The following is a 461373-nucleotide window of genomic DNA, read 5'->3' as shown; positions in this document are numbered from 1 at the left end:
AGTAATTGTATCTGACACGACTAATACCTGACTGTTTTAGTGGGCTTTTGCGGTATTTTACTCCTGTTATTGCTCAGATCCAAACCTATTTAGCCTTAATTACGGATAAGGGTGTCACAATAACAAGTCTAACCTCCTGATATATAGTTGATAAAAATATCTATCAGGTACCTAAGGTTATTGACTGAATCGTGCTTATTTTGGTGATGGGGTGCGTGACAAGCAATAGACATCAATTGAGCTCACTCCAATTTTTCGTAGTGCGCGACAAAGGGGCGTAATGGTTGCGCCAGTGGTGACCACATCATCGACTAAAGCAACGTGTGAGTGCTGTGGCGGCGTGATCAGCTGGAAGGCATGCTTAGTGTTACGTTGCCTTTCTTGTTGGCTTAATCCTTTTTGTTGCGGCGTTGCGAGAGTGCGATGAAACACTTGATAATTGACTTGGCAGGGCTGACCTTGCTGACGTTGATAGCGAGCCAGTGCTTCGGCAATGTCCGCACTTTGATTAAAGCCTCGTTGCCATAAGCGACGCCAATGCAAAGGAACCGGCAGTAATTCTGGGGCAGGTTGGCTAATTTGGCTAGCCAACAAGCTCGACAAGTCATTAGCCAGCCAAAATTGACGATGATATTTGATATCTTGGATATAGTCTTTTAAAGGCGCTTGATAATCATTAAGGCAATATAAGCGATCCCACAGTGGAGGATTGGATAAACATTGTCCGCATTGCGCTACGCTGCTGGTAGTGGCTAACCCGCACCGTTGACAACGAGGCACAGATAAGGTGAGGTGCTGAATACACGTTTGGCACCATAGCAAATGAGGGTAAGTGTGCGAATACGGTTGGGCTTCTTGCAACGTTAAGCGACACAAATGGCATTGTCGAGGTAGCCAAGAGGTCAAAAAGTGTAGTAATTTCATTGGCAGAGTAATCAAAACAATCATTAAAAATGTCTGTGGTGCGATCCTCTCTTGAACGGCCACACATTGAGTATGAAATTAGTAGGGAAAATATCATGGCGTTGCATTGGCAATCACAGGGTCAAGGACCAGATTTGGTTTTGATCCATGGCTGGGGAATGAATGGTGCGGTATGGCAAGCCACAGTGGAGTATTTAGCGACTCAGTTTCGAGTGCATACGGTCGATTTACCTGGCTATGGTTTGAGTGAGAGCGCCAGTGCCACCGATCTGGATGATATTTGCCAACAAGTACTTGCTCAAGCGCCGCAGCAAGCCACCTACCTTGGTTGGTCATTGGGCGGCTTGGTTGCTACCCACATAGCCTTACACGCGCCAACACGCATTGAGGGTTTGATTACAGTAGCCAGTTCGCCAAAGTTTGCTGCTGAAAAAGGCTGGCGAGGCATTCAACCTCAAGTATTGAGTGATTTCACGGCCCAGTTAACCGATAACTTTCAAAAAACCATTGAAGGCTTCATGATGCTGCAAGCCATGGGGAGCCCGTCTGCTCGCCACGATGTGAAAGCGATTAAGCAGCAAGTATTCTCTCGTCCGATGCCCAACCCTCAAGCTTTAGCCTTAGGGTTAGATATTTTGGCGCAAGTGGATTTACGCGCGTTGTTAGCCGATTTGCAGCTGCCGTTTTTGCGCTTATATGGTCGTTTAGATGGCTTAGTGCCTAAGAAAGTGGCTGAGGATGTGTCGCAATTTGCCCCACACAGCCAATGCCATGTTTTTCCAGCCTCTTCTCATGCGCCGTTTATGACCGAGCCAGAGGCATTTTGTCGGATTGTTGAAGAGTTTATCGTTTCTAGTTGTTAAAAAGTGAGTTGGTAAGCGTTACTCGGCGTCTCGGGTGTTTCACTGCTGGTGGCTCGAAAAAGCGAAAAGACTGTTACGAGGTGCGAGAACGCTTCGCTCCGTGTTGCGAGGAAGAGCAAAAAGCAAAAGATTGGAGCGGGAGCCGAGTGCGCTTCGCTTCGTGTTGCGAGAAAAGGCTTTCCACTTAACACGCAAGCGCTCTTATCTTTTCCAAGTAACGAGCAGCGTAGCGCCCGAAACCCGAGTACCGTAACCGCTTTTCGGCTCCCGAGCGCAGCGTCCCCGCAATCTTCTACAGCACCTCGATTTTGATCCCTTGTTGCTTAATTAAAGTGGCCATTTCTTTTGGTGGTGTTTGGTCTGTGACAATAAGATCGACATCGTCAATTTTACCTAAGTTAACCATCGCATTACGGCCAAATTTAGAATGGTCGATGGGTAAAAAGACCGCGCGACTGTTTTCTATAATCGCACGTTTAACGCGAACTTCATGGTAATCAAAGTCTAAGAGTGAACCATCAAAATCAACGCCACTGATACCTAAAATCCCAAAATCTAAACGAAATTGAGAGATAAAATCCAAGGTCGCTTCCCCTGTGACACCACCATCTCGGTTGCGCACTTCACCACCGGCTAAAATGACTTTGAAATCCGGTTTGCTCATAAGGATGATGGCAGCATTGATGTTGTTAGTGACGATTCTCAGTTGTTGATGAGTATCGAGTAGGGCTTTTGCAACGGCTTCAGGTGTGGTGCCGATATCGATAAACAAGGTCGAACCATCGGGAATGTGTTTTACTAAAGCGCGGGCGATATTCATTTTTTCGCCTTGGTTCATGACTTTACGATCACTATAAGGCGAGTTTTCTGCACTGTTTGCTAAGGTAGCGCCGCCATGGTTACGGCGAATTTTATTGGCATCAGCAAGTTCATTGAGATCACGACGAATGGTCTGCGGACTGACATCAAACATTTCCACTAAATCATCGGTACTCACATAGCCTTTGGTTTTGACTATCTCGATGATTTTTTTATGCCTTTCACTTGCTTTCACTTTGATGCTCTCATTAAGAATAATAATGGGAGATTTTACGTGATTCGCTCAGTGAAAGGCAATTTATCTATTAAGTTGCACTCAGTATCATGTTCAAAACGTTATATTTATCCCACCTTTTGAGCGCAATCGAACATTTCAACATTGCTCGTTTGAGACTGTTGCTCAATGTATTGGCTAAGTTGTGCTTGTTCTTCTTGAGAAAGGACAATGCCTAACTTAGTTCGGCGCCATAACACGTCTTCACTGGTGTAAGCATGTTCATGGGTGAGTAAGTAGTCGATTTCACATTGGTAGACTTGCTGACCAAAGTGTTGCCCCATATCCGCTTCTGATTGAATCCCTTTTAGCACTTGATGCGCATTAACCCCATATTGGTGGCAATAACGACGAATGGTTTTGTCGTTCAACCATTGGCATTGTTGACGTAACTTCATGGCTAATAGGTTTTCATCATAGCCTTCACCGCCAGGTAAAATGGATTCAGCGGTCCAAGTTTTGCCCATTTGAGGGAAGAATGGCGCTAAATGTTTCATCGCCGCTTCACCCAGTTTACGGTAAGTTGTAAGCTTGCCGCCAAAGATAGACAATAATGGTGCTTGGTTACCTTGTTGCTCTAGCGATAAGGTGTAATCACGCGTAATGGCTTGCGGTGAATCGGATTCATCATCACACAATGGGCGAACCCCACTGTAAGTCGAGATGACGTCTTCTCGATGGATTTGATGGATAAAGTGTTTGTTTACAATCTCAATTAAATAATCCACTTCTTGGTCATCAATCGCGACTTTACGTGGGTCACCTTTAAATTCAACATCGGTAGTGCCAATCAGTGAGTAATCTTCCAAATAAGGGATCACAAACACGATACGTTGGTCATCATTTTGCAGAATGTACGCTTGCTCTTCGTTATGAATTTTCGGCACGATGATGTGAGAGCCTTTAATTAAACGAATGCCGTAAGGGGATTGAGCGTCCATGTTGTCAGTGATAAAACTACGTACCCAAGGACCTGTGGCGTTAACCAGCGCATGAGTTTGGCGCTCAAAGCGAGTGTTGGTACGTTTATCAAAAAGCGTCACTTGCCATAAATCGCCAACACGTTCTGCTTTTTCCACATGACAATAGTTTTTAATTTCAGCGCCATGTTGTTCTGCTTGCAAAATATTCAGCAATACTAAACGAGCGTCATCTACCCAACAGTCTGAGTATTCAAAGCCTTTGACCATTTCCTCTTTTAAAACATGAGTTTCACGGAAACTGACGCCATGGCTGCCTTTTAAGGTAGTTCGTTTGCCTAAATGATCATAAAGAAATAGACCTGCACGAATCATCCATGCCGGACGTAAAAATGGGCGATGAGGAAGGCGGAAACGCATCGGTTTGGCGATATGTGGAGCTTTTTTCAATAGCACTTCACGTTCAGCAAGAGATTCAGAAACTAAACGAAACTCATAATGCTCAAGGTAACGTAAGCCGCCATGAATGAGCTTTGAACTGGCTGATGAAGTCGCAGAAGCAAAGTCACTGGATTCAAACAAACCTACTTTTAAGCCACGACCTGCGGCATCCGCAGCAATCCCTGCACCATTAATACCACCACCAACAATGATGAGATCCAATACATCCGCTACATTTTCTTTCTTATTCATCTTAACCTCGGTTCGAATTTCTTTATTAAATGTTCGTTCGAGCATTTTATTGTAATGTACCGAAAATAAAATTCCTGTCTAGCTCATTTTATGAATAATTCGGTATAAGTTTTGTTTATGTGATTTAAGTTGTTGTTTTTATTTTGTTAAGCGGTATCTTCGTCTCTTTATGAATATCTTGTTAAGTTTGCTAATAACGATGAAGCTTTGAATGATATTGTATTATTTTAAGCTTATTTGCTCGAATGGTTAAAAAGTATGAGCGTACGCACATTTGTAGTTCTTTTTTGTTTACATCTTCTCAACATATTGTAGTTTTCCCTTCGAATTCTTCCAATAACACAAGAATGGGTCGTCAAAATGTCTATAAATAATAAAAAATTGCTCGGAGAATGCTTGTCGGAATTTATCGGTACTGGGTTGCTGATTTTTTTCGGGGTCGGGTGTGTGGCTGCTTTGGTATTAACCGGAGCCAGTTTTGGTCAATGGGAAATCAGTATCATTTGGGGGGTAGGGGTTGGACTGGCGGTATATTGTACTGCTGGGATTTCTGGCGCACATTTAAACCCTGCCGTTACGATTGCTTTTGCACTATTTAATGGCTTTGATAAGCAAAAAATACTGCCTTACATTGTCGCGCAAGTGCTCGGTGCATTTTGCGCTGCAGCCTTGGTGTACGCGTTATATGCAAACTTGTTTACAGAGTACGAAGTGGCTCATGATATGGTCCGCGGCTCTCAACAAAGTCTAGCGCTTGCAGGGATTTTCTCTACTTACCCTCATCCCGCATTAAGCTTTGCCGGTGCCTTTGCGGTTGAGTTCGTGATTAGTGCGGTGCTGCTGTATGTCATCTTGGCGCTGATCGATGATCGTAATGGTACACCGAATGGTGCAATGGCTCCGTTATTGATCGGCTTATTGATTGCGGTGATTGGGGGATCTCTTGGGCCACTGACTGGGTTTGCGATGAATCCTGCTCGTGACTTTGGTCCGAAGTTTTTCGCCTATCTTGCAGGTTGGGGTGATATTGCCTTAACCGGTGGTAAAGATATTCCTTACTTTATTGTTCCAATTGTCGCCCCTATTTTAGGTGGGTGTTTTGGTGGGTGGTTATATCCTAAAGTAACGGCTCACTATCTTGACCTTAAGAATGAAGAGCAAACTGACAGTGAGCTCGCTGAACATTCAACAGAAGTTTCAACCAATGTTTAAACATAACGATAATAAATAAACAGATTCTGAATAGGAAAACATCATGGAAAAGAAATACATCGTCGCTTTGGATCAAGGCACAACCAGTTCTCGCGCAGTCGTACTCGATCGTGATGCCAACATTGTTTGTAGCGCCCAACGTGAATTTACTCAAATTTATCCGCAAGCGGGTTGGGTAGAGCACGATCCTTTGGAGATTTGGGCATCTCAAAGTTCGACTATGGTTGAAGCTCTGGCAAAAGAAGGTCTGCATTCTGATGAAATCGCCGGTATTGGGATCACCAACCAACGTGAGACCACTATTGTGTGGAACCGCAAAACCGGTAAGCCTGTGTATAACGCCATTGTGTGGCAGTGTCGTCGTACCGCGAGTATTTGTGAAGAGTTAAAACAAGCGGGCTTAGAGCAATATATTCTGGAAAATACCGGACTGGTGGTCGACCCGTACTTTTCTGGCACCAAAATTAAATGGATTTTAGATAACGTAGAAGGCGCACGCGCTCAAGCGGAAAAAGGAGAGTTGGCGTTTGGTACGGTCGACTCATGGTTAATTTGGAACATGACTCAAGGTCGCACTCACGTGACCGATCCAACCAATGCTAGCCGTACCATGCTATTTAACATCAATACCTTAGAGTGGGATGATAAATTATTGGATGCGATGGGCATTCCTAAATCTATGATGCCGGAAGTGAAGTCCTCTTCTGAGATTTACGCGCAAACCAACATTGGTGGTAAAGGCGGGACACGTATTCCGATCGCCGGTATTGCGGGTGACCAGCAAGCGGCGTTGTTTGGGCAAATGTGTGTGGAAGCTGGGCAAGCGAAAAATACTTACGGTACTGGTTGTTTCTTATTAATGAACACCGGTGATAAAAAAGTGACCTCTAAGAATGGGTTGTTAACTACGCTGGCGTGTGGCCCGAAAGGTGAAGTGACTTACGCATTAGAAGGCGCGGTGTTTATGGGTGGTGCGTCGATTCAATGGTTACGTGATGAATTACGTTTGATCAATGATGCTGCCGATACTGAGTACTTTGCCACTAAAGTGGAAACCTCGAATGGGGCTTATGTGGTTCCTGCCTTTACCGGATTAGGTGCGCCGCATTGGGACCCATATGCACGAGGTGCGATTGTGGGCTTAACCCGAGGGGTCAACCGCAACCATATTATTCGTGCGACTTTGGAAAGTATTGCTTATCAATCGTTAGACGTTATTTCTGCGATGCAAGCCGATTCAGGTATCAAGTTAAATTTCTTAAAAGTGGATGGCGGCGCGGTAGCCAATAACTTCTTAATGCAGTTCCAGTCTGACGTGTTAAACACGGAAGTACAACGTCCAGTGGTCACGGAAGTAACTGCACTTGGGGCGGCTTATTTAGCGGGCCTTGCGGTAGGTTTTTGGGGCAGCATTGATGAGCTAAAACACAAATCAGTATTAGATCGTTCATTCCAACCATGTGCCGATGATGGCAAGCGTGTACGTCGCCATAATGGTTGGAAACGTGCGGTAGAATGCGCCAAAGGTTGGGTAACCGAATAAGTTATTCCAATGGTCTGAATAGCGATAACCAGTAGCGTTCCCAAACGGCTGGTTATCTCACAGTCAACGCACGATCAAGGCGGTATCACTATTGTTTTATCTCCTTGATTGAGCCGTTGTGTAACGATGAGCAGAAGACTCAAGTTATCTCTTTAAATTTCCTATTGTTTGATTTACGGGTTGTGTATCAGCAAGGCCAGCTATTTTTTTATCCAGGGGGGAATGGGCCGAAATATCAAAACAGATTAGGGGTTTAAAATACTCAATAATAATAAAACAGAGGTCATGATGATTCATATTTTCAAACCCAAAGCGCACATAGAGCGTTTGGCCGAGGATAAGATCAGCACCACTTATACTCGCTTACGCTGGCAACTTTTTTTAGGTATCTTTTTTGGCTATGCGGGGTATTACTTAGTTCGCAAAAACTTCAGTTTGGCAATGCCATATCTGATTGAGCAGGGCTTTACTCGGGGGCAACTTGGGGTCGCATTGTCGGCGGTGTCGATTGCTTATGGTTTATCTAAATTTTTAATGGGTAGTGTCTCGGATCGTTCCAATCCGCGTTACTTTTTAACGGTTGGCCTGGTGATGTCGTCATTAATTATGTTGTGCTTTGGTTTTATGCCATGGGCAACGGGCAGTGTCACCGCCATGTTTATTTTGCTGTTTTTAAACGGTTGGTTTCAAGGTATGGGCTGGCCTGGCTGTGGACGAACCATGGTGCACTGGTGGTCGAAGAAAGAGCGGGGTGAAATTGTTTCGATCTGGAACGTGGCCCATAACGTGGGTGGCGGTTTAATTGGTCCACTCTTTTTAGTCGGCTTGTGGGTGTTTAATGATGATTGGCGCTCGGCTTTCTATGTACCTGCTTTTGCGGCGTTGCTGGTGGCATTTTATATTTGGTTAACGGTGCGTGATACGCCGCAATCTTGTGGTCTACCGCCGATTGAAGAATATAAAAATGATTACCCGGAAGATTACAGCCAAGAGCATGAAAAAGAGCTGTCGGCCAAAGCCATCTTTTTCCAATTTGTGTTTAACAACCCTGTCTTGTGGATTATTGCGATCGCCAATGCGTTTGTGTATTTGATCCGTTATGGCGTGTTGGATTGGGCTCCGGTGTATCTTGGTGAAGTGAAACATTTCACGGTGGATAAATCTTCTTGGGCTTATTTCTTATATGAATGGGCAGGGATCCCTGGCACATTATTGTGTGGTTGGATTTCCGATAAATTGTTCAAAGGTAAACGAGCACCGGCTGGGATTTTATTCATGGTGTTGGTGACAGTTGCGGTCTTGGTGTACTGGTTTAACCCACCGGGTCAGCCAACCATTGATATGCTTGCCTTGATTGCGATTGGTTTCTTAATTTATGGTCCGGTCATGCTCATCGGTTTGTACGCTCTTGAGTTAGTACCGAAAAAAGCGGCCGGTACAGCAGCTGGTTTAACTGGATTGTTTGGTTATTTGGGTGGCGCTGTCGCAGCTAATGCGATTTTAGGTTATACCGTTGACCACTTTGGTTGGAATGGTGGCTTTATCGTGTTAACCGCCGCCTGTGTGATCTCGATTCTATGCTTTATCGTGGCGCACTTTGGTGAAGGTAAATATCGAGGTGAGTCACGCTTAAAACCGATCACCTCTTAACATCGTGACCATCAAGAAGGCCGGATTTTACACGGCCTTTACGCAGGCTTTCGATTGGCATTGCTTGAGTGACTGCTAGTTATTCGTAGTTGTGTTTACAAACAAACTAAAGAGCCGTAAGACATCGATTGAGATGCTTACGGCTCTTTTTGTACGTATTTAAGCCCGGAGGTTATACGTTATCGAGCTTTATGAGGGCAGCACATTGTCAGCCGCATGAGGTTACTTTTTCGCTTTAGCAAAGGCCGCAGCAAACGCCCCACCCATAGCCGCATTAGTCGGCTCGGGCTTACTTTGACGTTTCGATTGGCGCGGCGCTGAACGGCGCTCTGCACCTGAGCTGGCTCTGCGTTGTGATGCTTGTTCACCCGGTTCATCGGTTAAGCGCATCGACAAGCCAATACGTTTGCGTTGGATGTCGACTTCCATGACTTTGACTTTCACGATATCACCGGCTTTGACCACCTCACGTGGGTCGGAAACATAGCGATCGGTCAGTGCTGAAATATGCACTAAGCCATCTTGATGCACGCCAATATCCACGAACGCACCAAAGTTGGCCACATTCGACACCACGCCTTCTAAAATCATCCCCGGCTCTAAATCTTTAACCTCGTTGACCCCTTCAGCAAAGGTGGCGGTTTTAAACTCAGGGCGAGGGTCACGTCCCGGTTTATCCAGCTCTTTGATGATGTCAGTTACCGTTGGTAAACCAAAAGTCTCATCGGTGTAATCAGCAGCGCGTAGGTTGCGTAAAAACTCGCTATCCCCAATAAGCGCTTTGGTTGGTTTTCCTGTTTTCTCGGCAATCTTTTTCACCACAGGGTAAGCTTCAGGGTGAACCGATGAAGCATCCAGCGGGTTTTTACCATTCATAATACGTAAGAAACCGGCACATTGTTCAAACGCTTTTGGCCCTAAACGAGGTACTTTTTTGAGCGCGCTGCGTGATTCAAAGCGCCCTTGTTCATCACGATACTCCACAATATTTTGCGCCATGGTAGTCGATAAGCCTGCCACGCGAGTAAGAAGCGCGGCCGACGCCATATTGACATCCACACCAACGGCGTTTACACAATCTTCAACCACCGCATCTAGGCGTTTCGCCAGCATGCTTTGGCTGACATCGTGTTGATATTGACCAACCCCAATGGATTTCGGATCGATTTTCACTAGTTCTGCTAATGGGTCTTGCAGGCGACGAGCAATCGACACTGCGCCACGCAACGACACATCCATATTAGGAAACTCTTTGGCCGCCAATTCTGATGCCGAGTACACCGATGCGCCTGCTTCGCTGACCATGATTTTCTGCACTTTTAAGTTATTGCGCTTGATAAGCTCAGCCACAAAGGTATCGGTTTCACGAGATGCAGTGCCGTTACCAATGGCAATTAAATCGACGTTATGCGCTTTGATCAGCTTTAAAATGGTATTAGTTGAGGCTTCGACTTTGTTGTGCGGTTGATGCGGGTAAATAGTCTCAGTTGCCAACACTTTACCGGTGGCATCGACCACTGCAATTTTTGAACCGGTACGTAGGCCTGGATCTAGACCTAAGGTAGCGCGAGGGCCTGCTGGGGCCGCCATTAATAAATCTTTTAAGTTAGTGGCAAACACCTCAATCGCTTCAATTTCAGAGCGCTCTTTTAATGCACCCATCAGTTCCGTCTCAAGGTGCATAGAAATCTTAATGCGCCACGCCCAGCTGATCACTTGTTTGCGCCAGTTGTCAGCAGGAGCATTGTTAAAGTTAACGCGGTAATGGTCGGCAATAAGGGTTTCACAATACGAGCCACGCACGCCTTCTTCTTGCGCAGGATCGGCATTTAAACTTAATTGTAAAAAGCCTTCATTACGGCCACGTAGCATCGCCAAGGCACGGTGCGAAGGTACGCGACTGATCAGTTCATTATGCTCAAAATAGTCTTTAAACTTTTCACCTTCTTGTTCTTTACCACTCACCACCCGAGATTGCAGTTCGGCATTCTTTTGCAAGTAAGTGCGCACTTTATCCAGCAGGTTGGCATCTTCTGCCATGCGTTCCATCATAATTGCGCGTGCGCCATCGAGTGCGGTTTTACTATCGGCAATGGAATCTTTAATGTACTTGGCCGCTTCCACTTCTGGATCAAGTTGCGGGTTTTGCCATAACGCATCGGCAAGAGGTTCAAGGCCCGCTTCAATGGCAATTTGCCCTTTGGTGCGACGTTTAGGTTTGTAAGGCAGATAAAGGTCTTCTAAGCGGGTTTTGCTGTCGGTAGCGAGGATTTCTTTTTCCAGCTCAGGAGTCAGCTTATCTTGATCTTTGATTGATTTGAGAATGGTTTGACGACGGTCATCCAGCTCACGCAGGTAAGATAAGCGACTGTCTAAATTACGCAGTTGGGTATCGTCTAACCCACCGGTGACTTCTTTACGATAACGGGCGATAAAAGGCACGGTATTGCCATCGTCAATTAAGGTGACTGTGGCAAGAACTTGTTCAACACGAACATTCAATTCTTGAGCGATAATCTGACAGAGGGTGTTCTGTTGGCTCATAACGTCTCTCTTTATGATGCTTTATAATTGTGTGGAATTCTGCAAGGTTATTAGAGTCCGAGCAAGGATTAATTCGATTGTAGAGAAGGGGATGAGGTTTAAGGTCATTAGGAAGTGAAAAATTGCTTTGCTAAATATCTGAAACGTTTTATAAGGTTCTAATGTGTTAAACAACCTCAACTGCGGATAACTAGAAGTCACTCAATACCGCACTTTGGGCGTCTAACTTCGTTAAAATCAACGCAATAGGCCAGCTATTGACTTATGATTTTGCCTTGTTATCCATCCCAAATTGCAGTATTGAGAAAAAGTAACCAATCCTAGGTGCCTGATAGATATTTTTATCAACTATATAGCAATAGGTTAGGCTTGTTATTGTGACACTCTTATCCGCAGTTGAGGTTAAATAGGATATTGTTTTGAAAACCAAGCTGATCACCCGAGAGGGGTACAATAAGCTCAAAGCTGAACACGATCATTTATGGCATCAAAAACGGCCAGAAATTACCAAGATCGTGACTTGGGCCGCCAGTCTTGGCGATCGCTCTGAAAACGCCGATTACCAGTACAACAAACGCTTGTTGCGTCAAATCGATCGCCGAGTGCGTTTTTTACGTAAGTTCTTACCTGAAGTGACAGTGGTGGATTATTCCCCACAGCAAGAAGGCAAAGTGTTCTTTGGTGCTTGGGTGGAAATTGAAAACGAAGCCGGTGATATCAAGACTTTTCGTATCGTGGGCCCTGAAGAAATTTATGGCGATGCAAAAGATTACATCTCAATTGATTCACCGATGGCGCGTGCGTTACTTAAAAAAGAAGTGGATGACGAAGTGGTGGTGAAAACTCCAGAAGGTGATAAAGAGTGGTTTATCAATAAGATTCGTTACGAAAAAGCAAAAACAAGTTGATCAAGTCCATAAAAAAGGTATGTATTTGTTACAAATATACAGACAATCGCTTTGTTTTTTCAGTATTCTTGAAATCATGATGTCGTTGGGCAAGTATGCCCGTAAGATTAAATAGGAATAAATGAATGCAACAAGAAAATTATAAAATTTTAGTGGTTGATGACGACGCACGTCTGCGTTCATTGCTTGAGCGATATTTATCAGAGCAAGGTTTTCAAGTGCGTAGTGTTGCCAATGCGGAGCAAATGGATCGTTTGCTGACTCGTGAAAATTTTCACTTAATGGTTTTAGATTTAATGTTGCCTGGTGAAGATGGTTTATCGATTTGCCGCCGTTTACGTAAAGACAACAACCAATTGCCAATCGTGATGTTGACCGCTAAAGGTGATGAGATTGATCGCATTGTAGGTTTAGAAGTCGGCGCGGATGATTACTTGCCAAAACCGTTTAACCCACGTGAACTGTTAGCTCGTTTACGCGCGGTGTTACGTCGTCAATCGGTTGAAGCACCGGGCGCACCAAGCTCCGATGAAGAAGTGGTCGAATTTGGTGAATTCACTTTAAACTTAGGCACGCGCGAAATGTTCCGTGGCGAAGAGCCGATGCCGTTAACCTCAGGTGAGTTTGCGGTGTTAAAAATCTTAGTGACCCATGCGCGTACTCCTATGTCACGCGATAAGCTCATGAATATGGCACGTGGCCGTGAATATTCGGCAATGGAGCGTTCCATCGACGTGCAAATTTCACGTTTGCGCCGCATGCTAGAAGAAGATCCAAGCCATCCTCGTTATATTCAAACGGTCTGGGGCTTAGGTTATGTGTTTGTACCGGATGGGAAAAAAGTGTAGTACGAGGCTAGAATCTCGTTGCTCGTAACTCGAAAAAGCGCAGAGCCTAACCGCATGCGCTTTTATTTTTTGGTATAACCTCTTCCTTAATCGTATTAATCAACGGGATCGCCCATGCTTCGTTTTCGTAGTTCTCGCACACAAACGGTTTTCTTCTTAGTACTGCTGTTAATCGCCAGTCAGGTTTTGTCTTATTTGATCGTGTTTAATTATGCGTTATTGCCGAGCTTGAAGCAGTTTAACCGTATTTTATCGCATGAAGTCCGAGTGATGCTGGATGAAGAAGATAAAATGAAAAACACTGATGTGAGTGAGCGACCTTTTCGACGGGAATTATTAGCAGAATTGGGGGTGTCGATTTACCCCGATAATAGCCCTGAAGCGCAAGAGTTTTATCAAGCTTCAATGATTGAGTTTTTAAGTGAAGAAATGGGCGAACAAGTGGGCTCGCCAACTGAGGTCCGATTGATCCTTGGCAGTGATAGTTATGTTCTATGGCTAAAAATTGATGATTTACCGAATCGCTTAATTCGCATTCCATTAACTGAGCTCACCGAAAGAGACTTTGCGCCATTATTTAGAAACAGTTTATTGATTGTTCTCATGTTGATTGCTGGGATGTGGTTCTTTATTCGTTTGCAAAATCGACCATTGGTGGCGTTAGAAGCGGCGGCTAAAAAAGTCGGTAAAGGCGAAATCCCTGAACCGGTACCGGAAAAAGGCTCGACAGAAATTTTGGCGGTGACCAAAGCTTTCAACCAAATGTCGAAAGGCATTCAGGCGTTAGAGGAAGACCGAGCGTTATTGATGTCGGGTATTAGCCATGATTTACGCACGCCATTAACTCGTATTCGATTGGCGACAGAGATGATGTCTCCACAAGATGACTACTTGGCAGAAAGCATGATTAAAGACACTGAAGAGTGTAACGAAATCATCAGTCAATTTATGGATTATTTAAAACCGGCTCAAATTAGTGAGCATCAAGCGATTGATTTAAACCAGATCGTGTCGGATGTAGTGGGAGCTGAGCAAGACAAACACAGTACCTCATTTGAGTTGCAAGTTGAAAAGAATATTCGTCATGCTTTAGGTGAAGCGGTCGCGATGAAACGGGTAGTGTCGAACTTGATTGTTAACGCGATTCGTTATGGCGGAGGGTGGATCAAAGTCTCAACGGGCATGACCGCCGATAACAAGCTGGTGTGGGTAACGGTCGAAGATAATGGCCCTGGGATTGATAAGAGCAAATTAGAGTCGCTGTTTGAACCGTTCACCCGAGGCGATGCGGCTCGTGGTAGTAGTGAAGGTGCTGGATTAGGGTTAGCGATTGTGAAACGGATCGTCAGCCAGCATCAAGGAGCGATTTTAGTGACAAACCGCAGTGAAGGTGGGCTAAAAGTTCAGATTAGCTTTCCGACCGTGAAGAAGAAAAAAGGCTAAAGCGAGCGGAAGAGCTGTAGAGCCGAGTTACGGGGACGCTGCGCTCGAGAGCCGAAAATACGGCGCAAAGAACGGATTGTTGTGAGTGACGTATTTGGTGTTGTGTCGAAGGTAAGAGTTGCAGAGCCGAGATGCGAGGACGCTGCGCTCGAGAGCCGAAAAGCGAAAGATCGGTTTCGTGATGCGAGAAGCGTGGAAAAGCTTTTTCTCGCAACACGGAGCGAAGCGTACTCGGCTCTCGTAACCTCTATTTATCTTCCTTACTCGCCGGCAGTACGATACTGAGTACAATCGCAGTGATCCCACCGGCGGCCACGCCATAAGAGAAAATGCTCTTAATAAATTCAGGCATAAATTGCAGAATTTCAGGTTTTTGCGCAATGCCAAGGCCCATAGAAAAAGACAATGCCATGATTAAAATGGCGCGACGATCTAGCTCTACTCGCGAAATAATACGTACCCCAGCAGCAGCAATGGTGCCGAACATCACGATGGTTGCTCCGCCTAATACTGGCTCTGGTATTAACTGCACAAATCCAGCTACCCCCGGAAATAAACCTAAGAGAATCAGCATAGCCGAAATAAAGTAACCGACATATCGACTCGCGACCCCTGTGAGCATAATGATGCCGTTATTTTGGCTAAAGGTAGAGTTTGGAAAGCTGTTGAACACCGCGGCGATAGCGGAGTTTAAACCATCGGCTAATACCCCACCTTTAATGCGTTTTAAGTAGATAGGGCCATCAACCGGCTCTCCTGATACTTCTGAAGTCGCTGTAATATCGCCAATGGCTTCTAATGCCGTAATTAAGAAAATCAGCACTAACGGAATAAATAAAGCCCAATCAAAGCCAAGTCCAAATTGCATTGGGATCGGTAAGGCAATCAAATCACTATCGGGTGTTTTTGATAAATCCAACATCCCCATAAAGTAGGCGGCAATACAGCCAACTAACATCGCAATCACAATAGAAGAGACGCGTAAATAAGGATTTTTGGCGCGGTTAAGTATCACGATAAGGCCAAGTACAATACCGGCTAAAGCCAGATTATCTAAACTGCCAAAGGTATTATTTTCCATCGCACCATAACCGCCACCAATGGAAATCAAACCAATTTGAATTAGGGTTAACCCGATTAAAGTTACGACAATGCCTGAGACTAAAGGGGTAATGATTTTTTGGGCGTATTGCAGGACGCGTGACAGTAAAATTTCTGCGCTTGAAGCGACTAGGATCGTACCAAAAATCGCAGCCATGATGGTTTCAATAGAAGCGCCGCCGGCCTTGAGTGATAAACCTGCGCCGATGATTGGTCCTAAGAAATTAAAGCTAGTGCCTTGAATAGACAGTAATCCTGATCCAATCGGGCCAATGGTTCTGATCTGAATAAATGAACAAATACCGGAGGCAAACAAGGACATACTAATGATGGTGTTGGTTTGCTCTGCGGGTACCCCTAAGGATTGGCAGATAATTAAAGAAGGGGTAATGACGGCCACAAACATCGCTAATAAATGTTGTATTGCTGCAAAAATAGTTTGCGGTAAGGGTGGACGGTCGTTGAGTTGGTAAACCAATTCAGTCGGACGAGGCGTTTGTGGGGCGGTCATAATCTTCCTTTTAGCGTCAATATTGACTAATAGGTCAGTAAATTAGGCGATTATTATAGGAATTTAAACATAAAAAGCAAACGATTGCGCTTGTAAAAATCCGAGATGCGGGGACGCTATGCTCGAGAGCCGAAAAGAAGGGATTAGTGCGAGTGGTGTGTTTCGGGTTGTGTGGAAGGTAAGGGCAAGTGAGCCGAGATGCGGGGACGCTATGCTCGGGAGTCGAAAAGAATGGATTAGTACGAGTGGGGTGTTTCGGATTGTGTGGAAGGTAAGGACAAGTGAGCCGAGATGTGAGGACGCTGCGCTTGAGAGCCGACAATAATGGGTTAGTGCGAGTGGCTTGTTTCGGGGAGTGTTGAAGGTAAGGGCAAGTGAGCCGAGATGTGAGGACGCTGCGCTCGAGAGCCGAAAAGAATGGGTTAGTACGAGGGCTTGTTTCGGGAAGTGTGGAAGGTAAGGGCAAGTGAGCCGAGATGCGGGAACGCTATGCTCGGGAGCCGCAAAGAATGGATTAGTGCGAGTGGTGAGTTTCGGGCCGTGTAGAAGGTAAGGGCAAGTGAGCCGAGATGCGGGGATGCTGCGCTCGAGAGCCGAAAAGAATGGGTTAGTGCGAGTTGTGTGTTTCGGGTTGTGTGGAAGGTAAGGGCAAGTGAGCCGAGATGCGGGGGACGCTGCGCTCGGGAGTCGAAAAGAATGGATTAGTTCGAGTGGTGTGTTTCGGGTCGTGTGGAAGGTAAGGCCAAGTGAGCCGAGATGTGAGGACGCTGCGCTCGGGAGCTGACAAGAAGGGGGGTTAGTAACAATCCGTCATCCTGAATAGTGACGAAGGAGCGTAGTTCAGGATCTCCTTCCGTAATTTCTATTTAACCTTCTTAACCGCGATTCTTTTGCTCTTGCTCTTGCTCTTGCTCTTGCTCGTGACTCGAAGCGAAGCGCCCTCGGCTCTCGCGACACTCTTTTGCTTTATTAGGCTTTCACATAACCGCTTCTATCACCTAACCAACGCTCGATAATAGCTCTCGCATGCTGCGGGTACTGTTGATGAAGATGACGAGCAATGCGTTGTACTTCTGGGATCAAATATTGATCACGCAACAGATCGGCGATCTTAAAGTCTGCCAGACCCGTTTGTTTGGTGCCGAGCACTTCCCCGGGACCACGAATCTCAAGATCTTTTTGGGCAATCACAAAGCCATCATTACTTTCACGCAGTACCCCAAGTCGCTTTTGAGCGGTCTTTGATAACGGCGCGTGATACAGCAACACACAGTGACTGGCCACCGAGCCACGACCTACGCGACCTCGCAATTGGTGTAACTGTGCTAGACCTAAGCGTTCTGGGTTTTCGATGATCATCAAGCTGGCATTAGGCACATCGACGCCCACTTCAATAACCGTGGTGGCGACCAATAAATGCAATTCACCGGATTTAAATTGCTGCATGACTTGCTGTTTTTCGGCGGGCTTCATACGGCCATGTACTAAGCCAATATTGAGTTCAGGCAGTTGCCGTTGCAGTTCTTCGGCGGTATCGGCAGCGGCTTGAGCTTCTAACGCTTCAGATTCATCAATTAAGGTGCATACCCAATAAGCTTGCTTACCTTCTTGAGCGCAAGCGACTCGTACACGTTCAATGATATCTTTGCGGCGAGTATCGGCAATCGCCACGGTTTGAATCGGCGTACGACCGGGTGGTAACTCGTCTATGATTGAAGTTTCCAAATCGGCATAAGCGGTCATCGCTAAAGTGCGAGGAATTGGCGTGGCGGTCATGATCAATTGATGAGGATAAGTGCCTTGTTTTTTGCCTTTTTCACGCAGTTCTAAGCGCTGGTGGACACCAAATCGATGTTGTTCATCAATAATCACTAACGCAAGGTGATGAAATTCAACATGTTCTTGAAACAACGCATGGGTGCCGACCACCATTTTGGCTTCACCTGAGGCAATACGCTCTAATTGGGCTTGTTTCGCTTTACCTGTCAACTTGCCCGCCAGCCAGCCGACAGGGATGCCGAGAGGCTCTAACCATTGAGCAAAATTGAGGGCATGTTGTTCTGCCAACAACTCAGTTGGTGCCATCAAGGCCACTTGATAACCTTGCTCTAAGGCATGAGTGGCGGCTAATACGGCGACTAAGGTTTTACCTGAGCCCACATCACCTTGTACCAAGCGCATCATCGGGTGAGATTGACGTAAATCGGCTTCAATCTCTTGCACGACTCGCGCTTGGGCGTTAGTTGGCGAAAAGGGTAAGCTTGAAAGGAGCTGGTGTTTGAGCGTACCTTGGCAAGGCAGCGGCAATGATGCGTCTTGTTGGCCTTGGCTACGTACATCTAACATGGATAGATTTTGCGCCAACAACTCTTCAATGATCAAGCGACGCTGCGCCGGATGTTTGCCGAGCTCAAACTGTTGCAGATCGATCTCTGGTGACGGGCGATGAATGATATGCAAAGCTTGATTGAGCGTGATTTGATGGTCGTATAAGCCGTTTGGCAGTAATTCACTGACGGCGGCACTGTCTAATAATTCGAGTGCTTGATCGGTTAGATTTTTTAAGGTGTTTTGGCGTAAGCCTTCTGTGGTTGGGTAAATGGGCGTTAAGCTTTGCTCTAAGGGGGGCGTATCTTGACCAGCTAAAAAGTGATAGTCAGGGTGCATAATTTCCAGCCCCATGTTACCTCGTTTGATTTCACCATACGCGTATAATGGACGGCCTTCTGCAAAGCTATTTTTCATACCCGCATTGAAATTAAAAAAGCGTAAAGTGAGGGTGCCATTACCATCGCTCACTTTCACGGTCAGCATTTTCTTGCGACCAAAATGGGTGTCACAACTCATGACTCGGCCTTGGATTGCGACAAATAATCCAGCGTGTAATTTAGCAATAGGATAAATACGCGTACGATCTTCATAGCGCAACGGTAAGTGAAACAGCAGGTCTTGAACCGAATTTAAGCCAATCTTCGCCAGTTTTTCGGCCACTTTGGCACCCACGCCAGACAGCGAGGTAAGAGGAACAGCGGAGAGGAGTTGTGGTTGCATGTTGGTTCTCGGTTTTGGTTTAATGTTCCTGGTTCCTGGTTCCTGGTTCCTGGTTCCTGGTTCCTAGGTATGAGTTGCGAGCAGTGTGGAAAGGCTTTTCTCGCAACACGGAGCAATCTTTTGCTCTTTCTAGAAGCGTAGCGAATCTAGGTACTAGCAACTAGGAACTTCTTTTAATCCCTATACCTAATCCCTTTATTCTTACCATCTGGCATAGTTTTAAAGCGTTTATGCAACCACATCCATTGATCACCACCACGTAAAATAAGCTTCTCAACCATTTTATTAATATAACGGGCCGCTGCCTCTGGGTCGCGATGAGGGAAGTTTTCACTGATATCTTGTTCAATGCGGAAGTCATAATGGAAACCAACACGGAAACAAGAAACCGGTAAGATCGCACATTGGCTGGCATCAACTAAGATACTGGTTCCGGTCGTAGTACAAGCATTAGGTACGGCAAATAACGGCACAAAGGCGGCGTGTTTAGCTCCATAATCGTGATCGGGTAAGTAGAACAGTTTTTTACCTTTGCGGAGTACTTTTAGCATGCCTTTGACATCTTTGCGGTCAACCATGATGTTACCATTACGGGTACGTCCCCAATGCTGAATAAAGTTATAAGCTGGGTTATTGTGTGGACGATAGACGCCATAACCGGGCGAAAATAACGCACAACAGCGAGCGGTCAATTCCACATTAAGGGCATGCACACCACAAATTAAAGTGCCTCGACCTTCTTCTTCAAATTTGGTTAAGCGGTCAACATGGTAGTAACCGACTCGTTTTTTTAAGCGCCAATCTGGCCAAAACCAAGCGATGGCACTTTCAAAAATCGCAAATCCGGTATTTTTGAAGTTTTCTTTTACTACATAATCACGGCGTGTTTGGCTGATCTCTGGAAAACATAAATCTAAGTTCCGCTGCGCCACTTTTACGCGATTTTTCACCACAAACATGGAGAGGTATCCAAGGCCTCTTCCGAGCCAATATAAAACGCGATACGGCAATACGTTCACCAATAAGGCAATAAATCCAAATCCCAACCATACTCCCCAATATTTAGGGTGAAGTAAGCTCATTGAAAATTGTGGTGGGATAAAATTAACGAGAGATTCCTCTTTCTGTGGGGGCGTATTTTTGGTCATCTTTTCTCTCTAAATGTATCAAAGGTTCTAAAATTAAAGGCTAAGTTTGAGCTCGTTTAGTTTGCTGGCAGCTCATTAATGTGATTGAGATAACTTAAACCATTTGTGCTTTTAAGAGCGCCCAGTATTGCTCAAAGTTAGCGGTCGGTTGGTATTTAAAATCTGAACGTACAAAACGGTTCAAACTGCCTTCAACTTGTCCGAGTAATTGGGCGGCTAAAATGGATTCATCAACGGAAAAACTCTTGCCTTCTCGAATTTGGCGCTCGCGTAATATTTGACGTAGCTGGGTTTCAATGCGATCAAATAATTGATTAATTCGGCTACGTAAGCGTTCATTTTCAAACATTAACGCATGGCCTGACATAATACGTGATAGCCCTGGGTTACGCTCAGCAAAGGCTAATAATAATTGTAGAACTAAGCGAATGCGATTCAAGGTGTCTTTTTCTTCCGTTAAAATCCGATTAATACGTGATAACAAGGCATCTTCAATAAACTCGATCAAACCTTCAAACATACGGGCTTTGCTTGGGAAGTGACGATAAAGCGCCGCTTCTGATACTCCGACCTGCTTGGCTAGTTTGGCGGTGGTAATGCGAGAGGCTCCATCGGTGGATTCTAACATTTGCGCTAAAGCTTGGAGAATTTCTTCACGACGATTATGTTTTTTGGGCCCAGCCATGGTTTTTCCTTGTTTGAAGCGTTATCAATAATAGGTTTATTTTATGCTGATTATTGTTTTCAGTTTTGATGTAAATTTGGTTCCTGGTTCCTGGTTCCTGGTTCCTGGTTGCGAGTTACGGGGACGCTGCGCTCGGGAGCCGAAAAAGCGAAAACAATTGGCTCGAGTTCCGTGATGCGAGAAGCGAGGCAAAGCTTTTTCTCGCAACTCGAAGCGAAGCGTTCTCGGCTCTCGCTCCATCTCTTTTCCTAGGAACCAGGGACTAGGAAACTAGGAACGTCTTTATTTTTTCCCTGAGTGCCCAAATCCACCTTCACCACGCTCTGTTGCATCAAAGTCTTCTACGACGTTAAATTCCGCTTGGACAATCGGAACAAAGACCAGTTGTGCAATACGATCGCCCGGTTCAATAGTAAAAGTTTCCTGTCCACGGTTCCAGATGGATACCATCAACGGCCCTTGGTAATCAGAATCAATCAACCCCACTAAATTACCTAATACGATGCCATGCTTATGACCTAAACCCGAGCGAGGCAAAATGGTCGCTGCGAGGCCAGGATCGGCAATATGGATCGCAAGACCGGTTGGAATTAGGTGGGTTTGTCCCGGTTCAATCGATAAGTCTTGATCAAGGCAAGCACGTAAATCTAAGCCCGCTGAGCCTTCGGTTGCATAAGCGGGTAAAGGAAATTGATTACCTATACGGCTATCGAGAATTTTTACGTCAATTTTCTTAGTCATGAATTGGGCTTCTTTCTTTTGTTAGTTAACGATTTGGGATGGATTAATTATTTAGCTATCGATTAATAATTTGGTTATAGCTTGATTATTTTTGATATTGCTCTGCAACGATCAATAACAGTTGTTTAGCTAACTGTTGTTTGCTTGCCGTAGCGAGTGCTTGCTCACCGTCTTGCCAGTATAAATGCAGGGCGTTGTCATTGCTATTAAAGCCTAAACCAGCTACCGAAACATCGTTAGCACAAATCAGATCTAAGTTTTTCTTCGCCAATTTATCACGAGCATAACGTTCCACATCTTGTGTTTCAGCGGCAAAGCCAACGGTAAAAGGGCGTTGTTGAGTTAGTGCTGCAACCGAGGCCACAATATCGGGATTTTTAACCATATTAATTTGCATGTGCTCATTATCCGCCGTTTTTTTGATTTTTTGCTCGGCAATCTGAGCAGGACGATAATCGGCGACGGCAGCGCAACTAATAAAAATGTGATGATGAGGAGCTTGAGCCATTACCACTTGATGCATTTGCTCGGCACTTTCAACGTCTATGCGAGTGACCTGCGTTGGAGTCGCAAGGCTGACAGGGCCACTGATTAAGGTGACATTGGCTCCCAAGTTAGCGGCTGCTTCGGCAATGGCAAATCCCATTTTTCCTGAGCTATGGTTAGAGATGTAGCGAACGGGATCAATGGCTTCGCGAGTTGGGCCGGCAGTAATCGCAACACTAAGCCCTTGTAATGGTTTCGGGCCAAAAAATGCTTCGCAATGGGCCACTAATTCCATGGGTTCAAGCATGCGGCCATAACCGACATCGCCACAAGCTTGTTGACCAGCAGCCGGCCCCCAAATCATCATGCCACGCTCTTTTAAGACTGAAATATTTTCTTGAGTGGCTAGGTTGCTGTACATCTGTTGATTCATTGCAGGGGCAACGGCAACCGGCGCGTCAGATGCTAGAATTAAGGTGCTTAATAAGTCATTACCCATGCCCGCTTTTATCCGAGCGATTAAATCTGCAGTGGCCGGAGCTAAGAGAATTAAATCGGCCCATTTAGCTAACTCAATATGCCCCATCGACGCTTCTGCTGAAGAATCGAGAAGGCTATCAGAAACCGGGTTCCCGGAAACGGCTTGCATGGTGAGAGGGGTGATAAATTCTTTCGCCGCGGGCGTCATGACCACTTGAACTTGTGCGCCACGTTCAATTAAGCGGCGGGTTAAATCGGCACATTTATATGCAGCAATGCCGCCACTTATCCCTAAAAGAATTTTTTTTCCCGTTAAACTTTGTTCAATCACAATAATCTACCTGATGTCTATTGAGAGCTGTTTTTTGGTGGTTTCTGGCTCTATAAGTTATCACAAGTTTATCCAATGGTGATGCCGCAACCTCGATATTCTTATCAAGTTTCCGCTTTAGAGAACAAATACCGAGCTTTCGAGTGAAATAACGCTTTTATTGTAACGTGTTTTTATTCGCTCCATTATTAAGATCTTGAGTTTACTTTTTATTTCTCTTTTTGTGTTCACACCAAAAGCTTGCTGTGATCAGGCTTTTCATTGTTGAGCTCAGATCATGTCCTTAAAACTGCTTCCACAAGAATCACGCCCAAGAGAAAAGTTATTAGCACGTGGTGCACAATCGTTAAGTGATGCGGAATTGTTGGCTATTTTTCTACGCACAGGCTTGCAAGGGATGAATGCCATTGAATTAGCTGATTTTTTATTAAAAGAATTTGGTTCATTAAGGGCGTTGTTATCGGCCAGTCAAAGTCAATTTTGTGCTCATAAAGGATTAGGAAGCGCTAAATTTGCCCAATTACAAGCGGTAGTGGAAATGACTAAGCGTTATCTGGCGGAAACTATAAAACGTGGCGATGCGCTCACTAGCCCGCAACATACTAAACAATATTTAAGTAGCATATTGCGCGACCGCCACCGAGAAGCCTTTTATGTTTTATTTTTAGATAATCAGAATCGAGTGATCAGTGATGAAATCATGTTTGAAGGCACTATTGATGCGGCGTCCGTTTATCCAAGAGAAGTGGTTAAACGTGCGATGCATTTTAATGCCGCAGCGTTAATTTTAGCGCATAACCACCCTTCAGGTATTGCCGAACCGAGTGATGCCGACCGCCGCATTACACGTCGCTTAGTTGATGCTATGAATTTGGTTGATATCCGGATCTTAGATCATTTTGTGATTGGCGATGGTGAGGTGGTGTCGTTTGCAGAGAGGGGGTGGATGTGAGTGCGAAGCTCGTGAAAGAAGAGGGTTCCTGGTCCCTAGTTTCTAGGAAAAGAAAAAGCGTTTAGTTGAGAGTTGCAGTTCAAGGTTGGGCTTGATAAGTGCTGTAGCGATAAACTTGGTTAATAAAGAGATGGAAGATGAACTATAAAAACTTAGAAGTGTGGCGAAAAAGTATGAAGGTGGCGCTTTTGATTCATACTAGCTTTAAAGGTTGTAAAGATTACGGATTTAAAGATCAAATCACACGATCAGCTACTTCTATTCCATCCAATATTGCGGAAGGGGAAGAGCGTGAAACGGTAAAAGAATCTGTTCGTTTTTTATATATAGCAAAGGGATCTGCTGGTGAATTATATACCCAGATATTATTAGCAAAAGAGTTTGGTTATCTTTCAGGAGAGCAATACGAATTATTACAACAGAGTACCTTGCAAGTCAGTCGAATGTTGGCTGGATTAATAAAATCAAGAGTATATACAGTTAAGTAAAGAAGTTGCTTGGTCAAGAATAAGTAAAGAGTTTCAGTGGTTTTTCCTAGGAACTAGGGACCAGGAGCTAGGAACCAATTTCTAAATTGGCCGTTGTAGCAAAATTAGACCTCCTTTTTTCTTGTTAGTCCGCTAAAATCTGATACAATCCGCGCACTAATTTTATAGAACCTAATTCAGCTCTTTAGTTTTTATACAAAAAAGCGTTTAAAAAACTGCTCTGTTCAAAAAAAGATCGCGTTTTTCCTAAAAAGGATCAGTACAGGTCTTGAGCAATGCATATCAAGTTAGTATAATGCGCGACCTTTGATAGCCTTGGTATGGGTTTTTCCATAGCGGTTTTTGCCCCAAGGTGATATCGAGCTGAAACGATTTGGAGAAGACATTCATGTCCCGAGTATGCCAAGTAACTGGTAAGCGTCCTGTAACGGGTAACAACCGTTCACACGCACGAAATGCTACCAAGCGTCGTTTTCTGCCGAACCTACAAACTCACCGTTTTTGGGTAGAGAGCGAAAAACGCTTTGTTAAACTACGTCTAACTGCTAAGGGTATGCGTATTATTGATAAGAAAGGCATCGATGCTGTTCTTGTTGATATCCGTGCTCGTGGCGAGAACGTATAAGAGGAATTGAACAATGGCTAAAGGCATTCGTGAGAAAATCCGTCTAGTATCTTCTGCTGGAACAGGTCACTTCTACACAACTGACAAAAACAAACGTAACATGCCAGGCAAATTTGAGATCAAGAAATTTGATCCAGTAGTTCGCCAGCACGTTATGTATAAAGAAGCTAAAATCAAGTAATTGGTTTTCCTCTTTAGAAATTGAAAACCCAGACTACTTCGGTAGGCTGGGTTTTTTTTGTTTCGAATTAGGGACGAGTAACGGGGACGCTTCACTCGAGAGCCGAAAAGCGGTTTCGCGTCTCGACTGCTTCGCTTGTCGTGGCTAAGGATAAAGCCAAAAGAAATAAAGTCGTCATCCTGAAAAGCGACGAAGGAGTGCAGTTCAGGATCTCCTTCAAGCATTCGAGCCTCAACATGCTGTAGGAGATTCCATATCGTCTTCGCTTAGGTTCACGTGCGAAATGACGATGTGTTGTTTTATTTACTCATTTCAGGGCGAGTGACGGGGACGCTTCGCTCGAGAGCCGAAAAGCGGTTTCGTGTCTCGACTGCTTCGTTTGTCGTGGCTAAGGATAAAGCCAAAAGAAATAAATTCGTCATCCTGAAAAGCGACGAAGGAGTGCAGTTCAGGATCTCCTTCAAGCATTCGAGCCTCAACATGCTGTAGGAGATTCCATATCGTCTTCGCTTAGGTTCACGTGCGAAATGACGATGTGTTGTTTTATTTACTCATTTCAGGGCGAGTGACGGGGACGCTTCGCTCGAGAGCCGAAAAGCAGTTTCGCGTCTTGTAGCATCTTTTCTTTTTCCGCCACTCGAAGCGAAGCGCACTCGAGCCTCGTAGCATCTTTTCTTTTTCCGTCACTCGAAGCGAAGTGCACCCGAGCCTTGCAACATCTTTTTCCAACACCCAGCGTAGCGTCCGAGATTCGACAATGCTCGTCCGAGACACGTATCTATCTATCCCGTATAATCATTTTAATACCTACATACCCAAGGACGACTTATGCCTGAATTACCTGAAGTTGAAGTCAGTAGAATGGGGATCACGCCTCATCTTTTGAATCAAACTATTCAAAAAATTGAAGTACGTCAGCCGCAGTTACGTTGGCTGGTGCCTGATGAGATCCAATTATTACAAGGACAAGTGATTCACGCGATTCGACGCCGAGCGAAATACTTATTGCTAGATACCGATACTGGAACGGCAATTATTCACCTAGGTATGTCTGGTAACTTAAGAGTGTTAGATCACTGGATCGAGCCCAATAAACATGATCATGTTGATCTGGTTTTAGCCAATGGCAAAGTTTTGCGCTATCACGATCCGCGTCGTTTTGGGGCTTGGTTATGGTGTGAAATGGGTACAGAGCATGAGGTGATGGCGCATTTAGGCCCTGAACCTCTGACTGATGATTTTAATCCACAATACTTATTGACCAAAGCGCAGAAGCGCAAAGTGGTGGTTAAACAATTCATTATGGATAATAAAGTGGTGGTTGGGGTAGGAAATATTTATGCCAGCGAGTCGTTATTTGGAGCGAAAATCCACCCCCAAACCTTGGCCAATCAGTTAACTCTCGAGCAATTAACTTTATTGGTCAATGAAATTAAAAAAGTTTTAGCACGCGCGATCACTCAAGGTGGAACCACACTCAAAGATTTTAATCAGGCCGATGGTAAGCCAGGCTATTTCGCTCAAGAACTACAGGTGTATGGCAAGGCTGGAAAACCGTGTCCACGTTGCGGTGGAGTCATCTTGGAGGCGAAGATTGGTCAAAGGAATAGTTTTTATTGTGATGGTTGCCAAACATAAAGGGTTGCTAGATCTTAATAGTTCCTAGTTCCTAGTTCCTAGTTCCTAGTTCCTAGTTCCTAGTTCCTAGTTCCTAGTTCCTAGGGATGAGGGGGTGAACCGAAAAGATTAGGATAGGATTGTTAGTTTTGCGTTATGGGGCGAATGTAACACGAACACTAAAAAATAGTCGTTATCCTGAATAGCGACGTAGGAGCGTAGTTCAGGATCTCCTTACGAGATTGAACCATCTATTTGTTATTGTGTGTGAAAACGAAGCGCTCGCTGTTTGCTTTCCTAGGAACCAGAAACTAGGAACTAGGGACTTTCTCTTTCATCTTTTCAACCACATACGGATGTAAGAATTGATCCACTTCACCACCATGAATAGCCACTTCACGCACGATTGTTGAAGACAAGAAGGCAAATTCTTCTGTAGGGGTTAAGAAGACACTTTCTAACTCAGGCATCAGTTTGCGATACATGCTGGTAAGACCAAATTCATATTCGTAATCGACGGTAGTGCGTAAGCCGCGAATTAAAATATGAGTTTGCTGTTGTTTGGCAAAGTCGACTAATAACCCTGAAAAGCCCAGTACCGTTACATTGGGAAGGCCTTTGGTCACTTCTCTGACCATGTCGACACGCTCTTGTAAGGTAAACATGGTTTTCTTACTTGGGCTTTCGGCCACTGCTACCACAACACTGTCAAACAAACGAGCACTGCGTTTAATCAAGTCAAAATGACCATTGGTAATGGGATCAAAAGTGCCAGGATAAATGGCGGGTGTAGGTAAAGCGCTGTCATGTGTAGGTGTTGTCATAGGGAATTACTCATTACTTTGGTGTAAATATCTTTGTAGAGAGTAGCTGTATAAGCAATATCAAATTGTTTCAGCTTTTCTTTAGCACCTGTTTTTATATTATGACGTAAAATCTTATCACGTTCTAATTGGTCGATTTGTTGGGCCAGTTGTTTGGCATTACCGGGTTCACATAATAAACCAGAGACTTCGTGTTCAATAATATCGGGAATGCCTCCTGCATTACTTCCTATAACAGGAAGCCCGGCGACAATACCTTCAAGAATGACCGAACCTAAACCTTCACTATAAGAGGGGTGGATCAATAAATCTGCGGCTGCAAACATTGAGCCCATATCACTTTGCTTACCCATAAATCGGATATTGGTGAGACCTCTTGCATCATGTTCTAGCGTGTTTCTTTCTGGGCCATCACCTAGCAATAAAAAGGCAATTCTAGGATTACTAATACCTAATATTTTTGCCGCGGCTACTGTGGTATCAAAGCCTTTGTGTTTCAACATATTAGCGGCATGAATCACAATGAATTTACCACGAAATTCATTGTGGATTTTCTCAACTTTATGTTCATCAACGGGGTAGCTTACCGGAGAGCTTGGGATCTTAAATATTTTGTTTGAAGGGTGTCGTTCTTCAAGTTTTGAGACAATTTCTCGACTTAAGCCGACTAAAGCTGCTGCTTTTCGATAAGCGAGATTTGATAGCCATTTATTTTTTAGTGGGTTATCAATTCGTCGCGTCACGATATATGGAATGCCATACAAAAGGTGTTGAATGAGAGCCCAATAGATCGCTCGTCCTTCATGGACATGAATCAGCGCACAATTTTGTGTGATTTTTTTGCTGTGCATGGCAGTAAAATGTTTAGCAAGAATAATATTACAGCCAAGTTTACGGACTTCGTCTACTAATGCACTTTTAGGGTTCATGACGACAGTGAGTTGATAGCCTTCGCTGACTTGTTGTTTTATCAGTTGTAGAGTTTGTCTTTCACCGCCACTGAATCCAGAGGCAAGGTTAACATGGCAAATATTCATCGATTATGGGCATAAAGTTAAGTTGAAAATAGGAAACTAGTATTTCAAAACAATGAGGGTAAAGCTATCAGTATTAATGGATTTTTAGTTTAAGGGGTGTTGCAGGTAGTCATTAGCGGTCGGCTGGCATAAAATTAGGCTATTAGAATGAATAGGTAATGTGTATATGAAATATTTAGTGACAGGAGCGGCAGGCTTTATTGGATCTGCGGTGGTCGAGCGTTTATGCCAAGCGGGTCATCAAGTAGTTGGGATTGATAATTTAAATGACTACTACTCTGTAGAGCTAAAACACGCTCGTTTACAGCGCGCTAGTCATGACAACTTTACCTTTATCGAATTAGATTTAGCAGATAGAGAAGGCGTGGCGGCTTTATTTGCTGAGCAAGGTTTCCAGCGGGTGATTCACCTAGCTGCACAGGCAGGCGTTCGTTATTCCATCGATAACCCAATGGCGTATGCTGACAGCAACTTAGTGGGGCACTTAACTATTTTAGAAGGCTGTCGTCATCATCATATTGAGCATTTGGTGTATGCCTCTTCTAGCTCAGTATACGGTTTGAATCAAAAGATGCCGTTTGATACCGCGGATAGTGTTGATCATCCTATTTCTCTTTATGCCGCAACGAAGAAATCCAATGAATTAATGGCGCACACTTACTCTCATTTATATGGTGTGCCAACAACCGGTTTGCGCTTCTTTACGGTGTATGGTCCATGGGGACGCCCGGACATGGCACTGTTTAAATTCACCAAAGCGATGGTCGAAGGGCAGCAAATCGATGTTTACAACAATGGTAATATGCAGCGTGACTTTACTTATATTGATGACATTGTTGAAGGTGTGATCCGTATTCAAGATGTTATCCCACAAAAAAATACACAGTGGGCGGTAGAAACCGGTTCACCAGCAACCAGTTCAGCCCCTTACAAGATCTACAATATTGGTAATGGTAACCCTGTTAAATTGATGGAATTTATTGAAGCTTTGGAAGATTCACTTGGTGTAGAAGCGAACAAAAACTTTATGCCAATGCAGCCCGGGGATGTGTATGCCACATACGCGGATACACAAGACTTGTTTGATGTGACAGGTTATAAGCCATCGATGTCAGTCAAACAAGGCGTTGCGAATTTTGTGAAATGGTATCGAGAGTTTTATAAAGTTTGAGTGCACGCCAATCATGCGCAGATAATTAGTACAATTGGTATAACAGCTAGAATAAATTCAGGGGCCAAATGCGGCCCCTTTATGATCGGTGAATTAAGGCCGGCTATTATTTTTTAGATTTTTGATAATCTCTAAGCCATAAATCTGCATAGCGGGTGAAAGTAGTATTCGCACTTAATATAGCCAGTAGTAAGCCGTGACGACCATCTAAAAAACCGAGCTTAATAAAATACATTTTAATAAAGCGGAAAAAAGCATGGGAGATTGCTGAAAACAGAGAGCTTTTCTTTTTTCCTTCACGTTGATCGGCCCAAGATTTCATATATAAAGAGGTTTTACGAGTATATTGGCTTAATTCATCAAAGGTATTATGCAATAACTTACCTTTAAGGGCGATCACTTGGTACGAGCTTGGTACTACAACACTTTCATGCACGAGCGCTTCATTATATTGGGTATCTGTAGTTTTATATAAGCGAGTCACCCAATCTGGAGACCAACCAGAATATTTGATTTTCTTTCCAAAAGCGGTACTTAAGCGATCAACTTTATAAACGCAGTTTGGTTTATTCTCTTTGATAACCTGTTGGATATGTTGCTTTAATTCAGTGGTGACTTGTTCATCGGCATCAAGCCACAAAATATAATCACTTTCTACGTAGCCTTGAGCGAGTTGACGTTGAGGTCCAAAGCCTGGCCATTGCAGATTGACATAAAATTTGTCTGTATATTGTCGGGCAATCTCTTCGGTTTGATCGGTACTGCCTGAATCGAGGATGACAATTTCATCAACCCAATCTTTAACGGTATCTAAGCAAGCGGCTAAATGTTTTTCTTCATTTTTGACAATTAATGCGACGGCAAGTGTTGGAGCACTCATAAAACATCAACCTTTATTTATAGTAGTAAGAATATCAAATTGCTCGATGACATCATCTAAAGTGATCTGATTCATCAGTTCAGCCCCTTTCACGCGAGTTCCCCAAGGTAATTCAGAACTGGACTTTCCATATTGTTGCTGGAGGCATTGTTCATAAACACTCACCGTTGTGTTGAGGCTTAAATAAGGGCCAGTACGTTTAGGGTTACTGTGGGCATACAAACCAATCACCGGAGTTCCTTGAGTTGTTGCCATGTGGGCTGGGCCTGAATCGGGAGCGAGAACCACGTCAGCTCGCTGTAACAGAGCCAGTAATTGCTTGAGCGAAGTTTGCCCTATAAGGTTCGTGACGGGGTGCGTCATCCGTTGGCTAATCTGTTGGCCAAGTTGGATTTCCCGTTCACTTGGTGAGCCACATAAGATGACTTGATAACCTTGTTCACTGGCATGATCAGCAACCTGAGCATAACGTTCAGTCACCCAGTTCCTTTCATCTTTACTTGCGGCAGGGCTGATCACGAGCACGTTTTGTTGCAGTGGAATACGTTGATTGACCCAATCAAGATCAGAGGGTGCGATGGGCATCGTCCATTTGGGAGATTGCTTCGGTACCCCGAGGTATTCAACAAACGATAAAAAGCTATCTAAAACATGCTGAGAGTTAACGTCATTAATTTTTTTATTGGTAAATAACCACTGGCCTTCTTTGGCGCGCTGTTTATTAAATCCAACTTTGTAGGTAGCTTTGATTCCGACAGTGAGAAGGCTCGCACGTAAAGCGAGTTGCATATGGATAAGCGCATCAAAACGGCGGCCTTTGAGTTGCTGCCATACTGCTTTCATTCCCGCATAACCGGCTTTTTTATCGAAAATAATCAACTCAACGCCTTCTAAGCCATTAAGAAGTTGGGCTTCTACTTTTCCGATGATCCAAGTGATTTTAGTCTCTGGCCAGTGACGCTGCACAGCTTGTACCGCAGCAACTGCATGGCACACATCACCAATGGCGGATAAACGTAAAAAACACAAAGATTTAGGTGGAGAATGAAATAATGGCATAGCGTCACTATGGGGAGTCAAAGTTACTGTGATTATAGGGGATTGAGGGAATAGAAAAAAGTGCATTGCTTCTATTTACCTGAGTGGTTTGTTGTATTGTGTGATTGGAATAGATTTGAGGTCTCAATTAAAATCTCTCACGAGACACGAGACACGAGACACGAGACACGAGACACGAGACACGAGACACGAGACACGAGACACGAGACACGGTATTCTATCGCTATGAAAACACTCACATCACATAAACAAGTTATCTGGTTTGATGACACCTTGATTGATGAATCGACCGTTAAGCACGCTTTTGAGCCTGAGTTTTGGCATGCTCAAAATAAAGTTCTGGGCTCTGCACAAGGTCGAGGAACGACCTGGTTCGTACAAACCGATAATTTACCGGCCGCTCTACGTCATTATCATCGTGGTGGCTTATTTGGAAAGCTGGTGAAAGATCATTATTGGTTTAGCCAATGGCATCAAACCCGTAGTTGTGAAGAGTTTCAGTTATTGCAACACTTAGTCAAAGCGGGCGTTAATGTGCCTCAGCCAATCGCAGCACGAGCCGTAAAACGCACCGTGTGTTATCAAGCGGATATTTTGACGCAAAAAATTGAAGGTGCAGAAGACCTTGTTGGGATTTTGCAAAAACACTCATTGCAACGAGAAATCTATGTATTGATTGGCGAGCAAATTCGTCAGTTGCATCAAGCAAACGTCAATCATACCGACCTCAATATCCATAACATACTACTCGATAAACACAATAAAGTTTGGATCATTGATTTTGATAAGTGTCATATTGAACCCGAGCTAGGCGAAACCAATTTAGCGGTTTGGCAAAAATCTAATTTAGATCGCTTATTACGCTCTTTTCAGAAAGAATTAACTAAGAGACACATTCACTGGGCAGAGCAAGATTGGGCGGCTTTAGAAATGGGTTACCATAAATAATTTATAATTAGGACTTCTTTTGAATATCATTATTCCTACTACCCCTTTGACATTTAAGCAAAAACTACATAGTCATGGTTGGTTTATCCTATTTAACGCTATTTTATCCATAGGTATCGCATTACGCTATTTTGCTTATCTTCCGGCCTTTCCTAATGATGGATTAAGCTTAAGTTTTATTATCACTGGGCTTTGGAGCCAAATGGCCTTATTAGCGGCTGTTGTAGGGTTAATTACGATACCCTTGCTATTACTCCCTTCAACTTTACGTCGGCTTTCTATTGCAGTTATTGCATCATTAGCGCTGTGTATATTGATTATCGATACTTTTGTGTTTGCGCAGTATCGTTTTCATATGAACGCTGTGGTGATTGAGCTGGTCTTATCTGGTGATGTAGTGAATTTTCCAATCATTACTTGGTTGATGACGTTTGTTGCCATAGCTTTGTTAGTAGCCATTGAGTTTTGGTTTCTGATTACATTAGAACGTAAACCTGTTTTTATGACCAAACGCTTAGGGCGTAAATTTACTTACCTAACGATCATTATGGCTTTGGTGTGTAATGGCTTACATATTTGGGCGGCGGCGAATGCTTATCAGCCCATCAGTATCGTTAAACAATATCTACCTCTATTTCAGCCTGCGACGGCCAATAGTTTTATGAGAAAGCAAGGGTGGATCAATGAAGAAGCTATCGCGCAACAAAAGTCGATGGCATTAAAAGGAAATAGTAATCTGAACTATCCTTTGTCAGCGTTACAAACTCAGCCAATTGAAAAGCCTGTCAATATTATGTTTTTGGTCGTAGATTCATGGCGTTTAGATACTTTTACCGCGGATAACTCTCCGAATTTATGGCAATTAGCTCAACAAGGCGAACGATTTGAACGGCATGTTTCAACAGGTAATGCCACGAGAACTGGTATTTTCGGTATATTTTATGGACTACCGGGAACGTATTGGCACAGCTTCTTAGCAAACCACAAGTCACCAGTTTTTATGGACCGTTTACAACAGATGGACTATCAGCTCGGTTTATTTGCTTCAGCTAAATTGACCTCACCAGAGTTTGATCAGACGGTCTTTGCTAATGTTAAGAACTTGAGAATTCGTTCAGAAGGAAAAACATCGCCAGAACGAGATATTAATCTGACGCAAGATTGGAAAGATTGGTACGACAAACGTGATCCATCTAAACCTGTATTTTCATTCTTATTTTATGATTCACCGCACGCTTATGATTTTCCGGAAGATTATCCGCATCAATACACACCAATGTTAAAGACGGTCAATTATTTAGATTTGAACAATGAAACAGACGTTCAACCTTTTATGAATCGCTATAAAACAAGCGTACATTTCACTGATAGCTTGGCAAAGCAAGTGATTGATAAATTAAAAGCAACGGGTGATTTTGATAATACAGTGATCATTATTACTGGCGATCATGCTCAAGAGCTAAATGATAACAAGTTAAATTATTGGGGGCACAACAGTAACTTTACTCCTGCTCAAACTCAGGTGCCGTTTGTGATTGTCGGGCCGAAAGTGCCTAAACACCTAGGTAAAGAGTGGGGAGATAGATTTACAAGCCATGAAGATATTGTGCCAACATTAATGCACAATTATTTAGGTGTACAAAATCCTATTGATGAGTATTCAACAGGGGTCGATTTATTTGCGCCAGTGGAGGAACGTCCATGGGGGCTCATTTCAAGCTACAGTGGTTATGGTATCGTTTCAAAAGATTCTATTTTAGAAGTTGGAGCGACTGGGCAGTCTCATTTTATGGATACGACCAATCATCCAAAAGTAGGCTCACCTAACTATCAGTATGTTCAACAAGCTTTAGAGCAAATTAGTCGATTTAGGAAGTAGAAATGCATCTAAATTTGTTAGATAAAATAGTCTTGAATTATTGTGGTAAATACATAGCTAAGAAATTTGTCGGTCAACGTATATTTCAACCACATAAAGGCATTGTTTTTTTGATTTATAAAGCGATTTCTAGCAAAGAAAAGATGAATTTAGCAAAAAGGTATATAAGTGAAAGGTTTTTCTTCTTCTCTGTCGGTAAGCATAGCAAAGGATATGAACAGTTTTGGAGAGTCGACAACAATGGTAAGCGGTTATTAGCCAAAGTCGGTTCTTTCTGTTCTTTTGCTCCTAATATTACGGTGGTGGCTGGAAATCATCCTATTCATTTTAAATCTACACATGCCTTTTTATATAGGAAAAATGATGGTTTTATCTCTTCAAATATGGATATTTCCCAATTTTGTAATAATGATAAAGTAAATATTGGTAGTGATGTGTGGATAGGCGCAAATGTGACTATTTTACCTGGAGCTCATATTGCTCATGGTGCAGTGGTAGCCGCAGGCTCTGTAGTTAATAAGAATGTGCCACCTTATGCTATTGTGGCCGGTGTTCCAGCGAAGATTATCAAATATCGTTTTTCTCCTGAAACTATTGAATTCTTACTACAAGAAAAGTGGTGGGAGTGGGAAGATGAAAAAATAAAACAACAGTTGCCTAAAATGTATAATGAATCTGATTGGTTTTGATTTTTCATTTTATTTCATATATTGCACTATATGGAATAACTTGATGAGGAATTTTACTTATGGATGAGCAATTAAATAGTTCGATGTTTTTATCATTATAGGATTTTTTAGCCAATACCATAAAAGGTAATATTTTTTTATCATAATCCTTTAGTAGACCACTTTTTAATGATTTTTCTTTTATTTCGTAAAATCTTGGCTCAGTTGAGTTGCTGATATCTAAACCAAGTAAGTATACATATAAAGGTGCAATATGGTAAGCCAGTTGTATTGCAATAGACATTACCGTTCCGCCATCAAAGAACATATTATTGATTCTTTTTGAAAAGAATGAATCGCCACTAGATAGGAAGTTTGTATTATCGCCTTTTGAAACTGTAAAAATAGTAATTTTATGTATCTTCAAGAGCTCTAAATCCCTTTCGGCAATAGCGCATGCAGCACCTAGGCTTAGAAATAAATGACAAGGATTAATTGACTTTATAATATCAAATCTATTTTTTACAAAGGTTACGTCCATTATGATTAATAATGATATCGGTAAATCTCTTTCTTGAGCGATGGTAATAGATCCATTTAAGAAAATATTATGCTCTTTTTTTAAAGAAGAAAGATCTAATGATTTTACTGATGGCCCTGAACCAATGATGTTGATTTTTTTACATTTTAATGAGTTTATTAATGAATGAATGGATATTGTTGGAATAATGTTTCCTTTGAAGGATAAAGTGTTGTCTATGTGTTGCATGTCAGGCCAGTAATTAGCTATATCTTTCATTTCTCTAGGTTTTACTAGCTTTACATATTGCTTTATTAGTTTTCTTCTAGCGATTATTTTAGCTGAGATTATTTTATTTTTAATGGATTTCATCGATTATTCTCAGTGTTTTTGCTATTGCACCTTGATTGCTCTCTACAAAGGATTTTGCTGCTTTTCCCATACTTTCCATTTCATCATTTGAAATGAGGGAGTCTAGCGTATTAAAAATATCATTATCATTTTTGGTTATAGATAAAGCCCTACAACTATTTAGTCGTTCTACAATATCTGTAAAGTTAAAATAGCTAGGTCCTGTCATTATGGGTTTTGAAAGTGCAGCAGGCTCTAATACATTATGGCCTCCTACTTTATTACCAATTAAACTCCCACCAATAAAACAGGCATCTGAGGCTCCGATTAATGTCATCATCTCGCCCATTGTATCACCAAGATAGATCTCGGTCGTTAAGTTTACAGGTTGATTACTCGTTCTAGATACTGTATTGAACTTTTTGTTTTGACATAAAAGCAAGACATTGTGAAACCTTTCTGGGTGCCTCGGTACTAAGATTAATAAAGCGTTGGGATGCTTTATTAATAGTTTTTGATGTGCAGATAAAATAATGTCATCTTCACCTTCGTGTGTGCTTGCAGCAATCCAGATAAAACGATTTGTTCCTAGTGTTGCTCTTAAATTCTGAGCTTTTTGCTTTATTTCTTCTGTGATGGATATATCAAACTTTAAACTACCAGTTATTTTTATTTTGTTGTTTTTAATACCTAAGCGAATAAAGCGCTCTGCATCATCGGTATGTTGACATAAGATTTGAGAGAGGTTGTTGGCTAATAGATTAAAAATAGGCTGAAATTTTTTATAACGCTGCGCTGAACGTTCAGATAAACGTGCATTAATAACAGAAATAGGTGCTCCAGATTGATGAGCATAATGCAGAACATTTGGCCAGAGCTCAGTTTCCATAATGAGCATTTTTTGCGGCTTTATCGCCTTTAAAAATCCTTTAATAGCAAAAGGTAAGTCAATCGGCATATAGCGATGTTCGGCAATATCACTAAGTTTTTCAGCTTGTTGTGCTCCCGTACTGGTTGTCGTGGTGATTACAATGGGAATATTGGGATATTGTTGCTTTAGGGCTCGTATAAAAGGGGTTGCCGCAATGGTTTCCCCAACAGAGACAGTATGAACCCAAATAGGGCGTTGTGATTGATTTTTTAATACAGGAGTGATCCCAAAGTGCTCTTTCCAACGAGAGCCAAAGGGTGGTTTGCCTGGCTTCTTTTTGTATAAAGTCACGAGCAAGAGCGGTGATAATAAAAAGAGTAATAACGTATAGAAATAACGGATCACAAACACACCTTTATAATGTTCGATATGCATCAAGTACGCGTTGAGGAGCGAGCTCTTTCAAGCATTTCAAGTGTCCAAGTGGGCATTCACGCTTAAAACAGGGACGACATTCAATATCGGTATGCACAATGGCCAACTTTTCTGCCAGTGGCGGAGTATATTGAGGTGAGGTTGAACCATAAACTCCAATCACTTTACAACCAACGGCCGCAGCGACGTGCATTAAACCAGAGTCATTACTGATGACAGTTTCACATGCCCCAAGTAAGTCGACAGCTTCAATTAAACTGGTTCTTCCTGCAAGGTCAAAAACATGTTTTTGGTTGTCAGGAGTAATAGCTTGTTGGATGGCAGCCGTTGTAGGTTGATCTTTGGGAGAACCAAATAGCCACACTTGTTTACCTTCTGCAATCATTTGCTCTGCGACAGCGGCATAATGCTCTACAGGCCATTGTTTGGCGGGACCAAATTCTGCGCCAGGACATAAACCGATAGTGATTCTGTCTTTATTTAGCCCAAATTTTTCAATGGTATTTTGCTGAGTAAAGGCATCAATATGAAGTTTAGGTTTCGGTAAGTTTTCTAGCCCTGGCAGAGAGGATGAGTCGATCATTTCAGCTTTTGGATGAGCTAATGCGACATATCGTTCAACCATATATTGAAAAGATTTTTTATTTGGGCGTAGATCATTTAATAGACCATAGCGCATCTCACCCTTCCAGCCGGTACGAACTGGGATATCGGCAAACCAAGGAATTAACGCTGATTTTGCTGAATTAGGAAGGATAAAAGCATGGGTATAGTCTTGATGTTTAAGCTCTTTTCCTAATGCGCGCCGACCTAGTAAATTGAACTCACCATGACCAAGCGGCATTTCAATCGCCTGATGGATTTCAGGCATACGCTCTAAGATGGGTTTGCACCAAGCAGGGGCGAGTACATCAATTAATGCATCAGGATGTTGTTGTTTTAGCGTGATGTATAATGATTGTGACATCACCATATCGCCAACCCAAGAAGGGCCGATGATTAGAATTCTCATAATGTAATCCAGTTATTCTTGTAAAAATTTCAATCGTTTTTCTTTTAAATCTTGCCATTTAAAATCATAAACATAAACACGATCATTGTTATTTTTAGCTTTAGGGTTTAAGACCACTTCAGATTGTGATGATAAAGGATGCCATTCTTTTAAATTTTGGGGATCATCAGCATAAATGGCTAATGTTGGTGTGTTTAAAGCGCTCGCCATATGAACAACTGAGGTGTCAGGAGTAAAGCAGAGATCCACTTTAGATAATAATTTTAACGTTAATTCAAGAGATGGAGTCTCTGAGATGAGAGTCACTCTATCATTATTGATTTGCTTAACGATATTTTTTAATGTGCTTACTTTATCTGGAACCGGGATGAAGTAAAAATGATCATTAGGAAAGTCCTGTAACCAACGAGTTATCAGCTTTGTGGCTTCCACTTCAGAAAATTGACGATATTTACTAGAACCAAAAAAGTTGATAGCGATGTTGTGATACTTAGATAAAGTTGGTAACACAATCTGTTGTTCAAAGGGAATAACAGGAATAGTGGTATCCGTTAATAGCTCTTCTGAGCAGAATAGCTTAGCTGCAGCTAAATACCGTTCCTTAAAATGGACAGCATTTGAATCGATATTAACATTAAAAATTGGGTGTGATTGTTTGTTATACCCAATATTAATAGCGGCGCCTAATTGTTGTAGGGCAATGAGCTCTTTAAAATCAAAACTACTACCTAGTTCGATGACAGCATCAAATTTACCTTGGTATTTCTTAAATCCCAAAGCTGTTTTCTGACTTCGTTTTTCACATAAGAGAATGTCACAACCAGTCGCTTTTTTTATCCAATTAGCACAAAAGGCGGGTGAAATTACGGTTACTTTTATATCAGGTCTAAATTGTTGTAAAGCTCGTATAAAAACGCCACACATAATGGCATCACCGAGTTTGTTATCCCAGCGGAGTATGGCGATAGAGCGAACCATCTCCAGATTTGGTGTCTGACCAGATAATGGATCTTTATCGAACTTTTTAGAAATGCGATGTAGTTTCCATGCTTTTATTCGGTTTCTAATGGCTCTATTTTTAGTTTTAAGCGTTTTTATAATCATTGATGATGGCCATTATTTATTGTTGAAGTAATGATTGAAAAAATTCGAGATGCTGGTGGGCAGTACGTTGAACAGAAAAATTATTAATTACTCGCTGCTGGGCCAACAAACCCATTTTTTTACGGGCCTCGTTGGAATCGCAGAGCAGACGTATTTTATCAGCAATAGCCGTACTGTCATTGACAGGGACAATGTAGCCTGATTCTCCATCTATAAGTAGTTCTTTACCACCTCCAGTAGTGGTCACTATTGAAGGTACAGCCATCGCCATCGCTTCGATAATTGTTTTAGGTAACCCTTCTCCACTTACCGATGGTTGAATTTGCATATCACTAGTAGCAAGAATTTCTGGAACATCTTTTCTATAACCTAGAAAGTGGATTCTCTGTTCCATGCCACTCGCTTTTGCAAGAGCAAGGTTAGCGTCAGTATCCATATCACGGCCAATAAGAAGTATATGTAGTTTTTCTAAATCAAATAATTGCGATGCACTTTCTAATAATACATGAACACCTTTACTAGGACGGGCATTGGCAATACAGGTCGCGACAATTGCATCTTCAGGGAGGTTTATTTTAGAACGAGGAATAGCTTGAGCCTGATACCAAGCAAGGTCATGTCCTTTGTAGATAGTCACGATATTGTCTTTATTCATCCAAACGCGTTTTTGCACATCATCGGTAACCGCTTGGGCTACACAGCTAATGCCATTAACTCGAGGGTGTAAATGAGTAAGATAAGCACTTGGATCATGACGATATAATCCCCCAACGGTTCCACGATAAGTCACCATTTTAGTTTTCTTAAAGCCAATACACGCAAAAGCAGCATTGGGAATAGTCTTGGAGTTCATGGCATAAACAATATCATAATGAGTAGAAGCTAATTCTTCTCGTAGTGTTTTGATGGTTTTACAACATACTTTTTTGGTTGGATAGCAATCAATAACCTTAATACCAGATTCTTTAAAGCGAGAAACGTATTCTGCAGAGCCTTGAGTCATCACCGTGACGGTATGGCCTAACTTGACCATTTCAATGAACATTTCTGCTTCAGGACGAACACTGTTCCAGGTATCTTTGTATGAGCTGAAAATAAGGATATTCATAATGGTAACCTTTTGAAAACTTTATTAAGGGTATTGAAGAACAATGTGTTATTTGTCGTGGTAATGATTTATAAGGAAAAATAAATATTAATTATAAAAGGATGCATTTGAATACATCCTCAGATTCTTCGATATTATTAATTCTAGAAATAAAATCATTGATATCAATAGTAGGAGAAATATTATGTTTACTGAGATCATATCGCCACCATTTTATTTTTAGGAGCTCCATTCTGATTTTTTCAGAGAATCGATAACGTATCAGTTTGGCTGGTATTCCTCCGACAATAGAGTAGGGCTCTACATCTTTGGTCACAATTGAACCTGTAGCAATAACAGCTCCATCACCAATTGCCACTCCTCGTTTTAGTGTGACATTTTCTCCAATCCAAACATCATTACCAATGGTGACTAACTTTTCTTTTGAGGTAAATTGAGTTATTGGCATTATATCCAAATATTCTTGGCCATAAGTAACTCGAGATGTGGTGTATCTATCTAATGGATGGTCATCACCCATAATGTTGACACCTTTAGCAATGGAACAATAGCGACCAATCACGGTATTTTCTGACAAAGAAGAGTAACTGTATGAATATGCACCAATGTCATGGATGAACTTTGAGTGATGCAAGCTAGAGAAACATTCGAGTTTGACTGTTCTATTCGGCAGTTTAAACCGATGCAGGATATTTAATCCTGCAACCGTGATATTTGTTTTTTTTAATTTTTGTTTTATTCGCCACTGATGAATTTTTCTAGCCATGTATATGTATTATCTTATGCGAGAGAATTTAGATTATGAAATGTCAATCGTTATTATTGTATTTGAATTATAGTAGAAGTTATAAATAATAGTTCGATTTTGCTCCTAACAGATTTTTTATCATTTGTAAGGGTTTTTTTCATCGTTAGGTCTAGTCTTTAATAAGCGAAGAATCCACATGTATTGCTCAGGGTTTTGAGTTACATAATGTTCAATACACTCATTCATCATTCTAGCATCTTTATGTTCATTTTCAGTTGGAAATGGGAGCGCAGGATAAATATCAAGTTCAAATTGTCCAGTTTTACTATTGAACATAGCAAATAAAGGTACTATTTTTGCTTTACTTAATTTTGATAATCGTCCTAAACCTGAAATAGTCGCTTTTTGAGTGGCAAAAAAATCAACAAAAACACTATGATCCTTACCCAGATCTTCATCAGGAAGATAATAGCCTAAGTAATTATCCTTCCTAATTGACTTGATGAAAGGTTTAATACCGACACTTCTATCATAAACGCGACCACCATGTTGAACTCTTTGTCTGTGCATTAACCAATCAGCCAGTTGATTTTTTTGGCTTTTTGCCATTGCAGAAACTGGATAACCTCGCGAAGCAAATAAAACCGCAGGGATATCAATTGCCCAAGTATGAGGGACCAATAAGATGACGTTTTCATTGGAATCAATAACTTTTTGGATATTTTCAAAACCACGAATTTCAGTGTGGCGTTCTAACCAATGTTTATTTCGCATGCTTAATGAAGCAAAGTTCATCATGAACATAATTGCTGTCATATACATTTGATAGAGGATGTCAGCTCTTTCGTTTTCTGTTTTTTCGGGAAAGCACATAGATAAGTTTATGCGGGCACGTTTTGCCGCGCCGGATTTTAATTTTACGGCAATAGAGGTCAAGCATTTTGCTATAGCTGACTGAAGGCACTTAGGTAGCAGGCTCATCAAGCAAATAGCAACAATCCCTAACCAAGTTGTCCAGTATTTAGGTGCTAAAAAGTTGAGTTTAAACTGAGGGCTATATGCAAGTTCATCAAAATCATTTCGCTGTTGAGTCATGTAATTATTACCACCAGTTTACTTTATTGTAGAGTTGATACTTAAGTCGAATTATCGTAGTAATTTGTAGATAATTTGATGAACAAATTGTAAGTCACAGCTGAATGTAAGACAATCAGAAAGTCTGTTCTAAAACAAAGTTCAGAAAATAAAAACTGATTAGAATGCTACAAACTTAAGCCAGTTAAAAAGAGTGGATTGATGAAAATAAAGTTTCTTATTCGTGATTTGAAAGTTGAAGGTGTTCAAGTCGTTACTTTGAGAATGGCTAAGTTATTGGTAGAAAAAGGACATGATGTAGAAGTGATTACTTTGTTCGATGAGACTTTGCTACCCATTGATAGCGTATTGAAAGTGACCTCTCTAGGAGTTCAACCTACTAATAATAAAAAGAAAAACAATGATTTGATTAGCCTGGCATTTTCAAAATGGTATCAAGCATCGCCTTCTTTTGATTTTCTAATTGCTTCACATAGTGAAACAATAAAATTGATCTCTAAATATAATGACAAGAGATTAATTCCATGCATCCATAATTCAGATGAATGTTCCTACTTGTCAAGAAATAGTTTAAAAAAATATAAATATAAATTTAAGTTAAGACGGAAGCTTAAAAATAAACATGTTTTTTGCGTATCAGAGAGTATTAAAAAATTTGTAACTTCTTGTTGTGGTGAAAATGTTTTTTCTTCCATTCACACTGTTTACAATCCTTTTGATTTTGCCTGTATACAAGCTAAATCTATGAAACCTATACCAGATTGTTATGTAGACAACTATATTATTTTTGTTGGTAGAATAGAAAAGCAAAAACGTCTAGACCGCTTGGTAAAAGCTTTTTCTTTAATTGATGATTCACAGCTTAAGCTGATTATTCTGGGAGAGGGCGATCTCAAGCCAGAATTAGAAAATCAAGTGTATCAGTTAGGTTTGCAAGAACGAGTTATATTTCATGATTTTGTTGGGAATCCATATCCTTGGATTCGTAAAGCTCGTCTTTTAGCCCTGACATCTGATTATGAAGGCTTGCCAACAGTTTTAATTGAATCACTTTCTGTTGGCACACCAGTTGTAAGTGTAAATTGTCCTTCTGGACCCGATGAAATATTGACAGGAGATTTGTCTCAATATCTAGTGGACTCTTATGATGAGAAAGAGATTGCCAATAAAATAAAACAGGTATTAGCTAACGCTAAAACACCAATTTTAGAATCATCTTATGAAGCATTTTCTAAACAAAATGTGTATCACCGGTTAATAGCAATACTTAACTCATTATGAGCGTTAGTAGACGAATGTATATCCTTGGTAAATAAAAATAGTGGCATAAAAAAGTAAATAACACTTAGATGAGAAAATGGTACATCTGTTAATCCACAAATAAATATTGAAAATATATAAATACTACTCAAAGAAAATAGAGTAAATTTTTTCTGATTAAGAAGAAAAACACCAAATATTGATGAGAATAGAATTAATCCCATTACACCATTTTTGACAGCCATATCTAAAAATTGGTTATGATAGTGCATAGGGTTAAACCGTACGACATTTTTGGTTATTAACCCTTGTTCATAGTGTTTTTTAAACTCAGGGCGGAAATTTTTACTACCGATACCTAATATAGGGTAATCCATAAGTGTTTGAATGCCACTATTCCATATCTGAAATCTGAGACCAATAGAAGTGTTTAAATTTCCATTTTGAATTTGATGTATTTCAGATTGAGTTTGGTTGTAGCGAGTGACAAATGTATCTTTTAATATTGTACCAATAAAAACTGATAATATTGTAAAAGCTAAAATAGACAAAGTAATAAAGGACTTTGATCTGGATATTAAAAGTTTGATTAAAATCATTAAGGCAATAAAGATTAAAGCTAATGCCACTCCACGAGTGTCAGTTAATAACATTCCTGTTATAGAAATTACTGAAGCGATTAAGCATAAACCTTTTAAGTAGATAGAGCTGACTTTTATTGCATAATGAACTTGAGTGATCGCTGCGAGCATGCAGTAAGTAGCAAAAGGAATAGGGTTCATTAATTGTGCATCAACCACAAGCCTATTTATATTGGTTAGGTACGTATTTTGATAAATCAAATAGGCTAAACCAAGAGCATTAAATAGGATCGCAGTGATAACCCATCGCTCATTAAATCGATGTAGGGGAAATAGGTAGTAATATAGTGTGATTAAACCAATAGTGCGAATTAACCCTCTATCTGCACCATGATAAATTTGCAATAAAACTAAATAAAAAACAAAAGCTAACATTGCAATAGAAGTATACAGTTGTTGGCGAGTTTTATATTTCCAAGACCATGCTTTTTTTCGATATAAAAGCAATAAGCTTATACTCGCAACGACCATAAGCCTAGTCATGATAGAACGACCATCATTAGTTAAACATAGGCCTGTTCCTAACCAAATAAAAGGCAAATAGATAAAAACAGTCAACAGTTTATAGCTGTATTTTTTTATATAAAGATACATACGACTCTACAAAAAATGGTGAGTAATAATCGATAAATTATTATTCGAGTTAATATTATTTATTGATTTCCGACAAGTATTCAGCGACACCTTCTGCAACGGTCTTAAACTCAACATCACAGCCTGTTGCTCGTAAGTTTGTTAAATTGGCTTGAGTGTATTCTTGATAAGCACCTTTAAGGTGATCTGGGAATGGAATAGATTCAATAGTGCCTTTGCCATGGTGTTTTACAACCGCTTCCGCAACAGCACGGAAAGGCTCAGCTTTACCTGTACCACAGTTAAAAATGCCAGAAACGCCGTGTTCCATGAACCACAAATTAACTTTGCACACATCACCGACATAGATAAAGTCACGTTTGAACTCATCGCTGCCCTCAAAGAGCTTGGCATTTTCGCCTGCAAGAAGTTGATTGTTCAAATGGAAGGCTACTGAAGCCATGCTACCTTTATGCTGCTCGCGAGGACCATAAACATTAAAATAGCGAAAGCCTGTAATTTGTGACAGTTTTTCACCGTGTGCTTCAGCATCAGCCCATAGGCGGCGCACGTAGTTATCAAATTGTTGTTTAGAATAGCCGTAAACGTTTAGAGCGCCTTCGTATTCACGGGCCTCGATAAATTCTGGCTTTTGTGAATGAGAAGGTTGCGCTCCGTAAGTTGCAGCGGAAGAGGCATAAAGGAAAGGAATCTGGCGATCAACACAATAATGCAGTAATTCTTTTGAATACTCATAGTTATTGAGCATCATATACTTACCATCCCACTCGGTAGTTGCTGAGCATGCACCTTCATGGAAAACGGCTTCAATTGGACCGAAATCATCGCCTGCCATAATTTGTGTCAGGAAGTCATCACGGTCCATGTAATCTGTGATATCGAGATCAACTAAGTTAACGAATTTTTTACCGTTTTTTAGATTGTCGACAACTAAAATGTCGTTGTAACCCGCATTATTTAAGGCTTTTACAAGGTTGCTACCAATCATGCCAGCACCGCCAGTAACGATAATCATATTCACTTCCTAACTCGTTGAAATACAGACGACAGGAGTATAGCAGAAGATTTGTTGTGAGAGGAAATGGTAATGGTAATGGTAATGGTAAAGATAAAGATGGTAGAGAGTATCGAGGACGCTTCGCTCGGGAGCCGAAAAGAAACGGTAAAGATGGTAGCGAGTGCCGAGGGCGCTTCGCTCAGGTGCCGAAAAGTATTATCATCTTCTAACTATGTTTTAGCTTTTGGATAAGTGAACCTAACATTCTGGCTATCAATTCGCATTCTTTTATTAAATGGGCTGGAGAAGATATGTAGCCAACTCTTGCTCCAATAATTATCTGTGTTTTCAACTCACCGATGGAACCTTTCGCAATGGAAAGAAAGTTAATGGTTTCTTTTTTGTGAATTCGTTCATAGCCTTCAGCAATATTACTTGCAACTGAAACAGCAGAGCGGCAAATCTGATCTTTGAACCCAAAGTCTCGGTTATTTTTCATTATTAAATAAATTGTGCAGGACAGGTCTACACTTTTTTGCCAAACATCTAGATTTTCAAATCTCACAATCTCCCCCTTATTTTCGTAAAATTTGCATTTTAATGAGGGACTAGACAGAAATAGTTTGAAATTAGAATGAATGGAGACGGCAGTACAGTAATTATAATTACCTGCTTTGGACTTCTATCTTTTCGATTCTCGAGTGAGGAGTTCCTGCATCTCGAACCATAATTAACTCACGACTAACTAATACTTCAACTTGGTAAGCTTATGGTTCTACCCTTTTAGGTTTTACTTTGAGTTCTTATCTTTTTAGCTCTCGAGCGAAGAGTCCCTGCATCTCGAACCATAATTAACTCACCGACTAACTAATACTTCAACTTGGTTAGATTATGGTTCTATTCTTTAAGGTTTTACTTTGAGTTCTTATCTTTTCGGCTCTCGAGCGGAGCGTCCCCGTATCTCTAGTCATCATTTACTCAATAACTACACAATTATTAAATTGTCTAACTCTATATAATCGCTCCTTAAAAATTCGCTTCGTCTCCGGCTCACCATGAATCAAATGAATCTTTTTTATTTCAGAGCCAATCCCATTAATAAATGCTAATAAATCTTCCTGATCAGCATGAGCCGAGTAACCTGACATGGTATGAATATCGGCATTTACGGCGATCTGTGTATCGTTAATAGAGACATGAGACTCTCCCTGTTGAAGCTCTCGGCCTAAGGTTCCTTGTGCTTGATAACCGGCCAAAATGACATCGGTGCGCTTATTGGGCAACAGAGCTTCTAAGTAATTCATGATCCGGCCGCCGTTACACATTCCACTTGCGGCGACCACAATAGCCACCTCATTGGTTGAAGCCAGTCGATTCACTAATTTACTATGGTCACGATGGGACTCCACGGTAACAAATTGCTCAAAGGCCATAGGGTGGCGTTTACGTCCGATTGAAATCTTCGATTGAGCTTCTTTATCCCAAAGGTCATGAAATTTTAAGTATTGGCGAGTTATTTCTATAGCTAAAGGTGAATCAAGAATAATGGGCAATTGCTGCCAAAAATCATCGTCAGTAGATTCGGTTTCAATACTATGTTCAATTAGCCTTTCAATATCAAAGAGAAGCTCTTGGGTCCGCCCAACACTGAATGCAGGGATAAGAATCACCCCACCATCTCTTAGTGCTTTTTCAACAATCACTTCTAACCGTTTTGAGCGAGTGGCCACATCATCGTGTGTTTTATCGCCATAAGTAGTTTCTATTATCAAGTAATCTGCACGTTTTGGTGAAATAGGGTCGGGAAGCAGCGGAGTATTACGCGGGCCTAGGTCACCAGAAAATACAATTACTTCATCATTAGGAAGCACTATCTCTATATAGGCAGAACCTAAAATATGCCCAGCAGGTTGGAAACAGAAAGATAGCGACTGCGCTTCGCTTCGAGAGCTGAGCTCCGAGTTGTTCGTGCTAATCTCTTCATTTTTATGTATCGCTTTGCTTTTCGGCTCTCGAGTGTAACGTCCTCGCATCTCGATACTTTGCTTTTGCCCGTATTGCAAAGGCACAATCAATGTTTGCAGATGTGATAAGACTTTTTCACGTTGTTGTTGATTTAACCCCAGTTGCAACTTTAATCCATCGTCTAGCATTAAGGGGATCAGTTCCGCTGTGGCTTCTGTGCAATAAATAGGTTTCTTAAAGCCCGCAGCAAGTAACCAAGGTAAACGGCCAATATGATCGATATGGGCGTGTGTCACCAATAAAGCATCAATATTGTCTATATTAAATTCGATCTCTAAAGGTTGGCTATCCTTACCTTGAAATAGCCCACAATCGATGAGTAAGTGCATATTATCCACTTGAAGTTCGTGGCAAGAGCCGGTGACGGTATCTTTGGCACCATGATGGATAAGTGTGTAATCATATTGTTGGTGTAGGCGATATGGTTTTGTCGACATAATGGCATTCATTAAAGTTTGTCATGTTGACCTGTAGAGTAACTGTTATGTTGAGTGAAATTTGCGCAACCAATCATGCTTTCGACCTAGTTAACTGTTTTTATTTATAAATGTTGTCTATGTATCACATATAAGAATGACGGCTTGATTGAAAATCATTCACCTTGAGCTCGCGAAAAAGTAAGCTTGGTGATAGAATTCGAGCAAATTTTTTTACTTTCTTTTTAGAATAACGCCTTGGGGATGCGTCTAACCTCCGGGCGGTAGCGTATCAATTTTCAGGAGTTTATGTGAATCAACCACAACCCCCTTCTTCAATGTCGCAGCCTTCACCTGCACATCAACAACAGTTACCACCGCATTATTATCAACAATCTCAAGATGATGTAATAGATTTGCGAGAGTTATTTAATCTGTTATGGCAAGGTAAATGGACGATTGTTATTTGTACTGTTGTCTGTGCTGCTTTAGCTATTGCTTATGCGCTATTAGCGAAAGAACAATGGTCTTCAACTGCTAAGATTACTAAACCCCAGGTGAGTGATTACAGTGAGTATCAAAACCAGGTTGTACAGTTTCAACCTATTTTTGATATTTACCAAGAAGATGGAACCGTTTTAGTCAGTGAAAAACTGGATGACTTAACGGATGCTGAAAACTTATATGATTTATTTATCGATGAATTTAATTCGTCATCAAATAAAAAAGCATTTTTAGAAACATCATCTTTATTTCAAGCTGAAAAATCCCAATTAGATGATCCTAATAATGAAGATGCTTTACGCAAGCTATATAGTGCTTGGTATCAACTTTTAAACATTAAACCTGAAAATGCAAAAAAATTGATGGACCTTATGTATTAACTGCAAGTGCAGAAACATCGCAGCATAGCTTTGAAATGTTGAATAGCTATATTGCTTTTGTAGATAGTAAAGTTCATACCAAAGCGTTAAATAACTTAAAAGCGATGATTAGTTCTAAGCAAAATGAACTTAAACAACAATCAGTCATACTTTCTAAGCAAGCTGACCAAAGATTAATTGTTGAAAAAGAACGGAGCGAATATGCATTAAAAATTGCTGAAGCAGCTGGTGTGAATAAACCAATACAGAACTTTGGTGCCAATGAATTGTTCGCTATTAATTTAGGGTCGGATGCTCTTAAAGCTAAAGTTCATGCATTAGAAAAATTAAAGAATTTAAGTGTAATTGAGCCAAGATTAGAGCAGTTAAATTCTAAATTAGCTCAAATTACCAACTTGAATATTGATAAGAATATAAAGTTCTCGGCATATCGTTATTTAGATCAACCAGAAAGAGAAGTGTCTAGAGATAAACCTAAAAGAGCTTTAATTGCTGTTTTAGGGGTGTTACTAGGTGGCATGATAGGTGTTGGGCTTATCTTAATACGTTCCGCGTTTAGAAAAAATTAATAAGATAAAAGTAATTATTACTTAATTTAAACAAATAGATATCACTATATTCACTATTTACCCTTTTTCAAGAAACTTTTGAAAAAGGGGGGTTGTTAGTAATAAAAATGATGATTTTATAGGAAATGATTTTTTTTAGGACCTATTGGGACAGAAAATAGAAAGTTTAGTAAAACCTAGACTTAGCAAGGCCCCACGCCATTTTATCTGTCTCAAAACGAAACAAAAATGTCTCACCCCTTTCAAAAACCTGAGACCTCATGTGGCAAAAATGCAACCTAGATTAAGACCCCAAACTGTCCTTTTTTGGAGTTTGGGAGTAATGTCTGTCGTCGGCTCGCATCTGTTTCGCTTCTTTGGCGCAAGCTTCGATATGAGCATTTAAGAGATAGAGTTGACGTAAAAGAGTGAAAACAAACATAGGACATCCTTACGCTTTCTATGGGTAATAAATCCCACTATACCGTTTAAATATGGAGAGAATGTGAGGGGCATGGCTGAATTGATATTCATTGCCATAAAATCAATAAATATCAGTGTATTAATTTTTAATTTCAAGCTTGTTGACCAATATAAATTAACCGATACAAGTGGCAATAAATTGTTAGTAGAGGGGAGGATAGTAACGGTACTGAATTGTACGCAATGTTGGTAGTTTAGGGGGCATGTTAACTTCCCAATAAAGACTTGCTATTGACTTATTGGTACCCTAAAACTTCTAACTTTTAGAGGCTATGTTGTTTAAGTTTTTTCTTAACGAAATTACGGTCTTTCAAACTAAAGTTACTAGATACATAAAGAACTATTAATCCTTAATTTCCCCCCCCAAAAAAAATCATACTACTGATGACTGGGATTTTTTTGAGTAGTATGTCACTTTCAGATATATAGCTCTAAACGAAAGGTGAATATTGAAATAGTTGACAAGGGCCTGCGTGGAAAAAAGATAAGGTATTTGACTATTCAAGTTACACGTTCGAATATCGACCTTAAAGGATTGCTAATGGTGAGTCAGGAGCGTGGTAGCATGTTTTTGTGATAGAGATCATCATCATTCTTAATATTTAACAGCATATTAATTTAATTAATTATAGTAAAACTACATGAAAAAAGTATTAATGTTTTCACATGAGTTTCCTCCATTCATCGGCGGAGTCGGTAGTGTTGGGTATCAAATAACAAAGTGGTTGAACGAAAAGGGATACAAAGTTGATGTCTTAACTCGTTATCAAAAAAATATTGATTATATTCAGGGGGTTAACTTCAAAGTTGTGAAAGTTGCTCCTAAATTTTGGTTTCTATCATACAAAAAATACTTAAAGAAATTAGACTTAGGGTCTTATGATGCGATCATTTTGAATGAATGTGCTCCAACGATCGTTGCAGGAAAATATTTTTCAGATGAGCTATTAAATAAGTCAATAGTATACTTACACGGACTGGAAGTCGAAAATATTTATACTAAAAATAAAAGAAATTTTTTGAGAAATTTGTTTGGTTTTAGATGTGACCACTTACGGGCTGTAAATAAAGCGAAAAATGTAATTGCCGTAGGCAAGCACATGAAATCAAAGTATGTTGAATCTGTTAATAATGAACTAGTTAGAGGAGTTGATGTTATTTACGCAGGTTTAGATATCAATCAATTTGATATTGTTAACACTTCTGAGAGAATTAAACCATTTACATTAATATCATCAAGCCGAATAGTAAAAGAGAAAGGTTATTTTGATAAACTTGAAATATTTAGGTTTTTAACAAAGAAATTAGATTTGAATTGGATTATTTGTGGAGATGGTGACGATTTAAATGAATTAAAAAGTAGAGTTAATTTATATGGTTTATCAGAAAAGGTAGATTTTAAAGGCTATTGTAGCCGAAATGAATTAAAAAAACATTATTCTAATGCTGATATATTTTGGTTGTTATCTAATTATGATGAGGCGCTTCCATTGAGTTATATTGAAGCTCAATTGTCAGGATTACCAACCGTAGGTAGGAATAAAGGAGGAACTAAGGAAACTATCTTGGATGGAATAAATGGTTTTCTTGTAGATGGTGAAAGAGATTGTATTAATAAACTATCTTCGTATATCATGTCAGATAAAAAATTCGATCGAAAAAACGTAAGAAAGAGTGCAATGTACTTTAATATAGATACCACTTTACTTAAGTTAGAAGCGCTACTATGAAAAGAAAATATTTATTAATAGACATATGTGGCACCTTGTACAAGGAAAATACTACTTTTTCTTTCTTAGATTACTTTTATAAAAACAGGTTAACAAACGTAAGAAAGTTAATTTTCATTAAGGTAATAAACAAGATTTCTATGGTTTTATTTGGTTTTGATTTAATAAAATATTTTTCTTTAAAGTCATTAAAAGGGGTTCCAAAAGATGAGCTATATAAAAAAGCTAAAGTTTTTGTCAGAGAAAATCTAAATAAAAACATAGCTATATTTGACTTTATAGAATCGAAATTGTCTCATGGTTATGAATTAAAGTTAGTATCCGCTACAATTGATCCTATCGCAGAGGCTATTTCTATTGAACTAGGGATACCTTATATTTCTAGCCAGTTAGAGTATAAAAATGATATATGCTCAGGCAAGCTAATGAAAGATATCTTATTGTCTAAGAGAGAAATCGTCATGAATGAGATTAATGATTATGATGTATTAGAGATAATTACTGATAACAAGACGGATATATCTTTATGTCATCTGTGTACTAATTTTTATTCAGTTTCTTATTCGAGAGAAAGTACTATTTTCTGGTATAAAAATGGAGCGAAAAATGTATATGAATTTTAATTTCTTTTTTGTACCATTTTTCTATTTTATAAAAACCAGAGCCAAAAGTGATATTAAGGTAATATCATGGGTTTTAATATATATATTCCCTATTTTTATTTTTGATTTTATTTATAATCATCAATTGTCATTTAAATCCATTCTGATTTCGGCATTTATATATACATTATATGAGATTGGTTATATCTATAATGATACAGAAACCATAAAAAAAGAGAAGAAGCCTACTATAAGACTAAGAGAGGAAAGCTTTTCTTTTTATGAAGGTAACAAGGTGGTTATATATTTTTCAAGATTAATCATTGCTATTCTTCTTAATGTTTTCTACGTTTATTTATATAATGACTTAAACATAAACTACATATGGTTTATATTGCCAGTTTTTTTTGTATATAATTTAACAAGAAGTAGGTTTAATTTAATATTACATTTTTTTCTTGTTATTTTAAGGTATTCACTTCCATTTTATATTTTTACTAACGATATATATTCTATATTATTTTCATGTTTTCTTTTTCCAATAATTAACCTTATAGAAAGGTGTTCTGAACAAAGGTTCAATATATCTAATTTTCAAAAATTCATTTTGTCAAATAAAAAGAATGGCAGGTATATATACTATTTTATTGTTTTTATTGTTTTTTTGTTTTTACATTTACAATTTAAATTTATCGATATAAGCTATGTGTTAATAGCATTTTATTATTTTTTATTTCGATATCTATCATACACCTTTGTTAATTCTTAAATAAAAGTGAAATATATAATTTAAAGGTTTGTATTTAAAAGTTTTTTATTTTTACATCTATAAAGTTAATCGATGTTAATGCTTAATATGAAATTTATATTAACAATTTTATTTCATCAGGATTTCTAGGAGGGGGAGTGATAAGAAGATTTGATTTTATAAAACATTTAATGTTATACGTTATGCTATTTGATATTTTATTATATTGTTCAAATACATATTGGTTTGATACACCAGGTTACTTACAATTATATTTGTCTATAATAAAGGTTTTATGTGTTTCTGTCTTTTTCCTACTCTACGTTTCAACTTTAAAATTTAATAAAAAAGAAATTATAATTGATGTCATTGTTCTGATAATTTGGTTATATATATCTTTTGTAATATTTTTAAATAAAGATACTTATGGGATTGCTGGTAAGGAATTTGTATCTGCTCTGGATCAGCATAAAGGGTTTTTAATAAATTTCTTATTTTATTATGTGCTTGGAAAATCTTTATATATTGATGATAAAGTTATAAGTGTTAGAGTGTATATCTTATTTTATTTTTTCTTAATTCTAGCAATGTTAATTTCATTTGATGTTAACAAATTTGTCTTATTGTCAATATCAGAAGATTCAATATATACAGGTAGTTATTTACAAATTGGTGACTTTTTATCAATATTGTCATTGATTTTTTTGGCATATATTAGATCGGAGAAATTACAATATCTTTTGATTATATTATCAGGGTTAATGTTATATCTAGTAGGAAGCAGGGGGGCTCTTTATGCTTTTTTATTAACTATAACTATTTATATCATTTATGACTTTAGGAATATGATTAATATTAGAAAGGTTTTATTAATATTTATACTATCATCTTTTTTTCTGTTATGTGTCGGTGTTTTTTCTGATATTTATTCAGACTTTAATTTGAAAGATTCAAGGATGTTATCGATACTTTTTAGTTATGACGATGATTATTCGGCGAATGCAAGAAATATATTATTATCTCAAGGTCTAGAGGATATAATGAACAACTTTTTTTGGGGGGATTTTTCAGGTCAACTGAAACATTATGGTGACGATCAAGGAACTAGATGGGGTGGATATATTCACTCTATTTTAAGCTATTGGAGACAATTTGGTCTGATACCTTTTATATTGTTTTCATTGTTATGGTTTTACAGCTTTGTGTTTATCTTAATGAAAAAAAATATACAAATTAGCACTAGAAATAAAACAACATTTTTGATTCTTATTTTTTGCTTCATGGAAATGTTGTTTGTTAGATCATATTTTACTTCTTACCTTTTAATCGGACTTGGTTTGTCGTCCACTAATATAAATCTGAAAAAGTATGAAAATTGATGTATCTATTATTGTTCCTTTCTATCAAAGGGCAAAAAATTTTGAAAAGATCTATAGTACTGTATTAAATCAAACATTAGTAAACTGGGAGTTGATTCTAGTCGATGATGCATCGACTGATGTCGAAGACCTTAGAAAAAGTGTTAATATAGCTAACGACTCTAGAATTAAATTATTTTGTTTTGAAGAAAACCAAGGTGGTGCTGTTGCTCGGAACAAGGGGATTATAGAATCAAAAGGGAAATACATTGCATTTCTAGACTCAGATGATTTTTGGATAGAAGATAAATTAGAAAAACAAATTTCACATATAGAAAAAAACAATTCGGATATTGTGTTTTGTGATTTAAAAGTGGTTGATAATAATCTAAAACTTTTAGAAGAAAAAAATGTAGATTATAATGATAACGAAGATGTATCAAATTATATCTTTGTTAAAGATGGAATTATACAAACATCATCTTTGCTAATAAAATCTCAATGTGTGAAAGATACTTTATTTAACCCTGTATTAAGACGTCACCAAGATTATGATCTTGTTCTTAGATTATATAAAAATGGTTATCTTTTTTCTAAAGTTAACGAGCCTTTGGTATATTGGGTTAATGATGGGAACTCAGTGATATCAAGAGGTGCTAAATACTCATTGTGTGTCAACTGGCTAAGAGTATATAAGGAGTTTATGACATCTGAAGCTTCAATTAATTATGCTTCAAAAATATTGTTTTGGATGGCTAGAAACGATGGAAATCGGATAAAATATTTTTATGATGTTTTTGAAGTTTTTGGTCTAGTTAAATCTTTCTACATCATTAGTAAGATCTTTATAAGAGTTTTACGAAAGGTTTTTTATGACTGTAATAATTGAAAGAATATTTAGGCTTGCTTCTGGTCTTATTTTTACAATAATTTTATCTAAAACCTTACCTGTTTCAATTTATGGAGAATATACATATTATCTTAGTATATTTTCTATATTATCATGTGTTGCCTCATTTGGTTTAGACGACTCTATAAAGAGATTTTATCTTTCACCAGAAATAAGTAATAATTATTTAACATTAGCCATAATAATAAAAACAACTTTATCTGCTATTTTAACAATTTTCTGTGTTTTTTATATTTCTATTGTTGATAATAGAAGTTGGTTGATTTTTTTTCCATTTTTTATTTTTAGTGGATTTTCTAGTTTTTTCTTAAATCTATCTTTGATATCAAATAAATTAAGGGAGGTATCTTTAATATCATTAGTTTATAATATTTTGATATCATTATTAAAACTTTTTTCTTTGTTTAATTTCGGCTTTGAAGTTTTTGTTTATATTCAGTCTTTAGAATGGTTTTTAATATCAATTATTTTTTTGAAAAAATTTGATGTAGACTTTTATAACTTTAATTTTTCTAAAAACCTACTAATTAGTCTATTAAAACCATCGGTTCCTTTATTTTTATCATCATTGGCAATAATAGGTTACTATAAAATTGATCAAATATTAATAACACACTTTTTAGGTTTCGAATCTAACGCAGTTTATTCATTATCATCACAGTTTGTTATCTCGGCTGGAATCATTCATGGAATATTAATTAATAAATCCTTCAAGAATATTTATTCTTTAAAAGATGATAAATTAAAATTATCCGCTTTGATGCGTAAATATTATTCTTACTCTATAATTGGGGTTTTTTTTATTTTATTAGTTGTCGCTACTGTCTTTCCTATTTTATTCAACTATATATGGGGTGAGCAGTATCATCTTGTTCCGAATCTGGTTTTATTTGGTATTGTGGGTTTGTTTTTTTCAGGGGTTGGTCTTCTTCATACACAGAAACTTATAGCTTTAGAGTTAGAAAATTATAGAATGTATAGAGTATTTGCAGGGCTGATTTGTAATATAATACTTAATATAATTTTTATACCTATATTAGGCATTTATGGTGCAATATTGGCGACAGTGTTATCTCAATTATTATCATCGGTCATTTTAAATTTATTTTTCAAAAGAACAAAAGATGACTTTTATGAACAGATTTATTCAATTTTCAATTTTTGGCGGTTGTAATGAAAGAAATTATACGTAAATTTGTTAAATTATTGGTTTCTCCAATAGTATTGGTATTTTTTATCTTATATAAGCTAAAATTAGCTCAATATAAAACGATAACTATTTTTATCTCAAAAATACCTGGTTTTATAGGGAACACACTAAGGCAATTATTTTATGAGTTTACTTTAGATTATGTAGGTAATAATTTAAGGGTTTTTTATGGATCTTATATAGTTTATCCTAATATCTCTATAGGTAACAATTGTACTATAGAAGAAGATTGTATTATCAGTCTATGTAATATAGGTGATGATGTAATAATCGCTGCAAACGTCTCCATAATGAGCGGTAATAAACATCATGATGTTGATGATACTATCAATACGTTTTATAACTCTAAATCTATACAAAAAAGAGTTATTTTAGGTAACAATCTATGGATCGGTGTTAGAAGTGTTATCATGGCTGATATATCTTCACATACTGCAGTTGGAGCTGGTAGTGTTGTTACTAAAACTTTTCCAGAATATATGGTTATTGCTGGTATTCCTGCAAAAGTAATAAAAAGTAGAATTAATTAAATAGTTTTTTACTTGGTTATATTTGATGGTTTTAATGAATTTCTAGTTGTTATTAAGATTAAGAAATTATTGAAATTTAATTTTAAATAATATAAAAATTATAATTTAAATTGCATGCAAGTTCTAGGGTTTAAATTAAATCATAGGTTTCTAATTAATTAGTTAAGATGATAATAATTTACCATATATAGATTAGGGGAATAGATGAAAAAGGTAGCAATTATAATGAGTGTATATCACTCAGATCGTAAGGTTGAACTTGAGTCTGCGGTGAATAGTATGTTGTTACAGACATATGAAAATATAGATATCTTTCTATACCGTGATGGTGCAGTGCCAAGTGATATTCAGTGTTATCTTGATTCACTATCGTTAAATGAAAATATAAATGTTATAGAAGATCCTATTAACAATGGTCTTGCGAATGCACTTAATAATTTAATAGACTTAATTGTTAACCTTAATGACTATGATTACATTGCACGTATGGATGCAGATGATATTTCTCGCTTAGAAAGGATTGAGCGTCAAGTTGACTTCCTAAATGCTAATAATGAAATTCATGTTTGTGGAACATCTTGTAGAGAGTTTGGTGCTTCATTCGCATTGACTGAAAAACATTTGCCTAAGACACATGATGAACTGAGAAGTTTTAGTATTACACGTTGTCCCTTTATTCATCCGTCAGTAATGTTTCGTTCACAAATTTTTTATTCGGGAATTCGATATTCAACCAATACTTCTTTTACTGAAGATATGGCACTTTGGTTTGAGTTACTACATCTGGGATATAAATTCTCTAATATTAACGAAATTTTATTAGATTATCGCCTGAATGAAAATACAGTTCATCGGCGGAAAGGTTTAGGAAAGGCAATTAGTGAAGTAAAGTTAAGGTATTATTATATGTTTAAATTAAACGAATTATCATTTAAATCGATACTTTTGATTTTTTCTCGTTTTGTATTCCACTTACTTCCTAATTCTTTGATGAAGTTAGCATATAAACGTGCTAGATGAAAAACGCTGCTAAGCTGCATGGCGTATATAGATTCAAACCCAGTTCGGGCTGGCATGGTGCAATGACTTGAAGAGTCTGAGTTTACTTCTATTTATGAGCGTATTCATTCTGTGGCTTGTAAAGGGGATGAAAGGAAAGGTGATTTGTCCTCTTTACCAGTTAAGGGCTTGGCTGGCTTTTTAGGTAATGAGCGACAAATTCATTCTTCGGTATTTTTCAAGTTAGGTGGTATTGAGTTCTCTTGGTTAGATGGTTTCACTTTAATGGAAACTTTAGGTCAAGTGGTGCGGCCTAATAAGCGTGGTCTTCTTTCGCCATGTCATAATACAATCCTTGAACGGCTAAGCATGAATAATGCGGAATGGCTTAAACTTTCAGAAAGTTTTGGAGGAAAATTTCGCTGCGCTGTAGGGTCTGTTAAAAAACTTGAAAACTACGCATTACACACCAATCGTGCATGGGTATCTGGACAACGCTTGATGTCTGTTTAAGTTCAATGATGGCATAGCCGAGTTTATTTACACTCAGTACCCATATTGAGACAAGCTCCAATTTAGATCCTTTTTTCTATTTTTTTAGTTGCCTATAACTCCTTATGTCTCAGTGGTGAGACAGAACTGAGACTGTTTTGTTTACTCCTGATAATGATCTTTGTCAGTAACTATAAATCGTGTTCAGATAGTTCGGTGGGATTACCTTTCATTGTGATAAATATTGATATAAATAACCCTAAATACACGATAGGTATTTAGGGTTAAAGTTATATTTGATGTGATTAAATTTCAGCCTCTGCCTCTACTTCAGGAGGGGTCATATCAGCTGTTAATACTGGTTCAATACGTGGTGTAGTGGTACAGTGATTTTGGTCACCTAGTTAGAGGTGATACCATCACCTCGTAAATCATTAGGTGAAGAAAAATGACCAAAAAATCACGTAAGAATTTCAGTCCAGAATTTAGATTAGAAACCGCTCAACTTGTATTAGATCATGGCTATACACACGAAGAAGCGGCGCAAGCCATGAACGTTGGTTATTCAACCATTGGTAAATGGGTTAAGCAGTTAAAAGAAGAGCGGCAAGGTAAAGCACCCAAAGCAACACCAATGACGCCAGAGCAGCTTAAAATACGTGAACTTGAAAAAAAGATAGAACGTATTGAATTAGAAAAAGAAATTCTAAAAAAGGCTACCGCTCTATTGATGTCAGACTCACTGAACAATTCGAATTAATCGAAAAACTCAATAAGAGCAATAAAAACAAGTACTCAGTGAAAATCTTGTGTACAGCGTTTGGTGTCCACCGTAGTAGCTTTAAATATTGGCAAATGCGTGACAAATTACCTTCAACTAAGCAGCTTTTATTAGAAAGAAAAGTAAGAGATGCTCATGCCCAAAGCGGAGGTTCAGCTGGTGCTAGAACGATAAGTTGTATCATTACCAATGATGATAGTGATATTACGTTAACCCGTTATCGTGCCAGTAATCTTATGAAAAGATTAGGATTGGTGAGCTGCCAGTTACCGCAGCATTCATATAAAAAAGCGACAAAAGAACATGTCGCTATTCCTAATTTATTAAACCGCCAATTTAATGTGACCGCACCGAACAAAGTTTGGTGTGGGGATGTCACTTACATTTGGACTGGAAATCATTGGGCATATCTAGCTATCGTTATCGACTTATATTCTCGTAAGCCTATAGGTTGGACTTTGTCCAATTCGCCAGATAGCGAATTAACAATGAAAGCGTTAACAATGGCTTACGAATTACGAGGCAGACCCAAAGGCGTCATGTTCCACAGCGATCAAGGAAGCCACTATACGAGCCGTAAATTTAGACAACGATTATGGCGATACAAGATAAAGCAAAGCATGAGTCGACGTGGAAATTGTTGGGATAACTCCCCGATGGAACGTTTTTTCAGAAGTTTAAAAACTGAATGGGTTCCAACTACGGGCTACAGTAGTTTTCATGAAGCGAAAATAGAGATAACAAAATATATCATTGGCTATTACAGCCAAGTCAGACCCCATCAGCATAATGCTGGTTTAAGCCCCAATGAATCAGAAAGATTATATTGGATGAACTCTAAAACCGTGGCCAATTTTCATTGACCACTACATGGGTGATATGCTGTTTCATATGCATATGCAATAGATAGTAATGTGTTTTCAGCAAACTCTCGACCTAACATTTCTAACCCTACAGGTAATGGAGTTTCGGATTCTATTGATGAATATCCTACAGGCATTGTTAATGCAGGGAAGCCAGTAAATGGGCTCATACGGTTCGCAGAACCTGTCGACGTTGGGCTTTTACCATAATCTCCTGCTAAACCAGTTATAGTTGGATAAATTAAAACGTCATATGACGCACCTAAACTTTCTCCGTTAACATCAGTGTTATCCAGTGCCCTCATGAATCGGCCTCGAACTACATCTGGACGCTCATATACGTTTTTTAAATAAGTGTCATCATTCCAACGATCCCCACCTAAAGAAGCATAAAGAGAAAAACTGCCTTCACTTGAATCTAAGTATTGACCACTAGCATATACTTCATCAATGCTTCTTAAGTGTTGATCGACTGAAGTGCATCCATTCGTTGAGTTGTGGAATAGTACAACCTTGGGGATATCAGAAGTGGTGTACATTGGAGTATTTGAAACCGTTGCAGGTTATCTGCTATGGCTAAATGGCGTACGTCACCTTGGTTCCGCGAATGCTGCTCTATTCTTCAATCTTGTTCCGATTTTCTCCGTGTTAACGTCCTATATGCTTGGCCAAGAAGTTACTGGGTTGCAACTGTTTGGTATTATGGTTGTTATTGCAGGTTTGCTGCTGCCACGTATTTCCCTGGTTAAACGCGAGCCTAAAATTTACGCTAAATCCTAAATAGGTACACAGTTAATCATTGATAAAGGCAGAAGATTTTTGCCTTTTTTTTTAAATTTGGTATAGGGATTGAGTTTGACCACAAACGACGGCCTAGAAAGCCTAAGTTGCAGCTTAAGCTTAGGTCTCACATTACCCAAAAGCAGAGTTAATTTCCCATACAAACATTTAAGGTTTCAAGATACTTTTCCTACGGTATTCTTCTTGTTACCGTGCTGTCATTATGTGATTGAGCGGTGCCATTTTTGCCACATTCATACTCGGATTTTTTCGGCCCAGTGCGTCTCATTGTTCTGATTTGAGCGACTTTTCTGTCTCAAGGGGATTGAGTGAATCGCTGGGAAGGCTTGGTGAGTAAGGGCTGGGAGGGGAGCGAAGGAGGTTGTCCCAATGGGCATCACTGTTGAGTCGTGCTTCTTTTTATCTTTTTGTAAGGAAGAGAAAACCCAAACAAATATGCTTGGGTTATCGGTTTCTTATGTCTACAAGTAGGGGCTGTTGCCTGCGGATCTCGTCGCGAGTGGTATAACGATAAGAAAAAATGACACGTTCGTCAATTGATTACCTATAAGGGGTTCTGTGAAGTTGTTTATTCTTACGCAGAGATGTTTTTCGATTATTTAGTGTAGTAAATCGTTATGATAGTCCACAAATCGATGGAAATACTACTACCAGTAAGATTACGGATCTTTTTATGAATAACGCTATTTAATTTCAATGTTTCAAATACCATTTAACCGTATCGAGAATTCCTTTGTCAAAAGATAAATCAGGCTTCCAATTTAAATCATGTTTTATTTTTTTTGAATCGACAGCATAACGGACATCATGACCAGGTCTATCCTTTGTATAAATAATTAAGTCTTTATATTTTTGTATTCCTTTAGGTTTGGAGGGAGAGAGTTCTTCGAGAATTTGACAAATTTTATGGATAACGTGAATGTTAGTCATCGGGTTATCTCCACCGATATTATAACTTTCTCCTATTTTTCCTTTTCTTATTACAAAATATAAAGCTCGAGCGTGGTCTTCGACATGTAACCAGTCTCTAACCTGTAAGCCATTACCATAAATTTCAATTGATCTTCCTGAGAGTGCATTTAATATTGTCTTTGGAATTAACTTTTCTGGGTATTGGTAAGGGCCATAGTTATTTGAGCTATTGGTGATAATCGTTGGTAAGCCATAAGTGCGTTGCCAAGCTCTAACTAAGTGATCACTTGATGCTTTAGAGGCGGAATAAGGTGAGCTCGGCATATAGGGTGTGCTTTCGGTAAATAGGTGATTAGAGTCTTTTAGATCGCCATACACTTCGTCAGTTGAAATATGATGAAATCGAAATGCTGCTTTAGCTTTATTATTTAGATTTTTCCAATATAGGCGTGAGGTCTCAAGAAGTTGATAGGTGCCGATAATATTAGTATAAATAAAATCATTAGGATTATTAATTGATTTATCAACGTGAGACTCAGCAGCCAGATTCATAACAGCATCTGGTTTATATTTATTGAATAATTTCTCGAGTTCTAGGCGGTTGCAAATATCAACTTTTTCAAATTGATATCGCTCATTATTTTCAATTTCTGATAAATTTTCAAGGTTTCCAGCATAAGTTAATTTATCAACATTAATCACGTTGTCATCAGTGTTGTTAATAATGTATCTAATAACAGCAGAACCAATAAACCCTGCACCACCAGTAATTAAAATATTCATATTTCGTAAAATTGCTCTTTTCTTTGATATGCTTGTAAAGGTATATATCACTTAGTTATTTCAGGATTTTACTTCTTTTTAATCTTAATTTATAGGTGTGTTTTCATTATGAAACTTCAAGTTAATCGATAAATGTTCCAGTGATAATGGTGGTAATATTAGGGGATTAAAGAGAGTATACATTGACACGTAGGCTCAATATCTTTACATTAAAAACCGCTTTTTTAAGGCTTAGATTCGTTCCGGGTATCGATAAGATAAACGAATGTTTTTAAGGTGTTGTGATACTGTATCCACTTGTATTGAGGCTAGTTTGTACTCGTTCATTGCTCTCTTTTTTATTTTCTTTGTGTCTTTTGCGGTTCTTTTCCTTCTACGAAAATGGGCAAAAAAAGTAGGTTTAGTCGATAAGCCAAACGAACGTAAGTTACACAAAGGTGCAGTACCTTTAGTTGGGGGGATAGCGATATCTTTTACTTTTTTATACTTCCTCTTTAACAATGACCATTTGCTCTATGAGGTTAATTTGTATGCGATTTCTATCCTTACCTTGGTTGTGGTTGGGGCATTAGATGACAAGTATGATCTCAGTTTTAAATTACGTTTTGCCATACAAGCTCTTTTGTCAGTTTCAATGATGGCCATGGCCAATTTACAGCTTCATGCACTAGGTAATGTGTTTGGTTATGGGAGCGTAGATCTTGGCTATTTAGGGTATGTCGTGACGGTATTTGCTGTGATTGGCGCTATCAATGCATTCAATATGGTTGATGGTATTGATGGTCTTTTAGGTGGCTTATCGATGGTCACCTTTGGTGGGCTAGGTTTTATGCTACTTTATGATGGTCAATATAACCTGTCTTATCTCTGCTTGGTTCTCATTGTTATTATTTTGCCATACATTTTATTAAATCTCGGAGCCTTTGGTCGGAAGCGTAAAGTCTTTATGGGAGATGCGGGAAGTATGGTGATTGGTTTTACGGTTATTTGGTTTTTGCTCGTAGCAAGCCAAAATGGTACCAAACCACCATTACGCCCAGTGACTGCATTATGGTTAATTGCTGTACCTTTGTTAGACATGGCCGCCATTATGATTCGTCGTATGCGTCGTGGTTGTTCACCATTTAAACCTGATAGAGAGCATTTACATCATATCTTCCAAAGGCTTGGCTTGAACTCTACACAAACATTGGTGGCGATCTGTAGTATTGCAATGCTATTTGCCGCTTTTGGGATCTATGGTGAAATCGTTAATATCCCTGAATATATTATGTTCTACTTATTTATTGGTTGCTTTATTACTTATACATTATTGTTATCTTATGTATGGAGAATCACCGCAAAAATCCGTGAACTAAGACAAGCGACAACAACGAAAACAGAATAAACCTAAACACGTTGATTTCCCTTCTTAGCGGGATTTAAAGATTAAGTTCCGCTATCTTTCCTTCATTTCACATCTTTCTCGCTATGCTGCTCTTTCATTTTTATCATGACTAATGTTCTTATCGATTAGTTGCTATTGGTCGAGTTATATACCCCATTTCTATCATCTGCACGCATACGCTTTGCTTGTGTTGAGCACTCCTCAAGGTGTGAATTCAAACGACGTAACTGAACAAAAAGCATTGAAAAAATCATCATAAATTTCCTCTAATTGGTGTGAGTATTGACATCATAATGGCCAAATGTGGGTGGAATATGAGGAAAATGTGGTCTTAGTCGTCATTTTTGACGCTATAATGTCGTTTTACCCTAAACCAATGAGCATGATGTGATAATGTCATCGATAACTTATTGATTTTATATGTGATCAGTCTCTTAAATTACCGTTTTAAACTCGTTGTCTTTATGTAGGATGACCTTAATCACGTCATTGTTTTTTTGGGGTTGGTAGCATCATGGTTTAATACCTAATAAGAGGTGTTAGATCTACATGAAATATCGAATTAATGGCTTTTTATATTACGATGTGATTGATGCGACTTTGAGCATCCATGATGATGGTCTATCTGATACACAGTTATCGATTACGGCAAATGCTCTGTTGTACTTTTTATTGCAAAGTGAAGGTGTGATTTCTCGTGATGAGATCTTAAAGGCCGTATGGGATGAAAATGGACTCATCTCATCAAATGGTAACCTTAACCAATATTTGAGTTTATTACGGAAAACCTTTCGTCATTATCAGATAGAAGATTTTATTGTTACGGTTGCTCGTGGACGATTAGAAATCAATAAAAACATTCATGTTGAAGTCATCGATGATAATCAACTACATCCGCTCTTTTGGCATCAACAACCTCAACACCATCCAGATTCGATTTTTCAACCTATAGACTCAACAAGTCCAGCTAGCCCAACAATGGCCAAAAGTTCAAAGCTCGACAATGATCATCAAGAGCGAGCCTGGCAAATCGCAAGTTTAGTTTTATTGAGTTGTATTGTGCTTATGCTTGGGTTTGTATTAATCGGAAATGTACGCTTTTTTCCTACGCAAGAGGGTGAGTTCTTTAAGTTAACTCGACTTCCTGTCGCTTCGTGTAATGTCTATATCGGTGAAGACTTTAATAACCCTAAACTAGAGCACAGTTATCAAGAGCGCTTCGATGCTATGCGTCAAACCTTAGATCTTGAATGTTTGGCTGGATTAAGTTTTGTTTTTTATGACAGTGATAAGTTGAACAATAAAGAATTGGGACGGATCTTTATGGCTCAATGTACAACCAACGAAAAGAATTCGTATGTCTATTGTGATAATTATTTTTACTATAAAGGGAAGTCGTCATGAACATGAGTTACTTTAAAAGTTGGAAATGGTGTTTTTTAGGCCTTCTTATTCCTTTCTTCTTTGTTGGGAAATATATTGTTTCTCTGTGGTTTTTGAATACGCAAGGTCCGATGCAGTGTACCGCTCAATCGGTGATGACTTTTGAGGAAAAAGTAACGGATAATCTCAATGTTAATATCCATTTTGGTTTTGCAAGAAATGGACGAGGAACGATAGTGGTAGAGGGGTACTCTCATTCTCAAATGGGATGGAAATATATGCAGCGTTTTGTCAATTTTGACTATGAGGTGAAATCACTATCCAATGTTGAATGGGAGTATAACGTCAAAAACTGGTCCTCACATTCATCCCCATTAGATGCTACGCCGGACTTTCTATTTGAGTATTTTATGAATGAGATGGCTGGTAACTATCCCGATTTACGTATTCAAGCAAAACAACTTAATTCCAGTACCGTGCTTTTAAGCTCGATGCACTCACCGTTATTTATCTGTTCCCTGACTCAATAGCTTTTGTCTGCTCTTTTCTCGTTTTTCTCTTTCTTTTAACTGTCGTAATTCACTTGATGACCTACCGGTAAGTGTCAATGTGACTCATAAATTTTATATTGAATGAGGCTTTATATGCTCAATGTTTTTATTCGTGCTTTTAATGGCAATGAATTTAAAAACTGTGATCTGGGTTTTTTATAAAATATCGCTTAAATATAAAAAACAATATTTTGATGTAAATTGGTGCCAGGTTATTCAATAAATCTGGTCTAATAACCTAAATATCTCATTTGTCAGTAATAATGTGACATTCTAAGGCGAGAGACGTTATGTTGTTAGTGAAGTCACTTATAACGTGCTCTATCAGGGGGATGAGGACTTTATTTATTTTACCAGTGGCTTCGTTATCTAATGCGAAGGAGTGAAGAGATGATAGGTTGTTGATGAATGTTAAGTTGATTAACGTTAAATAATCACAACCGAGAGAACGTAAATATTACCTTGCTAGCCATACTTCTAGTGGGAAATCAGGTGAAGGAGTTCAGTTATGATGTTTGATAAAGATTTAGAATCCATCCAAGCCGCCCGTGAGTTAATCCATAATGCCAAACAAGCCCAACAAGAATATGCTAAGTTTTCTCAGCAGCAAATAGATGCCATTGTGGCGCACGTTGCAACAGAGGCCGCGTTGCATGCTGAAGATCTGGCCAAAGTTGCACAGAAAGAAACAGGGTTTGGACGCTGGCAAGATAAAGTCCTGAAGAATATTTTTGCTTCTACGCAAGTCCATGAATATATTCGTGACATGAAAACAATCGGTATTATTTCTGATGATCCTGTTAATCAGATGATGGAAGTCGGTGTGCCAATCGGGATTATTACGGCATTAATTCCATCGACGAACCCAACGTCGACGATTTTCTACAAGGCCTTAATTGCCTTAAAAGCAGGTAACGCAATTATTTTCTCACCTCACCCACATGCCAAACAATGTAGCCAACAAGCGGTAGAGATCGTTAAGCGTGCTGCATTAGAGGCAGGCGCTCCTGCTGGGATCATCGATGGCGTAACCTTGTTGACGATGCAAGCGACAGAAGCCTTGATGAAGAGTGACGATGTGTCTTTGATTTTGGCAACCGGTGGTGAAGCCATGGTGAAAGCAGCTTATGCATCCGGAACTCCAACCATTAGTGGTGGGCCGGGTAATGGTCCTGCCTTTATTGAGCGTAGTGCAAACATCCCACAAGCGGTTAAAGATATCATTACCAGTAAAACCTTTGATAATGGTGTTATTTGCGCCTCTGAACAGTCGATTATTGTTGAGCGTTGTATCTCAGAGCAAGTGTATTTTGAATTAGAACGCCAAGGTGCTTATTTACTCAATGAGCTAGAGTCTCAACAAGTTGCTAATATTTTATTGCGACCTAACGGGATGCTTAACGCTGAACTGGTCGGCTTATCAGCGGTCACGGTTGCCCAAAAAGCAGGCTTTAAAGTGCCAGAAACAACGACAGTGTTAGTATCGCTTCAAGATACTGTGTCATTGAAAAACCCATACTCACGGGAAAAACTGTGTCCAGTATTAGGATTGTATGTTGAAGAAGATTGGCAAGGTGCTTGTGAACGTATCATGGAATTACTTACCAACGAAGGTATTGGGCATACTTTAGTGATTCATACGCAAAGTCCAGATATTGTGCGAGAGTTTGCGTTAGAAAAACCAGTCTATCGAATCTTGGTTAACACTCCTGCTGCCTTGGGCGCAATTGGGGCAACAACTAATATGACCCCAGCGCTAACACTGGGTTGTGGGGCATTGGGTGGTGGCTCAAGTTCGGATAACGTGAGCCCTATGAACTTAATTAACATTAAGCGAGTCGGGTATGGTGTACGTTCAATTGAAGATCTGCGTAAACCAGTTGCGGCCTTTGCATCAGAACCAGAGTTAGTTGGATGAGCGCTGGTGGGATAAAAGAACATTCAGTGATGGTTAAATATAAGGAATAAGCATCACTGAACAACCCTTCCTATAGAGAGAGCCTTATATTCAATAAGGTCTAGATAGCGCGTAGAGCCAATTGTCTACGCGCTTTTTTTATGGTGATTGGTATTAGTATCATGTCTCAAGATAAGATCTTAAGCTTCTTTATATTCATAATGGTAATACCCATAACCACCATAGTTTGCTGCGGCTTTTTTCTCTATCGCATTGAGAATAAAACCTTTAATTTCTATACCATTTTGTTCAAAGCGTTGCCAAGCGATTTCCGTTTCTTTGATTGTGGTTTTTTCAAAACGGCCGACCATTAATGTTGTCCCCGCATGGCGACCAATAATTGCCGCATCGGTCACAGCTAAAACAGGTGGAGTATCAATTAAAACCAAATCATAATGTTCTGAAGCCCAATCCAATAGAGTTTTTAATCGAGAATGCATCAGGAGCTCGGAAGGGTTCGGGGGGATAGCTCCTCGGCTGATGCAGCTTAAATTCTCGATTGGAAGAGTTTGAATAATATCATCAATATCAACTTGCCCGCTCAAGTAATCCGAAAGCCCGGGGGTCAAGTTACAATTTATGGTTTTATGAATATGGCCTTTACGCATATCGGAATCTATTAACAACGTTTTTTGATTCGATTGAGCAATAATACTGGCCATATTCGTAGAAACAAAAGATTTCCCTAATGATGGGCTTGGGCCAGAAATCATAAGGATATTATTTTTTGCTTCCATCATGGCAAAGTGTAGGCTTGTTCTTAAACTACGCAATGCTTCAATAGAGAGATCGCCTGGATTTGATAATGATAATAAAGATTGCTCTATAGTAAGAGTTTGCTTTCTCTTTTCTCTCTTTTTATCAATATCAATTTGTCCAGATGAGACCGGAATTGAGGCATAAACAGGTAAACCTATATCTTCAATTTGTTCTGCCGATTCAATCCCACGATGCATCGCTGTTTTCAGTAATACGAGTGCTACTGATAACATGCCACCTAATAAGGTTGCTAATACTGCAATTAATGGTTTTTTAGGTTTAACCGCTTGAGGGTAACTTTGAGCACCATCAATAATCCTAACGTTACCAATAGTACTGGCTTTAACGATATTCAGCTCTTGAACTTTATTTAACAGTTGAACATATATTTGTTGAGTAACTTCCACATCACGTGTCATGCGTAAAATTTCACGTTGAGTTTTTGGAAGCTTTTCAATACGTTTATTTAAGCGTGCTTTTTCTTCTAATAAGGTTTTACGCTTAGACATAAGTGATTGGTAAGCTGGATGATTTTTGGTATACAACTTAGAGATGTCACTTTCTTTAAATGTTAGCTCGTTTAGTTGTGATTCCAAGGAAACCATCACATTTAATGTGGATTGAGCTTCCATTGTCAGATCAACAGATTCATTAGTCTGGCGGTATTGATTTAATTTATCTTCAGCCTCATTGAGTTGCTCTTTAATTGACGGCAGATGTTTATTTAAAACTTCTAAGCTACTTTCTGCTTCAACAGAGTTGCGAGCCACATTCTGCATAAAATAATTTCGAGCAAGGTCATTAAGTTGCTCTTGAATGTCTGTACGATTTTCACCCATTAATGAGAGCTGTAAAATGCCGGTTTGCTTTCCCCGCTCTGTAATAGATAAATTATTTTGTAGGTTTTGAATTGCTTCAAGACGGCTAATTTTAGCGATGGTAAAGCTATCCTTTGTTTGCCCTTCGAGAGCCATGACAAAAAGAGAGAACCCATTACTCTTTGTTAACTCGCCAACCTTACCTTTTAAGACTAACTGATTTTGGTTATTGGTTAAGCTGAATAGTCCATGTTCTTGATCCGTAATTGTCAGTGTATATGACATTTTTGGATCAGCATTTTCTGGTACATCAAAGCGGCTAATTTTAATGTGTTGGGTATCGCCGAGCAATCTTGCTAACCCTTTTCCAATCACCGGGAAGTGATTCGCACTGCTGGTGGTGGTGAGATTTAGGTTATCGACCGTTTCCCCTAAAACCATGCGAGATTTTAAAATTTCGATTTCGGTAGCAGCCGGAGAGTTTGATTCAAAAATATCACTCATATCACCACTTAAGACTGGCATGCCTGTTGTTTTCTGTTCAATTTGAATCAAAGCATCTGTTTTATAAATAGGTGTGGCGAGTAAGGCATAGCTAACACCAATAATCGAAAATAGAAAAGTAACGAGGATGATGAACCATTTATGATCTAATAACGCCCCAAATAATTTGCCAAGATCAATTTCATCCTCTTGTAGATGTGAATTTTTTATACCTGTTTTTTGTGTATGGTCATTAACACTCATTTATACTAACTACTCATCAAAGTGAATCATTAAGTGGTTGGTCATTTATTTGATATTGACCAATTCCCGTTATTTTATTTTGTTAGCCCATGCTTGTGAGGCAAGTTCTAATTGGCGATATGCAAATTCAAAAGCTTCTCGACTTTTCATATAAGGATCAGGGATTTCTTTTTGACTTAACCATTGACCGAAGAGCATGGTTTTCCCCCTTACTTCTGGTGCGAGATGACAAATGGACTCGAGGTGTTTTTTTTCCATAACTAAAATTAAATCATAGTTTTGGCATAAGGACTGAGTTAATTGCTGTGCTTTATGTCCTTCTAATGACAATCCATGCTCTTGCGCTATTTGATTGGCACTATGATCAGCTTCTTTACCCAATAAGCCACTTTTTTGGGTACCTAAGCCAGCAGAAGCAATATGCTTATCTGGTAGGTGTTGTTGTAATAACTTCTCACCTATTGGTGAGCGGCAGATATTCTCTAGACACACGACGAGTATTTTTTGAAACATGGTATATCCTTTACATGTATAAAATAGGTGCGATTAAATGAAGCGTGACCACATACTTGGTTGTTATATCACTTGCTGTCGCATTGTTATTTTAAATCCGTGTAATAATTTAAACCTTCAGATAAGTTGTTAAACCCGGTAATGGTTGGTAGTAATTTCATGATCACGCGGTTCCAACGAGTGATCGGCGCAGCAGTGACATACACTATGTCGTAAGGCTGCATTTGGAATTCCGTACCAATAACTAAAGCCGTCGCATCTTTGATATCAAGTTGATAGATGTTCGCGATCGGGGGCTGTTCTTGTTGTCCAGCACCATCATCTGATTTAGGCGATGTAGCCTGAACAGGATCATTTTTAATTGAACGAATGACAAACACGCCAGTGGCATCTGCATCAAGCTGGTTAATACCACCCACATTACTCAAGGCCTCGGTTAAGCTCATACCGGAGCGGTCGATTTTAAGAAGTTTGGGATCATTCACTTCGCCCATCACAAACACTTTTTGTGCATCATTACGTGGCACATGGATGATGTCCCCATTTTGAAGAAGGCGGTTTTGAGTTAAATCACCTCTTTGCATGAGAGCGTATAGAGAGATGCTTTCTTCTTTGCCATTACGAGTCAACGTGATGTTACGCCAATCAGCATCCGCACTTAATCCACCGGAACGGTTAATCGCATCTAAGATGGTTAAAGGTACGTTAGAAATAGCTTGTTGACCGGGTTGGTTAATTTCACCTGTTATATAGGCTTTCTGTGAACGAAACGCGGCGACATTGACGTCAACTTGGGGACTTTCAATATACTTAGCTAAACGTTTGGCTATTTCATCACGAATTTCGGTGACGGTTTTGCCTTGAACATGAACGGTTCCAATATAAGGATAAAAAATGCTGCCATCAGCATGAACCCAGTTACCAGATTCACTCGAGCTACGGTAAGAACCGGCAGGAATAGTTAACTCTGGGTGATCCCAAATAGTGATGTTTAAGATATCACCAGGGCCAATGTAGTACTGGTATTGAGCTACTTGTTTATCTAAGTTCGGATTACTTCTTGACGAAACAGGAGAGCCTTTAAAACTTGATACTGTATTGGCCGATAATTGATAGACATTCACACGACTAGAGATATCTTCATCAGAGGATTGTTCTGAGTTGGGTTCAACAATGTGTTTCCCGGATAAGCTAAGATGAGAGCCTGGTAGAGTGCAACCTGATAATAAAACACTTGTTAGCAGCAATGAGAGATGTTTTTTAGTTATGTTCATACAGTCCATCGTACTTCTTGCTTGTTATAGTTTGGCAAGGATTCAAAAATACGTAAGCTAAACTTGCACAGTTAAGTGATGATAAGTCATCCAATAATGTATAAAAATTATCGCGCGATAATATAGGAACTCTTTATTTTGACAAATATATAAATATCAAAAATAATGGTTTGACCACGTTCTTCTAAAAGCTTTATTTGTTTTTAATTAAGATGGATTGTCATCACAAAGTAAAATACCCCTTGATTTTTAACGTTGATCTGATTTCTAAATTATTAGGTTACCTTTTTTTTGAAAAATGAGGCAATCACCTAATGTATTTGTATTATTTATATTTTCCGTGATTAATCTCACACTTTTATAGTTTGCGTGTGTTTATGTGATATTTATTATCAATAAAAAATCTAATGTATTTATTAAGTAGATTTATGAGTTTTTTTGTAGATGTGATTCAGATGAGATTTTTCTAATGATAGTTTATTAGTACTTTATTTGAATGAAGTTGAAGCGAAACTAAAATATTGATTTAATTGTAAGTATCATTTCAGAATGACTATCAATCTGAACATCCGCCTTTCATCGATTTTAACTTTACGATAAGCTCAGTCTTACTGAGGCCTTTAACACGGAATAGACTGTGCTAGAGGTGAATTTTTTTATTTGGATACATTATGAAAATCGCTATTGCAGGTACAGGCTACGTTGGCCTTTCGAATGCCGTTCTCCTATCTCAGCACCATGAAGTGGTTGCCGTCGATATCATCCCTGAAAAAGTCGAGATGATTAACAATAAAAAATCACCCATTGTTGATGCTGAAATTGAGCAATTTCTGGCTCAAAAAGAACTTAACTTAACGGCGACATTAGACAAACAAATCGCTTACCAAGATGCTGACTATGTGGTGATTGCCACACCAACAGATTACGATCCACAAACGAACTATTTTAATACCTCATCTGTGGAAGCGGTGATCCGTGACGTTATGGAGATTAATCCTCAAGCGGTAATGGTGATTAAATCAACCGTTCCAGTAGGTTATACTTCTGATATCAAAGAAAAAATGCAATGTGAGAATATTATGTTCTCGCCAGAGTTTTTACGTGAAGGTCGTGCACTGTACGATAATTTGTACCCATCACGCATTATTGTCGGTGAGCAGTCTGAGCGCGCGAAAGTCTTTGCTGACTTATTGGTGGAAGGGGCTGAAAAACAAGATATTCCGGTATTATTTACCCATTCCACTGAAGCGGAAGCGGTTAAATTATTCTCAAATACTTATCTCGCATTGCGTGTTGCTTACTTTAATGAGCTTGACTCATACGCCGAAGTGAATGGTCTAGATGCTCGTCAAATCATTGAAGGCGTAGGTTTAGATCCTCGAATTGGTGATCATTATAATAACCCATCCTTTGGCTACGGCGGTTATTGCTTACCGAAAGATACTAAGCAGTTATTAGCCAACTACGATTCCGTTCCTAACAATATTATTGGTGCTATCGTTGATGCTAACCGAACTCGTAAAGACTTTGTGGCAGATTCAATCATTAAACGTAACCCCAAAGTGGTTGGTGTCTATCGTTTAATTATGAAAGCGGGCTCTGATAATTTCCGTGCTTCAAGCATTCAAGGCATTATGAAACGTCTGAAAGCAAAAGGCATTGAAGTGGTTGTCTATGAGCCGGTATTAAAAGAAGATGACTTCTTCCGCTCACGTGTTATCCGTGATTTGAATGAGTTTAAACAAGTCTCTGATGTGATCGTATCTAACCGCATGATGGATGAATTATCTGACGTCGCGGATAAAGTGTATACTCGCGATTTATTTGGCTCGGATTAAACGCAGAAAGATTGTTTCTAGTCGCGTGGAAAAGTGAAACAGGAGCCGAGAGCCGGGGACGTTTCTCTCGGGTGGCGAAAGACTTCCCCGTCATTCTAAAAGTGAGGGACGAACTGTTTGGAATCTTCTAGAGCGTGTTGAGTCTCTAATGGTAGTAGGAGATCCTGAACAGCGCTCCTTCGTCGCTTTTCAGGATGACGGAATTTTATTACGAGCAGCGTGTTTGTAATGGTACAGTGATTTACGTGGAAAAGTGAAACAGGAGCCGAGAGCCGGGGATGTTTCACTCGGGAGGCGAAAGACTTCCCCTTCATTCCAAAAGTGAGGGACGAACTGTTTGGAATCTCCTATAGCGTGTTGAGTCTCTAATGGTAGCAGGAGATCCTGAACAGCGCTCCTTCGTCGCTTTTCAGGATGACGGAATTTTATTACGAGCAGCGTGTTTGTAATGGTACAGTGATTTACGTGGAAAAGTGAAACAGGAGCCGAGAGCCGGGGATGTTTCACTCGGGAGGCGAAAGACTTCCCCTTCATTCCAAAAGTGAGGGACGAACTGTTTGGAATCTCCTATAGCGTGTTGAGTCTCTAATGGTAGCAGGAGATCCTGAACAGCGCTCCTTCGTCGCTTTTCAGGATGACGGTTTTTTATTACGAGCAGCGTGTTTGTAATGGTACAGTGATTTTCGTGGAAAAGTGAAACAGGAGACGAGAGCCGGGGACGTTTCACTCGGGAGCCGAAAGACTTCCTCGTCATTCCAAAAGTGAGGGACGAACTGTTTGGAATCTCCTATAGCGTGTTGAGCCTCTAATGGTAGCAGGAGATCCTGAACAGCGCTCCTTCGTCGCTTTTCAGGATGACGGAATTTTATTACGAGCAGCGTGTTTGTAATGGTACAGTGATTTACGTGGAAAAGTGAAACAGGAGCCGAGAGCCGGGGGACGTTTCACTCGGGTGGCGAAAGACTTCCCCGTCATTCCAAAAGTGAGGGCCGAACTGTTTGGAATCTCCTATAGCGTGTTGAGTCTCTAATGGTAGTAGGAGATCCTGAACAGCGCTCCTTCGTCGCTTTTCAGGATGACGGTTTTTTATTGCGAGTAACATGTTTCGTGGAAAAGTGAAACAGGAGCCGAGAGCCGGGGACGTTTCACTCGGGAGCCGAAAGCATTCCTCGTCATTCTAAAAGTGAGGGACGAACTGTTTGGAATCTCCTAGAGCGTGTTGAGTCTCTAATGGTAGCAGGAGATCTTGAACAGCGCTCCTTCGTCACTTTTCAGGATGACGGTTTTTTATTGCGAATAACATGTTTCTTGTAAAAGCGAAACAAAAGCTGAGGATGGGAACCTTTCACTCGGGAGCCGAAGAGCAACAAGCTAATCTCGGCTCTCAAAGCGGAGCGTTCTCGCACCTCGCAATGTGTATTTAAAAGGATTTTCATGCATTACGATGTGTTTAATGGGGATGCCGACGGTATTATTGCTCTGTTGCAATTACGCTTGGCTGATCCTAAGCCAAGTCACTTGGTTACTGGTGTGAAGCGTGATATACAATTGCTTGCACAAGTGGCCGAACAAACGGATGTTACCTCTGCAACCGTATTAGATATCTCCCTTGATAAAAATCGTTCGGCATTAATTTCCTTGCTCGAGCAGGGGGTTCCAACATTTTATTGCGATCATCATCAAAGTGGTGAGATACCGCAATCTCCTTATTTAACGCCTCTTATCAATTTAGATTCCGAGACTTGTACCAGTGTGTTGATCAATCAGCATTTAAAAGGTCAATTTCAGACTTGGGCTATCGTGGGGGCTTTTGGGGATAACATGCTCAAGAGAGCGATGGCATTGGCTAAGCAGTGTTGTCTCTCTGAGACTCAAATTGAATTTTTGCAAGAGTTAGGGACGTTAATTAATTACAATGGCTATGGCGCTAGTTTGGAGGATTTGCAGATCCCTCCTGCTGATTTGTTTCAAAAGCTATTAAATTTTGCTGATCCCTTTTTACTTCAACAAGATTCGAGATCTATTTTTTATTCTCTACGAGCGGGCTATCAAGCCGATCATCAACAATTACAAGCACTGTCTCCTTATCAATCCACTGAAAATATCCAAATTTATCTTCTGCCCAATGCAGCATGGGCACGTAGGATAAGTGGCGTGTTTGGCAATCAATTGGCCAATCAAGACCCAGATAAAGCTTGTGCAGTGGTAACCTTAAATCCAGATGAAGTGTCTTATACCGTAAGTGTGAGAGCACCATTAACTCGCCGTGAAGGGGCGGATGAAGTGTGTAATCAGTTCGTCAGTGGAGGGGGCCGCCGCGCTGCCGCTGGAATTAATGCCTTACCACTTGAACAACTTGAGTTATTTATTGCTGCTATGGATAAACGCTTTCGGCTTTAAGTTAGATATTCTTTAGATCTGTGACAGAAAATACAGAAAGGGATAAAACTGCCTTAATAGGACAAGGCTTTATCCCTTTTTAGAGAGGCTAATCTATTATCTCAACTCTATTACGTCCTTTCTGCTTTGCTTGATAGAGCGCGAGATCCGCATTTTTTAAGACTTCATCCACATCATGACAAGAAGGCGGTTTGTTTGCGACGCCAATAGATAAGGTTATCGGTAAATTGAGAGATTTGGTGACCGATATGGGCTGGCTTTCAATCGCGACTCTTAATGTTTCTGCTAATTCTTTAGCTTCTTGTAAAGTCGTTGGCGTGGTGATCACAAACTCTTCCCCTCCTAAACGTGCAAAGATATGACGAGAGGTCAGGTGGCTTAAGATCGTTTGAGTCATGGCTTTTAACACAATATCACCAGCGTCATGCCCATAGTTATCATTGACGGATTTAAAGTTATCTATATCTAACATTAATATAGAAAGAGGTTCCGCTTGAGCATCGGGTTGATTAAAGGTCGATGATATCTCTTCAAAAAAGTGACGACGATTACTAAGTCCGGTTAACACATCGGTATTCGCTAAGTATTCTAAGCGCTTCTCTAGTTTGATTCGATCTGAGATATCAAAAGTGGAAGCTCTTGCTAAGGCAAAATTTCCTTCGTTGAGTAACGCAACCGCCGAAGTTGAAGCGAAAAAGGTTTTCCCACTTTTCGTTTGGATCTCTAATACCGTGTCTTCAATGCTCTTTTTATTGATTAAGGTCGTTAAAAATGAATCGAAGGTTTTTTGACTTTTTGGAGTTAAAAACTCTCGGTATGAGTGGCCAAGCACTTCATCGCGGTTGTAGCCCAGCCAGTTTAATTCTGTATTATTAATACGAGTAATCAATCCATCGGCATTAAGAGAGTGGTATCCACAAGGTGCATTCTCATATAAATCTTTTAGTTCTGCATTAATTTGTCGATTTCTTTGACGGCGAAATTTTCTTTGCTCTGACAAAGTGATAAGGAGCAACAAAATTAAGCCAAATGCAAGAATAAGTACGGTGATGACTCCTATGCCTCCAGGTTTGTGGAACAAAGATTGTTCTTCGATGGTTTCGTTAGGTAGAAAAATCACCATTTTCCAATCAGTATTCTCGATAGATTCATTGGAAATAGAAAGAAGGTGCTCTTCTGTAAATCGATTGGGGCTTTCTATTTGGTTAAAGTTTAATGGATCTACAGATTGGTAACGGAATAGCCCATTCGCCGTTTTTAACGTGCCATTATCATGCTCTTTGATGATAGGCCAAGCGTGAGGGTAGCGCTTTTTAAAGTGATTCTCGGGTTTACCTAGATCTAATCCCCATTCGTTGCTTCTATCATGGTTACTTAGCCAGTAACCATGGGGATCAATCAACATCCCTTGACCATTTAAACGCAATGTAATTTGATGACGAAAATTTTCGAGTAACTCGGTGGCTGAATAATTAAATACAAGTAAACCAATTTTATGGTCTTTTTCATTGACGACGGGAGTAATGAAGCGAATGGTTGGTCGATAAGGCTTTTCAATTTTGCCATTTTCAACATTAAGATCCATTGGCGAGACATAAATTTCTTGAGGATTGAGCTTTAAAGCTTGTTGAAAGTAGTAACGATGATTCTTACTTTGTAAGTCATTATTGAGTACGGCGGATAAGCCTTCATTTTCACGGTCGACCCGTAAAATTTCATTGCCCTCTAAGTCAAGTAAGCGTACTTGGTCATAGAATTGAAAAGTAAGGATTAAATTTTTAAATAAGCTGACCAAGCCATTTCGGTCGGATTCAGAATGAGATTCCAAGTAATCCGATAGCGCTTTAGACTTTGAAGTCATATTCAGGATCAGCAATTGTGTGTGCATTTCCTTTTGCAGTAAATTGGTAGAAGAAACGATAAAGGCTTCTTCTTGAGCTAATAAGCGATTTTCTAGATTACGTGTGTAGGTTTGATAAATTACACTGATGATTACGCCAAAAATCACGATAAAAAGGGTAAAAAGGGTAATAAAACGAATGGCAATACGACGCCCAATTTTAGGCTCATCGTCTAGTGAAATAGGGTTATCGATAGAGATGGATGACTCAGACGGTACAACATGGGTTGGCATCGGCTTGCATTTCCTTTGCGAGATGTTAATTGGATGTAATGAGATGAGTTTTTTTAGAGTATATACTTTGAGCGTGAAAATAAACATAAGCCAAATGAATATCATCTAGATAAATAGCGCTTAAAGTAAAGGGAGCTTTTATGTGAAAAGCTCCCTTTAGATTAACTCGATTATTTCAACCAGCTTTTGGGGTTTTGAGGCTGGCTATTACGACGGATTTCGAAGTATAAGGAAGGCCGTGATTGCCCTCCAGTATTGCCCGCTAAGGCAATGGTTTCGCCTTTATGGACGACATCGCCATCTTTTTTCAGTAGGGTTTGGTTATAGCCATAAAGCGTCATATCACCTTTACCATGATCAAGTAATATCACTAAGCCATAGCCTCGTAACCATTCAGCAAAGACGACTTTTCCAGAATGGACAGCTTTAACCGCTTCACCTTGTTTTGCATTAATCACGATCCCTTTCCAAGTGATTTGTCCACTCTGTGAGGTGCCGTAGTTATGCAACACTCGACCTTGTAATGGCCAAGGGAGTTTACCTCGGTAAGCTGATAAGCCGTTCATTGGAGAAATATTACGTTTTGCTGCTTTAGCGATTTCAGCCTTTAAGCGATTTTCGTTGCGGCGTAATTCGGCTAATTTGCTTTGATTACTACGAATATTACTTTGGATTTGATTAACGGTCGTTTTGCGCTGATTTTGTGCTTTCAGTAAATCATCTCGTTTCGCTTTTTTATTGGTCAAGAGCACCGATTGACGATCTTCTTCTTCGGATAATTGCAGCTCTTTTTCATCTAAAGCTTGTTGAGTCAAACTGAGAGCTTCGATAGCCTCTGTTCTAGCTTTTGCAAGGTGTTGAAAATATTGACTTATACGGTCATTTCTTTCCGCTTCACCACCTTGAAGAATCTGCGGTAAGTTATTGTTGCGGCTCGTTAAATAATAGGTTTTGATGAGCTTTTCAAGTGTATCGGTTTGCTGTGTTTTTTTATGCTCTAGCTGTTTCTTTTGGGCTCTCAAATCGGAAAGGTTTTCTTGGACTTGTGAGAGCTCTTTTTCATTTTCTCTGATCTCTTGCCCTAGTTTTGAAATCGTCACTTCATGACTTTTTAGATCACTTTGTAATTGATTTAGTTTTTTTTGTTGAGAGCTAATCGAAGAGGTTTGGCGTGATATTTCAGCGGATACGCCTTTTAAATCCTCTTTGGAGGCGGCATGAGCTGAGGGGGTGACGGCGCTCATTAGGCCAACACCAAGAGCACATAGAAAAGCGCCAGTTGTCATTAATCGTGAACACGAAAAACGCAAGCTGGCGCTTAAATTTGATTGCGACTGAGTCATTGTCATAAATGAAGCTTTTCCCAAGAATGAGGCTAACCGTATCGTCAGCCTGGCTCTATGTCATTTATAAGAAGTGGCTAAAAAGATTAGCCACTTTATGGTCTTGGCATAGATTTATATGAATTCTGATAGCGGTTAATGATATATCAGACAAACATACAATTGATAGGGAAAATGCCTCAATTTATTTAAGATTGACAATCACCTGTCCTGTCATTTCTGCAGGGATTTCCATACCAGTTAACTCAAGCATGGTTGGTGCAAGATCAGACAGTTTACCACCTTGTTTGAACTCTAACTCTTTGTTACCAACATAAATCAGTGGAACAGGAAGGTTAGTGTGTGCAGTATGAACGCCACCAGTTTCTGGGTCGATCATCATTTCTGCGTTACCGTGGTCAGCAGTGATAAGCAATTGGCCATCTACTTCTTTGATCGCTTCTACGACACGGCCGATACATTCATCAACGGCTTCACATGCTTTCACAGCGGCTTCATATACGCCAGTGTGACCAACCATGTCGCCATTTGGATAGTTACAAATGATGGTATCGAATTTACCTGATTTAATCGCCGCAACTAACTTATCGGTTAATTCTGGTGCGCTCATTTCAGGTTGCATGTCGTAAGTGGCAACTTTTGGTGAGGCAACAAGTTGACGCTCTTCACCTTCAAACTCATTTTCAACACCACCGTTGAAGAAGAAAGTCACGTGTGCGTATTTCTCTGTTTCAGAGATACGTAGCTGTGTTTTACCACATTTTGATAACCACTCACCGTAAGTGTTATCTAGTGACGCTGGTGGGAAGGCACATAATAGTGGGATGTCTGCTGCGTATTGGGTTAGCATCACAAAATCAATGCTTGGGAATACTTCGCGTTCGAAACCTGCAAAATCTGGTACGAAACAACGAGTGATTTCACGAGCACGGTCAGCACGGTAGTTCATGAAGATCACAGCATCGCCATCAACGATAGCAGCACTTGCTTGGCCTTCACGACGGATTTCAGTTGCTTGTACGAACTCATCATTTTCTTCACGAGCGTAAGCAGCTTCTAAACCTTCAACAGCAGAATCGAAAGTAAATTCAGATTTTGCTTGAGTAAGAAGGTCATAAGCTTTTTGTACACGATCCCAGTTGTTATCACGATCCATTGCAAAGTAACGACCTACAAGAGAGGCGATGCGGCCTTCTTCTAGGTTTAATTCTGCAAATAGATCAGCAAAACGTTGTAGAGAATTTTTTGCACTACGTGGTGGCGTATCACGACCATCTAAGAAAGCGTGAACATAGACTTTTTTAGCGCCACGTTCTGCTGCCATTTGGACTGCCGCATAAATGTGATCTTCATGGCTATGAACACCACCTGGAGACATTAGGCCCATGATATGAACCGCTTTATCAGCCGCTACTGCTTTATCGATAGCATTAGCAAGCGCTGGAGTCTCTTTAAATTCATCATCTGCGATAGATTTAGTAATACGAGTAAGATCTTGATAAACCACACGGCCTGCGCCGATATTAGTGTGGCCAACTTCTGAGTTACCCATTTGGCCATCAGGTAGACCAACATCAAAACCTGAAGCAGAAATTAAGGTATTTGGTTGATTTGCAAATAATCCATCTAGAACGGGTGTGTTTGCATTGGCGATAGCGTTGTCGCTGTTATCTTCGCGGTAACCCCAACCATCAAGGATTACTAGAGCCATTGGCTTCTTATTAGACATGTTCAAACCTCGTTAAAATACAAAGAATTTATAATTTTGCTTGAGCGTAATTTTACTACACTTTTCGTTCCAAACAGTAGGGTAAAATCAATATAACTGACGCTCATCTACTTGGTGTCACATTTATCTGGTGCTAATTTTCATCTGTTGTTGTGTATTATGCCTAATAATTAGTCTAGATGAAAATTGAATTCACCAATGAGATTAATAGGTGGAAAGTAGGAGCAGGGAGCGAGATGCGGGGACGCTACGCTCGGGAGCCGAAAAGATAAGAATGCTGCTGTTGTGAGATACGTGTGCCACAGAAGAGCAAAAGTAAACACTGAAAGTCGCTGTTACCCTGAAAAGCGACGTAGGAGCGCCGTTCAGGATCTCCCAAGAGGGGAGGTTTATTCATTGTCTTAATAAGTGGTAACGTGCGGCAGGAGATCCTAAATGACGGGGCTTACTTTTTGTATCCTCTGGTCTTTCTCCTTGCGATTCGAAGCGAAGCGTTCACGCAACCTGTAACAAAGTTTATCTCGGCTCTCGTTTTTGTCTTTTATTCTCGCCACTTGTCTTTTTGCCCGTTATACTCGTGCCTTTCCAATAGTTGGCTGAGGATGTTCTCAGCTAGTGCAGTATGAGTGTAGGGCATGCAAGAATATATCGAATTTTTTCAACAAAACATGATTTTGTCTTTAGTTTGGGTTGCCGTATTAGCAGCTTTAATTGGGACCATTTTTAAGTCATCAACCGCAAAATACAAAACCATCACAGCGGGTCAATTAACTCATCTTGTTAACCGAGAAGATGGTGTGGTGATTGATATTCGTACAAAAGATGAGTTTAAACGTGGCCATATTGCGGGCGCAGTTCACATTTTGCCATCAGAAATCAAATCTGGTGCCCTGTCTAACATTGAAAAATATAAAGCGACCCCCATTATTGTGTTATGCAAAACAGGTCAAACGTCACACGAAAGTGCCAACCTTTTAGCAAAAGCTGGTTTTGAAAAAGTAAATATGCTTAAAAATGGCATGACCGCTTGGAATGAAAATAATTTACCGCTTGTATCTGACAAATCAGCAAGCAAGAAAGGTAAAAAATAATTTAGACCCTAGGTTTCTAGTCTCGAGTTGCATGTTACGTGTAGCGAGAAAAAGCTTTTCCCGCAACTCGAAGCGAAGCGCTCTCGCATCTCGCAACCTTGTATAGCCTAGAGGCTAGTAACTAATTTTATTTAATAAAGGATATCCCCATCATGGCTGAAGCAGCATCTCAAGAGCAACAAAACTTCACAATTCAACGTATCTTCTTAAAAGATCTTTCTTTTGAAGCTCCAAACTCTCCACAAATGTTCCAAAAAGATTGGGAACCAGATGTGAAGTTAGATCTTGATACGCAAAGCCGTGAACTAGGTGAAAATGTTTACGAAGTGATCCTTCGTTTGACGGTCACTGTGAAAAATGCAGAAGAAGTGGCTTTCTTATGTGAGATCCAACAAGGTGGTATTTTCACGGCTGAAAACATGGAACAAGGTCAATTGGCACATTGCCTAGGTGCATTCTGTCCGAACATCCTATTCCCATACGCACGTGAAACGATCTCTAGCCTAGTGGTTAAAGGTACATTCCCACAATTGAACCTTGCACCAGTAAACTTTGATGCGTTGTTCATGAATTACCTACAACAACAATCTAGTCAAGCTGAGCAAGCCGACGCTTGATACCCTGTGTATTTGAAGTTGCAGCTTGGTTGAGGCATTCATCGCCTCACTACAACTTCAATGACTTTGGGGCTGTACTGATTGCAGCAAAATGAAAAAGAGCGGAGGCTAGATTTAGTGTTTCGCTCTTTGTTTTTTCTAGGAGCGGTCGTTTCTCGTTTCTAGGCCGCTGCGCTTCTTGGAAGCTCGATATAGTTAACAATCTATTTTTGTGCTTGCTCTTATCTTTTTCGAGACATGAGCAACGAAATGCAAAGCATCCGAGCAACGCTATTCATTATTTTAAAGGTGAAAACCATGCCAAATTCTAATGCTCAACATGATATCTCAATGACGGTAATCGGCGCGGGATCTTATGGAACGTCTCTAGCAATCGCTTTAGCGCGTAACGGCTCTAAAGTCATGTTGTGGGGGCATGAGCCTGAACATATGGCTTCATTAGAGCAAGACCGTTCTAACGAAGAGTTTTTACCTGGGATTGATTTTCCAGACTCTTTAATTATCGAGCCGGATCTTGCCAAAGCGGTAGCCGCGACTCGTGATTTATTGGTTGTGGTGCCTAGCCATGTGTTCGGTATTGTATTAAAGAGTCTCCAGCCTCATTTACGTGAAGATTCACGTATTTGTTGGGCAACCAAAGGTTTAGAGCCTGAAACTGGCCGTTTGTTAAAAGACGTTGCGTATGAAGTGTTAGGTCAAGATATTTCACTTGCGGTATTGTCTGGCCCAACGTTTGCTAAAGAGCTTGCGATGGGAATGCCGACGGCTATTTCTGTGGCTTCTCCAGATGCAGAGTTTGTTAAAGATCTACAAGAAACCATTCATTGCAGTAAAAGTTTCCGCGTGTATGCCAACCATGACTTTATCGGCATGCAATTAGGTGGTGCGGTTAAAAATGTGATTGCGATTGGCGCTGGTATGTCTGATGGTATTGGATTTGGTGCAAATGCTCGTACAGCATTAATTACTCGTGGTCTGGCTGAAATGACCCGTTTAGGTGTTGCCTTAGGCGCGCAACCTGAAACCTTTATGGGAATGGCGGGGTTAGGTGACTTAGTATTAACTTGTACTGATAATCAGTCGCGAAACCGTCGCTTTGGCTTGGCTCTTGGTCAAGGGAAAGATGTTGAAACGGCACAGTTGGAAATTGGTCAAGTCGTCGAAGGGTATCGTAATACCAAAGAAGTTTGGTTATTGGCGAGTCGAATGGGAGTAGAAATGCCCATCGTAGAACAAATTTACCAAGTTCTGTATCAAGGAAAAGATGCTCGTGTAGCGGCTCAAGATTTGTTAGCAAGACAGAAAAAAGCTGAGGGCTAGAGAGAAAAGAAAGAGTCGAGTGGCGAGGACGCTGCGCTCGAGAGCCGAAAAGAAAAAGATTGGCTGCCTGTGGCGAGTAAAGTAAGCACTGAAATTTAATCGTCATCCTGAAAAGCGACGTAGGAGCGCTGTTCAGGATCTCCCAAGGCGTGTTGATATCAAGGGTTCGGTTGAAGAGACTGGCGAGGACGCTACGCTCGAGAGCCGAAAAGAAAAAGATTGGTTTGAGTTGTCTGTGGCGAGTAAAGTAAGCACTGAAATTTAATCGTCATCCTGAACGACGTTCGTGCCTTACTATTTAGGATAATGGAGTTTATTATTTCGCCCTAACTTGGCTCTTTTACTCGGAGATCGAAGCATCTTTTGCTTTTATCTTCATCGTCATCCTGAAAAGCGACGTAGGAGCGCTGTTCAGGATCTCCCAAGGCGTGTTGATATCAAGGGTTCGGTTGGAGAGAGTGGTTAGGACGCTGCGCTCGAGAATCGAAAAGAAAAAGATTGGTTTGGCTTGCCTGTGGCGAGTAAAGTAAGCACTGAAATTTAATCGTCATCCTGAACGACGTTCGTGCCTTACTATTTAGGATGACGGAGTTTATTTTTTCGCCCTAACTTGGCTCTTTTACCCGGAACTCGGAGCGAAGCGTACCCGGCTCTCGAAACATCTTTTGCTTTTATCTTTTCCGACTATCAGTAGCGAAACCCCGGATAGACGAGATCCGAACTTTACTAGGGACCAGTAACTAGGAACACATATGAAACATTGCGAGAAACAAAAAGTCTGGGATACGATTGTCGAAGAAGCGAAGCACCAGGCCGATCAAGAACCAATGCTGGCGAGCTTCTATCACTCTACCATTATTAATCACGATAGCCTTGGCGCTTCTTTAAGTTACATTTTAGCCAATAAGCTGAGAACGGCGACCATGCCTCCGATGACCGTTCGTGAAGTGGTTGAAGAAGCCTTTAAAGATGACCCTTCCATTACCGATAGTGCCGCTTGTGATATTTGTGCGATTGTCAGTCGAGATCCTGCGGTCTCTATGTATTCCACGCCATTGCTATACCTTAAAGGTTATCATGCTCTGCAAGGCTATCGTGTGGCCAATTGGCTGTGGAAAAAAGGCCGTTATGCTTTAGCAACTTACCTACAAAATCAGATCTCTGTGGCTTGCCAAGTTGATATTCACCCAGCGGCACGCATTGGACAAGGGATCATGCTCGATCACGCCACCGGGATTGTGATTGGTGAAACCGCAGTTGTGGAAAATGATGTTTCAATTTTACAAGACGTGACTTTAGGCGGGACCGGTAAAGAATGTGGTGATCGTCATCCTAAGATCCGTGAAGGTGTGATGATTGGTGCCGGGGCGAAAATTCTCGGGAACATTGAAGTCGGCAAAGGGGCCAAAATTGGCTCATGTTCTGTAGTGCTGCAAGCCGTTCCACCTCATACTACTGTGGCTGGCGTACCGGCAAAAATTGTGGGTCGCCCTTACAGCGATAAACCATCGGAAGATATGGACCAAGGCTTTAATGGTAATGGCCATAAGCTGGTGGATGGCGCGGGAATTTAAAACTGAGTTGTGTGTAGCGTGGAAGAGCAAAAACGAAAAGCAGAAAAAGAGCCGAGATTTGAGGACGCTCCGCTCGGGAGCCGAAAAGATAAAGGCAGTTACGTGGAACCGCTCTTTCTCGCAACTCGCAGCGAAGCGTTCACGCATCACGTTCCAATCTTTAACTCTTATCTTTTCCGAGCCTCGTTTTTTGCCTTTATTGCTCGCTCTATCTTTTGGCTTTTTCTTGATTCTCTAAGCTAAGCGTACTCGGATCTCAAACCTGCTTTTCTCTTCTTCTCATCCTCAATGCATAGCCATAAGCCATGATCCCACCAAGTATGTTTCCGATTGCCATACCGATGAATAACCCTTCAACCCCATAAATTTGGCTGCCAACCCAAGCGCACGGCAAGGTGAAAATAAATAACCGCGAGAAATTCCAAGCAAAGGCTTTGACTGGGAGGTGCATGGCGTTTAAGGCACTGACTAACATCATAACCGTTCCTTGGAAGCCATAACTAATCGGCACCACAATCAAGAAATGCCATAAGAGATCTTGAACCTTGGCTTCTTGGCTAAAGGCGCTGGCGATCGGCATGCTTAATGGCACCATCAAGATAAATAACCCAAGTTGAAACACCAAAGCAAAACGAATCGAGATGAATAAGGCTTGAAAGCTGCGTTGCGGATTATTAGCCCCAATATTTTGGGCGATAAAGGGCGTCAGTACCGAGCCTAATGACATCAACACAATGATCATGATGGACTCAACACGTTGCGCGGCGCCATAAGCGGCCACGGCCTCCGTGCCAAATCCAGCTAATAGCATCATCAATAATGCACCCGATAAAGGATTCATCGCACTTGAAAAAGCCGCAGGTGTACCAATTTTGAGTATCTGCATCCAATCTAACCACAAATGAGAAAGTTGTGGAGGAGCAAGCAAGCGTTCGCGTTTGATTAAGACATATAAGGCTGCAATGAGAGCGCCTAACCAACTGACGGCACTAGCAATAGCGGCACCTTGAATGCCTAATTCTGGAAAGGGCCCATAACCAAAAATCAGTAATGGGTCGAGAACGCCATTGATAAATCCAGACGTCATCATAATTTTAGCGGGCGTTTTAGTATCGCCAGTGGCACGAATGACGCTATTGCCAGCCATTGGAATCACCAGCAGAGGGATGGTCATATACCAAATGAGCATATATTGATTGATCAGTGGTAACAGATCGTCAGTGGCTCCTAAAAGCTGAAATAATGGATTAACCGTTAACAAACCTATTGTGGAGGCCAGTGTGACAAGCAAAATGGCCAGTATTAATCCATGACATGAAAAGCGTGCAGCCGATTGGCTATCACCTTGCCCAAGAAAACGTCCAACATTGGCAGACAGTCCCATTCCGATCCCAAGCGTGATACAACTCACCCCAAAAGTGACGGGAAAGGTAAAACTGATCGCTGCGAGAGCCTGAGTACCAAGCAGAGAAATAAAGAAGGTATCAACAAGGTTAAAAGTTAAGATCGCAAGTAAGCCGGCCACCATAGGGACAGTCATGGTTTGAAGAGTTTTCGCAATGGGAGCCGTTAATAAGCCGTGTTTATCTTGCATGGAAATGATTCGCTGGTGATGAAGTGGCTAGGATAAGGCTTTTTGTTACTTGTGACTAGGTCATTGCATTGCTCGTCACTCGATAAGGTTGTTAGGAGGAAAAGCTGGGCCGAGTTTAAGGGGACGCTACGCTCGGGAGCCGAAGAGTTAAGAATCTGCTAGAACGTCATCCTGAAAAGCGACGTAGGAGCGCAGTTCAGGATCTCCCAAGGCGTGTGAGCTTTGTTTGAATGCAGGTAGTGCTTTTGAGCCGAGTTTAAGGGGACGCTACGCTCGAGAGCCGAAGAGCTAAGAATCTGTTAGAACGGCATCCTGAAAAGCGATGTAGGAGCGTTGTTCAGGATTTCCCAAGGCGTGTGAACTTTGTTTGAATGCAGGTAGTGCCTTTGGGCCTAGTTTAGGGGACGCTACGCTCGGGAGCCGAAGAGCTAAGAATCTGCTAGAATCTCATCCTGAAAAGCGACGTAGGAGCGCAGTTCAGGAGATCCTGAACTACGTTCGTGCCTCACTATTCAGGATGACGGGGTTATTTTCTCGTATTCGCTTGTATCTTTTCCGAGCCACGAGCAGCGTAGCGACCGAGACTCGAGCTCCGCATTTGCTTTTACTCGCAATTCGAAGCGAAGCGTGCTCGGCTCTCGCAACTTCCCTTATTCTGATCTTGATCACACTTTTTTTTGTTGTAGGGCTTGGGTTTTGTTCATCCTTCCCCAACATATCAAACAGACCGATACTAATTTGATCGGTACCTTTAAATATTTTCTATGAACATCTAATCAGGAGAGATGCACAGATGAACATTCGTCCTTTACATGACCGAGTTATCGTTGAGCGCCAAGAAGTAGAATCAAAGTCTGCTGGTGGCATCGTATTAACTGGTTCTGCTGCGGAAAAATCAACTCGTGGCAAAGTTCTAGCTGTCGGCAAAGGTCGTATTTTAGAAAATGGTAATGTACAACCACTAGACGTAACAGTGGGTGACACCGTGATCTTTGCGGAAGGCTATGGCACTAAGTCTGAAAAAATCGATGGTAAAGAAGTTCTAATTTTGTCTGAGAATGACATTTTAGCGATCGTAGAATAAGCATTGGCTTATTAACTTCTGAATTCAAAACCAAAGCATTCAAATAGATTTTATAAGGAATAAGAACATGGCAGCTAAAGACGTTAAATTTGGTAATGACGCACGCGTAAAAATGCTAGAAGGCGTGAACATTCTAGCGGATGCAGTAAAAGTAACCTTGGGCCCTAAAGGTCGTAACGTGGTACTAGACAAATCTTTTGGCGCACCAACCATCACTAAAGATGGTGTGTCTGTCGCTCGTGAAATTGAATTGGAAGACAAATTCCAAAACATGGGCGCACAAATGGTGAAGCAAGTGGCTTCTCAAGCAAACGATGTAGCGGGTGACGGTACCACTACGGCAACCGTTCTTGCACAATCTATCATCACTGAAGGTCTTAAAGCCGTCGCAGCGGGTATGAACCCAATGGATCTAAAACGTGGTATTGATAAAGCGGTAACCGCGGCAGTAGAAGAGCTAAAAGCCCTTTCTAAAGATTGCTCAACAGGTACTGAAATCGAGCAAGTCGCGACTATCTCTGCAAACTCTGATAGCTCTGTTGGTAAAATCATTGCTGAAGCGATGGAAAAAGTGGGCCGTGACGGTGTGATCACTGTTGAAGAAGGTCAAGCGCTACAAGATGAGTTAGATGTGGTTGAAGGTATGCAATTTGACCGTGGCTACTTATCACCATACTTCATCAACAACCAAGAAGCAGGCAGTGTGGATCTAGACAATCCATTCATCCTATTGGTTGACAAAAAAGTATCTAACATTCGTGAATTGCTACCAACATTAGAAGCGGTTGCAAAAGCGTCTCGTCCTCTATTGATCATTGCAGAAGATCTAGAAGGTGAAGCACTAGCAACGCTTGTTGTGAACAACATGCGTGGTATCGTGAAAGTGGCGGCAGTTAAAGCACCTGGCTTTGGTGATCGTCGTAAAGCGATGCTACAAGATATCGCGGTACTAACTGCTGGTACGGTGATTTCTGAAGAGATTGGTCTAGAGCTAGAAAAAGCAACGCTAGAAGATCTTGGTCAAGCGAAACGCGTCACCATTACTAAAGAAGCGACAACCATCATCGATGGTTCTGGTGAAGAAGAGATGATCCAAGGTCGCGTGGCGCAAATTCGTCAACAAATCGAAGATGCAACTTCAGATTACGATAAAGAAAAACTTCAAGAACGTGTCGCTAAACTCGCTGGCGGTGTTGCGGTAATTAAAGTTGGCGCAGCAACTGAAGTTGAAATGAAAGAGAAAAAAGACCGTGTAGAAGACGCCCTTCATGCAACTCGCGCAGCGGTTGAAGAAGGTATCGTTGCTGGTGGTGGTGTGGCACTTATCCGCGCCGCGTCTAAACTGGGTGCTCTTGAAGGTGATAACGAAGAACAAAACGTGGGTATCCGCGTTGCACTTCGCGCGATGGAATCTCCAATCCGTCAAATCACTAAAAACGCCGGTGATGAAGAATCAGTTGTCGCAAACAACGTACGTGCAGGCGAAGGTAACTACGGTTACAACGCCGCAACAGGTGAATACGGCGATATGCTAGAAATGGGTATCTTGGATCCAACTAAGGTAACTCGTTCAGCACTACAATTTGCTGCATCAGTTGCTGGTCTGATGATCACAACAGAAGCGATGGTAACAGACAAACCACAAGATGCTGCTCCAATGCCTGATATGGGCGGCATGGGTGGAATGGGCGGTATGGGAGGGATGATGTAATCAGCCTTTAGGCTAAGCATCATCACTTAACTGACCCAATAAACCATTGATATGAAAGGCTCACTGCTTAGGTAGTGAGCCTTTTTTTTGTTTAATGGTGCGTCGGCTGGGAAGGAGATAAACCATAGTGGTGTTGGTCCATCTTGTGTTAAGTTTTGAGTCTAGGTAAATAATCATAAGTTTTAGATCATAAGGAAGTGATGGCGATGACGATTAATATTAAGGACTTAGTACTAGAAACTGAGGGCGTTGTCATTGATGAATGGACCATTGAAGCAAAAGAGCATTGGGGAATTTTTTCAACCCACAGTCATGCTGGTTCATTATTAGGAAGATTATTAAGCGGTGAGATAAAGGCCAGTTCAGGAACAATACAAGGATTGCCTGAACATATAGGTTGGGTATCTTTATACCAACAGCAATTGTTATTAGAAAAAGAGCTGGCAGAAGATGAGACTGATTTTATGGACCGTTTGGATTATGGTTCAACGGTTCAATCGCTCGTCGCAGAATGTTGTTCACAAGCAAGCCAAGTGGATGCTTTGTTGGAGTTAACCGATTTAACTCATTTACGAGAGCGAGGATTTCGTCAACTTTCAACAGGAGAAACTCGTCGAGTCATGTTGGCGCGAGCTTTGGCCATTGAACCTCAATTATTGATTTTAGATGAGCCATTTGCCGGATTAGATTTATCCCATCAACAAGCCCTATCTCAATTATTAGTCATGCTCTCTGAGAGCGTTCAGTTACTAATCATTACTTCACGTGAAGATGAATTGCCAGCGTGTATTTCCCATGTTGTGATGTTTAATGCCGAAGTGAATAAAGCCGGAAAGAGCCTACATCGTTTAGGTGAGCCCATGACCTTACAACAATGGCAAACTCACCCTGTCATGGAGCAGTTAATGTCGCTGTCACAGCAACGTAGCCAAGAAATGATGGAGCTTATCCAGCGTCAACAATATCAGCCAAAATATGAAAACCCGTTAGTCGAATTGAAAAATGCCAAGGTGGAATATACCGATGGTTTGATTTTTGAAGGGGTTAATTGGCGAATTAATAATGGTGAACATTGGCAAATACGTGGCCCAAATGGGTGTGGCAAAAGTACTTTGCTCGGGCTGATTTTAGGCGATCATCCTCAATGCTACAGCAATGACATTACCTTATTTGGGAAGCCGCGTGGGAGTGGTGAAACCATCTGGCAGGTGAAAGAGCAGATAGGGATTGTGTCATCGGCTTTACATTTGCAATATCGAGTTAATTGCAGTGCTTTAGACGTCTTATTATCAGGCTTTTTTGATTCGATTGGCCTCTACCAACAACCAAGTAAAAAACAGCTGGACTTAGCAAAAGATTGGCTGGCTATTTTGCATATGACGCAATGTGAAAAGACAGGGTTTAAACAACTCGATTATGGTCAACAACGCTTATTGTTAATTGGTCGTGCCTTGATAAAACAACCCGTATTATTGATTTTAGATGAGCCCTATCAAGGCCTAGATTTTATCAACCGTAAGTTGGTCATGAATACTTTAAACATGATTGCCGAGCAAAATCTTAGTCAGCTTTTGTATGTTTCCCATCACCTCGATGATGTCTTACCTGCTATTCATCATTATGTGGATTTTGAGGGTGATGCTCAGTGTGGCTATCAGGTTCAGGTAAAAAGACATGAAGATTAAATCTTTATCAAACTGTGAAGGGGTTAAGATAGTAAGGTATTTTGAGATGGGTGACATGACATCGTAATAGCTTCACCGCCAGAAAGGCCAGTTTTTCACTATGGCCTTTCTTTTTGGCTCACTCTTTACCCGTTAATCTTCAGTGCTTTGTTCTTCTTTTGTGATCACACGGTTCATGTTGATGGTTTTGGGGCGACGACGTTTTTGAATTGTTTGATGAACCCCACGACGTAAACTTTGGAAGCTTTTTTCTACTTTATCTACCCCGAGTAAGACCGCTAAGGTTAATGCGGTAAAGATAACCGATTGGGTTTCATGCCCTAAGCCAATCATTAAGCCTAACGCGGCTAAGACCCAGATCACGGCAGCAGAGGTGACGCCATGAATTTTTCCATCCATAGTCATCATGACTCCAGCCCCTAAAAAACCAACGCCGGTAATAATTTGTCCAAGTACGCGAGCTTGATCTAAGGTATTAGGTGATAAAGACACCGCCATCGCCATAAATAGATAGGTGCCCGAGATAATTAAAATAGCGGTACGTATACCAACTGGTTTACCACGTAATTGTCTCTCAAGACCGATAAGCGTACCGTTAATGGCGCACGAGGCGAGTGACCACCAGCTAAAAGGGGTAATATTAAGCCATTCGAAGTTCATTGGTGGTTGGTTTACCTTTATAAATAAAAATAGATAGGGAATTTTTTGGAGCGGAAATAGTACGAATTTTAGTGCTGATATCTAGCGTATTGATGATGATATTTTTTTGTCTTGATGACGAAGCCTTTATATCGTGCCATTTGTTATCATTATGCTAATAAAGCATGCCGAAGTTTGAATAAATGCGTTCTATGCATACCTGCTATGTATTGATATCACTGTTTTGACTAAGGTCTTTTCCTTATACTGGCAATATGCCTGATGGCCCTTTTATCTTCCCTGAAATTGGAGATGTTATGTTTAAAGCTTTAGTGTTGAACCAAGAAGAAAAACGTACGATTGCAAATATCGAAACTTTAGATGAAAGCCAATTACCGGAAGGTGAGGTATTGGTGGCGGTTGATTACTCTTCCATTAACTATAAAGATGGTCTTGCGGTCACGGGTAAAGGAAAAATTATTCGTAACTTCCCAATGGTTCCAGGCATTGATTTTGTCGGTAGTGTTTTAGAATCACAAGATAAACGTTATCAAGTCGGTGATAAAGTTGTCTTAACCGGTTGGGGAGTCGGTGAGAATCACTGGGGTGGTTTATCTGAAAAAGCGCGTTTAAAAGCCGATTGGTTAGTTCCTTTACCGCAAGGATTAGATGAAAAACAAACCATGGTGATTGGGACGGCGGGCTTTACCGCAATGTTGTGTGTACAAGCTATTTTAGATGCCAATGTGAAGCCAGAAGATGGTGAGATTTTAGTGACCGGTGCGAGCGGCGGTGTGGGTTCTGTTGCGGTAACCCTGTTGAGTCAACTAGGTTATCGAGTAGCCGCGGTGACGGGTCGCCTTGAGAAAAACGGTCCATTACTTGAAAAACTGGGTGCCTCTCGCCTGATTGAACGCAGTGAATTTGAAGAGCCAGCTCGCCCATTAGAAAAACAAGTTTGGGCAGGTGCCGTTGATACCGTTGGTAGTAAAGTGCTTGCGAAAGTGTTAGCACAAATGGATTACAACTCAGTTGTTGCCGCTTGTGGCTTAGCTGGTGGTTTTGATTTACCAACGACCGTCATGCCATTTATTTTGCGTAACGTGCGTTTACAAGGCGTAGATTCCGTTAACTGCCCAACGGAAAAACGTATCGCAGCTTGGAATGCGTTAGCTAAGCTATTACCAGCGAGTTACTTTGAGCAAGCGTGCACTGAAATCGGTTTAGAAGAAGTCGTGAAATACGCAGAAGACATCACGAATGGTCAAGTCACAGGCCGAGTTGTGGTAAAAATTTAATTTTAGGAAGAGAGCGCATCTCAGTTTCTAAATTAACCCAAATGAAAAGCCTTGCGGTGCATTGACATGAGTCATCGCTTGGCTTTTTTTATATCCAAAATATAATTAACCTCAGATGCTTGATGGCTATTTTATTTTTTATATCAGTAGTTTATTTTTGTTTTTATGACGCTATATTGTCTAAATTTGAGGTTGAAGGTGAGCCAATAAATAGGTGAGTCAATAAAGGGTTAGAGCAAAAAAAAAATCTTCAGAGCATAACCAACCATAAGGGGTCAGTGCGCTCTGAAGATTGGTCAAGCGAGGAGAGTTTACTCGCTTCTTGCACCTAAAGAGAATTCAGGATCGGGTTCATGAGTGATACGGTTACGTAAATCACGACGAATGATTTCGATAGACCAGAACCAAATAAGGTGGCCTACGATTTCAGAAACATGTTCATACCATGGTAGGTCAAATAGTGGTGGGGTTAGGTTTAATAATGGGAATGTGATCATGTGTACAAAAAGTTGAGCTAACGCACCAGCAAATAAACCCTGCCATAATTTGATTTTAGGGAATTGCTCAGCAACGACACAGTAACCTACAGCAAACACAATAGAGAAGATAATGTGAGTTACGCCCACCCAGTTAAAGACATGACCTGCAAAGCTATAGACAACAGCATTAGGATCGGTAACCCCTAACCAGTCACGTAAAAATAAATAAGGAGGGTTTAAAAAGTTACGTGAACAATCGATTTGGTCTGCAGCTCGAATTAAAGACTCAGGCACACACGCACTAGAGAATAAATCACTCGGGCTACGAGGGGGTAAAGGTACTTCAGCTCCCCATTTAACAAAAGCAGAAACGATACCTGCAATTAAGCCAATAAAAGCGGCCAGTCCATAACGTCTCCGATCAGCGGGCGTTTGTTCAAATAGGTTCATAGGTGAATCCTTGTATTAACCATTCAAAGTAAAAAACAGATGTTACAAAATGTTTCGACATGCAATGTTACATTATGTTGCATCTATTTTTATGATTAATGACAATTTTTCTATGGAATTATATTTTCCATTTTCGGTGTGAATGATTTGAGGTGATGAGCGAGTGGGAGCGATGATGCTTGAACTTAGGCGCTTTATTCTAAATTCATGACTTGGATCCTTTCACTGATCAATCGACCACATTCTTGTTTTAACACCTCACGTAACCATTGTTGCGCGGGAGAAAACTCACATCGTGAGTGCCAAATTAATGAGTAATCAAATGGGGTTAATTCAAAAGGGGTTTTCTTGATGATCAGGTTATAACGTTTAGCGACTAAGTAAGCGAGATCAGCTGGCACCGTAATAATTAAAGGTAAGGTTTCCATAATGGCCAATGCCGCTTCTAAATGATAGGAGCGTAAGAGCCATTTTGGCTCAGGAAAACCGGATAATGCCTGATCAATTAAAGCTTTAACGCCATCACTAATGGCAATCATGGCATGCGAAGAGGCCAAGTAATCGTGTAAAGTGAGTTCTTCATTAGCTAACGGATGATGGGGAGACAGCAAACAAAATACCCCAACTTTTCCTAAATGCTCTTGTTGTAACGGTGCAACGGAATAAGTCGGACGGCAAATGGCCATATCCGCCCCTTGTGTGGTGAGCTGCTCCATTAACTGAGTATGTTGCAGCGGGATCAGCTCTAAACGTACGTTGGGCGCTTCTTGATAAATTCTGGGTAGCGCAAAAGGTAAAATGGTTTGCATCGCATAGTCTGTTGTTGCGATGGTAAAGGTCTGTTGGCAAGTGCTAGGGCTGAAATCTTGCGGCGACAATAAGTGACGTAACTTATCGAGCGGCACATTCAATTGCTGATGAAACTCGAGCGCTTTTTGAGTTGGAATTAAAGTTTGGCCTTGGCGAGTAAATAAGGGATCGTCAAGCAAGACTCGTAATCGTCCAAGTACTCGACTCATCGCTGACTGGCTGAGATTTAAACGAGTTGCGGCCTTACTGACACTGTTTTCCTCGATCAGGACCTGTAAAGCCACTAAGAGATTCAAATCACGGCGGTAAATATCTTCAAGTTCCATCATAACCGGCTCCTTTAACTGAGCTGTAAGTCTAAGGGAGTCTTACTTTTTTCACCACCAATCTCGCGAGCTAGGGTTGGCACTAAATACCCTGAAACCTGTTTAAGCAACTCAGCCATGATGTCTCGAGCCTGTTCATCGGAGACATAAAAGTGCGCCGCGCCTTGCACTTTATCTAACACATGTAAGTAATACGGCAAGACCCCAGCATCAAACAGAGCTCGGCTGAGTTGGGCTTGCACATCAGCGCTATCATTGATGCCTTTTAGTAGCACACTTTGATTTAATAAATGCACACCGATGTGGCGAAGTTTGGCTAACGCTGCGACCAGCTCAGCGTTGATCTCATTGGCGTGATTAATGTGCGTTACCAAGACAACGTGTAAACGGGTCTGGCTTAAGCTCTTACATAAGTCATCAGTAATTCGGTTTGGGATCACAACGGGCAAGCGGCTGTGGATCCGCAACGTTTTAATATGAGGAATGTGACTAATCCCTTCTATCAACCATTGCAATTCATGATCTTTGGCCATTAAAGGATCGCCACCGGATAAAATCACCTCATCCAATTCAGGGTGCAGGGCAATATAATCCAAGCTTTGTTGCCAAGTGGTTTTATTTCCTTTGTTATCTTGATAAGGAAAGTGGCGTCGAAAACAATAACGACAATTAATCGCACAGCCACCTTTTACAATCATCAAGACGCGACTTTGGTATTTATGTAATAAGCCGGGTAAGACGTTATCTTGTTCATCAAGGGGATCGGTGGAGTAGCCCTCGTGTACTTCAAATTCTTCGGCTAAAGGCAACACTTGACGCAATAAGGGATCATGAAGGTTGCCTTTTTCCATGCGAGCGACAAAACTCAGAGGTACCCGTTGAGCAAAAAGATTGCGAGCTTGAAGCCCCTTTAGCCAAGGAGTAGGGTCAATATCGAGCTGTTTGAGCAATTCAATAGGATCGGATATGGCCTGAGCAAGCTCGGTTAACCAAGTATTTTGTCGAGATAGATCATTTTGTGGCAAGTTAGGCGAGATTTTGCGCCAGTTTTGCTCAACAGAGATGATTTTTCGGGTTATCATATCGGGCATTAAATTGAACTCGAAGAATATATAGAGGAAAAAATGGCAACTGTTAGCACCAATGAATTCAAAGGCGGCCTTAAAATTATGCTTGATTCTGAGCCTTGTGTCATTCTCGAAAACGAGTATGTCAAACCAGGTAAAGGTCAGGCGTTTAACCGCGTAAAAATCCGTAAATTGCTTTCGGGTAAAACACTAGAAAAAACATTCAAATCTGGTGATACCGTTGAAGTTGCTGATGTAATGGATATCGATCTTGATTACCTATACAACGATGGCGAATTCTACCACTTTATGAACGCAGAAACATTCGAGCAAATCGGTGCGGATGTGAAAGCGGTTGGCGATAATGCGAAATGGTTAGTAGAAAACAATACTTGTATGCTAACACTTTGGAATGGTAACCCTATTGCGGTAACACCACCAAACTTTGTTGAACTAGAAGTGACCGATACCGATCCGGGCCTAAAAGGTGATACCCAAGGCACTGGCGGTAAACCTGCGACATTAAGTACAGGTGCGGTAGTTCGTGTACCTCTTTTCATCGCCATTGGCGAAGTGATCAAAGTAGATACGCGTACTGGCGAGTATGTAGGTCGAGTTAAGTAAGTGACGTTTCTCGTCGCTCGGGCCGCTTCGCTGCTCGAAAAGTAACACTTGAAGAATAGCAAACGGGCCGCTGATGATTCAGCGGCCCGTTTTTTTATTTGGTAGAAAAGGTGTTGCGGGTAAAAATATGTTACGGGTTGCGAGAGCGCTTCGCTTCGAGTTACGGGAAAAAGCGGTCCAGCGATCGCTGGTTTTTACACACTACACGAAATAGTCTTTATCTTTTCTGCTCTCGAGCGCAGTGTCCCCGCACCTAGGCTCTTCTTCCTTTATATCTTTTTCTAGCAACGAGCAGCGTAGCGCCCGAGCTACGAGATCCGAAAAAATCTTCCCCCTAAAACAAAAAAGCCAGCAGAAATACTGCCGGCTTTTGAACGTATTAATTATATTCCTATTACAGAAGGAAAATATAAGCAATCGCCAATACGGTAATGATAGTCGCGATGGCATAACAAGCGATTTTACCGACGATACCAGTATGGAATTTTAAGTCATGCATACCGTGATGAACACGGTGCATAGCATGCCACATTGGAAGTGCTAAGGTCGCAATGATGAACAAGCCACCAATGATGCTACTTGCAAAAGCGTGTGCGCGTAGGTAACTGAATGTACCCATATCAAACACGCCCAATGGCATTAAAATACCTAAAACTAGGATAGTGACAGGTGTGATCATGGCAAACCATGTACCACCAGCACCAAATAAAGACCACCAGATTGGCTCGTCAGAACGTCTTGGATTTGGATTAATCATTTTCTTCTCTCTCCTACACCAATGCCAATACAATCAATGAGATCACAGCAACTGCGCCCCATTGTGCAGCAATAATAATTTTTGGGCTTAATGGTTTTCCACCCACACGAATTGGCATCACTTGTGGCATCATGCTAAAGAAGGTCGCTGCATGGAATAAGCTACCTGCTAAGGCCACGATGTTAATCGCGATCACAAGTGGGTTTTGCATAAAGTGTTGCCATTCAACCCAAGCTTGCGGACCTTTTACTAAGCTTGCTAAACCACAAGTTAGGAATAAGGTAAATAGGATCAATGGTAGAACCGTTGCTTCACGTAACATGTAGAAGCGGTAGAACGGATGCTTGCTCCACCAAGTACGATTCATAGTGCGAACATAAGGCTTACGATTGCTCATCCTAGATCTCCTCAGATTTGAACATAGAGATAACGAAATCCATTGAAGATTCCACTTTCCCTTGGTTTACCGCTGCCGCAGGGTCAACGTGTTTTGGACAGACTTTTGAACAGTAACCAACAAAAGTACAACCCCAAGCACCGTTTTCACTGTTGATAAGCTTCATACGTTCCGCTTTACCATTGTCACGGTTATCTAAGTTGTAACGGTGAGCCAGCGTTAATGCTGCTGGGCCGATAAACTCTGGGTTTAGACCAAATTGAGGACATGCCGCGTAGCAAAGACCACAGTTGATGCAGCCCGCAAATTGCTTGTATTTCGCCATTTGCTCAGGAGTTTGCTTGTTGGTACCGTCTTCAGGTTTACGGTCATTACCAATGATGTAAGGTTTAATCGCCTCTAAACGCTCGATGAATGGCGTCATATCTACGATTAAGTCTTTCTCAATTGGGAAGTTAGCTAATGGCTCAATAGTGACACCATTTGGATAGTCACGCATAAAGCTCTTACAAGCTAATTTAGGCACATTATCAACCATGATGCCGCATGAACCACAGATCGCCATACGGCAAGACCAACGGTAAGACAGATCTTTATCTAGGTTGTCTTTGATGTAACCAATTGCATCTAAAACCGAGGTGGTATCGTCACAAGGTACGTCAAAGGCTTGTAGATAAGGTTCTTTGTCAGTTTCTGGGTTGTAACGCAAAATGCTGACTTTTTGAATACGAGTTTCTTTTTGTGAATTAATCGCAGTTGCAGACATTATTTTGCCTCCTTCGCTGCTGCGGCTTCTTCTTTCGCTGCCGCTTCGTCAGCCGCAGCACCGTATAGACGTGCTTTAGGTTGAGATTTAGTGATTTTTACTGGGCTGTAGTCAATCACTGGTGCCGCGTCTTCTTGGTAGAAAGAAAGCGTGTGCTTCAAGAAGTTTTCATCATCACGAGTGGTACAACCTTCATCAAGACGTTGGTGCGCACCACGAGATTCTTTACGACGAATTGCTGATTGAGCCATCGCTTCTGCTACATCTAAGCCGTAGCCAACTTCGATAGCGTAAAGAAGGTCAGTGTTAAAGACTTTACCTTTATCTTTAATGCCCACTTTTTTGTAGCGTTCTTTAAGCTCAGTAAGCTTATCAATGGTGGCTTGCATTAAGTCTTCTTTACGGTAGATACCACAACCCGCTTCCATTGAATGACCCATTTCAGTGCGGATATCCGCCCAGTTTTCTGTGCCATCATTATCAAGAATCGCTTGGATGCGAGCTTCAACATCTTTCATTTGACGTTGAATGTTGTCTTCATTCCAACCTTTGAAAGCTTTGGCACGTTCAGCGGCATGTTCACCAGCAACGCGACCAAATACCACAAACTCGGCTAATGAGTTAGAACCTAAACGGTTAGCACCGTGCAAGCCAACTGACGCACATTCACCGACGGCAAATAGGCCTTTGATACGAGTTTCACATTGACCATTAGTTTCAATACCACCCATGGTGTAGTGAACAGTTGGACGGATTGGAATTGGCTCTTTCGCTGGGTCAACGTTGACGTAAGCTTTGGCTAATTCACAGATAAATGGTAGACGTTCTTGTAGGTATTCTTCACCTAGGTGGCGAAGATCAAGGTGAACCACATCACCAAGAGGGTGCTTAATGGTGTTGCCTTTTTGTTGTTCATGCCAGAACGCTTGAGAAACTTTATCGCGAGGACCAAGTTCCATGTATTTGTTTTTAGGCTCGCCAACAGGCGTTTCTGGTCCCATACCGTAATCTTGTAGGTAACGGTAGCCATTTTTGTTGACGATGATACCGCCTTCACCACGACAGCCTTCCGTCATTAGAATGCCGGTGCCAGGTAAGCCGGTTGGGTGATATTGTACGAATTCCATATCACGTAGAGGAACACCATGACGGTAAGCCATTGCCATACCATCACCGGTCACGATGCCGCCATTGGTATTGGTGTGGTAAACACGGCCAGCACCACCGGTGGCAAGAACCACAGATTTTGCTTTGATAGCAACTAATTCACCTTCAGACATGTGAATGGCGACAATACCTTGTGCTTCTTTGCTGTCATCTTCGCCATCAACTAAAAGGTCGACTACGAAATATTCATCAAAACGCTTAATGTTAGGATATTTAATTGAGGTTTGGAAAAGGGTGTGCAGCATGTGGAAGCCAGTTTTATCGGCAGCGAACCAAGTACGTTCGATTTTCATGCCACCAAAACGACGAACGTTGACATCGCCATTTTCTTTACGGCTCCATGGACAACCCCATTGCTCCATTTGGATCATTTCACGGGTTGAGTTTGCTACGAAATATTCAACAACATCCTGTTCACATAGCCAGTCACCACCACCAACAGTATCGTTGAAGTGATTGTCTAAGCTGTCTTCTTCCTTGATAACTGCTGCGGAACCGCCTTCGGCAGCAACGGTGTGTGAACGCATTGGGTACACTTTAGAAATCAGTGCAACCTCGAGTTCAGGGTTTGCTTCTGCTGCCGCAATTGCAGTACGTAAACCAGCGCCGCCAGCGCCGATGACTGCGATATCTGTGGTTATGACTTTCACAGTTATCCTCCAGAGTAGGTGTGCCCATAAGAGCTTTGTTTCACGAGCACGATTGGAAAAATAGTAATTATTAGTTTGTGCACATTTAGTGTAGGAAATAATGCTGGATAATAAATTGATCTAACAAGGGTAAAAGCCCACTTTATCCCTCTAAAGTGGTAGAATGTGAGTTGAACTATTCCCCTGTTTTTAAATAAGAAGTTCCTGTTTAAGAATGATTTTCATTCAGTTCGTGAGTCAAGGAATAATCCACCTTAAAGGTTGGTTATTAACTCGGGTTTGATTAAACTGCTCACACTGTTATTTATCTCTTTGGTTGAAATCGAGAACAATATGGACCTTTGGCAACCTTCCGCTTCCATTGAACAATTAACGCAGCGTGCTGCGATCATGGCGTCAATTCGTCAATTTTTTGCGCAACGTAATGTGTTAGAAGTGGATACCCCAGCAATGAGTCACGCCACGGTGACTGATGTGCATCTACATACATTTAAAACCGAGTTTATTGGTCCCGAATACGCCGCAGGTCAAACGGTGTTTTTGATGACTAGTCCTGAATTTCACATGAAACGCTTATTAGCGGCAGGAAGTGGCTCGATTTATCAAATAAACAAAGCATTTCGTAATGAAGAAAATGGTCGATATCATAATCCGGAATTTACGATGCTTGAGTGGTATCGTGTCGGCTTTGATCATCATGATTTAATGGCTGAAATGGATGAGTTGCTGCAACAGGTTTTACACTGTGAGCCATGTGAAAAACTAACGTATCAACAAGCCTTTGAGCGTATTCTTGGGCTATGTCCATTAGAATCGACGATGCGACAACTTAAAGAGGTGGTCGCCGAGCTTGGGTTAGCGGATATTGCCGAAGGGGAAGACAACCGCGATACTTTATTGCAACTGCTATTTAGTATTGGGATTGAACCCCATATTGGACAAAGAGTCCCTGCTATGGTGTATGACTTTCCTGCCTCTCAAGCTGCATTAGCTAAGATTAATCAACAAGATCCTCGGGTGGCCGATCGCTTTGAGGTCTATTTTAAAGGGATTGAGCTGGCCAATGGTTTCCATGAGCTGGATGATGCTCAAGAACAACTCACCCGTTTTGAGCAAGATAATCAACAACGCATTACGATGGGCCTGAAACCACAGCCGATTGATTATCATTTGATTGATGCCTTAAAAGCGGGTTTGCCTCCCTGTGCCGGTGTTGCATTAGGAGTCGATCGCTTAATCATGTTAGCGATCGGGTGCGATCATATCGATCAGGTGACGGCGTTTCCATTTCCAAGGGCCTAATACCAATAGTCTAATACCAATAGCCTACTAGCAATAACCTAGTGGTAAGAGCCTCGTCTTCATCGTCGAGTTTCTATGAGTTTCGTAAGTATTAGCCTCGCGGCAATGGTTATCCGGATTAATGACTGACGACTAATCCGGTGCCGATCACGGCAAGTAGCGCTCCAAGCCAAGCAAATGGTGAAGGGCGTTGCTTGGTGTACAGCCACAACAAAGGCAAGATCATAATTGGGGTGGTAGAAGAAAGTAATGCCACCATGCCCACATGACCTTTTTGCAGGGCGTATAAAATCAACGTCATCCCTAATGCCATGGCTAAAAAACCATTTAAAGCCGTGATCCCCAATATCTTGAGATTGATGTTTTGTTGTGGCTTGGCAAGTTGAAGGCCACTAAGACGTAACGCAGAATGTGCGCAAAATGCCGTGATCATCCGAATGGCTGAAGCGGCAATGGGGTCGACGGCAGTTTGCATAATGGGTTTAGCGATGATTCCCCCCATGGCTTGACAAAATGCAGCCAATAAACCTAATCCAATCGCGATAGATAATCGGCCTTGAACGACCTCCCAAGTGTGTTGATTAGCTTGTTTTCGCCCAAAGAAAATAGCAATCACAACGCCTGAGAAAACCAAAATAGCCCCGAGTAATTCCAGACCTTGCAAGGTTTCATGGAATAACCAAAATCCTAATAAAGCAGAGAAAACCGCATGACAAGAAAACAACAGCCCTGCCATGCGAGGGCCAATTTTATTCATGCAAGCAAATAGGGCAGTGTCACCAATAAAGATACCGATAAACCCAGATAAGGCCATCGGCAGGACATGCGCAGTCTCGACGCTTTGCCAGCCACCTACCCACCATGTCATGCTCGTGAGCATCAAAGCGGTACAGCCCATCCGCCAACGACTATACGCAAAGGCTCCTAAATGACGAGCTGGAGTGACGGAAATGAGGCTAGAAAAAGCCCATAAAGCCGCCGCTGATAACGCGAACCATTCATAACTCATGATCGCTTATCCATTATGGGTTCATCCTTAAAACCATCATCCTTGAAACAATTATCCTTAAAACAGCCCATTTACCAATAGAGTTTTTCTGGTTGAGGGTAAAGGGCAATTGCCTCAGCAGGGCAGTCACAAAATACACCGTCTACACCGATCTCATCCAGCCATTGCCAGTCTTCAGGACGATTGACGGTATAAACATAAACCGAAAGTCCGAGGGATTTTGCATGTTGCACATAATCTTCATCAACCACGTCGATATCCAAATTTAAACTGATGGCTCCCAACTGTTGAGCAAATGAGGCTTTATCGATGGCCTTGGAAGCGGTAAGTGCACCAATTAACCATTGAGGTTGTTCTTGTTTTATCGTGTGTAGCCAATCATGATTAAAAGAAGACAGGATCAATTGCTGAGCAGAAAACTGACAATGGTCAATGGCAAACTGCAGATGATGATAAAGTAAATCAAAATGTTGTATGCCTTTGACTTCAATATTTAAGGCGCACTGACCTTTTACTAGTTTGAGTACCTCAAAAAGAGTGGGAAGTGGTTCGGTTTTCTCAACCATGACTTGTTTGAGTTTTTCTGCACTCATCCAATGCAATTTGCCAATGTGATCTGTGGTGCGATTAAGCCATTTATCATGGATCACCCAAAATTGACCATCGTGTTCATGAACATCAATTTCAATGGCTTTGCAGCCTAAATCGAGAGCGGCTTGAATCGCGGATAAGGTATTTTCAGGATGAGTGGAGCGAGCACCTCGATGTGCAATAATGAGCATGGGAACAGCCTCTAAGCGGTGAGTGACACTTCATAGTAATGAGGGCTTAGAGAATTTACTAGATGAATTTTAGGATTTTATCGCCAAAAAAAGGGCCGCTTACTGGGAAGCGACCCTAAGGTATTTATTGGCAAGAGATGCGCTTATTGAGCCTCAGATGACGTGTTATCTGAATCTGTCTTTGCTTTCATTTGGCTGGCATAAGGGGTACCTAATACCGTTTTTTCACCTTCGGCCATGGTCGCGTCAAATTGAATGGCGTCTTTGGCAAATAAGTTAATCACCGTTGAGCCTAATTTAAAGCGTCCCATTTCTTCACCTTTTTTGAAGTGAATGGCTTTATCACCTTCGGTTTCATAATGCCAACGATGAACGGAAGAACCGGTTGGAGGGGTAATGGTGCCGCCCCAAACGACTTCAATACTACCCACAATAGTTGCCCCGACAAGCACTTGTGCCATTGGGCCAAAATCGGTATCAAAAATACACACCACACGCTCATTACGGGCAAATAAGTTAGGCACATTTTCAGCGGTTAATGGGTTAACCGAGAACAGATCGCCTGGAATATAGATCATTTGGCGCAGAGTACCATCGCAAGGCATATGTACGCGGTGATAATCACTTGGTGAGAGATATAACGTAGCAAACGCACCATCGGCAAATTCTTGTGCCAATTGCTTATCGCCACCGAGCAGCTCTTTTGCTGAGAAATCATGACCTTTAGCTTGGATCAAGCGACCATTGGTAATTGGGCCAAACTGGCTAACTCGAGCATCAGCAGGGTGCACTAAAACATCATCACCTTGCGCGATAGGGCGAATGCCTTCTTTTAACTCGCGGACAAAGAACTCATTAAAACTGTTAAAGTAAGCCGGATCAGAATGGACCGCTTCTTCCATGTTGACGTTATATTGTTTGATAAACAAACGAATAATGGCGGTGGTGAAACTGCCCATTTTAGCCGAAGCTAACTTCCCAACTAAACGAGTTAAACCGTGTTGCGGAAGCCAATATTGCAGAGTCACTTTAATTTTATCTATCACGTGAATATCCATTAATGTTGAACATTTCGCTCTGAGCGACGAAAAGGTAGCCGATTCTACTTAAAAGTAAATTGATTGTCAGCTTTTGAATATAGCGCTTTAATAAGCATTATAAGTCTTTCTTATTTTTAGAAAATTGTCTATTGGCTTTGTTTTCACCCATACTTTCAATGATGCGATGATAGTTTTCAAAGCGTACACGAGTAATTTTCCCAGTTTCGACAGCTTCTCGAAGTAAGCAACCAGGATCATCATTATGCTTACAATCTCGGAATTTACATCCACCGAGAAACTCTCGAAACTCAATAAAGGCTTGCGTTACTTCCTCTGGCTCTAAATGCCAAAGACCAAACTCACGCACCCCTGGAGAATCAATCAAATCACCACCTTTAGGAAAGTGATATAAACGGGCTGTGGTGGTAGTGTGCTGGCCTAACCCTGAGTTTTCCGAGACTTCACCTTCAAGGACTTCCATTTCTGGCATCAATGCATTGACCAAACTCGATTTACCAACGCCAGATTGACCGACAAAAATACTCAGACGGTCTTTTAAGGCTTCTTGTAATTGCGCTAAGCCATCTTCGGTTTCTCGGCTCACAAATAAAACGTCATAGCCAATGGTTTGATAATGGCTTAAGGCTTGTCGATATTGCTCTTGTTCACCTTCAGGAATGAGGTCGGTTTTGTTTAAGACGATTAATGGGGAGATATGTAAGGTCTCAGCGGCGATCAAATATCGATCAATGATATTTAATGACAATTCAGGCAAAACAGAAGAGACAATCACCATTTGGTCAACATTAGAAGCGACGGGTTTGACACCATCGTAATAATCAGGGCGAACAAGAACAGAAGAGCGAGGCTCAACCGCTTCTACGACACCCGAAATGCCCGCCATAGATTCAAGTCCAGGCCGCCAAATAACGCGATCACCCGAGACGAGACTTTCAATGCCGCGGCGTAAATTACAACGTTGAATTTGACCCGTAGTCATGTCTTCGATATCGGCATGTTGCCCAAAACGAGAAATAACTAACCCTTTTTGCATCGCACCCAACATGTTTTCATCCCATTGAATGGATTCTTCTTGGGTAAGACGTTTTTTCTGATTGGTTCGAACTCGGCGAACTTGGCCTTTAGTGAGTTTTTTCTTTTTTGCCACAGGTAATACAGATCCCTATTGGATATAATTTGATAATCAGTATGTTTTGCTTTGTATATAAGCAGAGTATGATACCTCTTTTCGGAATAAAAAAGGCAAAGATCTATGTCAAATGCGTCTTTCAACGAGCAAAACCTAATTTGGGTTGATTTAGAAATGACAGGACTGGACCCTGAAGTACATAAAATTATTGAAATCGCTTCGATTGTGACTGACAGCGAATTGAATATTTTAGCAGAGGGCCCTGTTTTAGCGATTCATCAGCCACAAAGTGAATTAGATAAAATGGATGACTGGTGTACCAACACCCATACGCATAGTGGTTTAGTGAAACGTGTTCAAGAAAGTACGATTAGTGAAGATGACGCGGTTGCTCAGACGATTGCCTTTTTAGAGCAATGGGTACCACAAGGTAAATCGCCAATTTGTGGTAATAGTATTGGTCAAGACCGTCGCTTCTTATATAAGCACATGCCTAAGTTAGAGCAATATTTCCATTATCGCTATCTTGATGTCAGTACGATCAAAGAGCTTACTCGTCGTTGGCAGCCAGAGATCTTAGAAGGATTTTCGAAATCCGGTAGTCACCTTGCTTTAGATGATATTAGAGAGTCGATTGCAGAACTTAAATATTATCGTTCAACGGTTTTTAATATTTAATTGTTCAAAATCTAGCTGGGGTGCGCTTATAATCATCAATTTGGTGTTTTTTAAGACGGTTGAAACTAAAAATACAATTTTTTTCAAACTAAGACTTGCATCAAAAAAAAATGCTCTTATAATTCGCAGCCCTAAACAGCAGAAAGATGTTTAGAAAGATAAAGCGACACTAGCTCAGCTGGTAGAGCGCAACCTTGCCAAGGTTGAGGTCACGAGTTCGAACCTCGTGTGTCGCTCCAAATTATAAAGGTTTCTAGTTTATAGTCCCTAGTTTCTAGGTGTCGAAAATTAGAACCCTAGGGACTAGGAACTAAAATCCTAGCAACCTAAAACACGGACGCGGGATGGAGCAGCTTGGTAGCTCGTCGGGCTCATAACCCGAAGGTCGTAGGTTCAAATCCTGCTCCCGCAACCAAATTTAAGTGAATTGCTGATTAAGCAGTTTATTATGCGACACTAGCTCAGCTGGTAGAGCGCAACCTTGCCAAGGTTGAGGTCACGAGTTCGAACCTCGTGTGTCGCTCCAAATTCTTCTTTGTAAAAATCAAAGTTTTCATTGTACTTTAACAGTGACATCCGGACGCGGGATGGAGCAGCTTGGTAGCTCGTCGGGCTCATAACCCGAAGGTCGTAGGTTCAAATCCTGCTCCCGCAACCAAATTTAAATGAATTGCTGATTAAGCAGTTTATTATGCGACACTAGCTCAGCTGGTAGAGCGCAACCTTGCCAAGGTTGAGGTCACGAGTTCGAACCTCGTGTGTCGCTCCAAATTCTTCTTTGTAAGAATCAAAGTTTTCATTGTACTTTAACAATGACATCCGGACGCGGGATGGAGCAGCTTGGTAGCTCGTCGGGCTCATAACCCGAAGGTCGTAGGTTCAAATCCTGCTCCCGCAACCAAATTTAAATAAATTGCTGATTAAGCAGTTTATTATGCGACACTAGCTCAGCTGGTAGAGCGCAACCTTGCCAAGGTTGAGGTCACGAGTTCGAACCTCGTGTGTCGCTCCAAATTGTAAGTGATAAATGAGATACGCTCAGTAGAGTACTACCTTGCCAAGGTTGAGGTCACGCCTAAGCCTTGAAGATCGGGAACCTCGTGTGTCGCTCCAAATTAATAAGTGATACGGTTTACTCATAAAGAGTACAGCTTGATAGGATTACGTAAATCGAACTCCTAAATAGAGAACCTGGTTGTCACTCCAAAATAAAATAAAAAACGATCTCACTTGAGATCGTTTTTTATTCTCTGTAATAAAGTAACTTTCACATACATTTCTATATAAAGTCTAATCAGCTCGGCTTTCGCTCTTTAGGAAAGATACCCCCTTTATTCTTGATAAAGGTGACATGTGTATATCGCATGCTATATCTAGGTTACAACACTTCAATCAGATATTATCTACAAAGTTATCCACAAAATTTAAGCTGTGGATAAGTTGGTGTGTAAGTTGTTTTTTAGCTGGTGGAAAGTGACATTTATTAGGATCTAATTGTTGCTGAGCATAGTTATAAAAGAGCTTATATTTAGATAAGTTATTGTTTTTTGTTGGTTTTTTATATTAACTGTATGGAAAAACAGTATAAAATTAAGATCTTTTTTTGATTTTAACTTGATCTTTGTCATTTGTTTTGATTGTGCTTAACTTTTTGTAATGGCTCTATATGGCAAGCTATTCATTACTTTTTCCACATTTCCAATTTATTTTGAGATTCGTATCACTATGCGTCTCTGGGTAAGCCTTTCGTTATAATTCTAACTAACCTTTCTAATTTAGTATTTCGTACTGCATTATCATGTATAGCTTGTCGTTTCTTGTTTTGCTCTTCTATTGCCCATTGTATATGAATATCTAAGATTTCATTTTGTCCAAGACGTTCTTGTAACGTTGGTAGGATAGTTTCATCAAAAGGGGCATTCCCAAGTGCCACGGCGATATTTCGTAACCATTGGATGTGACCAATACGTCGAATGGCAGAGCCTTCCATATTTTTTAAGAACTGAGCTTCTGTCCATTGGAATAAACGCACTAAGCTCGCCTCTTTGAAAATATCACGACGATGAAAAGAAGCTTCTTGAGTCACTTCGGCTTCTCGATTCCATGGACAGACTAATTGGCAATCATCACACCCATAAATTCGGTTTCCGATTTTTGAGCGTAGCGCTTCAGGGATGATGCCATCGAGTTCAATCGTAAGGTAAGAAATACATAACCTAGCATCGACCACGCCTTCTTCGACAATAGCCCCGGTTGGACATGAGGTCATACATGCTTTGCATTTTCCACATTGATTCGTTTGTGGTTCATCAACAGGAAGAGGGATATCAACTAATAACTCGCCAAGAAAGAACCAAGAGCCTGCTTCTTTGTCTAGAATTAAAGAATGTTTGCCTGCCCACCCTAAACCTGCTTTTTGTGCTAATGGTCTTTCTAGAATGGGTGCAGAATCAACAAAAGGGCGATAACCTAATTGACCGACTTCTTGCTCTATTTTTTGCCCGAGCTTTTTAAGTTGGTTGCGTATGAGCTTGTGATAGTCTCGTCCTAAGGAATAGCGACTAATATAAGCCTGAGTCGGATCGGATAAGTTAGAGGCAAATTGTGCCTCAGGAGGAAGGTAATCTAAACGAACGCTGATGACTCTTATCGTTCCTGGATGTAATTCTTGAGGACGTGCTCTCATCATGCCATGTCGTGCCATCCAATCCATCGAGCCATGATAACCCGCGTCGATCCAACGCTGAAGTTGAGCTTCGTGTTGTGAGAGGTCAATATCGGTGATCCCTACTTTTTGAAAGCCAAGCTCTTGACCCCATTGTTTGATTTTTTGTGCAAGTAGTTGGTAATTCATAAGAATGGATGGTTTCGATAAGAATGAAAAATGAATATTAACATGGGAGAGCCTCTCGATTCAGCTGGATCTTGATCGTTGAGGGTGTAAGCGGTGTTTATTTAACGCTGTTTGTATCTATTTTTGACACTTTGTTTAGAATTTAACATCAATATGTAGAATAATATCTATCTGACACTATTGCCTCTTTTTAGCGAGTCAGTTTACTATTTTTAATGCTGTAATCAGAGATCCTGATGCATGCCGTTTCGCATCATTTATTACGTAAATAGGTAACCAAATTTTTTATGACGACTAAGCAAGCCATATTAATGGATGAAGCCGCAACAATTGACCTTGGAACCAAACTTGCAAAAGTCTGTTATCAGCAAACCACCATCTATCTGCACGGTGATCTTGGTGCAGGGAAAACGACATTTAGTCGTGGGTTTATTCGTGCTTTAGGGCATGAAGGTAATGTAAAAAGCCCAACCTATACGTTAGTTGAACCCTATCAGTTGTCGAATTGGCAAGTGTATCATTTTGACTTATATCGATTGGCTGATCCGGAAGAGCTTGAGTTCATGGGGATACGTGATTATTTTACCCCAGATGCTATTTGCTTGGTTGAATGGCCAGAAAAAGGTGAAGGTTTGCTACCTTTAGCGGATCTTGATATTGAATTACGTTATTTGGATACGCAACGACAAGTTGTGATCACCGCCAATAATGAATATGGACAATCTTTATTAGGTAAGTTGGAATTGTGCTGAAGTCTTCTTATTTTCGAGTGCTGTTTTTGCTCATAACAGCCTGGTTTAGTGTTATCTCGAGCGTCAATGCAAATTCACTAGACAGTATTCGTGTTTGGCCGTCGCCACATGATACTCGAGTGGTGATGGATATGGGGAGTGAACCCCAATTTAGTTATTTTATGCTAACGAGTCCGAACCGTTTGGTGGTGGATTTAAAAAGTACCCAACTAAAAACCAAGCTTCCCATCAATGTATCTGAGAGTCGTATCTTAACCAAAATCAGAAAAAGTAGTCCTCCAGAGGCATCAACCTATCGGTTAGTTTTTGAGTTAAAAGAAGCGAATACACCAGAAGTGTTTAAGCTAGCTCCGACCGGAGATGGGCAATATGGGCACCGCTTAGTCATCGACTTTAAAGATAAAGAAGGCGCTTCATCGGTAAAACAGGCGGTCACAACGGATAAGCAAGCTGAGTTACCAAGAGCGATCCCAACCACAACCTCAAAAGCATTGAGTAAAATTGTAGTGGCAATCGACCCTGGGCATGGTGGTGAGGATCCTGGTTCTATCGGCCCGACTCGTAAATACGAAAAACACATTACATTAGCTATCGCCAAGAAAGTTGCCGATAGATTAAACGCGACCTCAAATATTCATGCGGTATTAACTCGTACCGGTGATTATTACGTGAATTTAAATAAACGTTCTGAAATTGCCCGTAAAAATAAGTCTTTATTATTGGTGTCAATTCATGCGGATAGCTATACCACGTCAGGGCCGCGTGGGGCGTCGGTTTTCGTATTAAGTACCCGTCGAGCCAATACTGAAATTGGTCGTTGGGTTGTTAAAAAAGAAGAGCAATCTGAATTGCTTGGTGGCGGTGGTATTTTATTATCGAAAAATAGTGATGATAAAAATGTGAGTCAAACGGTATTGGATCTGCAATTTAGCCATTCACAAACTGAAGGGAATAAATTGGCTTTAAAAGTGATCCAAGAATTAAAACAAGTGACTAAAATGCATACTTCAAAGCCAGTGTATGCCAGCCTTGCCGTCTTAAAGTCCCCAGATATTCCGTCTATCTTGGTTGAAACGGGTTTTATCTCCAACCCTCAAGAAGAGAAGTTGTTGGTACAAAACTATCACCAAAATAAACTAGCGGGTGCCATCTCTAATGCGGTAATTCAATATTTTAAAGCAAACCCTCCAGAAGGGATGATCGTGGTTAATCACCCTTCAGGTACGACACATAAAGTGAAAAGCGGTGAATCTTTATCTGTTATCGCGAAAAATTATGGTACGACAACGGCGAATTTAAAAGCATGGAACAATCTAAAAAGCTCTACGGTGTATATTGGGCAGGAGCTGAAAGTCGCTTCACCTAGTGTGACATCGAAGAGTAATCCTGCTCCTGCTGCACTGTCAAATAGCGATCATATCACTCACTATGTAGTGAAAAGTGGCGATTACTTAGGAAAGATTGCAGAGCAGTATTCCGTGTCAGTGAATGTGATTAAGCAACAAAATAATCTGCGTTCAAATACGCTTAAAGTGGGACAAACGTTAAAAATTCCGGTCTCAAGTAAACCTAAAAGTATTATCTATCAAGTACAACGAGGAGACTTCCTTGGTAAAATTGCGGATAAATATGGTGTCAGTGTGTCACAGATCCGTAAAGCGAATAACTTACGTTCGGATAGTTTAGCAGTAGGGCAGAAGTTGACCATTCCTCAATCTTAATAACATCACTGGTGTAGTAACGTTATGACAATAAAAATTTTACCCGCTCGATTAGCGAACCAAATTGCAGCCGGTGAAGTGGTTGAACGTCCGGCATCAGTGGTGAAAGAGTTAGTCGAAAATAGTATTGATTCAGGCGCCACTCGAATTGATGTCGATATTGAAAAAGGTGGCAGTAAACTGATCCGTGTGCGTGATAATGGTTCCGGGATAGAAAAAGACGAATTAGGTTTAGCTCTGAGTCGTCATGCCACCTCAAAAATTCACTCTCTTGATGATCTTGAAGCTATTTTAAGTTTAGGTTTTCGTGGCGAAGCTCTGGCGAGTATTAGCTCAGTGTCGCGTTTAACCTTAACCTCTCGCACAGCAACTCAATCGGAAGCTTGGTCTGCTTATGCTGAAGGCCGAGATATGGCTGTTCAATTAACACCTGCTGCTCATCCTGTTGGCACAACAGTGGAAGTCGTTGATTTATTTTTTAATACACCAGCTCGGCGTAAGTTTTTAAGAACAGAAAAAACAGAATTTACTCATATCGATGAATTACTCAAACGCATTGCATTAAGTTGTTTTTCGGTCTCTATTACCTTAAGACATAATGGCAAAGTGATCCGTCAGTATCGAGCCGCAAAAACGGATGTTCAAGTAGAAAAACGTGTGTCTGCTGTGTGTGGTTCAGGCTTTATGGAGCATGCGGTGAGCATTCAGTTATCACATGATGATTTGAAGTTGACCGGTTGGATCACTACGCCAGAAGGAGCGAGAAGCCAAAGCGATTTACAGTATTGCTACGTTAATGGTCGAATGATGCGAGATAAATTGATTAATCACGCCATTCGTCAAAGTTACGAAAATGCATTAAGGCCTGAGCAGTTTGCCTCTTATGTGCTATTTATTGAAGTCGATCCACATCAAGTGGATGTTAACGTACACCCAGCTAAGCATGAAGTTCGCTTTCATCAGGCTCGCTTGGTGCATGATTTTATTTATCAAGCCTTGAGTGATGCTTTAGCACAGAGTATTGAATTGACAACCCCTGCGGTTGCAAAGTCAGCTTATGCCACTCCAAACCGCTCGGATGATGAAACGCACACGATACAAGAATCAGTCACGACTGCATCAACAGAGCATTATGCTGATCAGCGTAAACAAGCTTGGGATGCAACTCGACATCAAGCTGCAGCTCGACCCACTTACCGAGCACCGTCTCGACCTTCTGAAGTTGTACAAAAAAAACAGACCGAAGCTTATCGCGCACTTTTTGAACCACGAGAGTCACTCGACTTGGCCTTTCAAACCACAAATGACACCATGAGGACGCCTCCTCAAATATCGGAGTCTTCTCAACAAGAGACATTTGAGCTGGTGACGTTAGGCAAATCGTTAGCCATTATTGAAGAGATCTTTTTGTTGATGCAATCCCCACAAGGTTGCCATTTGCTGGATTTACACAAGGCTGAACGCATTAGAGTCGAAGGACAATTAAGGTTAAACAATGGAGAATCATTGAAAACTCAGCCTTTGTTGGTTCCCTTAAGTTTGCCTATGTTGCCAGAGGATGCTTGTGTGATAAAAGAGCAAGCCTCTTTGTTGGCGCAACTTGGCATTGAGTTGCAAATTAAAGGAAAAAATACCTTTATGGTGATGGGCGTTCCTCAACCTTTAAGGCAACAAAACTTACAACAATTGATCCCAGATTTATTGAGTGAGCTTAAATTACAACAAAATACCGATCTAAGCTTGATCACACCATGGATAACACGCAAGATCGTAGTCACAAAGCCTCGTTATTGTTTATCTGAAGCGATTCAATTGGTTTCTGATATTGAACAAATATGGGGGAGTCATCTACCTTTGAACTCGTATAACTGGATCCAACCTGTGGACTTTTCATCATCAATTTTGGCGCTTCAATCATGACATCAACACAATCTTTAGCTCTTTTTCTTATGGGCCCAACCGCGTCGGGGAAAACGGATTTAGCGATTCGTTTGAGACAACAATACCCTGTAGAAATCATCAGTGTTGATTCTGCTTTAATTTATAAGGGAATGGATATTGGTACGGCGAAACCAGATGCACGAGAGCAAGCCCAAGCGCCTCATCGCTTGATTGATATTCTTGATCCTAGCGAAGCTTACTCTGCGGCTGATTTTCGTCGTGATGCTTTACAACACATGGATGAGATTGTTTCGCAAGGTAAGATCCCGCTACTTGTTGGCGGCACCATGCTTTATTACAAGGCGTTATTAGAAGGTTTATCACCATTACCTGCAGCTGATCCCGATATTCGTCAACAAATTGAACAAGAAGCCATTGAAAAAGGGTGGGAAGCGCTCCATAAAGAATTAAGCGACATTGATCCTGTGTCGGCACAACGTATTCATCCTAATGATCCTCAACGTTTATCTCGAGCATTAGAAGTGTATCGTATCTCCGGGAAAACTCTGACTGAATTAACAGAGCAAAAGGGGGAGCCTTTACCTTATAACGTAAAGCAATTTGCTATCATGCCGAAAGAGCGTTCTGAATTACATCGTCGAATTGAATTACGATTTGAGAAAATGATGGCCGCCGGCTTTGAACAAGAAGTCAAAGCATTGCGAGCAAGAGGTGATCTACATCTTGATCTGCCTTCTATCCGTTGTGTGGGATATCGACAGGTGTGGGAATATTTAGATGGTAATGGTACATTGGACGAGGCAGTGTTTCGTGGCATTTGTGCAACTAGGCAATTAGCTAAGCGACAAATTACTTGGTTAAGAAGCTGGGGTGATTTAACTTGGTTAGATAGCGAAGATATTGATTCTGCTTTTGCTATTGTCTCAAATGAGATTGAAATGAGCCTTGATTGAATAGCAAATTTAACGGTAGTCTGAGAGATGAGTATCGCCTGAGCAAGATGAGCACGACTCTTGTGTTTAGGTATATACTGTAATTGGGTTAGCATTATCAACAATTTCAAGGTTGAAATTGTTGAATTAAAAGAATCTTTAGCAGTCGAATGAATTCATTCGTTGATGCATAACTTAATCATGAAGTCTTCAATTTCAAGGTTAAGGGCTGGCACTGCTTTTTTGTGTAAGTACTTTTGATTTTCTACGGTAAGTCCCTTTTGGAAGTAAGTAGAGAGCTAAAGTTAGCTAATAATAAAATAAACAACAAAATAAGGAATATAAAATGGCTAAAGGGCAATCTTTACAAGACCCATTCTTGAATGCGCTACGTCGTGAACGCATCCCTGTCTCAATTTATCTTGTAAATGGAATTAAACTACAAGGTCAAATTGAATCGTTTGATCAGTTTGTGATCTTATTGAAAAACACAGTAAACCAAATGGTTTATAAGCATGCCATTTCAACGGTAGTGCCTGCACGTGCTGTCAGCCACCATACGGCTGAACGTCCACAAGCCGAACGCACAGAGCGTCCGCAACAAGAGAATTCTGAAGATTAATAATTATCAACTATCATCATTAAGGAGCGAGCTGCTTGTTTGACCGTTATGAATCCGGTGAGCAGGCGGTACTTGTTCATGTCAACTTCACACAAGAAGGTGAGTGGGAAGATCTCAGCGAATTTGAAATGCTGGTTTCTTCCGCTGGCGTCACATCGCTACAAGTTGTAACAGGTAGCCGCCAATCTCCGCATACCAAATACTATGTCGGAACCGGTAAAGCACAAGAAATTGCCGATACAGTCAAAGCTGTTGGGGCTGAAATCGTGATATTTAATCATGCCTTAAGTCCTGCCCAAGAACGAAATCTTGAATATCTTTGCCAGTGTCGAGTATTGGACCGTACCGGATTAATTCTTGATATATTTGCTCAACGAGCTCGAACTCACGAAGGTAAATTACAAGTTGAGCTTGCTCAGTTACGTCATTTATCGACGCGATTAATTCGAGGTTGGACTCACTTAGAACGTCAAAAAGGCGGGATAGGTTTACGTGGTCCAGGTGAAACTCAGCTTGAAACCGATAGACGTTTATTACGTGAACGCATTAAAGCAATTTTGCGTCGTTTAGCGAAAGTCGCCAAGCAACGAGAGCAAGGACGTAAAGCACGTCAGCGAGCGGAAATACCAACGATTTCTTTAGTCGGTTATACCAATGCGGGGAAATCCACATTATTTAACCGGATCACCGAAGCGGGGGTTTATGCGGCAGACCAACTGTTTGCAACCTTAGATCCTACGTTGAGAAAAATAGAGTTGGAAGATGTGGGGCCGGCGATTCTTGCCGATACCGTTGGCTTTATTCGTCATTTACCCCATGATCTGGTGGCGGCGTTCAAAGCGACACTGCAAGAAACACAAGAAGCTGACATTTTGTTACATGTTGTGGATGCAAGTGATGACCGTTTTCGTGAGAATATTCATGCGGTAAACGAAGTACTTGAAGAGATCGACGCTCATGAAGTGCCATCACTCCTAGTGATGAATAAAATTGACAACATGGATGGCCAGAAACCAAGAATTGAACGTGACGATGAGGGTAACCCTCGTACCGTTTGGGTTTCGGCGATGGAAGGACAAGGCATTGACTTGCTATTTACCGCACTGAGCGAGCGATTGGCCAGTCAAATTGTTCAATACCATCTAAGCATCCCACCTTTACATCAAGGTCGAATACGCAGCTTATTTTTCCAAATGAATGTGATTCAAGCGGAAGAATATGATGAACAAGGTAATTTGCTGATCAATGTTCGAATGCAACAAGTTGATTGGTTAAGATTATTGAAAAGAGAAGGGGCAGTAATGAGTGACTTTATCGTCACAGACATCACTGCTACAGTATAACGTCATATCTATACGATGGAGCTTTCTAATGGCGTGGAATGAGCCTGGAAATAATAACGACAATAATGGCCGCGATAATGACCCTTGGGGGAATAAAAATAATCGTGGTGGTCGTGAACAAGGTCCACCTGACTTGGATGAGGTGTTCAACAAACTCAGCCAGAAACTAGGTGGCAAGTTTGGAAAGAAAGGCGGTAAAGGCCCTTCTTTGGGCGGCGGCAGTGCAATTGGCTTTGGTGCCATTGTTATTATTGCTATTTTAATTTGGGTATTTTCTGGATTTTACACCATTGGTGAAGCGGAAAGAGGGGTGGTATTACGTTTAGGTAAATATGAACGTATTGTTGATCCTGGTCTTAACTGGCGTCCACGCTTTATTGATGAAGTGACTCCTGTCAACGTTCAAGCGATTCGTTCTTTGCGTGCATCTGGTTTGATGCTAACCAAAGATGAAAACGTCGTTACCGTTGAAATGGGTGTTCAGTATCGTGTTTCGGATCCTTATAAATATTTATACCGTGTGACCGATGCTGATGACAGCTTACGTCAAGCAACAGATTCTGCTTTACGTGCGGTTATCGGGGACTCTTTGATGGACAGTATTTTGACCAGTGGTCGTCAAGCTATCCGTCAAGAAACTGAAAAAACGTTGAACCAAATTATCGATAAGTACGATATGGGCTTAACCGTTGTTGATGTGAACTTCCAATCATCTCGTCCACCTGAGCAAGTAAAAGATGCATTTGATGATGCGATTGCGGCTCGAGAAGATGAAGAGCGTTTCATTCGTGAAGCTGAAGCGTATAAAAATGAAATCTTACCGAAAGCAACTGGTCGAGCAGAACGCTTGAAGAAAGAAGCTCAAGGTTACACAGAACGCACGGTGAATGAAGCATTAGGTCAAGTTGCTCAGTTTGAGAAACTGCTACCAGAATACAATGCTGCACCGAAAGTGACTCGTGATCGTTTGTACTTAGATTCAATGGAGAAAATCTACTCTCATAGTTCGAAAGTACTGATTGACTCTGAATCATCAGGAAATATGTTGTATTTACCGATTGATAAGTTGATTTCGGATTCTCAGAGAAAGACGGAAACAACCCGTGCTCAAGATAAATCTCAACCAACCTATGATGGTATCGAGTTGGATCAAAAAAACAGTAGTGAGTCAGACGATTCAAAAACTAACTCAACATCTACACGTCAAGGGAGATTCTAAGCATGCGTAAGTTAATGATCCCTTTAGTTGCCATTTTAATAGTGGTGACGTTAATGTCTGTCTTCGTTATACCTGAAGGTGAACGTGGTATTGTGATTCGTTTTGGACGTGTCTTAAAAGATACCAATGATGTTTCTAAAATCTATCCACCAGGTCTGCATATTAAAATGCCGTTCTTTGATAGTGTAAAAACATTAGATGCGCGTATTCAAACGATGGATGGACGCTCAGATCGTTTTGTTACTTCAGAGAAAAAAGACGTGATCATTGATAGCTATGTGAAATGGCGTATTAGTGATTTCGGACAATATTATCTAGCGACAGGCGGCGGTAACATTTTAACCGCAGAGACCTTATTGGAGCGTAAAGTAACTGATGTGCTTCGTTCAGAGATTGGTTCTCGTGAAATTAAGCAAATCGTTTCAGGTCCAAGTAGTGATATTGTCGCAGTGGATAGCATTGAAGATAGCGAAGTGATTCCTGAGTCAGCAAAAGAAGCACTTGAGGTTGAAGGTGAGCGTGATCAAATCATGCAAGACGTGCTGGAAGATACTCGTGGCAGTGCAATGAATGACTTAGGTGTTGAGATTGTTGATTTCCGTATGAAGAAAATCAACTTGCCTGATGAAATCAGTGAGTCAATCTATCGCCGTATGCGTGCAGAGCGTGAATCAGTAGCTCGTAAACATCGTTCTCAAGGTCGTGAAAAAGCCGAGATCATCCGCGCACAAGCTGAGTTAGAAGTTGCAACGATTCTTGCTGAAGCCGATAAAACTGCACGTGTTACACGTGGTGAGGCGGATGCTAAAGCGGCATCTATTTACTCTCAAGCTTATAAGCAAGCACCGGAGTTTTATAGCTTCCTTCGCTCGTTAAAAGCGTATGAGAAATCATTCAGTAACAAGAGTGATTTGCTAGTTTTAGATCCAAAAAGTGACTTCTTCAAATACATGAATGATAGCCACGGACAAAAAACAGCGAAATAACGTTACGATGGTATTTTAAAAGGCCCTTGATGGGCCTTTTTTGTTTTTTGTTCAGTATCTTAATTTTTAAAAGGCAAAGCAGTGGCATGGACACATTAATTATTGCGGTAGGTTTATTACTTATTTTTGAAGGCATGGGGCCAGCATTGTTCCCTAAAGCTTGGAAAGAAGCCATTAGTCACGTTGCTCAGCAACCAGAAAAACAATTAAAAACACTGGGTTCGGGGTTGATTATTGTCGGCGCAATCATCGTACTTTTGATGTTAAATTAAGCTAACACCTTGTCCTAATATGAGTTTTTCTTAACCAAGATCTTTGCATAAAAAATCATCTAAAAAATGACTGCAAGATAGAATAAGGGTATGCTAGAATCCTTTTTTAACTAGCAGGCAGACTTGGAAAGATGGGAAATAACGTAGTCGTTCTGGGCACCCAATGGGGTGACGAAGGTAAAGGTAAGATAGTTGACCTTTTAACTGAAGATGCAAAATATGTGGTTCGCTATCAAGGTGGTCACAACGCTGGCCATACACTAGTCATTGACGGTGAAAAAACCGTTCTTCACTTAATTCCATCAGGTATTCTACGCGACAATGTGAAATGCATTATCGGTAATGGCGTAGTACTTTCACCTGACGCTCTATTAAACGAAATGAAACCGCTTGAAGAGCGTGGCATTCCAGTACGTGAACGCCTCTACATTTCAGAAGCTTGTCCTCTAATTCTTCCATACCATATTGCTTTAGATCAGGCTCGTGAATTAGCCCGTGGGAAAAAAGCGATTGGCACAACAGGACGTGGTATCGGTCCTGCTTATGAAGATAAAGTCTCTCGCCGCGGTTTACGTGTCGGTGATTTATTTGATATGGAATCTTTTGCTCAAAAACTAAAAGAAGTGATGGAATATCATAACTTCCAATTAGTGAACTACTATAAAGTAGACGAAGTGAGCTATGAAGATGTTCTTGAGCAAGCAAAAGGATATGCTGAACTATTAACGTCTCTTGTCATTGATGTGACTGATGAGTTGGATGCGGCACGTAAACGTGGTGATAAAATCATGTTTGAAGGTGCTCAAGGTACCTTATTGGATATCGACCATGGTACTTATCCGTACGTGACCTCTTCAAACACAACTGCGGGTGGTGTTGCTGCTGGTTCTGGTTTTGGTCCTCGTCATATTGGCTATATTCTTGGTATCGCTAAAGCATATTGTACGCGTGTTGGTTCAGGTCCATTCCCAACTGAATTGTACGATGGTTTAGAAAAACAAGATCCTATCGGTAAGCATTTAGGCACCGTTGGTCACGAGTTCGGTGCAACAACAGGCCGCTTACGCCGTACCGGTTGGTTTGACGCTGTAGCGATGCGCCGTGCGATTCAAATCAACTCAATCTCTGGTTTTTGTTTAACTAAGCTGGATGTACTTGATGGTTTAGAAGAGCTAAAAATTTGTACTGGTTATCAAATGGAAGATGGCTCTGTCGCAGAAGTTTCTCCGATGGCGGCAGATGAGTTTGAAAAAGCAACGCCAATTTATGAAACCATGCCAGGTTGGTCAGAAAATACCTTTGGTGCAAAATCAATTGATGAGCTTCCACAAGCGGCACTTGATTACATTAAACGTATTGAAGATCTAACAGGGGTTCCAGTTGATATCATTTCAACCGGCCCTGATCGTAATGAAACCATTATTAAGCTTCACCCATTTAATTCGTAATGAATAAGAAAGTGAAGTGATGAAAGCCGACCTAAGTAAGGTCGGCTTTTTTATATCTAGAATAAACCGCCTTACTATTACAAGACTTTATGAGGGCCAAAACATTCATAATGTATTTGGGTTTCAGATACCTTTAAGCCGACAAGTTGTTTTGCAACATGCTGCATGAAAGCGACGGGACCACATAAATAAAAATCAGTACGCTGCCAATCAATGTGATCTTGGATTTGAGAGAGATCCATTAATCCAGAAAAAGCATTATCCACTTGACCTTCTTTATACCAAACATATTGATTTAAATGGTCAATCTGTTCTGTGAGTGTATCTAAATGAGCTTTAAATCCATGGCGATCAATATTATCGGCAGCGTGTAACCAAGAAATAGAGGATTGATGTGACTCTTTCAAGCTTTCTAGCATGGCAAGCATAGGTGTTAAACCCACGCCTGCAGAGATTAATGCCACCGGTGAGTTTGGTTGACTGTTAAGGTAAAAATCCCCAGCAGGAGGAGCCAGTTGTAAGCGGTCCCCAACTTGGATCTCATCATGTAAGAAGTTAGAAGCAACACCATTTTCTTCACGTTTTACTGAGATACGGTAAGTCTTTCCGTTGGGGGCATCGGATAAGCTATATTGACGGATCTCTTGGTTTTCCAGTTTCTCTGAGTTTAAGTACACACCGATGTATTGCCCTGGTTGATAATCAACAACGGGTTGCTCATCGGTAGGGGCAAGGATAAAACTAGTGATGACATTACTTTCCGGTTTCTTTTCGAGCACTGTAAATTCACGGGTACCACGCCAGCCACCAATCTGTTGCTCTTTCTGTTGGTAAATTTCTTCTTCTCGATTAATGAAGACGGTTGCAAGCAGACCATAAGCCTCAGCCCAAGCATCTAGTACTTCTTGACCTGGTGACATGAGTTCATCAATGGTGGCAAGTAGGTGCATACCAACAATTTGATATTGCTCTGCGGTGATATTAAAGCTGGTGTGCTTTTGGGCAATCTTTTCGACGACAGGCAGTAGCACTTCAATATTATCGATATTGGCGGCATAACCATAAACCGCATTGAAAAGAGCTTCACGTTGGCGGCCGGTATTTTGATGAGTTAAGTTAAAAATATCTTTCAGTTCGGGGTGATGGTGAAACATTCGGTCATAGAAATGAGCGGTTAAGGATGGACCCGCTTGAGCGATAAGTGGCGCCGTTGATTTAACGATATCGATCGTGTTTTGGCTGAGCATGAGAATGTCCTTTTAAAGTTGCATTTGGAATATATCTTTAAGTTGTATCTAAAATGTATCTTTTAGTCAATCATCTATTTATACTGGGAGGATTAAATTATGGAGATATCATGCAACTGACTTCCTTTACTGATTATGGTTTAAGAGCACTTCTTTTCTTAGCCGCTTTACCACAAGACGAATTAAGTAATATTCAGTCGGTCAGTGAGCGTTTTCAGGTTCCTAAGAATCATTTAATTAAAATAATCAATAAATTATCTCAACTTGGTTACATTAAAGCGGTGAGAGGTAAGCATGGTGGGATTCGCCTTGGCAAGCCTGCGGAAGCGATTATTATCGGAGACGTTATTCGAGATCTGGAGCCTTTAACGTTAATCGACTGTTCAAAAAAATCTTGTCACATCACCTCGGCTTGTCGATTAAAGGTGGCTCTTGCACAGGCTAAAGAAGCGTTCTTAGCGGAGTTAGATAAATATACTATTGCTGATATGCTAGAGAGTAATGATGAGCTTTTGTTATTGCTCACTCCTGTTTAATTTTTTGTTAATTTAAAGCATTTCTGTAGCTTAGCTCTACAGTCAGATATACTTATAATTAAGTTACTTCATGATAGTTATGAGTTCTGCATCTTGAAGCCACTTGGGTATTTTACCCTACACTTTGCTCACATAAGCAGGTATGCCATGTCTGAACATAATCACATTGATCCTTTCGCAGCACGTGAATCTGAAAAATACGACAACCCAGTTCCTAGTCGCGAATTTATTCTCGATTTTTTGAAACAAGCTAATGTTCCTATGAATCGTAATGATTTGTTCGAAGCATTACAGCTCAAGGGTGAAGAAGAGTATGAAGGTTTACGTCGTAGACTGCGCGCGATGGAGCGTGATGGCGAGTTAATTTTTACTCGTCGTCAATGTTACGCTTTGCCTGAAAAAATCGATCTTATCAAAGGGACGGTCATTGGGCATCGTGATGGCTTTGGTTGGGTCCGACCTGAAGGCAGTGTCGGCAAAGATAATGATGTACTTTTACCTCATCATCAAATGCGTACTGTTATCCATGGCGATTATGTCTTAGTTCAACCCAATGGAACGGATAAGCGTGGACGTAAGGAAGGGCGTTTAGTCCGCATCCTTGAAGCACGAAAAACCAATTTAGTTGGGCGTTTCTTCTTAGAAGATGGCCATGCGTTTGTGGTGCCTGATGATTCACGTATTAGCCAAGATATTTTAATTCCTGATGAATTCCGTGCTGGAGCTCGTATGGGGAATGTGGTGGTGGTTGAGCTAACGGCTCGAGCGACTCGTTCTCGTGGCATGATGGGCAAAATTGTTGAAGTCCTTGGTGAAAATATGGCACCAGGTATGGAAATCCAAATTGCGATACATACGCATCAAATTCCGAATGAATGGCCGGTTGCTGTTGAAAAGCAAGTAGAGAATTTAGGTGAAGAGGTACCCGATGAGGCCAAAGAAGGCCGAGTCGATCTTCGTGATTTACCTCTTGTCACGATTGATGGTGAAGATGCTCGTGACTTTGATGATGCCGTTTACTGCCAGGCGAAAAAAGGTGGCGGTTGGCGTCTCTGGGTCGCTATTGCGGATGTCAGCTATTATGTAAGACCGAATACCGCTCTTGATAAAGAAGCGATTAATCGTGGCAACTCCGTTTATTTCCCATCCCAAGTGGTGCCGATGTTACCGGAAGTTTTATCTAATGGCTTATGTTCACTCAATCCACAAGTGGATCGATTGTGCATGGTGTGTGAGATGACCATTTCCGCTTCAGGAAAGTTATCGGGTTATAAGCATTATGAAGCCGTGATGAACTCACATGCTCGTTTAACTTATAACAAAGTCTCCGCTATTTTAGAGGGAGATGAAGAGCTGCGTGAACGTTACCAAACGTTAGTGCCGGATTTAGAAGAACTGTACAACATGTACAATGTTCTTAAAGTGGCTCGTGAACAACGTGGTGCGATTGAGTTTGAAACGGTTGAAACGAAATTTATCTTTAATGAATTACGTAAAATCGATCGTATTGAGCCAGTGATCCGTAATGATGCTCATAAAATCATTGAAGAATGTATGATTCTCGCCAACATTGCTTCGGCCTCTCTTGTGGAGAAAGCGAAAGAGGCGGCGTTATATCGTATTCATGAAACTCCGGGAGAAGAGCGTTTAACCGGCTTTAAAGATTTCTTAGCTGAGTTAGGATTAACCCTAAATGGTGGGTTAGAGCCTTCACCAACAGATTATGCTCAATTAATGCATCAAATTGGTGAACGTGCCGATAAAGAGCTTATCCAAACGATGTTATTACGTTCAATGAAGCAAGCCATCTATAGTCCTGATAATGCGGGCCACTTTGGGTTAGCTTTACAACGTTACGCACACTTTACTTCACCAATTCGCCGTTACCCTGATTTACTACTGCACCGTGCGATTAAGTACTTAATTGCTAAACAAGCGGGAGTGAATACCGATCGTTGGACACCAACGGGCGGTTATCATTATTCATTTGATGATATGGATTACTATGGTGAACAATGTTCGATGACTGAGCGTCGTGCGGATGATGCAACGCGAGATGTTTCTGACTGGTTGAAGTGTGAATACATGCAAGATCATGTCGGTGAAGAATTAGAAGGGGTGATCGCGAATGTAACCGGCTTTGGTTTCTTTGTGCGTTTGAATGAATTACATATCGATGGGTTAGTTCATATTTCATCACTCGCCAATGATTACTATCAGTTTGATCCGTTAGGGCAGCGTCTCATTGGTGAAAGCTCTGGTTTGATTTATCGCTTAGGCGATAGCGTGACGGTGAAAGTGCTTTCGGTCAATCTTGATGATCGCCAGATCGATTTTGAAGTCGTCAGTACTACGCGTCAGCCTCGAGGGAAGGGTAAAACGGCAAGAAAGCGTTCAGCGAATGCGGATAAGAAAGCGGCTACCCAGAAGAAGAAAGCGGTGAAAGCCAATAAGCCGGGACAAAAGGCTAAGCCATTGGTTGAACCAACTAAGCGCCCGGACAGCAAGACCGATTCAAATAAGAAGAAAAAAGCACGTAAACCGAAAGTGAGTAATGCACCAGGTACTAAGCCTAAACGTAGCAGACCTTCGGCAAAAAAACGCGCTAAAATGAAACAAGAAAAATAATCACGATGACAGGGAATACCCCTGCAAGGTAAATAATGAGTAACGAATTTATTTTTGGCATTCATGCCATTAACGCAGTATTAGATAAAGATCCTGCACGTATTGTTGAAGCCTTTGTATTAAATGGCCGTCAAGATGACCGTTTAATGCCGGTTTTACAGCAATTACAACAATACGGTGTGTCTGTTCAACAGATGAACCGTAAAACCTTGGATAACAAAGCCAACGGTGCCAATCACCAAGGTATCATTGCTAAAGTTAAGCCAGCTAAGGCGTTAAATGAGCATGATTTAGATGGCATCTTGGCACAATGTGAAGCAAAAGGTGAACAACCTCTTCTATTGGTCTTAGATGGTGTGACGGATCCTCATAACCTTGGTGCTTGTCTACGTAATGCCGATGCGGCGGGCGTCGCTGCTGTGATTGTGCCAAAAGATAAATCAGCCCCTCTTACGGGTACCGTTAGCAAAGTGGCTTGTGGTGCCGCGGAAACCGTCCCATTTGTTCGTGTGACCAATTTGGCTCGTACAATGCGAGCGCTTCAAGAGCAAGGTATTTGGTTTGTTGGCACGGCAGGTGAAGCGACTCACGATATCTACCAAGCCAAATTAACTGGTCCATTAGCGATTGTTATGGGGGCTGAAGGTGATGGTATGCGCCGTTTAACTCGTGAAACCTGTGATGATTTAATAAAAATCCCGATGTCAGGAAGTGTTTCTAGTTTAAATGTTTCTGTCGCATCAGGTGTGTGTTTATTTGAAGCGGTACGTCAGCGTTTAGGTTAAAGCTAGAGCTGAGATGCGGGGACGCTGCGCTAGAGAGCCGAAAAGCGGTTACGAGTTGCGAGTCTCGGTCGCTTCGCTGCTTGTAACTCGAAGCGAAGCGTACGTAACCCGCAACGGTCTTTTGCTCTTCCTCGCAACTCGAAGCGTAGCGCACTCGGCTCTCGCAACCTGAATCTCTGTTTATTCGAGTCACGAACAGCGAAGCGTCCGATATCTGAGCCTCATTTCTTTTTCTATCTTTTCCTTGCCTATTGTGGCGACGTCTTATACAATTCGCCGCCTGTGAAATCTCGACCTTTTATATTTTCGTTCCTTGCTTCCTCCGGATGGTCGAGCCCATGTGGAAGCTAATAATCCGTAAGGAGCAACCCATGCGTCATTACGAAATCGTATTCATGGTGCACCCTGATCAAAGCGAGCAAGTTGCTGGCATGATCGAGCGTTACACTAACACTATCACTGAAGCTGGCGGTACTATCCACCGTTTAGAAGATTGGGGCCGTCGTCAAATGGCTTACCCAATCAACAAATTGCACAAAGCACACTACGTTCTTATGAACGTTGAAGCTGAGCAATCTGTGATTGATGAGTTAGAAACTGCTTTCCGTTTCAACGATGCAGTTCTACGTAACATGATCATGCGCACTAAATCTGCAGTGACTGAACAATCTATCATGATGAAAGCACGTGAAGAACGCGCACCTCGTCGTGAAGAGCGTTCTGAAGCTAAGTCAGAAGAAGCAGCAGCTGAGTAATTAATTGATGACCAATCGATTGGAGTTAAGCGGCACTGTCGTGAAAGCTCCGGTTAGAAGCCTAAGTCCTGCGGGCATTGCCCATTGCCATTTTAGTATTGAGCACCGTTCGACAGTACAAGAAGCGAATTTACCGAGACAAGTTTATTGTCGTATGCAGGTAGTCGTGAGTGGGCAAGGGTCACAACCACTTACTCAACATTTAGTTTTAGGCAGTCAAATCAAGGCAAGCGGTTTTGTCGCTTACCACACCGGCCGAAATGGTTTAGGTAAATTGGTTTTACATGCCGACAACATTACTCAAATTTAAGATCAGGAGATAGCCCATGGCTCGTTTCTTCCGTCGTCGTAAATTCTGCCGTTTCACTGCAGAAGGCGTACAAGAGATTGATTACAAAGACGTAGCAACTCTTAAAAATTACATCACTGAAGCTGGTAAAATTGTACCTAGCCGTATCACTGGCACAAGTGCTAAATATCAGCGTCAACTAGCTCGCGCTATCAAGCGTTCTCGCTACCTAGCACTTCTTCCATACACTGACAAACATCAGTAATTGGCAGCAGTTTAATTAAGTTTAAGAGGACTAAGATAATGCAAGTTATTCTACTTGATAAAATCGGTAACCTAGGCAACCTTGGCGACCAAGTTAACGTTAAATCTGGCTACGCTCGTAACTTCCTTATCCCACAAGGTAAAGCAGTTATGGCTACTAAAGCTAACGTTGAAGTTTTCGAAGCACGTCGTGCAGAATTAGAAGCTAAAGTTGCTGAGCAACTAGCTGCTGCACAAGCTCGCGCTGAGAAAGTTAACGCACTAGAAGCAGTTGTAATCGCTTCTAAAGCGGGTGACGAAGGTAAACTATTTGGTTCTATCGGTACTCGTGATATCGCTGATGCAGTTACTGCAGCTGGCGTTGAAATTGTTAAGAGCGAAGTTCGCCTTCCTGAAGGTGCACTACGTACAACTGGCGAGTTTGAAATCAGTGTTCAACTTCACTCTGAAGTATTCGCTGAAGTTAAACTTCAAGTTGTTGCTGCTGAATAATCTTCAGTACCAAAGCACAATAAAAAAACCGACCTCGTGTCGGTTTTTTTATATCTAGATTTAGTGTGTTCGGTATAAAAAGTGCGTAAGTGTACTATTTGGGTGAATATAAGATATTGATAGTGAAGATACTATCGGTCTTACTCAGATTGTTTGGAACCCGGCTAAGGTGTTGCCTAGATTGAGCTATCTTCAACGAAATATCTTCAGTAATGTGGTTAAGAATGCTGATCTCTGTATCGATACGAGTATTGCTTGAACCGCTGACCACAGTGCCATCAAAATTAAATGAAATACTATCAAAAGGCTGCCATTGAGCGGTTAAATTTGCTCGTATAATAGGTTCATCGACATTCTCAGGGAAAATAGGATCGTCATCATCAATTTCATCGGTATTGGGTTCTTGATAACGATAACCTGGACCGAGTTCGGTTTCGACTTTTAAGCTGTCAGTATTGGTGATTTGATAACCAAGACCCGTTGAAATTGTATAATCATGGAAGTACGAACTGTACTTTGAGTCAATGCCTTTAAAGCTTCCATAAATATACATTTTGGGACTTATCTTGTAGTCACTTTGTAATTGATAAGTTTGCTCTCTTTCGTCTTCTTTGCCATCTTCATTTTTTAAATACAGCTTTATTTCACCTGTATTTCTCAAGCGCCCTTTAATATACGATAAAGCGAGTCGAGTATTTAATGAACGCTCATCCTCATTACCTTGTTCTGAACGATAACCAAACTCAATTTCGGGAAACCAAGTTGAAGCTGGCGCTGCGGGTGCCGCTTTCTTTTTAAGTGGGGCTTTTTTAGGGCTCTTTTTTACCGGTTCAGCATCTTCTTCTAATAACTCAGCAATGAGGTCTTCATCGACACCGTCATCATTGATACTTACAGATTGATTTTTGTCGCGCTCATTCTCATGGCTCTCGTCTTTCTCGTCTGAGGCAACGGGTGATGATGTTTGTGAGGTCGAAGGTGCGTTTGACTGGGATGAAGATGATGGCTCTTTATTACTGGTGGTTAAAGACGCATCATCGGTCGTTGAGGCTGAATCACTATTATTTGGCGTAGCCGTTTCTTCTGCCTGATTGCTATCAGATAGTTGATCCGTTATTGCCATATCATCCTTGGGCGTGGTTACTTCGCTCTCTATCATGATGTCTTCACTGTAAGCTTGGCTGCTTAAGAGTAAAAACAAGAGCGGTAATAATCGATTTTGCACTAAGAATGGTACCTCAATAAATAAATTGCCGTCGATAATATAATATGGCGCTAATTTTGCGGTCATCATACCGTTAAATGTTTTGATTCGATAGTGTGTTTATCACGCACTGCGTATGTCTTGAGGCTTTTATTTTGTCGCGTTTCAAAGGGGTTTTATTCTTGTTGAACTCGCATCTTGAGGTGGCTTGGGTATAATGATTGGCTCAAATTTTCAAGTAAGTGGTCCTATGGCAGAAAATAAACCTCGAAAAATCTCAGATTCGCAAGTGGACGCTTTAAAGGTTCCACCGCACTCTCTTGAGGCAGAACAATCCGTTTTAGGCGGCTTATTACTCGATAATGAACGTTGGGATTCTATTTCCGGGAAAATTGTCGAAAAAGATTTTTATAGTCGCCCACACCGTTTAATTTTTGCGGCGATTAAATCGATTTTAGAAAACAGTCAACCTCTTGATCTTATTACACTCTCTGAACATTTGGAGTTGCGTGAAGAGCTAGAATCGGTTGGTGGCTTTGCTTATCTCGCCGATCTTGCGAAAAATACACCAAGTGCGGCAAATATAAATGCTTATGCTGACATTGTGTGTGAACGTGCCATGGTGCGTAATTTAATCGGCATCGCCAATGAAATTGCTGATGCCGGTTATGATCCACAAGGAAGAAGCTCTGCCGATTTGTTGGATATGGCAGAAAGTAAAGTGTTTGCCATTGCCGAAGAGCGTACTGCTGAAAATGAAGGCCCTCAAAGCGTTGATAATATTTTAGAAAAAACATTAGAACGAATTGAAGTGCTGTATAAAACGCCACAAGATGGTGTGACAGGGGTGTCGACAGGCTTTACCGATCTCAATAAGAAGACGGCAGGTTTACAAGGCTCAGACTTAATCATTGTGGCTGCTCGTCCATCGATGGGTAAAACGACGTTTGCGATGAACTTATGTGAAAACGCAGCGATGGATCAAGACAAACCCGTTCTGATTTTCTCTTTAGAGATGCCCGCAGAACAATTGATGATGCGTATGCTGGCCTCCTTGTCACGTGTGGATCAAACTAAGATCCGTACCGGGCAACTTGATGATGAAGATTGGGCTCGTATCTCATCGACTATGGGTATTCTGATGCAGAAGAAGAATATGTATATCGATGATAGCTCGGGCTTAACCCCGACGGATTTACGATCTCGTGCACGTCGTATCGCACGTGAAACCGGGGGGTTATCAATGATCATGGTCGATTACTTGCAACTTATGCGAGTGCCTGGCTTGCAAGATAACCGTACCTTAGAGATCTCTGAAATCTCACGCTCATTAAAAGCGTTGGCAAAAGAATTGAATGTTCCAGTAGTGGCATTATCACAGCTTAACCGTTCTTTGGAGCAACGTGCTGATAAACGACCTATTAACTCGGATTTGCGTGAATCAGGAGCGATTGAGCAAGATGCTGACTTGATCATGTTTATTTACCGTGATGAGGTTTATCACCCAGATAGTGCCTTAAAAGGAATTGCGGAGATCATTATCGGTAAGCAACGTAACGGACCTATTGGTTCAGTGCGACTGACTTTCCAAGGCCAGTACTCCCGTTTTGATAATTACGCGGGCCCAGCCTTTGATGATGAATAAAGCCACTGAAATATTGAGTTAACAAGGGGTTAGCTCAATGACAACGACAATCGATTTCTTACCATCCATTGATTTAGGACAGACCCAATCATGAAGCCTCCTGTCGCGGCAACCGCATACGTTAATTTAGACTCGCTTCGCTATAACCTTACAAAAGTAAAAACTAAGGTTGGAAAGAGTAAGATCACCACTATTGTGAAAGCCAATGGTTATGGTCATGGTGCTGCTGCGGTTGCTCAAGCTTTGGAATCTACCTCAGACAGTTTTGGTGTCGCGAGATTAGAAGAAGCGCTTGAATTAAGACGAGTGGGGATCAGTAAACCTATCTTATTATTAGAAGGCTTTTTTGATGACTCTGATCTTCCGATCATACAAGCGAATAACCTGCATACGGCCGTGCATTGTGAAGAGCAATTATTGGCGTTAGAGCAAGCACAATTGGCGGCTCCGATAGAGGTTTGGCTTAAGATTGATACTGGAATGCACCGTTTAGGTGTACGACCTGAGCAATTAGAGGAATTTCTTACGCGCTTAAAAGCGTGTTCTAATGTGGCAAAACCACTTCACTATATTAGCCATTTTGGTTGTGCGGATGAATTGGATAATCCGGCAACGATGGAGCAAATCGAGTTATTTACCCAATTAGCCGAAGCGGGTTGTGAGCGTTCTATTGCGGCATCTTCAGGGATCTTAGCCTGGCCAGATAGTCATTTAGAATGGGTAAGGCCGGGAATTATTTTGTATGGTGTGTCGCCATTTGAAGCGCAAAATGCCGAATCCATGGGATTTAAGCCCGTCATGAGCTTAAAATCACATTTAATTGCCATTCGTGATGTCAAAGCGGGCGAAAGCGTAGGGTATAGTGCGACTTGGACGGCCGAGCGAGATACAAAGATTGGTGTCATCGCAATTGGCTATGGTGACGGTTATCCTCGCACTGCGCCTAATGGGACGCCAGTGGTCATTAATGGTCGCCGAGTGCCTCTAGTTGGTAGGGTGTCGATGGACATGTTAACCGTGGATTTAGGCTGCAATAGTCAAGACCAAGTGGGTAATGAAGCCATTTTATGGGGCGAAGGTTTACCGGCAGAAGAAATTGCCAATCGTATAGGAACTATCGCGTACGAATTAGTCACAAAATTGACAGGGCGAGTAGTGATGATTTATCAAGAAGAACATAATGAATGATGACTCCTAGTGCTTTAGTTCCGATGAAAAATTATTTTTGCCAACAGGGTAGATTTACAATTGCTGTTGGTTTATTGGTTTTTTTTTCAACTAGTGTATCGGCTGAGCCTAATATCAGCCTTTCATCTCCTCTTCATCATCAAGATTCTTCTCCTTCTGCCCATCAAGATATCCCTTCTCAAGACTCATCGGATAACGCTAAAGACTCTTGGTATTCTGAATTTAAAATTGTGCCATTTGGCTTTATCTCTGATTCCATTGGTAACTCTATTGGTGCGGCGGGGTTATTAAAAGGAGCTGGCCAACCTCAAGCCGCGTTATTAGGTGCCGGGTTTGTCTCCGATAAAGGCAGTTATGTCTCCTATTTAGGCGGTTATAATTATCAGTTAGGAGAGCGTTGGTTAATCGATGCCGATGCTTACCTTGCTCAGTTTGACGATTATCGTTACTACCTTGGTAATGCGACCAGCAATAGTTCTGACTTTGATGACTACACAGAAGCTGATGGCCAAGAGTCTCGTTTACAAGCCAAATTTCGTTATGTATTGCCACTAGGGTTAGGGAAAGAGCGGGCGGCGAGTGCCAGTTATTCGCCCAATCGAAAAATTGCAGGGATAACGCCATGGGAGAGTGGGGTGACGAGCTTAGGATTTACGCCTTTTTATAAATCTCGTCAGCTCGATGGGGTTGTCTATGATGATCCTGACCATACTTGGGGCATGATTTTCAGTTTTGATTGGGATAACCGAGATAGCATTCGTAATACCACCCATGGCTCGCATACCTTGTTCAATTACACCTATGCTCCTAAAGTGGGTAATGAGGATCCGTGGAGTACTTGGGAGTTTCAAAATAGCCAATACTTTGATCTTGGGGCATTAGGTCATGTCTTTAACAAACAAGTTGTGGCATTTGATTTTTATACCGCAGGCACTCCAAGTTGGAACCAAGGCAAAACACACCGCCCTCCTGAATATGCCGGAGTAAGATTGGGCGGCCTATATCGTCAACGAGGTTTCGCATCGGGGCGATTCACTGGCCGAGCGGCTATCAACTATAGCTTAGAATATCGTGTAATGCCTGATTGGCAACCACTTCAAAATTGGCCTGTGTTTGATTGGTATCATGTCCCTTGGTGGCAATGGGTCTTATTTACCGACGTTGGCCGAGTGGCTGATGAATATAACTTATCTGAATTGCATGATGATATGCAGGTGAGTTATGGCGGAGCGGTCCGTTTTCAAGTTGAAGGCATCGTTGTTCGAGCCGAAATGGCATGGGGAGATGAGGAAAGCATGTTTCGCGTCATGGTGAATCAACCATTTTAAGCAAAGAGAAAGGATGACAAAGTAAAACATATCGACAAATTGCCGGAATCTCTTGGATCACTTATGAGTTATATTTAAACTGATATAACGCAATACAGATCACATAAATCATTGCGATAATCTGATTTAGACGTTCGACGCCAAAGAAGAAAGTTTTTGAATTGAGCCATCTCGTTAAATGGCTGAGTTTTTGTATCGGGGGCAGGCAATTAACCGTATGGTTTTTTGTTCTGAAGAAACCATTAGACATACCAGGAATGAATCATGTTGAAAAATATTAACCCAACCACAACATCCGCGTGGAAAGCGTTAACTGAACACTTTGAATCAGCACAAGATATGGAGCTTTCAAGCTTATTCGCACAAAATGCGGATCGCTTTAATCAGTTCTCTGCCAAGTTTGGCTCAGATATTTTAGTGGATTACTCAAAGAACTTAATTGACCAAGAAACGCTAACGCATCTTTTTGCTCTTGCGGAGCAAACGGAAGTTAAATCGGCAATCGAAGCGATGTTTGCGGGTGATAAGATCAACCAAACCGAAGGTCGTGCGGTATTACATACAGCATTACGTAATCGCAGCAATACGCCGGTCTTGGTTGACGGTGTAGATGTGATGCCTGGTGTGAATGCGGTATTAGCTAAGATGGAAAGCTTTACTAACCGAATCGTATCGGGTGAATGGAAAGGCTACACTGGCAAAGAAATCACGGATATTGTTAACATCGGTATCGGTGGTTCTGACCTTGGTCCTTACATGGTATCTGAAGCATTATCCGCTTATAAAACGCGTTTAAATATGCACTTCGTTTCAAACGTTGATGGAACCCATATCGCTGAAACATTGAAAGGGCTAAACCCTGAAACCACGCTTTTCCTAGTGGCTTCAAAAACTTTTACCACTCAAGAAACCATGACTAATGCTCACACTGCTCGTGATTGGTTCTTGGAGGCGGCGATTGATTCTGCTCATGTTGCAAAACACTTTGCGGCACTTTCAACCAACGCCCAATCGGTTGCTGATTTTGGTATTGATACAGATAACATGTTTGAATTCTGGGACTGGGTTGGTGGTCGTTATTCACTATGGTCTGCAATCGGTCTTTCAATCTGTTTAGCGATTGGCTTTGATAACTTTGTTGAGTTATTGGAAGGTGCGCATGAAATGGATAAGCATTTTGCAAATACTGAATTTGAAAACAACATTCCTGTCATCTTGGCGTTGATTGGTATTTGGTACAACAACTTCCATGGTGCTGAATCGGAAGCTATCCTGCCTTACGATCAATACATGCATCGCTTCGCGGCTTATTTCCAACAAGGTAATATGGAATCAAACGGTAAATATGTTGACCGTAATGGTCAGGCCGTAGATTACCAAACGGGTCCAATTATTTGGGGTGAACCTGGTACTAATGGTCAACACGCTTTCTATCAATTGATCCACCAAGGAACTAAATTAATTCCTTGTGATTTTATTGCGCCGGCAATTAGTCATAACCAAATTGGTGATCACCACCAAAAACTGATGTCTAACTTCTTTGCTCAAACTGAAGCGCTTGCATTTGGTAAATCTAAAGAGCAAGTCGAAGCTGAATTTATCGCTGCTGGTAAAACGGCAGAAGAAGTGAAAGATCTGGTTAACTTTAAAGTGTTTGAAGGTAACCGTCCGACTAACTCGATTTTAGTGAAGCAAATCAACCCAACCACTTTGGGTAATTTGATTGCAATGTACGAACACAAAATCTTTGTGCAAGGGGTTATTTGGAATATCTTTACCTTTGACCAATGGGGCGTAGAGCTTGGTAAGCAATTAGCTAACCAAATTTTACCTGAGCTTGCTGACAACAACCCAGTTGAGTCGCACGATAGTTCAACGAATGGTTTGATTAACGCTTTTAAAGCATTCAAAGCGTAATAGAGTTAACTTTCTGAATAATAAAAAGAGAAGCGGATAAGGCTTCTCTTTTTTTATGGTTACACTTTTTTATGATTATTGTTGAGAGTGGGATTATTGGCAGCTTTTGCACACCCCATGAGTTTCAATCACGTGGTTGGTAAGCTTAAATCCATGAGCATTAATATTCTTAGTGAGTCGTTTGATTAATGTCTCATCTTGTAGCTCTGTCACATCCCCACATTGATCACAAATGAGCAAGTGAGAAAAATGCTTGTGTTGACCGTGGCAATCATGTTCATCAAAAAAACAACACGACACAAAACTATTGGTGGATTCAACACGATGGATAAACCCTTGCTCTAATAAAAACTCTAACGCTCTGTAGACCGTAGGTGGCTTAGCTTGAGGTTCGGTTTGCTTTAGTTTATCCAATAACTCATACGCCGTCGCCGATCCTTTTTGTTGCCAAATCAGTTCTAAGACTTGTTGACGTTGTGAGGTGAGACGAACCCCTCTTTGTTGACAAAGTTCAGTCACTTGTTGAAGTAAACGTGTATTCAAAATCGTAGCCTTAATTATGCCTTAAACTCGAAGATAGGTTGCGCCATCACAGGTTGTATTTGCTTGATGTGCACTTCATCGGCCTATGGTAAAATATTTGGCTTAATAAGTCAGAGATATTTATCCCATATACCATTATGAAAAATTACCCATTGCAACGTTTTTCCGTCGCTCCAATGCTCGATTGGACCGATCGCCACTGTCGTTACTTTCATCGTCTACTTTCAGAGCATGCATTGCTATATACCGAAATGGTGACCACTGGCGCAATTCTTTATGGCAAAGGGGATTTTTTGCAGTTTTCTCAACCAGAGCACCCTGTGGCCTTACAATTAGGAGGCTCTAACCCTGCAGATTTAGCTAAGTGTGCGCAGTTAGCGGCGGAGCGTGGTTATGATGAGATCAACCTTAACGTTGGTTGCCCATCGGATCGGGTGCAAAATGGTATGTTTGGTGCTTGCCTGATGGCGGAACCTGAGCTGGTGGCTGAATGTATGGCAGCGATGCGTGAAGTCGTTGATATTCCGGTCACCGTGAAAACGCGTATTGGGATTGATGAGCAGGATTCGTATGAATTTTTAACCCGCTTTATTACTTTAGTGAGTGAGAAGGGTGGCGTCGATCAATTTACTATTCATGCTCGTAAAGCATGGCTTTCAGGATTAAGCCCTAAAGAGAACCGTGAAATTCCAGAACTTATTTATGAGCGTGCTTATCAGGTAAAAAAAGATTTCCCACATTTAACTATTGCGGTTAATGGGGGAGTGAAAACCTTAGAAGAATGTGAAACACATCTTAAGCACCTCGATGGTGTGATGGTTGGACGTGAAGCATACCAAAACCCGTATTTATTGGCGGAAGTGGACCAACGTTTATTTGGAGCGGATAAACCGATAATCAAAAGACGTCAGGTGGTGCAGAAAATGTTGCCATACATTGAAGATGAAATGGCAAAAGGAGCCAGTTTAGGCCATATCACACGTCATATGTTAGGGTTATTCCAAGCTATGCCAGGCGCACGTCAATGGCGTCGTCATATCAGTGAGAATGCCCATAAGTCAGGCGCTGGGATTGAAGTCGTCGAAGCCGCTTTAGCCAAAATTCCTGCTGAATTAGATGTTTAACCAGTCTTGCAAATGGCTAATTTGACTGTAAATTAGTGAAATTAGCCATGTCTTTTCATTTGAATTTTCTTTCTTAATTTTAACCTTTTGATTTTTAAATGAATCATCTTGCTTTTAACTTGGCCTACATTGTGCAAGTTGATAGCAATAAAGACGAGAAGGAAGATGTATGTTCGAATTATTGTTTATCTTAGTGTTCTTTGGAGTATTGATGTTCACCGGCGTCACTATGGTGACTTTCTTTATTGCCTTTGCAGCGGCCCTATTGTTTGGCTTTGTCGTAACTATGGTTGGCGCGGTGATCAAATTATTACCTTGGATCATTGTTGCGCTTATCGGTTTGTATCTTTATAAGCATTACAATAAGCCAAGTCCTTTTTAACCAAAGTGAATGAATCATTCACTACTTTTTAGTGGTCAGTCCATAAAGTTGCCTATTTAGCTCGCAAGTTTTGAAATTTGCGCCATGCTTAATAAAGAGAGTGTGTCTAAGAGACATGGAAGGGCTGGTTATGACTGTGACTGAATTACGCCGCTTATATCAAGAAAAGCAATTGCTTGAAGCCATTATTGAATCTTCGATTGAAGAGGAAGATTGGATAGTGGAATTTCGCCATCATCGAGGAGGCTTAGTATTGCTCACTGATGAACATGGTCAAGAATGTCATTATCAAAATATGGACGATGCCTCTCGCTTAGCTATAGACGTAGGATTTAGACAAGTTCGTATTGCCAATAAATAACGCGTTTCACCTCACTGACACCGTAGCGCTGATTTTAGCCGTTGCGGTGTTTTCATTTCTTATGTCCAAAAAGTTATAAAACATACTTATCAATTCTTTCTCGATATTCATCAGAATCGTTAATCTAGTCTCATGAAGCAATTATATTGTTAATCCCCTTTGTATTGGTCATTGCAGCTTTATTGGTGGTGATTATTCACTTTGCTGTAATCCAACTACTTTGGATATATCCCTAAATGTCTAAGTAAACGTTGATGTGGCTTAGGCTGATAAAAAGATAGGATGTCGTGACATGTTACTAAAGGATCTTTCGGCTCTGGCTAGCCCGCTTAATGATCAACAAATTGGTCAATTGCAACAAGCGATGGCTGAGCTGTCTCCACAACAACTGGCTTGGGTCAGTGGTTACTTTTGGGGCTTAAGCCAAACCGGTCAGCCCGCAGGTAGCGCCCAATCTTCTCAATTATCTGTCGCTTCTCAACCGGCTGGAAAATTGACCATCATTTATGCCTCACAAACGGGTAATGCTAAAGGGGTGGCAGAAGCACTTAAAAATGAAGCCGATACTAATGGTATAGCGGTGGAATTATTTGATGCGAGTGATTACAAAGGAAAAAATTTAGCCAAAGAAACTCACGTGATCATTGTTGCCTCAACCAACGGTGAAGGGGAAGCACCAGATAATGCGATTGAACTGCATGAGTTTTTACAATCGAAGAAGGCCCCTAAACTACCGAACTTACAATACGCGGTGATAGGTTTAGGAGATTCTAGTTATGAGTTCTTTTGCCAAACGGGTAAAGATTTTGATAGTTACTTAAGTAAGCTTGGCGCAACCGCCTTTTTAGAGCGTGTTGATTGTGATGTTGATTACGAAGCACCTGCGGCTGAATGGCGTAAGCAAGCATTAGAAAAAGTGAAAGAAACCTTATCGGCTAACGATGCGCAAGTTGTGCAATTACCTGTTGGTCAATCTGCCCATATTGAAAGCCCATGGAATAAACAAAATCCTTATACGGCAAGTCTTTTGACCAGCCAAAAAATTACCGGTCGCGATTCTGGAAAAGATGTTCGCCATATTGAAATTGATCTCGATGGTTCAGGCATTACTTATCAGCCTGGAGATGCGTTAGGTGTTTGGTATGAAAACAGTTCTGATCTAGTCGCTGCGATTTTAGATCAAGTTGGTCTATCTGGTATTGAAAGCATTGAGCTCGATGATGAAAGCCTTTCTATTCATAGTGCATTAGTGAGTAAGTTTGAGATCACAACGTCGAATCCACAGCTTGTTACTCAATACGCCGAATTATCAGGCAGTAAGAAATTACAAAAGCTGGTGGAAGATAAAGACAAGTTACGTGAGTACTCAAGCAACACTCAAGTTATTGATGTTCTAAGAGAGAAGAAAACAACACTGACCGCTGAGCAATTAACTAGTTTGTTCCGTAAATTAACACCACGTTTATATTCCATTGCTTCAAGTCAGGCTGAAGTTGAAGATGAAGTGCATTTAACCGTTGGTCTAGTTGAGTATCAACAAGGTGAAGAAAAGCGTTTTGGTGGCGCGTCACATTATTTAACTCATCGTTTAGAGGAGGGAGATAGCGTTAAAGTCTTCATTGAGCACAACAATAATTTCAAACTGCCGCAAGATGATAGCACCCCAGTGATCATGATCGGCCCAGGTACGGGTATAGCACCATTCCGGAGTTTTATTCAAGAAAGAGAAGCACGAGATGCTGAAGGTAAAAATTGGTTATTTTTTGGTGACCGTACTTTCACCCAAGATTTCTTATACCAAGTGGAATGGCAGAAATATTTAAAATCTGGAATCTTGACCAAGATGGATGTGGCTTTTAGTCGTGATCAGGCCGAAAAGGTCTACGTACAAGATCGTATCTTAGAAAATGCTGCGGAAGTTTGGCAATGGTTGCAACAAGGGGCTTATATCTATATTTGTGGAGATGCCAATAGAATGGCAAAAGATGTCCACAATGCATTGATTCAAGTTGTTAAAGAGCAAGGTCAGTTAGGTCAAGAGCAAGCAGAAGAATTTATTAATGACCTACGTAAAGCAAAACGTTATCAAAGGGATGTGTACTAATGAGCACGAAAGAACAAGTAGTATTAGGTGAAGTCTTAGGTCCACTTTCTGATGGTGAGCGTTTAAAGGCCGAAAGTAATTTCTTACGTGGAACCATAGCCGAAGATTTACAAAATCCCATTACAGGGGCAGTAACCGGAGATAACTTCACTCTAATCCGTTTTCATGGCATGTATTTACAAGATGACCGTGATATTCGCGCTGAACGAGCCAAGCAAAAATTAGAGCCATTGCATACTTTGATGGTACGTGCGCGTTTACCGGCAGGGGTGATCACACCAACACAATGGCTTGGTGTCGATAAGTGGGCAGATGAGCATACTCTTTATGGCAGTATCCGTTTAACCACTCGTCAAACATTTCAATATCACGGCATTTTAAAACCAAATATTAAAAAGGTGCATAAGGCTCTTAATTCAATTGGTATTGACTCGATTGGTACTGCGGCAGATATGAATCGAAATGTGCTTTGTACGGCTAACCCATACCAATCAGCAGTGCATCAAGAAGCTTATGAATGGTCAAAGAAAATCAGTGAACATTTCTTACCACATGCGAGAGGGTATGCGGAAGTTTGGTTAGATGCAGAAAAGATTGATAGTACTGTTCAAGAAGAAGAGCCTATTTTAGGAAGGACATATTTACCTCGTAAGTTTAAAACCACGATTGCGATTCCACCACTAAACGATGTGGATGTTCATGCGAACGATTTGAACTTTGTTGCGATAGAAGAGAACGGAAAATTAATTGGTTTTAATGTGCTGGTGGGTGGCGGTTTGGCAATGACTCATGGTGATACCTCTACCTACCCTCGCCGTGCTGATGATTTGGGATTTATTCCAGTAGATAAAACGTTAGCTTTTGCTGAGGCAGTTGTTACCACCCAACGAGATTGGGGTAACCGTTCTAATCGTAAAAATGCTAAGACTAAATATACTTTAGATCGCGTTGGGATTGATGTCTTTAAAGCTGAAGTAGAAAAACGAGCAGGAAGTCAATTTGCAGAAAGCCGTCCTTATGAATTTACTGAACGTGGAGATCGTATAGGTTGGTCAGAAGGTATTGATGGAAAACATTACTTATCTCTATTTATAGAGAATGGTCGTATTTTAGATTATCCGGGTAAGCCACTTAAAACTGGCATGGCTGAACTCGCTAAAGTTCATAAAGGTGACTTTCGTATTACGGCAAACCAAAATTTAATTGTGGCGGGTGTAGCGACTGATCAAAAAGAACTCATAGAAAGCATAGCGGTTAAACATGGCTTAATGGATGTCTCGGTGAGTGAGCAGCGTAAAAATTCAATGGCGTGTGTGGCATTTCCTACTTGTCCGTTAGCCATGGCGGAAGCGGAGCGTTTTCTACCTTCTTTTGTTACTCAAGTTGAAGGGATTTTAGAAAAGCACCAATTACCGAAAGAAGAGAATATTATTTTACGTGTAACAGGGTGTCCTAATGGTTGTGGTCGTGCGATGTTGGCGGAAATAGGCTTAGTCGGTAAGGCGCCAGGTCGATATAACTTACACTTAGGTGGCAATAGAAGTGGGACTCGTGTACCTAAAATGTATAAAGAGAACATTACAGATAAACAGATACTCACTGAAATTGATGAATTGGTTGGTCGCTGGGCCCATGAGCGTGAACTAAATGAAGCATTTGGTGATTTTGTCATCCGTGTTGGCATTATTGATGAGGTTGTGATCTCTAAGAGGGACTTCCATGCTTAATGATATAGAACAGATAGGTACAGGGCTGCAACTTAAGTTAGATGAGTTGCTATCTTTAAATAAAGTCGAACAGAGTTTAAAGCTAGCAGAAATTAATAGTCGATTAGAAACATTAAATGCTCAAGATCGCATTCATTGGGCATTAAAGCATTTACAAGGTGAATTTGCAGTTTCTTCAAGCTTTGGAATACAAGCGGCGGTCATGCTGCATTTAGTGACACAAGCTAAATCAGACATACCTGTCATTTTGACCGATACAGGCTACTTATTTCCTGAGACTTATCGTTTTATCGATGAGCTCACTAATAAGCTCACTCTTAACTTAAAAGTTTTCCGTGCAGAGCAGAGTCCAAATTGGCAAGAAGCGCTATATGGTAAGTTATGGGAACAAGGTGTCGAAGGCCTCGAAAAGTACAATAAGATAAATAAAGTAGAACCAATGCGTCGGGCATTACATGAATTAAAGATCTCCACTTGGTTTTCTGGGCTAAGACGTGATCAATCAAGCACACGAAATAATTTACCTATATTAGCTATCCAGAATGGAGTCTTTAAGTTTTTGCCAATTATTGATTGGACTAATAAAGACATCTATGACTACCTACAGAAACATGGTTTGTCTTATCATCCATTATGGGAGCAAGGATATTTATCAGTAGGTGATACACATACGACACGTAAGTGGGAACCAGGAATGACCGAAGAGGAAACTCGTTTTTTTGGTTTGAAACGGGAATGTGGTCTTCATGAAGATGATCCAGATGCTCAAACTGATGGTTCTGGAATATAAAAGTTAAAGATTTTTGTCTTTAATAAAGAAAGGTCACTCACAATAGTGACCTTTCTTTTTTATAAAATGAATAACTCTGTGGATAACTTGTGTGCCTAGGTAGGGTAAATTGGTATAAATAGGGCTTTGAGTGTAATTTGAGCGTCTAAGCATTATTTTTCAATATTTTTTAAAAAAGCGCTTGCCAATGTGAGCGATGTCTCTATAATGCGACATCACTGACACGGGGCACGCAGCCAAGCTGCAGCACGGGTTAGAGGTCAAAACCTTCTCAATAAGGTTTGCGAAAAAAAGTTTTAAAAAAGTGTTTGACACGAACTTTTAAATCGCTAAAATGGCCGCCCTGTTCAACGAGATGCGCTAAGCATTATCGATAAGAACAACGCTCTTTAACAATTTAAACCTATCAATCTGTGTGGGCACTCGTTGATGATAATCAAAAAGATTTATCAATGAACTGAGTGACCAAACGGCTATTAAAAGAATCAGCCTTGAGCTGGTTTGATTTCACTTTTTAAAGTGAAAATAAATAATAGCGGCACAGTCAATTCATTATCTATCTGTTGGATAGATGATAGCTTTAAAGTTACTTCTTCTTTTTAAGAAGAATAGTTTTGAAGTCAGTATTCGTTGAGCCGGTTGTCTCTTTATTTAAGAGCGGCCACAAAAACTTTAATTGAAGAGTTTGATCATGGCTCAGATTGAACGCTGGCGGCAGGCCTAACACATGCAAGTCGAGCGGTAACAGGAAATAGCTTGCTATTTCGCTGACGAGCGGCGGACGGGTGAGTAATGCATAGGAAGTTGCCCAGTAGAGGGGGATAACCATTGGAAACGATGGCTAATACCGCATAACCTCTTCGGAGCAAAGCAGGGGACCTTCGGGCCTTGCGCTATTGGATACGCCTATGTGGGATTAGCTAGTTGGTGAGGTAATGGCTCACCAAGGCAACGATCCCTAGCTGGTCTGAGAGGATGATCAGCCACACTGGGACTGAGACACGGCCCAGACTCCTACGGGAGGCAGCAGTGGGGAATATTGCACAATGGGCGAAAGCCTGATGCAGCCATGCCGCGTGTATGAAGAAGGCCTTCGGGTTGTAAAGTACTTTCAGTTGTGAGGAAGGTTTCGTAGTTAATAACTGCGTTGCTTGACGTTAGCAACAGAAGAAGCACCGGCTAACTCCGTGCCAGCAGCCGCGGTAATACGGAGGGTGCGAGCGTTAATCGGAATTACTGGGCGTAAAGCGCATGCAGGTGGTTTGTTAAGTCAGATGTGAAAGCCCGGGGCTCAACCTCGGAAGGTCATTTGAAACTGGCAAACTAGAGTACTGTAGAGGGGGGTAGAATTTCAGGTGTAGCGGTGAAATGCGTAGAGATCTGAAGGAATACCAGTGGCGAAGGCGGCCCCCTGGACAGATACTGACACTCAGATGCGAAAGCGTGGGGAGCAAACAGGATTAGATACCCTGGTAGTCCACGCCGTAAACGATGTCTACTTGGAGGTTGTGGCCTTGAGCCGTGGCTTTCGGAGCTAACGCGTTAAGTAGACCGCCTGGGGAGTACGGTCGCAAGATTAAAACTCAAATGAATTGACGGGGGCCCGCACAAGCGGTGGAGCATGTGGTTTAATTCGATGCAACGCGAAGAACCTTACCTACTCTTGACATCCAGAGAAGCCAGTAGAGATACAGGTGTGCCTTCGGGAGCTCTGAGACAGGTGCTGCATGGCTGTCGTCAGCTCGTGTTGTGAAATGTTGGGTTAAGTCCCGCAACGAGCGCAACCCTTATCCTTGTTTGCCAGCGAGTAATGTCGGGAACTCCAGGGAGACTGCCGGTGATAAACCGGAGGAAGGTGGGGACGACGTCAAGTCATCATGGCCCTTACGAGTAGGGCTACACACGTGCTACAATGGCGCATACAGAGGGCAGCGAACTTGCGAAAGTAAGCGAATCCCAAAAAGTGCGTCGTAGTCCGGATTGGAGTCTGCAACTCGACTCCATGAAGTCGGAATCGCTAGTAATCGTGGATCAGAATGCCACGGTGAATACGTTCCCGGGCCTTGTACACACCGCCCGTCACACCATGGGAGTGGGCTGCAAAAGAAGTAGGTAGTTTAACCTTCGGGAGGACGCTTACCACTTTGTGGTTCATGACTGGGGTGAAGTCGTAACAAGGTAGCCCTAGGGGAACCTGGGGCTGGATCACCTCCTTATACGAAGATTATTTTTGATGAGTACCCACACAGATTGATTAGGTTTATATAGAAAAGAGTTCAGAAAGCATCCCATTGCTTTCAAATCCTGTGTCCCGTTCGTCTAGAGGCCTAGGACACCGCCCTTTCACGGCGGTAACAGGGGTTCGACTCCCCTACGGGATACCATCTTTAAGTGCATTTAAAACAGTGTATTTAAAAATGGTTCCTTTCATTAGAAAGAACTTGCTCTTTAACAATTTGGAAAGCTGACTGATAACGACTTTATGTTGTTATCAAATAAAAGTTCTCAATGTTTATCTTTAAGATAAACACACAACACACATTCAAGTGTCTTGTATTCTAGTTTTTATCTACTTTTTTATAAAAGTAGGCAAAAACATCTATTGAGTCCGGCAACGATATTTAAGATTACCCTCTTAAATATCAACAAACTAAAACCTTATTTAGTTGACATACATAAGACCCTTTTGGGTTGTATGGTTAAGTGAATAAGCGTACACGGTGGATGCCTAGGCAGTCAGAGGCGATGAAGGACGTATTAACTTGCGATAAGCGTAGATTAGGCAGTAAAAGCCACTTGAGTCTACGATTTCCGAATGGGGAAACCCAGTTGCATAAGCAACTATCATTAACTGAATACATAGGTTAATGAGGCGAACTCGGGGAACTGAAACATCTAAGTACCCGAAGGAAGAGAAATCAACCGAGATTCCGAAAGTAGCGGCGAGCGAAATTGGATTAGCCCTTAAGCTTTTAATGATGCAGGTGAACAAGCTGGAAAGCTTGGCGATACAGGGTGATAGCCCCGTAACCGACACATCATAATCAGTGAAATCGAGTAAGGCGGGACACGTGTTATCCTGTCTGAATATGGGGGGACCATCCTCCAAGGCTAAATACTCCTGACTGACCGATAGTGAACCAGTACCGTGAGGGAAAGGCGAAAAGAACCCCTGTGAGGGGAGTGAAATAGAACCTGAAACCGTGTACGTACAAGCAGTAGGAGCACCTTCGTGGTGTGACTGCGTACCTTTTGTATAATGGGTCAGCGACTTATATTTAGTAGCAAGGTTAACCGTATAGGGGAGCCGTAGGGAAACCGAGTCTTAACTGGGCGTCGAGTTGCTAGGTATAGACCCGAAACCAGGTGATCTAGCCATGGGCAGGTTGAAGATTGAGTAACATCAATTGGAGGACCGAACCGACTAATGTTGAAAAATTAGCGGATGACTTGTGGCTAGGGGTGAAAGGCCAATCAAACCTGGAGATAGCTGGTTCTCCCCGAAAGCTATTTAGGTAGCGCCTCGGACGAATACTACTGGGGGTAGAGCACTGTTAAGGCTAGGGGGTCATCCCGACTTACCAACCCTTTGCAAACTCCGAATACCAGTAAGTACTATCCGGGAGACACACGGCGGGTGCTAACGTCCGTCGTGGAGAGGGAAACAACCCAGACCGCCAGCTAAGGTCCCAAAGTATAGCTAAGTGGGAAACGATGTGGGAAGGCTCAGACAGCCAGGATGTTGGCTTAGAAGCAGCCATCATTTAAAGAAAGCGTAATAGCTCACTGGTCGAGTCGGCCTGCGCGGAAGATGTAACGGGGCTAAGCTATACACCGAAGCTGCGGCAGTACAGTTTACTGTGCTGGGTAGGGGAGCGTTCTGTAAGCCGTTGAAGGTGAACTGAGAAGTTTGCTGGAGGTATCAGAAGTGCGAATGCTGACATGAGTAACGATAAAGGGAGTGAAAAACTCCCTCGCCGGAAGACCAAGGGTTCCTGTCCAACGTTAATCGGGGCAGGGTAAGTCGACCCCTAAGGCGAGGCTGAAAAGCGTAGTCGATGGGAAACGGGTTAATATTCCCGTACTTCTTACAAATGCGATGGGGGGACGGAGAAGGCTAGGTGGGCCTGGCGATGGTTGTCCAGGTTCAAGTGCGTAGGCTGATTTCTTAGGTAAATCCGGGAAATCTTAAGGCCGAGACACGACGTCGAGCTACTACGGTAGTGAAGTCATTGATGCCATGCTTCCAGGAAAAGCCTCTAAGCTTCAGTTTGTAAGAAATCGTACCCCAAACCGACACAGGTGGTCGGGTAGAGAATACCAAGGCGCTTGAGAGAACTCGGGTGAAGGAACTAGGCAAAATGGTACCGTAACTTCGGGAGAAGGTACGCTCCTAGCGGTGATGAGACTTGCTCTCTAAGCTGCCGGGAGTCGCAGATACCAGGTGGCTGCAACTGTTTATTAAAAACACAGCACTGTGCAAAATCGTAAGATGACGTATACGGTGTGACGCCTGCCCGGTGCCGGAAGGTTAATTGATGGGGTTATCTTCGGAGAAGCTCTTGATCGAAGCCCCGGTAAACGGCGGCCGTAACTATAACGGTCCTAAGGTAGCGAAATTCCTTGTCGGGTAAGTTCCGACCTGCACGAATGGCGTAATGATGGCCACGCTGTCTCCACCCGAGACTCAGTGAAATTGAAATCGCTGTGAAGATGCAGTGTACCCGCGGCTAGACGGAAAGACCCCGTGAACCTTTACTACAGCTTGGCACTGAACATTGACCCTACATGTGTAGGATAGGTGGGAGACTTTGAAGCATTCACGCCAGTGGATGTGGAGTCAACCTTGAAATACCACCCTTGTAGTGTTGATGTTCTAACTTAGCCCCATTATCTGGGGTGAGGACAGTGCCTGGTGGGTAGTTTGACTGGGGCGGTCTCCTCCCAAAGAGTAACGGAGGAGCACGAAGGTGGGCTAAACACGGTTGGACATCGTGTGGTTAGTGCAATGGCATAAGCCCGCTTGACTGCGAGAATGACAATTCGAGCAGGTGCGAAAGCAGGTCATAGTGATCCGGTGGTTCTGAATGGAAGGGCCATCGCTCAACGGATAAAAGGTACTCCGGGGATAACAGGCTGATACCGCCCAAGAGTTCATATCGACGGCGGTGTTTGGCACCTCGATGTCGGCTCATCACATCCTGGGGCTGAAGTCGGTCCCAAGGGTATGGCTGTTCGCCATTTAAAGTGGTACGCGAGCTGGGTTTAGAACGTCGTGAGACAGTTCGGTCCCTATCTGCCGTGGGCGTTGGAAGATTGAAGGGGGCTGCTCCTAGTACGAGAGGACCGGAGTGGACGAACCTCTGGTGTTCGGGTTGTCATGCCAATGGCATTGCCCGGTAGCTAAGTTCGGAATCGATAAGTGCTGAAAGCATCTAAGCACGAAGCGAGCCCTGAGATGAGTCTTCCCTGGCACTTTAAGTGTCCTAAAGGGTTGTTCGAGACTAGAACGTTGATAGGTTGGGTGTGTAAGCGCTGCGAGGCGTTGAGCTAACCAATACTAATTGCCCGTGAGGCTTAACCATACAACACCTAAAGGGTTTTGATGGACTTAATAGATATAAGACATGCTTGAATGAGTGTGAGAACGAGTTAGAGATAACAAAGCAGCTTTCCGAATTAAGTTAAACGCTTGAGCGTTTAACAAAAGAATTTGCTTGGCGACCATAGCGCTTTGGACCCACCTGATTCCATGCCGAACTCAGAAGTGAAACGAAGTAGCGCCGATGGTAGTGTGGGGTCTCCCCATGTGAGAGTAGGACATCGCCAGGCTTTGAATATATATACTGAATAGACACTGCGGAGTGGTAGTTCAGTTGGTTAGAATACCGGCCTGTCACGCCGGGGGTCGCGGGTTCGAGTCCCGTCCACTCCGCCACTTATTTTAAAATCCTGATTCGAAAGAGTCAGGATTTTTTCGTTTATGCTAACCTAAAAAATTAATTGTCTAGATTACTCCCGTTTCTAGTGCATATTTTTGTTACCCTGTCGGTGCTCTCCAAGAAACGATTCCATGCATGACACACCTTTTCGATAATATTCTGCTAGTTTTATACCAAGGTACGAGATAACTGCTCCTCCTTGTTCTCAAACCTTTTTCCTACGTAATGTCTGAGCATCCAATTGGTGTGATTGGTATTGGTTATTGTCTTGTTTGCTTACTACTTATTAAGAATAAAGAGCGAAAGCTTAACTTGAAAAAGTCCGGTTTTTTTAGTCTGAGATATTCAGATTTCAATTGAATCGCCTTTTCTTTATTAAACAAGTAAAATTGTGTTATCCCTTCAACGATAAGAAATATTATTTATGGACTTTGAATTTAAGAAGAACACTTTAGATGGAAGTTATCGAGTTGAGTTTTCATCTGGACATGAAGCTATTGGTCATTGGTTGATCGAAGAAATTGGTGCTGATCTAGGAAAACTTGAATATGTTTTGCAGCAAATTGGTGCACAAAAAAATATTAATAAAGAATGGCGTTTATTAGGGCAAGAATGGAGTTTATTTATCGAACAAAATGAAGTTCATATATCTTCAAATCATTTATTAACTATTGATGATGAAGAGCTTTCTGATGATTTATCAGCTTATGATGAAGAAAGTCAGTCTTGGTGTGGAATTGAAGATTTTGAACAAGTTCTGCATTCTTGGTGTGCATTTATTCGTTGAGTCTTAATTTCTTTTCTTCTGCTTATTCTTAGTGATTTTATTGCACCATATTGGTGCTCCTGCTTTTTCCTTCTCTTTTGTTTTCTTGTTAATTCCCTATTTATCAATAATTTAAAAAGTTGGCATGCAACTTGAAAGTAATTTGATTGTTGAAAGAATGCATCATGATGAGGGAATGCAATGAAATTAATTAGTGCAATAATCAAACCGTTTAAATTAGATGATGTCCGCGAAGCGTTAGCTGATGTTGGTATTGAAGGGATGACTGTATCTGAAGTCAAAGGTTTCGGTCGTCAGAAAGGGCATACGGAACTATACCGTGGTGCTGAATATCAAGTCGACTTTTTACCTAAAGTGAAAGTGGAGATAGCAACTCAAAGCGATAACGTTGATCGTGTTATTGAGGCGATAATGAAAGCCGCTCAAACAGGGAAAATTGGTGACGGTAAAATCTTTGTTTTCGATCTACAGCATGCTGTCCGTATTCGTACGGGTGAAATGGATGATGAAGCGCTTTAACGGATTAAAGGACTGGAGAATTACGATATGGAAATGACTGAAATGAAGTACGCATTAGATACCTTTTTTCTATTGATATCTGGTGCATTAGTAATGTGGATGGCCGCTGGTTTTTCAATGTTAGAAGCGGGTTTGGTACGTTCAAAGAATACCACAGAAATTTTAACTAAGAACTTTGTCCTATACGGTATTGCTTGTACGATGTTCTTGTTAGTTGGTTATAACATTATGTATGTAGGCAATGCTGAAGGCGGTATTTTCCCATCATTTGGTAGTTTAATTGGTACGCAGGCGGATGATGCTGGCCATTCATTAGGTTCTGACTTCTTCTTCCAAGTCGTGTTCGTCGCAACAGCCATGTCGGTTGTTTCAGGCGCAGTTGCTGAGCGTATGAAATTATCTACCTTCCTTATTTTTAGCGTAGTGTTAACTGGGTTCATTTATCCTATTGAAGGGTATTGGACTTGGGGTGGTGGTTTCTTATCTGCTGCTGGATTTAGTGACTTTGCAGGCTCTGGTATTGTTCATTTAGCGGGAGCTGCAGCTGCACTTGCGGGTGTACTATTGTTAGGTGCTCGTAAAGGTAAGTATGGTAAGAATGGTGAAGTTCACCCTATTCAAGGTTCAAACATGCCATTAGCCACATTAGGAACATTTATTTTATGGTTTGGTTGGTTTGGTTTTAACGGTGGTTCACAGCTAGCTGTTTCTTCTGCGGATGATGCAACAGCAGTTGGTTTAGTTTATTTGAACACTAACGCTGCCGCTGCTGCCGGTGCCGTAGCTGCATTAATTACGGTAAAACTGATTTGGGGTAAAGCAGACCTAACGATGATTCTTAATGGCGCTTTAGCGGGGTTAGTCGCTATTACAGCAGACCCTGCCTCACCATCACCTATTATGGCCGTTGTGATTGGTGCCGTCGCTGGTGTTTTGGTTATCTTTAGTATCTTATTCTTTGATAAAGTGAAAATTGATGATCCAGTTGGTGCTATATCAGTACACGGTGTGTGCGGTATCTTTGGTTTGTTAATGGTTCCATTGAGCAATGATGGTGCTTCATTCGGTGCTCAAATTTATGGCGCAGTTGTTATTTTTGCCTGGGTATTTGGTGCAAGCTTAGTGCTCTGGGGAATTCTAAAAGCCACGATGGGCATTCGAGTATCAGAAGAAGAAGAGATGGATGGTGTCGATATGCATGATTGTGGTGTCGCAGCCTATCCTGAGTTTACTTCTAATAAATAAAGTAACATCTAATAAGTTGTTTAAATTTTGTTACAAAGCTCTGCTCTTTTGAGTGGGGCTTTTTGCTCATTCTGCTAGTTAGGATGTTGAGTTGAAGATCTTATTCTATATAATTCACTACTTATGATAACCATTATCATTTGTATTAATATTAAAGGATGAGATTGATGAAAAAATTACTACTTTCAACAGCCGTTGCAACTTCTTTATTTGCTCCTTTAGCGATGTCTGCTGAAGAAGTGAATGTCTATTCTTATCGTCAACCATTTTTAGTTGAGCCGATGCTAAACCAATTTACGAAAGAAACAGGCATTAAGGTTAATGTGAAGTTTGCTAAAGATGGTATTGCTGAGAAGCTAAAACAAGAAGGTGAATATAGTCCTGCAGACGTCGTATTAACGGTTGATATTAGTCGTTTGGCTGAGTTAAGCGATAAAGAAGTAGTGCAGCCCGTCAACAGTGATGTCATCAATAGTAATATTCCTGCTCAATATCGTGATACAGAAGGTGAATGGTTTGGTGTCACGACACGCTCTCGAGTCGTTTACTCCTCAAAAGATCGTGTCGGAAAATTACCTGCATCATTTGATTACTTAGATCTAGCAAAACCAGAATACAAAGGAAAGATTTGTACACGTCCAGGTAAACACCCTTATAACGTATCACTCGTATCAGCCATGATTGCTCATTATGGTGAAGCTGAAACCAAGCAATGGTTAGAAGGGGTAAAGTCTAATCTTGCACGTAAACCACAAGGTAGTGATCGTGGTCAGGTTCAAGCGATCAAAGAGGGTTTATGTGATTACTCATTAGGGAATAGTTATTACTTCGGCAAAATGCTCAACGATAAAGATCAAAAAGCATGGGCTGAAGCGGTATATATTAACTTTCCAGGCCAAGAAGCTTTTGGTACCCACATGAATATCAGTGGTATGGCAATGGCAAAATATGCACCAAATAAAGAGAATGCTCTGAAGCTAATGGAGTTTTTATCTGGTGATGAAGCTCAAAAAATGTATGCGGAAGATAATTTTGAATCCCCAGTAAAACCGGGTGTCTCACCGTCTAAATTAGTAGCCTCATGGGGAGAATATAAAGCCGATACCTTGTCTCTTGATGATATTGCTTCTCATCACGAAACCGCCGTAAAATTATTAGATGAAGTTAAATTCGATTTATAATTCTCTAACATCTTAAGAATTAAGGGAGGCTAAGGCTTCCCTTTTTTCGTATTTTTAGCATGCCATTTAGCATTAAGTGTGTGTAATGAAAGAAAAGTATTTATCATGGACATTAACGAGTTGGTTTATCACGTTATTGTTGGTTATTCCTATCTTTGCCATCTTCTGGATTGCGATTGGTGAGAGTGATGAGTTATTTGCTCATTTATTTTCTTCGGTACTTCCAACTTATACGCTTAATACTTTTTTATTAGTTTGTGGCACGGTGATATTAACCTGTGTTTTCGGCTTACCTGCTGCTTGGTTTATGGCGATGTGTCATATTCCAGGGGAAAAATGGTTACAATGGTTGTTAGTGTTACCTTTAGCCATGCCCAGCTATATTGTCGGTTATATTTATACCGACTGGTTTGATTTTGCCGGTCCAATACAAATTTGGATCCGTCATACTTTTTTACTATCACCTCAAGATTATTGGTTTCCTGACTTACGAACGTTACCAGGGGCGATTGTGATCTTGTCTTTAGTTCTTTACCCTTATGTGTATCTATTGGCTCGTTCCGCCTTTATGGAGCAGAATCGTTCTTTATTACAGTCTGCTCGATTATTAAATTGCACGCCATGGCAAAGCTTTGTACGAGTGTCCCTACCTCTAGCAAGACCAGCCATTGCGGTTGGTTTATCTCTTGTGGCGATGGAAACATTGGGCGATTTTGGTACGGTCAGTTATTTTGCTGTGAGTACCCTGACGACAGCGGTGTATGATACTTGGCTAGGCTATTCGAATTTAACCGCTGCCGCTAAAATCTCTGCGCTTATGCTACTTGTTATGGTGTTACTGTTAAGTGGTGAGCGATATAGCCGTAGAAAGCAAAAGCATTTTCAATCGCAATTTTCTAACCATGATGAGCAGCGTTATGTACTACAAGGTTGCACAAAGTATTTAGCCTTATCTTGGTGTTGGGGCTTGGCCTTAGTAGGGTTTATCTTACCGGTATTACAATTAGTTCATTATGCTTATCGATACTTTTCTCGCAGTTGGACTGTGGAGTTTCAAGTTTACTCATTAAATAGTCTTAAGGTCTCATTGAGTGCTGCTCTTGTCTGTGTCTTAGTGGCTTTGGTGGTCAATTTTTATCGACGTCTCACGATGCATACAGGAGATAAGGCTTCATCGTTACCGCTACTTCCTATGCGTTTGTCCTCTTTAGGTTATGCAGTACCAGGTACTGTACTGGCAATAGGGATCATGGCGGCCGTATTGTTTTTAGATCACAGTGTCAATGATTTTGCGAAATGGATGGAATGGAGTCGACCTGGTTTGATCTTCTCCGGGACCATGTTTGCTTTAATTTTTGCATTAACGGTTCGTTTTGCTGCAGTGGCAATAGGGAGCGTTGAAAGTAATCTTGCTAAAGTTCCTCCAAGTCTTGATATGGCAGCACGCACCATGGGGTGTAATGCCTCACAAATGCTAAAAAGGGTGCACTTACCTTTGACGATGCGAGGTGCGTTAATTGCTGGGCTATTGGTCTTTATTGAGTCGATGAAAGAGCTTAATGCCTCGATATTATTGCGTCCATTTAACTTTGAAACCTTGTCGACGTATGTTTATAACTATGTGTCAGATCAGCAATTAGAAATGGCAGCGTTACCGGCTATTTTATTGGTTTTAGTTGGTTTGATCCCATTAATTCTTGTCAACCGTTCTTTAGAAAAGGGACATTAAATGTCGTTATCCACTCAGGTGTCATCAAAGCCAGCATTGACCATTGAGAACCTAACTTGCCGCTATCCTGACAGTCATGGGCGGCGTAATTCGAGCACCTTAGTATTAGAAAAATTAAGTTTATCGGTACAACAAGGTGAAATTGTGTGTTTGCTTGGGGCGAGTGGTTGTGGCAAAACCACGCTTTTAAAAGCGATAGCAGGTTTATTACCTTTAACCTCAGGAGAAGTGAAGCTCAAGGATAAGGTGCTTGATAATGGTGAAAAGTGGTTACCGCCGGAAGCACGTAATATAGGGCTTATTTTTCAAGATTATGCTTTGTTTCCTCATTTAACCGTTGCGGAGAATATTGCTTTTGGTTTAAAGGGGAAAAGCCAATTGGAGCAACATCAAATGGTCGATAGCATGTTAGATTTGGTGCACTTAACCGGGCTGGGTGAGCGCTATCCTCATCAGATTTCTGGGGGGCAACAACAACGAGTTGCGATTGCGCGCTCATTAGCTTGCCAGCCGGATTTACTCTTATTGGATGAACCTTTTTCCAATATTGATACTCAAGTCCGCCATGGTTTGATCCGAGATATTCGTCAGATCTTTAAGCAACAAGGTGTCACTGCTATTTTTGTGACACATTCAAGGGAAGAAGCTTTTGCTTTTTCCGATAAAATGGCGGTAATGAATCATGGGGTTATTGAACAATTTGGTAGTGCGACACAATTGTATTATCAACCTTCTAGTCAATTTGTGGCTAACTTCCTTGGCGGTGGTGCTTATTTGCCAGCAGAAAAAATAGCTTCTCAATTATTTGATACAGTATTGGGACAACTTGCGGTCGCGAGCAAGGATGCTTATCAAGTTGGCGATGGCTGTGAAATTTTACTTCGACCACAACAAGTGTCGCTGTTAAAAGATGAAGAGAGTGATGTCCAGGTCATCGAGCAGCAGTTTATGGGCGATCATTGTCGTTATGTGATTGATGTACAAGGTGTACATTTATTGGCTCAATCGAATCATATTCTTGATGTTGGTGATAGGGTTGCCGTGAGGATAGAGACGGATGGAGCTCTGGTGTTTTAAGGTTAGGCCAGCCCGATTAAGAGTGAAGCGCATTCAAAGAAAAGAGGCCAAGTGCTAGTAAAATAAAACCCCATTCAAATTTGTTGTAATGGGGTTTTATTGATCTTACATCACATCATCTTCATCGATAACATGCATCGGGTCGTCTATGATAGGGACGCCATCTTGTTCCACATTATTCTCGTGGTCAGCCGACGTTTCAGTAGGTGCATCGATGGGGGCTATCGTACTTGGAAGTGAAGCATTGCTGGTGGATGAGCTGAGGTAATTAAAGGCTTTAACCACTTTAGCGACGCCATCAATATGGCTGGCAATATCGGCTGCAATATTGGCGGTTTCCACAGGGACGTTACCCATCAAAAAGACTTCTTTATTTTCTGTAACGACACTGATCGAATAGTTATCCAAACGGTCGTCTGAAAGTAAGGCACTTTTTACTCGAGTGGTTAACCAAGTATCGTAACTGACTTGATCAAAAGAAATCGGATTGCCGATACGAATTTGATTGAAGGTCTGATCAACGCCTTGTAGTTTTTGAACATAAGCTTCAATAGATTGCCTTTTTTCTTCATCAACAGCTTGTCCAATCAACAATACATCACCATTAATGACTTCTGCCGCAACACGCACCTTTCCTTTATATTGAGGAGCTTTATTGAGAGTGTTTACATTTAGCTTAATGTTGTTTGCTTGCCATTGTTGTTGCTGAGCACTCTGCGATTGATGTTGAAGAGCGGAACACCCAGTTATAAAAAGGCTTAATAGACCGATAAATACGATGCTTTTTTTCACAAATTTATCCTGTATGTGTAGGGAAGATAACTTGATCAATGAGGTCACATAAGCAATGTAGAGTCAGCATATGCACTTCATGGATCCGCGCAGTACGATGAGATGGGATACGAATTTCCACATCCGATTCTCCCAATAATCCCGCTAATTCACCGCCATCTTTACCAGTAAAGGCAATGATGGTCATATCTCTTGTAACGGCCGCTTCAACCGCTTTAATAATATTTTGGCTATTACCGCTTGTCGAGATAGCGATCAAAATATCACCGGCCTGACCAAAAGCTCTAACTTGTTTAGAAAACACTTCCTGGTAGTGGTAATCATTGGCGATAGCGGTCAGTGTTGAGGTGTCCGCAGTGAGCGCCATCGCAGGTAAGCTTGGTCTTTCGGTCTCAAAACGGTTAAGTAAACAAGAGACAAACTGCTGGGCATTAGCCGCCGATCCGCCATTACCACAACATAAAATTTTATTGCCATTGAGTAAGCTACTGACCATCGCTTGTGCGGCATGGGTAATGGCGTCTGGCAGTGACTCGGCTGCCGCAATTTGAATTTGAATGCTTTCTTTAAAACTATCGTTAATGCTCTCTAGCATCATTTATCCTTGAGTAATTGCATTTTTGATCCAATTGATGTCATTACCATTATGGTGGATAGCGATGACATCAAAACGGAAAGATGTGTGTTCAATTGATAAAGATTGACTCTTAAGCCAGATCATTGCTGTTTTGATGAGCTTCTGGCTTTTTTGGTACGTGACCATTTCGGCCGCGTGCCCATAAACTTGGTTAAGACGATATTTGACTTCAACAAAAACAATATCGTGTTGATCTTGCATGATGAGGTCGATCTCACCAAAACGACAGGACACATTTTTATCAATATATTTAAGTCCCTGGCTTGTTAAATATTGGCAAGCCAGGGTTTCAAATTGAGATCCGATATCTCTTTTATTCGGATTCTTGTGAATCTGCCGACTGAAAAGCTTCATGCTCTGACCAGCTTAATTCTCTTTGGACCACGCATTGATCATCGAGACTGAGTTTGCCAGTTTCTCCTTGATACTGATAACTATGGACCACTTTCATTGTTGGGAGTTCAGCTAAGAGACTATAAGAATCCATCCCAAGAGCATGTAAGCGTTTTTCGGTGTTGCTGCCATTTGGCCATAAGGAGTTATATTCATTTAATGCGCTATTGTTTTTATCAATTAGCATTGGGATATCACTAAATACAATGCCTGCGACATCTTGATAAGCACGTGCTTTGCCATTGTTACTGGTTGAGTTAGAGAACAGTTTAGGTGGCTTAGCATCAGGGTTAATCGCCACTTCGATAAATGGTTTTAACAGTGTCAATTCTGAGCGATTGGCAATGATATAAACGGAATCGATATCACGACGACTACGTGCTTCAGTTTCTAAGTCTAAGCGAGTAATTTGTTTAATTTGGTTAATTCGTGCTTGGCTATCAGTTAAACCAAATGCATCTTTAACATTTTTTTGTAACTCAGCACGGCTTCCAAAATCATGCTTAGCAACAGGGGTATGACTTAATTCTGCCCATTTTTGAACAAAGGCATCCGTGATTCGATCACCTAATGAACCTTTTGGTGCTAAGACCAATGGGTATTTAAAGCCAGACTTAAACAAATGCTTAGCCGCTTGCGCCCCTTCTTGCTCAGGAGAGAGCGTTAAGTAGCAAACTTGGCTGCTTGATTCTAAATTACCGGGAAAGTTGAGCGCCAACATAGGAATCGTATCATCATTGAGACTTTGTAGTTGTTCCACATTATCTTTAATCAATGGTCCAACAATAAAGTCGGTATGATTGTTACGAAGTTGAGCATAAATATCTTGCAGACTTTGTGCTGATGTGTCGTACATTGTCATTGTAAAGGCAGGATCTTTGTCACTATCGTTGGTCATTGCATGAATGAAGCCATCACGGATCAATTTTGCCGGTTTTTCATATTTGCCGTTTAAAGGTAATAACAGCGCCACATTTTTGGGTGTGGTGATCTCTAAATTTAAGATCTTTTGTACGTCGACAGGCGTGTGAGTCACAATAGGATGGCTCATATTTAAAGCAAACCATTGTTGCAGTTCAGTTTGTAGGCCACCTGGATTGTTAAGCTTGGTTTTCATTTGCGTGGCAACATAAAGCCAGCCTTGTAACTCGGTTTCACTCGGTTGCGCTTTAAGTTGCACTATTTCTTGTGGTGAATATTGAGATAAATTCGCCCAAATATGTTGGTCTGTCGCTTCGAGTCTATTGGCCGTTAGAAATTCTTTAGCGGCGATCCACTCACGATCGGCATTGAAATAGTCGTTGATATCTTCGAACAATTTAGCGCGTTGCTGGTGGTAGTTTAGCCATTGAATATCGGCAAGTTGCCATTGATCTTGGAAGTTTAATCCTTTTAATGCTGATTCTGAGCTCTCTGTCGCAGCCACTATTTGTGCGCGAGCCATTTGCCATTCAGCTTGTTGCATATCATTCATAGGCATTTTGATAAGGCGATTTAATAAAGATTGACCTTGTTGGTAGTTTTTTTCTACCACAGAGGCTTTCAATGCCATGATGAATAAATCAGTTTGCTCGACAGAAGGAGCGAACTCATTCGCTTGTTCATTATAAGCAAGCGAGGTTTGGCTTGGTGGCGCGGTAATATCGACTTTGTCTTGAGTAGACGTAAGTGATGAACACGCTGAGATCAACAACATCAAGGCGATAGAAGTGAATAAGCGTGGTACACTGAAGCTCTTATGATTCATAATTTGCATGTGTTTTATTCTTTATGTGAAAGATTGACTCTATATTAATCGCTCAAGTGACGGTAAACAAATGATAGATAACAAAACTGCTCTTTTAGAAAGCCCAGCCTTGTATATTGTCCCAACACCCATTGGCAATTTAGGTGATATTACGCAACGATCTCTCGAGGTTTTAAACCAAGTTGACCTGATTGCCGCCGAAGATACAAGACATACTGGGCGTTTGCTTTCTCATTTTGGTATTGCAACGAAAACCTATGCTTTACATGATCATAATGAACAGCAAAAAGCGCAAGTTTTGGTAGAAAAAGTTCTTGCTGGAGAATCGATAGCATTGGTCTCGGATGCAGGCACTCCATTAATCAGTGACCCAGGGTATCACTTGGTTACAAAGTGTCGTCAAGCGGGTGTAAAAGTTGTGCCATTGCCTGGCGCTTGTGCGGTGATCACGGCGTTAAGTGCATCCGGTTTACCTTCGGATCGTTTCAGTTTTGAAGGCTTTTTACCGGCGAAAAGTAAAGGTCGAAAAGATAAGTTACTTGAGATCGTTAAAGCCGAAAGGACTTGTATTTTCTATGAATCTCCTCATCGAATTATGGATTCATTGCAAGATATGCTTAGCGTGCTTGGTCCAGATAGAGAAGTGGTACTAGCAAGGGAGCTGACCAAGACATTTGAAACCATTCATGGGGCTCCATTAGGGGAGCTTATCGAATGGATTGAGCAAGATGATAATCGCAAACGAGGTGAGATGGTGTTATTGATCCATGGTCATCGAGAAGAAAAACAAGCGGATGCTTTACCTGATGAAGCATTACGCAGTCTCAAAATTTTGGTCACCGAATTACCGTTAAAAAAAGCTGCCGCTCTGGTGGCTGAAATCCATAACCTGAAAAAAAATGCCCTTTATAAATGGGGATTAGAACACTTAAATTAAGGGGAAAACCGCAATCGTTGTAAGAGATAAGCTTGTTATCCCTTGTCTTCTAAGGCGGTTTGCGTATAATCCGCGGTCGGAGTTGACTGGATAGTCGCTGCTTCGTTGATGTCCCTTGCTATTCGTAGTGGGGAGACTGACGGAGGGGAGGAAAGTCCGGGCTTCAAAGAGCAGGGTGCCAGGTAACGCCTGGGGAGCGTGAGCTCACGACAAGTGCAGCAGAGAGAAAACCGCCGATGACGCTATTCTTTGTTTCTTCGGAGACGAGAAGCGAACAGGTAAGGGTGAAAGGGTGCGGTAAGAGCGCACCGTGCGTCTGGTAACAGTTCGTAGCAAGGTAAACTCCACTCGAAGCAAGACCAAATAGGCCCTCACATTGCGTTGCTCGCGTAAGGGGGCGGGTAGGTTGCTTGAGCCAGTGAGCGATTGCTGGCCTAGACGAATGGCTATCGCCACCTTTCTTTTTCGGAAGGAAAGTGGAGACAGAACCCGGCTTATGATGTCAACTCCCCCTATTTAAAGAAAACCCATCACAATTTTTTGTGGTGGGTTTTTTTGTTGCTGCCTATATTCTTCCTTTTTCACTCTAGGTTAATCTCAACCAATATTCATCAAGCCTAACTGGTAAGCAATTAATCGCATGATGAGTTCGAGTCTTTAAAGAAGGAGATGACTCATTTTGTGCTAACCATTTAGCAATATCTTGCTAGGCATTTTACCTGCAATTAACGATTCACCTCAGAATTAGCATAAACTATGGCATTCTCCGTAGAGAATCTCTTGGTTTTCTTGCGTTGAGCGCCGTACATGAATATCCTAGACCCTTATATTTTATTGAGCTATTTAATCCTATGACCGATACCTTTCAACACGTTTCTGTTCTTCTTCATGAATCCATTGATGGATTAAATATTAAACCTAATGGTACTTATATTGATGGCACCTTTGGTCGAGGTGGCCATAGCCGTACAATTTTGTCTCAATTAGGGCCTGAAGGGCGTTTATATAGTATTGATCGTGACCCTCAAGCGATTGAAGAAGCAAAGAAAATTGACGATCCTCGTTTTACGATTGTTCACGGCCCTTTCTCTGGCATCCAATCTTATGCTGAGCAATATCAATTAGTGGGTAAAGTGGATGGCGTATTGTTTGATTTAGGGGTGTCTTCTCCTCAATTAGATGATGCTGATCGCGGCTTTAGTTTTATGAAAGATGGCCCATTGGATATGCGTATGGATCCGACGACGGGTTTATCGGCCGCCGAATGGTTAGCAGAAGCTGAGTTGGATGATATTACTTGGGTCTTACGTGAGTTTGGTGAAGAAAAGCACGCAAGACGTATTGCGCGCGGATTAGTTGAGTATCGTGAAAATCCAGACAATGAGCCACTTACTCGAACGGGGCAACTTGCTAAATTAATTTCGGACGTAGCGCCTAAAAATTTCAAAGAGAAAAAACATCCTGCTACGCGAAGTTTTCAAGCCATTCGTATTTATATCAATAGTGAATTAGAAGAAATCGATTTTGCCTTAAAAGGTGCTATGAATATTTTAGCGCCAGAAGGTCGTCTTTCAGTGATCAGTTTCCATTCATTAGAAGATCGTATGGTGAAGCGCTTTATGCGTCGAGAAAGCCAAGGGCCACAAGTGCCACATGGTATTCCTTTGACGGAAGATCAAATTAAGCAACTGGGTTCAGCCAATATGAAAACCGTCGGTAAAGCGATCAAGCCGTCAAAATCTGAAGTTGAATTAAATACTCGCTCTCGCAGCTCAGTATTGAGAATTGCTGAAAAGCTATAATTATTTAACGCATACATAAAAAATATGATGACAGATAAACAAGCTCCTAGCTTAATTCGTGCGATTTGGAATGACCTTAAAACAGTAGGCCGGTTACCTTTGTTGCTGTTATTGCTGATATTTATCAGTTCAATAGCGGTGGTTTTGACCACGTATAACACACGTCATCAAATCACTTTGCGTGATGAATTATTAGAAAACCGAGAAAAGCTTGATAGTGAATGGCGTAATCTCCTCTTAGAAGAAAACGCACTGGCTGAACATACCCGAGTACAAAGGGTCGCAATTAAAGATCTTGATATGAAGCGTCCGGATTCAGATAAAGAAGTGGTTGTGAACCTTAAATGAAAAAAACAACAAATAAAAAAAACAGCCGAAATAAGAAAGCCGTTAATAAACGAGTTTCAAAAAATAACGACTCTATTTTGATCGCATGGCGTTATAACTTGATCATTGGTTTTGTCTTTCTTGCTTTATTAGTTTTGCTGGTTCGTACGGCTTATATTCAAGTAATTGAACCTGATCAATTGATCCAACAAGCGGATATGCGCTCGGTGCGGGTCAAGGCGATCCCGACAGCACGTGGCATTATTTCGGATCGTAATGGAGAACCGTTAGCTGTCAGTGTGCCGGTGCAAGCGGTTTGGGCTGATCCGGTCACGATCTTTAAAGAAAATGGTTTGAGTGATCTTGATCGTTGGTATGCCTTAGCCAATGTTTTAGGTTTAGATCAAAAAGGTCTAGTGCGTAAAATTGAACAAAATAAACGTCGTCGTTTTATTTATCTGCAAAGACAAGTCAGTCCGGCGATGTCGAAATATGTGCGCGAATTAAATTTACCAGGAATTGGATTAAAAGATGAAGCTCGTCGCTTTTATCCAGCCGGTGAAGTGAGTGCTCATGTGGTCGGAGTGACCGGCATTGATGGCCATGGCCTAGAAGGGCTAGAGCGTAGCTTTGATGACTGGTTAACAGGGGAAGAGGGAAAACGTACTATTCGTAAAGATCGTTATGGTCGAGTGGTAGAAAATATTTCCTTGCAAACTCAAGAGCCTGGTAAGCCATTACAATTGACTATTGATCAACGCCTGCAAGCAATTTCTTATCGTGCTATCAAGCAAGCCGTTGCCGATTTTAGAGCAACTTCTGGTACTGCCGTATTGGTGGATGTCAAAACGGGTAATGTACTAGCCATGGTCAATGCGCCATCCTATAACCCGAATAACCGTGATCAATTACAAAGCTTCCGTATGCGTAACCGTGCGATCACCGATTCTATTGAACCGGGTTCTACCATGAAGCCGTTTGTCATTTTAGCCGGTTTAGATAAAGGCATCATTGATGATAAAACCATTATTGATACTGGTAATGGCATCATGCGTATTGGTGGTAGCCGAGTGCGAGATTCAGAGCGTGCTGGTAAAGCTGATTTAACCACGATTTTGAAGAAATCGAGTAACGTCGGCGTGGCAACCATTGCCTTAAAAATGGATGTCAAAGAAATTTTAGGCATGTACAGCGCGGTGGGGTTTGGTGAGATTTCGGGCATGCGTCTGCCTGGTGAAGTGACAGGTATCTTCCCTGATCGCCGTCGCTGGTCTCCTTTTGAAGAAGCCACCTTAGCATTTGGTTACGGAATTTCCGTTACACCACTTCAACTAGCACATGCTTATGCCACCTTAGGTAATATGGGGGTGAATAAACCCTTACATATTTTAAAAGGCAGTACTTCTGGTCGAACTTTTCGGGCCGCCGATGCTGAAGCCGCGCGTAAAGTCGTCGATATGTTAGAACAAGTGACCCATAAAGGCGGGACCGCCCGGGCGGCGAAAGTCCCTGGTTATCGTGTCGGCGCAAAAACAGGGACATCACGTAAAGCAACCGCAGGTGGATATAGCGATCAATATGTCGGTTTAACCACTGGGATTGCGCCAATTAGCGATCCTCGCTTTGCTTTAGTCGTGGTGATTAACGAACCACAAGGTGATCAATTTTATGGTGGTTCGGTTGCCGCTCCGGTGTTTGCGGAAATCATGAAAGGGGCACTGCAAATCATGAATGTTCCACCAGATGCCACGCCAGAATCAGAAGTAGGTGAATAACATGGCACTTTTATTGTCTGAATTAATAAAACCTTGGGTGTCAGTCAATGACTTAAATGATGTCATGGTCACTCAGTTACAATTAGATAGTCGCAACATTTTGCCAGGTGATGTCTTTGTGGCGATTAAAGGCCATGTGACCGATGGTCGCCAGTTTATCGACACGGCGATTAATGCGGGAGCCAGTGCTATTATTGCGGATGCAGATGACATAAACCCTCATGGTAGCTTGCAAATACATCATGCGGTACCTGTCATTTATATTGATGCGATTGGTGAGCAACTCTCTCAATTAGCTTCTCGTTTGTATCAGTTTGCTCCGATGAAACTGATTGGGATCACGGGCACTAATGGTAAAACCACTATCTCTCAATTGATTGCCCAATGGTTAGATTTGATTGGTCAAAAGTCTGCAGTCATGGGGACCACGGGAAATGGCTTTTTAGAGGCTCTGAAACCGGCGGCCAATACCACAGGTAATGCAATTGAAATTCAACAAACGCTCTCGCAATTACAGCAGCAAGGGGCGACGTTCACAGCGTTAGAAGTCTCCTCACATGGTTTAGTCCAAGGTCGAGTGAAAACCCTTCCTTTTGCTGCGGCAGCATTTACTAATTTAAGTCGCGATCACCTTGATTATCATGGCAGCATGCAAGCGTATGCTGATGCCAAGTTCAGTCTCTTTTCTCAGCATGATTGCCAACATAAGATTATTAATGCAGATGATCCTGTAGGCCAGCAATGGCTAGACCGATTACCAGATGCTATTTCAGTGTCATTATCCACGCCGTCACAAACCCCCTCTCACCGAGCCTTATGGGCAACCGATGTGGTGTATTCTGAGTCAGGAATTGATGTCACATTGGATGGCAGTTGGGGAAAAGCACAGCTGCATGCTCCTCTTATTGGTGCGTTTAATGCCAGTAATATCATGGTGGCACTAGGAACGTTATTAAGCTTGGGCTTTCCATTAACTCAATTAGTTGACACCGCTTCACAACTTAAGCCTGTCATTGGGCGTATGGAGTTATTTCAGTCGGCACAACCGCAAGCCAAAATTGTGGTGGATTATGCACATACACCGGATGCTTTAGAAAAAGCCTTGATGGCATTGCGTGTCCATTGCCAAGGGAAGCTGTGGTCTATTTTTGGCTGTGGTGGCGATCGTGATACGGGCAAACGTCCAATGATGACAGAGATCTCCGAGCGTCTAGCCGATGTCTCCATTATTACGGATGATAATCCTCGTAGCGAAGATCCTGCGCACATTGTGGCGGATATTCTACAAGGGGCGCAACAACCGGCGGATATCCACGTTATTCATTCTCGCTATCAAGCCTGTCAGTACGCACTGGAGCATTCAGGTGAGAAAGACATTATCTTATTAGCAGGCAAGGGCCATGAAGATTATCAGATCATTCATGGGCAAACTTTGCATTATTCTGATCGAGAAACCGCACAAGTTCTATTAGGGCTAACACTATGATCCCATTTTCTTTGCAACAACTGGCCGATATCACTTCAGGGACCTTGCACGGTTCTAATGTGACTATTGATTCTGTCACAACCGATACTCGCCAAGTGGAAGCGGGGGCGTTATTCATTGCTTTAATTGGCGAGCGTTTTGATGCTCATAATTTTTGTCAGCAAGCGTTAGAGAAAGGTGCCAGTGCTATCTTGGTTTCACGCCAGCTTGAGTTGAATGTACCTCAAGTGATAGTAGAGGATACGCATCAGGCTCTTGGCTTATTAGCGCAGTGGATGCACCAACAATCAAAAGCAAAAACTTTAGCTTTAACAGGTAGTTGTGGTAAAACTACTGTCAAAGAAATGCTAACAGCCATTTTAAAGCAAAAAGGCCAAGTATTATCGACGGCCGGTAATTTTAATAATGACATTGGGGTGCCATTAACCTTGCTGCGCACCGATATGCAAGATGACTATGCTGTGATTGAGCTGGGTGCAAATCATCAAGGTGAAATTGCCTATACCACTCACTTGGTTCAACCAGATATTGCTTTAGTGAATAATGTTGCTGCCGCCCATTTAGAAGGATTTGGTTCTTTAGATGGGGTCGCGCAAGCAAAGGGTGAAATTTACCAAGGTTTACTGGCTGGTGGCTGCGCCGTGGTCAATTTAGACTGTTATGGTGTGCACTTTTGGGAAGACACTTTAGCGGATAAAACCGTCGTGACCTTTTCAGTTGATAATACTGATGCTGATTTTTATGCCAAACACATGCAAGTGAATCAACAAGGTGCTCCGTCTTTTATTCTCGTGAGCCCACAAGGTGAAAAAGCCGTCCATTTGCCGATGATCGGTAAGCATAATATCAGCAATGCTTTGGCGGCCGCTGCAATGGCAATGCAAGCAGGCGCTTCATTAGAAGAAGTGATCTCAGGGTTACAGATGCCAAGCCAGGTAAAAGGCCGCGTTGAAGCGATCGACCTTAATGAGCGTATTCGTGTTATTGATGATAGCTATAATGCCAGTGTCCCTGCGATGAAAGCAGCGGCGGATTTATTAGCAAACTATCAAGGAAAGCGCTGGCTAGTATTAGGTTTCATGGCAGAACTTGGTGCGGAAAGCCAGGCATTGCATAAAGAAGTCGGCGAGCATGCCGCACAATATAATTTTGACTATGTCCTTACTTTTGGCGAGGATACCGCGATAATTAGCCAATTGTGTCAACAAACAGGGAAAACGTGTGCGAAACACTTTTCTACCCATGACACAATGATAGATTTTATTAAGCAGCATTTAATTCAACAACCCGATAGACAAGCAGAAGAAAAACATACTTTACTGATCAAAGGGGCGAACAGCTCTAAAATGAGTCAGGTTGTTGCTGCTTTGAAGGAGACTTACGCATGATCATTTGGCTCGCAGAATTGTTACAGCCATACTTTTCTTTTTTTCGACTGTTTGAATACCTCTCTTTCAGGGCGATTATTAGTATTTTAACGGCGCTATCCTTATCCTTATGGATGGGACCTAAACTGATCCAACGTTTGCAGTTATTGCAAATCGGTCAAGTTGTACGTAATGACGGCCCTGAGTCTCATTTTAGTAAGCGTGGCACCCCAACCATGGGTGGGGTCATGATCTTAGCAGCAATTACCATTACGGTTTTTTTATGGGCAGATTTATCTAACCCTTATATCTGGGCTGTCATGGCGGTATTACTGGGCTATGGTGTGATTGGCTTTGTAGATGATTATCGTAAAGTTGTTCGCAAGAATACTGATGGGCTTATTGCTCGCTGGAAATACTTTTGGCAATCAGTGATCGCATTTGGAGTGGCATTTGCGCTTTATGCCTTGGGTAAAGACACCTCTGCAACACAGTTAGTGGTTCCCTTTTTCAAAGATGTCATGCCACAACTGGGGTTGATGTACATCATCTTGACCTATTTTGTTATTGTCGGTACCAGTAATGCGGTTAACCTAACCGATGGTTTAGATGGATTAGCCATTATGCCAACGGTGTTAGTGTCTGCTGGCTTTGCGGTGATTGCTTGGGCGACTGGTAACGTCAATTTTTCTGAATATCTACATATCCCTTATGTGCCTTATGCGAGTGAATTAGTGGTGGTGTGTACCGCGATAGTGGGAGCGGGTTTGGGCTTCTTGTGGTTTAACACCTATCCTGCGCAAGTTTTTATGGGCGATGTTGGCTCGTTAGCTCTGGGCGGTGCGTTGGGAACCATCGCGGTTTTAGTCCGTCAAGAGTTTGTCTTAGTGATCATGGGCGGTGTGTTTGTTATGGAAACACTGTCGGTTATTTTACAAGTAGGCTCCTACAAGTTACGTGGACAACGTATTTTCCGTATGGCACCGATTCATCACCATTATGAATTGAAAGGTTGGCCAGAACCTCGTGTGATCGTGCGTTTTTGGATCATCTCGATTGTCTTAGTGTTGATTGGGTTAGCGACACTGAAAATTCGTTAATATTTTAACTATTGGTTTTTGAGGATCATAACGACATGTCACACATCGATATAGATAAATGGCAAGGCATTGAAAAAGTTGTTGTAGTGGGTTTAGGTGTCACGGGATTATCCGTGGTGAACTATTTGCAGCGTTTGCCGTGTGACTTATCTATTCGAGTCATTGATACTCGCCAAACCCCGCCGGGCCTAGAATCTCTTGATCCGGCGATTGAATTCCATAGTGGCAGTTGGCAAATGGATTGGCTGCTAGAGGCCGATTTAGTGGTGACTAATCCAGGGATTGCACTTGCGACACCACAAATTCAACAAGTACTCGCAAACCACATTCCGGTGGTGGGTGATATTGAATTATTTGCTTGGGCGGCGAATGCTCCAGTGGTCGCTATCACAGGATCTAATGGAAAGAGTACCGTGACCGATCTGACGGGAGTCTTAGCTAAATCGGTTGGCCTTAATGTTGGCGTTGGCGGTAATATTGGTGTCCCTGCCTTAGACTTATTAGCCGATGATATTGATTTATATGTTCTTGAACTGTCGAGCTTTCAACTAGAAACGACCTCTTCTTTGTCATTAGTGGCGGCAGCTTATCTAAATTTGTCAGAAGATCATATGGACCGATATACGGGCATGGAAGACTATGCGCAGGCAAAGCAACGTATTTTTAAGCACGCTAAGACTGCGATTGTAAATCGAGATGATATTAATACTTACCCTATCAACCCTATTCCAACAGTTACCTTTGGCTTTGATGAGCAGGAGTTTGGGGTAGTTTGGTTAGAAGCTCAAGAGTTCTTAGCTAAGCAAGGTCAGCCTTTAGTGGCGGTTGAAGATCTCCGTTTAGTTGGGCGTCATAACCTTGCAAATAGCTTAGTGGCATTAGCGCTGCTTGAGCAGGTTGGGATTGAGCCTGCCTCAGTGATTGCGGCTCTAAAAACTTACACTGGTCTAACACATCGTTGCCAGTTAGTCGTAGATAATAATCAAATCAAATGGATTAACGATTCCAAAGCGACCAACTTAGCAAGTACGTTAGCGGCGCTATCAGGTCTGCAATTGACGGGTAAATTGCATTTATTAGTGGGTGGTGTGGGCAAAGGGGCTGACTTTTCTGCTTTAGAGCCAGTGTTAAGCCAATTAAATGTTGCGCTTTATTGCTTTGGTCAAGATGGCGATGACTTTATCAACTTACATCCATCAGCTCGTCGCTTTAATACTATGGAACAAGCAATCGAAGCCATTGTACCTGAGTTACAAAGTGGTGATTCAGTGATGTTATCTCCAGCCTGTGCCAGCCTAGATCAATTTAAAAACTTTATGGCCAGAGGAGATGAGTTTGCTCGTTTGGCACATCATTATGCGAATTGAATCTCGTAACAGCTCGTATAACACCATTCTGTTTCGCTCTATTTATTCGGTTGAAGGCTAAAAGTGGTTAAAGCAAAAGTAAAAAATATAACAAAAGGAATGCAAGGTTGGGTGCGTCAACCTTCACCCGAAGTGCTTTATGACCGTCAATTACTGTGGTTGGCGTTTAGTCTGATGTTAACGGGCTTAGTGATGGTGACATCCGCCTCATTTCCGATTAGTTCTCGCTTAACTGGGGAGCCATTTCATTTTATGGCTCGTCATGCGGTGTTTCTCTTTTTAGCCTTATGCACGGCAGTGGTAGTGGTACAAATTCCATTAGAGCGTTGGATGAAGCACAGCATGCATTTGCTGTTATTTTCGATGTTTCTTTTGCTCGTGGTTCTGTTAGTTGGACACTCGGTCAATGGGGCTTCCCGTTGGATCCCTTTAGGGCTTTTTAATTTACAGCCCGCTGAAGTGGCTAAATTATCGTTATTTATTTTTATGTCGAGCTATTTAGTCCGAAAGAGCGATGAAGTCAAAGCGTCTTTCTTTGGTGGCTTTGGTAAACCGCTCATCGTCTTTTGTTGTTTGGCGGTTTTATTATTAGCACAGCCTGACTTAGGGACCGTTGTGGTTATGCTGGTGACGTTGTTTGGCATGTTATTTATTGCCGGGGCAAAACTCACTCAGTTTATCTATTTATTGTTTGCAGGTGTTGGCGCGGTGGTTATGCTGATTTTAGCAGAGCCTTATCGTATTCGTCGTGTCACCTCTTTTTTAAACCCGTTTGAAGACCCATTTGGTAGTGGTTATCAGTTAACACAATCGTTAATGGCGTTTGGCCGTGGTGGCTTGTTTGGACAAGGTTTAGGTAACTCAATCCAAAAGCTCGAATACCTTCCTGAAGCTCATACTGACTTTGTGTTTGCTGTGGTAGGTGAAGAGCTTGGTTTTGCGGGAGTTGCTCTGATCTTATGTATGATTTTTGCTTTAGTGTATAAAGCTCTAGTGATTGGTAAGCGGTCATTACAATCTGGCCAATTATTTGGCGGCTTTTTGGCGATCAGTATCAGTATTTGGTTTGCTTTCCAAACCTTAGTCAACGTGGGGGCGGCAGCTGCGATTGTACCCACGAAGGGACTGACTTTGCCGTTGATCAGTTATGGTGGCTCTAGTTTGATCATCATGATGACCGCGGTGGCTATTTTATTACGTATTGATTATGAAAATCGTTTGGCAAACTTGATGCAAGCTAGCAATCCCACTAAAGCGCCATCAAAAACAACCCAACAAGAGTTGAATAACAATGAAACAAACTAAACGCTTATTAGTTATGGCGGGTGGTACTGGTGGACACGTTTTCCCAGGACTGGCTGTCGCAAAGCAATTACAACAACAAGGTTGGGAAATTCGTTGGCTCGGTACGCCTGATCGTATGGAAGCAGAGTTAGTCCCTAAACATGGAATCGAGATTGATTTTATTCATGTTAAAGGTTTGCGTGGCCAAGGGGTGCTGAAATTACTTAAAGCACCTTTTCAAATTATTAATGCGATTATGCAGGCGCGTAAACATATTAAAGCTTGGCAACCGGATGTGGTATTAGGCATGGGCGGTTACGTAAGTGGTCCCGGTGGTGTGGCGGCTTGGTTATCAGGTATTCCAGTGGTATTGCATGAACAAAATGCCGTCGCGGGTTTAACTAACCAATGGCTATCTAAAATTGCTAAACGAGTGATGCAAGCCTTCCCTGGCGCTTTCCCTCAAGCTGAGGTAGTGGGTAACCCAGTGCGACAAGATGTGGCGAGTTTACCAGAGCCCCAGCAACGATTTGCGGATCGTCAAGGTGCCATTCGAATTCTTGTGATGGGGGGAAGCCAAGGTGCTCGTATCTTAAATACCACCTTGCCACCCGTGATGCAGGCATTAGGTGAGCAATATGAAATCCGTCACCAAGCGGGTAAGGGCCAACAGCAAATGGTGGAAGCACTTTATCAGCAACACCAAGTATCCAATGCTGAGGTGACAGAATTTATTGATGATGTTGCTCAAGCATATGCTTGGGCCGATGTATTAGTTTGTCGCTCGGGGGCATTGACGGTCTCTGAAGTTTCAGCGGCAGGCGTTGGGGCAATTTTCATTCCCTTCATGCATAAAGATCGTCAACAAGCGTTAAATGCGGATCATTTAGTCCAATGTGGCGCCGCCTTAATGATTGAACAACCTGACCTAACAATACAAACCTTGACCGAGCAGCTACAACAACTTGATAGAGCTAAGTTACTGAGCATGGCTGAACAAGCACGAGCGGCGGCGATGACAGACGCGGATGCTCGAGTCGCCGAAGCCATCATTGCGGTAAGCCAAGTCAATTGCGTCAAAAAATGAGAAAAAATATGTTAACCAAACAAAATCCAAATTTATCTGAATTACGCGCAATTGTACCGGAAATGCGTCGAGTAAAATGCATCCACTTTGTTGGGATTGGCGGCGCTGGCATGAGCGGTATTGCCGAAGTATTGTTGAATGAAGGCTATGAGATTAGTGGTTCTGATCTGGCTGAAAACCCAGTCACAGAACGATTAAAAAATAAAGGCGCGACTATCTATATCGGTCATCAAGCCGACAACATAAAACAAGCAAGCGTCGTGGTTGTCTCCACTGCGATTTCACAGGAAAATCCAGAGTTAATTGCGGCAAAAGAATTGCGTATTCCTGTCGTTCGTCGAGCGGAAATGTTGGCAGAGCTTATGCGTTTTCGTCATGGTATTGCAGTGGCGGGTACACATGGAAAAACCACCACAACGGCCTTAGTTACCCAAATTTATTATGAAGCGGGGCTGGATCCTACTTTTGTTAATGGCGGTTTGGTGAAAAGCGCTGGCACAAATGCTCGTTTAGGTTCAAGTCGTTATTTGATTGCTGAAGCGGATGAAAGTGATGCTTCATTTTTACATTTGCAGCCTATGGTAAGTATTGTGACCAATATAGAAGCGGATCACATGGATACGTATGGCGGTGACTTTGAAACATTAAAACAAACCTTCATCGATTTTCTACACAACTTGCCGTTTTATGGTCAAGCGATTATGTGTATTGATGATCCTATCGTGCGCGAATTGATCCCACGAGTGAGCCGTCAAGTGATCACGTATGGTTTCTCTGAAGACGCTGATGTTCGTATTGTTAATTATCAACAATCAGGTCAACAAGGTAAGTTTACTGTGCTACGTCAAGGTCATGCAGACTTAGATATTACGCTCAATATTCCAGGTAAACATAATGCTCTTAATGCTTCGGCTGCCATCGCGGTTGCAACGGAAGATGACATTGCCGATGAAGCGATTATTCGTGCCCTAGTCAGTACTCAAGGTACCGGGCGCCGCTTTGATCATTTAGGTGAGTTTGATACTGGAAATGGTCATGCCATGCTGGTGGATGATTATGGTCATCACCCAAGTGAAGTGGATGTGACGATTCAAGCGGCACGTTCTGGTTGGCCTGAAAAACGTTTAGTGATGATTTTCCAACCACACCGATACAGTCGTACTCGTGACTTATACGATGATTTTGCTAATGTATTAGAAAAAGTCGATGTATTGATTATGTTGGATGTTTACTCGGCAGGCGAAAAACCCATTGCTGGTGCTGACAGTCGTTCTTTGTGTCGAACCATTCGTAGCCGTGGCAAAATCGATCCTATTTTTGTCGATGCTTCTAATAAATTACCTTCCGCATTAGCGAGTCTACTTGAAGATAATGACTTAGTGTTAACACAAGGGGCTGGAGATGTTGGTCGTGTGGCTAAGAATTTGGAACAGTTGAAGTTGAATATTAATCAAATGAAAGTCATTAGTGAGTAAAATAGCGACGACTTTTATTGGCACTCTGCGTTTCGGTCAGTATAATCTCTGTTAATTGCACCTGTTATAGGGATATAGCGTCCGTTTTGCATCAAATAATGGGCATTTAATGAATAATTTAGAGTTTAACTGCTCATTATGAATATCACTGTAGATACCATGCTCGAACAACAACATCGGGATGAAGATACCCCGCGTCCATCACCAGTGAAACAGCATTGGTTTGGTGGGGTATTTTTTCTATTAGTGGTCATTGGAATCGCCTCATTATTATATTCAACCTTGAGTTGGATGACCGATGAACAACGTTTACCGCTTTCTCGTGTTATGGTTGAAGGTGATTTACACCAAGTTACTCCCCAACAAGTGCAATCCGCGTTGGCGGGATTAGCCACTTTGGGGACGTTTATGACCCAAGATGTCAATCAATTACAAAAAGCGGTGCAATCTTTACCTTGGGTTGAACAAGTTTCAGTTCGTAAACAATGGCCTGATTTAATTAAGGTGTATATTGTTGAATATAAAGCTATTGCTATCTGGAATGGGAATGCTCTTTTAAATCCTCATGGTGATGTTTTTAATGGTCATCCAGAGGACGTTCCTGAAAATTCAGTCAATTTATATGGTCCCCAAGGTTCAAGCAAACAAGTTTTAGATATTTGGAGAAGTAGTATGGCTAAGCTGAAACCGCTTGGTCGCACTATTACCTCTGTCGTGTTAAATGATCGACGGGCATGGCAATTAATTTTGGATAATGGCATTCGTTTAGAGTTGGGTAAAGATGCTCGCGAAGACCGTTTAAATCGTTTTATACAGCTCTACAGTCGCTTAGGTGATAAAGTAGACAAAATCAGCTACATCGATCTTCGATATGATACTGGGGCCGCCGTTGGTTGGATCCCAGATGATGATTCAGCACAAGAGAGAAATAAATGACGAAGACCGCAGAAGGTAACATTGTCGTTGGTCTTGATATCGGTACCGCAACCGTATCAGCCCTAGTAGGCGAAGTTCTTCCCGATGGCCAAATTAATATTATTGGTGCGGGGACGAGCTCATCTCATGGTATGGATAAAGGTGGTGTTAACGATCTTGAGTCAGTGGTGAAGTCCGTACAACGTGCAATTGATCAAGCTGAATTGATGGCAGAATGCCAGATCACAAGTGTGTATCTTTCTCTTTCTGGTAAGCATATCGCCAGCCGTATCGAAAAAGGCATGGGGGCAATTTCAGAAGAAGAAGTCTCTCAAGATGACATTGATCGTGTCATTCATACCGCAAAATCGATTAAAATTGGCGAAGAGCAGCGCATTTTACACGTGATTCCACAAGAATTTACCATCGACTACCAAGAAGGAATAAAAAACCCACTTGGCTTGTCGGGAGTTCGTATGGAAGCGAGTGTGCATTTGATTTCTTGTCATAACGATATGGCTCGAAATATTATTAAAGCCGTCGAGCGTTGTAACTTAAAAGTTGAACAATTAATCTATTCAGGTTTGGCATCAAGTAACGCGGTTATCACTGATGATGAGCGTGAATTAGGCGTTTGTGTTATCGATATTGGTGCCGGCACAATGGAGTTATCCATTTGGACAGGTGGTGCGCTACGTCACACAAAAGTATTTTCCTATGCTGGGAATGCGGTTACGAGCGATATAGCCTTTGCATTTGGTACACCTGTCAGCGATGCTGAAGAGATAAAAGTAAAATATGGCTGTGCATTAAGTGAACTGGTCAGTAAAGATGATACAGTGAATGTGCCTAGTGTCGGTGGTCGACCTTCTCGAAGTTTACAACGTCAAACTTTGGCAGAAGTCATAGAACCTCGATATACTGAACTTATGGGCATGGTTAATCAAACGATTGATTCTGTGCAAGCTAAATTACGAGAAGATGGTATTAAGCATCATCTTGCTGCTGGTATTGTTTTAACTGGCGGTGCCTCACAAATTGAAGGATTAGTGGAATGTGCCGAGCGTGTATTCCGCAATCAAGTGAGAATTGGTAAACCCCTAGAGGTCAGAGGGTTAACTGACTACGTTAAAGAGCCATATCATGCAACTGCCGTTGGATTGTTACATTACGCCAAAGACAGTCAGTTTTATGATGAGAGTGAATATCAGCATACTGCACCAAAACAACAACGTTCTGGAAATGCAGTTTCTGATTTCATTCAGAAGCTACGTAATTGGATAAAAAACGAGTTTTAACCTGAGGCGAACAGGAAGAAACGGAGAAAACACATGTTTGAACCGATGATGGAAATGTCTGACGATGCAGTAATTAAGGTCGTTGGAGTTGGTGGCGGTGGCGGTAACGCTGTAGAACACATGGTGAGAGAATCCATCGAAGGGGTGGAGTTCATCAGTGTTAATACAGATGCCCAAGCGCTACGTAAAGTAAGTGTCAGTAATGTTATTCAAATTGGTGGTGATATCACCAAGGGTTTAGGCGCGGGTGCAAACCCACAAGTAGGCCGTGATTCTGCACTTGAAGATCGTGAAGCAATTAAAGCGGTATTGGCGGGAGCTGATATGGTTTTTATCGCTGCGGGTATGGGTGGTGGTACAGGTACTGGTGCAGCACCTGTTATTGCTGAAGTAGCAAAAGAGTTAGGCATTCTAACGGTTGCAGTTGTGACGAAACCTTTTAGCTTTGAAGGTAAAAAGCGTATGGCTTTTGCTGAACAAGGTATTGAAGAACTTTCTAAGCATGTTGACTCTTTAATTACGATCCCAAATGAAAAGCTTTTAAAAGTACTAGGCCGTGGTATCACATTGCTTGAAGCGTTTGCGAAAGCGAACGACGTATTGAAAAATGCGGTTCAAGGTATTGCTGAGCTAATTACACGTCCTGGTATGATGAACGTTGACTTTGCTGATGTGCGTACCGTGATGTCTGAAATGGGTCATGCCATGATGGGCAGTGGAATTGCAACCGGTGAAGATCGTGCAGAAGAAGCGGCAGAAATTGCTATTTCTAGTCCATTGCTAGAAGACATCGATCTGGCTGGAGCTCGTGGCGTACTGGTGAACATTACGGCTGGTTTAGATATGCGTCTTGAAGAATTCGAGACCGTTGGTAATACCGTGAAAGCCTTTGCATCTGATAATGCAACGGTCGTTATTGGTACTTCACTAGACCCTGATATGAGTGATGAAATTCGTGTGACTGTTGTGGCAACTGGTATTGGTAACTCTTACCAACCAGATATCACTTTGGTGAAAGGTACTGCAACAAAAGCAGCAGCGCCTCAACCTGCAGTGCAAACGGCACCAGCACAACAACCGGTAAAACAAGAAGAAGAGGCTCCACAGCCAATGCTTCGTACTAATAAAGTACCAGCAAGCACTGGGTCGAGCTCATCAAGTACTCATTCTAATACAGTGAAGAAACCGGATGAAAACGATAGTGGCTATTTGGATATCCCGGCGTTCTTGAGACATCAAGCTGATTGAGTTTAAACCAATTTGCTTGAAATGTTTCCAATATGTGATAGCATATCTGACCAGTCACTGGACTGACCATGATATATGGTATGAATTAGAGGCAATTTAGATGATCAGACAACGTACTTTAAAAGAAATGGTGAAAACAACTGGTGTGGGCCTCCACTCCGGTCGAAAAGTCACCCTTACGCTACGTCCTGCGCCTGCTAATACCGGTATTATTTATCGTAGAACAGATATGAATCCGCCAGTGGATTTTCCATCAGATCCAAGTTCTGTACGCGATACTATGTTGTGTACAGCATTGGTTAATGATGAAGGCATCCGAATTTCTACCGTTGAGCACTTAAATGCAGCTTTATCGGGAATGGGAATCGACAATATTATTATTGAGGTTGACGCACCTGAAATTCCAATTATGGATGGTAGTGCTAGCCCATTTGTTTACTTGCTACAATCAGCAGGTGTCGAAACCCTAAACGCACAAAAACGTTTTATTCGCATTAAAAAACCAGTACGAATTGAAGATGGTGATAAGTGGGCAGAACTTGTTCCTTATAACGGCTTCCGTATGGATTTTGAAATTGAATTTGATCACCCTGCGATTGATTCAGAACAGCAACATATGTTGTTTGATTTCTCATCTCAGGCTTTCATCAAAGATATTTCTCGTGCACGTACTTTTGGCTTTATGCGTGATATTGAGTACTTACAATCGCAAAACCTTTGTTTAGGTGGTAGCTTTGATTGTGCCATCGTACTTGATGAATATCGTATTTTGAATGAAGAAGGTCTGCGTTTTAGTAATGAGTTTGTGACTCACAAAGTATTAGACGCCATTGGTGACTTATACATGTGTGGTCATAGCATTGTTGGTGAGCTACGTGCTTATAAAACCGGCCATGCACTAAACAACCAATTATTACGTGCAGTACTTGCCGATCAAGAAGCGTGGGAATGGGCAACCTTTGAAGAAGAAGCCGGTTCTCCTGTTGCCTTTGGTGATGCGTTACCAAATACAGTATTAGCTTAATATAGAATTAAGTATGAAAAGCCAGACTGAGAAGTCTGGCTTTTTTTTGGATTAAACAAAGTTAGACACCTAAAGTACGGTATTGAGTGACTTCTAGTTACCGAAGCTGAGGTTAATTAGGACGATTGGTCTTATTTTGAGGTTTTCTTTTGTGCCAGTTGCGCCAAGCTTTTCAGCCTTTTTTGTAATTTAGGTGGAGCAAAGTCGGCCACCATTAAAATTGATTGGGCCGCTTCCTCGCTTAAGGAATGCTGCTTATAAGTAGGCTCATCTTCTTTAATGACAGGACCGCTATATAACTCGGGATTAATTTTAAATTCGATACCCACTAAGCGTGAAAAGCCTGCGCTACGTAACTCAGACAAAATTCGAATTCTTTCATAGTTGAGTTTCATTTGGATTGAAGCATTGGCCACTTCTATTAATAGTTGACTATGGCGAACATTCGCGGCTCGACAATGCTTTATCATACTTGGCGGTAAAATATTTTTTAAGACTTCATTAATGGATAATATTTCAGAGACATGCTCAGAAAATGCTTTCAGTTGCGTACCTGAAATCCAGTCTTGTGTGAGCTTAGGCCGATGGTCTCGCATGGATTCTCCCGCCAGAAAAACGTGGTGGCTATTATATCAGTTGCACTAATTATCACTTCATCCTGATTTGTTTACTTCATCTGGGTTTGTTAAAAAGTGTGATAACTGTGCTTTAAATCTTGATTGGTATTATTATGCGCCATCAAACATTAATAATGTCAAAAAATACTATTTTTGATCAAAAATAATGAGGATGAGTGCAAACAAAGACGTTTGTAGATAGAAGATAGTGTCAGAATCCCATACTATATAGACAACTTGTATAAATACCCACAGTTATTAGTGTCACTTGGTATAAGTGCAATCACTTGTCCTAATTACTTTGAGTATTGCTATTGAAAGTGGGCTTTATTGGCACCATATGACAAGTAGACCAAATTATCTCAGTATTCTTAGTATTGAATTGTGAGAAGCTGAAGCATAGATCCGAAAGATCAGGAAGAGAGATTCGTAAATAATGTTAACTAAGTTACTGACCAGTGTGATTGGCAGTCGTAATGACAGAACACTACGCCAACTGAGAAAAATCGTAAATCAAATTAATAGCTTCGAACCAGAATATGAAGCGCTAACCGATGAGCAACTTCAACATAAAACCATTGAGTTCCGTGAACGTCACAACAATGGTGAATCATTAGATAAATTATTACCAGAAGCGTTTGCCACTGTTCGTGAAGCATCAAAACGAATTTATGGTATGCGCCATTTCGACGTTCAGTTGATTGGCGGTATGGTCTTAAATGCTGGCAAAATTGCAGAAATGCGTACGGGTGAAGGTAAAACCTTAACAGCGACCTTAGCGGCTTATTTAAATGGTATTGCGGGTAAAGGGGTTCACGTTGTTACCGTGAACGATTACTTAGCAAAACGTGACGCAGAAACGAACCGAGAATTATTTGAATTTTTAGGTATGACGGTAGGGATTAACGTACCTAACATGATCCCTGCGGAGAAAAAAGCCGCTTATCAATGTGACATTTTATACGGCACCAACAACGAATTTGGTTTCGATTACTTACGTGACAATATGGCATTTCGTCCAGAAGACCGCGTACAGCGTGAGCGATTCTTTGCGGTGGTCGATGAAGTTGACTCCATCTTAATCGATGAAGCTCGTACTCCATTAATTATTTCGGGACCGGCAGAAGACAGTTCAGAGCTTTATACTCGAATTAATACCTTAATCCCTCACCTTGAACGTCAAGATGAAGAAGATACGGAAGAGTATCGTGGTGATAAACACTACACCATTGATGAAAAAGCCAAACAAGTTTATATGACGGAAACGGGTCAAGAATTTGTCGAAGAATTGTTGATTAAAAATGGCCTGATGGAAGAAGGGGATACACTCTATTCACCGGCTAACATCAGCTTATTGCATCATGTGAGTGCTGCGTTACGTGCCCATGTGTTATTTGAAAAAGACGTAGATTACATCGTTAAAGATGGTGAAGTGATCATCGTTGATGAACATACTGGGCGTACTATGCCTGGTCGTCGTTGGTCTGAAGGTCTACACCAAGCGGTAGAGGCAAAAGAAGGCGTTAAGATCCAAAATGAAAACCAAACGCTAGCATCGATTACCTTCCAGAACTATTTCCGTTTGTATGAAAAACTGTCTGGTATGACAGGGACAGCGGATACGGAAGCTTTTGAATTCCAGTCTATCTATGGTTTAGATACGGTTGTTATTCCAACGAACCGCCCAATGATCCGTAACGATATGCCGGATGTGGTTTACCGTACAGAAAAAGAAAAATTTGATGCCATTATTGAAGACATCAAAGAGCGTGTAGCGAAAGGTCAGCCGATCTTAGTCGGTACGGTTTCGATTGAAAAATCAGAGCTGCTTTCTAATGCACTCAAAGCCGCCAAAATTAAGCATAACGTTTTGAATGCTAAGTTCCACGAACAAGAAGCGGAAATCGTTGCTCAAGCAGGTACACCTGGTGCGGTGACCATTGCAACTAATATGGCGGGTCGTGGTACCGATATTAAATTAGGTGGCAGTTGGGAAAACCAAGTTGAAAAACTGGAAGCTTCTCAGGGTTCACCATTAGATGAGGCTCAAATTGCACAGATTAAGGCGGAATGGAAAAAAGTCCATGATGCGGTATTAGAGTCTGGTGGTTTGCATATTATTGGTACTGAGCGCCATGAATCTCGCCGTATCGATAATCAGCTACGTGGTCGTTCTGGTCGTCAAGGTGATGCCGGTTCTTCACGCTTCTACTTATCAATGGAAGATTCTTTATTACGTATCTTTACTTCAGAGCGTATGGCAGGTCTTATCCAAAGTGGTATGGAAGAAGGAGAAGCCATTGAAAGCCGTATGTTGTCGCGTTCTATTGAAAAAGCGCAACGTAAAGTGGAAGGCCGCAACTTCGACGTGCGTAAGCAGTTGCTTGATTACGATGACGTTGCCAACGATCAACGTAAAGTGGTGTATGAACTGCGTGACGAGTTGATGGGTGCAGAAGATATCAGTGAAATGCTAGAGCAGAATCGCATTGATGTCTTAAGCTCGGTCTTTGAGCAATATATACCACCTCAATCTCTTGACGAAATGTGGGATGTCAAAGGGTTAGAAGAACGCTTACAAGCTGATTTTGATTTGGCTCTGCCGATTCAAACTTGGTTAGACGAAGATGAGAAATTGTATGAAGAAGTGCTGCTGGAGCGAGTGATCAGTGAAGCAAGTGCTATCTACAAACAAAAAGAAGAAGCCGTAGGTGCTGAAGTCTTACGTGGCTTTGAACGTCAAGTAATGCTACAAACGCTTGATAACTTATGGAAAGAGCATTTAGCAGCCATGGATCACCTTCGTCAGGGTATTCACCTACGTGGCTATGCGCAAAAAGATCCTAAGCAAGAGTTTAAGCGTGAATCGTTTGAATTATTTGGTGAGCTACTTGATAGCTTAAAATTCGATGTCATTTCTACATTGAGCCGTGTGCGTGTTCAGCAACGTGAAGAAGTGGATCGTATGGAAGAGCAACGTCGCATTCAAGCAGAAGAAGCTGCTCGTAATCAACAGCTGCAACATGAATCTGCGGATGGTTTAGATGACTCGGAAGAGTCTGCATCGAATCAACCAAGTGTACGTGAAGAGCGAAAAGTAGGGCGTAATGAGCCTTGTCCATGTGGTTCAGGCAAAAAATACAAACAATGCCACGGTAAAATTTAACCGTAGTGATTGAAATATCAAAAAGGTCGCAATCGTTGCGGCCTTTTTATTATCAGTACATCCATTGTAAGGCGTGGCCTTTGATGAATAGCAATTGAAAAATAAGGGAGAACGATGAAACGTATTCACATCGTCGCGGCAGTTATTTTAAATTCTCAACAAGATCAAATTTTCATTACCAAGCGTCCAGAGAAGTTACATAAAGGGGGGTATTGGGAGTTTCCCGGTGGTAAAGTCGAACTCAATGAATCGGCGGAACAAGCATTGATCCGTGAGTTACAAGAAGAAATCGATATTACCGCGACTCACTTAGAGCGCTTAGAACACTTTGACTTTGATTACACCGATAAAAGTTTAACTTTCGATTTTTTTGTGGTCTCTGCTTTTGAAGGTAAACCATACGGAAAAGAAGGCCAAGAAGGGAAGTGGGTCACGATCGGAGATTTGAACGACTACGCCTTCCCAGAAGCGAATGTACCGGTGTTAGAGAAAGTCATCGCCCGTTTTGGTTAAAAGCGATTCGAGTCTCGGTTATCGGGCGCTATGCTGCTCGTTTCTCGGGAAAGACAGTCGTTAGTTTCGAGTCCCTAGTTGCTAGGAAAATCAGCGTTGAATCTGGTTGCTCGATACACAAACAGCGTCATTCCGTAAATGAGCCTAAACGAAGAAGATACGGAATCTTCGACAACATGTGAGACTCAAATTGTGGGGGGAGATCCTGAACTGCGCTCCTACGTTGCTTTTCAGGATGACGCTTTTATGGATGCATTTTCTCGAAACTCGCTTTCTTTTCCTAGCCACCAGAAGTTCCTAGCCATCAGAAGTGAAACGGCCGGATTCCGAGAAACGATCACGCTTTTCGACTCTCGAGCAAAGCGTCCCCGCACCTTGGCTCTTGCTTCTGGTTCTTTTTGAGTTCCGAGCAGCAACGCGCCCTAATTACGAGTAGCGAAAACCTATTCTGACCACCCATCTGAGTCTGACATGTCAGGTGCGCCTGGAATGGATTTTTCTTCATCAGCCCACTCACCAAAATCGACTAATTGGCATTGTTTGCTACAAAAAGGGCGATAAGGACTGATCTCACCCCACACGACTTCTGTTTGGCAAGTAGGGCATTTTACTATGGTGATTTTTTTCGGAGTTGCTTGGGTCATCAGATAAAGCCTAGAGTGTTCTGAGAAAGTGGTGTCAGTTTAACAAACTGCGAGCGTAAACTCGACATCTTGGCTGTAAGCCATACTGGTTTCAAAGCTAATAAATTTGATCACAAAGCGATTCTTATGCCCTGAAATCATAGGATAGACACCGAGTTGAGATGGAATATCTAAGCGTAAGATATTCGCGTCATTGGCATCACTTTGAAAAAAACCATTGCGAGCAATTTGTGGCTTATAACGTCCCGTTTCTCGAAGAAGCTTTAGTAATAATTCGAGGGCATTATGCAGAGGTTTCAAGGTATGTAGCCATCGGTTGACATCTATTAAGCGCTTTTCTTGCGGTAAATGTTGCCAATAGTGTAATGCGGGAAGATCAAAGCAGCAATTGCCACCTGGTAAACTGAAACGCTGTCGGATGGTATTTAAAAATCGATCTTCTTTTAGAGACACCCCAAACCGCTCAGCAGCCATTACCGCTTTAAAGTTAGCATCAATATCATGTAGAACTTGAGTGAGTAAGCTTTGATCCACTCCTGGTACATTCGACCAATTTTTAAAAAGTAGTTTTTGTTTTTCGAGCTCTTTGGTGAGTTCAGATTTCACATGGATCTGTTCAAAGAGGTCCATTAAATCAAATAAAGAACGAAAGAACAGCTGACTTTCTAAGGGTGATGCTAACTTGGCCGATTTATGCAGTTGCCTCAGTAGAGTTTCTACTCTGAGGTAAATTCGTACTTTTTCTGTTAATGGATGTTCGAATTTCAGCATAGCGCCTTCAAATAATGGTGGTGCGTGAATGTTCTGTCTCTATTGTCACCGAATTTGTTCGCTTAAAGCTAGGTACTTTTTGTGTAAAACTGTGACTTGAGATAAAAGTTTTTGTTTTGCTTGCTCATCGAGTGGGGCATCGTTGTTGATGACATCGTCGGCATAAGATAAACGTTGTTCTCGAGAAGCTTGTGAAGCGAGAATGGAGCGAGCTTGTTGTTCGGTCACACCATCACGCTGACAAGTGCGCATGATTTGAGTGTGAGGCTCCACATCGATAACCAATAATCGGTCAATATTTTTCTGCCAATCGTTTTCAATGAGCAGAGGAACTACTAACAGTGCATAAGCGGATTGTACGGATTGAAGTTGCTGATCGATACGTTGGCGAATTAATGGGTGTAATAAATCGTTGATCCATTGTTTATCGTGCGGATGAGCAAAAATACGTTCTCGCAATTGGGCGCGGTTTAGTTGTCCGTCTTGGGTTAACATCTCCACGCCAAAGTGTTCTACGATGGCCTTCAAGCCGACGCTATTAGGCTCGACAACCTCTCGTGCGACCACATCGGCATCGACAATATCAATCTTAAAATGTTGTGCAAAGAGGTTAGCAATCGTGGTTTTGCCACTGCCAATGCCTCCAGTTAAGCCTACTATCATGGTCATGGTTTACATACCTAACATATTGGTAAGATACCAAGAGGTTAAATCATTCCCCCAAATAAGACAAAACCATCCTGCAATGGCTAAATATGGGCCAAATGGAAATGCCTTTTCTATCCCTCGTTTTTGCAAACGTAATTGAATAATGCCAAAGATTAATCCAACTAAGGAAGAGAGTAAAATAAGCAGTGGCAATTGTTGCCAGCCAAGCCAAGCCCCTAGAGCGGCCAACAGTTTGAAATCGCCATAACCCATGCCTTCTTTACCTGTCAGTAATTTAAAGGCCCAAAAGACAATCCACAAACACAAGTAACCGGCCATGGCACCAATGACTGCATCTTGTAAAGAAACAGGGCTGATGTGAAATAAAGATAACGCGATGCCTGCCCACATTAAGGGTAAAGTCAGTTGGTCGGGCAATAACATGGTATCAAGGTCGATAAAGGTGGCAGAGACTAAAACAAAGGTAAAAAATAATAAGGCCACGCCATACCAATCGGCAGGAAAATACATGCCAATGACCACACACAAAGCCGCCGTAAGCAATTCGATAGCGGGATAGCGAAAGCTGATAGGGTTGGCACATTGATGGCATTTACCTCGAAGTAAAAGCCAACTGAGCACAGGAATATTATCGATAGCCCGAATTTGAGTATCACATTTAGGGCAGCGGGAACGTGGCACATTTAAGTTAAACGGTTTGTTTAGTGCTGCGAGTTGCGATTTAAGTTCAGGGTCTTGTGCTAATTGGGGAAAGCTTTCAAGGCATTCTTGTTGCCATTCTCGTTCCATCATGATGGGTAAGCGGTGGATGACCACATTTAAAAAACTGCCAATAATCAAGCCAAAGAGTCCGGCAACAATTGGGAAAAGAATAGGATAATAATCAAAAATGAGCATGAGATTACAACTCGGTCTAATAAAACATTAATTTCTCTTAGAATACACTAACTAGCTTAAAGATTGGCAGGTAAAGTGAGACAACAAGCCCACCAACTATGACGCCAAGAAACACAATAATCGCAGGTTCAATAATTTTACCTAGGTTATCGACGGTGTTATCGACTTCAAATTCATAAATAGCAGCCACCTTATTGAGCATATCGTCTAAGTTTCCTGACTCTTCGCCGATCATGACCATTTGTAACACCATTTCAGGAAAAGCTTCTGCATTACGCATGGCGATGTACATGGGCATCCCCGCGGCAGTATCTCGATGTACTTGTTCAATCGCGACTTGATAATGTAAATTTCCTGCGGTTTTGGCTGTCGTTAATAAGCTACTTAGAATAGGAATTCCGGCACTAAAGCTGGTGGCTAAGGTACGGCTAAATTTAGCAATGGCGGCCTTAGAAAAAACACCGCCTAATACCGGTATCTTTAATGCGAAGCGGCTGGTTTTTAAACGGATATTAAACGATCGTTTACGGGCTTCTTTTAGTCCTAGAATCACAATGATGACGGCTAGTATCATGACAAAGAGATAACTTTGAATAAAGTGAGAAAGGTTGATCACCTGTTGCGTAAACCAAGGTAATTGGGCGCCAAATCCTCGAAACATGGCTTCAAATTCAGGGATGACCATGGTTAGCATTAAGATGGAGACCAGGGTGGCGACCAGGATCACCATGCCTGGGTAGATCATCGCTTTGATCACCTTAGAGCGTAATTCTTCACTTTTTTCTCTATATGTCGCAAGGCGGGCAAACACATCGGCCAAATTACCCGTTTGCTCACCGGTGGTAATAAGATCGCAATAAAAAGGGTCAAAGAACGGGCTCGCCGAGCGCATGGCCTTTGAAATCGGAGTCCCGGCTTCAATCTGAAGGCTAATTTGCGATAAGATCGATTTCATTTCTGCTTTACGTTGGTTATCTGAGATCAGTTTTAAAGCTTGTACTATGGGGACGCCTGTGGCCGTCATGGTAGCTAATTGACGGGTTAATATGGTGATATCTTTGCTATTTATCTTATGGCTCATTTTAGCCACTATCGAGACGCTACGACGTTTGAGCTTTTTTATTTGAATTCTTTGCTCTTTTAACTTAGTACGCACTTCCGTTTCATTCATCGCCAGCATTTGTCCGGAGACTTTTTTGCCTACATTATTTACTCCGCGCCATTGAAAGTTCTTTAAAGCGGGGGCTTTTAGTGTCGATGTTTGTGCCATCTAGCCATATCCTTCTATTTTGATTTCAACCCAAACTAGAAATACAACACGCGTTGTAGCTCTGAAAAACTGGTGATGCCTTGTTTTAAGTTGTCGATCCCCGATTGACGTAAGGTCGCCATTCCTTGTTTTACCGCAATCATTTCAATCTCATTGGCCGAGGCTTTTTTAATGACCGCATTGGCAATTTCTGTAGTAAATGGCATGACCTCATAGATACCAACACGCCCTGAATAGCCACCGGTACACTCCGAGCAGCCCTGTTTGTTGGCGGTAAAAATAGGGATGTTGTTATCGATATGAAAGGTTTGACGTAATGCTTCTGGGAACTCATCAACTTGTTTGCAATGAGGACATAAACGACGCGCTAAACGCTGAGCGATAATCAAGCTTAATGAGGAGGCGAGATTAAAAGCTTCAATTCCCATGTTGGACAAACGGATGATGGTTTCAGCCGAAGAGTTAGTGTGTAATGTAGATAGTACTAAGTGACCGGTTTGTGCGGCTTTAACTGCAATTTCAGCTGTTTCAAGATCTCGTATTTCACCGACCATGACCACATCAGGATCTTGACGTAAAAATGCTCGTAAAGCGGCCGCAAAGGTGAAGCCAATTTTGGGTTTTACTTGTACTTGATTGATCCCTGTTAAGTTGATTTCAACCGGATCCTCTGCAGTAGAAATATTTTTATCTGGGGTATTGAGTAAACGTAGGCCGGTATATAAAGAGACGGTTTTTCCACTACCAGTTGGGCCGGTCATCAGGATCATACCTTGGGGTTGTTGCAAGGCATCAAGATACAGTTTCTTTTGTGTTTCGCTATAGCCGAGTTTATCGATGTTTAAATTGGCCGCACTGCTGTCGAGTAGACGTAAGACGATTTTTTCCCCCCATAAAGTTGGTAGGGTGGAGACGCGCATATCAATGGCCGTATCCGCATTTAAGCGAATTTTAATGCGGCCATCTTGTGGTAATCGACGTTCGGCAATATCCAGTTTTGACAGTATTTTTATCCGTGCAGCAAGTCGCCTTCCAAGATGAGGGGCAGGGCGATTGGTTTCTAATAAAATGCCATCACAACGTAAGCGCACGCGATAGATATCTTCGTAGGGTTCGAAATGAATATCGGAAGCCCCTTTGCGGACAGCATCGAGCAATATTTGGTTGATAAAGCGGCTGACAGGGGCCTCATCTTGGCTTAAATCTTCCGTTTCTTGAATCTCATCACTGCTGACTTCCACCAAGTTTGCAAGTTCATCTTGGGTTATGTCTTTGCCTTTATGGTGTTCAGAATGAACCGCGCGGCCATACAAGCGTCGAATCGCCCCTTCCAATTCTTTGCAATCGGCAAGCATGAGTTCTATTTGCTTACCAGTCGCAAAACGGAAGTCATTTTCAATTTCATTATTGGTGGGATCGGCGACAGCGATCAAGAGACGGTGAGGATCCATCTGCAATGGAAGAACTTGATGATTTACGATCAGATCTCGCATGCCTAGTTGCTCACACACTTGCGTATATGGATAGTGCGTTAATTGAGCCTGTGATAAGGCAAAGAGTGTCGTGAGTTTATTTAACAGTTGATTGCTAGACAGAAATCCAGCGTCCACGCAAGCCACGGGGACGCTTTTATTATCGTTTAAAACGCTGCTCACCACTAACTGCTCTTGCTCAGGATTCAAGAGTTCCGCTTGGCGTAAAATGGAGGCAAGGTTGGTGTTCATTAGTTAGTAATAGAGCCTACAGATTGACAACCTCTTGGAAGAATATTGACACTTGCAGATACGGTACTTTCACAATCCCAAATCCCATCAGCATCACGAACTAAAGCTATTTTTTTACCAGTAAATTGAGATTTTGAACCTAGGTTTAAAATTATAGCTCCAGCAGCAGAGGCTCCTGTGCCTGGTGCTGAAGTGATTGTTCCAAGAGAGCTTGATACACCTAATTGTGAACTTGAATAATTAGGAAAAGAGCCTGTTGAAGCTATTCCATCTTCCATATTGATTTTTAAAGCCGCAATTGTAGCAAGGGCAGAACCTAGTTCAGCTTTCTTTACATAATTTTGATATTGCGGAATTGCAATCGCAGCCAGCACACCAATCACTGCCACTACGATCATTAATTCAATTAACGTAAAACCTTGCTGTAGTGTCTTCTTACTTTGTTGTAATGGTTTCATTTTCATCTCCGTGAATAATTAAAGGGTATTACCTCGCCAAGAGTAGATGGCTAAGAAAAAAAGAAAATTGTCGATAAACACCGTTTCGACTGAGTTTGAAATCTAGGTAGATGATTACATTGCAAAAGAAAAATAATGCGAGGCAATTAATACAAAATAAGGCCGTTCAGGAGCATTAAGATAAGAACAGGAGCAAGTGAAAGTATGAATTTAGTTGGAAATGCTGAACTTAAAATGGAATCGATATCACGGAGATGGATTATTGGAGGTTCGGGAAACGTTGTTTTCAGGTGATAACTTATGGTTAAAGAGGTTGATGATCGCTTTGGGGGAATTTCGATAAGTAACACAGCCGAGTTACCAGCAGTAGCCCGGCCAGTTCTTGTGGGGGACGGTTATTCAACAACTCGCATCGATAAATCCATGGCTTTTATATGCTTAGTTAATGCACCGACTGAAATGTAATCCACTCCGGTTTGAGCGTATTCATTTAGAGTTTCTAACGTGATGTTACCTGAGTTCTCTAAGGCGGCTTGACCTGTGGTTAAACCATGCTCTAATCCAATATTTTTATTGAGCTCGACAGCAGCGATCATCATTTCTTTAGTGAAATTATCAAGCATCACAATCTCTGCGCCCGCGCGAATGGCCCTTTCGAGTTCTTCTAATGACTCCGTTTCTACTTCGACCGGTTTTCCTGGGTTAAGCTCTTTTGCTGTGGTGATGGCTTTCTCAATGCTGCCACACGCGAGGATGTGGTTTTCTTTAATCAGATAAGCATCAAAAACTCCAATGCGATGATTGAAGCCACCTCCGCAAGTAACCGCATATTTGAGTGCACTGCGCAAACCGGGAATCGTTTTACGAGTATCCAATAAGCGGCAATCTGTCCCCTGTAACTCTTTGACGTATTGGGCTGTGATGGAAGCACAACCTGATAGCGTTTGAATAAAGTTCATCGCATTACGTTCACCGGTTAATAAAATACGAGCAGGGCCAGTTAAGGTGCATAAGGTTTGATTGGGCTCAACGGTGTCACCATCAACGACGTGCCACTCAATGGTGACTTGACCACCGAGTTGTTTGAATACTTCATCAGCCCATGCTTGACCACAAAATACCCCATGCTCACGCGTAATTATTTTGGCGGTATTGACCGCATCCGCTGGAATTAGGCTGGCGGTGATATCAGCATTAGGATCGAGTGTGCCACCTAAGTCTTCTTTTAGGGCATCGGTTACCATACGAGTGATTTCGGTCGGCAAATGGCGCTTCAAATAGTCAAGACGAGACTGGTAATCATGGGCTGTTTTCATTGGGCAAAATCCATATTTTTGTGATGGGACCATGATACTGCAAGGGAAAACGATTTTCGAGCATTACAATTTTCGGTTTTTTGTTGTCTATTTAGTAAAAGTAAGCTTTGTATTCATGCTTGTTTTTGTTCGATGAGATGTCAATTTAGATCTCAATAACTGTATATTCTATAAGTATTAACTTTATCTATTTCACAGAGTTTTATATGTTCCTATTCAGACCTAACAGCTAATAGGAGCCAATGAATGTCTACCATGAAAGATGTTGCAGATTTAGCGGGAGTTTCAACGGCGACAGTCTCTCGGGTCATCAATCGTACTAGTTATGTGGAGCCTGTGACTCAAGAGCGCGTTGAGCGGGCAATTAAGACTTTAAATTATCGACGAGATGCACGTGCAACCGCTTTAGCTAACCGGAGTAATAATACATTAGGTTTATTAACCGGAAATTTAGCGGATCCGTTTTTTTCTTTAGTTTCACAAAGTGTGGAAGAGGTTGCTCGTGCGAATGGTTGTCAGTTAGTGGTGGTCAGTGGTGGGCATAATGCGCAGAGGGAAAAGGAAGGCCTAGATTTTTTATTGAGTCAAGGTTGTGAGGCCATGGTTGTATATTCAAAAATGCTGGATGATATAACTTTAATGCAATATGCGATGCAGCTGCCAGCCATGGTATTACTTAATAGAAACATTGCACAGATTTCATATCGTGCCTTGTGGGTTGATAATCGTGGAGGGGCTCGTCAATCGGTCGAATATCTCATTCAGAAAGGGCATAAAAAAATAGCTTGTGTGACAAGTAGCTTATCAATTGATGATCGAACAGAACGGTTGGAAGGGTATAGGGAAGCGATGGCTGCAGCTAACTTAGATATCCCAACTGGGTGGATTATTAATCAAAAATTTAGTGAATCAGGAGGAGAAGAGGCTGGATATCAGCTTTTGAAGTCTTGTCCGGGAGTCACCGCTGTTGTGACTTTTAATGATGTTATGGCGGCTGGATTGATGGCAAGTTTACATGAGCAGGGAGTATCCGTTCCTGATGATATATCAGTCATTGGTTTTGATGATGTCTTATTGGCTCGTTACCTACACCCAAGACTGACGACCATGCATAACCCAATTGATGAAATGTCGGCTTATGCGGCGCAATTAGCACTAAATTTAAAAAAAGAAGGCTATTCCCCACCGAAACAACACCAATTTCAGGCAACTTTAATCCATAGACAAACGGTTAAATCTATAAAACCGTGATGAAGGTTGCATTCATTCATCACATGTAAGCGCTTACATTGAAACGGTATAGGGGTCTCATTTTGTGAGTTATTAGCTGGTTACTATTTGCTCAGGATAAATTCTGAGGATAAATACTATGATTAATTCTAAGCCTCTTCCATCATTTGGCTTGGCGCTCACACCGATAGTCGTGATGTTTGCGCTGTTAGCGGTCGGATATGGAATATTAGGTCTTCGTATTGAAGTCTTGCTATTAATTTCGGCAGCGATAACAGGTTGTATTGCATGGAAGATAGGGTATAGCTGGGAGGAAATCATTAATGCTATCGTAGAGAAATTAGCGAAAGCAATGCCTGTTATTTTAATTTTAATATCGGTAGGGGGATTGATTGCTAGCTGGATGGTTTCTGGCACGATTCCTTATATGGTGTATTGGGGATTAAAAGTCATTACCCCAGAATACATATTGATTGCTGCTTTTTTTGTTACCAGTGTCGTGTCTCTTTGTACTGGTACTTCTTGGGGATCAGCAGGTACGGTTGGTGTTGCCTTAATGGGGGTTGCTGCTGGATTAAATGTTTCTTTAGCTGCAGCTGCCGGAGCGGTTGTTTCTGGTGCTTATTTTGGCGATAAAATATCACCATTGTCTGATTCGACGAACTTTGCTCCTGTCGTATCAGGGACGACATTGTATGTTCATATTCAACATATGTTATATACAACGATACCGGGCTTTGTTATCGCATCGGTTGTGTTCTTTTTTGCAGGACAGAATGCTGACATATCTTCTGTTAGTGAGCCAGAAAAAGTGATGCAAATTAGTTTAGGCTTGGAGTCATTATATCACTTTAATATTTTGCTGATTATCCCTCCGGTGATGATTTTATGGGGAGCATTAACGAAGAAGCCTGTCTTACCTCTCATGCTTAGTGCCTCTGTCATTGCCATTGTTCTCGGAATCATTCTTCAAGACTTCACCTTGAAACAAGGTTTTCAAGCCTACGTAGAAGGGTTTAATGTCTCTATGTTTTCTGAAAATGGTCACAATATCCATGGCTTGGTTCCTGATGTCGCCAACTTACTGAATCGTGGTGGGTTATTTTCAATGATGGGAACTATACTTTTGGTTTTTTGTGCATTTTCATTTGCGGGGATCTTAAGCTTAATTGGTGCTCTGAATGTGGTTTTAAGTAAGTTCTTACATGCTATCCGCACGACAGGGCAACTCATTAGTTCCACTATAGTCGCAACCATTATTGTCGTTAGTACGACTTCAGATGGTAAGTTAGCATTATTGATACCGGGAGAACTATTCCAAGATGCCTATCGGAAAATGGGATTGGATACCAAAAACCTATCCCGTACGATTGAAGATGCCGGAACGATTATTGAGCCGTTAGTACCTTGGACCTCTGCTGGTATTTATATGGCAAGTACATTAGGGGTACCCACGTTGGACTATCTTCCTTGGGCTATTCAATGTTACACCGGAATAATTTTCGCTTTAATTTATGGTTTTACCGGTTTTTGTATTGCAAAAGTCGAGCCTGAAAAAAGTGAAGATAAAGCCACTGATAAATGTTCAGAAATGCCAATAGTGGAATCCAAATAAGGGAATAGTATATGAATTCATTCGATCAACTTATAAATCGTAAAGATACGGGGTCCTTAAAATGGGACAATATGCCACAAAAGTTAGGGTTAACTGGTAATGATTTATTGCCTATGTGGGTATCGGATTATGATTTTAAAGCTCCTACCTTGGTATTAGATGCCTTACAGCAACGTATTGATCATGGTGTATTTGGTTACTCGGAAAGAGATGATACTTACTATCAAGCGATCATTGATTGGTATCAAAACCACCACAATACAGTTGTAAAAAAAGAATGGATAACAACGGTGCATGGGGTTTTACCTGGATTATCATTAGCAATACAAATGCTCACAAAAAGTGGTGATTCAATCGTTTTGCAGAGCCCAGGTTATGGTTCATTTAGAAAGATCATTAATTTGAATGATCGTGTCGTTGTAGAAAACCCATTATTGGAAAATGATGGTGAATATCAACTGGACTTTGAGCATTTAGAGGCGTGTTTTGCTCAAGGTACTAAGGTGCTTATTTTTTGTAATCCTCATAATCCAACTGGGAGAGTATGGTCTGAAGCTGAAGTTCTAAAAATTGCTGAGTTGTGCCGTAAATATCATGTGTGGTTATTAAGTGATGAAATCTGGGGAGACTTAGCTATTTCTGATAAGCAATATTATTCAGCATTACGTTTACCTGATTTATTACGCGAGCGTTTAATTGTGGCAACCGCAGCGAGTAAAACCTTTGGCTTATCATCATTACGTATTTCCAATTTTATGATCCCTGATGAGTCAGTCAGATCTGAGTATCTTCGTAACTTGGATGCTCATGGCATGGATGTTTTTAACTGTCTATCTATTGTTGCCGCGACAACAGCTTACCAAACCTGTTCAGATTGGCTGGAAGAATTAAGATCGTATTTAAGAGAAAATATTACTCAGCTTGAGCAGTTTATATCCAAGGAGCTTTCCGGGGTGAGATTCATCCCGCCTCAAGCAGGATACTTAGCTTGGTTAGATTGTCGATTGCTCAATTTAACCGACACAGAATTGGAGGAGCGATTTATTAGAGCTGGGATTGTTCCTAGTATGGGAATCAGTTTTGGCAAAGAGGGAACAGGTTTTGTCCGGTTAAATTTAGGATGCCCAAAAGCAACATTGAATGAAGCATTTATTAGAATCAAAGAGGCATTAACATAATCGTTATTTTTAATTTTAATATAGCAAGAGTAGCGCCTTATTGGTTGGTTACTTGAATTTGATTTATGGGTACGACAGAATAACTTTACATCATCAATAAGGCGCTCGCTATGCACATCACACCCGACTCATGGCTTTCTGACGTTAAACACGTGCCCTCACCATTTTTTGATCAAAGGCCTGAGCAAACCCCAGTTTCCTTGCTGGTGGTGCATAATATTAGTTTGCCACCAGGGCAGTATGGTGGGCCTTATGTTGAACAATTTTTTACCGGTAAGTTGGACGCCAATGAGCATCCTTTCTTTAAGGTGATCCATAAGATGGGGGTTTCGGCGCATTGCTTTATTCGTCGTGATGGCGAGATCATCCAATTTGTCCCTTTTAATGCTCGTGCTTGGCATGCGGGAAAATCAAGCTTTGCAGGAGTGGAGCGTTGCAACGACTATTCTATCGGAATTGAACTTGAAGGCAGCGACTTTGATGTGTATACCCAAGAGCAGTATCACTCATTGGCTACGGTGACTCATTTATTGATGGTGCGCTATCCGCAAATTACCCTTCCACGTATTACTGGTCATCAATATATTGCCCCGCTGAGAAAAACGGACCCTGGCTTGGGATTCGATTGGCGTTATTTTAGAAGTTTATTAACCGTCCCTAAGTAACTGATTTTCTATGAACTAATCATTTATAACCTACTGTTTCTATTCTGAAAATATCATATTTTTCTGCTTTTTTTCTCAAGCTTGTTGTTTGTCTTATCGCTAATAATCTTTTTGTAAAAAACCAAGGTAATAATCCCCTAAACCAAAATGAAGTAAGAGTCAATTTGATCGAGATCAAAGTCACGTTTTTAACAAATTTTCGTTATTCTTTGTCATCAAATAATAGTCTAATTGTCCAATAATTAATTGGTCTTACCAATATTATTGTTGTTTTAGAATGATTTTGTTACTAACTGGTTAAGGTCTTACCATTCTTTGATTTGGGTCAATTTTGACTAGACACGTATGTTTAGTTTATGTAAACTTTTTGGTGAGTCTGGTAATTGGTATTACCAATTTACAACCGCAAATAAGAAGACAAATTAATCATGGCTTATCAAAGGATTCGTCAGCCGAAGCTTTCTGATGTGATTGAACAGGAAATTGAACGGTTGATTTTAGAAGGCACACTTTCTCCAGGTCAGCAATTATTGCCTGAACGAGAATTAGCAAAACAGTTTGATGTGTCTCGTCCTTCTATCCGTGAAGCTATTCAACGTCTTGAAGCTAAGCGCCTATTAACGCGCAAACAAGGTGGCGGTACATTTGTTAGTGACAGTTTGTGGACGTCTTTTTCAGACCCTTTGCTAGAGTTATTGTCGACGCATTCAGAAACACAACTCGACTTACTCGAATCTCGTCATGCAATGGAAGGGATCTCAGCGTATTTTGCCGCATTACGTGGTACTGAAGAAGACTTTAAACGCATTTCTCAATGTCAAAAAGAAGTTGAGAAAGCCATAGAGAATAAAGATGTTGTCGCCGAATCTAAGGCGGTGATGGCGGTATTGATTGCCATCTCTGAAGCGGCTCACAATGTGGTGTTATTACACATTGTTCGAAGCTTAGCACCTTTGCTACAACAGAATGTATTACAGAATTTAGAATTACTTCATCGTCGTGATGAAGTGGTGGAAAAGGTGAGTCATCACCGTGCCAGTATTGTGCAAGCGATCCTAGAGCGTGAACCAGAAAAGGCCCGTAAAGCATCGCATGCCCACTTGGCTTATATCGAAGAAACCTTGTTGGATTTGACTCGAGAAGAGAGTCGTCGCGAGCGCTCATTGCGCCGTATTCAACAAGCTAACGAATCATAAGATTGGCTACTCGCTGGTCAGTCAAACCAACAAAAGGATAGATCGCCATGTCTGAAGTCATGAATAATGACGTTGATGCACTGGAAACTCAAGAATGGTTAGCTGCTCTTGAATCAGTGGTACGTGAAGAAGGTGTCGAGCGCGCTCAATATTTGCTAGAGCAAGTTCTAGATAAAGCTCGTTTAGACGGTGTTGATATGCCAACTGGCATTAACACAAACTACATAAACACTATTCCGGCAGCACAAGAGCCGGCATATCCTGGTGATACTACGTTAGAGCGCCGTATTCGTGCGATCATTCGTTGGAACGCCGTTATGATTGTACTTCGTGCATCTAAAAAAGATTTAGAGCTAGGCGGCCACATGGCGTCTTACCAATCTTCAGCTGCGTTTTATGAAGTTTGTTTTAACCACTTCTTCCGTGCTCCAAACGAAAAAGACGGTGGCGATTTAGTTTATTATCAAGGTCATATCTCTCCAGGGATCTACGCTCGTGCTTTCCTTGAAGGTCGTTTGACTGAAGAGCAACTTGATAACTTCCGTCAAGAAGTTGATGGTAAAGGTATCCCTTCATATCCACACCCTAAATTAATGCCTGAATTCTGGCAGTTCCCAACGGTATCTATGGGTCTTGGCCCAATTGCTTCTATTTATCAAGCTCGCTTCTTGAAGTACCTTGAAGGCCGTGGTTTGAAAGATACTTCTGAGCAACGTGTTTACGCGTTCTTAGGTGATGGTGAGATGGATGAGCCAGAATCACGTGGTGCAATCTCTTTCGCTGCTCGTGAAAAACTCGACAACCTATGCTTCCTAATCAACTGTAACCTACAGCGTCTAGATGGCCCGGTAATGGGTAACGGTAAGATCATTCAAGAACTTGAAGGTCTATTTAAAGGTGCTGGTTGGAACGTCGTGAAAGTGATCTGGGGTAATAACTGGGATTCACTACTTGCTAAAGATACAACAGGTAAGCTTCTACAGCTTATGAATGAAACTATCGATGGCGATTACCAAACCTTTAAATCGAAAGATGGTGCTTACGTACGTGAACACTTCTTCGGTAAATATCCTGAAACAGCAGCACTTGTTGCTGACATGACTGATGATCAAATCTTCGAATTGAAGCGTGGTGGTCACGAGTCTTCTAAACTGTATGCTGCTTACAAAAATGCACAAGAAACCAAAGGTCGTCCAACGGTTATTCTAGCGAAAACTGTTAAAGGTTACGGTATGGGTGATGCGGCAGAAGGTAAAAACATTGCACACCAAGTGAAGAAAATGGACATGACGCATGTTCTTCACTTACGCGATCGTTTAGGTCTACAAGATCTTCTAACGGATGAGAAAGTGAAAGATCTTCCTTATCTAACACTAGAAGAAGGTTCGAAAGAATACGAATACCTACACGCTCGTCGTAAAGCTCTACATGGTTACACGCCTCAGCGTTTACCTAAATTTACTCAAGAGCTAACCATTCCTGAACTCGGTGAGTTTGATGCGCTATTAACTGAACAAAAGCGTGATATCTCAACCACAATGGCATTTGTTCGTACGCTAAATATCTTGCTAAAAGATAAAGGTATCGGTGAAAACATCGTACCAATCATTGCTGACGAAGCGCGTACTTTCGGTATGGAAGGCCTATTCCGTCAAATCGGTATCTACAACCCGAATGGCCAGACTTACACACCTGAAGACCGTGGTGTGGTTTCTTACTACAAAGAAGCAACTTCAGGTCAAGTTTTACAAGAAGGTATTAATGAGTTAGGTGCAATGTCTTCATGGGTTGCTGCGGCAACGTCATACAGCACTAACAACTTGCCAATGATTCCGTTCTACATCTACTACTCAATGTTCGGCTTCCAACGTGTGGGCGACATGGCGTGGATGGCAGGTGACCAACAAGCTCGCGGTTTCCTACTTGGTGCTACAGCAGGCCGTACAACGTTAAACGGTGAAGGTCTACAGCACGAAGATGGCCACTCACACATCATGGCGAATACGGTTCCTAACTGTATTTCTTACGACCCAACATTCGCTTATGAAGTGGCTGTTATCATGCAAGACGGTATCCGTCGCATGTACGGTGAGCAAGAGAACGTTTACTACTACCTAACGGTAATGAATGAAAACTACCACATGCCAGCAATGCCAGAAGGCGCTGAAGAGGGTATCCGTCGTGGTATCTACAAGCTAGAAACTTACGCAGGTAGCAAGTCGAAAGTTCAGTTGATGAGCTCGGGTACAATCATGAATGAAGTGCGTAAAGCCGCACAAATTCTAAGTGAAGAGTACGGCATTGCCTCTGACGTGTTCTCTGTAACGTCTTTCAACGAATTGACTCGTGATGGTCAAGATGCTGAGCGTTACAACATGCTTCACCCAGAAGCTGAGCAAAAAGTGCCTTACATTACAACAGTACTAGGCTCTGAGCCTGCTATTGCTGCGACAGATTACATGAAGAACTATGCCGACCAAGTTCGTGCATTCGTTCCTGCTGAATCTTACAAAGTGTTGGGTACAGATGGCTTTGGTCGTTCAGACAGCCGTGACAACCTACGTCGTCACTTCGAAGTGAATGCAGGCTATGTCGTGGTTGCAGCGCTAACAGAACTTGTGAAACGTGGTGATGTTGAGAAATCAGTCGTTACTGAAGCGATTGCGAAATTCAACATTGATGCAGATAAAGTTAACCCACTGCACGCTTAATTCACTAAACGCATAAGAATGAAGGTGTGCAGCATGACTAAAGGCAGGTTGCACACTTCAATCAAATAAAGGAAAGACGAATGACAATCGAAATTAATGTACCTGACATTGGTGCCGATGAGGTTGAAGTTACTGAGATTCTAGTAAACGTTGGTGACAAGGTTGAAGAAGAGCAGTCTCTGATTACGGTTGAAGGCGATAAAGCTTCCATGGAAGTTCCTGCGCCACAAGCGGGTATTGTAAAAGAAATTAAAGTCAATGTAGGTGATTCAGTTTCAACTGGTTCATTTATCATGGTCTTTGAAGCGGAGGGCGCAGCAGCGGCTCCAGCTCCAGAAGCTCCAAAAACAGAAGCGGCTCCTGCAGCAGCTCCAGCCGCCGCTGAACTAAAAGAAGTTCATGTTCCTGATATCGGCGGTGATGAAGTTGAAGTGACTGAAATCATGGTAGCTATCGGTGACAGTATTGAAGAAGAGCAATCACTTCTAACTGTTGAAGGCGACAAAGCATCAATGGAAGTACCGGCTCCTTTTGCGGGTGTTCTTAAAGAACTTAAAGTAAATACTGGTGATAAAGTGACGACTGGCTCACTTATCATGGTATTTGAAGTGGCAGGCTCAGGCGCTCCATCGGCTCCGGTAGCAGAAGCCGCTCCACAAGAAACAGCAGCACCTGCGGCATCAGCTGCGAAAGAAGTGAACGTTCCTGATATCGGTGGCGATGAAGTTGAAGTGACTGAAGTGATGGTTGCCGTTGGCGATACTGTTGAAGAAGAGCAATCTTTGATCACGGTTGAAGGCGACAAAGCATCAATGGAAGTTCCAGCGCCATTTGCTGGCGTAGTAAAAGAAATCAAAATCAATGCCGGTGATAAAGTATCAACGGGTTCATTGATCATGGTATTTGAAGTCGCTGGCGCAGCATCTGCACCACAAGCAGCTGCTCCAGCCCCAGCTGCGGCACCTGCATCGGCTTCAACTCCAGCAGCGCCTCAAGCGCCTGCATCAACCGGTGATTTCCAAGGCCCTGGTTTCCAAGAGAATAATGAGTACGCTCATGCTTCTCCAGTGGTTCGTCGTTTAGCACGTGAGTTCGGTGTAAACCTAGCGAAAGTGAAAGGTACTGGTCGTAAGAGCCGTATCTTGAAAGAAGACGTACAAAACTTCGTTAAAGAAGCACTAAAACGTCTAGAGTCTGGTGCAGCAGCATCTGGCAATGGCGACGGCAGTGCACTAGGTCTTCTTCCTTGGCCAAAAGTGGACTTCAGCAAGTTTGGTGAAACCGAAGTTCAAAAACTGTCTAAGATTAAGAAAATCTCTGGCGCTAACCTGCACCGTAACTGGGTAATGATCCCGCACGTTACACAGTGGGACAATGCTGATATCACAGCTCTAGAAGCGTTCCGTAAAGAACAAAATGCTATTGAAGCGAAGAAAGACACTGGCATGAAGATCACACCACTTGTGTTCATCATGAAAGCTGTCGCGAAAGCGCTAGAAGCCTTCCCTGCATTTAACTCTTCTCTTTCTGAAGATGGCGAAAGCATCATTCTTAAGAAATACGTGAACGTAGGTATTGCGGTTGATACGCCAAACGGTCTAGTGGTTCCTGTATTTAAAGATGTCAACAAAAAAGGCATTTACGAATTATCTGAAGAACTGGCTGTGATTTCTAAGAAAGCACGTGCAGGTAAACTGACTGCTTCTGATATGCAAGGCGGTTGTTTCACTATCTCAAGCCTTGGCGGTATCGGTGGTACAGCGTTTACTCCAATCGTTAACGCTCCAGAAGTGGGTATCCTAGGGGTATCTAAATCTGAAATGAAGCCAGTATGGAATGGTAAAGAATTTGAACCACGCCTACAGCTTCCACTTTCACTGTCTTACGATCACCGTGTGATTGATGGCGCAGAAGGTGCTCGCTTCATTACATACCTCAACGGCTGTCTATCCGACATCCGCCGCTTGGTACTGTAATTGAGTTGAAATAGGGTGGCACAACGCCACCTTATTTTTTCAATCGAATTTGGATATTACGTGCTGTAAGCAAATGGCGATGACACGTAATATGACACAAGTAAAAAAGAATGTTGTCTAGCTCACAGGCTAAGGTGAATCGCTTTTCAGTTTGTTAACAAGCCGATAAACTGGCGTTACTTCTGAATTAGGTTCCACTCCCAACTTTTGGTTATTCATTGCAAGGTATTGTTCACTGGATAGCATCATGGGAACCGTCAGCTTGTCAGGGATAAAATGACTATAACGAGGTCAAAATGAGCAAAGAAATTAAAGCACAAGTCGTGGTACTCGGTGCCGGTCCTGCTGGGTATTCAGCCGCTTTCCGTTGTGCCGATTTAGGTTTGGAAACGGTTCTAGTTGAGCGTTACAGCACCCTAGGTGGCGTTTGTTTAAACGTAGGTTGTATCCCATCAAAAGCACTCCTTCATGTCTCCAAAGTGATTGAAGAAGCCAAAGCAATGGCTGAACACGGTGTGGTATTTGGTGAACCTCAAACTGACATCGATAAAATCCGTTTGTGGAAAGATAAAGTGATCACTCAGCTTACTGGTGGCCTTGCTGGTATGGCTAAGCAACGCAAAGTGACCGTGGTTAATGGTTTCGGTAAGTTTACCGATCCGAAAACTTTAGTGGTAGAAGGTGAAGAAACTACGACTATTTCATTTGATAATGCGATCATTGCAGCGGGCTCTCGTCCAATTAAACTGCCATTTATTCCACATGATGACCCACGTATTTGGGATTCAACGGACGCGCTTGAGCTAAAAGAAGTACCGAAGAAATTGCTTGTTATGGGCGGTGGTATCATTGGTCTAGAAATGGGTACGGTTTACCACTCATTAGGTTCACAGATTGATGTGGTGGAAATGTTTGACCAAGTGATCCCAGCGGCTGATAAAGACGTTGTGAAAGTGTTCACTAAACGCATTAAAGATAAATTCAACCTAATGCTTGAAACGAAAGTGACGGCGGTTGAAGCGAAAGAAGATGGTATCTACGTTTCAATGGAAGGCAAAAAAGCGCCAACAGAAGCTGAGCGTTATGATGCAGTCCTAGTAGCGATTGGTCGTGTGCCAAACGGTAAGCTAATGGATGCAGAAAAAGCCGGTATTGAAGTCGATGAGCGTGGCTTTATCAATGTTGATAAGCAAATGCGCACCAACGTACCTCATATCCATGCTATCGGTGATATCGTAGGTCAACCAATGCTAGCTCACAAAGGTGTGCATGAAGGCCACGTTGCCGCAGAAGTCATTGCTGGTAAGAAACACTACTTCGATCCGAAAGTCATTCCATCGATTGCTTATACTGAGCCAGAAGTGGCGTGGGTTGGTAAGACTGAAAAAGAAGCAAAAGCAGAAGGTATTCAATACGAAACTGCAACCTTCCCTTGGGCTGCATCGGGCCGTGCGATTGCCTCTGATTGCGCTGATGGTATGACGAAGCTTATCTTTGATAAAGAAACTCATCGTGTTATCGGTGGTGCGATTGTCGGTACTAACGGTGGTGAACTACTAGGTGAAATCGGTCTTGCGATTGAAATGGGTTGTGATGCTGAAGATATCGCATTAACTATCCACGCTCACCCAACATTGCATGAATCTGTTGGCTTAGCGGCCGAAGTATTTGAAGGTACGATTACTGACCTTCCAAACGCCAAAGCAGTTAAACGTAAGAAGTAAGTTTTCAAGGGGTTGTGGCGAGAAAGCCTGAACCTTGAAAATCGCTTTGATGCAAAATAATAAAGAGCCGTACAGTTTGCGCTGTACGGCTCTTTTCGTCATTATCTGCAGCTGAGGTTACTTATATTAATTGTAGTTATTAGTCGTTGATTATTGCTTCTGCTATGCCATTTCTGAGCGTGTATCAATGAGAGGGTTATTGCAAAAGAACCATTAGTCTTTATAAATACATAACATCTCGATGAAGCTGCTGGCTAAGTGGTTTAAGTAATCTCTATCTGGGCGACGGTTGGCCTGAACAAAAATAGAATAACAAATGCCATGAAATAACTTGGCAATGTTACTCGGATGGTGGCGATCATTTAATTCACCTTGAACAATTGCATTGGCAAACAGCGTTCGGAAGTTGTGCTGATGCTTAGTGTGAGTGGCAACAAATAATGGCCATACGTCCTCTCGAGTAGAAGTACTCCATTCAAACCAAATTTTTATCCATTGTGTTTCATTTAATACCGTCTCGATCAATTGTTGAGAGAGGGTTTGTAAGTTGTGCTTGACGGGAAGAGTAAGGTCAATATTCCTCTCTAAGAAGGTGGTAAAGTGTTGCTCGACTTCATTGAGAATGGCTTCTACTAAGCCTTCACGAGTGGGAAAATAATTAAAAACAGTGGCGACAGAAACATGAGCGATTTCTGCTATATCCGCATGCCCTCCACGGCCGATACCACGTCGTGCGAAGACATCAATGCCTATCTCGAGTAATTGTTGCTTTCTTTTTTCCGGGCTTAATCGAGTCCTTGGGCGGTGTATTATCATATCCATGATCAGATCCTAAAATAATCCCAACTGCAATAGAGAGTAATACTGGGGGGGTAAAGATAAGGGTTAAATTTAGAGTAATTATTTTAGGAATCAGTCTACCGCTGTTGAATCTTGTGTCAATCTGAACAAAAAGCCATCAAACGTGAGATTGTGTCGGGTAAAAGTTAACGTCAGAGGTTTGCAGTGCTAGAATAGATAACTTGACGTTAAAATTTTACCTTTACTAGGTATAATTTATTTTGCAGTAAAATCTAAAAATTGAGAAAAGTATGAAACACACCGTAGAAGTAATGATCTCTGAACAGGATGTGCAAGATCGAGTAAAAGTTCTAGGTAAAGCGATTGCCGATTATTACCAAGGTTCAGAAAATTTAGTGATTGTTGGCTTATTACGCGGTTCGTATGTCTTTATGGCAGATTTATCTCGTGCTATCGATTTAAATCATCAAATTGATTTTATGACAGCTTCAAGCTATGGCAACGGCATGACTAGTTCTCGTGACGTGCGTATCTTAAAAGACCTTGATGATGATATTAAAGGTAAAGATGTTTTACTGGTTGAAGATATCATTGATACAGGCAACACCTTAAGTAAAGTTCGTGAAATTCTTGAGATCCGTGAACCGAACTCAATTGAAATTTGTACTTTGTTGGATAAGCCTTCACGCCGTGAAGTCGAAGTTGATGCCAAATGGATCGGCTTTGAAATTCCTGATGAGTTTGTGGTTGGCGTCGGTATCGATTATGCGCAAAACTATCGCCATTTGCCTTATATTGGTAAGGTGATCCCACAAGAATAAGCTTTAAAGATAAATGACATAATCGGCAAATACAGTTTAGATTATCAACTTTATCCATATTGAATATGAGTGGAGATCATTCGATTTACCCTTTCTAAAACGATAGAATGATTTTCAGATTCAGACTAAAAGAGCGACGGATTGGTCGCTCTTTTAGTTTATAGATTTCTGTTATAGAAGACTCAGTGGGCTATTTATTGGGTTTTGAGCTCAGGATCTTCTCTAAAGAGGCTTTATGAGAGGCTTCGAGTGTTTCTGGACTATGACAGCGAACACCTAAGTCATTTAGAACGCCATCGCCGATACCGTATACCCAACCGTGGATTTGCACCTTTTGGCCACGTTCCCAAGCTTGTTGCAGAATGGTTGAGTTACCTAAGTTATAAACTTGCTCGGCAACATTGAGTTCACAAAGCTTATCAGCCCATTGCTCTTCTGGAAATTGTGCCAACCATTCACGATAAATTAAGAAGAGATCGCGAATGTGTAATAACCAGTTGTTGATGAGGCCTAATTGTGGATTATCAATCGAAGCTTGAACACCACCACAGCCATAGTGACCGCATACAATGATGTGTTTTACTTTAAGTACATCCACGGCGTATTGAACGACTGATAGGCAATTGAGGTCAGTGTGGACGACTTGGTTGGCGACATTACGGTGCACAAATAATTCACCAGAATAAAGCCCGGTTAGGCGTTCTGCTGGTACTCGGCTATCTGAGCAACCGATCCATAAATATTCAGGGTGTTGAGATTCCTTAAGTTTAGTAAAAAACTCAGGGCGCTCTGATTTAATCGACTCGGCCCAAGTCGAGTTATTTTTAAATAACTGTTTAATATCTGGCATGTTACCTTCCTTATTAACTTGCCTTACTATACACAAGACAGATAAAAAGCAAATCCGATTTGTGATCTATTTATCATTCGAAGGTGATTATTAAATGACATATGCACTTGAAATTCAAGATTTGAGGAAGACTTATGGCGGCGGCTTTGAAGCGTTGAAAGGCGTGTCATTGAACGTTGAACAAGGGGATTTCTATGCCTTACTTGGGCCGAATGGCGCGGGTAAATCGACGACCATTGGGGTGATAAGCTCTTTAGTGAATAAGACCTCAGGCAAAGTTAAAGTCTTTGATTTTGATATAGATTCTGATTTAGTGAAAGCGAAGCAACAATTAGGTTTAGTCCCTCAAGAGTTTAACTTCAACCCTTTTGAAACCGTCTTACAAATTGTTATGCAGCAGGCCGGTTACTACGGGGTATCGGTGCCACTGGCACGAGAAAGAGCGGAAAAATATTTATCTCAATTAGATTTGTGGAGCAAGCGAAATGAGCGTGCTCGTAATTTATCGGGTGGTATGAAAAGACGACTCATGATTGCTCGTGCATTAATGCATGAACCCAAATTATTGATTTTAGATGAGCCAACTGCAGGTGTAGACATTGAGTTACGCCGTTCTATGTGGACTTTTTTGAAAAAGATTAATCAGGAAGGGGTCACGATTATTCTGACGACTCATTACCTTGAAGAAGCGGAAATGCTGTGTCGCAATATTGGGATTATTCATCGCGGTGAAGTGATTGAAAATACCTCAATGAAAGCGCTCCTCAATAAACTGCGTGTTGAAACTTTTATTTTTGATCTGAAAGATTGTCCGCAACAGCCGGTATTAGTCGGCGCGAAGATCACTCAGTTTGCAAATAACAGCTTGGAAGTTGAAATCGATAAGGAGCAAGGTTTGAACCGAGTATTTGAGCAATTAAGCGAACAAGGTATTGAAGTCTTATCGATGCGCAATAAAGCCAACCGTTTAGAAGAGTTATTTGTCACTATTGTTCAAAATGGTGAGAAGAATCGATTACAAGGAGAGAATGAGTAATGGCTGAATTATATTGGACCGCTTTTAAAAGTTTAGTCACGAAAGAAATTCGCCGCTTCATGCGTATTTGGGTGCAAACTATTGTGCCACCTGCGATCACTATGACGTTGTATTTTATTATTTTCGGTAACTTAATTGGCTCTCGAATTGGAGAGATGAACGGTTTTAGTTACATGGAGTACATTGTTCCTGGTCTGATCATGATGTCAGTGATCACGAACTCGTATTCGAATGTCGCCTCTTCTTTCTTTAGTGCGAAATTCCAAAAAAACATCGAGGAATTATTAGTTGCTCCAGTACCACACCATATCATTATTTGTGGTTATGTGATGGGAGGGGTGACTCGTGGTTTGATGGTTGGGGCGATGGTCACTCTCGTTTCCATGTTTTTTGTGGATTTACAGATCCATCATTGGTTCATTATTATCTCAACCGTGTTCTTTACCTCAGTGGTTTTTTCATTAGGTGGACTGATTAACGCTGTATTTGCGGATACCTTTGATGATATCTCGATTATTCCGACGTTTGTTTTAACCCCATTAACCTATTTAGGCGGTGTGTTTTACTCCATCAGTATGTTGCCAGAGTTTTGGCAAGGAGTATCAAAAATCAACCCAATTGTGTATATGGTTAACGCTTTCCGTTATGGATTTTTAGGGGTCTCTGATGTGGGGATTTACACTTCATTTGGGGTGTTAAGTGTCTTTATTGTTGTCTTGTATTCTGTTGCTTATTACTTGATCTCGCGCGGGATCGGTTTACGCAGTTAAATTGATCGCCATTGTTACTCACATAAATTGTTACTCACATAAATTGTGTGATGGCGTAAAGACCAAGCAAGATGACAAAGCCGGAACATAATGAAATGTTCCGGCTTTTTTAATGGATACTGAAGAGTTGCAATCAGAGCCGCTCTCAAGTTTGGCTAGATGCGGATAACGAGAAGTTACTCAATCTTAGGCACCTAATAGATTTTTTATTACCTATATATCAGAAGGTTAGATTATTCTTCTTCGTCTTTGCTCTGTCCGAGTTCGACAATTAAGTTATCAATCAATCGTACTTTACCTAGGAAGGCCGACATTAAGATCACTAATTGAGTGGTACTTTCACCCGGCAGTTGCAGTGTCATTGCGTCACGAATAAAAATTTCATCCGGTTCTAAATCAGCCGCACGCAATTGATCGGTGGCATCTTCCAGTAATGAAGCGAAGTCTTCACGACCGCCACGAATTTGGCTGCCAATCCAGCGCATCGTGCGCGCTAAGACAGGAGCTCGTTGACGTTCACTTAGACTCAGCAAACCGTTACGTGAGCTCATCGCTAAACCATCTAACTCACGTACCGTTGGTACTCCAATGATTTCAATATCTAAGACTAAATCGGCTACCATCTTTCGAATGACAGCTAATTGTTGGAAGTCTTTCTCCCCAAAACAAGCGACATCAGGTTGTACTATGTTAAATAGCTTAGTCACAATCGTGCTAACACCGCGGAAGTGCCCCGGGCGAGATGCACCTTCTAACATGTGCGATAGGCCAGGAACTTCAACGAAAGTTTGTTTATCTAAACCTTCTGGATACATCAACTCTGGGGTTGGAGTAAAGACAAAATCAACGCCTTCACTGTTCAGTTTACTTAGGTCTTCATCCAAGGTTCTAGGGTAGTTATTTAAATCATCCGCACGTTCAAATTGCATGGGATTAACAAAAATACTGACGACAACCAGATCGGCATGTTCACGTGCTTTACGGACTAAAGTGAGGTGACCTTCGTGTAAATTGCCCATCGTTGGGACAAAAGCGATACGACGACCATCACGACGAGCGCTTTTTAGCTGATCTCTTAATGAGACAATATCAGCAAAAGTTTGCATACTTGTTCCTTACGTTTATCAGCAGAATATTATTCAAAGCTATGTTCTGGGCCAGGGAAGGCACCAGTTTGAACATCGTGAATATATTGCTGTACTGCGGCTTGCATGCTGCCGGTTTCAGTTAAAAAGTTTTTCGAAAATTTTGGCATATAATTGGCGGAAATCCCGAACATATCGTGCATAACGAGGATTTGCCCATCGGTATCTTTACCTGCACCGATCCCAATGACTGGGATGGTAAGCTCTTCGGTAATACGTTTTGCCAATTGGCTTGGGACGCATTCTAACACTAATAATTGCGCACCGGCATTTTGTAGCGCGATAGCGTCTTCTAAGATTTGTTGGGCTTTTTCTTGTTCACGCCCTTGAATACGGAAACCACCAAAAATATTCACAGATTGAGGTGTCAAACCTAAATGGGCACAAACAGGCACCGAGCGTTCAGTTAATTGTTTTACGGTTTCAATTAACCAACTGCCACCTTCAAGTTTGACCATGTTTGCACCTGCACGCATTAACGTTGCGGCATTTTGGCAAGCCTGTTCGGGAGTGGCATAACTCATAAATGGCATATCGGCAAGCAATAGGCAGTTAGGGCTACCAGCACGGACACTGCGAGTATGGTAGGCAATATCTTCAACGGTAACTGGTAGTGTGCTTTCTTCGCCTTGCAACACCATGCCGAGTGAGTCACCGACTAATAATAGTGGTATTTCTTGTTGCTCAAATAGCTGAGCAAAGCTGGCATCATAAGCAGTGGAAGTGGCAAATTTGAGCCCTTCTTGTTTCCACTTGATTAAGGTGTTGATTGATACTTTTTTCATGATTATTCCTTATTAAAGCAAGCGTACGCAACGTCGTGGTCGACGAGCCAGATTAGGCTTGCCAAATAGAGAGCCCATTACGATCAATGGTTTTGATCAGATATTGAAGCTCTGTCCCATCAGGTAGGGATAAATGTGGGGCGATTTCATACAAAGGGTAAATGACAAATTCACGAACCTTCATGCCGTAATGTGGCACCGTCAAACGTTCGTGGTTGATCACCTGATCGCCATAAAGAAGAATATCGAGATCCAAACTTCTTGGCCCCCAACGTTCCGCTTTACGTACACGCCCTTGCTCGAGTTCAATAGCTTGAGTGCTATCGAGCAATTCTAAAGGCGTTAAGTGAGTCTGTATTTCCGCCACCGCATTAATGTAGTCTGGCTGATCTTGTGGGCCCATCGGTGTACTGGAGTACAGTGATGAGCAGTTCACCAGCTTTATATGGGGGTGTTGGCGCAAAGCTTCAATAGCTTTTTGTGCTTGTGCCACAGGATCGGATAAATTACTGCCGATAGCGATGTATGCCGTGATCATTCTTTAGCCTTTGCTTTTTTCGGTTTACGCTTAGCATGCGGACGGCGGCGGCGACGTCCTGCCGGCTTTTCATTACCCAAAGCGTGCACCATATTTTGACGATGCACCAATGGCGCATCTTGGAACTCTTGCCACCAATGGGCTAACTCTTGGCTTTGTCCGCCTTCTGCTTTACCACGCATTTCCAGCATATCGAAGCCGGCACGGAATTTATTCAGTTCCAACATATGAAAAGCGCGCTTTCCAGTACGACGAGTTAAGCGTAATTGCAATTGCCAGATATCTCGAATCGTAGCGCTGTGGCGTCGGGGAATAGCGAGGTGACGAACTTGTTCATCTAAAATGTCATTGCTGGCCATCATGATGGCATCGTATTGATTGAGCTTACGCGTGTCGGCCAATTCATTGGCACGATATTGTAATGGATACCACAAGAACGCTGCGAACATAAAGGCTGGGTTAATTCGTTTACCTTCATTAATCCGTTTGTCGGTAGATTTCAGGACGATCTCAACCATTTTCTCAGTATGTGAGTTTTGCTCTGGGGTGAAATGCTGGGCGACCGCCGGAAAAAGGGTTGAGAATAAATTATATTCTCGCAGCAATTGATAAGTTGCCCATCCTTGTCCTGATTGCAGAAGTTTTAATGACTCTTCAAATAAACGTGCGGCAGGAACCCCGGACATTAAATGGACGAGTTGTTTAATCGGAGCCGCGGTCTGTGGCTCAATGGTCATATTTAATTTAGCCGCAAAACGGATGGCACGGATCATGCGCACCGGATCTTCTCGATAACGGGTTTCAGGATCGCCTATCATGCGTACTACGCCCGCTTTTAGATCTCGTACTCCATTGGCGTAATCGTGAATGCTAAAATCAGCAATGTTGTAATACATCGCATTGATCGTGAAATCTCGACGTTCCGCATCTTCTTGAATGGTTCCGTAGACATTGTCGCGTAATAACATGCCTTCTTTCGACTGTGCCGATTGATTTTTTTCCGGTTCTTGATGATGGCCGCGGAAGGTGGCGACTTCAATAATTTCACGCCCAAACATAATATGAGCGAGACGGAAGCGACGGCCAATTAAGCGACAGTTACGAAATAACAGCTTAATTTGTTCTGGAGTAGCATTGGTCGCTATATCAAAATCTTTCGGTTGTTTATCAAGCAATAGATCGCGGACACCACCACCGACTAAAAAGGCATCATAGCCATGTTTATTAAGTCGATAGAGAACTTTCAGCGCATTGTCGCTGATGTGTGCACGAGAGATACTATGCTCTTGGCGAGTGATAATGTTCAGATTAACGTCTCCATTTGAGCTTTCCTGCGCTGGGTTCGGTTGGTCTGATTTTGTGTTGCTAAATAGTTTACGACACAAATTGGCAGCTTGAGTGAAAATAACACACCTCAATAATGTTGATAATGCTGCAATGGGGATCAGCCGACAGCGGAAATGCAATACCAATACTTCAGTCATCTCAAGATGTAGCTCGAGAGTACTTGGGTATTAAGCGAAGCTGTAAAGTCAAAGCACAGCTAAAAATTGCGCCAATAATAGCTCAGTATGCAACATTTTAGAATGATGAATATCAGTTGAATGAGGTTAGCGGTTGGTTTAATGCCTCTGGCAACTGTGTCAATGACCAGTTTTGAGCGCCCCAATTGAGCATTTGTTCTATGCTAGCTGATTGAAAATCGACTGGTAAATCAAAGCCTAAAAATTGCATTACTTGCATGATCGTCGGTTTTGGATTGTGGTTGTTTACGGCGGGAGCATGGTTTTGCTTTGAGAGCTTATTGCCGTGCTCATCAACAGCTAAAGGAAGATGAATGTAGCTGACTTCTGGGTGTTGTAAATAACGATACAAATTGATTTGTCGTCCGGTTGGTTCGATTAAATCTGCGCCACGCACGACTTCGGTAATACCTTGATCAATATCATCCAGCACCACGGCTAAATTATATGCAAATAAGCCATCACGACGTTTGATAATAAAGTCTTCCGCCGCTAATTGGGTTGGGATCGCGATTTTCCCATGTTTTTGATCATAGAACGCATGAATAGGATCATCGACTTTAAGCCGAATTGCGCAATCGTGCGGAGTGGTTAAATGACGGTGACGGCAAGTTCCGAGATAAAATCCACCGCTTTGTTTAATTTGCTTACGAGTACATTGGCAATAATAGGCACGTTGTGATTGTAACCAAGCTTCAATTTGCTGTTGATACAAATCATGACGCTGGCTTTGATAAACCACACTTTGATCCCAATGTAGGCCATAACTTTCTAAGGTCGAGAGAATGAGTGAGGCCGCACCGGGCATTTCTCGTGGGGGATCGATATCTTCAATTCTTACCAACCATTGACCATGCTGAGATTTGGCTTGAAAGTAACTACCAAGAGCGGCGACTAAAGAGCCAAAATGCAAAGGACCTGAAGGTGAGGGGGCAAAACGCCCAACGTAATGAGACATAGCGAGGGTTCAGTTCGAAGAGACAAACATAAAAAGCAACATCGCCCCTAAAGTTAGGGGCGATAGAATTAACCTTGCATTTGCTTTTCTTTAAGCTCGGCAAGTGTTTTACAGTCGATACAAAGATCTGCAGTTGGTCTTGCTTCTAGACGGCGAATACCGATTTCAATGCCACAAGATTCGCAGAAGCCAAAATCGTCATCTTCAATTTTCATTAAAGTTTTTTCGATCTTTTTGATCAGACGACGCTCACGGTCACGGTTACGTAACTCTAAGCTAAACTCTTCTTCCTGAGAGGCGCGGTCAACCGGATCAGGGAAGTTAGCGGCTTCGTCTTTCATGTGGCTCATGGTACGGTTCACTTCTTCACGAAGCTGGTCACGCCATGCTTTTAAAATTTTAGTAAAGTGAGCCATTTGCTCAGGTGACATATACTCTTCACCGGCTTTTTCCTGGTATGGCTCAACCCTCGCAATGGCTAGAATGCCTAGCGTTTTTTTCTTGTTTAGTTCTGGCATACAGCGCTCCTAATTGCTCTTTATAAACCTAGGGTGGTAAATAAGGGCGGTACATATAGCAGAAAGATTTAGGCTTGGCAAACAAATAAATTATTGAATGTGAACCCAAGTAAGAAGTTCATATTTTCCATTCAGTTTAGTGAATAAATTCAATGGATGTTTTTAATTCTATTTGTTTGGCTGATATGTCTGCTTTATAACAGAGCACTTCAACGCCTGCCTTTTGGGCCTGCTTTAAAAGTTGTGAATAATCTGCATCTATATGGTGAGCGGTCGCGACATTTTCAATCCCTGTATGTAAAATAGCGAAAAAAAGTACTGCTCTGTGACCTAGCTCAACCATTTCGATCAGTTCTCGTAAATGTTTTTGTCCTCGAGTGGTCACGGAATCTGGGAAGAAGCCGCAACCTGCGCCATATTCCTCTTGCAGTAAGGTCACGCTTTTGACTTCGATATAACAAGCTGGGCGAGACGGTTCACTGGCCGTTTGTTCTAACAAAATATCAATTCGACTATTTTCTTTACCGTATTTCACTTCGGTGCGCAGCGTATCGTAGCCTGCAAGTTGTGGAATGCGGTGTTGTTCAATCGCTTCCACCACTAAGGCGTTGGCTTTGGCTGTATTGATACAAATCCAATCATTTTGTGCAGTTACTGAAAGCTCCCAACTATTGGGGTATTTGCGTTTAGGGTTATTTGATGTGGAATACCACACTTGATTTCCGGCACTTGCACAGCCTGTCATTGCTCCTGTATTCGCGCAATGCATGGTCTTGGTTTCACCATTAGGTAAGGTGACATCCGCAAGAAAGCGTTTATAGCGTTTAATTAAAGTCGCAGGTTGCAACGGCGGTGAAAAAATCATGATGAGTTTTGATGGTCCTATATTATTTCGGTAACATGAGCGGCCGCCCATCATGACATAAGGAATTTCGCTTGTCACAACTTCCCATTGAATCGGTTTTACCTGAGCTTTTTGGTGCTTTAGACACGCATTCTCAAATGATCTTAAAAGCGGCTCCGGGGGCCGGGAAGTCAACCTATTTGCCTTTGCAATTACTGCGCAAGGCTAAGGTGAACGGCAAGATCATTATGATGGAACCTCGTCGCTTAGCCGCTCGTAATATTGCGCATTATTTAGCACGCCAATTGGGTGAAAGCGTAGGGCAAACGGTCGGATTTCGAGTACGTGGCGAATCTCAAGTTAGCAACCACACTCGTTTGGAGATTGTGACCGAAGGGGTCATGACTCGCATGATCCAATCTGATCCTGAGCTCAATGGGGTGGGGTTAGTGATTTTCGATGAATTTCATGAACGCAGCCTGCATGCTGATACGGCGTTGGCGTTTTGTTTGGAAGTGCAACAAGCCTTGCGCGACGATCTGAAAATTTTAGTCATGTCGGCCACCTTAGATCAGGCGGCGCTGCAAACCTTGTTACCGGATGCTGCTTATGTGCAATCACAAGGTCGAGGCTTTCCCATTGATTATCACTATGCGCCTTTATTGGCGAATCAAAATGTCATTGCTCGTTTGGGGCAATTGATCCCTAGCTGGCTTGCCAAAGAGTCAGGATCGATGTTGGTATTTTTGCCTGGAGTTAGGGAGATCCAACAGCTTGCCAATCAATTATCTGAATTGGATTTATCGGCGCAAGGCATTGATATTTGCCCTTTGTATGGACAATTAGATTATGGGACACAACAAAAAGCGATAGCGCCGGCCACCGCAGGGCGTCGTAAGGTTGTCTTGGCCACCAATATTGCTGAAACGAGCTTAACCATTGAAGGGATCCGTCTGGTGATGGATTCAGGTTTAGAGCGGGTGGCGAAATTTGATCCTAAAACTGGGATCACCCGCCTAGAGAAAACCATGATTGCGCAATCTTCAGCAGAGCAGCGTGCTGGCCGAGCTGGGCGTGTACAAGCTGGTGTGTGCGTGCGTTTATACAGTGAAGAGAGCTTAAAACGTCAACCTCAGCAAGCGATACCTGAAATTCTGCGTAGTGATTTAAGCCACTTACAGATGGAATTGTTGCAATGGGGGGCGAATGAAGTGAGTGAGCTTGCGTGGTTAGATACGCCGCCTAAACCTCATTTGCAACAAGCTCAAGACTTATTAATTCAATTAGGGTTAGTGAATTTTCAGGGGCAACTTACACCAGCCTGTCAGCCTCTACTGCGACTGGGTGGTGAACCTCGTTATATGGCGATGCTGATGCGTGCACAAGCCTTGGGGAACGGTTACTTTCAAACGGCGTGCGCGGTTTTAGCTTTATTGGAAGAGCCAGAAAAAAACAGCGCTGACTTAGCCTATGACTGGCATCGTTGGCAACAAGGTTTGCATAGCAAGAGCAAGCGACTCAATCGTCGTAGTCAGCAAGTGGCGGCATTATGTCAGGAGCGATTTGAACCCTCACAAGTGCGAGCTGAATTATTAGGAAGTTGCGCTGCTTTGGCTTTTCCTGATCGGATCGCGATGGCAAGGTCGAATCACCACGGGCAATTCTTGTTGGCGAATGGCCATGGCGCAGAAATTCATGAACATCATTCATTGGCCAGTTTAGCGCTCACTTCAGAGTGTTTGCTGGTGGCGATAGATCTTATGCGGCCTACTCATTCAATGACCAGTCAAATCTTTCGAGCAGTAACTCTGAATCGTCAGGAATTTCAACGTATTTTTGCTCAGCAATTAGAAGAGCGAGATAAGATTGAGTGGCATCAGCAAAAAGGGCAAGTGGTAGCAGAACGTCAGCAAAGGTTTGGGGCTTTAATTTTATCTCGCCAACCCATCGATAAACTGGATAAGGGGATGAAGCAAAAAGCGCTGTTAAACTATATTCAGCGTCAAGGCCTTGAGGTGTTACCTTGGAATGAATCTAGCCGTAATTTATTGATTCGTATTCGAAATGCGATTGAATGGTTACCCGAGTACGATTGGCCTCAATGTAATGATGACATTCTTTTAGCAAATCTCGAACAATGGCTTGAACCCTACATGGTAGATATAGAGAGTGTTGCCAGACTAAAAACTCTAAATATGCATCAAATTCTTTCATCCTATTTAGGTTGGCCTCTTAATCAGTCGATTGATGAATGGTTACCCACGCATTATGAGTTGCCAACGGGATCTAAAAAAGCCATACGTTATCAACAAGGCGGAGACCCGATTTTGTCGGTGCGAATGCAAGAGGTTTTTGGTGAATCAGACTCGCCCTCTATTGCTCAAGGAAGAAAAAAACTGGTGCTTGAATTGCTGTCACCTGCGCAACGGCCATTGCAAGTGACGCAAGATTTAGCCGGATTCTGGCAAGGCTCTTATAAACAAGTACAGAAAGAAATGAAAGGACGCTACCCTAAGCATATTTGGCCCGATGATCCGGCTAATCATGTTGCGACAGCAAAAACAAAACGACATTTTTCTAAGTAACTCATTATGTGAATAAAGAGACCTCTCTTTTTAAATCACAAGATAGGAAAGGCAAGACATTGAACACACCGAAAAAACCGGCGACAACGCGTCGTAAAGCGACCGCTAACTCTGGACGTAAAGCAGGCCCGGCAAGAGGCCGTAAAACGCCTACGAAAAAAAAGGCAACCTCGAATAAATCGTGGTTAAAAACCTTATGGGGGATCGGTTGGAAATTAGGTTTAGTTTTTGCAGCATTGATGATCGCTGCTGGCTTTTATTTAAATGGTGTGGTCACGGAGCGTTTTGCTGGGCAATTATTCGAACTGCCAACGGTAGTCTATGCTCGCATCATGAATTTGGAACCGGGCAGTAATCAAAGCATCACACAAGTTCGACAAGAGCTTGATGTGCTCAATTATCGCAAAGTGGCGAATCCGATTCGTGAAGGCGAATATTCGGCATCCGCGACGAAAATTGAGCTCTATCGTCGCCCGTTCACCTTTGAAAATGGGCCAGAACCTGCCCGTCATGTGATGTTGTATTTCAATGATTCTGGATTACAACGCATCCAATCTTTGGATTCGAAGGCCGATTTGGGGTTCTTACGTATTGAGCCGAAAATGCTAGGGATGTTGGAAGCGCAAAAACAAGAAACGCGTTTATTTTTGAAATTGGATCAATTCCCTCCTGAAATGGTAGAAGCACTTTTAGCCACGGAAGATCGTCATTTTTATGAGCATGGTGGGGTATCTCCCGTGGCGATTGCTCGTGCCTTTGTAGCCAATTTAAAAGCAGGCCGCGCTGTTCAAGGGGGCAGTACCTTAACTCAGCAATTAGCGAAAAACTTATTTTTAACCAGTGAGAAAACCTTATGGCGTAAGTTTAAAGAAGCTTATATCGCCATCATTTTGGATTATCGTTTTAGTAAAGAACGTATCTTAGAGGCTTATTTAAATGAAGTGTATCTTGGGCAAAATGGTGGAGAAGCGATACATGGTTTCGCCTTGGCTGCGAGGTATTATTTTGGTCAGCCGATCCAAGAGTTGCGCATTGATCAGTTAGCGATGTTAGTCGGAATGGTGAAAGGGCCATCTTATTACAATCCAATTCGTCATCCACAGCGTGCGAAAGAGCGTCGTGATCTCGTGCTTGAGTTGATGATGCAGCAAAATATCTTAAACGCCTCTCATTTTGATGAGGCAGCCAATCGTCCACTTGATTTGCAGAAAAACCCCCATTTAGGTAAACGTCAACCGGCTTATTTTGAGCAATTGCAGCGCGAGCTAAAAGAAAAGGTAGGCGATAAATTTAAAGCCGATACGGGGTTACGCTTATTTACGACCCTTGATCCTGTGTCTCAAGCGTACCTTGAACAAGCCGTGAAAAAGACCATTCCAAGATTAGAGCAACGTTCCGGTAAAGGATTAGAAACCGCCGTGGTAGCGGTAGATCGTCAGACCGGAGAAATTCGTGCCATGATTGGCGGTCGTCATAGTGGTTTTGATGGTTTTAATCGTGCGTTGAATGCCAGTCGGCAAATTGGTTCTTTGGTCAAACCGGCTATTTATTTAACCGCCTTGGAAAATCCAGAAAAATACAATTTGGGAACCACCATTGAGGATAAACCGATCACCTTGACCAACCAGCAAGGAAAAACGTGGTCACCACAAAACTATAATCGTCAGTTCCGTGGTGAAGTTCCTTTGTATCAAGCAATGGCAAAATCCATCAATGTGCCGACGGTTAATCTGGGGATGCAATTAGGTATTCCGGCGGTGATGGAAACCTTGAATAAATTAGGAGTCGATAAACAAGAGGTACGTCCGGTGCCATCGATGTTCCTTGGGTCATTTTCATTGACGCCTTATCAGGTCTCACAAATGTTCCAAACGATTACGAACTCAGGTAAAAGAGCACCTTTGACCGCGTTGCGAACCGTGATGGATGTAGATGGGCATGTCTTATATGAAAGTATTCCACGCGCCTCACAACAAGTACCACAGCAAGCGGCTTGGCTCACCACGTATATTATGAAAAAAGTGGTCACAGAAGGCACCAGTCGTTCTTTGCAAGGGAAATACGGTTGGGCAACTTTAGCGGCCAAAACTGGTACCAGTAACAAGAGTCGTGACAGTTGGTTTGTTGGTGTCGATGGGCGTGAGGTTGTGACTATTTGGACTGGGCGTGATGATAACAAGCCGACCAAGCTAACAGGTGCTAGTGGCTCGTTACAAACCTATGCAAGTTATTTGGCGCAACGTGCTCCTGAACGCTTAACACTACCGTGGCCAACACAAATCGTCACTACACACTTTGAAGCGACCCCAACTGGTGGTTATCAAGCAGCATGTGGTGGGCAGATTGAATTACCACAATGGGATAGTAAAGGTGAATTAAAGGATCAATGTAAAAATAATCCTAAGCAATGGTTTAAATCACTATTTGATTTTTAGGCTTGTCGGTAATCACAATCACACTTATTAGATGATCTGCTAATGAGTGTGATTGGTTTAAGTGCGAGCGTAATGAAATCCCCCCCAATGTTGGTAGTCAACGATTGGGGGGGATTTCACGCTTATGACGCCTAGCTTAGTTTATCGGGTTTTAGTGCACTGCTAATGGGTTAACTGATAACAGGTTAACTAATAGCGGGTTAACTAATAACAGGCTAGTGCGCGGTGCCTAACACATCTGGTGACATTGGCTTCTTATTGACTCGATATAAACCTAATACCGCCAATAAAGACATCGCTAACATCAGAGCACCTAATGGCATTTGGTTATGAGCTGGCATCATAGCGGCAATCAAGGTGGCTAAACCCGCACCAAAGTTTTGAATCCCACCTAATAAAGCACCCGCAGTCCCGGCATGATGCGGGAAAGGTGAGATCGCACCTGTGGTCGCAGCAGGAAATAACACCCCAGCGCCTAAAAAGTAAATGGTCGCTCCACCAATCAAGCTTAACGCATTGGTATAACCAAACACCCCAGGGATAAAGATCACTAGTGAGCCTAACGCAATGGCCACTAAACCAAAGTTTAAGGCGCGTTTTTCTGAGTGGCGTGAAGCGATCCAAGTCGACATCGCCGAACCTAATAAATAGCCCGGGATTGGGACAATGAATAATAAACTGACCGTTGTTGCGGCAAGTTTTAATTTTCCGCCCAGTAACACCCCAGCCGCCGCTTCAAATAAAGCCACCCCAGCAAAGGTTGCTACTAAGCAAAGTAAGTAGCCTTGGAATTGCTGATTACCTAAAACGTAACGGTAGCTGGTGGCGACAGAATCGTAACTGCGTGACTCTTTAGGTAAGGTTTCGGTCATATGGGTAAACATGATGATGGTTACGCCAATACCAAATAAAGCTAAAAATAAGTAGCTACTACGCCAGTTAAATGCTTCAGTTAAATAGCCCCCCAATAATGGTGCAATTAAAGGTGAGAACATTAAGCACATGCTGATTAAGCTATTGACCTTATGTAAATCACTGCCTGAAAAACAGTCACGGCTTAAGGTACGTGACATCGCACCACCACAGCCGATCCCCATACCTTGAATGAAACTTGCCGCAAGGAATAAAGTGAAGTTGTGAGCAAATAGCGCCGCTAACGAGCCAACCACATAAATGATTAAGCCTGTTAAAATAATGGGACGACGACCTAAGCGATCTGATAATGGCCCATAGATAAATTGAGATAAGCCATAAGGGATCAAATAACAAGCCATGACAGCTTGCATGGATGCCGCTGAGACGTGAAATTCGTGCGCCATGTAGCCCATTGACGGCACATACATGGTTTGCGTCATTTGTCCCACTGCTGCCAAGACGGCAATCAAGAAGGTTAGTTTGATTAAACTAATAGGCGCAGACATGCATTTTCTCCAGTAAAAAATGATTAAGTATTGATAAGGGAAATGATCAAAATAAATGACCTTGTTTATGCTGGGGATGGTAGTGCTAAGGCACCGTTTCATCAATCGAAATGTGATGTTATTCGCAAGATGAAAATCAATGTAATGGATTAGATTTTCTAATGAGTAGATGGGTTCCTAGGTTCGAGTCCCTAGTTCCTAGGAGGGGGGCGCTTTTGGTGGTGGAGAACTTTTCATCTCCAAGATGACATGTTTATACCCAAGTAACTTTAACTTGCCCTTCGGGAGCTTCATTCAAACCTTTATGCCGCGTCAGATTGGTTTGAAAGGTGGCTACATTCCTTCGCCAATCTTCCTTGCCTAAAGGTTTGGATGATAGCTCTGAATTCTGCATCTTGAAGTCACTTGGGTATAGAGGCTGCGAGTCATGAGATTAATAAAAAAGACCGCAGCTCTCACCACGATCTCTTCCAAAGCTAGAAGCTAGGCACTCGAACCTAGCAACTTATCTTCTATAACGCTAAAAACATCTTCATTTGTGCAACAACACTTTCTGCTGTTGGTTGGTCGGCCATTTCCGAGAAAATGCGCAACAGCGGTTCGGTGCCTGAGAAGCGAGCAATTACCCAGCCGCCATTTTTGAAGTAGACTTTCGCACCATCGTCATAGCTGACTCTTTCTACCTCATATTCAAATTCAGGCAGCTGTTTTTCAACGTAGATTTTGTTGTACAGCGCTTGTTTTTGTGAGGCTTTAAAGGTGCAATCGCCCTCGGCTGTGTAGGCGTAGCCATATTTGCTGTAGATTTCATCGAGCATTTCTGACAATTTCTTGCCTGTCACGCTGATCATCTCAACCAATAAGCTGGAAGCAAACACACCATCTTTGCCTTTGATGTGGCCACGAATGGTTAATCCACCCGAACTTTCCCCGCCAATTAAAGAGTCGTCGGCTTCCATTTGGCTACTAATGTGTTTAAAGCCTACTGGAACCTCAAAGCTTTTCTCTCCATGATCGGCGGCAATTTTATCTAATAGGTGAGTGGTGGCAATATTACGTACCACCGAGCCTTTCCAACCTTTGTATTCAAGTAGGTAATAATACAACAAGATCAGGACTTCATTGGGGTGAATGAAGTTACCTTTTTCATCGATGATCCCTAAGCGGTCGGCATCGCCATCTGTCCCAATGCCAATGTCGTAACCTTCGGCCGCGACTAAGTGTTTTAATCGATATAAGGTGGCAGCGCTTGGTGATGGCATTAAGCCACCAAATGATGGATTTTCACCGTCATTAATGACATCGACATCACAACGACCATTGATCAACACCGTTTGTAAGGCATTTTTGGCGACCCCAAACATCGGGTCAATCAAGACGCGTAAGTTGGCTTTTTTGATCGATTCCATATCAATGGCATTAATGATCGAATCCACGAACTCGTTCATTGGGTTAATGATTTCGATACTGCCATTTTCTAAGGCATCATCAAACTCCATTACTTGCACATCGGCGGGGTTTAAAACTGCGATTTGCGCTTCTATTTTTTGTGTGATCACTTCGTCGGCATCACGACCACCTTGAATAAACACTTTGATGCCGTTGTAATCGGCAGGGTTGTGTGAGGCGGTAATACAAGCGGAATAATGGCAGTTCATGGCTTTGGCTTTGAACATCACAATAGGGGTGGGAACAAAGCGATTAATAAAGCTGACTTTTACGCCATTGGCCGCTAATACTTCAGCAAACCACTTGGCGGCTTTATCCGATAAAAAGCGACGGTCATAACCAATCACAAAGCCATTTTCGGCGGCATTTTCATGATTGATGATGTTGGCAAGCGCTTGCGCGACTAAACGCACATTGGCTTGGGTAAACTCTTCGCCAATAAAGGCGCGCCAGCCACCGGTTCCAAATTTGATCATAATGACATCCTTTTAAAAGAGCCGAAAAAGAACGAATGCTCGTTACTCGTGGCTCGAAATTATTGCTTGGAAACTCAAAGTTTTTTAAGCTTTCTCCGAGACCCGAGACCCGAGACCCGAGACCCGAGACCCGAGACCCGAGACCCGAGACCCGAGACCCGAGACCCGAGACTAACTAACCTAAAATCACCACAACTTCGTTGATGCTACCAGCCGCTTGTACCGGAATAGCACCTTCAATTGCTTGACCATTTAAGGTCATTGATGCCACCCCTTTGCTAACTTGATTCGGGTTTTGTACCGTAATCTTATATGTCGCACCACGCCATTGACGGGTCACTTCAAAACCAGGCCAAGCGGTAGGAATACAAGGATCGACGGTTAGGCCTTCAAATCCAGTACGCACGCCAAGAATGAAGTTTGTAACCGCAAAGTAAGCCCATCCGGAAGTACCGGTTAACCATGGATGGTTAGCACGACCATGATCTTGGTGATCGCGACCCATGATGAATTGCACATAAGAATAAGGTTCTGCAATGCGCGTTTCGATCATGTCATTTTGGTTGTAAGGGTTTAAGGCGTCGTAGAATTTCATCGCTTTATCACCACGGCCAAGTTTGGCTTCGGCAACCCACGCCCAAGGGTTGGGATGCGAGAAGATCGCGCCATTTTCTTTCACGCCTTGATACACACGAGTAACAAAACCAATGTCATCATTTGGGGTAGCAAAAGATGGAGCATTCAAGTGTAGGCCGTAAGGTGAATATAAATGTTCATCGACAGAATCCATGGCACGTTCGCCACGCTCTTGAGATACCGCGCCAGACAGAACGGCCAGCGTATTCGATTCTAAGTGAATCTTTCCTTCGGTTTGCTTAGCGGTACCGATTTTGTCGCCATTTTTGGTTAGGCCACGAATATACCAACCGCCTTCGTCATCCCATAAGTGGGTTTCGCAAGCATGACGTACCCCTTCAGCCATGGTGCTGTATTTGTCGACATCGTCGGTGTTACCTAAGTATTTGGCTAATTCGATAAACTCTTGCAGTGCCCAATAATGGAGGAAGGACACCATAGATGATTCGCCGCCACCTAAGTTTAAGCAGTCATTCCAGTCGGCACGTAAACCTTTACAAATACCGGTGTTACCCACATATTCTGCCGAGAAATCTAAGGCCGCTTTCATGTGTTCGTAGACGGTAGCATTACCACCATCGGCATACGGGATCACTTCATCAAAGAAGCTTTGCTCACCGGTTTCCATAACGTATTTACAAATGGTGGGAACCAACCATAAATGATCGTCAGAACAGGTATCTTCAATGCCGTGGATCTTATCTTCATCGCTTGGGGTAGGAACCACGGTTGGCGATTTTGAAGGTTTGACATCGGCTTTTTCTGGATCGAACCAATCTGGATCAAACAAGTGCAGACCGTAACCTGCTTTCACTTGGCCGCGTAGGAGATCGACTAAGCGTTTGCGCGTCATTGTTGGGTTGGCATGCGGAACCGAAATCGCATCTTGAGCTGTGTCACGATAGCCAAGACCAGTACGGCCACCTACCTCAATGAAAGAAGCAAAGCGTGACCATACTACACAGGTTTCTGCTTGGTAGAGTGTCCATGCGTTGATCATGGTATCCAAACCTTCATTAGGCGATTTGACTTGGAACTTGTTACAACGCTCATCCCAGTGAGCCTTTATACCCGCAAACGCAGCATCGATATTGCTAAGATCTTGGTATTTGGCACGTAGCTTGTCGCCATTGCCTTTACCGATACCGAGCAGGTAAGCAAAGCGAATTTCTTCACCCGGTTGGATGATAAATTGTTTATGCAAAGAGCCACAATGGTTATAACAGGTTTGCGCGGAATTTGAGCATTGGCCTTTTTCTACAGCAATAGGGTTAGCTTCATCACGGTATAAGCCTAAAAAGCTGTCACGCTGACCGTCATAGGAATCTGGATCAAAGGTTGAAGCTAAGTAGTAAAAGCCTTCGAAATCATTGGTGTTGTAGTAAAGATCGTATTCGATCACCCCAGTGCGATAAGCCGTTCCTGCAGAATACAGTGACATCTGATGGTTTTGGTTATCCGATTGAATATGGCTAAATGAAAATTCAACAAATGAGAAAGCACTAATGGTACGCGGTTTGTCACCGGTATTTTTAATCACCACATCCCAAATTTCAGCGTCTTCATCTTTGGGAACGAATAAGGTTTTAGTCGCTGTAATGCCGTTATAGTCACATTTAAATTTAGAATATGACAAGCCATGACGGACTTCATACGTCGCTTGATCTAGGCTTTTAGCAACAGGTTGCCATGAGATAGACCAATAATCGCCCGTTTCATCATCACGTAAATACACATAATGTCCAGGACGGTCGAAAGAGGCATTAGGGCGGAATTTGGTGACACGATTATACTCAGGGGAGTTATAAAATGAGTAACCACCAGCATTGTGAGAAATCACGGTACAAAACTTTTCCGTGCCTAAATAGTTAGTCCATGGCGCAGGTACGTCTGGACGAGTGATGACGTACTCACGGTTGTCATTATCGAAAAAGCCGTATTTCATATTGTATTCCTTTCTTAAATTAAACACCGACATTGCGATATTCACACCGCTCGGTGGGTAAATTGCTAATCTGCTTGATACCAAGGGCGAAATTGAATGCCTTGGTGAATTAAAGTGGGTAAATGCCCATTGAGGCGGGCTAAAAAATCAGCCCAATCTCGTTGTTTTCTATCCGTCCAACACGCTTCAGCCATTGCTAATAAACGTGGATAAAGCATGTGGTCGATACGATTTTGCTGATCGATGACTTCGCACCATAAGCCGCACTGAACACCAAAGATGTGTTGACGGCGAGGATCGTCTGGCGCAAGTTCTGATAACGGTTCATAGGAATAGGCTTTTTCTAATGGCGTGACTCCTGCCCAATTGACGCCCAGCTCTTCACTGTTATGGTCTTGTACGATATCTAAATAAGTGTATTGCGCGGGTTGTAAGATAATATCGAAGCCTTTTTCAGCTCCTTCCAATCCTGCTTTTTCACTAAGCCATGAGCAAACGATGGTGTCTTTGCTGACTTTATTTCCATGCTGAACTTCTTCCCAGCCAATCATGCGTTTGCCAAGCGAGGCGAGCTTTTGTTCGGCGTGACGAAGTAAGTGTCCTTGGAGTTCTTTAGGATCGGTGTAACCATGTTGTGCCATTAACGCTTGGCATTTCGGGCTATTGCTCCATACACCATGTGGGACTTCATCAGCCCCAATATGAACATAAGGCGCTGGGAATAATTGCGCGACTTCTTCTAAAACGGTATCGATAAAGGTGTAAGTACCGGTTAACGCTGGCGATAACACATTATCGGTATAGTACTGAATACTGCGATATTGGGAGCGGTCTTCGGGATCGACTAATAATTCCGGCAAAGATTTGATGGCCGCGCGACAATGACCAGGAATATCGATTTCAGGGATCACGGTTATGTTACGCTCTGCGGCGTATTGGACGATGTCTCGGATCTGTGCTTGGGTATAAAAGCCGCCGTATTGCTCAGCTAAGTGAGAATATTGCGGTTCAATAGGGGTTTCAAATCCACGCCAAGCGCCAATCTCAGTTAATTGTGGTAAGGCTTTAATTTCAATACGCCAACCTTCGTCATCGGTTAAGTGCCAATGGAAGACATTGAATTTGAGTTGGGCCAATTGATTAATGAGGCGCTTAATGGTCTCTATCGAATGAAAGTGACGAGCACAATCTAGCATCATGCCACGGTGCTTAAAGCGTGGTTTATCTTCAATAATGACACAAGGTAGCGAGCTTTCGCCGTGGTGAACTTGACGACAGATCCATTGCCATAAGGTGACGGACGCCGACATAAAGCCGCTGGTGGAGTTGGCTTCAAGAATAATTTGTTGTGGTTGAATTTCAAGTTTATACGCGTCATCGGATAAGTTAGGGCTGACGACAAAGCAAACGTTGCCTTGGCTGCTCATTTTTATCGTATTATCCAGTAACGTGCTGAGCTCACTCGCCAACCAAGTTAATGCTGCTTTGCTTTGGTTTGAATGAGATTGAAAAATAATATTTTGGGCTAAATCAAACTTTCCTGCCGTTAATTGAAGGCTGACAGGTCGAGGAATAATCCCTTGATAATTAGTGGGAGTATTGGGGGTGTAGGTTTTTTGTTTGTTGGCCGATTTCAAGGCAATCGGGGTCACGGCAACCTTGATGTTATGGCGTTTATTTTGAATGACAGTGTGAATAATCGCATCATCAAACCCATCATTTAATAATTGGAAAGGGGCCGTCTGACAACCAAACTCAACGTAATAATGGGCGTTTGCAGCCAGTGTGTGTGGCGCTTGTGGGATAAACGTGCATAATCCGCCCACTTGTTCAATGCGGCCTTGTGTTAGGCTATCTGGCTGAATATAACGGCGAAAGCTCACATTAAGTTGCCAATGTTGTAAATCCACATCGCTTAAATTATGCAAAGTTAAGCCAAAACGAGTGTAATTTTCCTGTTCTTCAAGAACGGCAAGGTCAATACGATAATCCATGTGTCTACCTTTTTAAGCCTGTTGAGTTGTCATTATTGTTATTGCTTTAAGATGGTTATTGGTTCAATGGATACAAATTATGTTGTGGCTGATTGGCCATCATTAGCGCCCCTTCGATTGCATCAAATTGAGGGGCGACTAAATAAGGTAAAACCTCTGCTGAAAGCCAAGGGTGGATACGTTCACCGATACCGCCCATTAAGACGATTTTGTCAGCGCCCTTGTGAATTAAAGCATTAAGATAGAGGTCGAGATCTTGGGCGCTGTGTCGCAGCAGCTCTTCTGCAACGGCATCGCCTTGAGCGGCGCAAGCAAAGATACTCGGTGAAAACTGGCCATAATCGCACGGACGAGCGGTTTTCGACCAAGCCACAATCGCATCAAGATCATGTTCAAAATGCTGCAAAACCATATCGGTAATCGCGCTTGAGGGTTTGATACCATCGACCGCAAGTAAAGTGTGTTGAATTAAACGCAGCCCCATGATGGCACCGCCACCGAGATCGGAAATCGGAAATTCACGTCCGCCAACTACATGTTGTTGACCTTGCTTTAATAACAAGCCACAAGAACCGGTTCCAGCAATCATAATGGCACCATCTTGACCGTGATGAGCTCCAAGACAAGCGCCATAAGCATCGGTATTGAGTACCATGCTGGCAAATGGGTGAGGTTGGCTCATAAATTGTAACCACGCTTGTTTTTGCTCTGCTGCCGCTAAAGCCAGCCCAACATGTAAGCGAGAATAATCATCTTGGGTGAAAGGCGTGGCTTCAAGCGCTTGTTCAATGGCTTGTAGAATCGAGGCCATAGCTACCTCAATACCAAGTAAAATATTGGCACTGCCGCTTTTACCTTCACCGATTAAGTGACCGGATTGATCGCGAACGCGCGCTCGACAAGAGGTACCGCCGCCATCAATGCCTACGAAAAGATAAGACATTATTGCTCTCCTTTCGTGGTGAGCTCGGCATAGTGTTGGCTGAGAATTGCCAATAAATACCAAGCGCCATGTGGGATCCATTGTTCGCCCCAGCGCCAGTTTTGGAGCATGTCATCTTTTTGTGCGGGAGGGTTAAAAGCAATGTCGCTCTCATCTTCAAAGCCAGCAGTGATACCATTGCACACCCCTCCTTTGGCATTGAAGAACCCAAGGTCTGGCAAGTAGTCAGGGTTATTGTGACCATGGCCATCAAGCATACACATATCGTAAGGGTTCAATCCTAAGATCCAATCAAGTGCAGACTGACCATAGGTTTTGAGTGCGGCTTTTAACTCTTCATCTTGCAAATAAGGTTGAGCCAAATAGGCCATGCTGGCTAATGAGCCCAAGCGAGCATTTTCACCTTGCCACCAGTAGCCAGACTCGTTGTGATGGGCAATAAAAAAGGCGCTACGTTTGTTACCCGTTACCGATTTAACATATTGACGAGGGTAGCCAAATGGGTTTTGGACTTGGTGTGTGATCGCCAGTTCAAATCGTAAGGCGTTTTCAACTACCGACAGTACAGGTTGTTGATGAGTTGTATCGGCTTCGATGGCTAAATATTCCAAGAGCGCTATCACTGGCAACCCCGCTTCGGCGGCGTGAAAATAGGGGCGTGAGCCATCAGCATTGGCAGACCAAAAGTGTTGCCATTGCTCATCACTGTGTTGTCTTGTGATTAAGGCGCTCGCCCAGTTCCGAGCTTGCGTTAAAAAGAGGTCTTGTTGTGTACTGCGATATAACTCAGTGGCGGCTAAGAGGGCGCAATATTCATCAATAATATTGGCCGTACCATCATTGAGGTATTCGCTGTTGTGTTCCATTAAGTGCCAGTAGCCTTTGATGGCGGCATTGAGGTAGTGGCTTTGCGTGTACTCGCCACATTGAGGTAAACGTGCCGCTGCCGCGAGGGCGGCAATTGCAACCCCTCCACCTTGGCGGAATCCGGCTTGATAATCGTCGCCTTTATGACCTTGTTGAGTCTCATAAGCACAGATTTCACGTTGTTTGATATCTTTACTCCACTTATCAAACACCGTCATATAAAAGTAGCCTTGCTCACTTTGCATGCGCACTAAAAAGTCAGCGCCAAATAATGCTTCTTCGGTTAAACGAACCTGAGAAAAACGTGCAAAATCACTGTGATTGTCAGTCAGTGATAGGCCTTTTAGCATATTCCAAACAACCATTGGAATTTGCTGAGGATTAAGGTAGTTTGCATATGAAAGATGGCTTAGATATTTACTGACATCACCTGAAGCATCATACCAACCACCGTGTACATCAAGGTGTTGTTCACTATTGAGTAGCGGTACTTTTTGATCTTGCTTATCAAAAATACCGCCACAGCGTTGGGATTTAAAATAATGCAAGACATCGGAAAAGGTGCGTTGCAGCAGCAAGTTTTCTTGGATCATGAATGGGTGAGAGTGGTGACCTGCGATCGCCAAAAAGTACTGGCCTGCTTGAGTAAACGAAGAAAAATCGATTTGAAAATACTCACCATGATGCCAATTATCGACCCGACCGATGGCGGTGGCATTAAACTCGGCCGCCACTTGTAAGCTATCAACATTAATTAATTGCGCGGTGATGGTTTGATCTAATGTTGAGGCAAGTACAACGGCATTTTTGCTGCTAAAGCATGAGTAGCCAAGGTGGTTAGTAAGAATTTGCATATCTGCTCCAAGCCTCTGTCTGGTGATAGCATCCATCAGACAACGATAAAAATGGTTCTGTGTCATACCAATCCAGTGCAGAACTCAGATTGGTATGACGGTTGAAAAATATTAATTTTCAAATAAGTAACAGCGTACAAAGTGGTTTTTAGCCAACTGAGTGACACCTGGCATTTTTTCACGACATTTTGGCGTTGCGTGTAAACAACGACCCGCGAATGGGCAACCGAGTGAATCTGGGGTCCAGAGTGGGATCTCGCCTTTATTGCCTTTTAATTTTTCATGAATGGATTTTTTGGGATCCGGTACTGCTGACACTAAAAGTTGAGTGTATGGATGCTGTGGATCATGAATAATGTCATCGGTGTCTCCCCATTCCACCATGTGTCCGACATACATCACCGAAAGATCTTCGGCAATGTAGCGAGCGGTGGCGATGTCATGGGTGATATAAAGTAGCGACATTTGTTTATCGAACTTCATCTCTTCCATTAAGTTCAACACACCGGCACGAATCGAGACATCCAGCATGGAGGTTGGCTCATCGGCTAACACCACTTCAGCGCCAACTGCAATGTTACGGGCTAAGTTAACGCGTTGACGTTGACCGCCTGAAAGTTGGTGTGGGAATTTGGCCGCGGTTTCTTTTGCCGGGTTTAATCCCACTTGTTCTAGCAGTTCGTATACGCGTTCTTGTAACTCTTTTTTGTGGCTGCTTTTGACCTTTTTATGAATGATCAAAGGGCGAGCAATATGGTGAAAAATATTATGGGTTGGGTTTAAGGATCCAAATGGGTCTTGCCATACCATTTGTACGCCTTCACGATAATGCATGAGATCTTGTTTGTTTTTGATCTCTAAGATATCGCGACCTTTGTACTCAATTGTCCCAGCAGTAGGGGGGTACATTTTAGCGATCATTTTGGCGGTGGTAGATTTACCTGAACCCGATTCACCCACGACCGCTAAGCCTCGGCTTTTATACATTTTAAATGACACGTCATTGATGGCGCGCATCATTGGCTGTTTTAATGAATTACTGGTGATAGGGAAGTCTTTAACCAGGTTTTTCCCTTCTATCAATAATTTTCCATATTTGTCTGATGAGCTCATAGTTGTCTCCAGCTTTCCTAATTCACGACTGGCTTGGTGCCGGTTATCCATGGGTTAAAGTGATGATGAAATTAAGCTTTAACTTGAACAATAGGTTCACCATATAAATGGCAATTCGATAACCTTCCAGGCTCAATTTGACGAAGTTGTGTGGGTACTTGACGACAAGTGTCATGAACGCGCTCACAACGTGCTTGGAAACGGCACCCTTGTGGTATTTCTAATAAGTTAAGTGGGTTACCAGGAATACCTACCAACTTGGTTTTTGGCCCCGTTAACGGTGGAAATGATGCCCCTAATCCTTTGGTGTAAGGATGATAAGGCGATTGCAAAATTTCTTTAGACGGAGCCACTTCAATGAGTTCACCGGAATACATGATGCCGATGCGATCAGAGAACTCCACCATCAAGGATAAGTCGTGCGTGATGAATAAAATTGAAAAGCCGAACTCTTCTTTTAACGCATAGATCTTTTGTAGGATTTCACGTTGCACCACTACATCCAGCGCCGTGGTTGGTTCATCCATAATGATCATTTTTGGATTTAACGCTAACGCAATGGCGATCACCAGACGTTGACGCATTCCTCCAGAGAATTGGTGAGGATAATCCCCTAAACGATCTGGGTGGATATCGACAATTTCTAATAAGCCTTCAGCACGATTTTTCGCTTGTTCACGCGTCATATTGGTATGGCGCATGATCACATCACAAAATTGCTCTTCCATGGGAAGCACTGGGTTTAAGGCGTTCATGGCACTTTGGAAAACCATGGACATTTCACTCCAACGGAAACTTTGAATACGTTGTTCACTGTATTTCAAAATATTTTCACCATCGAAGATGATCTCACCACCGGTAATAAACGCGGGCGGCTTATGCAAACGCATTAATGAGAAAGCGACAGTGGATTTACCACAACCTGATTCACCGGCAAGGCCAAAGACTTCGCCTGGGGCAATATCAAAGCTCACATTATTGACCGCACGGACATCACCAGCATCGGTAATGTAATCAACGCATAAGTTACGAATGGAAATTAGCGGTTCTTGTTTTTGAGTCGTCGTCATAGTTATTTATCTCCGCTCCATACAACATTTTGTGGTGGTAACTCTGGCTTACGAGCTTTAATGTCTTGTTCTGCAATTTTCTTCCAACGTTTCATGCCTTTATGAGAACGTAATTGTGGGTTGGCTACTTCATCCACGGCAAAGTTCAACATCGCTAAACCTACCGCAAGTGTTGTTAAAGCAAGACATGGAGTGATCAGTTCCCACCATGCGCCAACTAAGATGGCAGATGAGGTTTGTACGTTGTACAACATGATGCCCCAGCTAATAGTGCTTGGGTCGCCAAGACCGAGGAACGAGATGGTGGCTTCCATCATGATGGCGTACATCACAGAGCCGATGAAGCTTGCACCAACAATTGAGATGAGGTTTGGCAAAATCTCAACAAAGATAATGCGGAACGAAGACTCACCTAATACTTCAGCGGCTTTTACAAACTCTTTTTCTCGTAAGGCTAAGGTTTGCGAGCGAACCACACGTGCCCCCCATGCCCAGGAGGTACAACCTATAATCAGGGCTATCGTTAATGGGCCGGCCTCACCTATGAAGGCGGCAAGAACGAACAGTAATGGGTATTGAGGTATAACCAGCATGATATTCATGGCCGCAGTTAAGATGTCGTCAATACGTCCACCAAAGTAACCCGCAGAGACACCAATCACTGTCGCGAGAAAACACACCACTAAGCCTGCACCAAAGCCTACTCCTAGAGAAACGCGAGCTCCGTAAGCTAGTTGTGACCACACATCACGGCCCATACGTGTTGTACCTAATACATGATCTTCTTTTTTCGACATGATCATAGTACGGCGATCATTGGCGAGGTTTTGCGCCACCCAACCATCAGGACTTTGTTTCGCAATATGAGTGATTGCACTTGGGTATTCATGTGGATTACCGGTGCGACGATCCGGTTCATGTTTGGTAATTAATGGGGCAAACAAGGCCATTAAAATAAAGGCAGTCAGAATAACGACACCAAGCATTGCTTTGGTATTACCTTTTAATAAGTTAATTAATGCTTTCATGATTATTTACCTCCCTTGCGTAAGCGAGGGTCTAGTACGACATACAACATATCGGCCAATAAGTTAAAGAACAGCATGAACAAGGTCATAATCAGTAATTGGCCCTGCAGAACTTGATAGTCACGAGAGTTAATCGCGTTAAAAAGAACAGTGCCAAGCCCTGGGTAGTTAAAGATGATTTCAACAATCAGTTGTCCACCAATCGCCATCCCCAATGACATAGACAGTGCGGTGACACTTGGCAACATGGCGTTACGTGCGGCATAGTTAAATACCACGCGGTTCTCACTTAAGCCCTTACCTTTTGCCATCGTGATGTAGTCTTCATTAAGCAGGTTAATCATGTTGTTACGCATGTTGATTAAGAAGCCACCGATTTGTACGACTGAGGCACAAAAAAGTGGTAGCACAGCGTGATAAGCGACATCTTTAATAAAAGCCCAACTGGTCCAGTCTGGAATTGTACCGGCCGTGTAGGCGTAACCGGTTGGGAACCAACGCAAGCCGACTGCAAAGATAAACATGGCAAGCATCGCGATAACCACTTGAGGTACCGCTTGAATTACTAACATGCCCGGAGAGATAAAGGCATCGTATTTACTACCGCGTTTCCAAGCGGCAAAGATGCCCAGAATGGAGCCGATAGAGAATGAAAAGATAACCGCCGTTCCGGCTAAAAATAATGACCAACCAAACGCGCTGCCAAGCAATTTCTCAACAGAAAGAGGGTAGAACTGGATAGAGGTCCCTAAATTCCAGCTAAAAATGTTTTTAATATAAGCAAAATATTGAGCGATGATCCCGCCATCAACAAAGCCTAATAGTTCTTTCATTGCCGCAATACGTTCTGGGGTGACTTGTACCGTAGCATGAGCAAACATCATGGTTACTGGGTCACCGGGCATTGCGCGTGGAATCGCAAAGTTGATCGTGGCGGCCACAACCAATGCGATAAAATAAAATCCTAAACGTTTTAAGAAGAATCCCATAACTTACACCTTCTACTTCCCCAGATTTTTTGGCCTGTTTCTGGATACAGGCTGTCTAGATAAGACGGTTATTCAGACAAAGAAACCCCCTGACGACGAGCGCCATACGTTTTCGTATCAATAAGGGGGGTTAAGGGCGGCGCACTGCTAGCATGTTTCAATAAGTGCGCCGCAAGGGTTGAGCGTGTTACTTAACTGGTTTTAGGTCCAGTACGTGTAGTAGACGCTCAGGAATGCCAGCCCAAATTTGTGGACGGCCTTGTGGGTTTTTCTCATTCCACCAGCCTGTGAAACGTTTCGTGTTGTATTGGTACATAGCGGCACCAGATAGAACCGGAACTGTGACTTGGTTTTCAGCAATAATTTGCTGAATTTGGTGTGCAATGTTTAGCTGCTCATTCTTGTCTGCTGTTTTGTAGAAGCTATTTAATAGGCTGTCTAACTTAGCATCTTTGAAGAAGTGCATTGCGAAACGAGGCATACCTTCACCACTTTGTAGTGCTGAGTTGTACGCTGAGTTCCAGTAAGTGTATGGGTCAGCACCGTGGAAGTAGTTGGTGTAAGCCACGTCATAGTTACCTTCTAGCATCGCTTGGTTGTAAACTGCGAATTCAGGAGTACGTGCTTTGGCTTTAATTCCAACATCTTGTAGTTGCTCTACCGCCAGTTGTACTGTGTTGTTAAAGTCAGTCCAACCATTTGGTGATTGAATCAAGAGCTCAAAAGATTTGCCAGATGGTGTTTCAACAAACCCATCGCCATTTTTATCGATAAAGCCTGCTTTTTTCAGCAATGCTTTAGAGCCTTCCACGTTGTAAGTGTTGTAGCCTTTGTATTTCTCATGAACTTTTTCATCCGACCAAGCTTCAAAGGTATAACCTAGGCCGGATGCGAAGTCGTTTGGTGTCCCTGCACCGTAGAAAGCGATATCAATGATAGTTTGACGATCAAGTGCCATAGAGAATGCACGGCGGAAGTCGACGTTAGTTAACGCTTCTTTTTTCGCTGGATCTTTTTCAGCGAAGTTAATCATGAAAGATTGAGTCCCTGCTGGTGGATACCAGTATTGATGGTTCGGGCTGACTGATGCGTATGTTTTATCGATATCAGGTACGAATGAAGAGGTCCAGTCTAATTCTGAGTTGACAATTTTCCCTAATAGCTGATCGTTGTTAGCAATTTGAGGTACACGTAAACAGTCAACATCTAGGTTATCTGCATCCCAGTAATTTGGGTTAGCACATTGGATGTAAAGTTGTGGAGTAAAGGTATCGATTTCAGTAAATGGACCGGTACCAACTGGGTTTTCGTTAGTGAAAGTAGTCGGATCTTTCACGTCTTTCCACACGTGCTCTGCAACAACAGGCACTTTCGAAATTTCATAAGGTACGTTAGAGTTTGCTTCAGTTAGGTGGAAAATAACTTGATAGTCACCTTTCTTCTCTACGCTTTTCACCCATTTATTAATACCAGACTGATCGAGTGCTGGGTATTTTTTCAATAGGTCGTACGAGTAAACAACATCGTTAGCGGTGAATGCTTTGCCATCAGACCATTTCACGCCTTCACGGATATCAAAGGTCACAGACAATAGGTCATCTGACATTTTGAAATCTTTTGCAAGACGCATTACTGGTGTGTTGCCATGCATTTCGTTAAAAATAACAAGAGGCTCGTAAATAAAATCTGTGGTTGTTTTTAAGTTAGTGGCGCCAAGGTATGGGTTAAAGTTGCGCACCATTGTAGGGTAGAAATCAGGCACAATTGTTAATTCGCTACGCTCTGCGGCGGTGGCGATAGAACTAAAGCCTGTTGCTGCCACAGAGAGAACTGCGGCAGCGATTGCTGTTTTCTTAATATTGGTAAGCATAGCTGTTCCTTACTTTTTGCTTTTGTTTTAGCTTAATTAAAAGGAATGTCATCAATTGATAAACACTCGCTGAGACCTACCTCATCCATTACCCACTTTTCGATGTGATGTTCTAAACACCGAGTCGATAATTTCGAGTGGCCTGTAGGCCTTTGCCCTACAAGAAAACACCTTACCGTTGAAATCGTCAATTTCGATTCTCGTTAATAACGTTAAAACCATTCGACTTTACGTTAAAAACGTAAAAACTAAGCGAAAGTGGTTTATTTTTATGCGATTTTTAGTGGTGATTAAGATCACATTTAAAGACCATTCTTCATTTTAATGTAAGTACTTACTATCTATTTTTTCTTTGTATATATTGATGATTAATGGTTTTTTAATATTTGGTGATAATGATCACTTCGCTTGGATTTGCTTTATTTTTTATATGAAAGAAATATTGCCGATTTGTTGTGAGTGGCTTCGCATAACCAATAATAAGATCATTTCTGAGCAATTTGTGGCTGAAATAATAGCATTTTTTGTTTGATTTACAGGCGAGTGGTTTGGTTAATTTATTTTAAAAATAAAGTTTTCAAAGAGGGTTTATTAACTGGAAATAGCAATATCGAAACCAGCAAAGAGTCAAACCAATAAGGGGAATAAGCCTACGTGTGATTGGTATAATGCAAGGAAGGAAATGAGGGTAATAAAAAAAGCCCATCGTCATTGATGAGCTTTTCATTCAGATCTTAACCTTAGCTAGTCGTAAGGTTAGCTGGTGAGTAAGGTTTGTAACTTTTCACGACAACAAAGTAAATGTTGGCGTTGGCTGTTATCAAGAGAGGTGTGTTCAAGTATGTAATCTATGGTATTTAATACGGTACGCCACCTTGGTGTTTTGGGTAGGGTTTCAATACGTAAGTATTTATCTAGAGTACGAGTCTGGAGTGTGCTTCGGTCAAGGTACACACGCCATAATCCACTTTGTTCAGCGAGAGTAAATTTGGTTTGCCCAGTATCGGATTCCCAATAGTCTAAAGCGGTATTCATGGTATCGACCAGTATTTCTCGCATGACTTGTTGTTTGTCTTCACTTTTATGAGCGACTTTATCGGCCAGTCGAGTGAACTCCCCGCCAAGTTCTTTCAATTGTTGTAATTTGTTTTTATCACCTTCAAAGGCATAACTGGATAAGGCTTCAATTGCGGTTTCCAGGTTGTCTATCCGTTGTGCATTGATCCCACCACCAATATTGAAGATGTACATATATTTTAACCCAGATCCTTCAGGTAAGGTTAAAACGTCACAGGTGATATGTTCTCGTCTGTCGTCGACAAAAATATCAATGTCACCACAATAGTGCTCTTGGGTCATGCTCAAGTATTTAGGCGCAATGATTTCATCACCTTGAGAACGTTTAAGTTGTTCAGGGGTTCGTTTAAATAGTTTGGCGGCTGAATCATTGGCAAAACGAATTCGACCGTCTTCTCTTAAACAAATAATGGCTTCTGGTGCTGATTCTAATTGCTCAAGTAGACGTCCTTGTGTCTCAAGTAAGCTGGCTTCCACTTGCTCTCGAATACGTAACTCTTGTTGTAACTGTGCATTTTCAATACGACGTAACTCGGCTTTACTTGCGGTTAAATGAGCGCGTATTCGTGCTGCCAGCTCTTGCTTGTTAAAGGGTTTATTTAAGTAATCATTCGCCCCGACATCAAAGCCTTTAATGCGGTCATTGGTTTGACTTAAGGCTGTTAATAGAATGATGGGTAATTGGCCGTGATCATAGTGTTTACGGACATCTTGACAGACTTCATAGCCATTGAGGCCCGGCATCATGATATCTAATAGTAATAATTCTGGTTTTTCTTCTTCAATCAGGGCTAAGGCTTGGATACCATCGACGGCGGTTTTGACTCGATAACCTTCTAAGCGTAAAAAACTGTCGAGGATCTGTAAGTTAACAGGTTCATCATCAGCCACAATCAGTAATGGGCCATCTGGATTTTGTGGTAAAGAGTCATCTTCATTATTGATAAAAGAGGTCACTTCAGGTGCTTGGAAGTGAGTTTGGACCGTGTCTGTTTGGTGAGCTTGAATATCCTCTTCGCTAGCAATGGCTAAAGAAAAACTAAAGGTGGTACCGACGAATGGTTGGCTACTGACGTATAAAGTGCCTCCCATTAATTCAATTAATTGACGGCTGATAGATAACCCCAGTCCTGCGCCTTGGCGATAACGACTGGAATCTTGCCCGGCTTGAATTAAAGGTTCAAAAATATGCTCTAACTGATCAGATGGGATCCCTTGACCGGTATCCACCACTTGAATGCGGATCTTTTTCTCAAGCATGGTTGCCGAGATAATAATTTTACCTTCAGAGGTGTATTTAATCGCATTGCCAATCAAATTGTACAGCACTTGTTCTAAGCGTTGCGCGTCGGCTAAGACGAGCGGTAACTCGGCTGGAATTTGGTTGATGATACGTATTGGCTTCTCCCCTAATAGGTGCTTAGAGAGCTCTAAAACTAACTGGGTAGTGGCTGCGAGATCGACGGTAGTCGTTTGGATATCTAAATTGCCATAACGCATTTTATGATAGTCCAATAGGTCATCGACTAAGGTGGCTAATCGTTGTCCACTATTAATAATAATCGAAAGTTGGTGTCTTTGATGTGCTGGAATTGGGCCATTGGCACCTGAGTTCAGAGCTTCTGCTATTCCCACCATCCCATGTAATGGCGTTCTTAACTCATGCGAGGTGGTCGCCAAAAACTCATCTTTTAATTTATTGGCTAAATGCAGCTCATCGTTTTGTTGGCGAATTATTTTGATATTGTCTTCTAACTTAGTATTTTGCGCGCCAATTAACTCTATTTTCTCTTTGATAGAGCGCTGCATCCGCGTAAAGCTGGTGGCGAGCCTGCCAATTTCGTCTTTGCGGTCGATATTGACGATCTCTTGCGATAAATCTCCAGCAGAGACACGTTCTGCGACCCAAGTCAGCTTGAGAAGAGGGAGCGTTATAAAGTTTGAAAGATAATGAGAACAAACAAAGACAACGATGATCCCGCCGAGCATCACAAGGTAGAAAATATGCTTCAGTTGTTGTACGCGGGCATACGCATCTTTTTCTGGTAGCTCGACGACCAAGGCCCAAGTTTTATCTTGAATGTGTATTGGTGCATAGGCAGCCAGAGTTTTTTCTTCATTTAGGTTGCTAAATGATCCGACAGAGGTCTCGCCAGATAAGGCTTTTTGAATGGCTGCGTTGCTAGAGGTGATTTGCTCAGTTGTGATGCCTTGAATGCGAGCTTGTTGATCGGAACCAATTAATAATTTCGTTATGTCTTTATTGTTATCGGCCACAATATTGGTTAATTCGGTGCTGGGCAATTTAAACATGGCATAGCTGTGAAGGTAGCCTTGCTGAATAATAGGCGCGCCTATCCAAAGGATTTGTTGACCGTGGCTTTGAGAGAAATCTGAAATCACAAGGGGAGTGTAATCTTCATTATTTTGACGAGATTTTTCGACGACTTCAATTAACTGCTGAAAAGTCTGCCCTAACATAGAGTCTTTATATTTCCCAGTTAACAGGTTGGTACCGAAATCATCATTTTTTTGGACCGAATAAGCGACATCTCCGCCAAGGTCGATTAATAAAATATCACTAAAATCAGAGCGTTTTAAAATATCAAGATAAGCCCAGTGATAGCGTTTATGAAGAAGACGATAACGCTCAGTACTGGCGTAATATTTCGAGTCAGGCAATACCGAAGTCTTAATTTGATCGCCTGAGCCTAAGATATAACGCTGTTGAGCATTGGCCCGTGATTCTTCAGGGCTGTCACCTAATTTATTAAAAGCGCTGATCAAACCATAAAAACGCCCTCCACTTGAATAGGCAAGCTCAGAACGAACAATCCCTAATGCTTCTGAGCGTTTCGCTTTTAAATAATCGTTAATTTGTTGTTTTTTCGTGTCGCGAACAGAGACTAAATATGAGGTGCTTTGCTGTTGGAGATCTTGGCTGTGAGAATGTAAGAAAAAAAGCCCAATAATGGTTAAAGGTGTGAGACTTAAAACGAGAAAAGCCACCATTAAAGTGTGCTGAAGTCTTTGAAATTTATGAGTCTTACGTGACTTTAACATGATGTCGTTATTCACCTATGGTCAATCGTTGCTAAAGGAAAGAGTATTAATTAGAAATGTCACAATTTAGATAATATGCCTTTTTACTACTTTATTCGCGAATAGTTAAGAATACTTGATTTTCGATAGTAAAAAAGGTGATCGGTGACGATGAATGTCACAAATTGGAGTGTCAAAGTACAAGAAAGCCTACTACTGGGGTAAGTAGTAGGCTGGAAGAGATGGGCGAAGCTTAGTGTTTTTGTGCTGAATAAATCGAAAATTTATTATTTTTTTCTAAGGTTTCACACTGGCCAAAGCTTTGTTGAATAATGGGCGGGTACTTTAAAAAGTTATTCGCTACGATGATCATTTGCCCTGAGTCAGTAAGGTATTGCGGGGCTTGGGATAGCAATTGTTCGGCGGCGCAATAATTGGTGTCTAACCCTGAATGAAAAGGCGGGTTACTAATGAGATTTTGATATTTTCCACTCACGTCTGAATAAATATCTGAAGCAAACACATGACCGGTTAATCCATTTTCTTTTAAGGTCGCTTTGCTAGACTCTACCGCTAAGGCACTGATATCACACATCTCTATTGTAATATTAGGATTTCTTGTTGCCATCACACAGCCGATGACGCCTGCGCCACAACCAAAATCTAAGGTTCGACCGGATAAGCGAGGTAGGGTGCTTAACAGTAATTCGCTTCCTTTATCAAATTCACCGTGGCTGAATACACCGGGCAAACTTTTGATGGTTAATGTGGTTTCACCAACAGTGAGTGGATAGGTTTTAAACCATTGTTGAATATCAAAAGGTTGTGCTTGGCGAGTGGCTTGTCCCCAATAAAATGAACAGCGTCTGGCGGAATCGTATTTTTTGATCACACCGTATTGAGCAAACATTTTTTCAATGCTTTTTACACCCGAGCGGTTTTCACCGACCACACAGATTTCGGTTTGTGGCCCGAGTTTATCCATAAGCATGGCAAGCAGGTATTCAGCTTCGGCTTTGGCTTTTGGCCAATAGAGCAAGAGCATATCGGCTTGAGTATCATCTGTTAATTGCGCGCCAAAATAAGAGCGAATTTGTGGGTAGCGTTGAAATTGCTGATGATAACCATAATGGGTTGTAAAAACCTCAACCGATTCACAGTGTTTCTCCAGCTCCAAGCAGAATAAATCTTCCGCCTCACCGGCAATCAAGACGTGTTTTCCATTAAAATAGTCAAGTTGACGTTGGGCTATTTGGCTTGGTGCTGTGTACGTTGTCATGTGAAGGGCTACCTAAAAATAAAACAGGCCTGATTTTCTCATAATCAAGCCTAGATACCAATTAATTCACCGTAGCGGCGGATGAAAAGCGAAGAAAAGTGCCGTTTCTAGCTGTTGTCTTGCATGTTCAGAAACGATTTGAATTCTTCTTCATACATTTTAAACAGCACCATGGTAATCGCAAAGATAAGTGGCCCATAAATCAAACCAATTAAGCCAAATAATTGAATGCCCCCTAGTAAGGCAAAAAAGATCATCAGAGTATCCATGCCCGCGCTACCTTGCATTAAGATTGGACGTAATAAATTATCAATCGAACCAATAACGGCAATGCCCCATACCACGATAAACAGTGCCCAAGTAATGTCACCGGTTAAGAATAAATATCCTGCCGCAGGTACCCAGACAAGGGCTGTCCCGACTACGGGAATGAAAGAAGCAGCTCCAATCATGGTCCCTAAAAATAGCCCTGGTAAGCCGACAAACCAAAATGCTAACCCCCCGACAAAGCCTTGTGCCACTGCGGTCAAAAAGGACCCTAATACAGCGGATTTTGACACTTGTTCGATCTCTGTGAGTAAGCGATCTTCTTGGCTGCGTGATAGCGGTAAAATATGTCGCATGTTATTGATTAATCGTTCTTGGTCTCGAAGCAAGAAGAATAAAACAAATAACATTAACAAGAAGTTCATAATAAAATGAGTCGCATCACCTAAAACGCCAGCGCTCACTGACACCAAAATACTCCCAAATTGTGAGATGAATTTAGCGGCTCTTTGGGCTATTTCTTGTGGAGTGACATGATCAAAGGGTAAATAATGATTGATGAGGTTGAGCCCTTTCACAACATAAGGATGAGCCAATAATTCTTGAATCCCTCCATTGGTGGCCCAAGCGTAAACCGTTTGAGATAAATGCGCCCCCTGTTGAACAATGGCAGCAAAAATTGCCAATAAAGGGAGTACAATCACAACGGTTAATAATAAACACGATAATAAGGCAGTAATATTCTTATGCTTGGGTAAAGTTTGGCTTAAGCGAGAATGAATGGGTGTTAATAATAAAGAAATAATAAATGCCATGATGATCGAATTTAGATATGGCGTGATCAATAAATAACAAGCATAAGCGGCGGCAAGTAACGCAATGATCAGCACCCAGTGCGTGGCGGTCATCTTAAATTTGTAGGGCATACATATTCCTTGTCGATGGAATCTATTAATGAAATAAAGGTCGTATGATTAATACCTAAGCTCAATGAAGGTTAAGTCATTGAGTATCTATAATGGCGATAATCAAGTCTCGAATCAATCGCTGATTTCTTGATGAATGAGCGGCATTGGTCTGGATAAAATTGAAGTAGTAAGGAGAGGTAATGGGTTGTTGTGATAATAAATGTGGTTGTGAGAAAACATCCAAAAGAAAAATCCCATGGTTTACCATTGGGGCAATATTATTAGGGATAGTCGTGGTGCTTAATTGGCAGTGGTAAACAAAAGGCTCGCCCTAGAATCCATTGGAATGTAGGGCGAGTTGATTGGTGCAATGATCACTCTTTTGCAATTATTAGAGCTTGTTTGCAATTAGAGCACTTTTGCCATAATCGTTATTTTTCTTTTGCCATAATAGCAAAGCTACGTTCAGCGGCTTCAATCGTTGCTTCGATTTCGCGAGAGGAATGCGCTAAAGACATAAAACTGGCTTCAAACGCTGACGGTGCTAAGTAAACACCATGCTCTAGCATTAAATGGAAGAAACGTTTAAAGCGCTCAGTATCACATTGAGTGACGTCTTGGTAACAAGTAATGTGTTTTTTATCGGTAAAGAAGAAACCGAACATACCACCGGCACGGTTGACGGCAAAAGGAATGTCATATTTTTCAGCCGCTTTCTTCAAGCCTTTAGTTAACTGCTTAGTGCGTTTAGCTAAACGAGCTTCATTTTCTTCACCGCGCAACTCTTTCAAGCATGCAAGGCCAGCTGCCATAGCGATAGGGTTACCAGATAACGTACCAGCTTGGTAAACAGGTCCGGTTGGCGCAACATATTGCATCACGTCTTTACGGCCACCAAAGGCACCAACAGGCATACCACCACCGATGATTTTACCTAAAGTGGTTAAATCCGGTTTGATATCATAAAAATCTTGCGCACCACCTTCAGCGACACGGAACCCTGTCATCACTTCATCAAAAATCAATAGGGCTTTATGCTCGTCACAAATCTCACGTAGACCTTCTAAAAAGCCTTCAACAGGTGGAATGCAGTTCATGTTACCAGCGACAGGTTCAACAATGATACAAGCAATTTGTTCTGGGTTGGCTGCAAATAAAGCGCGGACAGATTCAAGGTCGTTAAAAGTTGCGGTGAGGGTGTGTTTAGCAAAATCAGCCGGAACGCCCGGAGAGCTAGGTTGACCTAAAGTTAATGCGCCAGATCCCGCCTTGACCAGTAGGCTATCGGCATGGCCGTGGTAGCAACCTTCAAATTTTAGAATTTTATCTCGGCCAGTAAAGCCACGAGCAAGACGAATCGCACTCATTGTTGCTTCCGTACCAGAGCTTACCATGCGTAATTGTTCCATGGATGGCACCATTTCAGACACCAGCTCCGCCATTTTGATTTCAGTTTTGGTCGGTGCGCCAAAGCTTAAACCACGCTCTGCCGCTTTGATAACAGCATTACGAACGGCTTTATTGTTGTGGCCTAAAATCATTGGGCCCCAAGAGCCGACGTAATCAATGTAAGCTTTACCATCGGCATCAAAAATTAATGGCCCATCAGCACGTTCGATAAAAAGAGGATCACCTCCCACACCGTTGAATGCTCGAACGGGAGAGTTAACACCACCGGGAATGGTTTGTTGGGCTTTTTGGTATAGTTCTGAGGATTTACTCATGCTCTATCCTTAAATAGTGTATGACGACTTACTCGCTGCTCGGCTTATTGACAGTAGGCCAGATAAGTTAGGCAGAAGAGATTCATTATGTGAATGATTAAATTCGTGTCGGTATTGTATATTAGATGACACTATTTGTACTTGTTTCCTCGTTTTTTTCTTGTAACAGAGAAGTAATGTTAGTTTTCATCGTTTTATTTACTAAGTGACGATGAATACTTGAACGATAAGGTCAGGTATTGGATAATCACCCTATCTGTAATGCGCTTTGGATAGCGGCGCATTCTACCTAATCGTGATACTGAGTAGTTTTACTTGGTAAGTACGCTAATGAGAGAGGTCGTCATGAGCGATGAACAATTACCATTATCTTTTTCTGATACTGCTGCATCTCGCGTTAAAGCATTAATTTCAGAAGAAGAAAATCCAAATTTGAAATTACGTGTTTATATCACCGGTGGTGGTTGTAGTGGATTTCAATATGGTTTTACTTTTGATGAAAATATCAACGACGGTGACATGACCATTGTGAAGCAAGGCGTTACTTTAGTCGTTGATCCGATGAGCTTACAATATTTAATCGGTGGCGTTGTCGATTACACCGAAGGATTAGAAGGCTCACGTTTCTTTGTGAATAACCCTAATGCCACGACGACATGTGGCTGCGGCGCTTCATTTAGCGTGTAGCGTGCAAAAAATAATAAAGGCCCAGTTAGTTTTTAATTAACTGGGCCTTTTTTATGTCTAACCTAAAGTCTTCAGTGTCGTTGGACAGATTGTAGTTCGACAGATTGCAACTAGACAGACTGAAACTAGACAGAAAGACTGAGCAATCAATAGCTTGGTTTATTCATTGGCAATTAAACGATTATCATAACGTTCCAATTTGGCTAATTGTTGATTAGCAAATTGAATGAATTTTTGTTTTTTCTGCCCTGAAAGGGATTTAGATTGAGGCAAATCGACCGTACGTGGATTTTTATGGACCCCATTCACGAGAAACTCATAGTGTAAGTGTGGGCCTGTGACACGTCCGGTTCCGCCTAATGTGCCAATCGTATCGCCTTGTTTTACACGTTGACCCGTTTTGACTAAGCGTTTTTGTAAATGAAGATACTTAGTAATATAAGTGTTGCTATGACGAATAAATACATAGTTACCATTAAATTGGTTATAGCCAGATTTATCTACGATGCCATCACCCGCGGCCCAAATCGGTGTTCCCACTGGCGCCGCATAATCAGTGCCACGGTGCGCTGTGACTTTTCCGGTTACTGGGTGGCGACGAGTTGGGTTAAAGTTAGAACTGACTCGACGAAAATCTACGGGTGAGCGTAAAAAGGCTTTTTTCATTGCACGACCATTCTCGTCGTAATAATTGCCATCATCAGGATTTAATATAGCTTTGAAGGTACTACCTTGGTTACTAAAGACGGCGGCAATAATGTTTCCGCCGCCAATATTGCGACCTTCTACAAATTGCTCTTCAAACAACACTTCAAAATGGTCGCCCGCGCGAATATCTAATGCAAAATCGATATCCCAGCCAAAAATACCCGCTAACGACATAATTTGATTGGCAGTTAAACCGGAAGAAGCACCGGCGTTCCAAAAACTTGACGTGATGGTTGCCTCTGCATGGTTTAAATGGGTATTGATCTCTTTTTTCTCGATATGAGAGCGAAAGCTATCTTTTACTTTTGAAATTCGAAATGATTCATAAGCAGAAATGGGGCGAATTAATTGAGTAAATTCATGATCTTCATTAAATCCAAAAATCAATTTGTCTCCTGGGCGAAGACGAGATAATTGATTTTCAATTGCTTTATCACTGGAAACCAACTGATAAAGTAATTGGGCAGATAAACCAATGCGATTAAATAAAAGGGCGGTACTTTCTCCCGATTTTACCGTATAGGTTTCCCAGTCGATAAATACTTTGGGAGGCCCTTGGGGCGTTAATATGTCATCAGAAATCGTGAGTGGGTAATGTTTTCCAACCGTTAAACGAGGCTCATTACGGGTGAGTTCTTCCATGTCAGGAAGAGAGAAAGCAAGCATAACTGTGACAGCGCTAATAAAAGCTATCCATGCTTTATGAAAAAACGGTAATTGATTAAGGAATGCTCGCATTGTTGAAAATTATTCTGTTATTGTGGCAATAAATTGCTTGGAAAAAGAGATGTGCCAGTCTAACTGGTTTCCAAAAACAGCGCTATTGCGTATTATGTCCTGATTATACATTTTTACAGAATTGTTGGAGAAAACCTAAATGTCGAGTATTGAAGCTGCATTAGCTGAGATTAAACGTGGTGTTGATGAGCTTATCCCTGAAGAAGAACTGATTGAAAAGTTAAAAGAGAATCGTCCGCTGAAAATTAAATTAGGTGCCGATCCAACTGCCCCTGATATTCATTTAGGCCACACGGTTATTTTAAATAAACTTCGTACTTTCCAAGACCTTGGTCATGAAGTCACGTTTTTGATTGGTGACTTCACCGGTATGGTTGGTGATCCAAGTGGTAAAAATACGACCCGTCCACCACTGACTCGTGAAGATGTTCTGGCTAATGCTGAAACCTATAAGAAGCAAGTCTTTAAGATTCTAGACCCAGAAAAAACGACTATTCAGTTTAACTCAGAGTGGTTATCACATCTTGGCGCAGAAGGCATGATCCGTTTAGCATCAAATCAAACGGTTGCCCGTATGCTAGAGCGTGATGATTTCAAAAAACGTTATGCCAGCAACCAACCTATTGCGATTCATGAGTTTATGTATCCGTTACTACAAGGCTATGATTCTGTTGCGATGGAAACAGACGTGGAGCTAGGCGGTACTGATCAGAAGTTCAACTTATTGATGGGACGTGAGCTACAAAAAGCCCATGGTCAAAAACCACAAGTCGTTCTGATGATGCCATTATTAGTGGGTTTAGACGGTGAGAAAAAAATGTCTAAATCAGCGCATAACTACATTGGTGTGAGTGAAGCGCCAAGTGAAATGTTTGGTAAAATCATGTCAATCTCTGATGATTTGATGTGGAGTTACTACGAATTGTTGTCGTTCCGTCCATTAGAAGAAGTAGCTCAATTTAAAGCAGATGTTGAAGCGGGTAAAAACCCTCGTGACATTAAAGTGCTGCTAGCTAAAGAAATCATTGCTCGTTTCCACTCTGAAGCAGATGCGGAAGCGGCAGAACAAGAATTTGTGAACCGTTTCGCGAAAAATCAAATCCCAGATGAAATGCCTGAATTTGAATTTGAAGCAGGAATTGCCATTACGAACGCTTTAAAAGAAGCGGGTCTAGTCGCTTCTACTTCTGATGCGATGCGTATGATTCGTCAAGGTGCGGCGAAAATGGATGGGGAGAAAATTGAAGATACTAAATTGATCCCACAAGTGGGCACCTCTGTATACCAAGTTGGTAAACGTAAATTTGCTCGCATTACCATTAAGTAATGTCACTATCGATTTGATGGGCTATCAAAGATAAATAAAGCTACACAAAGACAGCTCAATCATATCAATATCAATATCAATATCGATAAAAATACTATTGCAGCCCGGCACTTAAATGTGTCGGGCTTTTTTGGGGCTATTAGCATAAAAAACTTTGGGCTATCAGCATAAAAAACGCCCGAATCAGAATAGAGGATTCGGGCGAGTGTTTGGTGCTTTTCTTTTAGGTTGGCAGCTCTGGTTAAACCTCTTTTTTCTGTGTATCTTCAGCTTGTGCTGTGTCAGCACTGGCTTTTAGTTGCTGAGCCTCATCCATTTGTTTTTGTACCAACTTAGCTTTATTGATCATAGGAGTGATGGTTGACCCTTGAATGAGAATCGAGAACACCACTACCGCATAAGTCATTACCATAATGATTTCTTTGACATCAATTTGATCTGCCGTCACAAAGTATTTACCGTGTGGAATAGATAGTGCCATTGCAAGTGCTAGACCGCCACGTAGGCCGCCCCAAGTTAAGATTTTTACCGACCATTTATTGTAGGTGCGGAAACGTTTGAAGCCAATAAATGGGATCCAGACGCTCAAGAAGCGGGCAAGCAATACCAGTGGAATCGCAATCGCCATCATAATCCAATCTTCTGAGTGGAATTCAAAAAGCAATAATGACATACCAATTAATAGGAATAAGATGCCATTTAAGAATTCATCAATTAACTCCCAGAAATGATCCATATGTTCGGTACTTTCTTTAGAGAACCCGACATAGCGCGTCCAGTTACCAATCATGATACTCGCAACCACCATTGCGAGAGGGCCTGATACCTCGAGTGTTTCAGCAAACGCATAACCTGCGGTTGGAATACAGATCATCAACAGCAGTTCCATTGAGTGATCGTTGGTTGAGCTGATGAGGTAATGGAACAGTAGCCCTAATACAAAACCATAAACAATACCGCCCACGGCTTCTTGCATAAATAAAGAAACCACATTACCAAAGGTTGGAGCGTGGCCACCAAAGGCAACTGTAAAAATGGTAACGAAGATAACTAAGCCAATACCATCGTTAAATAAAGATTCGCCTTCGATTTGAGTCGAAATACGTTGTGGAGCTTTTAATTTTTTAACAATGGCCAATACAGCGATGGGGTCGGTTGGTGAAATCAATGCACCAAACAATAAGCAGTAAATGAGATCAATGTGAATATTAATCACATTACAGATCCAATAGAGGCTGAAACCGATAAAGAAGGTTGAGAATAATGTTCCCACAAACGCCAGTATGGCAATTTCCCATTTTTGATCAGAAAAATGAGGAAGTTTGATCCCAAGACCACCGGCAAATAATAAGAAACCTAAAATCCCATTTAATAGGAAGTTTTCAAAGTTTATCTCTGCCATAGTCTTTGACGCGATATCAACTAAGTTGAACCAGCCGCTATGACCGGCAATGAGTATCAAAAGTGAAAGTACCATTGCGCCTGCAGTAATGGCGATCGTTGTCTGTAAACGACCAAATTTACTGTTAATCAATGCTATCAGCATCGCAGCAAACGATAAGAAGCAAAGCGTGTTATAAACCGACATAGTTTAACCTTGGTTGAGTGTAACAATTTGTAATTCGGCAATTTTCATGTGCTTCATTATAAATATCAATACATTTTTTATAAGATTAGAGCAAGAGAGACAAAATACATGGTAAAAAAGAGAATCTGGTAGCATTAAAAGTTATTTTAGACGTCTAGATTTCTATGCTAGGATGTCCAAAAGAGATAAGGAAAGAGGTTGTATCGTGGCTGGAAGCACTAGTACTCATCGTAATGAAGTGAAAAATCAAATTGAAGCATTATTAGCATCACGCATTTTATTAATTGATGGCGGGATGGGGACCATGATCCAATCGCATCAGTTACAAGAAGCCGATTATCGTGGTGAACGCTTTGCCGATTGGCATAGTGATCTCAAAGGTAATAATGACTTATTGGTCTTAACTCAACCGCAACTCATCAAGCAAATCCACTCGGATTATTTGGCCGCTGGCGCAGATATTCTCGAAACCAATACCTTTAATGCCACCACCATTGCGATGGCTGATTATGATATGCAAAGTTTGAGTGCGGAAATTAACTTTGCTGCCGCCAAACTTGCCAAACAAGCGGCGCAAGAGTGGACTGCAAAAACACCAGAGAAACCTCGTTTTGTCGCCGGTGTATTAGGGCCAACGAACCGCACTTGTTCGATTTCTCCTGATGTTAATGACCCAGGTTTTCGCAATGTCTCATTTGATGAGTTAGTACTTGCTTACTCTGAATCAACACGCGCCTTGATTGAGGGCGGAGTTGATATCATCATGATCGAAACTATCTTTGATACCTTAAATGCCAAAGCATGTGCCTTTGCGGTATTAAGTGTGTTTGATGAGATTGGCTACAAATTACCTGTGATGATTTCAGGTACTATCACCGATGCCTCAGGCCGAACTTTATCCGGTCAAACAACCGAAGCTTTCTATAATGCCTTGCGCCATGTTGAACCGTTATCTTTTGGTTTGAACTGTGCATTAGGGCCAGATGAATTACGACAATATGTTGAAGAGTTATCGCGCATTTCAGAAAGTTTTGTCTCCGCTCACCCTAATGCAGGTTTACCGAATGCTTTTGGTGAATACGATCTTGAACCGCGTGAAATGGCCAAACACATTCAAGAATGGGCGCAAAGTGGTTTCTTAAATATGGTCGGTGGTTGTTGTGGTACAACGCCTGAGCATATTCGCCAAATGGCCCGCGTGGTTGATGGCCTTAAGCCGCGCGCATTGCCAGAGCTTCCAAAAGCCTGTCGCTTGTCAGGTCTTGAGCCACTAACTATTGATCAAGACTCGCTTTTTGTGAACGTTGGTGAACGTACTAACGTCACTGGCTCGGCTAAGTTCAAGCGTTTAATTGTAGAAGAAGAATACGATGAAGCGCTTGATGTGGCGCGTGAACAAGTGGCTAATGGCGCACAGATCATCGATATCAACATGGATGAAGGGATGCTCGATGCCAAAGCTTGTATGGAGCGTTTCTTAAACCTCTGCGCCTCGGAGCCTGAAATTTCCAAAGTGCCGATCATGGTTGACTCCTCCAAATGGGAGGTGATTGAAGCTGGCCTGAAATGCGTGCAAGGCAAAGGCATAGTTAACTCCATTTCGATGAAAGAAGGCGTGGATAAATTCATCGAGCAAGCCAAGCTGATCCGTCGTTATGGCGCAGCTGTGATTGTGATGGCATTTGATGAAATTGGTCAGGCTGATACGCGTGAACGCAAAACTGAAATCTGTACTAAAGCGTACCGTATCTTAGTAGATGAGATCGGTTTCCCACCCGAAGACATTATTTTTGACCCTAATATCTTTGCGATTGCTACCGGCATTGAAGAGCATAATAACTATGCGGTTGATTTCATTGAAGCGGTAGGAGATATCAAGCGAGACCTACCTTATGCCATGATTTCTGGTGGCGTGTCGAATGTGTCGTTCTCATTTCGTGGTAATAACTACGTACGTGAAGCGATTCATGCGGTATTCCTGTATCACTGCTTTAAGAAAGGCATGGATATGGGGATCGTCAACGCGGGTCAATTAGAAATTTACGATAACGTACCCGATAAATTGCGTGAAGCGGTAGAAGATGTGGTGCTTAACCGTCGAGAAGATGGTACTGAGCGTTTGCTGGATATCGCTGAAGAGTATCGCGCCAATGGAGTGGGCAAAGCCGAAGATCCCGCCTTGTTGGAATGGCGTACTTGGGAAGTAGAAAAACGCCTAGAGCACGCCTTAGTCAAAGGCATTACCGAATTTATTGTTGAAGATACAGAAGAAGCGCGTCAAAAAGCAGCGAAGCCTTTAGAAGTGATCGAAGGCCCGTTGATGGATGGCATGAACGTAGTCGGGGATTTATTCGGTGAAGGTAAAATGTTCTTGCCGCAAGTGGTGAAATCGGCGCGTGTGATGAAGCAAGCGGTGGCCTATCTCGAACCTTATATTGATGCTGAAAAACAAGTTGGACAAACCAACGGTAAGATTTTATTGGCGACGGTAAAAGGTGATGTGCATGACATTGGTAAGAACATTGTTGGCGTCGTTTTGCAATGTAACAACTACGAAATCATCGATCTGGGCGTGATGGTGCCAACCGAGAAAATCCTTAAAGTCGCCAAAGAAGAAAACGTCGATATTATTGGTCTATCAGGGCTAATCACGCCATCGCTTGATGAAATGGTGCATGTGGCGAAAGAAATGGAGCGTCAAGGCTTCGACTTACCATTATTGATTGGTGGTGCCACTACCTCGAAAGCCCATACTGCGGTAAAAATCGAGCAAAACTACTCACAACCTGTGGTGTATGTGAATAATGCTTCACGTGCAGTTGGGGTGTGCTCTGCGTTGTTGTCTGATAGCTTGCGTCCAGCTTTTGTAGAAAAACTCGATCTTGATTATGAACGAGTGCGTGATCAGCATGCTCGTAAACGCCCTCGGACTAAACCGGTGACCTTAGAACGTGCTCGTGACAATAAAGTTGCGATTGATTGGCAAGTCTATACCCCGCCGGCACCAGCAAAACCGGGCGTGCATGTATTTGAACATATTGATACTGCGATCTTACGTCGATACATCGATTGGACGCCTTTCTTCTTAACATGGGGATTAATGGGTAAATACCCGGCAATTTTTGAGCATGAAGAAGTCGGTGAAGAAGCTCAGCGTTTGTATGATGATGCCAATGTCTTTTTAGATCGAATTGAACAAGAAGGGCTGCTGAAAGCCAGCGGCATGTGTGGCATGTTCCCTGCTAATAGTGTTGGTGATGACATTGAAGTGTATGCCGATGAATCGCGTACACAAGTGATTAAAGTGCTGCACAATTTGCGCCAACAAACGGAAAAGCCGAAAGGAGCGAACTATTGTTTATCCGATTACATTGCGCCAAAAGCCAGTGGTAAAGCCGATTGGATTGGTGGCTTTGCGGTAACCGGTGGTATTGGTGAGCGAGAGTTGGCCGATGCCTATAAAGCGCAAGGTGATGACTTTAATGCGATTATGATCCAAGCCGTTGCCGATCGCTTAGCTGAAGCTTTTGCTGAATACATGCATGAAATGGTGCGCAAAGACATTTGGGGTTATTCACCAGATGAAGCGCTCACCAATGATGATTTGATCCGTGAAAAATACCAAGGTATTCGCCCAGCGCCAGGTTATCCTGCTTGTCCTGAGCACACGGAAAAAGGTAGCTTGTGGGAGCTTCTCAAAGTAGAAGAAACCATTGGCATGTCATTGACCTCAAGTTATGCGATGTGGCCGGGAGCTTCAGTTTCGGGTTGGTACTTCTCACACCCAGAATCTCGTTATTTTGCGATCGCTCAGATCCAACAAGATCAAGCGGAAGATTACGCTAAACGTAAAGGTTGGGATGAAGTGGAAATGGAGAAGTGGTTAGGGCCGAATTTGAGCTAAAGATAGGGAAGAGCGGTCCCTGGTCCCTAGTTCCTAGGTGGCGGAGGCTGTTAATTCTTCTTGTTTCTTCAAGCTATTTAGCTGATAAAATAAAGGCGATAACTTATTAACAGTTATCGCCTTTAATCTTTTTAAATTCTTAAACTTTTATTTGCTGAGTAAGGGATTGAAAGCGGATCCGAATCTTCTTTTCCTAGAAACTAGGGACTAGAACCCTCGTGCCTTCCTTATTCAAATAACTCTCTATGTAATACTTCTACCGCATGTTTGGCTTCTTGAGATTCTAATAAGAAACATAGATTATGGGGGCTAGCACCATAACAAATCATACGTAAGTTAACGTCTTCGAGCGCAGTAAATACTTGCTTCGCATAGCCTTTCTTAGCGCTCATTTTATTACCAATTAAAGCGACTAAGCTCAGGTTGTGTTCCACTTCAACGTTACACAGCTGTTCCAATTCTGCGCGGGCATCGACGGGCAGCTCTGGAGCTTGTCCTGAGGTGTTGGTTTGATCTAGGGTTAAAGAGACACTGACTTCTGAGGTCGTGATTAAATCAACGGAAACTTGGTACTTGGCCAAAATTGCAAAGACTTGCGCAAGGAAGCCATAAGTTTGGAACATATCAAGGCTGCGTAGTGTGACCATAGTTTGGTTGTTACGCAGTGCTAATGCACGAAACAGTGGGGCACTTTCGACTTGCTGACGAATCCAAGTCCCACCTTTTTCTGGTTCACGAGAAGAGCCCACAAAAACCGGGATCTTATGACGTAAAGCCGGAAGCAGAGTAGACGGATGAAGGATTTTGGCCCCAAAATTGGCCATTTCAGAAGCTTCACTAAAACTGATTTCAGGAATCGGAGTGGCTTTGGGCGCAATACGAGGATCGGTGGTATAGATCCCTGGGACATCGGTCCAAATTTCTAAACCACAAGCTTTGACCGCTTCAGCAATTAAAGCAGCACTGTAGTCACTGCCACCACGGCCTAAAGTAGTGGTATTGCCGTCCACATCACTACCAATAAAGCCTTGGGTGATCACCACATAGTCTTGGCAAAGTGGTGATAACTTTTGTTGTGCTAACGCCGAGATTTCAGGGATATTAGGCTCCGCTTTACCAAAGTCTCCATTAGTACGCAGAACTTCGCGGATATCAAAACGTACCGCTTGAATGCCACGTTCAATCATCAATTGAGTCAAAATGTGGGTCGACATTAATTCACCACACGCAACAATGTGGTCAGTCAGTTTATCGCTCGATTGAAATGAGGCTGCCTCAGCCATACCGGCTAAGATCTCTAAAATATCATCAACCGCTTGTTTGGTTTTTTGCTGATCAGAAAAGTGTTCAATGATGGAATAATGAATGGTTTTTAGTTCGGTAAAGATAGCGTCACGATCATTGGGATTTTGTACACCTAATGCTAATTCGACTAAGAGATTGGTGACGCCAGAACAAGCGCTGCTGACGACCAGTTTCGTCGTCGGGTTATTTTCAATGATAGTGGCACAACGACTCATGGCATCGAAATTTGCCACACTAGTCCCACCAAATTTTGCTACGTTAAATGCGCTCACGGCATAGTCTCCCATTTGATACCAATCAGAGCGTGAAAGCCTCACACTGTTTTTCTATAAATAATGATGATTGGTATTACTTCATAAATACTTATCAAAATTGGATAAGCAAACGTCCATTGTTGAAGAGCGATTTCTTAGAGCAGGGCAATACATAGAGGCCAACACCGAACAGTGTGACCATGCAAACCTGAGAAGCTCTTCACCATAAAGTATGGTGACAGTTGACAGGATTCAACCTGTACAACCGATGGGAAATAACCGTATAAGCTAAAGATGCAACTAAGGTATTTAGCAGCTTTAATTTATCAGTTTAAATGCCCGAGCATTTACCCATCTCGGCGTAACTCCCCCTGAATGATTGGTGTTGGATATCGGGATCCACCGACCATCTGCCTGGGTTACGCTCCTCTTCTTAGTTAATCTGAATTCAGATTAGTGTGATGATCCATCGTGTGAGTCACCACGTTCCTTTCAACCTAAATTAGGCAGAAATGAAGCTACATTGAACGTTGTTGTTGGTGAAAAGTCAATCATCGAAGTAAGAGAATAAGCATTTTTTTCGAGTTGATTTGATGGCGATAAAATTCAAGAATGTAGATAACATGTTCTTTGAGCTTATTGCTTAATTATTGGTACTTGTAGCACACACTTTCCGTTTCCCAAACATGATCGAAAGATGATGCCAACGGAGATTATAATAATGGATGATACTATTAAGGATATTTATGACTTTTCAACGTTTTCTTCCACCACGCCGAATTTTAATGGGGCCAGGGCCTTCTGATATTTCCTCTGATGTTTTACAAGCGTTAAGTCGTCCTACTGTTGGACACTTAGACCCTTTGTTTATTGGGATGATGGATGATGTCAAAGCTTTGCTAAAATACGCTTTTCAAACGGAAAATGAATTTACCATTCCTGTTTCAGCACCCGGCAGTGCTGGCATGGAAGCTTGCTTTGTGAACTTAATTGAACCAGGCGATAAAGTGATCATTTGCCGTAATGGTGTCTTTGGTGAACGAATGCGTGAAAACGCCCTTCGCAGCGGTGCCGAGGTGGTGCTGGTGGATGATGAATGGGGGCAACCTGTCAGTGTTGAGAAAGTGAAATCCGCTTTCATGGAACATAGTGATGCCAAAATATTAGCCTTTGTGCATGCTGAAACCTCGACCGGCGCATTAAGTGATGCCCAAGCGCTCTCTCAAGTTGCCAAACATTATGGCGCATTGACCATAGTGGATGCGGTGACCTCATTAGGTGGCGTGCCTTTGAAAGTCGATGAGTGGCAATTAGATGCGGTTTACTCTGGGAGTCAAAAATGCTTATCGTGCGTCCCGGGGCTATCCCCAATCACCTTTTCTCCTAACGCGATCGCAAAAATCCAAGCACGTAAAACGCCAGTACAAAGCTGGTTTCTCGATCAAAGTTTAGTATTGGGCTATTGGAGCGGGGAAGGAAAGCGCAGCTATCATCATACGGCTCCAGTCAATAGCTTGTATGCGTTACATGAAGCCTTGCTCGCTTTATATCAAGAAGGGCTTGAGAATGCGTGGCAACGTCATGCTGAAATGCATCAAAAATTAAAAGCTGGCCTAGAAGCTTTAGGTTTTCAATATGTGGTGGATGAGGCGCATCGTTTACCTCAACTTAACTCTGTTTATTTACCTGAAGGGGTGGATGATGCCAGCACTCGTCAACAGTTATTACAACAATATAACCTTGAAGTCGGGGGAGGCTTAGGGGCTTTAGCCGGTAAAGTGTGGCGTATTGGTTTAATGGGTTATAGCGCAAAAAATGAAAATGTCGCGCTGTGTTTGAAAGCGTTGCAAGAGACGATCGAAGGTAAATAAGTAAATAAGTAAATAAGTAAATAAGCACCGAGTCCTTATTCTGGCCATAAAAACACAATCATCGTGACAAGTCGCTATTGGTTGACAACATAGCGAAGGATGGCGAGTAAAAGGAGAGTGATTAGGACAACGAGTGAAGAGAAATCCGGCGCTCGTTGTCCATTTTTAGATTGTAGAGAGTCCTAAGATATGCCTCTAAAAACTCGCTATTAGGACCGATAAAGCTATTCTTTTTCCGCTCCTGAAATCGCTTGAGCCGCAGATAACGCCGCTGCGCGAGAGGCTCTTTCTTGTGGTGACAGATAACGAATTTTTGAAAAATCTTGCTCAGGGAATAAAAATTCAGCCTCTTTACGTATTTCAGCGGCTTTTTTATCTTCTCCGATACCTTGATAAGCCACAATTAGGTTGGAATAAAAGGCGGCGCGAGGTTTACGTTTTATGATTTCAGTAGCCCACTCAATATAAGGTTGAATGTATTCTGGTTTATCCAAATGTAAGCCAATATTCATTTGTGTATGATAGACATCCCAATCAAATCGATCTTTCCAAACACTTGGGTTAGACACCTGATTCAATAAATCGGGATTCAGTGGACGAGTATATTCAAATCGACTGAGGACATAATTCGTATGTAATGCGGTTAACATGAAAAAGGCCGTGACGATCGGAATGAGGAGAGAAACCACACGCAATAGGCTTTTTGATACATGAGCGAAAGCAAAGGTTTGATATTGAGACGTTAATTGGTCGACCCAGTAAATCAAGATAACAAATATGATCCAGTGGATCGCAGAATGATAAAATGGATATTCTAGTTGGGTATGCAGCACGATCGGGAAGAATAACCCCACGAGGGCAAGATGAGTTCCTTTCGGGGATTTTCTGACTCTGCGAAATACCGCAAGTGCGGCGAGGATTAATCCAAGAATAGGGAGGATTCCGCCTTCTACCGCCCAATAAAGAATTTCATTATGCGGGTGATCCATTGAGGGTAACCCTGGGTGGTAGTTGTGATTTAATTGGTGCTGGCGCGCGGTATAGACCATATAAGCGGGTTCAAATTTACCATAACCATAACCAGAAAGCGGTTGCTCGATCACCATATCGACAGTTTGCGGAAAAGTGTAACGGCGCGGACTTTCCAGATTAGATTTCTGAGCAATTAACTCATTCCCACCATTAAGTGTCGCTAAGGTATAGCCCCCGGTTAAGCCTAAAATGACCGAGATTGCCCAAAGCGTGAGTGTCTGTTTTGGGGCAAATTTGACTAAATAAGGGATTAATAACAAGGTTGCCACACTAGCGCCTAGCCAACCAGTGCGAGAAGCCAGTACCCATAATAAAGGAATCGTGATCAGAGGCATCAACAATAATAATATAGCGACGGCTTTATGGTGCAGAGTGCGTGTTTGCTGCTGTCGCGCTAATAAATAAGAGCTGACTGCCAAACCGGTAGCAAAGAAACTCGCGGTGACATTGGGCTGTTGGAAAATGGCGAAAGGTCGATTGGATTCAGTATTGTAACCAAACGAATTACCGGGCTCTAAAAACAAATATTGAAAATAGCTGTACACCGACTCAATAAACACCGCTCCCACAATAAAGAGCAATAGGGTTTGCTTTTGTTTGATTGAGAGGGGGTATTGATGAAGAATGAGTAACAACAGCCAACCTGCCCACAAGCCAATCAGCCTTAACATGACATCTTGTCCATTTGAGTCTGGATAGAAGACAGGGATGGTTAAAATAATACAGACGATAAACATCACGACCGTTAGGCTCGTAATACGTATTTTTTGCAGATTGCTTATCGCATAAAGACCAATGCCAAAGCTTATGCTAAGCGCTAACCAAGTGGTGGTGTTAAAAGAAAGTGTGAGGCCAGCGCCGCCTGGGTTTGGTTGAAAATAATGCATGGCAATGAAAAAAACGATCCCTAATGACCATAAAAAAGGTTTCGCTAAAATGCTTGGCTCAGGTACTTCCTCTAATTGAGTGCCTTGAGTGTGTAAGATTGCCATGTCAGTTACAGTCCTAAATTGTCGCAGTAAAATTTGCCACTAATACTATCATTAATGAGTAAAAAAAGATGAGCTAAGATCAAAGCTGCGAGCGGAATAACGAGGTGTTGTTGAAGAAAATTAGCTTGATGGATAATGAGATAGGATCATAATCCCCGAGACCCGAGACCCGAGACCCGAGACCCGAGACCCGAGACCCGAGACCCGAGACCCGAGACCCGAGACCTCGTTCATCTATTTCAATAATGGCTTTAAGAAATGCGCCGTGTGTGAGCCCTTGACTTTCACTACTTGTTCAGGTGTACCCGCGGCAATGATTTCACCGCCACCACTTCCCCCTTCAGGGCCTAAATCAACAATCCAATCTGCGGTTTTGATGACATCAAGATTGTGTTCAATCACTACAATGGTATTGCCGTGGTCACGTAAGCGATGCAGCACGGTCAGTAATTGCTGAATATCGTGGAAGTGCAGCCCTGTTGTCGGTTCATCGAGAATGTATAAGGTTTTTCCGGTATCACGTTTGGAAAGCTCTTTGGCCAGTTTCACTCGTTGCGCTTCACCGCCTGATAACGTTGTTGCCGCTTGCCCTAAACGAATATAAGACAAGCCAACATCGATTAAGGTTTTGAGTTTGCGAGCAATCACCGGCACCGGTTCGAAGAAGGCGTGCGCATCTTCGACTGTCATTTCTAAAACCTCATCAATGCTCTTGCCTTTGTAGCGTACATCTAAGGTCTCACGATTATAACGCTTACCTTTACAAGCATCACAAGGTACATACACGTCAGGTAAGAAGTGCATTTCCACTTTAATAACCCCATCACCTTGGCAGGCTTCACAGCGTCCACCACGAACGTTAAAACTAAAGCGCCCCGGTTTATAGCCACGAGAGCGAGACTCTTGAGTGCCGGCAAACAGTTCACGAATGGGGGTGAAAATGCCAGTATAGGTCGCTGGGTTTGAACGTGGGGTACGGCCAATTGGGCTTTGGTTAATATCAATTACCTTATCAAAGTGCTCAAGGCCATTGATTTTCTTATAAGGTGCGGCTTCAGCTGTGGTCGCGCCATTTAAACGTGCATGGGCAATTTTAAAGAAAGTATCATTAATCAGAGTCGATTTACCGGAGCCAGATACACCTGTCACACAAGTCAATAAGCCTACCGGAATAGAAAGGTCGACATTGTGTAAGTTATTGCCGGTTGCGCCAATCAACTCGACCACTTTCTTTTTATCTATTGGCGTGCGTTGTTTCGGCACTTCAATTTGTTTTACGCCACTTAAGTATTGGCCTGTCAGTGAGTTCGGGTTGTCGAGGATATCTTGCATGCTGCCTTCGGCAATCACATTCCCACCATGAACACCGGCTCCAGGGCCAATATCGATCACATGGTCGGCCGCACGGATCGCATCTTCATCGTGTTCGACCACCAATACGGTATTGCCTAAATCACGCAGGTGGATCAAGGTTTTGAGTAAGCGTTCATTATCACGCTGATGTAATCCGATCGAGGGCTCATCGAGTACGTACATCACACCGACTAATCCTGCCCCAATTTGACTGGCAAGACGAATACGCTGCGCTTCTCCACCGGATAAGGTTTCGGCGCTCCGTGATAAGTTCAGGTAATTCAGCCCCACGTTGATCAAGAAATTTAAACGGTCGTTGATCTCTTTTAAGATCTTCTCTGCGATTTGTGCTCGTTGCCCAGTCAGTTGCAAGGATGCAAAAAACTGCATCGCGTCATGAATACTCATCTCAACCACTTGTGGCAAGTTGGTATTGTCAATAAAGACATGACGAGCTTCGGTTTTTAGACGCGCACCACCACAGCTTGAGCAGCATTTATTTGAAATATATTTAGATAACTCTTCACGAACAGAGTTCGATTCTGTTTCATGATAGCGGCGATTTAAGTTATTGAGGATGCCTTCAAAAGGATGGCGTTTAACGCGAATATCACCACGATCATTGACGTATTTAAATTCGATTTGTTCTTTCTTCGAGCCGTTTAAGACCACCTCTCGAATTTTCTTCGGTAGTTGATTAAAGGGTTGTTGTAAATCGAAGTCATAATGTTCAGCCAATGCGCTTAACATTTGAAAGTAATAGAAGTTCTTTTTATCCCAACCACGAATGGCCCCATTGGCTAAGCTTAGGCTTTCGTCTTGGATGACACGCTCGGCATCAAAATATTGTTGTACCCCTAAACCGTCACAGGTTTCACAGGCCCCGGCTGGGTTGTTAAAAGAGAATAAGCGCGGCTCTAGCTCTCGCATGCTGTAGCCACAGTGTGAACAAGCGAAATTTGCTGAGAAAATAATGTCTTCTTGGTTATCATCATCCATCCAACTGACGGTAGCGGTGCCACCGGAAAGCTCTAACGCGGTTTCAAATGATTCAGCCAAACGTTGTTGAATTCCCTCACGCACTTTAAAGCGATCCACCACCACTTCAATGGTGTGTTTTTTATGCAGCTCTAAGGTCGGTGGATCGGAAAGATCACAGGTTTCACCATCAATACGAGCACGGATAAAACCTTGTGCGGCGAGATTTTGTAGCGTTTTAACATGCTCACCTTTACGTTCTTTCACGATCGGGGCCAGTAACATCAGTTTGCTGTTTTCTGGCATTTCTAGCACTTTATCAACCATTTGTGAGATGGTTTGTGCTGCAAGCGGTGTATCGTGCTCTGGGCAACGCGGCTCTCCTACACGAGCGTAAAGCAGACGCAAATAATCGTAGATTTCAGTAATGGTACCAACGGTTGAACGAGGGTTATGAGAGGTCGACTTTTGTTCAATAGAAATCGCCGGAGATAAGCCTTCGATATGATCCACATCGGGTTTTTCCATCAAGGATAAAAATTGGCGAGCGTAGGCAGAAAGAGATTCAACATAACGACGCTGCCCTTCAGCATAGAGGGTATCAAACGCTAATGACGATTTACCTGAACCTGATAAACCGGTAATGACAATCAATTTATCTCGAGGGATGGTGAGGTTGATGTTTTTAAGGTTGTGGGTTCGGGCGCCGCGAACTTCGATTGTTTCCATGCTTCACGTTCTCATTGGTTAAAAGTTAGCGCCATTAGTATTACATAAGTTTGAAAAAGTAGAAATAAGATACTGTATAAATTGACAGTAAAAAGCCGTCTTCATAGGCAATGAAGACGGCTTTCAAATAGAATAAGCTCAGGCTAAATAGAAATTATTTTTTGCTGGTTTTGGTATCTTGTGCTTTCAGATACATGTTTTCATAGCAGTAGTTTGTTGCTTCGATATAGCCTTCAACGCTACCACAGTCAAAGCGTTTGCCTTTAAACTTATAAGCTAACACACAACCTGATTTGGCTTGTTTAAGTAGGGCATCAGTGATTTGAATTTCTCCACCTTTGCCGGGTTCTGTTTGTTCAATCAGCTCAAAAATATCTGGCGTCATAATATAACGACCGATGATGGCTAAATTACTTGGTTCAGTACCTGGTTCTGGTTTTTCGACCATGTCATCAACACGGTACAAATCGTCTTTAATCATTTCACCAGAAATCACACCATATTTGTGAACGTCTTCTTTTGGAACTTCTTGAACGGCCACAATGGTGCAACGAAATTGCTTATACAGTGCAACCATTTGAGAAAGCACCCCTTCATCAGGGTTAACACATAAGTCATCCGCTAAGACTACGGCAAAAGCTTGGTCGCCCACTAATTCACGACCGGTTAAAATTGCATGACCTAAACCTTTCATTTCGCGCTGACGAATATAGGTAAAGTTAGCGCTATCAATGATGTCGCGAATATCAACTAAGAGCTCTTCCTTGTTGGTGCCTTTAATTTGGTGCTCAAGTTCGTAGTTTTTATCAAAGTGATCGGTCAAAGAGTGCTTACCACGTCCAGTGACAATGCACATACCGGTCATTCCCGCTTGAATGGCTTCTTCAACCCCATATTCAATCAGAGGTTTGTTAACGACGGGCATCATTTCTTTGGGCATGGATTTCGTAGCAGGTAAGAAACGTGTTCCATAACCCGCAGCAGGGAATAGACATTTTTTGATCATGATAAACCTTTAATTCTTATAGATGGTATATGCCGAATAAAATAGCATCTTTTCAGTATTCAAGACAAACATAGCAACGGAATGTTGTCGTTTGATGTCAAAAAAAGTGCAAGCAATTGTTTTTATAATAAAAGTCAAAATCAACACAAGAGATTGATGATGATCAGTAGCTATAAAAATTAAGCAAATTAAGTGCCAGTTTTGACAGAGGTTAAATACATTTGCGCCCAATTGATCGCTTGCCTACGATTTCGGACATTCAATTTTTTAAAGATTCGGTACAAATGAGACTTGATGGTGTGCTCGCTGACAAAAAGCAGATCCGCAATGTCTAAATTAGAATGCGTCATTTGTAAGTGGGATAAGATTTCAATTTCTCGTTTGGTTAACGATAATCTTGCTTGGATATCTTTGTGGTCTTGTTGTTTGTTGAGTGCTTGCCAATATTGAATTAATTCGACTAATAACGCTTTAGGCAAGCAATTGTTACCTGTCGCTATTTTTAAAGTACATTCGCAAAATTCATGACTAGAGATCGAATCATAAAAATAACCGGATAAATTATGCCAGATAGAAAGGAGCGCGAGGTTTGGCACTGTTGGAGCATAAATAAGGGCGCTGGCTTTAGCTTGTTGTAATATTGGATGAGTTTGTAAGTGTAATAAGGTGTTTTCATTGATTCGGGCATCAACCAATAATAGGTGGTTGTGACTGATAGGATAACCGTGTTTTAGTGCGTTAATATGGAGGATTCTGATCTCAACTTGTTTGAGTTTGGTTAATGTTTCGAGCAAAGGGTCATAATAAGAAATAGACGGAGAGAGCAGATAGATTAATGTCTGGTGGTTTAAGTCAGTCATGGCATCCTTTCCAAAATCAAATGAAAAATTAATGTCTTATACAAAAACTAGGAATGACTTTATGCTAACCCTCCTTGAGCTGGTAGTTATTATTGTTGGTTTTTTGTTCGCTTATTAAAAGTGAGAATAGATTCATTATCATTAATTTTTTATGGGAAATGCTTTGTAAATTAATGAATTTGTTGTGTGTTTGAGTGAGCTTTTCCGCAAGATTGAGTTCGTGGGCGCATTGCTATACCCTTGAGTGTAGAAAGCGTGATATCATTGGTCGCTATTTTAAAATGTATTGAGACGGAGCAGAACATGGCTAGCCGCGGAGTAAATAAAGTAATTTTAGTCGGAAATTTAGGTAACGATCCTGAGATTCGTTATCTACCAAGCGGTGGTGCAGTTGCTAATATTACGATTGCCACCTCTGAAAGCTGGAGAGATAAAGCAACAGGTGAACAACGCGAAAAAACCGAATGGCATCGCGTGGCTTTATTTGGCAAATTAGCGGAAGTAGCTGGTGAGTATTTGCGCAAAGGCTCTCAAGTCTATATTGAAGGTCAATTGCAAACTCGTAAATGGCAAGATCAAAGTGGACAAGACCGTTATACGACAGAAGTCGTTGTGCAAGGCTTTAACGGTGTTATGCAAATGCTGGGTGGACGTGCTCAAGGTGGTAATGCACCAATGGGTAATAATTCAGGTAACCAACAAGGAAATTGGGGTCAACCTCAACAGCCACAGGCGCAGCAGTCAGCTCCTCGTGCTCCTCAACAAGCACCACAACAGGCCGCACCGCAGTACAATGAGCCGCCAATGGATTTTGATGACGACATTCCGTTCTAATAACGAGTAATAAAATGAACGTGAGTGCACGATTTTAATAAAAAGCCACATATAAGTTGTGGCTTTTTTGTTATTATGATCAAGTAAATAGTCATTTCTATCGATAAGATATCAATGACTCAAAAGTTAGTTTAAACGGAATTTAAATTAAATGAGATATACCCCAACATTGAAGTTGAGTACTCGCTTAGTGGCTTTTGTCACGATGATCGTGGTGAGTGCCATGTTCATTTTATTTGTCGGTGGCGTATTTACCTTCAAAAAAATGGGGGGTGACTATGTGGACCAAAATTTACAACGTGTGACCGCGATCATCGATAATGAACTTGCTCAACCTCAAGATTTTGACGCAATGCGTCGTTGGTTGCCTAAGCTGCTGCAAGCAAGTAATGTGGTAGAGTTAAAAGTGATGTCACCTGTTGGGCAAGTTTATTTGTTTACCAACAAAGCACTGTTAAATCACAATGATGACTTACTGCTGTATAAAAAAACTTATTCATTCAAGCGTAATACTGATTATTATGCCGAGTTTCAAACTATCCCTCCTTACGCCAATAATAGTTATTCATTTGAAGCTTTTTTCTCTTTAACTTTGGCTGTGCTGCTCGTGCTATTTTGTTTACTTAAAGGCTTGCAGTGGCTAAGAAATCAGTTGTATGGCTCTGAATTATTAGAAGAGCGTGGCCGTATGATTCTGGCTGGACAAGTCGAGAAGGTTACGCAAGCTGATGAACGCGAATGGCCCTATACCGCCAGTGAAGCCCTGACTCGATTAATCGCCGAACTTACCGACGCCAGACAAGAGCGCAGCCGTTTTGATACTTTTATTCGCACACATACCTTTTTAGATCAATTAACAGGCGCTGCCAACCGAGTATTATTCGACAGTCGTTTAGAAACTGCGTTACAAGAAACCGATTCCTTTGGTGGCGTTCTTGCAATAGAGGTTGAGGGTTGGAGTGATGCTGTTGATATTAATGATAAAAATGAAACGGATGCTTTTTTAGTTTCCGTAGGGCAGGTATTAACCAACTTAACTCAAAAATACCCTAATGCAGTGTTTGCCCGATATTATGATGGACTGTTTACCTTAATGATCCCTCATCAATCTAAACAAGAGCTCGCAACGTTAGCGCGTCAATGTATTAATCAATTTGCCAAGTTGGATATACCTTCTTGGTTGGATGAGGACAATTGGTGTCATATTGGCGTAACCTCATACATTCAAGGTGAGCGGCGTGGCAAAATTATTGATGAAGCTGAAACAGCATTAAAAACTGCTCGTTTAGAGGAGGTTAATAACTGGGCTGAATTTACCAAAGAATCACACAATAAATTAGAATACCGAGGTGGCGTTCGTTGGAGGAATTTATTTGACTTAACAATTGTTGTTAATAAGTTGTTAATTTATGAGCAGCCTTGTTATTTAATTAGTGATAATAAAAATAACATCCTTGAACATTATGATTTATTTACACGAATTAAAGATGAGCAAGGCACTATTATTAAAGCTTCACATTTTTTATCAGCAATTGAGCAGGTTGGTTACGAACGGATTCTTGATCAAGCCGTTATTCAGGCCGTATTTTTACACATAAAATCTGCCCAAGATGATAAACATTATGCTATAAGTCTGTTTACACAACCGTTTCATTCTAAAGTATATAAAACATGGTTAAGGGATGAATTATTGCAGCTGCCTAAGTCTATTAGGTGTAAGATAAGCTTTGAATTTATCGAGCGTAATTTAGTGAATGACCTTGATGTTATGCGCCCGGTGATCACCATGCTGGCGGGCTTAGGATTTAGGGTTATGGTTAACCAAGTGGGAAGAACGATTGTCAGTACTCACTATATTAAACTTCTTCCTATTCATTATTTAAAATTACATCGAAGTTTAATTAAGCAAATCAATCGTAGAAATGAAAATCAATTGTTTATTCGCAGTTTATTGGGGGCGTGCCTTGATAGTGATACCAAGGTGATAGCCGTTGGGGTCGAAACTGAAAGTGAATTAGCGGTGCTCTCTCGTCTAGGTTTAGACGGGGTTCAAGGACGGTATTTCTCAACAGAAAAACAACTTTTACCTTATGTCGCTCCTTCTATAATGACTCGCCGTACCCATCTAGGTCGAAGAAATCGTTGGCGAAAATAAAGGAAATATTCAATTTATGAGTATTAACTCGTTTATTCAAAAAGTTATTAACCGAGGCCCAACGCAAGCCTCATTAAGCATTGTAATGCTCGTGGATGGGATTTACCTCTCAAAGGTAGATGAACAAGAAGGGGGACGGACTTCCTTTCATAAAATCGAAGAAAATAACTGGGAATTTGCTTTAAGTTCTGCCTTAAAAGAGATGCAGTGTCAGGAGCAATCGGTCACTTTAACTTTGGGGTCACATTGGTATCAAAGTTATCAAATTGATAAGCCTGCAATACCACAAGAAGAATGGCCCGCCGCATTACCTTTTTTATTAAAAGATTTAATTACCGAACGCGCGACTGAAATTGTTGCCGATGGCGTTTTGTTGCCTGGAACCAATAAAGTTAAAGCTTATGTGCTCTCTAAATTATTTATTGGTCTTATTAATAATGTCCTAGCTGAAAACGACAATACGTTACTGCGCATTTTGCCTGAAGATGAAGTTTGGGCTAAAACTCGCCCTGATGCGCCTAGTTTTATGTTGTTACATCGCTCACAAAGCAGTGATTTTAAAATTGGTGCCTACAGCGAACAAAGTGCCGTCTTCCAACGTACTATTCGAGGAATCAGCCCTCCTATCACCGGTGAAGATGAAAGTACGTTGCAATTAGATTCGTTAGCATTAGAACTGCAACGCTCTATGGATTATTTAGCCTCCCAGCTAAAACAAGAGCTGATAAGTAAATTGTTTTTGTGTTGTGATGGTGAAGATTTTTCACAACTTCAACATGCTTTACAAGAAAGATTAAATGTTACCATTGAAGCCTTATTACCACTTGATATAAGCAAAACGAGTGGTGATATTTTAGCAGAAGAAGCGTTACAGCTCGGCATCCAAGGGATCAATTTATACCCTAAGTTTTTACAACCAAAAAAAGAGATCTTTACGCTAGATCTGGTGGCCTTCAGTTGGGCAGTATTATTGGTATTAATGTTTTCCATTTATTCGGTGTATAATTTTCAAAACTCTAAATTATCTCAACAACTTACGGAAATTAACCATCAGGTAAACCAGTTAACGAATGAGCTTTCAGTGCTGAATAATAAGCTGAAGGAGCATAAAGCTTCTCCGGCTAAATTGGCAGCGGTTGATCGTTTGAAGCAAGAAGTGAAAACCAAGCAAGACTCTTTACGGGTTATGGGACGCTTCGAAGAGCAAGATAAAGTTGGCTTTTCTGGCATTATGAATGGCTTAGCTTCAATTAATCGTACCGACATTTCATTGTCGACGATTTATATCGAGAAAGGTCAAATGAGCATCAAAGGTTTAGCTAAGTCACCTGAAGTGATTCCAAGTTGGGTTCAGCAATTTAAAACCGAAATGAACCTTATAGGTCGAAACTTTGAAAGCTTAAGCATTGGTCGAGATGAAAATAATGTCGTGACATTTTCATTATATTCAACCCCAAAGGAGCGTGTTAAATGAGTGCTTTGAAAGAACAATGGGGAGTGTGGCGTGAGAAGTTTTCTCAACTTTCCGACCGAGAAAAATGGCTTTTAAGTATTGCCGGATGGGTGGCTATCCTATTTATGATGTACTCGTTTGCGATTGATTCTGTCACGGTAGATAACAATGCCAAACGTAATCAAATCAGTTCTTTAAATGGACAGATAGGGCAGCTGCAAGGTGAAATTGCAGTGGTGAGACATAAATTAGAACAAGATCCCAATAAAGACATAGAAAAAGAGTTCAGAGTTTTAATTGCTCAGAGCCAAGAGTTATCGTCACAGTTAAGTACTGTAGTAAATGGTTTAGTGACCCCATCTGGTATGGCTGAGTTGCTGCAAAGCGTTTTAGAAAAAACACACAAATTAACGCTCGTCTCGTTAACTTCATTACCGAGTGAAGCAATCACCATCGACCGAACCAATAAAGTCGTCGGTTATTACATTCATCCGGTGCAAATTCAATTAACCGGTAACTATTTTGATATTGCGGAATATTTGATGCAGCTTGAGCACATGCCAGTGAAATATTATTGGCGTAGCTTTAAGTACCAAGTGGTTGAGTACCCTCAAGCTCAACTGGAATTTGTGGTTTATACCCTTGGTGCAAAAGAGGAGTTTATCGGTGGTTAGAATCGGTGTGTTAAGTCTACTTTTATTTGTAGCTTATGGTGTTTCGGCTCAAGAAGATCCTACGGCACCACTTGATTGGACAAAAGGGAAAACAACCCCTGTCAAACGTGTTTATTATCATGTTCCGACTTTGCAAAGTATCGTGTGTGAAGACGATACCAATCATTGCCGAGCCATTATTAATAACACAACCGTCAAAAAAGGCGATTCAGTCAGTGGGTACCAAGTATCCAGTATCAATCGTGATAATGTGGTTTTAATGAGAGGTTCTAAGCGTTGGAATTTAGAACTTTTTACTTCGATTAAGAATTAAGGTTTCAAGGTTAAGTAATTATGCGCAAACTCATTTTAGGTATCATGATTGCCTCATTAACGGGCTGTTCTATGGGGCATGAAGAACCTGTAGAAATCAAGCAAGCCTTAAATCAAGCGGTTAATGAAAGCAATAACAGTTCAATTGATGAACTTCCGGACTCTGTTCAAGCTGATTTAATGCCTGATGTCGATGGCTCTAAATTAAATGCGGACTCTTCTGTTAAGCGTTTTCGAATTCAAGCTAAAAACGTTAACGCCAAAACCTTTTTTGCAAGTTTAGTTCAAGGCACCGATTACAGCACTATCATTCACCCTGATGTGACGGGACAGATTACTTTAAACCTGTCTGATGTGACATTAGATGAAGTATTGAATTCAGTTCAAGATATTTATGGTTACGATGTGGTTAAAAGTGGCAAAGTTATTCAGGTTTTCCCTGCTGGGCTACGCACTGAAACCATTCCTGTCGACTACCTGCAATTCCAACGTCGTGGTCTTTCTTTAACAACGATCACCACAGGTTCAGTCACCTCTAAATACGATGAGGATAACGGCAGCTCTAGTGACTCAAACACTAGCAGCAACAATAGCTACAGTGGTGATGGTAGTGACTACAGCAGTGATGATGGTATGTCGACTCAAACTGACGCTACTGGTGGCACTCGTATTGAAACGACCAATAAGAGTGATTTTTGGCCTCAATTACAAAAAGCCGTAAAATCAATGGTTGGTTCTGGCCAAGGTCGTAGTGTAATAGTTTCACCACAAGCGGGGGTGATTACTGTTCGAGCTTACCCAAATGAATTGCGTGAAGTGAAAGCATTTTTAGGCGCTTCAGAAAAACGCTTACATCGTCAAGTAGTGTTAGAAGCGAAGATCATGGAAGTAACCTTAAGTGATGGTTACCAACAAGGCATTAATTGGTCGAATATGACTGGCTCTATTGGTGGAACAACCATTTCAGGTGGCAGTATTTCAGGCGGCAGTATTGTACCTGGGCTTGATACCATTGGTGACTTGTTAGGGGGCGGCGCTAATATGGTGATCAGTGACGGTAATTTTTCGGCAGTGTTAAACTTTATGGCCACCCAAGGTGACTTAAACGTTTTATCCAGCCCAAGAGTTACGGCGGCCAATAACCAAAAAGCTGTGATTAAAGTGGGCGATGATAGCTACTTTGTAACGGGAGTCGATGGTCAAATCTCAGGAAGTGATAGTGATATTGCGACTCAAAATGTCGACCTAACCCCATTTTTCTCAGGCATTTCTTTGGATGTGACACCTCAAATTGATGACTCTGGTAATGTGATGCTACACGTTCACCCAGCCGTTATTGAGGTAGAAACTGATAATCAAGAAATCGATTTAGGAAATAATCGCGTATTGAATCTACCGTTGGCAAAAAGTTCGATTCGTGAATCCGATACTGTGGTCCGCGCTAAAGATGGTGATGTGGTTGTGATCGGCGGCTTAATGAGTAGCCGTACTCTCAATCAAACCAGTAAAGTACCATTTTTGGGGGATATTCCTGGGCTAGGCCATTTGTTCCGTAATACCAGTAAAGTTACTAAGAAAACCGAATTGGTCATTTTGCTGAAACCAACGGTTGTTGGCGTAAATACGTGGTCACAAGAAGTGCAGAAGTCTCGTGATTTACTACAAGAATGGTTCCCTGATACTGAATAATGATTTATCAAACCTTTTTTGGCTTGAGTCAGGCTCCTTTTAGCCTGACTCCAACCACTTCACTGTTTCACGGCCTAGAGCCTCACTTTGAAGCCATTCAAACGGTGTTATCGGCAGTGGAAATGGGGGAAGGGATCATCAAGGTGACTGGGGAGGTCGGAACCGGCAAAACTTTAGTCTGCCGAATGTTGATCAATCATTTAAAACAGAAAGTCCATTTAATCTATTTACCCAACCCTGTTTTAACCGGTATCGAATTGAAACAAGCAGTCGCCGCAGAATTAGCACTGCCGGTGGATTTAGATTCTGTGGGCTTAGTCGATAAAATTCATCATAAGCTACTGGAAATCCATCAAAGTGGTCAAAGTGTTGTCGCCTTGATTGATGAAGCACAGGCGTTAAGTGATGAAGCAGTAGAAACGTTACGCTTGTTTGGAAACTTAGAAACGGAACACAGAAAACTGCTACAAATCGTGATTTTAGGGCAGCCAGAATTAGATCAGCGGCTACAACAGCATAACTTACGTCAGTTTCGGCAGCGCATTACCTTTAGTGCTCATCTGCGGCCATTATCGATGGCAGAAACCGTTGCTTATATCGATCATCGACTCAAGCAATGCGGTGGTGAGAGCGATATTTTCAATTTGCATTTAAAAAAAGCCATTTGGAAAGCGACGCAAGGGATCCCTCGAATGATCAATCAGGTGTGTCATAAATCGCTATTGATGGCATTTATGGAACAGAAAAAACGTGTTGAAAATCATCATGTTTTTAGTGCATTACATGACACCTTTGATGTTAAGAAACCAAAATATAAGACGCCATATTTGTGGGGTTGGAGCTAAACATGAGTACAATTAACAATGCCTTGTCTAAATTAGCTGAGCAGCACTCCGAGCAATCGCCAGAAAACTCGGCGCAATCAACCTTAGTGCGTGCCACAGTGTCTCCGATCAAGTCGTCACGTTTTGTCTGGGCGATAGGGGGCTTTACTTTAAGTCTTGGCATTGGGGCTTGGGCAGTCACTAGCGCGCCAACTCCAATTCATACTTCGATTAATACTCAGCCCACCGCTCAAGTGACGCCTACAGAACAACATAAAGCGAGACAACCTCAAGCGGTCAGTGTACCCAGTAATACCAGTAAAGTTGTGCCTGCGGCGTCGACGGCGATTTATACTGCTCCTCAATCGACACAACCTAAAGCGACACAACCTAAAGCGACAGAACTTAACTCAGCAAAATCTAAGCCTGTCGCTCCGAAGCATGTCGGCCAACAACCGCCTACAACCCCCAATTTGGTAGCGAACAACAAAGCGGCGAACAATCAGGTGCAGAATGTTGCATCGAGGTCACAATCGGTCAAAGCGCAGCCACAAGTGCAACCAAAAACGATGAACTCAACTGATATCAAACTAGCCGCAACTCATTCGCCAGCAACAACGGTTACGCACACTCAGGGCGCGAGCGCTAATGACAATGCGTCTTCGATGCAAGTGCAACAAATTGAATTAACTCATCGTCAAATGGCGGACAAAGCGATCGATCGTGCGAATAAAGCCATCGAAGCCAATGACTTTGAAACGGCCAGCAATGAATTACAAACCGCTTTACGTTATGTAGCACAAGATGAAAATGTCCGCCGTAAACTGGCAGCCTTATATTATGGTAATCGCCAAGTGCGCAAATCAGCTGAATTACTTGAAGAAGGTATTAAGCTGAATAAAAACAGTAATGCGTTGCGTATGTCTTTAGCGGGCATTTTAGTTAAAGAGAAGCAACCAGAAGCAGCGTTAAATGCGTTGGGTTACCTTCCTGATAACGTCAATACTAAGTATTTAGCAATGCGCGCCGCATTAGCTCAACAATTAAAAAATAATCAGGTTGCGAAGCAAAGTTATCAAATGCTTACGCAAAGAGATCCTGATAATGGCCGCTGGTGGTTAGGGCTAGGTATTCAACAAGAACGTAATGCGGAATTGGCGGCCGCAAAAGAGTCTTATACCAAAGCGCTGACAATGGTTGGGTTATCTTCTCAATCACAAGCATTTATCCGTGATCGCTTAGCATTATTAGCGACGTTAGAAGGTGGAGATAATTAAGCATGTCTCAGGTTAGATTACGTAAACGTCTCGGTGACTTATTAGTTGATGAAAAAGTCATATCACAAGTACAACTTGATAACGCCTTAGAAGCGCAGCATTCAAGTGGCCGTAAACTGGGTGAGACATTAATTCGTTTGGGCTTTTTGACTGAACAAAAAATGTTGTCGTTTTTATCCCAGCAGCTTTCATTACCTCTGATTGATTTAAGCCGTGCACAAATTGATGGTGAAGCGGTGCAGTTGTTGCCAGAAGTTCATGCTCGTCGTTTGCGTGCCTTGGTTGTCGGACGTAATGGTCAAACCTTACGTGTTGCTATGAGTGATCCCGCCGATCTGGGGATTCAAGAATCGCTCCTTAGTCAGTTAAATCAATACAAAGTTGAGTTTGTGGTCGCGTCAGAAAGGCAGCTTCTCAACTGTTTTGATCGTTATTATCGACGTACCAAGGAAATTGCTTCTTTTGCCGAACAGTTGCATGCGGAACACCAAGATAACCGTGGCTTTGGTTTAGCGATTCAAGAAGATGGCAATGACGATGTGACTGTTGTCAAATTGATCAATTCTTTATTTGAAGATGCCATTCAAGTCGGCGCTTCGGATATTCATATTGAACCGGATGCCAATGTATTGCGTTTACGCCAACGTATTGATGGTATTTTGCATGAAACCTTACTCAATGAAGTGAATGTTGCTTCAGCCTTGGTATTACGCTTAAAACTGATGGCGAACCTTGATATTTCCGAGAAACGTCTTCCTCAAGATGGACGCTTTAATATTCGAGTTCGGGGTCAGTCCATTGATATTCGTATGTCAACCATGCCCATTCAACATGGCGAGTCGGTGGTGATGCGTTTGCTCAACCAATCTTCTGGGATTCAAGAGCTTGATCATTCGGGCTTATCTCCAGACTTATTAGCACGTTTTCGCCGTCAGCTTCATCGCCCTCATGGCATGATTTTGGTTACTGGACCAACCGGCTCTGGTAAAACCACTACTTTGTATGGCGCGCTCAAAGAGTTAAACCAACCGGGGAAAAAGATCATTACGGCGGAAGATCCGGTGGAATACCGTTTATCTCGCGTCAACCAAGTGCAGATCAACCCTAAAATACATTTAGATTTTTCAACCGTTTTACGTACCTTCTTACGTCAAGACCCCGACATTATTTTAGTCGGTGAGATGCGTGACCAAGAAACGGTAGAAATTGGTTTACGAGCGGCCTTAACCGGTCACTTAGTGTTATCAACCTTGCACACTAACGATTCGATCGACAGTGCGTTACGTTTAATGGATATGGGCGCGCCAGGCTATTTAGTTGCCAGTGCGGTTAGAACAGTGTTAGCTCAGCGTTTGATCCGTAAAGTGTGCCCTGATTGTACAGAAGATCATTACCTTGAAGCGCCGGAACAACAATGGTTAGCCAGTCGTTTCCCTAATCAAATCGATGCGCAATTTAAAAAAGGCATGGGATGTCAAAACTGTAATCTTACCGGTTATCGTGGGCGTGTCGGGGTGTTTGAACTGTTAGAGTTTGATCAACCTATGATGGATGCGTTGCGTTGTGGCGACTCAGTGGCTTTTGCTCAACAAGCACGACAATCAGAAGACTATAAACCCTTGTTAGCATCTGCAATGGAGCTAGCTTTGCAAGGGGTGGTGAGTTTAGAAGAAGTGATGGCATTAGGCGAAGGGGAATCTTCGATTAAGCCTGAGCCTATTTTGTTGTAAGGAAGGATGAATGCCAACGTATCAATATACCGGCAGAAATGCGCAAGGTCGGCAAGTGTCTGGGCAATTGGATGCTTCTGCGGAAGAACAAGCGGTTGAGTCATTATTAGCTCAAGGCATCATTCCAACATCAATTAGCCGTCATTTTGGTAAGAAAAAGCAAGAGATAGACTTATCAGAGTGGCTTGCTCGTGCGATTCCTTTAGAAGCTCTCGTGATTTTTTGTCGCCAGTTATACAGTTTGACTAAGGCTGGGGTGCCGTTATTACGTGCTATTAATGGCTTGGTTCAAAATAGTACCAACAAGCAACTTAAAAAAGCGTTGGAAGATGTCAGTAGTGAGCTGACCAACGGGCGCAGCTTGTCGGATTCAATGCAAATGCATGCCGAAGTATTTAGTCCTTTGTTTATTTCGATGATCAGTGTGGGTGAAAATACTGGTCGTTTGGATGATGCCTTGCTGCAACTAAGTTTGTATTATGAAAAAGAAATAGAAACACGAAAACGCATTAAAGAAGCTTTACGTTATCCGATTTTTGTCGTTGGATTTATTGGCATTGCCATGGTTATTTTAAATACCATGGTTATCCCTAAATTTGCTTCGATGTTTGAACGTTTTGGTGTGGACTTACCTTTACCCACTCGTATTTTAATTGCTACCTCGAACTTTTTTGTCGATTATTGGTTGTTACTATTCACATTATTTCTAGGTGCTATTTTTGCCTTTAAAGCTTGGGTTAGCCGTGCGGCGGGCCGTGAAAAATGGGATAAATTTCGCTTACACATGCCGCTTGTGGGAAGCATTGTGAACCGTGCACAAATGGCGCGTTTTTCTCGTACCTTTGCGTTAATGCTACGTGCTGGTATTCCGATTAATCAGTCGTTGACGTTAGCTTCAGAAGCCTTGGATAACCATTATCTAGAAAACCGTCTAACGGAAATGAAAACAGCGATTGAGGCGGGTGGCACTATCACAAATACCGCGATCAGTATTAATATCTTTACTCCATTGGTGATTCAAATGATCGCAGTGGGTGAAGAAACCGGTCGTATTGATGAGCTATTACTTGAAGTGGCTGATTTTTATGAGCGAGAAGTCGAGTATGAACTCAAAAGTCTAACAGCTCGTATTGAACCGATTTTATTGGTGGTCGTGGCGGCGATGGTATTGGTATTAGCATTAGGTATCTTCTTACCTATGTGGAATATGCTCGATATCATTAAGGGAGGATAAACCTAGCTATGGCGCAAAATGCAAAGCGATTGCGGTTTATTGTGTGGTGTATCGTGATCCTGATTTTATGCAGTACTTGGCTATATGTCTGGAAGTACAAAACCGAACCGGAAGCAGAGCGCAGCGCCTTTGTGGTTGCGCAGCGTCAAATACTAGCTAATGCCAATACTTATCGCCAAGATTGGATGCTTGATAAACAACCTGAAACATCATGGCTTGATGGGCAAAAAGTCACCTTTTCAACCAATGGTTGGCCGTTAACCCTTACCCAGCATCAAATGAATTGTGAAGCTTGGTGGCTACTGTTATGGCCAGATAAAAAAATTTTTGGCCAAGATATGAAAATACAAGCAATAGATCCCAACCCGAGTACAGCGCATTGTGAATACCTGTTTATTCATGGGCAACGCTTTACTTTACAATTAGTGGATCAATCGCTGAATGTGAGTTTTAAGTAATGACTTTATTTGTGTTATTTTTCAAATGAATAAAGAAAAGTCATGTATAATATCAAGTGGGGTTGACCTTCACTTTCTAACCTGATTTATTTAATATGGTATGGTATCGATGAAAAAAAATACTGGCTTCTCTTTGTTAGAATTGACGGTGGTTATTGTGGTGATAAGCCTGATTGCCATTATTGCGATACCTAAATATTTAAGAATTGTTGAAGAAGCCAAAAAAAGCAGTATTCAAAGTGTCGCTGCCAGTTATGCGGCGGCAGTGATGTCGGCACGCTCACAATGGGAAGTCGGGCAGAGACCGAAAAAACGCTCCGGGCTATTTAGCTATAACCATATTGAACTTGATGGTTCTCCGTTATGGTTAACCGACAACTCGGCGAAAGGTTTAAGTGGCTATACTAACGGCTATCCGATGTCGGTTGATATCGAAGACAGAGGCTACGCTTCTTGGCTCAATAACCAAGATTGTGTCGAGCTAATGCAATATTTAATGCAGAATCCACCGTTAACCCAAACTGTGGATGTGACTGCGCAAGAAAAGCGACAAGATGTACGTTATTTAGCTGAGGCTAATGCCGATTCTTGCACCTATTTTCAACAAGAAGGAGCTCAACACTCTTTCACGTATGAAATGAAAACGGGCACTGTAACCGTAAATTTACAACCTAACGCTACAAATATTTAATATAAAGGATATATAACTGTTATTAAATGTTGGATAATAATAAGAGCGAACTATTTCAATGTAACCATTGTGACGGCAAAACCCAACAATAAGAAACAAAGAAATACTAGGTTGTGTTATTTTTTATTTTAACCCATAGAGAGTAGAACTATGAAAAAACAAGGTGGTTTCACCCTAATCGAATTAGTGGTTGTGATTGTTATTTTAGGTATTTTGGCTGTTACTGCAGCGCCTAAATTCTTAAACCTTCAAGATGATGCAAAAGTAAGTGCGGTTAAAGGCCTTGCTGGTGCAATGAAAGGTGCGATGGGCATTACTTATGGTAAAGCAGCTGTCGCAGGAGAGGAAGCTAAAGAGACCGGTTATATTTTAGTTGATGGCGTATCAACAGCTGTAAAATATGGTTATCCAACAAAAGATACTCTAAAAAATGTCGTTGATGGCTTAGACTCTGATTGGGCATCACCTGTTTCAGATGCTGATACTTATGGCTATGAAGGTTTTACTGGTTGCTATGTTCTATATACTGAAGCTTCTCTTAGTGGTGGTGTTGCTGTACCTGCGACAGTGAAATTATTAGGTGATAATGCTAATTGTAATTAATTAAAACGCAAATTAGTTTTATTGATGATATCAAGGCCAGTAACCAACTGGCCTTTTTTACCTCTTATTCCTCTGATTTGAATAGAATTGATGCCCATTAAGGCGTAAAATATTCCAGAGTTAAGCCGTATAGCGTTGTAAACCAAACACTCAATACTGCGACTGACCAAGCGTGAAAAAGCTTTATCTTAATCATTTGAAATAATGGATAAATAAACCTTTTGCACGTTGAACGAGACTTAATTTAAGCGTCTGCTTGTAAAAATTTGGAACAAACAACCTCAAATCTTAACCACTGACAGGTGTTGCGATGCCTAAACGTTATTCTTCACAACGTGGGTTTACGTTGATGGAATTGATCATAGTGATTGTGTTACTCAGTATTGTTGCTGCGTTTGCGGCTACTCGCTTCCAAGGGGCGTCTTCTTTTTCTCCTTATGCGGCACAAGCACAAGCCATCTCTGTAATTCGTCAAATTCAATTGGCGCGCATGCAATCAAACCTTCCTGATGAAAACACCAATGCCTTATATTTACTAGCAGTCTCGGCGACTTGCTTAGGGGCGAAAACTGCCTGTGAAGGAAAACAATCGCTCAGCAGTAAAGTACAAGTCGATGGACAAGCGCTGCAATTTTCAATAGACCCAGTTCCCAGTGATGGCGTTCTACAATTCGATCTCTTAGGTCGCCCTTTACCATTAATAACTTCTGGCAACCTTGTCACTGGAACCTCGTATGGGATTACGATTCAATCCCCAACCAATCACGCCGACACCACCCAAATTTGTATTAATTCGGAAGGCTTTGTTTCTCAAGGAGCGTGCTTATGATTGCGGCTAAGATGAGCTTACAACGAGTACGTGGCTTTACCTTGATTGAAAGTATTATTGCCATGGTGGTAATGGGCATTGCGATGGTGATGTTATTTACTCTCTTTTTCCCTCGCGTCGAAGATTCTGGCCGTGCGCAATACCTTACTCGGGGCTCTGCATTAGGGCAAAGTGTGATGAATACCATCTTGTCTCGTAGCTTTGATGAAAATAGTGACCCCAGTGGTGGGATTTATCGCTGCGATGAAACCGATGCCGACGGGAAGGACAACCCTTGCTCCGATACTTTACAAGCGGATACCGATGAAACGACCGCCAGCGATTATGACGATGAAACGACCGCCAGCGATTATGATGACGTTGATGATTATGTTGGATGTTGGTCCCAGCCTGCCGGGAATAGTTGTTCTGATCTTAAAGATCTGATTTATAACGCAGAGCAATATACAAACTTTACCGTGAATGTTGATGTTGAAAAAGTGAATTCTGAGACGGTGAGTGAAGGACAACCAACGAACACTCAGATCATGAAAAAGATCACCGTCACCATTTCCTCACAACGCTATGAACCTTTTAAGATGGTTGCTTATCGAGGGAATTACTAATGAGTAAAACTTCCATCCGTCAATCTGGGTTTACATTGATTGAGTTGGTGATCACTATCGTTGTGGTCGCCATTATGGTGATGGGGATTGCCGGGTTTATTGAATTGGGTACCAAAGGATATGTTGATACGGTAGATCGTCAGCAATTGCAGAACCAAGCTCGCTTTGCCGTAGAAAAAATCACCCGAGAAATTCGCCATGCTGTTCCGAACAGTTTTGTCATTAATGGTGATGATACGTGTGATAAAAGTTTATCGTTTTATCCCATTGACTATGCAGGAGCTTATGGCGATTTGCCCAACAGTGATGCAGAACAGTTTCAGTTTGTGGTCGTTAGTGCCGGATTTGCTGGACAAGTCAGTGAAATCAACTTGGTGGGAAAAAAGTTGATCGTCAATCCGGCTTCTCAATCGGATTTTGAAACAGCGTCGAGTAAAAATAGCTTTGAAATAGATAATATTACCGAAAACTCAAGCCATGTATTTACCGCAACAGAGGTGAATACCAACGATTTTAATCAAGGTAATATCTCTGATTCGGTCGCTAGTCGTTTGTATATTTACAGCCACAAAGTGGAATATTGCATTCGAAATGGTGGTTTATATCGAAATGGTATTCAAGTTGGTGATGATATTCGTAGCGACTCTGAGTTTTCTAATGGTGATACCGATGGTGCTCAGTCCGATACCTTAGCTCGCAGTGGCTTAGTACACTTGAAGCTGATTTTTGAAATGAATGATGAAGTCACGGAATACGATGGTGATGTTCAAATACTAAACGTGCCATAACCCTTGAATGAAGATTTACGCATGAAAAATAAAGCGTTGCTAGAGTTAGGTGATACCCCAAAAATGACAACAAAAAGCCCAATCAATCGTTCGTTAACAAGGCCTCTAGCTGCAAAATCTAAGCAGTCTGGTTCGGTGTTGATGGTGGTGATTTTTGTGATTGTCGTGATGGGCTTGTTAGCCAGTACTATGGCTCGGCTAGAGTGGTCGAACCAAGATACGCAAACACGTGAAATTATGGGTAACCGCGCGTGGTTTATTTCTCACTCGATTAATGAATGGGCGTTAACTCAGTTGTATCCGCTGCAACAAACCGCTACCACGGCCGAACTAACAACGAGGTGTGAATCCTTAACCAAGGATAAAGCCGATGCGGTGTACAATGCCTTGTATCAATCTGACGCCAGTTATAAGTCTTGCTCTATCAAGGCCTTTACTTGTACCCCTTACGTGATAAATGAGGAAGGCGGAACTGAAGAATATAGCTTTATGAAAGTTCATACCAATGCCACATGCAGCGATGGACAAGATTTATTTTCCATTGAACGGGCGCAAGATGTGGTGGTTAAGGCGTTACAATAATCAGAGACTTGAAGCTTTCGTTGTATAGGCGTAAGGTCATCTAAAGACATAAACTTAATATGGATATTAAGTTTCATTAACCTTAAATGCCAGGAAGGTAATGATTCTTTTTTTTAGCTTTCTAATAGAGAGCGATCCTTTTTATTTAGGTTTATTATTATGTGGCAGCGTTGGATGTTGTTGATTTTAGGTGGAATGATTTCTTTTTCCTCTTTGGCTAAAGTGGATAATATTTGCCAATATTTTCCAGGGCCAGCTCAGAGTTGGGAGGAGAATAGTGGTGCTTTTTTTGGTTCCAACCAGAATGGTAAAGAGCCTACACCATATTATATCGGTGGTTGGCCGGAGTCTTATACTAAGGAATATGAAAGCCCTGCAATTTTTGGTGAGGATAAGGAAAAAATATTATCAATCCCTTTCGATAGGCTTATTGCATCACAAGCATTAATTAACTATCAACCAGGACAGTTAGGAAATAATGGTACTATAGAATTGACTTATAGTGATCGGGCAACAATGTATTTGAACTCTACAGCTGCTTCTGGTTATGACGATTATAATTATTATAATAGCTGCAATGGTCGAGAATGTCGCATCGCTAGTGGTGATCAAGCTGAGCCTAAAAAAATAGCAACGCCAATTGCTGTTGAGCCGAAATTTAATGCAACAAAAAACTTACTTCTTGAGCCTAATAATTTTGATACTGAATGTCCTGAAGATGGCTCGAACTCTTACTGTAAAAGCACCATTAATGGCGACACTCAAATAATTGAAATTCTTTCTGATATTAATAAGTTATATATTAATGCTTCCAACAATAAATATAAGGTTGTTTTAAAATTTAAACCTAATGATTTAGATTTTGAGTATGGACGGAAAATACAAGAGTTTAATGTTACAGGTGGGGATGTTGACGTTCAATTTGATAAGGATGCGATATATACATTTGACATTTTCAATGTATCAACAAATGAACCATCGATTACTATCAAAGCTAAAACATTATTAAAAATAAAACGATTATTTTTAATTTCAAACTCAATTTCCATTGATAATGAATCAAAGGAGCCTGGAGACTTTGTAATTTATGGCCCGGATGCAATCATTAACTTTGATACTGAGCATGATCCTATTTACGGTCTGTTTTTAGCTCAAAATGTTCAGTTTAATAATACGATAACTTTATATGGTGCAGTTACAACTAATAACCTGATACTTCATAATGATAATAGTATTGTAGGATATGGTGAGTGTATTGCTCCTCAACCTGAAAATCACACCATTGATGTTACCCCTAGTCAGCAATTCTCATTAATGTGCCAAACGCCAGAGATTCGTATCGAAGTTAAAAATGAAGAGGGGACGGAGATTGCGACTGGTTATGATGGCAACGTTGAGGTTAGCGTAGATCCAACAGACGGTTTAACATTAAATCAGCCAAAAACTGGGAGTTTAGTTTCCGAAGGTATTTATAAGCCAGATGCGGGAGTGGTAGTGATTCCGGTTGAGTCTAATACCTTAAAGGAATACGCCATTTCGGCTACGCTTTCTACCGACTCAACTCAAACGGATAAAGGCGATATTTCATTTGTCCCCTTTAGCTTTGACGTCGATGATCAATATGTGATCGCCAATAAACCTCAAAATGTATCAGTGAAGGTTTTAGCGTGTGATCAAGGTGAGGAAGTAGCCGTTAACTATACGGGAACCCCCACTGTTAGCTCTACATTAGAGGCTCCGGCGGGTGGTATCGGTGCTCTTAGTTTTGCTCCCATATTTACTACGGAAAATGAAGGAACTATTGATACGAGTTTAATGTTTACTGAGTCAGGAAAACTTAAGGTAACGTTAACTGATGACCGTTTTGATTGTACCGATTATGAAGGTTGTCCGATTGGTGAAGATGGAGAGGCCAATGGCGTCCTTCAAGGTTCATTTTATGTCTCTTCACGCCCTTGGACTTTTGCAATTTGTGATGCCAATGGAAGTGCGATGGACGGTAATATTTCAGATCCAAATAGCTTAGGTTATAAAGCGGCTGGTGAGAAATTTACATTAAATGTGAAACCCTTACGTTGGGTAGAAGCACTAGATAGTAATGAATCTGAAATTGAATCGTCTAATTTATGCGGCAGTGACATCACTCAAAACTTTATGCAAAGTGATGCGCCAGCGGCAACCATTAAGTTAGCGTATCAATTAGTTGAACCGACTCTTCAGCAAGGTGGAGTATCCGGTGACTTAAACGGTATTCTTTCTCTAGAAAATACCAAATATACCAACACGAATAATCAAGCTTTTTATCAGTTTGATAATTTGTCGTGGTCAGAAGTCGGAGTGTTGAAAATAACGGCTAATACGGAACAGCCTTATTTAGAGAAAAAGATTAAAACAGGCTATCGCAATATTGGGCGATTCTACCCTGATCATTTTACCCCATTACGTAACACTTGGACGTATCCAGATGGTCAACACCATTTCGTGTATATGAATCAACCGATTTCAATGAAGTATGAGGTTCAGGCGCAAAATGCGAATAATGGACCAACACAAAACTATGGATATTTTACTGACGCACTTAAAGCTAAGATGAAGCTAGTGGCCATCCAACAAGAAACAGGGAAAGATTTAACATCACGTTTTAGTGAAGAAGCCGCTCAAGATTGGAATGGTGCGAACTATAACTATGAAAATAAAAACTTTGTATTTTATAAGCAAGTAAAACAATCATCACCGTATGCTTCGGAAGTCGATGGGCCATACAATAAAACCACCTCTCAATGGGGACTCCAAGTAACGGATACTGCCGATAATGTTGACTTTATCGATGGAATGACTTCTTTTGAATTTAATGAGAAAAAGGCAGTCGTTTTGGAAAACAAGCCCGATTTTCGATATGGGCGTATGGCATTAGAAAACGTGAGCGGCCCCATTGGTGAGCCCATTACAGTGCCACTAAGAACAGAATATTGGAATGGTAGCAGTTTTGTCACAAATACGGATGACAGTGGCAGCAAATTTAAAGCCAATATCTATTATGTTATGAGTAATCATGCGGATAGCGGAGCCAAACTTACCAGTACTAGCTCTACTAATGAGCAAAGTGTCAGCGCGGGTAAATCAAGTGTGCTGAAGGCTTCTCAAGATACTCCACAGCGTGAAACGGTACGATTGTTCTTACGTCAAGGGAACGACTCTGATGGCATAGGTAACAATGCGACCCCAGTAGAAGATGATGAGTTAAATGCTACCAATGAAGGCTGGAAAAATGCTGAAGACATGGGCCAGCCCTGGTTGCAATTTAACTGGCGAAATAAAGGGGATGAAGACCCTTCTACCGTGGTGAATTTTGGCGCTTATCGTGGGAATGACCGAGTGATTTATCGCGGAGAACCGGAACAACGTACAGAATAGTTTCATTTAAAACTAGTCACTGTAAACATCACCAAGGCCACTCAACTCGAGTGGCCTTTTTTTGGTGTTTTTTAACATAAAAAGCTTAAATGTATCAGCATGTAAGTATATGATTAATGAAACTTGTTGGGAATGCGTGACGGGTGTAACTTAAATGTAACCCATTAAGGTTTAAGATTATTTTATAAGCAGGATAGTCATTGATGACGTTTTCAGTAAGGATGCTGTATGTATATTCGTGTTTTGTTTGTAACCGTTATATTGTTTTTTTCGCGAATGAGCCTAGCCGATGAAGTTTGCACAATAAATGCGAATAAGGATTTTTCGGTATCCTTTAATATCAATACTTATACCTCTTCAAATGTTTACCAATTGAAATTCGATAAAACAGGTAATAGTTCACCAGTGTTGGTTTGGTCAACTTCCAGTTCAGATTCTCCTTTGATTTATGAAAACGGTCTATCTAATGGAAAGAGTTATAATTTTAGAATTAATTATGATTCATCTAATGGGGCTTTTACTTATTACAAAAAGCAATCCAATGAGTCTGCATGGCAGCAAGCAGGCACATCAGTAAATCAACTTGATAATGGTAATGCAGAAATCGAACTTGTGGGTGGGGAGAATTTGTTATGCCCTACTGGAAAAGATGTGCCGGTTACTCCTATAAATACTGATTTACCAGATATTTGTAGTATTGTTCCCAATACATTGCAGACTAATTACTATGCAGAAAATAAACCCTGGGGAAATCTTGTTGTTAATGCCGCTCATGCAGGTAGCTATAATAAAATAATTTTGCCAAGTAAAGATCCATTATCATTTCAATCTGCACCACATCAATTCTGTTACTATCCAAATACAGACTCAACCAGTGCAGGAGAGACTTGTATCGTAGATAATTCTAAAACTATACCTAACTATCCATTAAGCTTTCCCGATAAATTTACTGGAGAAGAATTATTTATTTCTGATGGGGTACCATACACATTAGAAACAGGCGAGTATTGGTTTGATAAAATTGTTTTTGATAAAGGGAATACTCAATTAAAGATAAATGGAAATGTGATTATTCACTATAAAACGATGTCTTTTTCTGATACTGATAGTTCAGGAAGTATCAAGATTAATGAAGACGGTGATAGTAAAAATTTATTATTTATCGGACAAGGTGGTAGTGCACAAATTGTGACAGATGATAGTACAGCACCATTAACTATTAATGCTCACTTTTATATAGAAAATAGTGAGGATACAGGTATGCAGTTAGGAGGCGCTCATCACACTATAAATGGAGGGGTGAGTGCAAATAATATCCATATCAGTGGTAGTGATAATATTATTAATGGGTATGGGGGGTGCGGAGATGAGCAGGTAGATCCAACTCCTTTTGATGTGTGTGAATATTTTCCTACTGTATTGCAAGGAAATTCATATCAAGATGGAAAAGTTATCTCTTCGTTAAATACCACTGATGGTAATGGTTCTTACGGTAATAGAATTTATTTAGATGAGAAAACACCATTATCATTTGCATCGACACTCCCTAATATACAACCCGATGGTTCAGGAAATCCGAGTAGTGGTTGTGTGTACCCAAATGAAAGTGGAGGCTTTAGTAAAGATAAGCATGCTCCTGTCAAATGTTTTATTGATCCCAGTTATAGCGCATATTCTAGCTCCCCCCCTATTCCTGAGGATTTTACCGTTAAAGGAGATATTCTGACTATTGATGATAACGCTGTAAACCGAGGTGAGAATCATCTCGTACCAGGTTATTATGAATCTATTACAGTTACAGCAAATAATTACGGAACAATTTATTTTTCTGCTGGTGAGTATTGGGTTGGTGAAATAAATTTGGAAACAAATCAATCTAGTATTATGACGGAAGGTGATGGGCAAGTCATTATACATTATAAGAAATTAGTTTTATCTAATAGTAATCACTATATTAATGTTGACAATAGTCTAAGCCGTAATGATCGCGAAATTCCAGTAAAGCCAGCAAATAAGTATGCTTCAGATAATCTGGTTTTAATTGGTCATGGCTCGGAATCTGGAACCGAAAATATTCATTCCCAAGATACATATATTAATGCTATGTGGTATATTTCTCCTGATTCTCAGCAAGGTTTAACAATTAATAGCTCAGAGCGATTTCAATTTATTGGCTCTTTGTCTGCACCAAAAGTAAATTTTTCAGGAAGCAATGACATTGCTTATATTTACGGTTACTCCGATTCTAGTTGTACACAAACGGATGATAAAAAGTACACCATAGACGTCATTCCAGAGCAGCAATTCTCATTAATGTGCCAAACGCCAGAAATTCGTATTGAAGTAAAAAATGAAGAGGGGAGTGATATTGCGACTGGTTATGATGGCAACGTTGAGGTTAGCGTTGATCCAACAGACGGTTTAACATTAAATCAGCCAACAACCGGGAGTTTAGTTTCCGAAGGTATTTATAAGCCAGATGCGGGAGTGGTGGTGATTCCGGTTGAATCTAGTTCTTTAAACGAATACACCGTTTCGGCTACGCTTTCTACCGACTCCACTCAAACGGATAAAGGCGTTATTTCATTTGTCCCCTTTAGCTTTGACGTCGATGATCAATATGTGATCGCCAATAAACCGAAAAATGTCACCGTTAAAGCCTTAGCTTGTGATACGGAAGAAAAAGGTAAAGTGGTGGCGGTGAATTATGAAGGTACTCCTGACGTTCAATCAGAATTAGAGGCTCCGGCGGGTGGTATCGGTGCTCTTAGTTTTGCTCCTGTATTTACTACGGAAAATGAGGGAGCTATTGATACGAGTTTAATGTTTACTGAGTCAGGAAAGCTTAAGGTAACGTTAACTGATGAGCGTTTTAATTGTACCGGTTATGAAGGTTGCCCGATTGGTGAAGATGGAGAGGCCAATGGCATCCTTCAAGGTTCATTTTATGTGTCTTCACGCCCTTGGACTTTTGCAATTTGTGATGCCAATGGAAGCGCGATGGATGGCAATATCACCGATGCCGCTAGCCAAAAATTTATCGCGGCAGGGGAAGAGTTTTCATTATATGTGAAGCCCTTAAAATGGGTAACGGGTGACACCGATCCTATCTCTGGTGCTGAAAATATCAATGTCTCTACTTATTGCGAACAACCGATCACACAAAATTTTGCATTAAGTGATACGGCAACGGCAATGGCAGCGACCATTATTCTGGATTCTGCTCTTGCACAGCCTACACCAGAACGAGGTGGAGTACTGGGTACGTTGAGTGGAGTAACCTCATTAACGAATGTAGATTCTTCAGGTTCTGGCAGTGGTATTTATTATAATTTTGCTAATTTGAGTTGGTCAGAGGTTGGGGTGCTCACCATACAAGCCGATACCCAAAGCAATTATTTAGGGATGAATGTGAATATGGGCTATCGCAATATTGGGCGATTCTATCCTGATCATTTTACCCTTGAAGGCTCCAATCTTTGGGATTATTCACCTAACCATAATGGGTTTGCGTATATGAACCAGCCTATTAATATGAATTACACCGTGAAAGCCAAAAACCGCCAAGATGGAGACACCGAAAACTATGGTCTGTTTGATGCTTCTTTGTTAGCGGCATTTAATCTTGAAGCAAAAGAAAAAACGACCGTTTCTGGTAGCGATGTATTTGGAGCCAGCTTAGTTGATCGAGTGCATCTTGGTAGTGATACGCCAGTGAGTTGGGATAAAGCGAGTTACTCATTCTCTAGTAATGATTTTATATTTTTGAAGAAGGTAGAAGAGAGTGCTCCTTACACTTCTACGGCGGATGGCCCATTTGATGATACGAATGCTGTCTTTGGGCTATCAGTGGATCCGAGTCACTCGACTTATCAAAATAAAGATGAGGTAAACTTTGATAAAGATTTCTTGGCGACGACGGAAAGCTTTGTTTTCCCTGCCAACAATGGATTAGACGATATCGCCGTTTCTTTTGTCAACCAGCCTGATTTTCGATATGGGCGTATGGTGCTGGGGAATGTGAGCGGTCCTATTGGTGGGCCGATCAGCGTGCCTTTACGCACTGAATATTGGAGTGGCAGTAGTTTTGTCACTAATACGGATGACAGTGGCAGCAAATTTAAAGCCAATATCTATTATGTTATGAGTAATCATGCGGATAGCGGAGCCAAACTTACCAGTACTAACTCTGCTAATGAGCAAAGTGTCAGCGCGGGTAAATCAAGTGTGCTGAAGGCTTCTCAAGATACGCCACAGCGTGAAACGGTACGATTGTTCTTACGTCAAGGGAACGACTCTGATGGCATAGGTAACAACGCGACCCCAGTAGAAGATGATGAGTTAAATGCTACCAATGAAGGCTGGAAAAATGCTCAAGACATGGGCCAGCCCTGGTTGCAATTTAACTGGCGAAATAAAGGTGATGAAGATCCTTCCACACTGGTGAATTTTGGCGCTTATCGTGGTAATGACCGAATAATCTACCGCGGTGAGCCTAATTTAACGGTTAATTAAATATCGGTAGAGAGCGTTTCGATGATGAAGGGGGATAAGGAGCTGAACGATGGGATTTTCCTCCTTATCTTAATGCGTTTCATTGTTATTTAGGATGGCCTGAGTGATGATATTGATAATACTTTCTTGAAAATGCGATTATTTCTGACCTTGCGTTAACTTTGTGTAAGAATAAGGCCTATTCTTAGTCTGTGTACGGTTAATGCTTGCCGATAGTGCCTCGCATTGGTACATTTAGCACAATTTTATTTCCTTCTATCGCTCTTAGGATAACGAAGAATATGTTTAAGAAACTTCGTGGTATGTTTTCGAATGATCTTTCAATAGATCTCGGTACCGCTAACACTCTCATTTATGTAAAAGGCCAAGGCATTGTTCTTGATGAGCCTTCTGTTGTTGCGATTCGTCAAGATCGTGCTGGTACGGCAAAAAGTGTGGCTGCAGTCGGCCATGAAGCAAAGCAAATGCTAGGTAGAACACCGGGCAATATTTCTGCTATTCGTCCAATGAAAGATGGCGTTATTGCTGATTTCTATGTAACAGAAAAAATGCTTCAACACTTTATTAAACAAGTACATGACAACAGCGTATTAAAACCGAGCCCTCGAGTGTTGGTATGTGTACCTTGTGGATCGACTCAAGTTGAACGCCGTGCCATTCGTGAATCTGCATTAGGTGCGGGTGCACGTGAAGTGTATTTAATCGATGAACCAATGGCTGCTGCAATTGGTGCTGGCCTTCGTGTTTCTGAACCAACCGGTTCGATGGTGGTTGATATCGGTGGTGGTACAACAGAAGTTGCCGTCATTTCACTGAATGGTGTGGTGTATTCATCGTCGGTTCGTATTGGTGGGGATCGTTTTGATGAAGCGATCATTAATTATGTTCGTCGTAACTACGGCAGCTTAATTGGTGAAGCCACGGCTGAGAAAATTAAACATGAAATTGGTTCCGCTTACCCTGGCGAAGAAGTGATGGAAATGGAAGTTCGTGGTCGTAACCTTGCCGAAGGTGTGCCTCGTAGCTTTACACTGAATTCAAATGAAATCCTTGAAGCATTACAAGAGCCATTATCTGGTATTGTTTCAGCGGTGATGGTTGCGCTTGAGCAATGCCCACCAGAGCTGGCTTCTGATATTTCTGAAAATGGTATGGTTCTTACTGGTGGCGGCGCGCTACTGAAAGATCTTGACCGCCTATTAACCGAAGAAACGGGTATCCCAGTCGTGGTGGCGGATGAGCCATTAACCTGTGTTGCTCTTGGTGGCGGTAAAGCACTTGAAATGATCGACATGCACGGTGGTGATCTGTTCAGTGAAGAATAAGCCGTTTGAGCTTGAAGTCGCTGTTTTCTTGAGGGCGTTCGTCCGCCCTCTAGTTACTCAATCAGAAGCGAAGATACTGACTTCTGAATGGGATGGGTTAACGTTTAGGCAATGCCATATTGTCAGTCCCATCACTTCTTCAAGGACATAGGCTCAATGGATAACGATTACGATTTTACTGCATGAAACTGATATTTGGCCGAGGCCCTTCTTTACAACTGCGCTTATTTTTCGCTTTGATCGTCTCATCTAGCTTAATGCTAGCGGATAGTCGTTTAGATACGTTTTCTAATGTACGTTATTTGCTAAATAGCTCAATTGCCCCTATTCAATACGCCGCCAATTTACCTCGTAGCATGTTTGATGGCATGTACGAGCGTTTAAATAGCATGAAAATATTGGTACAAACCAACAGCGCATTAAAAAATGAGTTGTTAAGTTTGAAAAGCGATGTGTTGCTATTAAATCAATATAAAGAAGAAAACCAACGTTTACGCGAATTGCTTGATTCTCCTTATGTGCGTGATGAACGTAAAGTCGTCACTGAAGTGATGGCGGTAGACTCTTCACCTTATCGTCATCAGGTTGTGATCGATAAAGGCCGTACTGATGGAGTGTATCAAGGGCAACCCGTGATCAATGAAAAAGGTATTGTTGGGCAAGTGATTAATGTTTCTGCTCATAATAGCCGAGTGTTGTTATTGACCGACAGTAATAGCTCGATTCCCGTGCAAGTGTTGCGCAATGATATTCGCGTAATAGCTTCAGGCAATGGAGATATTGATTCTATCCAATTGGAAAATGTGCCGACCAGTACCGATATCCAAACCGGTGATTTACTGGTGACGTCAGGGTTAGCTGGACGTTATCCAGAAGGTTATCCAGTAGGGTATGTTACGGCGGTAAAAAATGATAATCGCTTACCGTTTGCTGAAATTACCGCAAAACCTGTGGTTGAATTTGACCGATTGCGTTATTTATTACTGGTATGGCCCGATCAAGACCGTCAAAAACAAGCCCAAACAATAGAGCAATCAGAGCAGGTGGTTGCCAATGACTAATCATGTATTTAGAAGTAAGTTCATCATTTGGGGCTCTTTTCTTATCGCCCTGATTTTACAAGCCGTACCTTGGCCTGGGCCGTTAGAAATGATGAGACCGAGTTGGGTAATTCTAGTCTCAAGTTACTGGATTTTAGCACTTCCTCATCGCGTAAATGTTGGCTCGGCACTATTCTTAGGTTTACTGCTAGATTTGGTGATTGGTACGACATTAGGAATTCACGGTATCGTGATGTCTATCGTCGCTTATCTGGTCGCGCTCAATTTCCAAGTACTGCGTAATATGGCACTATGGCAACAAGGCGTAGTGATTGGCTCTTTAACGGTTCTTGCTGAACTGATTGAGTTTTTTGCTGAGTTTCTCATTCAAGATGTTGACTTTAACCCTCATCTTTTATGGGCCGGCGTGATCAATTGTATTTTATGGCCTTGGATGTTTTTACTCTTAAGAAGGGTTAGACGGCACTGGCATATGCGTTAAATTTATAATTAGCCTCAGCTACGGATAACTAGAAGTCACTCAATACCGCACTTTGGGCGTCTAACTTCGTTAAAATCAACGCAATATTTTTACCCTTACATATCATAAGGTTAGGAATGTTATTGTGACACTCTTATCCGCAGTTGAGGTTAACCAGCTTTTTGCGCTGTAGATTGTTGGCCGTGAGATCGTGTTACCACGGCAAGCGCATTAAGCTGGATTTTATTGATGAGGTCTTATGTCAAAGCTCCCTGTACAACCAGCTACTCCAAGCTTTTACTTGGCTTCAAGCTCACCTCGACGTAAAGAATTGCTCGCTCAATTAGGTTATCAATTTGATATTGTGATCCCCGATATCGAAGAGCAGCAGCAAGCCACTGAACTCCCATTGTCGTACGTTCAACGCCTTTCTCAGCAAAAAGCCTTGGCTGGCGTCTCTTTAATTTCTCATACTGAACACGCTAAGCGCCCGGTTTTAGGCGCAGATACGATTGTGGTGGTTGATGAAAAAGTGTTAGAAAAGCCGCAAGACTATCGAGATTTCCAACAGATGTTACGAGCGTTATCTGGGCGGCAACATCAAGTGATGACCTCAGTGACGGTAGCGATGGGTGAGCAATATAAGACTCAAACCGTCGTTACAGACGTCTGGTTTAAAGCGTTAACAGAACAAGAGATTGACGATTATTGGCACACTGGCGAGCCTTGCGATAAAGCCGGTGGTTATGGCATTCAAGGTATTGGTGGCCGTTTTGTTTCCCGTATTGAGGGAAGTTTTCACGCGGTTATGGGGCTACCTTTACTTGAAACCGATGAGCTATTAAAAGAATTTATAATTTCAAATCAATAACTTTACGGTATTCCTGACGAAGACAGGTTGGCTCGTTGCCTCTGTATTCTAGGCTTAAACCTAAAGTTGATTAATCTATTTTATGAGGCACAAAGATGAGTGCAGAGTTATTAATTAACGTTACCCCTAGCGAAACCCGCGTTGCAATGATTGAAGCGGGTTTATTGCAAGAAGTGCATATTGAACGCGAGTCACGCCGTGGCATTGTAGGCAATATTTATAAAGGGAAAGTGAGTCGTGTTTTACCGGGCATGCAAGCGGCATTTGTCGATATTGGATTAGACAAAGCCGCTTTTTTACATGCGTCAGATATTGTTCCCCATACCGAATGTGTGGCTGAGAATGAAAAGAAACAGTTTAAAGTTCGTGATATTGCTGAGTTGGTTCGTCAAGGACAAGATTTAGTAGTGCAAGTAGTGAAAGATCCCTTGGGCACAAAAGGTGCACGTTTAACTACGGACATTACCTTGCCTTCACGTTACCTCGTGTTTATGCCGGGGGCGGCGCATGTAGGCGTATCACAGCGTATTGATGATGAAGCAGAACGTGAACGTTTGAAAAAAACCGTCTTGCCTTATTGTGATGAGCATGGCGGCTTTATTATTCGTACCGCAGCCGAAGGAGCAGACAGTGAAGAGTTGGCTCAAGATGCAGCATTTTTAAAGCGTCTATGGAACAAAATTAATGAGCGTCGTAGTAAGTATAAAACCCGCTCAATGCTCTATGGTGAAATCGGGTTAGCGCAGCGCATTTTGCGTGATTTTGTCGGCACAGAAATCAGCCGTATTCAAGTGGATTCACGTTTGGCGTATGAAACCTTATTGGAATTTACTTCAGAATTTGTGCCTAATTTGACAGATTTATTAGTGCTCTATAATGCTGATAAACCAATTTTTGACATGTACGATACAGAGAACGAAATTCAACGCTCTTTAGATCGTAAAGTGGAATTGAAATCTGGCGGTTATCTGATCATAGATCAAACCGAAGCCATGACCACGGTTGATATCAATACTGGTGCGTTTGTCGGCAGTCGTAATTTAGAAGAAACCATATTTAATACCAACGTCGAAGCGACTCAAGCCATTGCAAGGCAACTACGATTACGAAACTTAGGTGGCATTATTATCATCGATTTCATTGATATGTTAGAAGATGAACATCGACGCCGAGTGCTGCAATCCTTAGAGCTTGCTTTATCGAAAGACCGTGTCAAAACCAATATTAACGGTTTTACTCAGCTTGGTTTAGTGGAAATGACGCGTAAGCGCACCCGTGAAAGTATTGAACATGTTTTATGTTCAGGTTGTCCTACTTGCAAAGGCCGCGGCACGGTTAAGACAGTAGAAACGGTATGTTATGAAGTGCTTCGTGAAATTACGCGTGTTAATCGTGCTTATGATGCGGATAAATTTGTCGTGTATGCCGCAGTTGCGGTTGCAGAAGCGTTGCAAGGTGATGAATCTCACGCCTTAGCAGAGTTAGAAGTGTTTATCGGTAAACAAGTGAAAATCCAAGCTGAGCCCTTGTACAGTCAAGAGCAGTTTGATGTCGTCATGATGTAAGTGGAGCGATCTGTGACTTTGGCCACGCGCCTTTGGCGTACTTTTTTATGGGGAGCGTTAACGATAGCCGTCATTTGGGCGGTTAGCGTGACCTTACTGCGTCTTTTTCTTCCCAACTTAAATCAATATCGTGATGATATTGAAGCTCAAGTGTTACATTCAACCGGTGTACATCTTGAGTTTGATTCCGTACGTGGCTATTGGGGAAACCTCACACCAGCTTTAGCTTTAAAGCACGTTCAGGTATTTCTTCCCGGAGAAACTATCCCAATTGTGAGCATCGATAAAGTGGATGCGGAAATTGATCTTTTATCGTCCATTCAACACCTCAAACCTAAATTATCCGATGTGAATATTGAAGGATTACGGGCGGATGTCAGCCGTTGGCCATTATTTCCTGAAAATGCGTCACAAGCACCGAAAGAACAGCGTGCACCAGACTCACTAAAAAATGTGCAAAATTTATTTTTGAAACAATTGGGTGAGTTTTCTCTGTTTAATTCCAGCATTCAATATTTAGCGCCAAATGGTGAAATTCGTTTGGTGGATATTGATCGCCTACGTTGGAAGAATGAAGCGAACCGACATCGTGCTGAAGGCATCGTGAGTATTGCGGGTACCCATTTAAATAAAGTCTCAGTGATGGCAGATTTTACTGAAAATGGTGACTTACGTTATCTCGACGGTCAGTTTTATGTGTCAGCACAAAATATTCGTGTCGTACCTTGGATGCCGCAGTCAATCAAAGAAGCGACAACGATTGATTCTGGACGAGTGAGCTTAAACTCGTGGTTAACGCTTCAACAAGGTAAACCGGTTGATGCCATGGTGGAATTGATGCCCTCCCATTTGATTTGGGGTGGGGAACAAAGCCCGCATCAATTAGACATTAAGAAAGGGGTCTTGGAATTAAAGCCTGATGGTGAAGGCTGGAAAGTTCAAGGCTCTGAATTTCAAATTAAAACCAACCATGATGATTGGCCGCAGTTTCAATTTTCCCTGAATTGGCAAAAAGATCATCAAGCCTTCAATATCTCTCGTTTAGATATTCAATATCTTGCGCCTTTAATTGGAGTTTTTGATTCTCAAAGTGAAGCCGTGAAGTGGCTAGATAAGCTGCGTCCGGTTGGTTCGATTGAAGATATTCGTGTGAATATTCCCAAGCAGCCGGCTAAGCTGACTTATTCGGCAACCTTAATAGATGGCGGCGTTCAGCAATGGGATTTAGTCCCGGGGGTTAATCACCTTTCTGCCACCATTACTGGGGATAGTGACAACGCATCGATCAAGGCCACGTTGAACAATCAAACAGTGCCTTATGGGGATGTGTTTCAAGCGCCGTTAAACATTGAACATAGCCAACTTAATTTGGTATGGCAGCGTTATGCGGATGGTTGGACAATATGGTCAGATAAAGTACAAGCTAAGACCCCGGATCTCTCCGTGATGGGAGAATTTAAATTAGACTTTCCTGATAAACAGTCACCATTTTTATCCATTTACGCTGAAGCGGATGCTAATAAAGCTGGGGAAACGTGGCGTTATTTACCGACCTTAGCTTTAGGGCGAGATTTAACCGATTACTTATCGAGCGCGATTCAAGCTGGGAGCGCCAAAACCGCAAAAATATTGTGGTATGGCGCGTTAGAGGATTTTCCTTATACCAATCATAAAGGGATTTTTCAGGCTCAATTATCGTTAAAAAATGCCCGCTTTAGTTTTGATACCGCTTGGCCTGCGATTAATGATTTAAAGCTCGATTTGCTCTTTGAAAATAACAGTATGTACTTGCATTCACCATCAGCGGATTTGATGGGGGTGCATGCCAATCAAATTGATGGCGTGATCCCAGATCTCGCCCCCAATGGACATATTGAAATTCACGCAAAGGCCAGCTCTGAAGGCGATGCGGTACGTGATTACATGATGTCGACCCCTTTGGTGGACTCTGTTGGGGCTGCGTTAACGGCGGTGCAAGTATCGGGCCCTGTGAATGCAGAGCTGAACTTATCGATTCCATTTGATGGGCAAACACCTGATGTAAAAGGCTTTGCTCAACTAACGGATAATCCTATTCATGTTCAAACCCCAGCGATCGAATTGCAGCATGCAAATGGGCGAATTAATTTTAATAATGATGTGGTGACCGGCTCGGGCTTGAAAGCGCAATTATTAAATCAGCCTATTGCGATTGATTTTAATGGCAATAGCCAAGGCCAAGGTTATAGCGTCGGCATTGATGTCGTCGGTGATGCCGAGCTGTCGAAGCTCAAGCAGCAAATAGACTCGAGCTGGCTAAAACCGTTGGCGGGCAATGCGCCGTGGAATTTAGGCGTGAATCTGCAATTAAATGATGTCGGCTTTACTTATCAAATAGATGGCAATGCCGATCTGGAATTTCTCACCAGTCAATACCCAGCACCACTAGGTAAAGCATTAGGTATTAAAGGCCAAGCACGCTTACAAGCGGCAGGCAATCAAGAAAATGTTAATGCCAGAGTAACGCTGCCAAATGTGAAATATCAAGCGGATATTAATATTAAAGATCCGACCCCAGTGTTAACTGCGACCAACCTTATTGTGGGACGAGGGGACTTTAAAGTGAGTCCTTTAGGAGGGCATTTCTTATCGATTAATAATAAGAAGTTTAATGCCGATGAGTGGATGAGTTTTGTGATGGACGGTGAGCATGCGCTACATGTTAAGCCTGCTGACAAAGATCCTGTGGTGGTGACCGCGCAATCCAGCAAAGGGGAAGTCAAGGTTAAGCCTGTTACGGAGACTTCGACGAAAAGTGAATCGAGCACTCTTATGCCTGCGATTCCTATGCCAGAAGTGATCAGCGTGAATACTCAAACGTTAGTGTTAGGTGGATTAGATTGGCATAAAGTCAAGCTGAATGGGATACATCGCCCCTTAAATTGGCGTTTTAATATCTCTAGCAGCGAAATTATGGGCAGTGGTGAATATCGTAATAAGAAAGATCTTATTTTAGCCTTAGATAGTGTGCATATCTTTGTCCCTGAATGGGATAGTCATCAAGAAGATATTCCAGAAAGCATCATTTCCGATAAAGCGCAAGATGAACCTTTGATCAGCGAATTTGATCGCCAGTTCCATCAATATATGCCGAATTTGTCACTGAAAATTGATGACCTTTGGTTGCAAGGTTATAAAGTGGGTACGGTGGATATGCAACTAGAGCGACAACAAGATCGCTTAGTGTGGAAAAATCTAGATTTCAAAACCGGCTCTAACCATTTAAAAGCGAAAGGATGGTGGGAACTTAAAGGGGATAAGAGTCATTCAGATTTTGATTTATCTCTTAGCGGAAAGAATAACTCTGAAGTGATGGCTCGATTTGGGATCAATTCCGGCATTCAAAAAGCATCGTTTGATATTTCAACCTCAGCCAATTGGGATGGTGCTCCTTGGTCGGTGAAAACCGATACCTTAAATGGGCATCTGAAAACGGAATTTAAAGATGGCGTGATCACTGATGTAAATGGCGCGGCACGCTTGTTAGGGTTATTTAGCCTGGATTCCATTGTCCGTAAGATGAAACTGGATTTTACGGGCGTATTTGATGACGGTATGACGTTCGATTCAATTGATGGCACGGCTAATATTAATCAAGGGGTATTTATTACTAATGACCTTGAAATGGATGGTGCTGCTGGGGATATGACCCTCAAGGGTAGGGCGGATCTCAATACGCGTTTGGTGGATGCCGAAGTAACGTTTGTTCCCGATTTAACCTCTAGCATTCCGTTGGTGTCTGCTTTTGCGGTAGCCCCTCAAACAGCATTGGCCATTTTTGCGATAACCAAAGTCCTTTCTCCGGTGGTGGACGTCTTTACTAAGATTCGTTATGAAATAAAAGGACCTCTTGATTCTCCTGAAGTGAAAGAAATTTCACGCAGTAAAGGTGAATACCAGTTGGATAAATCTGCCAAATAACGACAAAGGACGAATGAGGTTAGTTAGGAAAACTAAATGATAGTCGAGCTACAAGGCAACAAGGCCAAATGATAATAAAGCTAAGTGATAATAAAGCTAAATGATAGCTAGACCAAAGCGCCACTATTCAAAGGAGTGAATATGTCAAAAGTCGGGTTAATTCAAATGACGTCAGGACCGACACCTGACGTTAATTTGGCTTTTATTGAGCAGCAATTGCAACTCATGCAGGCCGATTGTCAGCAGCGTGCCGATTGGGTGGTATTACCGGAAAATGCCATCGTATTTGGTCAAAAAGCAGATTATCACCAACAGGCCGAGCCGCTCAATCAAGGGCCACTGCAAGCACGACTGGCGCAATTGGCCCAAGATTATCAAGTGTGGTTAGTGGTTGGTTCTTTTCCGATTCGTTGCTCACAAGGAGTCAAGACCACTTGTTTAGTCTTTTCTCCACAAGGGCTATTGTGCGCTGATTACGACAAGTTACACATGTTTGATGTGGACGTTGCCGATGGGCATCAACGATATCGAGAATCGGAAACCTTTGTAGCGGGCGACCGAGTCGTGGTGGCGCAAACCCCGCTGGCTTGTATTGGGCTTTCTATTTGTTATGACTTACGTTTCCCGGCCTTATTTCAGCAACTTCGTAATCAGGGCGCGGAGGTGATTGTCGTACCCGCGGCCTTTACTTATGTCACTGGACAAGCGCACTGGGAAAGCTTGTTACGAGCTCGAGCTATCGAAACCCAATGCTGGATTGTGGCTGTGGGACAAGTAGGCACCCATCCATGTGGGCGACAAACCTGGGGACATTCTATGGTGATAGACCCTTGGGGGCAGGTCGTCGGATCTTTATCCGAGACAGCAGGCTTTATAACCGTTACCATAGATCATCAAATCAACCAAACCATTCGAGCGAGCATGCCAGTGATGCAACACGCTCGGTTTGACATTACTTTGAACCATAGCAAAGACTCGAATTAGCGTAGGTCTTTGCTATTACACATGACAGGTATCTATGACACTTACTAAGGTTGAAGACGCATTACTCGCACCATCGGGCTTAACCGAGAGCGATATCCATAATACGTTAGCGAATATTGCTACTCGTCATATCGATTATGCCGATATTTACTTCCAATCCAGCTGGCATGAATCGTTAGTTTTAGAAGACAGCATCATTAAAGATGGCTCATTTAATATTGACCGTGGGGTTGGTATCCGTGCCATTGCGGGTGAAAAAACTGGTTTTGCATATTCAGATCAAATTGATCTTAATGGCTTAACGCTAAGTGCAACGGCGGCACGCGGTATTGCTCAGCAAGGTCAACATGCGCAAGTGAAAGCGTTGACTCGACAAGCTACCCCGCAGATTTACCAAGCGGTGAACCCACTTGAAAGCCTAGATAAGCAACAGAAGATTGAGTTGCTTAAACAAATTGATGCCTACATTCGTAGCAAAGAGCCTTTAGTTCAAGAAGTCTCGGTGAGTTTAAGTGGCGTATACGAACAAGTGTTAGTAGCGGCGACGGATGGAACTTATGCCGGCGATATTCGTCCTTTGGTAAGATTGTCTATTAGTGTGCTTGTCCAACGTGGCGAGCGCCGTGAACGTGGCAGTGCTGGTGGCGGCGGACGCTATGGCTACCAAGTGTTCATGCAAACGCAAGAAGATGGCAAAACCCAAGCCATTCACTTTGCCGATGAAGCAATACGTCAAGCTTTAGTAAACTTAGAAGCGGGTGAAGCTCCAGCGGGAACCATGCCGGTAGTATTAGGCTCAGGTTGGCCGGGCGTCTTATTGCATGAGGCTGTCGGTCATGGTTTAGAAGGTGACTTTAACCGTAAACAATCGTCGGTATTTTCTGGCAAGTTGGGTCAAAAAGTGACTTCTGACCTTTGTACTATCGTGGATGATGGCACGTTAAAAGATTTGCGTGGTTCATTGAATATTGACGATGAAGGCGTAGCTGGGCAATACAATACCTTGATTGAAAACGGCGTTTTGAAAGGCTATATGCAAGATAAACATAATGCGGGCTTAATGGGCGTAGCACCAACCGGTAATGGGCGTCGTGAGTCTTATGCACATCTGCCGATGCCTCGTATGACCAACACTTATATGCTACCGGGTGAGCATACGCCGGAAGAGATCATCTCAACGATCAAAAAAGGCTTATACGCTCCAAACTTTGGTGGTGGTCAAGTGGACATTACTTCCGGTAAGTTTGTGTTCTCAGCCTCAGAAGCTTACTTAATTGAAGATGGTAAAATCACACGTCCTGTTAAAGGGGCGACCTTAGTGGGTTCTGGCATTGAAGCCATGCAACAAGTGTCTATGGTAGGGAATGATTTATCGATTGATAAAGGCGTTGGCGTGTGTGGTAAAGCGGGTCAAAGCGTGCCGGTTGGCGTCGGTCAACCAACATTGAAATTGGATTCGATTACTGTTGGTGGAACGCAGTAAGAGGCGAGATATGAGGACGCTTCACTCGTGAGCCGAAGAGCAGTGTCGAGTCGCGTGTTACGTGTTGCGTGAAAAAGAGTAAATTGTTGCCATAAAAATAAACCGGGATTGAGCATGCTTTGGCTTTTTCCCGGTTTTCGAAGCGAAGCGTACTCGGCTCTCGCTACTTTCTTTTCGCTTTAAAGCCCCTTCAACGCCTTCAATATCTGAAAGATCTCTCTTGATGCTTTAGGTGGCTTATTGCCGCCTTTTTCTTTTTGCGCTTGACGAGCTAATTGGCGTAAGCGTTGACGATCGGCTTCAGGATACTCGTCCATCACTTCTTCAATCGCCGGATCAATGTCAGTTATAATACGATCACGCATTTGCTCTAGCTTGTGTAACTCAGCAGTCGCTTGTGAGTGCTTGTTACGCAGTTTATCCAGTTCAGCTTGGATAGGCTCTGGATCCACTTGGCGCATTAACTTTCCGATGTATTGAAGTTGGCGGCGCTTGGCTTCGTTTTTAAAACGTTGTGCATTGGCAATCGCTTCACGTAAATCATCATCTAATGGAAATTTTTCTAAAGCAGCCGGTTTTAAACCGACTAATTCTTCACCTAGTTTCTGTAAAGCCTCCATGTCATTTTTCATTTCGGTTTTACTTACCCAAATGATTTCTTCTTCCTCTTCCCAAGGTGCTTTTTGATTTTTACGAGCCATAATTTCTACTTATTGGTTGTATTGAGGTTTATTTAGCTATTTTAGCAAGAATTATGGGGAGAAAGCGAAATTCTTGTTATCCTAGAGACAATGACAGTGAAATAAATGAAATTAAGAGTGGATATGGACGCAAAACAGCAAATTGCACAGCAGAAAATCGAACTGGAAGCCGCCGTTGCCAAAGCATTAGAAACCGCTCAAGTGAGTGCCGATGCGGTTGAAGTGGCCATTACCAAAACCACCGGTATCAGTGTAACGACGCACGCTTGTGAAGTTGAAAATGTTGAATTTAATAGTGATGGTGCGCTGGGGATCACCGTGTATCGCGGGCAATGCAAAGGCAGTGCTTCAACCTCTGATTTAAGTGATGTGGCGATTCAAAAAGCCGTTGCAGCCGCTCTTGATATTGCTAAGTTTACCTCACCAGATCCTTATGCCGGCCCTGCACCGAAAGATCTCATGGTAAAACATGTGCCTGATCTTGATTTATTCCATCCTGATGAGCCAAACCCTGATTACGCTTCACAAATGGCGATCCGCGCAGAGCAAGCCGCGTTAGAGTACAGCGATAAAATTAAACAAAGTGATGGTGCGAGCTACGATAGCCATTACGGCATCAAAGTGTATGGTAATAGCCACGGCTTATTAGTAAGCAACGCATCAAGCCGTCATAGTTTAAGTTGCAGTGTGATTGGCGCTGGTAAAAATGGTGAAATGGAACGTGATTACAGCTACACCATCGCACGCCATAAAGACGACTTATGGACACCTGAAAGTGTAGGGCTTGAAGCGGCGAAGAAAACGGTCGAGCGCCTTGACCCTCGCCAAGTGAAAACTGGCCACTATCCGGTGTTATTCCAAGCCGATGTTGCAACCGGATTGCTTGGACATTTAGTTATGGCCATTAGCGGTGGTAATCTTTACCGTAAATCGTCGTTCTTACTTGATCGTCTAGACACACAAATTTTGCCAAGCTGGTTTAATATCGCTGAGAAGCCACATATTCTTCGTGGTCTGGCGTCAGGCGCTTTTGATAGTGAAGGTGTGGCAACGCAAGAGAGACAAATTGTGAGCGATGGGGTGCTGGCGACGTATTTATTAACGAGTTATGCGGCCCGTAAAATGGCAATGACCCCAACGGGCCATGCTGGTGGGATTCATAACTGGTTTGTTCAATCCACAGGTCAAGACTTTGCTCAACTAGTTAAAGAAATGGGCACGGGTTTAATTGTGACAGAATTGATGGGACAAGGCGTTAATATGGTCACAGGGGATTACTCACGTGGCGCGGCCGGCTTCTGGGTTGAGAATGGAGTAATTCAGTACCCAGTGTCAGAAATTACCATTGCTGGTAACTTACAAGAGATGTTTAACCATATCTCCGCGGTTGGGACTGATGTTGAAACGCGCTCACAAATCCAGACGGGCTCGATTTTAATTGATGGCATGAAGATCGCGGGAGAATAGGTAGACGTTTATCGGAATCTCGTTTCTTGTGGCTCGAAAAAGCAAAACGTCCTGCGTTGATAATAAATCAGTCGCAGGATGTTTCGAGTAACGAGCAGCAAAGCGCCCGAGATTTCGAGTTTCGTTAAATCATATTCAACTTAATCATCAAGGTCGCTAGACCTAGGAACGCGGATAACCCAACCATATCAGTTACGGTCGTTAATGCCATTCCGCCAGCCAATGCTGGATCGATATTCATTTTCTTCAGTAAGATAGGAATAGTTACCCCAGCGACCCCAGCCGCTAATAGGTTTGCAAGCATTGCGGCTGCCATGATAACCCCAAGCACCAAGCTACCTTTCCACGCAATGACGATACCACCAATGATACAGGCCCAAAGGATACCGTTTAATAAACCAATCGCGGCTTCTTTTAGTAATAAGGAACGTTGGTTGGTATTACCGATATGACCCAGGGCCAAACCACGAATAACCAGAGCAACGGTTTGGTTACCGGCGACTCCGCCCATGGATGGTACAATAGTCATTAACACCGCAACAGAAGCCATTTGTGCGAGCGTGCCTTCAAACATGTTAGAAACGGAGGCGGCAGCAAGCGCAGCAAGGACGTTGGCACCTAGCCAAACGCTACGACGGCGAACGGATTTTACGACAGGGGCGAAGGTATCTTCATCATCATCCAAACCCGCCATACTCATCATGGAGTGTTCGGCATCTTCACGGATAACGTCTACCACGTCATCGATGGTAATACGACCAACTAATTGTCCTTCCGCATTGACAACCGGTGCTGATACCCAATTACGACGTTCAAACAAGTTAGCCACTTCAGTGTCACTGGTATCAACAGAAATGGCTTCATCAGCGTCTTCCATTAACTCAGTAATTGGGGTGGTTGTCTGAGAGGTAATTAATGCGGTGATGGATAAGTGACCAATGAGTTTGCTTTCACTGTCAATCACATATAACGCATCGGTTGCAGCAGGTAGCTCACCTTTCATGCGCAGATAACGTAAGACCACATCGACATCGACATCACTACGAATCGTGATCACGTCGGTGTTCATTAATCCACCGGCGGTATCCTCAGAGTAGGAGAGCGCCATTTCGACACGTTGACGATCGGCAGAGTCCATTTGGTCAAGGACTTCACGCGAAACATCATCTGGCAAACTACGTAAGACATAAGCGACATCATCGGTGTCCATGCCTTCAGTAGCTTCGGCCAGAATTTCTGGTGCCATTTTCGATACGATGCTGTCTTTGATGTCTTCAGAAAGCTCATCAAGGATTTCACCGTAATCTTCAGGGTCGGTAAGCTGCCAAAGCACGTCACGGCTTTTATGAGGAGAAGCCTCTAAAAGGTGAGCAATATCTTCAGGTTCCATGTCTTGTAATTGACGACGAACATGGACAAAGCGGCCATTATCAAGCGCTTCACTGACTTCTTGGAGGGTCTGATGGGTGAGTTCAAACTCTTGTTGTTCAGCCATTAACTCTCCTCCTAATTACACCTAAAATATTGAGGTGTGAATATTAGCCTAATTTATAGTGAAATGTCAGGTTGAATGGTGTTTTAAAACAGAATTTTTATTGAAAAAGGCAAGCAATAACGGGTGGTAGGAGCAAATAAGTAGGCATTTTCTTAGGTTTGTTATCGGGATGTTATTCTGCCTCATCAAATTTTTGTTCAACTAATGCACAAATTGCGGTTAAAGCGGCTTCTGCTTGTGAGCCTTCGGCAATGATATCAATATATTGTCCTTGAGCTGAATCCAGCAATAAGATACCCATCACGCTGTCGGCAGTCACTTCGCGGCCGTCGGATTTTATCGTTACAATCGCATCAAAGCTCTGTGCCAGCTCGACCAATTTAATTGCGGCGCGAGCATGCAAGCCTAAGCGGTTTTGGATAAGTACCGTTTGTTGTCGTTTATTCATGAATGATGCTTCTCTAAGCTGGTGTGGCGAATTTGCACTTGATGGCCGAGCGCTTTGAAGTGTTCACCCAGTTGCTGAGTGAGATACACTGAACGGTGCTTGCCTCCAGTACAGCCAATTGCAACGGTTAAATAACTGCGATTATTTTTCTCTAGTAAAGGGAGCCACTGTTTAATGAAGCCTTCAATACTGCTTTGTAATTCAACCACATCTTTTTCTTGGGACAGAAATTCAATGATCGGCTGATCTAACCCGGTTAGAGGGCGAAGTTCTGGCACCCAGTGTGGGTTGGGTAAAAAGCGTACATCAAAAACATAATCGGCATCGTTTGGTAGGCCATATTTGAAACCAAATGACTCAAACACCATCACTAATTCTTTTGAATCTCGACCTTGTACTCGAATGCGTATGGTTTCACTCAATTCATGTAAAGAGAGGTTAGAGCTATCTAGCACTAAGTCGGCTTCTTCTTTTAGATTGAGTAACAGCGACTTTTCGAGAAGAATCGCTTGCTCAAGAGAAAGCTTTTCTTTGTGCATGGAGAGCGGGTGAATACGTCGAGTTTCACTGTAGCGTTTTAATAAGGTGGATTGATCGGCATCGAGAAACAGTAAGTTCACATCATAATTTTGCTTTAAATTTTGCAAAGTATTTGATATTTCAGTGGGATCTTGAGGCAAGTTTCGAATGTCGATGCTGACGGCGACATTTTGCTTGCTCGTGCGTACTGAGGCAACAAAATCATCCAATAAATTGACCGGCAAGTTATCGACACAGTAATAGCCCAAGTCTTCCAGTACACGCAAAGCAACACTTTTACCTGCGCCTGATTGACCGCTGACAATAGTAATGTGTAATGACGAAGTCGATTGAGAAATCATGTGTTAGTTAACCATTATGTCGTACAGTTCTTGATCGGTTTGGGCATTACGCAATAACTTGAGCGTGGCCTTATCATTGAGCTTTTCAGCCATTAAAGACAAGGTTGTTAAATGCGTTTTGCATTGCTCATCAGGGACTAACAATGCAAATAGAATGTCCACCGGACGATTATCGATCGCATCGAAGTCAACTGGTTGCTCGCATTGAAGTAAGACGGCAATGGCCTGCTCACTATCAAAAATACGCCCATGAGGAATAGCAATACCATTGCCTATGCCAGTAGTGCCAACTTTTTCTCTGGTTAACATACATTCGAATAATTGAGTTGAGTCTAGCCCACTGTGTTGTGCTGCGATTTCACTGATGATTTCTAGAGCTCGTTTTTTGCTCGTACACTGAACTGCGCTTTTGGTGCAGTCCAGTGATAATACTTCATTTAATTGCATAGTTAATGACTACTTAGTTTCTCTTTGTGTTTGCTTAATTGACGTGCCAGTTTATCGACTAAATCGTCAATTGAAGCATACATATTTTCACTTTGCGAGGAAGCGTGAATTTCACCTTGATTGATATGGAGCGTAGCTTCGGCTATTTGCTGAACTTTTTCTACTCTCAATACCACATGAGTATTGTTAATGTGTTCAAAAAATCGTTCTAATTTCTGGAACTTAGTCTTTACATATTCATTGAGCGCATCGGTCAACTCAATATGGTGACCTGTGATATTGATTTGCATAAATGTTCCTCTTTATTTTTCTACTGTTTACAGTAGGCGTTTGCGTTGACTAGAAGGCGCAATTCCGAGCGATTCGCGGTATTTCGCGATGGTTCGTCTTGCGACTTGTATTCCTTGTTCAACTAAAAGGGCTGCAATTTTACTGTCACTTAACGGCTTTTTACTGTCTTCTGCGGCAACCAATTTTTTAATTAAAGCACGAATAGCGGTGGAAGAGCACTCTCCTCCGGTTTCCGTACTGACATGGCTTGAGAAGAAGTATTTAAGTTCGAAAATTCCTCTTGGTGTGTGCATGTATTTTTGGGTTGTGACGCGAGAAATCGTGGACTCATGCATATCGACATCCAGAGCGATATCATTGAGGACCATAGGTTTCATTGCTTCTTCCCCATACTCAAAGAAATTTTGTTGATGTTCAACAATACAATGTGCAACTTTGAGTAATGTCTCATTACGGCTTTCAAGACTCTTGATCAGCCATTTTGCTTCTTGGACATGGGTTCGTATATATTGACCATCACTGCTGTTTCCCTTACCCAGCGCAGCGTATTCTTGATTCACTTTTAAGCGTGGCACACTGTCGGGGTTGATCGCAACTGTCCATTTGCCTTTATCTTTAAATACCGAAACATCAGGGACCACATACTCGATATCGTCAGCACTGATATGATTGCCAGGTCTAGGATCAAGCTGTTGAATTAAAGATAAAATTTGTTTGAGTTCATCTTCTTTTAATTTGGTTTCTTTACAGATGAGCTTGTAATCGCGATTTCCTAAAGAGTCGATATGCTCATTGAGGATCATTTTTGCTTCGGTCAGCCACGGGGTATCTTGTGGGTAAATAGCCAGTTGTAATAGTAAGCATTCTTGTAGATTACGAGAGGCCACACCGAGTGGATCAAATTGTTGAATGCGTTTTAAGACGGCTTCAATTTCGTCCAATTCAATCTCATCGTTGCCCAAGCTTTGTTGGATGTCTTCTAAGCTTTCAGTCACGTAGCCGTGTTCGTCTAAACTGTCTAATAAGGCTAGCGCAATGGTGCGGTCAGTATCGGTGAAAGGAGTTAATTCTAACTGCCATTCTAAATAATCTTGTAGGCTTTGAGTGGTTTCGCCTTGATAGATAGGCAGCTCATCATTATTGCTGATACCGGTACTGCCAGTATTGGCGCTGTAAACATCATCCCAAGTTGCATCAATGCTGAGATCGTCACTAATCGTAGATTGCTCAATATGTTCAGAGCTGTCCGACAGTTCAACGTCGACCTTAACTGCCTCTACCGCATCATCGGAAGCTGTGTTTTTGGCAGCATCGTTGTCAATATCATCGAAGCTTTCATCCACTTCGAGTAGCGGATTTGAGTCTAAAGCTTCTTGGATTTCTTGCTGTAAATCGAGCGTAGAAAGCTGCAGCAAACGTATCGCTTGCTGTAGCTGAGGAGTCATAGAAAGGTGTTGGCCAAACTTAAGTTGTAATGATGACTTCATGCAATATTTACTGCCTTTTTTGCGAGAATATCCTTATTCATACCAATATCATTATTTAAGCAACGAATGAATGTTACAGGTATCATTTTTGACTTTCATTCTGATTATAGTGATTCCTTCACTAACAGAATGAAAGTTGGCTATGAAGAATTATAAGCGGAATTGTTCGCCTAGATAGACTTTCTTCACTTGCTCGTCGTTCAGTACTTCTTCAGGTGTACCGTTAGCGATTAGGTGGCCTTGACTTACAATGTAGGCATGTTCACATACATCGAGTGTTTCACGAACATTATGGTCGGTAATCAATACGCCTAAGCCACGGTCACGCAGGTGTTCGATGATTTTTTTGATATCAATGACTGAAATCGGGTCCACCCCAGCAAAAGGTTCATCAAGCAAGATAAACTTCGGGTTAGCGGCCAGTGCTCGGGCGATTTCGACACGACGACGTTCACCACCAGATAGGGCCATACCGGCACTTTTACGAATATGTTGGATATGAAACTCATCCAGCAGTTCTTCTAAGCGATCTTGTTTGTCTTCTTTTGAGAGCTCATCCCGAGTTTGCAGTACGGCCATGATGTTATCTTCGACCGATAATTTACGGAAGATAGACGCTTCTTGTGGTAGGTAACCAATCCCCATGCGAGAGCGCTGATGCATAGGTAAGATGCTGATATCGGTATCATCAATACTAATAGTACCTTCATCGCGGGAAACCAATCCGACAATCATATAAAACGAAGTGGTTTTACCAGCCCCATTTGGCCCTAGTAATCCAACAATCTGACCAGATTTAACTTCTAAACCAACGTCACTGACCACTTTACGGTTGCCATAGGTTTTCGCGAGTTTTTCTGCTTTTAGTGTAGCCATAATTATTTCTGTTCCAATTGCGCAGGTTGAATTACGGTTGAGACTCGTTCGCCATCACCACCATTCGCTTTTAAGTTTTGACTGGAAATATGGTAAGTAATCACTTTGCCTTTGATGGTACTGTCATCTTGGTGCAATTCAGCATTGGTGGTCATCACCAGTTCATCGGCGGCCACGTTATACACCAACTTATCAGCTTGGCCTCTCAACATTTTACCTTCATCAGTTTTTTGCGAAAAGCGAGAAGGCTTGCCATAACCTTGAATTTCAGTGAGCTCACCGGTTTTTGCGTTACGGTAGACGACTAGCTTATCTGCAGTAAGCAAAATACTGCCTTGAGTCAACTTTACATTGCCGGTAAAGGTCACTTTATTGCTTTTCATATCCAGATTTTGACTGTCTGAGGTGATATGAATCGGCTGCTTTTGGTCATCGGTTAATGCCCAAGATGGCGTTGATAGAAAAACACAAAGCAAGGCGCTCAGGTAGAAAGCGCTAAGGTGTAATATTTTCATAGGTACCTTGAACTTGATTAAATAGCGTTGCGATATTGGTGGCAAAATTACCCGTCATCGCATTACCTGTATTGATAAATTGGGGGCCAATCATGGTGACTGGAGTATCACTTGAAAAGTCTTTACTATCCAGATCAATGATCATTTTATCGGTCGTCATTCTATCCAAACTCGACCCCGGAATTACATTTCGAGCTAATACATTATTTTGTAATGTTAATACGTGTTCTTTGTTAAGTACGGCATTGTCTGCAGTGATCACCCACTCTTCGGTATTCCCCTCTCGGTAAACAATCAGCTTTGGTGAGTAGAATACCGTATGTCCATCTTGAGCAAAATGCTCTAATGAGTCCGAATGAATTTTATAATTACGTAGGCCAGTTTCATCGTAACTGGTGTTATACAAATTCTTACCCGTAAACATGGGGGCTTCTAAGCTTGGTGCCGTCTGCTCAACGTCGTCTGCCGACTGTTCATACAGATAATAACCTGACCAACAGGCCACGAAAAATAACAAGAGGTAAATGAGTCGAGACATGCTCATCATATACTCAGCCCTTGGTAAGCCTCAAGTTCATCACGAGCTTGTAAAATAAGATCGCAAACTTCACGAACCGCGCCATGGCCACCGTTAATGTGAGTCACGTAATTAGCTCGTTGACGAAGTAATGGGTGCCCATCGGCGACACAGACTTTGAGTCCAACTTTTTCCATGACAGGCCAATCAATCAGGTCATCACCGATATAAGCAACCTGCTCAGGTGCGACTTGCAATTGCTTTAGAATGTCTTCGTAAGCGAGCAGTTTGTTATCTTGTCCTTGGTAAATCAGAGAGATGCCGAGTGCGCTCATGCGGTTTTCAACAATGCGAGATTGTCGACCTGTGATGATCGCAATTTCAATCCCGGCTTGCATCAGTGACTTCACTCCATACCCATCACGAGTATGAAAGGTTTTGAGCTCTTCGCCTTGATTTCCCATGTACACTAAACCGTCAGAAAAGACGCCATCCACATCACAAATTAACAGTTGGATGTGTTTAGCAATTTTCATGACAGCGGTTGAAGCTTGTCCATAAGGGGTTGGCGTCATTCGACTCATTACATCACTCCTGCTTTTAGTAGGTCATGCATGTTTAGTGCGCCTACTAATTTACCATCTTGGCATAGCATTAAGCCATTGATACTTTTTTCTTGCATGATATTTAAGCCTTCTACAGCCAATAGATTCGGTGACGCAATGGTTGGATTTTGTGTCATAACTTGGCTGATCGGAGTGCTATGAATATCAATGCGCTGATCAAGCAAACGACGTAAATCACCGTCAGTGAAAATGCCTAACAAGGTCATATCATCTGCGACGATCGCGGTCATACCTAAGCCTTTTTGGGAGACTTCTAAGAGCGCATCACGAATCAGTGCGTCTTGAGAAACCATAGGAAGGGCTTCGCCTGAATGCATAATATCGGATAATTTGAGCAGCAGTTTTCTGCCTAATGCACCACCTGGATGAGAAAGTGCAAAATCTTCAGCGGTAAATCCTCGTGCTTGCATGATGGCGACCGCTAAGGCATCTCCCATCACTAACGTGGCGGTGGTGCTGGTTGTGGGTGCAAGATCTAATGGGCAAGCTTCTTCTGGAACGGTAATTTGAAGATGCAGATCAGCCAATTTTGCCATGTTAGATTCAGGTTTTCCCGTCATACCAATAATCGGAATATGACGACGTTTCAATACGGGGTATAACGCGAGAATTTCAGAGGATTCGCCAGAATTGGAAATCGCCAGCACCACATCGCCAGATTCAATCATGCCGAGGTCACCATGACTGGCTTCACCAGGATGAACAAAGAAGGCCGAGGTTCCGGTACTGGCCAAAGTGGCCGCAATTTTTTTACCAATGTGGCCCGACTTACCCATTCCCATTACAACCACTTTTCCTTGGTTATTAAGGAGCATGTCGCAGGCACGACTAAAGTTTTCATTAAAATATTGGGTTAACTGCTGCAAGCCGCGCATCTCAATGGAAAGAACTTGATTAGCCACTGCGCAATAATCAAAAGAAGTCGACATGAATCCTATTCCTAGTAGTTAATTTTTATGAGTGAATATGATTGTTTATTAGAGTCTCTGTTTGGGAGAGGAGTCTCTAAAGGGCTGACATCGTCGCCATCATTTAAGCACTAACATTGTAAAACAGATAGCCTTGATAAGCTAAGAAGCAAAGGAACAAAATGCCACCTTCGATGCGATTAATGCTACGAGACTTACCCAAAGCCATCACGACTAATAATAAAGAGACCGCTAACATAACCCAAAAATCACGATTCATGGCATATTCGCTGAGGATAGATGGGTTAATTAACCCTGGAATCCCCATCACGGCTAAGATATTGAAAATATTGGAGCCAATGATATTACCCACCGCCATGTCATCTTCACCTTTTAGAACACCGGCTAAAGAGGCGGCAAGCTCAGGTAAACTGGTTCCGATAGCGATGATGGTTAACCCAATTACCAAGTCACTCATGCCAAAGTATTTGGCGATAACCACGGCGTTATCGACTAATAAATCAGCCGCAATGGGCAATAAAATTAGGCCGACAATCACCCAAAAGATTGCTGATTTATTGCTAACGCCCTCTGGAATCTCTGACTCTTGCTGCTCAATTAAAACGTCTGGTTGGTTCTTTTCATTTTGACTGATTTTCAGCATTGCAATGATAAATAAAGCAAAAAGGCCAATAAGAACTAAGCCTTCGCCAAAGCCTAAGTAATTATCCCATAATAAAGCACCAGCAATTAAGGTGACGACTATCATTAAAGGAAGTTCGCGGCGCAAAATGGTTGAGCTAATGCTTAAGGGTTTAATGAGCGCGGTGATCCCTAAAATCAAAGCGATGTTGGCAATGTTCGAGCCTAAAACATTACCAATCGCAGTATCAGTTTTACCTTCAAGTGCTGCGGTTGCCGAGACCATCATCTCTGGTGCTGAAGAGCCCATGGCTAAGATGGTCATGCCGATAACTAAAGGTGAAATCCCCATGTTTTTCGCTATCGCTGCGGAGCCATAAACTAATTTATCGGCACTCCAAACTAATAGTGCGAGACCTACAACGAGTAATACGACAGCAAGTAACATGATGGATCCTGTTTAATGTTGTGATAATGGATGATAATTCGTTGGCTTAAAATTTGTCTGCTTAAAACTAAATCGTCACATTATCGCGATTATTTAACGCCATATTAACGGTTCATATTCAAGCACAATTTAAGAGGCGCAATTTTGACGTTTAGCGTAACAAAAGGGAAGCACTTCGACATATTTATTAATGATTGGAGTATTTTTTGGCGATAAAAAGTGAATTTTGCCGATTATTTCTCGCATTGTTTTGAACTCATGACGCAATGTGCTTATGATGCCCGAGTGTAAGGTGTTTGTTATCTTCCCATAAAGAGTTGCTATGACATCAGAATTAATATCCATTAGATCATTATCTTTTCATCGAAATCAACGCGCCATTTTTAAGGACGTCGACTTATCGATCCCCAAAGGAAAAATCACCGCCATTATGGGGCCGTCAGGGATCGGAAAAACCACGTTACTGCGTTTAATCGGTGGACAAATTGCTCCGACCGAAGGTGAGATTTGGTTTGATGGCGACAACATTCCGACTTTAAGCCGACAACGCTTATATCAAGTTCGTAAAAAAATGAGCATGCTATTTCAATCAGGCGCGCTATTTACGGACATGACAGTCTTCGATAATGTTGCCTTTCCCCTGCGAGAGCATACTCAATTACCGGAAGCGCTGATCACCACGTTAGTTAAACTGAAATTGGAAGCCGTGGGGCTACGTGGGGCCGCGCAATTAATGCCGAGTGAATTATCAGGTGGGATGGCAAGACGGGCTGCTCTAGCGCGAGCGATAGCCTTAGATCCTGAGTTGATTATGTATGATGAACCGTTTGTGGGGCAAGACCCTATCACTATGGCGGTGCTGGTCGAGTTAATCAAAAGTCTGAATCATGCCTTAGGCATCACCTCTATTGTGGTATCTCATGATGTGCCAGAGGTCATGAGTATTGCCGATTATGTTTATTTGATGTCTAACGGTACGGTGATCGCAAAAGGGACGCCGGATGAATTAAGACAAAATCAAGATCCGCGTGTACAGCAATTTTTAATGGGTCAAGAAGATGGTCCGGTGCCATTTCACTTCCCTGCATCACCTATTGAGAAGGATATTTTAGGTTGTGAATAAGCAAGATTCTTTCATCACTGCAGTCGTCGCTAAAGTCTCTAATATTGGTGCGAGAACCTTAAGTGTTGCTGAAGCTTGGGGACGAGCGTCATTGATGTTGTGGGGCGCATTATTTGGTAAGCCACAATTTAAAAAGAATGCGCCATTATTAATCAAGCAACTGTATGCGGTTGGGGTGCAATCGCTGGCGATTATTATCGTGTCTGGATTGTTTATTGGTATGGTGCTGAGTTTGCAAGGTTATATTATTCTGGTGGACTACGGCGCAGAAGGCAGTCTAGGGCAAATGGTGTCATTATCGTTATTACGAGAGCTAGGTCCGGTGGTGACGGCATTATTATTCGCTGGGCGTGCTGGCTCTGCTTTGACCGCAGAGATCGGTTTAATGAAAGCCACCGAACAATTATCCAGTTTAGAAATGATGGCCATTGATCCATTACGTCGAGTGATCGCCCCCCGTTTTTGGGCTGGGGTCATCGCGATGCCATTATTAGCCATGATCTTTATGGCGGTAGGGATCTGGGGTGGCCAACTGGTTGGTGTGGAATGGAAGGGAATTGATGCTGGTAGTTATTGGTCAGCGATGCAGTCCTCCGTCAGCCTTAGCTATGACATCGGCAACAGTGTGATCAAAAGTGTGGTATTTGCCATAACCATTATTTGGATTGCGTTATTTAATGGTTACGATTGCATTCCAACCTCAGAAGGGATCAGTCGAGCCACGACTCGCACCGTTGTTCATTCTTCATTGGCTGTACTTGGCCTAGACTTTATATTAACGGCTTTAATGTTTGGCCATTAAGAGACTAGCCTTATTGTCACCGTTATAGAATTTACCCAAAATTTGAATTTATATTGGAAATAAATCATGCAAACTAATCGTCGTTTAGAATTAATGGTTGGCAGCTTTGTACTCATTGCTGTGATCGCCATTTTGGTCATGATGTTTAAGGTGGCAAATGTCACCAGCATTGGCTCAAGTGATAGTTATATTTTGAAGGCTCGTTTTGATAACATTGGAAACTTAAAAGTACGTTCACCAGTAAAAGTGGGTGGCGTTGTGATCGGGCAGGTCTCTCAGATTGCTTTAGATACCACCAGTTATGTACCTGTTGTGACGATGACCATTGGCCGACAGTTTGGTGAATACCCAGATACTTCTAGCGCGCAAATCTTAACCTCGGGTTTGATTGGCGAGCAATACGTGAGTTTAGTTCCAGGTTTTGTAATGGAAGGGGTGAGTACCACTTTAGACGATGGCGATTATATTGAAGACACCAAATCAGCCTTAGTGCTTGAAGATTTGATTGGTCAGTTCTTATATAGCAATAAAGAATCCAATAATAATGATGCCTCAAGCGTGTCAGAGTAATAATCAATAAGGAGATAGCCATGTTTGGGATTAAGAAGTTTTTTGTCGCACTGACATTACTGACGGTATCATTGGGCATCAATGCAAAAGAAGTGGATAGCAGTAATCCATACACCTTGATCCATGAAGTTGCCGATCAGACTTTTCAGCGTCTAAAAGCTGAGCAACCTAAAATTCAATCACAGCCCAATTATCTAAAAACCGTGGTCGACCAAGAGTTGATGCCTTATGTGAATTATCAATACACTGCTCTCAAGTTACTGGGGCCAAACTTACGTGGTGCGGATAAAAAACAAGTGGCGGAATTTATCGAAGAATTTCGCGCCTACCTAATCACGTCTTATGCGCAAGTGTTAACTCAATACACCGATCAGTCGATTCAGTTTTCACCACAAAAACCAATCGCAGAGACGACTCGTATCGTGTCTATTCCAATTGAAGTGGTGGACGGCAGTCGCCCAAACATCAAATTAGAATTTACCTTATTGAAGAATAACAAAACCGGTGAATGGAAAGCTTACGATATGGTCGCTGAAGGGATCAGTTTATTATCGAGTAAACAATCAGAATGGAATAGTAAAATTCGTCAAGATGGCATTCCCGCAGTGACCAAAGAGTTGCGTGATTTAGCGAAAAAAGACATTGTGTTTGAAGGTAAAAAATAATGGCTTCACCCACTTGGCAAGAAACTGGAGCGGCAAGTGCTCAGATGGTCGGTCAGTTGACGCGAGACAACGTCCCAAGCCTGTGGCAGCAATTACAGGCTTGGCAGCCCCAAGTTTCTCAATATGAAGTATGCTTAAAGCAATTAGCACGAGTGGATTCTGCCGGGATGGTGATGTTGATCCACTTAATACAACATGCAAAAAATCAAAATTGTCATATAATGCTGAACTTTGTGCCTAATCAACTTATGACGTTATTTGAATTAAGTAATGTCGATGGGTTGCTATCTGAGCATATTCAGGTCACTGAAAACTAAAAAATTAGAGGGTTACGTGGACATTATCCAAGTAAAACAAATATTAGATGATGCTTTGTCATTACAAGAAATTCATGTCAAAGGTGAAGGCAGCCACTATGAAGTGATCGCTGTGGACCCGTCTTTTGATGGTATGAGTCGAGTTAAAAAACAACAATTAATTTACGCTCCGCTGATGGATTATATCCAAAGAAATGATATTCATGCGGTCTCAATTAAAGCGTACACTCCAGAAGAGTGGGCTCGTGATAAAAAACTGATGTCACTATAGTCTCCACGGCTTAGTGTAGAAAAAGCAAGGTTTCCAATGGAAAAGTTTAAAGTACATGGCTCCGGGCCATTACAAGGTGAAGTTACCATTTCAGGTGCGAAGAATGCCGCACTACCGATTTTATTTGCTGCAATTTTATCAGAAGGCCCAGTTGAAGTAGCGAATGTACCCGCTCTACGTGATATTGATACTTCCATAGAATTATTAAAGCGTCTCGGCGCAGAAGTTCACCGTGAAGGTGAAGCATTGCATGTTAACTGTGGTCCTATCCATGAGTATTGTGCGCCGTATGATTTAGTCAAAACCATGCGTGCTTCTATTTGGGCACTTGGCCCTCTAGTCGCTCGCTTTGGTCATGGTCAAGTTTCACTGCCAGGTGGTTGCGCGATTGGGGCTCGTCCAGTGGATCTACATATTCATGGTCTTGAGCAATTAGGCGCGACGATTACTTTAGATGAAGGCTACGTGAAAGCCGAAGTGGATGGTCGCTTGAAAGGCGCACACATTATTATGGATAAAGTGTCGGTTGGTGCGACCATTACCATTATGTCTGCGGCGACCTTAGCCGAAGGGACTACCGTGCTTGAAAATGCGGCGCGTGAACCTGAAATTGAAGATACTGCGGCATTCTTAAATGCTTTAGGTGCGAAAATTACCGGTGCAGGTTCAAGCACCATTACCATTGAAGGCGTCGAACGTCTAAATGGTGGTAAACATACCGTTGTTGCTGATCGAATTGAAACCGGTACTTTCTTAGTCGCAGCAGCCGTTTCTGGTGGCAACATTGTGTGTCGTAACACTAAAGCCTCTTTACTGGAAGCGGTACTGGCTAAACTTGAAGAAGCCGGTGCGAAAGTGGACAGTGGTGAAGATTGGATCAGCTTGGATATGACAGACCGTGAGCTGAAGGCTGTCAATATTCGCACCGCGCCGCATCCAGGTTTTCCAACTGACATGCAAGCCCAATTTACCTTATTGAATATGATGGCTAAAGGCAGCGGCGTGATCACGGAAACGATCTTTGAAAATCGCTTTATGCATGTGCCTGAATTATTGCGTATGGGCGCGAAAGCGGAAATCGAAGGTAATACTGTGATTTGTGGTGATACTAATGGCTTAACGGGTGCTCAAGTGATGGCAACGGATCTCCGTGCGTCAGCCAGCTTAGTGATTGCCGGTTGTATTGCCAAAGGTGAAACCATTGTGGATCGTATTTATCACATTGACCGTGGTTATGACCGTATTGAAAATAAATTGAATGCGCTAGGTGCTAACATCGAGCGTGTTAAATAGGTTTGAAAAGTGCGGATTTGTCCGGTTCTTTTTTCTTAAATGAAAGCTGAAGCCATCAGGTTTCGGCTTTTTGTTGTTTACGACATAGGGGCGATGCTTAGCTTAAAATGGGGTTAAGTATTACCTACTGGAGAGACTGAATGATTGCTTTACTACGCATTATTGCTGTCGCGATATTTGCTATCTTCATGTTTATTTTTGGTTGTGGTTATTGTTTATTTAGCCCACGTAACCCTCGTCACGTGTTTACTTTTGGCCGCATGTTTGCGCGTATGTCAAAAGTCTTTGGTATTAAACTTGAATTAAGAATCCCAGAGAATGCTTATCAGCGTGATCAGCATATTTACTTGGGGAATCATCAAAATAACTGGGATTTATTTACGATTTCAGCTGCGGTGACTCCAAATGTGGTAACAGTAGGTAAGAAAAGCCTCGTTTGGTTGCCTTTGTTTGGTCAATTATATTGGCTAACAGGTAATATTTTGATTGATAGAGCCAATCGCAGTAAAGCAATGGATACGATTAGCCAAGTTGCTGAGCAAATCAAAAAAAGCAAAGTGTCAGTTTGGATGTTTCCTGAAGGAACGCGCTCGCGTGGCCGTGGACTATTGCCATTTAAGACCGGGGCTTTCCATGCGGCGATTGCGGCGCAAGTTCCAATTATTCCGATTGTTTGTAGCTCAACCGATCACTTAAAAATCAACCGTTGGAATAACGGTCATGTGATTGTAGAAATGCTCCCTCCTATCAGTGTTGAAGGGTGCGATAAGGACAATGTGCGCGAATTACTAAAAGAATGTCGCAATCAAATGAAAGCCAAGCTTGAACAATTAGATGCGGAAGTCGCGCAACGAAACGCATAAAATTAAAGCGAAATAAAGATAAAGAGAAAGCCAATGAATCGGAAGGTTCATTGGCTTTTTTATTTTGCTCGTTTCTCTTTTTCTATATTTCGGTAGAGAAAAAACTTTAGGTAGAGAAAAGAGTCTGGGTAGAGAAAATAGCCTAGGTCGAGAAAATAGCAGTAACCGCCTTATAGCCAGCCTTTACGTTTAAAGTAGAAATAAGGGGCAAACCCTGATGCGACCATTAAGGCCAAAGCTAAGGGGTAGCCGAAGGTCCATTCTAATTCAGGAATTAATTGGAAGTTCATCCCATAGATACTTGCGATTAAAGTGGGAGGCAAAAAGACCACTGCCGCAATCGAGAAGGTCTTAATTATTTGGTTTTGTTCAATATTAATAAAGCCTTGAGCGGAATCCATGAGAAAGTTGATTTTCTCAAATAAGAAGGTGGTATGAGACATTAAGGTTTCAATATCCCGCACGATTTCTCTTAGTGTTTCGAGTTGATCTGGGGTTGATTGTAGGTGACGCAATAAAAATGAGATCACTCGTTGGGTATCCATCAAGCATAAACGAATCTTACCATTACTGTCTTCCAACCTAGCGAGACGACTAATGCACTCTTCCCAGTCGGCTTCTTCATCTTCCAGAACGGTATAGCTGATCTTTTCTAATTGATGGTGAATATCTTCAATGGTGTCAGCGTGGTTTTCGACTTTCTGCTCTAAAATAGTGATAAAGAGCGATTGCACATCATCAGAATGCACTTGCCCTTTACGTGCACGAAGTCTTAATAAACGGAAATCGGCAATACTTCCTTCTCTTAATGTAATTAAACGATCTTTTTGTAAGATCGAGGCGATATTGACCGTGGTATGGCGGCCTTCGGTGGGAGAAAGAAATAAGGAATGGACGTGTAAGCCTTCATGATCCATAAAGTAGCGAGAAGACGCTTCAATTTCTTCGACATCATTAGAAGCAGGAAGCTTGAGGCCTAAGGCTTGTGATAATAAGTGTCGGTCTTCATTCGTCGGGTTGTGCGCATCGATCCAGTCGGATTGTTCGATCAATGCCGTGATCTCATCATTTGAATGATATTTCATTTCTTGGATCAGACCATTATTGATTTTAAAAAATCGCATCGTTCTCGAGTCCTTTGATGGTTTAAAGATCAATATGTTAGCACTGTTAAATGACAATGGTAAAACATTGCCTTAGTTACATTTTGAAATACTTGTTGACACTTTGTTGCTTAGGCAATTAATATTCACCCTAATATTTGCCTAGGCAAGTAAATGTACTTTATTAGTGAAAAGGGTAGATGCATTTAAGGCTCTCTCATGACCAATATTTCTTATAAACACGAAGCGGGGATCCCGCTAGGTAAATTGATTGGTTTAGTCAATCAACATAAAGAACGGCTGTTAAATCAATACTTAATGCCACTCGATATGACACCTGCGCAATTTAAAGTTTTATCGACCATGAAGTTTGATGAAATGAAATCACCAGCAGAAATTAGCAAGTTATTAGCGATTGATTGTGGCTCAATGACTCGTATGGTCGAGCGATTAGTCAAAAAATCGTTAATAGAAAAACATCCCAACCCTGAAGATAAAAGAGGGGTCATATTGTGCCTCACTCAAGAAGGAGAAGCTCTGTTGTATCAATGTATTGAAGTGATAAAGCAAGAAGTCAGCCCATTGTTGGTTGGTAATTTATCACCGCAAGAAGTCCAACAGTTAAGCACCTTATTACAACGTCTTCTGTCTCAGGCTAATGAATAATTATATTGATGATCAAATGGTTGAATCATGGAAACTAAAGAACAAAATATTGATGCTACGGTAAAACCGACAAGCAAGCGTAAACGCTCTTTTCTTATTCTTTTTATTGCAATTTTACTCATAGGGGGCGGCTGGTTTGCTTATTATGAGTTGTATGCCAAGTTTGTCGAAGAAACTGACGATGCGTATGTCAGTGGCAACTTAATCACCTTATCACCACAAATTTCAGGTACCGTGACCAAAGTTGTTCCGGATGAAGGAGATTATGTCGAAAAAGGTCAAGTATTAGTCGAATTAGATTCTAACGATACACAAATTGCGCTACAAAATGCAGAGGCAAAATTAGCAAGTAAAGTTCGTGAAGTTCGCAGTATGTATGCGGCGGCCGATAATTTTAAAGCGAAAGTTGAATCTAGCAAAGTGGCTTATCGCCAAGCTTTGAACGACTATAATCGCCGTAAGCATTTAGTCGAACGTGGCGCTATTTCGAAAGAAGATCTGGTTCACTATCAAGACAGTGTTGAGTCGGCGAAGAGTCAGTTAGAAGCAGCAGAACAATCTTTAGAAATGACGGTAGCGCTGGTGGATAATACGGTATTAAAAACCCATCCGGGGGTTAAATCTGCCGTTGCCGAATTGCGCAAAAGTTATTTAGATAATATTCGCACTAAGATTGTCGCTCCAGTGAGTGGTTATGTAGCAAAACGTGCTGTGCAACTGGGTGGACAAGTTCAGCCAGGCAGTCAATTGATGGCAATCGTACCTTTAAATGAAGTTTGGGTAGATGCCAACTTCAAAGAAAGCCAAATGAAAGATATGCGTATAGGGCAACCTGTGACCTTAACTTCGGATCTTTATGGTGATGAAGTGGAGTATAAAGGTGAGATTGAAAGCTTAGGGATTGGTACTGGAAGCGCATTTTCATTATTACCAGCGCAAAATGCGAGTGGTAACTGGATCAAAATAGTCCAACGTCTACCGGTTAAAATCCGTTTAGAAGCACAAAATCAAGATAAATACCCATTACGTATTGGCCTATCTATGTTAGCCAAAGTGGATATTAAAGATACTGACGGTAAGGTATTGGCTCAATTACCGAAAGAAAAACCTCGCTACGATACGGATGTCTATCACCATTCTCTTGAAGAAGTCGATAAATTGGTTGCGAAGATTGTGCATGAAAATGTTGGCGTAACCACTGCGGCGCAGTAATGAGGCGTTCATGAAAGATCAAACCTTTACGCCTCCCAGTCTGCCTTTAGCTGTTATTGCTCTGGCACTTGCAACCTTTATGCAAGTACTGGACAGTACTATTGCTAATGTGGCCTTGCCGACAATAGCCGGTAACTTAGGTGTGAGCTCAGAGCAAAGTACTTGGGTGATCACCTCCTTTGCGGTGTGTAATGCCATTGCTTTGCCGCTGACGGGCTGGTTTGCGCGTCGTATTGGGCAATTGCGCTTGTTTATCTTGTCGGTTGCCTTATTCACACTGTCTTCTTTTTTGTGTGGCATTGCCACAAGTATGCCAGAGTTGATCGCGTTCCGTGCGCTACAAGGCTTTTTCGCAGGCCCAATGTTTCCTATGTGTCAGACCTTGTTGTTGGGGATTTTTCCTTCAGTTAAACGCGGTACGGCTCTGGCTTTAATTTCAATGGTTACCGTTGTCGCCCCGATTGTTGGTCCTATTACCGGTGGTTGGATCACTGATAATTATTCTTGGCCTTGGATATTTTTTATTAATATTCCTATCGGTATTTTTTGTTGTTTAACCGTTTGGCAGCAACTCAAAAATCGCGTCGATATTACCGCTAAGTTACCGGTTGATTTTATTGGTATTGCATTGTTGGTGGTCGGGGTTGGGCTACTGCAAGTGGTTTTAGATTTAGGTAATGATGCGGATTGGTTTGAAGCGACACATATCATTGTAATGACATGCATCGCAGTGGTTTGCTTAATTTCCTTTGTGATATGGGAATTAACCGAAGAGCACCCCATCGTTAATTTATATTTGTTTAAAGATCGTAATTACGCGGTGGGCACCATTGCATTGGTTCTTAGTTATTCAGCATTTTTTGCCATTAACTTGATTTTGCCGCAATGGTTACAAATTTATATGGGCTATACCTCGATTTGGGCTGGGTTGGCTTCTGCACCAATGGGCGTCTTACCGTTACTACTGACACCATTTGTCGGTAAGTATGCGCATAAATCGGATATGCGTTTGTTAGCCAGCATTTCGTTTTTAGTGATTGGTTTATCGTGCTTTATGCGCGCAGAGTTTAATACCTTTGTTGATTTTGCCACGGTAGCTCAAGTGCAGATGTTTATGGGGATTGGTATTGCCTTTATGTTTATGCCATTAACCACCATTTTCTTGTCTAACCTAAACGGTCAAGAAATTGCGGATGCTTCCGGTTTAACCACGTTTCTTCGTGTACTCGGCGGCAGCTTTGCCTCATCGTTAACTACGTGGATTTGGACGCGTCGCGCTGATTTCCATCATGCAACATTAACGGAGCATGTCAGCCAATATAACCCAGCATCGGTGGATTATTTTCAACGTATGGGAGGTGAAACTCTCGCTAACTTTGAAACGGTTGATGGGATCATCAAGGTCCAATCTTATATGAACTCAACGATAGATTATTTTTACCTATTAGGTTGGTTGTTCTTAGCCTTGATTGTGATCGTTTGGTTTGCCAGAGGACCATTTATTAAGTCAGCGTCATCAGGTGCTGCGGCATCAGCAGGCCATTAAATCGAACTTAAAAGTGAACCATCGAAAAGGAGCCTAGTGCTCCTTTTCTTTTTGGGTTTTATGCCGTGGGATTATTTGTCATGGGTAATAACGTTATTTTATTAAAGGCAGTAGCAAGCTCAAACAAGGCATTTTGTTTTGCTTCGGTATTGGGAAGATTCGTTGGAATCCAATATTTTACATTATCAACAACTTGCGGTTCGATAAGGTGATCGGCGATCACTTTTTCTAGGCCAATTTTAACATTTAAGACTTTAATAAGCTTGATCAAGGATTCTTCAACATCGATCAACATAGGTAGGCCAAAGACGATCTCTTGTTTGATCAAGGATTGAGGAGCCGCCTTTAATAATAACTTCAATTGATAGCTATTTTGTAATCTCACCATGATGGGGCGAGATTGTTGTTGCGTGGCAATAGAGAGCAGTTTGGGAATGATTTTTAAATCTAAATGCTGCTCGGTTAACCAGTCGATGCCGCATAAAGTGTTATCTTGTTTCCAAACAAAATGAATTTCGACGACCTCAATCGTGTTGCTGTTAGGTGGATATAAGGTAGTCGTTTGGAGCTCTAAAGGGCATGCCGCTTTAGGTTGTGCTAGCCAGTAATTTAATGATTCTATTTTTCTCTTGTTATGTTGAATACGCTCTAAAGCATCAAAATAAAAGGCATAATCTTTATTAAGACTTTGTTTAGTTTAGTTTAATGCATGGATTGCTTGATCTAATAATTGCTTAGCTTCTAAATAGGTTTGTTGGTTTTTATCAGTAAAAGTTACCCCTAGACGAATCGCGATGGGTAATTGGTGATCTTCAAATTGATAAGTAAACTGCAGCTGTTGCTGTAGCTCTAATACCCAATTAATTAAAGACGGTTGTTTTTCTAAGTTAGGTATCACCAATACAAATTCATCACCTCCGAAGCGAAACGCTTGGCTATTTTTAAATTGGTTGAGACGTTGAGCAAATTTGATTAATACTTGGTCGCCCACTTGATAACCAATCTGGTCATTAAATTGTTTAAACCGTTTAATATCAATAGCGCATAACGTCAGTGATTTATTTTTATTGAGCAAGTTTCTTAAGTGTTCAGTTAGCGCACGTCGATTGCCTAGTTGAGTTAACGGATCTATTTGTGCCAGTTTGGCTGAACGTCTTGAAAGGCGAAATAGAATCAAGGTCAATATCATAGTGATAATAAAACCGGTCAATTGCCAATACTGAATTAAATCACTATGGGTTCTAATGCCTTGACTGATGGTGCCACTTAAGACTTTACTTAATGAATAATTTAAAGTGATTAAATTTTCTTTTACTTGATTTACCTTATCTGTAAATTCTTGATTAGGGCGGTCTTGCTGTTGGTCGAAAAAGTGTTCTAGAGACTGAATGGTATTAAACAGAGTTTGGACATCTTGAGTCACTTCTGGATGCTGATTACGTAAGAACTCTGTGGAGCGAGACTCTAAAAAGATCTGTAAGCGATTCCAGAGTAAATCATAGGTTTTGGATAATTCAGAAAACTCAATACCCTTGAGTTCATACAAGTGAGCTTGATACAAAAACTTTTCAGAGAGGTATAAGGTACGATTGGCATACCAATTAGTCGAGCGATAAAACTTATCAATGGTTTGATGACTTTCTTTTTGTAAGTAAAAACTCCACAAGAAGCCACTGGTGAAAAGAGTAAACAATAATAGAAAAGTGATGTTCGTAATGACGGGTTTCGATAAAGTTAAACGCATTTATAAAGCCTTAATTTTCTCTATTTGCCAAATACTTTGATTAAGTAGGCTCTGTTTTGAAGAAAATGTCGGATTTTGATCAAACGGCAGTAATATCCAAAGAGGTCCTTTATTTCGTAACGTCAGCTCTTGACCATCTTGTTTCATGGCTAAAATAAAAGGGTATTGCTGCCATTCGGATTTATTGATATCAACGGCATAACCATTGTAAGCAAACACTTGAATTGACGTTATTGGTTGCTCAAATTGCTCAATGAGTAAGCTTAACTTTGGACCTTGATAAGTGTGCACTTGTGAGGTCCAAGGTGTTGACGTGGTAAATTGTGTTTGAGGTAAGGCTTGTAAATCTGCACGAGTTAAATGGATTTGCTTACCCGATGGCGTTTCTAATGTGAGTATCGATTGAGGTTTGGAATGAGCGAAAACGGTAAGCGGCAGCAGTGCAACTATTAAAGTTAGCACCCAAGTCAAATGGAAAGGCGTTGTCAATAGGTGCCTCATACTGCAAGATCCTTCTAGCATTAGTTGACACTATTCTAACATTAGTTACGGTGACTTTCCTATTTGTCTCTTTAGAAGAAAAGAAAAAAGCACAAGGTAGCTAAGGAATTAATCGCGATATCTATCACAAAATGATAAACACACAATTAATTTAAGGTTATTGGGCCGCCAAAGGAGCTTATGAATTGATGATGGGGGAATTAATACAGCCACAATAAACTACCGCAAAGATAGGCAATAAAACGGTAACTAAAAAACGATAAGTAAAAAACGATACGCAATAAAAAGGCCACTTCAAGAAGCAGCCTTAATCGTTATGACAGTATCAAGCGTTATTTGCGTACTGCAATAGCTTCGATTTCGATACCGACATCTTTTGGTAAACGTGCGACTTCAACACAAGAACGAGCAGGGTAGTTTTCGACGTTATGCTCATCAAAAAACGCGCCATACACTTCATTGACCGCCACAAAGTCATTTAAATCTTTAACAAAGACCGTCATTTTTACGATATCTGAAACGGTTAAACCAGACGATTCAACCACTGCTTTCACATTATCAAGAGATTGACGTGCCTGAGCGGTGATCTCTGCTGGGACTTCACCGGTTACTGGGTTTACTGGGATTTGACCTGAAGTCATCACCATATTACCTAGATCAACACCTTGTACATAAGGGCCAATAGCGGCTGGAGCCGAGTCTGTATGTAGTACTTTTGTCATCGTGTATTCCATGATTGATGTAAATGCTATCTTGGTGGAGAGCCCACCAAGCAGAATTATTTCTCGGTCATAATCTCACGAGAAAAACTTTTTTCACAGTATTTACACTTTAATCGAATGTCATTTGCTTTTTCGATTACGGTAAAGCTGCTCGCAACAGGCTCATTATGACTGATGCAGTTGCTGTTGGCACAGTTAAACACATCTGTGACGACTTTAGGTAGTGTTAACGCCAGTTTTTTAACAACTTGATAGTCTTCAATTTGATTCACTGTGGCATGGGGGGCATATAAAGAAAGCTTTTGTGCTTGTTCTTCTGTGATAAAGGTATTTTCGATTTTAAGTAAATCTTTACTTCCTAGAGCCGAAGAAGGCAGGTTTAAGCCTATGGTAACTTTCTCGCTTGAATTATCCATTTCGAATAATCTTAGCACCTTGATGCCGATCTTCGCTGGAATGTGATCAATCACGGTGCCGTTTTTAATTGCTTCAACTTGTAATTGGTTTTGTTTAGACATAATAGGCCTCGTGATTATAGTGATTGGTTTAAAACAAGAGCAAGTAAGGCGGTGCGGGCATAGACACCGTTTTCGGCTTGCTCAAAGTAATAGGCGTACGGCGTTTTATCGACATCCACTGTAATTTCATCGACACGTGGTAGTGGGTGCAGTACTTTTAAGTTGTTTTTAGCCGGTTGTAATGCTGCTGCGGTTAAGATGTAAGCCGATTTGATATGAGCGTATTCCGATTCATCAAAACGCTCTTTTTGCACACGAGTCATGTATAAGATATCTAGTTCAGGGATAACTTCGTCCATGTCAGTGTGTAAGCTGTACTGAATCCCCGCATCATCTAATTCTTCACAGAGATAATCAGGCATGGCTAAGGCTTCAGGTGCGACAAAGTAAAAGCGGACATTATTAAATTTCGCTAAGGCTTGAGTGAGCGAGTGAACCGTACGTCCGTATTTTAAGTCTCCAACAAAGGCAATATGGAGATTATCTAATGTGCCCTGGGTTTCATAAATGCTGTAAAGGTCGAGTAGGGTCTGAGTGGGGTGTTGGTTTGAACCATCGCCCGCATTAATAATCGGCGTGCCATTTGAAAACTCAGATGCTAAGCGAGCCGCGCCTTCTTGTGGGTGGCGCATAACAAAGGCATCTACATAAGAAGAGATGATACGGATAGAGTCCGCTAAGGTTTCTCCTTTGTTGGCATGTGAAGTATTACCTGGGTTATCAAAGCCAATTACACTACCGCCAATGCGCTGAATTGCCGTTTCAAAAGAAAGACGGGTACGGGTCGAGGGTTCGAAAAAACAACTGGCAACCACTTTACCTTTAATCAATTCAGGCTGCGGCTGTTCTTTAATTTTCGCCGCGGTTTGAATGATAAGTTCAAGCTCCTGACGAGACAGTTCAGGGATAGAAATAATATGCTTTTGATAGAGCGAGTTTGCCATGATTTGTCCTTACATTTACACAAGTAACAGATACAAAAAAGCCTCCAATAAAGGAGGCTTGATCATGAAGGAGTAGAACTAAAAACAACATCTAACAAGCAACATGGCTCGTAGGTCAATTGGTGATTGTAATGTTGCTTTCGCATACTGACTCCTATTTGAATTGCGCAAATTATACTCACAAATAGTTTTAGCGCAAGCGATTGCTTTAAGGTTTTTTTATTGCCCTAATGTCGCCACCATGACAGCTTTGATAGTGTGCATACGATTTTCCGCTTGATCAAAGACAATCGAATAATCGGACTCAAAGACTTCTTCCGTGACCTCTAGCCCTTTCATACCATACTTCTCAGCCACTTCTTTACCGACGGTAGTTTCGTCATTATGGAAAGCCGGCAGACAATGCATAAACTTCACATTGGGGTTACCCGTCGCTTGTAGGGTATCCATATTAATTTGGTAAGGCGTCATTAAGGCAACACGTTCATCCCAAGCTTGTGGTGCTTCTCCCATTGAAACCCACACATCGGTATATAAGAAGTCACACCCTTGTACTCCTTCTGCGACATGTTCCGTTAAGGTAATGGTCGCACCGGTTGTTTGAGCTATCTGCTGGCAAGTGGCCACTAAATGCTCGTCTGGCCAAAAAGCTTTGGGTGCAACAAGACGAATATCCATTCCCATTTTTACCGCTCCCACCATCAGGGAATTTCCCATATTATTGCGAGCATCACCAAGGTAGGCAAAAGAGACTTGTTTGATGGATTTATGTGGGCTGTATTCTTGCATGGTCAGAAAATCGGCCAAGATTTGTGTGGGATGAAATTCATCAGTCAATCCATTCCAAACCGGAACTCCCGCATGTTCAGCGAGCTCTTCAACAATCGCTTGGCCATACCCTCGGTATTCAATCCCATCGTACATTCTTCCCAAAACCCGAGCGGTATCTTTCATTGACTCTTTATGTCCGATCTGCGAGCCAGAAGGCCCAAGGTATGAGACTTGCGCACCTTGATCAAAAGCGGCCACTTCAAAGGCACAGCGAGTTCGTGTTGAGGATTTTTCAAAGATTAACGCAATGTTTTTACCCAGCAGGGTCTTTTTTTCGCAACCTGCATATTTGGCACGTTTAAGATCGCGTGATAAATCCAATAGGAATTCAATTTCCTGAGGGGTGAAATCCAATAATTTCAAAAAATGGCGATTGCGTAGATTGAAAGCCATAAACACGTCCTTGTTGATTGATTCTGATAATTTACTTTACATAAAAATGCTTAATATGTGAATTTTTATTTATGGCGATAAGGGGGAGTTTCAACAAAATGAATATCTTGATTTATTACTGGCTAGGAAATCATTATTCACCCTATGGTAAAGCGTGATTAGTTGTGGCTTTCATGGCAAAATATCGCCTATATTTTTTATTCGAGCCTCAATACTGGAGCCCAGTTATGTCTAACAACGATCAATCTATGCAAGACGACTACATGTCGGTAGAAGAACTGATTGAATTTCAAAAAGAAGAAACACGTGAAATTATCGCGGCATTGATTGAAGATGGCAGTGATCCAGATGCACTGTATGACATTGAACATCATCTATTTGCAGAAGACTTTGAAACCTTAGAAAAAGCCGTTATGGAAGCATTCCAAATGGGCTTTGAAGTGTTAGAAGCCGAAGAAACAGAAGATGAAGATGGTGCTAAAGTGTTATGCTGTGATGCTATTATGCAATCAGCACTCGATGCTAACTTAATTGATGAGCAAGTTGAAAAGCTGGTTAATCTAGCTGAAAAACATGACATTATTTATGATGGTTGGGGCACTTTCTATGAAGGTGAAGATGCCATTTATGATGAAGCTAATGACGATTACGACGCCGAGTAATTATTGTTATTTCGTAAAAGTACCAGCCTTTGTTGCTGGTATTTTTATATCTATTTTATTGAGATTCATGGACGATTATGCACCTGCAACTTGACGGCTTCTGGCAGTTATCTCCTTTAACCGATTTATCCATTCCGCAAACGGATATTACTTTCCCTGCGAAATTAAGCTCTGTGTTACCCAGCGATTTAACAGAAGAGCAAATCAAACAACAAGAATGGCACTTGATGCATGATATCGAAGTGGATCAGGCGATGCTTGATCTCTCTGGTATTGATTTGGTGCTCGATGGTGTGGAAGGGTACGCAGAAGTGCGTGTCAGTGGCGTTGCTGTATTTGATTGTGATGGATCACAAGATCGCTACCAAAAAGACATTAAATCGTATTTAGCTTTAGGTCGAAATAGAATAGAGATTTTATTCTTAGAACCGGATGAAGATCTCTTGCTCGATGAGCCTAATACTGTCTGTTATCTTGGAGAGCGAGCAACACATTTACCTGAGCATGCCGTAGGGATTTATCAACGTCCTTTTTTGCGTTTGGTGAAGAACGTCCGTTTACAACATGTGGTCACTGAGCAAATTTGGCATCATGGTGGTGGCTGTGAATTGAAAGTAGATGTGTACTATCACACATTAAAGCCTGGCCTGGTGTCTACGAAGATTCAATATGAAGGGATGACTCACACCATACCACTGGACATAAGAAGCGATCACGTAACTGCTATTTTTCAAGTCGATGCGCCTAAATATGCGGTGATTGATCAGCAAAGTCACCAAGCTTTATCCGGAAGCACGGAGCTTTATGTACATTTAGATGGCTACCACTTCAAATTTGATGTTGCGTTAGATGAAACGCAGCAGGTGAGCCATTATCCTTTATAAAGTGAAGGCTTAAAGAAAGGCAAAGACTGAATGATTACATGCCAACTAAACTTGGGTGGTGATTAGAGCTCTTTCACCATCACAATTTCACAATCACTATGGCCGGTATTTCCCCAATGCTGCTCGAGATGAGTAAACCCCATATGTTCGTATAGTCCTAATGCGGCTTTAAGTTCAGCGGTTGATTCTAAATAACATTGCTTATACCCTATCTCTTTTGCCGTTTGTAAACACAAGGTAAGCAATTTTTTGGCATATCCTTGCCCACGGGGTTTGCTGAGAAAGTACATCTTTTGCAATTCACACACCTCGGGTCTTCCCATTAAAGGAGCGATCCCAGCGCCACCTACGACAGCGTCGCTAGCATCAGTTAAAACCCAATAGTGAGACTGCGGCCGATTATAAACCTCAAACAGAGAATCTAAGGTTGGATCGGCAACGCTATAGCCTTTATCTGCGGTCAAACCAAATTCAGCCGAGACGTGACGAATAACTTGAGCAAGGGCGGGATTATCACTGTGTTTTATGGGGCGAATATAAAAAGACATTTTGGAGTCGTGTGCTGTAAAAAAGATGAGCACTGTTATAGCTAATGTCGTTGGTCTTGTCACCTTGGAATAGCACAAAGCCCATCGAATAAGATGGGCTTTGTGAGGGGGATATGAAAGTGGTTACTTATGAATAGATTTCTTTTTCAACTTGTGGCATTTCGGCTATTTCATGACTGTGTTGGTGCAAATCATGGTGGTGGCAATGTAAGGTAACTTTCGCTTGTTCGTTACGTTGCCAGAAACGTTCGTGGAAGTAGAACACTACGGTGTTAACGCTTGGTTCCAGTGTTGCCATTAAACCACCGACAAATAAATCTCCAGTTAATAAGTAAGCGACAGTAAATGCGACACTAAAGTGTAAGACAGCAAAGCTTGCGGTTTTACGGCTTGGTGACATTAAGGCAATGCGATTTAATTTTTTACCTTGCCATACTTTTTCATGGAAGTAGAAGGCCACGGTGTTGACCATTGGCTCTGTCATGGCAATCAAGCTACCTAGAATAATATCGCCAGTTAATACATAAGCTAAAGTAAAGGCTACGCTAAAGTGTAATACTGCAAATGTTAGTGTCTTTTTCATAATTCCCCCTGAAAGCAATCTTGCTTGGTTTAACTACATTATTGCGAATAATTATCATTTCGTAAAGGGCGGATTTGATTATTTGTTTGATAGATAAAACCTATTGATTCTATGATTCCCTTCGTTACCTTTTGAATCCTAAGTACTATGAAATGTAATCTTTTTTAAGACTTATAGATTTTTTGATTTTATTAATATACCTGTCCATTTGACTTGCATTGGTTAGTTCTTAAATAGAAATAGCCAATCACAGTACGGTAAAAAATCCTGACACTATGAGGTTGTTTATTGATCAAATTATGGCTATGAGCTTGGGAGAACAATCATGAAATACTATGGCAATATTTTAAAAGTTTTTGTGTTGAGTATCGCCTTTTGTTTTAGTTCTCATCTTTTAGCGAGAGATACTGTCCCTTTATTTTCAGGTAAAGAATTGTTTGAAATAATTGATGAGCCTTTTAAATCTGGCGATCACCAGACTATTGTGGAATTCGAGGTAAATCGTGGGCAATCATTCTTTTCAACTCTGGTGATCCCCATCACTAATGCGCATTTTGAATTGATTGATTCTGATGGAAATATGGTGATCGATAGTCATAGTAAGTTGGTTTCCATTACTCATGGAGAGGAAATTGAACCGGGACTACCAGGTGCGAGCTATAAATTACCATTAATGGATGTTGGTAGCAAAACAGGTATTTGGAAATTTATCATTCAATACGATGAAATAAATTATGATTCTGCCATTGCACTTCAAGTATTTAGAAAGTCTGTACTCAATGCCAAAGTAGCCATATTGAGTCATTTGGCTGTAGTTGGAGATTTAATGGTACCAGCGGTATTAGTGACTGCAAATGGAGAACCCGTGTTAGATGCGACTGTTCCCATTGTGGTGACTTATCCTGATGGCACTCGTGAAACCTTAACTGGCTATGATGATGGGTTAGGTTTGGATGCCGTAGCTGGAGATGGTGTTTATACAGCACCAGACAATATTCCTTACCAGCAAGTAGGAGAGCATATTATTGAGAGTAAGGTAATTGCTCACCACTTGGGATATCAATACAAAACTTATGCTGGAAAGAATATTGTGGCGACTGAGCAAATGGCTAAAGTGAATAACACTCAGTTGTCCTTTTCAGAAGGAGGATGTGTAAATGAGCTTATTTTAAAAGCAAATGTAACGATTAAAAAGGCTGGAGAATACAGTTTTTATAGTTCATTAAATAAAATACAAAAGCGTTTCTTTGGAGTTAGAGCAATTAAAGTGTTTACGTTGCCAGAGGGAGAGCATGAAATTGAATTGGCATTTTCAAAGCAAAAGCTTATAAATACTTTTTCAAATAGCGATATACTTTCATTTTCGCCTTTATTAATAGAGATAACAGACACTTCAAAGTCAGGAACACGAGAGTTTAATTCTGTGGTTAACCCTCGCGTAGCCATTAACGAATCTTTTTCTTTGAGAGATATTAACTTTTGCCGTGATGATATAGAGATAACTCCAGATTTAAGCACGTCAGAGGTTTGGTCTGAGGATCAATTCTATATCAAATCTTTGGAATTTAGTTTTCCTGTATATGTGAAGCAAGCTGGGGCTTATACAACATCCCTAACAATTCTATCTGCTAATTTTGAAACCATAGATACTTTAAATTTTACTCGAGAGCTATCTGAAGGTGATAACACTATCTCATTTTCTGTTCCTGGCGAGAAGTTAAGGAAATCAGATGGGCCATATATTATCCGGTCAGTATTATTTTATGGCAACGGGATGGGGAAAAATAAAATGCTCAGACAATTAGGTAAGAGTAAAGCTTACAAAAAGGAGGTATTTATTCCTGCCGTTAAAATCAACCGTAAGGCTGATTTGATTGGAATTAAGAGTGGGGGGGGGGATGAAAAATGGAGCGGCGTTTGTTGGTGGCTATGCTCGTACACACGCGTCTGTTCCCTATGATTATGAGTCTTTAGCCAAATTTGATCTTACCGGTATTGAAGGTGTGCTGAAGAAAGCGGAGCTTAATATTATCTTTGGTACGTCGTCTCTTTCTCCTACTTTCAGTAAGGTTGCTATCTATGGCGTTCATCAGCATTGGGAAAAAGATACTGTAAATTATGATTTTTTTTGTGAAAACTTAAACGTTTGTGTTGGTTGGAAAGATAAAATTGCAGTGTTTGATTCAAATCGTGGTCAATATACTCAAGTTATACAAGGTGAAGCTTGATCGAAATTAGTTCAAAGCTGGATTAAGGATAAGAATTCGAATCATGGTTTAGTTTTTACTGCTAACCCGACAGAGAGATCTAAAAAAATAGAAATACTTGATATCGAGCTTCGATTAGTGATGTCAGAGGAATAAAGGATAGAATAAAAAAGGCTAACCGTTTGGGTTAGCCTTTGATTTGAAGTTATTGACTAGACGGCCTCGATTTACAACGCTGCAATCGTCGCTTTTTGCTCTTCTAGTTTCACTAAGGTTTCTTGGTAACCTTCTAGTTTCGCACGCTCAGCCGCAACAACCGCTTCAGGTGCTTTTGCAACGAAACCTTGGTTGTTGAGCTTACCTTCGATACGTTTGATTTCGCCGTGAGTTTTGGCCACTTCTTTATCTAAACGCGCCAATTCTGCATCTTTATCAATCAAACCTGCCATTGGGATCATCAGTGTCGATTTACCTACAAGTGCAGTCGCGCAAGCTGGCGTTGCTTCACCTTCAGCTAATACTTTTACCTCTTCTAATTTACCTAGCGCACTTAATACTGCAAGGTTATCAGCAAGACGTTTAGCATCCACTGAATCGGCTTTTAACATGACAGATAGCGGTACACTTGGTGCAATATCATATTCTGCACGTAAGTTACGGATACAAGTAATGAATTGTTTTACCCATTCGATGTCATCCAGCGCTTTTTGATCGAAGTTATTTTCATCAAACTGAGGCAGTGCCTGAGTCATGATAGTTTCACCTTCTACGCCTTCGACGAGTGGTTTAACGCTTTGCCAGATAGATTCTGTGATGTATGGGATCACCGGGTGAGCAAGACGTAACGTTTTCTCTAGTACCGTAATTAAGGTACGACGAGTCGCACGTTGTTTTGCTTCTGTGCCTTTCCATAATACTGGTTTAGTTAATTCTAAATACCAGTCACAGAATTGGTTCCAGATAAATTCATACAGTGTATTCGCTGCCATATCTAAACGGAAGTTTTCAATGTGAGCATTAAATTCTTTGGCAGCCAATTCAAATTGAGACTCAATCCATTTGTCTGCAAGAGAGTATTCAAGTTCAGCACCTTCGGCAAAGCCACAATCTTGATCTTCTGTATTCATCAATACGTAACGGCTGGCGTTCCATAGTTTGTTACAGAAGTTACGGTAACCTTCAAGACGTTTCATATCCCAGTTGATGTCACGACCGGTTGAAGCCATTGCGGCTAGAGTGAAACGCAATGCGTCAGTACCGTATGGTTCGATACCATTTTCAAACGTTTTACGGGTGTCTTTTTCGATTTTTTTCGCTAGTTGTGGCTGCATCATGTTGCCACAGCGTTTGGCGACTAATGATTCTAAATCAATACCGTCGATCATATCGATTGGGTCAAGTACGTTACCCTTTGATTTCGACATTTTATCGCCGTTTTCATCACGGATAAGACCGGTGACATAAACCGTTTTGAATGGGACTTGCGGTTTGCCATTTTCATCTTTACAGAAGTGCATGGTCATCATGATCATACGAGCAACCCAGAAGAAGATGATGTCAAAACCTGTAACCAATACGTCTGATGGGTGGAAGGTTTTAAGTTCAGGAGTTTCTTCCGGCCAACCTAATGTACCAAAGGTCCAAAGTGCGGATGAGAACCAAGTATCCAGAACGTCATCATCTTGGCGTAGAACCACCACGGGTGCGAGGTTATTTTGTTCACGTACTTCTTCTTCGGTACGACCAACATAGACGTTACCATCGTTGTCATACCATGCTGGAATACGGTGACCCCACCAAAGTTGACGAGAAATACACCAATCTTGAATATCACGCATCCAAGAGAAGTACATGTTTTCATATTGTTTTGGTACAAACTGAATATCACCGTCTTCAACCGCTTTGACGGCAGGCTCTGCCAAGGTTGCAGCGCGTACGTACCATTGGTCGGTTAGCATAGGTTCAATAACTACACCACCACGGTCGCCATAAGGAACGGTTAGATCATGATCTTTAATTTCATCAAGTAGACCTAAGCTTTCCATTTCGGCGACCACGGCTTTACGGGCCGCAAAACGCTCTAAACCTTGGTAGGCTGCTGGAATGTCGGTGCTATAGACGTCGCTTGGCTCACCGTTGCTGTTAAAGACTTCGGCCGCATCACGGATGTTGGCATCAAAGGTCAAGACGTTAATCATTGGTAGCTGGTGGCGTTTGCCCACTTCGTAGTCATTGAAATCGTGCGCAGGAGTGATCTTCACACAACCTGTGCCTTTTTCCATATCAGCATGCTCATCGGCAACGATAGGAATACGACGATCTACGATAGGTAAAATGATGTCTTTACCAATCAGATTTTTATAACGAGGATCTTCTGGGTTCACCGCTACGCCAGTATCACCAAGTACTGTTTCTGGACGAGTGGTTGCGACGACAATGTAATCTTTACCTTCCGCAGTTTTTACACCATCTGCCAATGGGTAACGGAAGTGCCACATGTGGCCTTTTTTATCTTTATTTTCGACTTCAAGATCAGAAATCGCCGTGTGCAGTTTTGGATCCCAGTTCACCAAACGTTTACCGCGGTAAATTAAATCATCTTGATATAAGCGAACAAAGACTTCTTGAACTGCATTAGAAAGACCGGCATCCATGGTAAAGCGCTCACGATCCCAATCAACAGAGGCACCTAGACGACGTAGCTGCTTAGTGATAGTGCCACCTGATTCACCTTTCCATTCCCAGATTTTGTCGATGAACGCATCACGACCATAATCGTGTTTAGTTTTGCCTTCTTCTGCGGCAATTTTACGCTCAACCACCATTTGGGTTGCAATACCTGCGTGGTCAGTGCCTACTTGCCATAAGGTGTTTTTACCTTTCATGCGCTCACAACGGATAAGAGTATCCATGATGCTATCTTGGAAAGCATGGCCCATGTGAAGGCTACCAGTGACGTTTGGCGGTGGGATCATGATGCTGTAAGCGTCTTTTGATGTGTCACCGTGAGGCTTAAAGTAACCAGCCTCTTCCCAACGCTGATAAAGCGTTTGTTCGATTGATGTTGGGTTATATGTCTTTTCCATAGTCTTCTTTTACTAATACTGTGAGCGTGAAATTACGGAGTTCGAGCGCTTTGCTTCTCGTTGCTTGAGCGCTTCGCTTCTCGATATTCAAATTAAAGCTTTCTCGATTTACGTGCTTTGCTCTTCCGAGTTTCGAGTAACGTTTTCAATATTTATTGTCTGCATTTCAAAGCCAGCTTGTCGGTAAATTTTATACCTTTCTCGAGCTTGTTGCTTTGCTTTTTCTTCGCAAGGCACGAAGTCTACCACTTGTGCAAAGGTCTGGGCAAAATTTGTCTCATCATTCGCCATATTGATGATCAATTGACGATATCGGTGAGGCTTTAATTTGCTGTAGCCAATTTCAATGGGAGTACCTTTAGGTGGGCCTTCACCAACCAAGTTATGTGCTTGAAATTGTGTGGGTTCTTGTTGCCAGAGTACTTCATCAACTTGCTCGGCTTGTCGCTTATTTTGTGCGTTGATATACACTTTAGCGCCTTGTTTGGCAAAATAGCAGGCCAAATACACTACATAAGCAATGTGCCCCTCAAGCGTATCTTGCGGGCTATCCGGTTCAATGATGTAAAAGGTTGCTATTGCCATGATGGATTACAATGCTAGTTGATGAGTTGAATTGGCTCAATATCTGTTGAAGTAAAAAGGGACCCGAAGGCCCCTTACAAGGATTACTCTTCAAATATTTGCGAACCGGAAGAGCGGTTAACTAAAAATTGCACTAATAAAGGTACGGGTCTACCGGTTGAACCTTTTTGCGCGCCAGATTTCCAAGCTGTTCCGGCAATATCCAGATGAGCCCAGTTGTACTTCTTAGTAAAGCGAGATAAGAAACAACCCGCAGTAATAGCACCACCTGGACGACCACCAATGTTGGCCATATCTGCAAATGGGCTATTCAGTTGTTCTTGATACTCATCAGCCATTGGTAAGCGCCATGCACGATCACCAGCTTGTTCTGAAGCATTAACAATTTCATGAGCAAGTGGGTTATGGTTCGCGACCACACCACTAATATGATGACCTAACGCAATCACACAAGCCCCTGTTAAGGTCGCCACGTCAATCACGCAATCTGGGTCAAAACGTTCTACGTAAGTTAGGGCATCACACAATACTAAGCGGCCTTCAGCATCGGTATTTAAGACTTCGACAGTTTGTCCTGACATGGTTGTGAGGATATCACCTGGGCGATAAGCATTACTACCTGGCATGTTTTCACAACCCGCTAGAATACCAACCACATTAATCGGCAGATTCAATTTAGCCAAGGCCTTCATGGTACCGAATACTGATGCAGCACCACACATGTCGTATTTCATCTCATCCATAGCTTCGCCTGGTTTTAATGAAATGCCGCCTGAATCAAACGTTAAGCCTTTACCCACAAGCACAATCGGTTTGACTTCTGGATCAGGGTTACCTTTATAGCTGATCACCGACATCATGGATTCATTACGCGAGCCACGGCCGACAGCAAGGTAAGAATGCATGCCAAGCTTTTCCATTTCTTCTTCACCAATTACCTTAGTGGTTATAGTTTCAAATTCATCAGCAAGACGACGAGCTTGAGAAGCCAGATAAGCTGGATTGGCGACGTTAGGTGGCATATTGCCAAGATCTTTACACGCTTTGACACCAGAGGAGACGGCTAAACCGTGTGCAATGGCTTTCTCGCCAAGATTAAGATCACGGCGAGTTGGTACGTTAAATACTAATTTACGTAACGGGCGACGGGTTTCTGGTTTGTTACTTTTGAATTGATCAAAGGTATATAAGCTATCTTTAGTCGATTCAATGGCCTGACGCACTTTCCAATAAGTATCACGACCTTTAACATGCAGCTCTGTTAAAAAACAAACCGCTTCCATTGAGCCGGTATCATTTAAAGTCCCGATGGTTTTTTGAATAATGTCTTTATATTGACGTTCACCAAGCTCTCGTTCTTTACCGCAGCCGACTAAAAGAACACGCTCTGATAGCATGCCCGGCACCTGGTGCAATAATAACATTTGGCCTGGTTTTCCTTCGAGATCACCTCGGCGTAATAATGAACTAATGTAGCCGTCGCTAATTTTATCGAGTTGCTCGGCAACAGGAGAAAGGCGACGTGGCTCAAAGACACCAACAACGATACATGCGCTACGTTGTTTTTCTGGGCTGCCACTTTTTACACTGAACTCCATGAGTACTCCTACATCCTAAAGACAAATAGAACTAAATGTTGGATAATAGTTATCAGGGCCTTAATTAGTTAATCAATTGAACTAAAATTAAGCAACACAACACTTAGTTGGAATAGTAATTTGAGTGACTCAAAAAAATCACTCGATATTTACAGATTAATATAGTTAAAAAACAGTAAAAATAATAGACTCATCGGAAAACTATAGTGATTCCGTCAAAAAAACAAGTTTTGTATAGGTAATGCTGCGTGATTATTGTTAGATATTTGATCCGCGAGACACTCAAAAGCCAGTTCGCCGTCTTCTTTGTGCTTTTTCTCGTGTTTTTGAGCCAAAAATTCATTAGCGTATTAGCGGATGCCTCTGATGGGGATATTCCTGCCAATATGATCATTTCCATTGTGGGGCTAAACATGCCGACAATGGGGCTATTGATGCTGCCTTTAAGTTTGTATGTTGGGATCTTATTAACCTTCGGCCGCCTTTACGCTGAAAGTGAAATCACGGTGATGAACGCCACGGGAATAGGGAATAAGTTTCTTGTTCATGCAGCCTTGTACCTTGCCGTCATTACCGGGGGCATTGCGGCCTTCAACTCCTTATGGTTATCGCCTTGGAGCCAAGAAAAAGTGACTCAACTGCTAGAACAGGTCGCCACCACCAGCAGCATTGATTTATTAAAAAAAGGTCAGTTTCAAGCTTCTCCTGATGGCAGTGCTGTGGTGTTTGTTGATGATGTCAAAGATAAAAAGCTGACTAATGTGTTTGTCGCACAAGCTCAGCCAAGAGAATCTATTCGTCCAAGCGTGATGTATGCAACATCGGGAGTGGTGCAAGAATACCCTGATGGCCGACAAATGCTGACCTTAAAAGACGGCAACCGTTATGAGGGCATTGCCAATACCTTAGATTATCGCAACACCACCTATGATGAATATTCCGCTCTGATTGGACAACGAGATGCGCAAAAGAAAAAGCGTAAGTGGGAAGCGATACCTACTTTAAAATTGATTGGTCAAAAAGATTTAGAAGCTAAAACCGAGTTACAGTGGCGTATCACCTTAATTGTGTGTATTCCATTATTGACCTTAGTTGTGGTGCCATTATCTGCGGTGAACCCTCGGCAAGGGCGGTTTGCCAAATTAGGCCCTGCTGTCTTGATTTATTTAGCGTACTTTTTAGCTATCAGTGCGATGAAGTCCGCCATTGAAGATGGTACGGTTCCCGCTTCTATTGGTATGTGGAGTATTAATGGATGTTTGTTAATCGCCGGTATTATTCTCAATAGTTTAGATAGCTTGTTTGTGCGAGGCCTAAAAGACAAATTAAGAAAAAGGAAGCTAAGTCGTGTTTAAAATTCTTGATTGGTATATTGGTCGAACCATCATAGCGACATCTTCTTTATGTTTGGCAACCTTAGTTGGGCTGTCTGCCATCATTAAGTATGTTGAACAATTACGCAAAGTTGGTCGTGGTACGTACGATTTAATGGAAGCATTATACTTTGTGGTATTGAGTATTCCGCGTGATATTGAAATGTTTTTCCCAATGGCGGCCTTATTAGGTGCCTTGATAGGGTTGGGCATGTTAGCGGCTAGTTCTGAACTTGTTGTTATGCAGGCCTCTGGTTTTTCAAAATTAAACATTGGGGTCTCGGTATTAAAAACGGCTGTGCCACTGATGTTAATGATCATGGTATTGGGTGAGTGGGGCTCGCCACAGGCACAAAAATTAGCGCGTGATTCTCGTGCTATGGCGATTGCGGGTGGCAGCATTGTGTCGGTACGTGATGGTGTCTGGGCTCGCGATGGCAATAACTTTATCTATATTGGCCGAGTCAATGGTGAGAATGAACTTGATAATGTCACTATTTGGCAATTTGATGAACACAAGAAGCTTAATGATATTTTAGCTTCGAAAACCGTTCTTTATGAAGACGATCACCGTTGGATGATGAAGGATGTGCAAATTACTCAAATGGATAATGAAGTCCAAATCAATAAAGAACAAATTGGCAACTATGAATGGAAAACAACGCTCACGCCCGATAAGTTAGCCGTAGTTACCGTGAAGCCGGAAGAGTTGTCATTAACGGGCTTATATAGTTATGTGAAATACCTAGAAGACTCAGACCAAGACCCATCACGTTATGATTTGGCGTTTTGGCGTAAAGTGTTTCAGCCGCTGTCTATTGCGGTCATGATGCTGATGGCTTTGTCGTTTGTATTTGGTCCATTACGTAGTGTGACGATGGGCGCGCGTATTTTATCGGGAGTGATCGCCGGTTTTACTTTTTATATTTCCAGTGAAGTTTTTGGACCAATGAGTTTAGTGTATGGCATACCACCGATTATTGGCGCTTTGGCCCCAAGTGTCATCTTCTTAATTGTCGCAGTTATGTTGATGAGACGAAAAGCCTAAAGATAACCCGGTGGGAAAGGCATAATTAAGAGAAACAAAGGCCAGAGTGATTTGCTCTGGCTTTTTTATGGCGTTCATTTATTTGTTAGAGTCGACAGTTTTTTTGTATTCGACATTTTAGCCTTATCCTCAAGACTTTTTCCTCGGTAACTTCTGACTTTCTAATTCGTGTGATTGGGATAAATGCACGACTTGGCATTTGGACCACATATCTTGCAATGCTCGCTTATCAGGATCAAATAAAACGGTAAGGTTACCTAAACCAAAGAATGAGGTGGCGACACGTAGTATGGATTGTTTAAAACTGATATTGCTGCCATCTTCGTTTTGTATCCTTAATTTCCACGCGCGCATACCTAAGGTTTGGCCTTTCATCCAAAAGAAACTTAAAAAGCCAATCCAGATGAACGCAACGTACCCATGAAAGAATAAGCTCCAAACTGGATGATGGTTGAGTAAGTCACTGGCATCTATATATGAGCCATAACTGATCAGGTTTTGTGATAATAACGCTTCCATCGATGCAATCACAATACCAACGGCGATCATCTCAATGGCAACAATGATTAAAGCGTCATAAAAAATAGCGGCAATACGACGTAAAAAGCCGGCAGGTTTTATTCGAGTGAGTGAATTCATAAGTTATCTAATTGCTAAATTTGACAGCAGAATAGCCAGTTGAAACTGGGATTTAAAGCGAAAAAATGTCTCAAGCGAGTATTTGTGTTGAAAATATCGACGATCGAATCAAATTCTACATTTAACACTTGCGCGTCATGAATGCATACGTATAATTCTCCTCATTCCTTAGCAACAAGTCTTGCTAGGTGACAATTTGGCGGTGTGGTGAAATTGGTATACACGACGGATTCAAAATCCGTTGCCTTCGGGCGTGGCGGTTCAAGTCCGCCCACCGCTACCAAATTTAAAGAAAGGCGTTCATGAAAATGGACGCCTTTTTTGCGTTTATTTTAATGCAGTTAGACGGCCAAAGTGCTGTATTGAGTGACTTCTAGTTATCCGAAGCTGAGGTTATTTACCCTTTTTAATTTTTATCTTCATTTGTCAGGACAATGTATGGTTTGTGAATTTTTTGACAAATCTTCATTTATTACGTGACTCTTTTCAAAAATAAACTATCTTAGATACAAATTGTTACATTCTTCGTGTGATGATTGGATGTCGTTTACTACTCCTTTATACCTTTCTTTTTAGAAAAGTAATACGACTGGCGCAGCTAATAGCGCTTTATTGAGTTGTAACCAAATGGGGAATTTATGAAAACGGTTTCGATTGTTGTACCTTGTTTTAATGAAAGTGAAGTAATTGATGCAACGATTGCTGAGTTACTTTCAGTCACCAAAAACCTTTCTGATTATCAATTTGAACTTATTTTTGTTAATGATGGTAGTTCTGATGATACCGAAACAAAATTATTAGCTCATAGTCGTCAACACGATAATATTCGCATGGTGTCTTTCTCTCGTAACTTTGGTCATCAACAAGCAGTGAGTGCGGGGCTAGATGTTAGTACCGGAGATGCTGTGGTGTTGATTGATGCTGACCTTCAAGATCCTCCTAGTTTAATCGGCGACATGATTGATAAATGGCAACAAGGCTTCGATGTAGTGTATGGCACGCGTTTGAGCCGGGAAGGGGAATCCACTTTCAAACGTTGGTCTGCCAAGTGCTTCTATCGCTTACTTGATAAATTATCGGAAGTGCCTATTCCTCTTGATACGGGCGACTTCCGCTTAATGGATCGTCAAGTTGTTGATCATCTTATTGCGATGCCAGAAAAAGCACGCTTTATCCGCGGGATGGTAAGTTGGATTGGATTTAATCAAACCTCAATCACTTACCAACGTTCTGCACGCTTTGCCGGTGAGTCGAAGTATCCGCTAACGAAAATGCTCAAATTTGGTATTGATGGCATTTTATCGTTTTCAGTGAAGCCATTAAAACTGTCTATTATGTTGGGCTTTATGTGTTCCGGTATTGCGATGTTGATGCTGTTGTATTCGGTGTATATACGCTTAATGACAGATCATTGGGAGTCAGGCTGGACATCCTTGATTATCTCGATTCTTTTTATGGGCGGTGTTCAACTTATCTCTATTGGCATTTTAGGCGAATACATTGCTCGAATTTACAATGAATCTAAAAATCGTCCTTTGTACATCATTAAGAAAAACCGAGAATCTGATGCTGCAGAAAGCCAATAAACTGCTAAATAACTTGATTTATACCGATCTAAAACAAAAAATCCGTTTTGGCTTGGTTGGCGGAGTGAATACTTTATCAGCTTATTTAGCCTTTATTGTGATTTATCACCTATCCGATCGTTATTTGCTCGCTTCAGTTCTATCGTATTTTATAGGAATGCTGATCAGTTATACGTTAAATAAACGCTTTGTGTTTAACAGCGCGCAGAAATCTGGACAATTTATACCATTCTGTATTGTGAATTTAACCTCTTTAGCCTGCTCTACGGCTACGATCTATGGTTTAGTTGAATATGCGGGAGTGATGGTATATATCGCCCAGGTATTGGCTGTAGCGGTTTCGATGGTGGTGAATTATCTTGGTTATCAAAAAGTCTTTACTCAAGGTGTGTCAATGAGTGAGTTTTATTCCCTATTTCAAAAAGAAGATAAATCCGTCGATTACTGGTTTATGTTCAAGGGAGTGATCGCTTTTCTGATACTTGCGGTAACCTTGTATAACGTTCATATGTCGGTGGTGTCAGATATCGCTCATGATGCTCTACCTTATATGAATGGCTATAGTGAGAAATTTGTCTCGGAAGGTCGATGGATTAACTTTGCACTGTTTTATAGTTTACGTGCTGTACCATCTTCTATGGCTGTGATTGTTTGTAATCTTTCATTATTTTATTTCGCCTATAAGTTAACACTAGGGGTTCGCCAGGATAAATGGTTGGCATTATGTGTGGCTTTATTGGTGTTAAATATTCCCTATTTCACCATGTTATTTAAATGGCCAATGACGCTGATCCCTGGTTGTGTAATGTTGGCGGTATTTGCCTATATGAAGGATAAGTTTAATCCTTCAGCTTTGTTGATCGTTTCTGGTATTTTATTATTTGCCACTTACCCTGCCTTTTATTTCTTAATACCGTTATTGTATTTACCAATGCTGAGAGAGGCGAGGTGGTCTGCGTTATTACAGTTTCTTTTCATGTGGATGCTGGGTTATGTAGTGGGGTATGCGGTTGCTAATAGTTTAGTGTATGCCTACACCTATTTTTTCTCTGATCAGGCGAGTTTCATTCATTTTGCCGATTGGCGTCGTTCTACACCCTCGACGGATATGGCAAGCTTATTGTCAAACATCATTAAAAGTGCTGCAAATTTTGAGCGTAATGCACTCTATATTTCGCAATTAAGTCCTTGGTTGTATGTACCCTTAGCAGGGACATTTTTATGGGCGCTAAAGCATCATTTTAAATACTGTTTAATAGTTTTATTGGTCGTATTTTCAATCTATGCCAGCGTGATCCCATTAGGAGTTCAAGTGCCATTGCGCTCGGGAATCACCTTACCGTTGGGCTTAACCATGCTGATTTTATTGGTTGATAATAAAATGTGGCGAACGTTATTGCTGGTTTTACTGTTTATCCCATTAAGTTACCAAATGCATGATTACAATGCAGGTTATACCAATAGTCGTATTGCCATGGCAAAGATAATGGAATCAGCGGCAGGGAATGGTTATTACCATCATCCCGAGAAGTTTGACAAGGTTGTTGTCAGTGTTGATGAAGCACAGATGACGGATTATATGTACCAGTTAACAGGGTCAGATACTTTTAAGGTTCCGAGTAATTTACGCTATCACTTCATTAAACCTTATTTTTATAAGAACGGGTGGCCTGACTCTAAAATTGAAATCATTAATCAGCCACGAGAGAAGATCCAAGGTAGCGCCTTTGTTCAGGCTAATGGTAAAACTTTATCGGTTCGCCTTGATTAATGATGATGAACACTTCTCAGCCTCGACACTTGTCGAGGCTTTTTTATAGCGAATAACATAGGAGGTGCGTGATATTCAAATGATGGATTTTCCTGATTTTGAAGCGCATTATAAAAACACTCAGTGGAGTCCATAAGCTAAACTGAGAATAAATAACATAAGAAAAGAGATGAATATGAAGCAAATAAAAAATAAAACATTACTCGCCTCAACACTTATCGAGGGTAAAGGGCTGCCAGTATTCAATCCATTTGATAATAGCTTATTAGCGACCGTTCCGATGTCTTGCCAAGCCAAAGTGGAACAAGACATCATTGAGATGGAGCTAGGCCAAAAGCAATGGCAAAAGCGTTCAGCGGCTGAGCGTTGTAAGTTGCTGAAAAAATGGCATCAATTGATTATTGAAAATGAAGATGACCTCGCCATGATTATCACCTTGGAAGGAGGGAAGCCTTTGAAAGAAGCGCTGGCAGAAGTTCGTTATGGCGCTTCATTTATTGAATGGTTTGCCGAAGAAGGTCGCCGAGCTTATGGTAATACGATTCCTTCACCAAGTAATGATAAAACACTCCTTACCGTTAAGCAGCCAATCGGAGTCGCAGCAGCTATCACACCTTGGAACTTCCCTTTTGCTATGATCACCCGAAAAGCCGCTCCTGCTCTTGCTGCGGGCTGTAGTTTTATCTGTAAACCATCTGAATTAACCCCGTTAAGCGCCTTTGCTGTGACTGAGTTAGCTTTCCAAGCCGGCATTCCTAAAAACGTTTTACGCATGGTTATCGGCCAAAGTGCGCATGAAGTCGGGGAAGCATTTACTTACCATCCATCGGTACGTAAATTTTCTTTTACCGGCTCAACCTTAGTAGGGCGTAAATTACAAATGCAATGTGCCTCAACCATTAAGCGCACCTCTATGGAGCTTGGAGGCAATGCGCCTTTTATCGTGTTTGATGATGCTGATATTGACAGTGCGGTTAAAGGGGCCATTGCCAGCAAGTTCCGTAACGCAGGGCAAACGTGTGTCTGCTCTAATCGTTTTTATGTTCAAGATGGGGTTTACGATGAGTTTGTCACTAAGCTGGTGGCAGCGGTCGATCAATTGAAAGTGGGTAATGGCTTAGATGCAGAAACTGATATTGGACCTGTGATCACGCAAGAATCAAAACAGCGGATTGTCGAGTTGATTGAAGAAGCGAAAGGTCGTGGTGCGAAGCAAGTCAACCGAGAACAATGTTTAGATGGTCAGTTTGTAGCGCCAACGGTTTTGGTTGATGTAGAACATGATAGGCCTTTAGTGCAAGGTGAAATCTTTGGCCCAGTTTTACCTATTATTCGTTTTTCTGAAGAAGAGAAGATGATAGAGATGGCCAATGACACCATTTACGGATTGGCAGCCTATTTTTATAGCCAAAATATGAATCGCATTTGGCGGGTCGCACATAACTTGGAATATGGCATGGTTGGGATTAATGAAGGTATTATCTCCACGGAAGTTGCGCCGTTTGGTGGGGTCAAACAATCAGGCAATGGCCGTGAAGGAGCAAAAGAAGGGTTGGAAGAGTATCTAGAAACGAAATACGTATGTATTGGTGGCTTAGATTAGGTTGATGAAATTCGGTGGAGAGGATTCTTCAGCGAATGCTCTTTCACCTAATACCCAGTAACAGAGTGGTGGAGAGATTCATCACTCTTTTTTTATGCCAATCACAATAATTAAATAGTAAATACGATTGATATAAATGGGTTTTAGCAAATCATAGGCAATAAAAAAGGTTCATCGCGGATTAGCGGGAACTTAAAACAAAAACGGTAGTAAGTGATAAGGTTACATCGCCAAACACAACCTTACACAAACTACCGTTTTCATGCCGAATCATACTTTTCTATCATCGTTCTGGGAAGGCTTTCATATAGTAAAGTCTCATCAGACTGAATCACTTATTACACTTACCCTGAAACCTAGTTCTATCGCTAAATGTCCTTGTGGACTTCATGCTCAATCAATACATGAGTACCAATGGCGTAACGTGAAAGAAGCAACGCTGCTTGGTCTACCCGTTGAGTTGCTTGTTCAAACTCGACGAGTTAAGTGCCGTCATTGTGGCATTAAAACAGAACAGTTATCTTGGTTAGAGCCTTATGCTCGCCTCACTAATCGCTTGAGAAGCTATATCGAGCAGTTGCTGCCTCTTTTACCCATAAAGCACATCGCCCAAATAACGGGTGTTCATTGGCACACAATTAAAGAAATAGATAAGCGTCGACTTCAACACGTTGTACCGCAGGTAAAATGGGGCGAACTAAGGCAGCTCGTCATGGACGAGTTCGCCATTTTTAAGGGGCATCGTTATGCCACTGTCATTGCTGATGCAAAGAGTCATCAGGTTATCTGGGTAGGGCTAGGTCGTAGCCGTAAGGATATTCGACCATTTTTCAAGCAGCTAGGTGAACATGGTAAAAATATCGAGGCGGTAGCAATGGATATGAATACTGCTTTTGATCTTGAAGTCCAAGAGCATTGCCCAAATGCACATATCGTTTATGACTTGTTCCATGTTGTGGCTAAGTTCGGTCGTGAGGTCATGGATAGAGTCAGAGTTGATCAAGCCAATAAGCTAAAGCACGATAAAAAAGCAAGACAATGGGTTAAGCGCTCACGTTGGGTATTATTGAAAAATAGAGATAATTTAAATACACAACAAGATAGCTATCTCACTGAAATATTGGAAATAAATAAGGACTTGATGACAACCTATGTGCTGGGAGCACAATTAAAGGAACTCTGGCGCTGTGAGTCAGAACTTCAGGTGAAAAACTTATGGAAGGTGTGGTGGGAGCAAGTGAATGATAGCGGAATTAAGCCGTTAAAAGAATTTGCTCGAAAGCTCCGTCCCTACCTTCATGGAATTATCGCCTCAGGAAGTTATCCGTTGAATACGTGCACCCTTGAAGGGATAAACAACAAGATAAAGTTAATCAAGCGGATGGGATATGGTTATCGAGATACCGATTACTTCTTCTTAAAGATAAAAGCGGCTTTCCCCGGAAAGCCGCGATGAACCATAAAAAAGCCTCATCAAATGATGAGGCTTTTTTAAAGTGGCTCCCCCTGCGGGACTCGAACCTGCGACATACGGATTAACAGTCCGCCGTTCTACCAACTGAACTAAGGGGGAATTATTCTTTTTTTATTTCTAATCTTCTCAATTAGAGATAATGGTGCCGACTACCGGAATCGAACTGGTGACCTACTGATTACAAGTCAGTTGCTCTACCTACTGAGCTAAGTCGGCACTGTTAGTTATTTGATATTTCAAACAACTTTAAAGTGGCTCCCCCTGCGGGACTCGAACCTGCGACATACGGATTAACAGTCCGCCGTTCTACCAACTGAACTAAGGGGGAATTATTCTTTTTTTATTTCTAATCTTTTCAATTAGAAAAATGGTGCCGACTACCGGAATCGAACTGGTGACCTACTGATTACAAGTCAGTTGCTCTACCTACTGAGCTAAGTCGGCACACTGTATTTTTTATTTGACGTCTTGTTAACGTTAGACACCAAACTATAAATAGTGGTGCCCGGAGGCGGAATCGAACCACCGACACGAGGATTTTCAATCCTCTGCTCTACCGACTGAGCTATCCGGGCGACGAGGTGTATTAAACGGTTTTTCGTGAGTAACGTCAACACTAAAATATAAAAAAATATCTGTTTGGACGTTTTCTAGTCGCGTTTGTATATTTATTCACACTTAAGTTCAAAAAAAGCTCAGTTTTAATGGCAGTTCAGAGTGAAATTAGCACCTAGCCATACGTTTTAATTAGGAACCTTGAGCAATAATAAGCGCGATATTATGTAGTTTGAGCGAGATCACTGAAAAATATTTACCATCAGTATGAAAAAAAGTGCCGATTATTCGTATTTTTTGCATTCTGATTGAGTTGAGGTTAAGTAAAGATGAATAGGTAGTGGGTTCATTGGTATAAGATCTTGGATAACGCAATCTGGTTGAGAGCAAAAAGGAAGAGGGGAGTCTGGCTGCCAATGAGCGAGCGTAATGATAATGGTGGCTTAAAGGGAAGAATGAAATGGAAATGATAAGTATAAAAAAAGCCTCATCAAATGATGAGGCTTTCTTAAAGTGGCTCCCCCTGCGGGACTCGAACCTGCGACATACGGATTAACAGTCCGCCGTTCTACCAACTGAACTAAGGGGGAATTATTCTTTTAACACTAAAACCAATTTTGTTTTCAGTCGTTAAATAAATAATGGTGCCTCGAGGCGGAATCGAACCACCGACACGAGGATTTTCAATCCTCTGCTCTACCGACTGAGCTATCGAGGCAATAAATGGTGCCGACTACCGGAATCGAACTGGTGACCTACTGATTACAAGTCAGTTGCTCTACCTACTGAGCTAAGTCGGCACACTGTATTTATTGCTTGTCCATGTTATTGCATAACACCAACAATTTAAATTGTGGTGCCCGGAGGCGGAATCGAACCACCGACACGAGGATTTTCAATCCTCTGCTCTACCGACTGAGCTATCCGGGCAACGGAGCGCTATTAAACGGATTTTCGTGTCTACCGTCAACCTGTTTTTGCAAAAAACTTAAAAAAAATGTTTGTTTGCTGCCTATTTGAACAGATTTATTGGTTTTGCAGTGTTGTTTAACATTTTGTTGTGGTTTTTTTAATATTACCTCATGTTATGAAACTCTTTTTTATAAGCGGTGACTTTTTCTAAATAGCGACGAGATTCCGCATTGGGGTGCTTTTTAGTTAATGCCCAGTACACTTGATTCGGCTGTAATTGATTAATATCGTTAATGGCTGAAGTTTTGCCGCCACCAAAAGTATTAAAAACCCCTCCCGAGCCGCCATTGTAAGCGGAGATCATGCTGTACTGTAAGGACGTACTATTTTGGATCCCTTTCAAATAACGAGTTTTGAGTAAGTAGAAGTAGGCGACACCGGTATCAATATTGTTCTCCGGATTATAGAGGTACTTCGGGGTAGGCATGCCTGAACGGCCTTTCACTAAGTTAAAAACATCATGTCCGGCGGTTTTAGGTACCACTTGCATTAAACCATAAGCATTTGCCCAACTGACGGCATAAGGGTTAAAACTGCTTTCGGTTTTTATGATGGCGTAAATAAGATCTTCTGGAATGCCGTATTGTTTTGAGGCTTTACGTACGATACTGGCGTACTGGTAACTGCGTAATTTATCATGGTTTTTTACCATAGGAATGGTGACAAAGTACGAGGTTTTAAAATCGATGGTACGAGTTTGTAGTTTGTTTTTGATTAAGTAATCTGCAAATTGATTGGCGCGCCATGACCATTGAATAGACTGACCATTTTGATCGACCACCTGATCGGATAAAAATGGTTTTCCTCCCATCGCAATTTCTTTTGACGAAAATAAATCCACATTAGCTGGGTTATTGGGAGTCAATAGGGTCGTCACTATCGCATGTTTGAGGTGGGCTTTAGGCTCAGTGCTGGCAATGGTTTCTATCGTGACTGTGCCGTTATCAAAATCGATATCAGCACGGTTTAAATAGCCATCGGTATATTTGACGTAAGTTTTAGCCCCTGCCATCTTGATGTTGTCTTGTCCCCACTTGTTGGCCACTTGTCCTGAAAACTGATTCATTAAGTTATCTAAGGCCGCGGTATCTTTAGCAAATTGACCTGGGAGTGGAGCGAGGTTTTTTGCAAAACGGTTGGTGGGAGTGTAGTCAACATCATAAATGCTTTCGATAAATTCTCGACTGCATCCCGTTAAGGAGAAACACAACACGATTAAGAGCCAGTTATTCTTTTTCATTTGATAGCAATTACGTCAGGCACTGAAAAGCGCTCATATTGAACCTAATACCACGCATACTCATTATCGGATCATCTCATGAGTGTGAGTGGTATAAAGTGGTGCAATCAATAGGCTTTTCTAAAAACAAAACAGGCATTGATTTGTATTTAGTTTGCACAACATACAAACCAAAAACCTCAATGCCTGTGCGACAATGGTTAGGAATTATACCGAACTTATTGTTTATAACCAGTTATTCACTTGGTGGTGTATAGCCATCGATAATGATGTCTTTACCTTCAAATAAGAAGTTAACCATTTCAGTTTCTAAAAGTTTGCGATGTTCTGGGTCCATCATGTTGAGTTTTTTTTCATTGATCAGCATGGTTTGTTTATGTTGCCATTGGCCCCACGCTTCTTTACTGATGTTGTCAAAAATACGCTTTCCTAAGTCACCAGGATAAAGCTGGAAATCCAGACCTTCGGCTTCTTTGTTTAAGAAAACACAATTTACAGTACGGCTCATGAGAGCTCCTTACATGAATGGTTAATCGTTAAGTTCATAAGGCAAGCTGTGCAGCAATTGTTTTACTGGCGCAGCAAGTCCAACTTCTTTTGGTTGTTCTAAGTTATACCAAAGACCTTGTTGGGCTTCCATCACCAAACAGGGTAGTTGTTTCAATTTTACTAAGATTGGCGTGATCTCGAGATGATAATGGCTAAAAGTATGACGAAAAGCGGTTAAGATTCGAGTTTCATCAATGATGTTAGCATGGAATCCACGCTTATCTAATAAAGCATCAATGTGCTGATCTTCATGTTGTGGAAAGCAGAATAACCCTCCCCAAATGCCACTTTGAGGGCGCTGTTCTAACCAGACCTGATGGTCGTGATAAAGCATCACAAACCAAGTTTGTTTGGTCGGTTTGTCTTTCTTCGGCTTTTTACCAGGAAAGTCTAATTGACGTTGTTGTGCTTTAGCTTGGCATTGGGCTTCAACTGGGCATAAATCGCACTTAGGACGGCTGCGAGTACAGACTAAAGCGCCCATATCCATCATCGCTTGATTGTACTTATCAACGTCAACAGAGGGGGTGTGTTGCTCTGCAATTTGCCATAATTGATTTTCGACGGCTTTTTGCCCCGGCCAGCCTTCAATAGCAAAGTTACGAGCTAGGGTTCTTTTGACATTCCCGTCTAAGATGGCATGAGGCTGTTTATAGACAGAAGATAAAATGGCCGCTGCGGTTGAGCGCCCGATACCAGGAAGCGCGTTTAATTGTTCAATATCGGTTGGAAACTCGCCTTGATATTGCTGCTCAACAATTTGTGCGGCTTTGTGTAAGTTGCGTGCTCGGGCGTAATAGCCAAGACCTGTCCATAGATGCAGCACTTCATCTTGATGAGCATGAGCTAAATCGGTCACGCTAGGAAAGCGCTGCAAAAAACGTTCAAAGTAGGGGATCACGGTCGTAACTTGAGTTTGTTGCAACATAATTTCTGACAGCCAAACGGTATAAGCGGTCTTGTTTTGTTGCCAAGGTAAGGTTTTACGGCCGAAGTTGTCATACCATGCTAAAATAGCATCAGAAAATGCACTCACGATTTGCTCTTTATTTGAATAATAATGAAGCGCGAATTGCACCATAGCTTAGGTTTTAAGTAAACCATGTAAATTAAGTGGACTTTTGAGTGAGATTCATAAATTTTTACGGATAAAGCTTGCACCTTGACGGTATCTTTGGATAATTCTCACCCTATTTTTAGAACTCGCCAATCATGAGACTTGGCATAACCTTCAGGCAAAAAAATGACAGAAGTAACAACAAACGAAGTGAATGAAGAAGGCAAAATTGTACGAAGAATTCGTAGTTTTGTTCGCCGTGAAGGGCGCTTAACCAAAGGTCAAGAAAAAGCGATTGAAGAATGCTGGCCAACTATGGGTATTGACTTTGTTCAACAGCGTCTTGATTGGCAACAAGTGTTTGGTAATGACCATCCGGTTGTGCTTGAAATTGGCTTCGGTATGGGTGCATCATTGGTCGAAATGGCAAAAAATGCACCTGAGAAAAACTTTATTGGTATTGAAGTGCACAGCCCTGGTGTTGGTGCCTGCTTAGCGGCAGCGCAAGAAGCCGGAGTTACGAATTTACGTGTGATGTGTCATGATGCGGTTGAAGTGTTTGAGCACATGATCCCAGACAGCAGTTTGACCACATTACAGTTGTTCTTCCCTGACCCATGGCATAAAAAACGCCATCATAAGCGTCGTATTGTGCAACTGGGTTTTGCTGAAATGGTGCGTCAAAAACTGATTTTGAATGAAGGCATTTTCCACATGGCAACCGATTGGGAAAATTATGCTGAACACATGGTTGAAGTGATGAATGCGGCTCCAGGTTTTGAGAATATTGCGACGGATGGTGATTACATTCCTCGTCCTGATGAACGTCCTCTGACGAAGTTTGAAGCTCGTGGGCATCGTTTAGGCCATGGTGTCTGGGATATTAAATTCCGCCGTAATGCCTAATTAAAGTCGATTTTATCCGTGCCTATTTAAAGCCAGTCACTAAGGTCACTGGCTTTTTTGTCCTTTGTCACTTGTCCTAACATTGAAGTTGGAGTTGTTATGTGTCAACCATCCAAAGAATTACTCACCGATATTCTTGAACACGTTCGCCCTTTAATCGGTAAGGGAAAAGTTGCGAATTATATTCCGGCTTTGGCGAATGTCCCTAACGATAAGCTGGCAATGGCGATTTATACCAATGAAGGTGAAGTCATTAAAGCAGGGGATGCGGATGAGGAATTTTCGATTCAATCGATTTCGAAAGTGTTGAGTTTAACTCTGGCGATGCAAATTTATCAGCCTGAAGAAATTTGGCGTCGTGTAGGGAAAGAACCTTCAGGACAAGCATTTAATTCGATGATCCAGCTTGAAGTTGAGCAGGGGATCCCTCGTAATCCGTTTATTAATGCCGGTGCTATTGTTGTGGCTGATATGCTGCAAACGCGTCTGTCTGCGCCAAGGCAGCGTTTATTGGAATTTGCCCGTCAGTTATCCGGTGATACTCATATCGTGTATGACAAAGTGGTTGCGGCCTCAGAAATGTTGCACAGTGATCGTAATGCGGCGATTGCTTATCTGATGCGCTCATTTGGGAATTTTGAAAATGAAGTGATCCCGGTTTTAAATAACTATTTTCATGCCTGTTCATTAAAAATGAGTTGTGTGGATCTGGCGAAAACCTTTAGCTATTTAGCGAACAAAGGCCAGTCGGTGCACACCAAGAAACAAATCATCGCACCAAATCAAACTAAGCGCTTGAATGCGTTATTAGCCACTTGTGGTTTATATGATGGGGCGGGTGAGTTTGCATTTCGCGTTGGGATGCCGGGTAAATCGGGTGTCGGCGGCGGCATTATTGCGGTTATTCCGGGAGAAATGACGATCGCAGTTTGGTCACCAGAGTTAGATAAATCTGGTAACTCTCTAGCTGGAACCGCTGCACTAGAATTGCTTTCAACGGAGTTAGGGCGCTCAATTTTCTAATGGCGCTTTTCTGATGAGGCGTAGCTCGTGACTTGAGCGAGTCGCGAGCTACGATAACACCAAGCGTACTCATTATCTGACCATTTAATTAGGGTGATTGACCTAATTAGCGTGATTGCTATAACGATGTTTTTCTGCAAGGAGTCAGCGCCCCTGCTTACTCATCGTCGACAAATAATTCAATCAGATCGTTAAAGAATAACTTTCCTTTTTGTGTTACTTGCCAACAAGCCTCAGTGTCATGGATAAAGCCTTGCGTGATCGCTTGGGCAATCGGCTGGGCAATGGATTCAAGAGTCAGACCGGTGCGTTGAATAAATTCGGCTTTAGGGCACGCTTCAATTAAGCGAAAGCGATTCATAAAAAACTCAAAGGCTCGGTCGTCTAATTCGACTTGTTGTTCGCTGTCTAAATAAGGTTTTACTAAATTTTGATAGGCAGCGAGATAGCCTTTAGGGTGTTTTATTTTGGTGGTGCGGACGATTCGCCCATCAGCAAAGCTGAGTTTGCCGTGTGAGCCACAACCAATCCCTAAATAGTCCCCAAAATGCCAATAGTTCAAGTTATGACGACATTGGTAACCTGGCTTACTGTAACCTGAGATTTCATACTGCACATAGCCTGCTTCGGTTAAACGTTGGTGGCCTTGCTCGAAAATATCCCACAAATCATCGTCATCGGGTAACACTGGCGGTTTTGAGTAAAACAAGGTGTTAGGTTCAATCGTGAGTTGATACCAAGATAAGTGATAAGGGTTCAGCTCAATCGCTTGCTCTAAGTCGGCTAAAGCTTGCCCTTGAGTTTGATTCGGTAAGCCATGCATTAAATCCAAATTGAAGCTGTTTAAGCCGATTTGGTGAGCCAGATGTGCGGCATTGATTGCCTCTTGCGGACCATGAATACGGCCTAATGCTTGAAGTTTTTCTTGTTCAAAGCTTTGCACACCAATCGAAATTCGATTTACCCCTTGAGTTTGAAATTGAGCAAAACGCTCCGCTTCAATGGTGCCTGGGTTCGCTTCCATGGTGATTTCAATGTGATCTTCAAAAGGCAGTAACGCTTCAATTCCTCGTAATAAACGGCCAATTTCTTGTGGCGATATCAGGCTAGGTGTACCGCCACCAATGAAGATCGAATGCAATAAGCGAGGGGTTTGCTCAAGTTGATATTTTTCGATATCCGTTTTGAGATCATCGAGTAAAGCATCGATATATTGCGTTTCAGGGATCTCGCCTTTTTGAGCGTGAGAGTTGAAATCACAATAAGGGCATTTTTGTACGCACCATGGAATATGGACGTATAAACTCAGTGGTGGAGGCGTTAACACAAGCAAGCCTTAAGCAATAAATTGAGGGGAATCAGAGAGTGCAGCGAACAGTTTTTGTAACGCTTTACCGCGATGTGAAAGTTGTTTTTTGCGTGTTGGCTCCAGCTCGGCAGAAGAACAAGCCTCTTCTGGCACCCAAAAGACAGGATCGTAACCAAAGCCATTGTTACCTTGTGTTTGTTCTAAAATACGGCCTTCCCATTGACCATGACACACTAATGGCGTGGGATCATTTTCATGGCGCATCAGCACCAACACACAATGAAAACGCGCGCTGCGTTGTTCACTTGGGACGCCTTGCATTTCCACAAGTAATTTTTCGATATTCTTTTGATCGGTTGCCCCTTCACCAGAAAAGCGTGCAGAGTAAATGCCGGGTGCGCCTTTTAGGTAATCCACCTCTAAGCCTGAATCATCGGCAATGGCAGGTAAGCCCGTTGCTTTGGCGGCATGGCGCGCTTTAATAATGGCATTTTCAATAAAGGTGCTGCCGGTTTCGGCTACTTCTGACACGTTATATTGGCTTTGTGCTTCTACATCGAAACCAAACTCGGCCAGTAGATCCGCCATTTCTTTGACTTTACCTTGGTTACCGGTGGCTAAAACTAATTTTTTCATGAAATGTCTCAATAGATGTCGGATGATTGTTTGTTATATCGTTTGTTAGAGCGTTTGTTGTGTACATAGCAGATAGGTATTAATCATTTACTCTTCTACATAAAAGGTTTGATTAAAGCGAATAGGGCCACTTCCTACGGTGCCAGCATCGACTTGAATATTGAAACTCAATTGCTCTTCATTGGTGATAGGAAACTCGGCTAAATAGTAGATAGCGGGGCCTTCTTTCACTTGTTTAAACTGAAGCTGTCGGGTTTGGCCCAATAAGTTTTGACTGCTGCCGGTAATCTTGGCATCGACGGCAGGAGTACCCAATTTACTGGTATCCAGTACGCTAATATTTAAAATGGCGGAATAACCATTACGCTTTAACTTATATTGTCGCGCCACTTCAGGCGTCAGCATGGCCGAGTTAAAAGCTGAATAATGTACCTGACTGTGCTTAATCGTCTTAAATTGTTCAGCATAGCTGGGGAAAGACAATAAGCTGAATAAGGCTGGTAGTATTATCAACGAGCGTAAGGTCCACTTTTTCATTCGCTATTCCTTTAATTAGAGAGTAGAGCGTCAATCTCAGTTGGGATCTGGTTAGGCGATAAAATTCGGATGGTTTTATGCCTTCCTAATTCCCCTTTTTCTACGCTGACCGCCCCTTTGGCGACTTTAAATTGTTTAGCTAGGTATTTACTTAAGTAAGCATTGGCTTTGCCATCAATTGGTGGTGCGGTAATGGCAATTTTTAGCTCATCACCATGAAGACCAACAATGGCGTCTCGGCTAGCTTTAGGCTGAATATAAACGCGCAGGAGTAAATCGTCTCCTGCGCGTTGAATTGGATTTGTCATGTTTCTTCTAATAAATCGTGATTATAGTTGATACCAAATTGGGCCAAAGATATCGCCCATCAAATAGTTGGCAAACTGTAAGATTAAAAATAGCACTAGTAAGCTAAAATCAAAACCACCCATAGCAGGAAGAATGCGGCGGATTGGGGCCAGCATCGGCTCTGTCAGTTGCATCATCACATATTCGACAGGGCTACGACCTTGGCTGACCCAGCTTAAAATCGCGCGAATTAATAAGATCCAGAATAACAGCCCACCAGCGGCTTTAATTAACGCTAATGCGCCAAAGAATAAAAAGCTGACGTTAAAGACTAAACTGCCATTGGAAATCAAAATTAGGCAGATAAACTTTAAGACACTGAGCGCATAGGCAAATAATACTGTGGCGAGATCCAGATTCCCAATCGAAGGAATAAGTCGGCGTAAGGGAGCCACAACCGGTTGGGTGGCTTTCACGACAAATTGAGAAAATGGGTTGTAAAAATCGGCCCGCGCCATTTGTAGCCAGACACGTAAAATTACAATCATAATGTAAAGATCGAATACGGTGGAAACGAGGAAAGTCATCGAATTCATGTTGTTGAAAGCCTTTTGGTGTAAATAAATTAAATTAGTTTTTCCATCTCTTCAGCGCGCTTGACCGCCGCTTGCATAGCTTGAGCAACGATGTCTGAAAGATGATGTTCATTAAATGTACGAATCGCTTCCGCGGTGGTTCCCCCTTTAGAGGTCACTTGTTCACGTAAGGTCGCGAGATCTAACTCTGGATTGGCGATGACCATTTCAGCTGCGCCAAGGGCCGATTGTTGGACTAATAAGCGTGCGGTATCTTGATTGAAGCCTTGTGCCATTGCTTCTTTTTGCATCGCTTCCATAAATAAGAAGAAGTAAGCAGGAGCACTGCCTGCAGCGGCAATGATATTATTGATCCCCGATTCTTCATCAACCCAACAAATTTCACCGACTGCCGCCATTAAGTCGCCAGCAAAATCTTTATCGTCTTCAGAAACTTTATCGCTGGCGTATAAACCACTCATGCCTTTGCCAACAAGAGAAGGCGTGTTCGGCATCACTCGAATCAAGGCGACTTCTTGAGCTAACATGTCATTTAAGCGTTGGGCTGAGATACCTGCCGCGATCGAAATGATCAGCTTATTGCTTAAATCAAGGTGTTGCAGCTGTGCACACACCTCAGCCATCATTTGAGGTTTTACCGCTAAAATAACCACATCGGCCTTTTCAACCGCTTGGTTATTATCGGTAGTGGTATGAATACCGTAACAGTCACATAAATGTTTCAGTTTACTTTCATCACGGCCAGTAGCCGTAATTTGTGTTGCTTTATAACCACTTGAGAGCATGCCCGCAAAAATCGAGCGAGCCATGTTACCAGAGCCAATAAAACTGATTTTACGTTGTTCCATATGCGACTATCCTATTTTAAATGAATGGCTTCCATTGCTTAAGCTCGCCAGTATACCCGATCCTATTAATCGACGGTTTGAGTTTTTTATAAAACTGCGTTGATGGCATCAAAGAGTCATCAAATCTATTTATGGTAATCTCTGGCACCGAAAATAGCCGTACCAATACGAACCATGGTGCTCCCCGCTTCGATGGCTGCTTGCATGTCACCACTCATTCCCATCGATAAGGTGTCCACTTGTGGGTAGCGTTGATTTAATTTGCGATTAAGTTCCGCCAATTGTTTAAATGCCCTTAGTTGAGATGGGTAATCAGAAACATTTTCCGGAATCGACATCAATCCTCTTAATGTGAGGTTAGGTAGCGCATTTATCAACTCAGCCAAGTGAAAAATATCGTCTTGATTGGTGCCAGATTTGCTGGCTTCACCGCTAGTATTGACTTGAATGAGAACTTGTAATGGACGTGCCTGCTCCGGTCTTTGATCATTGAGGCGTTGGGCTACTTTTTCTCTATCCACCGAATGAACCCAATCAAAATTTTCTGCGATTGGTCGAGTTTTATTAGATTGAATAGGACCGATAAAGTGCCATTCTAGTTTTGCCTCGGTATAGTGTTGGGCAAAATAGTGAATTTTTTCTATGCCTTCTTGGACGTAATTTTCGCCAAAACAGGTCTGTCCAGCATCAATGGCGGCTTTTAATGCTTCAATTGGCTTAGTTTTGCTCACCGCTAATAGCTGTACTGAGTTAGAATGACGGGCATATTGTTGTTCTGCCGCATGAATTTGTTGTCGGATTTGTTCAAGGTTTTGTTGAATCGTATTTTGATCAGAACACATCATAATTTTTCTTCAATAAGGAATATAAATGGATATTGCTGAGTTATTGGATTTTAGTGTAAAGCATAATGCATCAGATCTACATCTTTCTGCAGGCGTTCCGCCGATGTTGCGTATTGATGGTGATGTGAGAAAGTTAGAAATGGATGCTTTCACTCATGCTGAGGTACATGCGTTAGTGTTTGATATCATGAATGATAAGCAGCGCAGTGAATTTGAAGAAAAATTAGAAATTGATTTCTCATTTGAATTACCTGAGATCGGGCGCTTTCGTGTTAATGCCTTTAACCAATCTCGCGGGGCGGCGGCAGTTTTTCGCACTATTCCCAATACTATCCCAACTTTTGAAGATATCGATGCTCCGGAAATCTTTGAAAAAATAGCCAATTATGAAAAAGGTTTAGTATTAGTCACCGGGCCGACTGGCTCAGGTAAATCGACTACCTTAGCGGCAATGGTCGATTATATTAATCGTAATCATAAAAAGCACATTTTAACGATTGAAGACCCCATCGAATTTGTTCATTCGAGTAATAAATGCTTAGTCAATCAGCGTGAAGTGCACCGCGATACCCATAGTTTTGAAGCGTCGTTACGTTCGGCTTTACGTGAAGATCCCGATGTGATTTTAGTTGGGGAATTGCGCGACCAAGAAACCATTGCATTAGCTTTAACGGCGGCAGAAACCGGACATTTGGTCTTTGGCACTCTGCATACCAGTTCTGCCGCGAAAACCATTGACCGTATTATTGATGTTTTCCCCGGTGCAGATAAAGACATGGTGCGCTCGATGTTATCGGAATCTTTGCGTGCGGTGATTGCACAAAAACTATTTAAACGTAACGATAAAGGCCGTATTGCCTGTCATGAAGTAATGATTGCTACGCCTGCGATTCGTAACTTGATCCGTGAAGATAAAGTGGCACAAATGCTCTCTATGATTCAAACCGGATCGTCGCTTGGCATGCAAACCATGGAGCAAGCTGCACGTCAATTATTGTTGCAAGGCTTGGTCACAAAAGAAGAAGTGGAAGCCAAAATCGGAAGTATTGCCTAATTAATGTCACTGGATCAGTTATAGGAAACGTCATGCAACTCTCTCAAATATTAGACATTATGGTGTCATCAAAAGCCTCGGATATTTATTTAACCGTTGGAGCGCCTTGTTTATTTCGGGTGAATGGTGAGCTGAAACCGCAGGGTGAGCCTTTAGATCGTCATGCCGTTGAAGCGCTATTATTTGAGATGATGGACGCTGAGCGCCAAGCTGATTATCAAGCTACTCACGAAGCTAATTTTGCTATTGTCAGTGGCAGTGGGCGTTTTCGTGTGAGTGCGTTTTATCAGCGAGAATTGCCAGGAGCGGTACTACGACGTATTGAAACTCAGATTCCGAGTATGGAAGCGTTGAATTTACCTGAAATATTGAAAAGCGTTGCTGTGGCTAAGCGTGGTTTAGTGCTGGTGGTTGGGGCGACGGGCTCTGGAAAATCTACTTCGATGGCCGCCATGACGGGCTATCGTAACCAGAATCAAAGTGGGCATATTTTAACAGTAGAAGACCCGATTGAGTTTGTGCATGAACATCAGCAATGTATCGTGACTCAACGTGAAGTAGGTTTAGATACAGAAAGTTATGAAATCGCCTTAAAAAACTCATTGCGCCAAGCACCGGATATGATCTTAATCGGTGAGATTCGTAATCGTGAAACCATGGAATATGCCATGACGTTTGCAGAGACTGGGCATTTATGTATGGCAACATTGCATGCAAATAATGCCAACCAAGCGTTAGAGCGTATTTTACATTTAGTTCCTAAAGAGCAAAAAGAACAATTTTTGTTTGATTTGTCTCTAAACTTAAAAGCGGTGATTGCTCAGCAATTAATACGTGATAAAGAAGAAGATAAACGTCATGGGGTGTTTGAGGTGCTATTGAATACGCCAAGGGTTTCGGATTTGATTCGTCGAGGCGAGTTGCATGAGTTAAAAACCACTATGATGCGTTCCAAAGAATCAGGTATGCAAACTTTCGACCAAGCGCTGTTTGATTTATTACAGCAAGATAAAATCAGTTTAGAGGATGCCATGCATTGTGCTGATTCTGCCAATGATTTGCGTATGATGTTGAAATCCGCCAATTCTGGATCAAGCTTTACGAGCAATAAGCTTAAAGATATTAAAATTGATTTGTAGTTAACCTTAACTAAGGTTAGTTAAATAAAGGTGTGTCTCAATGGATCAAGACCTCGTTTATCATTATGAAAACACCACATACCGTGTCACTATTTCAGGGCAGCAGTTTGACTTAAAAATAGGTCATCACCACGAGCCGTTTGAACATTATTGTCAAGCCGCAGGGATCCGCCAATGGGCCATTATCACGGCTTTTAATCCGTACTCTAGATCCAGCCCCGAGGCAGAAAATCACTCGGCTAATCATCAACTACAACAAGAATTAATAGAGTTAGGCTTTGCGATTCACTCTGGCGATGGGGTTCCTAGCTCAGACTCTGACTGGAAGACCGAAGAAGGGTTTTTCATTACCAATATTAGTATCGATAAGGCGATAGCTTTAGGTGAAAAATATCGACAAAATGCCATTGTAGTAGGAGAGGTTGGGCGAGTCATGCCACCCAACCTAGTTAACCTCAGCTGCGGATAACTAGAAGTCACTCAATACAGCACTTTGGGCGTCTAACTTCGTTAAAATCAACGCAATAGGCCAGCTATTGACTTATGATTTTGCCTTGTTAGCCATCCCAAATTGCAATATTGAGAGAAAGTAATCAACCCTATGTACCTGATAGATTTTTTATCTTTTATATATCATAAGGTTAGACTTGTTATTGTGACGCTCTTATCCGCAGTTGAGGTTAGTTAAATTTCGTTAATAAAAGCAAAATGGGGTTAAGCAAAGGTAGTAAGGCGTTTTATTGATATTGGCTCTCAAACCAGCTTTCTAAAATGACGACAGCCGATTGGCAGTCAACATTACCTTTACTCAGGGCTTTATACCCTCCCATCGAGAATAACTCTGCTCTTGCTTCTTGGGTGGATAGACGTTCATCGTGTAACGTCACTTGCACTCGGAATCGACCATGTAGTCGATTGGCGAATTTACGTGCTCGAGCGGTGATGTCAGTTAAGTCTTTTCCTTGCATATCTGTGGGTAATCCAACCACCACAAGGTCGGGTTGCCATTCCTTAATTTGCTTTTCAATATCACCCCAATTAGGGATCCCATCTTGAGCTTTAAAGGCTTTTAATGGCGAAGCTGTGCCGGTAATGGTTTGGCCAATAGCGCTGCCGATGCTTTTGGTTCCGTAATCAAAGGCCATGATAGTTTGGTTGGACATGTTTATTCTCAATATAAAACAGGGTAGAGGGCGATTATAGTCTAAGCATGGCCAGCATCACCAGAGAGTTGCGAGACACTAATGCCTAATAGCTGTACAGCTTTTTTCCAGCGAGAATGCGCAGGAGTTGTAAATAAAATATCTAAATCTGCAGGAACGGTTAACCAAGTGTTGTCGAGTAATTCTTGTTCTAATTGCCCAGCATCCCATCCAGAATAGCCGAGTGTCACAATAAAGTGTTTGGGTTCGGCTTCTGTACCAAGAACGGTCAAAATATCTTTTGAGGTCGTCATAGCAAGGTGCTCGGTAATATCAATACTGGATTGGTAAGTGTCTTTGCGAGTGTGTAAAACAAACCCACGGTCATTGGCCACAGGGCCACCATTTAATAGTGGGGCGGATAAACTTTGTTGGCAAATCCTTGGGTGGACAGGTTGAATATCGATTTGAGTGAGCATGTTTTCAATATCAACGCCAACTGGATCATTAATGATTAATCCCATTGCGCCATCATCATTATGTTCACATACATAAATGACACTACGAGTAAAATGCGTATCTTTCATGCTTGGCATCGCAATGAGAAAGTGATTGGTTAAGTTCATCCGCCTTCCTTATTATCCAAGGTCCTTGACGCTAGGTGATTGAAGCTAGGTGATTCAAACAAGGTAACTGAATCTAAGCCCATTAAAATGAGACTATGTTAACAATGGCCGCCTCAAGACGACCATGTATTTCAGTAGATTAACGAGCGGCCACGTGACGTTCAATGGCATCCATTAATTTACCGGTAATAGAAATATCAAATGCCGCTTCAATTTCTTTAATACAAGTTGGGCTGGTGACATTAATTTCCGTTAATTTGTCTCCGATGACATCTAAGCCAACAAAAATTAGGCCTTTTTGTTTTAATGTCGGAGCCACCGCTTGAGCAATCTTAAGGTCGGTTTCACTCAGTGGACGAGCTTCACCACGGCCACCAGCGGCTAAGTTACCACGGGTTTCCCCTTTAGCTGGAATACGCGCTAAGCAATAAGGCATCGGTTCACCATCAACCACTAAAATGCGCTTATCACCATTACTGATATCAGGGACGAAAGTCTGCGCCATCGCATAGTTTTGGCCATGATTGGTCAGTGTTTCGATGATCACTGAGACGTTTGGATCGTCTTGTTTCACTCGGAAAATAGATGCGCCACCCATACCATCTAAAGGTTTTAAGATCACATCGCCATGCTGTTCACGGAATGCTTTAATTTTTTCTGCTTTACGCGTCACTAAGGTTGTCGGGGTTAGCTCAGGGAACCAAGCGGTAAATAATTTTTCATTACAATCGCGCAAGCTTTGAGGTTTATTTACGATGACAGTGCCTTGCTCTTCAGCACGCTCTAAAATGTAGGTTGCGTAGATATATTCGGTATCAAAAGGCGGATCTTTACGCATTAATACTGCGTCGAGCTCTGCAAGGTCAATCGATTGTTCACTGGTAAATTCGTACCATTTATTTTTATCATCAAATAGTGTGACGATTTTGGTATCGGCTAATGGTTTGCCTTGCTCAAGGTGCAGATCCGACATTTCCATGTAATGGATCTCCCAGCCACGACGCTGCGCTTCTAATAGCATGGCGAAGCTTGAATCTTTTTTGATGTTAATGGTAGAAATCGGGTCCATTACGATGCCAATTTTCATCATTGATACTCCATAGTTGGCGAATGCATGAATACCAGTATTTGGTATGAAAGTTGCCTATTAGCCGAGATCGCCGAAACGAACTTGTAAGGCGGTTATTGCCGCTAAACCTGCGGTTTCTGTGCGTAGTACACGAGGACCTAATAAGGTTTCTTCAAATTGATATTGTTCGGTCATTTGAATTTCTTCATCTGACAACCCACCTTCAGGGCCGATCAATAAGCGGACTTTAGTGACAGGGGCAGGTAAGGTGTTGATTGAGTATTTTGCTCTTGGGTGCAAGTTCAGTTTTAGGCCATCGTAGTCTTCTGCGCACCATTGCTCAAGCTGCATTAAAGGGCGAATGGTAGGAACAATATTACGGCCACATTGTTCACAAGCGGCAATCGCAATTTTTTGCCATTGTTGCAGTTTCTTTTCAAAGCGTTCGGCATTGAGCTTGACGCCACAACGTTCTGAAATTAATGGAGTGATGGTATTAACGCCGAGTTCTACGGCTTTTTGAATGGTAAATTCCATTTTATCGCCACGGGAAATAACTTGCCCTAAATGGAGATCTAAAGAAGATTCAATACTACGTTCAACTCGTTCTTGAAGTGCTACGGTAACGTTTTTTTTCGATACGGAAGAAATGATGGCGGGAAATTCTGCTCCTGAACCATCAAATAACAGAACTTCTTGCCCTGTGGTCATGCGTAGGACACGGCCAACGTGACCGGCGGCATCTTCAGATAGGTTAACTTCTCCCAATCCAACAAGGGGTTGAGGGTGATAAATTCTAGGGATTCTCATGTAGTGACCTGTGTAAGCTCAAGCGCTTTTCTTAACATGGATGTTTTTATAGTAAAAAACAAGGGCAAATGGATTAACTTATTGTTGAGGTGTTAGTGGTGTGCCACAGATCGTGCAATGATACTGGGTTTGGCGGCGTAACACTTTATTGTGTCTGCGAATGGATAGCTGATGTTCGCGACACTGGCACCAATAAGGGAAAGTTTGTCCTTGTACTGATGAAATATCAAAATTGTGCCGTGTTGTCGGCGTTAAATTGAAGATGTGGCCCATGACATATTGCCATTCCTTACCGTGAGGTTTCACCCTTCCAAATTGATGATACACCACTAAGTGGGCCAATTCATGAGGGACAACTTCTTGAACAAATGCTTGCTCGTTTTCCAGTAATAACGTTGGATTTAAACGTATTTGCCATTGTCGTAAATAAGCTTTACCTGCCACCTTACCACGCACATTATATAAGATTTCAGGCATCGAAAATGAACACCCCAGAGCCTGCTGTGCTTTGGTTAAGTGTGTGATTAAGCTGCGTTGAATATTGTGTTGTATGTGAGGGGGAATCGTTGTTGTCGCCACAATCAATCTCGAATTAAACCTGAACCTTGGCTTAAACTATAAACCAGAGTACAAGTCTAATCGAGATTGCTTCATGACACCATCTTTGCTGACCAATCAAGGGCAAACAAGAGTCGATAAGACGACTTAATGTTTATGAACTCATATTTAAGCGCCAATATTTATGGGGCAATATTTATGAGTCAATCTGTTAGGCTAATGCTTACGACGAATGGTTTGACGATAGCCATGCCAAGTGGCAAACCCTAAAATAGGCATTGTTAAGATCATGCCAATACCTGCGGTAAGAAAGCCAAAGGCAATCCCTAACGCAATCAGCACGGCCCACAGCACCATCGGCGCTACATTTTTTTTCACTGCATTAAAGCTCGTAAATACAGCGGTCATCATATCTACCCGTCTTTCCATCATTAAAGGAATGGAAAATGCAGAGATAGAAAAAATCAGGGCAGAGAAAATTAACCCAACCACGGAGCCACTTACCAAGAAAGGTAAAAATGCAGTTAAAGAGGCTCCTTGCATTTCAGGGTATAAAGCATGCAATAAAGAAGCGACTCGCATCCAAAATATCATGGCAACACAAAGCAGAATCGCAAAGCCCCATTGAGAGACGCCATTACGCTTAATGGCTTTCATTGAATGAAAGAGTTTGGGTTGATGCTGCTTTTCTATTTGCCAACTGGCATCGTATAAACCGAGGGCGAGAAAAGGACCAATCAGCATATAGACTATCAAGCTTGGAAAAATCACCAAATGGGAACCTTGTAGATAAACGAGCCATTCGATAGCGGCGGCGGCAATGGCAAAGCAAACCCCGTAAAAGAAACTGATCACAGGAGCTTTGAAAATATCGCTTAGGCCGAGTTTTATCCATTGTAACGGTGCGGTCAAAGGAAGGCTTTCACAAGGAATGGTGCGCGCATACTCGTGGTCTGGGGTTTTAAAATCGGTTGGTTTTGCTGTGCGAGGCATAAATCCTCCTTAACACTGTAAGAATAAAGAATGTAAGAATAAAGTCTGTGGGTTACCGTCTTTACTTTTTTGTTTATAACTACTGGTTTGTTTATAGCTATTGGCTTGTTTATAACTATTGGTCGAGTTAGCTGTAATTACAAATAATGATGTAAAAATATTTTGTAGGGCGGTGGGGGCAAGCGGAAGTTATTTAGGGGTTAATACAATAAAAAAAGCCCCGACAGCAAGGGTCAGGGCTTAATCATTCAGCGTTTAGTTAGCGTAAATATTATAATCCAGCAAACGCGCGGATTGCTTCGGCTTTGTCGGTTGCTTCCCAAGGGAATTCTTCACGTCCAAAGTGACCGTAAGCAGCCGTTTTCTTATAGATAGGTTGTAGTAGATTCAACATTTCTTGTAGGCCGTATGGGCGAAGGTCAAAGTGTTGACGTACCGCTTCTACGATGATGTCAGAAGGCACTTTTTCAGTACCAAATGTTTCCACCATGATTGAAGTTGGATCTGCCACGCCGATAGCGTAAGAAAGTTGAATTTCACAACGGTCAGCAAGACCAGCTGCCACGATATTTTTCGCCACGTAACGAGCCGCATAAGCTGCACTACGGTCTACTTTTGATGGATCTTTACCAGAGAAAGCACCACCACCGTGACGAGCTGCGCCGCCGTAGGTATCGACGATGATCTTACGACCAGTCAAACCACAGTCACCCATTGGACCACCGATAACAAAACGACCAGTTGGGTTAATGAAGAACTTGGTTTCTTTAGATAACCATTCTGAAGGCAGTACTGGGTTGATGATTTCTTCCATTACCGCTTCACGTAGATCGGGCGTTGAGATGGAATCACAGTGTTGCGTAGAAAGCACAACCGCATCGATACCTACAATTTTACCTTGATCGTATTGGAAGGTAACTTGAGATTTAGCATCAGGGCGTAAGAAATCCAGTTTGCCATTCTTACGTACTTCTGCTTGTTTTTGTACCAGTAGGTGAGAGTAAGTGATTGGTGCTGGCATTAATACATCGGTTTCGTTACATGCGTAACCGAACATAATACCTTGGTCGCCTGCGCCTTGATCTTTAGGGTCAGCTTTATCTACACCTTGGTTGATGTCTGGTGATTGTTTACCGATGGTATTTAATACTGCACAAGAGTTAGCATCAAAGCCCATATCTGAATGGACATAACCAATTTCACGAACGGTTTCACGAGTGATCTCTTCGATATCAACCCATGCAGAAGTGGTTACTTCACCGCCAACCATTACCATGCCGGTTTTTACGTAAGTTTCACACGCGACACGTGCTTTAGGATCTTGCTCTAAAATTGCATCTAATACGGCATCAGAAATTTGGTCAGCAATTTTATCCGGGTGACCTTCAGATACAGATTCTGATGTAAATAAATGTTTAGACATTCGCAAATGCTCCACTTTAAATCACCACGTTCACTGGAGGGTTACTGAGGGTGATTGAGTTAGAAAAGACGCGTTAGCCTGTCATTTCTCATCATCGAGTGGAGAGAGAAACTACGGATTGGCTTAACGCGTCTTATTAAAAATAGTTAAGTATTAAAACACTCTGTTTGTAGGTGTTTCTACATCTAGACGTCTATTTTAGTTTTGATTAGTCGAATTACAAGACTTTTTTGCAAATAAAGAGGAACAAATGATAACCAAGAAGAGCATAAACTGACGCTGAGGACTCCAATTAGCAGGTAGAGCTTGCGCTTAGGCATTCGATTGCGCTCTCATAAATGTTGGTGTGGCTGACAATTTATGTGACCTTGATAAAAAAGCCCGGAAAAGAGCGAAAAAAAGGCATTTTTGACTCCGTTAATATTTGCAGTCATGCGGGGGCTTTGCGACAATACCGAGCAGCATTAAGGCGGGCTCACTCTCTAAGCTTGCTTTTCCAACCTTAATAAATCGCTTATGCAAATCCAGGAGCAGACATGACGTCTCGTAAAGATCTAGCAAATGCAATCCGTGCACTGAGCATGGATGGTGTTCAACAAGCTAATTCCGGTCACCCAGGTGCCCCAATGGGCATGGCCGATATCGCTGAAGTGCTTTGGCGTGGTCATTTAAATCATAACCCACAAAACCCAGAGTGGTTTGATAGAGACCGTTTCGTGCTATCCAATGGCCACGGCTCAATGTTGATTTACTCTTTACTTCACCTTTCTGGTTACAACCTTCCTCTTTCTGAACTGAAAAACTTCCGCCAACTGCACTCTAAAACTCCAGGCCACCCTGAATACGGTTACGCACCTGGCGTTGAAACGACGACGGGTCCTTTAGGCCAAGGTATCACCAATGCGGTTGGTATGGCATTAGCTGAAAAAGCACTCGCGGCACAATTTAACCGCGAAGGTCATGATATCGTTGATCACTTCACCTACGTTTTCTTGGGTGATGGTTGTTTAATGGAAGGTATTTCACACGAAGCAGCTTCTTTAGCGGGTGTGTTAGGCCTAGGTAAATTAGTCGCGTTCTGGGATGACAACGGTATTTCTATCGATGGTCATGTAGAAGGTTGGTTTGCTGATGATACGCCTAAGCGTTTTGAAGCTTACGGCTGGCATGTTATTCCTGCGGTTGACGGTCACGACGCTGACGCTATTGAAGCGGCGATCGAAGCTGCAAAAGCAGATCCTCGTCCAACGTTGATTTGTACTAAGACGGTGATCGGGTTTGGTTCTCCAAACAAAGCTGGTACTCACGATTGTCACGGTGCGCCACTAGGTGCTGATGAAATTGTTGCAACTAAAGCACAACTTGGTTGGGAACACGGACCATTTGAAATCCCGGCTGACATTTATGCACAGTGGGATGCTAAAGAAGCAGGCGCAGCGAAAGAAGCCGCTTGGAACGAAAAATTAGCCGCTTATGAAGCTGCTTACCCAGAGCTTGCTGCTGAATTCAAACGTCGTATGGCGGGTGATTTACCTAAAGAGTGGGAAGAAAAAGCGAGCGCTATTATTGCTGATCTTCAAGCTAATCCAGCCAACATCGCATCTCGTAAAGCGTCACAAAATGCCCTAGAAGCATTTGGCCAAATCCTACCTGAGTTTATGGGCGGTTCTGCAGACTTAGCGCCATCGAACTTAACCATGTGGTCTGGTTCTAAATCTTTGACTGCTGAAGATGCTTCAGGCAACTACGTCCACTACGGCGTACGTGAATTTGGTATGACGGCTATCATCAATGGTATCGCACTACACGGCGGTTTCATTCCTTACGGCGCAACTTTCCTAATGTTCATGGAATACGCGCGTAACGCAATGCGTATGGCTGCATTGATGAAAGTGCAAAATATCCAAGTTTACACCCATGATTCAATCGGCCTAGGCGAAGATGGTCCAACTCACCAACCGGTTGAGCAAATGGCCTCTCTACGTATGACGCCAAACATGAGCACATGGCGTCCATGTGACCAAGTTGAATCTGCTGTAGCTTGGAAACTGGCGATTGAGCGTAAAGATGCGCCTTCAGCGTTAATCTTCTCTCGTCAAAACCTAGCACAACAAGAACGTACGGCTGAGCAACTAGCGAATATCGCGAAAGGTGCTTACATCCTGAAAGATTGTGCCGGTAAACCTGAGTTAATCTTGATTGCCACTGGTTCTGAAGTTGAATTGGCCGTTGAAGCAGCTGCGCAACTTTCGGCGGAAGGTAAACAAGTACGTGTCGTTTCTATGCCATCTACCGATGCATTTGATAAACAAGATGCGGCTTACCGTGAATCTGTATTGCCATCAGACGTAACAGCTCGTGTTGCAATTGAAGCGGGTATTGCGGATTACTGGTACAAGTACGTTGGCCTAGATGGTCGCGTGATCGGTATGACAACATTTGGTGAATCAGCGCCAGCAGGTGAACTCTTCAAGCTATTTGGCTTTACGGTTGACAATGTGCTTTCTGTATCAAGAGAATTGATGGCTTAATTCGCCCTTAGTCATACAGGAAAATGATTGAAGCTGAGCATTTAGGTGCTCAGCTTTTTTTTATTTTAATTTAAAGTCATAGTTTGTTTTTTATCAATTTAATGTTTATTTATTCGTTTTGCTTGAATAAATAGTTTGTCTTTTGGTTTTGCTTGTGTATATTTTTCTTTCTTAAATGTTGTTTTTTATGAGGGATATTATGCAGTTATCTTCTCAGCCTAAAGGGCTTGTGCACCTTGTTGCTGTTCAGATGTGGGAGTTTTTTAGTTACTATGGCATGAGAGCGCTATTGATTTTATATCTGACTGATAAGCTGTTAATGTCGGATACTCAAGCGTATGCCTTGTATGGTGCTTACACTTCTTTAGTTTATGTCACGCCAATTATTGGTGGCTATATTGCTGATAAATACCTAGGTAATTATTGCTCTGTTATCGTTGGTAGTATTTTGATGATTATTGGCCATGGTGTAATGAGCATTACCAGTGATACTCACATTACCTTATATGCGGCATTAGCCTTAATCATTTGTGGTTACGGTTTCTTTAAAACAAATTCCAGTTGCTTACTTGGCGAGCTTTATAAAAAGAATGAAAGTGCTCGTGAAAGTGGCTTTTCTCTCTCTTATATTGGCGGCAATATAGGCTCTGCACTTTCACCAATTCTATGTGGTTATGCGGCAAGCCAATGGGGTTGGCATGTAGGCTTTGGGCTGGCTGGGATCGGCATGTTCATTGGGTTATGTATTTTCTTATCAGGCAAACGTAATTTTGCTCAAGTAGAAGGCATTAAGACACAAGCATTACTGACCAAGAGCGCTGGCTTATCACATTGGCAATGGCTAGTATTGGGTTTAGTGATGTCTATGGTTGGGCTGATGTTTGCCTTACAAGAGCTGTGGGCTGGCTACATTCTTGCTGCTATTTCTTTAATATCACTGACGAAAATATTATCTTTGTATAAAACCTGCTCGGCTGAAGATAAAAAGAAACTCAACTCAATCATGTATTTTATGGTGTTTGGTACGGTTTTTTGGGCCTTCGACCAACAAGGTGGTAGCTCTATCAGTTTGTTTATTGATAGAAATATGGATACCACGATCGGTGGCTATGAGATCCCAACGGCATTCTTCCAATCGATTAACCCTGTGGCAGTGATTATTGGTGGTTTAGCGGTCACTTGGTTATGGAAAGCTTTAGCCTCTAAAAGTATCTCGGTGAAAACATTAACCAAATTGAATATGGGATTATTATTGTTGACCGCAGGTTTCGCGCTAATCATGTTGTCGGCAAAATTGGCGATGGCGACAGGGCATACAACGTTCTTATGGTTGCTAATCGGCTTGTTTTTCATTGGGACGGCTGAGCTATTTATTGATCCGGTGGCATTGTCTGCGATTACTCGCTTAAATCCACAAGGTTCCACCGGGACGCTTGCGGCCATCTATATGTTAGCCAGTGGCTCTTTGGCAAACTACTTGGCGGCGAATATCGCGTCAATGGCGTCATTAGATTCAGGAACAACGAATAGTGCTATGGATCTAATTTCGGCAGCAACACAATATCACCAGGTATTCCAATCCATATTCTATGTCACGATGGTGGTGTTAATTTTAGGGGTCTTTGCCGCCTTTAAACATCGTCACGAACCAGATATGTAAGCGTCCATTAAGTTAATTATTTTACGCCAATATCGAGCTCTGTTTTATGCAGGGCTCTTTTTGTATGGTTGCACGTTTAAAAAGATGTGAGTGCGCCGTCTAAAGAGCTTTGATAGACTTCGAGCGAGTGTTCACAATGATTAAGAAGGATTTATGTTAAGGCTAGCTATTAATGGATTTGGTCGAATTGGCCGCAGTGTATTACGTGCCTTGTATGAAAGTGGTAAAAACCAATCGATTCAAGTGGTTGCCATTAATGAACTTGCTGAGCCTGAAGGAATGGCGCATCTACTTCAGTATGATTCAAGTCATGGGCGTTTTTTTAAATCAGTTAGCCATGATCAAGAGCACCTGTTTATTCATCATGGTAAACAAAGTGATGCTGGGTTTGATTCGATTCGAATCTTGCACCTTAATGATCTTAAGCTATTACCTTGGAAGGACTTAGACGTTGATATTGTTCTGGATTGTACGGGTAAATTTGGCTCGCAAGCCGATGGCCAATTGCACATACAAGCCGGGGCGAAGAGAGTGTTATTTTCTCACCCTGGCGCAAATGATGTCGATAACACCATCATTTACGGTGTGAACCATGAATCGTTAACCTCACAACATCATATTGTGTCTAATGGTTCTTGTACCACCAACTGTATTATTCCCGTCATAAAAGCACTCGATGAGTCTTTTGGGATTGAGTCGGGAACCATCACGACCATCCACTCCTCGATGAATGATCAGCAAGTCATTGACGCTTATCATGCGGATCTACGACGTTCACGTGCTGCAAGCCAATCAATCATTCCTGTTGATACTAAGCTGCACTTAGGGATCGCGAGAATCTATCCTAAATTTGCTGATAAATTTGAAGCAATTTCAGTGCGAGTGCCTACAATTAATGTCACGGCGATGGATTTAAGCGTTACGGTTCACAAAAACGTAAAAGTTGATGACATAAATCAATCCATAGTAGAAGCATCTCGTTGTACATTGGACGGCATATTGGATTACACCGAAGCCCCATTGGTTTCGATTGACTTTAACCATGATTCACACAGTGCGATAGTCGATGGTTCGCAAACTCGAGTGAGTAATTATCGCTTAGTGAAGATGTTGGTTTGGTGCGATAACGAGTGGGGATTTGCAAATCGTATGCTCGATACTGCCCAAAAAATGGGAAGCTTAATTGAAGCATAGCGTTCTTTATTCTTATGTGGTGAAAAATTATTCGTTTTTTTATTTTTTAGCTTGAAATAATAAATCGACGCCCCCACTATATTGAGTATTGAAATTGTAAGCAGCAGGCTTTCATTATTGAAAACGGAAAGCTGAATGCAAAAGCATGAAAAAGATTTTTATCATTGGGCATAAGCCAAGTGATCACAGTTTAAATATTATTAATTTCATTAACTTTGAGAGGACAAACAATGTCTGTAATCAAGATGACAGACCTGGATCTTGCAGGTAAACGTGTATTCATCCGTGCTGACCTTAACGTGCCAGTGAAAGAGGGTAAAGTAACTTCAGATGCTCGTATTCTTGCATCTTTACCAACGATCAAAACTTGCCTAGAAGCCGGTGCTAAAGTGATGGTAACTTCTCACTTAGGTCGTCCAACTGAAGGTGAATACAACGAAGAGTTCTCTCTACAACCTGTTGTCAATTACTTAAACGACGCATTAGATTGCGAAGTGAAACTAGCGAAAGATTACCTAGATGGTCTTGAGCTAAACGCAGGTGAATTAGTTGTTCTTGAAAATGTTCGCTTCAACAAAGGCGAGAAGAAAAACGAAGAAGAACTTTCTAAAAAATACGCAGCATTATGTGATGTATTCGTGATGGATGCATTTGGTACGGCTCACCGTGCTCAAGCGTCTACTCATGGTGTTGGTATGCACGCGCCAATCGCTTGTGCAGGTCCTCTACTTGCTAACGAACTTGAAGCTCTTGCTAAAGCAATGGATAAGCCAGCACGCCCAATGGTGGCTATCGTTGGTGGTTCTAAAGTATCAACCAAACTAACTGTTCTTGAGTCTCTATCTAAAGTTGCTGACCAATTAGTTGTTGGTGGTGGTATCGCAAACACCTTCATCGCAGCTGCTGGCCACAATGTTGGTAAGTCTCTATATGAAGCTGATTTAGTCGATACAGCGAAAAAATTAATGGAAACTTGTGCGATTCCTGTTGCGACTGACGTGGCATGTGCAAAAGCATTTGATGAAAACGCAGAAGCAGAAATTAAACACGTTTCTGAAGTTCAAGACGATGACATGATCTTCGACCTTGGCCCAGATTCAACAGCACAACTTGCTGAAATTCTTAAAGGCGCGAAAACTATTCTTTGGAATGGCCCTGTAGGCGTATTTGAATTCAAAAACTTTGAAGCAGGTACTCGTGGTATTTCTGAAGCTATCGCTGCTTCTGAAGGTTTCTCTGTTGCAGGTGGTGGTGACACACTAGCGGCTATCGATAAGTTCGGTATCAAAGCAGACGTATCTTACATCTCAACAGGTGGCGGTGCTTTCCTTGAGTTTGTAGAAGGTAAAGTATTACCTGCAGTCGCTATGTTAGAAGAGCGTGCTAAAGCATAATCTTGGTTTAAGGCGGGAGAAAATTCTCGCCTTTTTTACGTTTGTAGATTTTTATCTGTTGCGTTGAGCACAGTGTGTGAATTAGAACCGTTTATTGCTACAATGCGCGCGTGAATCAAGCAAACGTTTATTTAATTAACGATTTCGTTCTTTGAACGGGATTTTAAACGATAGAAAAATAGGACTAAACCCATGTCTAAGATCTTCGATTTTGTAAAACCTGGTGTTATCTCTGGTGATGACGTACAGAAAGTTTTCGCAGTAGCGAAAGAAAACAACTTTGCTCTTCCAGCAGTAAACGTTGTAAACACTGACTCTGTAAACGCAGTACTAGAAGCAGCAGCGAAAGTTAAAGCTCCAGTAATCGTTCAATTCTCAAACGGTGGCGCTGCTTTCTTCGCTGGTAAAGGCATTAAGCTTGAAGGCCAAGGTGCACAAATCTTAGGTGCAGTTGCGGGTGCAAAATACGTACACGCTATCGCTGAAACTTACGGTGTTCCAGTAATTCTTCATACTGACCACGCGGCTAAGAAACTTCTTCCTTGGATCGACGGTCTACTAGATGCAGGTGAAAAACACTTTGCAGAAACTGGTAAGCCTCTATTCTCTTCTCACATGCTAGACCTTTCTGAAGAGTCTCTAGAAGAGAATGTTGAAACTTGTGCTAAGTACCTAGAGCGCATGGCTAAAATGAACATGACTATCGAAATCGAACTAGGTTGTACTGGTGGTGAAGAAGATGGCGTAGATAACTCTCACATGGACGCATCTGAGCTTTACACTTCTCCAGAAGACGTTGCTTACGCGTACGAAAAACTAAACGCAGTTAGCCCACGTTTCACCATCGCGGCTTCTTTCGGTAACGTACACGGTGTTTACAAGCCAGGTAACGTTGTTCTAACTCCAACTATCCTACGTGATTCTCAAGCGTACGTTTCTGAGAAATTTGGCTTACCAGCTAACTCTCTAAACTTCGTTTTCCACGGTGGTTCTGGTTCTACTGAAGCTGAAATCCAAGAATCTATCGGTTACGGTGTGATCAAAATGAACATCGATACTGATACTCAATGGGCTACATGGGATGGCGTTCGTCAATACGAAGCGGACAACCACGATTACCTACAAGGTCAAATCGGTAACCCAACTGGTGCTGAAGCGCCAAACAAAAAATACTACGATCCACGCGTATGGCTACGCGCAGGTCAAGCGTCTATGGTTGCTCGTCTTGAAAAAGCATTCGCAGACCTTAACGCTATCGACGTATTATAATTCGTCACTTTTTAGTGTTTGATAAAAGCCTCACAGCAATGTGAGGCTTTTTTTATTTCTGCAGTTTTTAATATAAAAAAGCACGAAGTTATTAATAATTCGATGAATTCTTTGAATATATCCTAACAAATGGTTTCCAGTCTTAAAAAAAATGGCTATATTGTATTTATGTTTATTGTCGATATATTCCCTAACTTTAAGAAACCTTTTAGGTTATCGATAAAACATATATAACCCATCCTAGATTCATGTAATTTATAAGGAAGAGACATGGCAGCTGAAGATCAAGTGACAGAAGTCGCTCACGCTATTGCTCCAAAGCTAACAGATTGGTTTACCGCGAACTCTGATTTGTTAATGCAATACTGTGTGAACATTATTTCTGCTTTAATTATTCTTTTTATTGGTAATATTATTGTTAAAGCGATCAGTAACAGTGTTTCTAAAGTTTTAGAAAAGAAACAAATGGACCAAGCCGTTGTGCATTTCATCGGTTCACTGGTTCGTTACCTGTTATTTGTAATCGTTCTTATTGCAGCGCTTGGTCGTGTTGGTGTTGAAACGGCTTCTGTTGTTGCGGTTATCGGTGCCGCTGGTTTAGCTGTTGGCCTAGCTCTACAAGGGTCTCTTTCAAACTTTGCCGCTGGTGTATTGATTGTGGCATTCCGTCCTTTCAAAGCTGGTGATTATGTTGAAATTGGTGGTGTGGCAGGTAGCGTTGAGTCTATCCAAATCTTCCAAACCGTGTTGACTACACCAGATAATAAAATGATTGTCGTACCAAATAGCGGTGTGATTGGTGGTGCGATTACTAACTACTCTCGCCATGCAACTCGTCGTATTGACTATGTCATTGGTGTTTCTTACAAAGCCGATCTGAAGAAAACAAAAGAAGTGATCACCCGCGTTTTAGAAGCGGAAACTCGCTTGCTTCCAACGCCAGCACCGACAATTGGTGTCGTTGCACTAGCGGATTCTTCTGTAAACTTTGTGGTTCGTCCTTGGGTTAAAACGGATGAATACTGGGCTATTTACTTTGATCTTCTACAAGCGATTAAAGAAGGTCTAGATGAAGCGGGTATTGAAATCCCATTCCCACAAATGGATGTACATTTGAATAAGCTTGAAGATTAATCTCGTCAGCTTTATGTCATAATTTACGAAAAGGCGCATTATGCGCCTTTTTTTCTTGGTAATATGCGACTTACTTTCTTATACCTATGAGGTAGTTATGAATTATTTTATCAAACCTATTGCACTTTTGACTGTCATCTTTTTTAGCTTAAATTCATGGGCCGTTGAAGCAGGTACACCAACACTGTCAACCAGTGGTTATGGTGAAATGACGGCTAAACCAGATATGGCTGTGTTTACAGTGGCTATCCAAACCGAAAAAACTCAAGCAGATCAGGCGAAAAAAACGGTCGATACTGTGGTGACTCAATTTATTTCAGTTTTGAATAAACAAGGGGTAAAAAGGGAAGATATCCAAAGTGGTCATTTACAATTATCGCCTCAGTACACTTACCCTAAAGATGAAAAACCAATATTAAATGGCCATCAAGCGGTGCGTTATATTACGGTGACCGTTAATCAGCTTGAGAAATTGAATGCTTTATTGGATGCAGCATTAGATTCTGGTGTGAATCGAGTTAATAATATTCAATTGAAAGTAAAAGATGAAACTCAATATAAGCAAAAAGCACGTCTCGCAGCTATTGCGGATGCTAAAGAGAAAGCACAGGCTGTCGCAACCGGTTTTGATGCTCAATTAGATGGTGTGTGGTCGATTGAATATCATAACAATAGCGTGCGACCAGTGGTGATGGCGAAATCGGTAATGATGGAAAGTCAGGCCATCGATCAATCTTATCAAGATCAATCAATTGTTATTTCAGATAAGGTTGATGTGGTATTCAAGATTAAAAATAAATAATACGATTGGTCTAATGAATAGATATAAAAACAGCGGCCATTTGAAGTGACCCCTTAAAGTTGGACATTTCTGTTATGCGGCTTCTAAGGCCTGATTTCGGTATTCTACCGGAGTTAGGCCTTTTAATTTCACCTTAATCCGATCGTTATTGTAATAATCAATATATTCATCAATGCATGCCATAAGTTGCTCAGCACTGTCAAAGTGGTAACCATGGTACATTTCTGTTTTTAAAAGTGCGAAGAAGTTTTCAGCCACAGCATTATCAAGACAGTTTCCTTTTCTCGACATACTCTGATTTATTCTTTTCTCTTTTAGCTTGTTACGATAATCACGGTGTTGGTATTGCCACCCTTGGTCACTATGTAAAGTTAACGAGGACGCTTGACTTAACTTACTCGTCGCTTTTTCTAGCATCTCGGTCACGAGATGTAATTTAGGTGAGGTCGCTACAGTATGACTAACGACTTCTTGATTAAATAAATCGATGATAGGAGATAAATAGACTTTTTCACCTGCCACTTTAAATTCCGTCACATCGGTCACCCATTTTTCATTTGGTTTCGTCGATTTAAAGTCTCGCTTCAGAATATTCGGGGCAATACGCCCAATCGCACCTTTATAAGAACGATATTTCTTCGGTCTTACGGTCGATTTTAGCCCTAGTTTTGCCATTAAGCGCTGAACCGTTTTATGATTTAAGTAGATGCCTTCTCTACGTAAAGCATAATGAATGCGTCGATAACCATATCGACCTTTATGCTTATGAAATATTCTTTCAATACTCGCTATCTCATTCGCGTAAGGCTCGGGAGTGCTCAACACTTGGCATTGGTAGTAATACACACTCTTGGGCAATCCAATGGATTGCAATAAATGCTGGATTTTGTGTTGGTGTTTTAGAGCTTGAACAGTCAACGCTTTTTCTTTGCTGCTTGACGTTTTAACTTGTCCAGCTCCTCTAACTTTTTTAGAACAGCATTCTCCGCTCTCAAATAAGCCAGTTCCTCTCTGAGTTCATCAAGTGACATGTCTTCATCAGGTTTAGTCGGACGCTTATTTGATTGAGTTTTCATAGATGGTCTGCCTTTAGGTCGGGAATGTAAGCCTTGGAATCCCGACTGATTATAAAGCTTTAACCAAACAGAAATAGTCCCGTTAGAAGAAAAATTGAATTCAGCACTCGCTTGGCTTATAGACCAGTTATTTTCCCACATTGATTTTAATACCGAGAATTTAAAACCTGCGGAATTTTCATAATCAAGAGGTAAAAATGAAGATGAACCATGGATCCTGTAAACAGAAGTCCAATAACGAATTTGGTTCGCAGGAATAGATAACTCTTTTGCAAGAGATGTCGATGATTCGCCATCAAGGCAACGCTGAGCAATGCACAGCTTTAATTCTCTGATGTACTTAGACATAAAATAACCCCCAATGTTGGTGTCCAACTATTGGGGGTCAGTTCACATTTAGCCGCTGTTTTTAGTTAATGATTTTAGTTAAAGCAGGATACGTGCACGAATAGTACCTGGTACTGCTTTCATTTTCTCTAAAGCTTCTTCAGAACGTTCCGCTTCGATATCAATCACAACATACCCCATCTCTGCATTGGTTTGTAAGTATTGCGCTGCAATGTTGATACCAGCCTCAGCAAAAATCGTGTTGATTTGAGTCAGTATGCCTGGGCGGTTTTCGTGGATATGCAATAAGCGTGATGCACCAATATGTTCGGGTAATGATACTTCTGGGAAGTTCACGCAAGATAAGGTTGAACCATTATCTGAATATTTTGCAAGTTTGCCCGCAACTTCAATTCCGATATTTTCTTGGGCTTCTTGAGTTGAGCCTCCAATGTGAGGGGTTAAAATCACATTATCAAATTTCATTAATGGTGATTCAAATGGGTCATTGTTGGTTTTGGGTTCTACTGGGAAAACATCAATCGCAGCACCACCTAAGTGGCCTGATTCTAAAGCTGAACAAAGAGCATCAATATCGACCACTGTACCACGGGCAGCATTAATGAAGATGGCTCCTGGTTTCATCTGAGCGAACTCTTCTGCACCCATCATATCTTTAGTACTTTGAGTTTCAGGAACATGTAGAGAGATAATGTCTGATTTATTTAACAATTCACTCATCGTTGCTACTTGAGTAGCATTTCCTAAAGACAACTTATTTTCAATATCGTAGTAGTAAACCTGCATTCCTAGGTTTTCTGCCAAGATACTTAATTGGGTTCCGATATGTCCATAACCGATGATGCCTAAGCGTTTTCCACGAGCTTCGTAAGAGGCATCGGCACTTTTTTTCCAAATACCACGGTGGGCAAGTGCATTTTTTTCAGGAATACCACGTAAGAGCAAGAGGATTTGCCCAAGCACTAATTCTGCGACACTTCGAGTGTTAGAGAATGGGGCATTAAAGACTGGGATCCCACGAGCTGCCGCAGCATGGAGGTCAACTTGGTTGGTTCCAATACAGAAACAGCCAACAGCAACGAGCTTTTCGGCGGCGTCAAAGACTTCTTGTGTAAGTTGAGTGCGAGAGCGTATCCCGATGAAGTGGACATCTTTGACTGCGGTTAATAAATCTTCTTCTGATAATGAACCTTTATGGTACTCAATATTGGTGTAACCCGCCGCTTGAAGTACTTCTACAGATGATGGATGAAGACCTTCTAGTAAGAGGATCTTGATTTTATCTTTGCCCAGAGAAACTTTAGCCATGTAATGTCGTCCTTAATTGAGAATAATAATTCTTGCGCACATTCATCACAGGCCTACCGCGAGTAGGTCGTTAACTCCTTGTGCGTAGATATTTGATTTAGCTCTCAATAAAATATCAAAAAAATGTGAGCTTGGGTAAGGTTTTTTTATACCCAAGCAATTCCAATATGCGAGTTTCAGCAAGAATAAAACAAGCTTTAAGCAAGGCAAATTGAACATGATCATAGCAATCTATCTCTGTTTCAATTTAACGCAGCATAAAGCTTGTTTTAACTTGCCCTTTGGGAGCTTCCTCCAAACCTTTATGCTGTGTCAGATTGGTTTGAAAGGTGCCTACATTCCTTCGCCAATCTTCCTTACCTAAAGGTTTGGATGATAGCTCTGAATTCTGCATATTGGAGTTACTTGGGTATACCAGTATAAAAAAACGGCACATATAAGCACCGTTTTGTTTTTGACTAATAAAAGAGAATTTTTGAATTTTTATTAGTGAATTATTCTTCTATCTTGGCACCTTGTGGTGTGCCAGTGATGACAATATCAGCACCACGGTGAGCAAATAGCCCAACGGTGACCACACCCGCGATGGCGTTGATTTTATCTTCTAATGCTTTTGGGTCGACAATGGATAGGTTATGTACGTCTAAGATGATATTGCCATTATCGGTTACAATCCCTTGACGGTATTCTGGTGTCCCGCCTAGTTTAACCAACTCGCGAGCGACATAAGAGCGAGCCATTGGGATGACTTCAACGGGAAGAGGGAATTTTCCTAGGACATCCACAGCTTTAGTATCATCAATAATACAAACAAAGGTTTTGGACATCGCAGCGACAATTTTTTCACGAGTTAGCGCGGCGCCACCACCTTTAATCATTGCCCCTTGTGGGTTGATTTCATCGGCACCGTCTACGTAGACATCTAGACCATCGACTTCGTTAGAATCAAAAACATGTATGCCGAGCTCTTTTAAACGTTCAGTAGAAGCGACTGAGCTAGAAACAGCCCCTTCAATCTGTCCTTTCATCGTGGCTAAGGCATCGATGAAGTGATTAACGGTTGAGCCGGTGCCCACACCCACAATACTATCTGGTTTAACGTATTTTAAAGCGGCCCAACCAGCGGCTTTTTTCATTTCATCTTGTGTCATGTGAACTCCTGAATTGGCTTGAGTAATCGATTGCTTAAGGATTGTTTCTAGATCGGGCAGGATTATAGCGACTTATCGTGCTTTTCCCAATGCCAAATCCGACTTGGTGTCACAAATATCGGTAATGGAATATCCCAGGGCTCGTAAGGCAATTGTTCGACTTGTTGGCAATCATGAGCTAAGCCGATAGGCATTGCCCCCTTACCATTTTCGAACCATGATTTAAGCGTGCGATCATAATAACCGCCTCCCATACCAAGACGTTGTCCATGGTGATCAAATGCGACAAGTGGGGTAAAAATGAGGTCGATATTCTTAATCGGACAAACTTGAGTTTGATCGAGAACTGGCTCAATAATACCGTATTTATTTTCGTAAACTGGGCTGTGTGGGGTGTAATGGAGAAATAGTAAGTGCCCGGAAGAGAAAGGGTGAAGAACGGGTAAAACGACTTGCTTACCTTGTTGCCATAGCCATTCAATGGTGGGTTGCGTATCAACTTCGCCATCATTAGAAAGGTAAATGGCAATGGTATTGGCATTATCAATATGAGTTAATTGTTTGATATTTTCGAGTAACGCCAATCCGGCCTGCTGTTGCTCAGTTGCTGATAGCGCTCCACGACGTTGACGGATGAGTTGTCGGATTTGTGTTCGTGTTGCGTTGAGCGGAATTGGATATTGCATGCTAATACCAATTGAAAAGGGAATACCCCAAAGTGCCGTTGAGAATTGATGGACCTATGAACCAGCGAGTTCAAGGCGGATCCGCAATGAGTGCCGCAGGCTTCTCGGTACATGCCGAGCTTGCACAATAGCCCTCTAATGCCAATCCTGGGTTGTTGCTTATCGGCTCAGGGACTTAAATCCTCTGACAAACACTCCAGGGTAAATACGGTTAACTTAAACGCAATTTACCATTATTTTTTGGTTAAAGCCTTATCCAAGCGTTGAGATAACATTTCTAAACGTTGAGTGACTTTTTGATTATCGCCAAGTTTACTTTCTAAGTCTTGTACTTCATAACAAGCGTTTAAAGCGGCAATAATCAGTAACTGTTCGATGTTGTGTACTTTAGTACGTTCAGTCATTTGGTTCAAGCGTCGGTTTAATTCATTAGCAGCAGCATGCAAGGCATCCTCTTGTCCTGGCGGACAATTCACGCGAGTGAGTTTTCCTAATATTTCGACTTCCACTGTGGCGTACTCTTCATGACTAAGGAAAGTTGCAATCTTATTCCTGATCTAAAATAAGATTACCCGACTGAGGGGAAACTATAGGCTAAATGGTGGTATAGATTCAAGTATTTCAAGCTAGTTAGCATTTAAATTGCTGAATGTTGACCAATTCGATTAGAAAGTGAGTTATTTACTCGTTAAGAATAGCGATCAGGCTTTTGGGGCTGATATACTCACAGCAAATGCACCAATACGAATGGAAAAAATAATGAGCGATTCAAGTCTACCTGATTATCATCAAGCGTTAGTTGAACTGACAACTGCGGCACTCTCTGTTACTCCTGCGGAGCTACAAGGATTAATTGCCGGGATGTTGAGCGGGGGAATGAAGCCAGATAATGATAACTGGAAAACCATTTTATTTGATTATACCAATGATGGTATGGGCTGGCCGGTAAACGCAGCAAATCTTGCTGAATCCATTTTTGCGTATGCGGTGAAAGAATTGAGTGGCACGAGTATGGAACTGACCATGCTGCTTCCTGAAGAAGATGAGTTATTAAATTATGCCGATGCCGTTTCTGATTGGGTTAATCACTTTATTTCAGGTATTGGATTAGCCGGTTCTCAGTTATCTAAGTTATCAGCTGAAACGAAAGAAGCACTCGCAGATTTAGAAGAAATTGCTAAATTAGGTATCGATGAAGAAGATGATTTGAACGAACAAGCTATTTTACTCGAGCAAGTGATTGAGCATGTGAAAGTGTGCGTTCTGACTATTCATTCCGATCTTGGGGCAAAACCATTAGACGCGGTGAAAAATAAAACCATTCATTAAGGATAAAGGGGTTAGGCGGTAATATGAAGTCTTATGATATTGCGATTGTTGGTGCAGGAATGGCAGGTGCCACTTTGGCGTTAGCGTTAAATCGTTTGTGTCAAACCCCTCTGAATATCGCTGTGATTGAAGCGTATCAAAACCACGATGATAAACGTCATCCTGGTTTTGATTCAAGAGCGATTGCCCTGTCTTTTGGTACGGCTAACATACTGAAAAAACTGAATCTTTGGCAACAATTCTTACCTTTTGTCACTTCCATCACGGATATTGAAATTTCAGACCGTAGTCACCTTGGTTTGGCAGATATTACCGCTCAGCATGAACAAGTTTCGGCATTGGGTTATGTCGTGGAGTTAGATAATGTTGGACGCATTTATCAACAAGCATTGAAAGCGTCGCCTAATGTAGATTATTTCTGTCCGGCAAAAGTCAATCATATCGAACGAACTCTTGAGCAAGTCCATATTGATTTATCTGATGGAACTCAGATTGAGTCCCGTTTATTAGTGGCAGCTGATGGCGCTCTTTCAGAAAGCTGCCAACAATTAAACATCCCATTAAAAGAAATCGATTTTGAACAAGTTGCCGTGATTGCCAATGTCTCCACGCAAATATTGCCACAAGGGCGTGCTTTTGAGCGTTTTACCCAATTTGGCCCGGTTGCCTTTTTACCAATGTCGGAAGGGCGAAGCTCAGTAGTCTGGTGTATGCCACAACAACGAGCTGACAGCATGATGGCTGCTGATCAGCAAACGGTGATCGAGGCTTTGCAGCATGACTTTGGTTGGCGATTAGGAAGAATAACCAAAGTAGGGAAGATGGCTTGTTACCCTTTGCTACTGCGCTATCGAGAAAACACAGTCTCTCATCGTTTTGTGGCAGTAGGGAATGCTGCTCAAACCTTACATCCGATTGCGGGACAAGGATTTAATTTGGGAATCCGAGATGTATTGAGCTTAGCAGAAGAAATCGCATTAACGCAGCAAACTTTGGGCGATGTGGGCGATTATTCTATGCTTTCTCGTTATCGTCAGCGCAGACAACAAGACCGTCAATACACTATGTCGTTAACATCGAGTCTTGTTCATTGTTTTTCTAATGAGCTTCCTGCGATGCGCGTTGGTCGCAATGTTGGATTGTTAGCCATTCAATATTTACCTTACCTCAAACAGCCCATTGTGAAACGCACAATGGGGTTAGTGGAGCGTTAATATGCAAAGTTTTGATATCACCATTGTTGGTGGTGGAATGGTAGGCTTGGCCTTGGCCGCTTCGTTTTCAGATAGCCATTTACGTATCGCGGTTATTGAAGGGCATCGTCCTGAGAGTCTTTTACAGGAGCTCCCTGATACTCGTGTATCGGCGTTGAGTCGAGCCAGCGAAAGGTTGCTTCGTAATATTCAAGCCTGGCAAGGTATCACAGAGCGTCGTTTTGCTCCTTACCAAGCAATGGAAGTTTGGGAGCAAGATAGCTTTGCTCGTTTAGCGTTTCATGCTGACGATTTGGCGCAATCAAATTTAGGTCATATTGTTGAAAATAGAGTGATTCAATTAGCCCTGCTTGAGCGAGTAAAGCAATTGCATAATGTGACGTTATTTATGCCAAACCGTTGTGACAAGATGATCATTGGTGAGAGTGAAGCATGGCTAACGTTAGATAATGGTGAGGGGTTATCGAGTAAATTAGTCGTTGGTGCAGATGGGGCCAATTCGTGGGTGAGACAGCAACAAGACATTCCTCTTACCCATTGGGATTATGGGCATCATGCGATTGTTGCAAATATTCGTACGACAGAGCCACATCAAGGTGTCGCGAGACAAGTATTTACTCCTCAAGGGCCAATCGCTTTACTACCGTTGTCTGAGCCGAATTTATGCTCATTAGTGTGGTCAACTGAGCCAAATCGAGCCTCTATGCTGATGCAATGTTCAGAGGCTCTATTTAACCAAACGTTGTCGAGTGAATTCGATACCCGACTTGGGTTATGTCAACTGGAAGGTGAGCGCAGTAGCTATCCTTTAAAAATGCGTTATGCCAGAAACTTTGTGACCAATCGAGTTGCTTTAGTCGGGGATGCGGCACATACCATTCATCCTTTAGCCGGCCAAGGTGTGAATTTAGGTTTTCTGGATGCTGCCAGTTTAGCCGAAGAAGTACTTTCTCTGTGGCAAAAGGGCGAAGATATTGGGCTGCAACGTAACCTACGGGGATATGAGCGTTGGCGGAAAGCCGAAGCGGCTAAAATGATCGCGGCGATGCAAGGTTTTAAAGATCTCTTTGAGGGAGATAATCCCGCGAAAAAACTAGTGCGTGGTCTTGGGATGCAATTTATTGGGCATTTGCCAGGCATGAAAGAAGAAATGATGAAGCGGGCATTAGGCATTACGGGAAAACTGCCTCAATTGGTAAAGGCATAACGTGTCTTTACTGGATGAGCGAGGAGCTAAAAGGTAGGTCGATGATCTACCTTTTTTATTCCGATTTATAGCGGACGGTTACACGCAGCGAATGCGGTTTATTTCTTGATTAATTTCTTTCACCATACGGTAATGCTGGGCTTGAGGTTGCGAGGGAATAATAACCTTGCCATTATCAAATTCAAACTTACCTACGCCATTAATATAAATACGTCCTTTAAAAAATCGGCTCACATGCTTGGCGACGGCCTTAGGTACATATTTATGGAACAATCTCATACTAACATCCTTAATAGTAACTTGGGCTCATTATACCGAGCTTTATGACATCGATTGTTAATTTTGTGTGTTTTTATGCAATAAATGACAAGTTGGTCAAACTTTTAATCTGTATTTTTTCTTTATTGCGATATTTTCATTTGATTGAGTAATGATTGAATAGTGCTTTATTTTAATGCTCTATGATTAAGATAAAAAAATACCCACACCTCAAAGTGTGGGCAAATAGTCACAGATGCATTATACAAAGTGGATAACGTTGATATGACCAACATTACACTTTACTCATCCAGCCAAGTCTCAAATGAAACCTTAAGCTAAGATGGGCAAAATCATCATACTGGAAAATACGCTAGATCAATAATTATTCATCAAATGTGATTAAAAATTCCCGCTTCGTGTTGTTATTATGTGATGTTGATCGCTGTTTTATGTGTAGTGTTTTACTTTTTGCAGATGTAATGTTTTATTTTTGCAGATAATGATGCATTAAATTCGCCCCACATCAATCTGAATAGGGGCGAGTGAAGCTTGGGGGAAAATCTTACTCTTCGAGTGAGTAAGGGAGTGGATCGAAGTGTAAGATGGTTTCAGGAAACGCCGTCAATCGAAATGCGGTGTCTGTTTCTAAATTATTCGGTAAAACGGCCAGGGCTAGCAAGGTATTATCATTAAAGTGATAATAGCAATTGATTTGACCTGCGCTACGCCAATTTTCACCTACTTGACGTTCTATGCTCAGATCTTCGGTTAATTGACTAGAAAGCGTGCCTTTTAAACGAAAGAGTGCTCGCTTATTAATGCCTCGATATTTGGCTCGTGCAATGGTTTCTTGTCCGGTGTAGCATCCTTTTGTAAATGAAATACCACCTAGCGCTTGTAGGTTCATGGCTTGTGGAATATGTTCCAATTGTTCATGTTGGTTAACTCGTGGCAACCCTTCCATGACATCGGCATAATCCCATAGCGCTTCATCTGATAAAATTGCGCCCTGACATTGGTCAAGTAATGTGGAGAGTTGCTCTGCATTCAGCATGATGAGCCAACGTTGGGCACTGATTTGTACCGCAGTCCCTAACTCAAATGAGATCACTTGGTTAATGCTGGTTGCCACAGTTTGTCCGGTCAGTTTTTCGATGGTTGAATTGGCCTGGCTGCCTAAAACCCCCAGAAAAATCTCATGACTTTTCTCAATCGTAACTTTAGAAAAAATAGCGTATTTTTTTATTTCAGAGAGTTCTTTTTCAATCGCAGATTGAGCTTGAAATAAAGCGTAACCACCACGGTGATGAAAAAGACGAAAAGCCGATAACATTTTTCCTTTGGCATCACAGTGTGCGCCTAAAGTTGATTGGTTATTCTCAAGAGAGACTACATCACAAGTCACTTGACCTTGAAGGTAGGATTTCTTGTCTTCACCATACAGAGTAATCGCTCCCCATGAGGGTAAGTGACATAACACCAACTCGGGCAATGTTTGGTTTGATGAGAGTGGGTAAGGGGGAAAATGTTCGCTCAAATTCATTCTAATGTCCTTGTGCAATATAAAAATGATGCATGGAAGTGCTTACATGGTAATGGTGGAATTGATTTTTGTCAGCATTTGTTATGATTGTTACTCAGTCTGTGATAACGATACTGGTTGCTCACCTCACCAACTGATAAACTCATTTCAGATAAATTATGAGATGGAATCAATATGTATACACCAGAAGAAAAAGCACGCATAAAATGGGCTTGTCGTCGTGGCATGCTAGAGCTTGATGTCGTTATCATGCCTTTCTTTGAGGAATGCTTTGACGATCTAAACGAACAAGAGCAGCAAGAATTTGTGTCTTTGCTTGAGTGTGATGATCCGGATTTATTTACTTGGATTATGGGTCATGGGCGCAGTGAGCATTTAGGTCACGCTAAACTTGTGGATCGCATCATTGCCCACAATCTCAGTAAAGTGCGTTAATCGTAACCCACGAATACAAGTCTTTTATTTTTATAGAAATCCTATCGTCCAACTTTGGTTTACTCTGCTTAGTAACCTAACTCTTTGGGCGATAGTTATTTCGCACTTCCCACTGACTCCTTCCTTATTATTGATAATTTTATCGTTATCTTGGTTCCGTTCGAGAAAAACTTCTCTAGGGCGTGAATATTCAGACATTAAGCCAACATATTTAGTGCTCAAAAAAGCAGATAGACACTGGCGTGAATTCGGGATTTTATTTCATTTTGAGAATGGGGAGTCTTGGTTTTTATTTCGTCATCAAATGCGCCCAGAGGACTATAAACGATTAAACTTGGTATTGGATCATGAGGTGCTGTCATGTTGTATTCAACAAAAATAAGCCCTCATCCCTTATAAAGAGAGCTTATTTATCCATTTATCTTTATTGACGACCGGCTTTAAATCGAGTGTCTATTGAAAGCGATAGATCCATTAAAATAGCGCGCGCTCTCCAAAAATAGCTGAAGCCGTTAAAATAGAAACCGTTAAAATAAAGGATGACTGGTTCGGAATTTTTCCGGTTCTAAAATAGTAGGGCCACTGTTTTCTAGTGGCTTGGGGTAATCTAAAGTGTAATGTAATCCACGGCTTTCTTTTCGCTCCATAGCGCAACGCACCATCAATTCAGCCACTTGTAACAAGTTTCTTAATTCTAATAAGTTATTTGAGACGCGAAAGTGGCTGTAGTATTCATGCGTTTCTTGTTGCAGTAACTGGATGCGTCGTAATGCTCGCTCTAAGCGTTTATTCGTACGAACGATCCCCATGTAATCCCACATAAACAGGCGTAATTCATGCCAATTATGTTGCAAGACCACTTCTTCATCTGAATTGGTGACTTGGCTCTCATCCCAATAAGGCAGAGTGGAAGGTAACGAAACATGTTCAATTTTAGACACAATATCTTGCGCGGCTGACCAAGCGTACACCACACATTCAAGTAATGAGTTAGAGGCTAAGCGATTGGCACCATGCAAACCAGTATAAGTGACTTCGCCTACCGCATAGAGGTTATTGAGGTCTGTTTGACCTTGATGATTGACCATGACGCCACCACAGGTGTAATGGGCGGCTGGTACGATCGGGATCGGTTCTGTGGTCATGTCGATACCAAGATCGAGTAACCGCATATTGATGGTAGGGAAATGTTTTTCTATGAACTCAGCCGGTTTATGGCTGATATCAAGATACATGCAGTCGGCCCCAAGGCGCTTCATTTCATAATCGATGGCTCGGGCGACAATATCGCGAGGTGCTAATTCGGCCCGCTCATCAAAGTCCGGCATAAAACGAGTGCCATCAGGGCGTTTCAAATAAGCCCCTTCACCGCGTAAGGCTTCCGTTAATAAAAAGTTTCGAGCTTCAGGGTGAAATAAACACGTGGGGTGAAATTGATTAAACTCTAGGTTAGCCACACGGCAGCCTGCGCGCCAAGCCATCGCTATTCCGTCGCCAGAAGAAACATCTGGATTGGAGGTGTATTGATACACTTTAGAGGCTCCGCCAGTGGCTAATACCACAAATTTAGCTCGGACGGATTCAACATGCTCTAAATTACGATTCCAAATATAGGCGCCAACCACTTTTTTGGCATCGCCACCAATACGGTCTTCTGTAATTAAATCTAAGGCGTTATAACGCTCTAGAAAATGAATATTAGGGTGGTTATTGACGTTATCTTGAAGGCTGGTTTGCATAGCCATGCCTGTCGCATCGGCAGCGTGTAAGATTCGGCGATGGCTATGACCACCTTCTCGAGTTAAATGATGACGCGGGTGGGCACTTTTATCATTTTCATCTAAATCAAAGGGTACCCCACCGTCAATTAGCCACTGTACGCATTCCTTGGCATTTTCTGTAATAAAGGTAACGGCTTCTTTTTCACAAATTCCCGCACCAGCAATTAAGGTGTCTTCGATATGAGATTCAACGCTATCTTCTTCATCAAAAACTGCGGCTATCCCACCTTGAGCATAATAGGTTGAGCCTTCATTACGAGGACCTTTGCTTAATACTATGACCTTACCATGAGGGGCGACGCGTAATGCTAAAGACAATCCTGCCGCTCCACTACCAATGACCAATACATCGCATTGATGTTCACTATTTGTGTTCATAAGTTTTATTCAGTTCCTAAGCAGGTATAGATGATAAAATCTATACGCATCCATGTGATTGACTCGTTGATTCACCGCCGACCATCAGGGGTGTGTAGTGTGTAATAAAAGAGTAATATGCATAAATATTAAACCGTCTTGCAAGTGCTGTTTGACTTTTCTATGAAAAAAATAACAAATTACGCTGACGATATCGGACACTTTTGTGGTTACAATAGAAAATCTTTTCATTAACCTGAACTTTTCCTATCACCACATGTCACAATGGTGGTCGGTGATACATCAATACTACAATATACCCAAATGATTGAGAAATGCCGCTTTTAGTAAGAATGATTTCTTATAACGATTAGGCTTAATGTCATTTTAAGTATAATAAAAAATGTTCATATCATGATGATCATGGGCAAAACAAATAGGAGTAGGTGCTCGAAATGAGCGAGCAGTTAACTGATCAAGTTTTAATTGAGCGAGTGCAAAACGGAGATAAACAAGCTTTCAACCTTTTGGTCATTAAGTATCAAAATAAAGTCTGCAGTTTGATTTCTCGCTATATTAAGAATTCTGGCGATGTGCCTGATGTGGCTCAAGAAGCCTTTATCAAAGCTTATCGAGCGTTACCTAACTTTCGAGGGGAAAGTGCGTTCTATACTTGGCTTTATCGTATTGCAGTCAATACCGCGAAGAATCATATCGTCGCTCAATCACGTCGCCCTCCGGCCAGTGATGTCGATGCGGATGAAGCGGAATATTATGAATCGGGTAGTGCATTAAAAGAAATATCGAACCCTGAGAACTTAACGTTGTCAGAAGAATTAAAGCAGGTAGTTTTTCATGCAATTGAAGCACTGCCTGAAGATTTAAAAACGGCAATGACTTTACGTGAACTCGATGGCTTGAGTTATGAAGAAATTGCAGAAGTCATGGACTGCCCTGTAGGGACAGTTCGCTCTCGGATTTTCCGAGCTCGCGATGCAGTGGAAAAGAAAATTCGTCCACTGATTCAGCGATAACCTGTGAATATAAATGGTGAGTAAAATGACCAATAAACAGCAGATCTCAGCTCTAATGGATGGCGAGCTAGTGGATCAAGCTTTGATTTCAGAGATGGAGCAAGATGAAGAAGCCTTGCAATCTTGGGATCATTATCACTTGATTGGTGACACGCTTCGAGGTGACACGCCTGCTAAACCTGAATGGAATATTGCTCAATCGGTAGCATTAGCCTTAGAAGAGGAAGCTGCCCATTCGACGCATTCCGCTAAAAATGTCGTGCCGATGTTTGAGTCTCAACCTAAGCCTGAAAAAGCACGTGCGAAAATGCCGGCTTGGTTAAGCAATTTAACCCAGGTTGGGGTGGCTGCTTGTGTTTCGCTGGTGGTTATTTTAGGGGTTCAGCAGTACTCAGGTTCGGAGAGCACTCAAGCGTCCGATTCAGAACAGCTTCCAGTTTTACAGACCATTCCTTTTGCTGGCTCTGCGGAACCCGTTAGCTTGACAAGAGATTCAGTTCGTCCTCAATCTAATGAAGCAAAAGCCATGGAACAACATCGTCGTGCCAATGCTTTGATGCAAGATTATGAATTACAATTGCGTTTAAATCACCCAAGTGAATAAAGGCATATTTGTTGTGATTGAACCGATGATAGCGGTATTGAAATGAAAAAAATTCTGATTAGTACTTGGTTGCTACTCAGCTTATTTAGTCACCTTGCCTCAGCGGAAGATGCTAAACCATCTGCTGAGGCTTTGTTGCTTAAAATGAGTGAGGCGAGTAAGACAATGAACTATGAGTTGTCTTACATTTTAGTACGTAAAAATAGTATTGAGCCTTTGTTGTATCGCCATGCGGTCGAAAACCAACAAAACTTAGCGCATTTGGTTTACTTAAGTGGACCGGTACGTGAAGTGATTCGTCGTGGCGATGAGATCAGCTATATTGAGCCGGGAATTGATCCGTTTTCGATTCGTACCGGGCATATGGTGGCACCGCTAATCCCACTGATTGATAGCGATATTACAGCCTTAAGTCAGATCTATGACTTTGTGAAAATTGGCCGTTCACGAGAAGCTGGCACCGCTTGCCAAGTTGTTCGAGTGGTTCCTAAAGACGGTCAACGTTACTCCTATGTTGTGTGGATTGATGAGCGAACACATTTGCCGCTAAGAGCTGATCTTGTTGAACGTAATGGCGAGATTTTAGAGCAATATAGAACCATTTCGTACGCCGTCAGTGATCATATCGCAACAATTTTAAATGGCTTAAATACGGTTAAATTACCCGATGTATTAACTCTACCAAAGCCTGAACAAGCAGAAGCGAGTTGGAAAGTGAATTGGGTTCCAAATGGTTTTGAAGCCAATAGTTTAAATCGTTATCGCATGTCGGTAACGGGTAATATTGTCGAAAGCCAATTGTATAGCGATGGTTTGTTTAATTTTTCCGTTTATGTTTCAAAAATTCAAACTGCGGATAGCCATCCTCAAGTGTATCGACAAGGTCGTCGCACGTTACAAACCTTTATTAAAGATAGCCGTGAAATTTCGGTCATTGGTGATATACCACCATCAACGGCAAAACGTATTGCTGACTCAATTACTTTCAGCTCACCATCTAGCAGTCAAGGTGAGGTCACGCCATGATGACCGCATTAGCGACTGTTATTTCGGTCGACTCTCATCAAGGGGTGAATAATGTTCAGCTCAGTTGCGAACAACAAACCAGTTGCAAAAGTTGTCAATCGCAAAAGAGTTGCGGTACAGGTATCGTCTCGAAAGCTATAGGTAATAAAGCACACCTTTGGCGTTTAACTACTCGTCAACCCATTCAAGCTGGGCAAGTAGTTGAAATTGGCTTGCCAGAGAAAAGCTTAGTGTTGTCGGCATTAGTCGTTTATCTCTTGCCTTTGTTGGCGATGATAGTGGGAAGTTTAATCGCACAATTACTATTGCGCCCATGGTTGAACTTAGGTGAAGGCATTGTCATTGCGATGTTTTTTCTCTTTGGTGCGCTTGGGATTTATTTTGCTAAACCTGCGACTCAGTGGTTAGAAAATAAAGTCGATAGTGAAGTCTCACTGATCCGGGTGCTAGGCGAACCGATTATTTGATGAAAATCGTATCTTAACAGTGCAGTCTCTTGGTGATCCGTAGTGGTAGCAGGACTAACCTTGTTACATCACTGGCTGTTGTCGCTAAGCTACAGGTTGTTTTCACCAAGGTATAGCTACCCAGCAGGAAATTGGGTAGAATCCCTGCCATTAAAATGAAATTCGCCTTATCAAAGGGATTTCATGTCCTATTCACCATTTATTTGAGTATTGTCTCCAGCCTATGAAGCACATTCGTAACTTTTCGATTATCGCCCATATCGACCACGGTAAGTCGACTCTTTCTGATCGCTTAATTCAAGTATGTGGAGGGTTAACTGAGCGCGAAATGGCGGCTCAAGTACTTGATTCAATGGATCTTGAACGTGAGCGTGGTATTACCATTAAAGCCCAAAGTGTGACCTTAGACTATAAGGCTAATGATGGCGAAACATACCAACTAAACTTTATCGATACTCCTGGACACGTAGACTTTTCATATGAAGTTTCACGCTCTCTAGCGGCTTGTGAAGGTGCTTTATTAGTGGTTGATGCTGGTCAAGGGGTGGAAGCTCAAACCTTGGCTAACTGTTACACCGCGATCGAAATGGATCTGGAAGTCGTTCCTATTCTAAACAAAATTGATTTGCCAGCGGCTGATCCTGAGCGTGTGGCAGAAGAAATTGAAGATATCGTGGGTATCGATGCCATGGAAGCGGTTCGCTGTTCTGCGAAAACGGGTCTTGGCGTTGATTTAGTATTGGAAGAGATTGTGAAGTCTATTCCAGCTCCAGAAGGCGATCCTGAAGCACCATTACAAGCATTGATCATCGATTCTTGGTTCGATAACTATTTAGGCGTAGTCTCTTTAGTTCGAATTAAAAACGGTCGATTAAAGAAAAATGATAAAATCCAAGTGATGAGCACTGGCCAAACTTGGGGCGTGGATCGTATTGGTATCTTCACACCGAAACAAATTGATACTGATGGATTAGACACTGGCGAAGTTGGCTGGGTTGTGTGTGGAATTAAAGATATCCTCGGCGCACCTGTTGGTGATACCTTAACTCATGCCAAAGGTGGTTGTGAGAAGCGTCTACCAGGCTTCCAGAAAGTAAAACCTCAGGTTTACGCTGGTTTATTCCCAGTATCATCGGATGATTATGAAAACTTCCGTGATGCACTTGGCAAGCTGAGTTTAAATGATGCGTCATTATTCTATGAACCAGAAAGCTCAGCTGCACTAGGCTTTGGTTTCCGTTGTGGCTTCCTAGGAATGCTGCACATGGAAATTATTCAAGAGCGTTTAGAGCGTGAATACGATCTTGATCTTATTACCACTGCGCCAACCGTAGTGTATGAAGTTGAAAAGACCAATGGCGATATCATGTATGTGGATAGCCCAGCGAAGCTACCTGCGATTAATGATATTGAAGAGATTCGTGAACCTATTGCTCGCTGTAATATCTTAGTGCCATCGGACTACTTAGGTAGCGTAATTACACTGTGTGTTGAAAAACGTGGTACCCAAGTGGACATGGTTTACCATGGTAATCAAGTCGCGTTAACCTACGATTTACCAATGGCTGAAGTAGTTTTGGATTTCTTTGACCGCTTAAAATCCACATCACGTGGCTATGCGTCTTTAGATTACAATTTCCATCGCTATGAAAGTTCAAACATGGTGCGTGTTGATGTCTTGCTCAATGGTGATACCGTTGATGCGTTAGCCATCATTACTCATAAAGATAACTCGCAAACACGTGGTCGTCAGTTAGTGGAAAAAATGAAAGAATTTATTCCACGCCAAATGTTTGATATTGCGATCCAGGCTGCGATTGGTAACCACATTATTGCTCGTTCTACTGTAAAACAATTACGTAAAAACGTGATTGCAAAATGTTACGGTGGTGATGTGAGCCGTAAGAAAAAACTGTTGAAGAAACAGAAAGAAGGTAAGAAACGCATGAAACAAATTGGTAATGTTGAATTGCCTCAAGAAGCGTTCCTGGCCATCTTACACGTAGGTAAAGATTAATCACAGTTCCCTCCGTTATGGTAGCGGCCTGTTGATTTTTTCAACCGATAAGCTAATAAAGTGAAAAGGGGGAAGCCTTTTCACTTTTATTCTTTTGTAATATTGGTGATGGACTGCTGTGTCATGACATCATTAACAAAATCGTATTGAACCGCCGACGATTACGTTAGCGTAGATAATAAAAGGGAAGCCGAGACGGATGGCGAATACATTTTCATTACTATTAGTAATAGTTACCTTTGTGACTGGTGTGGTGTGGGTATTAGAAAAGTTTGTGTGGTCTAAAAGACGTAAACAAGCTTTGTCGAAAGCAGAGCGAAGCACCGAAAACGGTTTAACGAAAGACTTAGCGGCGAAGGTGTATCCTCAACCATGGTGGGTTGAAAATAGCGTCTCTATTTTTCCTGTGATTGCGTTTGTTTTAGTTCTGCGCAGTTTTATCTATGAACCCTTTCAGATTCCATCTGGCTCGATGATGCCAACCTTATTGGTCGGTGATTTCATCTTGGTTGAAAAATTTTCTTACGGCATAAAAGATCCCGTGTTCCAATCTAAGTTAATTGAAACGGGTGAGCCAAAACGTGGTGATATTGCGGTTTTCAAATACCCACCACAACCTAGTATTGATTATATTAAGCGTGTAGTTGGCCTACCGGGCGATACTATCCGCTATACTGAAGATAAACAAATCTGCATACAACCTGCTGGTAGCTCAACCTGTACACCTGTTGCTCAATATAATGATAAAGAAAGCCCATTCTTTCAAGATGGCATTGCTTTATCTGAAGCAACGGAGCAATTGGGTCCGGTAGCGCATCAGATTTTAATTAATCCTTATCGTCGCGATAATGTTCAAGCTTATAAGCCGAGAGCTTTCCGCAATGAATGGGTGGTACCAGAAGGTGAGTACTTTATGATGGGTGATAACCGTGATAATAGTGCTGATAGTCGTTACTGGGGGTTTGTGCCAGAAGCAAACTTCGTTGGTAAAGCGACCGCCATTTGGATCAGTTTTGAATTTGACCGTGATGCCGATAGTGTATTGCCGTCTTGGATCCCTACCGGCATACGATTTAATCGTATTGGCGGATTGACATAATGAGAGAGTATGAATTCTCAGATTTCTAGATTACAAACAAAGATTGGTTATTCATTTAATGATGCCAATCTTTTGAACTTGGCATTAACTCACCGCAGTGCCAACAGTAAACACAATGAACGCTTAGAGTTTTTGGGCGATTCAATTTTAAGTTTTGTTATTGCCGATGAGCTATATCATCGATTCCCTAACATTAATGAAGGGGACATGAGTCGTATGCGTGCCACTTTAGTAAGAGGACATACTCTTGCTGAATTAGGGCGTGAATTTGTACTCGGTGACTACTTAAAATTAGGTCCAGGTGAATTAAAAAGTGGCGGATTCCGTCGCGATTCCATTTTAGCTGATGCAGTGGAAGCCATTATAGGTGCCTGTTATTTAGACAGTGACATTGAAGTGGTGCGTCAGGTGGTGCTTGCTTGGTATTTACCGCGCTTAGAGGCGATTAAACCTGGCGTTTCACAAAAAGACCCTAAAACGCGCTTGCAAGAATTTTTGCAAGGCCGTCGTAAACCGTTACCTGTGTATACCGTCGCGAAAATTAAAGGCGAAGCTCACAACCAAGAGTTTACGGTTTCGTGTGAAATTAATGGTGTCGCTGAGCCTGTGATTGGCAAAGGAACCAGTCGACGTAAAGCTGAACAAGCCGCGGCTGAATTGGCCTTAGGGGTATTGTCTAATGACAAATAAACACGATGGAAACGAACCACCAGAGTTTGATTTGGATGCTTATTTTGCTGGCGAAGCGCAACCTTCTCAGCAAACAGATGCCGATATTGATCCTAGTGAACAACACTGTGGTTTTATTGCGATTGTCGGTCGTCCTAATGTGGGTAAATCGACATTACTGAATCATTTGTTAGGTCAGAAGATTTCGATCACCTCACGTAAGCCACAAACGACTCGCCACCGCATTATGGGCGTTGAAACTGAAGGAGCTTATCAAGCTATCTTTGTTGATACTCCAGGACTTCATATTGAAGAAAAGCGTGCGATTAACCGTTTGATGAACCGTGCGGCAAACAGTTCTTTAAGTGATGTTAACTTAGTGCTTTTCTTAGTGGACGGTACTCAATGGACACCAGATGATGAAATGGTGCTCAATAAGTTACGTACTGCGAACTTCCCAACAGTATTGTTGGTGAATAAAGTTGATAACGTTAAAGATCGCAATGAGGTTATGTTGCATATGCAAGCGTTATCAGAAAAAATGGATTTCGTTGATATTATTCCAATTTCAGCCAAGCATGGTCGTAACACTGACGCCATCCGTAAGCATGTGCGTGAAGCGTTACCTCAAGCAGTGCACCATTTTCCTGAAGAGTATGTGACAGACCGTTCACAACGTTTTATGGCGTCAGAAATTATCCGTGAAAAGCTAATGCGCTTTACCGGAGAAGAGCTGCCGTATTCTGTGACTGTTGAGATTGAACGTTTTGATTACAATCCAGAAACTGATGGCTTCCATATCAATGCCTTGATTTTAGTTGAACGCTCAGGTCAAAAGAAAATGGTGATCGGTAAAGGTGGTGAGAAGATCAAAACCATCGGTCGCGAAGCCCGTTTGGATATGGAAGAGCTATTCGAACGCAAAGTTTACCTAGAAACATGGGTAAAAGTGAAATCTGGTTGGGCGGATGATGAGCGTGCCTTACGTTCGTTAGGTTATATTGATGATTTATAGGGATTAGTTTCTAGTCCCTAGTGACTAGTTCCTAGAGGTAAACGCTGTTTATATTCGGTTTAATTGAAGCCTTCATAAATGCTTTGAGTGAATGATAAATTATAGCGTTAACCTTCCTAGGAACTAGGGTCTCGTAACTAGGAACCGATAAATGTCTGACCCGCAAGGATTACAACGCTGTTTTATCTTACATCGTCGTCCTTATACTGAAACCAGCTTAATTCTAGATGTATTCAGCGAAGATTATGGGCGCGTTAGCATTTTAGCAAAAGGTGCTCGCAGTAAACGCTCTAATCTTAAAGGGGTACTTCAACCCTTCACCCCATTGTTATTAAAATGGTTTGGCAAAGGTTCAATGCGAACATTACGACAAGCTGAGCCGATTAGCCTTGGGATTCCTCTTACGGGCATTAATCTCTATTCTGCAATGTATGTCAATGAACTGGTAAGTCGGGTGATTGAATCTGAAACCGCCTATCCAGAGTTATTTCATGATTATTTATCCGCTTTGACTGAGTTGGCACAAGCTGAAAACCCTGAACCCGCGCTACGTCGTTTTGAATTAGCCTTGCTCTCATCATTGGGGTATGGTGTGGATTTATTGCATTGTGCGGGCAGTGGCGAGCCAGTGTCACCCACCATGACATATCGTTATCGTGAACAAAAAGGCTTTATTGCCAGCGTAAGAAAGGATAACTTAACTTTCCTCGGTGACGAGTTAATTGCGATCAGTGAACGTCGTTTCTTCACCAAACAACAATTACAAGCTGCTAAGCGCTTTACTCGCATGGCTCTCAAACCATATCTTGGCAGTAAACCATTAAAAAGTCGGGAATTATTTGTATCGATTGCTTCGAGCAATATTCCAAAAACAAGGAGTTAACCATGAGTGAGATTTACTTAGGCGTCAATATTGATCATATCGCAACGGTGAGAAATGCCCGTGGTACTAAGTATCCTGATCCTGTTCATGCCGCAGAAATTGCAGAGCGTGCAGGTGCTGATGGTATTACCGTGCATTTACGTGAAGACCGTCGTCATATTAAAGATCGTGATGTGCGTATTTTAAGTGAAACTATTCAAACTCGCATGAACCTTGAAATGGCGGTAACCGATGAAATGGTGGAGATTGCGCTTAAAACTCAACCTGAATACGTTTGTTTAGTTCCTGAAAAGCGTGAAGAGTTAACGACTGAAGGCGGTTTAGATGTTGCCGGGCAGTTAGAAAAAGTAAAAGCAGCTACAGAGAAGCTCACTCAAGCTGGCATTAAAGTGTCACTGTTTATTGATGCCTCTCGTGAGCAAATTGATGCGGCAAAAGCCTGTGCGGCACCTTTCATTGAACTGCACACTGGCCATTATGCAGACGCCGAGTCGGAAGCTGAGCAAAAAGCTGAATTAAAACGCATTGCAGCCGGAGCGACTTATGCACATAGCCTGGGTATCAAAGTCAATGCGGGGCACGGTTTGACCTACCAAAACGTGGCTCCGATTGCAGCATTACCTGAAATCTATGAATTAAATATTGGACATTCTATTATCGGTCGAGCGCTATTTGATGGGCTTGATAAAGCGGTAGCGGATATGAAAGCCATTATGCAACAAGCGCGTCGCGGCTAATGTCTATTGTTGGTTTAGGAACCGATATCGCGGATATTGAACGTATTGAAAAAAGTTTGCAGCGTTCAGGGCAAGCTTTTGCTGAACGTATTTTAACCCCCGCTGAATTGGCTCTTTTTCATGGTTTAAAGCAACAAGGGCGTTATTTAGCAAAGCGATTTTCTGCCAAGGAAGCGGCATCGAAAGCACTTGGAACTGGCATTGCCTGCGGGGTAAGTTTTCAAGACTTTACGATTGAAAATGATGAGTTAGGCAAACCTATTCTTACCTTATCAGGTCAGGCGCAGCAGCTTGCTTTATCTAAAGGGGTTCGTCATATCCATTTATCGATATCGGATGAAAAACGTTACGCTATCGCCACCGTCATACTGGAATCTTAACGGGTAATGGCAAGGTGTTTAGAATAAAAAATCGAGCTCAAGTGGCTCGATTTTTTTATTGTGATAGCGGGAATGGCCGGCAAAACTCAGTCTAATAAAGGTTTTGCATCGTGTTTCACTTTTTGCATTTCATCTTGTAATTCAAATAATTCAGGCTCTATATCAGAAATCTCTTGCTCTGAGCGTAAGGCCGTTTCAATCGTAGCACATAAGGTTTGTAGCTTAGGAACGCCACTATAAGAGCAACTGCCATGTAATTTATGCACTAGGGCGAGCAAAGATTCTTGATATTGTTGCGGCTCGGTGAGCGCTTTTTCAATGGTATCTTCAACTTCAGGCAAAAACTCAATCAGCATTTGTAGCATATCTTTCGCCAAATCTTCTTTATTTGCCGCCTGTTTTAACGCTTTTGGCCAGTCAATACTGGAGTTATGATCGTGTGGCTCAGTAGACATCGGCGCTGAATGATTTTGCAGTTCAGATAAATTGAGGAGTTCAATCATGCCGTGCTTAGTGTAAGGATTCCAATGCACTAAGGCTTGATGTAAGACATGCTCTTCTATTGGTTTTGATAAATAATCATCCATTCCCGCTTGCAGTAATCGCTCTCGCTCACCATCAATGGCATGCGCGGTTACGGCAATGACAGGGGTTTGATGATTGAATACCGTTTGCCTTATTTTTTGACTGGCGGTAACCCCATCCATGTGCGGCATTTGAATATCCATGAGAATAACATCAAACTTCTCTTGATTAGCTCGTTCCACGGCTTCATGACCACTGCTGCACGCCACGACCTGTTGTACTTGCTCATCCAATAACGCACTGATCAGTTTTAAGTTAGCCGGGTTATCATCTACAGCCATAACCTTGAGGGGCAGAACTTCTTTATGAGGCTGGGAGGTGGCCGTTAAGAGTGGTTGCGCTTGGTGAGGCAACATTAACTGAATCAGTTTACGTCTCACAATCGGTTTGGCGATGCATTGAACCGGATACAATTTTATTAGGGTTTCTGCGAGTGCTAACTCGGTGCTCGGTAACCCTAAGATCAATTTAGGAGAAAGCCTTAAAGCTTGCTGAATCATGCTATAGATTGAACTGAGCTCATGCTCTATATTCGGGGGTAAATTGAGTAAAACGAAGTCAAAGCGCTCAGGGTTTTCTGCCAATTGAGACTGATAAGTGACATCCATACCGAGACCAATGAGGTGTTGTTCTATAACGGCCGCCGCTGGCATGTTCGGTTCAATCAGCAGCACGCTACGTCCTTGCAGATAAGAAGTATCAATTTGCGGGACTAATGGCATATTGGTTGCTTGGAAAGTCACACTAAACCAGAAGGTTGAACCTTGGTGAAGACGACTGGTTAGGCTGATCTCTCCTCCCATTTGGCTGACTAAGTTTTGCGTGATCACTAGGCCTAAGCCCGTGCCACCATAACGTCGTGAAATACTGGCATCGGCTTGACTAAAGGCTTGGAATAACTGAGATTGCTGTCGCTCTGAAATTCCAATCCCAGTATCTCGCACCATAAATTGTACTTCGATACTCTTATCTTGGCGTGAGCGTAATTCGGCTAAAATATCGATATTGCCACGCTCAGTAAATTTGATCGCATTGCCGACGAGGTTGGTGAGAACTTGTTGGATACGTAAAGGGTCACCAACCATACTTTGAGGTATGTTTGAATCGACATTGAGAGTGATTTCTAACCCTTTCTCATGTGCACTTGGGGCCTGCAAACATACCACTTCATCTAAGGCATCTTGTAAATTGAATGGAATATTTTCGAGTAGCAGTTTGCCCGCTTCTAGTTTCGAGAAGTCTAAAATGTCGTTAATGATAGACAATAAGTTCTGGGCTGAACGTTCAATCGTTTGTAGATAATCGACTTGGTTGGGGGTTAATTCGGTTTTTAGCATTTGACGAGCAAAACCAATCACGCCATTTAATGGTGTTCGTAATTCGTGTGACATGTTAGCTAAAAACTCGGATTTCACGCGAGCGGCTTCTTGGGCTCGTTTTTTAGCAATATCCAATTCAATGTTTTGGATTTCTAACTGTTCTAATGTCTCTCGTAAATCAGAGGTGGCTTGGTCAATACTATGTTGCATTTCCACATGGTATTCAGAAAGTGAAATGGCCATGGCGTTAATGCCGCTTTTTAGTGTGTCTAATTCGCCATGCAACTTACCTTCGATACGCACATCGAGATGACCACGACGAATACGGTCAACAACGCTCACCATGTGTGAAATAGGCAAGGTGACATCGCGCATTAAGCGATAGGCAAAAAATCCCGAAAGCCCCATCCCAAAGAGCAGTACAATAAAGGCAGCAAAAATCTCTTGGTATTGTTGTAAACGTAAGGATGATAAATCTAACTCGATTGCAATATAACCCAGTGCTTGATTAGGGTTAACGCCTTTGCCTCGGGAGTTAGTAAATTGACCTTCCGCTAAAATGGGCGATCTTAAAATTAATAAATTCGGATTATCTTTAGAAGCCTCGATGGTGCTGAGCAAAGGGATAGGTTTAGTTTTATCAAAAGTTAATGATTGAAAATTGGGGTGAAAGTTAGACGTCACAAACAGCTCATGGTGAGAGTCAAAAACAGCAATACTGCGTACAATATCGGAATGTTTACGATGAGCGTAACTGATCAAGCGTCTTACCGCTTCTCGGCTCTGTTGAGTCATCCCGTATTCACTGGCAATGGCTAACGGCTCAATAATATCAGTACCTGATGTGATTAATTGAGATTCAAGATCGTTGTAGCGATTCATTGTGAAAAATGCACTTAACATTAAGCCGATGATCAAGGTCGGTGCTAATGTTAATGTGATTACGCGGGCACGTAAGCCATACCTTCTCATGATTCTTTAATTACAAGCCTGTCTGGATATGGGAAAATAGCAGATAGAGTAAGTTATTCGCACAATGAAACGTCAGAACAAGGTTATGATTGACTTTTATTGAGACAAAAAAACGGTTCAATCGCCGTATTTCCTTAGCTTAATCAACTCAGGACTATTCGACAATCATTGTTGTGAATAATCATGAATTCAGTACATAAAAATCAGCTCTACTTTTAACACTTTGACTGTGGCAAGTAGCGGTGACAGTTTTTCATTATTTTATCGATAAGGGTGAGCCACTCTTATTCATTATGGGTATCCGTATCAATGGCCAATTTTTACCAAGCAAAAAAAACAAAAAACAATCAGCAAAAACATCAAGTTGTGACCATTGAAAAGCTGGATCATCAAGGTGTCGGTATTGCTTATTATGAGAATAAACCGATGTTTATTGACGGTGCTCTTCCTAAGGAAACCGTTGTCGTACAAGTGATGGAACAAAAAAGTAAGTTTTCACGTGGTAAGTTGATTTCTATTCAACAAGCCAGTGCTCAACGAATTGAACCGTTTTGCCCTCATTATCATCACTGCGGTGGTTGCAATATGCAGCACCTTGATCATGAAACCCAAATAGCCCATAAAGCCCAATCGCTACAATCGTTATTGACGAAATTTGCTCATGATGATGTTCAAATGAGCGAGAGTATTGTCTCTCAAACAAAAGGCTATCGCCGCCGTGCGCGTATCAGTGTGTTGTTTGATAATAAACAACAAAAGTTATTGTTTGGTTTTAGAAAAAAAGCGAGCAAGGATATTGCTAATATTACTGACTGTCCTGTTCTCGAACCCGAGCTAAACCAGTTATTACCTGAGATTAAAACCGTATTAAGTCATTTTGATAACTTGCGTGCCTTAGGTCATGTTGAAGTGGTATTTGATGGTCAACATAAGGCGATGTTATTGCGACATACCGCGCCATTAACGGCATCAGAGAATCAACGTTTAGTTGCCTTTGGTCGTCAACATGATCTCACTGTGTATTGGTTAGGAAATGAAGGAAAGCTAGAGTGTTTAATTGGTGAGCCATTACAATGTGTCGAAACAGGTAACAAGATTAACTTTTTGCCGACCGACTTCATTCAAGTGAATCAAAGTGTCAATGAAAAAATGGTGAAGCAAGCGGTGAATTGGTTAGCGATCACCAAAACCGACCGCATATTGGATTTATTTTGTGGTTTAGGTAATTTTAGTTTAGCAGTGGCTCGTCAAGCTCACACCGTGGTGGGAGTTGAAGGGATCCAAGCCATGGTGGACAGAGCGAAAGAGAATGCTCAGCTTAATCAGTTAGAGAATATTGAGTTTTACCAAGCCGACTTGGAGCAAGACCTAACACGCGCACCTTGGGCTAAGCAAGCCTTTGATAAGGTGTTATTGGATCCGGCACGAGCTGGAGCGGCAGGCATCATCGACAAAATGGCCGAACTAGGGGCAAAGCAAATTGTCTATGTATCCTGTAATCCCACCACGCTTGCAAGAGATAGTGGTAGTCTTCAAAAACAAGGGTATCGCTTGGCTAAATTCGCTATGATGGATATGTTCCCTCATACCAGCCATCTTGAATCTATGGCTTTGTTTATTTATGAAGGCAAAAATATCAATAAAGCTAACAATCAAAGAGGCTTATCACGTAAGCCTTCGAAGAAAAGTGATAAAAAGCCATTGAAATTGAAATTATTTTAACGGCACATCGGTAGAGAAATAAGGCAGTTTCTTTACTTAGTTGACCTATTAATTATAGAAATCGATAAGCAGGACAGTGTAATGGTCGCAGTCAGAAGCGCACATTTAAACAAAAACGAACAATTTGAACTTGAGTCTTGGATTGAAAGCTTACGTCAAGATGGAAAGACCGGTAATAAGTTAATGCAAGTCTATCAAGAGTGTGAGCGCTTGTTAGAAAAGCATCCCGACCGCTCGATTCTATTGTGGCGTGGACGTGAAATGATCGAAATATTGATCACGCTCTCGATGGACAGACCAACACTCATTGCGGCGCAGTTATTTCCTGTCGTGACATCTGGTTTGTTGGAACGAGAAGTTTTGATTGAGACCTATGGCAAAGAAATCGTCAAGCTTATCGATGGAGTGGAAGAAATGGCCGCTATCGGCCAACTCAATGTTAGTTTGGATGCGTCGGAAGCGTCAGAACAAGTGGATAATATTCGCCGAATGCTACTTGCGATGGTGGATGATTTTCGCTGTGTAGTCATCAAGCTAGCTGAGCGTATTTGTAACTTACGTGAAGTGAAAAATGAGCCCGATGAGGTTCGTCAAGCGGCCGCCAAAGAATGTGCCAATATCTATGCACCATTGGCCAACCGTTTAGGAATTGGTCAGCTAAAATGGGAAATTGAAGATTACGCTTTTCGATATCAACAATCTGATATTTATAAGAAAATTGCCAAACAGTTATCCGAGAGACGAATTGTCCGAGAGCAATATATTCACGACTTTGTGACCAATTTGTCCAAAGAAATGAAAGACGCCAATATTAATGCAGAAGTCAGTGGTCGACCGAAGCATATCTATAGTATTTGGCGCAAAATGCAGAAGAAAAATCTCGCTTTTGATGAACTCTTTGATGTACGAGCAGTACGGATTATTGCCGATAAACTACAAGATTGTTACGCCGCGCTCGGGATGGTGCACACCAAATATAAACACTTACCGAGTGAGTTTGATGACTATGTAGCGAACCCCAAACCCAATGGTTATCAATCCATTCATACCGTGGTATTAGGGCCGGAAGGCAAAACCATTGAAATTCAGATCCGCACCAAGCAAATGCATGAAGACTCTGAGCTTGGGGTCGCAGCGCACTGGAAGTACAAAGAAGGCAGCTCAGCTGGTCGTAGTGGTTATGATGAGAAAATCACCTGGTTACGTAAGCTGATTGATTGGCAAGAAGAAATGGCCGATTCTGGTGAAATGCTGGATGAGTTGCGCAGCCAAGTATTTGATGATCGCGTGTATGCCTTTACCCCACGTGGTGATGTGGTCGACTTACCAATGGGGGCGACGCCACTGGATTTTGCCTATCACATTCACTCTGAAGTGGGGCATCGTTGTATTGGTGCCAAAGTTGGTGGACGTATTGTGCCATTTACTCATAAATTGGCGATGGGCGATCAAGTTGAAATCATCACTCAAAAAGAACCCAACCCATCACGTGATTGGCTTAACCCCAACTTAGGTTTTGTGCATTCAGGTCGAGCGCGCGCGAAAATCAATGCGTGGTTTAGAAAGCAAAGCCGAGAGAAGAATGTTGAAGCCGGCAAAGATATTCTGGAGCGTGAATTACAAAAAATCGGCGCGACCTTAAAAGATGCTCAACAATACGCACTTAAACGTTTTAATGTGAACTCCCCTGATGAATTGTTTGCAGGGATTGGCAGTGGTGATTTGCGCATTAACCAAGTGATCAATCATATTAATGCGTTAGTGAATAAGCCGAGTGCAGAGGAAGAAGACCAACAAGCGCTTGCGAAATTACAAGAGTCACAACAAGCCCATGAAAGCCGCCCACGTAAAGATGCGGTTGTAGTACAAGGGGTTGATAACTTAATGACTCATCTGGCACGTTGTTGTCAGCCTATTCCTGGTGATGAAATTTGTGGTTACATCACTCAAGGGCGAGGGATATCGGTTCATCGCATGGATTGTGAACAATTAGAAGAACTGAAGCATCATGTGCCGGAACGAATTATTGATACTGTTTGGGGACGAGGTTTCACCGGGCATTATATTTTGACGATTCGAGTTGAAGCATTAGAGCGTAGTGGCTTGCTTAAAGATGTCACGGCGTTATTTGCCAACGAAAAGATCAAAGTCAGCGGAATGAACAGCCGGACAGATTATAAACGTCAAATCGTGATCATGGACTTTAACTTAGAAGTCACCAATGTTGAGGTGCTGTCGCGCATTATTGCCCGGGTGGAGCAGCTTAAAGATGTACTGCGAGTGAAACGCTTGAAGTGATCCTGGATAATAAAAAAGACACTGCCCAGCTTGGTGCAGTGTCTTTTTTTTAGAGTAAATTTCATCTCAAATTGAGAGCAACATTGATGAGAACGAGAACAATATGACTCAGCCGATAGAACAACTTAAAGCCATCATGCAGCAATTAAGAGACCCAGAAAATGGTTGTCCATGGGACATCAAACAAACATTTGATTCCATTGTTCCTCATACGATTGAAGAAACCTACGAAGTGGTGGATGCGATTCACAAACAAGATTGGCTCAACTTACAAGAAGAATTAGGTGATTTGTTATTTCAAGTGATCTTTTATAGCCAGATGGCGAAAGAACAGCAATTATTTGATTTTGATGATGTCGTCCACGGACTGAATCAGAAGTTAGTTCGACGTCATCCACACGTTTTTTCTGATGAAAAAGTGGCTGATGAAGCGCAATTACATCAGCGTTGGGAAGCGGAAAAACAAAAAGAAAAAGCACAATTAGGCAAACAAGAAGAAAGTATTCTAGACTCAATACCAGCATCATTACCAGCTCTAGCACGCGCTAATAAAATCCAAAAAAAATGCGCTCAATATGGTTTTGATTGGGACTCTTTAGGGCCGGTTGTCGAAAAAGTACATGAAGAAATTGATGAGGTCATGGAAGAGGCGCTGCAAGTTGAACAGAATTCAGAACGCATTGAAGAAGAGCTGGGAGATTTGTTATTTGCGACAGTCAACTTAGTGAGACATTTAGGACATCATCCTGAATCAGCTTTATCTAAGGCAAATCAAAAATTTGAGCGACGCTTTCGTGGCGTCGAAACGTGTGTGGGGCAACAAGGAAAAAAATTAAGCGATTGCACCCTGACAGAGCTTGATCGTCATTGGGAAAATATAAAACGACAAGAAAAAACTAAATAACCATCTAAATAATCGCTTACCATTTGTTTTATATGGTTATTATTCGTAGCTGCTATTGGGTTGGTTTGGCTGAAAAGGCTAAATTGATTTGAAGCAAGAAATAAAATAACTGAGTGTGATAGATTTCACGTTGTAGCGGAAAAGGGGAGCTGGTATAATTTCATCCCATCCAGAAGAAATCCATTTCCCTCATTCAACCAACTTCAGGTTAAGCATGACAACAAATTACATTTTTGTTACTGGTGGGGTCGTATCCTCTCTAGGTAAAGGTATTGCAGCAGCATCACTTGCAGCGATTTTAGAAGCTCGTGGTCTTAAAGTGACTATGATGAAACTTGATCCATATATTAACGTGGATCCAGGTACAATGAGCCCAATCCAACACGGTGAAGTGTTTGTTACCGAAGACGGTGCTGAAACCGATCTCGACCTTGGTCACTACGAACGTTTTATTCGTACCAAGATGAGCAAACGTAATAACTTTACTGCCGGTCGCGTATATGAAGATGTTCTACGTAAAGAACGTCGCGGTGATTACCTAGGTGCCACTATTCAGGTTATCCCTCATATTACTAACTCCATTAAAGACCGTATTATTGCTGGTTCTGAAGGCCATGATATTGCGATTGTTGAAATCGGTGGTACTGTTGGTGACATCGAATCGCTACCATTTATGGAAGCCATTCGTCAGTTAGCGGTTGAAGTAGGGCGTGAAAATGCATTATTTATGCACTTAACACTGGTTCCTTACTTAGCGGCTGCGGGTGAAGTGAAAACGAAGCCAACACAGCACTCAGTAAAAGAATTACTGTCTATCGGTATTCAGCCTGATATTCTTGTGTGTCGTAGCGATCGCATGATCCCACCGAACGAGCGTAAGAAAATTGCCTTGTTCTGTAACGTACAAGAAAAAGCCGTTATTTCTATGAAAGACGTGGATTCTATCTATAAGATTCCACAATTGATCCGTGCTCAAGGGCTGGATGATTTAGTGTGTACTCGTTTTGGTATTACAGCGCCAGAAGCTAATTTATCAGAATGGGAGCAAGTGATTTATGAAGAAGCTAACCCAACGGGTGAAGTGACTATCGGTATGGTCGGTAAATATACTGAATTACCAGATGCTTATAAATCAGTTAACGAAGCATTAAAACATGCGGGCTTGAAAAATCGTCTCAGCGTTAATATTAAGTATATTGATTCTCAAGATGTGGAATCAAAAGGCACTGAGTTATTAGCTGGCGTTGATGCTATCTTAGTCCCAGGAGGCTTTGGTGATCGCGGTATTGAAGGTAAGATTCTTGCAGCTCAATACGCACGTGAGAAAAAAGTACCTTACCTAGGTATTTGTTTAGGTATGCAAGTTGCACTTATCGAATACGCACGTAATGTTGTCGGTATGGAAGGTGCGCACTCAACAGAGTTTAACGCTGAAACTAAGTACCCAGTTGTTGGTCTTATCACTGAGTGGGTAGACCAAGAAGGTAAAGTAGAAGAGCGTACAGAAGATTCTGATTTAGGTGGTACAATGCGCCTAGGTTCACAACTTTGTCACTTAGAAAAAGGGACAAAAGCGTACGAATTATACGGTAATGCTCAAATTCATGAGCGTCATCGTCACCGTTACGAAGTGAATAACAACTTGCGTCCTCAAATTGAGAAAGCAGGTTTGAAAGTATCTGGTTTATCGGCGGATAAAAAATTAGTGGAAGTGATTGAGAATCCAAATCATCCTTGGTTTGTGGCTGCTCAATTCCATCCAGAGTTCACATCAACACCTCGTGATGGTCACCCATTATTTGCAGGTTTTGTTAAAGCGGCGGGTCAAAACCAACGCGGTGAATTTGAATAATTGCCTGATTGGCAAACTTTGAAAGTAAGATGTAAAAGGGATACGGGTAGTGGCGTCTGTTGTGCGACTACCCATTAGTTTGACATTTATATTTAAATTGAACGAGAGGAAACATTAATGTCTAAGATCGTTAAAGTTCTAGGTCGCGAAATCATCGACTCACGTGGTAACCCAACTGTAGAAGCTGAAGTACACCTAGAAGGTGGCTTCGTAGGTATGGCTGCTGCTCCTTCTGGCGCATCAACTGGTTCTCGTGAAGCACTTGAATTACGTGACGGCGACAAATCACGTTTCCTAGGTAAAGGTGTTCTTAAAGCAATCGAAGCTGTAAATGGCCCAATTGCTCAAGCTCTAGTAGGCAAAGACGCTAAAGACCAAGCTGCAATCGACCAAATCATGATCGATTTAGACGGTACAGAAAACAAATCTAACTTCGGTGCAAACGCAATCCTTGCTGTTTCTCTAGCAAACGCAAAAGCTGCTGCAGCTGCTAAAGGCATGCCTTTGTTCGAGCACATCGCTGAGCTAAACGGCACTCCAGGTGTATTCTCTATGCCTCTACCAATGATGAACATCATCAACGGTGGTGAGCACGCTGATAACAACGTTGATATCCAAGAATTCATGATTCAACCAGTTGGCGCATCTACAATCAAAGAAGCTCTACGTATCGGTGCGGAAGTATTCCACAACCTAGCTAAAGTTCTTAAAGCAAAAGGCCTAAGCACTGCAGTAGGTGACGAAGGTGGTTTCGCTCCTAACCTAGAATCAAACGCAGCCGCTCTAGCAGCAATCAAAGAAGCCGTTGAGCTTGCAGGTTACGAGCTAGGTAAAGACGTTACTCTAGCGATGGACTGTGCAGCATCTGAGTTCTACGACAAAGAAGCTGGCAACTACAACATGAAAGGTGAAGGTAAAATCTTCACTTCTGAAGAATTCAACCACTACCTAGCTGACCTAGCTAACCAATACCCAATCGTATCTATCGAAGATGGTCTTGACGAATCAGACTGGGATGGCTTCAAGCACCAAACTGAACTACTAGGTAACAAACTTCAACTAGTAGGTGATGACCTATTCGTTACTAACACTAAGATCCTTGCAAAAGGTATCGAAATGGGTGTTGCTAACTCTATCCTAATCAAATTCAACCAAATCGGTTCTCTAACTGAGACTCTAGCTGCAATCAAGATGGCTAAAGATGCAGGTTACACAGCAGTAATCTCTCACCGTTCTGGCGAAACTGAAGACGCAACTATCGCTGACCTAGCGGTAGGTACTGCTGCAGGCCAAATCAAAACTGGTTCAATGAGCCGTTCTGACCGTGTTGCTAAGTACAACCAACTTATCCGTATCGAAGAAGCTCTAGGCGCTAAAGCTCCTTTCAACGGTTTGAAAGAAGTTAAAGGCCAAGCATAATTCATTGCGAATTAGCTGACTTTTAGTTTTGTTAAAACCATCTCTTCGGAGGTGGTTTTTTTATGTCACAAGAAAGTAAGAACGATGAGCCGTTCTGACCGTGTTGCTAAGTACAACCAACTTATCCGTATCGAAGAAGCTCTAGGCGCTAAAGCTCCTTTCAACGGTCTTAAAGAAGTTAAAGGCCAAGCATAATTCATTGCGAATTAGCTGACTTTTAGTCTTGTTAAAACCATCTCTTCGGAGGTGGTTTTTTTATGCCACAAGAAAGTAAGAACGATGAGCCGTTCTTACCGTGTTGCTGCTAACACCTAAGAGCGGGCAACCAACTTATCCGTATCGAAGAAGCTCTAGGCGCTAAAGGTCCTTTCAACGGTTTGAAAGAAGTTAAAGGCCAATAATTCGTTATTGAATTAGTTTGATTGATACTTTGAAATCCTCGCTTCGGCGGGGATTTTTTTGTTTTTAAAGATACGTTTCTCGTAGCTTGAGCGCTTCGCTTCTCGTGGCTCGAAGGTGAAAGCTGAGCTGAGTTTCGAGGACGTTTGACTCGGGAGCCGAAAAGATTATGGCGAATTTTATATTGAGTGTTGCGTGTAAAAGTAACAGCGATCGCGGTTAAGCTTTTCCTAGAAACCAGAGACTAGGAACTAGCAACCAATACTCACTTTTCCTAGCCACGCCCCATCCTTAATCTTTCCAACTTTTAACCTGTATTATTATGCTTCAATTCTTCGAATAAGGTATCATTAGCGCAATAATTTGATAGTGAGTCTATGATGAGAATATTTATTTTACTACTCATCGCTATCTTGGTGACACTTCAATATGATTTATTCTTTGGTAAGAATGGCATTTTAGATTATCAAGCCGTTCATTCTGATATTGCGGTGCAACAAGAAGTGAATAACAGTTTGAAAAAGCGTAATCATCTGATGTTTGCTGAAATTGACGATTTACGCCAAGGGTTAGATGCTATTGAAGAACGCGCTCGGCATGAATTAGGCATGATAAAAAACGGCGAGACTTTCTACCGAATCATTGGTGATGACTCAGAGGCTAATGCCACTTTTAATTCAGATGATGAGCTACGATGATAGATTTTCCTTCTCGATTTGCCGTGGTTGTCCCGGCAGCAGGGGTTGGTAAGCGTATGCAAGCCAATCACCCTAAACAATATTTAACCTTACATGGCAAAACTATATTAGAGCATACCGTTGAGCATTTACTCGCGCACCCAGCGATTGAATTAGTGGTTATCGCGGTGAGTGACGGGGATGAGTATTATCCGGAACTTCCTTTAGCTAAGGCTGAAAATGTTGTTCGTGTGGCGGGTGGAAAAGAACGAGTAGACTCAGTGTTGTCAGGCTTACAATACTTATCTCAGCATTATGCGCATCAATACCCTTGGGTGCTAGTGCATGATGCGGCCCGTCCATGTGTCCATCAAGCGGATATTGAGCAACTAATTGAGCAATGCCAAACCACGAATCAAGGGGGCATTTTGGCTGCGCCGGTTCGTGATACGATGAAACGCACACATCAAGATAATGGCCATGTGGTTATTGATCATACGGTAGAACGTGAACATTTATGGCATGCATTGACTCCGCAAATGTTTCCCTTAATCAATCTTAAAAGCGCATTGGAAGAGGGGTTAGCACATAACAAAGCCATTACCGATGAGGCCTCTGCGATGGAAGCGATAGGTTATTCTCCTCTGATTGTTCAAGGGCGGAGCGATAATATCAAAGTCACCCAGCCGGAAGATTTAGCCTTGGCTGAGTTTTTTCTTTCTCAATCTTATTAACGTTTAGTAGGTATTATAATGATTCGAATTGGTCATGGTTTTGACGTGCATAAATTTGGCGGTGAAGGTCCGGTGATTATTGGTGGTGTAGCAATCCCTTACGAACAAGGTTTATTGGCCCATTCTGATGGTGATGTGGCTTTACACGCCTTAACCGATGCCTTATTAGGGGCGATTGCAGCGGGCGATATTGGTAAACATTTTCCGGATACCGATGACAAGTGGAAAGGCGCAGATAGCCGTGCATTGCTACGTGAAGTGTATCGATTTGTGAAAGAAAAAGGGTATCGATTAGGGAATGCCGATGTCACCATCATTGCACAAGCACCTAAAATGTTGCCTTATATTCAAAGCATGCGAGAAGCGATTGCAGCTGATTTAGAAACCGAGCTTGATAATGTGAATGTCAAAGCAACCACTACAGAAAAACTCGGCTTTACAGGTCGAAAAGAGGGGATTGCTTGCGAAGCAGTCGCTCTGATTATCCGACAATAATTCCTATAAAAAGATTTTACTATGACAGATATTTTAGCGCCATTTGCATACTTATGTGGAAAACCCATTGCGACAGCAAAAATTAAAGCTCAAGCAAAAGACTTTCAAGTGATTGAAGATCTCGGTTTTGATTTTTCTGGTGAAGGCGAGCATTTAATGGTGCGCATTCGTAAAGAAGGGGAAAATACCGCCTTTGTCGCGAATGAAATAGCACGACTTTGTGGGGTGCCATCAAAAAATGTAGGATGGGCAGGATTAAAAGACCGACATGCTGTCACGGAGCAATGGTTAAGTGTGCATTTACCAAAACCTGAAATGCGCTTTGATCCTCAAGAGCTTGAAGACTTGCATCCGAGTATCAAAGTCCTTGAAACTTCACGTCATAATAAAAAATTACGCCCTGGAGATTTAGCCAGTAATCAATTTGTGATTCGACTGACTGATATCTCTGATCAAGCGGATATCTTAGCTCGTTTAGAAAAAATTCAGCATTTGGGTGTCCCTAATTATTATGGGGCTCAGCGCTTTGGTCGCGAAGGAAATAACTTACATGAAGCCCGTCGCTGGGGGCGTGATAACGTACGAACTCGCAATCAAAATAAGCGCAGTATGTATTTATCGACAGCCCGCTCTTGGATCTTTAACCACATTGTTTCAAGCCGTATTGAACAAGGTGTATTTGAGACCTTATTAGAAGGTGACATTGTGCGAAACTCATTAGGTGAAACTCTGATGGTGGATGCGGACAATATTACGCAACTACAACCGCAGTTAGCGCAAGCTCAGATTCAAATCACAGCGGCTTTAGCAGGGGACAATGCGTTACCAACTCAAGGACAAGCATTACAGTTAGAACAAGTTTTTGTTGATGCTGAGGAAGATTTAATGAAGCTAATCCGTGGAAATCGGATGCGTCATGATCGTCGTGTTATTGGTTTAACGGCGCACAATATGCAATGGCATCAAGAGCAAGACGATATCGTGTTGTCTTTCTCTTTACCAGCCGGATGTTTTGCCACCTCAATTCTACGTGAGCTTATCAACGAAGTTGAAGTGCAACGTGTATATGCAGATTAGAGCCGTGTAACCAATCTCAAGGAATGATGATGAAAATCTTACTTAGTAATGACGATGGTGTGAATGCACAAGGGATCAATACACTCGCTCAATGTTTATCAGAGATCGCAGAGATCGTCATTGTGGCTCCTGATCGTAATCGATCAGGGGCTTCGAATTCATTAACATTAGAATCCCCTTTGCGAGTGAATCAAGTGCGTCCTAATGTGTATTCGGTACAAGGCACGCCAACCGATTGTGTGCATTTTGCTCTGAATGAGTTATTAAAAGAGGAGATGCCTGATTTGCTGATCTCGGGTGTTAATCATGGGGCGAATTTAGGCGATGACGTGCTCTATTCAGGCACGGTTGCGGCCGCGATGGAAGGGCATTTTCTCGGGGTTCAATCGATTGCAGTTTCCTTAGTGGGTAAAACTCATTTTGATACCGCTGCACAGATTGTGAAAGAATTGGTGCTTCAGCATGTAAAAAATCCAATTCCAAACAAACATTTAATTAATGTGAATGTGCCAGACCTGTCACTGGATCAACTAGGGGCTACTCGCGTTACCCGTTTGGGTGCCCGTCACCATGCGGAAGATATGATCAAACAATATGATCCTAGAGGTGTGGAAATCTACTGGTTAGGTCCTCCAGGGAAAGAAGCTGATGCCGGTGAAGGCACTGACTTTTATGCGATAGAAAAAGGTGAGGTGTCAATCACACCAATACGAGTTGATCTGACAGCGTATGAAGCCATGCAACACATCGAAAATTGGGTTACTCCAAAATAGACGACAACATAGGCAAGAATGAAAAATATAAAAGCAGACAAGTTGGTGTCTTTTTTACAGCAAAAAGGTATTGATGACGAGCGCTTACTGGAAGTCATGCGACTATTACCGCGCGAATATTTTGTATCGGAAGCAATGCGCCACCAAGCTTATGATAACAACGCTTTACCTATTGGAGCCGGGCAGACGATCTCGCAACCTTATATCGTTGCTAAGATGACGCAATTACTGGAACTTAAGCCGAATAGCCGAGTGTTAGAAGTAGGGACAGGCTCTGGTTACCAAACGGCGGTACTCTCTAAATTAGTGGATCACGTCTATTCGATTGAACGGATTAAATCTTTGCAATGGGATGCGAAGCGTCGGTTGAAACATTTAGATATTTATAATGTCTCAACTAAACATGGAGATGGCTGGCAAGGTTGGGCGGCGAAAGGACCGTTTGATGCCATTATTGTCACGGCAGCGGCAGCGCACTTACCTATCGCTTTAACAGAGCAGCTTGCCGAAGGTGGCGTTTTAGTTATTCCAATTGGTGAGCAACATCAAGAATTAATAAAAATACAAAAACGAAATGGAGAGTGTATTTCTACTTTGGTAGAAGACGTTCGATTTGTGCCATTAATTGCCGGTGAATTGGCCTAATTTAAAGGAAGGTATTAAGCTTGTTGTGGAAAAGAAAAATATTAATATCTTTGTTTTTAGTGGTCTTTTTATCGGGTTGCTCATTCAATCCTGAAAAAAATGACCGTGGTAGTTACAAAGGAAGCTATTACATCGTAGAAAAAGGCGACTCGGTTTATTTGATCTCTTACTTAGCGGATAAAAATGTTAACGACATTATCCGTTTTAACCGTTTACAGCCACCTTATATTATTCATCCTGGGCAAAAACTGAATTTATGGCGACCGGTGTATGTTCCTCCTGCCTTTGATGGAACAGGAGCCGGTAATAGCCATATAGCTTCGACATCTACGACTAAAGTTGCAAGCAAACAACCTTCCGCCCCTGTTGTACAACCGAAGTCAAAAGAGTATGTTGAAACTCAGAAAACACACAAAAATAATAATACTGTCACTGAATCTACATCAACTAATGCCAAGATAGGACGCTGGGTGTGGCCAACCAAAGGACGAGTGATCAGCAAGTTCTCTGTTGGTGACCAAGGAAACAAAGGGATTGATATTGCTGGGAGAAGAGGGCAAGACGTTGTATCAACGGCTGCTGGCGTCGTAGTTTATGCCGGCAATGCACTAAGAGGTTATGGCAATCTTATTATCATAAAACATAATGATGATTACCTAAGCGCTTATGCTCACAATGACAGTTTATCTGTTAAAGAAGGACAATCAGTGAAAATTGGCCAGAAAATTGCATCTATGGGAAGTACAGGGACCAATAGTGTTCGCCTGCACTTTGAAATTCGATACCAAGGAAAGTCAGTAAATCCAGAAAACTATTTGCAGTAGGAAACTTACAATAGGGACATATTAAGTTGTTATGTCTTGCTAAAACTTAATTCGCCAAGGGGAGGCGCTTATGAGTATCAGCAATGCAGTAACTAAATTGAACGACATTGACGATTCAGAATTTGATGTCGATGCAATAGACACGGAAGAAACATCGCAAAAAAATGAGGTTAAAGAAGAGTATGAAGTCTCGGCTAAAACCCTTGATGCGACTCAACTTTATCTTAGTGAAATAGGCTTCTCACCTCTTCTTACCGCAGAAGAAGAGGTCCTCTATGCACGTCGAGCATTGCGTGGTGATGCTGCAGCCCGTAAGCGTATGATCGAAAGTAATTTACGTTTAGTAGTGAAAATCTCTCGTCGCTATAATAGCCGTGGCTTAGCACTTCTTGATCTCATTGAAGAAGGTAACTTAGGCCTGATTCGAGCAGTAGAGAAGTTCGATCCTGAGCGTGGATTCCGCTTTTCTACTTATGCAACGTGGTGGATTCGTCAAACCATCGAACGCGCTTTAATGAATCAAACACGCACCATTAGGTTGCCTATCCATGTGGTGAAAGAGCTTAATATTTATTTGCGTACGGCCCGTGAGTTAGCACAAAAGCTAGATCATGAACCTACAGCAGAAGAAATTGCGTTCCAATTAGATAAGCCAGTTGAAGATGTCAGTAAGATGTTGCGTCTTAATGAGCGAGTTAGTTCTGTCGATACTCCGATTGGTGGTGATGGTGAAAAAGCCTTACTGGATATTATTCCTGATATTAATAATGCCGATCCGGAAGTTTCCACTCAAGATAATGATATTAAGTCTTCTTTAATCGATTGGTTGGATGAATTGAACCCGAAACAAAAAGAAGTGCTTGCGCGTCGCTTTGGTCTTTTAGGCTATGAACCCTCCACTTTAGAAGAAGTGGGTCGTGAAATTAATTTAACTCGTGAACGTGTGCGTCAGATCCAAGTAGAAGGTTTACGTCGTTTAAGAGAGATTTTAATGAAACAAGGGTTAAGCATGGAATCTTTATTTGATGCCGATTACGAATGATTTAAATCATCATTAACTTGCTAAAGGGAAGCTACTGGGGCTTCCCTTTTTTTGTTGGTAAAGTTCCTAAAAGGAGCATGTTCGTGGCTCGTATCTCGGGCGTTGTACGTTTCTCGAAAAAGTATTTTTCTTTTCCGAGCCACGAGCCACGAACTACGAGAAACCGCTTTTTATTCGTCTCTAAGCCATTAAGCTCTTAAGTCGGTATAAGGCATCCAATGCTTCTCTTGGGCTCATGTCATCAGGGTTTATGTTTTCCAAAGCATGTTCCACTTCGCTCAATTCAGGGATTAAACTCAGTTGTTGCTCGGTGACCACTGTTTTAGACGGTGAGGCTGGTTGTTTGGTATCGGCTTTTTGATGACCGAGCGCTTCAAGCTGTTGCAATTTGGCTTTCGCTTGTTTGATGACATTTTTGGGTACCCCCGCTAATCCTGCAACAGCTAAGCCGTAAGATTTGCTTGCCGCCCCTTCTTGTACGGCGTGCATAAAGGCGATGGTATCACCATGTTCAATGGCATCTAAATGGACATTCGCTAAATGATTAATCTGACTTGGTAGCTCTGTTAATTCGAAATAGTGGGTTGCAAATAACGTCATGGCTTTGATTTTTGTTGCTAGCCAATGTGCGCTTGCCCAAGCTAAAGATAAGCCGTCGTAAGTGCTAGTACCACGCCCAATTTCATCCATTAAAACTAAGCTATTTTGGGTGGCGTTATGAAGGATATTGGCGGTTTCCGTCATTTCGACCATGAAAGTAGAGCGGCCTGAAGCCAGATCATCTTGTGCGCCAATACGGGTAAAAATACGATCAATCGTACCCACTTTGGCAGATTCCGCAGGTACATAGCTACCAATATGTGCCAGCAAAGCGATTAACGCGGTTTGTCGCATGTAGGTCGATTTACCTCCCATATTGGGGCCGGTAATGATCAACATTTGACGCTGGGCATTCAGCTCAACTGGGTTTGCGATAAAGGGGACATCTAAAACTTGCTCAACTACAGGATGGCGACCTGCCTCAATGTGTAACTCTGGCTGCTGAGTTAAGGTAGGACGGCAATAATTGAGTGAATCAGCACGCTCGGCTAAATTTTGTAACACATCCAATTGAGACAGTGATGCAGCGAGGGTTTGCAAACTTTCCAAATGCGGCATCAGAAGATCAAATAACTCTTCCCACAGACGTTTTTCTAATGCAAGTGCCTTCGACTTTGAATTGAGCACCTTATCTTCATGCTCTTTTAATTCTGGAATGATGTAACGTTCGGCATTTTTTAGCGTTTGACGACGTACATAATGAGTCGGCACCAGATGACTTTGTCCGCGGCTGACCTGAATAAAGAAACCATGCACATTGTTATAGCCTACTTTTAAGCTGTCGATGCCATAACGTTCGCGTTCTTCCGTTTCCATTTTTTCTAAATACTCAGTGGCCCCATCTGCCAAATTGCGCAACTCATCTAATTCAGCATGATAGCCTTGAGCTAATACCCCGCCATCTCGGATCACCACGGGTGGATTGTCTTTGATGGCATGCTCTAATAGCGAACAAACCGCATCCATAGGCAAACATGCCTTAGCCAGTTTTTGTAAGTAAGCATGTTCAAAGTCACAGGTTAGAGTGTTGAGCTCGGGTAATTGCTGCATCGCATTACGCAAACGGGCAAGATCTCGTGGGCGAGCGGAACGTAGAGCTAAACGAGCCAGAATACGTTCAATATCACCGATACTTTTTAAGCTTGGATGTAGCTCAGCAAAGTAGCCATTTTCTTTCAATTCCGTAATGGCATCTAAGCGTTGATTTAAGACCTCATTGTTTCGCATTGGTTGATGTAACCAACGTTTGAACATGCGGCTGCCCATGGGCGTTGCGGTTTTATCCAATACTTCAGCAAGGGTGTTATCGCTGCCACCAGCGAGATTTTGGGTAATTTCGAGATTACGGCGTGTTGCGGCATCTAAGATCACCGAGTCATCTTGGCGGTCAAAGGTAAGTGAGCGAATGTGCGGCAGGGCTGTGCGCTGTGTGTCTTTGACATATTGGATAAGACAACCGGCAGCGCATAACCCTAGCGTGGCATTTTCAACGCCAAAACCAATGAGATCTTTGGTGCCAAATTGCATATTCAATTGTTGCTTGGCGGTTTCTAATTCAAATTCCCAGATAGGGCGACGGCGTTGACCTTGCGATTTTTCTAATAAGGTTGTGGCGGCAAAATCTTCAGGATAGAGCAGCTCTTTAGGCGAAGTGCGTTGTAATTCAGCTTGCATCGCTTCCCAAGTTTCCGGCTCACACAATTGGAAACGACCGGAAGTCATATCAAGCGTAGCATAACCAAATTGGTCGTTTTGCTGATAAATGGCCGCCACTAAGTTATCAATACGTTCAGGTAAGAGGGCTTCATCGGTTACCGTACCCGGCGTGACAATACGAACGACCTTACGCTCAACAGGGCCTTTACTGGTCGCCGGGTCACCGACTTGTTCACAAATAGCCACTGACTCACCTAATTGAACCAGCTTCGCTAAATACCCTTCTACTGCGTGAAAAGGGACACCAGCCATCGGGATAGGCTCTCCGGCTGAAGCGCCTCGTTTGGTAAGGGAAATATCTAAGAGTTGTGAAGCACGTTTGGCATCATCATAAAATAACTCATAAAAATCACCCATACGATAAAACAGTAAAATATCGGGATTTTCTGCTTTTAAACGCAAGTATTGTTGCATCATTGGGGTATGGGTTTCAGATTTAGCCACGCGGATCACCTAAGTTTTTTTAATAATTTACATCACTGGGCGACATGATATTTTTCATGACCTCAGAAAGCAATCAACAAGCGGATGATGGCAGAAAATAACCGCAAAAAATGGCTCAATTTGTTTAGAACTGAGCCAGCAAAAGGTGAAACTTTTCATCAAACTGTCGCGAGCGGGCGTTTCGCATTCAATAACATAATCAGCGCCACGAGGGCTAGACAGATCAACCGGTATATGTCATCGCTGAACAAGATACCCAATGCGAGTAGCAGCAATAATCCTCGTTCGATTAGGTTGAGTTTATGAGTTAAACGACCTTCTATTCCCCCAGCAAAAGCAAAGATCAGCCCCAGTGTAGTGAGCACTCCAATTAAGAAATGACTGAGCTCTCCATCAATCCAAATTAATCCGGAAAATGCCATCATGGCAGGAATAATGAAAAAGCCTTGCGCAAGTTTGAAAGCTTGAATGGCTGAGCGCATCGGTGAAGCTCCAGCAATCCCTGCTCCTGCAAAGGCCGCTAAAGCAATAGGTGGAGTCACATTGGAAGTCTGTGATAGCCAAAAAACGATCATGTGGGCCGTGAGTAAGCCTAAACCAAAATCATTTAAAGCTGGTACGGCCATAACCGACAACACTATATAGGCGGCGGTGACGGGTAATCCCATCCCTAGAATTACCGCAGCTATGGCTATTAAAGCCAATGCAGACCATAAATGCCCACCAGATAAAGCAATCAAAAATTGAGTAAATTGTAAACCTATGCCGGTTTGCCCGACTACACCGACGACTATTCCCGCTGTCGCGCAGGCAATCGAAATAGGAATGGCTGAAATCGCCCCTTCTTTTAACCCTTGTAAAAATACCTGAAAGCTGATGCGGCTGTGCTTTCTTAACATGGCTGCCACTAAAATGGCGGCACACCCAGCAATGCCGACTAAAACTGGTGAGTAGCTCATTAATAACAACGTAGTAATGAAGACCAAAGGAACTAAAAAGTGCCAGCCTTTTTGCATCACAACGCCAATCTTGTCGGTCACGCTCATGCCTTCAAGCCCTAATTTACAGGCCATTAAATGCACATACAGTAAAGTACAGGCAAAGTAGAGGATTGCAGGGGCTATCGACACCAGTAGAATGTCGCTATAAGGAATTCCAGTAAATTGCGCCATGACAAAAGCACCTGCTCCCATTACGGGAGGCATGATTTGCCCGCCGGTTGAAGCCGCCGCTTCTATCCCAGCAGCTTGTTCAGGTTTATAGCCAAGGCGTTTCATCATTGGAATGGTAAGGGCACCTGTGGTGACAGTATTGGCAATGGCTGAACCGGATATAGAACCTAAGGCAGCGGAAGCAAGTACACTGGCCTTAGCTGGCCCACCGCGATATTTCCCAGCAACCGCAAAGGCGGCATCGATGAAAAATTGCCCAGCACCGGTCACTTGTAAAAATGCCCCAAATAAAACAAAGATGAAGACCACACCTGCCGCAATGGCAAGAGGGGCACCGAACACACCATTAGTCGAAAAAATATGGAAACGAATGATCTCTTCTAATGAAAATCCTTTACTTGCCACACCCGCTGGTAAGGCATCACCAAAAAAAGCATAAGCTAAAAATACCGCAGCAATAAAAACCATCACAAAGCCGACAGTTCGTCGTGTAGCCTCTAATAACGCAATAATTAATATCACTCCGGCTGCTTGATCTAGTGGCTGTAAACCATCCAGTAAAAAGCTAATGTCATCATAATCGAAAATGCTGATTTGATAGGTGGCCCAGCAGGTGGCCACAATGAAGATAATGTCTACAATTCGACTCGTTACATAAAGAAAAGAATAAGGTGTATCTGGTTTTAACGCAGGGTAGAGCAAAAAAGCTAAAGTTAAAATCCAAGCTAAATGAACCGGACGAAAAACAGGGGCCGATAATGTCGGCTGTAAACCTTGCCATACTTGAAATACGGATAAGCCAATAGCAATGATAGCTGCTACCCAAACGATAGAATCCGTGACAGTTTGGTTGAGCGGTTTGGATTTTGTCATTTCAAACTCCATATGAAAAAACCAAAATACGAATAGGTGAATAAAGTGAGACTCTATAACCAGTCAGTCGACAGATACTTTGTTGCCTGACTGGTTAGGTGAAGTGGGGTTATTTTTTCATTTGCTCATCAAGGTATTTTTGAGCTCCAGGGTGTAGTGCTATACCAGATAATTTGTTCATATTCTCCAAGGTAGTAAATTTAGTTACGCCAACCACCTGACGTATTTTTCCCATATTTTCAAACGCAACTTTTGTCATCTCATAAGCTTGTTGTTCTGGCATGTTTTTATTGACTACGAGTACATTCCAGACAGCAGGGGTTGTAAATGCTGGAACGTTTTTATAGCTTTCTGCTGGAGCCTCAAGAGCTTGATATGACGGTTCAGCGGCAATGATTTTTTTCATTTCCTCATCGCTAAACGATAAAATACGAATGTTACGCGTCAGTGCTAATTCGGTAATAGCCCCAACCCCTAAACTTCCCACAATCACACCAGCATCGATTTGCCCATTCGCTAGGGCGCTGGTGGTGGCGGTATAGTTGAGTGATTGTGGTTTAATATCGCTTTCCGTCACACCTAAAGTATTAAGAATATTGATAGCACTGACTCGTGTACCTGAACCAGGGGCTCCTAGTGAAATGCGCTTGCCTTTTAGATCAGCTATAGAATGAATATCAGAATTGGCAGGAACCATAAATTGTACCGCATTGGGGTAAAGAGCAAATAAAACGGAAACATCCATTTTACGAGGGAAAGGTTTGATACCTTGGTTTGCTTGTAAAACCACATTACCTTGGGCAATACCGACTAACTGCTTACCCGTTGCGACTTTGATAGTATTTTCCACAGAAGCTGCGGTGACTTCGGCGCGCATATCAAAATCGGTAATATTTTCACTCCAAATTTTGGCTAAGATGCCTCCAAGTGGGTAGTATGTACCACTCTGGCTTCCCGTTCCTATTGTGTAACTTGCTGCAAACACTGGAATGGAAATCGCGAGTGAAAGGCTAACTAAGCTTTGCTTAACAAATTTTTTTAACATGGTCATTTCCCTATAGAACGTATTGTTTTTTGAATTTGAGCTAAAAAAGTATAGAAGGAAAGGATACTTAAACGTGGATTAAAAAACCGTGTGTGTGAGTTCGAACCATGAATTTACTTAAAAAAGTTAAGTAAGCTCACAAAAATAGAGATGCATGTACTAAAAAGAAGGGAGCACAACGATGAACTTATCTGAATTGCATATTTTAAGTAAACGAGTCGGAATCAAACTGAAACAACAATCACAAATTTTAGTGACTGCGGAATCTTGTACTGGCGGTGGGATTGCTAGTGCCATTACGGATGCAGCAGGGTGCTCGGCTTGGTTTGACCGTGCGTTCGTGACTTACAGTAATGAAGCTAAAATGGAAATGCTGGATGTCAAAGCTGAAACGCTAGAGGAGTTTGGTGCGGTCAGTGAGCAGACGGTAAATGAAATGGTGCTCGGAGCATTACAATTTTCTCGTGGCAGTTACGCGGTGGCGGTGAGCGGGATTGCTGGCCCAAGTGGTGGGACGGAAGAGAAGCCTGTAGGTACAGTGTGTTTTGGCTGGGGAAATGCGCAAGGTGTCCTTGAAACGGCAACCCACCATTTTAGTGGTAATCGTGAAGAAGTTCGTCTGCAAGCTTGCTGGCATGCCTTAGAGCATTTAGAAGATATTCTCGATCGTGAGCAAGATTAAAAAGAAAATAAAAAAATACAACACAGGTGTGGACACTGTACAAATCAACAGTATAATGAATCGTATATTAAAGAATATGTTTAACGCATCCGATAGGTGGAATTAGAATGGACGAGAACAAACAAAAGGCTCTAGCGGCGGCACTTGGCCAAATCGAAAAACAATTTGGTAAAGGCTCAATTATGAAATTGGGTGATAACCGTACGATGGATGTAGAAACGATTTCTACAGGTTCTCTTGCTTTAGATATTGCCTTGGGTGCGGGCGGCTTACCAATGGGACGTATCGTTGAAGTTTACGGCCCTGAAAGTTCGGGTAAAACCACGTTAACGTTAGAATTGATTGCCGCGGCGCAGCGTTCTGGTAAAACTTGTGCGTTCATTGATGCCGAACACGCGCTGGACCCTATCTATGCAAAAAAACTCGGTGTTAACATTGATGATTTATTGGTTTCACAGCCTGACACTGGTGAGCAAGCATTAGAAATTTGTGACGCGTTAGCTCGTTCTGGTGCGATTGATGTGTTGGTTGTCGACTCTGTGGCAGCATTAACTCCAAAAGCAGAAATTGAAGGTGAAATGGGCGATAGCCACATGGGTCTTCAAGCTCGTATGTTATCTCAAGCGATGCGTAAGCTAACCGGTAACTTAAAACAATCTAATTGTATGTGTATCTTCATCAACCAAATTCGTATGAAGATTGGTGTGATGTTTGGTAGCCCAGAAACCACAACTGGTGGTAATGCGCTAAAATTCTACGCCTCAGTTCGTCTCGATATCCGCCGTACAGGTTCAATTAAAGATGGCGACGAAGTAGTCGGTAATGAAACTCGTATTAAAGTTGTGAAAAACAAAATTGCAGCACCATTTAAACAAGCTGAGACACAGATCCTTTATGGCCAAGGCTTTAACCGTGAAGGTGAGTTAGTTGACCTAGGGGTGAAAAACAAGCTTGTAGATAAAGCCGGTGCTTGGTACAGCTATCAAGGGGACAAAATCGGTCAAGGTAAAGCAAATGCTTGTAAATACTTGAAAGAAAATGCCCATATTGCTCAAGAAATCGATAGCAAACTGCGTGAAATGCTGCTCTCTCCTGTTGTTGAAGCGGAAGAGGTCGTTGAAGCGGCTGAAATTGAATCTGGTGATGAATTTTAAGCATTATCAATAATAGAAAATAAATCAAAGCCCTGCCTAGTGTGGGGCTTTTTCATTGATGGTACTTTCATCGATGTCGTCATGAACAGAGCTGATCAAAATGCAAAGAAAGAAAACAACCTTATCGGCAAAAGAAGTCGCAGTACAATTATTGAGTCGGCGCGATCATGGTGAATTTGAGTTAAGACAAAAGCTCAAGTTAAAAGAGTTTTCCGAACAAGATATTCAGCAAGCCTTAGAATATTGTATTGGTTATGGTTGGATGGATGATGTGCGTTATGCCAAGAGTCAGATTCGTCAGCATGTGTTTAAAGGCCATGGTAAGCGTCGTATTCAGCAGGAGCTGATGCTCAAACGAGTCACTGAAGATGATATTGAGCAGGCATTCAATGAGGAGCCTCAGGATTGGTTTGAGCTGGCAAAGCAGACGGCATTTAAAAAATTTAAAGGTCAAAAAGCTCAAGATCAAAAAGCTTATGCGAAACAAATTCGCTTTTTGCAATATCGAGGTTTTGATTTTGAGCAAATTCACTATGCACTATCTAGTTTTGAATGCGATGACGAATAGCAGGTAATTCAGAGCAAGCAAGACAGTAACTTGTTTTACTAACGGCGTTTCATCCATTACAATGACGCAAAATTATACCTCAAATATTTCCGGAAGAATTGCATGTACATGAGCACAGATGAGGTACGCCGCGCGTTCCTATCGTTCTTTGAAAGCAAAGGACACCAAATTGTTAATAGTTCTTCATTAGTTCCTGCTAATGATCCCACCTTGCTATTTACTAATGCAGGGATGAACCAATTTAAAGATTGTTTCCTAGGTGCAGAAAAACGTAGCTATACACGTGCAACGACTGCTCAGCGTTGTGTTCGTGCTGGTGGTAAACACAATGACTTAGAAAATGTCGGCTTTACGGCACGTCACCACACGTTTTTTGAAATGTTAGGTAACTTTAGTTTTGGTGATTACTTTAAGCATGATGCGATTGCTTACGCATGGGAATTCTTAACAGAAGTCTTACAGCTACCGAAAGAAAAGCTTTTAGTCACAGTGTATGAAACTGATGATGAAGCGTTTGATATTTGGAATAAAGAAATTGGTATTCCAGCGGATCGCATCGTACGTATTGGCGATAAAAAAGGTGGCAAGCCTTACGAGTCAGATAACTTCTGGCAAATGGGCGATACTGGTCCTTGCGGTCCATGTACTGAAATCTTTTATGATCATGGTGAACACATTTGGGGTGGCCGCCCTGGTACTCCGGAAGAAGATGGCGACCGTTTCATCGAGATCTGGAACAACGTATTCATGCAATTTAATCGCCATGCTGATGGCACGATGGAGCCGCTTCCAAAACCATCCGTAGATACGGGGATGGGGATTGAGCGTATTTCTGCGATTATGCAAGGCGTTCACTCTAACTATGAAATTGATGTTTTCCAAACGCTCATCAAAGCCGCAGCCGAGGTCATTGGTACTGACGATCTCGATAATCAATCGTTACGAGTGGTTGCTGACCATATTCGTTCATGTGCGTTCTTGATTGTTGATGGTGTGATGCCTTCAAATGAAGGTCGTGGATACGTATTACGTCGTATTATTCGCCGTGCCGTTCGTCATGGTAATAAGCTGGGCGCTCAAGGAACCTTCTTCTATAAGCTAGTGGGTAAACTGGCTGAGGTGATGGGCTCTGCTGGTGAAGAACTGAAAAAACAGCAACCTGTGGTTGAAAAAGTGTTACGTATCGAAGAAGAGAACTTTGCACGTACACTTGACCGTGGTATGGCTATTTTAAATGAAGCCATTGATGCGTTAGCGGAAGGTGAAAAAGTACTGGATGGTGAAACTGTCTTTAAGCTTTATGATACTTATGGTTTCCCTGCTGATCTTACTAATGATGTTGCGCGTGAACGTGATGTGATCATTGATGAAGATGGCTTCGAAAAAGCAATGGAAGCACAGCGTCAACGTGCTCGTGAAGCTGGCCAATTCGGCACGGATTACAATAAAACGATTAAAACGGAAGCGGATACAGAATTCTGTGGCTATACAGGCGTAACTGGTCACAGTGTGATCACTGAAATGTTTGTTGAATCTGAGCAGACTGACAGTATCAGTGCTGGAACTGAAGCGATCATCATCTTAGATGAAACACCGTTCTATGCTGAATCAGGTGGTCAATGTGGTGATGCTGGTATCATTAAAACCGATTCTGGCGTATTTGCCGTAAGTGATACTCAAAAACTGGGTAATGCAATTGCTCATTATGGCAAGCTAATTGAAGGGGTAATGGCAAAAGGCGATAACGTCTTGGCTCAAGTTGATGCAGAACGCCGCACTGCGATCACGTTAAACCACTCCGCCACTCACTTACTACACGCAGCACTGCGTAAGGTACTGGGTGAGCATGTTACACAGAAAGGTTCTTTAGTTCGCGCTGAGAGCTTACGATTTGACTTCTCTCATTTAGAAGCTGTGACAGAGCAAGAGTTACGTGATGTCGAGCGCTTGGTTAACCAACAGATCCGTCGTAACCACCATGTTGAAACCAATATCATGGATATCGAGTCAGCCAAACAAAAAGGTGCTATGGCGCTGTTTGGTGAAAAATACGATGATCAAGTTCGAGTGCTTTCAATGGGCGATTTCTCGACTGAGTTATGTGGTGGTATTCATGCCTCAAGTACCGGTGACATTGGCTTATTTAAGATCACCTCAGAAAGTGGTATCGCTGCCGGTATTCGCCGTATTGAAGCGGTAACTGGTGAAGCAGCGTTAGATGCTATTGAAGCACAACAAACTCAATATCAACAAAAATTGCTTGAAGGACAAACAAAGGCAAAATTGTTGGAAAAAGAAATTCAGCAATTGAAAGATAAACTGGCTTCTCAAGCGGGAGCGAGTTTAATTAGCCAAGTGCAAGATATTGCAGGTATTAAAGTGCTAATCAGTCAGCTCGATGGTGCGGATAATAAAGCATTACGCGGTATGGTTGATGAGTTGAAGAATCAAATCGGTAACGGAATTATCTTACTAGGTAATGTTGCGGATGAAAAAGTCGGTTTGATTGCTGGTGTGACCAAAGATTTAACATCGCAAGTGAAAGCAGGAGAGTTAGTCAACTTTGTTGCTCAGCAAGTGGGTGGTAAAGGGGGAGGCCGTCCAGATATGGCACAAGCGGGAGGAACGGACACCGCAGCCTTACCTGCTGCACTCGATGCTGCTAAAGCTTGGATTACTGAAAAGTTATAATATTTCAGTGAAACTAAGAGGCGGCAATTATGCCGCCTTTTTTGATGAAAGATTGACATAAAAAGACACCTTTGATGGGTAGTTTAAATGTGATAGACGACCTATACTGAGCTAAATTATTGTTTAGATCATAAAAATGGTCTTTAATCGGTCTAAATCTTTAATTTATATTGAATGTGCAAATGGAATAGTTGCTATTATAGGGACGAATTATTTAATTTGGTTTGATCCTCATATTTCGATATACATTGGCATCAATTTACCTAAAAATTCGTGTTTTTATCATTAAGTTTATTTACCCAAATAGAGCTTTTAATGGATAATGGCGTAATTGAAATAATAAATAGAGATTACTCAAGGAGTAGACAATGCTAATTTTGACTCGCCGAGTTGGTGAAACTTTAATGATTGGTGATGAAGTCACCGTGACAGTTCTAGGTGTAAAAGGTAATCAGGTACGTATCGGTGTGAATGCACCAAAAGAGGTATCTGTTCACCGTGAAGAGATTTACATGCGAATTCAAGCAGAAAAGGGTAACCCTACTGCGCCATCTGGCAACTACTAATTTGTATTGTGAAATTTAGGTCAGCACTGCTGGCCTTTATTTTTTTGAATCTAAAAACTTACGCTATATTATCGGCAAAACAGGATAAATAGGTCGATTTTTAACGCATTTGATTGAATACTATCCTGTTGGACGTTTTTTCCAAGATTTTATCAATAAAGTGTTTGACATATTTTGGGTAAAACGTAATATGTGCCTCCGCAAGACGGTGAGGTGGCCGAGAGGCCGAAGGCGCTCCCCTGCTAAGGGAGTATGCGGTTTGTAGCCGCATCGAGGGTTCGAATCCCTCCCTCACCGCCATTCTTGCATTTTTCTTTTGACATTTAGTTAGCAACTAAGTGAAATATATAAAGAAATGCTTTAGTATAGAAAAACAGATTATTGCGCGCTCGTAGCTCAGCTGGATAGAGTACCTGGCTACGAACCAGGCGGTCGAAGGTTCGAATCCTTCCGAGCGCGCCATTCTGAAAAGACAAAACGTGGTGAGGTGGCCGAGAGGCCGAAGGCGCTCCCCTGCTAAGGGAGTATGCGGTTTGTAGCCGCATCGAGGGTTCGAATCCCTCCCTCACCGCCATTTTGTTGGTAAAGATAATGTAAGCCTTGCAATTTACATTCCCTCGTTACTGTTTTTATATTAGAGGTCAAATCATTGCGCGCTCGTAGCTCAGCTGGATAGAGTACCTGGCTACGAACCAGGCGGTCGAAGGTTCGAATCCTTCCGAGCGCGCCATCATTTGACAAAACTGCCTTTAGGTAGAAAACAGAATTATTGCGCGCTCGTAGCTCAGCTGGATAGAGTACCTGGCTACGAACCAGGCGGTCGAAGGTTCGAATCCTTCCGAGCGCGCCATCATTTGACAAAACTGCCTTTAGGTAGAAAACAGAATTATTGCGCGCTCGTAGCTCAGCTGGATAGAGTACCTGGCTACGAACCAGGCGGTCGAAGGTTCGAATCCTTCCGAGCGCGCCATTTCAATCACAATGTTGGATGTATTAAAAATTTGCGCGCTCGTAGCTCAGCTGGATAGAGTACCTGGCTACGAACCAGGCGGTCGAAGGTTCGAATCCTTCCGAGCGCGCCATTTCAATCACAATGTTGGATGTATTAAAAATTTGCGCGCTCGTAGCTCAGCTGGATAGAGTACCTGGCTACGAACCAGGCGGTCGAAGGTTCGAATCCTTCCGAGCGCGCCATATTTTGAAGCCCTGCACATTTGTGCGGGGCTTTTTTGTTTTTTGCGTTAAAGCTTATCTAAGAGGCTTTCAGTCTGAGTGATAGTGCGATACTTTAGTGATAAATCATCGAACATTTATTTGGGGTGAACATGATCCCAATAAATCCTATTAAATCAGAATAATATCAATACCCACTTTGGTATAACGGAAAGGACGATCTCCATGCCTTCTAATAAAAAAATTGTTATCTCACAATTTGGTGAAGCAGAATTACTTGAAATTTTAGATGTGGATATTCCAGTGCCACAAGAAGGTGAAGTTCTGCTGAAGGTCGCTTATGCGGGTGTGAATCCCATTGATGTCAAAACGAGAGCAGGGCTCGGTTGGGCTGCTCAACATAACAAAAACAACCTACCTTGGACTCCTGGCTATGATGTTTCAGGGGTTGTGGTTAAACAAGGGCTTGGCAGTAAAAAGTTTAACCTTAATGATATGGTAGCAGGCTTTATTGGTTTTCCACTGCGTGGTGGAGGTTATAGCCAATATCTTTGCGTGCCGGAAACGGAGCTCGCTTTAGTACCAGAAGACATTTCTTTAAAACCTGCCGCTGCGATTCCATTAGCGGGACAAACCGCGGCACAAGCCTTAGAGAAAGCGCAAATTCAATCCGGTGAAACCGTGGTTATTTTAGGTGGCGCTGGTGGGGTTGGACACATTGCGGTTCAAATCGCTGTGGCTGCAAAAACGAAAGTATACGCCTCATGCAGTGCCGATAACTTAGCTTACGTTGAATCTTTGGGTGCAACGGCGTTAGATTATTCCAATCCAGATTATTTGAAAGAGATTGGTTCCGTCGATGTGTTAATTGATTTAGTCGGCGGTCAAGCGGCAATTGATGCCATGACATGTTTACATCCTGGCAGTCGTTTAATTACCGTACCTACCATCACTTCTTCTTTAGTATGTGAGCAAGCCTCAGAACGTGGTGTGATTGGCATGGGTATGTTAGTTGAACCTGAAGTCACTCAAATGGAAGAACTATTAAGCTTGATTAGCTCTGGAATGATCAAGGTACAGATTGAACAAGTAATGTCGTATCAAGATGTCGTTGACGCTCATAAAAAGGTAGAAACCGGTCGTGCTCGCGGTAAAATCTTATTGGATATGCAAGCTTAAGGTGACCTTTGTCTGAGTTTTATTTTGCCCTGCAACAATACTTTGTAGGGCATCCTCTTTGGTTTTTATTCTTCTCGGGCTTTTTAAGTGCAACCTTATTACCTGGTAGCTCTGAACTTAGCCTCTATGCCGCGTTAGAATTAAATACGATTTCGTTTTTCTGGGTGATGAGCATTGCAACTTTAGGCAATACTCTTGGCGGTATGACCAATTATTATTTAGGGCTTTTTTTGCCAAATAAAACACTACGCCATCGGCGTGGCCACCAATTAGAGAGCTGGATACAGCATTATGGCTATTGGGTGCTATTGATGAGTTGGATGCCTATCATTGGCGATCCACTGTGTGTGGCGGCAGGTTGGTTGAGAATGAACCCATGGCTATGTAGCTTGGCCATTTTTTTAGGAAAAGGTTTAAGGTATATTGCCCTAGGCATGATTTTTAAAGGGTTGATGTAAATGAAAAAATGGCTAATAAGTTTAGTGGTCGTCAGCTTGTCTGGTTGTTCGTTATGGAACCAGAGTGAATCCGCTTCACCACTTCCGGAAGGGATTCGTCTGATCGAATCAAAGCCCGCCAATCCTGATGTTGCCTCCATTCCATACTCTAAATACAAACTTGATAATGGCTTAACTCTGATCCTTTCACCCGATCATTCTGACCCGTTGGTGCATGTTGATGTTACTTATCACGTGGGTTCTGCACGTGAAAAAATCGGTCGTTCGGGTTTTGCTCACTTTTTTGAACATATGATGTTTCAAGGTTCAGAACATGTGGGAGATCAACAACATTTTAAAATCGTTACCGAGGCTGGTGGAACCTTAAATGGCACCACCAACCGTGATCGTACCAATTATTTTGAGACCGTTCCTTCCAATCAATTAGAAAAGATGTTGTGGTTGGAATCTGATCGCATGGGTTTTTTAGTGAACGCCATTTCGCAACGAAAATTTGAGATACAACGCGATACGGTAAAAAATGAACGCGGTCAAAATTATGATAACCGCCCATACGGTTTAATGTATGAAAAAATGGGCGAGGCCTTGTATCCTCAAACTCATCCATATTCATGGCAAACAATTGGTTATGTAGAAGATTTAGATCGGGTTGATGTGAATGATCTTAAAGATTTCTTCTTACGTTGGTATGGCCCTAATAATGCCGTATTGACCATAGGTGGGGATATCAATGAAGCGCAAACACTCAAATGGGTGGTGAAATATTTTGGTTCAATTCCAAAAGGACCTGAAGTGGAAAATGCGCCGAAGCAGCCTGTTATCCTATCGAGTGATCGTTTCGTGACGTTACCGGATCGTATTCGCCAACCTATGGTGATGATGGCGTTTCCAACTGAATATCGCGGTGCTAAATCGGAAGCCTCATTGGATGCATTAGCCTCGATTCTTGGTGATGGTAAAAATAGTCTCTTATATCAATATTTAGTCAAAACCGAAAAAGCCGTTGATGCTGGTGCATTTCAAGATTGCGCGGAATTAACCTGTACCTTGTATGTGTATGCGATGGGAGATGCGGGAGATAAAGGGGATTTGAAGCCAATCTATCAAGCTCTCAACCAAACATTAGCATTGGTTAAAACTCAAGGTGTACAACAAGATCAACTGGATGCCATCACAGGGCAAGCTGAAGCGGCAACGATTTACGCCCTGCAAAGTGTCAGTGGCAAGGTTTCTCAATTAGCGGCCAATCAAACCTTTTTCAATCAGCCAGATCGCTTACAGACGGAATTAGCGCAGATTCGTAATGTGACACCGAAGTCAGTTAAAGATGCTTATTTACAGTTTGTGGATGGTAAACACAAAGTGGTGTTAAGCGTGGTGCCTAAAGGGCAAGAGCAATTAGCGGTGCAAGCCACGAACTTTGTGCCTGCTGAGCGCTATTTACCGCATTATCCCAAAATCACCGATCAAGAATTAAATATTCGTGAGGCAAAAGACGATTTTGATCGCTCGGTAATGCCTCCTGTTGGCGAGCCTGTGACTGGAGTCATGCCTGATTTGTATCGATTTAATTTACCCAATGGAATCGAGGTGTTAGGAACGCAAACTCAAGAGACTCCAACGGTTGCTATTCAAATTGCATTTCCAGCAGGTCAACGTTATGTAGAGGCTGGGCAAGAAGGCTTAGCGGGATTAACCGCGCAGATGTTACAAGAAGGTACTACTTTACACACCAGCGAGCAGTTACAACAACAGTTGGACAAACTTGGCAGTAGTGTGAGTGTTTCTGCCGGGGGCTATCACGCGAGTTTAGTGATTACGTCTTTGACTAAAAACTTAGAAGCAACGCTAAAAGTGGCCGATGAAATGCTATTTAAACCAGCTTTTCAACAGTCAGATTTCATGCGAATAAAAAATCAAACTATTCAAGGGATCATTTATTCACACCAACAACCCTCATGGTTAGCGTCTCAAGCGACAAAACAGGTTTTATACCGAGGAACCCTATTTAGCCGTGATAGTGATGGCAGTGTAGCGTCATTACAAGCTTTGACATTGGAAGATGTGAAACGTTTTTATCACAGCCATTACACGCCACAAGGCGCAAAAGTGGTGGTCGTGGGAGCACTAGATAAAGCTCAAGCTGAACACACTTTAGGTTTTCTACAAAAATGGCAAGGTCAAGCGGTCGAGATGCCACAAGCCGGAGCCATTACTCCACTGACTCAGCAACACCTCTATGTTGTTGATAAACCGAACTCTCCACAAAGTGTGGTGCGTTTGGCTCGAATTGGTATGCCTTATGATGCCACCGGGGAGATGTATTTAACTCAGCTTGCTAATTACAATCTAGGTGGGAATTTTAATAGCCGCATTAATCTCAATCTACGAGAAGATAAAGGTTTTACTTATGGCGCGGGTGGCAGCGTATTTGGAACGAAAGAAACGGGCATGATTTTGTATAGCGCTCAAGTAAGAGCCGATGCAACGGCGGCCTCGATCCATGAGTTGTTATCTGAGCTTAAGCGTTATAGCCAAGAAGGGATGACCGAAGATGAACTGGCCTTTATGAAGCAAGCTGTTGGTCAGCAAGATGCCTTAAAATACGAAACGCCAGGGCAAAAGGCTGGGTTATTATATTCAATCTTAGATTATTCTCTCAGTGATGATTTTATTACTCAGAAAGCTGAGATCGTTAAAAAGGTAGATAAACAAACCTTAAATAATGCGGCAAGGACTTGGTTCCAACCACAAGATTTTCAAATTATTGTTGTGGGTGATGCTCAGAAGCTAATGCCTGAATTGGAAAAATTAGGAATTCCACTTCAAAAGCTTGAAGTTCAGCGCTGATGCCCATACGTTAGACAGACTAGCCGTTAATATGGCTAGTCTATTGTTATTGAAATGACTTTGTTGATGATTACTATTTTCTAACGGCTTTCGATTTCCTTATAGTAATTATTTCTCAGAATGACTATCCTAGCCGGATCACAAACCACAATAAGTGAGTGCTATTTTGACCGAATTTTCTGCACGCCTTCAGCAGGTTGCTCGCAACCCTGAGACTTTTAAGTACTTTGGACGCGGAATTGAGCGTGAAACCTTACGTTATGATTCAAATGCTCAGCTTGCCTTAACTCCTCACCCTAATGCTCTGGGATCGGCCTTGACCAATCGATGGATCACGACAGATTTCTCTGAGTCATTGTTGGAATTTATTACGCCGGTTTCTAATAATGTTGATGAGTTATTACACCAATTAAAAGACGTGCACCATTTCACCATGAGTAACATGGGAGATGAGAAACTGTGGCCGATGTCAATGCCTTGCTTTGTGAGTGATGAGACTAAAATACCTTTAGCGGAATATGGGCGCTCTAACTCTGGACGAATGAAAAACCTATATCGCCAAGGTTTGAAGCACCGTTATGGCAGTTTGATGCAAATTATCTCAGGGGTGCACTTTAATTTTTCTTTTCCTGAGAGCTATTGGGATAGTTTGTATGGCGAACAAGATGAGCAGCAACGTGCTGAGACTAAATCGGAAGGCTACTTTGCTTTAATCCGTAATTATTATCGCTATGGTTGGATTATTCCGTACTTATTCGGTGCTTCTCCAGCACTGTGCCCTTCTTTTATTAAAGGAAGAGAAACAGGCTTACCCTTTGAAACTATTGGTAAAACGCTCTACTTGCCTTATGCAACAGCACTAAGGTTAAGCGATTTAGGGTATACCAACAGTGCGCAAAGTGATTTAAATATCAGTTTTAATGGTTTAGATGAATACCTAACAGGCTTACAAGCAGCTATGCATAAGCCATCAGAGCGATTTGCACAATTAGGTGTGGTGGTTGACGGTGAGCATCGTCAATTAAATAGCAACGTATTACAAATTGAGAATGAGCTTTACGCGCCTATTCGACCAAAACGTGTGGCGAAAAGTGGTGAGAAACCATCTGAAGCGCTAAAACGTGGCGGCGTGGAATACATCGAAGTACGCTCGTTGGATGTGAACCCATTCAGTGCGATTGGTGTCTCTAAAGAGCAAGTTCTATTTTTAGATTTGTTTGTTACCTGGTGTGGCCTGAAAGATTCAGCCCCCATGCAAGACGGTGATTTAGAATGCTGGCGTGGCAACTGGAATAACGTCATTTTAGAAGGTCGTAAACCAGGCTTATCGTTCAAATTATGCTGTGACCAGCAGCCTAATACCTTAGTTCATTGGGGAAAATTAATTTTTGAACAATTAAATGACATCGCGATTGAGATGGATAAAGCCAATGGTGGTAATGATTACCAAGCAGTGTGCCAAACCTTAGTGTCTTGGATTGAGGACCCTGAGTTAACCATGTCGGGTCGTTTACTGCACTTAATTCGTCAGTCAGGTGGAATTGGTAAAGTCGGAAGTGATTTAGGTGATCAATATCGTGAAGAATTACGTGCGCATCAGTATCAGATCTATAATCAACAAATGATGGAACAAGAAGTGGTACGTTCGCGTCAAGAACAACAGCAGATTGAAGAAAGTGATCAATTAAGTTTTGATGATTTTCTTGCTGATTATTTCTCATATTTAAAGAAATCATAATATGAAACTTCGCCGACTGATTCGCTTGAGCTGTATTGACGCAGTGAGGGCGTTATTCGTTGGCTGAGCAACACCGCCATCTGAGCGATAAGATAATTTATGTGCTATCTTTCGTTAATTCTTATGGTTGGCGCTCAAACAACATCAATCAGAATGACAAGATAATCGTAGTGGGTTTCGGTAATAATGACCGACTACGCGAAATACATTTAGGAGAAAACAGCAATGCCTCTATTAGATAGTTTTACCGTTGATCATACTCGCATGAATGCACCAGCGGTGCGTGTTGCCAAAACAATGCAAACACCAAAAGGGGATACAATTACTGTTTTTGATTTGCGTTTTTGTATGCCTAACAAAAGCATCTTATCTGAAAAAGGGATTCATACTTTAGAGCATCTTTACGCTGGATTTATGCGTGCTCATTTGAATGGTTCTGAAGTTGAAATTATTGATATTTCACCAATGGGTTGTCGTACAGGTTTTTACATGAGCCTAATTGGGACTCCGAGTGAGCAACAAGTAGCGGACGCTTGGTTAGCGGCGATGCAAGATGTGTTAAAAGTAGAAGATCAAAATAAGATCCCTGAGCTAAATGAATACCAATGTGGTACTTATTCCATGCACTCATTGCAGGAAGCTCAAGAGATTGCTCAGCAAATTATTAGTGCGGGTATCAGTGTTAATAAGAATGATGAGCTGGCTTTACCAGAAAGCATGCTGCAAGAACTTAAAGTCAATTAATTGCCGTTATAGCTTGTTTTATCAATAACAATACTTAAACAAAACAGCCCTCAACGAACAATGAACGTTGAGGGCTGTTTTTATGGTAAGACGGTTTTGGTATAAAGTTCATTACCTCGAGCAACGACAGGCCGCAGCACCGAGGCGTGAGAAACATTAATGCAGTTTTTTCAGTTTTTTCTTCGATGGATAGACTTTTACTAACTTGATCTTATTTTCTGCAATCTCAATTAATTCCATCTTATGATTGGCAATTTCAATACTGAGGTAGCTTTCAGGAATATCTTCCAGATGTTCTAATACCAAGCCATTTAAAGTCCTTGGACCATCGGTTGGAAGTTTCCAATTTAAGCCTTTATTGATATCTCGAATATTTGCACTGCCTTCAATTAGGTAGCTGCCATCGCTTTGCGGGGTAATTTCATCAGCCAGGCTAGGGGACATCGAAGTGGTAAACTCACCAACGATCTCTTCTAAAATATCTTCTAAAGTAATTAAACCGATAATGTCACCATATTCGTCCACAATCATGCCAATACGCTCTTTATTACGTTGAAACTTTAACAGTTGGACGTTGAGCGGGGTAGCTTCTGGAATGAAATACACTTCATCAGCCGCTCGCAACAAGGTTTCTTTATTAAATTCATTTTTTTCTAGCATCAAGCGATATGCTTTGCGGAGACGAAGCATCCCCACCACTTCATCAATTTGATCGCGATACAAGACGACGCGTCCATGAGCTGAGTGAGTTAATTGGCGAACAATTGATTTCCAATCATCGTTGATATCAATACCGGTAATTTCGTTGCGCGGCACCATAATGTCATTCACGGTAACATGCTCTAAATCTAAAATCGAAATCAGCATATCTTGGTGGCGGCGAGGGATTAAACTTCCCGCTTCATTAACAACCGTACGCAATTCGTCAGAGCTTAATGGATCGCCAGTGGCATCTTCAGCTCGTATTCCAAGTAAGCGTAATAAGCCATTGGTAATAAGGTTAACTAAGAATACCAGTGGTGACAGCAGCTTCATTAATAGACGAAGTAAGATGCTGCTGGTGTAAGAGACACGTTCAGGGTACATCGCCGCTAAGGTTTTTGGCGTAATTTCAGCAAAAACAAGAATCACTAAAGTCAGTACCCCAGTGGCAATCGCTACCCCATAGTCACCATAAAGACGCATACCAATAATGGTCGCAATAGCGGAGGCAAGAATATTAACTAAGTTGTTACCAATTAAGATCAGGCCAATTAAGCGGTCAGGACGCTCTAATAGAGCCTCAACGCGTTTAGCCCCTTTATGACCTTGATTAGCAAGATGTCGTAATCGGTAGCGGTTTAATGCCATCATGCCTGTTTCAGAACTGGAGAAATAGGCAGAAATAAGGATTAAAATTCCCAGTAGGCCAAACAGCAGCCCTGTTGATATGTCACCCAAACTTAGGTTTTCCTTTGATTGTTAGAATTAAGCTCACGTTCTTCATTTATTTGAAGACATGAAGTTTTGACAAATCTGATTATCCTGTCAATAGATAGGGATAATTCAAATAAACTATTTAGTTTAAAATTATTTCTCGTACGAAGCGGCTACCGAAGTAGGCCAATGTGAGTAAGGTGGTTCCACTGATAGATAACCATAAGACGCGCTTGCCACGCCAACCTTGCTGGTAATGGCCCCATAACAAGATGCTGTATAAGATCCAAGCAATAAAAGATAAGACACTTTTATGGGCATTAGAGGTTGAAAACATTCCTTCGGTATACACAGCACCGGTAATGAGAGTAATCGTCAACAACACGGTACCGATTAAGATAATCTTGAAAAGGTGGCGCTCCACCATCATTAATGGTGGTAGGTTCGGGTTAATGACCAGTGATTTTTTACGCTTTAATTGATGATCAAGCCATGCCAGTTGTAGTGCAAATAAGGCGCCAATTGTGAGTGTTGAATAGGCAAATAGGGCAATGGTAATGTGGATCAGTAATTCTGTATGACCTTCAAAGTGGGTGATGAAGGTACTCGGTAAGAAAGCAGCCGCGCCTAAATTAATCGCTGAAAAGCTGTACACCACAGGTAAGAGAAACCAAAGACGAGTCTTCCACATTGAAATGGTCAAGACAAAACAGATAATAAAACCGATCAATGAGGCGACATTCAACAGGCTCATATTCTGCCCATTGGGGTTGAAAATGAAGTCGCTGATGAGCCAACCGTGTATGCCAAGGGCCAACAGAGCTAAAGTAAAGACCAGTTTGATGCTAATACCTGAGCGCTGCACAAGTCCTGGGACAATCGTACAGGTGGCAGCAAAGTATAAAATGACCGCTAAGATTGAAAGTATGTTTTCCATATAATCGATTGAATATATCCATTGAATGCAACAGTATAACTCGCACTGGGCAAGCTATCTAAGGTTTTCTATTTTGTTAACCCTAAGGCCTCGTGACCATAAGTGGGTTATGGTGCCAAGATTGGGTGTTTTTATATTAAAGCACGAATGCGTCATTGGCTCTAATGATACTAACATTTAGTTAGAGTGAATTGGCACTCATCACAGAAGAAAAAAACACCCATAATAGGAAATTCAGTGAAACAAAATGATAGCATCGGTATACTAGCTAACAATTATATCCATTTATTTAAGTAAAAAGTTGAAATATCCCTGTGTATCAGTGTCTCTCTTCAACTTTCACTATTTGACTTAATTTTATTTAGGCAAAATCATGTTTGATAATTTAACCGAAAGACTGTCCCAGAGCCTGAAAAATATCAGTGGCAAAGGACGATTAACAGAAGACAACATTAAAGATACGTTGCGCGAAGTTCGCATGGCATTGCTTGAAGCGGATGTTGCGTTACCTGTTGTTCGTGACTTTGTAAAGCAAGTCAAAGACCGTGCTGTTGGGATCGAAGTTTCTAAATCACTCACTCCAGGTCAAGAGTTCATCAAAATCGTTCAAGCTGAGCTTGAGTCAGTCATGGGCGAATCGAATGAAGCCTTAAATTTAGCGGCTCAACCACCAGCGGTTATTTTAATGGCGGGCCTACAAGGTGCAGGTAAAACCACCAGTGTTGGTAAGCTATCAAAATTATTGACTGAGCGTGATAAGAAAAAAGTATTGGTGGTTTCTGCCGACGTTTATCGCCCTGCTGCGATCAAACAACTTGAAACATTAGCCAATGAAGTGGGCACTGACTTCTTCCCATCGAGCGCCGATCAAAAACCGATCGATATTGCTAATGCCGCTATTGATCATGCTAAAAAGAAATTTTACGACGTCGTTATTCTCGATACCGCTGGTCGTTTAGCCATTGATGAAGAAATGATGGCTGAAATCCAAGCTTTACATTCTGCCATTAATCCAGTCGAAACCTTGTTTGTGGTCGATGCCATGACAGGGCAAGATGCCGCAAATACGGCAAAAGCGTTTGGTGAGGCCTTGCCTTTAACTGGTGTGGTCTTAACCAAAGTTGACGGTGATGCTCGTGGTGGTGCTGCTTTATCGGTTCGTCATATCACAGGTAAACCGATTAAATTCTTAGGTGTCGGTGAAAAAACAGATGCCTTAGAAGCATTCCACCCTGACCGTGTTGCATCACGAATCCTTGGCATGGGCGATGTATTATCTCTGATTGAAGATCTAGAGCGTAATGTCGATAAAGCTAAAGCCGAAAAAATGGCGAAGAAGTTCAAGCAGAAAAAAGGTTTTGACCTTGAAGATTTCCGCGAACAACTTGGCCAAATGAAAAATATGGGTGGCATGGCTGGCATGATGAATAAATTGCCAGGTATGGGAAACCTCCCAGCGAATGTGAAAGATCAAGTCGACGATAAAATGTTTACCCAAATGGAAGCCATGATTAACTCGATGACGATGAAAGAGCGCGAACACCCTGAACTTATCAAAGGCTCTCGTAAAAAGCGTATTGCTGCTGGTTCTGGCACCCAAGTACAAGATGTAAACCGTATGCTTAAGCAGTTTACTCAAATGCAGAAAATGATGAAGAAAATGCAAAAAGGTGGCATGAAAGGCATGATGCGTAATATGCAAGGCATGATGGGCGGCATGGGCGGTGGTGGTTTTGGCGGCTTTGGGCGTTAACCCATCACGTTATTTCCTGATGACATTTTATGTGAAGTCTGTCACAATTCATTTTGAGTAAAAATTGCTCATTGATTGATGGTGTTAGCACCAGATGAATGACAACAATAGATGAGTTAAATAAGGTCAATAAATGAGTTTACTCAAGAACACAGACTTGGAAACAAGCTCGGTATTCTGAATATTGGCCTTGTTTACTTATAAAGCCCTTGCATTGACTCCTAATAAGAGTAAAATTCGGGGGCTTTATTTTGGCACGAGGCCCCAAGTCGTTTTTATCCTCATGATTTTTGAGTGAGAAAACTATATTTGGGGCTAATTTAATTATTGAGAAAGCAAAAGAGGACGACATGGTAACCATTCGTTTGGCACGTCACGGCGCTAAGAAGCGTCCATTTTATCAAATCGTTGTAGCTGACAGCCGTTGTGCAGCAACTGGTCGCTACATTGAAAACGTAGGTTTCTTTAACCCTACTGCTCAAGGTCAAGAAGAAGGTCTACGTCTAGACCTAGATCGCGTTAACCACTGGGTTGGTCAAGGCGCATCTGTATCTGACCGTGTTGCTAAACTAGTTAAAGACGCTCAAAAAGCGGCTTAATTATTAGCATCTATAGAGTTGTAACGGTTAAAGGTAAAAAACATGAGTGAACAAAACGAAAAAATTGTAGTAGGCAAGCTTGGTTCTTCTTACGGCATTCGTGGTTGGCTTAAGGTTTTTTCCTATACCGATAATGCTGAAAGTATTTTTGAATATGCCCCTTGGTTTATTAACCAAAAGGGTAAACTGGTTGAATATAAAGTCGAAAGCTGGAAACGCCATAATAATGGTTATGTTTGTAAACTAGAAGGCGTTGATGTCCGTGAAGAAGCGCAATTATTCGCTAACGTGGAAATCTTTATTGATCCAGTATCACTGCCTGAATTGTCAGAAGAAGAATTCTACTGGCGTGAGTTATTTGGCATGCAAGTTTACACTACTCAGGGCTACCACTTAGGTGAAGTGACTGATTTGATGGAAACAGGCTCCAATGATGTTTTGGTGGTGAAAGCAAATTTAAAAGATGCTTTTGGCCAAAAGGAACGATTAATTCCGTTCCTTGAAGAGCAAGTGATCAAGAAAGTTGATCGTCAAGCTCAACGGATCGAAGTTGACTGGGATCCTGGATTCTAATCACACTAACAGATAAGCGAGTAACGCAATGTGGATTGGCATAATTAGCCTTTTTCCCGACATGTTTCGAGCCGTGTCTGATTATGGTGTGACAGGTCAAGCGGTAAAAAAAGGTCTTTTATCATTAGAAACATGGAATCCTCGTGATTTCACTCATGATAAACATCGCACTGTTGATGATAGACCTTACGGTGGTGGCCCTGGCATGTTAATGATGGTTCAGCCTTTGAGCGATGCCATTCAAGCAGCCAAACAAGCCGCACCGAGTAAGGCGAAAGTGATCTACTTATCTCCTCAAGGTCGTAAACTTGACCAACAAGGAGTAGAAGAATTGGCAACTCATGAGAATTTAATTCTGATTTGTGGCCGATACGAGGGAGTAGATGAACGCATTATTCAATCTTATGTTGACGAAGAATGGTCAATTGGAGATTTTGTAATGACGGGTGGGGAAATCCCAGCCATGACGTTAATTGATTCGGTATCTCGGTTTGTTCCGGGGGTACTTGGAGATTTTGCGTCGGCAGAAGAAGATTCTTTTGCGAATGGTTTGTTAGATTGTCCTCACTATACGCGTCCTGAAGTGTTAGATGGTGAACAAGTGCCAAGTGTACTGACTTCCGGAAACCACGAGGACATTCGTCGCTGGCGATTACAACAATCGCTAGGCCGAACTTGGCTTAGAAGACCAGAGCTTCTGGAAAACCTAGCTCTGACTGACGAACAGGAACAATTGCTGGCGCAGTTCATCATTGAGCAGCGGTCTTTAGGTAATAAAGATAGAAGCAACTAGCCTAATAAATTTAGTATCAGTTTAATCTAGGAAATAAACACATGAGTAACATCATCAAGGCTCTTGAAGAAGAGCAAATGAAACAAGACATCCCTGCATTTGCACCAGGTGACACTGTTGTAGTTCAGGTTAAAGTTAAAGAAGGCGACCGTGAGCGTCTACAGGCATTCGAAGGCGTTGTTATCGCTAAGCGTAACCGTGGTCTTCACTCAGCATTTACTGTTCGTAAAATTTCGAACGGTGAAGGTGTTGAGCGTGCTTTCCAAACTCACTCTCCAATGGTTGATAGCATTGAAGTTAAGCGTCGTGGTGCAGTACGTCGTGCCAAATTGTACTACCTACGTGAGCGTTCTGGTAAGTCAGCTCGTATCAAAGAGAAGTTGACTAAGAAGTAACGCACGCTGCGTTCTCAGAAATAAAACGGGTCCCAAATGGGGCCCGTTTTTTTATTAAGGATCGCTTCGCTGCTAGGGGCGCTTCGCTTCTCGTTTCTAGTTGCTAGGAAAAGATCGTTCGCGATCGATGTTGCCTTTATAGACTCTATTAAACGTACGGGGATGAGGTAAGGGCGCTACGCTGCTAGAGTCGCTTCGCTTCTCGTGACTCGTTGCTAGGAAAAGCGCATCAGCGATCGCTGTGTTTTTGCATGCACCTGATATGAGTTCCGAGAGCCTTCGCTTCGTGTTGCGAGTAAAAAGCATCACGCTGTACATTATCTATAAAACATAGCAATTTCATTTGTTGTCAGTTGCTTCAGTCCAGCATAATTTTCTTCATCACGCATCACGCATCACGCATCACGCATCACGCAACATTATTTTCGGCTCTCGAGCGCAGCGTCCCGTAACACGGCTGCGTTTTTACCACTTTTGCTTTTCCGAGCTACGAGCAGCGAAGCGCCCTAGGTACGAGTACCGATATAAAAATGAATCTTCTTCGCTGTTCGGCTCCCGAGCGTAGCGTCCCCGTAACACGGCTGCGTTTTTACCGCTTTTGCTTTTCCGAGTTACGAGCAGCGAAGCGCCCTAGGTACGAGTACCGATATAAAAATGAATCTTCTTCGCTGTTCGGCTCCCGAGCGTAGCGTCCCCGTAACACGGCTGCGTTTTTACCGCTTTTGCTTTTCCGAGTTACGAGCAGCGAAGCGCCCTAGGTACGAGTACCGATATAAAAATGAATCTTCTTCGCTGTTCGGCTCCCGAGCGTAGCGTCCCCGTAACACGGCTGCGTTTTTACCGCTTTTGCTTTTCCGAGTTACGAGCAGCGAAGCGCCCTAGGTACGAGTACCGATATAAAAATGAATCTTCTTCGCTGTTCGGCTCCCGAGCGTAGCGTCCCCGTAACACGGCTGCGTTTTTACCGCTTTTGCTTTTCCGAGCTACGAGCAGCGAAGCGCCCTAGATTCGAGTACCGAAAAATCACTTCTTCCCATTCTTTTCCAAAAAAGCTACATTCCTTGTAACAAAATTATCAAAGGAGAGAGAAGCAATGGTACGTATTGCGATTGCAGGCGCAGCTGGCCGTATGGGCCGTAATCTGGTAAAAGCGGCTCACTTAAATTCAAATGCACAAGTGGCAGCAGGATCAGAACGCTCAAGGTCGTCATTAATTGGAGTGGATCTTGGTGAGCTAGTGGGTGAAGGCAAGTTTGACGTTGCGATGGTTGATGACTTAGCACAAGTTATCGAGCAGTTTGATGTGATTATTGATTTCACCGCTCCAGTGAGCACGCTCGCCAATATTGAGTTGTGTAAGCAGCATAGCAAAAAAATTGTCATTGGTACCACGGGCTTCTCAGAACAAGAAAAGCAAATTATTGATAATGCCGCCCAAGAGATAGCGATTGTCATGGCGCCTAACTACAGTGTTGGCGTTAATTTAATGTTTAAGCTTCTTGAAAAAGCCGCCAAAGTGATGGGAGACTACTGTGATATTGAAATTGTTGAAGCTCACCATCGTCATAAAGTAGATGCTCCATCGGGAACGGCGCTTGGTATGGGTGAAGCAATCGCTGGTGCCATGGGTAACAAACTAAGTGATGTTGCGGTGTATGCTCGTGAAGGAATAACCGGAGAGCGTACCAAAGACGAGATTGGTTTTGCGACAATCCGAGCTGGCGATATTGTGGGTGAGCATACAGCTATGTTTGCAGATCTTGGTGAGCGTGTAGAAATCACACACAAAGCAACCGATCGTATGACCTTTGCTAACGGAGCCATTAAAGCTGCGGTATGGTTAAATAATCAAGAAAGTGGTTTTTACACCATGCATGATGTACTTGGATTAAATGATTTGTAAGTGTTTTTTGAAATATTAAAGTGCACTAATATTCATTGTTGTATTTTTTATTATCTCTTTTAAAAATCATTAATTGTTAAAGTCGCTCTATAATTGAGCGGCTTTTTTTATTTTTTCGCATTAATTGGTAATCGTTTGCTAATTATTTTTTAGTTTGTATTTTGGGGTTTTAGTTTGTTTTTTTAACTGATATTTAATTATTTGTAAGTTTTCTTTGGCTTTTTTTCGTTTTTTTACATTGTTTACTTTTTTTACTTTGGGTTGAGATGGTTTTTTTCTTTTTTTTATAATGTAAGGTATGTATATGAAAAATTATAATAGAAAACTGTAGTTTTTAGGTGTTTGGATTTATAAGTGGTTTGTGTTTGCTGATAACTAATATTTCTTTTTTATCAGTATTGACACATTTCATTAGCATCTCTAAAATAGCGCCAATTTACCTAAATTCCATCTTGATGGTGATTTAGTAAGATGAGAGCGAGAGCTTATACGTAATTTATGCATATTTATTCTGGAGGTTATCTTGAGTAATTCCGCACTGTTAGTCCTAGAAGATGGGACAGTGTTCCGCGGTCAATCCATTGGCGCTGATGGAACAGCCGTTGGAGAAGTAGTTTTTAATACCTCGATGACGGGGTACCAAGAAATCCTCACTGATCCTTCCTATTCACAGCAAATCGTTACTCTAACTTATCCCCACATTGGCAATACCGGTACTAACTCAGAAGATGAAGAATCCTCTTCCATTCATGCTCAAGGCTTAGTTATCCGTGACCTTCCTCTAATCGCTTCAAACTTCCGCAGTGAACAAACCCTTTCTGAATACTTAAAATCCCAAAATATTGTTGGCATCGCTGATATTGATACGCGTAAGTTAACGCGTATTTTGCGTGAAAAAGGAGCGCAAAATGGCTGTATCGTTGCGGGCCCTACGTTTGGAGAGCAATCATTAGATGAAGCCTTAGCTCTGGCGAAAGCAAAAGAGTTTCCAGGACTTAAAGGTATGGATTTGGCGAAAGTCGTTTCAACCAAAGAAACTTACGCATGGAAACAAGGCTCTTGGACATTAACGGATGGTTTGCCAGAAGTGAAAAGCGATGCTGAGTTGCCATATCACGTTGTTGCTTATGATTTTGGTGCAAAACGCAATATTTTACGCATGTTAGTTGACCGTGGCTGTCGCCTAACCGTGGTGCCAGCTGAAACTTCTGCACAAGAGGTGTTGGCTTTAAATCCAGATGGTATTTTCTTATCAAATGGCCCGGGAGACCCTGAACCTTGTACTTATGCGATTGAAGCGACCAAAACCTTTCTCGATAAAGGATTGCCGATCTTCGGTATTTGTTTAGGTCATCAAATCCTTGCATTGGCCTCTGGAGCAAAGACCATCAAGATGAAATTTGGTCATCATGGTGCTAACCATCCAGTGAAAGATTTGGATCGAAATGTTGTGATGATTACGTCTCAAAACCATGGTTTTGCCGCAGATGAAGCGACGTTGCCAGAGACGTTACGTGCAACACATAAATCTTTATTTGACGGTTCTTTACAAGGCATTCATCGTATTGATAAGCCAGCATTTAGCTTCCAAGGTCACCCTGAAGCAAGCCCTGGTCCTCATGATGCAGCACCATTATTTGACCACTTCATTGAACTTATCAAACAACACAAAGCGTAACTTGGAGTAGTAAAAATGCCAAAACGTACTGACATAAAAAGCGTACTGATTTTAGGAGCTGGCCCGATTGTTATTGGTCAAGCCTGTGAATTTGACTACTCTGGCGCACAAGCGTGTAAAGCTCTGCGTGAAGAAGGCTATCGAGTTATTTTGGTTAACTCGAATCCTGCGACTATTATGACCGACCCTGAGATGGCCGATGCGACTTATATCGAACCTATTCATTGGGAAGTGGTGCGTAATATCATTGCCAAAGAACGCCCAGATGCTGTTTTACCTACCATGGGTGGCCAAACGGCATTGAACTGTGCGCTTGATTTAGAAAAGCATGGTGTACTTGAAGAGTTCGGTGTTGAAATGATTGGTGCAACGGCGGATGCGATTGATAAAGCTGAAGACCGTTCACGCTTTGATAAAGCGATGAAGTCTATTGGCCTTGAGTGTCCACGTGCAGATACGGCGAAATCCATGGAAGAAGCTTATAAAGTTCTCGATATGGTTGGCTTCCCTTGTATCATCCGCCCGTCTTTTACTATGGGTGGCACTGGTGGCGGTATTGCTTACAACAAAGAAGAATTTGAAGAGATTTGTCGTCGTGGTTTAGACCTATCCCCAACTAACGAGTTATTAATCGACGAATCTTTGATTGGCTGGAAAGAATATGAAATGGAAGTGGTGCGTGATAAAGCAGATAACTGCATTATCGTTTGTTCCATTGAAAACTTCGATGCGATGGGTATCCACACCGGTGATTCCATTACTGTTGCTCCAGCTCAAACCTTAACCGATAAAGAATACCAACTCATGCGTAACGCTTCTCTAGCGGTCTTGCGCGAGATTGGTGTTGAAACGGGGGGATCAAACGTTCAGTTTGGTATTAACCCTAAAGATGGTCGTATGGTGATCATCGAAATGAACCCTCGAGTCTCTCGCTCATCGGCATTGGCATCGAAAGCAACAGGTTTCCCGATTGCAAAAATTGCTGCAAAACTTGCCGTTGGTTACACACTTGATGAGTTGATGAATGACATTACTGGTGGGGCTACACCAGCGTCGTTTGAACCGACTATCGATTACGTTGTGACGAAGATCCCTCGTTTCAATTTTGAAAAATTTGCCGGTGCTAACGACCGTTTAACGACCCAAATGAAATCCGTGGGTGAGGTGATGGCGATTGGCCGTAACCAGCAAGAGTCTTTACAAAAAGCCTTGCGCGGCTTAGAAGTTGGCCGTAATGGTTTTGATGAAATGGTGGATCTCGACTCACCAGACGCACTGACTAAAATTCGTCAAGAGCTTAAAGACGCTGGTTGTGACCGTATTTGGTATATCGCTGATGCCTTCCGCGCGGGAATGTCAATTGACGGGGTCTTTAATTTAACTAATATCGATCGCTGGTTCTTAGTGCAAATTGAAGAAATTGTTAAGCTTGAAGCGCAAGTGAAAGCGGGCGGATATGCTGGGTTAAACGAAGAAGTACTTCGCAAGATGAAACGTAAAGGTTTTGGCGATGCACGTTTAGCTAAATTACTTGGTGTGGCAGAAAGTGAAATTCGCCGAGCTCGTGAGCAATACAATATTCATCCGGTTTACAAGCGTGTGGATACTTGCGCGGCAGAGTTTTCATCTGATACTGCTTACATGTACTCATCCTATGATGAAGAATGTGAAGCAAATCCATCAGATAAAGATAAAATCATGGTCTTAGGTGGTGGTCCAAACCGTATCGGTCAAGGGATTGAATTTGATTACTGCTGTGTTCACGCTTCACTCGCATTACGTGAGGATGGTTATGAAACCATCATGGTCAACTGTAACCCTGAAACCGTCTCAACCGACTACGATACTTCTGACCGTCTGTATTTTGAACCAGTGACACTAGAAGATGTGTTAGAAATTGTCCGTATCGAAAAACCAAAAGGCGTTATTGTTCAATACGGTGGGCAAACACCACTTAAATTAGCTCGTGCGCTAGAAGCTGCTGGAGTGCCTATTATTGGTACCAGCCCAGATGCGATTGACCGCGCCGAAGACCGTGAACGTTTCCAAGCGGCAGTTGAGCGTCTTGGTTTATTACAACCACAAAACGCAACCGTAACGGCACTCGAACAAGCGGTAGAAAAAGCCCGTGAAATTGGCTATCCATTGGTGGTTCGCCCTTCTTATGTGTTAGGTGGCCGTGCAATGGAAATTGTCTATGACGAGCAAGATCTACGCCGCTACTTTAACGAAGCGGTAAGCGTATCGAATGAATCACCAGTATTGCTTGATTTATTCTTAGATGATGCTGTTGAAGTCGACATTGATGCGATTTGCGATGGTGAGCGCGTCGTGATTGGTGGCATTATGGAGCATATTGAGCAAGCGGGTGTGCACTCTGGTGACTCTGCCTGTTCATTACCAGCTTACACATTAAGTCAGGAAATCCAAGATGTGATGCGTGAGCAAGTTGAAAAGCTGGCTTTTGAGCTCGGTGTTCGTGGCTTGATGAATACTCAGTTTGCGGTGAAAGAGGGCAAAGTCTATCTCATCGAGGTTAACCCACGTGCCGCTCGTACCGTGCCGTTTGTATCCAAAGCTACTGGCGCACCACTTGCGAAAATTGCTGCACGTGTCATGGCCGGTCAATCTTTAGAATCACAAGGGTTTACGAAAGAAATTATTCCACCGTATTACTCCGTGAAAGAAGTGGTGTTGCCGTTTAATAAATTCCCAGGTGTTGATCCGCTGTTAGGCCCAGAAATGCGCTCAACAGGTGAGGTGATGGGCGTTGGTAAAACTTTTGCTCAAGCTTTTGCTAAGGCGGAATTAGGGATAGGTAATGTTTACCCTGAAGGTGGCCGTGCCTTACTTTCTGTGCGTCAAGAAGATAAGAAGCGTGTCGTAGATCTTGCGGCACAACTGATTAAGCTTGGCTACCAGTTAGATGCGACGCACGGTACTGCTGTCATTCTGGGGGAAGCTGGAATTAACCCTCGCTTGGTAAACAAAGTGCATGAAGGTCGTCCACATATCCTTGACCGCATTAAAAATAATGAATATAGCTACATTATTAATACTGCAGCAGGACGACAAGCGATTGAGGACTCGAAAGTATTACGTCGCGGCGCTTTGCAAGAGAAAGTGAACTATACAACGACCCTAAATGCCGCCTTTGCAACTTGTATGGCACATTCTGAAGATAATCGTAATGTAGTGACATCGGTACAAGAGTTGCATGAACAAGTGAAATCTTCGTTAGCATAGCCTGGTAAGTTTTAGTTTTGCCTTTTGAGCCTCACTGGTTGTGATAAGTGAAGGGGCTTGAATAAAAGGTAATATCAATAAAGCCCACTTTACTCATTATGATTAAAGTGGGCTTTTGTTTATAAATACCAATCCTATTAATTATCTGATCATCTAATTAGTGAGATTGGTATTAATCGTTTTATTTTACGGTAGCTTTAATTAAATTTTGATATAACGCCGTTTCAAATTGAGTGATCGGTGCAATGGTACTGGTATTGGCTTGAGGATGATAATCGGTAACCAGTTGGACAAATATCGTGGCCGGTTGACCTTGTTCATCAACGACAAAGCCCGCCATATTGTGGGTAGCGAATAATGAACCACTTTTAGCCACAATTTGTCCTTTGATAGGAGCTTTTCTCATACTGGCTCGGTATTCCAGTGTGCCATTAACGCCCGCCGTAGGCATGAGGTGGACGAAGTGTAATTTATGATCATTGGCTTTGATGTATTTTAGTAAAGCATAAAGATGATTGGGTGAGATGCGGTTGTTACGTGATAAGCCTGAACCATCCTCTAAGATTGCATTAGATAAATCTATTTTGGCTTGTTGCTTTAAAATCGTTTTAATTGCTTGGCTACCATTGGTAAAGGAACCTGCTTGTTTGAAAAAATGGCCGCCTAGTGTTTTGGTTATATTATTGGCATAAAGGTTATCTGAATCTTTTAGCATATGTTCTAACAAAACAGGTAAAGTTGCTGATTGATGAGTGGCAAGTTGCTTAGCCGAATGGGGCTTTGCTTGTGCCAATTGAATACTGCCATTTAGCTTGATGTGGTTATCTTTTAAAATTTGCTGAATGGTTGTCGATGCATATAGGAAGGGGTTTTGTACGGCAAAGTTTAAGGGTAAAGGTTGCTCGCGCTTGACCAGACAGCCAGATAAAAAGTATTGATTTGTCTGAGTCGCATTCAGCTCTAAATCGCAATATTGTTCTTTTTGTTGCTGACGAGTGATGGCTCTGGCAGAGGTGCTTAACGTGATGGGTTGATGCTCAGGAACAAATGAACGCGTAGTGCCATCCTTATTGGTGTAGATAGAAGCCATCACACAGTTATTATTCAATGTTATTGCACTCGATGGGGTGCTGTAGCAAACGCCCAGAATATCCCAAGGCCAGCCAACGGCTTTTTCATAGCCAGTAAAAGCAGTGTTATCAATGAGTAAGTTGCCTTTGATTTCTTTGATTTTGGCATCAGATAAGAGCTGTTCTATATCGGCAGAGGTTAAACTGGGATCTCCGCTGAAGGTTAATATTAGATCTGATCCACTTTGTGCCAATGTGGTTTGGTAACGAAAGTCATCACCCAGTTCTATTTTGGCGGCTAAGGCGGTAAATAACTTCAAGGTGCTGGCTGGTGGAAATAGCATGTCATTGTTTTTATATAGCAAGGTTGAAGTAGGTGATTTTGCCATCAATCCTACTCGAGTTCCGGTAGGGAGAATATCAGGACTTGGGAAATGCGGCTTTTCAACAGCAGCTTGAGAATGAAAGCTAAGAATTAAAGTTAAAATGCTAATAGAAACAGAGAGTAAGCGCATGAATCATCCATGAATTTGGAATTAGAGTTGAGCGTTCAGTATAAACAAAAACGCCTACTAAAATAAGTAGGCGTTGGAAGATTCTTTTTTAACCTACAATAGGTAAAAATTAGAATGCGTAACGGAAACCAACTTGGAATTCGTCTTCTGTTTTAGCTGTGCCATTACCTACGGTAGTTGCATCGCTATCTGAAAGTAGGTTGAATGCGTATGCACCATAAACCGTTGCATTACCAAAGTAACGAGCATATTCCAGAGCGATATTATTCACATTCAGGTTATTGAATGAGCTTTCATCGGCTTTGTAGTAGTTATATGTCATGTTTACGTTGTTATCACCAAAGGTGTAACCAGCGTAAGCATCGGCCGCATTGAAATCAGACTCATCAGAAGAGGTACGAGAAATAGTACCGCCTTCATAGGTTGCTGCTAATAATAGGCCTTCATTTGTATAACGTAGTGCAGCGGTGTAAGTATCGTTATCACCAGTGCCGTTAACATCAGAGCCAGACGCATTAGCATCGGTTTGTGCGTAGCCTAGACCAAATTCTAAAGAATCAGTTAACTTATAGGCACCAATAACGCCAAAACCATCAGCATTTTGAGTGACATCGTTTCCGTCTGAATCTGAATCACCTTGAACACTGGCTTGGATGGTTAATTTTTCAGTGTTGAATGCGTAACGTAGTACATTGTTTGCACGGTCAGAGGTTGCAACATTATTTTCATTGATGTAACCACTGAAGACTTCTGCCATATCGGTGAAGTTGGTTAGGTAAGTAAAGGCGTTGTCTTGGTGACCATAAGTTAATGCACCATACGTTTGTGAATTAACACCCGCGTATAAGTAACGAGTGTTGATTTTAGTATCGTCACCGACAGGATCGCTGTTCTCAGTTAGCTCAAACTCGGTAAAACCAATGAAAGAAACATCATCATTTAGCTTTTGCTCGCCTCCTAAGTTCAAACGAACGCGTGAAGCATCGTTATAAATATTGTCATCCGTATCGGTTTTGTTGGCATCAGAGAAGTTAGCGCGGACTTCTACACGACCACCCATGTTAAGGGTTGATGTATCATCTTTGTAGATAGTTGCTGCAGAAGCGACAGTAGAGACTGAAGCAGCGGCCACTGCTAAAGCTAATAAAGTTTTTTTCATTGTATTAATCCTAATAAAATTATTTTTCCATGGAAGAATGAAAGTCATTCTATCGATAATAATAGTACTTCATTAATCTTTACCTATGGCTAACATTTTATAATGATTTTAAACAATTTAGATTTTTTTATAAAAAAACGCCTGAAGAGTACTTTCAGGCGTAATGGTATGTTCGTAGTTATTTAAGTAATAACGACTAACTTAGAATGTGTACAATAGACCTAAACGTAGAGAGTCTTCTTCGTTGGTTGAACCAAAGTCTTTGTTTTCATCTAGTAGGTTGAAACGGTAAGCAATGTAAGTAGAAATATTGCTTGTGAAGTCGTAGCCACCTGTTAGCTCTGCCCAGTTTTCGTAATCTTTATCATCAACTTGTTGGTAAGAGTAAGTAGTTACAACACGGAATTGGTTATCAAACTTGTACTGTGCAGTCGCTTCCACACCTTCAAAATCAACCGCTTTGTTGTGAGCATCTACTGCAATTGTTGCAGTTTCACCGCTGGTGTAAGTTGCACCTAGGTATAGGTTGTCATTGCTGTAGTTTACACCGCCGATGATTTGGAATTCATCGTCTTGTGCATTGCCTTGAATGTTAGTGTCACCTTGGTTAGCGGTATAACCTACTGCAAAGCCAATACCCATAGGTAGAGTGTATTTTGCTGCAACGCCGTAACCATCAGTATTATCATCAGAGCCTAAAACAGCATCAGCTTTAATGGTTAAAGCATCATTGAAGAAGTTACCAGAGTACAAGAAAGTGTTGTTAACTTGCTCGTTACCTGCTTGGGTAAATGTTTTTTGGCCACCAGAGTAGGTTGAGATATCTGACATTTGAGAGATCATTACAGTTGCAGTATCTTGACGACCGAATGATACTTTACCGTATTCAGTACCGAAACCTGCGAACATGTAACGTTGAGTAAAGTTATCGTTAGCTTCATTATTGCCTGATGATTTTACAGTTTGCTCAGCTTCATAGAAACCAAAACCAGTTAGATTGTCAGTGATTTGTGTTTCACCACCAAGGTTCAAACGGAAACGAGATTTGTTTGCCATAGTACCGTCAATTTTGTCACCATCATCTTGACCGACAAAATCACCACGGAATTCAGCACGGCCACCAACATTAAATGTTGAGGTATCGTCTTTATAGACAGTAGCAGCAGAGGCAGAAGTCGCTGTTGCGGCAGCGGCAATCGCTAAAACGAGAAATTTTTTATTCATTGTATTAATCCTAACTGTTTTTATTGTAAAAATTGGTAGCTGATGGCTACTCTGTTTTATTTTCGTGGCGCATGATTATCGTGCGACACGGTAATGTATAAGGTAAATTTTTATCGTTGTAACACGTGTTGCTGTAGCTGTTTTACTCTGTTAGTTCCCCGTGTCGATAGTTAATTTTTATGAAAATAGCTAAAAAACTTACTATTCACGTGGTTTTGTGCTTTTTTTACCAGTAAAAATCATAATATACAATGATTTAACTTTTATTTTGTCGTTTTGTGATCGGCTTCTCGATTTAGTTATTTTTAGATTTCGCTCGAAAAAGAAATGAAAATTTATTGTTGTTACATTGGTTTTTATAACCATTAGAAAAGACAATAATTTCAATGAAATGTGACGAGGGTCTTACTTTTATAGTGACTCCTGAAGCAAGTTTATTTACACTGTCGGCATACAAATTATTTCACACAGCACCCACTCAGCATTTCGTTGAGTGGGGTTTTATTGTCCGAAATTCGCTCTTTAGAGTTGAAATTGGAGTGAGGTTTAAATGGATAAAGTCCCAATGACTGTCTGTGGCGAGCAATTGCTACGTACAGAATTAGAAGCATTATTAAAGCGTCGTCCGCTCATTTCTGCAGCGATCGCAGAAGCTCGTGAGTTAGGTGATTTAAAAGAAAATGCAGAATACCACGCAGCACGTGAAGAGCAGGGTATTTGTGAGGCGCAAATTCGCGATATTGAATACAAGCTTTCAGTTGCGCAGGTGATTGATGTTTCCAAAATGGAAAATACGGGTAAAGTGATCTTCGGTACAACCGTGACGTTACTAGATATTGATACCGATAAAGAAGTGAAATACCAAATTGTTGGTGATGACGAAGCGGATATTAAAGCAGGTAAAATCTCTGTGAGCTCACCAATCGCTAGAGGTCTTATTGGTAAGATGGAAGGCGATGATGTGGTCATTTCTACGCCTGGTGGAGATAAAGATTTCGAAATCACGCAAGTGGATTATATTTAATCATCCATTTTGGTTGAAGCTTGACCAACATGACTAGACTCAAAAAGCCGCAATGATTGTGGCTTTTTTTGTGTCTCGTGGTGTGTGATGGCTGTTTTTCATGGAGGAAATAGGGGTTATGTTCATTGGATTTGAATGACCAATAACAGCATGTCAGTCAATCAAGAGAATATACGTGAATCAATAATAATACGTAACGAATCAAAAAATGAAAAAAGACCGCCGAAGCAGTCTTTCTTGAAATCAACATCTAGCTGATAAGTAAGTGATTACTTACGTGGGATTTCTATTTTACGCTGTTCGCTTTGACGGTATAACACCAATGTTTTACCGATAGTTTGCACTTTTTCTGCTTTGGTTTCGCGAACAATGGCGTCTATAATGAGCGCTTTGGTTTCACGGTCTTCAGAAGCCACTTTGACTTTAATCAACTCGTGATGGTCAAGCGCAAGTTCTATTTCCGCAAGTACAGCTTCAGTTAATCCATTTGCGCCCATTAGCACAACAGGTTTTAAACTGTGAGCTAGTCCTTTTAAGTGCTGTTTTTGTTTGGTGCTTAGGTTCATTGTGCTGCCATTTTTTTATATGATATTCAAACCACATCCTAATACAGAAGTTAAGTATTTTGGTGTTATTTGAGTATACTGGGTTGAAAACATCTATTTTAACGCCATCTATGCAGGAAGACTATATTTTCCTGAATAGTTTTTAAGTGGGCTTAGGCTTTTGAGTGAGTCTAGGCTTTATGGCGATGTTTTATAATAGCCCGCAGCTTCCATTCATGATTCGTTTGGACGTTATAGATAAATCATTAGGACTTCAATGAGTAAGAAAAAACATTCAGCCAGTTCAGGGCGTTGGTTACAAGAGCACTTTGACGATAAGTATGTGGCTGAAGCACAAAAGAGGGGTTACCGTTCTCGCGCTATCTTTAAAATCGAAGAGATTCAAGAGAAAGATAAACTCATCAAAGAAGGGATGACGGTTGTCGATTTAGGTGCCGCACCTGGCGGGTGGTCGCAATATGCAGCCGGTATTGTTGGCGATGAGGGGCAAGTAATAGCTTGTGACATTTTATCTATGGATTCCATTGCGGGGGTAAGCTTTTTACAAGGTGACTTCCGAGAAGATGCCGTATTAGAGGCCTTACTGGAACGTATTCAACCTGATATGGTGGATGTCGTAATGTCTGATATGGCACCAAATATGAGTGGCAATCTAGCGGTAGACCAACCTAGAGCAATGTATTTAGTTGAATTAGCGTTGGATATGTGTCGACAAGTTCTAGCTCCAAATGGTAGTTTTGTGGTTAAGGTCTTCCAAGGCGAAGGCTTTGATCAGTACGTCAAAGATGTACGTGAAATGTTCAAAGCTGTAAAAATTCGTAAACCAGACTCTTCACGTGCGCGTTCTCGTGAGGTATATATCGTAGCTACAGGATATAAACTGTAGTAACTTACTTTTAATTAATAGTGACCGAGAGGCTGACACCTTGAGTGACATGGCAAAAAATTTAATTTTATGGCTAGTAATCGCCGTAGTTTTGATGTCAGTTTTCCAGAGCTTTGGGCCTGGAGACAGTAACGGAAAAGCGATTGATTACACTTCCTTTGTAAAAGACGTTGGTCAAGGCCAAGTTCGTGAGGCAAAGTTCAAGGATAGAGAAATTACCTTTGTTCGAACTGATAATTCTCGCAATGTAACTTATATGCCTGTTTACGACAGTAAGCTTCTTGACGATCTTATCAATCAAAATGTAAAAGTTTCAGGCACACCACCTGAGCAACAAAGCCTTTTAGGAACCATTTTCATTTCTTGGTTCCCGATGATTCTATTGATTGGGGTGTGGATTTTCTTCATGCGTCAAATGCAAGGCGGTGGCGGCGGTAAAGGCGCTATGTCGTTTGGCAAAAGTAAAGCTCGCATGATGGGTGAAGACCAAATCAAAACAACGTTTGCGGATGTTGCTGGGTGTGATGAAGCCAAAGAAGATGTAAAAGAGCTGGTGGATTATCTACGTGATCCAAGCCGATTCCAAAAGTTAGGCGGTAAAATCCCTACTGGTGTTTTGCTGGTTGGTCCTCCAGGTACAGGTAAAACGCTATTAGCTAAGGCGATTGCGGGTGAAGCAAAAGTACCGTTCTTTAGTATTTCTGGTTCTGATTTCGTTGAAATGTTCGTAGGTGTGGGTGCATCTCGTGTACGTGACATGTTTGAACAGGCGAAAAAAGCATCACCATGTATTATCTTTATTGATGAAATCGATGCCGTTGGCCGTCAACGTGGCGCAGGTGTTGGCGGTGGTCATGATGAACGTGAACAAACGCTAAACCAAATGTTGGTTGAGATGGATGGTTTTGAAGGTAATGAAGGGATCATTGTTATCGCGGCAACCAACCGTCCTGACGTACTTGACCCTGCCTTATTGCGTCCTGGTCGTTTTGACCGTCAAGTCGTGGTAGGTCTACCGGATGTTCGTGGCCGTGAGCAAATTCTGAAAGTGCACATGCGTAAAGTGCCACTTGCCGAAAATGTTGAACCGTCACTGATCGCTCGTGGTACACCAGGCTTCTCCGGTGCCGACTTGGCTAACCTAGTAAACGAAGCGGCATTATTTGCTGCGCGTGGTAATAAACGCAATGTTTCGATGGTTGAGTTTGAATTAGCGAAAGACAAGATCATGATGGGTGCTGAGCGCCGTTCGATGGTCATGTCTGAGGAAACAAAAGCCTCTACGGCATATCACGAAGCTGGTCATGCCATTGTTGGTCGTTTAGTACCTGAACATGACCCTGTTTATAAAGTATCGATTATTCCTCGTGGTCGTGCATTAGGTGTAACCATGTACTTACCTGAGCAAGACCGAGTTAGTATGTCTCGCCAGCATTTAGAATCAATGATTTCTAGTTTGTATGGTGGGCGTTTAGCCGAAGAGCTAATTTACGGTAGTGACAAAGTCTCGACAGGGGCTTCCAACGATATCGAACGTGCGACAGATATTGCACGTAAGATGGTCACCCAATGGGGCTTCTCTGAAAAGCTTGGACCATTACTTTACGCTGAAGATGAAGGTGAAGTCTTCTTAGGCCGTAGTGTGACTCAGACAAAACATATGTCTGATGAAACTGCGCGCTTAATTGACCAAGAAGTTCGTATCTTAATTGACCGAAATTATGATCGTGCTAAGAAAATCTTAGAAGATAATATGGATATCATGCATGCAATGAAAGATGCTTTGATGAAGTATGAAACCATAGATGCTGGTCAAATTGAGGATCTAATGAATCGCTGTGAAACGATCCGTCCACCACAAGGCTGGACAGACAGTGAGGCCAAACCGGCTGAACCTGCTCCGCAAGCAGAAGAAGTTAAGGTTGAACCTAAAGTTGAACCAGTGAACACACCGGATGACACTGAATCGAATAATAAAGATTCATAAGCAGAGAGTGTTGATAATAAGCCCTGATGTGAATCAGGGCTTTTTGCATTCTGACCCACGTATAATTTTTCTTTTTACATTTTCATTAAAGGTGGACACCGAATGAAATTGACTTCAAATCAAAAAACACTTGATCTTTCAAAGCCTCAAATTATGGGGATATTGAATGTGACACCAGATTCATTTTCAGATGGTGGTCAATATCAACAATTAGAAGATGCTATGGCTCAAGTGACATCAATGATTAAGGCTGGGGCGACGATCATTGATATCGGTGGGGAATCAACGAGACCTGGAGCAAAAGAAGTTTCTCTTGATGAAGAGTTACGCCGTGTGATCCCTTTAGTGAAAGCCATACGACAAGTCTCCGACGTTTGGATCTCCATTGATACTAGCAAAGCACAAGTGATGAAACAGGCGCTAGAATGTGGGGCGGATATGATCAATGATATTCGCTCCTTATCTGAACCTGGGGCGATGGAAGTGGTTGCTCAAGCAGGAGTGCCGGTGTGTATTATGCATATGCAAGGCCAGCCTAAGACTATGCAGGAAAATCCTGATTACAAGGACGTTTTGCAAGAAGTGGATAAGTATTTAACGCATAAGATTGATGAGTGCATTCAAGCAGGCATCATACGTGAGAATATTATTATTGATCCCGGATTTGGTTTTGGAAAAACGCTAGCACATAACTATCAATTGCTTGCCCACTTAGAACATTTTCATCATTATCACCTACCTATTTTGGCGGGCATGTCGAGAAAATCAATGGTATCGAATGCCTTGAATAAGCCGACCAAAGAGTGCGTGATTGGCAGCATTACTTGTGCAACGATTGCCGCTCAAAAAGGCGCACAAATTTTACGTGTGCATGATGTCATTGAAACCCAAGATGCGTTGCAAATTTTGGAAATGATCAAAATAAATCAATAAAAACCTTAGATATCATTATTCAAAATAATAACGATGGAATTTAAACCCTGTTGTAACCTATGGCAATTTCAACTAATGTGCCAATAAACAACAGGTTATTGCTTGTAAATATAGGAATTATCATGTCAGAAAGAAAATATTTTGGTACCGATGGCGTACGTGGGAAAGTCGGTGAGTATCCGATCACGCCTGATTTTGTCTTAAAACTAGGTTGGGCGGCAGGCCGTGTATTGGCTAAGCAAGGCACCAAACAAGTCATTATAGGCAAAGATACTCGTATTTCAGGTTATATGCTGGAATCAGCACTAGAAGCGGGTCTTGCAGCCGCTGGGCTTAAAGCGATTTTAACCGGGCCTATGCCTACCCCCGCAGTGGCTTATTTGACACAAACTTTCCGCGCTGAAGCCGGGATCGTCATTTCTGCTTCTCATAACCCTTATTATGATAATGGCATCAAGTTCTTTTCATCTGAAGGCACAAAACTACCAGATGATATTGAATTAGCCATTGAAGCTGAAATGGAAAAAGACATTGAATGCGTTGAATCCGCGATGCTAGGTAAAGCTAAGCGTATGGTGGATGCTGCGGGTCGATACATTGAATTTTGTAAAAGTACTTTTCCTAATGAACTTAGCCTCAAAGGCTTAAAAATTGTGGTCGATTGTGCACATGGCGCAACTTACCATATTGCACCAAGTGTCTTTACTGAGTTAGGCGCAGAGGTGATTTGCATTGGTTGTGAGCCAAATGGTACTAACATCAATGCAGAAGTCGGAGCAACTGATGTTCGTGCATTACAAGCGAAAGTCTTGGAAGAAAAGGCTGACCTTGGTCTAGCTTTTGATGGTGATGGTGACCGTTTGATCATGGTTGATGAGTTAGGAAATAAAGTCGATGGTGACCAAATTGCCTATATTATTGCTCGTGATGCGTTACGCCGTGGAGAGCTAAAAGGTGGCGTCGTTGGGACGTTAATGACCAACTTAGGGATGGAAAATGGTTTGAAGCAATTAGGCATTCCATTTGTACGTTCTAAAGTTGGTGACCGTTATGTCATGGAGCAATTATTAGAAAAAGGCTGGAAGATTGGCGCTGAAAACTCCGGCCATGTTATTTTGCTCGATAAAGTGACAACTGGGGATGCGATTGTTGCCGCACTGCAAGTGTTGGCCTCTGTTGTGGGTAGTAAATTATCGTTGAGTGCATTAGCCTCAGGCATGACCTTGTACCCTCAAGTCTTAGTGAATGTTCGATTCTCAGGTGATTCTGATCCGCTACAAAATACTGCAGTACTTGAAGCGGTCGCTAATGTTGAATCCCAACTCGGCGATAAAGGCCGAGTGCTATTACGTAAATCAGGTACAGAGCCATTAATTCGAGTTATGGTAGAAGGTGAAGATGCGCAATTAGTGGATTCTTCCGCTCACGCTATCGCAGCAAAAGTAAAAGAAAACTGCTGATAATTAAAGGTGGTAAGATGATTAAGCCTGCTTTTAGGTAATTGATTGCAGGTTTAATCACGCTTTTGTGCCTTTTTTAATCATTTGAACAGTAAGTTGAGCTTTTTTGATAATTTTCACTTGTCAGCTTTGTCAGCTTTCGATAGTATCACTCCGCCTCATTAGGGAGGTGCGTTATTGTTACTTAGCGATAAGTGGTAATGGCTCAGAAATTTAGAACATAGGTGGAAAAATGTTAACAGTTCTACTTGTGATTTATCTACTGGTTGCGCTTGGTGTAATTGGCCTAGTGTTGATTCAGCAAGGTAAAGGCGCAGACATGGGAGCTTCGTTCGGGGCTGGAGCATCAAATACAGTATTTGGCTCTGGTGGCTCAGGTAATTTCCTTACTCGTTCAACCGCAATTTGCGCAACGATATTTTTTATCATTAGTTTAGTTCTTGGCAATATTTCAACAGCTAAACATGAATCTAAATTTGCAGCTCCAAACTTAAGTGTTGAGCAAAAAGCAGATGAAGTAAATAACGTTGCAACTGATGAAATTCCTGCTCCTAAGAGCGGTGATGAAATTCCTCAGTAAGATCTTGTAAAATAGATTAAATAATATTGCCGAGATGGTGAAATTGGTAGACACGCTAGCATGAGGTGCTAGTGCCTTATGGTGTGGGGGTTCAAGTCCCCCTCTCGGCACCATTATTGTGTAAAACTTGTAATGTCTATTTCAGAGCGTATAATGCCGCACAGAAATAGAAGTAAAATCGGACGCGGGGTGGAGCAGCTTGGTAGCTCGTCGGGCTCATAACCCGAAGGTCGTCGGTTCAAATCCGGCCCCCGCAACCAATCCTCTTTAGGTATTCGATTACAAGTTTTTATGT

The 461373-nt window shown here is 41.9% G+C and carries 384 protein-coding genes, 29 tRNA genes, 3 rRNA genes, 2 other RNA genes, 1 pseudogene and 1 riboswitch (1 of these 420 cut by a window edge); of the genes and pseudogenes, 251 read left to right on the top strand and 168 right to left on the bottom strand.

What is annotated here, in order from left to right:
- Positions 1-18: the 5' portion of a Fe-S biogenesis protein NfuA gene (gene nfuA / locus VCA1004_RS10465; protein WP_086981704.1), read on the bottom strand. 570 nt of this gene lie to the left of the window's left edge; the window shows 18 of its 588 coding nt (coding positions 1-18); the start codon lies at positions 16-18; its stop codon lies off the left edge, out of view.
- A gap of 177 nt (positions 19-195) precedes the next feature.
- Positions 196-948, bottom strand: coding sequence for a ComF family protein (locus VCA1004_RS10460; RefSeq protein ID WP_232012598.1), 753 nt, complete (start codon positions 946-948; stop codon positions 196-198).
- Positions 949-1019: 71 nt separating this feature from the next.
- Here VCA1004_RS10460 and bioH point away from each other — a divergent pair, with 71 nt between their 5' ends.
- The gene (bioH, locus tag VCA1004_RS10455; RefSeq protein WP_086981703.1) at positions 1020-1787 is read left to right on the top strand and encodes a pimeloyl-ACP methyl ester esterase BioH; all 768 of its coding nucleotides are present in this window, start codon (positions 1020-1022) and stop codon (positions 1785-1787) included.
- 292 nt (positions 1788-2079) lie between these two features.
- Here the strand turns inward: bioH and VCA1004_RS10450 are convergent, their stop codons facing one another.
- Positions 2080-2841, bottom strand: coding sequence for a DeoR/GlpR family transcriptional regulator (locus VCA1004_RS10450; RefSeq protein ID WP_086981702.1), 762 nt, complete (start codon positions 2839-2841; stop codon positions 2080-2082).
- Positions 2842-2948: 107 nt separating this feature from the next.
- Positions 2949-4493 carry a glycerol-3-phosphate dehydrogenase gene (glpD, locus tag VCA1004_RS10445; RefSeq protein WP_086984573.1) on the bottom strand — a complete coding sequence of 515 codons (1545 nt, stop codon included), beginning with the start codon at positions 4491-4493 and terminating at the stop codon, positions 2949-2951.
- A gap of 360 nt (positions 4494-4853) precedes the next feature.
- Between glpD and VCA1004_RS10440 the strand changes: the two genes are divergently transcribed.
- The 3 genes from VCA1004_RS10440 to glpT all read left to right on the top strand — a co-directional run bounded on the left by VCA1004_RS10440 (position 4854) and on the right by glpT (position 8898).
- Positions 4854-5705 (top strand): MIP/aquaporin family protein, encoded by an 852-nt coding sequence (locus tag VCA1004_RS10440; RefSeq protein ID WP_086981701.1) that lies wholly within the window; start codon positions 4854-4856, stop codon positions 5703-5705.
- A 43-nt stretch (positions 5706-5748) separates the two neighbouring features.
- A complete protein-coding gene (gene glpK / locus VCA1004_RS10435; protein ID WP_164520854.1) occupies positions 5749-7248 on the top strand; it encodes a glycerol kinase GlpK in 1500 nt (499 codons plus the stop codon).
- A 288-nt stretch (positions 7249-7536) separates the two neighbouring features.
- Positions 7537-8898: a glycerol-3-phosphate transporter gene (gene glpT / locus VCA1004_RS10430; protein WP_086981699.1), complete on the top strand. Its 1362-nt coding sequence runs from the start codon at positions 7537-7539 to the stop codon at positions 8896-8898.
- A gap of 222 nt (positions 8899-9120) precedes the next feature.
- Here glpT and VCA1004_RS10425 read toward each other — a convergent pair whose 3' ends face one another.
- Positions 9121-11442, bottom strand: coding sequence for a Tex family protein (locus VCA1004_RS10425; protein WP_086981698.1), 2322 nt, complete (start codon positions 11440-11442; stop codon positions 9121-9123).
- A gap of 419 nt (positions 11443-11861) precedes the next feature.
- Here VCA1004_RS10425 and greB point away from each other — a divergent pair, with 419 nt between their 5' ends.
- From greB to envZ, 3 genes are all read left to right on the top strand, one after another.
- Complete coding sequence (gene greB / locus VCA1004_RS10420; RefSeq protein ID WP_086981697.1) at positions 11862-12350, top strand: transcription elongation factor GreB; 489 nt, start codon at positions 11862-11864, stop codon at positions 12348-12350.
- Between the two features lie 125 nt (positions 12351-12475).
- Positions 12476-13198 (top strand): osmolarity response regulator transcription factor OmpR, encoded by a 723-nt coding sequence (gene ompR, locus VCA1004_RS10415; RefSeq protein WP_086981696.1) that lies wholly within the window; start codon positions 12476-12478, stop codon positions 13196-13198.
- A gap of 114 nt (positions 13199-13312) precedes the next feature.
- Positions 13313-14641 (top strand): two-component system sensor histidine kinase EnvZ, encoded by a 1329-nt coding sequence (envZ, locus tag VCA1004_RS10410; RefSeq protein ID WP_086981695.1) that lies wholly within the window; start codon positions 13313-13315, stop codon positions 14639-14641.
- 247 nt (positions 14642-14888) lie between these two features.
- Here the strand turns inward: envZ and VCA1004_RS10405 are convergent, their stop codons facing one another.
- The 6 genes from VCA1004_RS10405 to coaBC all read right to left on the bottom strand — a co-directional run bounded on the left by VCA1004_RS10405 (position 14889) and on the right by coaBC (position 23175).
- Positions 14889-16253, bottom strand: coding sequence for a uracil-xanthine permease family protein (locus tag VCA1004_RS10405; protein WP_164520853.1), 1365 nt, complete (start codon positions 16251-16253; stop codon positions 14889-14891).
- Positions 16254-17222: 969 nt separating this feature from the next.
- On the bottom strand, positions 17223-19304 hold the full coding sequence (gene recG / locus VCA1004_RS10400; RefSeq protein ID WP_086981693.1) for an ATP-dependent DNA helicase RecG: 2082 nt from the start codon (positions 19302-19304) through the stop codon (positions 17223-17225).
- A 173-nt stretch (positions 19305-19477) separates the two neighbouring features.
- On the bottom strand, positions 19478-20452 hold the full coding sequence (gene lpxL / locus VCA1004_RS10395; protein ID WP_086981692.1) for an LpxL/LpxP family Kdo(2)-lipid IV(A) lauroyl/palmitoleoyl acyltransferase: 975 nt from the start codon (positions 20450-20452) through the stop codon (positions 19478-19480).
- A 94-nt stretch (positions 20453-20546) separates the two neighbouring features.
- Positions 20547-21137 (bottom strand): nucleoid occlusion factor SlmA, encoded by a 591-nt coding sequence (slmA, locus tag VCA1004_RS10390; RefSeq protein ID WP_086981691.1) that lies wholly within the window; start codon positions 21135-21137, stop codon positions 20547-20549.
- A 282-nt stretch (positions 21138-21419) separates the two neighbouring features.
- Positions 21420-21878, bottom strand: coding sequence for a dUTP diphosphatase (dut, locus tag VCA1004_RS10385; RefSeq protein WP_086981690.1), 459 nt, complete (start codon positions 21876-21878; stop codon positions 21420-21422).
- An 85-nt stretch (positions 21879-21963) separates the two neighbouring features.
- Positions 21964-23175, bottom strand: coding sequence for a bifunctional phosphopantothenoylcysteine decarboxylase/phosphopantothenate--cysteine ligase CoaBC (gene coaBC, locus VCA1004_RS10380; RefSeq protein ID WP_179949567.1), 1212 nt, complete (start codon positions 23173-23175; stop codon positions 21964-21966).
- 277 nt (positions 23176-23452) lie between these two features.
- Here coaBC and radC point away from each other — a divergent pair, with 277 nt between their 5' ends.
- The 5 genes from radC (at position 23453) to mutM (ending at position 27059) form a co-directional block, all read left to right on the top strand.
- The gene (gene radC, locus VCA1004_RS10375) at positions 23453-24127 is read left to right on the top strand and encodes a RadC family protein (RefSeq protein ID WP_086981689.1); all 675 of its coding nucleotides are present in this window, start codon (positions 23453-23455) and stop codon (positions 24125-24127) included.
- Positions 24128-24264: 137 nt separating this feature from the next.
- Positions 24265-24615, top strand: a complete 351-nt coding sequence (locus tag VCA1004_RS10370) for a four helix bundle protein (RefSeq protein ID WP_086981688.1) — start codon at positions 24265-24267, stop codon at positions 24613-24615.
- Between the two features lie 388 nt (positions 24616-25003).
- Entirely contained in the window at positions 25004-25240 is a 237-nt protein-coding gene (rpmB, locus tag VCA1004_RS10365; RefSeq protein ID WP_004728407.1) for a 50S ribosomal protein L28, read from the top strand.
- 13 nt (positions 25241-25253) lie between these two features.
- Positions 25254-25421 carry a 50S ribosomal protein L33 gene (gene rpmG, locus VCA1004_RS10360; protein ID WP_002535344.1) on the top strand — a complete coding sequence of 56 codons (168 nt, stop codon included), beginning with the start codon at positions 25254-25256 and terminating at the stop codon, positions 25419-25421.
- Between the two features lie 828 nt (positions 25422-26249).
- The gene (gene mutM / locus VCA1004_RS10355) at positions 26250-27059 is read left to right on the top strand and encodes a bifunctional DNA-formamidopyrimidine glycosylase/DNA-(apurinic or apyrimidinic site) lyase (RefSeq protein WP_086981687.1); all 810 of its coding nucleotides are present in this window, start codon (positions 26250-26252) and stop codon (positions 27057-27059) included.
- Positions 27060-27349: 290 nt separating this feature from the next.
- Here the strand turns inward: mutM and coaD are convergent, their stop codons facing one another.
- The gene (gene coaD, locus VCA1004_RS10350; RefSeq protein ID WP_086981686.1) at positions 27350-27862 is read right to left on the bottom strand and encodes a pantetheine-phosphate adenylyltransferase; all 513 of its coding nucleotides are present in this window, start codon (positions 27860-27862) and stop codon (positions 27350-27352) included.
- Positions 27859-28899, bottom strand: coding sequence for a glycosyltransferase family 4 protein (locus tag VCA1004_RS10345; protein ID WP_086981685.1), 1041 nt, complete (start codon positions 28897-28899; stop codon positions 27859-27861). Before VCA1004_RS10345 ends, coaD begins: the two co-directional genes overlap by 4 nt.
- A gap of 166 nt (positions 28900-29065) precedes the next feature.
- Here VCA1004_RS10345 and VCA1004_RS10340 point away from each other — a divergent pair, with 166 nt between their 5' ends.
- Complete coding sequence (locus tag VCA1004_RS10340) at positions 29066-30070, top strand: NAD-dependent epimerase (protein ID WP_086981684.1); 1005 nt, start codon at positions 29066-29068, stop codon at positions 30068-30070.
- A 106-nt stretch (positions 30071-30176) separates the two neighbouring features.
- Here VCA1004_RS10340 and VCA1004_RS10335 read toward each other — a convergent pair whose 3' ends face one another.
- The gene (locus VCA1004_RS10335) at positions 30177-30950 is read right to left on the bottom strand and encodes a glycosyltransferase family 2 protein (protein ID WP_086981683.1); all 774 of its coding nucleotides are present in this window, start codon (positions 30948-30950) and stop codon (positions 30177-30179) included.
- Positions 30951-30956: 6 nt separating this feature from the next.
- A complete protein-coding gene (locus tag VCA1004_RS10330) occupies positions 30957-32009 on the bottom strand; it encodes a glycosyltransferase family 9 protein (RefSeq protein ID WP_086981682.1) in 1053 nt (350 codons plus the stop codon).
- A gap of 225 nt (positions 32010-32234) precedes the next feature.
- Here VCA1004_RS10330 and VCA1004_RS10325 point away from each other — a divergent pair, with 225 nt between their 5' ends.
- From VCA1004_RS10325 to VCA1004_RS10315, 3 genes are read left to right on the top strand one after another with little or no spacing between them, the layout of a single operon-like run.
- Positions 32235-32957, top strand: a complete 723-nt coding sequence (locus tag VCA1004_RS10325; protein WP_086981681.1) for a 3-deoxy-D-manno-octulosonic acid kinase — start codon at positions 32235-32237, stop codon at positions 32955-32957.
- A 46-nt stretch (positions 32958-33003) separates the two neighbouring features.
- Positions 33004-34836 (top strand): DUF3413 domain-containing protein, encoded by a 1833-nt coding sequence (locus VCA1004_RS10320; protein WP_086984571.1) that lies wholly within the window; start codon positions 33004-33006, stop codon positions 34834-34836.
- Positions 34837-34838: 2 nt separating this feature from the next.
- Positions 34839-35525 carry a CatB-related O-acetyltransferase gene (locus tag VCA1004_RS10315; protein ID WP_086981680.1) on the top strand — a complete coding sequence of 229 codons (687 nt, stop codon included), beginning with the start codon at positions 34839-34841 and terminating at the stop codon, positions 35523-35525.
- A 4-nt stretch (positions 35526-35529) separates the two neighbouring features.
- On the opposite strand, the gene VCA1004_RS10310 is transcribed toward VCA1004_RS10315, so the two are convergent.
- The 7 genes from VCA1004_RS10310 to lpxM form a co-directional block, all read right to left on the bottom strand.
- Positions 35530-36396: a hypothetical protein gene (locus VCA1004_RS10310; protein WP_086981679.1), complete on the bottom strand. Its 867-nt coding sequence runs from the start codon at positions 36394-36396 to the stop codon at positions 35530-35532.
- A complete protein-coding gene (waaA, locus tag VCA1004_RS10305; RefSeq protein WP_086981678.1) occupies positions 36383-37681 on the bottom strand; it encodes a lipid IV(A) 3-deoxy-D-manno-octulosonic acid transferase in 1299 nt (432 codons plus the stop codon). The genes VCA1004_RS10310 and waaA overlap by 14 nt, the downstream gene beginning before the upstream one ends.
- Complete coding sequence (gene waaF, locus VCA1004_RS10300) at positions 37662-38693, bottom strand: lipopolysaccharide heptosyltransferase II (RefSeq protein ID WP_086981677.1); 1032 nt, start codon at positions 38691-38693, stop codon at positions 37662-37664. Before waaF ends, waaA begins: the two co-directional genes overlap by 20 nt.
- Positions 38694-38705: 12 nt before the next feature.
- Entirely contained in the window at positions 38706-39797 is a 1092-nt protein-coding gene (locus VCA1004_RS10295; RefSeq protein WP_086981676.1) for a glycosyltransferase family 9 protein, read from the bottom strand.
- Between the two features lie 16 nt (positions 39798-39813).
- Positions 39814-40905, bottom strand: coding sequence for a glycosyltransferase family 4 protein (locus VCA1004_RS10290; protein WP_086981675.1), 1092 nt, complete (start codon positions 40903-40905; stop codon positions 39814-39816).
- A 91-nt stretch (positions 40906-40996) separates the two neighbouring features.
- Positions 40997-41671: a CatB-related O-acetyltransferase gene (locus VCA1004_RS15305; protein WP_086981674.1), complete on the bottom strand. Its 675-nt coding sequence runs from the start codon at positions 41669-41671 to the stop codon at positions 40997-40999.
- 120 nt (positions 41672-41791) lie between these two features.
- Positions 41792-42748: a lauroyl-Kdo(2)-lipid IV(A) myristoyltransferase gene (gene lpxM / locus VCA1004_RS10280; RefSeq protein WP_086981673.1), complete on the bottom strand. Its 957-nt coding sequence runs from the start codon at positions 42746-42748 to the stop codon at positions 41792-41794.
- A 201-nt stretch (positions 42749-42949) separates the two neighbouring features.
- Here lpxM and VCA1004_RS10275 point away from each other — a divergent pair, with 201 nt between their 5' ends.
- Positions 42950-44029: a glycosyltransferase gene (locus tag VCA1004_RS10275; protein WP_086981672.1), complete on the top strand. Its 1080-nt coding sequence runs from the start codon at positions 42950-42952 to the stop codon at positions 44027-44029.
- Here VCA1004_RS10275 and VCA1004_RS10270 read toward each other — a convergent pair.
- The 4 genes from VCA1004_RS10270 to VCA1004_RS10255 all read right to left on the bottom strand — a co-directional run bounded on the left by VCA1004_RS10270 (position 43996) and on the right by VCA1004_RS10255 (position 48702).
- On the bottom strand, positions 43996-45243 hold the full coding sequence (locus VCA1004_RS10270; RefSeq protein ID WP_086981671.1) for an O-antigen ligase family protein: 1248 nt from the start codon (positions 45241-45243) through the stop codon (positions 43996-43998). The genes VCA1004_RS10275 and VCA1004_RS10270 overlap by 34 nt on opposite strands.
- A 55-nt stretch (positions 45244-45298) precedes the next feature.
- Complete coding sequence (gene rfaD, locus VCA1004_RS10265; RefSeq protein ID WP_086981670.1) at positions 45299-46258, bottom strand: ADP-glyceromanno-heptose 6-epimerase; 960 nt, start codon at positions 46256-46258, stop codon at positions 45299-45301.
- 208 nt (positions 46259-46466) lie between these two features.
- On the bottom strand, positions 46467-46805 hold the full coding sequence (locus VCA1004_RS10260) for a four helix bundle protein (RefSeq protein ID WP_086981669.1): 339 nt from the start codon (positions 46803-46805) through the stop codon (positions 46467-46469).
- A gap of 409 nt (positions 46806-47214) precedes the next feature.
- The gene (locus VCA1004_RS10255) at positions 47215-48702 is read right to left on the bottom strand and encodes an MBL fold metallo-hydrolase (protein ID WP_086981668.1); all 1488 of its coding nucleotides are present in this window, start codon (positions 48700-48702) and stop codon (positions 47215-47217) included.
- A gap of 290 nt (positions 48703-48992) precedes the next feature.
- On the opposite strand from VCA1004_RS10255, the gene VCA1004_RS15300 reads away from it, so the two are divergent.
- The 11 genes from VCA1004_RS15300 (at position 48993) to VCA1004_RS10205 (ending at position 60819) form a co-directional block, all read left to right on the top strand.
- The gene (locus VCA1004_RS15300) at positions 48993-49565 is read left to right on the top strand and encodes a Wzz/FepE/Etk N-terminal domain-containing protein (protein WP_232012597.1); all 573 of its coding nucleotides are present in this window, start codon (positions 48993-48995) and stop codon (positions 49563-49565) included.
- A gap of 35 nt (positions 49566-49600) precedes the next feature.
- Complete coding sequence (locus VCA1004_RS15295; protein ID WP_232012596.1) at positions 49601-50134, top strand: GNVR domain-containing protein; 534 nt, start codon at positions 49601-49603, stop codon at positions 50132-50134.
- A 1103-nt stretch (positions 50135-51237) separates the two neighbouring features.
- Complete coding sequence (locus VCA1004_RS10245) at positions 51238-52326, top strand: glycosyltransferase family 4 protein (protein WP_086981667.1); 1089 nt, start codon at positions 51238-51240, stop codon at positions 52324-52326.
- A complete protein-coding gene (locus VCA1004_RS10240) occupies positions 52323-52949 on the top strand; it encodes a haloacid dehalogenase-like hydrolase (protein ID WP_086981666.1) in 627 nt (208 codons plus the stop codon). Before VCA1004_RS10245 ends, VCA1004_RS10240 begins: the two co-directional genes overlap by 4 nt.
- Before the next feature lie 885 nt (positions 52950-53834).
- Positions 53835-55055: an O-antigen ligase family protein gene (locus VCA1004_RS10235; protein ID WP_086981664.1), complete on the top strand. Its 1221-nt coding sequence runs from the start codon at positions 53835-53837 to the stop codon at positions 55053-55055.
- Positions 55045-55923, top strand: coding sequence for a glycosyltransferase family 2 protein (locus VCA1004_RS10230; protein WP_086981663.1), 879 nt, complete (start codon positions 55045-55047; stop codon positions 55921-55923). Before VCA1004_RS10235 ends, VCA1004_RS10230 begins: the two co-directional genes overlap by 11 nt.
- A complete protein-coding gene (locus tag VCA1004_RS10225) occupies positions 55907-57118 on the top strand; it encodes an oligosaccharide flippase family protein (RefSeq protein WP_086981662.1) in 1212 nt (403 codons plus the stop codon). The genes VCA1004_RS10230 and VCA1004_RS10225 overlap by 17 nt, the downstream gene beginning before the upstream one ends.
- A complete protein-coding gene (locus tag VCA1004_RS10220; protein WP_086981661.1) occupies positions 57118-57684 on the top strand; it encodes an acyltransferase in 567 nt (188 codons plus the stop codon). The genes VCA1004_RS10225 and VCA1004_RS10220 overlap by 1 nt, the downstream gene beginning before the upstream one ends.
- A gap of 204 nt (positions 57685-57888) precedes the next feature.
- Positions 57889-58704, top strand: coding sequence for a glycosyltransferase (locus VCA1004_RS10215; RefSeq protein WP_086981660.1), 816 nt, complete (start codon positions 57889-57891; stop codon positions 58702-58704).
- A 144-nt stretch (positions 58705-58848) separates the two neighbouring features.
- A complete protein-coding gene (locus tag VCA1004_RS10210) occupies positions 58849-59196 on the top strand; it encodes a hypothetical protein (RefSeq protein WP_086981659.1) in 348 nt (115 codons plus the stop codon).
- Between the two features lie 427 nt (positions 59197-59623).
- Positions 59624-60819 (top strand): IS3 family transposase gene (locus tag VCA1004_RS10205; RefSeq protein ID WP_086981658.1). Its coding sequence is split into 2 segments (ribosomal slippage): positions 59624-59882 and positions 59882-60819, totalling 1197 coding nucleotides; the frame shifts between segments, so codons are not numbered across the junction.
- Here VCA1004_RS10205 and VCA1004_RS10200 read toward each other — a convergent pair.
- Positions 60813-61358, bottom strand: coding sequence for an amidase family protein (locus tag VCA1004_RS10200; RefSeq protein ID WP_126000530.1), 546 nt, complete (start codon positions 61356-61358; stop codon positions 60813-60815). The genes VCA1004_RS10205 and VCA1004_RS10200 overlap by 7 nt on opposite strands.
- Between VCA1004_RS10200 and VCA1004_RS10195 the strand changes: the two genes are divergently transcribed.
- Positions 61351-61599 (top strand): DMT family transporter, encoded by a 249-nt coding sequence (locus VCA1004_RS10195; protein ID WP_232012595.1) that lies wholly within the window; start codon positions 61351-61353, stop codon positions 61597-61599. The two genes, VCA1004_RS10200 and VCA1004_RS10195, sit on opposite strands and share 8 nt — an antisense overlap.
- Positions 61600-62313: 714 nt before the next feature.
- Here the strand turns inward: VCA1004_RS10195 and rfbB are convergent.
- Positions 62314-63315: a dTDP-glucose 4,6-dehydratase gene (rfbB, locus tag VCA1004_RS10190; RefSeq protein WP_086981656.1), complete on the bottom strand. Its 1002-nt coding sequence runs from the start codon at positions 63313-63315 to the stop codon at positions 62314-62316.
- Positions 63316-63628: 313 nt separating this feature from the next.
- Between rfbB and wecA the strand changes: the two genes are divergently transcribed.
- The 4 genes from wecA (at position 63629) to VCA1004_RS10170 (ending at position 68554) form a co-directional block, all read left to right on the top strand.
- Positions 63629-64702 carry a UDP-N-acetylglucosamine--undecaprenyl-phosphate N-acetylglucosaminephosphotransferase gene (gene wecA, locus VCA1004_RS10185; RefSeq protein WP_232012594.1) on the top strand — a complete coding sequence of 358 codons (1074 nt, stop codon included), beginning with the start codon at positions 63629-63631 and terminating at the stop codon, positions 64700-64702.
- A gap of 549 nt (positions 64703-65251) precedes the next feature.
- Entirely contained in the window at positions 65252-66106 is an 855-nt protein-coding gene (locus VCA1004_RS10180; RefSeq protein ID WP_086981654.1) for a winged helix-turn-helix domain-containing protein, read from the top strand.
- Positions 66103-66615 carry a FidL-like protein gene (locus VCA1004_RS10175; protein WP_086981653.1) on the top strand — a complete coding sequence of 171 codons (513 nt, stop codon included), beginning with the start codon at positions 66103-66105 and terminating at the stop codon, positions 66613-66615. Before VCA1004_RS10180 ends, VCA1004_RS10175 begins: the two co-directional genes overlap by 4 nt.
- A 529-nt stretch (positions 66616-67144) precedes the next feature.
- Positions 67145-68554 carry an acetaldehyde dehydrogenase (acetylating) gene (locus VCA1004_RS10170; protein ID WP_086981652.1) on the top strand — a complete coding sequence of 470 codons (1410 nt, stop codon included), beginning with the start codon at positions 67145-67147 and terminating at the stop codon, positions 68552-68554.
- Positions 68555-68733: 179 nt separating this feature from the next.
- On the opposite strand, the gene VCA1004_RS10165 is transcribed toward VCA1004_RS10170, so the two are convergent.
- The 3 genes from VCA1004_RS10165 to VCA1004_RS10155 all read right to left on the bottom strand — a co-directional run bounded on the left by VCA1004_RS10165 (position 68734) and on the right by VCA1004_RS10155 (position 72704).
- The gene (locus VCA1004_RS10165; protein ID WP_086981651.1) at positions 68734-70917 is read right to left on the bottom strand and encodes a polysaccharide biosynthesis tyrosine autokinase; all 2184 of its coding nucleotides are present in this window, start codon (positions 70915-70917) and stop codon (positions 68734-68736) included.
- Positions 70918-70986: 69 nt separating this feature from the next.
- The gene (locus VCA1004_RS10160; protein ID WP_126000529.1) at positions 70987-71430 is read right to left on the bottom strand and encodes an arsenate reductase/protein-tyrosine-phosphatase family protein; all 444 of its coding nucleotides are present in this window, start codon (positions 71428-71430) and stop codon (positions 70987-70989) included.
- Between the two features lie 86 nt (positions 71431-71516).
- Positions 71517-72704, bottom strand: coding sequence for a polysaccharide export protein (locus VCA1004_RS10155; protein WP_086981649.1), 1188 nt, complete (start codon positions 72702-72704; stop codon positions 71517-71519).
- Between the two features lie 671 nt (positions 72705-73375).
- On the opposite strand from VCA1004_RS10155, the gene VCA1004_RS10150 reads away from it, so the two are divergent.
- Positions 73376-74542 carry a nucleotide sugar dehydrogenase gene (locus tag VCA1004_RS10150; RefSeq protein ID WP_086981648.1) on the top strand — a complete coding sequence of 389 codons (1167 nt, stop codon included), beginning with the start codon at positions 73376-73378 and terminating at the stop codon, positions 74540-74542.
- Between the two features lie 1434 nt (positions 74543-75976).
- Positions 75977-76942, top strand: a complete 966-nt coding sequence (locus VCA1004_RS10145) for a DHH family phosphoesterase (RefSeq protein ID WP_086981647.1) — start codon at positions 75977-75979, stop codon at positions 76940-76942.
- A gap of 88 nt (positions 76943-77030) precedes the next feature.
- Here the strand turns inward: VCA1004_RS10145 and VCA1004_RS10140 are convergent, their stop codons facing one another.
- From VCA1004_RS10140 to gpmM, 3 genes are all read right to left on the bottom strand, one after another.
- Positions 77031-79076, bottom strand: coding sequence for a sensor domain-containing diguanylate cyclase (locus tag VCA1004_RS10140; RefSeq protein WP_164520852.1), 2046 nt, complete (start codon positions 79074-79076; stop codon positions 77031-77033).
- Positions 79077-79246: 170 nt separating this feature from the next.
- Complete coding sequence (locus tag VCA1004_RS10135; protein WP_086981645.1) at positions 79247-80425, bottom strand: murein hydrolase activator EnvC family protein; 1179 nt, start codon at positions 80423-80425, stop codon at positions 79247-79249.
- A 178-nt stretch (positions 80426-80603) separates the two neighbouring features.
- Positions 80604-82148 (bottom strand): 2,3-bisphosphoglycerate-independent phosphoglycerate mutase, encoded by a 1545-nt coding sequence (gene gpmM / locus VCA1004_RS10130; RefSeq protein ID WP_086981644.1) that lies wholly within the window; start codon positions 82146-82148, stop codon positions 80604-80606.
- A 635-nt stretch (positions 82149-82783) separates the two neighbouring features.
- Here gpmM and VCA1004_RS10125 point away from each other — a divergent pair.
- The 4 genes from VCA1004_RS10125 to cysE all read left to right on the top strand — a co-directional run bounded on the left by VCA1004_RS10125 (position 82784) and on the right by cysE (position 86750).
- A complete protein-coding gene (locus VCA1004_RS10125) occupies positions 82784-83239 on the top strand; it encodes a rhodanese-like domain-containing protein (protein WP_086981643.1) in 456 nt (151 codons plus the stop codon).
- A gap of 152 nt (positions 83240-83391) precedes the next feature.
- On the top strand, positions 83392-83856 hold the full coding sequence (secB, locus tag VCA1004_RS10120; RefSeq protein ID WP_086981642.1) for a protein-export chaperone SecB: 465 nt from the start codon (positions 83392-83394) through the stop codon (positions 83854-83856).
- Between the two features lie 297 nt (positions 83857-84153).
- Positions 84154-85176, top strand: a complete 1023-nt coding sequence (gene gpsA, locus VCA1004_RS10115) for an NAD(P)H-dependent glycerol-3-phosphate dehydrogenase (RefSeq protein ID WP_086984570.1) — start codon at positions 84154-84156, stop codon at positions 85174-85176.
- 752 nt (positions 85177-85928) lie between these two features.
- A complete protein-coding gene (gene cysE / locus VCA1004_RS10110) occupies positions 85929-86750 on the top strand; it encodes a serine O-acetyltransferase (protein ID WP_086981641.1) in 822 nt (273 codons plus the stop codon).
- Positions 86751-87006: 256 nt separating this feature from the next.
- Here the strand turns inward: cysE and VCA1004_RS10105 are convergent, their stop codons facing one another.
- A complete protein-coding gene (locus tag VCA1004_RS10105; RefSeq protein ID WP_086981640.1) occupies positions 87007-88344 on the bottom strand; it encodes an MATE family efflux transporter in 1338 nt (445 codons plus the stop codon).
- Between the two features lie 793 nt (positions 88345-89137).
- On the opposite strand from VCA1004_RS10105, the gene VCA1004_RS10100 reads away from it, so the two are divergent.
- The 3 genes from VCA1004_RS10100 to VCA1004_RS10090 all read left to right on the top strand — a co-directional run bounded on the left by VCA1004_RS10100 (position 89138) and on the right by VCA1004_RS10090 (position 92824).
- Positions 89138-89428: a co-chaperone GroES gene (locus tag VCA1004_RS10100; protein ID WP_086981638.1), complete on the top strand. Its 291-nt coding sequence runs from the start codon at positions 89138-89140 to the stop codon at positions 89426-89428.
- A 67-nt stretch (positions 89429-89495) separates the two neighbouring features.
- Entirely contained in the window at positions 89496-91139 is a 1644-nt protein-coding gene (gene groL, locus VCA1004_RS10095) for a chaperonin GroEL (RefSeq protein ID WP_086981637.1), read from the top strand.
- 206 nt (positions 91140-91345) lie between these two features.
- Positions 91346-92824: an ATP-binding cassette domain-containing protein gene (locus VCA1004_RS10090; protein ID WP_232012593.1), complete on the top strand. Its 1479-nt coding sequence runs from the start codon at positions 91346-91348 to the stop codon at positions 92822-92824.
- 132 nt (positions 92825-92956) lie between these two features.
- On the opposite strand, the gene VCA1004_RS10085 is transcribed toward VCA1004_RS10090, so the two are convergent.
- On the bottom strand, positions 92957-93484 hold the full coding sequence (locus tag VCA1004_RS10085) for an MgtC/SapB family protein (RefSeq protein WP_086981635.1): 528 nt from the start codon (positions 93482-93484) through the stop codon (positions 92957-92959).
- Between the two features lie 296 nt (positions 93485-93780).
- Between VCA1004_RS10085 and acuI the strand changes: the two genes are divergently transcribed.
- Complete coding sequence (acuI, locus tag VCA1004_RS10080) at positions 93781-94761, top strand: acrylyl-CoA reductase (NADPH) (protein WP_086984569.1); 981 nt, start codon at positions 93781-93783, stop codon at positions 94759-94761.
- Positions 94762-95072: 311 nt separating this feature from the next.
- Here acuI and VCA1004_RS10075 read toward each other — a convergent pair whose 3' ends face one another.
- From VCA1004_RS10075 to epmB, 3 genes are all read right to left on the bottom strand, one after another.
- Complete coding sequence (locus VCA1004_RS10075; protein ID WP_086981634.1) at positions 95073-95690, bottom strand: YagU family protein; 618 nt, start codon at positions 95688-95690, stop codon at positions 95073-95075.
- A gap of 194 nt (positions 95691-95884) precedes the next feature.
- Positions 95885-96826 (bottom strand): LysR family transcriptional regulator, encoded by a 942-nt coding sequence (locus VCA1004_RS10070; protein WP_086984568.1) that lies wholly within the window; start codon positions 96824-96826, stop codon positions 95885-95887.
- Between the two features lie 14 nt (positions 96827-96840).
- Complete coding sequence (gene epmB, locus VCA1004_RS10065; protein WP_086981633.1) at positions 96841-97917, bottom strand: EF-P beta-lysylation protein EpmB; 1077 nt, start codon at positions 97915-97917, stop codon at positions 96841-96843.
- Positions 97918-97950: 33 nt separating this feature from the next.
- On the opposite strand from epmB, the gene efp reads away from it, so the two are divergent.
- A complete protein-coding gene (gene efp / locus VCA1004_RS10060) occupies positions 97951-98517 on the top strand; it encodes an elongation factor P (protein ID WP_086981632.1) in 567 nt (188 codons plus the stop codon).
- 394 nt (positions 98518-98911) lie between these two features.
- On the opposite strand, the gene frdD is transcribed toward efp, so the two are convergent.
- The 4 genes from frdD to frdA are packed head-to-tail and all read right to left on the bottom strand — an operon-like array spanning position 98912 to position 102254.
- On the bottom strand, positions 98912-99274 hold the full coding sequence (frdD, locus tag VCA1004_RS10055) for a fumarate reductase subunit FrdD (protein ID WP_086981631.1): 363 nt from the start codon (positions 99272-99274) through the stop codon (positions 98912-98914).
- 13 nt (positions 99275-99287) lie between these two features.
- Entirely contained in the window at positions 99288-99671 is a 384-nt protein-coding gene (gene frdC, locus VCA1004_RS10050) for a fumarate reductase subunit FrdC (protein WP_086981630.1), read from the bottom strand.
- A gap of 1 nt (position 99672) precedes the next feature.
- The gene (locus tag VCA1004_RS10045) at positions 99673-100437 is read right to left on the bottom strand and encodes a succinate dehydrogenase/fumarate reductase iron-sulfur subunit (RefSeq protein WP_086981629.1); all 765 of its coding nucleotides are present in this window, start codon (positions 100435-100437) and stop codon (positions 99673-99675) included.
- On the bottom strand, positions 100437-102254 hold the full coding sequence (frdA, locus tag VCA1004_RS10040; RefSeq protein WP_086981628.1) for a fumarate reductase (quinol) flavoprotein subunit: 1818 nt from the start codon (positions 102252-102254) through the stop codon (positions 100437-100439). Before frdA ends, VCA1004_RS10045 begins: the two co-directional genes overlap by 1 nt.
- 333 nt (positions 102255-102587) lie before the next feature.
- Here frdA and epmA point away from each other — a divergent pair, with 333 nt between their 5' ends.
- A complete protein-coding gene (gene epmA, locus VCA1004_RS10035) occupies positions 102588-103556 on the top strand; it encodes an elongation factor P--(R)-beta-lysine ligase (protein WP_086984567.1) in 969 nt (322 codons plus the stop codon).
- 118 nt (positions 103557-103674) lie between these two features.
- Here epmA and VCA1004_RS10030 read toward each other — a convergent pair whose 3' ends face one another.
- The 4 genes from VCA1004_RS10030 to rsgA all read right to left on the bottom strand — a co-directional run bounded on the left by VCA1004_RS10030 (position 103675) and on the right by rsgA (position 107555).
- Positions 103675-104565 (bottom strand): DMT family transporter, encoded by an 891-nt coding sequence (locus VCA1004_RS10030; RefSeq protein ID WP_086981627.1) that lies wholly within the window; start codon positions 104563-104565, stop codon positions 103675-103677.
- 71 nt (positions 104566-104636) lie between these two features.
- A complete protein-coding gene (locus VCA1004_RS10025) occupies positions 104637-105347 on the bottom strand; it encodes a glycerophosphodiester phosphodiesterase (protein ID WP_086981626.1) in 711 nt (236 codons plus the stop codon).
- 143 nt (positions 105348-105490) lie between these two features.
- Positions 105491-106390, bottom strand: a complete 900-nt coding sequence (asd, locus tag VCA1004_RS10020; protein ID WP_086984566.1) for an archaetidylserine decarboxylase — start codon at positions 106388-106390, stop codon at positions 105491-105493.
- Positions 106391-106502: 112 nt separating this feature from the next.
- A complete protein-coding gene (gene rsgA / locus VCA1004_RS10015; RefSeq protein WP_086981625.1) occupies positions 106503-107555 on the bottom strand; it encodes a small ribosomal subunit biogenesis GTPase RsgA in 1053 nt (350 codons plus the stop codon).
- Positions 107556-107660: 105 nt separating this feature from the next.
- Between rsgA and orn the strand changes: the two genes are divergently transcribed.
- From orn to VCA1004_RS09975, 8 genes are all read left to right on the top strand, one after another.
- The gene (gene orn / locus VCA1004_RS10010) at positions 107661-108215 is read left to right on the top strand and encodes an oligoribonuclease (protein ID WP_086981624.1); all 555 of its coding nucleotides are present in this window, start codon (positions 107661-107663) and stop codon (positions 108213-108215) included.
- Positions 108216-108378: 163 nt separating this feature from the next.
- Positions 108379-108454 (top strand) — tRNA-Gly (locus VCA1004_RS10005).
- Between the two features lie 99 nt (positions 108455-108553).
- Positions 108554-108630 (top strand) — tRNA-Met (locus tag VCA1004_RS10000).
- A gap of 35 nt (positions 108631-108665) precedes the next feature.
- Positions 108666-108741: transfer RNA gene (locus VCA1004_RS09995), tRNA-Gly, on the top strand.
- Positions 108742-108796: 55 nt separating this feature from the next.
- Positions 108797-108873, top strand: a tRNA-Met gene (locus VCA1004_RS09990).
- Between the two features lie 35 nt (positions 108874-108908).
- A tRNA-Gly gene (locus VCA1004_RS09985) sits at positions 108909-108984 on the top strand.
- A gap of 55 nt (positions 108985-109039) precedes the next feature.
- A tRNA-Met gene (locus tag VCA1004_RS09980) sits at positions 109040-109116 on the top strand.
- 35 nt (positions 109117-109151) lie between these two features.
- Positions 109152-109227, top strand: a tRNA-Gly gene (locus VCA1004_RS09975).
- 711 nt (positions 109228-109938) lie between these two features.
- On the opposite strand, the gene queG is transcribed toward VCA1004_RS09975, so the two are convergent.
- Positions 109939-111069 carry a tRNA epoxyqueuosine(34) reductase QueG gene (queG, locus tag VCA1004_RS09970; protein ID WP_164520851.1) on the bottom strand — a complete coding sequence of 377 codons (1131 nt, stop codon included), beginning with the start codon at positions 111067-111069 and terminating at the stop codon, positions 109939-109941.
- Between the two features lie 287 nt (positions 111070-111356).
- On the opposite strand from queG, the gene tsaE reads away from it, so the two are divergent.
- From tsaE to VCA1004_RS09920, 10 genes are all read left to right on the top strand, one after another.
- Complete coding sequence (gene tsaE / locus VCA1004_RS09965; protein ID WP_086981622.1) at positions 111357-111821, top strand: tRNA (adenosine(37)-N6)-threonylcarbamoyltransferase complex ATPase subunit type 1 TsaE; 465 nt, start codon at positions 111357-111359, stop codon at positions 111819-111821.
- Positions 111815-113542 carry a LysM peptidoglycan-binding domain-containing protein gene (locus VCA1004_RS09960; RefSeq protein ID WP_086981621.1) on the top strand — a complete coding sequence of 576 codons (1728 nt, stop codon included), beginning with the start codon at positions 111815-111817 and terminating at the stop codon, positions 113540-113542. The genes tsaE and VCA1004_RS09960 overlap by 7 nt, the downstream gene beginning before the upstream one ends.
- A 24-nt stretch (positions 113543-113566) precedes the next feature.
- Positions 113567-115462 (top strand): DNA mismatch repair endonuclease MutL, encoded by a 1896-nt coding sequence (mutL, locus tag VCA1004_RS09955; protein WP_086981620.1) that lies wholly within the window; start codon positions 113567-113569, stop codon positions 115460-115462.
- Positions 115459-116397, top strand: coding sequence for a tRNA (adenosine(37)-N6)-dimethylallyltransferase MiaA (gene miaA, locus VCA1004_RS09950; protein ID WP_086981619.1), 939 nt, complete (start codon positions 115459-115461; stop codon positions 116395-116397). The genes mutL and miaA overlap by 4 nt, the downstream gene beginning before the upstream one ends.
- A 325-nt stretch (positions 116398-116722) precedes the next feature.
- Positions 116723-116998 (top strand): RNA chaperone Hfq, encoded by a 276-nt coding sequence (gene hfq / locus VCA1004_RS09945; RefSeq protein WP_086981618.1) that lies wholly within the window; start codon positions 116723-116725, stop codon positions 116996-116998.
- A gap of 35 nt (positions 116999-117033) precedes the next feature.
- Entirely contained in the window at positions 117034-118341 is a 1308-nt protein-coding gene (gene hflX, locus VCA1004_RS09940) for a ribosome rescue GTPase HflX (protein WP_086981617.1), read from the top strand.
- Positions 118342-118369: 28 nt separating this feature from the next.
- Positions 118370-119560 (top strand): FtsH protease activity modulator HflK, encoded by a 1191-nt coding sequence (gene hflK, locus VCA1004_RS09935; protein ID WP_086981616.1) that lies wholly within the window; start codon positions 118370-118372, stop codon positions 119558-119560.
- A 2-nt stretch (positions 119561-119562) separates the two neighbouring features.
- The gene (hflC, locus tag VCA1004_RS09930; protein WP_086981615.1) at positions 119563-120546 is read left to right on the top strand and encodes a protease modulator HflC; all 984 of its coding nucleotides are present in this window, start codon (positions 119563-119565) and stop codon (positions 120544-120546) included.
- An 86-nt stretch (positions 120547-120632) separates the two neighbouring features.
- Positions 120633-120818, top strand: coding sequence for a DUF2065 domain-containing protein (locus VCA1004_RS09925; protein ID WP_232012592.1), 186 nt, complete (start codon positions 120633-120635; stop codon positions 120816-120818).
- A 131-nt stretch (positions 120819-120949) separates the two neighbouring features.
- A complete protein-coding gene (locus VCA1004_RS09920; RefSeq protein ID WP_086981614.1) occupies positions 120950-122266 on the top strand; it encodes an adenylosuccinate synthase in 1317 nt (438 codons plus the stop codon).
- Positions 122267-122343: 77 nt separating this feature from the next.
- Here the strand turns inward: VCA1004_RS09920 and hmpA are convergent, their stop codons facing one another.
- Positions 122344-123513, bottom strand: a complete 1170-nt coding sequence (gene hmpA / locus VCA1004_RS09915) for an NO-inducible flavohemoprotein (protein ID WP_086981613.1) — start codon at positions 123511-123513, stop codon at positions 122344-122346.
- Between the two features lie 110 nt (positions 123514-123623).
- On the opposite strand from hmpA, the gene nsrR reads away from it, so the two are divergent.
- The 7 genes from nsrR (at position 123624) to rplI (ending at position 129262) form a co-directional block, all read left to right on the top strand.
- The gene (nsrR, locus tag VCA1004_RS09910; RefSeq protein ID WP_086981612.1) at positions 123624-124049 is read left to right on the top strand and encodes a nitric oxide-sensing transcriptional repressor NsrR; all 426 of its coding nucleotides are present in this window, start codon (positions 123624-123626) and stop codon (positions 124047-124049) included.
- Between the two features lie 147 nt (positions 124050-124196).
- Positions 124197-126677, top strand: coding sequence for a ribonuclease R (gene rnr / locus VCA1004_RS09905; protein WP_086981611.1), 2481 nt, complete (start codon positions 124197-124199; stop codon positions 126675-126677).
- A gap of 35 nt (positions 126678-126712) precedes the next feature.
- Positions 126713-127462: a 23S rRNA (guanosine(2251)-2'-O)-methyltransferase RlmB gene (rlmB, locus tag VCA1004_RS09900; protein WP_086981610.1), complete on the top strand. Its 750-nt coding sequence runs from the start codon at positions 126713-126715 to the stop codon at positions 127460-127462.
- Positions 127463-127833: 371 nt separating this feature from the next.
- Positions 127834-128217 carry a 30S ribosomal protein S6 gene (gene rpsF, locus VCA1004_RS09895; protein WP_086981609.1) on the top strand — a complete coding sequence of 128 codons (384 nt, stop codon included), beginning with the start codon at positions 127834-127836 and terminating at the stop codon, positions 128215-128217.
- A gap of 7 nt (positions 128218-128224) precedes the next feature.
- A complete protein-coding gene (gene priB, locus VCA1004_RS09890; protein ID WP_086981608.1) occupies positions 128225-128527 on the top strand; it encodes a primosomal replication protein N in 303 nt (100 codons plus the stop codon).
- A gap of 16 nt (positions 128528-128543) precedes the next feature.
- On the top strand, positions 128544-128771 hold the full coding sequence (gene rpsR / locus VCA1004_RS09885; protein ID WP_000090472.1) for a 30S ribosomal protein S18: 228 nt from the start codon (positions 128544-128546) through the stop codon (positions 128769-128771).
- A 38-nt stretch (positions 128772-128809) separates the two neighbouring features.
- On the top strand, positions 128810-129262 hold the full coding sequence (gene rplI / locus VCA1004_RS09880; protein ID WP_086981607.1) for a 50S ribosomal protein L9: 453 nt from the start codon (positions 128810-128812) through the stop codon (positions 129260-129262).
- 94 nt (positions 129263-129356) lie between these two features.
- Here the strand turns inward: rplI and VCA1004_RS09875 are convergent, their stop codons facing one another.
- The gene (locus tag VCA1004_RS09875; protein ID WP_232012591.1) at positions 129357-130556 is read right to left on the bottom strand and encodes a DUF481 domain-containing protein; all 1200 of its coding nucleotides are present in this window, start codon (positions 130554-130556) and stop codon (positions 129357-129359) included.
- A 160-nt stretch (positions 130557-130716) separates the two neighbouring features.
- On the opposite strand from VCA1004_RS09875, the gene VCA1004_RS09870 reads away from it, so the two are divergent.
- From VCA1004_RS09870 to pgi, 4 genes are all read left to right on the top strand, one after another.
- Entirely contained in the window at positions 130717-132111 is a 1395-nt protein-coding gene (locus tag VCA1004_RS09870; RefSeq protein WP_086984563.1) for a replicative DNA helicase, read from the top strand.
- A 90-nt stretch (positions 132112-132201) separates the two neighbouring features.
- A complete protein-coding gene (gene alr, locus VCA1004_RS09865) occupies positions 132202-133299 on the top strand; it encodes an alanine racemase (RefSeq protein WP_086981606.1) in 1098 nt (365 codons plus the stop codon).
- Positions 133296-134627: a BamA/TamA family outer membrane protein gene (locus VCA1004_RS09860; RefSeq protein WP_232012590.1), complete on the top strand. Its 1332-nt coding sequence runs from the start codon at positions 133296-133298 to the stop codon at positions 134625-134627. The genes alr and VCA1004_RS09860 overlap by 4 nt, the downstream gene beginning before the upstream one ends.
- Before the next feature lie 264 nt (positions 134628-134891).
- Positions 134892-136544, top strand: a complete 1653-nt coding sequence (pgi, locus tag VCA1004_RS09855) for a glucose-6-phosphate isomerase (protein WP_086981605.1) — start codon at positions 134892-134894, stop codon at positions 136542-136544.
- Positions 136545-136637: 93 nt separating this feature from the next.
- Here the strand turns inward: pgi and zur are convergent, their stop codons facing one another.
- On the bottom strand, positions 136638-137102 hold the full coding sequence (zur, locus tag VCA1004_RS09850; RefSeq protein ID WP_408646904.1) for a zinc uptake transcriptional repressor Zur: 465 nt from the start codon (positions 137100-137102) through the stop codon (positions 136638-136640).
- A gap of 122 nt (positions 137103-137224) precedes the next feature.
- Here zur and dusA point away from each other — a divergent pair, with 122 nt between their 5' ends.
- From dusA to VCA1004_RS09765, 17 genes are all read left to right on the top strand, one after another.
- Complete coding sequence (gene dusA / locus VCA1004_RS09845) at positions 137225-138211, top strand: tRNA dihydrouridine(20/20a) synthase DusA (protein WP_086981603.1); 987 nt, start codon at positions 137225-137227, stop codon at positions 138209-138211.
- Between the two features lie 169 nt (positions 138212-138380).
- Positions 138381-138593, top strand: coding sequence for an envelope stress response protein PspG (locus VCA1004_RS09840; RefSeq protein WP_086981602.1), 213 nt, complete (start codon positions 138381-138383; stop codon positions 138591-138593).
- Positions 138594-138723: 130 nt separating this feature from the next.
- The gene (locus tag VCA1004_RS09835) at positions 138724-138954 is read left to right on the top strand and encodes a hypothetical protein (RefSeq protein WP_086984561.1); all 231 of its coding nucleotides are present in this window, start codon (positions 138724-138726) and stop codon (positions 138952-138954) included.
- 292 nt (positions 138955-139246) lie between these two features.
- The gene (locus VCA1004_RS09830; RefSeq protein ID WP_086981601.1) at positions 139247-141058 is read left to right on the top strand and encodes an assimilatory sulfite reductase (NADPH) flavoprotein subunit; all 1812 of its coding nucleotides are present in this window, start codon (positions 139247-139249) and stop codon (positions 141056-141058) included.
- On the top strand, positions 141058-142785 hold the full coding sequence (gene cysI, locus VCA1004_RS09825) for an assimilatory sulfite reductase (NADPH) hemoprotein subunit (RefSeq protein WP_086981600.1): 1728 nt from the start codon (positions 141058-141060) through the stop codon (positions 142783-142785). The genes VCA1004_RS09830 and cysI overlap by 1 nt, the downstream gene beginning before the upstream one ends.
- Complete coding sequence (locus VCA1004_RS09820; RefSeq protein ID WP_086981599.1) at positions 142778-143575, top strand: phosphoadenylyl-sulfate reductase; 798 nt, start codon at positions 142778-142780, stop codon at positions 143573-143575. The genes cysI and VCA1004_RS09820 overlap by 8 nt, the downstream gene beginning before the upstream one ends.
- Positions 143576-144248: 673 nt before the next feature.
- Positions 144249-145791: ribosomal RNA gene (locus VCA1004_RS09815) — 16S ribosomal RNA — on the top strand.
- A gap of 92 nt (positions 145792-145883) precedes the next feature.
- A tRNA-Glu gene (locus VCA1004_RS09810) sits at positions 145884-145959 on the top strand.
- 313 nt (positions 145960-146272) lie between these two features.
- A 23S ribosomal RNA gene (locus VCA1004_RS09805) occupies positions 146273-149160 on the top strand.
- A 131-nt stretch (positions 149161-149291) separates the two neighbouring features.
- Positions 149292-149407, top strand: a 5S ribosomal RNA gene (gene rrf / locus VCA1004_RS09800).
- Together the 16S, 23S and 5S rRNA genes with 2 tRNA genes alongside form the textbook arrangement of a ribosomal RNA operon.
- A gap of 29 nt (positions 149408-149436) precedes the next feature.
- Positions 149437-149513, top strand: a tRNA-Asp gene (locus VCA1004_RS09795).
- 428 nt (positions 149514-149941) lie between these two features.
- Positions 149942-150304, top strand: coding sequence for a YacL family protein (locus tag VCA1004_RS09790; protein WP_086981598.1), 363 nt, complete (start codon positions 149942-149944; stop codon positions 150302-150304).
- 180 nt (positions 150305-150484) lie between these two features.
- Positions 150485-150823, top strand: coding sequence for a P-II family nitrogen regulator (gene glnK, locus VCA1004_RS09785; protein WP_086981597.1), 339 nt, complete (start codon positions 150485-150487; stop codon positions 150821-150823).
- A 27-nt stretch (positions 150824-150850) separates the two neighbouring features.
- The gene (locus VCA1004_RS09780) at positions 150851-152068 is read left to right on the top strand and encodes an ammonium transporter (RefSeq protein ID WP_086981596.1); all 1218 of its coding nucleotides are present in this window, start codon (positions 150851-150853) and stop codon (positions 152066-152068) included.
- A 167-nt stretch (positions 152069-152235) separates the two neighbouring features.
- The gene (locus VCA1004_RS09775) at positions 152236-153249 is read left to right on the top strand and encodes a Fe(3+) ABC transporter substrate-binding protein (RefSeq protein WP_086981595.1); all 1014 of its coding nucleotides are present in this window, start codon (positions 152236-152238) and stop codon (positions 153247-153249) included.
- 85 nt (positions 153250-153334) lie between these two features.
- Positions 153335-154978, top strand: a complete 1644-nt coding sequence (locus VCA1004_RS09770; protein WP_086981594.1) for an ABC transporter permease — start codon at positions 153335-153337, stop codon at positions 154976-154978.
- A complete protein-coding gene (locus VCA1004_RS09765) occupies positions 154979-156055 on the top strand; it encodes an ABC transporter ATP-binding protein (RefSeq protein ID WP_086981593.1) in 1077 nt (358 codons plus the stop codon).
- Between the two features lie 105 nt (positions 156056-156160).
- Here VCA1004_RS09765 and VCA1004_RS09760 read toward each other — a convergent pair whose 3' ends face one another.
- The 4 genes from VCA1004_RS09760 to VCA1004_RS09745 are packed head-to-tail and all read right to left on the bottom strand — an operon-like array spanning position 156161 to position 159633.
- The gene (locus VCA1004_RS09760) at positions 156161-156847 is read right to left on the bottom strand and encodes a BON domain-containing protein (protein ID WP_126000528.1); all 687 of its coding nucleotides are present in this window, start codon (positions 156845-156847) and stop codon (positions 156161-156163) included.
- Between the two features lie 4 nt (positions 156848-156851).
- The gene (locus VCA1004_RS09755) at positions 156852-157442 is read right to left on the bottom strand and encodes a phosphoheptose isomerase (protein ID WP_086981591.1); all 591 of its coding nucleotides are present in this window, start codon (positions 157440-157442) and stop codon (positions 156852-156854) included.
- A gap of 3 nt (positions 157443-157445) precedes the next feature.
- Positions 157446-157838, bottom strand: coding sequence for a YraN family protein (locus VCA1004_RS09750; protein ID WP_086981590.1), 393 nt, complete (start codon positions 157836-157838; stop codon positions 157446-157448).
- Complete coding sequence (locus tag VCA1004_RS09745) at positions 157798-159633, bottom strand: penicillin-binding protein activator (protein WP_086981589.1); 1836 nt, start codon at positions 159631-159633, stop codon at positions 157798-157800. The genes VCA1004_RS09750 and VCA1004_RS09745 overlap by 41 nt, the downstream gene beginning before the upstream one ends.
- A gap of 61 nt (positions 159634-159694) precedes the next feature.
- On the opposite strand from VCA1004_RS09745, the gene rsmI reads away from it, so the two are divergent.
- The 16 genes from rsmI to lpxC all read left to right on the top strand — a co-directional run bounded on the left by rsmI (position 159695) and on the right by lpxC (position 178116).
- Entirely contained in the window at positions 159695-160561 is an 867-nt protein-coding gene (gene rsmI / locus VCA1004_RS09740) for a 16S rRNA (cytidine(1402)-2'-O)-methyltransferase (protein ID WP_086981588.1), read from the top strand.
- Between the two features lie 78 nt (positions 160562-160639).
- An RNA gene (rnpB, locus tag VCA1004_RS09735) (RNase P RNA component class A) lies at positions 160640-161075 on the top strand.
- Positions 161076-161412: 337 nt separating this feature from the next.
- Positions 161413-162363 (top strand): 16S rRNA (cytosine(1402)-N(4))-methyltransferase RsmH, encoded by a 951-nt coding sequence (rsmH, locus tag VCA1004_RS09730; protein ID WP_086981587.1) that lies wholly within the window; start codon positions 161413-161415, stop codon positions 162361-162363.
- Between the two features lie 27 nt (positions 162364-162390).
- On the top strand, positions 162391-162711 hold the full coding sequence (ftsL, locus tag VCA1004_RS09725) for a cell division protein FtsL (RefSeq protein WP_086984560.1): 321 nt from the start codon (positions 162391-162393) through the stop codon (positions 162709-162711).
- Positions 162708-164465 (top strand): penicillin-binding transpeptidase domain-containing protein, encoded by a 1758-nt coding sequence (locus VCA1004_RS09720; RefSeq protein ID WP_086981586.1) that lies wholly within the window; start codon positions 162708-162710, stop codon positions 164463-164465. The genes ftsL and VCA1004_RS09720 overlap by 4 nt, the downstream gene beginning before the upstream one ends.
- A 1-nt stretch (position 164466) precedes the next feature.
- Entirely contained in the window at positions 164467-165951 is a 1485-nt protein-coding gene (gene murE / locus VCA1004_RS09715; RefSeq protein WP_086981585.1) for a UDP-N-acetylmuramoyl-L-alanyl-D-glutamate--2,6-diaminopimelate ligase, read from the top strand.
- Entirely contained in the window at positions 165948-167339 is a 1392-nt protein-coding gene (gene murF, locus VCA1004_RS09710; RefSeq protein WP_086981584.1) for a UDP-N-acetylmuramoyl-tripeptide--D-alanyl-D-alanine ligase, read from the top strand. The genes murE and murF overlap by 4 nt, the downstream gene beginning before the upstream one ends.
- Positions 167336-168418, top strand: a complete 1083-nt coding sequence (mraY, locus tag VCA1004_RS09705; protein ID WP_086981583.1) for a phospho-N-acetylmuramoyl-pentapeptide-transferase — start codon at positions 167336-167338, stop codon at positions 168416-168418. Before murF ends, mraY begins: the two co-directional genes overlap by 4 nt.
- Before the next feature lie 50 nt (positions 168419-168468).
- Complete coding sequence (gene murD / locus VCA1004_RS09700; protein WP_086984559.1) at positions 168469-169785, top strand: UDP-N-acetylmuramoyl-L-alanine--D-glutamate ligase; 1317 nt, start codon at positions 168469-168471, stop codon at positions 169783-169785.
- A 99-nt stretch (positions 169786-169884) separates the two neighbouring features.
- The gene (ftsW, locus tag VCA1004_RS09695) at positions 169885-171090 is read left to right on the top strand and encodes a cell division protein FtsW (RefSeq protein ID WP_086984558.1); all 1206 of its coding nucleotides are present in this window, start codon (positions 169885-169887) and stop codon (positions 171088-171090) included.
- Entirely contained in the window at positions 171077-172156 is a 1080-nt protein-coding gene (gene murG, locus VCA1004_RS09690; protein ID WP_086981582.1) for an undecaprenyldiphospho-muramoylpentapeptide beta-N-acetylglucosaminyltransferase, read from the top strand. The genes ftsW and murG overlap by 14 nt, the downstream gene beginning before the upstream one ends.
- Positions 172157-172164: 8 nt before the next feature.
- Complete coding sequence (gene murC, locus VCA1004_RS09685; RefSeq protein WP_164520850.1) at positions 172165-173631, top strand: UDP-N-acetylmuramate--L-alanine ligase; 1467 nt, start codon at positions 172165-172167, stop codon at positions 173629-173631.
- A gap of 159 nt (positions 173632-173790) precedes the next feature.
- Positions 173791-174567: a cell division protein FtsQ/DivIB gene (locus VCA1004_RS09680; RefSeq protein WP_232012649.1), complete on the top strand. Its 777-nt coding sequence runs from the start codon at positions 173791-173793 to the stop codon at positions 174565-174567.
- Positions 174564-175844 carry a cell division protein FtsA gene (ftsA, locus tag VCA1004_RS09675; protein WP_086981579.1) on the top strand — a complete coding sequence of 427 codons (1281 nt, stop codon included), beginning with the start codon at positions 174564-174566 and terminating at the stop codon, positions 175842-175844. The genes VCA1004_RS09680 and ftsA overlap by 4 nt, the downstream gene beginning before the upstream one ends.
- A gap of 33 nt (positions 175845-175877) precedes the next feature.
- Positions 175878-177092, top strand: a complete 1215-nt coding sequence (gene ftsZ / locus VCA1004_RS09670; RefSeq protein WP_086981578.1) for a cell division protein FtsZ — start codon at positions 175878-175880, stop codon at positions 177090-177092.
- A 100-nt stretch (positions 177093-177192) separates the two neighbouring features.
- Positions 177193-178116 (top strand): UDP-3-O-acyl-N-acetylglucosamine deacetylase, encoded by a 924-nt coding sequence (gene lpxC / locus VCA1004_RS09665; protein ID WP_086981577.1) that lies wholly within the window; start codon positions 177193-177195, stop codon positions 178114-178116.
- A gap of 131 nt (positions 178117-178247) precedes the next feature.
- Here lpxC and VCA1004_RS09660 read toward each other — a convergent pair whose 3' ends face one another.
- A complete protein-coding gene (locus VCA1004_RS09660) occupies positions 178248-178712 on the bottom strand; it encodes a DUF721 domain-containing protein (RefSeq protein ID WP_086981576.1) in 465 nt (154 codons plus the stop codon).
- A 457-nt stretch (positions 178713-179169) separates the two neighbouring features.
- On the opposite strand from VCA1004_RS09660, the gene secA reads away from it, so the two are divergent.
- A complete protein-coding gene (gene secA / locus VCA1004_RS09655) occupies positions 179170-181899 on the top strand; it encodes a preprotein translocase subunit SecA (protein ID WP_086981575.1) in 2730 nt (909 codons plus the stop codon).
- 114 nt (positions 181900-182013) lie between these two features.
- Positions 182014-182412 carry an 8-oxo-dGTP diphosphatase MutT gene (mutT, locus tag VCA1004_RS09650; RefSeq protein ID WP_086981574.1) on the top strand — a complete coding sequence of 133 codons (399 nt, stop codon included), beginning with the start codon at positions 182014-182016 and terminating at the stop codon, positions 182410-182412.
- A 443-nt stretch (positions 182413-182855) separates the two neighbouring features.
- Here mutT and yacG read toward each other — a convergent pair whose 3' ends face one another.
- The 8 genes from yacG to nadC all read right to left on the bottom strand — a co-directional run bounded on the left by yacG (position 182856) and on the right by nadC (position 190161).
- Entirely contained in the window at positions 182856-183056 is a 201-nt protein-coding gene (gene yacG / locus VCA1004_RS09645; RefSeq protein WP_086981573.1) for a DNA gyrase inhibitor YacG, read from the bottom strand.
- 39 nt (positions 183057-183095) lie between these two features.
- On the bottom strand, positions 183096-183827 hold the full coding sequence (zapD, locus tag VCA1004_RS09640; RefSeq protein ID WP_086981572.1) for a cell division protein ZapD: 732 nt from the start codon (positions 183825-183827) through the stop codon (positions 183096-183098).
- A 45-nt stretch (positions 183828-183872) separates the two neighbouring features.
- The gene (coaE, locus tag VCA1004_RS09635; RefSeq protein ID WP_086981571.1) at positions 183873-184496 is read right to left on the bottom strand and encodes a dephospho-CoA kinase; all 624 of its coding nucleotides are present in this window, start codon (positions 184494-184496) and stop codon (positions 183873-183875) included.
- Positions 184497-184499: 3 nt separating this feature from the next.
- The gene (locus tag VCA1004_RS09630; RefSeq protein ID WP_086981570.1) at positions 184500-185393 is read right to left on the bottom strand and encodes a prepilin peptidase; all 894 of its coding nucleotides are present in this window, start codon (positions 185391-185393) and stop codon (positions 184500-184502) included.
- Positions 185394-185430: 37 nt separating this feature from the next.
- Positions 185431-186663: a type II secretion system F family protein gene (locus VCA1004_RS09625; RefSeq protein ID WP_086981569.1), complete on the bottom strand. Its 1233-nt coding sequence runs from the start codon at positions 186661-186663 to the stop codon at positions 185431-185433.
- A 35-nt stretch (positions 186664-186698) separates the two neighbouring features.
- Positions 186699-188387, bottom strand: a complete 1689-nt coding sequence (pilB, locus tag VCA1004_RS09620) for a type IV-A pilus assembly ATPase PilB (RefSeq protein WP_086981568.1) — start codon at positions 188385-188387, stop codon at positions 186699-186701.
- Entirely contained in the window at positions 188387-188845 is a 459-nt protein-coding gene (locus VCA1004_RS09615; RefSeq protein ID WP_086981567.1) for a pilin, read from the bottom strand. The genes pilB and VCA1004_RS09615 overlap by 1 nt, the downstream gene beginning before the upstream one ends.
- A gap of 395 nt (positions 188846-189240) precedes the next feature.
- On the bottom strand, positions 189241-190161 hold the full coding sequence (gene nadC, locus VCA1004_RS09610; protein ID WP_086981566.1) for a carboxylating nicotinate-nucleotide diphosphorylase: 921 nt from the start codon (positions 190159-190161) through the stop codon (positions 189241-189243).
- 246 nt (positions 190162-190407) lie between these two features.
- Here nadC and VCA1004_RS09605 point away from each other — a divergent pair, with 246 nt between their 5' ends.
- From VCA1004_RS09605 to lpdA, 8 genes are all read left to right on the top strand, one after another.
- Positions 190408-191412 (top strand): LacI family DNA-binding transcriptional regulator, encoded by a 1005-nt coding sequence (locus VCA1004_RS09605; protein ID WP_086981565.1) that lies wholly within the window; start codon positions 190408-190410, stop codon positions 191410-191412.
- A 118-nt stretch (positions 191413-191530) separates the two neighbouring features.
- Positions 191531-193006: a Na+/H+ antiporter NhaC gene (nhaC, locus tag VCA1004_RS09600; protein ID WP_086981564.1), complete on the top strand. Its 1476-nt coding sequence runs from the start codon at positions 191531-191533 to the stop codon at positions 193004-193006.
- 11 nt (positions 193007-193017) lie between these two features.
- Entirely contained in the window at positions 193018-194184 is a 1167-nt protein-coding gene (locus VCA1004_RS09595; RefSeq protein ID WP_086981563.1) for a MalY/PatB family protein, read from the top strand.
- 110 nt (positions 194185-194294) lie between these two features.
- On the top strand, positions 194295-194849 hold the full coding sequence (gene ampD, locus VCA1004_RS09590) for a 1,6-anhydro-N-acetylmuramyl-L-alanine amidase AmpD (RefSeq protein ID WP_086981562.1): 555 nt from the start codon (positions 194295-194297) through the stop codon (positions 194847-194849).
- A gap of 428 nt (positions 194850-195277) precedes the next feature.
- Entirely contained in the window at positions 195278-196045 is a 768-nt protein-coding gene (gene pdhR, locus VCA1004_RS09585; protein WP_086981561.1) for a pyruvate dehydrogenase complex transcriptional repressor PdhR, read from the top strand.
- A gap of 47 nt (positions 196046-196092) precedes the next feature.
- The gene (gene aceE, locus VCA1004_RS09580) at positions 196093-198756 is read left to right on the top strand and encodes a pyruvate dehydrogenase (acetyl-transferring), homodimeric type (protein ID WP_086981560.1); all 2664 of its coding nucleotides are present in this window, start codon (positions 196093-196095) and stop codon (positions 198754-198756) included.
- A gap of 80 nt (positions 198757-198836) precedes the next feature.
- Entirely contained in the window at positions 198837-200732 is a 1896-nt protein-coding gene (gene aceF / locus VCA1004_RS09575; protein ID WP_086981559.1) for a pyruvate dehydrogenase complex dihydrolipoyllysine-residue acetyltransferase, read from the top strand.
- A 296-nt stretch (positions 200733-201028) separates the two neighbouring features.
- The gene (gene lpdA, locus VCA1004_RS09570; protein ID WP_086981558.1) at positions 201029-202456 is read left to right on the top strand and encodes a dihydrolipoyl dehydrogenase; all 1428 of its coding nucleotides are present in this window, start codon (positions 201029-201031) and stop codon (positions 202454-202456) included.
- A 213-nt stretch (positions 202457-202669) separates the two neighbouring features.
- Here the strand turns inward: lpdA and VCA1004_RS09565 are convergent, their stop codons facing one another.
- Entirely contained in the window at positions 202670-203278 is a 609-nt protein-coding gene (locus VCA1004_RS09565) for a TetR/AcrR family transcriptional regulator (RefSeq protein ID WP_086981557.1), read from the bottom strand.
- A gap of 269 nt (positions 203279-203547) precedes the next feature.
- Between VCA1004_RS09565 and hpt the strand changes: the two genes are divergently transcribed.
- Complete coding sequence (gene hpt / locus VCA1004_RS09560) at positions 203548-204078, top strand: hypoxanthine phosphoribosyltransferase (protein ID WP_086981556.1); 531 nt, start codon at positions 203548-203550, stop codon at positions 204076-204078.
- A 190-nt stretch (positions 204079-204268) separates the two neighbouring features.
- On the opposite strand, the gene can is transcribed toward hpt, so the two are convergent.
- Positions 204269-204928, bottom strand: coding sequence for a carbonate dehydratase (gene can / locus VCA1004_RS09555; protein WP_086981555.1), 660 nt, complete (start codon positions 204926-204928; stop codon positions 204269-204271).
- Between the two features lie 94 nt (positions 204929-205022).
- Between can and VCA1004_RS09550 the strand changes: the two genes are divergently transcribed.
- Both VCA1004_RS09550 and VCA1004_RS09545 read left to right on the top strand, forming a co-directional pair.
- Positions 205023-205964 (top strand): ABC transporter ATP-binding protein, encoded by a 942-nt coding sequence (locus VCA1004_RS09550; RefSeq protein WP_086981554.1) that lies wholly within the window; start codon positions 205023-205025, stop codon positions 205962-205964.
- Positions 205964-206734: an ABC transporter permease gene (locus VCA1004_RS09545; RefSeq protein ID WP_086981553.1), complete on the top strand. Its 771-nt coding sequence runs from the start codon at positions 205964-205966 to the stop codon at positions 206732-206734. Before VCA1004_RS09550 ends, VCA1004_RS09545 begins: the two co-directional genes overlap by 1 nt.
- Positions 206735-206967: 233 nt before the next feature.
- Here the strand turns inward: VCA1004_RS09545 and panC are convergent, their stop codons facing one another.
- From panC to sfsA, 7 genes are all read right to left on the bottom strand, one after another.
- On the bottom strand, positions 206968-207840 hold the full coding sequence (gene panC, locus VCA1004_RS09540; protein WP_086981552.1) for a pantoate--beta-alanine ligase: 873 nt from the start codon (positions 207838-207840) through the stop codon (positions 206968-206970).
- Between the two features lie 29 nt (positions 207841-207869).
- Complete coding sequence (gene panB / locus VCA1004_RS09535) at positions 207870-208664, bottom strand: 3-methyl-2-oxobutanoate hydroxymethyltransferase (protein ID WP_086981551.1); 795 nt, start codon at positions 208662-208664, stop codon at positions 207870-207872.
- Positions 208665-208716: 52 nt separating this feature from the next.
- Positions 208717-209202, bottom strand: a complete 486-nt coding sequence (gene folK / locus VCA1004_RS09530; RefSeq protein ID WP_086981550.1) for a 2-amino-4-hydroxy-6-hydroxymethyldihydropteridine diphosphokinase — start codon at positions 209200-209202, stop codon at positions 208717-208719.
- Positions 209199-210686 carry a polynucleotide adenylyltransferase PcnB gene (gene pcnB, locus VCA1004_RS09525; RefSeq protein ID WP_086981549.1) on the bottom strand — a complete coding sequence of 496 codons (1488 nt, stop codon included), beginning with the start codon at positions 210684-210686 and terminating at the stop codon, positions 209199-209201. The genes folK and pcnB overlap by 4 nt, the downstream gene beginning before the upstream one ends.
- 112 nt (positions 210687-210798) lie before the next feature.
- Positions 210799-211683, bottom strand: a complete 885-nt coding sequence (gene gluQRS / locus VCA1004_RS09520) for a tRNA glutamyl-Q(34) synthetase GluQRS (RefSeq protein ID WP_086981548.1) — start codon at positions 211681-211683, stop codon at positions 210799-210801.
- Between the two features lie 68 nt (positions 211684-211751).
- Positions 211752-212201, bottom strand: coding sequence for an RNA polymerase-binding protein DksA (gene dksA / locus VCA1004_RS09515; RefSeq protein WP_086981547.1), 450 nt, complete (start codon positions 212199-212201; stop codon positions 211752-211754).
- A 136-nt stretch (positions 212202-212337) separates the two neighbouring features.
- A complete protein-coding gene (sfsA, locus tag VCA1004_RS09510) occupies positions 212338-213066 on the bottom strand; it encodes a DNA/RNA nuclease SfsA (RefSeq protein WP_086981546.1) in 729 nt (242 codons plus the stop codon).
- 71 nt (positions 213067-213137) lie between these two features.
- Here sfsA and hrpB point away from each other — a divergent pair, with 71 nt between their 5' ends.
- Together hrpB and mrcB are read left to right on the top strand one after the other, a co-directional pair.
- Positions 213138-215630 (top strand): ATP-dependent helicase HrpB, encoded by a 2493-nt coding sequence (hrpB, locus tag VCA1004_RS09505; protein ID WP_086981545.1) that lies wholly within the window; start codon positions 213138-213140, stop codon positions 215628-215630.
- Between the two features lie 59 nt (positions 215631-215689).
- The gene (mrcB, locus tag VCA1004_RS09500) at positions 215690-218065 is read left to right on the top strand and encodes a penicillin-binding protein 1B (protein WP_086981544.1); all 2376 of its coding nucleotides are present in this window, start codon (positions 215690-215692) and stop codon (positions 218063-218065) included.
- Positions 218066-218280: 215 nt separating this feature from the next.
- Here mrcB and emrD read toward each other — a convergent pair whose 3' ends face one another.
- From emrD to hemL, 15 genes are all read right to left on the bottom strand, one after another.
- Complete coding sequence (emrD, locus tag VCA1004_RS09495; protein WP_086981543.1) at positions 218281-219486, bottom strand: multidrug efflux MFS transporter EmrD; 1206 nt, start codon at positions 219484-219486, stop codon at positions 218281-218283.
- A gap of 512 nt (positions 219487-219998) precedes the next feature.
- Positions 219999-221411, bottom strand: coding sequence for a phosphoglucomutase/phosphomannomutase family protein (locus tag VCA1004_RS09490; RefSeq protein WP_086981542.1), 1413 nt, complete (start codon positions 221409-221411; stop codon positions 219999-220001).
- Positions 221412-221586: 175 nt separating this feature from the next.
- Positions 221587-223992 (bottom strand): GH36-type glycosyl hydrolase domain-containing protein, encoded by a 2406-nt coding sequence (locus tag VCA1004_RS09485; RefSeq protein ID WP_086981541.1) that lies wholly within the window; start codon positions 223990-223992, stop codon positions 221587-221589.
- A 65-nt stretch (positions 223993-224057) separates the two neighbouring features.
- On the bottom strand, positions 224058-225986 hold the full coding sequence (locus VCA1004_RS09480; RefSeq protein WP_086981540.1) for a beta-N-acetylhexosaminidase: 1929 nt from the start codon (positions 225984-225986) through the stop codon (positions 224058-224060).
- Between the two features lie 55 nt (positions 225987-226041).
- Complete coding sequence (locus VCA1004_RS09475) at positions 226042-226929, bottom strand: N-acetylglucosamine kinase (RefSeq protein ID WP_086981539.1); 888 nt, start codon at positions 226927-226929, stop codon at positions 226042-226044.
- Positions 226929-228650 (bottom strand): glycoside hydrolase family 9 protein, encoded by a 1722-nt coding sequence (locus VCA1004_RS09470; protein ID WP_086981538.1) that lies wholly within the window; start codon positions 228648-228650, stop codon positions 226929-226931. Before VCA1004_RS09470 ends, VCA1004_RS09475 begins: the two co-directional genes overlap by 1 nt.
- Positions 228651-228761: 111 nt before the next feature.
- On the bottom strand, positions 228762-229763 hold the full coding sequence (locus VCA1004_RS09465) for an ABC transporter ATP-binding protein (RefSeq protein WP_086981537.1): 1002 nt from the start codon (positions 229761-229763) through the stop codon (positions 228762-228764).
- 71 nt (positions 229764-229834) lie between these two features.
- The gene (locus VCA1004_RS09460; protein WP_086981536.1) at positions 229835-230833 is read right to left on the bottom strand and encodes an ABC transporter ATP-binding protein; all 999 of its coding nucleotides are present in this window, start codon (positions 230831-230833) and stop codon (positions 229835-229837) included.
- 2 nt (positions 230834-230835) lie between these two features.
- Positions 230836-231861, bottom strand: coding sequence for an ABC transporter permease (locus tag VCA1004_RS09455; protein WP_086981535.1), 1026 nt, complete (start codon positions 231859-231861; stop codon positions 230836-230838).
- Between the two features lie 2 nt (positions 231862-231863).
- Positions 231864-232850: an ABC transporter permease gene (locus tag VCA1004_RS09450; RefSeq protein WP_086981534.1), complete on the bottom strand. Its 987-nt coding sequence runs from the start codon at positions 232848-232850 to the stop codon at positions 231864-231866.
- 187 nt (positions 232851-233037) lie between these two features.
- Positions 233038-234720, bottom strand: coding sequence for an ABC transporter substrate-binding protein (locus VCA1004_RS09445; RefSeq protein WP_086981533.1), 1683 nt, complete (start codon positions 234718-234720; stop codon positions 233038-233040).
- A 756-nt stretch (positions 234721-235476) separates the two neighbouring features.
- Positions 235477-238860, bottom strand: coding sequence for a response regulator (locus tag VCA1004_RS09440; RefSeq protein ID WP_232012589.1), 3384 nt, complete (start codon positions 238858-238860; stop codon positions 235477-235479).
- Between the two features lie 232 nt (positions 238861-239092).
- Positions 239093-240118 (bottom strand): 16S rRNA (guanine(1207)-N(2))-methyltransferase RsmC, encoded by a 1026-nt coding sequence (rsmC, locus tag VCA1004_RS09435; protein ID WP_086981532.1) that lies wholly within the window; start codon positions 240116-240118, stop codon positions 239093-239095.
- Between the two features lie 107 nt (positions 240119-240225).
- Positions 240226-241311, bottom strand: coding sequence for an AI-2E family transporter (locus VCA1004_RS09430; RefSeq protein ID WP_086981531.1), 1086 nt, complete (start codon positions 241309-241311; stop codon positions 240226-240228).
- 413 nt (positions 241312-241724) lie between these two features.
- Positions 241725-243017: a glutamate-1-semialdehyde 2,1-aminomutase gene (hemL, locus tag VCA1004_RS09425; RefSeq protein ID WP_086981530.1), complete on the bottom strand. Its 1293-nt coding sequence runs from the start codon at positions 243015-243017 to the stop codon at positions 241725-241727.
- A 345-nt stretch (positions 243018-243362) separates the two neighbouring features.
- Between hemL and erpA the strand changes: the two genes are divergently transcribed.
- Positions 243363-243704, top strand: coding sequence for an iron-sulfur cluster insertion protein ErpA (gene erpA / locus VCA1004_RS09420; protein ID WP_086981529.1), 342 nt, complete (start codon positions 243363-243365; stop codon positions 243702-243704).
- Between the two features lie 159 nt (positions 243705-243863).
- On the opposite strand, the gene VCA1004_RS09415 is transcribed toward erpA, so the two are convergent.
- The gene (locus VCA1004_RS09415) at positions 243864-245150 is read right to left on the bottom strand and encodes a peptidoglycan DD-metalloendopeptidase family protein (protein ID WP_086981528.1); all 1287 of its coding nucleotides are present in this window, start codon (positions 245148-245150) and stop codon (positions 243864-243866) included.
- Between the two features lie 139 nt (positions 245151-245289).
- Here VCA1004_RS09415 and tyrS point away from each other — a divergent pair, with 139 nt between their 5' ends.
- A complete protein-coding gene (gene tyrS / locus VCA1004_RS09410) occupies positions 245290-246477 on the top strand; it encodes a tyrosine--tRNA ligase (protein ID WP_086981527.1) in 1188 nt (395 codons plus the stop codon).
- Positions 246478-246718: 241 nt separating this feature from the next.
- On the opposite strand, the gene VCA1004_RS09405 is transcribed toward tyrS, so the two are convergent.
- Complete coding sequence (locus tag VCA1004_RS09405; protein ID WP_086981526.1) at positions 246719-248065, bottom strand: cation:proton antiporter; 1347 nt, start codon at positions 248063-248065, stop codon at positions 246719-246721.
- 172 nt (positions 248066-248237) lie between these two features.
- On the opposite strand from VCA1004_RS09405, the gene metH reads away from it, so the two are divergent.
- Entirely contained in the window at positions 248238-251969 is a 3732-nt protein-coding gene (gene metH / locus VCA1004_RS09400) for a methionine synthase (protein ID WP_086981525.1), read from the top strand.
- A 227-nt stretch (positions 251970-252196) separates the two neighbouring features.
- Here the strand turns inward: metH and lysC are convergent, their stop codons facing one another.
- Positions 252197-253561, bottom strand: coding sequence for a lysine-sensitive aspartokinase 3 (gene lysC / locus VCA1004_RS09395; protein ID WP_408646903.1), 1365 nt, complete (start codon positions 253559-253561; stop codon positions 252197-252199).
- A 172-nt stretch (positions 253562-253733) separates the two neighbouring features.
- Positions 253734-253968, bottom strand: a riboswitch (Lysine riboswitch).
- A gap of 306 nt (positions 253969-254274) precedes the next feature.
- Here lysC and VCA1004_RS09390 point away from each other — a divergent pair.
- On the top strand, positions 254275-255399 hold the full coding sequence (locus tag VCA1004_RS09390; RefSeq protein ID WP_086981524.1) for a pyridoxal-phosphate-dependent aminotransferase family protein: 1125 nt from the start codon (positions 254275-254277) through the stop codon (positions 255397-255399).
- A 224-nt stretch (positions 255400-255623) separates the two neighbouring features.
- On the opposite strand, the gene VCA1004_RS09385 is transcribed toward VCA1004_RS09390, so the two are convergent.
- The 4 genes from VCA1004_RS09385 to VCA1004_RS09370 all read right to left on the bottom strand — a co-directional run bounded on the left by VCA1004_RS09385 (position 255624) and on the right by VCA1004_RS09370 (position 262349).
- The gene (locus tag VCA1004_RS09385) at positions 255624-257423 is read right to left on the bottom strand and encodes a PglL family O-oligosaccharyltransferase (RefSeq protein WP_086981523.1); all 1800 of its coding nucleotides are present in this window, start codon (positions 257421-257423) and stop codon (positions 255624-255626) included.
- 234 nt (positions 257424-257657) lie between these two features.
- Positions 257658-260483 (bottom strand): excinuclease ABC subunit UvrA, encoded by a 2826-nt coding sequence (gene uvrA / locus VCA1004_RS09380; RefSeq protein WP_086981522.1) that lies wholly within the window; start codon positions 260481-260483, stop codon positions 257658-257660.
- 154 nt (positions 260484-260637) lie between these two features.
- Positions 260638-261489 (bottom strand): UTP--glucose-1-phosphate uridylyltransferase GalU, encoded by an 852-nt coding sequence (galU, locus tag VCA1004_RS09375; RefSeq protein WP_086981521.1) that lies wholly within the window; start codon positions 261487-261489, stop codon positions 260638-260640.
- Positions 261490-261677: 188 nt separating this feature from the next.
- Positions 261678-262349: a response regulator transcription factor gene (locus tag VCA1004_RS09370; RefSeq protein WP_086981520.1), complete on the bottom strand. Its 672-nt coding sequence runs from the start codon at positions 262347-262349 to the stop codon at positions 261678-261680.
- Between the two features lie 303 nt (positions 262350-262652).
- Here VCA1004_RS09370 and VCA1004_RS09365 point away from each other — a divergent pair, with 303 nt between their 5' ends.
- The 27 genes from VCA1004_RS09365 to tldD all read left to right on the top strand — a co-directional run bounded on the left by VCA1004_RS09365 (position 262653) and on the right by tldD (position 298725).
- Positions 262653-263183 carry a single-stranded DNA-binding protein gene (locus tag VCA1004_RS09365; protein WP_086981519.1) on the top strand — a complete coding sequence of 177 codons (531 nt, stop codon included), beginning with the start codon at positions 262653-262655 and terminating at the stop codon, positions 263181-263183.
- A 151-nt stretch (positions 263184-263334) separates the two neighbouring features.
- Entirely contained in the window at positions 263335-265338 is a 2004-nt protein-coding gene (csrD, locus tag VCA1004_RS09360) for an RNase E specificity factor CsrD (protein WP_086981518.1), read from the top strand.
- Between the two features lie 16 nt (positions 265339-265354).
- Positions 265355-266812 (top strand): MSHA biogenesis protein MshI, encoded by a 1458-nt coding sequence (locus tag VCA1004_RS09355; RefSeq protein ID WP_086981517.1) that lies wholly within the window; start codon positions 265355-265357, stop codon positions 266810-266812.
- Complete coding sequence (gene pilO, locus VCA1004_RS09350) at positions 266809-267465, top strand: type 4a pilus biogenesis protein PilO (RefSeq protein ID WP_086981516.1); 657 nt, start codon at positions 266809-266811, stop codon at positions 267463-267465. Before VCA1004_RS09355 ends, pilO begins: the two co-directional genes overlap by 4 nt.
- A complete protein-coding gene (locus tag VCA1004_RS09345; protein ID WP_086981515.1) occupies positions 267458-267778 on the top strand; it encodes a hypothetical protein in 321 nt (106 codons plus the stop codon). The genes pilO and VCA1004_RS09345 overlap by 8 nt, the downstream gene beginning before the upstream one ends.
- Before the next feature lie 20 nt (positions 267779-267798).
- Positions 267799-269466: a pilus (MSHA type) biogenesis protein MshL gene (gene mshL, locus VCA1004_RS09340; protein ID WP_086981514.1), complete on the top strand. Its 1668-nt coding sequence runs from the start codon at positions 267799-267801 to the stop codon at positions 269464-269466.
- Between the two features lie 2 nt (positions 269467-269468).
- Complete coding sequence (locus tag VCA1004_RS09335) at positions 269469-270311, top strand: ExeA family protein (protein ID WP_086984555.1); 843 nt, start codon at positions 269469-269471, stop codon at positions 270309-270311.
- Between the two features lie 2 nt (positions 270312-270313).
- Positions 270314-271567, top strand: coding sequence for a hypothetical protein (locus tag VCA1004_RS09330; protein ID WP_086981513.1), 1254 nt, complete (start codon positions 270314-270316; stop codon positions 271565-271567).
- A 2-nt stretch (positions 271568-271569) separates the two neighbouring features.
- The gene (locus VCA1004_RS09325) at positions 271570-273297 is read left to right on the top strand and encodes a GspE/PulE family protein (RefSeq protein ID WP_086981512.1); all 1728 of its coding nucleotides are present in this window, start codon (positions 271570-271572) and stop codon (positions 273295-273297) included.
- Between the two features lie 10 nt (positions 273298-273307).
- The gene (locus VCA1004_RS09320) at positions 273308-274531 is read left to right on the top strand and encodes a type II secretion system F family protein (RefSeq protein ID WP_086981511.1); all 1224 of its coding nucleotides are present in this window, start codon (positions 273308-273310) and stop codon (positions 274529-274531) included.
- An 8-nt stretch (positions 274532-274539) separates the two neighbouring features.
- Positions 274540-274989, top strand: coding sequence for a hypothetical protein (locus tag VCA1004_RS09315; protein ID WP_086981510.1), 450 nt, complete (start codon positions 274540-274542; stop codon positions 274987-274989).
- A 109-nt stretch (positions 274990-275098) separates the two neighbouring features.
- Entirely contained in the window at positions 275099-275680 is a 582-nt protein-coding gene (locus tag VCA1004_RS09310) for a type II secretion system protein (protein WP_164520849.1), read from the top strand.
- Positions 275681-275830: 150 nt separating this feature from the next.
- Positions 275831-276283, top strand: a complete 453-nt coding sequence (locus VCA1004_RS15340) for a type II secretion system protein (RefSeq protein WP_086981508.1) — start codon at positions 275831-275833, stop codon at positions 276281-276283.
- 310 nt (positions 276284-276593) lie between these two features.
- The gene (locus VCA1004_RS09300; protein WP_086981507.1) at positions 276594-277112 is read left to right on the top strand and encodes a prepilin-type N-terminal cleavage/methylation domain-containing protein; all 519 of its coding nucleotides are present in this window, start codon (positions 276594-276596) and stop codon (positions 277110-277112) included.
- Positions 277109-277717 carry a type IV pilus modification PilV family protein gene (locus VCA1004_RS09295; RefSeq protein ID WP_232012588.1) on the top strand — a complete coding sequence of 203 codons (609 nt, stop codon included), beginning with the start codon at positions 277109-277111 and terminating at the stop codon, positions 277715-277717. Before VCA1004_RS09300 ends, VCA1004_RS09295 begins: the two co-directional genes overlap by 4 nt.
- Complete coding sequence (locus VCA1004_RS09290) at positions 277717-278505, top strand: PulJ/GspJ family protein (protein WP_086981506.1); 789 nt, start codon at positions 277717-277719, stop codon at positions 278503-278505. The genes VCA1004_RS09295 and VCA1004_RS09290 overlap by 1 nt, the downstream gene beginning before the upstream one ends.
- Positions 278506-278526: 21 nt before the next feature.
- Positions 278527-279087 carry a hypothetical protein gene (locus tag VCA1004_RS09285; RefSeq protein WP_086981505.1) on the top strand — a complete coding sequence of 187 codons (561 nt, stop codon included), beginning with the start codon at positions 278527-278529 and terminating at the stop codon, positions 279085-279087.
- A 159-nt stretch (positions 279088-279246) separates the two neighbouring features.
- Positions 279247-282501 (top strand): DUF6701 domain-containing protein, encoded by a 3255-nt coding sequence (locus tag VCA1004_RS09280; RefSeq protein ID WP_086981504.1) that lies wholly within the window; start codon positions 279247-279249, stop codon positions 282499-282501.
- Between the two features lie 228 nt (positions 282502-282729).
- Positions 282730-287016, top strand: a complete 4287-nt coding sequence (locus VCA1004_RS09275; RefSeq protein WP_086981503.1) for a DUF6701 domain-containing protein — start codon at positions 282730-282732, stop codon at positions 287014-287016.
- A gap of 281 nt (positions 287017-287297) precedes the next feature.
- Positions 287298-288341 (top strand): rod shape-determining protein, encoded by a 1044-nt coding sequence (locus VCA1004_RS09270; protein WP_086981502.1) that lies wholly within the window; start codon positions 287298-287300, stop codon positions 288339-288341.
- A 182-nt stretch (positions 288342-288523) separates the two neighbouring features.
- Positions 288524-289402, top strand: a complete 879-nt coding sequence (mreC, locus tag VCA1004_RS09265) for a rod shape-determining protein MreC (protein ID WP_086981501.1) — start codon at positions 288524-288526, stop codon at positions 289400-289402.
- Positions 289395-289883 carry a rod shape-determining protein MreD gene (mreD, locus tag VCA1004_RS09260; RefSeq protein ID WP_086981500.1) on the top strand — a complete coding sequence of 163 codons (489 nt, stop codon included), beginning with the start codon at positions 289395-289397 and terminating at the stop codon, positions 289881-289883. The genes mreC and mreD overlap by 8 nt, the downstream gene beginning before the upstream one ends.
- A gap of 238 nt (positions 289884-290121) precedes the next feature.
- A complete protein-coding gene (locus tag VCA1004_RS09255; protein WP_086981499.1) occupies positions 290122-290733 on the top strand; it encodes a Maf family protein in 612 nt (203 codons plus the stop codon).
- 95 nt (positions 290734-290828) lie between these two features.
- On the top strand, positions 290829-292298 hold the full coding sequence (rng, locus tag VCA1004_RS09250; RefSeq protein WP_086981498.1) for a ribonuclease G: 1470 nt from the start codon (positions 290829-290831) through the stop codon (positions 292296-292298).
- Between the two features lie 12 nt (positions 292299-292310).
- Entirely contained in the window at positions 292311-296258 is a 3948-nt protein-coding gene (locus VCA1004_RS09245) for a YhdP family protein (protein WP_086981497.1), read from the top strand.
- A 141-nt stretch (positions 296259-296399) separates the two neighbouring features.
- A complete protein-coding gene (locus VCA1004_RS09240) occupies positions 296400-297242 on the top strand; it encodes a carbon-nitrogen hydrolase family protein (protein WP_086981496.1) in 843 nt (280 codons plus the stop codon).
- A 34-nt stretch (positions 297243-297276) separates the two neighbouring features.
- Positions 297277-298725: a metalloprotease TldD gene (gene tldD / locus VCA1004_RS09235; protein WP_086981495.1), complete on the top strand. Its 1449-nt coding sequence runs from the start codon at positions 297277-297279 to the stop codon at positions 298723-298725.
- A gap of 179 nt (positions 298726-298904) precedes the next feature.
- Here tldD and yjgA read toward each other — a convergent pair whose 3' ends face one another.
- Positions 298905-299426: a ribosome biogenesis factor YjgA gene (yjgA, locus tag VCA1004_RS09230; RefSeq protein WP_086981494.1), complete on the bottom strand. Its 522-nt coding sequence runs from the start codon at positions 299424-299426 to the stop codon at positions 298905-298907.
- 123 nt (positions 299427-299549) lie between these two features.
- On the opposite strand from yjgA, the gene pmbA reads away from it, so the two are divergent.
- Complete coding sequence (pmbA, locus tag VCA1004_RS09225) at positions 299550-300893, top strand: metalloprotease PmbA (protein WP_086981493.1); 1344 nt, start codon at positions 299550-299552, stop codon at positions 300891-300893.
- Between the two features lie 124 nt (positions 300894-301017).
- On the opposite strand, the gene mgtE is transcribed toward pmbA, so the two are convergent.
- The 12 genes from mgtE to VCA1004_RS09165 form a co-directional block, all read right to left on the bottom strand.
- A complete protein-coding gene (gene mgtE / locus VCA1004_RS09220) occupies positions 301018-302388 on the bottom strand; it encodes a magnesium transporter (RefSeq protein WP_086981492.1) in 1371 nt (456 codons plus the stop codon).
- A gap of 172 nt (positions 302389-302560) precedes the next feature.
- Positions 302561-302836 carry an HPr family phosphocarrier protein gene (locus tag VCA1004_RS09215; protein ID WP_086981491.1) on the bottom strand — a complete coding sequence of 92 codons (276 nt, stop codon included), beginning with the start codon at positions 302834-302836 and terminating at the stop codon, positions 302561-302563.
- A complete protein-coding gene (rapZ, locus tag VCA1004_RS09210; protein WP_086981490.1) occupies positions 302833-303717 on the bottom strand; it encodes an RNase adapter RapZ in 885 nt (294 codons plus the stop codon). Before rapZ ends, VCA1004_RS09215 begins: the two co-directional genes overlap by 4 nt.
- A 3-nt stretch (positions 303718-303720) precedes the next feature.
- Entirely contained in the window at positions 303721-304164 is a 444-nt protein-coding gene (gene ptsN, locus VCA1004_RS09205; protein ID WP_086981489.1) for a PTS IIA-like nitrogen regulatory protein PtsN, read from the bottom strand.
- A 2-nt stretch (positions 304165-304166) separates the two neighbouring features.
- A complete protein-coding gene (gene hpf, locus VCA1004_RS09200) occupies positions 304167-304454 on the bottom strand; it encodes a ribosome hibernation promoting factor (RefSeq protein WP_086981488.1) in 288 nt (95 codons plus the stop codon).
- Positions 304455-304481: 27 nt separating this feature from the next.
- Positions 304482-305900 (bottom strand): RNA polymerase factor sigma-54, encoded by a 1419-nt coding sequence (locus VCA1004_RS09195; protein ID WP_408646902.1) that lies wholly within the window; start codon positions 305898-305900, stop codon positions 304482-304484.
- 192 nt (positions 305901-306092) lie between these two features.
- Positions 306093-306818 (bottom strand): LPS export ABC transporter ATP-binding protein, encoded by a 726-nt coding sequence (gene lptB, locus VCA1004_RS09190; protein WP_086981486.1) that lies wholly within the window; start codon positions 306816-306818, stop codon positions 306093-306095.
- Between the two features lie 2 nt (positions 306819-306820).
- On the bottom strand, positions 306821-307333 hold the full coding sequence (gene lptA, locus VCA1004_RS09185) for a lipopolysaccharide transport periplasmic protein LptA (protein WP_086981485.1): 513 nt from the start codon (positions 307331-307333) through the stop codon (positions 306821-306823).
- Positions 307314-307877, bottom strand: a complete 564-nt coding sequence (gene lptC, locus VCA1004_RS09180; RefSeq protein WP_086984553.1) for an LPS export ABC transporter periplasmic protein LptC — start codon at positions 307875-307877, stop codon at positions 307314-307316. Before lptC ends, lptA begins: the two co-directional genes overlap by 20 nt.
- Positions 307877-308434, bottom strand: coding sequence for a 3-deoxy-manno-octulosonate-8-phosphatase KdsC (gene kdsC, locus VCA1004_RS09175; RefSeq protein ID WP_086981484.1), 558 nt, complete (start codon positions 308432-308434; stop codon positions 307877-307879). The genes lptC and kdsC overlap by 1 nt, the downstream gene beginning before the upstream one ends.
- Positions 308434-309405, bottom strand: coding sequence for an arabinose-5-phosphate isomerase KdsD (kdsD, locus tag VCA1004_RS09170; protein ID WP_086981483.1), 972 nt, complete (start codon positions 309403-309405; stop codon positions 308434-308436). Before kdsD ends, kdsC begins: the two co-directional genes overlap by 1 nt.
- Positions 309406-309508: 103 nt before the next feature.
- Positions 309509-310474 (bottom strand): calcium/sodium antiporter, encoded by a 966-nt coding sequence (locus tag VCA1004_RS09165; protein ID WP_086981482.1) that lies wholly within the window; start codon positions 310472-310474, stop codon positions 309509-309511.
- A gap of 322 nt (positions 310475-310796) precedes the next feature.
- Here VCA1004_RS09165 and mlaF point away from each other — a divergent pair, with 322 nt between their 5' ends.
- From mlaF to VCA1004_RS09125, 8 genes are all read left to right on the top strand, one after another.
- Entirely contained in the window at positions 310797-311597 is an 801-nt protein-coding gene (gene mlaF / locus VCA1004_RS09160) for a phospholipid ABC transporter ATP-binding protein MlaF (RefSeq protein WP_086981481.1), read from the top strand.
- A gap of 13 nt (positions 311598-311610) precedes the next feature.
- Entirely contained in the window at positions 311611-312399 is a 789-nt protein-coding gene (gene mlaE / locus VCA1004_RS09155) for a lipid asymmetry maintenance ABC transporter permease subunit MlaE (RefSeq protein WP_086984552.1), read from the top strand.
- 66 nt (positions 312400-312465) lie between these two features.
- Positions 312466-312969, top strand: coding sequence for an outer membrane lipid asymmetry maintenance protein MlaD (mlaD, locus tag VCA1004_RS09150; protein ID WP_086981480.1), 504 nt, complete (start codon positions 312466-312468; stop codon positions 312967-312969).
- A 20-nt stretch (positions 312970-312989) separates the two neighbouring features.
- Entirely contained in the window at positions 312990-313634 is a 645-nt protein-coding gene (mlaC, locus tag VCA1004_RS09145; RefSeq protein ID WP_086981479.1) for a phospholipid-binding protein MlaC, read from the top strand.
- Positions 313634-313951, top strand: coding sequence for an STAS domain-containing protein (locus VCA1004_RS09140; RefSeq protein ID WP_086981478.1), 318 nt, complete (start codon positions 313634-313636; stop codon positions 313949-313951). The genes mlaC and VCA1004_RS09140 overlap by 1 nt, the downstream gene beginning before the upstream one ends.
- Positions 313952-313967: 16 nt before the next feature.
- Entirely contained in the window at positions 313968-314222 is a 255-nt protein-coding gene (ibaG, locus tag VCA1004_RS09135) for a BolA family iron metabolism protein IbaG (RefSeq protein WP_086981477.1), read from the top strand.
- Positions 314223-314258: 36 nt separating this feature from the next.
- The gene (gene murA / locus VCA1004_RS09130; RefSeq protein WP_086981476.1) at positions 314259-315515 is read left to right on the top strand and encodes a UDP-N-acetylglucosamine 1-carboxyvinyltransferase; all 1257 of its coding nucleotides are present in this window, start codon (positions 314259-314261) and stop codon (positions 315513-315515) included.
- Positions 315516-315655: 140 nt separating this feature from the next.
- Entirely contained in the window at positions 315656-316378 is a 723-nt protein-coding gene (locus tag VCA1004_RS09125; RefSeq protein ID WP_086981475.1) for a 1-acylglycerol-3-phosphate O-acyltransferase, read from the top strand.
- Between the two features lie 170 nt (positions 316379-316548).
- Here VCA1004_RS09125 and corA read toward each other — a convergent pair whose 3' ends face one another.
- Positions 316549-317502, bottom strand: a complete 954-nt coding sequence (gene corA, locus VCA1004_RS09120; protein WP_086981474.1) for a magnesium/cobalt transporter CorA — start codon at positions 317500-317502, stop codon at positions 316549-316551.
- Between the two features lie 198 nt (positions 317503-317700).
- Here corA and VCA1004_RS09115 point away from each other — a divergent pair, with 198 nt between their 5' ends.
- Genes VCA1004_RS09115 through VCA1004_RS09105 form a run of 3 tightly spaced genes read left to right on the top strand, consistent with a single transcriptional unit; the run spans position 317701 to position 320905 of the window.
- Complete coding sequence (locus tag VCA1004_RS09115; RefSeq protein WP_086981473.1) at positions 317701-318147, top strand: MarR family transcriptional regulator; 447 nt, start codon at positions 317701-317703, stop codon at positions 318145-318147.
- Positions 318148-318174: 27 nt separating this feature from the next.
- Positions 318175-319359, top strand: a complete 1185-nt coding sequence (locus VCA1004_RS09110) for an efflux RND transporter periplasmic adaptor subunit (protein WP_086981472.1) — start codon at positions 318175-318177, stop codon at positions 319357-319359.
- Between the two features lie 10 nt (positions 319360-319369).
- Entirely contained in the window at positions 319370-320905 is a 1536-nt protein-coding gene (locus VCA1004_RS09105) for a DHA2 family efflux MFS transporter permease subunit (protein ID WP_086981471.1), read from the top strand.
- Between the two features lie 58 nt (positions 320906-320963).
- Here the strand turns inward: VCA1004_RS09105 and VCA1004_RS09100 are convergent, their stop codons facing one another.
- From VCA1004_RS09100 to argF, 7 genes are all read right to left on the bottom strand, one after another.
- Positions 320964-321266 carry a hypothetical protein gene (locus VCA1004_RS09100; RefSeq protein WP_086981470.1) on the bottom strand — a complete coding sequence of 101 codons (303 nt, stop codon included), beginning with the start codon at positions 321264-321266 and terminating at the stop codon, positions 320964-320966.
- 336 nt (positions 321267-321602) lie between these two features.
- Positions 321603-322649 (bottom strand): GGDEF domain-containing protein, encoded by a 1047-nt coding sequence (locus VCA1004_RS09095; RefSeq protein WP_086981469.1) that lies wholly within the window; start codon positions 322647-322649, stop codon positions 321603-321605.
- A complete protein-coding gene (locus VCA1004_RS09090) occupies positions 322650-323150 on the bottom strand; it encodes a hypothetical protein (protein ID WP_086981468.1) in 501 nt (166 codons plus the stop codon).
- Between the two features lie 332 nt (positions 323151-323482).
- Complete coding sequence (locus VCA1004_RS09085) at positions 323483-323872, bottom strand: RidA family protein (protein ID WP_086981467.1); 390 nt, start codon at positions 323870-323872, stop codon at positions 323483-323485.
- A gap of 56 nt (positions 323873-323928) precedes the next feature.
- Positions 323929-324390, bottom strand: a complete 462-nt coding sequence (gene pyrI, locus VCA1004_RS09080; RefSeq protein WP_086981466.1) for an aspartate carbamoyltransferase regulatory subunit — start codon at positions 324388-324390, stop codon at positions 323929-323931.
- Positions 324391-324404: 14 nt separating this feature from the next.
- Entirely contained in the window at positions 324405-325334 is a 930-nt protein-coding gene (pyrB, locus tag VCA1004_RS09075) for an aspartate carbamoyltransferase (protein ID WP_086981465.1), read from the bottom strand.
- A gap of 219 nt (positions 325335-325553) precedes the next feature.
- The gene (gene argF / locus VCA1004_RS09070) at positions 325554-326558 is read right to left on the bottom strand and encodes an ornithine carbamoyltransferase (protein ID WP_086981464.1); all 1005 of its coding nucleotides are present in this window, start codon (positions 326556-326558) and stop codon (positions 325554-325556) included.
- 227 nt (positions 326559-326785) lie between these two features.
- Between argF and rraB the strand changes: the two genes are divergently transcribed.
- Together rraB and VCA1004_RS09060 are read left to right on the top strand one after the other, a co-directional pair.
- Positions 326786-327220 carry a ribonuclease E inhibitor RraB gene (gene rraB / locus VCA1004_RS09065; protein WP_232012587.1) on the top strand — a complete coding sequence of 145 codons (435 nt, stop codon included), beginning with the start codon at positions 326786-326788 and terminating at the stop codon, positions 327218-327220.
- Positions 327221-327297: 77 nt separating this feature from the next.
- On the top strand, positions 327298-328104 hold the full coding sequence (locus VCA1004_RS09060) for a glycosyl hydrolase 2 galactose-binding domain-containing protein (protein WP_086981463.1): 807 nt from the start codon (positions 327298-327300) through the stop codon (positions 328102-328104).
- A 62-nt stretch (positions 328105-328166) separates the two neighbouring features.
- Here VCA1004_RS09060 and VCA1004_RS09055 read toward each other — a convergent pair whose 3' ends face one another.
- Together VCA1004_RS09055 and VCA1004_RS09050 are read right to left on the bottom strand one after the other, a co-directional pair.
- Positions 328167-328652, bottom strand: a complete 486-nt coding sequence (locus VCA1004_RS09055) for a GNAT family N-acetyltransferase (protein ID WP_086981462.1) — start codon at positions 328650-328652, stop codon at positions 328167-328169.
- Between the two features lie 127 nt (positions 328653-328779).
- Positions 328780-329235: a DUF2061 domain-containing protein gene (locus VCA1004_RS09050; protein ID WP_086981461.1), complete on the bottom strand. Its 456-nt coding sequence runs from the start codon at positions 329233-329235 to the stop codon at positions 328780-328782.
- Between the two features lie 325 nt (positions 329236-329560).
- Between VCA1004_RS09050 and VCA1004_RS09045 the strand changes: the two genes are divergently transcribed.
- The gene (locus VCA1004_RS09045; RefSeq protein ID WP_086981460.1) at positions 329561-331195 is read left to right on the top strand and encodes a choice-of-anchor X domain-containing protein; all 1635 of its coding nucleotides are present in this window, start codon (positions 329561-329563) and stop codon (positions 331193-331195) included.
- Positions 331134-331463 (top strand): hypothetical protein, encoded by a 330-nt coding sequence (locus VCA1004_RS09040; RefSeq protein ID WP_086981459.1) that lies wholly within the window; start codon positions 331134-331136, stop codon positions 331461-331463. Before VCA1004_RS09045 ends, VCA1004_RS09040 begins: the two co-directional genes overlap by 62 nt.
- Before the next feature lie 206 nt (positions 331464-331669).
- Here the strand turns inward: VCA1004_RS09040 and VCA1004_RS09035 are convergent, their stop codons facing one another.
- The 3 genes from VCA1004_RS09035 to pepA all read right to left on the bottom strand — a co-directional run bounded on the left by VCA1004_RS09035 (position 331670) and on the right by pepA (position 336711).
- Complete coding sequence (locus tag VCA1004_RS09035) at positions 331670-334528, bottom strand: valine--tRNA ligase (RefSeq protein WP_086981458.1); 2859 nt, start codon at positions 334526-334528, stop codon at positions 331670-331672.
- Between the two features lie 108 nt (positions 334529-334636).
- Entirely contained in the window at positions 334637-335113 is a 477-nt protein-coding gene (locus tag VCA1004_RS09030; RefSeq protein WP_086981457.1) for a DNA polymerase III subunit chi, read from the bottom strand.
- Between the two features lie 83 nt (positions 335114-335196).
- Entirely contained in the window at positions 335197-336711 is a 1515-nt protein-coding gene (pepA, locus tag VCA1004_RS09025; protein ID WP_086981456.1) for a leucyl aminopeptidase, read from the bottom strand.
- Positions 336712-336959: 248 nt separating this feature from the next.
- Here pepA and lptF point away from each other — a divergent pair, with 248 nt between their 5' ends.
- Positions 336960-338066, top strand: coding sequence for an LPS export ABC transporter permease LptF (gene lptF, locus VCA1004_RS09020; RefSeq protein ID WP_086981455.1), 1107 nt, complete (start codon positions 336960-336962; stop codon positions 338064-338066).
- Positions 338059-339132, top strand: a complete 1074-nt coding sequence (gene lptG, locus VCA1004_RS09015; protein WP_086981454.1) for an LPS export ABC transporter permease LptG — start codon at positions 338059-338061, stop codon at positions 339130-339132. The genes lptF and lptG overlap by 8 nt, the downstream gene beginning before the upstream one ends.
- A gap of 129 nt (positions 339133-339261) precedes the next feature.
- On the opposite strand, the gene VCA1004_RS09010 is transcribed toward lptG, so the two are convergent.
- Positions 339262-339771: an RDD family protein gene (locus VCA1004_RS09010; RefSeq protein ID WP_086981453.1), complete on the bottom strand. Its 510-nt coding sequence runs from the start codon at positions 339769-339771 to the stop codon at positions 339262-339264.
- A gap of 198 nt (positions 339772-339969) precedes the next feature.
- On the opposite strand from VCA1004_RS09010, the gene VCA1004_RS09005 reads away from it, so the two are divergent.
- From VCA1004_RS09005 to VCA1004_RS08985, 5 genes are all read left to right on the top strand, one after another.
- Positions 339970-340054, top strand: a tRNA-Leu gene (locus VCA1004_RS09005).
- A 355-nt stretch (positions 340055-340409) separates the two neighbouring features.
- Positions 340410-341357, top strand: a complete 948-nt coding sequence (locus VCA1004_RS09000; RefSeq protein ID WP_086981452.1) for a glycosyltransferase family 2 protein — start codon at positions 340410-340412, stop codon at positions 341355-341357.
- The gene (locus VCA1004_RS08995) at positions 341338-343128 is read left to right on the top strand and encodes a GtrA family protein (RefSeq protein ID WP_086981451.1); all 1791 of its coding nucleotides are present in this window, start codon (positions 341338-341340) and stop codon (positions 343126-343128) included. The genes VCA1004_RS09000 and VCA1004_RS08995 overlap by 20 nt, the downstream gene beginning before the upstream one ends.
- Before the next feature lie 175 nt (positions 343129-343303).
- Positions 343304-344731, top strand: a complete 1428-nt coding sequence (locus tag VCA1004_RS08990) for an NAD-dependent succinate-semialdehyde dehydrogenase (protein WP_086981450.1) — start codon at positions 343304-343306, stop codon at positions 344729-344731.
- Positions 344732-344993: 262 nt separating this feature from the next.
- Positions 344994-346187, top strand: coding sequence for an ISL3 family transposase (locus VCA1004_RS08985; RefSeq protein ID WP_086981859.1), 1194 nt, complete (start codon positions 344994-344996; stop codon positions 346185-346187).
- 41 nt (positions 346188-346228) lie between these two features.
- Here the strand turns inward: VCA1004_RS08985 and VCA1004_RS08980 are convergent.
- The 12 genes from VCA1004_RS08980 to mutY form a co-directional block, all read right to left on the bottom strand.
- Positions 346229-346304 (bottom strand) — tRNA-Asn (locus VCA1004_RS08980).
- Positions 346305-346345: 41 nt separating this feature from the next.
- Positions 346346-346421, bottom strand: a tRNA-Thr gene (locus VCA1004_RS08975).
- Positions 346422-346457: 36 nt separating this feature from the next.
- Positions 346458-346533 (bottom strand) — tRNA-Asn (locus VCA1004_RS08970).
- Between the two features lie 40 nt (positions 346534-346573).
- A tRNA-Thr gene (locus VCA1004_RS08965) sits at positions 346574-346649 on the bottom strand.
- A gap of 55 nt (positions 346650-346704) precedes the next feature.
- Positions 346705-346780, bottom strand: a tRNA-Phe gene (locus VCA1004_RS08960).
- A 494-nt stretch (positions 346781-347274) separates the two neighbouring features.
- A tRNA-Asn gene (locus tag VCA1004_RS08955) sits at positions 347275-347350 on the bottom strand.
- A 52-nt stretch (positions 347351-347402) separates the two neighbouring features.
- A tRNA-Phe gene (locus VCA1004_RS08950) sits at positions 347403-347478 on the bottom strand.
- 6 nt (positions 347479-347484) lie between these two features.
- A tRNA-Thr gene (locus tag VCA1004_RS08945) sits at positions 347485-347560 on the bottom strand.
- Positions 347561-347614: 54 nt separating this feature from the next.
- A tRNA-Phe gene (locus VCA1004_RS08940) sits at positions 347615-347690 on the bottom strand.
- A 145-nt stretch (positions 347691-347835) separates the two neighbouring features.
- Positions 347836-348972 (bottom strand): membrane-bound lytic murein transglycosylase MltC, encoded by a 1137-nt coding sequence (mltC, locus tag VCA1004_RS08935; RefSeq protein WP_086981448.1) that lies wholly within the window; start codon positions 348970-348972, stop codon positions 347836-347838.
- A 235-nt stretch (positions 348973-349207) separates the two neighbouring features.
- Positions 349208-349480 carry an oxidative damage protection protein gene (locus tag VCA1004_RS08930; protein WP_086981447.1) on the bottom strand — a complete coding sequence of 91 codons (273 nt, stop codon included), beginning with the start codon at positions 349478-349480 and terminating at the stop codon, positions 349208-349210.
- Positions 349481-349501: 21 nt separating this feature from the next.
- Positions 349502-350602 carry an A/G-specific adenine glycosylase gene (gene mutY / locus VCA1004_RS08925; RefSeq protein ID WP_408646854.1) on the bottom strand — a complete coding sequence of 367 codons (1101 nt, stop codon included), beginning with the start codon at positions 350600-350602 and terminating at the stop codon, positions 349502-349504.
- A 162-nt stretch (positions 350603-350764) separates the two neighbouring features.
- Here mutY and trmB point away from each other — a divergent pair, with 162 nt between their 5' ends.
- Together trmB and glsB are read left to right on the top strand one after the other, a co-directional pair.
- Entirely contained in the window at positions 350765-351484 is a 720-nt protein-coding gene (gene trmB / locus VCA1004_RS08920) for a tRNA (guanosine(46)-N7)-methyltransferase TrmB (protein WP_086981446.1), read from the top strand.
- 99 nt (positions 351485-351583) lie between these two features.
- A complete protein-coding gene (glsB, locus tag VCA1004_RS08915; protein ID WP_086981445.1) occupies positions 351584-352507 on the top strand; it encodes a glutaminase B in 924 nt (307 codons plus the stop codon).
- 157 nt (positions 352508-352664) lie between these two features.
- Here glsB and hemW read toward each other — a convergent pair whose 3' ends face one another.
- The 7 genes from hemW to VCA1004_RS08880 all read right to left on the bottom strand — a co-directional run bounded on the left by hemW (position 352665) and on the right by VCA1004_RS08880 (position 357566).
- Complete coding sequence (gene hemW / locus VCA1004_RS08910) at positions 352665-353834, bottom strand: radical SAM family heme chaperone HemW (RefSeq protein ID WP_086981444.1); 1170 nt, start codon at positions 353832-353834, stop codon at positions 352665-352667.
- A 9-nt stretch (positions 353835-353843) separates the two neighbouring features.
- Complete coding sequence (locus tag VCA1004_RS08905) at positions 353844-354452, bottom strand: XTP/dITP diphosphatase (RefSeq protein WP_086981443.1); 609 nt, start codon at positions 354450-354452, stop codon at positions 353844-353846.
- Positions 354453-354539: 87 nt separating this feature from the next.
- Positions 354540-354989: a DUF4426 domain-containing protein gene (locus tag VCA1004_RS08900; RefSeq protein ID WP_086981442.1), complete on the bottom strand. Its 450-nt coding sequence runs from the start codon at positions 354987-354989 to the stop codon at positions 354540-354542.
- An 11-nt stretch (positions 354990-355000) separates the two neighbouring features.
- Positions 355001-355297, bottom strand: a complete 297-nt coding sequence (yggU, locus tag VCA1004_RS08895; RefSeq protein ID WP_086981441.1) for a DUF167 family protein YggU — start codon at positions 355295-355297, stop codon at positions 355001-355003.
- A 21-nt stretch (positions 355298-355318) separates the two neighbouring features.
- Entirely contained in the window at positions 355319-355873 is a 555-nt protein-coding gene (locus VCA1004_RS08890) for a YggT family protein (RefSeq protein ID WP_086981440.1), read from the bottom strand.
- A 29-nt stretch (positions 355874-355902) separates the two neighbouring features.
- Positions 355903-356721 carry a pyrroline-5-carboxylate reductase gene (gene proC / locus VCA1004_RS08885; RefSeq protein WP_086981439.1) on the bottom strand — a complete coding sequence of 273 codons (819 nt, stop codon included), beginning with the start codon at positions 356719-356721 and terminating at the stop codon, positions 355903-355905.
- Between the two features lie 125 nt (positions 356722-356846).
- Positions 356847-357566, bottom strand: coding sequence for a YggS family pyridoxal phosphate-dependent enzyme (locus VCA1004_RS08880; protein WP_086981438.1), 720 nt, complete (start codon positions 357564-357566; stop codon positions 356847-356849).
- A gap of 25 nt (positions 357567-357591) precedes the next feature.
- On the opposite strand from VCA1004_RS08880, the gene VCA1004_RS08875 reads away from it, so the two are divergent.
- The 3 genes from VCA1004_RS08875 to VCA1004_RS08865 are packed head-to-tail and all read left to right on the top strand — an operon-like array spanning position 357592 to position 360228.
- Positions 357592-358620, top strand: coding sequence for a type IV pilus twitching motility protein PilT (locus tag VCA1004_RS08875; RefSeq protein WP_086981437.1), 1029 nt, complete (start codon positions 357592-357594; stop codon positions 358618-358620).
- Positions 358621-358652: 32 nt separating this feature from the next.
- Positions 358653-359759 (top strand): PilT/PilU family type 4a pilus ATPase, encoded by a 1107-nt coding sequence (locus VCA1004_RS08870; protein WP_086981436.1) that lies wholly within the window; start codon positions 358653-358655, stop codon positions 359757-359759.
- 40 nt (positions 359760-359799) lie between these two features.
- Positions 359800-360228 (top strand): DUF3293 domain-containing protein, encoded by a 429-nt coding sequence (locus VCA1004_RS08865; protein ID WP_086981435.1) that lies wholly within the window; start codon positions 359800-359802, stop codon positions 360226-360228.
- Positions 360229-360496: 268 nt separating this feature from the next.
- On the opposite strand, the gene ruvX is transcribed toward VCA1004_RS08865, so the two are convergent.
- The 7 genes from ruvX to metK all read right to left on the bottom strand — a co-directional run bounded on the left by ruvX (position 360497) and on the right by metK (position 366380).
- The gene (ruvX, locus tag VCA1004_RS08860) at positions 360497-360922 is read right to left on the bottom strand and encodes a Holliday junction resolvase RuvX (protein WP_086981434.1); all 426 of its coding nucleotides are present in this window, start codon (positions 360920-360922) and stop codon (positions 360497-360499) included.
- A gap of 41 nt (positions 360923-360963) precedes the next feature.
- Positions 360964-361527, bottom strand: a complete 564-nt coding sequence (locus VCA1004_RS08855) for a YqgE/AlgH family protein (protein ID WP_086981433.1) — start codon at positions 361525-361527, stop codon at positions 360964-360966.
- A gap of 139 nt (positions 361528-361666) precedes the next feature.
- Complete coding sequence (gene gshB, locus VCA1004_RS08850) at positions 361667-362617, bottom strand: glutathione synthase (protein WP_086981432.1); 951 nt, start codon at positions 362615-362617, stop codon at positions 361667-361669.
- 57 nt (positions 362618-362674) lie between these two features.
- Positions 362675-363406 (bottom strand): 16S rRNA (uracil(1498)-N(3))-methyltransferase, encoded by a 732-nt coding sequence (gene rsmE / locus VCA1004_RS08845; protein ID WP_086981431.1) that lies wholly within the window; start codon positions 363404-363406, stop codon positions 362675-362677.
- Positions 363407-363484: 78 nt separating this feature from the next.
- Positions 363485-363970: a SprT family zinc-dependent metalloprotease gene (locus VCA1004_RS08840; RefSeq protein WP_197715832.1), complete on the bottom strand. Its 486-nt coding sequence runs from the start codon at positions 363968-363970 to the stop codon at positions 363485-363487.
- Positions 363971-364180: 210 nt separating this feature from the next.
- The gene (locus tag VCA1004_RS08835) at positions 364181-364957 is read right to left on the bottom strand and encodes a DUF2189 domain-containing protein (protein ID WP_086981430.1); all 777 of its coding nucleotides are present in this window, start codon (positions 364955-364957) and stop codon (positions 364181-364183) included.
- 271 nt (positions 364958-365228) lie between these two features.
- On the bottom strand, positions 365229-366380 hold the full coding sequence (gene metK, locus VCA1004_RS08830; RefSeq protein WP_086981429.1) for a methionine adenosyltransferase: 1152 nt from the start codon (positions 366378-366380) through the stop codon (positions 365229-365231).
- Between the two features lie 536 nt (positions 366381-366916).
- On the opposite strand from metK, the gene tkt reads away from it, so the two are divergent.
- The 7 genes from tkt (at position 366917) to VCA1004_RS08795 (ending at position 376364) form a co-directional block, all read left to right on the top strand.
- Entirely contained in the window at positions 366917-368911 is a 1995-nt protein-coding gene (gene tkt / locus VCA1004_RS08825; RefSeq protein ID WP_086981428.1) for a transketolase, read from the top strand.
- Positions 368912-369110: 199 nt separating this feature from the next.
- Positions 369111-370571 carry an oligopeptide:H+ symporter gene (locus VCA1004_RS08820; protein ID WP_086981427.1) on the top strand — a complete coding sequence of 487 codons (1461 nt, stop codon included), beginning with the start codon at positions 369111-369113 and terminating at the stop codon, positions 370569-370571.
- A gap of 153 nt (positions 370572-370724) precedes the next feature.
- Positions 370725-371765, top strand: coding sequence for an erythrose-4-phosphate dehydrogenase (epd, locus tag VCA1004_RS08815; protein WP_086981426.1), 1041 nt, complete (start codon positions 370725-370727; stop codon positions 371763-371765).
- Positions 371766-371995: 230 nt separating this feature from the next.
- Positions 371996-373159 (top strand): phosphoglycerate kinase, encoded by a 1164-nt coding sequence (locus VCA1004_RS08810; protein WP_086981425.1) that lies wholly within the window; start codon positions 371996-371998, stop codon positions 373157-373159.
- Between the two features lie 192 nt (positions 373160-373351).
- Positions 373352-374428: a class II fructose-bisphosphate aldolase gene (fbaA, locus tag VCA1004_RS08805; protein WP_086981424.1), complete on the top strand. Its 1077-nt coding sequence runs from the start codon at positions 373352-373354 to the stop codon at positions 374426-374428.
- Between the two features lie 270 nt (positions 374429-374698).
- Positions 374699-375562, top strand: a complete 864-nt coding sequence (gene mscS / locus VCA1004_RS08800; protein WP_086981423.1) for a small-conductance mechanosensitive channel MscS — start codon at positions 374699-374701, stop codon at positions 375560-375562.
- A gap of 97 nt (positions 375563-375659) precedes the next feature.
- Entirely contained in the window at positions 375660-376364 is a 705-nt protein-coding gene (locus tag VCA1004_RS08795; protein ID WP_086981422.1) for an oxidative stress defense protein, read from the top strand.
- 72 nt (positions 376365-376436) lie between these two features.
- Here VCA1004_RS08795 and VCA1004_RS08790 read toward each other — a convergent pair whose 3' ends face one another.
- From VCA1004_RS08790 to zapA, 7 genes are all read right to left on the bottom strand, one after another.
- Positions 376437-377282, bottom strand: a complete 846-nt coding sequence (locus VCA1004_RS08790) for an IS3 family transposase (RefSeq protein WP_086982454.1) — start codon at positions 377280-377282, stop codon at positions 376437-376439.
- A complete protein-coding gene (locus tag VCA1004_RS08785; RefSeq protein WP_086983021.1) occupies positions 377279-377788 on the bottom strand; it encodes a helix-turn-helix domain-containing protein in 510 nt (169 codons plus the stop codon). Before VCA1004_RS08785 ends, VCA1004_RS08790 begins: the two co-directional genes overlap by 4 nt.
- 78 nt (positions 377789-377866) lie before the next feature.
- Complete coding sequence (gene serA, locus VCA1004_RS08780; protein WP_086983023.1) at positions 377867-379096, bottom strand: phosphoglycerate dehydrogenase; 1230 nt, start codon at positions 379094-379096, stop codon at positions 377867-377869.
- A gap of 494 nt (positions 379097-379590) precedes the next feature.
- Positions 379591-380247, bottom strand: coding sequence for a ribose-5-phosphate isomerase RpiA (rpiA, locus tag VCA1004_RS08775; protein WP_086983025.1), 657 nt, complete (start codon positions 380245-380247; stop codon positions 379591-379593).
- A 62-nt stretch (positions 380248-380309) separates the two neighbouring features.
- Complete coding sequence (locus VCA1004_RS08770; protein WP_086983027.1) at positions 380310-380933, bottom strand: 5-formyltetrahydrofolate cyclo-ligase; 624 nt, start codon at positions 380931-380933, stop codon at positions 380310-380312.
- Positions 380934-380953: 20 nt separating this feature from the next.
- Positions 380954-381139: non-coding RNA, 6S RNA (ssrS, locus tag VCA1004_RS08765), on the bottom strand.
- 27 nt (positions 381140-381166) lie between these two features.
- On the bottom strand, positions 381167-381442 hold the full coding sequence (zapA, locus tag VCA1004_RS08760) for a cell division protein ZapA (protein ID WP_086983030.1): 276 nt from the start codon (positions 381440-381442) through the stop codon (positions 381167-381169).
- A 250-nt stretch (positions 381443-381692) separates the two neighbouring features.
- Between zapA and VCA1004_RS08755 the strand changes: the two genes are divergently transcribed.
- Genes VCA1004_RS08755 through VCA1004_RS08745 form a run of 3 tightly spaced genes read left to right on the top strand, consistent with a single transcriptional unit; the run spans position 381693 to position 384683 of the window.
- Positions 381693-382262 (top strand): YecA/YgfB family protein, encoded by a 570-nt coding sequence (locus tag VCA1004_RS08755; RefSeq protein ID WP_086983032.1) that lies wholly within the window; start codon positions 381693-381695, stop codon positions 382260-382262.
- 23 nt (positions 382263-382285) lie between these two features.
- A complete protein-coding gene (ubiH, locus tag VCA1004_RS08750) occupies positions 382286-383476 on the top strand; it encodes a 2-octaprenyl-6-methoxyphenyl hydroxylase (protein ID WP_086983034.1) in 1191 nt (396 codons plus the stop codon).
- Position 383477: 1 nt separating this feature from the next.
- Entirely contained in the window at positions 383478-384683 is a 1206-nt protein-coding gene (locus tag VCA1004_RS08745; RefSeq protein ID WP_086983036.1) for an FAD-dependent 2-octaprenylphenol hydroxylase, read from the top strand.
- A 78-nt stretch (positions 384684-384761) separates the two neighbouring features.
- Here VCA1004_RS08745 and VCA1004_RS08740 read toward each other — a convergent pair whose 3' ends face one another.
- Complete coding sequence (locus VCA1004_RS08740) at positions 384762-384962, bottom strand: DUF1107 domain-containing protein (RefSeq protein ID WP_086983038.1); 201 nt, start codon at positions 384960-384962, stop codon at positions 384762-384764.
- A gap of 544 nt (positions 384963-385506) precedes the next feature.
- Positions 385507-386487 carry a tRNA-modifying protein YgfZ gene (ygfZ, locus tag VCA1004_RS08735; protein ID WP_086983040.1) on the bottom strand — a complete coding sequence of 327 codons (981 nt, stop codon included), beginning with the start codon at positions 386485-386487 and terminating at the stop codon, positions 385507-385509.
- A gap of 174 nt (positions 386488-386661) precedes the next feature.
- Between ygfZ and VCA1004_RS08730 the strand changes: the two genes are divergently transcribed.
- Positions 386662-386922 carry an FAD assembly factor SdhE gene (locus VCA1004_RS08730; protein ID WP_086983042.1) on the top strand — a complete coding sequence of 87 codons (261 nt, stop codon included), beginning with the start codon at positions 386662-386664 and terminating at the stop codon, positions 386920-386922.
- A gap of 527 nt (positions 386923-387449) precedes the next feature.
- On the opposite strand, the gene nadB is transcribed toward VCA1004_RS08730, so the two are convergent.
- Positions 387450-389081: an L-aspartate oxidase gene (gene nadB, locus VCA1004_RS08725; protein WP_086983044.1), complete on the bottom strand. Its 1632-nt coding sequence runs from the start codon at positions 389079-389081 to the stop codon at positions 387450-387452.
- Between the two features lie 434 nt (positions 389082-389515).
- Here nadB and rpoE point away from each other — a divergent pair, with 434 nt between their 5' ends.
- The 11 genes from rpoE to acpS all read left to right on the top strand — a co-directional run bounded on the left by rpoE (position 389516) and on the right by acpS (position 398991).
- The gene (gene rpoE, locus VCA1004_RS08720) at positions 389516-390094 is read left to right on the top strand and encodes an RNA polymerase sigma factor RpoE (protein ID WP_086983047.1); all 579 of its coding nucleotides are present in this window, start codon (positions 389516-389518) and stop codon (positions 390092-390094) included.
- Between the two features lie 25 nt (positions 390095-390119).
- Entirely contained in the window at positions 390120-390698 is a 579-nt protein-coding gene (locus VCA1004_RS08715; RefSeq protein ID WP_086983049.1) for an RseA family anti-sigma factor, read from the top strand.
- Positions 390699-390740: 42 nt separating this feature from the next.
- On the top strand, positions 390741-391724 hold the full coding sequence (rseB, locus tag VCA1004_RS08710; protein ID WP_086983051.1) for a sigma-E factor regulatory protein RseB: 984 nt from the start codon (positions 390741-390743) through the stop codon (positions 391722-391724).
- The gene (locus VCA1004_RS08705; protein WP_086983053.1) at positions 391721-392191 is read left to right on the top strand and encodes a SoxR reducing system RseC family protein; all 471 of its coding nucleotides are present in this window, start codon (positions 391721-391723) and stop codon (positions 392189-392191) included. The genes rseB and VCA1004_RS08705 overlap by 4 nt, the downstream gene beginning before the upstream one ends.
- A gap of 223 nt (positions 392192-392414) precedes the next feature.
- On the top strand, positions 392415-394208 hold the full coding sequence (gene lepA / locus VCA1004_RS08700; RefSeq protein WP_086983055.1) for a translation elongation factor 4: 1794 nt from the start codon (positions 392415-392417) through the stop codon (positions 394206-394208).
- Between the two features lie 199 nt (positions 394209-394407).
- Positions 394408-395307: a signal peptidase I gene (gene lepB / locus VCA1004_RS08695; RefSeq protein ID WP_086983057.1), complete on the top strand. Its 900-nt coding sequence runs from the start codon at positions 394408-394410 to the stop codon at positions 395305-395307.
- A 9-nt stretch (positions 395308-395316) separates the two neighbouring features.
- Positions 395317-395997 (top strand): ribonuclease III, encoded by a 681-nt coding sequence (gene rnc / locus VCA1004_RS08690; RefSeq protein ID WP_086983059.1) that lies wholly within the window; start codon positions 395317-395319, stop codon positions 395995-395997.
- Positions 395987-396991 (top strand): GTPase Era, encoded by a 1005-nt coding sequence (gene era, locus VCA1004_RS08685; protein ID WP_086983061.1) that lies wholly within the window; start codon positions 395987-395989, stop codon positions 396989-396991. Before rnc ends, era begins: the two co-directional genes overlap by 11 nt.
- Before the next feature lie 151 nt (positions 396992-397142).
- Positions 397143-397874, top strand: coding sequence for a DNA repair protein RecO (gene recO / locus VCA1004_RS08680; protein ID WP_086983063.1), 732 nt, complete (start codon positions 397143-397145; stop codon positions 397872-397874).
- Between the two features lie 2 nt (positions 397875-397876).
- Complete coding sequence (gene pdxJ / locus VCA1004_RS08675) at positions 397877-398611, top strand: pyridoxine 5'-phosphate synthase (protein WP_086983065.1); 735 nt, start codon at positions 397877-397879, stop codon at positions 398609-398611.
- Positions 398611-398991, top strand: a complete 381-nt coding sequence (acpS, locus tag VCA1004_RS08670; protein ID WP_086983068.1) for a holo-ACP synthase — start codon at positions 398611-398613, stop codon at positions 398989-398991. Before pdxJ ends, acpS begins: the two co-directional genes overlap by 1 nt.
- An 86-nt stretch (positions 398992-399077) precedes the next feature.
- Here acpS and barA read toward each other — a convergent pair whose 3' ends face one another.
- Positions 399078-401867 carry a two-component sensor histidine kinase BarA gene (gene barA / locus VCA1004_RS08665; protein WP_086983070.1) on the bottom strand — a complete coding sequence of 930 codons (2790 nt, stop codon included), beginning with the start codon at positions 401865-401867 and terminating at the stop codon, positions 399078-399080.
- A 309-nt stretch (positions 401868-402176) separates the two neighbouring features.
- Here barA and rlmD point away from each other — a divergent pair, with 309 nt between their 5' ends.
- The 14 genes and pseudogenes from rlmD to rpoS all read left to right on the top strand — a co-directional run bounded on the left by rlmD (position 402177) and on the right by rpoS (position 416728).
- Entirely contained in the window at positions 402177-403589 is a 1413-nt protein-coding gene (gene rlmD, locus VCA1004_RS08660; protein WP_086983072.1) for a 23S rRNA (uracil(1939)-C(5))-methyltransferase RlmD, read from the top strand.
- An 81-nt stretch (positions 403590-403670) separates the two neighbouring features.
- Positions 403671-405887 (top strand): GTP diphosphokinase, encoded by a 2217-nt coding sequence (gene relA / locus VCA1004_RS08655; protein WP_086983074.1) that lies wholly within the window; start codon positions 403671-403673, stop codon positions 405885-405887.
- A 103-nt stretch (positions 405888-405990) separates the two neighbouring features.
- Positions 405991-406791 (top strand): nucleoside triphosphate pyrophosphohydrolase, encoded by an 801-nt coding sequence (gene mazG, locus VCA1004_RS08650; RefSeq protein ID WP_086983076.1) that lies wholly within the window; start codon positions 405991-405993, stop codon positions 406789-406791.
- Between the two features lie 214 nt (positions 406792-407005).
- On the top strand, positions 407006-408643 hold the full coding sequence (locus tag VCA1004_RS08645) for a CTP synthase (RefSeq protein ID WP_086983078.1): 1638 nt from the start codon (positions 407006-407008) through the stop codon (positions 408641-408643).
- A 117-nt stretch (positions 408644-408760) separates the two neighbouring features.
- Complete coding sequence (gene eno / locus VCA1004_RS08640) at positions 408761-410062, top strand: phosphopyruvate hydratase (RefSeq protein ID WP_086983080.1); 1302 nt, start codon at positions 408761-408763, stop codon at positions 410060-410062.
- A gap of 72 nt (positions 410063-410134) precedes the next feature.
- Positions 410135-410257, top strand: a pseudogene (locus VCA1004_RS15335) (hypothetical protein); the annotation flags it as partial.
- Positions 410258-410841: 584 nt separating this feature from the next.
- Positions 410842-411159, top strand: a complete 318-nt coding sequence (gene ftsB / locus VCA1004_RS08630) for a cell division protein FtsB (protein WP_086983084.1) — start codon at positions 410842-410844, stop codon at positions 411157-411159.
- Complete coding sequence (gene ispD / locus VCA1004_RS08625; protein WP_086983086.1) at positions 411156-411872, top strand: 2-C-methyl-D-erythritol 4-phosphate cytidylyltransferase; 717 nt, start codon at positions 411156-411158, stop codon at positions 411870-411872. Before ftsB ends, ispD begins: the two co-directional genes overlap by 4 nt.
- 18 nt (positions 411873-411890) lie before the next feature.
- Complete coding sequence (gene ispF, locus VCA1004_RS08620; protein WP_086983088.1) at positions 411891-412367, top strand: 2-C-methyl-D-erythritol 2,4-cyclodiphosphate synthase; 477 nt, start codon at positions 411891-411893, stop codon at positions 412365-412367.
- A 21-nt stretch (positions 412368-412388) separates the two neighbouring features.
- Positions 412389-413444: a tRNA pseudouridine(13) synthase TruD gene (gene truD / locus VCA1004_RS08615; RefSeq protein ID WP_086983090.1), complete on the top strand. Its 1056-nt coding sequence runs from the start codon at positions 412389-412391 to the stop codon at positions 413442-413444.
- Between the two features lie 29 nt (positions 413445-413473).
- Positions 413474-414217: a 5'/3'-nucleotidase SurE gene (gene surE / locus VCA1004_RS08610; protein WP_086983092.1), complete on the top strand. Its 744-nt coding sequence runs from the start codon at positions 413474-413476 to the stop codon at positions 414215-414217.
- A gap of 18 nt (positions 414218-414235) precedes the next feature.
- Positions 414236-414862, top strand: a complete 627-nt coding sequence (locus VCA1004_RS08605) for a protein-L-isoaspartate(D-aspartate) O-methyltransferase (protein ID WP_086983094.1) — start codon at positions 414236-414238, stop codon at positions 414860-414862.
- A 20-nt stretch (positions 414863-414882) separates the two neighbouring features.
- Entirely contained in the window at positions 414883-415686 is an 804-nt protein-coding gene (locus VCA1004_RS08600) for a peptidoglycan DD-metalloendopeptidase family protein (RefSeq protein ID WP_086983096.1), read from the top strand.
- Between the two features lie 70 nt (positions 415687-415756).
- Positions 415757-416728 carry an RNA polymerase sigma factor RpoS gene (gene rpoS, locus VCA1004_RS08595; protein ID WP_086983098.1) on the top strand — a complete coding sequence of 324 codons (972 nt, stop codon included), beginning with the start codon at positions 415757-415759 and terminating at the stop codon, positions 416726-416728.
- A 180-nt stretch (positions 416729-416908) separates the two neighbouring features.
- Here rpoS and mutS read toward each other — a convergent pair whose 3' ends face one another.
- The 3 genes from mutS to VCA1004_RS08580 all read right to left on the bottom strand — a co-directional run bounded on the left by mutS (position 416909) and on the right by VCA1004_RS08580 (position 422578).
- Positions 416909-419461: a DNA mismatch repair protein MutS gene (mutS, locus tag VCA1004_RS08590; protein WP_086984636.1), complete on the bottom strand. Its 2553-nt coding sequence runs from the start codon at positions 419459-419461 to the stop codon at positions 416909-416911.
- Between the two features lie 185 nt (positions 419462-419646).
- Complete coding sequence (locus VCA1004_RS08585) at positions 419647-421533, bottom strand: TRAP transporter permease (protein ID WP_086983100.1); 1887 nt, start codon at positions 421531-421533, stop codon at positions 419647-419649.
- Positions 421534-421642: 109 nt separating this feature from the next.
- On the bottom strand, positions 421643-422578 hold the full coding sequence (locus VCA1004_RS08580) for a TAXI family TRAP transporter solute-binding subunit (protein WP_086983102.1): 936 nt from the start codon (positions 422576-422578) through the stop codon (positions 421643-421645).
- A 181-nt stretch (positions 422579-422759) separates the two neighbouring features.
- Between VCA1004_RS08580 and pncC the strand changes: the two genes are divergently transcribed.
- The 18 genes from pncC (at position 422760) to luxS (ending at position 436381) form a co-directional block, all read left to right on the top strand.
- Positions 422760-423260: a nicotinamide-nucleotide amidase gene (pncC, locus tag VCA1004_RS08575; RefSeq protein WP_086983104.1), complete on the top strand. Its 501-nt coding sequence runs from the start codon at positions 422760-422762 to the stop codon at positions 423258-423260.
- A 107-nt stretch (positions 423261-423367) separates the two neighbouring features.
- Complete coding sequence (recA, locus tag VCA1004_RS08570; protein WP_086983106.1) at positions 423368-424414, top strand: recombinase RecA; 1047 nt, start codon at positions 423368-423370, stop codon at positions 424412-424414.
- A gap of 100 nt (positions 424415-424514) precedes the next feature.
- Entirely contained in the window at positions 424515-424982 is a 468-nt protein-coding gene (recX, locus tag VCA1004_RS08565; protein ID WP_086983108.1) for a recombination regulator RecX, read from the top strand.
- 102 nt (positions 424983-425084) lie between these two features.
- Positions 425085-427673 (top strand): alanine--tRNA ligase, encoded by a 2589-nt coding sequence (alaS, locus tag VCA1004_RS08560; RefSeq protein ID WP_086983110.1) that lies wholly within the window; start codon positions 425085-425087, stop codon positions 427671-427673.
- Positions 427674-428041: 368 nt separating this feature from the next.
- Positions 428042-428239 (top strand): carbon storage regulator CsrA, encoded by a 198-nt coding sequence (gene csrA / locus VCA1004_RS08555; RefSeq protein ID WP_086983112.1) that lies wholly within the window; start codon positions 428042-428044, stop codon positions 428237-428239.
- Positions 428240-428446: 207 nt separating this feature from the next.
- A tRNA-Ser gene (locus tag VCA1004_RS08550) sits at positions 428447-428539 on the top strand.
- Positions 428540-428624: 85 nt separating this feature from the next.
- Positions 428625-428701, top strand: a tRNA-Arg gene (locus VCA1004_RS08545).
- 19 nt (positions 428702-428720) lie between these two features.
- Positions 428721-428813: transfer RNA gene (locus VCA1004_RS08540), tRNA-Ser, on the top strand.
- Positions 428814-428892: 79 nt separating this feature from the next.
- A tRNA-Arg gene (locus VCA1004_RS08535) sits at positions 428893-428969 on the top strand.
- Between the two features lie 43 nt (positions 428970-429012).
- Positions 429013-429089, top strand: a tRNA-Arg gene (locus VCA1004_RS08530).
- A gap of 43 nt (positions 429090-429132) precedes the next feature.
- Positions 429133-429209 (top strand) — tRNA-Arg (locus tag VCA1004_RS08525).
- 35 nt (positions 429210-429244) lie between these two features.
- A tRNA-Arg gene (locus tag VCA1004_RS08520) sits at positions 429245-429321 on the top strand.
- Positions 429322-429356: 35 nt separating this feature from the next.
- Positions 429357-429433: transfer RNA gene (locus VCA1004_RS08515), tRNA-Arg, on the top strand.
- A gap of 204 nt (positions 429434-429637) precedes the next feature.
- Positions 429638-430591, top strand: coding sequence for an NADP-dependent oxidoreductase (locus tag VCA1004_RS08510; protein ID WP_086983114.1), 954 nt, complete (start codon positions 429638-429640; stop codon positions 430589-430591).
- A gap of 8 nt (positions 430592-430599) precedes the next feature.
- Positions 430600-431049: a YqaA family protein gene (locus VCA1004_RS08505; protein WP_232012586.1), complete on the top strand. Its 450-nt coding sequence runs from the start codon at positions 430600-430602 to the stop codon at positions 431047-431049.
- Positions 431050-433899: a M16 family metallopeptidase gene (locus tag VCA1004_RS08500; protein ID WP_086983116.1), complete on the top strand. Its 2850-nt coding sequence runs from the start codon at positions 431050-431052 to the stop codon at positions 433897-433899. It abuts the gene before it with no gap.
- 166 nt (positions 433900-434065) lie between these two features.
- Complete coding sequence (gshA, locus tag VCA1004_RS08495; protein ID WP_086983118.1) at positions 434066-435637, top strand: glutamate--cysteine ligase; 1572 nt, start codon at positions 434066-434068, stop codon at positions 435635-435637.
- Positions 435638-435862: 225 nt separating this feature from the next.
- The gene (gene luxS / locus VCA1004_RS08490; RefSeq protein ID WP_086983120.1) at positions 435863-436381 is read left to right on the top strand and encodes an S-ribosylhomocysteine lyase; all 519 of its coding nucleotides are present in this window, start codon (positions 435863-435865) and stop codon (positions 436379-436381) included.
- Positions 436382-436537: 156 nt separating this feature from the next.
- Here the strand turns inward: luxS and VCA1004_RS08485 are convergent, their stop codons facing one another.
- A complete protein-coding gene (locus VCA1004_RS08485) occupies positions 436538-437821 on the bottom strand; it encodes an HlyC/CorC family transporter (RefSeq protein WP_086983122.1) in 1284 nt (427 codons plus the stop codon).
- A 118-nt stretch (positions 437822-437939) separates the two neighbouring features.
- Positions 437940-438734: a cytochrome C assembly family protein gene (locus VCA1004_RS08480; protein ID WP_086983124.1), complete on the bottom strand. Its 795-nt coding sequence runs from the start codon at positions 438732-438734 to the stop codon at positions 437940-437942.
- Between the two features lie 373 nt (positions 438735-439107).
- On the opposite strand from VCA1004_RS08480, the gene ffh reads away from it, so the two are divergent.
- From ffh to carB, 8 genes are all read left to right on the top strand, one after another.
- Positions 439108-440487: a signal recognition particle protein gene (gene ffh / locus VCA1004_RS08475; protein WP_086983126.1), complete on the top strand. Its 1380-nt coding sequence runs from the start codon at positions 439108-439110 to the stop codon at positions 440485-440487.
- A 350-nt stretch (positions 440488-440837) separates the two neighbouring features.
- Positions 440838-441086 (top strand): 30S ribosomal protein S16, encoded by a 249-nt coding sequence (gene rpsP, locus VCA1004_RS08470; protein WP_027697617.1) that lies wholly within the window; start codon positions 440838-440840, stop codon positions 441084-441086.
- Positions 441087-441128: 42 nt separating this feature from the next.
- On the top strand, positions 441129-441659 hold the full coding sequence (gene rimM, locus VCA1004_RS08465) for a ribosome maturation factor RimM (RefSeq protein WP_086983129.1): 531 nt from the start codon (positions 441129-441131) through the stop codon (positions 441657-441659).
- Positions 441660-441687: 28 nt separating this feature from the next.
- Entirely contained in the window at positions 441688-442452 is a 765-nt protein-coding gene (gene trmD / locus VCA1004_RS08460) for a tRNA (guanosine(37)-N1)-methyltransferase TrmD (RefSeq protein WP_086983130.1), read from the top strand.
- A gap of 41 nt (positions 442453-442493) precedes the next feature.
- Positions 442494-442847 carry a 50S ribosomal protein L19 gene (gene rplS, locus VCA1004_RS08455; protein ID WP_086962820.1) on the top strand — a complete coding sequence of 118 codons (354 nt, stop codon included), beginning with the start codon at positions 442494-442496 and terminating at the stop codon, positions 442845-442847.
- A gap of 1093 nt (positions 442848-443940) precedes the next feature.
- Positions 443941-444750, top strand: a complete 810-nt coding sequence (gene dapB / locus VCA1004_RS08450; RefSeq protein WP_086983132.1) for a 4-hydroxy-tetrahydrodipicolinate reductase — start codon at positions 443941-443943, stop codon at positions 444748-444750.
- A gap of 523 nt (positions 444751-445273) precedes the next feature.
- Positions 445274-446428, top strand: a complete 1155-nt coding sequence (gene carA / locus VCA1004_RS08445) for a glutamine-hydrolyzing carbamoyl-phosphate synthase small subunit (protein WP_086983134.1) — start codon at positions 445274-445276, stop codon at positions 446426-446428.
- 15 nt (positions 446429-446443) lie between these two features.
- Positions 446444-449674: a carbamoyl-phosphate synthase large subunit gene (carB, locus tag VCA1004_RS08440; protein WP_086983135.1), complete on the top strand. Its 3231-nt coding sequence runs from the start codon at positions 446444-446446 to the stop codon at positions 449672-449674.
- Between the two features lie 181 nt (positions 449675-449855).
- Here carB and dacB read toward each other — a convergent pair whose 3' ends face one another.
- The 3 genes from dacB to VCA1004_RS08425 all read right to left on the bottom strand — a co-directional run bounded on the left by dacB (position 449856) and on the right by VCA1004_RS08425 (position 453642).
- On the bottom strand, positions 449856-451259 hold the full coding sequence (gene dacB / locus VCA1004_RS08435; protein WP_086983137.1) for a serine-type D-Ala-D-Ala carboxypeptidase: 1404 nt from the start codon (positions 451257-451259) through the stop codon (positions 449856-449858).
- Positions 451260-451368: 109 nt separating this feature from the next.
- The gene (locus VCA1004_RS08430; protein ID WP_086983139.1) at positions 451369-452418 is read right to left on the bottom strand and encodes a porin; all 1050 of its coding nucleotides are present in this window, start codon (positions 452416-452418) and stop codon (positions 451369-451371) included.
- A 201-nt stretch (positions 452419-452619) separates the two neighbouring features.
- Positions 452620-453642 carry a porin gene (locus tag VCA1004_RS08425; protein WP_086983141.1) on the bottom strand — a complete coding sequence of 341 codons (1023 nt, stop codon included), beginning with the start codon at positions 453640-453642 and terminating at the stop codon, positions 452620-452622.
- Positions 453643-454192: 550 nt separating this feature from the next.
- Between VCA1004_RS08425 and greA the strand changes: the two genes are divergently transcribed.
- Positions 454193-454666 carry a transcription elongation factor GreA gene (greA, locus tag VCA1004_RS08420; protein WP_086983143.1) on the top strand — a complete coding sequence of 158 codons (474 nt, stop codon included), beginning with the start codon at positions 454193-454195 and terminating at the stop codon, positions 454664-454666.
- 269 nt (positions 454667-454935) lie between these two features.
- Here greA and yhbY read toward each other — a convergent pair whose 3' ends face one another.
- A complete protein-coding gene (gene yhbY / locus VCA1004_RS08415) occupies positions 454936-455232 on the bottom strand; it encodes a ribosome assembly RNA-binding protein YhbY (RefSeq protein WP_086983145.1) in 297 nt (98 codons plus the stop codon).
- 256 nt (positions 455233-455488) lie between these two features.
- Between yhbY and rlmE the strand changes: the two genes are divergently transcribed.
- The 7 genes from rlmE (at position 455489) to VCA1004_RS08380 (ending at position 461338) form a co-directional block, all read left to right on the top strand.
- Complete coding sequence (gene rlmE / locus VCA1004_RS08410; protein ID WP_086983147.1) at positions 455489-456118, top strand: 23S rRNA (uridine(2552)-2'-O)-methyltransferase RlmE; 630 nt, start codon at positions 455489-455491, stop codon at positions 456116-456118.
- 49 nt (positions 456119-456167) lie between these two features.
- The gene (ftsH, locus tag VCA1004_RS08405; RefSeq protein WP_197715828.1) at positions 456168-458105 is read left to right on the top strand and encodes an ATP-dependent zinc metalloprotease FtsH; all 1938 of its coding nucleotides are present in this window, start codon (positions 456168-456170) and stop codon (positions 458103-458105) included.
- A gap of 102 nt (positions 458106-458207) precedes the next feature.
- Positions 458208-459038, top strand: a complete 831-nt coding sequence (folP, locus tag VCA1004_RS08400; RefSeq protein WP_086983151.1) for a dihydropteroate synthase — start codon at positions 458208-458210, stop codon at positions 459036-459038.
- Between the two features lie 122 nt (positions 459039-459160).
- Positions 459161-460498 (top strand): phosphoglucosamine mutase, encoded by a 1338-nt coding sequence (gene glmM / locus VCA1004_RS08395; protein ID WP_408646850.1) that lies wholly within the window; start codon positions 459161-459163, stop codon positions 460496-460498.
- A gap of 232 nt (positions 460499-460730) precedes the next feature.
- Positions 460731-461078, top strand: coding sequence for a preprotein translocase subunit SecG (gene secG, locus VCA1004_RS08390; protein ID WP_086983153.1), 348 nt, complete (start codon positions 460731-460733; stop codon positions 461076-461078).
- A 28-nt stretch (positions 461079-461106) separates the two neighbouring features.
- Positions 461107-461191, top strand: a tRNA-Leu gene (locus VCA1004_RS08385).
- A 70-nt stretch (positions 461192-461261) separates the two neighbouring features.
- Positions 461262-461338 (top strand) — tRNA-Met (locus tag VCA1004_RS08380).
- The last annotated feature ends 35 nt before the right edge of the window (positions 461339-461373 follow it).

Origin of the sequence: Vibrio aphrogenes (assembly GCF_002157735.2) — a bacterium.
GTDB lineage: Bacteria > Pseudomonadota > Gammaproteobacteria > Enterobacterales > Vibrionaceae > Vibrio > Vibrio aphrogenes.
This window is presented reverse-complemented; position numbering and strand designations above follow the sequence as displayed.

Coding starts and splice junctions, on each gene's coding strand:
- VCA1004_RS10460 (WP_232012598.1), bottom strand. CDS start 948: ATGATTGTTTTGATTACTCTGCCAATGAAATTACTACACTTTTTGACC.
- bioH (WP_086981703.1), top strand. CDS start 1,020: ATGGCGTTGCATTGGCAATCACAGGGTCAAGGACCAGATTTGGTTTTG.
- glpD (WP_086984573.1), bottom strand. CDS start 4,493: ATGAATAAGAAAGAAAATGTAGCGGATGTATTGGATCTCATCATTGTT.
- VCA1004_RS10440 (WP_086981701.1), top strand. CDS start 4,854: ATGTCTATAAATAATAAAAAATTGCTCGGAGAATGCTTGTCGGAATTT.
- glpK (WP_164520854.1), top strand. CDS start 5,749: ATGGAAAAGAAATACATCGTCGCTTTGGATCAAGGCACAACCAGTTCT.
- glpT (WP_086981699.1), top strand. CDS start 7,537: ATGATTCATATTTTCAAACCCAAAGCGCACATAGAGCGTTTGGCCGAG.
- VCA1004_RS10425 (WP_086981698.1), bottom strand. CDS start 11,442: ATGAGCCAACAGAACACCCTCTGTCAGATTATCGCTCAAGAATTGAAT.
- ompR (WP_086981696.1), top strand. CDS start 12,476: ATGCAACAAGAAAATTATAAAATTTTAGTGGTTGATGACGACGCACGT.
- envZ (WP_086981695.1), top strand. CDS start 13,313: ATGCTTCGTTTTCGTAGTTCTCGCACACAAACGGTTTTCTTCTTAGTA.
- VCA1004_RS10405 (WP_164520853.1), bottom strand. CDS start 16,253: ATGACCGCCCCACAAACGCCTCGTCCGACTGAATTGGTTTACCAACTC.
- recG (WP_086981693.1), bottom strand. CDS start 19,304: ATGCAACCACAACTCCTCTCCGCTGTTCCTCTTACCTCGCTGTCTGGC.
- lpxL (WP_086981692.1), bottom strand. CDS start 20,452: ATGACCAAAAATACGCCCCCACAGAAAGAGGAATCTCTCGTTAATTTT.
- slmA (WP_086981691.1), bottom strand. CDS start 21,137: ATGGCTGGGCCCAAAAAACATAATCGTCGTGAAGAAATTCTCCAAGCT.
- dut (WP_086981690.1), bottom strand. CDS start 21,878: ATGACTAAGAAAATTGACGTAAAAATTCTCGATAGCCGTATAGGTAAT.
- radC (WP_086981689.1), top strand. CDS start 23,453: ATGTCCTTAAAACTGCTTCCACAAGAATCACGCCCAAGAGAAAAGTTA.
- VCA1004_RS10370 (WP_086981688.1), top strand. CDS start 24,265: ATGAACTATAAAAACTTAGAAGTGTGGCGAAAAAGTATGAAGGTGGCG.
- rpmB (WP_004728407.1), top strand. CDS start 25,004: ATGTCCCGAGTATGCCAAGTAACTGGTAAGCGTCCTGTAACGGGTAAC.
- rpmG (WP_002535344.1), top strand. CDS start 25,254: ATGGCTAAAGGCATTCGTGAGAAAATCCGTCTAGTATCTTCTGCTGGA.
- mutM (WP_086981687.1), top strand. CDS start 26,250: ATGCCTGAATTACCTGAAGTTGAAGTCAGTAGAATGGGGATCACGCCT.
- coaD (WP_086981686.1), bottom strand. CDS start 27,862: ATGACAACACCTACACATGACAGCGCTTTACCTACACCCGCCATTTAT.
- VCA1004_RS10345 (WP_086981685.1), bottom strand. CDS start 28,899: ATGAATATTTGCCATGTTAACCTTGCCTCTGGATTCAGTGGCGGTGAA.
- VCA1004_RS10340 (WP_086981684.1), top strand. CDS start 29,066: ATGAAATATTTAGTGACAGGAGCGGCAGGCTTTATTGGATCTGCGGTG.
- VCA1004_RS10335 (WP_086981683.1), bottom strand. CDS start 30,950: ATGAGTGCTCCAACACTTGCCGTCGCATTAATTGTCAAAAATGAAGAA.
- VCA1004_RS10330 (WP_086981682.1), bottom strand. CDS start 32,009: ATGCCATTATTTCATTCTCCACCTAAATCTTTGTGTTTTTTACGTTTA.
- VCA1004_RS10325 (WP_086981681.1), top strand. CDS start 32,235: ATGAAAACACTCACATCACATAAACAAGTTATCTGGTTTGATGACACC.
- VCA1004_RS10315 (WP_086981680.1), top strand. CDS start 34,839: ATGCATCTAAATTTGTTAGATAAAATAGTCTTGAATTATTGTGGTAAA.
- VCA1004_RS10310 (WP_086981679.1), bottom strand. CDS start 36,396: ATGAAATCCATTAAAAATAAAATAATCTCAGCTAAAATAATCGCTAGA.
- waaA (WP_086981678.1), bottom strand. CDS start 37,681: ATGCATATCGAACATTATAAAGGTGTGTTTGTGATCCGTTATTTCTAT.
- waaF (WP_086981677.1), bottom strand. CDS start 38,693: ATGAGAATTCTAATCATCGGCCCTTCTTGGGTTGGCGATATGGTGATG.
- VCA1004_RS10295 (WP_086981676.1), bottom strand. CDS start 39,797: ATGATTATAAAAACGCTTAAAACTAAAAATAGAGCCATTAGAAACCGA.
- VCA1004_RS10290 (WP_086981675.1), bottom strand. CDS start 40,905: ATGAATATCCTTATTTTCAGCTCATACAAAGATACCTGGAACAGTGTT.
- VCA1004_RS15305 (WP_086981674.1), bottom strand. CDS start 41,671: ATGGCTAGAAAAATTCATCAGTGGCGAATAAAACAAAAATTAAAAAAA.
- lpxM (WP_086981673.1), bottom strand. CDS start 42,748: ATGACTCAACAGCGAAATGATTTTGATGAACTTGCATATAGCCCTCAG.
- VCA1004_RS10275 (WP_086981672.1), top strand. CDS start 42,950: ATGAAAATAAAGTTTCTTATTCGTGATTTGAAAGTTGAAGGTGTTCAA.
- VCA1004_RS10270 (WP_086981671.1), bottom strand. CDS start 45,243: ATGTATCTTTATATAAAAAAATACAGCTATAAACTGTTGACTGTTTTT.
- rfaD (WP_086981670.1), bottom strand. CDS start 46,258: ATGATTATCGTTACTGGCGGTGCTGGCATGATTGGTAGCAACCTTGTA.
- VCA1004_RS10255 (WP_086981668.1), bottom strand. CDS start 48,702: ATGTCGACAAAACCATATCGCCTACACCAACAATATGATTACACACTT.
- VCA1004_RS15295 (WP_232012596.1), top strand. CDS start 49,601: ATGTTGAATAGCTATATTGCTTTTGTAGATAGTAAAGTTCATACCAAA.
- VCA1004_RS10245 (WP_086981667.1), top strand. CDS start 51,238: ATGAAAAAAGTATTAATGTTTTCACATGAGTTTCCTCCATTCATCGGC.
- VCA1004_RS10240 (WP_086981666.1), top strand. CDS start 52,323: ATGAAAAGAAAATATTTATTAATAGACATATGTGGCACCTTGTACAAG.
- VCA1004_RS10230 (WP_086981663.1), top strand. CDS start 55,045: ATGAAAATTGATGTATCTATTATTGTTCCTTTCTATCAAAGGGCAAAA.
- VCA1004_RS10225 (WP_086981662.1), top strand. CDS start 55,907: ATGACTGTAATAATTGAAAGAATATTTAGGCTTGCTTCTGGTCTTATT.
- VCA1004_RS10220 (WP_086981661.1), top strand. CDS start 57,118: ATGAAAGAAATTATACGTAAATTTGTTAAATTATTGGTTTCTCCAATA.
- VCA1004_RS10215 (WP_086981660.1), top strand. CDS start 57,889: ATGAAAAAGGTAGCAATTATAATGAGTGTATATCACTCAGATCGTAAG.
- VCA1004_RS10200 (WP_126000530.1), bottom strand. CDS start 61,358: ATGTACACCACTTCTGATATCCCCAAGGTTGTACTATTCCACAACTCA.
- rfbB (WP_086981656.1), bottom strand. CDS start 63,315: ATGAATATTTTAATTACTGGTGGTGCAGGGTTTATTGGTTCTGCTGTT.
- VCA1004_RS10180 (WP_086981654.1), top strand. CDS start 65,252: ATGAAATATCGAATTAATGGCTTTTTATATTACGATGTGATTGATGCG.
- VCA1004_RS10175 (WP_086981653.1), top strand. CDS start 66,103: ATGAACATGAGTTACTTTAAAAGTTGGAAATGGTGTTTTTTAGGCCTT.
- VCA1004_RS10170 (WP_086981652.1), top strand. CDS start 67,145: ATGATGTTTGATAAAGATTTAGAATCCATCCAAGCCGCCCGTGAGTTA.
- VCA1004_RS10165 (WP_086981651.1), bottom strand. CDS start 70,917: ATGAGTGTTAATGACCATACACAAAAAACAGGTATAAAAAATTCACAT.
- VCA1004_RS10160 (WP_126000529.1), bottom strand. CDS start 71,430: ATGTTTCAAAAAATACTCGTCGTGTGTCTAGAGAATATCTGCCGCTCA.
- VCA1004_RS10155 (WP_086981649.1), bottom strand. CDS start 72,704: ATGAACATAACTAAAAAACATCTCTCATTGCTGCTAACAAGTGTTTTA.
- VCA1004_RS10150 (WP_086981648.1), top strand. CDS start 73,376: ATGAAAATCGCTATTGCAGGTACAGGCTACGTTGGCCTTTCGAATGCC.
- VCA1004_RS10145 (WP_086981647.1), top strand. CDS start 75,977: ATGCATTACGATGTGTTTAATGGGGATGCCGACGGTATTATTGCTCTG.
- VCA1004_RS10140 (WP_164520852.1), bottom strand. CDS start 79,076: ATGCCAACCCATGTTGTACCGTCTGAGTCATCCATCTCTATCGATAAC.
- VCA1004_RS10135 (WP_086981645.1), bottom strand. CDS start 80,425: ATGACAATGACTCAGTCGCAATCAAATTTAAGCGCCAGCTTGCGTTTT.
- gpmM (WP_086981644.1), bottom strand. CDS start 82,148: ATGTCTAATAAGAAGCCAATGGCTCTAGTAATCCTTGATGGTTGGGGT.
- VCA1004_RS10125 (WP_086981643.1), top strand. CDS start 82,784: ATGCAAGAATATATCGAATTTTTTCAACAAAACATGATTTTGTCTTTA.
- secB (WP_086981642.1), top strand. CDS start 83,392: ATGGCTGAAGCAGCATCTCAAGAGCAACAAAACTTCACAATTCAACGT.
- gpsA (WP_086984570.1), top strand. CDS start 84,154: ATGCCAAATTCTAATGCTCAACATGATATCTCAATGACGGTAATCGGC.
- cysE (WP_086981641.1), top strand. CDS start 85,929: ATGAAACATTGCGAGAAACAAAAAGTCTGGGATACGATTGTCGAAGAA.
- VCA1004_RS10105 (WP_086981640.1), bottom strand. CDS start 88,344: ATGCAAGATAAACACGGCTTATTAACGGCTCCCATTGCGAAAACTCTT.
- VCA1004_RS10100 (WP_086981638.1), top strand. CDS start 89,138: ATGAACATTCGTCCTTTACATGACCGAGTTATCGTTGAGCGCCAAGAA.
- groL (WP_086981637.1), top strand. CDS start 89,496: ATGGCAGCTAAAGACGTTAAATTTGGTAATGACGCACGCGTAAAAATG.
- VCA1004_RS10090 (WP_232012593.1), top strand. CDS start 91,346: ATGACGATTAATATTAAGGACTTAGTACTAGAAACTGAGGGCGTTGTC.
- VCA1004_RS10085 (WP_086981635.1), bottom strand. CDS start 93,484: ATGAACTTCGAATGGCTTAATATTACCCCTTTTAGCTGGTGGTCACTC.
- acuI (WP_086984569.1), top strand. CDS start 93,781: ATGTTTAAAGCTTTAGTGTTGAACCAAGAAGAAAAACGTACGATTGCA.
- VCA1004_RS10075 (WP_086981634.1), bottom strand. CDS start 95,690: ATGAACCTATTTGAACAAACGCCCGCTGATCGGAGACGTTATGGACTG.
- VCA1004_RS10070 (WP_086984568.1), bottom strand. CDS start 96,826: ATGGAACTTGAAGATATTTACCGCCGTGATTTGAATCTCTTAGTGGCT.
- epmB (WP_086981633.1), bottom strand. CDS start 97,917: ATGCCCGATATGATAACCCGAAAAATCATCTCTGTTGAGCAAAACTGG.
- efp (WP_086981632.1), top strand. CDS start 97,951: ATGGCAACTGTTAGCACCAATGAATTCAAAGGCGGCCTTAAAATTATG.
- frdD (WP_086981631.1), bottom strand. CDS start 99,274: ATGATTAATCCAAATCCAAGACGTTCTGACGAGCCAATCTGGTGGTCT.
- frdC (WP_086981630.1), bottom strand. CDS start 99,671: ATGAGCAATCGTAAGCCTTATGTTCGCACTATGAATCGTACTTGGTGG.
- VCA1004_RS10045 (WP_086981629.1), bottom strand. CDS start 100,437: ATGTCTGCAACTGCGATTAATTCACAAAAAGAAACTCGTATTCAAAAA.
- epmA (WP_086984567.1), top strand. CDS start 102,588: ATGGACCTTTGGCAACCTTCCGCTTCCATTGAACAATTAACGCAGCGT.
- VCA1004_RS10030 (WP_086981627.1), bottom strand. CDS start 104,565: ATGAGTTATGAATGGTTCGCGTTATCAGCGGCGGCTTTATGGGCTTTT.
- VCA1004_RS10025 (WP_086981626.1), bottom strand. CDS start 105,347: ATGCTCATTATTGCACATCGAGGTGCTCGCTCCACTCATCCTGAAAAT.
- orn (WP_086981624.1), top strand. CDS start 107,661: ATGTCAAATGCGTCTTTCAACGAGCAAAACCTAATTTGGGTTGATTTA.
- queG (WP_164520851.1), bottom strand. CDS start 111,069: ATGAATTACCAACTACTTGCACAAAAAATCAAACAATGGGGTCAAGAG.
- tsaE (WP_086981622.1), top strand. CDS start 111,357: ATGACGACTAAGCAAGCCATATTAATGGATGAAGCCGCAACAATTGAC.
- mutL (WP_086981620.1), top strand. CDS start 113,567: ATGACAATAAAAATTTTACCCGCTCGATTAGCGAACCAAATTGCAGCC.
- miaA (WP_086981619.1), top strand. CDS start 115,459: ATGACATCAACACAATCTTTAGCTCTTTTTCTTATGGGCCCAACCGCG.
- hfq (WP_086981618.1), top strand. CDS start 116,723: ATGGCTAAAGGGCAATCTTTACAAGACCCATTCTTGAATGCGCTACGT.
- hflK (WP_086981616.1), top strand. CDS start 118,370: ATGGCGTGGAATGAGCCTGGAAATAATAACGACAATAATGGCCGCGAT.
- hflC (WP_086981615.1), top strand. CDS start 119,563: ATGCGTAAGTTAATGATCCCTTTAGTTGCCATTTTAATAGTGGTGACG.
- VCA1004_RS09925 (WP_232012592.1), top strand. CDS start 120,633: ATGGACACATTAATTATTGCGGTAGGTTTATTACTTATTTTTGAAGGC.
- VCA1004_RS09920 (WP_086981614.1), top strand. CDS start 120,950: ATGGGAAATAACGTAGTCGTTCTGGGCACCCAATGGGGTGACGAAGGT.
- hmpA (WP_086981613.1), bottom strand. CDS start 123,513: ATGCTCAGCCAAAACACGATCGATATCGTTAAATCAACGGCGCCACTT.
- nsrR (WP_086981612.1), top strand. CDS start 123,624: ATGCAACTGACTTCCTTTACTGATTATGGTTTAAGAGCACTTCTTTTC.
- rnr (WP_086981611.1), top strand. CDS start 124,197: ATGTCTGAACATAATCACATTGATCCTTTCGCAGCACGTGAATCTGAA.
- rlmB (WP_086981610.1), top strand. CDS start 126,713: ATGAGTAACGAATTTATTTTTGGCATTCATGCCATTAACGCAGTATTA.
- rpsF (WP_086981609.1), top strand. CDS start 127,834: ATGCGTCATTACGAAATCGTATTCATGGTGCACCCTGATCAAAGCGAG.
- priB (WP_086981608.1), top strand. CDS start 128,225: ATGACCAATCGATTGGAGTTAAGCGGCACTGTCGTGAAAGCTCCGGTT.
- rpsR (WP_000090472.1), top strand. CDS start 128,544: ATGGCTCGTTTCTTCCGTCGTCGTAAATTCTGCCGTTTCACTGCAGAA.
- rplI (WP_086981607.1), top strand. CDS start 128,810: ATGCAAGTTATTCTACTTGATAAAATCGGTAACCTAGGCAACCTTGGC.
- VCA1004_RS09875 (WP_232012591.1), bottom strand. CDS start 130,556: ATGATGACCGCAAAATTAGCGCCATATTATATTATCGACGGCAATTTA.
- VCA1004_RS09870 (WP_086984563.1), top strand. CDS start 130,717: ATGGCAGAAAATAAACCTCGAAAAATCTCAGATTCGCAAGTGGACGCT.
- alr (WP_086981606.1), top strand. CDS start 132,202: ATGAAGCCTCCTGTCGCGGCAACCGCATACGTTAATTTAGACTCGCTT.
- VCA1004_RS09860 (WP_232012590.1), top strand. CDS start 133,296: ATGATGACTCCTAGTGCTTTAGTTCCGATGAAAAATTATTTTTGCCAA.
- pgi (WP_086981605.1), top strand. CDS start 134,892: ATGTTGAAAAATATTAACCCAACCACAACATCCGCGTGGAAAGCGTTA.
- dusA (WP_086981603.1), top strand. CDS start 137,225: ATGAAAAATTACCCATTGCAACGTTTTTCCGTCGCTCCAATGCTCGAT.
- VCA1004_RS09840 (WP_086981602.1), top strand. CDS start 138,381: ATGTTCGAATTATTGTTTATCTTAGTGTTCTTTGGAGTATTGATGTTC.
- VCA1004_RS09835 (WP_086984561.1), top strand. CDS start 138,724: ATGACTGTGACTGAATTACGCCGCTTATATCAAGAAAAGCAATTGCTT.
- VCA1004_RS09830 (WP_086981601.1), top strand. CDS start 139,247: ATGTTACTAAAGGATCTTTCGGCTCTGGCTAGCCCGCTTAATGATCAA.
- cysI (WP_086981600.1), top strand. CDS start 141,058: ATGAGCACGAAAGAACAAGTAGTATTAGGTGAAGTCTTAGGTCCACTT.
- VCA1004_RS09820 (WP_086981599.1), top strand. CDS start 142,778: ATGCTTAATGATATAGAACAGATAGGTACAGGGCTGCAACTTAAGTTA.
- VCA1004_RS09790 (WP_086981598.1), top strand. CDS start 149,942: ATGGACTTTGAATTTAAGAAGAACACTTTAGATGGAAGTTATCGAGTT.
- glnK (WP_086981597.1), top strand. CDS start 150,485: ATGAAATTAATTAGTGCAATAATCAAACCGTTTAAATTAGATGATGTC.
- VCA1004_RS09780 (WP_086981596.1), top strand. CDS start 150,851: ATGGAAATGACTGAAATGAAGTACGCATTAGATACCTTTTTTCTATTG.
- VCA1004_RS09775 (WP_086981595.1), top strand. CDS start 152,236: ATGAAAAAATTACTACTTTCAACAGCCGTTGCAACTTCTTTATTTGCT.
- VCA1004_RS09770 (WP_086981594.1), top strand. CDS start 153,335: ATGAAAGAAAAGTATTTATCATGGACATTAACGAGTTGGTTTATCACG.
- VCA1004_RS09765 (WP_086981593.1), top strand. CDS start 154,979: ATGTCGTTATCCACTCAGGTGTCATCAAAGCCAGCATTGACCATTGAG.
- VCA1004_RS09755 (WP_086981591.1), bottom strand. CDS start 157,442: ATGCTAGAGAGCATTAACGATAGTTTTAAAGAAAGCATTCAAATTCAA.
- VCA1004_RS09750 (WP_086981590.1), bottom strand. CDS start 157,838: ATGAAGCTTTTCAGTCGGCAGATTCACAAGAATCCGAATAAAAGAGAT.
- VCA1004_RS09745 (WP_086981589.1), bottom strand. CDS start 159,633: ATGCAAATTATGAATCATAAGAGCTTCAGTGTACCACGCTTATTCACT.
- rsmI (WP_086981588.1), top strand. CDS start 159,695: ATGATAGATAACAAAACTGCTCTTTTAGAAAGCCCAGCCTTGTATATT.
- rsmH (WP_086981587.1), top strand. CDS start 161,413: ATGACCGATACCTTTCAACACGTTTCTGTTCTTCTTCATGAATCCATT.
- ftsL (WP_086984560.1), top strand. CDS start 162,391: ATGACAGATAAACAAGCTCCTAGCTTAATTCGTGCGATTTGGAATGAC.
- VCA1004_RS09720 (WP_086981586.1), top strand. CDS start 162,708: ATGAAAAAAACAACAAATAAAAAAAACAGCCGAAATAAGAAAGCCGTT.
- murE (WP_086981585.1), top strand. CDS start 164,467: ATGGCACTTTTATTGTCTGAATTAATAAAACCTTGGGTGTCAGTCAAT.
- murF (WP_086981584.1), top strand. CDS start 165,948: ATGATCCCATTTTCTTTGCAACAACTGGCCGATATCACTTCAGGGACC.
- mraY (WP_086981583.1), top strand. CDS start 167,336: ATGATCATTTGGCTCGCAGAATTGTTACAGCCATACTTTTCTTTTTTT.
- ftsW (WP_086984558.1), top strand. CDS start 169,885: ATGCAAGGTTGGGTGCGTCAACCTTCACCCGAAGTGCTTTATGACCGT.
- murG (WP_086981582.1), top strand. CDS start 171,077: ATGAAACAAACTAAACGCTTATTAGTTATGGCGGGTGGTACTGGTGGA.
- murC (WP_164520850.1), top strand. CDS start 172,165: ATGTTAACCAAACAAAATCCAAATTTATCTGAATTACGCGCAATTGTA.
- VCA1004_RS09680 (WP_232012649.1), top strand. CDS start 173,791: ATGCTCGAACAACAACATCGGGATGAAGATACCCCGCGTCCATCACCA.
- ftsA (WP_086981579.1), top strand. CDS start 174,564: ATGACGAAGACCGCAGAAGGTAACATTGTCGTTGGTCTTGATATCGGT.
- ftsZ (WP_086981578.1), top strand. CDS start 175,878: ATGTTTGAACCGATGATGGAAATGTCTGACGATGCAGTAATTAAGGTC.
- lpxC (WP_086981577.1), top strand. CDS start 177,193: ATGATCAGACAACGTACTTTAAAAGAAATGGTGAAAACAACTGGTGTG.
- VCA1004_RS09660 (WP_086981576.1), bottom strand. CDS start 178,712: ATGCGAGACCATCGGCCTAAGCTCACACAAGACTGGATTTCAGGTACG.
- secA (WP_086981575.1), top strand. CDS start 179,170: ATGTTAACTAAGTTACTGACCAGTGTGATTGGCAGTCGTAATGACAGA.
- mutT (WP_086981574.1), top strand. CDS start 182,014: ATGAAACGTATTCACATCGTCGCGGCAGTTATTTTAAATTCTCAACAA.
- yacG (WP_086981573.1), bottom strand. CDS start 183,056: ATGACCCAAGCAACTCCGAAAAAAATCACCATAGTAAAATGCCCTACT.
- zapD (WP_086981572.1), bottom strand. CDS start 183,827: ATGCTGAAATTCGAACATCCATTAACAGAAAAAGTACGAATTTACCTC.
- coaE (WP_086981571.1), bottom strand. CDS start 184,496: ATGACCATGATAGTAGGCTTAACTGGAGGCATTGGCAGTGGCAAAACC.
- VCA1004_RS09630 (WP_086981570.1), bottom strand. CDS start 185,393: ATGCTCATTTTTGATTATTATCCTATTCTTTTCCCAATTGTTGCCGGA.
- VCA1004_RS09625 (WP_086981569.1), bottom strand. CDS start 186,663: ATGGCACAAACATCGACACTAAAAGCCCCCGCTTTAAAGAACTTTCAA.
- pilB (WP_086981568.1), bottom strand. CDS start 188,387: ATGAACACCAACCTTGCCTCCATTTTACGCCAAGCGGAACTCTTGAAT.
- VCA1004_RS09615 (WP_086981567.1), bottom strand. CDS start 188,845: ATGAAACCATTACAACAAAGTAAGAAGACACTACAGCAAGGTTTTACG.
- nadC (WP_086981566.1), bottom strand. CDS start 190,161: ATGAAAACAGCCCATGATTACCAGTCTCGTCTTGACTATTTGAAGCGC.
- VCA1004_RS09605 (WP_086981565.1), top strand. CDS start 190,408: ATGTCTACCATGAAAGATGTTGCAGATTTAGCGGGAGTTTCAACGGCG.
- nhaC (WP_086981564.1), top strand. CDS start 191,531: ATGATTAATTCTAAGCCTCTTCCATCATTTGGCTTGGCGCTCACACCG.
- VCA1004_RS09595 (WP_086981563.1), top strand. CDS start 193,018: ATGAATTCATTCGATCAACTTATAAATCGTAAAGATACGGGGTCCTTA.
- ampD (WP_086981562.1), top strand. CDS start 194,295: ATGCACATCACACCCGACTCATGGCTTTCTGACGTTAAACACGTGCCC.
- pdhR (WP_086981561.1), top strand. CDS start 195,278: ATGGCTTATCAAAGGATTCGTCAGCCGAAGCTTTCTGATGTGATTGAA.
- aceE (WP_086981560.1), top strand. CDS start 196,093: ATGTCTGAAGTCATGAATAATGACGTTGATGCACTGGAAACTCAAGAA.
- aceF (WP_086981559.1), top strand. CDS start 198,837: ATGACAATCGAAATTAATGTACCTGACATTGGTGCCGATGAGGTTGAA.
- lpdA (WP_086981558.1), top strand. CDS start 201,029: ATGAGCAAAGAAATTAAAGCACAAGTCGTGGTACTCGGTGCCGGTCCT.
- VCA1004_RS09565 (WP_086981557.1), bottom strand. CDS start 203,278: ATGGATATGATAATACACCGCCCAAGGACTCGATTAAGCCCGGAAAAA.
- hpt (WP_086981556.1), top strand. CDS start 203,548: ATGAAACACACCGTAGAAGTAATGATCTCTGAACAGGATGTGCAAGAT.
- can (WP_086981555.1), bottom strand. CDS start 204,928: ATGCCAGATATTAAACAGTTATTTAAAAATAACTCGACTTGGGCCGAG.
- VCA1004_RS09550 (WP_086981554.1), top strand. CDS start 205,023: ATGACATATGCACTTGAAATTCAAGATTTGAGGAAGACTTATGGCGGC.
- VCA1004_RS09545 (WP_086981553.1), top strand. CDS start 205,964: ATGGCTGAATTATATTGGACCGCTTTTAAAAGTTTAGTCACGAAAGAA.
- panC (WP_086981552.1), bottom strand. CDS start 207,840: ATGCAAACTTTTGCTGATATTGTCTCATTAAGAGATCAGCTAAAAAGC.
- panB (WP_086981551.1), bottom strand. CDS start 208,664: ATGAAAAAAGTATCAATCAACACCTTAATCAAGTGGAAACAAGAAGGG.
- folK (WP_086981550.1), bottom strand. CDS start 209,202: ATGATCACGGCATACATCGCTATCGGCAGTAATTTATCCGATCCTGTG.
- pcnB (WP_086981549.1), bottom strand. CDS start 210,686: ATGACTGAAGTATTGGTATTGCATTTCCGCTGTCGGCTGATCCCCATT.
- gluQRS (WP_086981548.1), bottom strand. CDS start 211,683: ATGTCTCATTACGTTGGGCGTTTTGCCCCCTCACCTTCAGGTCCTTTG.
- dksA (WP_086981547.1), bottom strand. CDS start 212,201: ATGCCAGAACTAAACAAGAAAAAAACGCTAGGCATTCTAGCCATTGCG.
- sfsA (WP_086981546.1), bottom strand. CDS start 213,066: ATGATTTTTTCACCGCCGTTGCAACCTGCGACTTTAATTAAACGCTAT.
- emrD (WP_086981543.1), bottom strand. CDS start 219,486: ATGTCTGCGCCTATTAGTTTAATCAAACTAACCTTCTTGATTGCCGTC.
- VCA1004_RS09490 (WP_086981542.1), bottom strand. CDS start 221,411: ATGATCAAATTTGGAACCGGTGGCTGGCGCGCCTTTATTGGCGAAGAG.
- VCA1004_RS09485 (WP_086981541.1), bottom strand. CDS start 223,992: ATGAAATACGGCTTTTTCGATAATGACAACCGTGAGTACGTCATCACT.
- VCA1004_RS09480 (WP_086981540.1), bottom strand. CDS start 225,986: ATGGATTATCGTATTGACCTTGCCGTTCTTGAAGAACAGGAAAATTAC.
- VCA1004_RS09475 (WP_086981539.1), bottom strand. CDS start 226,929: ATGTCTTATCTTTTCGTAGGCATTGATGGCGGCGGTACCTCTTGTCGA.
- VCA1004_RS09470 (WP_086981538.1), bottom strand. CDS start 228,650: ATGCAAATTCTTACTAACCACCTTGGCTACTCATGCTTTAGCAGCAAA.
- VCA1004_RS09465 (WP_086981537.1), bottom strand. CDS start 229,763: ATGAGCTCATCAGACAAATATGGAAAATTATTGATAGAAGGGAAAAAC.
- VCA1004_RS09460 (WP_086981536.1), bottom strand. CDS start 230,833: ATGACGACGACTCAAAAACAAGAACCGCTAATTTCCATTCGTAACTTA.
- VCA1004_RS09455 (WP_086981535.1), bottom strand. CDS start 231,861: ATGAAAGCATTAATTAACTTATTAAAAGGTAATACCAAAGCAATGCTT.
- VCA1004_RS09450 (WP_086981534.1), bottom strand. CDS start 232,850: ATGGGATTCTTCTTAAAACGTTTAGGATTTTATTTTATCGCATTGGTT.
- VCA1004_RS09445 (WP_086981533.1), bottom strand. CDS start 234,720: ATGCTTACCAATATTAAGAAAACAGCAATCGCTGCCGCAGTTCTCTCT.
- VCA1004_RS09440 (WP_232012589.1), bottom strand. CDS start 238,860: ATGTTAAAGTCACGTAAGACTCATAAATTTCAAAGACTTCAGCACACT.
- rsmC (WP_086981532.1), bottom strand. CDS start 240,118: ATGACAACGTACACAGCACCAAGCCAAATAGCCCAACGTCAACTTGAC.
- VCA1004_RS09430 (WP_086981531.1), bottom strand. CDS start 241,311: ATGCCCTACAAATTTAAGATGACCGCCACGCACTGGGTGCTGATCATT.
- hemL (WP_086981530.1), bottom strand. CDS start 243,017: ATGAGTAAATCCTCAGAACTATACCAAAAAGCCCAACAAACCATTCCC.
- erpA (WP_086981529.1), top strand. CDS start 243,363: ATGAGCGATGAACAATTACCATTATCTTTTTCTGATACTGCTGCATCT.
- VCA1004_RS09415 (WP_086981528.1), bottom strand. CDS start 245,150: ATGCGAGCATTCCTTAATCAATTACCGTTTTTTCATAAAGCATGGATA.
- tyrS (WP_086981527.1), top strand. CDS start 245,290: ATGTCGAGTATTGAAGCTGCATTAGCTGAGATTAAACGTGGTGTTGAT.
- VCA1004_RS09405 (WP_086981526.1), bottom strand. CDS start 248,065: ATGTCGGTTTATAACACGCTTTGCTTCTTATCGTTTGCTGCGATGCTG.
- metH (WP_086981525.1), top strand. CDS start 248,238: ATGTCCAAAAGAGATAAGGAAAGAGGTTGTATCGTGGCTGGAAGCACT.
- lysC (WP_408646903.1), bottom strand. CDS start 253,561: ATGGGAGACTATGCCGTGAGCGCATTTAACGTAGCAAAATTTGGTGGG.
- VCA1004_RS09390 (WP_086981524.1), top strand. CDS start 254,275: ATGACTTTTCAACGTTTTCTTCCACCACGCCGAATTTTAATGGGGCCA.
- VCA1004_RS09385 (WP_086981523.1), bottom strand. CDS start 257,423: ATGGCAATCTTACACACTCAAGGCACTCAATTAGAGGAAGTACCTGAG.
- uvrA (WP_086981522.1), bottom strand. CDS start 260,483: ATGGAAACAATCGAAGTTCGCGGCGCCCGAACCCACAACCTTAAAAAC.
- galU (WP_086981521.1), bottom strand. CDS start 261,489: ATGATCAAAAAATGTCTATTCCCTGCTGCGGGTTATGGAACACGTTTC.
- VCA1004_RS09370 (WP_086981520.1), bottom strand. CDS start 262,349: ATGACTGACTTAAACCACCAGACATTAATCTATCTGCTCTCTCCGTCT.
- VCA1004_RS09365 (WP_086981519.1), top strand. CDS start 262,653: ATGGCTAGCCGCGGAGTAAATAAAGTAATTTTAGTCGGAAATTTAGGT.
- csrD (WP_086981518.1), top strand. CDS start 263,335: ATGAGATATACCCCAACATTGAAGTTGAGTACTCGCTTAGTGGCTTTT.
- VCA1004_RS09355 (WP_086981517.1), top strand. CDS start 265,355: ATGAGTATTAACTCGTTTATTCAAAAAGTTATTAACCGAGGCCCAACG.
- pilO (WP_086981516.1), top strand. CDS start 266,809: ATGAGTGCTTTGAAAGAACAATGGGGAGTGTGGCGTGAGAAGTTTTCT.
- mshL (WP_086981514.1), top strand. CDS start 267,799: ATGCGCAAACTCATTTTAGGTATCATGATTGCCTCATTAACGGGCTGT.
- VCA1004_RS09330 (WP_086981513.1), top strand. CDS start 270,314: ATGAGTACAATTAACAATGCCTTGTCTAAATTAGCTGAGCAGCACTCC.
- VCA1004_RS09325 (WP_086981512.1), top strand. CDS start 271,570: ATGTCTCAGGTTAGATTACGTAAACGTCTCGGTGACTTATTAGTTGAT.
- VCA1004_RS09320 (WP_086981511.1), top strand. CDS start 273,308: ATGCCAACGTATCAATATACCGGCAGAAATGCGCAAGGTCGGCAAGTG.
- VCA1004_RS09315 (WP_086981510.1), top strand. CDS start 274,540: ATGGCGCAAAATGCAAAGCGATTGCGGTTTATTGTGTGGTGTATCGTG.
- VCA1004_RS09310 (WP_164520849.1), top strand. CDS start 275,099: ATGAAAAAAAATACTGGCTTCTCTTTGTTAGAATTGACGGTGGTTATT.
- VCA1004_RS15340 (WP_086981508.1), top strand. CDS start 275,831: ATGAAAAAACAAGGTGGTTTCACCCTAATCGAATTAGTGGTTGTGATT.
- VCA1004_RS09300 (WP_086981507.1), top strand. CDS start 276,594: ATGCCTAAACGTTATTCTTCACAACGTGGGTTTACGTTGATGGAATTG.
- VCA1004_RS09295 (WP_232012588.1), top strand. CDS start 277,109: ATGATTGCGGCTAAGATGAGCTTACAACGAGTACGTGGCTTTACCTTG.
- VCA1004_RS09290 (WP_086981506.1), top strand. CDS start 277,717: ATGAGTAAAACTTCCATCCGTCAATCTGGGTTTACATTGATTGAGTTG.
- VCA1004_RS09285 (WP_086981505.1), top strand. CDS start 278,527: ATGAAAAATAAAGCGTTGCTAGAGTTAGGTGATACCCCAAAAATGACA.
- VCA1004_RS09280 (WP_086981504.1), top strand. CDS start 279,247: ATGTGGCAGCGTTGGATGTTGTTGATTTTAGGTGGAATGATTTCTTTT.
- VCA1004_RS09275 (WP_086981503.1), top strand. CDS start 282,730: ATGTATATTCGTGTTTTGTTTGTAACCGTTATATTGTTTTTTTCGCGA.
- VCA1004_RS09270 (WP_086981502.1), top strand. CDS start 287,298: ATGTTTAAGAAACTTCGTGGTATGTTTTCGAATGATCTTTCAATAGAT.
- mreC (WP_086981501.1), top strand. CDS start 288,524: ATGAAACTGATATTTGGCCGAGGCCCTTCTTTACAACTGCGCTTATTT.
- mreD (WP_086981500.1), top strand. CDS start 289,395: ATGACTAATCATGTATTTAGAAGTAAGTTCATCATTTGGGGCTCTTTT.
- VCA1004_RS09255 (WP_086981499.1), top strand. CDS start 290,122: ATGTCAAAGCTCCCTGTACAACCAGCTACTCCAAGCTTTTACTTGGCT.
- rng (WP_086981498.1), top strand. CDS start 290,829: ATGAGTGCAGAGTTATTAATTAACGTTACCCCTAGCGAAACCCGCGTT.
- VCA1004_RS09240 (WP_086981496.1), top strand. CDS start 296,400: ATGTCAAAAGTCGGGTTAATTCAAATGACGTCAGGACCGACACCTGAC.
- tldD (WP_086981495.1), top strand. CDS start 297,277: ATGACACTTACTAAGGTTGAAGACGCATTACTCGCACCATCGGGCTTA.
- yjgA (WP_086981494.1), bottom strand. CDS start 299,426: ATGGCTCGTAAAAATCAAAAAGCACCTTGGGAAGAGGAAGAAGAAATC.
- pmbA (WP_086981493.1), top strand. CDS start 299,550: ATGGACGCAAAACAGCAAATTGCACAGCAGAAAATCGAACTGGAAGCC.
- mgtE (WP_086981492.1), bottom strand. CDS start 302,388: ATGGCTGAACAACAAGAGTTTGAACTCACCCATCAGACCCTCCAAGAA.
- VCA1004_RS09215 (WP_086981491.1), bottom strand. CDS start 302,836: ATGAATAAACGACAACAAACGGTACTTATCCAAAACCGCTTAGGCTTG.
- rapZ (WP_086981490.1), bottom strand. CDS start 303,717: ATGATTTCTCAATCGACTTCGTCATTACACATTACTATTGTCAGCGGT.
- ptsN (WP_086981489.1), bottom strand. CDS start 304,164: ATGCAATTAAATGAAGTATTATCACTGGACTGCACCAAAAGCGCAGTT.
- hpf (WP_086981488.1), bottom strand. CDS start 304,454: ATGCAAATCAATATCACAGGTCACCATATTGAGTTGACCGATGCGCTC.
- VCA1004_RS09195 (WP_408646902.1), bottom strand. CDS start 305,900: ATGACTCCTCAGCTACAGCAAGCGATACGTTTGCTGCAGCTTTCTACG.
- lptB (WP_086981486.1), bottom strand. CDS start 306,818: ATGGCTACACTAAAAGCAGAAAAACTCGCGAAAACCTATGGCAACCGT.
- lptA (WP_086981485.1), bottom strand. CDS start 307,333: ATGAAAATATTACACCTTAGCGCTTTCTACCTGAGCGCCTTGCTTTGT.
- lptC (WP_086984553.1), bottom strand. CDS start 307,877: ATGAGCATGTCTCGACTCATTTACCTCTTGTTATTTTTCGTGGCCTGT.
- kdsC (WP_086981484.1), bottom strand. CDS start 308,434: ATGAGTCGAATGACGCCAACCCCTTATGGACAAGCTTCAACCGCTGTC.
- kdsD (WP_086981483.1), bottom strand. CDS start 309,405: ATGTCGACTTCTTTTGATTATTGCGCAGTGGCTAATCAAGTTCTTTCC.
- VCA1004_RS09165 (WP_086981482.1), bottom strand. CDS start 310,474: ATGTTACTTGCTGTCGTATTACTCGTTGTAGGTCTCGCACTATTAGTT.
- mlaF (WP_086981481.1), top strand. CDS start 310,797: ATGACATCAGAATTAATATCCATTAGATCATTATCTTTTCATCGAAAT.
- mlaD (WP_086981480.1), top strand. CDS start 312,466: ATGCAAACTAATCGTCGTTTAGAATTAATGGTTGGCAGCTTTGTACTC.
- mlaC (WP_086981479.1), top strand. CDS start 312,990: ATGTTTGGGATTAAGAAGTTTTTTGTCGCACTGACATTACTGACGGTA.
- VCA1004_RS09140 (WP_086981478.1), top strand. CDS start 313,634: ATGGCTTCACCCACTTGGCAAGAAACTGGAGCGGCAAGTGCTCAGATG.
- murA (WP_086981476.1), top strand. CDS start 314,259: ATGGAAAAGTTTAAAGTACATGGCTCCGGGCCATTACAAGGTGAAGTT.
- VCA1004_RS09125 (WP_086981475.1), top strand. CDS start 315,656: ATGATTGCTTTACTACGCATTATTGCTGTCGCGATATTTGCTATCTTC.
- corA (WP_086981474.1), bottom strand. CDS start 317,502: ATGCGATTTTTTAAAATCAATAATGGTCTGATCCAAGAAATGAAATAT.
- VCA1004_RS09115 (WP_086981473.1), top strand. CDS start 317,701: ATGACCAATATTTCTTATAAACACGAAGCGGGGATCCCGCTAGGTAAA.
- VCA1004_RS09110 (WP_086981472.1), top strand. CDS start 318,175: ATGGAAACTAAAGAACAAAATATTGATGCTACGGTAAAACCGACAAGC.
- VCA1004_RS09105 (WP_086981471.1), top strand. CDS start 319,370: ATGAAAGATCAAACCTTTACGCCTCCCAGTCTGCCTTTAGCTGTTATT.
- VCA1004_RS09095 (WP_086981469.1), bottom strand. CDS start 322,649: ATGCGTTTAACTTTATCGAAACCCGTCATTACGAACATCACTTTTCTA.
- VCA1004_RS09090 (WP_086981468.1), bottom strand. CDS start 323,150: ATGAGGCACCTATTGACAACGCCTTTCCATTTGACTTGGGTGCTAACT.
- VCA1004_RS09085 (WP_086981467.1), bottom strand. CDS start 323,872: ATGACAAAAGTACTACATACAGACTCGGCTCCAGCCGCTATTGGCCCT.
- pyrI (WP_086981466.1), bottom strand. CDS start 324,390: ATGTCTAAACAAAACCAATTACAAGTTGAAGCAATTAAAAACGGCACC.
- pyrB (WP_086981465.1), bottom strand. CDS start 325,334: ATGGCAAACTCGCTCTATCAAAAGCATATTATTTCTATCCCTGAACTG.
- argF (WP_086981464.1), bottom strand. CDS start 326,558: ATGGCTTTCAATCTACGCAATCGCCATTTTTTGAAATTATTGGATTTC.
- rraB (WP_232012587.1), top strand. CDS start 326,786: ATGTCTAACAACGATCAATCTATGCAAGACGACTACATGTCGGTAGAA.
- VCA1004_RS09060 (WP_086981463.1), top strand. CDS start 327,298: ATGCACCTGCAACTTGACGGCTTCTGGCAGTTATCTCCTTTAACCGAT.
- VCA1004_RS09055 (WP_086981462.1), bottom strand. CDS start 328,652: ATGTCTTTTTATATTCGCCCCATAAAACACAGTGATAATCCCGCCCTT.
- VCA1004_RS09050 (WP_086981461.1), bottom strand. CDS start 329,235: ATGAAAAAGACACTAACATTTGCAGTATTACACTTTAGCGTAGCCTTT.
- VCA1004_RS09045 (WP_086981460.1), top strand. CDS start 329,561: ATGAAATACTATGGCAATATTTTAAAAGTTTTTGTGTTGAGTATCGCC.
- VCA1004_RS09040 (WP_086981459.1), top strand. CDS start 331,134: ATGAAAAATGGAGCGGCGTTTGTTGGTGGCTATGCTCGTACACACGCG.
- VCA1004_RS09035 (WP_086981458.1), bottom strand. CDS start 334,528: ATGGAAAAGACATATAACCCAACATCAATCGAACAAACGCTTTATCAG.
- VCA1004_RS09030 (WP_086981457.1), bottom strand. CDS start 335,113: ATGGCAATAGCAACCTTTTACATCATTGAACCGGATAGCCCGCAAGAT.
- pepA (WP_086981456.1), bottom strand. CDS start 336,711: ATGGAGTTCAGTGTAAAAAGTGGCAGCCCAGAAAAACAACGTAGCGCA.
- VCA1004_RS09010 (WP_086981453.1), bottom strand. CDS start 339,771: ATGAATTCACTCACTCGAATAAAACCTGCCGGCTTTTTACGTCGTATT.
- VCA1004_RS09000 (WP_086981452.1), top strand. CDS start 340,410: ATGAAAACGGTTTCGATTGTTGTACCTTGTTTTAATGAAAGTGAAGTA.
- VCA1004_RS08995 (WP_086981451.1), top strand. CDS start 341,338: ATGCTGCAGAAAGCCAATAAACTGCTAAATAACTTGATTTATACCGAT.
- VCA1004_RS08990 (WP_086981450.1), top strand. CDS start 343,304: ATGAAGCAAATAAAAAATAAAACATTACTCGCCTCAACACTTATCGAG.
- VCA1004_RS08985 (WP_086981859.1), top strand. CDS start 344,994: ATGCCGAATCATACTTTTCTATCATCGTTCTGGGAAGGCTTTCATATA.
- mltC (WP_086981448.1), bottom strand. CDS start 348,972: ATGAAAAAGAATAACTGGCTCTTAATCGTGTTGTGTTTCTCCTTAACG.
- VCA1004_RS08930 (WP_086981447.1), bottom strand. CDS start 349,480: ATGAGCCGTACTGTAAATTGTGTTTTCTTAAACAAAGAAGCCGAAGGT.
- mutY (WP_408646854.1), bottom strand. CDS start 350,602: ATGGTGCAATTCGCGCTTCATTATTATTCAAATAAAGAGCAAATCGTG.
- trmB (WP_086981446.1), top strand. CDS start 350,765: ATGACAGAAGTAACAACAAACGAAGTGAATGAAGAAGGCAAAATTGTA.
- glsB (WP_086981445.1), top strand. CDS start 351,584: ATGTGTCAACCATCCAAAGAATTACTCACCGATATTCTTGAACACGTT.
- VCA1004_RS08905 (WP_086981443.1), bottom strand. CDS start 354,452: ATGAAAAAATTAGTTTTAGCCACCGGTAACCAAGGTAAAGTCAAAGAA.
- VCA1004_RS08900 (WP_086981442.1), bottom strand. CDS start 354,989: ATGAAAAAGTGGACCTTACGCTCGTTGATAATACTACCAGCCTTATTC.
- yggU (WP_086981441.1), bottom strand. CDS start 355,297: ATGACAAATCCAATTCAACGCGCAGGAGACGATTTACTCCTGCGCGTT.
- VCA1004_RS08890 (WP_086981440.1), bottom strand. CDS start 355,873: ATGAATTCGATGACTTTCCTCGTTTCCACCGTATTCGATCTTTACATT.
- proC (WP_086981439.1), bottom strand. CDS start 356,721: ATGGAACAACGTAAAATCAGTTTTATTGGCTCTGGTAACATGGCTCGC.
- VCA1004_RS08880 (WP_086981438.1), bottom strand. CDS start 357,566: ATGATGTGTTCTGATCAAAATACGATTCAACAAAACCTTGAACAAATC.
- VCA1004_RS08875 (WP_086981437.1), top strand. CDS start 357,592: ATGGATATTGCTGAGTTATTGGATTTTAGTGTAAAGCATAATGCATCA.
- VCA1004_RS08870 (WP_086981436.1), top strand. CDS start 358,653: ATGCAACTCTCTCAAATATTAGACATTATGGTGTCATCAAAAGCCTCG.
- VCA1004_RS08865 (WP_086981435.1), top strand. CDS start 359,800: ATGGATCAAGACCTCGTTTATCATTATGAAAACACCACATACCGTGTC.
- ruvX (WP_086981434.1), bottom strand. CDS start 360,922: ATGTCCAACCAAACTATCATGGCCTTTGATTACGGAACCAAAAGCATC.
- VCA1004_RS08855 (WP_086981433.1), bottom strand. CDS start 361,527: ATGAACTTAACCAATCACTTTCTCATTGCGATGCCAAGCATGAAAGAT.
- gshB (WP_086981432.1), bottom strand. CDS start 362,617: ATGATGAAAATTGGCATCGTAATGGACCCGATTTCTACCATTAACATC.
- rsmE (WP_086981431.1), bottom strand. CDS start 363,406: ATGAGAATCCCTAGAATTTATCACCCTCAACCCCTTGTTGGATTGGGA.
- VCA1004_RS08835 (WP_086981430.1), bottom strand. CDS start 364,957: ATGCCTCGCACAGCAAAACCAACCGATTTTAAAACCCCAGACCACGAG.
- metK (WP_086981429.1), bottom strand. CDS start 366,380: ATGTCTAAACATTTATTTACATCAGAATCTGTATCTGAAGGTCACCCG.
- tkt (WP_086981428.1), top strand. CDS start 366,917: ATGACGTCTCGTAAAGATCTAGCAAATGCAATCCGTGCACTGAGCATG.
- VCA1004_RS08820 (WP_086981427.1), top strand. CDS start 369,111: ATGCAGTTATCTTCTCAGCCTAAAGGGCTTGTGCACCTTGTTGCTGTT.
- epd (WP_086981426.1), top strand. CDS start 370,725: ATGTTAAGGCTAGCTATTAATGGATTTGGTCGAATTGGCCGCAGTGTA.
- VCA1004_RS08810 (WP_086981425.1), top strand. CDS start 371,996: ATGTCTGTAATCAAGATGACAGACCTGGATCTTGCAGGTAAACGTGTA.
- fbaA (WP_086981424.1), top strand. CDS start 373,352: ATGTCTAAGATCTTCGATTTTGTAAAACCTGGTGTTATCTCTGGTGAT.
- mscS (WP_086981423.1), top strand. CDS start 374,699: ATGGCAGCTGAAGATCAAGTGACAGAAGTCGCTCACGCTATTGCTCCA.
- VCA1004_RS08795 (WP_086981422.1), top strand. CDS start 375,660: ATGAATTATTTTATCAAACCTATTGCACTTTTGACTGTCATCTTTTTT.
- VCA1004_RS08785 (WP_086983021.1), bottom strand. CDS start 377,788: ATGTCTAAGTACATCAGAGAATTAAAGCTGTGCATTGCTCAGCGTTGC.
- serA (WP_086983023.1), bottom strand. CDS start 379,096: ATGGCTAAAGTTTCTCTGGGCAAAGATAAAATCAAGATCCTCTTACTA.
- rpiA (WP_086983025.1), bottom strand. CDS start 380,247: ATGACACAAGATGAAATGAAAAAAGCCGCTGGTTGGGCCGCTTTAAAA.
- VCA1004_RS08770 (WP_086983027.1), bottom strand. CDS start 380,933: ATGCAATATCCAATTCCGCTCAACGCAACACGAACACAAATCCGACAA.
- VCA1004_RS08755 (WP_086983032.1), top strand. CDS start 381,693: ATGAGCGATTCAAGTCTACCTGATTATCATCAAGCGTTAGTTGAACTG.
- ubiH (WP_086983034.1), top strand. CDS start 382,286: ATGAAGTCTTATGATATTGCGATTGTTGGTGCAGGAATGGCAGGTGCC.
- VCA1004_RS08745 (WP_086983036.1), top strand. CDS start 383,478: ATGCAAAGTTTTGATATCACCATTGTTGGTGGTGGAATGGTAGGCTTG.
- VCA1004_RS08740 (WP_086983038.1), bottom strand. CDS start 384,962: ATGAGATTGTTCCATAAATATGTACCTAAGGCCGTCGCCAAGCATGTG.
- ygfZ (WP_086983040.1), bottom strand. CDS start 386,487: ATGAATTTGAGCGAACATTTTCCCCCTTACCCACTCTCATCAAACCAA.
- VCA1004_RS08730 (WP_086983042.1), top strand. CDS start 386,662: ATGTATACACCAGAAGAAAAAGCACGCATAAAATGGGCTTGTCGTCGT.
- nadB (WP_086983044.1), bottom strand. CDS start 389,081: ATGAACACAAATAGTGAACATCAATGCGATGTATTGGTCATTGGTAGT.
- rpoE (WP_086983047.1), top strand. CDS start 389,516: ATGAGCGAGCAGTTAACTGATCAAGTTTTAATTGAGCGAGTGCAAAAC.
- VCA1004_RS08715 (WP_086983049.1), top strand. CDS start 390,120: ATGACCAATAAACAGCAGATCTCAGCTCTAATGGATGGCGAGCTAGTG.
- rseB (WP_086983051.1), top strand. CDS start 390,741: ATGAAAAAAATTCTGATTAGTACTTGGTTGCTACTCAGCTTATTTAGT.
- VCA1004_RS08705 (WP_086983053.1), top strand. CDS start 391,721: ATGATGACCGCATTAGCGACTGTTATTTCGGTCGACTCTCATCAAGGG.
- lepA (WP_086983055.1), top strand. CDS start 392,415: ATGAAGCACATTCGTAACTTTTCGATTATCGCCCATATCGACCACGGT.
- lepB (WP_086983057.1), top strand. CDS start 394,408: ATGGCGAATACATTTTCATTACTATTAGTAATAGTTACCTTTGTGACT.
- rnc (WP_086983059.1), top strand. CDS start 395,317: ATGAATTCTCAGATTTCTAGATTACAAACAAAGATTGGTTATTCATTT.
- era (WP_086983061.1), top strand. CDS start 395,987: ATGACAAATAAACACGATGGAAACGAACCACCAGAGTTTGATTTGGAT.
- recO (WP_086983063.1), top strand. CDS start 397,143: ATGTCTGACCCGCAAGGATTACAACGCTGTTTTATCTTACATCGTCGT.
- pdxJ (WP_086983065.1), top strand. CDS start 397,877: ATGAGTGAGATTTACTTAGGCGTCAATATTGATCATATCGCAACGGTG.
- acpS (WP_086983068.1), top strand. CDS start 398,611: ATGTCTATTGTTGGTTTAGGAACCGATATCGCGGATATTGAACGTATT.
- barA (WP_086983070.1), bottom strand. CDS start 401,867: ATGAGAAGGTATGGCTTACGTGCCCGCGTAATCACATTAACATTAGCA.
- rlmD (WP_086983072.1), top strand. CDS start 402,177: ATGGCCAATTTTTACCAAGCAAAAAAAACAAAAAACAATCAGCAAAAA.
- relA (WP_086983074.1), top strand. CDS start 403,671: ATGGTCGCAGTCAGAAGCGCACATTTAAACAAAAACGAACAATTTGAA.
- mazG (WP_086983076.1), top strand. CDS start 405,991: ATGACTCAGCCGATAGAACAACTTAAAGCCATCATGCAGCAATTAAGA.
- VCA1004_RS08645 (WP_086983078.1), top strand. CDS start 407,006: ATGACAACAAATTACATTTTTGTTACTGGTGGGGTCGTATCCTCTCTA.
- eno (WP_086983080.1), top strand. CDS start 408,761: ATGTCTAAGATCGTTAAAGTTCTAGGTCGCGAAATCATCGACTCACGT.
- ftsB (WP_086983084.1), top strand. CDS start 410,842: ATGAGAATATTTATTTTACTACTCATCGCTATCTTGGTGACACTTCAA.
- ispD (WP_086983086.1), top strand. CDS start 411,156: ATGATAGATTTTCCTTCTCGATTTGCCGTGGTTGTCCCGGCAGCAGGG.
- ispF (WP_086983088.1), top strand. CDS start 411,891: ATGATTCGAATTGGTCATGGTTTTGACGTGCATAAATTTGGCGGTGAA.
- truD (WP_086983090.1), top strand. CDS start 412,389: ATGACAGATATTTTAGCGCCATTTGCATACTTATGTGGAAAACCCATT.
- surE (WP_086983092.1), top strand. CDS start 413,474: ATGAAAATCTTACTTAGTAATGACGATGGTGTGAATGCACAAGGGATC.
- VCA1004_RS08605 (WP_086983094.1), top strand. CDS start 414,236: ATGAAAAATATAAAAGCAGACAAGTTGGTGTCTTTTTTACAGCAAAAA.
- rpoS (WP_086983098.1), top strand. CDS start 415,757: ATGAGTATCAGCAATGCAGTAACTAAATTGAACGACATTGACGATTCA.
- mutS (WP_086984636.1), bottom strand. CDS start 419,461: ATGATGCAACAATACTTGCGTTTAAAAGCAGAAAATCCCGATATTTTA.
- VCA1004_RS08585 (WP_086983100.1), bottom strand. CDS start 421,533: ATGACAAAATCCAAACCGCTCAACCAAACTGTCACGGATTCTATCGTT.
- VCA1004_RS08580 (WP_086983102.1), bottom strand. CDS start 422,578: ATGTTAAAAAAATTTGTTAAGCAAAGCTTAGTTAGCCTTTCACTCGCG.
- pncC (WP_086983104.1), top strand. CDS start 422,760: ATGAACTTATCTGAATTGCATATTTTAAGTAAACGAGTCGGAATCAAA.
- recA (WP_086983106.1), top strand. CDS start 423,368: ATGGACGAGAACAAACAAAAGGCTCTAGCGGCGGCACTTGGCCAAATC.
- recX (WP_086983108.1), top strand. CDS start 424,515: ATGCAAAGAAAGAAAACAACCTTATCGGCAAAAGAAGTCGCAGTACAA.
- alaS (WP_086983110.1), top strand. CDS start 425,085: ATGTACATGAGCACAGATGAGGTACGCCGCGCGTTCCTATCGTTCTTT.
- csrA (WP_086983112.1), top strand. CDS start 428,042: ATGCTAATTTTGACTCGCCGAGTTGGTGAAACTTTAATGATTGGTGAT.
- VCA1004_RS08510 (WP_086983114.1), top strand. CDS start 429,638: ATGCCTTCTAATAAAAAAATTGTTATCTCACAATTTGGTGAAGCAGAA.
- VCA1004_RS08500 (WP_086983116.1), top strand. CDS start 431,050: ATGAAAAAATGGCTAATAAGTTTAGTGGTCGTCAGCTTGTCTGGTTGT.
- luxS (WP_086983120.1), top strand. CDS start 435,863: ATGCCTCTATTAGATAGTTTTACCGTTGATCATACTCGCATGAATGCA.
- VCA1004_RS08480 (WP_086983124.1), bottom strand. CDS start 438,734: ATGGAAAACATACTTTCAATCTTAGCGGTCATTTTATACTTTGCTGCC.
- ffh (WP_086983126.1), top strand. CDS start 439,108: ATGTTTGATAATTTAACCGAAAGACTGTCCCAGAGCCTGAAAAATATC.
- rpsP (WP_027697617.1), top strand. CDS start 440,838: ATGGTAACCATTCGTTTGGCACGTCACGGCGCTAAGAAGCGTCCATTT.
- rimM (WP_086983129.1), top strand. CDS start 441,129: ATGAGTGAACAAAACGAAAAAATTGTAGTAGGCAAGCTTGGTTCTTCT.
- trmD (WP_086983130.1), top strand. CDS start 441,688: ATGTGGATTGGCATAATTAGCCTTTTTCCCGACATGTTTCGAGCCGTG.
- rplS (WP_086962820.1), top strand. CDS start 442,494: ATGAGTAACATCATCAAGGCTCTTGAAGAAGAGCAAATGAAACAAGAC.
- dapB (WP_086983132.1), top strand. CDS start 443,941: ATGGTACGTATTGCGATTGCAGGCGCAGCTGGCCGTATGGGCCGTAAT.
- carB (WP_086983135.1), top strand. CDS start 446,444: ATGCCAAAACGTACTGACATAAAAAGCGTACTGATTTTAGGAGCTGGC.
- dacB (WP_086983137.1), bottom strand. CDS start 451,259: ATGCGCTTACTCTCTGTTTCTATTAGCATTTTAACTTTAATTCTTAGC.
- VCA1004_RS08430 (WP_086983139.1), bottom strand. CDS start 452,418: ATGAAAAAAACTTTATTAGCTTTAGCAGTGGCCGCTGCTTCAGTCTCT.
- VCA1004_RS08425 (WP_086983141.1), bottom strand. CDS start 453,642: ATGAATAAAAAATTTCTCGTTTTAGCGATTGCCGCTGCCGCAACAGCG.
- greA (WP_086983143.1), top strand. CDS start 454,193: ATGGATAAAGTCCCAATGACTGTCTGTGGCGAGCAATTGCTACGTACA.
- yhbY (WP_086983145.1), bottom strand. CDS start 455,232: ATGAACCTAAGCACCAAACAAAAACAGCACTTAAAAGGACTAGCTCAC.
- rlmE (WP_086983147.1), top strand. CDS start 455,489: ATGAGTAAGAAAAAACATTCAGCCAGTTCAGGGCGTTGGTTACAAGAG.
- ftsH (WP_197715828.1), top strand. CDS start 456,168: ATGGCAAAAAATTTAATTTTATGGCTAGTAATCGCCGTAGTTTTGATG.
- folP (WP_086983151.1), top strand. CDS start 458,208: ATGAAATTGACTTCAAATCAAAAAACACTTGATCTTTCAAAGCCTCAA.
- glmM (WP_408646850.1), top strand. CDS start 459,161: ATGTCAGAAAGAAAATATTTTGGTACCGATGGCGTACGTGGGAAAGTC.
- secG (WP_086983153.1), top strand. CDS start 460,731: ATGTTAACAGTTCTACTTGTGATTTATCTACTGGTTGCGCTTGGTGTA.